At 42.4% G+C, this 461,373-nt stretch carries 388 protein-coding genes, 4 pseudogenes, 1 riboswitch and 1 other annotated feature (2 of these 394 running past the window's edge); of the genes and pseudogenes, 321 read left to right on the top strand and 71 right to left on the bottom strand.

Annotation, left to right across the window (positions count from 1 at the left end; all coding sequences use genetic code 11):
* Together MHH49_RS26950 and MHH49_RS26945 are read left to right on the top strand one after the other, a co-directional pair.
* A protein-coding gene (locus MHH49_RS26950) for an ABC transporter permease (protein WP_341138666.1) crosses the window boundary here: on the top strand, positions 1 to 892 show its 3' portion. 227 nt of this gene lie to the left of the window's left edge; only the last 892 of its 1,119 coding nucleotides appear in the window; the start codon falls outside the window, past its left edge; the stop codon is at positions 890 to 892.
* Positions 889 to 1,572, top strand: coding sequence for an ABC transporter ATP-binding protein (locus MHH49_RS26945; protein WP_036678191.1), 684 nt, complete (start codon positions 889 to 891; stop codon positions 1,570 to 1,572). Before MHH49_RS26950 ends, MHH49_RS26945 begins: the two co-directional genes overlap by 4 nt.
* Before the next feature lie 24 nt (positions 1,573 to 1,596).
* Here the strand turns inward: MHH49_RS26945 and MHH49_RS26940 are convergent, their stop codons facing one another.
* From MHH49_RS26940 to MHH49_RS26925, 4 genes are read right to left on the bottom strand one after another with little or no spacing between them, the layout of a single operon-like run.
* Entirely contained in the window at positions 1,597 to 2,487 is an 891-nt protein-coding gene (locus MHH49_RS26940) for a LysR family transcriptional regulator (RefSeq protein WP_076105604.1), read from the bottom strand.
* A 22-nt stretch (positions 2,488 to 2,509) separates the two neighbouring features.
* Complete coding sequence (locus MHH49_RS26935) at positions 2,510 to 3,364, bottom strand: SDR family oxidoreductase (RefSeq protein ID WP_341042739.1); 855 nt, start codon at positions 3,362 to 3,364, stop codon at positions 2,510 to 2,512.
* Between the two features lie 15 nt (positions 3,365 to 3,379).
* Positions 3,380 to 3,664 (bottom strand): GNAT family N-acetyltransferase, encoded by a 285-nt coding sequence (locus MHH49_RS26930; protein ID WP_076105606.1) that lies wholly within the window; start codon positions 3,662 to 3,664, stop codon positions 3,380 to 3,382.
* 26 nt (positions 3,665 to 3,690) lie between these two features.
* Positions 3,691 to 4,527: an AraC family transcriptional regulator gene (locus MHH49_RS26925; protein WP_305953517.1), complete on the bottom strand. Its 837-nt coding sequence runs from the start codon at positions 4,525 to 4,527 to the stop codon at positions 3,691 to 3,693.
* A 154-nt stretch (positions 4,528 to 4,681) separates the two neighbouring features.
* Here MHH49_RS26925 and MHH49_RS26920 point away from each other — a divergent pair, with 154 nt between their 5' ends.
* The 22 genes from MHH49_RS26920 (at position 4,682) to MHH49_RS26815 (ending at position 24,065) form a co-directional block, all read left to right on the top strand.
* The gene (locus MHH49_RS26920; protein ID WP_341138665.1) at positions 4,682 to 5,845 is read left to right on the top strand and encodes a Gfo/Idh/MocA family protein; all 1,164 of its coding nucleotides are present in this window, start codon (positions 4,682 to 4,684) and stop codon (positions 5,843 to 5,845) included.
* A 25-nt stretch (positions 5,846 to 5,870) separates the two neighbouring features.
* Complete coding sequence (locus MHH49_RS26915; RefSeq protein ID WP_038570765.1) at positions 5,871 to 6,632, top strand: sugar phosphate isomerase/epimerase family protein; 762 nt, start codon at positions 5,871 to 5,873, stop codon at positions 6,630 to 6,632.
* Between the two features lie 30 nt (positions 6,633 to 6,662).
* The gene (locus MHH49_RS26910) at positions 6,663 to 7,751 is read left to right on the top strand and encodes a Gfo/Idh/MocA family protein (protein ID WP_036678180.1); all 1,089 of its coding nucleotides are present in this window, start codon (positions 6,663 to 6,665) and stop codon (positions 7,749 to 7,751) included.
* Between the two features lie 29 nt (positions 7,752 to 7,780).
* Positions 7,781 to 8,782 carry a Gfo/Idh/MocA family protein gene (locus MHH49_RS26905; RefSeq protein WP_076105607.1) on the top strand — a complete coding sequence of 334 codons (1,002 nt, stop codon included), beginning with the start codon at positions 7,781 to 7,783 and terminating at the stop codon, positions 8,780 to 8,782.
* A 233-nt stretch (positions 8,783 to 9,015) separates the two neighbouring features.
* Complete coding sequence (locus MHH49_RS26900; protein ID WP_038570772.1) at positions 9,016 to 10,056, top strand: hypothetical protein; 1,041 nt, start codon at positions 9,016 to 9,018, stop codon at positions 10,054 to 10,056.
* Positions 10,057 to 10,271: 215 nt separating this feature from the next.
* On the top strand, positions 10,272 to 11,780 hold the full coding sequence (locus MHH49_RS26895; protein WP_036678172.1) for a malate:quinone oxidoreductase: 1,509 nt from the start codon (positions 10,272 to 10,274) through the stop codon (positions 11,778 to 11,780).
* A 139-nt stretch (positions 11,781 to 11,919) separates the two neighbouring features.
* Positions 11,920 to 12,336 carry a GntR family transcriptional regulator gene (locus tag MHH49_RS26890; RefSeq protein WP_036678170.1) on the top strand — a complete coding sequence of 139 codons (417 nt, stop codon included), beginning with the start codon at positions 11,920 to 11,922 and terminating at the stop codon, positions 12,334 to 12,336.
* Positions 12,333 to 13,019, top strand: a complete 687-nt coding sequence (locus MHH49_RS26885; RefSeq protein ID WP_036678167.1) for an ATP-binding cassette domain-containing protein — start codon at positions 12,333 to 12,335, stop codon at positions 13,017 to 13,019. The genes MHH49_RS26890 and MHH49_RS26885 overlap by 4 nt, the downstream gene beginning before the upstream one ends.
* The gene (locus MHH49_RS26880) at positions 13,016 to 13,861 is read left to right on the top strand and encodes a hypothetical protein (protein WP_036678164.1); all 846 of its coding nucleotides are present in this window, start codon (positions 13,016 to 13,018) and stop codon (positions 13,859 to 13,861) included. Before MHH49_RS26885 ends, MHH49_RS26880 begins: the two co-directional genes overlap by 4 nt.
* A gap of 24 nt (positions 13,862 to 13,885) precedes the next feature.
* Complete coding sequence (locus MHH49_RS26875; protein ID WP_036678162.1) at positions 13,886 to 15,085, top strand: hypothetical protein; 1,200 nt, start codon at positions 13,886 to 13,888, stop codon at positions 15,083 to 15,085.
* Positions 15,086 to 15,293: 208 nt separating this feature from the next.
* Complete coding sequence (locus tag MHH49_RS26870; RefSeq protein WP_036678158.1) at positions 15,294 to 15,776, top strand: DUF2975 domain-containing protein; 483 nt, start codon at positions 15,294 to 15,296, stop codon at positions 15,774 to 15,776.
* 10 nt (positions 15,777 to 15,786) lie between these two features.
* Positions 15,787 to 16,002 carry a helix-turn-helix domain-containing protein gene (locus MHH49_RS26865; protein WP_036678155.1) on the top strand — a complete coding sequence of 72 codons (216 nt, stop codon included), beginning with the start codon at positions 15,787 to 15,789 and terminating at the stop codon, positions 16,000 to 16,002.
* 2 nt (positions 16,003 to 16,004) lie between these two features.
* Entirely contained in the window at positions 16,005 to 16,781 is a 777-nt protein-coding gene (locus tag MHH49_RS26860; protein WP_036678152.1) for a DUF817 domain-containing protein, read from the top strand.
* Positions 16,782 to 16,964: 183 nt separating this feature from the next.
* Complete coding sequence (locus MHH49_RS26855) at positions 16,965 to 17,621, top strand: CatB-related O-acetyltransferase (protein ID WP_038570785.1); 657 nt, start codon at positions 16,965 to 16,967, stop codon at positions 17,619 to 17,621.
* Positions 17,622 to 17,771: 150 nt separating this feature from the next.
* Positions 17,772 to 18,287 (top strand): GNAT family N-acetyltransferase, encoded by a 516-nt coding sequence (locus MHH49_RS26850; RefSeq protein WP_036678147.1) that lies wholly within the window; start codon positions 17,772 to 17,774, stop codon positions 18,285 to 18,287.
* Positions 18,288 to 18,316: 29 nt separating this feature from the next.
* On the top strand, positions 18,317 to 18,553 hold the full coding sequence (locus tag MHH49_RS26845; RefSeq protein ID WP_076141673.1) for a DUF3977 family protein: 237 nt from the start codon (positions 18,317 to 18,319) through the stop codon (positions 18,551 to 18,553).
* A 48-nt stretch (positions 18,554 to 18,601) separates the two neighbouring features.
* Complete coding sequence (locus MHH49_RS26840; RefSeq protein ID WP_076099315.1) at positions 18,602 to 19,486, top strand: GNAT family N-acetyltransferase; 885 nt, start codon at positions 18,602 to 18,604, stop codon at positions 19,484 to 19,486.
* Positions 19,487 to 19,520: 34 nt separating this feature from the next.
* A complete protein-coding gene (locus tag MHH49_RS26835) occupies positions 19,521 to 20,909 on the top strand; it encodes a serine hydrolase domain-containing protein (RefSeq protein ID WP_340890807.1) in 1,389 nt (462 codons plus the stop codon).
* A 1-nt stretch (position 20,910) separates the two neighbouring features.
* Positions 20,911 to 21,600: a hypothetical protein gene (locus MHH49_RS26830; RefSeq protein ID WP_036678141.1), complete on the top strand. Its 690-nt coding sequence runs from the start codon at positions 20,911 to 20,913 to the stop codon at positions 21,598 to 21,600.
* A gap of 75 nt (positions 21,601 to 21,675) precedes the next feature.
* Complete coding sequence (locus tag MHH49_RS26825) at positions 21,676 to 22,761, top strand: CHAP domain-containing protein (RefSeq protein WP_256715512.1); 1,086 nt, start codon at positions 21,676 to 21,678, stop codon at positions 22,759 to 22,761.
* 104 nt (positions 22,762 to 22,865) lie between these two features.
* On the top strand, positions 22,866 to 23,264 hold the full coding sequence (locus MHH49_RS26820; RefSeq protein WP_036678138.1) for an RrF2 family transcriptional regulator: 399 nt from the start codon (positions 22,866 to 22,868) through the stop codon (positions 23,262 to 23,264).
* 108 nt (positions 23,265 to 23,372) lie between these two features.
* Positions 23,373 to 24,065 carry a class I SAM-dependent methyltransferase gene (locus tag MHH49_RS26815; protein WP_326048024.1) on the top strand — a complete coding sequence of 231 codons (693 nt, stop codon included), beginning with the start codon at positions 23,373 to 23,375 and terminating at the stop codon, positions 24,063 to 24,065.
* 334 nt (positions 24,066 to 24,399) lie between these two features.
* On the opposite strand, the gene MHH49_RS26810 is transcribed toward MHH49_RS26815, so the two are convergent.
* Complete coding sequence (locus MHH49_RS26810; RefSeq protein ID WP_076213268.1) at positions 24,400 to 25,308, bottom strand: aldo/keto reductase; 909 nt, start codon at positions 25,306 to 25,308, stop codon at positions 24,400 to 24,402.
* 161 nt (positions 25,309 to 25,469) lie between these two features.
* Here MHH49_RS26810 and msrA point away from each other — a divergent pair, with 161 nt between their 5' ends.
* The 4 genes from msrA (at position 25,470) to MHH49_RS26790 (ending at position 29,539) form a co-directional block, all read left to right on the top strand.
* A complete protein-coding gene (msrA, locus tag MHH49_RS26805) occupies positions 25,470 to 25,982 on the top strand; it encodes a peptide-methionine (S)-S-oxide reductase MsrA (protein ID WP_036678131.1) in 513 nt (170 codons plus the stop codon).
* A gap of 167 nt (positions 25,983 to 26,149) precedes the next feature.
* Entirely contained in the window at positions 26,150 to 27,340 is a 1,191-nt protein-coding gene (locus MHH49_RS26800; protein WP_340890815.1) for a cell wall-binding repeat-containing protein, read from the top strand.
* 97 nt (positions 27,341 to 27,437) lie between these two features.
* The gene (locus MHH49_RS26795) at positions 27,438 to 28,145 is read left to right on the top strand and encodes a response regulator transcription factor (RefSeq protein WP_170914243.1); all 708 of its coding nucleotides are present in this window, start codon (positions 27,438 to 27,440) and stop codon (positions 28,143 to 28,145) included.
* Positions 28,142 to 29,539, top strand: coding sequence for a sensor histidine kinase (locus MHH49_RS26790; RefSeq protein WP_036678128.1), 1,398 nt, complete (start codon positions 28,142 to 28,144; stop codon positions 29,537 to 29,539). Before MHH49_RS26795 ends, MHH49_RS26790 begins: the two co-directional genes overlap by 4 nt.
* Before the next feature lie 60 nt (positions 29,540 to 29,599).
* On the opposite strand, the gene MHH49_RS26785 is transcribed toward MHH49_RS26790, so the two are convergent.
* Complete coding sequence (locus MHH49_RS26785; RefSeq protein ID WP_076141670.1) at positions 29,600 to 30,148, bottom strand: PadR family transcriptional regulator; 549 nt, start codon at positions 30,146 to 30,148, stop codon at positions 29,600 to 29,602.
* Between the two features lie 153 nt (positions 30,149 to 30,301).
* Between MHH49_RS26785 and MHH49_RS26780 the strand changes: the two genes are divergently transcribed.
* Entirely contained in the window at positions 30,302 to 31,750 is a 1,449-nt protein-coding gene (locus tag MHH49_RS26780; protein ID WP_341138664.1) for an MDR family MFS transporter, read from the top strand.
* A gap of 78 nt (positions 31,751 to 31,828) precedes the next feature.
* Here MHH49_RS26780 and MHH49_RS26775 read toward each other — a convergent pair whose 3' ends face one another.
* Positions 31,829 to 32,323, bottom strand: coding sequence for a DUF6803 family protein (locus MHH49_RS26775; protein ID WP_038570801.1), 495 nt, complete (start codon positions 32,321 to 32,323; stop codon positions 31,829 to 31,831).
* A gap of 129 nt (positions 32,324 to 32,452) precedes the next feature.
* On the opposite strand from MHH49_RS26775, the gene MHH49_RS26770 reads away from it, so the two are divergent.
* Both MHH49_RS26770 and MHH49_RS26765 read left to right on the top strand, forming a co-directional pair.
* Positions 32,453 to 33,133 (top strand): HAD family hydrolase, encoded by a 681-nt coding sequence (locus MHH49_RS26770; protein WP_036678119.1) that lies wholly within the window; start codon positions 32,453 to 32,455, stop codon positions 33,131 to 33,133.
* Positions 33,130 to 33,726: a GNAT family N-acetyltransferase gene (locus tag MHH49_RS26765; protein WP_036678116.1), complete on the top strand. Its 597-nt coding sequence runs from the start codon at positions 33,130 to 33,132 to the stop codon at positions 33,724 to 33,726. Before MHH49_RS26770 ends, MHH49_RS26765 begins: the two co-directional genes overlap by 4 nt.
* Before the next feature lie 688 nt (positions 33,727 to 34,414).
* On the opposite strand, the gene MHH49_RS26760 is transcribed toward MHH49_RS26765, so the two are convergent.
* Complete coding sequence (locus MHH49_RS26760; RefSeq protein WP_341138663.1) at positions 34,415 to 35,467, bottom strand: 2,3-butanediol dehydrogenase; 1,053 nt, start codon at positions 35,465 to 35,467, stop codon at positions 34,415 to 34,417.
* Positions 35,468 to 35,782: 315 nt separating this feature from the next.
* On the opposite strand from MHH49_RS26760, the gene MHH49_RS26755 reads away from it, so the two are divergent.
* The 17 genes from MHH49_RS26755 to MHH49_RS26675 all read left to right on the top strand — a co-directional run bounded on the left by MHH49_RS26755 (position 35,783) and on the right by MHH49_RS26675 (position 56,133).
* Positions 35,783 to 36,805 (top strand): LacI family DNA-binding transcriptional regulator, encoded by a 1,023-nt coding sequence (locus MHH49_RS26755; RefSeq protein ID WP_036678110.1) that lies wholly within the window; start codon positions 35,783 to 35,785, stop codon positions 36,803 to 36,805.
* Positions 36,806 to 36,916: 111 nt separating this feature from the next.
* On the top strand, positions 36,917 to 37,849 hold the full coding sequence (gene cysK / locus MHH49_RS26750; protein ID WP_036678108.1) for a cysteine synthase A: 933 nt from the start codon (positions 36,917 to 36,919) through the stop codon (positions 37,847 to 37,849).
* A gap of 607 nt (positions 37,850 to 38,456) precedes the next feature.
* Complete coding sequence (locus MHH49_RS26745; RefSeq protein WP_341138662.1) at positions 38,457 to 39,977, top strand: TPM domain-containing protein; 1,521 nt, start codon at positions 38,457 to 38,459, stop codon at positions 39,975 to 39,977.
* Between the two features lie 174 nt (positions 39,978 to 40,151).
* On the top strand, positions 40,152 to 41,279 hold the full coding sequence (locus MHH49_RS26740; protein WP_076184510.1) for a phosphodiester glycosidase family protein: 1,128 nt from the start codon (positions 40,152 to 40,154) through the stop codon (positions 41,277 to 41,279).
* Positions 41,280 to 41,399: 120 nt separating this feature from the next.
* Positions 41,400 to 42,332: a LysR family transcriptional regulator gene (locus MHH49_RS26735; RefSeq protein ID WP_036678100.1), complete on the top strand. Its 933-nt coding sequence runs from the start codon at positions 41,400 to 41,402 to the stop codon at positions 42,330 to 42,332.
* A gap of 16 nt (positions 42,333 to 42,348) precedes the next feature.
* Positions 42,349 to 43,464 carry a 5-methyltetrahydropteroyltriglutamate--homocysteine S-methyltransferase gene (locus MHH49_RS26730; RefSeq protein ID WP_036678098.1) on the top strand — a complete coding sequence of 372 codons (1,116 nt, stop codon included), beginning with the start codon at positions 42,349 to 42,351 and terminating at the stop codon, positions 43,462 to 43,464.
* 139 nt (positions 43,465 to 43,603) lie between these two features.
* The gene (locus MHH49_RS26725) at positions 43,604 to 44,731 is read left to right on the top strand and encodes a 5-methyltetrahydropteroyltriglutamate--homocysteine S-methyltransferase (protein WP_036678095.1); all 1,128 of its coding nucleotides are present in this window, start codon (positions 43,604 to 43,606) and stop codon (positions 44,729 to 44,731) included.
* Positions 44,732 to 44,896: 165 nt separating this feature from the next.
* Entirely contained in the window at positions 44,897 to 45,619 is a 723-nt protein-coding gene (locus MHH49_RS26720) for a YebC/PmpR family DNA-binding transcriptional regulator (RefSeq protein WP_036678376.1), read from the top strand.
* A gap of 7 nt (positions 45,620 to 45,626) precedes the next feature.
* Positions 45,627 to 45,689, top strand: a riboswitch (Fluoride riboswitch).
* Between the two features lie 67 nt (positions 45,690 to 45,756).
* Complete coding sequence (locus tag MHH49_RS26715) at positions 45,757 to 47,067, top strand: voltage-gated chloride channel family protein (RefSeq protein ID WP_036678092.1); 1,311 nt, start codon at positions 45,757 to 45,759, stop codon at positions 47,065 to 47,067.
* Positions 47,068 to 47,512: 445 nt separating this feature from the next.
* On the top strand, positions 47,513 to 49,078 hold the full coding sequence (locus MHH49_RS26710) for an ABC-F family ATP-binding cassette domain-containing protein (RefSeq protein WP_036678090.1): 1,566 nt from the start codon (positions 47,513 to 47,515) through the stop codon (positions 49,076 to 49,078).
* 95 nt (positions 49,079 to 49,173) lie between these two features.
* Positions 49,174 to 50,463: an amidase family protein gene (locus MHH49_RS26705; protein ID WP_076099300.1), complete on the top strand. Its 1,290-nt coding sequence runs from the start codon at positions 49,174 to 49,176 to the stop codon at positions 50,461 to 50,463.
* A 31-nt stretch (positions 50,464 to 50,494) separates the two neighbouring features.
* Positions 50,495 to 51,010 (top strand): GNAT family N-acetyltransferase, encoded by a 516-nt coding sequence (locus MHH49_RS26700; RefSeq protein WP_038570819.1) that lies wholly within the window; start codon positions 50,495 to 50,497, stop codon positions 51,008 to 51,010.
* A gap of 108 nt (positions 51,011 to 51,118) precedes the next feature.
* Entirely contained in the window at positions 51,119 to 51,712 is a 594-nt protein-coding gene (locus MHH49_RS26695) for an RNA polymerase sigma factor (RefSeq protein ID WP_052097020.1), read from the top strand.
* A complete protein-coding gene (locus MHH49_RS26690) occupies positions 51,690 to 53,315 on the top strand; it encodes a DUF4179 domain-containing protein (RefSeq protein WP_052097022.1) in 1,626 nt (541 codons plus the stop codon). The genes MHH49_RS26695 and MHH49_RS26690 overlap by 23 nt, the downstream gene beginning before the upstream one ends.
* An 89-nt stretch (positions 53,316 to 53,404) precedes the next feature.
* The gene (locus MHH49_RS26685; protein ID WP_036678084.1) at positions 53,405 to 53,632 is read left to right on the top strand and encodes a hypothetical protein; all 228 of its coding nucleotides are present in this window, start codon (positions 53,405 to 53,407) and stop codon (positions 53,630 to 53,632) included.
* A gap of 129 nt (positions 53,633 to 53,761) precedes the next feature.
* The gene (locus tag MHH49_RS26680) at positions 53,762 to 54,922 is read left to right on the top strand and encodes an alanyl-tRNA editing protein (protein WP_038570821.1); all 1,161 of its coding nucleotides are present in this window, start codon (positions 53,762 to 53,764) and stop codon (positions 54,920 to 54,922) included.
* Between the two features lie 68 nt (positions 54,923 to 54,990).
* Positions 54,991 to 56,133 (top strand): copper amine oxidase N-terminal domain-containing protein, encoded by a 1,143-nt coding sequence (locus MHH49_RS26675; RefSeq protein ID WP_038570823.1) that lies wholly within the window; start codon positions 54,991 to 54,993, stop codon positions 56,131 to 56,133.
* Between the two features lie 74 nt (positions 56,134 to 56,207).
* On the opposite strand, the gene MHH49_RS26670 is transcribed toward MHH49_RS26675, so the two are convergent.
* Complete coding sequence (locus tag MHH49_RS26670) at positions 56,208 to 57,008, bottom strand: polysaccharide deacetylase family protein (RefSeq protein ID WP_038570825.1); 801 nt, start codon at positions 57,006 to 57,008, stop codon at positions 56,208 to 56,210.
* Between the two features lie 330 nt (positions 57,009 to 57,338).
* Between MHH49_RS26670 and MHH49_RS26665 the strand changes: the two genes are divergently transcribed.
* Together MHH49_RS26665 and MHH49_RS26660 are read left to right on the top strand one after the other, a co-directional pair.
* Positions 57,339 to 58,880 (top strand): ABC transporter ATP-binding protein, encoded by a 1,542-nt coding sequence (locus MHH49_RS26665; protein ID WP_038570827.1) that lies wholly within the window; start codon positions 57,339 to 57,341, stop codon positions 58,878 to 58,880.
* The gene (locus MHH49_RS26660; protein ID WP_094901336.1) at positions 58,831 to 60,636 is read left to right on the top strand and encodes an ATP-binding cassette domain-containing protein; all 1,806 of its coding nucleotides are present in this window, start codon (positions 58,831 to 58,833) and stop codon (positions 60,634 to 60,636) included. The genes MHH49_RS26665 and MHH49_RS26660 overlap by 50 nt, the downstream gene beginning before the upstream one ends.
* Before the next feature lie 26 nt (positions 60,637 to 60,662).
* Here MHH49_RS26660 and MHH49_RS26655 read toward each other — a convergent pair whose 3' ends face one another.
* Positions 60,663 to 61,559, bottom strand: a complete 897-nt coding sequence (locus MHH49_RS26655; protein WP_038570829.1) for a LysR family transcriptional regulator — start codon at positions 61,557 to 61,559, stop codon at positions 60,663 to 60,665.
* 346 nt (positions 61,560 to 61,905) lie between these two features.
* Between MHH49_RS26655 and MHH49_RS26650 the strand changes: the two are divergent.
* The 6 genes and pseudogenes from MHH49_RS26650 to MHH49_RS26620 all read left to right on the top strand — a co-directional run.
* Positions 61,906 to 62,922, top strand: a pseudogene (locus MHH49_RS26650) (MFS transporter); the annotation flags it as partial.
* A gap of 55 nt (positions 62,923 to 62,977) precedes the next feature.
* Positions 62,978 to 63,379 (top strand): NUDIX hydrolase, encoded by a 402-nt coding sequence (locus MHH49_RS26640; RefSeq protein ID WP_038570834.1) that lies wholly within the window; start codon positions 62,978 to 62,980, stop codon positions 63,377 to 63,379.
* A gap of 190 nt (positions 63,380 to 63,569) precedes the next feature.
* On the top strand, positions 63,570 to 63,995 hold the full coding sequence (locus MHH49_RS26635) for a DMT family transporter (RefSeq protein WP_036678064.1): 426 nt from the start codon (positions 63,570 to 63,572) through the stop codon (positions 63,993 to 63,995).
* A 40-nt stretch (positions 63,996 to 64,035) separates the two neighbouring features.
* Positions 64,036 to 64,494 carry a DMT family transporter gene (locus MHH49_RS26630; protein WP_036678062.1) on the top strand — a complete coding sequence of 153 codons (459 nt, stop codon included), beginning with the start codon at positions 64,036 to 64,038 and terminating at the stop codon, positions 64,492 to 64,494.
* 201 nt (positions 64,495 to 64,695) lie between these two features.
* Positions 64,696 to 66,375 (top strand): biosynthetic-type acetolactate synthase large subunit, encoded by a 1,680-nt coding sequence (ilvB, locus tag MHH49_RS26625; protein WP_341138661.1) that lies wholly within the window; start codon positions 64,696 to 64,698, stop codon positions 66,373 to 66,375.
* Positions 66,376 to 66,407: 32 nt separating this feature from the next.
* Positions 66,408 to 66,725: an iron-sulfur cluster biosynthesis family protein gene (locus MHH49_RS26620; RefSeq protein ID WP_038570840.1), complete on the top strand. Its 318-nt coding sequence runs from the start codon at positions 66,408 to 66,410 to the stop codon at positions 66,723 to 66,725.
* A gap of 103 nt (positions 66,726 to 66,828) precedes the next feature.
* Here MHH49_RS26620 and MHH49_RS26615 read toward each other — a convergent pair whose 3' ends face one another.
* On the bottom strand, positions 66,829 to 67,437 hold the full coding sequence (locus MHH49_RS26615) for a TetR/AcrR family transcriptional regulator (protein ID WP_038570842.1): 609 nt from the start codon (positions 67,435 to 67,437) through the stop codon (positions 66,829 to 66,831).
* A 257-nt stretch (positions 67,438 to 67,694) separates the two neighbouring features.
* Between MHH49_RS26615 and MHH49_RS26610 the strand changes: the two genes are divergently transcribed.
* From MHH49_RS26610 to MHH49_RS26575, 8 genes are all read left to right on the top strand, one after another.
* Positions 67,695 to 68,462 (top strand): SDR family NAD(P)-dependent oxidoreductase, encoded by a 768-nt coding sequence (locus tag MHH49_RS26610; RefSeq protein ID WP_036678050.1) that lies wholly within the window; start codon positions 67,695 to 67,697, stop codon positions 68,460 to 68,462.
* A gap of 210 nt (positions 68,463 to 68,672) precedes the next feature.
* Positions 68,673 to 69,473, top strand: coding sequence for a GNAT family N-acetyltransferase (locus MHH49_RS26605; RefSeq protein WP_036678048.1), 801 nt, complete (start codon positions 68,673 to 68,675; stop codon positions 69,471 to 69,473).
* A gap of 35 nt (positions 69,474 to 69,508) precedes the next feature.
* Positions 69,509 to 70,192: a response regulator transcription factor gene (locus MHH49_RS26600; RefSeq protein WP_036678046.1), complete on the top strand. Its 684-nt coding sequence runs from the start codon at positions 69,509 to 69,511 to the stop codon at positions 70,190 to 70,192.
* 1 nt (position 70,193) lies between these two features.
* Complete coding sequence (locus tag MHH49_RS26595; RefSeq protein WP_076179845.1) at positions 70,194 to 71,195, top strand: sensor histidine kinase; 1,002 nt, start codon at positions 70,194 to 70,196, stop codon at positions 71,193 to 71,195.
* Between the two features lie 95 nt (positions 71,196 to 71,290).
* A complete protein-coding gene (locus MHH49_RS26590) occupies positions 71,291 to 71,974 on the top strand; it encodes an ABC transporter ATP-binding protein (RefSeq protein WP_036678042.1) in 684 nt (227 codons plus the stop codon).
* Entirely contained in the window at positions 71,971 to 74,574 is a 2,604-nt protein-coding gene (locus MHH49_RS26585; RefSeq protein ID WP_076215432.1) for an ABC transporter permease, read from the top strand. Before MHH49_RS26590 ends, MHH49_RS26585 begins: the two co-directional genes overlap by 4 nt.
* Positions 74,575 to 74,718: 144 nt before the next feature.
* Entirely contained in the window at positions 74,719 to 76,113 is a 1,395-nt protein-coding gene (locus tag MHH49_RS26580; protein ID WP_341138660.1) for a protoporphyrinogen oxidase, read from the top strand.
* A gap of 188 nt (positions 76,114 to 76,301) precedes the next feature.
* The gene (locus tag MHH49_RS26575; RefSeq protein WP_038570858.1) at positions 76,302 to 76,568 is read left to right on the top strand and encodes a CD3324 family protein; all 267 of its coding nucleotides are present in this window, start codon (positions 76,302 to 76,304) and stop codon (positions 76,566 to 76,568) included.
* Between the two features lie 70 nt (positions 76,569 to 76,638).
* On the opposite strand, the gene MHH49_RS26570 is transcribed toward MHH49_RS26575, so the two are convergent.
* Positions 76,639 to 77,430 (bottom strand): hypothetical protein, encoded by a 792-nt coding sequence (locus MHH49_RS26570; RefSeq protein WP_076099294.1) that lies wholly within the window; start codon positions 77,428 to 77,430, stop codon positions 76,639 to 76,641.
* A gap of 251 nt (positions 77,431 to 77,681) precedes the next feature.
* A complete protein-coding gene (locus MHH49_RS26565) occupies positions 77,682 to 78,485 on the bottom strand; it encodes a DUF2935 domain-containing protein (RefSeq protein WP_036678028.1) in 804 nt (267 codons plus the stop codon).
* Positions 78,486 to 78,889: 404 nt separating this feature from the next.
* Here MHH49_RS26565 and MHH49_RS26560 point away from each other — a divergent pair, with 404 nt between their 5' ends.
* The gene (locus tag MHH49_RS26560) at positions 78,890 to 79,441 is read left to right on the top strand and encodes a GNAT family N-acetyltransferase (protein ID WP_326047999.1); all 552 of its coding nucleotides are present in this window, start codon (positions 78,890 to 78,892) and stop codon (positions 79,439 to 79,441) included.
* 20 nt (positions 79,442 to 79,461) lie between these two features.
* Entirely contained in the window at positions 79,462 to 80,301 is an 840-nt protein-coding gene (locus MHH49_RS26555) for a GNAT family N-acetyltransferase (protein WP_094901318.1), read from the top strand.
* Positions 80,302 to 80,348: 47 nt separating this feature from the next.
* Here the strand turns inward: MHH49_RS26555 and sleB are convergent, their stop codons facing one another.
* On the bottom strand, positions 80,349 to 80,990 hold the full coding sequence (sleB, locus tag MHH49_RS26550) for a spore cortex-lytic enzyme (protein ID WP_094901316.1): 642 nt from the start codon (positions 80,988 to 80,990) through the stop codon (positions 80,349 to 80,351).
* 175 nt (positions 80,991 to 81,165) lie between these two features.
* Here sleB and MHH49_RS26545 point away from each other — a divergent pair, with 175 nt between their 5' ends.
* Positions 81,166 to 81,717 carry a YdhK family protein gene (locus MHH49_RS26545; protein WP_076105643.1) on the top strand — a complete coding sequence of 184 codons (552 nt, stop codon included), beginning with the start codon at positions 81,166 to 81,168 and terminating at the stop codon, positions 81,715 to 81,717.
* Between the two features lie 91 nt (positions 81,718 to 81,808).
* On the opposite strand, the gene MHH49_RS26540 is transcribed toward MHH49_RS26545, so the two are convergent.
* Together MHH49_RS26540 and MHH49_RS26535 are read right to left on the bottom strand one after the other, a co-directional pair.
* A complete protein-coding gene (locus tag MHH49_RS26540) occupies positions 81,809 to 83,443 on the bottom strand; it encodes an MDR family MFS transporter (RefSeq protein ID WP_076099291.1) in 1,635 nt (544 codons plus the stop codon).
* Positions 83,444 to 83,472: 29 nt separating this feature from the next.
* A complete protein-coding gene (locus MHH49_RS26535; protein ID WP_036678010.1) occupies positions 83,473 to 83,901 on the bottom strand; it encodes a MarR family winged helix-turn-helix transcriptional regulator in 429 nt (142 codons plus the stop codon).
* A 257-nt stretch (positions 83,902 to 84,158) separates the two neighbouring features.
* Between MHH49_RS26535 and MHH49_RS26530 the strand changes: the two genes are divergently transcribed.
* From MHH49_RS26530 to MHH49_RS26500, 7 genes are all read left to right on the top strand, one after another.
* A complete protein-coding gene (locus MHH49_RS26530) occupies positions 84,159 to 85,220 on the top strand; it encodes an AAA family ATPase (RefSeq protein WP_076099290.1) in 1,062 nt (353 codons plus the stop codon).
* Positions 85,221 to 85,222: 2 nt separating this feature from the next.
* On the top strand, positions 85,223 to 87,022 hold the full coding sequence (locus MHH49_RS26525; RefSeq protein WP_036678006.1) for a vWA domain-containing protein: 1,800 nt from the start codon (positions 85,223 to 85,225) through the stop codon (positions 87,020 to 87,022).
* A gap of 36 nt (positions 87,023 to 87,058) precedes the next feature.
* Entirely contained in the window at positions 87,059 to 87,520 is a 462-nt protein-coding gene (locus tag MHH49_RS26520) for an NUDIX hydrolase (protein WP_076099361.1), read from the top strand.
* A gap of 72 nt (positions 87,521 to 87,592) precedes the next feature.
* Complete coding sequence (locus MHH49_RS26515; RefSeq protein ID WP_076316222.1) at positions 87,593 to 88,663, top strand: stalk domain-containing protein; 1,071 nt, start codon at positions 87,593 to 87,595, stop codon at positions 88,661 to 88,663.
* Positions 88,664 to 88,834: 171 nt separating this feature from the next.
* On the top strand, positions 88,835 to 90,700 hold the full coding sequence (locus MHH49_RS26510; protein ID WP_341138659.1) for an acyltransferase family protein: 1,866 nt from the start codon (positions 88,835 to 88,837) through the stop codon (positions 90,698 to 90,700).
* Positions 90,701 to 90,790: 90 nt separating this feature from the next.
* Positions 90,791 to 91,297 (top strand): RNA polymerase sigma factor, encoded by a 507-nt coding sequence (locus MHH49_RS26505; RefSeq protein WP_036678001.1) that lies wholly within the window; start codon positions 90,791 to 90,793, stop codon positions 91,295 to 91,297.
* A gap of 1 nt (position 91,298) precedes the next feature.
* A complete protein-coding gene (locus MHH49_RS26500) occupies positions 91,299 to 92,186 on the top strand; it encodes a DUF3298 and DUF4163 domain-containing protein (RefSeq protein ID WP_340890869.1) in 888 nt (295 codons plus the stop codon).
* Positions 92,187 to 92,528: 342 nt separating this feature from the next.
* Here the strand turns inward: MHH49_RS26500 and MHH49_RS26495 are convergent, their stop codons facing one another.
* Entirely contained in the window at positions 92,529 to 93,113 is a 585-nt protein-coding gene (locus MHH49_RS26495) for an AAA family ATPase (RefSeq protein WP_076105648.1), read from the bottom strand.
* 232 nt (positions 93,114 to 93,345) lie between these two features.
* On the opposite strand from MHH49_RS26495, the gene MHH49_RS26490 reads away from it, so the two are divergent.
* Positions 93,346 to 94,902 (top strand): ABC-F family ATP-binding cassette domain-containing protein, encoded by a 1,557-nt coding sequence (locus MHH49_RS26490; protein ID WP_036677991.1) that lies wholly within the window; start codon positions 93,346 to 93,348, stop codon positions 94,900 to 94,902.
* A 106-nt stretch (positions 94,903 to 95,008) separates the two neighbouring features.
* Here the strand turns inward: MHH49_RS26490 and MHH49_RS26485 are convergent, their stop codons facing one another.
* From MHH49_RS26485 to MHH49_RS26475, 3 genes are all read right to left on the bottom strand, one after another.
* Entirely contained in the window at positions 95,009 to 95,332 is a 324-nt protein-coding gene (locus MHH49_RS26485) for a DUF5823 family protein (protein WP_235219403.1), read from the bottom strand.
* A gap of 44 nt (positions 95,333 to 95,376) precedes the next feature.
* Positions 95,377 to 96,246 carry a helix-turn-helix transcriptional regulator gene (locus MHH49_RS26480; protein WP_076099285.1) on the bottom strand — a complete coding sequence of 290 codons (870 nt, stop codon included), beginning with the start codon at positions 96,244 to 96,246 and terminating at the stop codon, positions 95,377 to 95,379.
* A gap of 235 nt (positions 96,247 to 96,481) precedes the next feature.
* Positions 96,482 to 98,149, bottom strand: a complete 1,668-nt coding sequence (locus MHH49_RS26475; RefSeq protein ID WP_235219401.1) for a ribonuclease J — start codon at positions 98,147 to 98,149, stop codon at positions 96,482 to 96,484.
* A 123-nt stretch (positions 98,150 to 98,272) separates the two neighbouring features.
* Between MHH49_RS26475 and MHH49_RS26470 the strand changes: the two genes are divergently transcribed.
* The 6 genes from MHH49_RS26470 to MHH49_RS26445 all read left to right on the top strand — a co-directional run bounded on the left by MHH49_RS26470 (position 98,273) and on the right by MHH49_RS26445 (position 104,596).
* A complete protein-coding gene (locus tag MHH49_RS26470) occupies positions 98,273 to 98,749 on the top strand; it encodes a GNAT family N-acetyltransferase (protein ID WP_076144197.1) in 477 nt (158 codons plus the stop codon).
* 116 nt (positions 98,750 to 98,865) lie between these two features.
* Positions 98,866 to 99,399, top strand: coding sequence for a TetR/AcrR family transcriptional regulator (locus tag MHH49_RS26465; protein ID WP_111504005.1), 534 nt, complete (start codon positions 98,866 to 98,868; stop codon positions 99,397 to 99,399).
* 13 nt (positions 99,400 to 99,412) lie between these two features.
* Positions 99,413 to 99,739, top strand: a complete 327-nt coding sequence (locus MHH49_RS26460) for a DMT family transporter (protein ID WP_036677974.1) — start codon at positions 99,413 to 99,415, stop codon at positions 99,737 to 99,739.
* A 17-nt stretch (positions 99,740 to 99,756) separates the two neighbouring features.
* Entirely contained in the window at positions 99,757 to 100,116 is a 360-nt protein-coding gene (locus MHH49_RS26455; RefSeq protein WP_341138658.1) for a DMT family transporter, read from the top strand.
* 290 nt (positions 100,117 to 100,406) lie between these two features.
* On the top strand, positions 100,407 to 103,967 hold the full coding sequence (locus MHH49_RS26450) for a discoidin domain-containing protein (protein ID WP_341138657.1): 3,561 nt from the start codon (positions 100,407 to 100,409) through the stop codon (positions 103,965 to 103,967).
* Positions 103,968 to 104,254: 287 nt separating this feature from the next.
* Complete coding sequence (locus MHH49_RS26445; protein ID WP_076144192.1) at positions 104,255 to 104,596, top strand: DUF1801 domain-containing protein; 342 nt, start codon at positions 104,255 to 104,257, stop codon at positions 104,594 to 104,596.
* Positions 104,597 to 104,677: 81 nt separating this feature from the next.
* On the opposite strand, the gene MHH49_RS26440 is transcribed toward MHH49_RS26445, so the two are convergent.
* A complete protein-coding gene (locus MHH49_RS26440) occupies positions 104,678 to 105,100 on the bottom strand; it encodes a MarR family winged helix-turn-helix transcriptional regulator (RefSeq protein WP_172628892.1) in 423 nt (140 codons plus the stop codon).
* Positions 105,101 to 105,376: 276 nt separating this feature from the next.
* On the opposite strand from MHH49_RS26440, the gene MHH49_RS26435 reads away from it, so the two are divergent.
* Positions 105,377 to 106,900, top strand: coding sequence for an MDR family MFS transporter (locus tag MHH49_RS26435; RefSeq protein WP_076222572.1), 1,524 nt, complete (start codon positions 105,377 to 105,379; stop codon positions 106,898 to 106,900).
* A gap of 78 nt (positions 106,901 to 106,978) precedes the next feature.
* On the opposite strand, the gene MHH49_RS26430 is transcribed toward MHH49_RS26435, so the two are convergent.
* The gene (locus tag MHH49_RS26430) at positions 106,979 to 108,064 is read right to left on the bottom strand and encodes a helix-turn-helix transcriptional regulator (RefSeq protein WP_341138656.1); all 1,086 of its coding nucleotides are present in this window, start codon (positions 108,062 to 108,064) and stop codon (positions 106,979 to 106,981) included.
* A 128-nt stretch (positions 108,065 to 108,192) separates the two neighbouring features.
* Between MHH49_RS26430 and MHH49_RS26425 the strand changes: the two genes are divergently transcribed.
* The 10 genes from MHH49_RS26425 to MHH49_RS26380 all read left to right on the top strand — a co-directional run bounded on the left by MHH49_RS26425 (position 108,193) and on the right by MHH49_RS26380 (position 119,425).
* Positions 108,193 to 109,272: a saccharopine dehydrogenase family protein gene (locus MHH49_RS26425; RefSeq protein WP_341138655.1), complete on the top strand. Its 1,080-nt coding sequence runs from the start codon at positions 108,193 to 108,195 to the stop codon at positions 109,270 to 109,272.
* A gap of 35 nt (positions 109,273 to 109,307) precedes the next feature.
* Positions 109,308 to 109,874 carry an adenylyl-sulfate kinase gene (gene cysC, locus MHH49_RS26420; protein ID WP_036677951.1) on the top strand — a complete coding sequence of 189 codons (567 nt, stop codon included), beginning with the start codon at positions 109,308 to 109,310 and terminating at the stop codon, positions 109,872 to 109,874.
* A gap of 166 nt (positions 109,875 to 110,040) precedes the next feature.
* Positions 110,041 to 110,811, top strand: coding sequence for a flavodoxin family protein (locus MHH49_RS26415; protein WP_076099278.1), 771 nt, complete (start codon positions 110,041 to 110,043; stop codon positions 110,809 to 110,811).
* Between the two features lie 76 nt (positions 110,812 to 110,887).
* Positions 110,888 to 113,272 (top strand): polyprenyl synthetase family protein, encoded by a 2,385-nt coding sequence (locus MHH49_RS26410; protein ID WP_076222565.1) that lies wholly within the window; start codon positions 110,888 to 110,890, stop codon positions 113,270 to 113,272.
* A gap of 166 nt (positions 113,273 to 113,438) precedes the next feature.
* Complete coding sequence (locus MHH49_RS26405; protein WP_076099359.1) at positions 113,439 to 113,936, top strand: RNA polymerase sigma factor; 498 nt, start codon at positions 113,439 to 113,441, stop codon at positions 113,934 to 113,936.
* Between the two features lie 17 nt (positions 113,937 to 113,953).
* Positions 113,954 to 115,435, top strand: coding sequence for a DUF4179 domain-containing protein (locus tag MHH49_RS26400; RefSeq protein ID WP_036677943.1), 1,482 nt, complete (start codon positions 113,954 to 113,956; stop codon positions 115,433 to 115,435).
* Between the two features lie 58 nt (positions 115,436 to 115,493).
* Positions 115,494 to 116,120: an HAD family hydrolase gene (locus MHH49_RS26395; RefSeq protein ID WP_036677941.1), complete on the top strand. Its 627-nt coding sequence runs from the start codon at positions 115,494 to 115,496 to the stop codon at positions 116,118 to 116,120.
* Positions 116,121 to 116,334: 214 nt separating this feature from the next.
* The gene (gene nhaC / locus MHH49_RS26390; RefSeq protein ID WP_076222563.1) at positions 116,335 to 117,702 is read left to right on the top strand and encodes a Na+/H+ antiporter NhaC; all 1,368 of its coding nucleotides are present in this window, start codon (positions 116,335 to 116,337) and stop codon (positions 117,700 to 117,702) included.
* A gap of 94 nt (positions 117,703 to 117,796) precedes the next feature.
* Complete coding sequence (locus tag MHH49_RS26385; protein WP_036677937.1) at positions 117,797 to 119,017, top strand: GNAT family N-acetyltransferase; 1,221 nt, start codon at positions 117,797 to 117,799, stop codon at positions 119,015 to 119,017.
* Between the two features lie 84 nt (positions 119,018 to 119,101).
* Entirely contained in the window at positions 119,102 to 119,425 is a 324-nt protein-coding gene (locus MHH49_RS26380; RefSeq protein ID WP_036677934.1) for a hypothetical protein, read from the top strand.
* Between the two features lie 170 nt (positions 119,426 to 119,595).
* On the opposite strand, the pseudogene MHH49_RS26375 reads toward MHH49_RS26380, so the two are convergent.
* Both MHH49_RS26375 and MHH49_RS26370 read right to left on the bottom strand, forming a co-directional pair.
* A pseudogene (locus MHH49_RS26375) lies at positions 119,596 to 120,057 on the bottom strand (TIM barrel protein); the annotation flags it as partial.
* Between the two features lie 113 nt (positions 120,058 to 120,170).
* Positions 120,171 to 121,202, bottom strand: a complete 1,032-nt coding sequence (locus MHH49_RS26370; RefSeq protein ID WP_076222551.1) for a M23 family metallopeptidase — start codon at positions 121,200 to 121,202, stop codon at positions 120,171 to 120,173.
* A 191-nt stretch (positions 121,203 to 121,393) separates the two neighbouring features.
* Between MHH49_RS26370 and MHH49_RS26365 the strand changes: the two genes are divergently transcribed.
* The 8 genes from MHH49_RS26365 to MHH49_RS26330 all read left to right on the top strand — a co-directional run bounded on the left by MHH49_RS26365 (position 121,394) and on the right by MHH49_RS26330 (position 132,582).
* Positions 121,394 to 122,149 (top strand): response regulator transcription factor, encoded by a 756-nt coding sequence (locus MHH49_RS26365; RefSeq protein WP_076222549.1) that lies wholly within the window; start codon positions 121,394 to 121,396, stop codon positions 122,147 to 122,149.
* Positions 122,146 to 123,897 (top strand): sensor histidine kinase, encoded by a 1,752-nt coding sequence (locus MHH49_RS26360; protein ID WP_076222547.1) that lies wholly within the window; start codon positions 122,146 to 122,148, stop codon positions 123,895 to 123,897. The genes MHH49_RS26365 and MHH49_RS26360 overlap by 4 nt, the downstream gene beginning before the upstream one ends.
* A gap of 196 nt (positions 123,898 to 124,093) precedes the next feature.
* Complete coding sequence (locus tag MHH49_RS26355; protein WP_076099274.1) at positions 124,094 to 124,960, top strand: SDR family oxidoreductase; 867 nt, start codon at positions 124,094 to 124,096, stop codon at positions 124,958 to 124,960.
* Between the two features lie 211 nt (positions 124,961 to 125,171).
* Positions 125,172 to 125,717 carry a CueP family metal-binding protein gene (locus MHH49_RS26350; protein ID WP_036677924.1) on the top strand — a complete coding sequence of 182 codons (546 nt, stop codon included), beginning with the start codon at positions 125,172 to 125,174 and terminating at the stop codon, positions 125,715 to 125,717.
* Between the two features lie 412 nt (positions 125,718 to 126,129).
* Positions 126,130 to 126,642 (top strand): DinB family protein, encoded by a 513-nt coding sequence (locus MHH49_RS26345; RefSeq protein ID WP_076222545.1) that lies wholly within the window; start codon positions 126,130 to 126,132, stop codon positions 126,640 to 126,642.
* A gap of 279 nt (positions 126,643 to 126,921) precedes the next feature.
* Positions 126,922 to 127,830 (top strand): NAD(P)/FAD-dependent oxidoreductase, encoded by a 909-nt coding sequence (locus tag MHH49_RS26340; RefSeq protein ID WP_036677918.1) that lies wholly within the window; start codon positions 126,922 to 126,924, stop codon positions 127,828 to 127,830.
* Between the two features lie 300 nt (positions 127,831 to 128,130).
* Positions 128,131 to 129,612, top strand: coding sequence for an Lsa family ABC-F type ribosomal protection protein (locus MHH49_RS26335; RefSeq protein WP_076222543.1), 1,482 nt, complete (start codon positions 128,131 to 128,133; stop codon positions 129,610 to 129,612).
* Positions 129,613 to 129,792: 180 nt separating this feature from the next.
* Positions 129,793 to 132,582 (top strand): glycoside hydrolase family 3 C-terminal domain-containing protein, encoded by a 2,790-nt coding sequence (locus tag MHH49_RS26330; protein WP_326047100.1) that lies wholly within the window; start codon positions 129,793 to 129,795, stop codon positions 132,580 to 132,582.
* Between the two features lie 89 nt (positions 132,583 to 132,671).
* Here MHH49_RS26330 and MHH49_RS26325 read toward each other — a convergent pair whose 3' ends face one another.
* Positions 132,672 to 136,151 (bottom strand): glycoside hydrolase family 2, encoded by a 3,480-nt coding sequence (locus MHH49_RS26325; RefSeq protein WP_076222538.1) that lies wholly within the window; start codon positions 136,149 to 136,151, stop codon positions 132,672 to 132,674.
* 470 nt (positions 136,152 to 136,621) lie between these two features.
* On the opposite strand from MHH49_RS26325, the gene spoVB reads away from it, so the two are divergent.
* Positions 136,622 to 138,178, top strand: a complete 1,557-nt coding sequence (gene spoVB, locus MHH49_RS26320; RefSeq protein WP_076099270.1) for a stage V sporulation protein B — start codon at positions 136,622 to 136,624, stop codon at positions 138,176 to 138,178.
* Positions 138,179 to 139,141: 963 nt separating this feature from the next.
* Here spoVB and shc read toward each other — a convergent pair.
* Both shc and MHH49_RS26310 read right to left on the bottom strand, forming a co-directional pair.
* Positions 139,142 to 141,034: a squalene--hopene cyclase gene (gene shc, locus MHH49_RS26315; RefSeq protein WP_076142094.1), complete on the bottom strand. Its 1,893-nt coding sequence runs from the start codon at positions 141,032 to 141,034 to the stop codon at positions 139,142 to 139,144.
* Between the two features lie 121 nt (positions 141,035 to 141,155).
* On the bottom strand, positions 141,156 to 141,602 hold the full coding sequence (locus MHH49_RS26310; RefSeq protein WP_076142095.1) for an OsmC family protein: 447 nt from the start codon (positions 141,600 to 141,602) through the stop codon (positions 141,156 to 141,158).
* Positions 141,603 to 141,792: 190 nt separating this feature from the next.
* Between MHH49_RS26310 and MHH49_RS26305 the strand changes: the two genes are divergently transcribed.
* The 12 genes from MHH49_RS26305 (at position 141,793) to MHH49_RS26250 (ending at position 154,304) form a co-directional block, all read left to right on the top strand.
* Entirely contained in the window at positions 141,793 to 142,428 is a 636-nt protein-coding gene (locus MHH49_RS26305; protein WP_176462527.1) for a formylglycine-generating enzyme family protein, read from the top strand.
* 41 nt (positions 142,429 to 142,469) lie between these two features.
* Positions 142,470 to 142,811, top strand: coding sequence for a hypothetical protein (locus tag MHH49_RS26300; RefSeq protein ID WP_249267765.1), 342 nt, complete (start codon positions 142,470 to 142,472; stop codon positions 142,809 to 142,811).
* Between the two features lie 220 nt (positions 142,812 to 143,031).
* A complete protein-coding gene (locus MHH49_RS26295; protein WP_076142097.1) occupies positions 143,032 to 144,387 on the top strand; it encodes an ABC transporter substrate-binding protein in 1,356 nt (451 codons plus the stop codon).
* Positions 144,388 to 144,445: 58 nt separating this feature from the next.
* Positions 144,446 to 145,015 carry a carbohydrate ABC transporter permease gene (locus tag MHH49_RS26290; protein WP_341138654.1) on the top strand — a complete coding sequence of 190 codons (570 nt, stop codon included), beginning with the start codon at positions 144,446 to 144,448 and terminating at the stop codon, positions 145,013 to 145,015.
* A 4-nt stretch (positions 145,016 to 145,019) separates the two neighbouring features.
* On the top strand, positions 145,020 to 145,349 hold the full coding sequence (locus MHH49_RS26285) for a carbohydrate ABC transporter permease (protein WP_341138653.1): 330 nt from the start codon (positions 145,020 to 145,022) through the stop codon (positions 145,347 to 145,349).
* Positions 145,349 to 146,188, top strand: a complete 840-nt coding sequence (locus MHH49_RS26280) for a carbohydrate ABC transporter permease (protein WP_076142098.1) — start codon at positions 145,349 to 145,351, stop codon at positions 146,186 to 146,188. Before MHH49_RS26285 ends, MHH49_RS26280 begins: the two co-directional genes overlap by 1 nt.
* 104 nt (positions 146,189 to 146,292) lie before the next feature.
* Positions 146,293 to 148,059 (top strand): cache domain-containing sensor histidine kinase, encoded by a 1,767-nt coding sequence (locus MHH49_RS26275; RefSeq protein ID WP_341138652.1) that lies wholly within the window; start codon positions 146,293 to 146,295, stop codon positions 148,057 to 148,059.
* Positions 148,049 to 149,653 (top strand): response regulator, encoded by a 1,605-nt coding sequence (locus MHH49_RS26270; protein WP_038570959.1) that lies wholly within the window; start codon positions 148,049 to 148,051, stop codon positions 149,651 to 149,653. Before MHH49_RS26275 ends, MHH49_RS26270 begins: the two co-directional genes overlap by 11 nt.
* 203 nt (positions 149,654 to 149,856) lie before the next feature.
* Positions 149,857 to 150,222, top strand: coding sequence for a hypothetical protein (locus tag MHH49_RS26265; RefSeq protein WP_052097030.1), 366 nt, complete (start codon positions 149,857 to 149,859; stop codon positions 150,220 to 150,222).
* The gene (locus MHH49_RS26260; RefSeq protein WP_341138651.1) at positions 150,209 to 150,508 is read left to right on the top strand and encodes a nitroreductase family protein; all 300 of its coding nucleotides are present in this window, start codon (positions 150,209 to 150,211) and stop codon (positions 150,506 to 150,508) included. Before MHH49_RS26265 ends, MHH49_RS26260 begins: the two co-directional genes overlap by 14 nt.
* Before the next feature lie 204 nt (positions 150,509 to 150,712).
* Entirely contained in the window at positions 150,713 to 152,452 is a 1,740-nt protein-coding gene (locus tag MHH49_RS26255) for an ABC transporter ATP-binding protein (protein WP_076099263.1), read from the top strand.
* Complete coding sequence (locus tag MHH49_RS26250; protein ID WP_341138650.1) at positions 152,439 to 154,304, top strand: ABC transporter ATP-binding protein; 1,866 nt, start codon at positions 152,439 to 152,441, stop codon at positions 154,302 to 154,304. The genes MHH49_RS26255 and MHH49_RS26250 overlap by 14 nt, the downstream gene beginning before the upstream one ends.
* A 238-nt stretch (positions 154,305 to 154,542) precedes the next feature.
* On the opposite strand, the gene MHH49_RS26245 is transcribed toward MHH49_RS26250, so the two are convergent.
* A complete protein-coding gene (locus MHH49_RS26245) occupies positions 154,543 to 155,088 on the bottom strand; it encodes a TetR/AcrR family transcriptional regulator (protein WP_076144159.1) in 546 nt (181 codons plus the stop codon).
* A gap of 168 nt (positions 155,089 to 155,256) precedes the next feature.
* Between MHH49_RS26245 and MHH49_RS26240 the strand changes: the two genes are divergently transcribed.
* Together MHH49_RS26240 and MHH49_RS26235 are read left to right on the top strand one after the other, a co-directional pair.
* Entirely contained in the window at positions 155,257 to 156,003 is a 747-nt protein-coding gene (locus MHH49_RS26240; RefSeq protein WP_076144157.1) for an SDR family oxidoreductase, read from the top strand.
* A 47-nt stretch (positions 156,004 to 156,050) separates the two neighbouring features.
* Positions 156,051 to 156,617 (top strand): dihydrofolate reductase family protein, encoded by a 567-nt coding sequence (locus tag MHH49_RS26235; RefSeq protein WP_076222526.1) that lies wholly within the window; start codon positions 156,051 to 156,053, stop codon positions 156,615 to 156,617.
* Positions 156,618 to 156,693: 76 nt separating this feature from the next.
* Here MHH49_RS26235 and MHH49_RS26230 read toward each other — a convergent pair whose 3' ends face one another.
* Positions 156,694 to 157,824: a glycosyltransferase family 61 protein gene (locus MHH49_RS26230; protein ID WP_081386830.1), complete on the bottom strand. Its 1,131-nt coding sequence runs from the start codon at positions 157,822 to 157,824 to the stop codon at positions 156,694 to 156,696.
* Between the two features lie 714 nt (positions 157,825 to 158,538).
* On the bottom strand, positions 158,539 to 159,402 hold the full coding sequence (locus tag MHH49_RS26225) for a helix-turn-helix domain-containing protein (RefSeq protein WP_036677890.1): 864 nt from the start codon (positions 159,400 to 159,402) through the stop codon (positions 158,539 to 158,541).
* Between the two features lie 143 nt (positions 159,403 to 159,545).
* Between MHH49_RS26225 and MHH49_RS26220 the strand changes: the two genes are divergently transcribed.
* A complete protein-coding gene (locus tag MHH49_RS26220) occupies positions 159,546 to 161,042 on the top strand; it encodes a glycoside hydrolase family 43 protein (RefSeq protein WP_340940169.1) in 1,497 nt (498 codons plus the stop codon).
* A 466-nt stretch (positions 161,043 to 161,508) separates the two neighbouring features.
* Here MHH49_RS26220 and MHH49_RS26215 read toward each other — a convergent pair whose 3' ends face one another.
* Positions 161,509 to 162,417, bottom strand: coding sequence for an AraC family transcriptional regulator (locus tag MHH49_RS26215; RefSeq protein WP_340940171.1), 909 nt, complete (start codon positions 162,415 to 162,417; stop codon positions 161,509 to 161,511).
* Positions 162,418 to 162,573: 156 nt separating this feature from the next.
* On the opposite strand from MHH49_RS26215, the gene MHH49_RS26210 reads away from it, so the two are divergent.
* The 26 genes from MHH49_RS26210 to MHH49_RS26085 all read left to right on the top strand — a co-directional run bounded on the left by MHH49_RS26210 (position 162,574) and on the right by MHH49_RS26085 (position 194,746).
* Complete coding sequence (locus tag MHH49_RS26210; protein ID WP_340940173.1) at positions 162,574 to 162,909, top strand: NAD(P)H-binding protein; 336 nt, start codon at positions 162,574 to 162,576, stop codon at positions 162,907 to 162,909.
* On the top strand, positions 162,875 to 163,114 hold the full coding sequence (locus MHH49_RS26205) for an NAD(P)H-binding protein (protein WP_340940175.1): 240 nt from the start codon (positions 162,875 to 162,877) through the stop codon (positions 163,112 to 163,114). Before MHH49_RS26210 ends, MHH49_RS26205 begins: the two co-directional genes overlap by 35 nt.
* Positions 163,115 to 163,129: 15 nt before the next feature.
* Entirely contained in the window at positions 163,130 to 164,113 is a 984-nt protein-coding gene (locus tag MHH49_RS26200) for an aldo/keto reductase (RefSeq protein ID WP_076142106.1), read from the top strand.
* Positions 164,114 to 164,500: 387 nt separating this feature from the next.
* Positions 164,501 to 166,216: a hypothetical protein gene (locus tag MHH49_RS26195; RefSeq protein ID WP_341138649.1), complete on the top strand. Its 1,716-nt coding sequence runs from the start codon at positions 164,501 to 164,503 to the stop codon at positions 166,214 to 166,216.
* Positions 166,217 to 166,386: 170 nt separating this feature from the next.
* Entirely contained in the window at positions 166,387 to 168,747 is a 2,361-nt protein-coding gene (locus MHH49_RS26190; protein ID WP_341121587.1) for a glycoside hydrolase family 95 protein, read from the top strand.
* A gap of 179 nt (positions 168,748 to 168,926) precedes the next feature.
* Positions 168,927 to 169,820 carry an ABC transporter permease gene (locus MHH49_RS26185; protein ID WP_051491014.1) on the top strand — a complete coding sequence of 298 codons (894 nt, stop codon included), beginning with the start codon at positions 168,927 to 168,929 and terminating at the stop codon, positions 169,818 to 169,820.
* 18 nt (positions 169,821 to 169,838) lie between these two features.
* Positions 169,839 to 170,705 (top strand): carbohydrate ABC transporter permease, encoded by an 867-nt coding sequence (locus MHH49_RS26180; RefSeq protein ID WP_341138648.1) that lies wholly within the window; start codon positions 169,839 to 169,841, stop codon positions 170,703 to 170,705.
* Positions 170,706 to 170,876: 171 nt separating this feature from the next.
* Entirely contained in the window at positions 170,877 to 171,902 is a 1,026-nt protein-coding gene (locus MHH49_RS26175) for a response regulator transcription factor (protein ID WP_076099254.1), read from the top strand.
* Positions 171,902 to 173,728 (top strand): cache domain-containing sensor histidine kinase, encoded by a 1,827-nt coding sequence (locus MHH49_RS26170; RefSeq protein WP_341138647.1) that lies wholly within the window; start codon positions 171,902 to 171,904, stop codon positions 173,726 to 173,728. The genes MHH49_RS26175 and MHH49_RS26170 overlap by 1 nt, the downstream gene beginning before the upstream one ends.
* A gap of 209 nt (positions 173,729 to 173,937) precedes the next feature.
* On the top strand, positions 173,938 to 175,500 hold the full coding sequence (locus MHH49_RS26165; RefSeq protein WP_341138646.1) for an extracellular solute-binding protein: 1,563 nt from the start codon (positions 173,938 to 173,940) through the stop codon (positions 175,498 to 175,500).
* Between the two features lie 59 nt (positions 175,501 to 175,559).
* A complete protein-coding gene (locus tag MHH49_RS26160; RefSeq protein WP_076099251.1) occupies positions 175,560 to 176,759 on the top strand; it encodes a glucuronate isomerase in 1,200 nt (399 codons plus the stop codon).
* 16 nt (positions 176,760 to 176,775) lie between these two features.
* The gene (locus MHH49_RS26155) at positions 176,776 to 177,807 is read left to right on the top strand and encodes a glycoside hydrolase family protein (protein ID WP_341138645.1); all 1,032 of its coding nucleotides are present in this window, start codon (positions 176,776 to 176,778) and stop codon (positions 177,805 to 177,807) included.
* A gap of 47 nt (positions 177,808 to 177,854) precedes the next feature.
* Positions 177,855 to 179,021 (top strand): glycoside hydrolase family 88 protein, encoded by a 1,167-nt coding sequence (locus MHH49_RS26150; protein ID WP_051490995.1) that lies wholly within the window; start codon positions 177,855 to 177,857, stop codon positions 179,019 to 179,021.
* Positions 179,015 to 180,817 carry an alpha-L-fucosidase gene (locus MHH49_RS26145; protein ID WP_341138644.1) on the top strand — a complete coding sequence of 601 codons (1,803 nt, stop codon included), beginning with the start codon at positions 179,015 to 179,017 and terminating at the stop codon, positions 180,815 to 180,817. The genes MHH49_RS26150 and MHH49_RS26145 overlap by 7 nt, the downstream gene beginning before the upstream one ends.
* 239 nt (positions 180,818 to 181,056) lie before the next feature.
* Positions 181,057 to 181,800 (top strand): metal ABC transporter ATP-binding protein, encoded by a 744-nt coding sequence (locus MHH49_RS26140; RefSeq protein ID WP_283160366.1) that lies wholly within the window; start codon positions 181,057 to 181,059, stop codon positions 181,798 to 181,800.
* Positions 181,793 to 182,635: a metal ABC transporter permease gene (locus MHH49_RS26135; RefSeq protein ID WP_076099248.1), complete on the top strand. Its 843-nt coding sequence runs from the start codon at positions 181,793 to 181,795 to the stop codon at positions 182,633 to 182,635. The genes MHH49_RS26140 and MHH49_RS26135 overlap by 8 nt, the downstream gene beginning before the upstream one ends.
* Positions 182,632 to 183,552 carry a metal ABC transporter substrate-binding protein gene (locus MHH49_RS26130; protein WP_341138643.1) on the top strand — a complete coding sequence of 307 codons (921 nt, stop codon included), beginning with the start codon at positions 182,632 to 182,634 and terminating at the stop codon, positions 183,550 to 183,552. Before MHH49_RS26135 ends, MHH49_RS26130 begins: the two co-directional genes overlap by 4 nt.
* Positions 183,553 to 183,765: 213 nt before the next feature.
* Positions 183,766 to 184,656 (top strand): hypothetical protein, encoded by an 891-nt coding sequence (locus MHH49_RS26125; protein ID WP_341138642.1) that lies wholly within the window; start codon positions 183,766 to 183,768, stop codon positions 184,654 to 184,656.
* Between the two features lie 222 nt (positions 184,657 to 184,878).
* Positions 184,879 to 186,801 (top strand): BglG family transcription antiterminator, encoded by a 1,923-nt coding sequence (locus tag MHH49_RS26120; protein ID WP_341138641.1) that lies wholly within the window; start codon positions 184,879 to 184,881, stop codon positions 186,799 to 186,801.
* Positions 186,802 to 186,927: 126 nt separating this feature from the next.
* Positions 186,928 to 187,245: a PTS sugar transporter subunit IIB gene (locus MHH49_RS26115; protein ID WP_076105684.1), complete on the top strand. Its 318-nt coding sequence runs from the start codon at positions 186,928 to 186,930 to the stop codon at positions 187,243 to 187,245.
* 41 nt (positions 187,246 to 187,286) lie between these two features.
* Positions 187,287 to 187,610 carry a PTS lactose/cellobiose transporter subunit IIA gene (locus MHH49_RS26110; RefSeq protein ID WP_076105685.1) on the top strand — a complete coding sequence of 108 codons (324 nt, stop codon included), beginning with the start codon at positions 187,287 to 187,289 and terminating at the stop codon, positions 187,608 to 187,610.
* A gap of 51 nt (positions 187,611 to 187,661) precedes the next feature.
* Entirely contained in the window at positions 187,662 to 188,975 is a 1,314-nt protein-coding gene (celB, locus tag MHH49_RS26105) for a PTS cellobiose transporter subunit IIC (protein WP_076105686.1), read from the top strand.
* 41 nt (positions 188,976 to 189,016) lie between these two features.
* Positions 189,017 to 190,522 carry a glycoside hydrolase family 1 protein gene (locus MHH49_RS26100; RefSeq protein ID WP_076105687.1) on the top strand — a complete coding sequence of 502 codons (1,506 nt, stop codon included), beginning with the start codon at positions 189,017 to 189,019 and terminating at the stop codon, positions 190,520 to 190,522.
* 216 nt (positions 190,523 to 190,738) lie between these two features.
* The gene (locus tag MHH49_RS26095; protein ID WP_038571021.1) at positions 190,739 to 191,059 is read left to right on the top strand and encodes an ArsR/SmtB family transcription factor; all 321 of its coding nucleotides are present in this window, start codon (positions 190,739 to 190,741) and stop codon (positions 191,057 to 191,059) included.
* A gap of 2 nt (positions 191,060 to 191,061) precedes the next feature.
* The gene (locus tag MHH49_RS26090) at positions 191,062 to 191,478 is read left to right on the top strand and encodes an SRPBCC family protein (RefSeq protein WP_036677852.1); all 417 of its coding nucleotides are present in this window, start codon (positions 191,062 to 191,064) and stop codon (positions 191,476 to 191,478) included.
* Positions 191,479 to 191,581: 103 nt separating this feature from the next.
* The gene (locus MHH49_RS26085; RefSeq protein WP_341138640.1) at positions 191,582 to 194,746 is read left to right on the top strand and encodes an ATP-binding cassette domain-containing protein; all 3,165 of its coding nucleotides are present in this window, start codon (positions 191,582 to 191,584) and stop codon (positions 194,744 to 194,746) included.
* Positions 194,747 to 194,814: 68 nt separating this feature from the next.
* On the opposite strand, the gene MHH49_RS26080 is transcribed toward MHH49_RS26085, so the two are convergent.
* Positions 194,815 to 195,210 (bottom strand): cupin domain-containing protein, encoded by a 396-nt coding sequence (locus MHH49_RS26080; protein ID WP_036677849.1) that lies wholly within the window; start codon positions 195,208 to 195,210, stop codon positions 194,815 to 194,817.
* 234 nt (positions 195,211 to 195,444) lie between these two features.
* On the opposite strand from MHH49_RS26080, the gene MHH49_RS26075 reads away from it, so the two are divergent.
* A complete protein-coding gene (locus tag MHH49_RS26075; RefSeq protein ID WP_076099242.1) occupies positions 195,445 to 195,870 on the top strand; it encodes a MerR family transcriptional regulator in 426 nt (141 codons plus the stop codon).
* Between the two features lie 59 nt (positions 195,871 to 195,929).
* Here the strand turns inward: MHH49_RS26075 and MHH49_RS26070 are convergent, their stop codons facing one another.
* A complete protein-coding gene (locus MHH49_RS26070) occupies positions 195,930 to 196,331 on the bottom strand; it encodes a MerR family transcriptional regulator (RefSeq protein WP_076099241.1) in 402 nt (133 codons plus the stop codon).
* A gap of 122 nt (positions 196,332 to 196,453) precedes the next feature.
* Here MHH49_RS26070 and MHH49_RS26065 point away from each other — a divergent pair, with 122 nt between their 5' ends.
* From MHH49_RS26065 to MHH49_RS26055, 3 genes are all read left to right on the top strand, one after another.
* Complete coding sequence (locus MHH49_RS26065; protein WP_076099240.1) at positions 196,454 to 197,305, top strand: aldo/keto reductase; 852 nt, start codon at positions 196,454 to 196,456, stop codon at positions 197,303 to 197,305.
* A gap of 220 nt (positions 197,306 to 197,525) precedes the next feature.
* On the top strand, positions 197,526 to 199,484 hold the full coding sequence (locus tag MHH49_RS26060; protein ID WP_052097039.1) for an RICIN domain-containing protein: 1,959 nt from the start codon (positions 197,526 to 197,528) through the stop codon (positions 199,482 to 199,484).
* Positions 199,485 to 199,586: 102 nt separating this feature from the next.
* Positions 199,587 to 200,573, top strand: a complete 987-nt coding sequence (locus MHH49_RS26055; protein WP_305953514.1) for a VanZ family protein — start codon at positions 199,587 to 199,589, stop codon at positions 200,571 to 200,573.
* 24 nt (positions 200,574 to 200,597) lie between these two features.
* Here MHH49_RS26055 and MHH49_RS26050 read toward each other — a convergent pair whose 3' ends face one another.
* Positions 200,598 to 201,656, bottom strand: a complete 1,059-nt coding sequence (locus MHH49_RS26050; protein ID WP_076099238.1) for a PocR ligand-binding domain-containing protein — start codon at positions 201,654 to 201,656, stop codon at positions 200,598 to 200,600.
* Between the two features lie 203 nt (positions 201,657 to 201,859).
* Here MHH49_RS26050 and MHH49_RS26045 point away from each other — a divergent pair, with 203 nt between their 5' ends.
* The 3 genes from MHH49_RS26045 to MHH49_RS26035 all read left to right on the top strand — a co-directional run bounded on the left by MHH49_RS26045 (position 201,860) and on the right by MHH49_RS26035 (position 206,804).
* The gene (locus MHH49_RS26045) at positions 201,860 to 202,996 is read left to right on the top strand and encodes a glycerol dehydrogenase (RefSeq protein WP_076099237.1); all 1,137 of its coding nucleotides are present in this window, start codon (positions 201,860 to 201,862) and stop codon (positions 202,994 to 202,996) included.
* Between the two features lies 1 nt (position 202,997).
* Positions 202,998 to 204,758 carry a dihydroxyacetone kinase subunit DhaK gene (gene dhaK, locus MHH49_RS26040; RefSeq protein WP_341138639.1) on the top strand — a complete coding sequence of 587 codons (1,761 nt, stop codon included), beginning with the start codon at positions 202,998 to 203,000 and terminating at the stop codon, positions 204,756 to 204,758.
* Between the two features lie 135 nt (positions 204,759 to 204,893).
* Entirely contained in the window at positions 204,894 to 206,804 is a 1,911-nt protein-coding gene (locus tag MHH49_RS26035) for an alpha/beta hydrolase (protein ID WP_081382445.1), read from the top strand.
* Positions 206,805 to 206,901: 97 nt separating this feature from the next.
* Here the strand turns inward: MHH49_RS26035 and MHH49_RS26030 are convergent, their stop codons facing one another.
* A complete protein-coding gene (locus tag MHH49_RS26030; RefSeq protein WP_076099355.1) occupies positions 206,902 to 207,681 on the bottom strand; it encodes a GNAT family N-acetyltransferase in 780 nt (259 codons plus the stop codon).
* Positions 207,682 to 207,857: 176 nt separating this feature from the next.
* Here MHH49_RS26030 and MHH49_RS26025 point away from each other — a divergent pair, with 176 nt between their 5' ends.
* From MHH49_RS26025 to MHH49_RS26000, 6 genes are all read left to right on the top strand, one after another.
* Entirely contained in the window at positions 207,858 to 208,532 is a 675-nt protein-coding gene (locus MHH49_RS26025) for a hypothetical protein (RefSeq protein ID WP_232061357.1), read from the top strand.
* Between the two features lie 174 nt (positions 208,533 to 208,706).
* Positions 208,707 to 209,264, top strand: a complete 558-nt coding sequence (locus tag MHH49_RS26020) for an RNA polymerase sigma factor (protein ID WP_076099234.1) — start codon at positions 208,707 to 208,709, stop codon at positions 209,262 to 209,264.
* Positions 209,261 to 210,166 (top strand): hypothetical protein, encoded by a 906-nt coding sequence (locus MHH49_RS26015; RefSeq protein WP_244886491.1) that lies wholly within the window; start codon positions 209,261 to 209,263, stop codon positions 210,164 to 210,166. The genes MHH49_RS26020 and MHH49_RS26015 overlap by 4 nt, the downstream gene beginning before the upstream one ends.
* Before the next feature lie 176 nt (positions 210,167 to 210,342).
* Positions 210,343 to 211,317: a helix-turn-helix transcriptional regulator gene (locus MHH49_RS26010; RefSeq protein ID WP_341138638.1), complete on the top strand. Its 975-nt coding sequence runs from the start codon at positions 210,343 to 210,345 to the stop codon at positions 211,315 to 211,317.
* Between the two features lie 130 nt (positions 211,318 to 211,447).
* Positions 211,448 to 212,356, top strand: coding sequence for an ABC transporter substrate-binding protein (locus MHH49_RS26005; RefSeq protein WP_038571044.1), 909 nt, complete (start codon positions 211,448 to 211,450; stop codon positions 212,354 to 212,356).
* Between the two features lie 68 nt (positions 212,357 to 212,424).
* A complete protein-coding gene (locus MHH49_RS26000; RefSeq protein ID WP_038571047.1) occupies positions 212,425 to 213,018 on the top strand; it encodes a chloramphenicol phosphotransferase CPT family protein in 594 nt (197 codons plus the stop codon).
* Positions 213,019 to 213,273: 255 nt separating this feature from the next.
* Here the strand turns inward: MHH49_RS26000 and MHH49_RS25995 are convergent, their stop codons facing one another.
* A complete protein-coding gene (locus MHH49_RS25995; RefSeq protein ID WP_341138637.1) occupies positions 213,274 to 214,356 on the bottom strand; it encodes a GntR family transcriptional regulator in 1,083 nt (360 codons plus the stop codon).
* A 308-nt stretch (positions 214,357 to 214,664) separates the two neighbouring features.
* Here MHH49_RS25995 and MHH49_RS25990 point away from each other — a divergent pair, with 308 nt between their 5' ends.
* From MHH49_RS25990 to araA, 3 genes are read left to right on the top strand one after another with little or no spacing between them, the layout of a single operon-like run.
* Positions 214,665 to 216,272 (top strand): xylulokinase, encoded by a 1,608-nt coding sequence (locus MHH49_RS25990; protein WP_038571051.1) that lies wholly within the window; start codon positions 214,665 to 214,667, stop codon positions 216,270 to 216,272.
* Between the two features lie 16 nt (positions 216,273 to 216,288).
* Entirely contained in the window at positions 216,289 to 216,984 is a 696-nt protein-coding gene (locus MHH49_RS25985) for an L-ribulose-5-phosphate 4-epimerase (RefSeq protein WP_036677359.1), read from the top strand.
* Between the two features lie 32 nt (positions 216,985 to 217,016).
* A complete protein-coding gene (araA, locus tag MHH49_RS25980; RefSeq protein WP_038571054.1) occupies positions 217,017 to 218,441 on the top strand; it encodes an L-arabinose isomerase in 1,425 nt (474 codons plus the stop codon).
* Between the two features lie 83 nt (positions 218,442 to 218,524).
* Here araA and MHH49_RS25975 read toward each other — a convergent pair whose 3' ends face one another.
* Positions 218,525 to 219,667 (bottom strand): glycosyl hydrolase family 8, encoded by a 1,143-nt coding sequence (locus MHH49_RS25975; protein ID WP_038571057.1) that lies wholly within the window; start codon positions 219,665 to 219,667, stop codon positions 218,525 to 218,527.
* Between the two features lie 49 nt (positions 219,668 to 219,716).
* Entirely contained in the window at positions 219,717 to 220,691 is a 975-nt protein-coding gene (locus tag MHH49_RS25970) for a glycoside hydrolase family 43 protein (RefSeq protein WP_038571060.1), read from the bottom strand.
* A 326-nt stretch (positions 220,692 to 221,017) separates the two neighbouring features.
* Here MHH49_RS25970 and MHH49_RS25965 point away from each other — a divergent pair, with 326 nt between their 5' ends.
* Complete coding sequence (locus tag MHH49_RS25965) at positions 221,018 to 221,917, top strand: glycerophosphodiester phosphodiesterase (protein WP_052097044.1); 900 nt, start codon at positions 221,018 to 221,020, stop codon at positions 221,915 to 221,917.
* A gap of 123 nt (positions 221,918 to 222,040) precedes the next feature.
* On the opposite strand, the gene MHH49_RS25960 is transcribed toward MHH49_RS25965, so the two are convergent.
* Positions 222,041 to 222,529, bottom strand: a complete 489-nt coding sequence (locus MHH49_RS25960) for a nucleoside deaminase (protein ID WP_076105706.1) — start codon at positions 222,527 to 222,529, stop codon at positions 222,041 to 222,043.
* 151 nt (positions 222,530 to 222,680) lie between these two features.
* On the opposite strand from MHH49_RS25960, the gene MHH49_RS25955 reads away from it, so the two are divergent.
* From MHH49_RS25955 to MHH49_RS25935, 5 genes are all read left to right on the top strand, one after another.
* Positions 222,681 to 223,130 (top strand): OsmC family protein, encoded by a 450-nt coding sequence (locus MHH49_RS25955; protein ID WP_076105707.1) that lies wholly within the window; start codon positions 222,681 to 222,683, stop codon positions 223,128 to 223,130.
* A gap of 37 nt (positions 223,131 to 223,167) precedes the next feature.
* Positions 223,168 to 223,530 carry a hypothetical protein gene (locus tag MHH49_RS25950; RefSeq protein ID WP_076141221.1) on the top strand — a complete coding sequence of 121 codons (363 nt, stop codon included), beginning with the start codon at positions 223,168 to 223,170 and terminating at the stop codon, positions 223,528 to 223,530.
* Complete coding sequence (locus tag MHH49_RS25945; protein WP_076272561.1) at positions 223,511 to 224,458, top strand: LLM class flavin-dependent oxidoreductase; 948 nt, start codon at positions 223,511 to 223,513, stop codon at positions 224,456 to 224,458. Before MHH49_RS25950 ends, MHH49_RS25945 begins: the two co-directional genes overlap by 20 nt.
* Before the next feature lie 18 nt (positions 224,459 to 224,476).
* Entirely contained in the window at positions 224,477 to 225,502 is a 1,026-nt protein-coding gene (locus MHH49_RS25940) for an AraC family transcriptional regulator (RefSeq protein WP_038571075.1), read from the top strand.
* Between the two features lie 166 nt (positions 225,503 to 225,668).
* The gene (locus MHH49_RS25935; protein WP_076105710.1) at positions 225,669 to 226,463 is read left to right on the top strand and encodes an SDR family NAD(P)-dependent oxidoreductase; all 795 of its coding nucleotides are present in this window, start codon (positions 225,669 to 225,671) and stop codon (positions 226,461 to 226,463) included.
* 45 nt (positions 226,464 to 226,508) lie between these two features.
* Here the strand turns inward: MHH49_RS25935 and MHH49_RS25930 are convergent, their stop codons facing one another.
* Positions 226,509 to 229,571, bottom strand: a complete 3,063-nt coding sequence (locus MHH49_RS25930) for an ATP-binding response regulator (RefSeq protein ID WP_305953513.1) — start codon at positions 229,569 to 229,571, stop codon at positions 226,509 to 226,511.
* Positions 229,572 to 230,353: 782 nt separating this feature from the next.
* On the opposite strand from MHH49_RS25930, the gene MHH49_RS25925 reads away from it, so the two are divergent.
* From MHH49_RS25925 to MHH49_RS25905, 5 genes are all read left to right on the top strand, one after another.
* Positions 230,354 to 230,701 (top strand): VOC family protein, encoded by a 348-nt coding sequence (locus MHH49_RS25925; RefSeq protein ID WP_036677331.1) that lies wholly within the window; start codon positions 230,354 to 230,356, stop codon positions 230,699 to 230,701.
* A 349-nt stretch (positions 230,702 to 231,050) separates the two neighbouring features.
* On the top strand, positions 231,051 to 231,614 hold the full coding sequence (locus MHH49_RS25920; protein ID WP_038571086.1) for a hypothetical protein: 564 nt from the start codon (positions 231,051 to 231,053) through the stop codon (positions 231,612 to 231,614).
* A gap of 100 nt (positions 231,615 to 231,714) precedes the next feature.
* The gene (locus tag MHH49_RS25915) at positions 231,715 to 232,596 is read left to right on the top strand and encodes a phosphotransferase (RefSeq protein WP_038571089.1); all 882 of its coding nucleotides are present in this window, start codon (positions 231,715 to 231,717) and stop codon (positions 232,594 to 232,596) included.
* A 735-nt stretch (positions 232,597 to 233,331) separates the two neighbouring features.
* Positions 233,332 to 233,781, top strand: coding sequence for a DUF1569 domain-containing protein (locus tag MHH49_RS25910; RefSeq protein WP_076144106.1), 450 nt, complete (start codon positions 233,332 to 233,334; stop codon positions 233,779 to 233,781).
* A gap of 78 nt (positions 233,782 to 233,859) precedes the next feature.
* Positions 233,860 to 234,097 (top strand) — a binding site (T-box leader).
* 47 nt (positions 234,098 to 234,144) lie between these two features.
* Entirely contained in the window at positions 234,145 to 234,954 is an 810-nt protein-coding gene (locus MHH49_RS25905) for a GNAT family N-acetyltransferase (protein WP_036677321.1), read from the top strand.
* A 47-nt stretch (positions 234,955 to 235,001) separates the two neighbouring features.
* Here MHH49_RS25905 and MHH49_RS25900 read toward each other — a convergent pair whose 3' ends face one another.
* Complete coding sequence (locus tag MHH49_RS25900) at positions 235,002 to 235,715, bottom strand: MerR family DNA-binding transcriptional regulator (protein WP_076099224.1); 714 nt, start codon at positions 235,713 to 235,715, stop codon at positions 235,002 to 235,004.
* A gap of 157 nt (positions 235,716 to 235,872) precedes the next feature.
* Here MHH49_RS25900 and MHH49_RS25895 point away from each other — a divergent pair, with 157 nt between their 5' ends.
* The 3 genes from MHH49_RS25895 (at position 235,873) to MHH49_RS25885 (ending at position 238,602) form a co-directional block, all read left to right on the top strand.
* A complete protein-coding gene (locus tag MHH49_RS25895) occupies positions 235,873 to 236,754 on the top strand; it encodes an alpha/beta fold hydrolase (protein WP_076272563.1) in 882 nt (293 codons plus the stop codon).
* A gap of 252 nt (positions 236,755 to 237,006) precedes the next feature.
* Positions 237,007 to 237,642: a glycoside hydrolase family 11 protein gene (locus MHH49_RS25890; protein WP_341138636.1), complete on the top strand. Its 636-nt coding sequence runs from the start codon at positions 237,007 to 237,009 to the stop codon at positions 237,640 to 237,642.
* Positions 237,643 to 237,774: 132 nt separating this feature from the next.
* Positions 237,775 to 238,602, top strand: coding sequence for a formylglycine-generating enzyme family protein (locus tag MHH49_RS25885; RefSeq protein ID WP_341138635.1), 828 nt, complete (start codon positions 237,775 to 237,777; stop codon positions 238,600 to 238,602).
* A gap of 103 nt (positions 238,603 to 238,705) precedes the next feature.
* On the opposite strand, the gene MHH49_RS25880 is transcribed toward MHH49_RS25885, so the two are convergent.
* A complete protein-coding gene (locus tag MHH49_RS25880) occupies positions 238,706 to 239,560 on the bottom strand; it encodes a LysR family transcriptional regulator (protein WP_341138807.1) in 855 nt (284 codons plus the stop codon).
* Between the two features lie 131 nt (positions 239,561 to 239,691).
* On the opposite strand from MHH49_RS25880, the gene MHH49_RS25875 reads away from it, so the two are divergent.
* A complete protein-coding gene (locus MHH49_RS25875; protein WP_341138806.1) occupies positions 239,692 to 240,681 on the top strand; it encodes a quinone oxidoreductase family protein in 990 nt (329 codons plus the stop codon).
* 23 nt (positions 240,682 to 240,704) lie between these two features.
* On the opposite strand, the gene MHH49_RS25870 is transcribed toward MHH49_RS25875, so the two are convergent.
* Entirely contained in the window at positions 240,705 to 241,274 is a 570-nt protein-coding gene (locus MHH49_RS25870) for a hypothetical protein (RefSeq protein ID WP_341138634.1), read from the bottom strand.
* 276 nt (positions 241,275 to 241,550) lie between these two features.
* On the opposite strand from MHH49_RS25870, the gene MHH49_RS25865 reads away from it, so the two are divergent.
* The gene (locus tag MHH49_RS25865) at positions 241,551 to 242,054 is read left to right on the top strand and encodes a DUF1572 family protein (protein WP_036677310.1); all 504 of its coding nucleotides are present in this window, start codon (positions 241,551 to 241,553) and stop codon (positions 242,052 to 242,054) included.
* Between the two features lie 70 nt (positions 242,055 to 242,124).
* Here the strand turns inward: MHH49_RS25865 and MHH49_RS25860 are convergent, their stop codons facing one another.
* Positions 242,125 to 242,994, bottom strand: coding sequence for a helix-turn-helix domain-containing protein (locus MHH49_RS25860; RefSeq protein WP_036677307.1), 870 nt, complete (start codon positions 242,992 to 242,994; stop codon positions 242,125 to 242,127).
* A 123-nt stretch (positions 242,995 to 243,117) separates the two neighbouring features.
* On the opposite strand from MHH49_RS25860, the gene MHH49_RS25855 reads away from it, so the two are divergent.
* The 8 genes from MHH49_RS25855 (at position 243,118) to MHH49_RS25820 (ending at position 252,201) form a co-directional block, all read left to right on the top strand.
* Positions 243,118 to 244,176, top strand: a complete 1,059-nt coding sequence (locus MHH49_RS25855) for a Gfo/Idh/MocA family protein (RefSeq protein ID WP_036677306.1) — start codon at positions 243,118 to 243,120, stop codon at positions 244,174 to 244,176.
* A complete protein-coding gene (locus tag MHH49_RS25850) occupies positions 244,173 to 245,030 on the top strand; it encodes a sugar phosphate isomerase/epimerase family protein (RefSeq protein WP_036677303.1) in 858 nt (285 codons plus the stop codon). The genes MHH49_RS25855 and MHH49_RS25850 overlap by 4 nt, the downstream gene beginning before the upstream one ends.
* Positions 245,031 to 245,055: 25 nt before the next feature.
* On the top strand, positions 245,056 to 245,949 hold the full coding sequence (locus MHH49_RS25845) for a sugar phosphate isomerase/epimerase family protein (protein ID WP_036677301.1): 894 nt from the start codon (positions 245,056 to 245,058) through the stop codon (positions 245,947 to 245,949).
* 144 nt (positions 245,950 to 246,093) lie between these two features.
* The gene (locus MHH49_RS25840; protein ID WP_076144100.1) at positions 246,094 to 247,227 is read left to right on the top strand and encodes an amidohydrolase/deacetylase family metallohydrolase; all 1,134 of its coding nucleotides are present in this window, start codon (positions 246,094 to 246,096) and stop codon (positions 247,225 to 247,227) included.
* Positions 247,228 to 247,240: 13 nt separating this feature from the next.
* Positions 247,241 to 248,293 carry a DgaE family pyridoxal phosphate-dependent ammonia lyase gene (locus MHH49_RS25835; RefSeq protein ID WP_445667574.1) on the top strand — a complete coding sequence of 351 codons (1,053 nt, stop codon included), beginning with the start codon at positions 247,241 to 247,243 and terminating at the stop codon, positions 248,291 to 248,293.
* Positions 248,286 to 249,041: a 2-dehydro-3-deoxy-phosphogluconate aldolase gene (dagF, locus tag MHH49_RS25830; protein WP_038571118.1), complete on the top strand. Its 756-nt coding sequence runs from the start codon at positions 248,286 to 248,288 to the stop codon at positions 249,039 to 249,041. Before MHH49_RS25835 ends, dagF begins: the two co-directional genes overlap by 8 nt.
* Positions 249,034 to 250,050, top strand: coding sequence for a sugar kinase (locus MHH49_RS25825; protein ID WP_341138632.1), 1,017 nt, complete (start codon positions 249,034 to 249,036; stop codon positions 250,048 to 250,050). Before dagF ends, MHH49_RS25825 begins: the two co-directional genes overlap by 8 nt.
* Positions 250,051 to 250,263: 213 nt before the next feature.
* Positions 250,264 to 252,201 (top strand): hypothetical protein, encoded by a 1,938-nt coding sequence (locus MHH49_RS25820; protein WP_341138631.1) that lies wholly within the window; start codon positions 250,264 to 250,266, stop codon positions 252,199 to 252,201.
* Positions 252,202 to 252,306: 105 nt separating this feature from the next.
* On the opposite strand, the gene MHH49_RS25815 is transcribed toward MHH49_RS25820, so the two are convergent.
* Entirely contained in the window at positions 252,307 to 252,846 is a 540-nt protein-coding gene (locus MHH49_RS25815; protein ID WP_036677290.1) for a GNAT family N-acetyltransferase, read from the bottom strand.
* Between the two features lie 294 nt (positions 252,847 to 253,140).
* On the opposite strand from MHH49_RS25815, the gene MHH49_RS25810 reads away from it, so the two are divergent.
* The 17 genes from MHH49_RS25810 (at position 253,141) to MHH49_RS25730 (ending at position 273,176) form a co-directional block, all read left to right on the top strand.
* Positions 253,141 to 254,034: a LysR family transcriptional regulator gene (locus tag MHH49_RS25810; RefSeq protein ID WP_036677289.1), complete on the top strand. Its 894-nt coding sequence runs from the start codon at positions 253,141 to 253,143 to the stop codon at positions 254,032 to 254,034.
* A 119-nt stretch (positions 254,035 to 254,153) separates the two neighbouring features.
* Complete coding sequence (locus tag MHH49_RS25805; protein ID WP_036677287.1) at positions 254,154 to 254,669, top strand: GNAT family N-acetyltransferase; 516 nt, start codon at positions 254,154 to 254,156, stop codon at positions 254,667 to 254,669.
* Positions 254,670 to 254,673: 4 nt separating this feature from the next.
* Positions 254,674 to 255,531: a transporter substrate-binding domain-containing protein gene (locus MHH49_RS25800; protein WP_036677286.1), complete on the top strand. Its 858-nt coding sequence runs from the start codon at positions 254,674 to 254,676 to the stop codon at positions 255,529 to 255,531.
* A gap of 33 nt (positions 255,532 to 255,564) precedes the next feature.
* A complete protein-coding gene (locus MHH49_RS25795) occupies positions 255,565 to 256,350 on the top strand; it encodes an amino acid ABC transporter permease (RefSeq protein WP_341138630.1) in 786 nt (261 codons plus the stop codon).
* Positions 256,347 to 257,057: an amino acid ABC transporter permease gene (locus MHH49_RS25790; protein ID WP_036677282.1), complete on the top strand. Its 711-nt coding sequence runs from the start codon at positions 256,347 to 256,349 to the stop codon at positions 257,055 to 257,057. Before MHH49_RS25795 ends, MHH49_RS25790 begins: the two co-directional genes overlap by 4 nt.
* Positions 257,054 to 257,806 carry an amino acid ABC transporter ATP-binding protein gene (locus MHH49_RS25785; protein WP_076099209.1) on the top strand — a complete coding sequence of 251 codons (753 nt, stop codon included), beginning with the start codon at positions 257,054 to 257,056 and terminating at the stop codon, positions 257,804 to 257,806. The genes MHH49_RS25790 and MHH49_RS25785 overlap by 4 nt, the downstream gene beginning before the upstream one ends.
* An 11-nt stretch (positions 257,807 to 257,817) precedes the next feature.
* Positions 257,818 to 258,834, top strand: coding sequence for an LLM class flavin-dependent oxidoreductase (locus MHH49_RS25780; RefSeq protein WP_341138629.1), 1,017 nt, complete (start codon positions 257,818 to 257,820; stop codon positions 258,832 to 258,834).
* 53 nt (positions 258,835 to 258,887) lie between these two features.
* Positions 258,888 to 260,069: an amidohydrolase gene (locus tag MHH49_RS25775; RefSeq protein ID WP_341138628.1), complete on the top strand. Its 1,182-nt coding sequence runs from the start codon at positions 258,888 to 258,890 to the stop codon at positions 260,067 to 260,069.
* Entirely contained in the window at positions 260,066 to 261,238 is a 1,173-nt protein-coding gene (gene solA / locus MHH49_RS25770) for an N-methyl-L-tryptophan oxidase (protein WP_036677273.1), read from the top strand. The genes MHH49_RS25775 and solA overlap by 4 nt, the downstream gene beginning before the upstream one ends.
* Positions 261,238 to 261,717, top strand: a complete 480-nt coding sequence (locus tag MHH49_RS25765; RefSeq protein ID WP_036677271.1) for a DinB family protein — start codon at positions 261,238 to 261,240, stop codon at positions 261,715 to 261,717. Before solA ends, MHH49_RS25765 begins: the two co-directional genes overlap by 1 nt.
* 75 nt (positions 261,718 to 261,792) lie before the next feature.
* Entirely contained in the window at positions 261,793 to 263,139 is a 1,347-nt protein-coding gene (locus MHH49_RS25760; RefSeq protein ID WP_036677270.1) for an LLM class flavin-dependent oxidoreductase, read from the top strand.
* Between the two features lie 211 nt (positions 263,140 to 263,350).
* Complete coding sequence (locus tag MHH49_RS25755) at positions 263,351 to 264,244, top strand: ABC transporter permease (protein WP_341138627.1); 894 nt, start codon at positions 263,351 to 263,353, stop codon at positions 264,242 to 264,244.
* A 6-nt stretch (positions 264,245 to 264,250) separates the two neighbouring features.
* Positions 264,251 to 265,147: a carbohydrate ABC transporter permease gene (locus MHH49_RS25750; RefSeq protein ID WP_036677267.1), complete on the top strand. Its 897-nt coding sequence runs from the start codon at positions 264,251 to 264,253 to the stop codon at positions 265,145 to 265,147.
* A gap of 31 nt (positions 265,148 to 265,178) precedes the next feature.
* Complete coding sequence (locus MHH49_RS25745) at positions 265,179 to 266,864, top strand: hypothetical protein (RefSeq protein WP_076144084.1); 1,686 nt, start codon at positions 265,179 to 265,181, stop codon at positions 266,862 to 266,864.
* Positions 266,865 to 266,966: 102 nt separating this feature from the next.
* On the top strand, positions 266,967 to 268,757 hold the full coding sequence (locus MHH49_RS25740) for a cache domain-containing sensor histidine kinase (RefSeq protein WP_341138626.1): 1,791 nt from the start codon (positions 266,967 to 266,969) through the stop codon (positions 268,755 to 268,757).
* Positions 268,757 to 270,361: a response regulator gene (locus MHH49_RS25735; RefSeq protein WP_076272575.1), complete on the top strand. Its 1,605-nt coding sequence runs from the start codon at positions 268,757 to 268,759 to the stop codon at positions 270,359 to 270,361. The genes MHH49_RS25740 and MHH49_RS25735 overlap by 1 nt, the downstream gene beginning before the upstream one ends.
* A gap of 10 nt (positions 270,362 to 270,371) precedes the next feature.
* Positions 270,372 to 273,176, top strand: coding sequence for a glycoside hydrolase family 2 TIM barrel-domain containing protein (locus tag MHH49_RS25730; protein WP_341138625.1), 2,805 nt, complete (start codon positions 270,372 to 270,374; stop codon positions 273,174 to 273,176).
* A 507-nt stretch (positions 273,177 to 273,683) separates the two neighbouring features.
* On the opposite strand, the gene MHH49_RS25725 is transcribed toward MHH49_RS25730, so the two are convergent.
* Together MHH49_RS25725 and MHH49_RS25720 are read right to left on the bottom strand one after the other, a co-directional pair.
* Positions 273,684 to 276,425 carry a hypothetical protein gene (locus MHH49_RS25725; protein ID WP_326047140.1) on the bottom strand — a complete coding sequence of 914 codons (2,742 nt, stop codon included), beginning with the start codon at positions 276,423 to 276,425 and terminating at the stop codon, positions 273,684 to 273,686.
* 89 nt (positions 276,426 to 276,514) lie between these two features.
* Entirely contained in the window at positions 276,515 to 277,390 is an 876-nt protein-coding gene (locus tag MHH49_RS25720) for a ketopantoate reductase family protein (RefSeq protein ID WP_076099199.1), read from the bottom strand.
* A gap of 161 nt (positions 277,391 to 277,551) precedes the next feature.
* On the opposite strand from MHH49_RS25720, the gene MHH49_RS25715 reads away from it, so the two are divergent.
* From MHH49_RS25715 to MHH49_RS25665, 11 genes are all read left to right on the top strand, one after another.
* On the top strand, positions 277,552 to 278,130 hold the full coding sequence (locus MHH49_RS25715) for a TetR/AcrR family transcriptional regulator (protein ID WP_341138624.1): 579 nt from the start codon (positions 277,552 to 277,554) through the stop codon (positions 278,128 to 278,130).
* 475 nt (positions 278,131 to 278,605) lie between these two features.
* A complete protein-coding gene (locus MHH49_RS25710) occupies positions 278,606 to 279,169 on the top strand; it encodes a TetR/AcrR family transcriptional regulator (RefSeq protein ID WP_076141240.1) in 564 nt (187 codons plus the stop codon).
* 73 nt (positions 279,170 to 279,242) lie between these two features.
* The gene (locus MHH49_RS25705) at positions 279,243 to 280,430 is read left to right on the top strand and encodes an MFS transporter (RefSeq protein WP_249267689.1); all 1,188 of its coding nucleotides are present in this window, start codon (positions 279,243 to 279,245) and stop codon (positions 280,428 to 280,430) included.
* Positions 280,431 to 280,435: 5 nt separating this feature from the next.
* Positions 280,436 to 281,647: an FAD-dependent monooxygenase gene (locus MHH49_RS25700; protein WP_341138623.1), complete on the top strand. Its 1,212-nt coding sequence runs from the start codon at positions 280,436 to 280,438 to the stop codon at positions 281,645 to 281,647.
* Positions 281,648 to 281,789: 142 nt separating this feature from the next.
* Positions 281,790 to 283,532 (top strand): sensor histidine kinase, encoded by a 1,743-nt coding sequence (locus MHH49_RS25695; protein WP_341138622.1) that lies wholly within the window; start codon positions 281,790 to 281,792, stop codon positions 283,530 to 283,532.
* Positions 283,529 to 285,112 (top strand): response regulator, encoded by a 1,584-nt coding sequence (locus tag MHH49_RS25690; RefSeq protein ID WP_076272581.1) that lies wholly within the window; start codon positions 283,529 to 283,531, stop codon positions 285,110 to 285,112. The genes MHH49_RS25695 and MHH49_RS25690 overlap by 4 nt, the downstream gene beginning before the upstream one ends.
* 8 nt (positions 285,113 to 285,120) lie before the next feature.
* On the top strand, positions 285,121 to 286,863 hold the full coding sequence (locus tag MHH49_RS25685) for a hypothetical protein (protein WP_341031573.1): 1,743 nt from the start codon (positions 285,121 to 285,123) through the stop codon (positions 286,861 to 286,863).
* A 227-nt stretch (positions 286,864 to 287,090) separates the two neighbouring features.
* A complete protein-coding gene (locus tag MHH49_RS25680) occupies positions 287,091 to 290,441 on the top strand; it encodes a glycoside hydrolase family 9 protein (RefSeq protein WP_341138621.1) in 3,351 nt (1,116 codons plus the stop codon).
* A 121-nt stretch (positions 290,442 to 290,562) separates the two neighbouring features.
* The gene (locus MHH49_RS25675) at positions 290,563 to 291,522 is read left to right on the top strand and encodes an ABC transporter permease (RefSeq protein ID WP_038574490.1); all 960 of its coding nucleotides are present in this window, start codon (positions 290,563 to 290,565) and stop codon (positions 291,520 to 291,522) included.
* A 13-nt stretch (positions 291,523 to 291,535) separates the two neighbouring features.
* Positions 291,536 to 292,471, top strand: a complete 936-nt coding sequence (locus MHH49_RS25670) for a carbohydrate ABC transporter permease (protein ID WP_038571187.1) — start codon at positions 291,536 to 291,538, stop codon at positions 292,469 to 292,471.
* Positions 292,472 to 292,561: 90 nt separating this feature from the next.
* On the top strand, positions 292,562 to 294,124 hold the full coding sequence (locus tag MHH49_RS25665; RefSeq protein WP_340951013.1) for an ABC transporter substrate-binding protein: 1,563 nt from the start codon (positions 292,562 to 292,564) through the stop codon (positions 294,122 to 294,124).
* A gap of 101 nt (positions 294,125 to 294,225) precedes the next feature.
* Here MHH49_RS25665 and MHH49_RS25660 read toward each other — a convergent pair whose 3' ends face one another.
* The 4 genes from MHH49_RS25660 to MHH49_RS25645 form a co-directional block, all read right to left on the bottom strand.
* Positions 294,226 to 295,986, bottom strand: coding sequence for an ABC transporter ATP-binding protein (locus tag MHH49_RS25660; RefSeq protein ID WP_076316420.1), 1,761 nt, complete (start codon positions 295,984 to 295,986; stop codon positions 294,226 to 294,228).
* Entirely contained in the window at positions 295,986 to 297,737 is a 1,752-nt protein-coding gene (locus tag MHH49_RS25655) for an ABC transporter ATP-binding protein (RefSeq protein WP_076105747.1), read from the bottom strand. Before MHH49_RS25655 ends, MHH49_RS25660 begins: the two co-directional genes overlap by 1 nt.
* A gap of 119 nt (positions 297,738 to 297,856) precedes the next feature.
* Entirely contained in the window at positions 297,857 to 298,912 is a 1,056-nt protein-coding gene (locus tag MHH49_RS25650; RefSeq protein WP_341138620.1) for a HAMP domain-containing sensor histidine kinase, read from the bottom strand.
* Positions 298,909 to 299,583, bottom strand: a complete 675-nt coding sequence (locus MHH49_RS25645) for a response regulator transcription factor (RefSeq protein WP_341138619.1) — start codon at positions 299,581 to 299,583, stop codon at positions 298,909 to 298,911. Before MHH49_RS25645 ends, MHH49_RS25650 begins: the two co-directional genes overlap by 4 nt.
* Positions 299,584 to 299,908: 325 nt before the next feature.
* Between MHH49_RS25645 and MHH49_RS25640 the strand changes: the two genes are divergently transcribed.
* Both MHH49_RS25640 and MHH49_RS25635 read left to right on the top strand, forming a co-directional pair.
* On the top strand, positions 299,909 to 300,874 hold the full coding sequence (locus MHH49_RS25640; RefSeq protein WP_341138618.1) for an aldo/keto reductase: 966 nt from the start codon (positions 299,909 to 299,911) through the stop codon (positions 300,872 to 300,874).
* Positions 300,875 to 300,910: 36 nt separating this feature from the next.
* Positions 300,911 to 301,762: an aldo/keto reductase gene (locus tag MHH49_RS25635; protein WP_076105750.1), complete on the top strand. Its 852-nt coding sequence runs from the start codon at positions 300,911 to 300,913 to the stop codon at positions 301,760 to 301,762.
* A 119-nt stretch (positions 301,763 to 301,881) separates the two neighbouring features.
* Here the strand turns inward: MHH49_RS25635 and MHH49_RS25630 are convergent, their stop codons facing one another.
* Entirely contained in the window at positions 301,882 to 303,378 is a 1,497-nt protein-coding gene (locus MHH49_RS25630) for a glycoside hydrolase family 43 protein (protein ID WP_341138617.1), read from the bottom strand.
* Between the two features lie 174 nt (positions 303,379 to 303,552).
* On the opposite strand from MHH49_RS25630, the gene MHH49_RS25625 reads away from it, so the two are divergent.
* From MHH49_RS25625 to MHH49_RS25590, 8 genes are all read left to right on the top strand, one after another.
* Positions 303,553 to 304,467 carry an ArsR/SmtB family transcription factor gene (locus tag MHH49_RS25625; RefSeq protein WP_076099187.1) on the top strand — a complete coding sequence of 305 codons (915 nt, stop codon included), beginning with the start codon at positions 303,553 to 303,555 and terminating at the stop codon, positions 304,465 to 304,467.
* Between the two features lie 154 nt (positions 304,468 to 304,621).
* The gene (locus MHH49_RS25620; protein ID WP_178944207.1) at positions 304,622 to 305,641 is read left to right on the top strand and encodes a phosphotransferase enzyme family protein; all 1,020 of its coding nucleotides are present in this window, start codon (positions 304,622 to 304,624) and stop codon (positions 305,639 to 305,641) included.
* A gap of 70 nt (positions 305,642 to 305,711) precedes the next feature.
* Complete coding sequence (locus MHH49_RS25615; RefSeq protein WP_076099185.1) at positions 305,712 to 306,635, top strand: phosphotransferase family protein; 924 nt, start codon at positions 305,712 to 305,714, stop codon at positions 306,633 to 306,635.
* Positions 306,636 to 306,870: 235 nt separating this feature from the next.
* Entirely contained in the window at positions 306,871 to 309,519 is a 2,649-nt protein-coding gene (locus tag MHH49_RS25610) for an endo-beta-N-acetylglucosaminidase (protein WP_341138616.1), read from the top strand.
* A gap of 290 nt (positions 309,520 to 309,809) precedes the next feature.
* Positions 309,810 to 312,425, top strand: a complete 2,616-nt coding sequence (ppsA, locus tag MHH49_RS25605; RefSeq protein WP_341138615.1) for a phosphoenolpyruvate synthase — start codon at positions 309,810 to 309,812, stop codon at positions 312,423 to 312,425.
* A gap of 92 nt (positions 312,426 to 312,517) precedes the next feature.
* Positions 312,518 to 313,126, top strand: coding sequence for a TetR/AcrR family transcriptional regulator (locus MHH49_RS25600; RefSeq protein ID WP_076105760.1), 609 nt, complete (start codon positions 312,518 to 312,520; stop codon positions 313,124 to 313,126).
* A gap of 172 nt (positions 313,127 to 313,298) precedes the next feature.
* Positions 313,299 to 314,624, top strand: a complete 1,326-nt coding sequence (locus MHH49_RS25595) for an amidohydrolase family protein (protein ID WP_076105761.1) — start codon at positions 313,299 to 313,301, stop codon at positions 314,622 to 314,624.
* A gap of 192 nt (positions 314,625 to 314,816) precedes the next feature.
* Positions 314,817 to 316,583: a M20/M25/M40 family metallo-hydrolase gene (locus MHH49_RS25590; RefSeq protein WP_341138614.1), complete on the top strand. Its 1,767-nt coding sequence runs from the start codon at positions 314,817 to 314,819 to the stop codon at positions 316,581 to 316,583.
* Between the two features lie 17 nt (positions 316,584 to 316,600).
* Here MHH49_RS25590 and MHH49_RS25585 read toward each other — a convergent pair whose 3' ends face one another.
* Positions 316,601 to 317,410, bottom strand: coding sequence for a MerR family transcriptional regulator (locus tag MHH49_RS25585; protein ID WP_341138613.1), 810 nt, complete (start codon positions 317,408 to 317,410; stop codon positions 316,601 to 316,603).
* A gap of 342 nt (positions 317,411 to 317,752) precedes the next feature.
* Between MHH49_RS25585 and MHH49_RS25580 the strand changes: the two genes are divergently transcribed.
* Positions 317,753 to 319,189, top strand: a complete 1,437-nt coding sequence (locus MHH49_RS25580; protein ID WP_076099178.1) for an amino acid permease — start codon at positions 317,753 to 317,755, stop codon at positions 319,187 to 319,189.
* Here the strand turns inward: MHH49_RS25580 and MHH49_RS25575 are convergent.
* Complete coding sequence (locus tag MHH49_RS25575) at positions 319,186 to 319,818, bottom strand: LysE family transporter (protein WP_038571226.1); 633 nt, start codon at positions 319,816 to 319,818, stop codon at positions 319,186 to 319,188. The genes MHH49_RS25580 and MHH49_RS25575 overlap by 4 nt on opposite strands.
* A gap of 119 nt (positions 319,819 to 319,937) precedes the next feature.
* A complete protein-coding gene (locus MHH49_RS25570) occupies positions 319,938 to 320,459 on the bottom strand; it encodes a DUF3231 family protein (RefSeq protein WP_341138612.1) in 522 nt (173 codons plus the stop codon).
* Between the two features lie 699 nt (positions 320,460 to 321,158).
* On the opposite strand from MHH49_RS25570, the gene MHH49_RS25565 reads away from it, so the two are divergent.
* Positions 321,159 to 321,467: a WGxxGxxG family protein gene (locus MHH49_RS25565; RefSeq protein ID WP_038571232.1), complete on the top strand. Its 309-nt coding sequence runs from the start codon at positions 321,159 to 321,161 to the stop codon at positions 321,465 to 321,467.
* A gap of 452 nt (positions 321,468 to 321,919) precedes the next feature.
* On the opposite strand, the gene MHH49_RS25560 is transcribed toward MHH49_RS25565, so the two are convergent.
* Positions 321,920 to 322,468 carry a TetR/AcrR family transcriptional regulator gene (locus MHH49_RS25560; protein ID WP_038571236.1) on the bottom strand — a complete coding sequence of 183 codons (549 nt, stop codon included), beginning with the start codon at positions 322,466 to 322,468 and terminating at the stop codon, positions 321,920 to 321,922.
* 183 nt (positions 322,469 to 322,651) lie between these two features.
* Between MHH49_RS25560 and MHH49_RS25555 the strand changes: the two genes are divergently transcribed.
* From MHH49_RS25555 to MHH49_RS25545, 3 genes are all read left to right on the top strand, one after another.
* Positions 322,652 to 323,653 carry an NADP-dependent oxidoreductase gene (locus MHH49_RS25555; RefSeq protein WP_076213743.1) on the top strand — a complete coding sequence of 334 codons (1,002 nt, stop codon included), beginning with the start codon at positions 322,652 to 322,654 and terminating at the stop codon, positions 323,651 to 323,653.
* Between the two features lie 240 nt (positions 323,654 to 323,893).
* The gene (locus MHH49_RS25550; protein WP_038571241.1) at positions 323,894 to 324,646 is read left to right on the top strand and encodes an SDR family NAD(P)-dependent oxidoreductase; all 753 of its coding nucleotides are present in this window, start codon (positions 323,894 to 323,896) and stop codon (positions 324,644 to 324,646) included.
* Between the two features lie 282 nt (positions 324,647 to 324,928).
* Entirely contained in the window at positions 324,929 to 325,501 is a 573-nt protein-coding gene (locus tag MHH49_RS25545) for a TetR/AcrR family transcriptional regulator (protein WP_341138611.1), read from the top strand.
* Positions 325,502 to 325,720: 219 nt separating this feature from the next.
* On the opposite strand, the gene MHH49_RS25540 is transcribed toward MHH49_RS25545, so the two are convergent.
* On the bottom strand, positions 325,721 to 327,430 hold the full coding sequence (locus tag MHH49_RS25540; RefSeq protein ID WP_341138610.1) for a glycoside hydrolase family 2 protein: 1,710 nt from the start codon (positions 327,428 to 327,430) through the stop codon (positions 325,721 to 325,723).
* A 149-nt stretch (positions 327,431 to 327,579) separates the two neighbouring features.
* Between MHH49_RS25540 and MHH49_RS25535 the strand changes: the two genes are divergently transcribed.
* From MHH49_RS25535 to MHH49_RS25520, 4 genes are all read left to right on the top strand, one after another.
* Positions 327,580 to 328,422 carry a helix-turn-helix transcriptional regulator gene (locus MHH49_RS25535; RefSeq protein WP_036677158.1) on the top strand — a complete coding sequence of 281 codons (843 nt, stop codon included), beginning with the start codon at positions 327,580 to 327,582 and terminating at the stop codon, positions 328,420 to 328,422.
* A 114-nt stretch (positions 328,423 to 328,536) separates the two neighbouring features.
* Positions 328,537 to 329,319: an ABC transporter ATP-binding protein gene (locus tag MHH49_RS25530; RefSeq protein WP_036677157.1), complete on the top strand. Its 783-nt coding sequence runs from the start codon at positions 328,537 to 328,539 to the stop codon at positions 329,317 to 329,319.
* Between the two features lie 296 nt (positions 329,320 to 329,615).
* Positions 329,616 to 330,299: a MarR family winged helix-turn-helix transcriptional regulator gene (locus tag MHH49_RS25525; protein ID WP_341138609.1), complete on the top strand. Its 684-nt coding sequence runs from the start codon at positions 329,616 to 329,618 to the stop codon at positions 330,297 to 330,299.
* 234 nt (positions 330,300 to 330,533) lie between these two features.
* On the top strand, positions 330,534 to 331,886 hold the full coding sequence (locus MHH49_RS25520; RefSeq protein WP_038571252.1) for an MATE family efflux transporter: 1,353 nt from the start codon (positions 330,534 to 330,536) through the stop codon (positions 331,884 to 331,886).
* A gap of 130 nt (positions 331,887 to 332,016) precedes the next feature.
* Here the strand turns inward: MHH49_RS25520 and MHH49_RS25515 are convergent, their stop codons facing one another.
* Positions 332,017 to 332,994 carry a biotin--[acetyl-CoA-carboxylase] ligase gene (locus MHH49_RS25515; protein WP_038571255.1) on the bottom strand — a complete coding sequence of 326 codons (978 nt, stop codon included), beginning with the start codon at positions 332,992 to 332,994 and terminating at the stop codon, positions 332,017 to 332,019.
* Between the two features lie 247 nt (positions 332,995 to 333,241).
* On the opposite strand from MHH49_RS25515, the gene MHH49_RS25510 reads away from it, so the two are divergent.
* From MHH49_RS25510 to MHH49_RS25435, 16 genes are all read left to right on the top strand, one after another.
* Positions 333,242 to 333,793, top strand: a complete 552-nt coding sequence (locus MHH49_RS25510; protein WP_036677150.1) for a biotin transporter BioY — start codon at positions 333,242 to 333,244, stop codon at positions 333,791 to 333,793.
* 119 nt (positions 333,794 to 333,912) lie between these two features.
* Complete coding sequence (locus tag MHH49_RS25505) at positions 333,913 to 335,346, top strand: helix-turn-helix domain-containing protein (protein WP_341138608.1); 1,434 nt, start codon at positions 333,913 to 333,915, stop codon at positions 335,344 to 335,346.
* Positions 335,347 to 335,507: 161 nt separating this feature from the next.
* Positions 335,508 to 336,215 (top strand): purine-nucleoside phosphorylase, encoded by a 708-nt coding sequence (deoD, locus tag MHH49_RS25500; protein ID WP_341138607.1) that lies wholly within the window; start codon positions 335,508 to 335,510, stop codon positions 336,213 to 336,215.
* Between the two features lie 47 nt (positions 336,216 to 336,262).
* A complete protein-coding gene (locus tag MHH49_RS25495; RefSeq protein WP_076274534.1) occupies positions 336,263 to 337,567 on the top strand; it encodes a purine/pyrimidine permease in 1,305 nt (434 codons plus the stop codon).
* A gap of 15 nt (positions 337,568 to 337,582) precedes the next feature.
* Entirely contained in the window at positions 337,583 to 338,764 is a 1,182-nt protein-coding gene (locus MHH49_RS25490) for a NupC/NupG family nucleoside CNT transporter (RefSeq protein WP_341138606.1), read from the top strand.
* Positions 338,765 to 338,784: 20 nt separating this feature from the next.
* Entirely contained in the window at positions 338,785 to 339,972 is a 1,188-nt protein-coding gene (gene deoB, locus MHH49_RS25485) for a phosphopentomutase (protein WP_341138605.1), read from the top strand.
* Positions 339,973 to 340,356: 384 nt separating this feature from the next.
* Positions 340,357 to 342,060 (top strand): alpha,alpha-phosphotrehalase, encoded by a 1,704-nt coding sequence (gene treC / locus MHH49_RS25480; RefSeq protein WP_076099166.1) that lies wholly within the window; start codon positions 340,357 to 340,359, stop codon positions 342,058 to 342,060.
* 50 nt (positions 342,061 to 342,110) lie between these two features.
* Complete coding sequence (gene treP / locus MHH49_RS25475) at positions 342,111 to 344,081, top strand: PTS system trehalose-specific EIIBC component (RefSeq protein ID WP_036677132.1); 1,971 nt, start codon at positions 342,111 to 342,113, stop codon at positions 344,079 to 344,081.
* 164 nt (positions 344,082 to 344,245) lie between these two features.
* Positions 344,246 to 344,965, top strand: a complete 720-nt coding sequence (treR, locus tag MHH49_RS25470; RefSeq protein WP_038571269.1) for a trehalose operon repressor — start codon at positions 344,246 to 344,248, stop codon at positions 344,963 to 344,965.
* Between the two features lie 651 nt (positions 344,966 to 345,616).
* Positions 345,617 to 347,434: a glycosyltransferase gene (locus MHH49_RS25465; protein ID WP_341138604.1), complete on the top strand. Its 1,818-nt coding sequence runs from the start codon at positions 345,617 to 345,619 to the stop codon at positions 347,432 to 347,434.
* Between the two features lie 19 nt (positions 347,435 to 347,453).
* Positions 347,454 to 349,823: an exosporium glycoprotein BclB-related protein gene (locus MHH49_RS25460; protein WP_341138603.1), complete on the top strand. Its 2,370-nt coding sequence runs from the start codon at positions 347,454 to 347,456 to the stop codon at positions 349,821 to 349,823.
* A gap of 53 nt (positions 349,824 to 349,876) precedes the next feature.
* On the top strand, positions 349,877 to 351,706 hold the full coding sequence (locus tag MHH49_RS25455; protein WP_076296640.1) for an RCC1 domain-containing protein: 1,830 nt from the start codon (positions 349,877 to 349,879) through the stop codon (positions 351,704 to 351,706).
* Between the two features lie 161 nt (positions 351,707 to 351,867).
* On the top strand, positions 351,868 to 352,878 hold the full coding sequence (locus MHH49_RS25450; RefSeq protein ID WP_341121674.1) for a phosphotransferase enzyme family protein: 1,011 nt from the start codon (positions 351,868 to 351,870) through the stop codon (positions 352,876 to 352,878).
* Between the two features lie 137 nt (positions 352,879 to 353,015).
* Entirely contained in the window at positions 353,016 to 353,603 is a 588-nt protein-coding gene (locus tag MHH49_RS25445; protein WP_076099164.1) for a DUF1349 domain-containing protein, read from the top strand.
* A 159-nt stretch (positions 353,604 to 353,762) separates the two neighbouring features.
* Positions 353,763 to 354,026: a hypothetical protein gene (locus tag MHH49_RS25440; protein WP_081383901.1), complete on the top strand. Its 264-nt coding sequence runs from the start codon at positions 353,763 to 353,765 to the stop codon at positions 354,024 to 354,026.
* A 128-nt stretch (positions 354,027 to 354,154) separates the two neighbouring features.
* Positions 354,155 to 354,346: a hypothetical protein gene (locus MHH49_RS25435; RefSeq protein WP_036677120.1), complete on the top strand. Its 192-nt coding sequence runs from the start codon at positions 354,155 to 354,157 to the stop codon at positions 354,344 to 354,346.
* Between the two features lie 93 nt (positions 354,347 to 354,439).
* On the opposite strand, the gene MHH49_RS25430 is transcribed toward MHH49_RS25435, so the two are convergent.
* Positions 354,440 to 355,252 (bottom strand): class I SAM-dependent methyltransferase, encoded by an 813-nt coding sequence (locus MHH49_RS25430; RefSeq protein ID WP_076296638.1) that lies wholly within the window; start codon positions 355,250 to 355,252, stop codon positions 354,440 to 354,442.
* Between the two features lie 224 nt (positions 355,253 to 355,476).
* Here MHH49_RS25430 and MHH49_RS25425 point away from each other — a divergent pair, with 224 nt between their 5' ends.
* Complete coding sequence (locus MHH49_RS25425) at positions 355,477 to 355,623, top strand: hypothetical protein (RefSeq protein ID WP_341138602.1); 147 nt, start codon at positions 355,477 to 355,479, stop codon at positions 355,621 to 355,623.
* Positions 355,624 to 355,972: 349 nt separating this feature from the next.
* Here MHH49_RS25425 and MHH49_RS25420 read toward each other — a convergent pair whose 3' ends face one another.
* A complete protein-coding gene (locus MHH49_RS25420) occupies positions 355,973 to 356,518 on the bottom strand; it encodes a TetR/AcrR family transcriptional regulator (RefSeq protein ID WP_076296637.1) in 546 nt (181 codons plus the stop codon).
* A gap of 201 nt (positions 356,519 to 356,719) precedes the next feature.
* On the opposite strand from MHH49_RS25420, the gene MHH49_RS25415 reads away from it, so the two are divergent.
* The 3 genes from MHH49_RS25415 to MHH49_RS25405 all read left to right on the top strand — a co-directional run bounded on the left by MHH49_RS25415 (position 356,720) and on the right by MHH49_RS25405 (position 358,806).
* Positions 356,720 to 357,703 (top strand): aldo/keto reductase, encoded by a 984-nt coding sequence (locus MHH49_RS25415; RefSeq protein ID WP_341121678.1) that lies wholly within the window; start codon positions 356,720 to 356,722, stop codon positions 357,701 to 357,703.
* A 103-nt stretch (positions 357,704 to 357,806) separates the two neighbouring features.
* Positions 357,807 to 358,394 carry an NAD(P)H-binding protein gene (locus MHH49_RS25410; RefSeq protein ID WP_341138601.1) on the top strand — a complete coding sequence of 196 codons (588 nt, stop codon included), beginning with the start codon at positions 357,807 to 357,809 and terminating at the stop codon, positions 358,392 to 358,394.
* A 49-nt stretch (positions 358,395 to 358,443) separates the two neighbouring features.
* Positions 358,444 to 358,806 carry a cyclophilin-like fold protein gene (locus MHH49_RS25405; RefSeq protein ID WP_341138600.1) on the top strand — a complete coding sequence of 121 codons (363 nt, stop codon included), beginning with the start codon at positions 358,444 to 358,446 and terminating at the stop codon, positions 358,804 to 358,806.
* Between the two features lie 100 nt (positions 358,807 to 358,906).
* On the opposite strand, the gene MHH49_RS25400 is transcribed toward MHH49_RS25405, so the two are convergent.
* A complete protein-coding gene (locus MHH49_RS25400; protein ID WP_076099158.1) occupies positions 358,907 to 359,455 on the bottom strand; it encodes a TetR/AcrR family transcriptional regulator in 549 nt (182 codons plus the stop codon).
* Between the two features lie 271 nt (positions 359,456 to 359,726).
* Here MHH49_RS25400 and MHH49_RS25395 point away from each other — a divergent pair, with 271 nt between their 5' ends.
* The 5 genes and pseudogenes from MHH49_RS25395 to MHH49_RS25380 all read left to right on the top strand — a co-directional run bounded on the left by MHH49_RS25395 (position 359,727) and on the right by MHH49_RS25380 (position 363,940).
* The gene (locus MHH49_RS25395) at positions 359,727 to 360,785 is read left to right on the top strand and encodes an NAD(P)-dependent alcohol dehydrogenase (RefSeq protein ID WP_076106613.1); all 1,059 of its coding nucleotides are present in this window, start codon (positions 359,727 to 359,729) and stop codon (positions 360,783 to 360,785) included.
* Positions 360,786 to 360,990: 205 nt separating this feature from the next.
* Complete coding sequence (locus MHH49_RS25390) at positions 360,991 to 361,749, top strand: carboxymuconolactone decarboxylase family protein (protein WP_076099156.1); 759 nt, start codon at positions 360,991 to 360,993, stop codon at positions 361,747 to 361,749.
* Positions 361,750 to 361,783: 34 nt separating this feature from the next.
* Positions 361,784 to 362,620 carry an SDR family oxidoreductase gene (locus MHH49_RS25385; RefSeq protein ID WP_341138599.1) on the top strand — a complete coding sequence of 279 codons (837 nt, stop codon included), beginning with the start codon at positions 361,784 to 361,786 and terminating at the stop codon, positions 362,618 to 362,620.
* A 15-nt stretch (positions 362,621 to 362,635) separates the two neighbouring features.
* Positions 362,636 to 362,866, top strand: a pseudogene (locus tag MHH49_RS31270) (cupin domain-containing protein); the annotation flags it as partial.
* 93 nt (positions 362,867 to 362,959) lie between these two features.
* Positions 362,960 to 363,940: an aldo/keto reductase gene (locus MHH49_RS25380; protein ID WP_076106617.1), complete on the top strand. Its 981-nt coding sequence runs from the start codon at positions 362,960 to 362,962 to the stop codon at positions 363,938 to 363,940.
* A 244-nt stretch (positions 363,941 to 364,184) separates the two neighbouring features.
* Here MHH49_RS25380 and MHH49_RS25375 read toward each other — a convergent pair whose 3' ends face one another.
* Positions 364,185 to 364,835 (bottom strand): helix-turn-helix transcriptional regulator, encoded by a 651-nt coding sequence (locus MHH49_RS25375; RefSeq protein ID WP_076106619.1) that lies wholly within the window; start codon positions 364,833 to 364,835, stop codon positions 364,185 to 364,187.
* 166 nt (positions 364,836 to 365,001) lie between these two features.
* On the opposite strand from MHH49_RS25375, the gene MHH49_RS25370 reads away from it, so the two are divergent.
* From MHH49_RS25370 to MHH49_RS25330, 9 genes are all read left to right on the top strand, one after another.
* Entirely contained in the window at positions 365,002 to 366,405 is a 1,404-nt protein-coding gene (locus MHH49_RS25370) for an MFS transporter (protein WP_340891019.1), read from the top strand.
* Between the two features lie 18 nt (positions 366,406 to 366,423).
* Complete coding sequence (locus tag MHH49_RS25365; RefSeq protein WP_370510539.1) at positions 366,424 to 366,783, top strand: HesB/IscA family protein; 360 nt, start codon at positions 366,424 to 366,426, stop codon at positions 366,781 to 366,783.
* Positions 366,784 to 366,806: 23 nt separating this feature from the next.
* Positions 366,807 to 367,091 carry a hypothetical protein gene (locus tag MHH49_RS25360; RefSeq protein ID WP_076106624.1) on the top strand — a complete coding sequence of 95 codons (285 nt, stop codon included), beginning with the start codon at positions 366,807 to 366,809 and terminating at the stop codon, positions 367,089 to 367,091.
* Positions 367,092 to 367,235: 144 nt separating this feature from the next.
* Positions 367,236 to 368,042, top strand: coding sequence for an AraC family transcriptional regulator (locus tag MHH49_RS25355; RefSeq protein WP_038571278.1), 807 nt, complete (start codon positions 367,236 to 367,238; stop codon positions 368,040 to 368,042).
* Positions 368,043 to 368,250: 208 nt separating this feature from the next.
* Positions 368,251 to 369,561 carry an NtaA/DmoA family FMN-dependent monooxygenase gene (locus MHH49_RS25350; protein WP_341138598.1) on the top strand — a complete coding sequence of 437 codons (1,311 nt, stop codon included), beginning with the start codon at positions 368,251 to 368,253 and terminating at the stop codon, positions 369,559 to 369,561.
* Positions 369,562 to 369,586: 25 nt separating this feature from the next.
* The gene (locus MHH49_RS25345) at positions 369,587 to 370,636 is read left to right on the top strand and encodes an NAD(P)/FAD-dependent oxidoreductase (RefSeq protein WP_341138597.1); all 1,050 of its coding nucleotides are present in this window, start codon (positions 369,587 to 369,589) and stop codon (positions 370,634 to 370,636) included.
* A gap of 25 nt (positions 370,637 to 370,661) precedes the next feature.
* Positions 370,662 to 371,609 carry an ABC transporter substrate-binding protein gene (locus MHH49_RS25340; protein ID WP_076213785.1) on the top strand — a complete coding sequence of 316 codons (948 nt, stop codon included), beginning with the start codon at positions 370,662 to 370,664 and terminating at the stop codon, positions 371,607 to 371,609.
* A gap of 190 nt (positions 371,610 to 371,799) precedes the next feature.
* Complete coding sequence (locus tag MHH49_RS25335; RefSeq protein ID WP_341138805.1) at positions 371,800 to 373,662, top strand: AraC family transcriptional regulator; 1,863 nt, start codon at positions 371,800 to 371,802, stop codon at positions 373,660 to 373,662.
* 275 nt (positions 373,663 to 373,937) lie between these two features.
* Positions 373,938 to 377,234 carry a chitinase N-terminal domain-containing protein gene (locus MHH49_RS25330; protein WP_341138596.1) on the top strand — a complete coding sequence of 1,099 codons (3,297 nt, stop codon included), beginning with the start codon at positions 373,938 to 373,940 and terminating at the stop codon, positions 377,232 to 377,234.
* Positions 377,235 to 377,369: 135 nt separating this feature from the next.
* Here MHH49_RS25330 and MHH49_RS25325 read toward each other — a convergent pair whose 3' ends face one another.
* A complete protein-coding gene (locus MHH49_RS25325) occupies positions 377,370 to 378,074 on the bottom strand; it encodes a hypothetical protein (protein ID WP_076223676.1) in 705 nt (234 codons plus the stop codon).
* A gap of 239 nt (positions 378,075 to 378,313) precedes the next feature.
* Between MHH49_RS25325 and nikB the strand changes: the two genes are divergently transcribed.
* The 8 genes from nikB to MHH49_RS25285 all read left to right on the top strand — a co-directional run bounded on the left by nikB (position 378,314) and on the right by MHH49_RS25285 (position 386,235).
* Positions 378,314 to 379,252, top strand: coding sequence for a nickel ABC transporter permease (nikB, locus tag MHH49_RS25320; RefSeq protein WP_254924484.1), 939 nt, complete (start codon positions 378,314 to 378,316; stop codon positions 379,250 to 379,252).
* Positions 379,253 to 379,275: 23 nt separating this feature from the next.
* Complete coding sequence (gene nikC / locus MHH49_RS25315; RefSeq protein WP_076274547.1) at positions 379,276 to 380,121, top strand: nickel transporter permease; 846 nt, start codon at positions 379,276 to 379,278, stop codon at positions 380,119 to 380,121.
* Positions 380,118 to 380,903 (top strand): ABC transporter ATP-binding protein, encoded by a 786-nt coding sequence (locus MHH49_RS25310; protein ID WP_076273204.1) that lies wholly within the window; start codon positions 380,118 to 380,120, stop codon positions 380,901 to 380,903. The genes nikC and MHH49_RS25310 overlap by 4 nt, the downstream gene beginning before the upstream one ends.
* A 37-nt stretch (positions 380,904 to 380,940) precedes the next feature.
* The gene (locus MHH49_RS25305; RefSeq protein ID WP_341138595.1) at positions 380,941 to 381,789 is read left to right on the top strand and encodes an ATP-binding cassette domain-containing protein; all 849 of its coding nucleotides are present in this window, start codon (positions 380,941 to 380,943) and stop codon (positions 381,787 to 381,789) included.
* An 18-nt stretch (positions 381,790 to 381,807) separates the two neighbouring features.
* Positions 381,808 to 383,481, top strand: coding sequence for a nickel ABC transporter substrate-binding protein (locus tag MHH49_RS25300; protein WP_076274549.1), 1,674 nt, complete (start codon positions 381,808 to 381,810; stop codon positions 383,479 to 383,481).
* On the top strand, positions 383,481 to 384,233 hold the full coding sequence (locus MHH49_RS25295) for a class I SAM-dependent methyltransferase (RefSeq protein ID WP_038571297.1): 753 nt from the start codon (positions 383,481 to 383,483) through the stop codon (positions 384,231 to 384,233). The genes MHH49_RS25300 and MHH49_RS25295 overlap by 1 nt, the downstream gene beginning before the upstream one ends.
* Positions 384,234 to 384,240: 7 nt before the next feature.
* Positions 384,241 to 384,990, top strand: a complete 750-nt coding sequence (locus tag MHH49_RS25290) for a class I SAM-dependent methyltransferase (protein WP_341138594.1) — start codon at positions 384,241 to 384,243, stop codon at positions 384,988 to 384,990.
* A 261-nt stretch (positions 384,991 to 385,251) separates the two neighbouring features.
* Positions 385,252 to 386,235, top strand: a complete 984-nt coding sequence (locus MHH49_RS25285) for an alpha/beta fold hydrolase (protein WP_038571303.1) — start codon at positions 385,252 to 385,254, stop codon at positions 386,233 to 386,235.
* Positions 386,236 to 386,317: 82 nt separating this feature from the next.
* Here MHH49_RS25285 and MHH49_RS25280 read toward each other — a convergent pair whose 3' ends face one another.
* Positions 386,318 to 386,953: a TetR/AcrR family transcriptional regulator gene (locus MHH49_RS25280; RefSeq protein ID WP_326047185.1), complete on the bottom strand. Its 636-nt coding sequence runs from the start codon at positions 386,951 to 386,953 to the stop codon at positions 386,318 to 386,320.
* Positions 386,954 to 387,033: 80 nt separating this feature from the next.
* Between MHH49_RS25280 and MHH49_RS25275 the strand changes: the two genes are divergently transcribed.
* The 7 genes from MHH49_RS25275 to MHH49_RS25245 all read left to right on the top strand — a co-directional run bounded on the left by MHH49_RS25275 (position 387,034) and on the right by MHH49_RS25245 (position 397,303).
* The gene (locus tag MHH49_RS25275; protein ID WP_339810228.1) at positions 387,034 to 388,881 is read left to right on the top strand and encodes a hypothetical protein; all 1,848 of its coding nucleotides are present in this window, start codon (positions 387,034 to 387,036) and stop codon (positions 388,879 to 388,881) included.
* Between the two features lie 566 nt (positions 388,882 to 389,447).
* Positions 389,448 to 390,812, top strand: coding sequence for a cytochrome ubiquinol oxidase subunit I (locus tag MHH49_RS25270; protein ID WP_076143654.1), 1,365 nt, complete (start codon positions 389,448 to 389,450; stop codon positions 390,810 to 390,812).
* Positions 390,809 to 391,825, top strand: a complete 1,017-nt coding sequence (locus tag MHH49_RS25265; protein WP_076143652.1) for a cytochrome d ubiquinol oxidase subunit II — start codon at positions 390,809 to 390,811, stop codon at positions 391,823 to 391,825. Before MHH49_RS25270 ends, MHH49_RS25265 begins: the two co-directional genes overlap by 4 nt.
* A 68-nt stretch (positions 391,826 to 391,893) precedes the next feature.
* Entirely contained in the window at positions 391,894 to 393,738 is a 1,845-nt protein-coding gene (cydD, locus tag MHH49_RS25260; RefSeq protein ID WP_076106652.1) for a thiol reductant ABC exporter subunit CydD, read from the top strand.
* Positions 393,735 to 395,462 (top strand): thiol reductant ABC exporter subunit CydC, encoded by a 1,728-nt coding sequence (gene cydC / locus MHH49_RS25255; protein ID WP_326047192.1) that lies wholly within the window; start codon positions 393,735 to 393,737, stop codon positions 395,460 to 395,462. Before cydD ends, cydC begins: the two co-directional genes overlap by 4 nt.
* Before the next feature lie 337 nt (positions 395,463 to 395,799).
* Positions 395,800 to 396,393, top strand: coding sequence for an RNA polymerase sigma factor (locus MHH49_RS25250; RefSeq protein ID WP_341138593.1), 594 nt, complete (start codon positions 395,800 to 395,802; stop codon positions 396,391 to 396,393).
* Positions 396,394 to 396,478: 85 nt separating this feature from the next.
* Entirely contained in the window at positions 396,479 to 397,303 is an 825-nt protein-coding gene (locus tag MHH49_RS25245) for a hypothetical protein (RefSeq protein ID WP_341138592.1), read from the top strand.
* A gap of 199 nt (positions 397,304 to 397,502) precedes the next feature.
* Here the strand turns inward: MHH49_RS25245 and MHH49_RS25240 are convergent, their stop codons facing one another.
* Positions 397,503 to 398,525 (bottom strand): MBL fold metallo-hydrolase, encoded by a 1,023-nt coding sequence (locus tag MHH49_RS25240; protein WP_341138591.1) that lies wholly within the window; start codon positions 398,523 to 398,525, stop codon positions 397,503 to 397,505.
* A 206-nt stretch (positions 398,526 to 398,731) separates the two neighbouring features.
* Between MHH49_RS25240 and MHH49_RS25235 the strand changes: the two genes are divergently transcribed.
* The 11 genes from MHH49_RS25235 (at position 398,732) to MHH49_RS31265 (ending at position 416,734) form a co-directional block, all read left to right on the top strand.
* On the top strand, positions 398,732 to 399,307 hold the full coding sequence (locus MHH49_RS25235; RefSeq protein WP_341138590.1) for a TetR/AcrR family transcriptional regulator: 576 nt from the start codon (positions 398,732 to 398,734) through the stop codon (positions 399,305 to 399,307).
* Positions 399,308 to 399,679: 372 nt separating this feature from the next.
* Complete coding sequence (locus tag MHH49_RS25230) at positions 399,680 to 400,627, top strand: ABC transporter permease (protein ID WP_341138589.1); 948 nt, start codon at positions 399,680 to 399,682, stop codon at positions 400,625 to 400,627.
* Positions 400,628 to 400,640: 13 nt separating this feature from the next.
* Positions 400,641 to 401,510 carry a carbohydrate ABC transporter permease gene (locus MHH49_RS25225; protein WP_036677077.1) on the top strand — a complete coding sequence of 290 codons (870 nt, stop codon included), beginning with the start codon at positions 400,641 to 400,643 and terminating at the stop codon, positions 401,508 to 401,510.
* A gap of 66 nt (positions 401,511 to 401,576) precedes the next feature.
* Entirely contained in the window at positions 401,577 to 403,163 is a 1,587-nt protein-coding gene (locus MHH49_RS25220) for an extracellular solute-binding protein (RefSeq protein WP_076143648.1), read from the top strand.
* A gap of 288 nt (positions 403,164 to 403,451) precedes the next feature.
* Entirely contained in the window at positions 403,452 to 405,191 is a 1,740-nt protein-coding gene (locus MHH49_RS25215; protein WP_341138588.1) for a sensor histidine kinase, read from the top strand.
* A complete protein-coding gene (locus tag MHH49_RS25210; RefSeq protein ID WP_341031550.1) occupies positions 405,188 to 406,813 on the top strand; it encodes a response regulator in 1,626 nt (541 codons plus the stop codon). The genes MHH49_RS25215 and MHH49_RS25210 overlap by 4 nt, the downstream gene beginning before the upstream one ends.
* A gap of 84 nt (positions 406,814 to 406,897) precedes the next feature.
* Positions 406,898 to 409,129 (top strand): FAD-dependent oxidoreductase, encoded by a 2,232-nt coding sequence (locus MHH49_RS25205; RefSeq protein WP_341138587.1) that lies wholly within the window; start codon positions 406,898 to 406,900, stop codon positions 409,127 to 409,129.
* Positions 409,130 to 409,146: 17 nt separating this feature from the next.
* Positions 409,147 to 410,355 (top strand): GDSL-type esterase/lipase family protein, encoded by a 1,209-nt coding sequence (locus tag MHH49_RS25200; RefSeq protein ID WP_341138586.1) that lies wholly within the window; start codon positions 409,147 to 409,149, stop codon positions 410,353 to 410,355.
* A 296-nt stretch (positions 410,356 to 410,651) separates the two neighbouring features.
* Positions 410,652 to 416,258, top strand: coding sequence for a golvesin C-terminal-like domain-containing protein (locus MHH49_RS25195; protein ID WP_341031548.1), 5,607 nt, complete (start codon positions 410,652 to 410,654; stop codon positions 416,256 to 416,258).
* 112 nt (positions 416,259 to 416,370) lie between these two features.
* Complete coding sequence (locus MHH49_RS25190; RefSeq protein ID WP_162164256.1) at positions 416,371 to 416,544, top strand: hypothetical protein; 174 nt, start codon at positions 416,371 to 416,373, stop codon at positions 416,542 to 416,544.
* Positions 416,531 to 416,734, top strand: a complete 204-nt coding sequence (locus MHH49_RS31265) for an ATP-binding cassette domain-containing protein (RefSeq protein ID WP_076141262.1) — start codon at positions 416,531 to 416,533, stop codon at positions 416,732 to 416,734. Before MHH49_RS25190 ends, MHH49_RS31265 begins: the two co-directional genes overlap by 14 nt.
* A gap of 116 nt (positions 416,735 to 416,850) precedes the next feature.
* Here MHH49_RS31265 and MHH49_RS25185 read toward each other — a convergent pair whose 3' ends face one another.
* Both MHH49_RS25185 and MHH49_RS25180 read right to left on the bottom strand, forming a co-directional pair.
* Entirely contained in the window at positions 416,851 to 417,567 is a 717-nt protein-coding gene (locus MHH49_RS25185) for a galactose-binding domain-containing protein (RefSeq protein ID WP_249267696.1), read from the bottom strand.
* Positions 417,544 to 418,692, bottom strand: a pseudogene (locus MHH49_RS25180) (glycosyl hydrolase family 8); the annotation flags it as partial. The pseudogene MHH49_RS25180 and the gene MHH49_RS25185, both read right to left, overlap by 24 nt.
* Positions 418,693 to 419,666: 974 nt before the next feature.
* Between MHH49_RS25180 and MHH49_RS25175 the strand changes: the two are divergent.
* The 26 genes from MHH49_RS25175 (at position 419,667) to MHH49_RS25050 (ending at position 452,755) form a co-directional block, all read left to right on the top strand.
* Complete coding sequence (locus MHH49_RS25175) at positions 419,667 to 420,608, top strand: hypothetical protein (protein ID WP_076316449.1); 942 nt, start codon at positions 419,667 to 419,669, stop codon at positions 420,606 to 420,608.
* Positions 420,609 to 420,716: 108 nt separating this feature from the next.
* Entirely contained in the window at positions 420,717 to 427,514 is a 6,798-nt protein-coding gene (locus MHH49_RS25170) for a putative Ig domain-containing protein (RefSeq protein WP_341138585.1), read from the top strand.
* A 202-nt stretch (positions 427,515 to 427,716) separates the two neighbouring features.
* Entirely contained in the window at positions 427,717 to 428,394 is a 678-nt protein-coding gene (locus MHH49_RS25165) for a response regulator transcription factor (RefSeq protein ID WP_341138584.1), read from the top strand.
* Positions 428,391 to 429,407, top strand: coding sequence for a sensor histidine kinase (locus MHH49_RS25160; protein ID WP_341138583.1), 1,017 nt, complete (start codon positions 428,391 to 428,393; stop codon positions 429,405 to 429,407). Before MHH49_RS25165 ends, MHH49_RS25160 begins: the two co-directional genes overlap by 4 nt.
* Positions 429,408 to 429,494: 87 nt before the next feature.
* Entirely contained in the window at positions 429,495 to 430,208 is a 714-nt protein-coding gene (locus tag MHH49_RS25155) for an ABC transporter ATP-binding protein (protein WP_076223719.1), read from the top strand.
* Positions 430,205 to 430,978, top strand: a complete 774-nt coding sequence (locus tag MHH49_RS25150) for an ABC transporter permease (protein ID WP_076099117.1) — start codon at positions 430,205 to 430,207, stop codon at positions 430,976 to 430,978. Before MHH49_RS25155 ends, MHH49_RS25150 begins: the two co-directional genes overlap by 4 nt.
* The gene (locus MHH49_RS25145; RefSeq protein ID WP_076099116.1) at positions 430,975 to 431,733 is read left to right on the top strand and encodes an ABC transporter permease; all 759 of its coding nucleotides are present in this window, start codon (positions 430,975 to 430,977) and stop codon (positions 431,731 to 431,733) included. Before MHH49_RS25150 ends, MHH49_RS25145 begins: the two co-directional genes overlap by 4 nt.
* Before the next feature lie 294 nt (positions 431,734 to 432,027).
* The gene (locus tag MHH49_RS25140) at positions 432,028 to 432,612 is read left to right on the top strand and encodes a TetR/AcrR family transcriptional regulator (protein WP_256715942.1); all 585 of its coding nucleotides are present in this window, start codon (positions 432,028 to 432,030) and stop codon (positions 432,610 to 432,612) included.
* Between the two features lie 157 nt (positions 432,613 to 432,769).
* Positions 432,770 to 433,639 (top strand): NAD(P)-dependent oxidoreductase, encoded by an 870-nt coding sequence (locus MHH49_RS25135; RefSeq protein ID WP_076099115.1) that lies wholly within the window; start codon positions 432,770 to 432,772, stop codon positions 433,637 to 433,639.
* 64 nt (positions 433,640 to 433,703) lie between these two features.
* Entirely contained in the window at positions 433,704 to 434,756 is a 1,053-nt protein-coding gene (locus MHH49_RS25130; protein WP_036677037.1) for an LLM class flavin-dependent oxidoreductase, read from the top strand.
* Between the two features lie 60 nt (positions 434,757 to 434,816).
* Entirely contained in the window at positions 434,817 to 435,758 is a 942-nt protein-coding gene (locus MHH49_RS25125) for an alpha/beta hydrolase (protein ID WP_036677034.1), read from the top strand.
* 304 nt (positions 435,759 to 436,062) lie between these two features.
* Positions 436,063 to 436,989, top strand: coding sequence for an ADP-ribosylglycohydrolase family protein (locus MHH49_RS25120; protein ID WP_036677031.1), 927 nt, complete (start codon positions 436,063 to 436,065; stop codon positions 436,987 to 436,989).
* A gap of 44 nt (positions 436,990 to 437,033) precedes the next feature.
* A complete protein-coding gene (locus tag MHH49_RS25115; protein ID WP_341138582.1) occupies positions 437,034 to 438,686 on the top strand; it encodes a DUF6138 family protein in 1,653 nt (550 codons plus the stop codon).
* A 62-nt stretch (positions 438,687 to 438,748) separates the two neighbouring features.
* Positions 438,749 to 439,057, top strand: coding sequence for a hypothetical protein (locus tag MHH49_RS25110; protein ID WP_340891055.1), 309 nt, complete (start codon positions 438,749 to 438,751; stop codon positions 439,055 to 439,057).
* A gap of 33 nt (positions 439,058 to 439,090) precedes the next feature.
* Entirely contained in the window at positions 439,091 to 439,543 is a 453-nt protein-coding gene (locus MHH49_RS25105; protein ID WP_036677025.1) for an NUDIX hydrolase, read from the top strand.
* 385 nt (positions 439,544 to 439,928) lie between these two features.
* Positions 439,929 to 440,609, top strand: coding sequence for a nicotinamide riboside transporter PnuC (pnuC, locus tag MHH49_RS25100; RefSeq protein ID WP_076213808.1), 681 nt, complete (start codon positions 439,929 to 439,931; stop codon positions 440,607 to 440,609).
* Positions 440,606 to 441,616 (top strand): AAA family ATPase, encoded by a 1,011-nt coding sequence (locus MHH49_RS25095; protein ID WP_076273224.1) that lies wholly within the window; start codon positions 440,606 to 440,608, stop codon positions 441,614 to 441,616. The genes pnuC and MHH49_RS25095 overlap by 4 nt, the downstream gene beginning before the upstream one ends.
* Before the next feature lie 26 nt (positions 441,617 to 441,642).
* Entirely contained in the window at positions 441,643 to 442,530 is an 888-nt protein-coding gene (locus tag MHH49_RS25090; protein ID WP_076106699.1) for an NUDIX domain-containing protein, read from the top strand.
* A gap of 2 nt (positions 442,531 to 442,532) precedes the next feature.
* Complete coding sequence (locus MHH49_RS25085) at positions 442,533 to 443,084, top strand: NADAR family protein (protein ID WP_076099111.1); 552 nt, start codon at positions 442,533 to 442,535, stop codon at positions 443,082 to 443,084.
* 59 nt (positions 443,085 to 443,143) lie between these two features.
* Entirely contained in the window at positions 443,144 to 443,419 is a 276-nt protein-coding gene (locus tag MHH49_RS25080) for a hypothetical protein (RefSeq protein ID WP_036677015.1), read from the top strand.
* Positions 443,420 to 443,829: 410 nt separating this feature from the next.
* A complete protein-coding gene (locus tag MHH49_RS25075; protein ID WP_341138581.1) occupies positions 443,830 to 445,788 on the top strand; it encodes an AraC family transcriptional regulator in 1,959 nt (652 codons plus the stop codon).
* 74 nt (positions 445,789 to 445,862) lie between these two features.
* Entirely contained in the window at positions 445,863 to 446,888 is a 1,026-nt protein-coding gene (locus tag MHH49_RS25070; protein ID WP_052097066.1) for a FecCD family ABC transporter permease, read from the top strand.
* On the top strand, positions 446,885 to 447,898 hold the full coding sequence (locus MHH49_RS25065; RefSeq protein ID WP_038571342.1) for a FecCD family ABC transporter permease: 1,014 nt from the start codon (positions 446,885 to 446,887) through the stop codon (positions 447,896 to 447,898). Before MHH49_RS25070 ends, MHH49_RS25065 begins: the two co-directional genes overlap by 4 nt.
* A gap of 9 nt (positions 447,899 to 447,907) precedes the next feature.
* Positions 447,908 to 448,765, top strand: coding sequence for an ABC transporter ATP-binding protein (locus MHH49_RS25060; protein WP_038571345.1), 858 nt, complete (start codon positions 447,908 to 447,910; stop codon positions 448,763 to 448,765).
* 768 nt (positions 448,766 to 449,533) lie between these two features.
* Entirely contained in the window at positions 449,534 to 451,027 is a 1,494-nt protein-coding gene (locus MHH49_RS25055) for an SMI1/KNR4 family protein (protein ID WP_038571348.1), read from the top strand.
* 255 nt (positions 451,028 to 451,282) lie between these two features.
* Positions 451,283 to 452,755, top strand: coding sequence for a serine hydrolase domain-containing protein (locus tag MHH49_RS25050; RefSeq protein WP_038571351.1), 1,473 nt, complete (start codon positions 451,283 to 451,285; stop codon positions 452,753 to 452,755).
* A gap of 218 nt (positions 452,756 to 452,973) precedes the next feature.
* Here the strand turns inward: MHH49_RS25050 and MHH49_RS25045 are convergent, their stop codons facing one another.
* The 3 genes from MHH49_RS25045 to MHH49_RS25035 all read right to left on the bottom strand — a co-directional run bounded on the left by MHH49_RS25045 (position 452,974) and on the right by MHH49_RS25035 (position 455,026).
* Positions 452,974 to 453,324, bottom strand: coding sequence for a hypothetical protein (locus tag MHH49_RS25045; RefSeq protein WP_036677002.1), 351 nt, complete (start codon positions 453,322 to 453,324; stop codon positions 452,974 to 452,976).
* Positions 453,314 to 453,553 carry a helix-turn-helix transcriptional regulator gene (locus MHH49_RS25040; protein ID WP_036677000.1) on the bottom strand — a complete coding sequence of 80 codons (240 nt, stop codon included), beginning with the start codon at positions 453,551 to 453,553 and terminating at the stop codon, positions 453,314 to 453,316. Before MHH49_RS25040 ends, MHH49_RS25045 begins: the two co-directional genes overlap by 11 nt.
* A 294-nt stretch (positions 453,554 to 453,847) precedes the next feature.
* Positions 453,848 to 455,026, bottom strand: coding sequence for an MFS transporter (locus MHH49_RS25035; protein WP_038571354.1), 1,179 nt, complete (start codon positions 455,024 to 455,026; stop codon positions 453,848 to 453,850).
* A 143-nt stretch (positions 455,027 to 455,169) separates the two neighbouring features.
* Between MHH49_RS25035 and MHH49_RS25030 the strand changes: the two genes are divergently transcribed.
* Entirely contained in the window at positions 455,170 to 455,781 is a 612-nt protein-coding gene (locus MHH49_RS25030) for a TetR/AcrR family transcriptional regulator (RefSeq protein WP_038571358.1), read from the top strand.
* 551 nt (positions 455,782 to 456,332) lie between these two features.
* On the opposite strand, the gene MHH49_RS25025 is transcribed toward MHH49_RS25030, so the two are convergent.
* Positions 456,333 to 457,256 carry a ketopantoate reductase family protein gene (locus MHH49_RS25025; RefSeq protein WP_038571361.1) on the bottom strand — a complete coding sequence of 308 codons (924 nt, stop codon included), beginning with the start codon at positions 457,254 to 457,256 and terminating at the stop codon, positions 456,333 to 456,335.
* A gap of 148 nt (positions 457,257 to 457,404) precedes the next feature.
* Between MHH49_RS25025 and MHH49_RS25020 the strand changes: the two genes are divergently transcribed.
* The 5 genes from MHH49_RS25020 to MHH49_RS25000 all read left to right on the top strand — a co-directional run.
* A complete protein-coding gene (locus tag MHH49_RS25020) occupies positions 457,405 to 457,956 on the top strand; it encodes a TetR/AcrR family transcriptional regulator (protein ID WP_038571364.1) in 552 nt (183 codons plus the stop codon).
* A 413-nt stretch (positions 457,957 to 458,369) separates the two neighbouring features.
* Positions 458,370 to 459,296, top strand: coding sequence for a DUF2268 domain-containing protein (locus tag MHH49_RS25015; RefSeq protein WP_036676993.1), 927 nt, complete (start codon positions 458,370 to 458,372; stop codon positions 459,294 to 459,296).
* Positions 459,271 to 460,020, top strand: coding sequence for a MerR family transcriptional regulator (locus MHH49_RS25010; RefSeq protein WP_036676991.1), 750 nt, complete (start codon positions 459,271 to 459,273; stop codon positions 460,018 to 460,020). The genes MHH49_RS25015 and MHH49_RS25010 overlap by 26 nt, the downstream gene beginning before the upstream one ends.
* A gap of 386 nt (positions 460,021 to 460,406) precedes the next feature.
* Positions 460,407 to 460,640 carry a hypothetical protein gene (locus tag MHH49_RS25005; protein WP_036676988.1) on the top strand — a complete coding sequence of 78 codons (234 nt, stop codon included), beginning with the start codon at positions 460,407 to 460,409 and terminating at the stop codon, positions 460,638 to 460,640.
* Between the two features lie 271 nt (positions 460,641 to 460,911).
* Positions 460,912 to 461,373, top strand: the 5' end (the start) of a protein-coding gene (locus MHH49_RS25000) for an alpha/beta hydrolase family protein (protein WP_341138580.1). It continues 1,038 nt past the right edge of the window; only the first 462 of its 1,500 coding nucleotides appear in the window; it begins with the start codon at positions 460,912 to 460,914; its stop codon lies off the right edge, out of view.

The following is a 461,373-nucleotide window of genomic DNA, read 5'->3' as shown; positions in this document are numbered from 1 at the left end:
GAATGTACGTGCAGTAGTTGGAGACAATAATGCGTCTTCACTTGCAATGCAGATGAGCACTGTCACTGCAAATGATGCAGACGTTAAAGCAGATATTACTTTTTTTGCAGTAGATATGAATGGGTTATTAGCCCCTAAAGTAGCTGAAGGTGACAAGATTACTAATGAGACAAACGGTAAAGTCCTTGTTGATCGTGACCTCGAACAGTCAGGAATCAAACTTGGCAGTATTATTTGTGATCAGGCAACCGGGATGGAATTTACTGTTGCAGGTTTTGTTGAGGATAGCTCATACAGCCATACCCCAGTAGTTTATATCAACAATCAGGATTGGCAAGCTATGAAGCAGGGGGTTAACCAAGGAGAAGAAACCTCTTCGTCGGTACCGTTTAATGTGATTGCCCTGAATGCGAATGCTGATCAAGTAGATAAGATTTCAACGAATGTAAAAGATGTAGAGGTCATTACGCAAAAAGTAGCTATATCCAATATTCCGGGCTACTCGGCAGAGCAGGGTTCACTGCTAATGATGATTGTTTTCCTGTTTGTGATCGCAGCGTTTGTTCTGGCGGTATTCTTCTATGTCATTACGATTCAGAAAACAAGTCAGTTTGGTATTCTGAAGGCGATGGGTACTAAAATGTCTTACTTGGCTTGGAGCGTGGTAGGGCAGGTCATGATTTTAGCTATATCAAGTCTTTGCATTAGCTTACTGCTTACCTTTGGGATGAATAAGGTCCTGCCAGATTCGATGCCATTCCAACTAGAGCCTTCCACCATTCTTTTAACCAGCTGTTTATTCGTTGGGATGTCTCTTTTAGGATCACTAATTTCTGTCGCTAAAGTGGCAAAAGTAGATGCATTAGAAGCTATTGGGAGGGCTGGAGCATGAGTGCAAAACTAATTATGAAGCAAGTAACCAAAAACTACGGTGATGGCGACACAACGGTGTCTGTGCTGAACAATTTGAATCTGATCGTTAATGAAGGGGAATTCGTTGCTGTCCTTGGACCTTCGGGAACAGGGAAAAGTACATTCCTTTCAGCGGCTGGTGCGCTTCTAACACCTACTAGCGGTGAGATTTTTATAGATGGAGAATCACTTACAGATAAAAGTAAAAGTGAGCTGACAGAGCTCCGTTTAGAGAAGATAGGCTTTATGTTCCAAAGCGCTCAACTATTGCCATATTTGAAGGTAGAGGAGCAACTCCTTTTTGTAGCTAAGCAGGGGAAAATGAGTGCTAAGGAAGCGAAGGAACGGGCTGCCGATTTGATGAAACGATTGGATATCTGGAAACGGCGTAATCACTATCCGGAGCAGCTATCCGGTGGGGAGAAGCAGCGTGTAGCTATCGCTAGAGCATGGATGAATAAACCAGCGATTCTCTTTGCAGATGAACCGACAGCCAGTCTGGACTTCAAACGCGGAAGAGAAGTTGTACGCATGATCGCTGATGAGGTGAAGAGTGAGGGGAAAGCAGCGGTAATGGTCACTCATGATGAACGGATGCTCGAATGGTGTGACCGCGTTCTGCATCTGGAAGACGGGCATTTGGTTGAACATCAAGTATAATTTCATAGTGTGGAAGAAAAAAAGCTACTTGTCTTTTCTAAAGACAAGTAGCTTTTTTATAAAGACATCGGTAGCTAAGGAAGAAGAACATTCTTGATGTCGGATGATCGAGAATTGCCTTTCCAGATGATGTTGCCTGATTGGCAGCTCCTTGATCTCACCACTTTCCAGTTCCTTCCGTACAATCCATCTGGAGAGCATGGCGATTCCGAGACCGGAGGCCACAGCTTCTTTAACACCTTGAGAGCTGTTGAAGACATAGGATCTTTTAACAGAAATATCTTCCTCCTGTAGGAAATGATCGCTGAAAGCTCGTGTGCCCGAGCCATGCTCGCGAAGCACCCAAACCTGATCCTGCAACATGCTCTGCTCCACAGAAATCGCTTTTGACAGAGGGTGGGTAGCAGGGGCGACCATAATCATCTCGTCTTTCATATAAGGAGTGACGTTGAGATCATTCTCATGGACCTCGCCTTCAATAAACCCTATGTCCAGTTCGTTGGATTTAACGCCTCCAATAATCTCCTCAGTATTGCCTATCGTCACTTGCAGCTTGACCTGCGGATATTGATTGGCAAAATCAGCAAGTCTTGCCGGCAAAATATATTCACCAATAGTAAAACTAGCGCCGATATGTATACTCCCAGTGACTTCGTCCTGAAGCATATGGATTTCCTGACTTGCTTCATCGAAATGAGCCAATATTTGTTTGGCGTGTTTATAAAGAATACTACCGGCTTCTGTTAATCTAACCTGTTTAGAAGAACGATGCAGGAGTTTAGCACCGAGATCATTCTCAAGATTCCGGATATGCAGACTGACACCGGGTTGAGATAAATTCAGCGCTTCTCCTGCTTTGGAAAAATGACTCAGTTCAGCTACAGTAACGAATACGCGTAATGGATCTACAATCATTTTAATCCCTCATTAGATTAGTCTATACTCCCGAATAAGCCAAGAATCCACCGTCAACGGGGACGGTAACTCCGGTCACAAAGCTGGACATTGCTTCATCTGCTAACCAGAGTAGTGTGCCAAGCAGATCCTCCGGCTGTCCAAAGCGGCGCATTGGAGTATGAGAGATGATTTTTTGGGAACGGTCTGTAAGCTCGCCATCTTCACGAACCAACAGCTTCTCATTTTGTTTAGTAAGGAAAAAGCCAGGGGCAATGGCATTCACACGTATACCAGACTCAGCGAAATGAACGGAGAGCCACTGGGTGAGATTATTAATTCCTGCTTTGGCAGCGCTGTAGGCAGGTACTTTGGTCATTGGAGAAGGTGCGCTCATGGATGAAATATTAATTACAGATGTGCCCGTTCTGCCGAGCATCTGCTTGGCAAAAACTTGGGTTGGGATCAATGTTCCAATCAGATTAAGGTCCATCACGTTGCGAAATCCATCTACACTAAGGTCAAAAAAAGTTAATATGTCCGGGTTCTCCATGTCATCATTTTTGAAAATCTCTTGGGTCGTATTTGCTGAGGAATCATTTCCGCCAGCACCGTTAATTAATAGATCGCAAGGACCCCAGTGATTCTTAACAGCTTCTGCGGCTTTCATAACACTCTGTTGATCTGTAACATCACAGGAGAGTGAAATTGCTTGACCGCCTGCGGCAGTAATTTCAGCGGCAACCAAATCTCCCTTAGCTGCGGTACGATTTAGAATCGCGACTTTAGCTCCTTGTCGACCTAACTCTAGCGCCATAACCCGGCATAATACACCGGCTCCTCCGGTAATCACAGCGATTTTTCCTTCTAATGTTGGATGCAAAGTTAATTCTAGCATAACCATTGAGCCTCCCTAAAAGTCCTGAGTGTGATTAAAGTTCCTTATCAAGTACGAACTAATCCCTGTTTGGATTGCCCATCGTTCACAGGTTTCTACAAGCTGTCTGCCAATTCCTTCTCCGCGGCAAGTCTGATCAACAACAAGACCTCCGATTTCAACAAATGAAGGAGATTCAAGCAAAATTCGAACGGTCGCATGTATCCATCCTACCAATCGGTGATCTGATTCAGCTACATATACAGCATGATCTCTATGGGTTCCGATTTCTTGTAGTCGTTCTCCTAATTGTTCCAACACATAGATCCGGACATTCCCTAATAAATTTACTTAGTGCTGTTACGATAGGCAGAAGGGGAGATTCCTATTGTCTTTTTGAAATATTTAGAGAAATGGGCTAATTCCATACTTACTTGCTCCGCGATATCTGAAATGCTGAAATTGCTATAAGAAAGCTGTCTTTTAGCATGCTCCATTCTTTTCAATTGTACATAATGCATGGGGGGAACCCCTATAAATTTCTTGAAGTAGGGGATGAAATAGTTCGGATGTAAGTGGACAATTTCTGCTAACTCTTCTATTTCTATGGGTTTATCCAGCCGCTCATCAATATATTGAAGAACATAGGCGAGCTTTCCTTGATCCCCCGTATGTATAAATTCTTGCATAAAGTCTGTTTTGATATTCTCGTTCGATTCAAGGCAAGTAGCAATTAGATTGAGGACGTTCGCCTGAGTACGCAGAATGGACAATACATCATCTTTTTGAAACTGTTCGATCATTTCTGTGAAAATAACCCGTACGGAATCTGGGTCGGGCGCATCACAGATAAACAGTTTGTTTGCCGAATGGAATAAGGGCCACTCCCCAATATCAGCATCAAAATGGCAGAAATAGCGTGTATAGGGATCATTCATTGACGTTTCTGTAGTTTGAGTGCTTCCTGCGGGCATGATCATTAGCTGACCTGCTCTCGGATAATAAGTAACACCGTTAATGATAACTTTTCCCTCACCGCGGTCAATAAAATACAGCCGATTAAATGTTGGGGTTTCCAGCGTACGATTCCACCCGCTATATCCGCTTCTAAGTTGGGCATGGGTCACTTTTACGGTAAGATTCTGGAGGAATCTGCCGGTAAGGTTACCTGGATTATTCATCATCTAGCTCCTCTATGACTTGATTATCCTTATTATAACGAATTTATTTAACTAAATCATCTTATTATTATGCAAATAATGCTTAGTTTCGATCATGTTCATGTCTATTAATTAAGTATATTCTCATAACATAACCTCAAATAGGGAAGTGATCTGATTGAATAAAGTACGGTATGGCATTATTGGAATTGGGAATATGGGGAGTGCACATGCACAAAGTCTGTTGAATCATATTAAAGATGCTGAGCTTGCAGCTGTATGTGATGTAAGGGAAGAACGTTTGAAATGGGCAGAAGAGCATTTACCGGAAAGTGTACAGAAATTTGCAACACCCCAAGAGTTATATGAGTCTCATCTCATAGATGCAGTATTAATCTGTACTCCACATTATGATCATCCAACTTTAGCTATCGAGGCTTTTCAATATGGTTATCATGTATTGGTAGAGAAACCGGCTGGGGTCTATACCAAAGCTGTTAAGCAGATGAACGAAGCTGCAGCAAAGTCTGATCGCAAATTCGGAATCATGTATAACCAGCGGACGAATCCTTTATATCAAAAGCTTAGGGATCTCATAAAGTCTGGTGAACTAGGCGAAATCCGCCGCACAAATTGGATCATCACCAACTGGTACAGATCACAAAGTTACTATAATTCCGGTGGTTGGCGGGCTACATGGGCAGGCGAAGGTGGTGGGGTGCTGCTGAATCAAGATCCTCATCAACTAGATTTATGGCAGTGGACGACAGGTATGATGCCTAAGCGGATCAGAGCGTTTTGTCATTTTGGTAAATACCGCAATATTGAGGTTGAAGATGATGTAACCGCTTATGTGGAATATGAAAATGGTGCGACAGGGCTTTTTATCACCACAACAGGTGAAGCACCGGGAACTAACCGTTTCGAAATTACTGGCGATCAAGGAAAAATCGTAGTGGAAGACGGGAAGCTAACCTTTTGGCGTCTACGCACGCCGGAGCCGCAATTCAATGCAGAGTTTACGGGAGGATTCGGCAGCCCAGAGTGTTGGAAATGTGAGATTCCTGTAGAAGAAGGTGGCGGTGAACAGCATAAAGGAATTTTGCGGAACTTTACGAATGCCATTCTACTCGATGAGAAATTGTTAGCTCCGGGTGAGGAAGGTATTCACGGTCTAACGTTATCTAATGGAATGTATTTATCGGCTTGGACCGACGATTGGGTGGAGTTACCGATTGATGAAGATTTATTTTATGAGAAGCTCATGGAAAAGGTAGAGAATTCTAACTTCAACAAAGAAACCACAGTCGCCCAAACCTTTGATGTTAAGGGAACTCATTAAATTCTAATCAGAGAGGAAAGATCCTATGAATCGTTCAACCATTGCTGCTCAAATGTACACATTACGTGATTTTACTAAAACTGCGGAGGATTTAAGATCCACTTTTCAAAAGGTATCTGCTATGGGTTATGAAGCTATTCAGATTTCAGCCATCGGGCCGATCGATCCGAAACTCGTAAAAGAGTATGCGGATGAATCAGGTCTGGCAATATGTGCAACCCATGTGTCATGGGATCGCCTAACGAACGATTTGGATGCTTTAGCCGCTGAACATAAGCTGTGGAACTGCAAAAATATTGGACTAGGAAGTTTACCGGAAATATTCCGTACGGGACAAGAAGGTTACCGTGAATTCGCAAAGCTGATGTCGGACATTGCAGTTACTTTAAAAGATCAACATGATCTGCAATTTGTTTATCATAATCACGATTTTGAATTTGAACGCTTTGATGGAATGACTGGCATGGAAATTCTGCTCACCGAGTCTGATCCTGCCGTTGGTTTTGAGCTGGATTTATATTGGGTTCAAGCAGGCGGAGGGAGTCCGGCTGAATGGATACGCAAAGTTGCAGGCAGAATGCAGGTAGTTCATTTAAAAGATATGGCGATCGTTAATAGAAAACAGATCTTTGCTGAAATCGGTGAAGGGAATATGAACTATAAAGAAATTATCAATGTTTGTCGCGAAACAGGTGTTGAATGGTTCGTAGTGGAGCAGGATGTTTGCCGTCGTGATCCTTTTGAAAGCTTGGAGATCAGTCTGCGTTATCTTCTTAATACGTTATAGAATGGAGTAATACTGATTAGGAGGGGTTTTATGAATCGGAAAAATGGGATGACCTATGCACCAACATATGAATCCAAACCAGTAGTGAAGCCGGGTGAATTCATCATTGCCGCTATTGCCCTAGATCACGGTCATATTTACGGGATGTGTAACGGACTGGTTGAAGCAGGGGCAGAGCTGAAATGGGTATATGATCCGGATGAGGAAAAGGTCAGAAATTTTATTAGTAAATATCCCGGTGTCAAAGCTGCTGGATCTGTGGAAGAAGTTCTGGAAGATCCCGAAGTGCGATTAATAGCAGCGGCAGCAATTCCATCTGAACGCGGACCTTTAGGCAATCGAGTAATGGCTCACGGGAAGGACTATTTTACGGATAAAGCACCCTTTACAACCCTGGAACAGCTTGAATCCGCTAGAGCAGTGGCAGCAGCAACTAATAAGAAATATATGGTCTACTACAGTGAACGCCTTCACGTTGAAAGCGCTATCTATGCTGGGCGGCTGATTCAGCAAGGAGCTATCGGCCGTGTCCTGCAAGTCATTGGATTAGGGCCACATCGTCTAAATGCTCCTAACCGGCCGGAATGGTTTTTCCAAAGGGAGAAATATGGTGGGATTTTGTGTGACATAGGCAGTCATCAAATAGAACAATTTTTGTATTATGCAGATTGTCAGGATGCTTCGGTTATTCATAGTAAAGTGGCCAATTACAACCATCCGACTTATCCCGAATTAGAGGATTTTGGTGATGCTACTCTTGTAGGTGACAATGGGGCAACACAATATTTTCGCGTGGATTGGTTTACGCCTGATGGGCTGGGCACATGGGGAGACGGGCGCACGATGATTATGGGTACTGAAGGATATATTGAACTGCGTAAATATACTGATATGGGTCGTTCAAATACACCGGATCATGTGTACTGGGTCAATGGGGAAGGGGAACATTATGAGCATGTAGCTGGGAAGGTTGGTTTTCCTTTCTTTGGTGAGCTAATCCTTGACTGTCTGAATCGGACAGAGCTGGCGATGACACAGAGCCATGTGTTCAAAGCTGCCGAGCTATGTCTGAAGGCTCAAGAACAAGCGATCAATCTAACCCCGGCAATACTCAGATAACGATTGAATGATGAACGGGGGTAATATAGATGAAAGAACTTGGAGCAGCCATTATTGGATGCGGAGCCATTTTCCCTCTACATGCAAAAACATTAACAGGCATCGATGGTGTGAGCCTACTTGCAGTTGCAGATATTGATGCTGACAAAGCATTACATGCGGCTAAAGAATATGACTGCCAAGCTACTAATGATTATAGAGAAATTTTAAAGGATGACCGTATTCATGTTGTACATCTCTGTACGCCTCATTATTTACATGCAGAAATGGCTACGGAGTTGTTACAAGCAGGAAAACATGTCCTTACCGAAAAGCCTATGGCGGCAGATCTTCCTTCAGCCAGACGAATACTTGAAGCCGCACAGCAAAGCACAGGTCAGCTTGGTGTGGTGTTTCAGAACCGTTATAATGATGCCTCCATATATATTAAGCAGGTCATTGATTCAGGAATATATGGGAAGCTGCACTGCATGAAAGGAATCGTGACCTGGCACCGCAGCGAAAGTTATTATAGCGATAGTGACTGGAGAGGACGCTGGTCTACGGAAGGTGGAGGCCTGCTAATTAACCAAACTATCCATACACTAGATTTACTTCAGTGGTTTGGTGGAGAGGTTGCATCGGTGAAAGGGAGTATAACCACGGATGTGCTAAATGGGGTCATAGAGGTAGAGGATACCGCCCATGCCTCCATCGATTTCACTAGTAATGTCAGAGGGCTTTTTTATGGTACAAATACCTATCTGGAGAATTCTCCAGTGGAGCTGGAGCTAGTCTTTGAAGAAGGGACTATCAACCTCCGCAGAGATCATTTATATCTTTGGAAGGATGGAAAGGAAACCTTGCTGTGTGAGCCTAGATTTAGTGCTACGGAAGGTAAATCCTATTGGGGTACCGGGCATAAGAGACTGATTGAGGACTTCTATGAGCATGTCGCCAGGGGTCAAAAGTTTTGGTTGGATGGTGCTGAAGGGATAAAAGCGCTGGAGTTGGTGGCGGGGATTTATAGTTCATCGCAAAAGGCTGAATAAATAATAAATAAGCTGTATCAAAAGTAGATTACTCTACGAATGATACAGCTTATTGTATTTTTAATGTGAATCACTTATTCTCAATCCTCATCAACGGAACTCTAAATAATCTATAACCTACCTTTTTAGCTTGTCCATGGGGGTGATTTATGTAATTATGTTCATGGGTAAGTAATTCGTAGATTTACAATAAATATAAAATGATGATTAACGGCAGGTAGGAGGGGTTAGGAATGAGTGTTACATGGAAACGAAGGATTCTGATCAATGATCCTATTTCACTAGATCCAGTTCAGATTCAGCAAGACTTGTACAGCGGCAACCAAGTGATTGTTCAGTTCTCTGATCCATCGACCTATGGCTCGATTCTGGATGAAGTAAATGAGCTTTGCGCGCGTTTTGATGAAAATTTTGGAGTGCGTTTTTATGGCCATTATTCTGTATCCTTTGATTGTGAGACACTCCTGCAGATTCCAAATGTTAAAATGCTGCTGCTGAATTGTCTTCGCCAGGCACATAACACGAACGTATTGGCTAAGCTGAATAACCTGTATAGTCTGAGCGTGGGTATTTATGAGCTTGAGAATTCGGAGATTCTGAGTATAGATACGTTGCGGTCTTTAAGCATTTTAAATATTAGTTCGGAGAAAAAGACGCTTAATCTGGAATACCTAAAAGAATTCTCTCGTCTAGAACAGTTGCATGTAATAGGAAAGGTTAAAAACCTTGATGCTATTGGAGATCTGGAGGATCTTACCTATCTCGCGCTGCACTCCATCAGCAACAAACCCTTACATTTTATTAATCGGCTAAAGAAATTGAAAGAACTTCGCATTTTACTTGGAGGCAGAGAACATATTCAGGACATCGAAGAGAATGAGATCGAGAGCCTGGAAATTTGTAGAGTCCGTGGCTTTCATGATCTGAGTAATATTTCGGTTTTTCGTGCGTTAAAAAAGCTTGTGATTGAAGATCAAATCCAGCTACGTGAGATTAACTTTGATCAGCAGATGAAGGCATTGGAAGAGCTAACGATTATGAATTGTAAAACATTGGCTCATTTGACGGGAATGGAGCAATTACCTTTTCTGCACAAGCTTCGTATTTTCAAAACTGCGATCGATTTTGATTCATTTATAGAACAAGAGCTTCCAATTGGCTTAACTACATTAGAGTTTGCAACTTTTAAAAGAAAAGTAGATCAGGAAATTCAAAAAACAATAGTAGGGTTGGGATATCAAAACGGAATTGTCTACAATGAGAACAGGGGATGATACAGCTTTTTTTATTCCATAAATCTTGAGGACTTATTTCTATCTTTTTTACAAGCTTTTAAATATTTTATTTTTTTCATATAATAGTAGATATTAAATTTATAAATAATTGTAATACACCATGATAAGGTTATAATTGATACAGAAAAGGTGTGACGCCTAAGAAGGAGCGCCCACATCCTTTCTGCAAAATTCAGGGGATAAGGATGGTAATAATGGGCAAAAGTGCAACTGATACAGACGTCATTTTAATTGGTGCCGGAATCATGAGTGCGACTTTAGGAACACTTTTGAAGGAATTAGTACCGGAATGGAAAATTAAAGTATTTGAAAAGCTTGAAAAAGCAGGGGAAGAAAGCTCTAATGAATGGAATAATGCAGGAACCGGGCATGCGGCGCTCTGTGAGCTTAATTATACTGTTGAAAAGCCAGACGGATCTATAGATATTAGCAAAGCTATTCAGATTAATGAACAGTTTCAGCTTTCGATGCAGTTTTGGTCTTATCTTGTAAATCGTAAGCTGATACATAATCCCCAGGACTTTATTATGCCGTTACCTCATATGAGTTTGGTGCAAGGGGAGAAGGATATAGCTTTTTTAAAGAAAAGATTTGAAGCGCTCTCAAAAAATCCATTATTCCAAGGTATGGAATTTTCTGCTGACTTTAAAAAACTGATGGAATGGATTCCGCTTATTATACAAAATCGTCCAGCGAACGAATCCATTGCGGCTACAAAAATTGACTCTGGAACGGATGTTAACTTTGGTGCTTTAACGCGTATCTTATTTGAGCATTTAAAGAGTAAAAACGTCGATCTCCACTACAAGCATAGTGTCAATAGTATGAAGCGTAACAGTGCTGGCTCATGGGATCTAAAAATCAGAAATGCCAGCGGTAACATTGAACAACATACAGCGAAATTTGTATTTATTGGTGGCGGGGGAGGAAGCCTGCACTTACTGCAGAAATCCGGTATTCCTGAAGGAAAACATATTGGAGGATTCCCAGTAAGCGGTATTTTTATGGTGTGTAATAATCCGGAAGTTATTGCGCAGCATCATGCCAAAGTATACGGCAAAGCTAAAGTTGGAGCCCCTCCAATGTCCGTACCGCACTTAGACACAAGATTTATCGACAATAAAAAATCACTGTTATTTGGGCCATTTGCCGGCTTCTCACCTAAATTCTTAAAAACGGGCTCAATGTTTGATTTAATAACTTCTGTGAAACCGGATAACCTCATAACAATGCTGTCGGCAGGTGCTAAAAACATGTCATTAACAAAATACCTGATCGAACAAGTGCTGTTATCGAAAGAAAAACGTCTGGAAGAACTGAAAGAGTTTATCCCCAATGCCAAAATTGAAGATTGGGATCTTGTTGTAGCTGGTCAGCGTGTGCAAGTTATCAAAGATACAGAAGCTGGCAAAGGCACACTTCAATTTGGTACCGAGGTTATTAGTGCCGCTGATGGTTCGGTCGCAGCACTGTTAGGGGCTTCCCCTGGAGCTTCTACGGCTGTTCACGTGATGCTTGAAGTGCTTAACAAATGTTTCCCTCAATATATAAAAGAATGGGAACCCAAAATAAAAGAAATGATTCCTTCTTATGGCTTGTCACTAATGGATAATCCCGTGCTTCTGCAGAAAATTCACACTACAACAGCAGCTGCACTGGGTTTAGGTGGAAAAGAACATGTTTTTAATCAAAAGGTGTTTTAGTAATAAGAGGGCTGCCGAAAGGCAGCTTTTTTTTCTGCTCAAACCTGAACTATTGACACAAAAGTGTATTACACGTATAGTACATAAATAAGATGTATGAACCACTTAGTACACACACTTAGTATATGGAGTTGGTTGTATGACAGAAGAACAGAAATCAGGCGTCAGCTTTAATATTCGTGAGCCGGTATATATTCAAGTTGTGCGTCATTTCAAGGAACAGATCGCCACAGGGCAAATCGGAGCGGGAGACAAAATTCCTTCACGGCGTGAACTTGCATCAGTAATGAAGATTAATGCGAACACGGCGCAGAAGGCATATAAGGAAATGGAGGAACAGGGTTTGATCGTAACAGAAGGGAATTCCCCGAGCCGAATTACACAGGATCAGCAAATACTTAACTCGATTCGAGCTGAATTAATCGAAAGTGCAGTGGATATATTCATCAGCTCCATTCAGAATATTCAAATTCCAGTTGAAGAACTGGTAGATATCATAAAGACAAAATATACATCCGAGCGAAAGTTATCTCCAGAGGATGGTGACACAAGATGATCCAAGTGAATCAGATGGTGAAGAATTATGGATTCAAGAAGGTACTTAATGGCGTTAGCTTCACTGCTGCCAAAGGAGAGATTACCTGCCTGATCGGAATCAATGGTGCCGGGAAGTCAACGGTGCTGAAGTCCATCATGGGACTGACACCATACAAAGGTGAAGTCTTAATCGATAATGTATCACTAACACCTGTGATGTATGAGAAAATCACTTTTATTCCAGATTCTTTAACGATGCCCTCCAATATGCGAATTGCTGATTGCTTGATCTTTATGGCTGACTTTTATCGGAATTGGAACGCTGAACGTGCAAAGGAATTGCTTAAGTTCTTCCAACTGAGCTCTTCGGATCGCGTATCCTCATTGTCGAAGGGGATGGCTGCGAAGGTAAATTTGTTGCTGGGACTAGCCTTGGATTGTGATTACATCCTAATGGACGAACCGTTCTCGGGGATTGATATGTTCAGCCGCGAGCAAATTACTGATGTGTTCACGAGTGAATTGATCGAGGACCGTGGTGTGATTATTACAACTCATGAAATTAACGATATTGAGCATTTAATTGATAAAGCGGTCTTGCTACAGCACGGGAAGGTAGAGCGTGAATTCTACTGTGAAGAAGTTCGCGAGCAGGAAGGTAAGTCCATTACGGACGTAATGAGAGAGGTGTACATGAAATGAGAGCTTTTGTGAAGCTATTGAATTTTGAAATGAACCGATTTGCCAAAATATATATTGGACTCATGGTGCTGACAGTTACCTTGCAGCTTGCAGCAGTCACCATCGGTGCTAATCATTGGCTGGATTCTGCGAATGAGGCAATGAGAGTGAATCAATGGACGCTTGAGCAATATCACAATGTGACTGGATATATTCAGCTAAACAGTATGATGTATGCTCGCTATAATGGACTTCTATATTTCGGACCCATATTCTTGAGCATAACAGTGTTACTAATATATAGCTGCTTCATCTGGTACCGTGACTGGAGAGGTAAAAATACGATAGTATATCGCCTGCTCACCTTGCCATCCAATCGGGCGAATTTGTATTTTGCCAAGCTGGTTACGATCTTGCTATTCGCATTTGGACTTGTTGCCCTGCAAATTGTGCTTGTGCCACTGGAGCGTTTGATAGCACAGTCGATTCTTCCTGCTGAACTATATCGGAACATCTCGGTATTTGATTATTTGAAGTATCCTACTGTGCTTAGAGTACTGGTTCCGCCCTACTTTTCTGAGTTTGTTCTATATTATGGACTGGGCATTACGGGCTTGATCGTCTTGTTCACAGCGATTCTAATGGAGCGGAGCTACAGACTGAAAGGGATCGGCTTTATCGTATTATACTTAGCGGTTCTAGCTGGATTAGCCTCAATACCCTATCTTATGGGTTATAGCAGATACGATAGCTACTTCTATCCCGGAGAAATCTTAGGTGCTTGTCTCGGATTAATAGTGATTATTGCTGGAGGTTCGCTTTGGTACAGCTTGTATCTATTGCGTAAGAAAATATCGGTATAATTGAAGGGGAATGGAGGTTAAGGAATGAGAAAATATATGGTTACCGCCGTTCTTGTAGTGTTCGCGGTTGTTACAATCGGGACGTATTATGTACAGGCTTCACAAGAGACACCACCTAATTATAAGCTGACGATGGTTCAAGGGGATGCTTCTCTCGTTGAAGATATAGCTTTATACGGAAATTATCTGACTAAGGATAGTGTTTTTGGCATCAAACGAGCTAATATCACTACAAATGGTACAGATTATCCAGATGAAAAGTTAACGATCAGCCAAAGCTTAAACCGAAGACCAGTGAACACACAATTGGATAAATGGAGGGATCAGCATCGTCAGTTCATGCGTGGAAAGAAGAACTTAGCTGGGTTTTATGAAAATCAGGATATGCTTGCTTACGTGAATTGGACCGTAGATAAGCAGCAATCCAATGATCCTTCAGCGAAGAAAAATGCTAAGCTCAGTATTTCTGTGCTTAACAAGCAGAAGAACAATACGCTGGAAATCACATCCGATATCAATGTAGATCATGATGTTTCAGATATGTATGTACAAAATGTACAGCTTGTTGATCAAGAGCTTGTTGCAATGGTGTTTTTGAATCACAGCGCCAAAGGTTATGTATCTGAACCGCAGATTATCCGTGTTAATCTAACAACAAAGGAGATTACAAATGAGCCGCTCGTGTTACCAGGAGCTAAATCTGAAGCAGCAAATGGGGATAATCAATTCGTTAGGTTAGCCAATCAAAATCTGGATCACACGGATCAATGGATTTTAACGGTTAGTAAAGATAATCATAAAAAGGCATATCAAGTAGATGTTGCAACAGGACAAATCTCGCCGCTCGCGTTCCAAGGGCATGAAATGTTATTGAATAATATTATGAATGCGTATGGACAGAAAATTTATTTCCTGCAAAAAGCTGTATCGGGTAAGGAGAATATAGGATTTACTGTTATTTCTTACGATCTCGTGAGTAAAGAATATGAGACTACTTTGAAGAATACAAATATAGATTTAAGTGAAAACATTACCTATGATTTTAAACAAAACTATCTCTATATTGTGGGTTATAAGAATTTCAAAGGTAATCGTCTATATGTATTCAATTTGACAAGCGGTAACCTTGAATACGAAGGAAAAGTAGTATCAACGGAGGCTGCAAATCAGGCTGAAGATGAAACTAACATGGATTTGAATTTTATCGATCTCGGTCAGTATTAGAATTACTTGTAGAATAGAAAAATAGAGATAAAGAGATATGAAAAGGTACCAAGGCCGAGCTAATGACTTCTAATAGTCAATTAGCTCGGCCTTTTAGTCGAAAATTATAAAACAGCCAATAATAACTGTATTTCGATTAAAATATATTGTAAAACGATAAATAATGTGATAAATTCAATTCACAATAAATCTGTGAGGTGTGTTTTTTATGGAAAGAGGATCAACACTTTTTTTAAGGGCAGCGGTTATTCTTATAGGTATCCCGGTGCTTGCTTTGTGCATATTTGTGGTGCCGGAGATAGCGAGTTTCGCAGCAGAACTGTATCCGGATTATAGTTTATTGAAATATCTCCTTGCCATTGATTTGTATGCCTCGGCGATACCTTTTTACTTTGCACTGTATCAAGCTTTTAAACTGTTAGGCTATATTGACAAGAACAATGCTTTCTCGGAAATGTCTGTACAGGTTTTAAAGAAAATAAAATATTGTGCAATCATCATCAGTTGCTTATATGTAGTTGGTATGCCACTCTTTTACCTCATGGCGGAGAAAGATGATGCCCCCGGGATTATAGTCATCGGTTTGATTATCATTTTTGCCTCCATGGTGATTGCCGTTTTTGCTGCAGTTCTACAAAAGCTTTTAAAAGAAGCTATTGATATAAAATCAGAAAATGACTTAACTGTCTGAGGTGAAAACAATGGCGATTATAATTAATATCGACGTGATGCTGGCTAAAAGAAAAATGAGTGTTACTGAGCTTTCGGAGAGAGTTGGAATAACAATGGCTAACCTTTCTATATTGAAAAATGGAAAAGCAAAAGCGGTGCGATTATCAACGTTAGAGGCAATTTGTAAGGCTTTGGAATGTCAGCCTGGAGATCTATTAGAATACAAAAATGATGAGGAAAGTTAAGAATGAAGTCAATAACACAATTGCTGCATTTTGGATATCATCAGGCGATGAGTTGCATATTTCCTATTGCGATTTTTGGGACTTTAGCTCTTTCTAACATAATAGAAATGCCTTTTCTTTACCGTTATGATGCCATTCTTCTAATACTGCTTACAGTGCAGTACCTCATGTACCGTACTGGATTAGAGACACTGGATGAAATAAAAGTAATCTGTGTGTTCCACGTTATTGGTTTATTGCTGGAAATCTATAAGGTAAAGATGGGTTCATGGGCATACCCTGAGCCAGGGTTTACGAAGGTGTTTGGTGTACCCCTCTATAGTGGATTTATGTATGCAAGTGTCGCAAGCTTTATGTGCCAGATATGGCGAAGATTGAAAATGGATATGACCGGTTGGCCGGGGCTTGCTTCAGCGGGATTGTTGGGAGGAGCCATCTATTTAAATTTTTTCACACATCATTTCATTCCTGATTTTCGTTGGTGGCTGACAGCGCTTGTGGTTGTTGTCTTCTGGAAAACATGGATCATTTATAGGGTACGGACGGTTACCTATCGAATGCCCTTGATACTGGCCTTTTTTATTGTGGGATTTTTTATCTGGTTAGCTGAAAATATCGCTACATTTTTTAATGCATGGAAATATCCTGATCAATATCAAACGTGGCAACTGGTTAGTTTCAGTAAGATCAGTTCGTGGTTCCTTCTAGTGATCATTAGCGTCATTATAGTTGCCCAGCTTAAACATGTTAAGGCTAGCCGTAATCAGATAAATTCATAATTGAGCTGAGTTCGGACAATAGGGTTGATTTGACGAACAAATCATCGTTTGTTACAATGACGGCATCAATTAGGAAAAGGATGAGGACGATGGTTCGTCGTTTGAAAAGGTTTAAGAATGTCGCTACTGCATCAAGCTTCTAAGTATAAATGAATTACATTACTTAGAAGCGAGGGAAAGAAAATGAAACAACATCAGTTCAGCCACTGGTCTGAAATTAAGTATTTAAAGGATATTGTCACCAACCCAATGATTGAGGTAGGAGAGTACTCTTACTACTCTGGTTATTACGATAATCTTGATTTTGAAGATGGGTGTGTTAGATACCTTTGGGGTGATGAACAATCAAGAAAGTTGTTTAATCCCAGTGAAGATTATGGTTGGCATTTAGATAAATTGATTATAGGAAATTATGTTTGTATTGCTAGTGGTGTAATTATTCTCATGGGTGGGAATCACAATCATCATCCTGAATGGATCACCGTGTATCCTTTTGTAGATCAGATTGCAAACTCTTACGAATCCAAAGGGGATACAATCATTGCAAGTGATGCCTGGATTGGGATGAATGCAATGATTATGCCCGGTGTGAAAATAGGCGAAGGTGCTATTGTTGCGGCAGGATCAGTTGTTGTAAAGGATGTCCCACCGTATACGATAGTGGGCGGCAATCCTGCTAAAGTGATCAAGCAACGGTTTACAGATCAAGAAATCGAAAAGTTAAAGGAAATGTGCTGGTTCGATTGGAAACGCGAGAAAATTGAACAAGCCACGTCTATCTTTTCAAGCTCATCTATTGATCAATTATATGACTTTTACCTTAAAGAAATAAAAAAATAACAAAATCAGAACAGGCTGCCGGTATATTCTGCAGCCTGTTCTTTTATCTGACAGGGTAGTTTAACAATAATCGTTTTTTACCAGATTAATCCTAATTAGTATGTTAATATAGGAATGGACTCATTTAATAAGTTAGGAGGAAATTATATTATGGCCTTACCTTTACAAATCCGTCGAATGACACAAAACGATATTGCTATTATACATACGGGGTTATCTGAGCATGACGTAAGCCAACCTCTTGATTATGTCCAGCGTTGTTGGCAAGAAAATCAAAATGAAAAGCGAGTTACAATTTTAGCTTTTTGTGAAAATGAGTTTGTTGGATGGGGACATGTGGTATACAGGTCGGAATATCCTTATTTTGCAGAGAATAATATACCTGAAATTCAAAACTTTGACGTCATCCCGCCATTTAGGAAACGTGGGGTAGGAAGTGTATTAATTGAAGCTCTTGAAAAAGATGCTTTTACTATATCTAATACTATTGGTATTGGATTTGGATTATACGCTGACTATGGAACCGCACAACGGATGTATATAAAGCGTGGTTTTATCCCTGATGGGCGGGGAATCATGTACGATAATAAGCCTGTTGAGCCTGGGGCACATGTTTGTGTGGACGATGATCTCTGCCTTTATCTAATAAAAACTATTGAGCAATAAAAGCAGCTCTTGTACGGGGGAGATAGATTCTGAAGTATATCGAATTTGGTCTTGGCAATACATGGCTTATTAGAACTGAAACGGAGTTAGAGGATGGAACGGAATATGAAGAAAAAGGCATAGTGAAACCGGTAAAGTTCCGCTCGTTATATTTTAGAGTTTGGATTGGCAAAACCGTAATCATTCTAGACTTAAGACAAGGCTTGAAAATAAGTAAGAAGAGTCGTAAAACGTTGAAGATTATTTTTGGTATAACAAGTCTTTAGGTTAAGTATGACAAGGTTGCCGTCTAAATGAACAAATGGAGGAGCAAGATGAACTCATTTTTAATACAAAAATATAGTCCGCAAAGAGATAAGGCGCAAATTGAACATATGTTACTTCACAATAAGGATTTATTAAAGAGTTTTTATCAAAATGAAGAAAGCAACAGAGAGAACATTGTGGTTGCCATTATGAATGATACATCCATAGGCTTTCTTTCATTTAACGGGTTTGGAAGAAAACCACAAGCAATCCTGTTTGTTAATAATGAGTATGACACAATGGAAGTCGGCTCCAAGCTTATAGAAGAATATGAAAACATGCTTATACATAATGAAACAGTAGAGCATACAGTATTCAATGTTCTTTCTAGCAATGCTCAATTAATCAGCGTTTTGGAAAAAAATAATTATCGCGTATACTTTGCCATCTATAATATGGAACGAACAGGCGCTCCCTTTCCTTCAGAGAATATCCTGGTTAGAAATTATGAGGAAAAGGATTACTTTGAATGGGACAGAGTTTGCGAATTAGCTTTTTATCATATGCGTCAACGTGTAGGAATGTATCCCTCGTTTTTTTATAAACCTGTGGAATGGGAACGGGAACAGTATGCGGAGAATAAAGATAATATGTTTGTAATGATAGTTGATGAAACGATAGTAGCAGTAGGCAAGATAGCAGGAAATAAAATAAGTATGGTTGCTATTTCGATAGAACATCAATCACGAGGTTATGGAAGATCTTTTGTGAAATTTCTTATTAATGAAATCATTAGTAGAGGTGAAGATAAGGTCATACTTGAAGTAGTGAAGGGGAATTTTGCGAAAGCCCTATATGAGAGCCTTGGGTTTAAAGAAACGGAAATATACCACAACTATATCAAGTATTTTAGACCTGACACGAGACTTAGCGCTCCACCTGAGAATTATTAAAAAACTCAAAAATATAATGACAAGCGAGGTTTATATGGATCAGCCAGAGATTTTGACTCAAGCGCTGTCTAAGTTTTATGAAGAACTTGAACGATCTAATTTACCGGTTAATACTTTTATGCTATTGCGAAAGGGAGAAGTTATTACCGAGTTTTATCGTCAACCGTATCGCAAAAACGTTCCCCAAATTTTATTTTCTCTGAGTAAGAGCTTTACATCTATTGCAGCAGGCATAGCATGGGATAACGGTTATTTTGAATTAACGGATAAAGTGGTTTCTTTTTTCCCAGATCAGCTTCCTAGCTCAATTTCACCTAATTTAGATAAGATGACGATACATCATCTTCTTTCCATGAATACGGGGCATAACAATAATATATATGGTGCGATAGCCAAGCAAAATGATTGGGTTCGTGCCTTTTTAGCTTTGGACGTAGAAGATGAACCGGGAAGTTATTACAATTACAATACACACGCCACTTATATGGTTTCGGCTATTATCGAAAAGACGACTGGAGAAAATCTTGTTGATTTTCTAATGCCAAGATTATTTGCCCCATTGGACATAGAAAGACCGGAATGGGAGACTTGCCCGTTAGGAATTGTTGCTGGTGGAATGGGACTAAGCATACCAACAGATGGAATTGCGAAATTTGGCCAGATGCTCCTCAATCAAGGGGTTTACAATAGCCGTAGAATTGTTTCTGAAGATTATTTAAAGCTGGCGCTAAATGAACAAAGCGATAATCGTTGGGGACAAAATAAGGCTGACTGGTCAAACGGATATGGTTATCAGTTCTTTATGTGCAGGAATGGATGTAAGATGGGGAATGGAGCTTTTGGTCAATTGTGTTTCATTGATCCGAGTCAAGAGATTGTGATTGCTGCAACTTCAAGTTTTACCGAGATGAAGAAGTTACAGGATTTTTTAGATATCATATATGCAAATTTACTGAACCATGATTGGTCAACGGATGTTTCTAACATTATTAAATCTCCTACATTTATCTCCTTAGTAGACAGGATAGTTAGAGTAGATTATAGATCGTACAGTGGAATTTATATCTTTGAAGATAATAAGCATAAAATTAAAGAATTAATACTGAAGTTTGAAGAAGATCACCTTAGTTTTTCTTTACTTTACGACGATCATTTAGATGAATTTAACTTCAATTTTTTAAAGCCTGCCTATGCAAAATGTTTATTTATTAAAGACTTATCCCTTAGTGAGCAGGAAGTTTGTACATCTGCAAGCTGGCAATATGCTGATTCTAAATTAATCCTCACGGTATATTACATTGAAACCCCTTACGTAGTTGATTACACCTTGAGTTTTAGCGGTAAAAAAATTGAATTGCATTTGCATAGGAATCTTTCCTTGGAGGATAGAGAAGACATAACTGTTATTGGTTGGGAGGGATGAAATGATCAAGGGTAAAGGATGGATGGCTGTTTTATTTTTGCTGTTTTCTTTAGTTTTTGTGGGAATCACACATCAGGGGACTATGTTTGGGGATTACCTCTTCAGAACCATTGGAATTCCGCCTTGGAGCGAGCCTGCGACAAACCATGGTTTACATTACTCAGCGATATTCGGGATCATTATGTTAATCGTCAGTGGGAGTTTAACTATAAAGCACTTTAGACAGCGTTATAAAAAATATGTAGGCAGAACCGTTTTGCTTGCTATCATCATTTTCATTACGTTATATCCATTTCTAACAGAACGATTGTATTATCTTGTGAATATGAACAATGAAGGAATTGAAGTTGTGGATTTTCTGGAAAAAGATTCGCACTGTATGTACGGTACTCAAGAGGATATAGTGAAGGTTCAATGTACAATCAGGCTAATCAACTATGGCGGGCAAAATGAAACCGTTATGATTCGTCCAATCTTTCGAGAGTACGGTAATTCTCAAGGGATTTGGTCATTCGCAGAGGTTCAGCCGCAAGAGATTACATTGTTACCAAGATCTAATATTAAACATAACATTCACTTTGAGAGTAAGCCTGATGCTCGGATCGCTGAATTCGGGGCGAACGGTAATACCGATTATTTTGGTGTGGAATTCGTCAAGGATGGACAGAAAAAGGTAGTCTTTAGGGACTGAATTGATAAAAAGATTTATGTCAGTTTTAGCTTTGGTATTATTACAGCTGAGCAGTAACGGAGGGGAAGGTTTGCAGTGACTGAACGACTGATAACAAAAGTAAACCAGCGCCTCGAAAGTGTGCGTGTGCTTGTTCAAGAAATGATCTTGTCTATAGGTAACGAACAACGGAAACAGGAAGCGTATGTTCACCTGTACGGAGTGTCTAGCTTCGCTTCATTGCTTGCCATGAAAAGAGAACAAAATCAGGAATTGGCAGCCATTATAGGACTGCTTCATAATTATTATTTCTTCAAAACCGGAGTCAAGGATTTTCCAGGTCCCAACAGTGCAGATACCGTAAGGCCTTTATTAAGAGACTTGAATATGTTCACCAATGAAGAGCTGACTCAAATTCTAAAGGCGATCTTCCATCAAGGGGATAGGAATAAAGTTAAGGGTCCCTATGAAGAGATTCTAAAGGATGCTCAAGTTCTACAATTACACTTGCAGAATAGGGACTGTAATGTAACACAACAGGACACGAATAGGCTTCGGAATGTACTTCGTGAAATGACGATTCCAGAGGATTTTTTGGAAGAGATAGATTACAGTAGCGGGGCTGAAGTTCACCAGCCTACGGATAAACGAGGCAAGTTGGCTAATATTGCTGAAGCATTTGGAAAAGAAAACATTGTTGGAATACCAGGAAACGAACGATATCGAGAAATCTGTAAATATTGGCCTGACCAAGGGATTTATAAAGTATTACAAAACAATTGGTGCGCAGCATTTGTATATTACTGCTGTATGCAAGCTGGCTTTCTGCTGCCGATTCGATATCCGAATGCTGATTTTCGATTAGCTGGCGTAGGGGCATGGTTAGAGTGGGCGCAACTACCTGAGACCGCATTTTTTTATTTTGACGGGCAAGAGGGGTTTACTCCTCAACGTGGTGATATTGTGATTTATGAAAAATTGCTAACTAATGACCCTCACGATCATACAGGTATTGTTTTAGCATGCGATGACAAAGAGATCTTAGTTGCTGAAGGAAATAGGGATAATCAGAATTATTCCAGTGTTTTCTACAGAGATCGCTGGCATTGCGTATATGGCTATATCCGCATCGCTAATGACTATGAATTTGAGTTTAATGGAGAGTATACTCCAATTAGTTGAGGATGAAGAAGATTGCTTAATGGGCGAGTGTAGGAATTATATACTTGCCTTTTAAAAATGTTAGAGTTATCATAGATTTCTAAAGTCGTTAATGGAGGTGCTGAATGAAATATTCCCAAGCGACAGATTATGCACTTCATGCAATGCTCTATATGGTGACGGTGGCGTCTGATAAGCCGGTGGGTGTTCAATTGCTTGCTGAGAAGCTGGGTGTTTCCCAAACCTATCTGTCCAAAATGATGACTAAGCTAGTGAAGGCTGGATTAATTCAATCTGCACCTGGCGCTAATGGTGGGTATCGTCTCAGACGCAAGTCGGAAGAAATCTCTTTTTTGGATATTATCCATGCAATCGAAGGAACGGCTTCCTTTTTTGAATGCAGTCTAGATCACGGAAGTGAATGTCTGATTCAACAGGTTGTGATTGACGCTGAGCGACAGATGGAGCAGTACTTAGAGAACACGAAAATTGCAGATTTGGCAAAAACGATGAAGACGGAGTAAAAATCCGTTCTTTTTTCGGGCTTATTAGAGATAATATAAATCCGTAATAACTTTAATATGGGTTTTGATACTAAAATGTGAAGTTTAAAACAATGGAGGATGATTACAATGACTGAAGAGCAAAAATTAAATGCCAAGAGGGCGACCTATGAAAAAACAACTCGTATTTCGATTCCCTCTTATGATTCATTATTTTCGATGATCCAATCTTATTTTCGCTTCGAATTAGGTGACATCCCTGTATCTTTGCTCGTGGTCGGTGCGGGGGGAGGAAATGAATTTTCGGCATGGGGTCCATCTAACCCAAACTGGACATTTACTGGAGTGGATCCTTCGGAAGATATGCTTAAGATCGCGAAGTTAAAGATAGATGAACTGGGCTTAGAGAGCCGTGTCAGTCTGATTCCTGGGACAATCGATGATCTTCCTCAGCAGGACTCAAAGTTCGATGTGGCAAGTTGTATTTTAGTCCTTCATTTCATTCATGATGTTCAAGAAAAATTGAAATTGCTTCGCTCCATAAAGGATAATCTGAAACCGGGTGCTCCATTTGTTCTCGTAAGTGCATATGGAGATTTGGATGATCCTGAACTCCACGACAGAATAAATGTATGGAAAAGCTTTTGGGTTGCAGGGTATGAATCTCCCGAAGCGTTTGATAATGTAAGTAGCAATATTACGAAAATTTCTTTTCTTCCTGAAAAACAAATTGAAGAGTTATTGAAAGAATCAGGCTTCACGAGAATCACTCGATTTTATTCTACTGGAATTATGGCAGGCTGGATGTGTCACGCGGAGTGACTTGAATACTTTCAGACTCAGATGACGTTATTTGCATATATTTAGCCCTTGGAGCATGATTTCGGACTCCAGTGCTGCTATTCCTTAAATAGAGGATGATATATGGTGATTATCAAGCTCATAGCGGCTATGGAGTCCGCGAGCACCCTTAATATAGGAAAAAGTAGCGCATAAGGTCAACTGTGTCCTATAGCGGCTTCGTTCGTGTGAATAATATCTAATCAAACCAAGTTTAAGGATTAGATCAGCGATCAGTTAGATTCAAAAAGTAAGGGTGCCCAACAGCCATTGTATGGCTATGGACACCCCATTGTTTTTAACGAAAGTGACTAATCTATACATGAAGCTTGTAACGATTTGCTTTGCTCATCTGCTGAATGTCTGCAAGTTCCTCCGAAGTGAGTGGAGCTACATCAGCAGCCATTACATTGCTTTTTAATTGCTCCAGACTGCTTGCCCCAGGAATAATAACGGCTACAGATGGATTAGCTAGTGGATAATGCAGCGCTGTTTGTGCAAGATTGCGAGAGTCGCTAGTTTCCTGTGAAAGCCGATCATGCAAATTCAGAAGTTCCTCACTACTGTAATCTAAGTAATTCTTTTCCGCCTTGCTGCGACCACGCTCTGATAGAATGCCCCCTGCTAAAGGTCCGCGTGCGATCATGCTAATTCCATGCTTAGCTAGCAGAGGAAGGATTTCTTCCTCAGGACGTCGATCTAAAATGCTATATTGGCTCATAACACTTACAATATTTGATTTTTTCACATATTCTCTAATTACATTAGGACGAATAGAAGAGATCCCATAATAGCGGATAAGACCCTCTTGCTTAAGTTCTTCAAAAGCTTCAATCGTTTCGTCAATTGGATCTTCAATAGTGCCGCCATGCAGCTGGTATAGATCGATGTAATCCGTTTGCAGCCGTTTAAGACTATCTTTGACTGCATTTTTAATATAGGCTTTTGAAGGGTCCCAGCTCCAGCCTTCTTGTCCGGGAATTCTGCGGTTGCCAACTTTTGTGGTCAGGATTACATCCTGTCGACGTTGACGAATGGCTTTGCCAATAATCTCTTCATTACGGCCCTCATCATAAAGATCTGCTGTATCAACAAAATTGATTCCTTGATCGAGTGCTTCATGAACAATGGAAATGGCTTTCGCCTCATCCGTACCCAAAGACATACAGCCAAGTCCTATTTCACTTACATGCAAATCGGATTGTCCTAAACGATTTTTTCTCATAGCGCATTCCTTTCTACTTCTGTTGTTGTTATATTATAACGTTTTGGAGAATTGAATTCTAATGGTGCTGCTGACTTCCATTGACTTTATGATCTTTTGGCTTTATCGTCATAGCATATATTATTTATTAGATGAAGATAGATAGGGAGAGATTTGATCATATGGAACAAGCGATGTTTGCAGGCGGATGTTTTTGGTGCATGGTGACACCGTTTGAGGAATTACCAGGCATTCATGGAATTGTATCGGGATATGCGGGAGGGTTAACTGAGAATCCAACCTACGAAGAAGTCAAAACCGGAACAACGGGGCATTACGAGGTTGTGCAGATTACGTTTGATCCAGCGCTTTTTTCATACGAGAAGCTGCTTGAATTATATTGGCCTCAGATTGACCCTACCGATGATGGTGGGCAATTCCAGGATCGAGGAACTCAGTACCGGACAGCGATCTTCTATTATAATGAAGAACAGCGGTTAGCGGCTCTTGCCTCGAAAGAACAGGTTGCGGGCAGCGGCAGATTCTCCGGTCCAGTCGTTACGGAAATTCTTCCGGCGCCAACTTTTTATCGTGCAGAAGAGTATCATCAGGATTATCATCATAAGAATCCTAAGCACTACAAAGAAGATCGGGAGCAATCCGGTCGGGATACTTTTATCGCAAAACACTGGTAAGCATTGAAAAATCTAGACCCAGAGCATCCTGAGTCATACATGGCTTACGGGATGCTCTTTTTGCATTATATACAAATTTTATTTATTTTAAATTCTACATACTTTCCACACATTTGTAGACTAAACTACTCTAAATCAAGCGAGAACATCACACAGGAGGGTTTAGGATGAAAAAAATCATACCATTTGTTGCCGTTAGTTTGCTTTTGAGTACAGTGATAACAAGCTGCCAATCAGGCAATAATGTTCCATCTAAGGTTAATTCGCATGCTAGTTCTGCAACGGTGGAGCCACCTTGGATAGCTACGAAGAATACTACTCGCATTAACACTTCAGATCCGATTCAAGCCGCAGTGTTAGTTTCTCAGACTTTATGGACTGCGCAAACAAAGAATAATAGACCCTCAAGTGTAGTTTTGACGGATGTGAGTAATTGGCAGATTTCCGCAGTTAGTGCAGATTTGATTCATCATCCCAGTAACGGCCCCGTCCTGTATACCGCAAAAGATGGGGTTCCTGAGGTTACCCTCGCAGAACTTAAGCGACTGAATCCAATAGGTGCTGATGGCAATAATGGGGTTCAGGTAGTGCTTGTTGGGCCTATGGCATCTAATGTAGAACAACAATTAAAGGCCATTGATTTAAAAGTAGACCGGATAGAAGGGGATGAGCCAGCGGCTGTAGCTCAGGCTATAGATACTTATTACGCTAAAGCAGCCGGCGAACTTCCAAAGTCGGTCATTATTGGTTCTATGGATAATCCTGAGTACACGCTGCCAGCAGTGAATTGGATCGCACATATGCCGGAACCTCTACTCTATGTAACCAAAGACGAAATTCCTAACTCAACGGTCGAGGCTTTAAAAGAACGTGGAGGTAGCGCAACTATTTATATCCTAGGACCAGAAGACATTGTCTCAGCAGATGTAGAAAAGCAATTAAAAGAATACGGAACAGTTACCCGTATAGCTGGACAAGATGTTTTTAAGAACGCTATAGCTTTTGCAAGTTTTAAGGATGCCAATAACGGATTCGGCTGGGGAATCACTACACCCGGTCATAACCTGTCTTTGTTAACCACGGATTCAACGATGCTCGCTATCGCCGCTGCGCCGTTTTCCCATTTGGGGAAACATGCGCCGCTTATTTTTACAGAAAAAGACGGGCTGCCAGATTCAGTAATGGAGTATATGATGGAGCTTCAACCTAAATTTCAAGATTCACCAGCGGAAGGTCCTTACAATCATGCTTGGATAACTGGAGATAACCTTGCAATAAATGAGCGAGCACAAAGTGAAATTGATGATATGCTAGAAATCTCACCTACTGCAGGAGGCAATCCGCATTCCGGCCACTAACCATAATCACAGGCTGGCATCATTTAGGGATGATGTCGGCTTGTTCTGTATTTTTTTGTATAATGAGAAGAACTAGGTCATAAAGAGGGTGAACGGCTTGAATAAGCTACAGATACTGATCGTAGATGATGAATGGAACATGCGGAATTTATTGCGGATTTATTTAAGTAAAGAAGGGATGTCTACAAAAGAGGCGTCAACGGGTCATGAGGCACTCCAACTGTTGAAACAACACAGCTTTGACCTAATCTTGCTGGATGTGATGATGCCGGATATGGATGGCTGGCAGGTCTGCAAGCTGGTGAGGGAGACAAGCTCTATCCCAATTCTAATGCTAACCGCACGTTCTGAAACCAAGGATAAGGTACGTGGTCTCGGTATAGGAGCAGATGATTATCTTACTAAACCGTGTGAGCCGGAAGAATTAGTGGCTAGGATTTATTCTCTGCTGCGGCGTTCAACACTTACATTTGCCCACCAACCTCAGGATAAGGTGCTCACATACCCTGATTTTAAAATATACCCAGAAGCTAGGGAGGTACATATTCAGGATACATCCATTGAATTCACTCTCAAGGAGTTTGATTTACTGGCTACTTTGGCGCAAAACACTACCCGGGTTTTTACGAGAGAAGAACTGGTGGAACGATTATGGGGGAATAATTATGAGGGGGAGAATCGTGTTATCGACACCCATATTAAGAATATCCGTGAGAAATTGCATAAGGCAGGCCTCTCCTATAATCCGGTTCAAACAGTGTGGGGGTTAGGTTATAAATTTCACGTTCCAGGTAATCTGGTATGAAAAATAACATCATCGGACTTAAGCTTGGTTATATTATAATGTCTGTTTTTTTAGTTGTTTTGCTTGTCCTTGGAATTACTATAGACCGGATGTTTACAAGCTTCTATTACAACGAGATGCAAAAAGAGACGGAGGAACTCACCTCACATTTTATCGGAATGGCGGAATCGCAGGATAGTTCAAATGAGCAGATGATGAGTACCTTTGCAGAATTTTCGGATGTCAGTATCTTTAATATCTCGAAGGATGGCAATGTGATACTCCACTCGGGTGTACATGATCGTTCGGATCGTTCATTCATCCAAGCTTCGGATGTTAGCCGGATTTTCGCTGGGAAAAGTGTTGATTTTGAGTATAAAGATCCTGCTGGACATTCTTATTTTATCATTGGAAAACCAATAATGGAGGGGGATACAACTCAGTCTGCACTTTATGTAATGTCCTCTACAGAGAGTATGAAGCAATCTTTGGCTTCCATCCGGAATCTGCTGCTGATTGCAGGAATAGGGGCTTTTATATTGGCTATAGGGATCACTGGTGTGATCGCCATGATTTTGTCCAGACCTCTGATCAAGATGCAAAAGGCAACCCGGAAAATCGCGGCTGGCGAGCTGGAAACGAGACTTTCTATACGTAGCAACGATGAGATTGGTTTTTTGGCAGAGGCTATAAATGATCTGGCTGTCGATCTGCAACGATACAGGGATACACGTCAGGAATTTCTGGCAAATATCTCACATGAGCTGAGAACGCCCATTACATATTTGGAGGGGTATACCAAGGTAATAAAAGATGGACTTTACGAGACCGAAGGGGAAAGAGATCTATACTTGGATATCATTCATCAGGAAGCACATCGGCTCCAGCATCTTGTGGATGATTTATTTGAACTGGCAAAGATGGAGGAAGGAAAGGTTACTCTTACCCAAGAGTGGATCGATCTCAGTCAGCTAGCGGAACAAGCCGTGCGCAGAGTTGAACTGAAAGCAAAGGAGAAGGGGTTACTGCTGAAGCTTCAGCTTAGCGGAGATGCGTATATGATCCGTGGAGATCAAAAACGTATGGAACAGATTATTATGAACCTTCTGGAAAATGCAATTCGTTATACGGATGAAGGTGAGATTATTGTTCATATGGAATTTGCAGCGGATGCTGCAACTCTAATAGTTGAAGATACAGGAATAGGTATTCCTGAGGAAGAGCTTCCCTATATCTTCGAGCGTTTCTACCGGGTAGAGAAATCACGTTCAAGACAATACGGCGGTTCAGGTCTGGGACTTTCCATTGTTAAAAAGCTGGTGGAATTGCATGGAGGCAAGATTCGAATGATAAGTCAGCCTGGAGCGGGTACTCGTTGCGAGGTGCAACTATTGAATCTATCTAAATCCGAATAAATGTAAGTAAAAAGAGACTTCAGATACAAAATGAGGTCTCTTTTTTGCTTGTTTATAATGTTATTGATTCGACTCAAGCTCTTCAAGTGCCCATTCGCAAAATTGTATAGAGCTCTCCATATCAAGCACACGTTTGCGGATCAGTAAATAACGTCCAAAAGTTGTGGCTTTTAACTCACGAGTCTCACCGCGTTCATCACGCAAGACTTCGTTTGCTTTGAGCAAAACCTTGTATCGCTCCAACTCACTCTTACAAAACTCTGCACGTTTTAGTAATAGGTCCTTGGCTTCTGCGGGGTTGGATAGCCATAAGCTATACAGCTTAAAATGCAGTTCATCCCGTAGCACCGGAGGCTCTGCAGTAGTTTCCACCCATTGCCGCAATTGCTCCAGTCCTGCTTCCGTAATGGAGTATTCTTTTTTATCCGGTTTGTCGGTCTGTTCAATGAGCTTAAAGGTGATATAACCTTGTTGCTCCATGCTCATTAATAGAGGGTAGATTTGACTATGTCCAGCACGCCAGAGCGGCTTGATATTCTGAGTTAATTCATATCCAGACAATGAGTTAGCGCTAAGTAAAGCTAGAAGTCCATAAGACAGTGTATTCATTACTATAAAGCCCTCCAGTTATTATAAATCCGTTTTCATTGAATTTTTCGGGGATATGTCATCATTGACATATTGATCATACGATTATAACATTATTCGAGTCACCTTATATATGTAAAAGTAGACATATAAAAAATAATGAGGAGGGGAAGCATGGAAGAAAATCAAGCAAGCAAAATACATTTTTGGCCGATCATGATTGCCATATTCTTCGGAAATTTCGTCTCTGTCTTAAGTACAACGACGATCAACATTGCTGTTCCTCTTTTAATGGATCATTTCAATACGAGTCTGAACACCATGCAATGGATGGTCACGGGCTTTATGCTGGCGACAGGAGTAACCGCACCACTCGCCGGATATCTCGGAGGAAGATTCAGCTACAAAAGGCTTTATCTTTTCGCCTTGATGGGATTCACCATGTTCTCTTTGCTTTGTGCTTTGGCATGGGATCCAACATCATTAATTGTATTTCGGATGCTTCAGGGTTCGTGCAGCGGTCTCATTATGGCTTGTACGATGACCATCATATTTCAAGTAATTCCGGGAGAACGCAGACCTTTTGCTGTAAGCCTCTGGTCGCTATCCGCGATGGTCGCGCCAGCCATAGGTCCGACGTTTAGCGGTTGGCTGCTCCAATATGCCAGCTGGCATTGGTTATTCTTAATTAACATTCCTATTGGAATTATAGCTGTTATTCTAACCCTAACGTTAATCCCATATTATCGAATGAATATTCCGAAGTCATTTGATATTCCTGGTTTCCTCACCGTTGTCCTCGGTAGTTTATCGTTATTAACCGCATTTAGCCAAGGCAACAGCTGGGGATGGACTTCATGGAAAACTTTATCGTTAATCCTTTTGGGGGTTGTGTTGTTAATTTTGTTTGTTTTGCGCGAGCTGAAGGCGGAGGTGCCTCTGCTGAATTTGCGTGTATTCCATAATCGCCGTTTTACCGCCATGCTTAGTATCTATAGTTTGGTTACGATTGCGATGTATGCCGGAACCTATTTAACCCCTTTGTTCTTACAAACGGTAGAAGGGGCTACAACGCTTAAAACAGGGCTGATTTTATTGCCGTCCTCGATCCTCCTTGCCTTACTGAGTCCAATCGTAGGTAAGCTGTATCCAAAGTTCGGACCTGTGAAGTTGATTTCTGCGGGTATTTTATTTATATTCATCGGTTTATTCATGCTTAGTCGGCTGCAAACGAACATATCTTATAGCTTTATTATGTGGGCGATGGTCGTTCGTAATCTCGGCATTGGACTAGCCAATGTTCCAAGCAGTACAGCCTCAATGGAGGAAATTCCCGTCGAATGGTCTGGGCATGCTACGTCGATCAACAACTGGGTCCGCAATGTGTTAAGCTCACTTGGGATTGCAGTATTCACATCCCTGTTGTCGAGTAGATCTTTACTCCACTCTAAAGAGTTGATCAGCTCCGGTGCAAGTAATACAGATTCGATACGTTTACTATCGTTCACGATGGGTGTGAATGATGTTTTTGTGGTAGGTTCCATTATCGTGTTGTTTGGATTTCCGCTGATGTTTTTATTACGCAAGAAGCGTACTGTGGTAACTGTACAAAGCGCGGGATAACCGGTACGAGAAAAAAAGCAGATCAAGGTTTTATCCTTGATCTGCTTTTTGACTTAGATTACGTTATGTTAATAAACTTTAATGCATCATATCGCCCATTCCACCCATACTGCCCACAATTTCCGGATTAATCATCCCAAATATCATCGCTATATGCGCCACGACCAAGAAGCCACTAATTAGCAGAAAATGCAGCTTCATCTTGTGCTCTTCCGATCGTTTACGGGCAATCAGATCAAGATCTAACAAAGCCAGTGGCAATAAGAAGAGTACTCCGCTTAAATAGAAGCCCACGGCTACGATATCAACCCATGTGTGCCATTCCCCATTCACAGACAAAGGAATAAACGCAGTTGGGAACAAGTAAAGGAATACCCCTGTGAAATATAACCCTGCGAGTATGCTGCAGACTTTGTTGAAGGATCGTAGTGGGCCTTTTAGGTTCTTGGTGAATAAAATAATAAACTCTGTAATGGTAATCGTCTCAGCAAAAATCACGGGGATTGCCATGAATATAATCAAGTTCCAAGGCTGGTTGTCCGCTAGCAAAGACATGTAATGCGTCATGTTCATAAGATACTCCTCCGATAATATGTAATAGCTTCGGTTACTTATCGTATTCGAGAAGTATGTGGAAAGTATGTGGAAACGAAGGTATGATAAATATATGCAATAATAACAGTCGAGGGGAGCAAGACAACCGTGGGAAGAGGATTACAAAACATTTTATTTGATTTAGATGGTACTTTAACAGACCCCAAAGAAGGCATTACCAAAAGCGTAGAATACGCTTTGAACAAATTTGATATACAGATCGAACATTTGGATGAGCTTCTTCCTTACATAGGTCCTCCGTTATATGATTCATTTATCGAGCTGCACCATTTCACTGAGGAACAAGCGCTTCAAGCGGTTGCTTTTTACCGGGAGCGTTACAGTGCCACGGGATTATTTGAGAATATGGTGATTGAAGGTATACCCCAATTGCTGGAGGGACTTAAGACGAATGGATACTCATTGTATGTAGCAACCTCCAAACCGACTGTTTTTGCAGCACAGATTCTTGAGCATTATAAGCTCGATCATTATTTCAAACATATCGGAGGAAGTAATCTGGACGGTACCCGTTCTAAGAAGCAAGAGGTTATTCAGTACGTGCTTGATGAGAATGACATACATCCAGAGGAAGCGGTAATGATAGGAGATCGTAAGCATGATATGATCGGTGCTATTGGCTGTGGTGTCGAATCTATTGGAGTGACTTTTGGTTATGGTCCCAAGGAAGAGCTTGAACAAGCCGGAGCAGACCATATCGCCTTTCGTGTGGAAGAAATTGCAGATATCATTCAGCATATTTCATTGAGAGAACGGTGCACCAAATGAGTGTTATGAATACTGAACTACTTGACGGGAAAACAATTAAGCTGGTTCCAATAGATGAAAGTCATGCAGAAGGATTGGCGAGAGTGTTAAGAAATCCAGACATCTGGGAATTTACCTGGCGAAAAATAACGTCGGACGAGCAGGTGCAAGGATTAATCTCAACAGCTTTAGCAAATCAAAAAAACGGTTCACAAATTACCTTTACTATCATTGATAAAGCAACGGAGCGAATTATCGGAACCACAAGGATTATGCATCCGGATTTGGTTCATCGCAATGCGGAAATCGGATGTACCTGGATCTCGCCTGATTATTGGAGAACTAGTGTGAACACAGAGGGCAAGTCGCTGCTGCTACACTATTGTTTTGAAGAACTTAAGCTGATCCGTGTAGAATTTACAGTGGTCGCGAACAACTTGAGGTCACAAAGAGCAGTAGAACGAATTGGGGCGGTTAAAGAAGGAGTTCTGCGCAAGCATAGAATCAAGTCTGACGGATCGATTCATGATAATGTGGTCTTTAGCATATTGGATACCGAATGGCCTGCTGTAAAAGAGAATCTGCATTATTTGATAAATGATAAATACGCATAAGTATAGATAGTAGCAAACAAACGGGCTAGGGGCTGTTCCATAGGGTGCTACACTTCATCTAGAATAGATGAATCAGAGTGGCGATGGAAGCAATTAGTTGAAGCAGAGCGTTTAATTGTATTTTGTACAACTATAATTCCTTAATTGGTTGGGTCATAGATATAACTGTATTTAGTACATCTATTTTCCTCATTTACTTCCGTATAGGTAGATTTTTAGGTTTTTAATTGTACAGAATACAATTAAAACAAGTATAGTTGCTTTTTCATCCGGAATAAGTGCACAGAATGCAGTTATTTCACATTCACCCTATATCACTCCCCATTATCTCATTCAAATCCTTTAAATTAGGTGCTAGAAGTATACTAAGAGGGGATACAACGGAAGCTACGGACGGTCCGAAAGGATCCCTCAAGAGCATCAGACTTGGCAGCTCCAGCATAGTGTGTGGACAATTATACTTTGGTGGATCAGCGGATGTTTAAGCGGGTTAAATCAGAGTGTATAAGGATTTGCCCATAAATTTGCTTAAGCCCCGCTACAGATCAAAAACACCAGGCAGCGATACTCCAATACCCGGAGTATCGCTGCCTGGTTGTTTTTTAATAACAGAGACCGCTACAAATTCTAGAAAGAGCTGCTTGGGGCAGCGCCTTCTTTTATGATTCAGCCAATAGGCTGCTTATGGTTATTGTTTAGGACTTACAAGGATTTTCACTTGATTTTTTTCTTTCAAAAGTGCCTCAAACCCGTGATCAATCACTTCATTCAGTTTAATTCTCTTAGTAACAAGCTTCTCAGCAGGGAAGTACCCTTGTTCCATCAAGCTAATTACAGCTGGGAAAACATCATGGTATCCGATGATACCAGTTAAGTTGCGTTCTTTAAGTACGATATTGTTTGGAGTAATCGTAGCATCTTTTTCGAAAATACTAACGATCATGATTTGTCCACTCAATTTAGTGGAATTAATGGCTTGGGTTAGAACGGGAGGGACGCCAGTGACTTCAAAAGCAACATCTACGCCACCATCGGTACGTTTTTGAATTTCTTCGACCACATCATATTGTTTAGGATCGATTACAATACCACCGAGTTCTTCAGCTTTACTCTTACGTTCTTCAGAAAGTTCTACAACATAGATTTCCGCTGCACCGGATGCTTTCAAAGCTTCAATGACCAGCAAACCGATTGGGCCAGCACCGAATACTACAGCTTTATCTCCAACCTTTAGTTGACTGGAACGAACAGCGTGTAGAGCAACGGCAGAAGGTTCCACGAGAGCACCTTGTTCATAGGATAAGCTGTCTGGAATTTTGTGCACCATATGTTGGTCTGCTGCGACGTATTCTGAGAATCCACCGCCACCACCAGCCAAACCTAGGAAGCCCATTTTTTCACAAAGATTATATTTACCTTGTCGACAAGCCACACATTCACCACATGCAAAAACAGGCTCGACGACGACGCGATCACCAACATTAAACTTGCTAACGCCTTTACCTACTTCTACGATTTGTCCAGAAAATTCATGTCCCATTACGACTGGAGCTTTTTCACCAGTAAGGGGATGAACAGTACCTTGGGGGATGAAAATAGGGCCGGCTACATATTCATGAAGATCGCTGCCACAAATTCCGCACCATTCGATTTTGATTTTCACTTTTCCTTCAAGGGCTGCTGGTTCTTCAATCGTTTCTAACCGTAGATCTTTGACGTTATGCCATCTTAATGCTTGCATATCATTCATCTCCTAGATTAATAATTGATAATAAATAGTGTTTTATTTTTGGAAAAGAGGAAACGTTTCCGAGAACAAATATGTCACATAATTTTCATATTGTCAAATTTAAATAATGAAAATATTAATATCGAAAATTAGTGAAATATTTCACTAAAACAGAGGTATATCAAGACTTTAGGTTCGCATTAGCAGCTGAGATAAGTATTCTTCTATGTACTATTATGTTATAATCTATACATTGAAATTTTGACTTTAGATGAGCGGAATAAAGATAAATACGAAAACGATTCCGGAAATAAGGGGACTATCAGAGTGGCTAATAAAAACAAAGTAACCATAGAGGATGTAGCGAAACGGGCGGGGGTAGGTATTGCTACTGTCTCAAGAGCCATTAATAATTCAGAGGGAATTAGTTCCAAGACCAAGGCGCTGGTACTTCAAGTGATTGAGGAGATGGGTTTCACTCCGAACACCTCTGCGCAAAGCCTCAAAATCCGCCAAACGAAGCAAATTGCTCTGGCCGTTCCTGACATCCGCAACGCAATTATTCCGGATATCGCCTGGTCCGTAGAGCAAGCCGCTAAACAACATAGCTATCGGGTAATTCAAATTAATACTTCTGGCAACCCGCGGACTGAGCTCGAAACGATCCGTGAGGTCAAAAAATTACATGTAGATGGACTCATTATCATGCCTCTTGCTTATCCAAAGACCATGGTAGAGTTAATTAATAAATCGAGTGTTCCGGTCTCCATCATTAACTACGGGAAAAGAATCACAGAAAATGTGAAAGCAGACATCGTCAGCTTGTCACGTTTTGAAGGTCAATTAGTGATGGAGCATTTAATCAATATCGGTCGAACTAGAATTGCATATGCAGGAGCTCAAAAAGATCTTATTGAAGATCGTTATCTTGCCTATCAGCAAGCTTTAAAACAAGTGGATATTTCGCTTGTTTATTTTGGCGAAGACTTTTCCTTGCAAACGGGGCTACAGGCTGCTGATTATTTCTACAGCCTGACACATATGCCGGACGCTATTTATGCAGTGAATGACATGGTGGCGATAGGTATTGTGAATCGTTTTAAAGAATTAGGCGTTCGTGTTCCGGAAGATGTGGCGGTGGTTGGGGTGGATAATAACTCATGGACAACTATTACAACGCCTCAGATTAGTTCGGTTTCCATCATGGGGAATGAAGTGGCGCGTTTAGCCACACAGCTTCTTTTACAACGTATTCAGGATAATATTACCGGGGAGTATCAAAGGGTGCAGCTTGATCCACGATTAATCGTGCGAGAGTCGAGTGTTTCGGTTAGACGTAGTACGAATTAACGGCCTCAATTTGCGACTAATAAGAATCAATAGGTTGTAAATCCTTTAAATCCTGCTAGACTTAATACAGAGTAATTTGATTGGAAATTAAGAAATGAGGTGCGGATCATTATGGCTAATATTTACAAGAGCTTAACCGATCTGATCGGAAATACACCGTTATTAGAGATTTCAAAGTATAGTAAAACCCAAAACGTAGAAGCAAGGGTTCTTGCCAAGTTGGAATCTTTTAATCCTGCAGGTAGTGTTAAGGATCGTATTGGGTATGCATTGATCAAAGATGCGGAAGAGAGAGGTCTCATCAATAAAGATTCTGTCATTATTGAGCCTACCAGTGGAAACACTGGGATTGGACTTGCTTTTGCAGCTGCTAGCTTGGGGTATTCACTGATCATCGTCCTACCAGATACATTTAGTGTTGAACGCCGTAAATTAATGCTGGCACTAGGTGCTGAGCTTGTGTTAACACCGGGAACTGAAGGGATGAGCGGAGCTGTAAGAAAGGCAGAACAATTAGCTGCGGAAATTCCAAATTCATTTATTCCCCAACAATTCAGCAATCCTGCGAACCCGGAAATACACAGAACGACTACAGCTGAGGAAATTTGGCGGGATACCGATGGAGATGTAGATATTTTTATAGCGGGTGTTGGTTCTGGAGGCACTATCTCGGGTGTTGGAAAAGCGTTGAAAGAAAAGAACCCCGCAGTCCAAATCGTTGCCATCGAGCCGTTTGACTCCCCTGTTTTATCAGGAGGCCGTCCTAAGGGACATGGGATTCAGGGCATTGGAGCTAACTTTATTCCGGAGAATTACGATAATGAGGTAGTGGATGAGATTTTTCAGGTGAAAAATGATGATGCCTATAGCGTATCACGTGCACTTGCGAGAACAGAGGGTTTGCTGGTGGGTATCTCCTCCGGAGCAGCTGTTTACGCAGCTACACAAATCGCTAAGCGTCCTGAGAATAAAGACAAGACCATCGTGGTAATTCTGCCGGATACCGGTGAGCGTTACTTAACAACTACTCTGTTTGATTTTTAACGGAACATGAGCTCGAGATCCAACTAATTGGCTTTAAATTCATGAGGCTCAGCAATATGCTGAGTCTTTTTGTTGTTGGAGTATTGGCTGGGTATCTCAAGATAACGGGTACTCAAGTAACTAAGAAGTTTAAGAGGAATCCAAAACTCCAATTTTGCATAGTAGCCAAGGAAGTTCAGTGTGTTACGGACCGTATTGCAGCTATTTCGCCTTTTAAGCTCATTTTGCTGCGTTATCGGACTGTATAGCACTTATTGGCCAACATTTATGGATAAGTGGTGTGGTTTTAAGTAAATAGCTGCAACTGAGTCCGATAGACTGCCACAAACCCGCAAATGAACAAAATAACGTCTCCTGAGTCCGATCCATCAGCGAAAAGTATGTTATCCAGTAGGAGGATTCCAAAACTCCAATGTTCTTGAGTTTGATCCATCAACACAACACGATGATTGCCCCTAAAGCGACTCGCACGCCTTAAATCACCCGCCTCACAAATTCTAACCGTTTTTCCTGTTGTGTAATTTCCAGTTTAGAATAAAATGGAACTATTCCGCTAACCGCGCGTAACCGATAAATAAGAGAGATAATGATAGATCAGGAGGTACATATGAACACGAGAACTCTAAAAATACTGCTACGTACCACACTTGCTGCCTTATTGTTAAGTGTATTGCTTTTGCCGACTGTAAGTTTAGCCAAAACTGCTGTACCTAAGCATACGGGTTCATTTTATGTGAATGATTTTGCGAATGTGATTGACGAGAAAGCAGAGAATTACATGGTGAACTACGGTATTCGATTACATCAGGCTACTGGAGCTCAAGTGGTGCTTGTAACTGTCGACTCTACTGAAGGGGTTTCGATGGAAGAGTATGCAAAATCGCTTTTCAATAGCTGGGGTGTGGGGGCTGCGGATAAAAATAACGGTCTGCTGCTGCTCCTTTCTATAAAAGATGATGATTATTGGGCGGTACAAGGTAAAGGTATAGAGGAATCATTGCCTAACAGTAAGATTAAAGAGATTCTTTCACAATATCTTGAGCCGGATTTCGCAGCTAAAACATACAGTAATGGTGCTAGGAAGACGTATGGAGCTTTTATTCAAGCTATGGGCGGTACTTGGGCAGAAAATGTTGGCACCAAAAATTACGTATCCGATAATGCGGGTGTGCTCAAAAAAGTAACTAAAGACTATCTGAACGATTCCAGCAACAGATATAAAACAACAACCGGAAGTGGAATTTATGTGGTTACCGTAAAAAATGCTGGAGATAAAACATTGCAGGACTATACCTATATGAAGTTTGCTTCGGTAGGTGCTGGTCCTAAGGATGTTATGCTTGTATTGGACATAGGCGGAGACAACTATCATGTTCTACAAGGCAAGGATATCGACAAGGTTTTAACCAATGAGGCTATTAGTAATATTTTAAATACCGTGCTTGAACCCCAATTTGTGAAAAAAGATTACGGAACGGGAGCTACAACGACAGTTAATTCGTTCTACAGTTTCTTGTTAGCGAGAGCGGATCATCCGCAAGGAGTCACTGGAAACAACGGAAACAATGTTAATCCTGGAACTACAACGAACTCTGGTACTTCCTCTACTACTGCTATAACTGGAGGTGAGGCGGTTAGTAAAAGCAAGGCTTTTCTAATCTTCTCAGCAATTTTTGGTTCGCTCATCTTATTTGGATTTACTGCTTCACGACGCAATAGATATATAGAAATGTATGGTTTGCCATTTAATCCATATAGCCAAAGGAATATACGCCGTTATGGTCCTTGGCATGGTCAAGCTGATTACGGTTATGGCAGACGCTGGCATAGACGTTATTATCATCATAGGAATACAAACAATTCGCAATCAAGCTTCTGGGGAAACAGTGGTGGAGGCGGATCTACTAGAGGTGGAGGTGCAGGGCGTTACTCTTCAAGCAACGAGAACCATGGTGGTGGAGGTTCCAGTAGTGGTGGAGGAGCAGGAAGACATTCTTCCAGCTCTTCAAGCAGCAGCAGATCTAACAATGATAGTGGCTCTTCCGGTGGAGGAGGTTATTCCGGCGGTGGTGGCTCATCAGGTGGCGGCGGTAGCGCTAGCAGCGGCGGTGGAGTAGGAAGACATTAGAATTTGATTAGCTATATGTGAGCAGGTAGCCAAAACTTTGGAAACCTGCTCTTTTTTGTTTTTGAAATGATGACTATTACTCAAATAGAAACTTTTAACGAAAATCATCGTCTATGATAAGGACGAGTTGTACATATTATCAAATTAGTAATATTTAGGGAGGAATACTTAGAAGTGAGCACTTCATCATTACCTCAACGTTCCAATGCACGCAATAAGAAACCTGTTAAGAAACCAATAAAAAAGCGTAAGAAACGGAGTTTTTTTCGCACCTTATCCAAAGTTTTTTTATTCTGCTTATTCTTAATGATCGCTGCTGGTGGATGGCTTTATTTTGCACCCTCGGCTCAGAACTTACGTTATACGATCGCAGATACGCTAATTACAACACAACATCGCTATATGGCTAAATATATTATAGGTGAAGATCAACTGAAGGAACGGGTAACCGAGTATACCGCCCGCTTTGAAGAGATGGGGGACGAAATAGATACACATACGATCGCTCCCGAACCTGAGGTGGTAGAGAAGCCACTTGTCGAGATTGAGAATGTCTCAGGCAGTGGTTATACCGGATATGTAATGATTGTTAATGATCCAACCAAAGTCCGGCTAGGAATACCTAATAAGATTGGTTCAGGTGAAAAAGTAACCAGTATGGTGAAGCGTACAGGCGCTATCGCCGGAGTTAACGGTGGTGGGTTCGCTGATCCGAACTGGAAAGGTAACGGTTTTAAACCTATAGGAATTGTAGTCTCTCAAGGTAAATTATATTACAACGGTCTAGGCGGTAAAAAATCTACACAGATTGTTGGTCTTGATAAACAAGGAAAAATGGTTGCCGGGAATTATACACTAGATGAGATTAGTAAAATGGGGGTTCAGGAGGCAGTTACTTTTAGCCCGCGGCTAATCGTCAATGGCAAAGGATTGATTAAGAATGCAGCGGAAGGTTGGGGGATTGCACCTAGAACAGCAATGGGTCAGCGGGCAGATGGCGCTATTATTTTTGTGGTAATTGACGGTCGACAGCCTACTTATAGTATTGGAGCAAATCTCTATGATGTGCAGCAAATTTTGCTTAAGCATGGAGCCGTGATAGCGGCTAATCTTGATGGTGGATCTTCTACGGTACTTGTAAAAGACAATGAGATTATGAATAAACCTTCATCCCAATATGGTGAGCGGTATTTGCCTACAGCCTTTTTAGTTTTTGAGCATCCAGAACAGGTTGATATGCCAAATATTTGGAAAGGACTAGATCCTGCCAAGATTGATGCTGGGAAAAAGAGAACACAATAAGTACGCGTTATTGGGCACCTGAAAAGGATTATCTTGGAATGAGAGATGTATTTATGCTACGATATCAGCTAGTATGAAACAGAATGCAGTACGAATAGGTCTGGAACAGGGGGAATAGGAGTGACGTTGCAGCAGCTCCGCTACGCTATCGAAATTGCAAATAGTGGCTCCATGAATGAGGCGGCAAAGAAGCTCTTTGTTTCTCAACCGAGCCTGTCCAACGCTATTAAAGAGCTTGAAAATGAACTTGGGATTACCATCTTTGAGCGGACGAACCGTGGAATAAGCATTTCTGTAGAAGGAATGGAATTTCTCGGATATGCCCGTCAAATCATTGAACAAACAGAGCTTATGGAGAATCGTTATACTGGGAAAAAGCGTAGCCCAATCTATTTTTCCATTTCGACTCAGCATTATGCTTTTGTGGTAGATGCTTTTGTGAGTCTCATGAAGCAAAGTGATGTCTCAGAGTACAACTTCAGCTTGAGAGAGACGCAAACCTACGACATCATCGAAGATGTGCGTACCCTCCGTAGCGATTTAGGGATTCTTTATATTAACGAGAGCAACTATAAGCATATGAATAAGCTGTTCAGTGATGGTAATCTGAAATTCACGCCACTCTTTAATACCGACCCACATCTTTATGTCAGAACTGAACATCCGCTTGCCCAGAAGGAAAGGATTTCGCAGGACGATATTTTACCTTTTCCGTATATTACTTTTGAACAAGGTGAGAACAATTCACTTCACTTCTCGGAGGAAATGTTAAGTTTTTCTCAGATTGAGAAGAATATTAAAGTGAATGACCGGGCAACCTTGACCAATTTATTAATGGGCACGGACGGTTATACGGTGGGTACAGGAATCATGGCATCCGATCTGAACGGTAATGGACTGAAGACGATTCCATTTGAGAGTAATGAAGTATTCACGGTTGGTTGGATTGCACATAAAGATCGCAGACCTAGTGTGATGGCATCCAAGTATATAGAAATCTTAAATGACTTGGTTTCCGGAAGTTATTTTGATCTAAATCATTTTTTACTATAGCTGTAGGAGGATCGGTATGATTAGACCCGTAACTGGCACCCAGAGAAATGCTCCACCCTTTCGCTATGATATCGTCGGCAGCTTCTTGCGTACGGAAGAAATTAAAGCAGCCCGCCTCCAATATGAGAATGGTGAAATCACAGGAAGTGAGCTTTATGAAATAGAGAATATTGAGATTGCTAAACTACTGGAACTAGAAAAGGAAGTAGGATTATTAGCAGTTACAGATGGTGAATTTCGCCGTTCCTGGTGGCATCTTGATTTCTTTGTTGGAATTAAAGGAACTGAAAAAATTAACTTAAACCAAGGGAGTGGAAGAGCGGAAACGGTTCAGCGCGCGGAATCATTCCGAATTGTTGACCGAATTTCCTTTGAAGATCATCCGATGCTCCAGCAATTTATCAAGCTCAAGCAAATGGCGGGAGACCGAATACCCAAAATGACGATTCCTTCACCTGCATTATTTCACTTTGTGGAGGAGTTTAATGGAAATGAAGTTTACCCTGATAAGGAAACTTTATTTCAAGATATCATAGCGGTTTACCAAACTGCGATTCAAGCATTTTACGATGCAGGCTGCCGTTACCTCCAGTTAGACGATACAACTTGGGGAACGCTGAGCAGTGGTAGACATCGCGCACATTTACGCAGTAGAGGTACAGATCCAGATCAGTTAGCAAAGGATTATGTTAGGCTGATTAATGAGAGTATTGCGAAGCGTCCGCATGATATGACCATCGCTCTGCACGTATGCCGAGGTAATTTTCGCTCCACTTGGTTCGCTGCTGGTGGTTATGAGCCTGTTGCCGAGGTGCTTTTTTCCAATACAAAAGTTGATGCCTTTTTCTTGGAATATGATAATGAACGAGCTGGTGATTTCGAGCCTTTACGATTTATTAAAGACCAATTTGTAGTGTTGGGATTAGTGACAACCAAACATGGGGGTCTGGAGAGTAAAGAGCAGCTTAAGGCAAGGATCGAAGAAGCCGCGCAATATGTAGATATTGAGAAGCTGTGCCTAAGTCCCCAGTGTGGATTTGCTTCTACGGAGGAAGGAAATATTCTAACCGAAGAAGAGCAGTGGGATAAAGTACGCCTTGTGATCGAAACCGCCCGAGAGGTCTGGTTATAATTAAATAAGCTAATTTGGTGGCCTGCTATAGCGTAAGCTTATGGTAGGCCATAGTTTTTAGGAGTTACCCTGTCCTGATTGTACAGTGCTATAGTGAATTCAACAGAAAAGCACAGACAATGAAGGAGGACGAACCCCTATGAGTACCATCCAAAAAGGAAATCAAAGAACTGAAGTGCCATTCAGAGTAGATATCGTTGGCAGCTTCTTACGTCCGGAAACGATTAAGAGAGCTCGTGTCCAATATCAAAATAATGAAATCTCCGCTGATGAATTGCGCAAGGTTGAAGATACAGAGATTACCAGAGTCGTGAAAAGACAAAAAGCGGTCGGATTAAAAGGTGTAACGGATGGAGAGTTCCGCCGCTCTTGGTGGCATTTAGATTTTATGTGGGGCATTGAAGGGGTAACAAAGAAAGTCAGCCCAGTGGGCTACCTGTTTAATGGTGTAGAGACTAGAGCGGAAACTGCAGAATTATCCGGAAAAATCCGTGGGACTAACCATCCGATGATCGCTGACTACAGACAATTGGTTAGCATAGCGGGAAATGATGTAGTAGCTCGCCAAACGATTCCTTCGCCAGCGCAGTTCCTTGCTGAACTTCAGCGCAATCAAAAGACAACTGTAGCGGTTTACAACAACCAGGATGAACTAGTGGCTGATATTGCTGCAGCTTATCGTGAAGTTATTCGCGACTTCTATGAGGCAGGTTGCCGTAATCTGCAATTGGACGACTGCACATGGGGGATGCTCTGTGATAAAGGATATTGGGAAGCTCGTCAAAAAGAGGGTGTAGATGTTAACGAAATCGCTAAGCTATACGCATTTGTAAATAACGAAGCGATAAAAGATCATCCAGCAGATATGGTAATTACGATGCATGTATGCCGTGGGAACTATGCGTCCACTTGGGCAGCATCCGGCGGATACGAGCCTATCGCAGAAGTGTTATTCGGAACGGTGGATGTAGATGGTTTCTATCTGGAGTTCGATACGGATCGGGCCGGAGATTTTGCACCCCTTAGATTTATTAAAGATCAACAAGTGGTTTTAGGTTTGTTCAGTTCGAAGTCAGGTGAGCTTGAGAATAAAGAAGAAATCATAGGACGGATTAAAGAAGCTTCGCAATATGTGGATATCAATCAGTTGTGCCTGAGCCCACAATGTGGTTTTGCCTCTACGGAAGAAGGAAACCATCTGACAGATCAACAACAATGGGACAAACTGCAGTTTATTAAAGAGATTGCAGATGAAATATGGCAGTAATCTATAAAAAATTAGCAGGCTCCTGATTGAATCAGAAGCCTTTTTCTATGCGTATTGTGACAGCTTAGAGGATTAACCTACTACTGCACTTTACTAGAGCTATCGAAGAAGGGTATAATAAGTAACAATTGTTTTTAATTCATGTTGAAAGAGAGCGGGAACAATATGGGTCGTAAGTGGAATAATATTAAAGAAAAGAAAGCTTCCAAAGACGCAAACACAAGTCGTGTTTATGCAAAGTTTGGCGTTGAGATTTATGTAGCAGCAAAGAAGGGTGAACCCGATCCAGAAGCGAACCGGGCTCTGAAAGTTGTATTAGAACGTGCAAAAACTTACAATGTACCAAAAGCGATCATTGACCGTGCGCTTGATAAAGCTAAAGGCAGCGCTGAAGAAAATTATGAAGAGCTTCGTTATGAAGGATTTGGACCTAGCGGTTCAATGATCATCGTTGATGCGCTCACAAATAACGTTAATCGGACAGCTCCATTGATCCGTTCAACCTTCAGTAAGAATGGCGGAAATATGGGTGTCAGCGGATCAGTAGCTTACATGTTTGACTCTACGGCCGTTATAGGTGTGGAAGGTAAAACTGCTGATGAAGTAATTGAAATGATGTTTGATGCAGAACTTGATGTACGCGATGTGCTGGAAGAGGATGATGCAGTAATTGTTTATGCAGAGCCTGATCAGTTCAATGCAGTGCAAGAAGTATTCAAAAATGCAGGCATCACTGAATTTACTGTTGCTGAGTTAAACATGCTTCCACAAAACTATGTGGCACTCCCAGAAGATGCTCAAGCTCAATTCGAGAAATTGATTGATGCTTTGGAAGACCTGGAAGATGTTCAACAAGTGTATCATAACGTAGATTCAGAAGAAGAATAATTTAAGTTTTATAAAGGGCGATGGAGTTCGCCATAACTGTCTCTCTGAGACTAATGACTCCTACCAGTGTGAGCTTCCCTGGTAGGGGTCTGTTTTATTGTTGAGACTAATTTATTTTGTCCTTAGGAGCTGTCGAGATGAATCCATGGTCTACCCGATGGTTTGAAATCACTAAGAAGCGAAGTTATTTTGCACTTTGGAGTACTTTTATCAAATGGATTGTGCTTGGTAGTGTGGTTGGCATTTTATCCGGCACCGCCTCTGCTTTTTTTCTGAAAAGCTTGGATTACGTTACAGATGTACGTTTAGAGCATCCGTGGCTACTTTATTTGTTGCCTCTTGGGGGAGTACTTGTTAGTTTCTTATATATGCGATATGGCAAGAACAGTTCTAAAGGCAATAACCTCATTCTAGAACAAATTCAGGACGGACAAGAAACCATACCTTTGCGAATGGCTCCATTGGTGTTGTTCGGAACATTAGTAACCCACTTATTCGGTGGATCCGCTGGGCGTGAAGGGACAGCTGTTCAAATGGGCGGAAGCCTTGCGGAATGGTTCGGAAAGCTGATTAAAATCAGTCCTATGGATCGCAAAATATTGTTAATGTGCGGAATTAGCGGTGGTTTTGGATCTATATTCGGCACTCCACTAGCAGGAACTTTGTTTGGTCTAGAGGTAGTAACCATTGGACTTATTAGTCAACAGGCATTACTTCCATGTTTTGTGGCTAGCTTTGTTGGTGATCTGGTCACCACTCGATTGTGGGGCGTTCATCATACACACTATGTAGTGAATGAATTTCCAGCCTTAAGTTTAATGATTATTCTAAAAGTGGTATTGGCCTCTGTAATTTTTGGTCTCGTGAGTATGCTTTTCAGTGAACTGACTCATTTTCTAAAAAGAATCTTCACCGCCATGATAAGCAATCCAATGATAAAAGGTGCAGTAGGTGGATTAATTATCATTGCCTTAGTATTCCTTGTAGGGTCTCGTGATTACTTAGGCCTCGGAATTCCATTAATCAAGGATTCTTTTGAGGGAGATATCTCACCGTTCGCTTTTTTATGGAAGCTGATCTTTACTGCCTTTACCTTAGGAACAGGATTTCAGGGTGGTGAGGTTACTCCGTTATTTGTGATTGGTGCCACACTAGGCAATGCTTTGGCTGAAATATTACATGTGTATGGACCCTTTTTAGCTGCCCTCGGTTTTATTGCTGTCTTCTGTGGAGCTACTAGCACGCCTATCGCTTGCTTTTTAATGGGGATCGAGCTGTTTGGTTCGGAAGGAGCCATATACATGTTTATCGCTTGTGTGGTGAGTTATTTATTCTCCGGACATAGTAGTATTTATACTTCACAGCTTATCGGTGTATCGAAGAGCCAGTTCATTACAATTCCTCAAGGAACTAGGATCGGTACGGTCAAACGCACCCGCAAAAAATAAGAGGACCTCTCGGATGATGGTTGACAAGTAACGGCATGCGTTTTAAACTGTTACCAAACGAAGGGATGGTTCAACATGATTCATGTGGAAACTGAAAAATTATATACCAGAAGCTGCTCCGAACAATCGGATACAAACGATGAAACGTTGTCCGGAGCTTAATCAAAAAGCGAATCGCTTTTTATATCATCGAAAGATAGCTAGGTCATTTTAGTGTGATTATTCATGCTTATTTGATTACGCCATCTTCCGATGTTAATGATTAAGAGGCTGTAGACAATTTTCGTCTACAGCCTTTTGTGTTTATAATGTTCAGTTTCCAAACTGACAATTATCTATTTGTGCCGTCTATTCGTGCACGGATAAGCAGAAGGCTTGCGCCCAAGGGCGCGGTGTCTTCTGCTTTTTTTGTGCTTAAAAACAATTATAGAAAAGAGGAAAGTAAATGAGTTTACTTGAGGTTTCTAATTTATCACATGCTTTTGGAGATAAAGTGCTGTATAAACAGGTTTCTTTGGAAGTCTACAAAGGGGAGCATGTAGGTGTGGTGGGTCAGAATGGAACAGGGAAAAGCACATTAATTGGTATTCTGACGGGCGAGGTGATTCCTGATGGTGGAACGATTAAATGGCAGCCCAATATCAAAATAGGCCATCTTGATCAATACGCGGTTATTGATGGGTCAAGTACAGTTCAAAGTTATTTAAGGCGAGCGTTCACTGAATTATACAAAATGGAAGAAAAGATGAATGCACTTTATGCGGAATGTGCAGTTACTGGCAATGAAGTGCTTTTGCAGAAGGCAGCAGACCTTCAGGAACGACTCGAGGCGCTCAACTATTATTCTATCGAGAGCAATATCAGTAAAGTGGTTACGGGGCTAGGATTAAACGCAATGGGGATGGACCGTCCTATTGATCAGCTTAGTGGGGGGCAGCGAACCAAAGTTATATTGGCAAAGCTGTTGCTTGAACAACCTGATGTGTTATTGCTCGACGAGCCCACCAATTATCTCGACACCACGCATATTAACTGGCTTGCTGAATATCTGATAGCGTTCGATCAAGCCTTCATTGTGGTCTCTCATAACTATGCTTTTCTCGATAAAATATCAACAAGCATTTGCGATATTGAAGGGGAAACGATTAAGAAATATCATGGCAAATATGCTGATTTTTTGAGACAGAAGGAGCATTTTCGCGAGAGCCATATCCGGCAGTACCATGCACAGCAGAAAAAAATTGAAGCCACTGAGCAATATATCCGGAAAAATGGTGCTGGTGTTAATTCTAGAATTGCCCGTGGCCGTCAGAAGCAGCTGGATCGTATGGAGAGAGTCGCTGCACCGACGTTTGTCACTAAAGCATCTATCCATTTTCAAGAGCTTCCTGTTAATGCACAAGTTGCGCTTAGAGTAGACCATCTGGTGGTTGGTTACGTCAAACCGCTGCTGCCCAAATTAACATTTTCGATTCGAGGAGGACAAAAGATAGTCATAACAGGCTTTAACGGCATCGGAAAATCAACATTGCTGAAAACATTAGTTGGTCAAATCCCTTGTGTTGCCGGGGCTTTCCGCTTTGCCGAACAAGTCTCTATTGGTTACTACGAGCAAGATTTAATTTGGGAAAACGATAACATGACACCTATTGAAATCGTCTCATCGTTTTATCCAAAATTGACTATTAAGGAAATACGTCGTCATCTAGCATTATGTGTTGTAAAAGATAGTCACGTTACACAGCCTATCCGTACACTCAGCGGTGGCGAACAATCTAAAGTTAAGCTGTGTCTTTTATTGCTTACAGCATGTAATTTCTTAATCTTAGATGAGCCCACCAATCACTTAGATGCCGAAACAAAAGATGCTTTACAGAAAGCTTTAATCCAATTTAAAGGTACAGTGATTCTGGTTTCTCATGAGGAGCAATTTTATCAAGGGTGGGTGGATCGTGTAATCAATATTGTGGATGAAAATAGAAATAGAGAACTAAAGTATAGCCATAGATAAGGTTAACTAGTAACATGAAGCTGTTCCAAATTAATACAATCGTCTTCAAATGGCTTCCTGGTTTAAGTGAATATTAAGGAGGGTTCCAATCAGACATGTACATTAATAAATCTTCGTTAGCTCAGTTTGCTCAGGGCAATAAGACCTCAGATGTAACCATGGATAGATATCTTACACAATATTTAGATCTTTACGATAAGGTAGAACCACACGTGCGTGCTTTTGTGCTAGAGGAGAACCGAGCAGATAGAATAAAAAATGAAGTGGCTGGGGTAAGAGAGAAGTATTCAGAAATTCCTAAACCATCGCTATATGGAATACCTGCTGGAATCAAAGATTTAATTCACTTAGATGGGTTGCCTACCCGTGCAGGGTCGAACCTCCCCCCACAAGCTTTGACGAAGTCTGAAGGTAGTTTTATTCAAAAGGTTCGGCAAAAAGGGGTTTGGTTCACCGGCAAAACAGTGACGGAGGAATTTGCTTATGCCGGACCTATCACAACCCGCAATCCTTATCAGCTGGAACATACGCCTGGCGGTTCTAGTGCAGGCTCTGCTGCTGCGGTTGCCGCGGGCATCTGTCCATTTGCGATAGGTACACAAACCTTGCGTTCTGTTATGGCACCTGCTTCATTTTGCGGAGTGGTCGGCTTTAAACCTAGTTATGCGCGTATCCCTATAGATGGTGTCCAATTGATGTCGCCATCTTTTGATACGTTTGGATTTTTCACTCAGGATATGGAGGGTATGGACTTTCTCGCCGCTGAGCTTGTAACGGGATGGAGACCTTTTAAAGAAGCTCGTAAACCTGTACTGGGGATACCCGAAGGTGTATACATGACATTATTGGAGGATGACACCAAGATAACCTTTCAGAAGCAGCTTAAGAAGCTTGAGGAAGCAGGGTTCAGCATAAAAACAGTTGCGATGCCGTGGGAAGATAGCTTTATCTACGGAGATGCCATGGTGCGGTTTGTACATGGAGAAATGGCGCAAGTCCATGATCCACTATTTGATGTTTATAAAGATCTTTATGATGATACCGTACGGCAGGCTATTTTATCTGGACGAACCATCACTGAGGAAGAACTGGAAGGATATCGTAGCGGACAACTCAAGCTCAGAAATGATCTATTAGATGTGCAGAAGTCACAGGGGATTGATCTGTGGGTTTCGCCGGCTCAGGCAGGAACAGCTCCGCTGTGGGGAACACGAACCGGATGGACCGGAATGACAGCCATTTGGTCATATGCTGGAGCGCCTGCGGTGAGTATTCCAGCTGCCACTATAAATAACATGCCATTAGGGTTTCAATGTATCGGGGCATATGGTAGGGATGAAGAGTTAATTTATTGGAGTAAAGATGTTTCTTTAGCGCTTCAGTGATTTTATTGCTGTAGAAATGGAAGGTGTTAAGTTGAACAGTCAAAGTGTTGTGTTTCCTGCGTTGCATACAGAAAGAATTGAATTGCGGATTTTAAATCTAGAGGATGCAAATGTAGTCTTTAGACATTTTTCTGATGAAGAAGTAACTAGATATATGGACATTGAGCCCTGCAAAGATCTAAAAGAAGCTGAAGAGATCATTCAGTATCATTTGGACGATTCGGGTTGTAGATGGGGAATGTTCGAAAAAGCGAATAATGAGTTTATCGGCACCTGCGGATATCATTATTTAAGAAGAGTAGGCAATGAATTTACAGCAGAGGTAGGCTATGATTTATCCAGATCGTTCTGGGGCAAAGGCTACATGTACGAAGTGATGAAAGAGATTATTGATTTGGGATTCTTGAAATTGGGGTTTACTAGTATTGACGCTACAGTTGAGCCAGAGAATGTTAGATCCTTAATGCTGCTAGAGCGATTAGCGTTTGAGCAGGACGCTGAACTTCGTGATCAATTGTTGTATTTTGTTCTAAAACGTAATCGGTAGATTACACAGTAGGTCTTCGTTTTATTTGAAGATCTACTTTTTTTTGTATAAAGTGAGAGTTTTTTAAATAGGGATCGTCTATACAGTATCGTGCTTCAAGGAGGCTTCATGGTGAAGGGACATGTACCGAAAGTTGAAAAAGAGGATGAGAGGCTATGGATCCAAAATATTCTCGATGGACATAAAGAAGACTATTCGTATCTTGTAAATCGATATAAGAATAAAATTTATGGGCTTATGCGAGGAATGGGAGCCAATCATCAAGATGCACAAGACATAACGCAGGAGACTTTTATTAAAGCTTACCGCAAGCTAGCCTCACATGATTTGGATAAGAATTTTGCGGCGTGGCTATATGCTATCGCTACTAATTTACTGAAGGATTTGTGGAAAAAAGACCGACCAACAGCGAGCTTGCCGGACAACAATGCCGAACATTCTCTTTCAGATAATCCAGAAGAAGAATTAATGCGATCGGAGCATCGCACAGAGCTGCTTCACCTGATGCAGAAGCTCCCGTCTAATTATCGTACGGCTTTACTGCTTCGTTATACCAATGATTTAAGCTATGAAGAAATGTGTATGGTTCTAGATGTTCCATTAAGCAAGATTCAAAATGATTTATACCGGGCTAAACAGCGTTTGAAGCAGCTAATTACACTCCAGGAGGTGAAGACCGATGAGGTGCTTAAATTCCTATGAGATCGAAGAATATATTTTAAGCAAATCTATCTTACGAGATCAAGCCGTAGCTGAACATATGGCAACTTGTACGCATTGTAATATGATCTACGAAGCAGAGCTTGAAGAACAAGCTGAATGGTCGCAGGCTATGTATGAAGAGCGCTTACCAGATTCATTTACTGCTCAAGTAATGGCTTCTTTGGAACAAGTAGAGCTTGAGGAATTTACTCCAACACAAAGGAATCGCAAGCATCCGAAGCGCAATAAGTTGCTGAGATTATTTATGGGCGCGGCGTTGTTACTGGTTGTACTAAGTGCCGTGATCTTATATTCCGTTCCTACACTGGCAGAGACTTTACGTTCTCTTTTTGTTAAAAACAACATGGACATTGGCCTTCTACGAGCACAAGAATTTGGGTTAGTAGAACATCCTAATATTAAGGTGAAGGATAAGGGCTACACTATCAAAATAGATGAAGCGGTGGCAGATCCTACACGGGTAATTGTTGCGTTACAGTTGTTTGGACCGGATGGAAAGCATGATAAAAAACGCTTGGCCCTTAATGATGGGAACAGTATTGCGATTAAGGATGATCAAGGGAAGGTTGTTGGGGAGTTATACGATATAGGATTTACCAGTGACTTTTACTATTTGATCGCTAATTTCACTGAACCTCTGCAAACTGATCGAATTACGGTCGAAGGTCATATTACTGAATTGGGAAGTGAACGCAAGAACATCCCTACTCTTAAAGGCGATTGGAATTTCAATTTTTCGATGGATATGACGGAAGCGAATAAACAAACGACCTCCATGCCACTAACGGGTAGCTACACCTCCCCGGACGGTTTAACTGTGACCTTGAATAAATTAACTCATATGGTGCAAGGTGTTCGTTTTGAGTTCGATACTCAATTGAGTGAAGAGGCGTTGACCCGTTCTCCAGGCGAACTATGGAAGCAACAAGGTTTGAAATTCCATTTTGAGGATACAGTAGGAGAAGAGATTCACAGTGTTAATGCTAGAAAGTTTCCTAATAAGAACAGCGTTATGTCCTACTCTAACATTCCCGGGGCAACAAAGGGACTTATGCACTGGAGCTATACGTTTAAATATTTACCACAGGATACGCCTTATACTTTCGTATTGGATGGATATTTTATCCCAGAGAAGGATGGTTCTAGTGTGCAATTTGAGCCAGCCAAGTTGAAAGAACATCCGATTCCCTTTGCTTTTGACGGGGATGAGCTGATGTTAAATGATTTTATAGTGGAATCGTCTCCCGATAACAATGTATCAGCGAAGGAAGGTGTATTACATTTTAGCGGAAGATTGAAAAATGAATTTATGAATGATGAATGGATGTTCAAGACAATGGATGGCAAGGAATACAAACTCACTAAACAAGGAGCGCATTCTATCAAAGGGGAAGGATGGAAGGATGGATATATTATAATTGTTCAATCTCAGTCAAATAATCAAAAGAAATATTTCCAATTCCGTGCCGAAGGCCTTACACAAATTCCCGAGCAGCTTCAATTAATACGCACGATAAACAATCGAATGTATACTAATGTAGACTGGTCCGTTCCTATCATGGAAGCTAGCAAAAAAGAGTAAATATAGTTATTTGGTTTCCGGATTGTACAAGCAAATAAGGGGGAATAAGCATCTCATATACTATCACAATCGAAAAGAGGTGGTAGTTTATGACTGCTGCAGAGAAGAGAAAAATTCAAAGAGCTTTGAACGCATTGCGTAAGCAAAGAGTGATTCTGAAAGAAAGTCTTAAAAGAATTGAAGCCATTCTTTGCAGGTTGCCTATTGGCAGTCGTGAAAGATTTGAATTGTTAGCAGTAAGAGACTCAATAGTAGAAGCGCTTCGACTAAATGCAATTGCCATTAGAAATTTAAAAGATGCTACTTGTTCTTGTTAATTACCCTAATACCAGTTCTACGCAGCTTTTGCGTGGAGCTGGTTTTTTTGAAATAATAAGATTCACACTATCCGTTATGATACTATAAACTTAATATGTCGATAACGTAAAAAAGAGAGGAAACCATTTATGACCAACAAATTATACTACAATTCAACATACCTGACTGATTGGCAAACCCGTGTGACTGAAACCATAGAACGAGAAGATGGTCTTTATGTTCTTTTGGAGGAGACGGCTTTTTATCCGCATGGTGGTGGACAACCCTGTGATCTAGGATCTATTCAGGGAATTCCTGTGCTTGATGTAATCAGTGAGGAAGAGCTTGTACTACATAAGCTGGAACGTTTACCTAATGATGAATCGGTAGCTTGCCAGCTCGATTGGAATAGAAGATTTGACCATATGCAGCAGCATAGTGGCCAGCATTTGCTCTCAGCGGTTTGTCTAGAAAAACATAACTTTATGACCTTAAGCTTTCATTTAGGTGAGGATTATTGCACCATTGATATAGAAGTGCCAGAACTGAATGCTGGTCAACTGTCCTCGATAGAGAGAGAAGTTAATCGGCAGATTTACTTAAATCACAATATTCTCAGCTATTTCGTAACAGGGGAAGAGGCTTCACAGCTTAAATTGGTTAAACAGCCAAAAGTGACAGAGAACATCAGGATTGTTGAGATCAAAGATGTTGAATACAACGCTTGTGGGGGGACACATGTGTCCTCAACAGGTGAAATTGGAATGATTAAGCTTCTGAAAGCTGAAAAAATAAAAGGGAATACGCGGATTTATTTTAAATGTGGATACCGGGCTTTAGAGGAATTTAATACCAGTCAGCAAATCCTTGGTACACTATCTTCCAAATTCAATACAGGCAAAGATGAAATTATCGATCGAATTGAAAAATGGGAAAATGAACAAAAGCTTCTGCAAGCTGAAATTAACCTGCTTAAAGAAAAAAATGACGACTATGTCGTGCAAGAGCTTTTAAATGAGCAAGCGGGAAAGATAATCGCACAAGTATTTGAGGATAAATCGCTAAAAGATCTACAGAGCTTAGCTAATAAGCTGACTTCGAAATGTGATCTTCCTGTATTATTAGCTACTTCTGCGGAGAATAAGGTTGTGTTTGCGCAGAATGGGAGCCTGGAGATTTCCTGTGGAGCTTTTTTCAAAGCTCATCTAGGCAGCTACAACGGTAAAGGCGGGGGCAGCGATAAACTGGCGCAAGCAGGATTCCCAACTCGGGAGGATGCTTTGGCTTTTTATGAGTTTGCTAGAGGGTGAAATGAAACTTTTTCCATTATCTTCCGTCTAATTACATATGATTATAATGTCGAAGGAGACGGATAGAAATGAATAAATGGAAAGTAACGCTAGGGATCTTTGCTGTTTTGATTTTAAGTACTGGGTATGGATCGGCATCTGCGCAAGCAGACAAGCAAATTCAATTCAACTATAAAGAAATTGGAATCAGCAGTAAACAAGTCATCGCGGAGAATACAACTTTTGTACCTTTGAAATCACTTGCAGATGCTATGGGTTATACGTTATCGTGGGATCAAAAATTAAAAACGGCCAAGCTGGTACGTCCAGAGCGTGAAGTCATCTTCACTGCGGGTGCTACAACGTCAAAAGTGAACGGGGGAGCGATGGGATTAACAAAATCTCCACGTATCATAAAAGGTTCGTTGTACGTGCCATTGGTCTCTGCGGTCAGTGTACTTGGGGGTAAAGCGGGGCTAAATAAAACGGATGGAATTATCCACATCGTTGATGAACCTAGATTTGTTGCCGCTTCTGTAGAAGGAAGATCCTATTGGATATCTCAAAAAAACGGTGATTTATATTACCGGGCTACAGCAGCTGGGAAACCAGTAATTATTGGCCAACTACCGCTCAAGGGATCCGCTTACAATCATGGATTTGAGATCAAGAAATTTGGAAATGGCAAGTACTTGCTCCAGTTAACAGACAATCACTATGCTATGTTTAATGATTTCAGCAACAGCTATCAGGTACTAGTTCAAGCAGGTACAATAATTCAGCAAATGGATTATCATTATATGATCTCTGCTTATCCTCATGCGCCTCAAGTGCCCTCCACTCAGGTGTATATGACCGATGGGAAGAACGTTCAGTATATTACTAAGGATGGCGGTTTGGGCAAGTTGTTTGAGATGGAGAAATTAACCGGGGCAACCGGTGATTTCATAGTGGAGTACGCCGCGGAGGATGTGGCACTCGTTCGCTTATTAGATACAACACAATTATATATTGTCTACAGCAGTACAGGAGAAATCGTCAATCTCAGTGAACAACTGATTACTAGTGAGGATCGTAAAGAATGGGATAAAGTAAATGATGGCAGAGATCAATACATTCTGAGCAGAATGTTAGGGATGAAAAGCCGTAAGGGGAATGTACTGACCTTCACCTACACGCCAATCCTTGAGGAAAAAGCAAAAACAGTGACATATACACTTCAAGCGAAATAATTCGGAATCACATCAATATAATTAGTACAAAAAAAGAGCGATGTTGAACATCGCTCTTTTTTATGTATTTATGATTATTTCGTCGTCATCATACTTCCACCCTTAATCTGAACGGGTTGATCATTTATAGATACCCAAACATCTATGGCAGAATTGTTGCGGATAATCGTTTTGTCGGCACTTAATTTCAGTGAATACAGGGCAGTGACATAATCATAAATCTCAATATTGGTTGCGTACCAAATATCTGAATGCCCACCTGCTTGTTGGCAAAAGGTTTCGATAAGCTCCCAATTGTTCTGCTGTGCGAACTCATAACTATGGCCCCAAACATAACAGAGTCTTAGTTTCTGGGAGGGTCCTTCCATTGTGAATCTCTCCCAAACCTGATGCAGATCTTCAATATGGTGGCAGGTTGGATGCCATTCCATGAAATTAAGAGGCATATCAAACTGTTTGGTAGAGTGAACAGTGCGGCTGTATTCAATTCCAACGGACTGAAGTGGTGCAATTATCTCCTGTGAGTATGTACCGTAGGGGTAGGACATGCCTCGCACTGGATAATCCACCAGCTTCTCCAGTCGTTTACGGTCTTCGAACAGCTCTTCAATTACCATCGGTAAAGGTAGACGCTCTAGATGTGGGTGAGTAACGGAATGGGCGGACACTTCATGATTCCTGAGTGATTGCTTAACATCAGCGGGAGTTAAGAACCCAGGTGCATTGATCATTGCACTATTTAAATGGAAGGTCCCTTTGATTCCATATTGATCAAAAATTTCTGCCAAGCGGATATCGTGTTTCTGGCCGTCATCATAGCTCATAGTGAGCGCCTTAGGTAATCCGCCTGGGAATAAGTTGAATTGAAGTTTCATGAATTCACACTCCTATAATTTGGTAAGATCGAAATTACTTCTTCCAATTATAAACAATTAACGTTATAATCAGATTCCACGTTTAAAAAGGAAAGAGTTTTCAGTGAAAAATATACATTTAAGGAGAGATGCTATCTGCCTGACTTTCTCTACGTTGTAAAACTACTCTATGTAAAAGACAAAAGAAACTCACTTTTATATTTTATCACTAACCTGCTGAGCCCACCAATTCTATTTGCCGAGCTGTTCATAACGAAATATGTGGTTGACCTCATTCAGAACTTCACGCCTAACGCCTACCTACATATCTTACTATTGGTAAGTTCACTGATGTTAATTTTATATCTAGCTGGCATCAATGGTTCTCTTCGAGCCATTTCTGTAACCAATTTAACGGCAACCAGTATTTATGAACTGGAACATAAAATTTTGGCTAAGACCTCTAAATTATCGATGGCTTTATTGGAAGACCCCGCAACAAAAACGATTAGAGAAAAAGCAAAACGGCTTTCCTTGATCGATTTGTTAGATCAATGGACCGGAGTGACAATCCACTTTATAACATTAATCGCACTAATCTTAGTCCTATCCTGTTATGGCTTTTATATCCTGGCAGTGTTCATTTTAGTTGTACAAATTCTGCAGCTTTACCTCATGAGATGGATCTCTCGGAAAATAGAGGCTATTTCAGCGAATCAAACCTCCTCTGTACGAATGATTAATTATATCTTTGATTTGCTGATTAGTAGAAATACCCTCCCGGAAGTAAGAATGTACGGAATGTCCTCCTACTTGTTTTCCGCAATGAAAGAGCTCTTCAATGGAAATTTCAAACAAATGCACCGAAAAGTTGTTTTATCTGAGACCTTAAGCTTCTCCCAAAGTATACTTATGACTTTATTAAACGGGCTTACGATTGCTATTTTAGCAATTACACTTGGAGGTAGCGGGCAGAGCGCCGGACTTTTCGTATTATTACTTCAAATATCTAGTCAAATATTTATTGTCATACCTGCACTAACAAGGATGTATTCTGATCTGACCAAAAGTCGCTTGCGCTTCAATGAGTATAGTGCGTATTTGGAACTTGAAGAGCAAGTTCAAAGAGATCCGGAAGATTCCATAAGGAATACCGATGCGATGCAGATCACAATTCAGCAGTTGAATTTTCGTTATGCAAGCAATGCACAGGACACGCTTAATAGTATAAACATGACTCTCAATCCTGGTGAACGAGTTGCTTTTGTAGGTGAGAATGGTTCCGGAAAATCCACGCTCATCAAGCTGATAGCAGGGTTATATCATCCAACAGCGGGAAACATCCAGTGGTTTAATGGAGAGCAGGAAGTGCTGGCTCATAACATCACAAAGGGTGTGAGAGTTGTTTTTCAGGATTTCACTAAGTTACATAGACCGATTCGAGAAAACATAGCCATGGGGAATATTGCTGCCATGTATGACGATTCAAGATTATTAGCTGCGATGAGAAAAGCAGAAGCCGATTCTTATGGTGTTGCGTTGGACACTCTAGTAGGTCCACAGTTTGGGGGGATCGATCTGTCTGGTGGACAATGGCAAAGACTTGCGATTGCACGTGCTTATCTCAACAACGGCTCGCTTACGATTTTTGATGAACCTACTGCAGCCCTCGATCCTTACGCGGAACAGCAGGCGTTTGAAACCTTTATGAAATTAGGAGAGCAGCAGACCTCCATTATTGTGACACATCGGCTATATATGTCCAAATTCGTAGATAGAATTTTTCTGTTTGAGCATGGAGAAATCGTTGAAAGTGGAACACATGAAGAATTAATGAAGTTGGATGGTAAGTACAGGGGAATGTTTAACCGCCAGTCCTCTTTATATGGCTGAGAAAGGAGAGATTCTGCTGAGAAGAGACCTTAAGAATATTTTAACGATACTGGCACGGATGATTGGAAAAAGTCCAGTAATCTCAATAATAACGATCATAGTTCCTATAATCAGTGGATTATTAACTTTTTATTCGTATTCTGTTCAAGTTCATATCATTAATGCAGTTGCTGCTGGTGCGATAACCTTTATTCCGATTCTATGGTTTGTTTTAATTCATGGAGTACAAGCCTGTTCATTGAGTATAACCAACATAATGAAAAGTCGAATGAATGCGGAACTAACTCTCGCTTTCCAATCCGAGCTGATAGATATTGCAAACCAAGTTGACTTTGAGGATTTTGATGATGAAGAGTTTGGGAACAAGCTGCAAAGAGCTAAAACAATAGTTGGAGAAGATTTAGAGGGAATTACTGGTTTTTTGGTGTCCAGTGTAGGAAATATCTCAGGACTTATAAGTATCATCTGGTTATCGGCTACAAGTGGATATTTTTTAGTCACACTGGTGGTGGGTTTAATGATCGTATCTACTTTATCTTTTCGAATGTTTACTGAGATTAAAGTTAGAAGAACAGGGCGAGAGCTTACTTTTGACGGAAGAATGGGGGATTATCTAGCTGTAACTTTGGAAGATCCTAATGCGATTAGGGAAATGCGAATCTATAACTCTATCTCCTATTTTACGGATCTCTGGGCAAAGCTTATGAAGAAGCAGCATGATAAAAGGTATAGTGCGAGGAAATTCGAAATCAAAACAGGGATGATTGTGGCTATGGTTCAGACGAGTGCTATTTTTATCGTATTGGTCTATCTGTTAAGTAAAATGGGGGAGTCAAATACAGTTACTGTGGGGACAATCTCAGTATTATTTCTGGCTTTGTTAACTTGTGGTGGTAAAATCATGAGTTTGACCTGGCCGCTAAGCAAGCTTTACATCAGCAGCAGTAAATTATATGACTTAAATGAAGTGCTTACCTATAAAAATAGAGATTTCCGAAAAAATAATATCAATAATAGCTCTGAATCTATGCTTCCTATTACCGTTTCAAATGTTTATTTTAAATACGCCAAATCCAGTAAGTATGTTTTATCTAACATCAATATGGTCATAAAGCCCGGTGAGAAAATAGCCATTGTTGGAGAAAATGGAGCAGGAAAGTCTACCTTGATCAAATTGTTATTAGGGCAGTACACTGCTAGTTCTGGATCTATTTACTGGAAAGACAGTCCAGAATCTCAAGGTAAAGTATCCGTCGTGTACCAGCATTCTATTAAATTCGAAATGACACTAAGAGAAAACATCCTGTTGGGTGATGCCAAATCTTCGCCGGACGATGTGAAAATACTAAGTATTCTGGAAAAATGTGAGCTGATGGATTTGTTTTACGAATTAGGGGGACTAGATGTAAGGTTAGGTCAAATGCTTGAAGGAAGCAGGCAGCTATCAGGCGGACAGTGGCAAAAGCTGGCGATAGCGCGTGCGTTATATAATGATGCGGATCTTATAGTGTTTGACGAACCTACTTCTGCGATTGATCCGAATGCTGAGATGCAGATCTATACACAATTATTAGATATCTGCCAAGATAAAGCTGCCATTTTCATTTCACATAGACTGGGCTGGGCGAAAAATGTGGATACGATCTATGTTATTGATAATGGAAGTATAGCTGAAGTGGGGCAGCATCAAGACTTAATAAATAATAAAGGGATTTATGCAGATATGTACGCTTTACAATCATCTTGGTATAACTAAAAATGCTTAGCATAGTAGTTTTCACCTTAATTATATTCATGAGGTTTACTAAAAAAATCCACAGCAAATTTCCGGAAATGTATAGCTGCTTGCGATAAAAAGTGCTTTCTGCTCCATGCGATGCCAAAAGAGCGTTGACATAGCGGATCTGTTATTTTTAATTGAACAATTTCGGTATTTTGACTTCTTCTGCCTAAGGAGAGAGGGAGGGTGAAGGTGATTCCTAGTCCCATTTCTACTAGGGTTTGAATGGCGCTTACTTCTTCAAGCTCGAACGTAATTTGAGGTTCAAATCCAGCTTGTCGGCAAAATTCATCTGAAATTTCACGGAAATTATATCTAGAAGATAAAGAAATGAAATTCTCACCTGCTGCTTCTATCAAAGAAATACTCTTTCGATTAGCAAAGCGATGATTCTTGGGCACAGTCAAACATAATTCTTCTTCTGCTAAGGTAAGCCACTCGATATCTGGTCCGGTAACAGGTGTAGATGATATGCAAAAATCAATCGCTGCACTCTCTAAATCATTTCTCATTTCTAACGCAGAGCCAAGCTGGCGTTGGATAATCCGTACATGCGGATGAAGGGTAAGAAATTCTTTTAGTAAAGTGGGCAATACATACGGGAGTGTGGCCGCAATAGAAATTACACCATGTTCAAGTCCAGCCATATCTGTGAGCTCACGCTGTCCTTCTTCAAGTTCCATAAAAGCTTGCTCGACACGTTGCAGATAGGTTTTGCCGAATTCGTTCAATTTTATATTTCTGCCTTGTCGCTCGAATAAGGGAACACCTAAGTTTTTCTCTAAACGCTGTATGGAATTACTAAGGGAGGGCTGAGATACATTTAATTCTTTTGCGGCCTTAGTCATGTGTTCATGGCGTGCAACTGCCTGGAAATATTGAAGCTGAAGGAATTCCATAACAAAAACCTCACTTTACTTATAACTCTAATGTGATCTATCGATCATATAATATGTATTTTACTTAATTAATTTTCAGTCCTATACTATTGTAACATATAAAAAGTTATAGGTAGGATGGAGAGAGTCTGTTGTGATTAGAGAGAAAATATGGACCCGGAATTTTATTGTTGTTTGCTTAAGTAGTTTTTTTATGTTCCTGACCTTTTACATTCTAGCAACTGCATTCCCGTTATACGTAAAGGAAAGTTTGCACGGGAATCAGCAGCAAATGGGGTTAGCGATTACTATCTATGTAATAGGGGGAGTATTGATCCGTCCTTTTTCGGGATAATGGGTCGATAAATTCGGTAAAAAGAAAATGGCGGTTATTGGCCTAACCATTTTTCTAATCGCCTGTATTGGTTACTTCGGATCTAATGGAATTGTATTATTCCTGGTGATTCGTTTCCTACACGGAATGAGTTATGCTGTTGCCTCTACAGCTACAAGTACAATAGCCTCGACGCTAATTCCTTATTCACGTCAAGGAGAAGGCATCGGTTATTTTAGCATGTTTATGAGCATTGCTATGGTCATTGGACCCGCATGGGGGCTTTTTCTCTGGAAAGATGAGAATATTAATGTATTACTGTTAGGCGTATGTGTGATTGCTGCTCTTTCGCTGTTATTCACGTTAGGTGTTCGGATGCCAAAAGAAGATAAGGCTAACGTTATTGAAGCTATTAAGGAACCTGCGAAGACGCGAAAAGGGCTCCGCTGGAGAGACGTAATCGAGCCAAAAGCCTTGCCGATTTCACTTGTCGGATTTACACTTGCTTTTTCCTATAGCTCATTGTCTGGATTTATAGCTTCTTTCACGAAAGAAATCCATCAATCACAGCTTACTGGTTATTTTTTTGTGGCTTTTGCAATTATGATTGTATTGTTTCGTCCGGTTATAGGTAAAGTATTCGATAAATATAATGAGCATATTCTCATCTATCCCGGAATTATTATCTTCGCCGTTGGATTGCTTAGTTTAAGTCAAGCTCGGTCTGGTTTGATGTTAATGATGTCTGGTGTCATTATGGGAATTGGATATGGTGCACTTATGCCATGTTTCCAGACTCTTGCGCTTAAATTAGCGGCTAAAGATCGTAGAGGTAGTGCAAATGGGACCTTTTTCTTGTTATTTGATTTGGGTTATGGAGCGGGCTCCTATTTCATGGGTTTGATTGCTTCTTATACAGATTACCGAATGATGTATGAGGTTGCAGGGGGAGTAACACTTCTTTCTCTTGCTGCGTACTATTTGCTCCATCATGTACCTCAGGCCAAAGCTAAGCTGCACATACAAAAATCAAATATAGACGTTGTATAAATAGATGGTCTTGGCTGTATGATATAATTATCAGAAAAAATATGGGGAGAACTTTATGACTACTATCATTGATAAAATTGCATGGATTCATTTTCAGAATGGACAAGTTTTGTGTGCGCGTTCCACAGGGAAAGATACCTATTATTTGCCTGGAGGAAAAAGAGAAGCTGGAGAAACAGACGAGGAGACGCTCGTGCGGGAAATCGAGGAAGAGATCTCTGTTCGTATTAAACCAGAAACCATCTCCTATTTTGGAACCTTTGAAGCGGAAGCTCACGGTAAAGCTGAAGGCGTCATAGTTAAAATGACATGTTATATCGCGGATTTTGAAGGTTCACTTAGTCCTGCGTCGGAAATTGATGAGTTATCCTGGTTATCTTATAAGGATCGAAATCGAGTTTCTGTCGTTACACAGATCATTTTTGATCAATTGCATGAGCATAAATTACTTTCCTAATCTACAATTTAAAGTTCTGAAAGCCCGTTTTAAGCCTAAGAGATGGCTTGAGGCGGTCTTTTTTTTGAAAATATACGAAAGGCTTATAGGGGCAACAACATCGTTTATTTTGGTTTAGGACAGATGTCCTTTTTTAAAGACCTGAATTGCTTTTTAATATGTAAGAGATCGAAATTGAGGAGAGAGAGAAATGAGAGGAATTATATTTGCGTTTTTAGCGGGGGCTTGTATCACTCTGCAAGGAGTATCTAATGCTCGAATTAGTCAAGATATTGGGACTTGGCAAGCTGCGACAATTACACAGCTAACTGGGTTTATAATGTCCTTATTAATCCTGCTGTTCGTCCGAGATGGCAAATCACAGGGCTTTAAACAGGTAAAACCTTTATATTTGATTGGCGGCGCCTTTGCCGCAGTCATTATTTTCAGTGAGGTAACAGCTATTCAGCAGATTGGTGTAACGTTTACGATATCCACATTGCTGATTGCTCAGCTATGCTTGACCTTCATCATCGATATTAAAGGCTGGTTCGGGATGGAAAAACGAAAGATGAGACTGCCACAATTTATCGGTATCGCGTTAATGATTGCTGGCGTCGTGATCCTGAAATTCTAAATGATCCTGATGGACAATCGATAAATGGAGGAATGAAGTTATGATTATAGGTTTGATATTAGCGCTTATCGCGGGCTCACTAGTGAGCCTGCAAAATATATTTAATACGAAGGTTAATGAGAAGGTTGGATCTTGGGCTACAACGACATTAGTGTTAGGCATGGGATTTCTGGCTTCTTTTATCATGAGTCTTATCTTTGAAGGCAACCGTATATTTACTTTGCGAAACATGGAGCCCTGGTATTGGATCAGCGGGTTGATCGGAGTGGGAGTTGTAATCTGTCTCGTGCAAGGGACCAAGCGGCTTGGACCAACCTATGCGATCTCTATCGTGTTAATCTCTCAGCTTGGATTCGCTTTATTGTGGGATTCCCTCGGCTGGTTAGGGCTTGAGAAGGTTCCTTTCACTTGGAAGCAGTTGGTCGGAGTACTTGTGATTGTTGGCGGTATTCTAGTGTTTAAGCTAGGCGGTGCCCGGGAGACTCAAAAGTCGGCTTAAATCAATCCTCTAAATAGAGCTAATAAATTTGTAAGCGTGGACCCATAGGGTTCATGCTTTTTTTTGTTATGAATAACCTATTCTCGGACGCATGACTGTCAAATTAGAAGTGATGGCAGTCACACGAGAGGAGAAGAAAATCGATTTATACTTTGCCAAAGCAGTAAATCTGGAGCATAGAAGGAAAGGAGAAATTATCTAATGTCGGGAGCAGAATTGTTAGTAGACTTGTTATTGAGGAAAGGTGTTTCAACGATTTTTGGTTACCCCGGTGGGGCCGTACTGCCTGTATATGATGCACTGTACGATTGTGAAGGATTAGAGCAGATTTTAGTACGGCATGAACAGGCTGCAGTACATGCCGCAGATGGTTACGCGAGAGCGACAGGAAGTGTAGGCGTTACACTCGTAACTAGTGGTCCTGGAGCCACCAATGCTATAACTGGAATAGCGACAGCTTTTATGGACTCCATTCCACTGATTGTACTAACTGGTCAGGTCCCCACGGATATGATTGGATTAGACAGCTTTCAGGAGGTTGATATTTATGGCATGACCATGTCCATCACGAAGCATAATTACATAGTAATGAATAAGAGTGATCTCCCACGCATCATTGATGAAGCTTTTTATTTGGCAACTACAGGACGTCCTGGCCCTGTTCTTATTGATCTGCCTAAAAATGTTATGATGGACACAACTCCAATAATATACGAAATTTCCGAACAACAATCATTTGTTTCTATTCGTGGATATTCAGTTGCTAATCAGTCTAATGGGAATGACTTGGATACGATGGCGGAGAAACTTCGGAATGCTGCCAGACCCTTACTATTGATCGGCGGGGGATGTGTAGCAGGTGAAACCCCTTCCTTATTGCTTAATTTGGCAGAACGTCTCGATCTTCCAGTTGCTTCTACTCTGATGGGTATAGGGGCGTTTCCATCTGATCATCCATTGCACTTAGGAATGGTAGGTATGCATGGAACGGTGGCCGCGAACCGCGCTATACAAGCAGCTGATGTTCTAGTTTGTCTAGGCGTCAGATTTAGTGATCGTGTAACAGGAAAACGCAGAGCGTTCTCTCCTCATTCGTATAAAATCCAAGTGGACATAGATGAAGCTGAATTTGATAAAAATATAGAGATGTATCTAGCTCTTTGTGATTCTATAACAAACGTATTACAGGAAATGCTTAATCGCTTATCAGATAGAAAGATTCCTGAATGGCATGACCAGATCAATGAATGGAGCAGATGTCCAATTCAACCATTTAGAGATCATCATGAATCGAGATTGACACCTCAAGACGTTATTCGGTACGTTGATCATGCAACTGTCTCCGATGCTATTATTTCCACGGATGTAGGACAACATCAAATCTGGACAGCACATCACTATAATTTTAAAAAGCCGCGTACCTTTCTAACCTCTGGAGGATTGGGTACTATGGGTTACGGGTTTCCTGCAGCTATTGGAGCAGCAGTTGCTTTTCCGGAACGGCAGGTTGTATGTATAAGTGGGGATGGAAGCTTTCAAATGAATATGCAGGAAATCATGACAGCTGTAGATTTGCAGCTCAATGTAAAAGTAGTTATTTTGAAAAATGGTTATTTAGGAATGGTGCGTCAGTGGCAGGAACTATTCTTGAACAAAAGATACTCAGCCGTACAGATTAGTTCACCTGACTTTGCCGCACTCGCTAAATCCTTTGGTGCACAAGGTTATCAAGCCAGCACTAAAGAAGAGGCTAAAGCCATAATCCAACATGCTATGAATACCGAAGGTCCTGCTATTATGGAATTTGATGTCATCGAAGAAACAAATGTCTATCCAATTGTCCCGCCTGGGGCAAGCAACGATGAATCGATTGAAGGGTAGTCTAAATTACAAAATAAGGAGTAGAGTATCTTATGCACATAGAACTAAACGCACTAACAGTAGATAAGTTAAAAGAGAACCTTGGGGAACGGCCAGGTGATTTTAAATTGTTCTTCGATACAGAGGGTTGTGGTTGTAATGGCGTGATCGTAATTCAGATCATTAGTGAACCCTATGCTACAGATATTGAAGTTCAGAAAGAGCCTTTTACATTTTTTGTTGATCGTCAACAGGAATCTTTATTTGATGAACAGATGCGACTTGAAGCAGATGCAAATTACCCTACATTTAAATTAAGTAGTGATGCCAGTCTGTTAGGAAATAATATTCGAGTAAAAGATATTCGCTGAGTAGAGCACTGCTACACTAAAAAACCAGAGCATTTGAGATCATCTCTCAATGCTCTGGTTTCTTGAATTTTTGTTTCCGTATTAGCTGCTTGCGTTTCGTTTCTTATCCATTTGATTTTTTCATAAACGCTATATGGTCTATTTTGCTGTTAACCAGTGTAATTAACTGTTCTGCCATATAGCTCGCCGAATATTTGAAATTGACTTCAGCCCAGTGCATAATGACACCTACTGTAGCAGACATTTGGTAACTCAACATAATTTCATAATCCACGGGAGCAGCATCAGCTTCTATCTCAATCCGCATATCCTCACGCATGGATTCCCGTAAACGGTCGAACAGTTCAACAGTCATTTTCCCACGTTCCACAGCGGATAAGGCCAAAAACTCAGCTTTATGCCCCTCAATATATTCGAACAATTGCAAAATGGAAGGGAAAACCTCTGTTGCCTCAATACGATCCAATCCCTCATAAGGGTCTATTAGCGCTTCACCTATGCCCTGTAGAAATTCATCATGTATTTCCTTAAGCAAAGCCTCTTTACTCTCAAAATGCTTATAAAAAGTCCCTCGATTGTAATCCGCTCGATTAGTCACGTCCAATATCGTAACTGAATCATAACTATTTTCCAATATTAGTTCAACGAATGCAGATTTCAGAGCTTGGCGTGTTCTTCTGGTTCTTCTGTCTTCATGCTCTTCCTGTATCAAAAAAACTACCCCCAGCTATGATCTTTTTATCGTTCATTTATAATTCCTACTTTAAAAGTAACAAAAGATCAGCCAATGTTCAAGATTTAGACATAAGTAAACACAGAGATCAGTTCTGTTGGTTAGGCGACATTGATTAAAATTCTGATTATTGAACAGATTAACTAATGGGGTGTACTCTAGTAATAGAGATAGGTTATCCCATCTCCTAAGACTATAATATATAGCCAATTCATAACAAAGGATGCGAATATACAATGAGTGAATCATATGTAAAAACTGCTGTAATTACTGGAGCTGCAGGAGGAATCGGTAAGGAGCTTGCCCGTCGATTGTCTGATCGTAAACTGAATCTTGTACTTGTCGATCTGAATGAAGAAGCGATAAAAAATGTTATCCAAGATTTAGGCTTAAATGAATCTAACTCTTTAGCTGTAGCTGCGGATGTCTCTAATGAAGAAGACGTTCAGAATTATGTTAATAAAGCGGTAGAAAAATTTGGTGCCATTGATTATTTTGCAAACAATGCCGGAATTGAAGGTCCAGCAGGTCAAATCGAAGAGCTTAACGTCAAAGCACTTGATCTTGTATACAACGTCAATGTACGTGGTGTATTTCTTGGACTACACTATGTAATTCCTGTGATGAAAAAACAAAACTCAGGTGCTATTCTGAACACTTCTTCTCTGGCAGGACTCATGGGCGCACCAGGCATGGCCCCTTACATTATGTCTAAGCATGCTGTAATTGGTCTGACTCGCGTAGCTGCAAATGAGCTTGCACCACTTGGCATTCGTGTTAATGCGGTACTGCCAGGAACGATCAATACACAAATGATGCGTAAAATTGAGAATAATTTCGGAAGTGCAGAAGAATACAAGGCAGCTAACGAAGCTGCAACACCAATGGGTCGCTACGGTGAACCGCAAGAAGTTGCCGCTGTGATGAACTTCCTTCTGTCGGATGAGGCTTCATTCGTAACGGGTTCTCTATATACAGTCGACGGTGGTATGATAGGTCAATAATGCAAGCTGATTTCGGTCATTATGGATACTCCAAATAAAGGATTGGGCCTGTGCGTTAAGCATTGGGTTCAATTCTTTTTTATTTAGGATACCCGGATCGGATTTAATAATAAGCAATCTGTTGAATTATCTTATAGAATATACAAAGGGGAATTATTCTTTTAAGTATTGCTCAGTTATTTAGATAAATTGTTGGCGAGGAGTGTTCATATGCTTGAATTATCTCAACAGGATTTTATTGAAGTGAAACCGTTACTTACAGGTGCTCTTATTCATCCTGAAATTCTCTCCATCATCGAGGGAAATAATCCGGGCTGGATTTTTGTAGATCAACTTGTAACACCGAAAAGCGCATTGGTATGGAGTAAGGGGATGCAAGGATTTTATATTATAGGCGATCACACCAATGAGATATTTATCAAAAGCTTAGATAGTTATGTATCCAGTCATATTGCACCGAGGATGAAAAAGCTTGGGCTGGAGTATTTTGAAGTCTCAGGTCAACACGATGAATGGAATCTGGCATTGATGTTTCCTTCTAGGAAGCTATATCCTTTTGAACAAATGGTGTTCAAGTTATTCCACAAGCCCGCTGAGTCCCTTAATAATGGGATTAGAACTATAAATCTTAAAATACAGGATTGGGAGAACTTAGATTTAAAGCACATGGAATTTGTACATGAGAATATTGATTTATTCTGGTCATCGAAAAAAGACTTTAAGGCAACAGGCTATGGATATGCTGCTATTGAGGGAGCTGAGATCATTGGTGTATGTTATTCTAGTTTCGTTACTGTGGATACTCATGCTATCGGAATTGAAACCCTCTCCAAGTATCAGAATAGAGGAGTGGGGACCCATTTAGCGGCTTTAGTAGCGGGAGATATACTTGCAAATGGTTTTACACCTTATTGGGACTGTTCATTAGATAATGAAGCTTCCCAAAAGCTAGCTCTTCGTTTAGGATTTCAGCAAATTCATCAATATAAGTGTAGCGCTTTTTCAATATGACGGTTTCGCAAATTATTAGGTTAGGATGAACATATATGAAAATATTGCTCGTAGAGGACGATAGAACCATTGCGTCAGGACTTGAATATTCCTTGCAGCAGGATCATTTTGAAACTATTTTATGTTATGATGCAACCTCTGCTAGGAGGGTGTTGGCGGAGCAGATATCTGAAGTAACACTTTGCATTTTTGATCTCTCTCTACCGGATGGCAGCGGATATGATCTGTGTAAGATCGTGAAGGAACGGAGCGATATTCCGGTCATCTTTTTAACTGCGATTGATGATGAGGTCAATGTAGTGATGGGACTTGATATGGGAGCAGACGATTACATAACTAAGCCATTTCGGATTCGTGAGCTGTTATCACGCATTAAATCGGTGTTAAGGAGATATAACAAGCAGGCTCAGACCCCGTCTAATTTTGAACTAGAGAATGTACGGATTAATACGCTAGAAGGAAAAGTTTATAAGAACGGCAATGAAGTTCTGCTAACAGCATTAGAATATCGTCTGCTTCTGATATTTGCTAATCATGTGGGACAAGTCCTTTCCAGAAATCAATTGTTAGAGCGGATTTGGGATGTCGCCGGAGAATTTGTAAATGATAATACATTGTCTGTGTATATTAAACGCTTACGGGAAAAGTTAGAGGATAACCCGCAAGAGCCCACCTTAATCAAAACAGTACGAGGTTTAGGGTATAAGGTTGGTGATTAGGATGTTACGTAACAAAGAATTTAGATGGTTATTACTAACGATGTCTACGATCAGCCTTCTGGCGATTATAGTAACGGCATTTATTTCATCAGGGGCGATGGGGATCACGGCGCTAACTTCAGTTCTGCTTATAGGTTGTTGTTTATTATTTACCCGCTGGAGATACCGCGAAATTGAGAAGCTTTCAGGGTATCTACGTCAAATTAGCAGCGGTAATTATTCGCTCGATGTTCGTGATAATCAGGAAGGCGAGCTTAGTATCCTGAAAAATGATATTTATAAGGTGACGTTGATGTTATCGGAGCAGCGTTTGCTGTTGCAAGAGGATAAAATAAAGCTTACCAATGCGATCTCCGACATCTCCCATCAGCTCAAAACACCACTTACCTCCATGACCGTGATGGCAGATTTATTAAGCGACCCTGAACTGAACGTTGAGAAAAGAATAGAATTTACGCGGAAAATCAGCCTTCAGCTCGATCGGATTGGCTGGCTGGTTTCTTCATTATTAAAGTTCTCAAAGATCGATGCCGGAACCATTCAATTTAAAAAAGATTCAATAAAAGTAAAGAGGCTTGTTCAGAAATCTATGGAGCCCATACTGATTCCTATGGATATTAAGGAGCAACGGATCTTAATCGAAGGAGAAGACGCTAGCTCATTCATAGGTGATCTCAATTGGACCACAGAGGCCATCATTAACATTCTGAAAAACTGTGTAGAGCATACACCTGCTGGGGGAGTGATCACGATTTCTTTTGCAGAAAACACGCTGTTCACGGAAATTGTCATTACTGATAATGGCAAAGGAATTCCTAAGGCAGAGATCCCCTATATTTTCAAACGATTCTACAAGGGGACAAATGCAAACGAAGACAGCGTTGGAATTGGACTTGCCTTGGCGCAAAGTATTATCACTGAACAAAACGGAACGATTGATGTGATGAGTGAAGTAGGAAAGGGTACACAATTTCAGATCAAATTTTACAAGCAAGTGATTTAACACTTATGGCTTAGTGACTAGAATGTCACTTAAGAGTCACTGGAGAGTCATTGTAGACAGATATACTGATCTCATCAACAAATGGAGGTCTAACAATGGATATTTTAAAGATTGAACATCTGTCTAAAACATATGGTAAAGGCGAGACTGCAGTAAAGGCTCTGGATGACGTATCGTTTTCAATTAAAAAAGGTGAATTCGTAGCGATTATCGGACCATCTGGCTCAGGAAAATCAACCATTCTGCATTTATTAGGTGGAGTGGATAGACCGACAAGCGGCAAAGTATTTGTAGATAACACGGATATTTACGATTTGAATGAAACACAGCTGGCGATCTTTAGACGCAGACAAATTGGTCTGATTTATCAGTTCTATAATCTCATACCGGTGTTGACGGTCGAAGAGAATATCACACTACCGTTACTGCTCGATCAGCATAAGGTGGATAAGAAACAGTTTGCGGATACCGTGAAGGCGTTGAATCTGGACAATCGTTTAAAACATCTGCCGAATCAGCTATCAGGCGGACAGCAGCAGCGGGTATCCATAGGCAGAGCGTTAATTAGTAATCCTGCAATTATGCTGGCAGATGAGCCAACTGGTAATCTAGATAGCAAGAATAGTAGTGAAATTATTGAATTATTAAAAATGTTTAATAAAACGTATAATCAAACACTTATTGTTATTACTCACGATGAACGTATTGCCTTGCAAGCAGATCGGGTCATTACTATTGAAGATGGAAGGATCGCTAAAGATGAGGTGATTCGTCCGTGAATATCGTAAACAAATTAACTATAAGACATTTGAAACAGAATAAGCGAAGAACATTGGTTACTATCATTGGAGTCATTATTTCTGTAGCTATGGTAACGGCTGTCGCGACCTTAGGTTTTTCTTTCATGGAATTAATGAAGAAGCAAAGTATCTCGACAAATGGAGAATGGCATGTCCAATATAGAAATGTTACTAAAGCTCAGCTCAAAGCGATAGAAACAGATGATGCGACAAAAGCACTAGTGATCTCCAACGATCGTGGTTACGCCCCTTTAGAGGGTGGGAAGAATGAGAATAAACCTTATTGGTATATCAAGGAATATAATGCAGCTGGTTTTAAACAATTTCCGATTGAACTGCTGGAAGGTAGACTCCCGAAGACAAACCACGAAGTAGTCATTTCTGAGGAGATTGCAAAGAATGCAAAAGTCTCTTACAAGATTGGTGAAACGTTAACGCTTGATGTAGGTGAACGTGTCACTAGCGATGATGAAAATAGTGGCCAACCCCTATCTCAGAATGAACGATTACGGACTGAAGAGGACACCCTGCTTGAAAAGATTATTCATAAAAAAACAATGAACTATACGATTGTGGGAGTGATAAAGCGTCCTACTTGGGAACCAACATGGTCTCCGGGCTATACTGCCTTAAGTTATGTGGATGAAAGCTTGATTGGAGCAGCCGAAAAAACCACAGCGACGGTAGTATTAAACAAGGTGGATAGCTCCATATACAAGCATGCAGAGGAATTGGCAAAAGAAAACAATATCGAGTCGATCTCTTATAATAATAGTCTGCTCCGCTACTATGGTGTGACGAATAACGATGGCTTACGTAACACACTTCTTTCATTGTCAGTGATCATTATGGTTGTGATTATCATTGGTTCCGTTTCATTAATCTATAATGCTTTTGCGATCTCTGTCTCGGAGCGTGCACGTCATTTAGGGATGCTCTCCAGCGTAGGGGCTACAAAGTGGCAGAAGCAGAATTCAGTGTTTTTTGAAGGAATGATTATCGGTTTAATTAGTATCCCCATTGGGATCATTTGCGGAATAGCAGGCATCGGGATCACTTTTATGTTTATCAATTCGATGATTCAAGATGTATTAGGCATAACAGAAAAATTAACGTTAGTTGTTACACCTCTGTCTCTACTAACCGCTTGTTTAGTTTCAATACTGACAATTTTTATATCCACTTATCTTCCAGCCAGAAAGGCTTCAAAGATCTCGGCTATTGATGCGATCAGACAAACAACCGATGTTAGGCTCTCTGGTAAAGCTGTGAAAACATCCAAGTTCGTGCGCAGATTGTTTGGTATTGAAGCAGAAATTGGTTTGAAGAATTTAAAGAGAAATAAACGCAGGTACCAAGCAACCGTGTTCTCACTTGTCATTAGTATCGTTTTGTTTTTATCTGTATCAGCGTTCACTTCTAATATGACAAGGTCGGTAGAACTCTCACAGGATGGGTTGAACTATGATATCCAAGTATATATGGGGACTGAGGACGCTCAAAAAGTGGATCGGTTGACGAAATCGATATCCAAATTACCTAATATAACGGAATATAATGTGACTAGGGAACTTAGTGTGAGTTCATGGATTGATGAAAAAAATATGGCGAAAGAATTGCAAGAGATTGTGCAGGCGGATAAGAGTGTTCTAAAGAACGGGAAATATCCTTACTACATTCAGATTTATGCACTAAATGAACAGAGTTTGAAAACCTATGCAGAAACGGTCGGCACAAATTATGAACAACTAACGAAGCTTGATCAGATGACTGCTATTGTGAATGATACGGTTACTTTTGAGGATGAGAAAGCCAAAAAAATTGTCGAGACCAAAGCTTTTCACTCTGAAGTCGGCCAAAAGCTTGATCTTTTTTATACGGATTGGGATACAAAAAAAGAGACGGATTTATTACCCGTAAAAATTGCCGCTCTAACTGATAAACGTCCCATGGGTGTACATTCAGCAATGGTTGGTGGAATAAACATCATCGTCTCTGAACAAGTCTTCGATAAACTAACAAATGATACGATGAGTAAAGATATTCAAAGTCGGCTTAACTTGAACAGCACAGACCCATTAGCGACACAGCAAGCCATAGAGGAAATGAAAGAGCGTAATATCTATGTTCAAAATGTGTATCAAAATAGACAAAATAGTGAGCAGATGATCATGTTAATGTCTATTTTCACCTATGGTTTTATTGCTTTAATTACTTTAATATCGATTGCGAACATTTTCAATACGATATCAACTAGCATATCCCTTCGAAAAAGAGAGTTTGCGATGCTGAAGTCTGTAGGGATGACGCCAAATGGTTTTAATAAAATGATTAATTACGAGAGTGTTTTTTATGGAATAAAGTCATTACTTTATGGGCTTCCGATTAGTATAGTTATTATGTACTTGATCTATAGATCAATGATGAATAGCTTCTCTTATGGATTCACACTTCCGTGGATGAGTATCTTGTGTGTCATAGCGGCTGTATTTATCATCGTTAGCGCAGCCATGTTATATTCAAGCTCAAAAGTGAAAAAAGAGAACATTATTGATGCATTAAAACAGGAAAATATATAATTATTAGCCCATCATTGCCGCGTTTAACGCGGCTTTTTTGTGTCATATCTGACACGTTGGTATGTAAATTCTTATAAATTCCTATGATATAATGTACACAATTGAATTGATACAGATTATAACCACGAGGTAGGTGTCAACGAATTGAGAACAGTTGTCGTGATAGGCGGGGGAATTACTGGATTGTCTACCGCTTACTATTTACAGAAATCTATTGAGCATAACAAGCTAGATGTAAAAATTATTTTGGTTGAAGCCAGCGATAGACTGGGCGGCAAAATCAGAACACTAAAACAAGAAGACTTCATTATGGAGTCTGGGGCAGATTCTATGGTCACCCGCAAAACGAATGTTGCACCTCTGATTGAAGAATTGGGTATACAACATGAGGTCGTATATAACGCGACAGGAATATCCTTTATTTATACGGAAGGTAAGCTGAAGCAAATTCCTAAAGATGCAGTCTTTGGCATTCCACTCAGTATGGAGTCGCTTGCTACAACAGAACTGATCTCAGCTGAAGGAAAGGTTGAAGCACTCAAAGATTTCTACACACCCAATAATAAGTTTACGAAAAACGATTCCGTGGGTGATTTTCTAGAAGCTTTTTTAGGAAAGGAACTTGTCGAGAAGCAAATTTCACCTGTTCTTTCAGGTGTATATTCCGGGAAGTTGAGTGAACTTACAATTGCCTCGACACTGCCTTATTTGATTGATTATAAGAATGAATACGGCAGTATTATTCAGGGTTTATCCGCTAATAAAGCCAAATTTCAAGGAAATGGCGATAAGAAGTTCATGTCATTCAAGGGAGGTGTATCTGCCTTGATCGATTCTATGGAAGAACATCTTTCTAATTCGGAGATCATCAAAGGGATTCGTGCCGAGAGAATTGAGAAACGTGGAGAGCAGTACCGGGTAACTTTGGCAGATGGACGAATCATAGACTCCGATGTTGTCGTACTTGGAACGATGCATTCTACTGCACAAGCGCTACTTCAAGACGAAGAACTAAATGAAGATTTCAATCAGTTATATAATAGTTCAATGATTAGTGTATATTTAGGATTTAATATCCCTGATAGTCAGTTGCCTGCGAATGGCACAGGGTTCATCACTGCCAACAGCGATGATGTTCTATGTAATGCGTGTACGTGGACAAGTCGCAAGTGGGAGCATACGTCAGGACAACAGCGTTTGCTTGTCAGACTCTTTTATAAGAGCTCAAACCCTCATTATGATTCGTTGATCAAGCTATCTGAAGAGGAACTATTGAAGGTGGCTTTGAAAGATATACAGACCAGTCTCGGGATAACAGGACAGCCAGCTACCTATGATGTGACCAAATGGCATGATGTAATGCCAAATTACCATAAACTTCATCATCAAATTGTAGTATCCTTAGAGAAGAAGATGACAGATAGGTATCCTAATGTTATCCTTGCCGGATGCTCTTATTATGGAGTTGGTATTCCGGATTGTATTGCGAATGGAGAAAAGACAGCTGAGCGTATTTTGGAACAAGTAACTATACAATAAAAAGGAGGGTGTACAATCGTGAGAAGATTAGCGATCAGCTCTATGCAAAGTCTAGACTTATAAACAACGGCGGTTGTTTGTATAGAGCGAAAAATTGAGTTTACCGCTAGTGCAGTGTGCATGGGTTGTTTACAGAATAGACTTTGCTACCTTCAAACTCATTAAAAAGTTTAAGGAGCAGAGCGATTATGAAATATGTAAATGCAGATACGATTTTCCCAAAAGAATTATTAGAGGAAATTCAGAAATATATCAACGGTGGTATGGTTTATATCCCTAAGCCTGAAGAATCACATGTAAAATGGGGCGAAAAATCAGGGAGCAGAAAATACTTAAGATCTAGAAATATCGAAATCTGTCTAAGATTTGCTGTTGGTGCAACGGTTGACCAGCTTTCAGATGAATATTGCCTTTCTAGAGATAGTATCAAGAAAATTGTTTATTCAAAAAAATAGCTTATCATCCAAAAAAACCACGTTAGAGGAAACTCTGACGTGGTTTTTGGAATTTGATTATAATTTAATCTTAAATACCATATTTTTTCCGATATTTATTGATCCCATCTACAAACTGTCCTTCATACTTCACGCCTTCATCCATCTTTTTATTTGCGGCATTAATAGCTGTACTAGAAACCTTTGTTTTGTATAGTGCTTCTTTCATCATTGTCATTGCTTCTAATTGCAACTTAATCGCTTTTAAATAGATTTCATGTAACGCCTGCAATTCTGTATTGGGTGCTTTGATCTTTTTCGCCTCTATTACCAACTTAGTGTAATTGGGAATGATCACATTATTAAACGCTGTATAGCGTTGTTTTCTATTGTTACCTGTATCTATTCTGTTCTTTACATATGCCTCAGAGGCAATTTCGTCAAATTTAAAAATCGCTGCTATTTGATTAGAATAGGTTGTGAAATCTATTACTTCTTGTGGCGTTTTCATCTTTTCTTCATAATCTGCCTCAGATAGAACGGTAATAGGGAATCTTTCTTTAGACCAACCAGGAATGTTGAAGACTACTTCTGCAGAACCTTCTTGAACTCCTGTAATAATATAATCTGAGTAACCATCCAATTCAATGGTAAGTATAGATTCATCAGAAACTTCAGGTGTCAATTTTGCATATGTAAGACTGGTCATTTCGGCTAGTAAGCGAACTTTTATTTTTGTGGTTCCACCCACGGGAATAACATCACTAGACAAAGTAATACTCGCTTCGTTGAGCAATTTCTTATCAGCAGCAAACACAGTGGATGGCATTAATAGAGCAATAACCATAGTGCATAGTATCAAATATCGACCAAACCTTTTCATTTTCAATCATCCTTATCTATTGATTTTGTATTTACTGGTAGCAATCCCGCATTCCATAAACTTACTATTCCTCCCTGAGTTTTACTATAAAGTGTTTTTTCTCAAATACCAACTACTTTTTGTGCTTTAAATCTCTATACATCGATTGGGAATGGATTACTGAATTAAATGAAGTCAAATATAAAGATAGATAGGGCGACAACCTGTATTTTTTGATACAAGTTGTCGCCCTATCCATTAAATATGTAATGCTATACGATTTGTTTATTCATATTCAAAGAGGCTTCAAATGCATCAATTATATACAGGAATCGTTCTGCTTCTCGGAATACATGATCCGCAAGCAATGGATGGATGATGCTCTTTATTCGACATTCCTCAATAAGATCTCGTGCCGTTTTCTTAAAGTCACGGAGAGATTTAACTGAGACTTTATTCTCGTCAAGTTGCTGACTGAGCAGGGGTTTGGTTTGGGATTGAGGACGCATGGAGCTAAGATCAATAGCTTGATACAGCAAAACATCAAAGTCATGGCTGAAATTTCTTGCTTGTTCAACAAGTTGACGTTCAGAGGGGTCCAATAAATGACCAATGAATTTAGCATGGTCTGCCATTATACGTAGGAAGAATACATTTTCATTAATAATTGCGTCTGGTAAAGGATCTAACCTACCCTGATTCAGTTCTTCTAGTCGATTTCGAAAATAGTTGGCTTCCCTACTGACATGATCCACTAATAAGGGGAAGTTCGTTCCGCCTGGAAGCTTACATTGTAGAATTAGACCTAGTATTTTTCTTTTGAACGCCCAGATATGTGAAGCTGCACTATGAACTTCCTCATTAAACTTCCGTATTACTGCTGGATCAGAATCCACAGTAAATCCGAGTGATCTATTCTCTATGGCTTCGAATGTGGCATAGAAATGGTTTGCTTCATTAATTAGTTGCGTGTCTTCACAACGAAACCCTAATTTAAGAAAAAAAGAGTGTTCTTTCATGATTCGTGACCAGAATCGTATTTCATCTAGAGATCTCGAAACAAAAGGATCCGGCATATCTGAGCACACCTCCCATTTTTATACAATTATAATATGCTAGAGGTTTGTACTATATCCGCAGAAGTTAAGGCGAGTCGAGTATATAGAAGTACAGGTACGCTTAACTTAATTATCAAATATAAATGGTGACATTATATAAAAATTAATTCTAATCGAATATGGCATATAACTAGAGCGAGGTCGTAAATATACTGAGAAAAGAAGTAATTATGGAGAAGAAATTGTGGGGGATGTTGGAGATTAAGTTTGTTCCTGAACCATTGAAGATAAAAAGTTATTCTGCCATAATTTTTTAACGGAAAGTACTTACAGAGTATACAAAAGATAATGATACAGAATGTTATTTGAGTGATCTCCATTAATATATTCAAAAATTCGATAGAAGGCAGGAAGGTAACGATATGAATATCACAATCACCTTAACTGATAGTGCCTCGAAGTTTATTATTAACAACCTCTACCCACTATACTTACACGATCTATCAGAAATATGGGGGACGATTCCTAATCGATACGGGGTATTCGAGGAGGACGAGACACAGACACTGAAGGAACAGAATAAAGTCTTCGACATTTGGTGGGAGAAAGCTGGCGTTTTGTATCCTTATTTAATAAAAGAAAATGATATTCCAGTAGGATTTGCATTAGTTGCTACACCGCCTTACACACCGTCTGCTTGTGAATTCTATTTGAATGAATTTTTTATTCTACGGCCCTTCCGTGGTAAGGGAATTGCTGAATATGCAGCTAAGGAAGTCTTTAAGCTTCATTTGGGTAACTGGGAGTTGCAAACAAATCCCACGGGCACAAATGGGAGAGCACAGCATTTTTGGAGGAAAACTTTAAAAGAATACACTGGTGATAGTTATTTAGAGGAATGCGGGAAGTCATATGATGATGAATTAAAGATGATTTTTACATTTAGTAACCAATCAAAATTATCGAATCCATAAAAGGGGATTATTTCGAAGTTATGTTTAAGAATTCATTCCTAAAAGCGAAAGCTTATAAGTACAGTTCTTTGCAATATTTGGATGTTGAAGAGCTGGAACTACAGGCGCCTGAGGATATTCTTATTGATGAACCTGGTGTGTTTATATTATGTAAATCGGTTGATGAGGGTCATAATATTCACTGGGCTGCCGAGTCTACAGAATTATTTAGGACTGCACTAATAGATCTGACCAGTAAGTTTATTCAATTACCTGTGGGTGGAACTCATAGAATGTATATCGAATTTATACATCCAGATCTCATGCCAGTTATGGAGTCTTTGGGGTTCAAGATAGTTAGTCAGTTTATTGATTTCTGGAATGAGGATATCTCAAAGAAGATCACCGATCAAGCAGAATCACCATTCATAAGAAACATTGAGCCTAAAGACTATTTACAGGTTAGTATGATCACCAAAGCATGTATAAATCTTTCAAGAGGTTTCTATGGTGAAGAGTTGGATTTCATACAAACATGGAATGAATCGGATCATTCTTGTATTCTTGTAGCAGAATTGAATAAAAGCATTGTTGGAGTATGTTTATTGAACATCTACGGATTTGAAAATGAAAAGGGACCTGTGTTATGGCTTAGAGAATTAGCTGTAGATCCGAAATATCATAACCAAGGTATCGGACATAAGTTAGCTGTTGAAGGTATACGCTGGGGGAATAACAACGGCGCTAAGCGGAGTTTTCTAGCAGCAGATAAAGAAAATCGAAATGCGATCAGAATCTATAATAAATTGGGGTATAACCATAAGGACGAAGTAGGGCAGATTAATATGGCTTTAGTGCTTGGAACTGAAGAGCCGATCTAACTATCATAGTTAGATCGGCTTTTGTTGATCTTAGCTATTTGATGCGTTTAACTTGCAAATATATGCTTACCAATTTTTAAGTTTTGCGGACGTGACCAGATCCATACACTTGTTGCTGTATCCGGATTGAAATAATAGATTGAATGGTTTGTGGGGTCCCAACCCCGAACAGCATCAAGAGCAGCTAAATAAGCTGTCTGATTTGGTGTAAGCCAATACTGGCCGTCAGATACGGCTGTGAAAGCTCCTTTTTGGAATACAACTTCTTTAATATTATTTGGAAATTGACTTGATTGTATACGATTCATGACTACTGCACCCACTGCAACTTGTCCAACATAAGGCTCACCGCGAGACTCACTGTAGATAACTTTAGCCAAAATATCCATTTCATTAATATTAAGCGTGTGTTTTTTTAAAATATTCCAAGTTTTTGTCCCCGAAATTCCATCAGCGCTTATTCCATAGGCCTTTTGAAATCTAGCAACCGCTGCTTTCGTTTGTGATCCGTATACCCCATCTAAGGGCTCAGTGTAGAAATCAAGGGTTTTTAATCTATATTGTAGATCCCATACATCTCCTGAAGAACTTCCTATGGTTAATACCGGAGCTGCATTAGCAGAACCGATCATAGTAGCCATGCTCACCAGACCCAAAAGAAGCAACAAAGTGAATATTTTAGTCTTCATTATAGTAGCCTCCTTTCAGAAAACATTATAAATATAGTTTAATCATTGAGACAACACTCATTTAATGGAAAATAAATTACTGTTTTACAAACTGTAAATCCTTAGTTCAGTTTGTGATTTTCTGAAATGGGTAAAATAATACTTATAGGCAGATAAAATTTCGGAGGTCTTTTATATGAAAAAGCAATTATTTCTACTAGTCGTCGCAGCTGCTTTCAGCTTAAGTGCTTGTAGTAATGACAATAGCTATGGCAATCAAATGTCTTCTAACGATACACAAATGGAACATAACTCACATTCAAGTTCAGGTGAAGTTCCAAAAGATCTGAGGGTAGCGGAGAATCCTACTTACAAAGTAGGAAGTGAAGCTGTGATCCAAACTGACCATATGGAAGGGATGAAGGGAGCCATTGCGACAATTGTGGGAGCTTATGAGACGACAGCATATAATGTTTCCTATAGACCTACTACAGGAGGTCAGCCGGTCACAAATCATAAGTGGATTATTCATGAAGAAATAAAAGAAGCAGATGATATATCCTATCAACCAGGCTCAGAGGTTATTATGGAATCTGATCATATGAAGGATATGAAGGGTGCAACGGCTCAGATTAACTCCGCAGAAAAAACCACTGTCTATATGATTAATTACAAACCTACTACGGGTGGAGATGAAGTGAAAAATCATAAGTGGGTAACAGAAGATGAGCTTTCACCTGTAAAATAATAGATCAACACAAAAACTGCAACTTACTCAGTTACGCATGAGTACGTTGCAGTTTTTGTTGTTTTATAATCAGCTTCAAAGTAATTTGCGGTTAGGCTTTATCCACTGCAAGTTTTGAAGATTTCATGTTTGACGGGTCCTGTTCAGCTTCTTCAGGAACTGGCATTTGGTTAGAAGTACGAAGTGGAAGCTCCTTCAGGAAGAAGACAAGCACGAAAGCTACAACAAGCACAATGGTCCCGGTTAAGAACACGGATGACAATGTCTGTCCTAAAGCGTCACGGATACCCTCAATCATTTGTAAGAAGATAGGCTGTACATCGGTTGGCAGACTAGCTTGAGTCTGTTCAAGCAATGGTTTGTTCATTAATGCCTGTGGATTAGCGAAGGAGAGCATTTGCTCAGCAAGTTTTGGATCTATCTGTGTGAAATCCGGTGCTGATGACGATTGCAGAGCTTCCTTCAAGTTTTTGGTAAGACTATTTGACATAACGGTACCCATGACTGCGATACCGATCGTACCGCCTAAATTACGGAATAATTGTGAGGAGGCCGTTACTACACCCAGTTCTGTGTGTGAAACCGCATTTTGAGTAGCTAGTGAGAATACTGGCATTCCCAATCCTAACCCAAGACCAAACACAATCATACTTAGGACAGCCATCGGTACATTATTCATAAATACCATAATTGTCATACCAGCAATCATAATGGGTATTCCAATTAATGCGTAACGTTTATACTTCCCTTTTTTCGCCATCTTTTGTCCGGTAAGGGCACTGGCTACAACCATAACGATCGACATTGGCATAGTAACATACCCTGCATATGTCGCGGAGATCCCCAGAACACCTTGTACGAAGAAGGAAAGATAGATCATAGCTCCCATCATACCGAAGTTCATAATAAAACCAATAATATTAGATATGGTAACTACGCTATTCTTAAATAGATGAAGCGGAAGAATTGGATTTTTAGCTTTGGATTCGACCAAAATAAAGAGAAGTGCCGAAACGACCGTTCCCGCCAACAGGCCGAGAATTTGCGAAGAACCCCAATCATATTCTGTACCTGCCCAGGTGAAGGCAAGCAGTAGAGGCACGATGGTAGTTGTCATTAGCAAGGAACCTAAATAGTCGATGCTGGTTGACTCCCCGCGTTTGCCTTTAGGAAATAAGGTAAGAATCATCACGAAGGCTACTACACCAAGCGGTAGGAAGATCCAGAACAGCCAATGCCAATCCATATTGTCAATCAAAAAGCCTCCAAGCGTTGGTCCAAGCACACTGGAGAAGCCGAATACTGCCATCATCAACCCCATCCATTTACCACGTTCACGCGGAGGGAATAAGTCACCTACGGCAGTAAATGCGGTGGATTGAATAATACCTGCACCTACCCCTTGAATCCCACGGTAAATGATAAATTGATAAACATCGGAAGATGTACCTGTCAGAAAAGCCCCAACCATAAATAAGAGAATACCTGCTAATAGAAAGGGTTTACGTCCGAACATATCAGATAACTTACCGACAAGAACGGTTGCTATTGTTGATGTTAATAAATAAATGTTAATAGTCCAAGTATAGTAATCCATGCCATCAAGAATTGCGATTATACGCGGCATAGCAGTACTTGTAATTGTCTGATTAATCGCTGCGAACAGCATTGCAGCCATTATTGCTATCATAATACTAAGTTTTCGTTTGCTGGATAAATGTTCCATTTGATTGTTTCCCCGCCACTTTTTAAATTTTATCTCTTGTCTAAATCAGAAATTATTACTGCGAAAATTCTTCTTAAATGCTCAATATCCTCATCGGGCAGTATCTTAAAGTAAGATTCCATAAGTTCTTGATGGCGTTCCTGCACCTCTTTAATCGTTGCTTCTCCTTTCTGCGTAATGGTGATGTGGACAACCCTTCGATCATCTTTGGCGCGTTCCTTATTTACGTAATCTTCAGCGATTAATTGGTCTGTTACGCCTGTAATTGCTGCTGAGGTAATACCCAGAGCTGCAGCAATCTGTGATACGTTTTGTGGACCGTTCTTAGATAAAGTCCTGAGGGTTTTGAACTGTGTAATATTTAAGGGGTAGTCTTGTTTGTTCCAATCTTGGGAGATTCCTTTTAAAAAGGATTTGAACATAGTAGAAATCTGAAGAAAATCTTCATTATTAGCCAAATCACGCCTCCTAAAGTTATGAAATAGGGCGGAATAAGTAATTCCATTAAATTTTAGATAACAACTAAATGATTAACTACTTAATTATTAAAGCGTGAAACAATATATCATCCTTTTTTATATCTCGTCAAGAAAAGGTTTGTTTTTTTCGAATGAAATAGAGTGTTGTTGTTGAAGTTCGTTCCTGAGCTAATGAATTATTTGTTATACTGTGTATAGTTATCTTTATTATTATTTCATTAAAAAGGAGCATTTATTTGAATCTAGCAACTCCTATAACACCTATTCAACTTATGCAAGTACTTCTAAACGTTTCTGTGATTCGCCCTGTTTTTATCTGGGGGGCGCCTGGTATTGGGAAATCTTCGCTAGTAGAAGCTTTTGCTGATCAGGTGGGTCTTCCTTGTGTGTCACTATTAGGTTCTCAATTAGCACCTGAAGACATCATTGGAGTCCCGCAAATCGTTAACGGTAAGAGCCAATTCTGTCCTCCAAAAATGATTGCTCGGGATGAACCATATTGTTTGTTCCTAGACGAGCTTAATGCCTGTTCTCAAGAGGTGCAAAAAGCTTTTTATAGTCTCATCCACGAACGCCGCATCGGCGATTATCAACTACCTGAGGGCTCTATAGTAATAGGAGCTGGTAACCGTGCACAAGATAGTGCAATTGTTAAACCTATGTCCTCCGCGCTTATCAATCGGATGTTCCATATACAGTTAAATGTATCGTTTCAGAATTGGCTCTCTTGGGCATATGAGCATAGCATTCATCCTATGGTTATTGAATATCTGGAATTGCGTCCCGATCATTTGTGGAGTGCACCTCCAAAGACTGAAGAGCCTTTCTCCACGCCACGCTCTTGGCATATGCTTAGTGATGCACTACATGAGTTTGGCGATGATATAAATGTGGATACCGTGGGGATTTTAGCGAATGGTTCACTGACACCTTCTCACGCCACACAATTCAGGGCTTTTTATAAAAATCTAACTGGAAAATATGAACTTAATCAAATTATAGATGGTAAATCCTCATTTCCAACGGCTCCAGAAGATCGGGATCTCCTGTATTTCCTGGCGCAATCCTTGCGTGCCCAGATTATCAAAGAACTCCCTCCGATTAAAGATAACGTACGAGATGGACATCGCCAATTTGCACACACGGTTAAAAAGCTGATTAAAGACCTGTCCGTCATTAGCTTCGAAATTGCACAGCTAGTAGTTGCTAAGCAGGAGCAAAGTGATAATATTCCAGATTGGTTAATGGTTGAAATTGTACGTGATTTACCACGTCTTGCAATAAAAGAGCGGGGGTAAATATGGCTAAAAAAACAACTCCAGATAATCCCGCTTTGAAAAATTTTAATGAAGCATGTTCGTTAATCGCGGATCATCCTATTTTTGCGCCGTTATCTGTTCGAGCTTCGATTATCCATAATGAAAATAGTCCCTATCCAGAAGACGGCTGGGCAATTGTCACTAATAACGGTTATATTTACACTCATCCTAAACGGCGTGGCGAGGTTGCTGAATGGATGTACGTTTTGGCACATTGTTTTCTTCATTTAGGTCTTGGACATTTAAAGATTAAAGAGAATCAAGTGGCGTGGAACGTTGCATGTGATGTGTACATAGCAAAGTTTTTAAATGACTTGAAGTTTGGGAAAGTACCCGCAGATATGGAGTCGCGAATTGATCTTACAATTAAAGATGAACAACAGCTTTACGAGCAATTTATGATAAAAGGAATTCCGGACAACTCCAGATATTTTGGGACTGCGGGTGTTTCAAAGCCGGACATGAATGTTCGAGAAACCACCAAAAGATACTGGGGAAAAGCGCCGGATTGGGAAGCCTATTTTGCTTATGGGTTATCTAATGCTGTGACGAATGCAGTAAGTGTTGCTGGAGGACATGCTAATACTATTAGTGACCCTGCACTTTCTTTAACAGCTCCACAACGGGCAAAACGATGGTTTATGGACAGATATCCTTTATTAGGAGCGCTTGCCGCCGGCTTTGAGATTATAGAAGATCCAGCGATATGTCGGCGATTAGATATTTCCATAGCTGCCATTGACGTTATTGATCGCAAAATATTCATGAACCCTGCAGCTGGACTAAACGATGAGGAGTGTATTTTCGTGATGGCGCATGAGCTTCTGCATGCAGGGCTTCAGCATCACGAGCGGTGTCTTGGCCGGGATCATTATCTTTGGAATGTGGCTTGTGACTACGTTATAAATTTATGGCTAGTGGAAATGAGTGTAGGGGAGTATCCGCGAATTGGACTCTTATTAGATCCTGAGCTTAAAGGTTTATCTGCTGAAACGATTTATGATCGTATGGTCGGAGATATCCGCACTTATAAGAAACTGGCAACCTTGAGAGGGAATGGACTCGGTGACATTTTAGATAACGGTTCATCAAGTTTTTGGGATGCGAGAGAAGGACAAACGTTAGATGATTTCTGTAAAAATGCTATGCAACAGGGACTTATGTATCATGAAGAGCAAAGTCGCGGTCTTTTGCCATCAGGCCTAGTTGAAGAGATTAGAGCGCTGGGCCAGCCACCTATTAAATGGGATGTAGAGCTTGCTCGGTGGTTTGATCATTATTTTTCACCGCTTGAGAAGACCAGATCTTATTCACGAATTAGCAGACGTCAATCTTCTACGCCTGATATCCCTCGACCACAGTGGGTTCATAGCGGTGCTGCAGATGATGGCCGTACTTTTGGAGTTATTTTAGATACCTCAGGCTCAATGGATAAAAAACTTCTGGCCAAAGCATTAGGGGCCATTTCAAGTTATGCGCAGGCTCGTGATGTTCCTTTTGCACGGATTATCTTTTGTGATGCTTGTCCTTATGATGCAGGTTACATGCCCCCCGAGGCTATCGCGGATCGGGTACAAGTGAAGGGAAGAGGGGGAACGATCTTACAACCAGCTATTGATTTGATTCAACAAGCTGAGGATTTCCCGAAAAAAGGACCGCTTCTAATTATTACAGATGGTTATTGTGACAAGCTGATCCTTAAAAGAGACCATGCTTATATTTTGCCCAAGGGTAATGACTTGCCTTTCTCACCCAAAGGACCTGTATTCAGAATTAATTAGGGCTTAGAATAAATTTAGAGCGAGGTAACAATGGATATGAATCCCCCCAAACATATTCTTTCAGCAGCTACAGTTGTATTCAATGATCAAGAAGAAATCTTATTAATAAAAGGTCCACGTAGAGGCTGGGAGATGCCAGGCGGACAGGTTGAAGAGGAGGAGTCCCTTATAGAAGCAGCAATCAGGGAAGCCAAAGAAGAATCGGGCATTGATATAGAGATTAATAAGTTCTGCGGAGTTTTTCAAAATGTTAATCGATCTATTTGTACTAACCTATTTCTAGGGAAAGCCATCGGCGGCGAACCTGCTACTAGTTCCGAGAGCTTAGAAGTTGGTTTTTTCTCGATAGAACAAGCATTGGAAATGGTCACATGGAAAAACCTCAGACTGCGGCTGGAGTATTGTCTAAATGATGAGGTACAGCCTTTTTACGTAGAGTTACGGGGTACAGAAGTTGAAGAAATTATATTTAAATTAGAAAACCAGCAAACTTTTTAGAGGTCCTCCTGCGTCCTAGCTAATGAGTGTCATCGGAAGGCACTTATAAATAGAGATGGAGGATGACGAGATATGAACAAAAGAACAAAAAATCTATTTAAAATGAGTGCAGTTGGATGTGTAGCCATTATGGGAGTGAGTGCAGCTTCTTTACCGGTTCATGCTATGGTTCCCACACAAGTAACAGCTAATGTTTCTGCGGCTTTACCGTCCAAGGCACCAGCTCTTGCTGGCATTAAAGTGCAAGAAAAAGTACTTAACACAACAAGTAAATACCTGATTGCAGATTTAAAAGTACCACAGCTAACAGGAATGCTGGATACTCATTATCAAGATGAACTGAACGATATTATCCTCTCTCATGCTGAAAAGGATCTGGCACAGTGGGAGAAAGACGCCGCAGAAATGGGCAAAAAAGCACAGGCTGATCAAATGGAATTTCATCCTTATACTCTTTACATTACTTATGATCTGAAATCAGATGGAACAGGTTCTCCAGCAGGTGTTATCTCCTTGACTGTTACTACTGAAGGCTCTGAAGGTGGAACAAGCATGCCGCGGATCGATACTTATAATGTGAAAAATATAGCTGAGGCAGAACCTGTTACACTAACGGATCTACTGGGCGCTAACTACAAAGAGAAGCTCGATGCAGACATTCTGGCAGAAATTAAAAAGGATTCAGATAAGTATTTCTTAGAAGAGTACACAGGAACTTCAACTGAGCAGTCGTTCTATATCGATAAAGGTAACTTAGTAATCGTATTCCCTAAATACAGCATTGCACCAGGTTATGTAGGTTCACCAGAGTTTCGGTTCAGCTTAAATCATAGTTCAACGGATACAACTAAGCTAGATTTGAAAAAAGTAGCTACTTTCACGAATAAGAAAGGCGTGCGCATGGTATCGCTTCGTGATGTGGCCAGTCAACTAAACTATGAATTGAAATGGAATCAGTCTACCAAAACCGCTGAATTGATGAAAGGTGCACAGTGGACAAGTGTTACGCTTAACAAAGATTCATACTTTTTCGCAAAAATGACTCCTAAAGCTTTAGGTGCTGCACCTGTTCTGCAAGATAACAAAACCTATGTACCTGTTCAATTTGTATCAGAAATTCTACAGGTTGAAGTTCAGAAATAACCTTTTAGAAGTTTGTGAAAGTAGTTAGATTTTTTAAAAACATCCCGCAGGGTAATTCTTGCGCGGGTGTTTTTTTACTTTTGATAACAGAATAACCAGTTAAAAGAACTTTTTGTGCTACTCCTGCGTCCTGCCTATGAACAACAAATTAAGGGTAAGGACTGAAACAGAATGAATGACAACAAGCGTTATATGCCTGGAATTGATGGACTAAGAGCTTTTTCTGTACTCGCTGTCATAGCCTATCATTTGAATTTGAAATGGGCTGGGGGTGGACTGCTGGGAGTGGGAATCTTTTTTGTGATCTCGGGTTATCTCATCACAGACCAAATCATTAACCAATGGGAGCGTCATCGAAGATTGGACCTTCTGGACTTTTGGATACGTAGAGCACGGAGGTTGCTGCCGGCGACGATAGTCATGCTGATCGTTGTCACCTTATGGCTCTTAATCATAGATCCCACGAGATTAAATGGGCTGACAGGAGATTTCATGTCATCACTATTTTACGTTAATAACTGGTGGTTAATATTTCATGATGTTTCGTACTTCGAAAGCTTTGGACCTCCTTCACCGATCGGACATTTATGGTCACTTTCTATTGAAGAACAGTTTTATATTCTATGGCCGCTGCTGCTCGTATTAGGACTAAAGATCATACCTCGTCGAGGTAAACTTACTGCCTGGATTCTGGCTTGTGCTGCTGTCTCAGCTTTAGCCATGGCTATGTTCTATGTACCGGGCACAGATCCAAGCAGGGTCTATTATGGAACAGATACTCGCATATTTGCACTTCTAGTTGGAGCGGCGCTTGCCGTTGCATGGCCTAGTCAGAAACTTAAAAATACAGTCACAGAAAGATCTCGTTATATGTTTGATATCATTGGTGCTCTGGGACTGCTGGTATTAATGGTGCTAGTTTACCGGATTAACGAATTTGATGAATCACTATATCGTGGTGGATTTTTGATCATTTCTATCATTACTGCAGTAGTGATTGCCGTGCTTGCTCATCCTGCCAGTTCTCTTGGCCGGAAAATAGGCTGCAAACCTTTGCGATGGATAGGTGTACGTTCATATAGCTTATACCTTTGGCATTATCCCGTAATTATTCTTACCAGCCCTAATGGGAATCCAGATGAGAGCGGCGTGCTTCGTATTATCCTTCAGTTAGCAGGAAGTTTTCTACTGGCAGCCTTATCATACAAATATGTGGAGGAGCCGCTCCGGCGGAAATCATTAAGAAACATTTGGAACCATTGGAGTGCGAAACAACGCCGCAGCTACCGCCCAGTCTTTCTTATGACCATGATCTTTTTGATTCTTATTCCGATTGCCTGCAATGGATATTTATCCAATGCTGAATCTGACACGCCTACAATCGAAGTTGCAGATAAGCAGAATGTACAGCAAGAAGGAACAGCGCAAGATCCAATAGATCACAACTCATTGGCACCACCCGTAGAAAAAGATACGACGGATGTTGAGAAGCAAAAACCTGACACTGAAGAGAAACAAGCTGAACCAGAAAGAAACATAGCGATAACCGAAAAAAATCAAACCGGAAAGAATATTACGGCCATTGGCGATTCTGTCATTTTGGATGCGGCACCATTTTTGGTAGAAAGTCTCCCTGGTATTGTTATCGATGGAAAGGTCGGCAGACAGATGCTGCAGGCACAGGAGGTGGTTGATCAGCTTAGAGCAGAAGGACGGTTAGGGAAGCGGATGATCATAGAGCTGGGGACGAATGGAGCTTTTAACTCCAAGCAATTACGTAAACTATTAAACTCGTTAAGCGATGCGGAGCAGATTATTTTGGTCAATACACGTGTGCCGAGAAAGTGGGAGCAGACTGTGAATTCCACCCTTTCAAAAGTTTCCAGTGAATTCAGGAATACGACCATAGTAGACTGGTACTCAGCTAGTGAAGGAAAAGACGACTACTTCTACAAAGATGGTGTTCATCTGAAACGTGAGGGTGCCAAGTATTATGCATCAATTCTAATTAAAGCTTTGGAAAAAGAAAATAAATAATTTATTTGGAATCTCCAAACTTTTTTATACTCACCAAACGTCTTACTCCTGTTACAACACCAGATCACAAACAGAGAAGGATAATCGACCATGTTGAATAGGAAAACCGAGAAAATATTGACGCGATGTATCAAAGAAAACAAAGAAAATGTATACCGGCTTGCTTACAGTTATGTGAAAAACAAAGAGGATGCCCTCGACATTGTGCAGGATTCTATTTATAAAGCGATGACACGGATGGATTTGCTAAAGGATCACGATGCCGTGAAAAGCTGGTTTTACAGGATTGTCGTGAATACTTCCTTAGACTTTTTGCGCAGAAACAAGAAGGTTCAGACGATGGAGCCAGAGATAATAGAAACCTATAGTCCGGCTGTTGAGGATAACTATACAGATATGGATTTGAAAAGAACACTGGAAGAGCTGCCGGCGAAATACCGAAGTGTGATCGTGCTTAGATATTTTGAGGATATGAAGATTAATGAAGTGGCTGAAGTTCTTAATGAGAACACCAATACAATAAAGACAAGGCTGTATCAGGCCCTTCAGTTATTGCGAGTGAAGCTGGATGATGAAGCCTTAAAGGAGATAAAGTAAGATGGACGAAAGAATACAAGAATTACATAAAGAGTATACCGATATTCCCATTCCGGATGAACTTGATATGATTGTAAACCGCTCTATAAAGCAATCACTTAAAGCCAATAGAAAAAAACACACAACAACTAAGTGGGTGGCTAGTGTTGGAGCGGCCGCAGTTATTTTTCTAGTAGCCATAAACACCAGTACAACCGTAGCTAGTGCATTATCTTCCATCCCAGGCGTTGATCGGATAATAAAAGTGCTAACTATTAAAGAATACGTTGTAGAAGAAGAGAACTACGATGCTAATATCAAAGTTCCAGCCGTAACGGATATGGAAAACAAAGAACTGGAGCTTGGATTGAACAGCAAATATTTAAGTGAGAATAAAGCACTATACGAAAAGTTCCAAGCGGAGATTGAAGCGTTGAAGGAACAAGGTGGGGGCCATTTGGGGCTGGATGTAGGTTATGAAGTGAAAACGGATAACGAGCGCATTTTCTCCATTGGCAGATATGTTGAGGAGACCGCTGGTTCATCTTCAATGGAAGTTACTTTTGATACGATAGACAAAGTGAACCAGATCCTTATTACATTGCCAATGCTATTTAAAGATGATCAATACATTGAGCGCATCAGCGAAAATATTAAAGAACAGATGATTGCTCAAATGAAAGCAGACTCTGAGAAAGTTTACTGGATCCCTGAGTATGGCGATGATGTGCCAACGGATCAGTTTACATCCATTACGAAGGATCAAAGCTTTTATATCAATACCGAAGGTAAGCTTGTGATTGTGTTTAATAAATACGATGTCGCACCGGGTTATATGGGCTCCGTTGAATTTGTGATACCAACCGCGGTGCTTGCTGATGATTTGGTCAGTCAGAAGTATATTCAATAAAAGAATTCTGGGAATAACGTCATCTGCGGTCCGAAACTCTGCGCAAAAGTTGATAAATGTGGAACTAGCGTCATCTGAGTCCAAAAGTTTAGCCAAAACTCTTTGTCAAAGCCTTAAACATCGTTTGATGTCATTATTTTACGGGGGACGCAGCAGCTATCGGACTCAGCTGACCCTAAACGCAGCATTATCGCACTTTTGCAATCCTAACGGACCGCATCGTCGCTATTGGCACGAAAAACACTCCCCAAGCACTCTTTTCTAACGAATAGCTGCACTGGGGTCCGAAACTCTGCGCAAAAGCTGATAAAAGCGGAAATAACGTCATCTGGGTCCGAAAGTTTAGACGTAAATAAATCGCTCTACTGCCGCAACGGTAGCATTAATATCCGGGTTAGAATTATCGATCAACGCAATATTTTCAGCCGGGAGCGGCCATGCTACCGTACGGTTGCCAAGAGAAGTGCGGAATTCATTCCAATGCTGGAACTTCCATTCATCTAGTGGTGATTGTCTGTCTTGAATTCGTTCCCGGTACAATTCCTCGTTGGCTAAACCTACCAAGACAACCTTGACTTCAACATCAAGGAGGGAACGTCCGATCCGAACTAACTCATTGCTGATCCAGTCAGGATTGGCCGCCTCTTTGGTGAAGGGACCAACCACAAAAGCATCGACGTCCAAGCCTATATTATCCAGCGCAGCATCCATAGTGATTCGATAACCTAAATCGCGGCATAACCTTTTGTACTCTGCTGAGTCTCTATCTGCCGGATCCAGTCCGTGTAAAGTCATTATGGCGTCGGCAGCAGGCCGTAGCAGAATATCCATATCGAAAAATGGTATTTTGCGCCGCGAAGCAATCGCTTTAGCTAACGTTGTTTTGCCTGCTCCAGCTGGACCAAGAAAAAATACAAGTTTATTCATTTCTAATTCTCCTTAGTTCTCAAGTCAACTCCAAAGTGTATCTATGCATACTATCATATAAAAGATGACGAGCGATCGCCAGCGCAAACCTAATCTCGGCAAGTGACGGTCCACAAAAACTAAAATTGTTCGCAAATTAGCCTGAAAAATGATAATTTTTTGCTTCTCCATTGAGTTTTTAGTTAATCCTGCTTATAATATAGCGAGAAAAATAAGAAAAAGGTGTCCATAAATGAGCATATTAAATGTTGAAGGATTAAGTCATGGCTTTGGGGATCGTGCGATTTTTAAGGATGTTTCATTCCGTCTCCTAAAAGGCGAGCATATCGGATTATTCGGCGCTAACGGCGAAGGAAAATCCACTTTTATGAATATTGTTACAGGCAAACTGCAACCTGATGAGGGTAAAGTCGAATGGTCCAAGCGGGTGCGTGTTGGCTACCTCGATCAGCATGCTGTGTTAACCAAAGGAATGACGATTCAAGACGTACTCAGAAGTGCCTTTCAATACCTGTTTGATCTTGAGCAAGAGATGAATGATATGTACGGCAGAATGGGTGACGTTTCACCTGAAGAGCTGGAAAAGCTGCTTGAAGAAGTAGGTACCATCCAAGATACACTTACAAATCAAGATTTTTACATGATTGATGCGAAAGTACAAGAAACTGCGCGTGGACTAGGGATCACTGACATTGGATTGGATCGTGATGTAGCCGATCTTAGTGGTGGTCAACGTACCAAAATCTTGCTTGCGAAGCTATTGCTTGAAAAACCAGATATTTTGCTCCTCGATGAGCCTACCAACTATCTGGATGAGCAGCATATTGAGTGGCTGAGACGTTATCTTCAAGAGTATGATAATGCCTTTATTCTGATCTCTCACGATATGCCATTCTTGAATAGCGTTATCAACCTGATCTACCATATGGAAAATCAAAAGCTGACCCGTTATGTGGGTGATTATGAGCAATTCCAACAAGTCTACGAAATGAGAAAACAACAGCTTGAATCTGCTTATAATCGTCAAAAGCAAGAAATAGCAGAGCTGAAGGATTTCGTAGCTCGTAATAAAGCCAGCGTGGCAACCCGTAATATGGCGATGTCCAGACAGAAGAAGCTCGACAAGATGGAGATCATCGAGATTGCCAAGGAGAAACCGAAACCACAGTTTAACTTTAAAGAAGGTAAAACTGCGGGCAAGATGATTTTCGAAGCAAAAGAATTGGTTATCGGCTACGATTCTCCATTGTCCAGACCGCTTAATTTGCTGATGGAGCGTGGACAGAAGATCGCGTTGGTTGGGGCAAACGGAATTGGTAAAACAACTTTGCTGCGCAGCATTTTAGGTGAAATCTCTGCATTGTCCGGTTCGGTAGAACGTGGATACCATCAGGAGATTGGCTATTTTGAGCAAGAGATGAAGGAAGGCAATTACAAGACTTGTATTGAGGAAATCTGGGACACGTTCCCGTCTCTGTCACAATTCGAAGTACGTGCTGCCCTTGCTAAATGCGGATTAACTACGAAGCATATTGAGAGTAAGATTGCTGTTCTAAGTGGTGGGGAAAAAGCTAAAGTGCGTCTATGTAAACTCATTAATAGCGAAACTAATATTCTTGTATTGGATGAGCCGACGAACCACTTGGATATCGATGCCAAAGATGAACTGAAACGCGCTCTAAAAGCATACAAAGGAAGCATTCTTATGATTTCTCACGAACCCGATTTTTATCAGGACATCGTAACCGATATCTGGAATTGCGAAGATTGGACGACGAAAGTATTCTAAGTATACGAGTTCAATTAACGAATCTTAAACAGGATACCTTACTTCGATTCTCCGAAGGGTATCCTGTTTTTTTATCCCGAGGCACCATCTGCATTAACTGTGACGATTAAAATTGGCGTCTGAGGCAATGATTCCATCTCTCTGAGAAATCTTGAACAGTAACGCAAAAACACCACTGAGGATGGATAATGTAACTACACAAGGTTACTAGGATACCGATGATCCAGCCTGCAAGATGGGAGACACTTTCAATGCAGATGCCTTTTATAAAATCGACTGATTTATACTTCATCCGTACCTCAAGATAGGCGTAGATGATTACAAATAGCATAAATAGACCACACCAGAGGTAAAAGTATTTTGGCAGATTCCCAGATAACAAATCCGTCAAAAATTGAATGGCTGTCTTCATGATTTCCATAATTAACACAAACAATAGATCACTCCTCAAAACTTTCCGCCGGTAAGCAAACTTTAGGCTTCAAACTTCAGATTCTGCGGTTCCGTCGGAAATTCTTCTGTCCGTGCACGGGAATCAGTGACGGGAACGTCCAGGCCTACTTCTTCAAAGGTGCAGTCATCCAGCCAAATCTTTCCGGATCCGGATAGGAGAATACCTATGTTGATACAATCCGCCTCTGCCGGGATATCCAGCACACAAGCGTAAAAATTCCAGGAAGCAGTTCCTTTAATACTTCTGTACTGCATGTTGTCAAAACCCAGCATATTCTGGAGCTTGTCATCAATACGCATCCATAAGCCGCACCAGTCGCTTACTTCTTCGGTCCGGATAAATCCGGCAAACCGCATCCGTTTCCCAAGATAATTTTTTGCGTCAAACTGCTGCATTAGAGTACCGAATTCGTTCCCTTCGAGTGGTTCAGTTTCTGCGCATTCCAGTGATACAGAGTTCCTTCCCTTATGGTAAATCTGCATATCTAATGATGCCTTATATTTGCTGGGGGATGTTCCGGTGATGAACCAACCTTTAATTTCGGACATGGTAAATTCCTCTCTTTCCTGAATCAATAGTTTTATCTGTGACCTGTATTGGGCTGGGGGGAGAGCATAAAGTCCTTTAAAAGCTCTTGTAAAAGCCTCTTGACTATCAAAACCATAAAGAAGTGCAATATCTAGAATGCGTTCTTCGGAATAGAGCAGCAGTTGGGCAGCAGAACTCAACCTACGGGAACGAATGTATTCAGCTACACTTTTGCCGACATATTTCTGAAAGAGCCGATGGAAATGATATTTGGAGAATCCAGCCTCTTTCGCAATTCTGTCCAGATTCAATTCTTCTTCTTCCAAATGGTTCTCAATAAATTCAATACTATTGTGAATCATCTTGTAATACAGCCTGATCACCTCCTTGTTCTGGTCTTAATATACCTCATTTATTTAAAGGGATTTTGATAATTCTTGCTTAGTTGTACTTCAGTATGTAGAAATTTGCACCTGAATCTAATACTATCAGCAGAATATATAAAAGAAGAGTATTAAAACTATAAAACACAAAAAGGCGAATTCTTACTCATAATGGAGTGAGAATCCGCCAATTCTATTTGGATGCATTCCTACATTAAACCTCAATGATGATTGGAAGGATCATTGGACGCCGTTTCGTTTTCTCGTATAGGAACTTACTTAATGATTCTTTGATGGTCTGCTTGATGATATTCCATTGGCCGAGATCCGTTTCGTTCATCTTTTTAAGGGTCGATGTTACATGCTGGTTGATCTCGTCCATTAAATTATCGGAGTTACGGACATAAACGAATCCCCTGGAAATGGTGTCCGGCTCATTTAATAGACGTCCATCGGTTTGGCTCAGTGTAATCACCGTAATCAGTATGCCGTCTGCTGACAGCTGGCGACGATCGCGAAGCACAACATTTCCAATATCACCGATCCCAAGGCCATCCACTAGAATTTGCCCAGCAGTCACTCGACCGGATTGGCGGACAACACCAGACGATGACTCGACGATGTCCCCATTTTTTAGAATAAAGATATTTTCTGGTTTGACGCCTACCGCCTCCGCTAACAAGCTGTGATGATGCAGCATGCGGTATTCACCATGGATCGGAATAAAGTATTCAGGTTTCATTAGAGTCAGCATTAGCTTAAGTTCCTCTTGGCTACCATGCCCTGAGACGTGAAGCTCACTGCGTGAACCATAGATGACTTTAGCACCCAGCATATATAAATTATCGACAATCCTTGAAACATTTCTTTCATTTCCTGGGATGGGATTGGCTGCGAGCAGAACCGTGTCCCCAGCCTGGATCTCCATCAATCGATGGCTTGAGTTCGCTAAGCGGGAGAGGGCGGCCATGGGCTCTCCTTGACTGCCTGTACATAAAACAGTTACCTGAGCCGGAGGAAGCTTAGCAGCTTCTGCAGGTTCGATCAGCATATTGTCCGGAATGTTTAAGTAACCGAGCTCTTGGGCTACTCCGACTACATTAACCATACTTCTGCCGAGTAAGGTCAATTTACGTTCAGTTAAATGAGAAGCATCAATGATCTGCTGTAGACGATGTACATTTGAGGCGAAGGTAGAAATAAAAATTCTACGTTCTGCTTTTAAAAAGGCTTCTTCTATGTGAGCGCCAACAAGCTTCTCAGAAGGGGTGAAGCCAGGGCGCTCAGCATTGGTGCTTTCTGAAAGCAGGATCTTTACACCCTTTTTACCGATATCGGCCATTTTATGTATATCTGGATACTGCTTGTTGACGGGCGTCATGTCAAATTTGAAGTCTCCCGTATGAACTACGGTACCTTCAGGTGTATCGAATACTACGCCAAGGCAATCTGGAATGCTATGATTTGTATTAAAAAATGTTGTAGTAATGGCACCCAGGGTTAAAGTAGATTCTGAATCAATACAATGGAGTTTCGTTTGTCGTAAAATCCCATGTTCCCTAAGTTTATTTTCGATTAATCCTAGGGTTAATCGGGAAGCATATATCGGGATATTCAACTGTTTAAGCAGGTAAGGAATCCCACCGATATGATCCTCATGTCCATGAGTAACCACCAATGCTTGTACCTTATCAATATTATTTAATAAATACGAAACATCAGGAATAATTAGGTCAATTCCTAAAAGACTTTCATCTGGAAATTTAGAGCCGCAATCAATAACGACAATGTCATCTGCGTATTGCAGGATATACATATTTTTACCGATTTCATGAACCCCGCCTAATGCTGCAATCGAGAGCTGCTTAGCTGCCATTTTCATTGAAGCCCCTCCTAAATAAATTTCTCTATATTATGTTTGATTCCCATTATAATTATCCATTCTGAAGGCTGATACAATATAATAACTGAAGAAAGCTAATCGAAAGATAGGAGAACGTTACTCATGAATATCCGACTATTACAAATGAAAGATAATAGCTCCATTGAAAAGGTCATCAGGGACTGCCTAATTGAGTTTGGCGGGAATCGCGCGGGTCTCGCCTGGGAGGATGACAGCCTGCATCATTTATCAGATTATTATAATCATAGTGAGAATCGGGCTTATTGGGTTGTTGAAGAGGGAGGGGAAGTATTAGGAGGTTGTGGAATTGCTCCTTTCGGGAATGATGACAAAATATGTGAGTTGCAAAAAATGTATTTATCTCAGTCGATTAGAGGTAACGGGATAGCCAAAGAACTTTTAAATACAGCGCTGGACTTTGCTAAGCTTCATTACAACCAATGTTATTTGGAGACACTTCAAAACATGCACGCAGCTAACCGTTTCTATATGAAAAATGGATTTGAGCTTTTGGATGAACCGCTTGCGGGGTCGGAGCATTTTGCTTGTGATGCGTGGTATATTAAAAATTTAATGTAATTGCTTTAAAAATGTTGGAGGCCTGGATTACCAGGCTTTTTTTGATCGAAGGTAATGATTTTTTATTTGACAATAAAACCGTCCAGACGGATTAGTAAATAACAGAGGTGATTATTGTGAACAGTAATTCAAAACGAAGTAGTATTTTATTAGCAGCTTCTATTGTTGTTAAAAATAATGGGGTGGAGAAGCTTACGCTTGAAGCCGTTGCCAAAGAAGCCGGGGTCAGTAAAGGTGGACTGCTGCACCATTTTCCGAATAAGGAAGCATTAATAAAAAGTATGGTGGAAGAGTTAACAAGCGATTTTTTCAGTAATGTTCAAGAAAGAGTAGGTAATGCATCTAGAGAAACGGGGAAGTGGGGACGAGCGTTTGTTCAGGCGATTGACGACGATCTTAAGGAAGAGCAAGAGATTAGCACAGCGCTTTCGGCTGCTCTTTTTACGAATCCGGATATCCTTAAGAAATTTCAAGACCAATACTCAGTATGGCAAAACAATATAGAGAACGATGGAATAGATCCTGTACGTTCCACAATTGTCAGGCTGGCAGCGGACGGTTTATGGTATTCAGAAATGTTCGGATTAGGAGCTTTAGATAAGGATTTACGAGATAAAGTAATTCAAGAATTAATAAACATGACGGAGTAAGGAGGGGCTATTGTTGAATTCATATGTGTTACTGGCAACAGCGATTATCTGCGAGGTATTTGGTAGCTCCATGCTTAAGGTTTCTAACGGGTTTAAAAAGATTTTACCTTCAATAGGAGTTGTACTCGGCATGGGTTCAGCCTTTTATTGTCTTTCTTTAGCGCTTTCAACGATTCCACTAGGGACGGCTTATGCTATTTGGTCGGGGGTAGGTACGGCTTTAACTGCGTTAATTGGAGTCATCATTTATAAAGAAAACTTCAATCTGAAGAAATTACTCGGCCTGATTCTTATCATTGGTGGAGTAGTCATTATGAAACTTTCTGGTGGATCTCATTAGAGCTTGGAGGAAATGTTATGAACAAGAATAAGGGTTTTTGGGTACTAGGGGTAGCTATTATAAGCGAAGTAATAGGTACAACTATGCTGAAAATGTCAGAAGGGTTCACACAAATATTGCCTACTATAGGTGTTATTATTGGTTTTATAATCGCATTTTATAGTTTGTCCATAAGTCTCAGAGTTTTACCTTTAAGCCTAGCTTATGCGATTTGGGCAGGTGTAGGTACAGTTCTAACCGCAATCGTTGGTATCTTAATATGGGGGGATCCATTTAGTGTGCTTACATTTGCAGGCATAGTATTAATAGTTGGAGGTGTGGTTTTATTAAACGCTCCAGATTCAGCTAATGAAAAAGAACTTAAAACCACAAGTTAATCTTCATAATAAACTAGGGCCTGAGAAATCAGGCCTTTATTTGATTGGCATGATGTTAATAGATTCCATATTTAGGGTAGTTTCGCGATATTGGTATCACATATCTTTTCCGTAGAATTACATCTTATAGCTTGATCCTCACTTTCTCTATAATGAGAGTGTCTCACATTGAAAGGAGGATCGGTTGTTATTTAATGTGCTCTGAGATGAATTTGAATGTAAACGCTATCATTTGAGCACTCAGATAGGGCGACACATTAGTGATAATCTACATTAAGAGGAGGATTATAATGCGCAACAAGTATGTCGTATGGTCGCTTGTAGTAACCCTGTTGATTTCAAGTTTATACCTGGCAGCGGGTCCGTTCACATTTGTTAGTGCCTCTGGTGGCGCGAATTTGACGCTGGGCAAAACTGTAACGGCTAGCGGTCAATCACAAACGTATAGTCCAAACAATGTGAAAGACAGCAATCAGGAGACGTATTGGGAAAGCAGCAATAATGCATTTCCGCAATGGATCCAAGTTGATCTCGGTACAGAGACAAGTATTGACCAAATCGTATTGAAGCTGCCAACAGGCTGGGAGACGCGTACGCAAACACTCGCTGTTCAAGGCAGTACAAATGGATCTACATTCACTGACATTGTTGGTTCAGCTGATTATGTGTTCAATCCTTCAGCAGGAGGGAACACCGTTAAGATTGATTTTTCAGCAACCAGCACTCGTTATGTACGCCTGAATGTAACAGGCAATACGGGTTGGCCGGCAGCGCAAGTATCTGAATTCGAAATTTATGGAGCTAGCACACCAACACCGACGCCAACAGCCACACCGACAGCCACACCAAGTCCAACAGACACCCCGACAGCCACACCAACGCCAACAGCCACACCAACGCCAACAGCCACACCGACAGTCATACCAACGCCAACAGCCACACCAACTGTCACACCAACGCCAACAGCCACACCAACTGTCACACCAACGCCAACAGCCATACCGACAGCAACGCCAACGGCTACGCCTGTTGCGGGCAGTAATATCGCGGTTGGCAAATCGATTACCGCATCCTCTAATACGCAATCATTTGTGGCAGCAAATGCTAATGACAACAACACCAACACATACTGGGAAGGTGGCAGTAATCCTAGTTCATTGATACTTGACCTGGGGTCAAACTACAATGTTTCCTCAATCGTTCTAAAGTTAAATCCAACCGCTGCATGGGGAGCACGTACCCAAACGATTCAAGTGCTCGGTCACAATCAAAACACAACGACATTTGGGAATCTGGTGTCAGCACAATCGTATTCGTTTAATCCAGCTTCAGGAAATACAGTAACCATTCCTGTTACCGCAACTGTCAAACGTCTACAGCTTAATATTACTGCCAACTCGGGTGCTCCAGCTGGACAGATCGCCGAATTTGAAGTGTACGGTACTCCAGCTCCGAATCCGGATTTGGTGATTGCTGGCATGTCCTGGTCACCAACGAATCCGGTTGAGTCTAATGCGATTACGCTGAATGCAATCGTAAAGAATATCGGCAATGCCAACTCATCAGCTACTACTGTTAATTTCTATTTGAATAATGAGCTTGTAGGCTCAGCTCCGGTAGGTGTACTAGCAACTGGAGCATCGACAACAGCATCGATGACACTTACCGCAGGAGTTAAGCCTGCCGCAACGTATTCAGTTAGTGCCAAAGTTGATGAAGACAACCTAGTTATCGAACAAAATGAAGCGAATAACAGCTACACGAACCCAGCCTCACTTATTATCGCTCCAGTGTCCAGCTCTGACTTAGTGGGAACTGTTACATGGACGCCAAGTAATCCTGTTGCTAATAACAATGTAACGTTCAATGTAAATCTTAAGAATCAAGGAACCATCACCACTGCAAGTGGTTCACATGGTCTAAGCGTTGTTCTTAAAAACTCTGCGGGTTCCACTATTCAAACCTTTAATGGATCTTATAACGGTGCCTTAGCAGCGGGGGCATCAGTTAATGTTGCGATTCCAGGGACTTGGACAGCGATTAATGGTAACTACACAGTCACCACTACTGTTGAAGTGGATGCTACTGAGATAGCTGCCAAGCAAGCGAATAATGTAAGTGTTTCTAATCTCGTTGTCTATGCTGCGCGTGGTGCAAGCATGCCGTATAGTCGATATGATACCGAGGATGCTACTCTCGGGGGTGGCGCGACATTGAAATCGGCGCCAACCTTTGATCAAGCATTAATCGCTTCTGAAGCTTCTGGCCAGCGTTATATAGCTCTTCCTTCGAATGGTTCGAACTTAGAGTGGACGGTCAGACAGGGTCAAGGCGGCGCAGGTGTAACGATGAGATTTACAATGCCTGACTCTGCAGATGGGATGGGATTGAATGGTTCACTGGATGTGTATGTGAATGGAGCGAAAGTAAAAACAGTTTCCTTAACCTCATACTACAGCTGGCAGTATTTCTCAGGTGATATGCCTGGCGATACACCTAGTGCAGGACGTCCACTATTCCGTTTTGATGAAGTTCACTGGAAGATGGATACACCCCTCCAACCTGGGGACAAGATTCGAATCCAGAAGAACAATGGAGATAGCTTGGAATATGGTGTGGATTTCATTGAAATTGAATCTGTTCCAACAGCAATTGCCCGCCCAGCTAACTCCGTATCTGTAACAGATTACGGTGCTGTGGCAAACGACGGACAAGATGATCTGGCAGCTTTTAAAGCTACTGTAAATGCAGCCGTGGCAAGCGGAAAGTCTATTTATATTCCAGCAGGAACCTTTAATCTTAGCAGTATGTGGGAGATTGGTTCTGCTAGTAATATGATCAATAACCTCACTATTACTGGTGCTGGTCTCTGGCACACCAATATTCAGTTCACCAATCCTAATGCTGCGGGCGGTGGTATTTCACTCCGTATTTCAGGTAGGCTAGATTTCAGTAATGTATATATGAATTCTAATTTGCGCTCACGTTATGGGCAAAATGCAATTTACAAAGGTTTTATGGATAACTTTGGAACCAACTCTATTATCCATGATGTCTGGGTAGAGCATTTTGAATGCGGAATGTGGGTAGGCGACTACGCTCATACACCTGCGATTTATGCTAACGGGCTGGTAGTTGAAAACAGTCGGATTCGGAACAATCTTGCAGACGGCATCAACTTCTCGCAAGGTACTAGCAATTCAATTGTACGCAATAGCAGTGTGCGAAATAATGGTGACGATGGTCTTGCAGTATGGACCAGTAACACAAATGGTGCACCTGCTGGTGTGAATAATACCTTCTCGTATAACACCATTGAGAATAACTGGCGTGCGGCAGCGATTGCTTTCTTTGGAGGAAGTGGTCATAAGGCTGATCATAACTATATCATTGATACAGTTGGTGGTTCCGGCATACGTATGAATACCGTTTTTCCAGGTTATCATTTCCAGAATAATACGGGTGTAGTTTTCTCAGACACAACCATTATTAACAGTGGCACGAGTAAAGATCTTTATGGGGGTGAACGTGGCGCAATTGATCTTGAAGCATCAAATGATGCTATCAAGAACGTTACATTTAACAACATAGACATCATTAATACCCAGCGTGATGCGATTCAATTTGGATATGGTGGTGGATTCGAGAACATCGTGTTCAACAACATCAATATTAACGGTACAGGACTTGATGGAATAACAACTTCACGGTTCTCAGGTCCACATAAAGGTGCAGCTATTTACACCTATACAGGCAATGGTGCGGCAACCTTTAATAACCTGACAACTTCTAACATTGCTTATCCGAATCTGAATTATATTCAGAGCGGTTTTAATCTAACGATTCATTAATTTTATGTACGAGGTTGAGGGAGAAGCTCTTAGGAGCTTTTCCCTTTTTAGCTTGTAACGAGCTAATATCTCTAATTTGCAAGAAGGATAATGACTACATGAACAAGAAATTAATGTAAGGGAATTTAAACTATTAAATTTTGAAAATCTTTTGCAGATGTGTTGATTTCATCATCATGTTCGTCATAGCAGATGCGTCGGATCTCAAAGGACCTCCTGATTTTGTTAAACAACTTACTGCGCTTATTCAGGCAAACCATTTAATTACTTAAAGGGAGAGATGAAAAATGAATCAGGAAGTAATCGATTTTATTGAAGCGCTAAAAGAATCATGGCAGGTGGAGTTGTCCACCTCACTACGTGAGGTTGTTCATCTGGCTATACCGGATGTGCAGGAACGTATTCAGTATAAGAAACCTCATTTTTTGAAAAATGGAAAATACGCTGCGGCCATCTCGATATCAAAAGACGCAGTCAGCTTTGTAATCTTTAATACAACCGAGCTAACGCTTCCAGAGGGAGCATTTGAGGGACCACCTGAAAGGAAAACCTTAAAGCTTCGAAAAGGAGACACATTTAATTCTGCACAGTTGGTCTCTTTAGTTGCTCAAGCTTCAGCATCTCTTTGATCCATACTTATATTAAATGGACGATATCTCAAAGTCATTTGACTTCATGGGATATCGTCCTTTTTTGATGATTATACAGTTTTAGTTACTAGTTGTAGTGCTGAGATAATGAATCTGCTCTTCCAGGATGGTACTTGCTTTGCCTAAAAATGTTGTTATCAACTCAAGCTCCTGCTCAGTAAAGGAAGACGCCAGTTTAACCATCTTAGTGTGCAAAGGAAGGTAGGCATTTCCAACCTCGTTATTCTCATATAAAGGGACAATGATCACCTTACGACGGTCATTTGGGTCATGTTCTCTGCGAACAAAGCCGTTTTTTTCAAGTCGATCAACTAATGTGGTAATGCTGCCTGTAGTAAGTCCAGTTAATTTAGATAGCTCGCCGGCGGTGATAGGACCTTTTTCATGAAGGATATCTATAGATAGAAAATCGTTATTGTATAACCCCAAAGAAGTTGCTACTTTTTGCTGATACAAAACCGTTCGGCTGCCTAGGCCCCGCATGCGTAAAGTTAAGTCTTCCTGCTGAATTGTAACTTGATTGTGTCGATCTCTTGACAAAAGAGGACCCTCCTTTTAAAATGTTTATATCTTGATTGTCAAGATAATTAATAAACAAGATGCTTGATGAACATCTAATTAATTGTCTTGATTTTATCGAATTATTCACTAATTTGCAAAGGATATAACATCACGTGGTTTGGAATGAAGCCTGTGCACAATCCTTTAACAATTAGAGTAGAACTAAACATTTGGGAAAAGTGGAGGAGAAAAAGGAGCATGGAAAAGAAAAATAAAGTTGGGGTTATTATAGTAGCTCTATTGTTGGCCACCCTTATGGCATCAATGGATAATACTATACTTGCAACCGCAATGGGAACCATTGTAGGTGACCTTGGCGGTTTTGACAAATTGATGTGGGTTACGTCCGCTTATATGATAGCTGAGATGGCGGGTATGCCGATTTTCGGTAAATTATCGGATATGTATGGACGTAAGCGATTTTTTATTTTCGGTATTATTGTCTTTATGATTGGTTCAGCTTTATGTGGTACGGCAAATTCTATTGTCCAGCTTAGTATTTATCGGGCAATTCAGGGTATTGGTGGAGGGGCACTCGTTCCTATTGCATTCACGATTATGTTCGATGTAGTGGCCCCAGAAAAACGGGGGAAAATCGGGGGGTTATTCGGTGCTGCCTATGGTATTTCCAGTATTTTTGGTCCCCTTATTGGCGCTTATATAGCGGATTATATTCATTGGTCTTGGGTCTTTTATATCAATTTACCCATTGGTGTTATTGCATTCTTTATGATCGCTTTCTTCTACAAAGAATCTGTTGAGCATTCCAAAGAGAAAATTGATTATCTTGGGGCTTTTACACTTGTAGCTTCAATCCTTTGTCTCATGTTTGCGATTGAGCTCGGGGGTAAGAAATATGCTTGGGACTCGACAATGATTCTGGGATTGTTTATGGCTTTTGTTGTGTTTTTAATTGGTTTTATTGTTATCGAACGTCGTGCAGAAGAGCCTATCATTACCTTTGGCATGTTCAAGAATCGTCTCTATTCTACGAGTAATGTTATGGCGATATTTAGCGGAGCGGCATTTATTACAGCCTCGGTGTACATTCCAATTTATATTCAAGGGGTTCTTGGCGGGTCTGCCACAAATTCGGGGCTTGTTCTACTTCCGATGATGATTGGTTCTGTTATTACTGCTGCTGGCGGAGGATTCATGCTCTCTAAATTTAATTATCGCACGATCATGATTTCTACGTTAGTACTCCTTGTTGCAGGTATTGCTCTGCTTACCACACTAACACCAGACTCCTCCCGGTTTATGGTCACTATTTTTATGTTTCTGGTGGGTCTTGGCATAGGTTCATCATTTTCTGTTCTAAGCAATGCAGCGATTCATGGATTTACAGCAAGACAACGGGGTTCTGCAAGTTCGACACTTAGCTTCACACGGGAGCTGGGAATGACACTTGGTATTACGGTATTTGGTATTATTCAAAGTCACATTTTTTCGAATAAATTAACTTCCATGTTCAGTAAAGGAGGCGCGGCACCAGAAGGTGTTAATCTAAGTGATCCAAGTACAATTTTGACTCCCGACACACGGGCCAAAATTCCCTCTGAGGTTCTTGATAAAATCACCGAAGGATTATCTTCTTCTCTTGTTCATACCTTTGCTTGGGCGATTATTCCATCAGTTATAGCTCTAATGGCAGCATTTGTGATGAGCAGGGAGAAGTTTGATCCTGCTTCTGAGCTGGAAGAATTTACGGCATCGCATTAAGGAAATAAAAGATAAAATAAAAGCCTAAGTCCTTTGTTAATAAAGGCTTGGGCTTTTTTGATAAGAAGCTCGGCGATCCTATTTCTCTGAAATGCTATATCGAGAATGTAAATGCCAGATAAGCTCTCTACGGCTGCTGACACCTGCTTTAGCGAAAATGGATTTTAAATGATCCTGAACCGTGTAAGCAGAAATATGTAACTCAGCAGCCAATTCTTTAGTAGATAATCCACGAATTACTCCTTCAAGTAAATGCTGTTCCCGTTTCGTCAGATCATACGCTTCTGCAATGATAGGAAGCATATCTGCTGGACGTGCAGGCTCGAATGAAATAGCGATTTGCGTCTGACCGTCGTATGCATGAAGCCGGCTAGCCCGGATCACTAGATAAGGTCCTTCTGACATCCGGATACAGGACTTAGCCATCCCCGAAGATTCAGAGGGACTATTGATTGCTTGTGTGCTCACCGCCCGAATTGGACGTGGCAGGATATGGTGATCAATTTTTTCTAATGAACGAAGTTTCTCTAACCAGCGGTCTGCTGTAGGATTGGAGGAGAGGAGCACTAGTTGATCAGAAAGGACAGCAATTCCGGAACCGTAATCTTCTTCCAGCCAAGTCTGATTTCTCTCAGGCAACTCAAGACTGAAAGCCCGCATTCTTGCGGCAATCTCAGGAAGCATTAAGGCTATCCACTCACAATCCTCCCGCGAAAATACAGGCTGACCCGACTTTCTGTAAAGTGTCAGATACCCCCAACACGCATCTCCATGAACAAGTACAGCGCGTAATTCATCCTCAAATCCTGCCGGAGACAGTACCTTTTGATAGCGAGCACTCAAATCTGGCTGCCCTTCGGTTGCTTCATATAAAGTAGCTACGTGCACTTTACTATGAACCATTTGCACATAGGGATTAATATCGTCTTCACCGTATTCGATCTGGAACAAGTGATGATGAATGGATTCCACGTTATCTTCTGTAACTGCACCTGTCGAGAGTAGTGTATGTGGATCAACATGGGTACAGCAGGCAGCATCAAAGGGGACAGCATCGCGTAAAATCGACAGTAATGAAGTACGGTAGCTATGTGAAGAATCAGAAACAGCACCGAACCTTATGATTTGTTGTTTAATATGATTAAGTTGTCTTATGGTTTTCATAGGTAAGCCCTCTAGTCATGGAGTATAAAAACAGGTATCCCACATTTATGGGATAGTGAAAGTAAACCATATCCGTATAATTGAGAATGGTTCTTAATTATTTCTATTATATAGGATGCGGTGATAAAATGCAGAGAAAAGAAGATATTGTAGTCGTCGGTGGATATGGCCATGTAGGGCGTACCATTTGTGAAATCTTAGAGAAAAAATATCCTGGAAAGGTATATGCTGCAGGGCGAAGCCTTGTAAAAGCAAAGCAATTCAGTCAAGCAACTGATGGGAAAATTAAGCCGATGCAGGTGGATATTAATAATCCTTTACCTACTGATAAGTTAGAACGAGTTAAATTAATCATTATGTGCTTAGATCAAACGGATACAGATTTTGTAAGAGCTGTGTTTCGAAGCGGTATTCATTATGTGGATGTATCTGCGAACGGTTTGTTTTTGAATGAAATTGAGAAATACAAGAGAGAGGCTGAAGATAATGGGTCAAGTGCTGTCTTAAGTGTAGGACTTGCTCCCGGCATCACTAATCTCCTGGCCCTTGAAGCAGAGCGGCAGATGGATCAGATCGAGGAGATAGAAATTGCAATTATGCTCGGACTAGGTGATTCTCATGGCAAAGCGGCGCTAGAATGGACAGTCGACAGTTTAGCAGCTAAGTTCGAAGTGAAGCAGGGTAATCGCCAGGTTGAGGTGGAGAGCTTTACAGACAGAAGGTTATATCATTTTGGTGATAAGATGGGTAATCGATATGCTTACCGTTTTCCATTCTCAGATCAACAGACACTGAGCAGAACACTGAAAGCATCGTCTATCTCCACACGATTTTGTCTTGATTCAGCTATGGTTACTAAAATACTGGCAATAACGAAAAAAACAGGAGCCGTTCGCTTACTGCAAATAGGCTGGCTGAAGAATTTAATTGTTCGTGCTATGGGGCGGCTGCATTTGGGGGATGATGGGTTCGCTATTAAGGTTGAGGCAAGTGGAAGAAATTTAGAAGGTAAATTACTTCATGCGGATTTTTTATTACAAGGAAAGAATCAATCTATCATTACGGCAAAAGTAACAGCGGCAGTAGCAAAACATCTATATGATTCACCACCCCCAGGTGGAGTTTACCATATTGAGCAGCTGACTGATATAGCGTATATACAGAAGGAATTAGGATCAGCAATTTCTCTCAAGACTGCGGTAAACTAGTATAATATTAATCATATAGAAAGGGGCGTCATAGAATGAATAGAAAAGATTGGGAGCTGTTGAACGGTCATAAAGCGGGCGTGTTTTGGTTCACAGGATTATCAGGTTCAGGAAAAAGTACACTAGCACAACAAGCTGAAAAAGAATTGTTTAAGCAAGGCATAAGATGTGCTGTGATCGACGGCGACCAGCTAAGAAAAGGTTTAAATATCGATTTAGGTTTTTCAGAAGAGGATCGTAAAGAAAATATGCGGCGCGCGGCCGAAGTAGCGTCTATGTTTTTGGACCTTGGCTTTATAGTGCTTGTCCCGATGATTTCACCTTCTTCAGCTGCTAGAGAAGCGATTAGATATCGTTTTCAGTCTGGCGAGTTTGCAGAGATTTATGTGCAATGTTCATTAGAAACCTGCGAACAACGTGATCCTAAAGGGTTGTATAAGAAAGCTAGAAAAGGTGAAATTCGTGAGTTTACAGGTATTGATGCTATTTATGAACCCCCTAAACATGCCGAATTGACAGTTGACACAGAGATTTACGATATGGAGAGCAGTGTGAATCTGCTAGTTGATTTTGTTACACATAATTACGCTAAAAAGATATAGTGGGAAGTTAACAGAAGCCTAATTAAGTAGGGCTTCTTTTTTTGCATTCTCAAATGGAATTTTATCGCATAAAGGGAATCAAGGTGCTACAATATGAATGAACAAAAATAAATTCATTCATATTTATCGGGATTATTCAAAATATGCGATATATGGAGGACTCCAAATGAAAAAAGTTACTGCATTTATTGGGAATCAGCAAAAGCATGCGACCTTTGAAGCGGTTTGTGAATTTGGCAATAATTTAAAAGCATATGGTGATATTGAATTTGAGTATGTCTTTTTAAAAGATTATCGGCTTGAATATTGCCGGGGCTGTAAGATATGTTTCAATAAAGGTGAGGAGTATTGTCCACTAAAGGATGATCGTGATGTATTGATGGAGAAAATGATTCATTCTGACGGGGTTATTTTCGCTACCCCTAATTATGCATTTCATGTATCGGCACCGATGAAGAACCTCTTGGATCGGCTTGCCTTTGTATTTCATAGACCTCGTTTCTTCGGAAAAACCTTCACGGCTATTGTCAATCAGGGGATCTTTGGAGGCAACAAAATTGAAAAATATCTTAGTAATATGGGCGAGAATTTCGGATTTCAAGTCACAAAAGGCTGTGTCTTGACTACTTTGGAACCAAGAACAGAAGTTGCGCAGAAAAAAATGACGAGAGAAATTAAGAAAGCCTCCGAAAGATTCTATAAGGACCTCATGTCACCTAAGACTCCGGTTCCTTCATTTTTCAGGTTAATGCTGTTTCGAATGTCACGTACAAGTATAAAAACAATGCTTGATGATCATTCCAGGGATTACCGGTATTACAAAGAACAAGGCTGGTTTGAGTCTGGTTATTATTATCCTGTTTCATTGGGTCCTATAAAAAGGACAGCGGGTCTGATCTTTGACTTTATTGGGAAACGTATGGCGAAGAATTCGTAACCATAAAGACACTTCCCCGTATAAGATATGAACATGACCGACAATTAACCAAAAGAGAAGTTGAGGTAATCCACCTATGAATGTAAATTTAACCGATCATGCCGATTCAGCCTATTCGCTAGCCGAGCAGAGGGCGGCTCAGTATTTTGTTTCACTGCATATGCAGTTCAAAGAAAAAACGTATGTATCTACTCTGACTGAAGATATTCAATTATGGAAAAAACATCATATTCATCGCCGCTCATGGTTGTCCTTTTTCTCTAGAGGGAAGAGGAAACCTGATTCTCAGGATTATCATAAGTATATAGGGTGGCTGAATCTTTCCGGTAAATTGGATGATTATTTAGATCGGAGCGTTTCCTATTTATATATGAGAGATCTGGGCAAAGCCTTGGATTCTCCTGACACACAAAACAGGATTAAGCGAATGGTTGCTGACATTAGATCTCAATTGATCCCAGACGGTTCAACAATGATAAGAGAACAATCGGAATTTATGAGCTTGGCAGGAGTATATCGCTGGGCGCAAAAGGAAGGCGTCGAGACCGCCACCATCTGGATGATCGACAAGCTAAAGAACGTATCAACCCATATTCCGCAGGAAATGAATGCCGAACAAGCGCAGCGTAAGTTAATTAAGATCATTATCGGGGTCATTCTGCATGTAATGGAGGAAATGGGGGAGAGTACCCCACCTTTGGAACGTTCTAAGAAGCTTAGTGAAGCCATTAGACTTGGTTATTCTTATGGGCTGACTTACCCTTTTATTGATGATCTTCTCGATTCCAGTGTCTTAACGCTTCAAGAAAAAGAGCAATATTCCCTCATGATACGCGACGCTATCCTTACTAGATCTGTGCCTGAGCTTGGAGAATGGTCCGGAGAGAACATGGAATTCATTCGATACGTACATTCGGAGCTTAGTGAAGCTTTCGAATATATTAAAAGCTATCAACGTCCAGAAATGCAGAACATATTTTTCGAGCAATCCTTTGTGTTTTTTCAATCTCAGGAGCTGGACCGTGTTAAGGAACTTTCCAACGCTAAATACACCAATGAAGAGCTTTATATCCCCATTATCTTAAAATCCTCTTCTTCCCGTTTAATTGTCCGATCCGTTATTAGTGCTCCTACAGATGATGGATTTGATCAACGTACTTTTTATTATGGTCTTTACAATCAACTGGCTGATGATTTTGCGGATATGTTTGACGATATGAAAGAGGGAGCGGTAACGCCGTATACCTATTTTCTGAAATACCGTGATCAACGTTCAGATTTGATAAACCCTTTTGAATTATACTGGACCGTCATCTCTCATCTAATCCATTCCGTATATCACTCCGATGCCAAAACCCGTGAAGTGATTCTAGATCGAGCAATTAACGGTTTGAAGCGTTGTAAAGAACGTGTGGGTACTGAAAAGTATAAAGAGATTATGGAGATCTTTGCTTCGGGTCAACCCGAATTTAATCATCTCGTGCAGCAAATGGTGTTGAAAGCTGATGATGTGGATTTTTTTGACAAACTACTAAGAGATCAACTGCTTACGAATTTAAAAAACAACAAGCAGGAAAAGGTGGATTTTCACAATACGATTCAAAAGGTTCGTGGTGAAATCAACAATCAATTGCCGATTAATAAACCTGTTGGGACACCAGCTATGAAAGAAATGTTAATTGATGCAGCCAATTATAGTTTAGAGGGTGATGGCAAGCGAATACGACCTATCCTGACTTGGGTTATGGGTGTGAACGAATACGGATTAGACAGCGCAGCAATTGTGCCGCTTTTGAGGTCTTTGGAATATATGCATACTGCATCCTTAATTTTCGATGATCTGCCCTCTCAGGATAATGCCCCCACTCGAAGAGGCCGTTCAACTCTACATGAGGTGTATAATAGCGCTACGGCGGAATTGACAGGACTCTTTCTAATTCAGAAGTCGATTGAGGAACAGGCATCCCTTCATACATTCGATGCTAAATCCGTAATTGCTTTAATGCAATATTCAGCTCAAAAGGCGGAAGATACCTGCATGGGGCAAGCGATGGATTTGAATTCTAAAGGAAAAGCATTGACGCTAGAGCAATTAAATATGATTTGTTTCTATAAGACGGGCATTGCGTTCGAAGCTTCACTAGTTATGCCAGCGATTCTTGCACAGGTTAAGGAGACAGAAATTGAAGATTTGAAGAAATTCGCTTATCATGCGGGGATTGCTTTTCAGATTAAAGATGATTTACTCGACTTGGAAGGGGATTTACAATTACTAGGTAAGCCGACAGGGCAGGATGTTGAGAATAACAATGCAACGTTTGTATCCATTCTGGGTTCAGAAGGTGCTAGAAAAGAGATGTGGGAGCACTATTGTCTTGCCATGGAGGCGTTAAAAGAGATCCCCCGCAATATCAATTTTTTAAAACATCTATTGAATTATATGGTTAATCGTGATCGATAAATATGAAAATGGAGTGTTGGCATCTTTGCCAGCACTTTTTTATGAAAAAAATCAATCGTTTTTACGTTCAGCTCCGTCTTACTTATAAGAACATCAGAACGATGACTTTATCCTAATACCGACACTGACAAAAAAAGAGGGGGTGTAGTGAGTGGTGGATAGGACGATGGACGAGGTCAGAATGGTTGATTTTGCCCGTATGGATGAGGAAGTTTTCTTTAAACGCCTGTATGTGGAGCATCGGAAAATGTACACCGTCGCTTATAGTTATCTACGAACAGAAGCGGACGCGTTAGAAGTTGTACAAGAGGCTTCATGTCGGGCCTGGATGAAACGTAAGAAGCTTAAAGATGAACAGTCATTTACACCTTGGTTGATTCGAATTACGATCAATTGCTGTATGGATGAACTACGACGAAAAAAACGAGTGATTCCTACGGAGAAGCTAGCAGAGGTTGCAACTCAGGAAATGAAAAGCAACGACCGGATTGATCTGGAACGCGCTATGAACAGGTTAAAGCCCAAATATCGGCATGTGGTACTTCTTAAATATTACAATGACATGACTACAATCGAAATCGCAAAAGTGCTAGAAAAACCAGAAGGTACAATCAAAACCTGGTTACGTGAGGGACTTAAACAGCTTCGTAATGTGCTGAAGTGATATGGGAGGTGAACAGAGTGACAGATAAAGAAGATCGTATTTTGCAGAAAAATGTTGATGAAATGAATCAGAATACTGAGACTTTACAGGAAATGAAAATTTATAACGCGATGCGAAAGGGAATTATGGAAGGAAAAAAACGTGAGAAACGCCGTGTTTATACCGCAGGTTTGGGAGTGATTGCAGCTGCAGCCGTAGCCCTATTATTTACATACTCTTCAATCGGATTACCGGCCAAGGAAGTGGCCCAACCTTCAGTTCAAACCGCCAGCCCTAAAAATACAGATGATTTTGCAGCTTATCGCTCATTTTCAAGGTTAGAACCAGCACTTGCAAGTGCTCTGGAACAGAATCTCGTGATGCCGGTGGGTCAGAGCGCGGAAAACAAGGGGTACCGAGTGGATGTAACTGGTGCAGTAACAGATGGAAGGAAGGTGTATATTCTATACAGTGTTCAGAACAATACAGACAAAGAAGTTATACATGCGGATTTTGCGCTTCAATATGAAGGCATACAGGAGTCGAATCTACATAAAGGTGCTGCACTAAGTATGCTTGCCAGCGATAACCGAATTCAACCAGGCCAGTCTAAGGATTTTATATACACCACTAGTCTTTCACCAACGATTAAATATCCAAAGGAAGTAAACTATAATGTCATTCTCACTGAAACTTCAGATAAGGCGCTACAATCCAGTAGTAATAAATACCGGACTAATCTGGATGTTGCTTTCGAACTTAATCCTGATATGCTCAAAGCACAGGAAAGAATTCTAAAAACGGATAAAACGCTGACAGTTGACGGGCAAAAGATTAAAGTGAATCTAGTGCAATATACACCGCTTAGTACCTATGCAGATTTGGAGTATGATCTGAACAATGATAAACAAATTTTCCAATTGATTAATCCAGTTCTGATTAGTACAAATGGGGGTGCTACCGAAAAATTATTTTACCCCGACATCGTCAACTCTGACAATTCTGAAGTCTATTCGGACAACACCAAGTTTACGCTGGTGTTCAGGAACAGCCAGAGCGGCCTAAAGCATCAGCCAGACACCGTTTCATTAAAAACCTTTGGTATCTCGGCAGTCGAAAAAAATAAAATGAAAATTGTTGTCGATCTCAATAAGCAGCAAATCATTGAAGCACCGGGAAGCGGCCTTGAGCTTGTTGCTCCAACGCAAGAGAATTATGCAGATGAAGGAGAGATCTTGTTACGGCATACAATTACTGATGCCGAATATTTAAAATACTACACTAGACTTGCTGAGACTTTTACTGATGCGGAAGGAAATGTGCATAAAAGAGCAATCAAAACAACTTCGGCAGGAAACTTCGGTGGCTACATGACTTCAAAGGATGGTACAGCCGTGGATGAAATGCGTTATACTTTTGGAAAGGGAGCGAAAGATTATCCTCAACCACTAACGATTACGCTAGAGAAATATATCAATCCGATTATGGATACGCAAGCCGTAGAGTTATTTTCTAAGTAATAGATTAAGCTTAACGATTAATAATCTTGTATTTGTTGTAATCCTATAGGAGGTAGTTATGCGTAAATATAACACTGTAATCTTTGATGTGGATGGAACCTTAATTGATACAGAAATTGCTGTTTTGAGTTCTCTGCAAAAGATGTTAAAGGTGGATCACAACAAAGAGTATGAATTGTCAGAGCTTAATTTTGTGTTAGGTATTCCAGGTTCAGCTTCATTACCGCAACTTGGGATCGAAGATATTCATGAGGGCAATGAGAGATGGAATGTTTACATGAAAGATTTCTATGATACTATTAACATCTTTGACGGAATTGTAGATGTAATGAGTTCATTACAGTCAAAAGAGATCGTTCAAGGAATTGTGACTTCCAAGACAAGAGATGAGCTAAATGACGATTTCGTTCCATTTGGCTTAACTAAATATTTATCATATACCGTTATCGCAGAAGATACAGCAAAGCATAAGCCACATCCAGACCCCTTGCTAGAATTTATTAGAGTATCAAAAGCAAACCCTGAATCATCTATTTACATAGGGGACACGATTTATGATTATGAATGTGCACGAGATGCTGGTGTCGATTTTGGATTAGCTTTATGGGGATGCAAACAGCATGAGCATATTCCCGCGAAATATAAATTTGAAACTCCGCAGGATATTTTAAAGCTGCAATTGTAAAGTGAATAGGATGAATATAAAGCAGAGCGGCATTTTGCCCTCTGTTTTTTAATGGAAATACCTTCATTGTATGTTCTTAACATTGACTCTTCTCTTTCTTATCGTTAATATTACCTCTGTGCTTCATTGCCCAAAAGCCTAAAAGCTTAAAAGTAAGGAAGCGCCGCATTCTTCGGATTTTATCCCAATCACAATGTTAAGGAGCACTATCGTTATGGACCGTCAGCTTAGTTTTTCAAAAAGTATGATTATCATCGCCTTTATTCTTGCATTTCTTTTTGTATCTATTTTCCTATTAAAAGCAGAACCTCATATCCCGCTTCTCGCAACCACAGTTGGCACAGCAGTCTTATTGGGTTTATTTGGCGTGTCATGGAAAGATATTGAGGCTGCTATCATCAAAGGCATACAAACAGCTATAATGCCCATTCTTATCCTCATGCTAATCGGAATATTGATCGCTGTATGGATGATGAGTGGTACGGTGCCTACACTTTTATTTTATGGTATGGATTATATTAATCCGAACTACTTTGCAGTAAGCGCGTTATATGTCACAATTGTCGTCTCTATGTTTACTGGAAGCTCATTCACCACCGTTAGCACGATTGGTGTAGCTTTGATGGGTATTGCTTTGACGACAGGGATTTCTCCAACACTTGCTGCTGGAGCGATTATTTGTGGAGCTTGTTTTGGTGATAAAATGTCTCCTTTATCTGATACTACAAATTTCGCACCTGCAGTGGTAGGTATATCCTTGTTCACACATATTCGTAATATGATGTACACAACGATTCCAGCGCTTATTATAACTACTGTCTTTTTCTTGTTCGCACCAAAAGCCGATGCGATTGATTTATCGTCGATTCAGGGGATTAAGTTTGCTCTACAGGATGGATTTAGTATTCACTGGTTAACGTTGATCTCACCACTTGCCGTTATTATTTGCTCAATCAAACGAATCCCAATCCTTCCTACACTGATGGTTGGCATTGTCACTGGTCTTCTGGTGACCGCTATTATTCAGCAGCAGGCAGAAATCGGTGTCTGGTTCAGTGTGATGCAGAATGGATACGAAAGTACTATTGCCAATGAAACCGTTGCTTCTATCGTTAACCGAGGTGGAATGCAATCAATGATGAGTTCCGTTTCACTTATCTTGATTGCTTTATCATTAGGCGGACTAATACAACATTGTGGTGTCATAGAGGCTTTTTTTCGCAAAATCATTCAACCCCTCAAACGTAAAGGCAGTATCGTGCTTATGAGCGGCGCATCATCCATTGCGGTTAATGGGATGACTGGTGAACAGTATCTTTCTATTTTGTTGCCCGGTCAAATGTTCAAAGATGAATATAATCGCCGCGGCATTCCAGCAAAGACACTATCCCGTACGTTAGAGGATTGTGGAACCCTTGTTAATCCTTTAATTCCTTGGGGAGTTAGCGGTGCTTTTTTCGCTGCTACACTAGGTGTACCGGTAATTGAATATATACCTTATGCCACCCTTCTGTGGTTAAGCCCATTCATCACGTTTGCGTATGCTTTGATCCCGAAGCTGCAAAAGAACTCGTTAGGCTAACCTTCTCTGAAAGAATGTATTTATTGAACGGATATAAAGAATAATAAGAGTGATTTCTGATTTATATCTGGGTAATTCAGCGGGGGTATTGATAGTGAGTCGCAATAAGTTGCAGGATAGAATCAGGTTAGCAAATGTCGAGACTAAACATGCAGAGCAATTTAATAATTTATTACGTTATGTATTTCAAGTGACGAATCGTGATTTACAAATCTTTGGTTGGGAAAATCGTGAAATCACCCAAGCGAAGCTGCCAGTTCTAAAGTATGCTGATGTAGTCGGTTGGTTTGATGGTGATAAATTGATTTCACAGTTAGCAGTATACCCATTTCAAGTAAATATTTTTGGGCGAATTTATGAGATGGGTGGCCTGACGGGTGTTGGAACCTATCCCGAATATGCTAATTTAGGTTTAATGAATAAGCTGATGCTGCATGCATTAACTAAAATGCGGGGCCGCAAGCAATCAATTTCTTATCTATTTCCGTATTCCATTCCATATTATAGGCGGAAAGGCTGGGAGATCATTACCGATAAAATCTCATTTGAAGTTCCGGATACCCAGCTGCCGAAAACTAAAAAAGTTCCTGGGAACGTGGAGCGGGTAACTATTGAACATCCGGATATCAAGGAGATATATGATCAGTTCTCCATGCAGCATCATGGAGCTATGCTTCGAAATAAGTTGGCTTGGGAAGAATATTTACGCTGGGATCTGGATGAAATGACGGTAGGCATCTATTATAACAATGATGATTTGCCCACAGGGTATCTGTTGTATTGGGTTGCTGAGGAGATCTTTTATATCAAAGAAATGGTTTATATCAACGAAGAAGCTCGGGTGGGATTATGGAACTTTATAAGTGCACATTTTTCGATGATTACTCTTGTCAAAGGGGATATTTATAAAGGGGAGCCGCTTTCCTTCGTTTTAGATGATGGTGACATCAAGGAAACCATTGCTCCTTATTTTATGGCCCGGATAGTGGATGTGCAATTATTTATCGAACAGTATCCGTTTAAAAAACAGGATAAAGAGGGTTGCCTTATCTTCACCTTGAGTGATCCGATGCTGGAATGGAACCGGGGTACATTTACACTTAATGTGGATAAAGATGGAACAGGTGTTTTGCACGCAGGAGGGACTAACCCTTCCTTGTTGATTGACATTCCTACTTTAACCACGATGTTAATGGGCTATAAGCGACCTACCTATTTGGCTAGGATCGGTCGGATCCAGGCAGATGAAGCAACAGTTCAGTTCTTGGAAGGGTTAATCAGGCCAGAACATCCTTATTTCTCTGATTATTTTTAAAAAGCATACTCTAATGAGTGTGCTTTTTTGTTCTTTTATAGTAGAATTGATTCTCGGCAACACTAAATGATATGGGGTGTAAGAATGGCGATTAATTTCACCAAACCAATGATCCAAAGGTTAGAACAAGAAATCATAGAGGTAGAGAGCAAGCTCAAAAACGTGAAGAACAAAAAGGAAAAATCCAAATTCAAAATTAATCAATTAGAACAGGATATGAAATTTAGCAAGTCTCACACAGATTTGAGCAGTAAAATGACGCGAATCAAAAAGCTTAACGATGAAATTAAAAACATGAATCGCCTGCAAGCTGATCTTTCCAAAGAATTAACAGCAAAGAAAAACTCGTTAAAAAAACTCCAGGTAAATGGAACCGCGCCTACTACAATTGATTCCACAAAAGGATAATCGATGATGGTTGCACAGATAAAAAACCGCGTAACTGGCGGTTTTTATTTTTTTACCAGCTCATCTGTATCTCCCCTTAACAAGGAAATCTCATGCTTATAGGGTGCGTTTACATATTTCTTTTCACCGATGGAGGGAGTCTCTAAGAGTTTGGGAATAGCTGGAAGTTATTCAAAAGAGACTCCACATTCACTACCTTTTCCAGCCATAGTTTCTAACGAAACCTGAACATTTCGTTTATCTGTTAGCACTTCGTTTAAGCCTTCCACGATCCGAGAGATGCCGGCTTGAGAGCCAGGATGTAGGACGATTTGGGTTGAACCCAAAGCTTCTGTTCTTATGATTTCTGATTGAAGAAACTCTATACTATGCTCAAAGACCTGTGCCGAAAGTGTATTTCCTAAGTTAACAATAAATGGAGCGTGTACAATAATATTAGAAATACCGTTATCTCTCATATGAGCATGTCCTGCTTCAATATTCAAAGCTTCAATGGGTTTGCGGCGTGTATTTTGTGGGGCTCCGGTATAAAAAAGGAAGGTGGCCGCTCCATAAGAAGCTGCCTCTTCACTAGCTCGAAGGAGCATTTTTGTTCCGGTCATAGACACATGAGAGCCTAGGAGTAAAGACATCGGGGTTGACACTTCCTTTCCTCAGAATACAGGAAGTTTTTTAGGGAAGATCAAGGTTGTCTTATCTGATCTATTATTTATGAGAGACAACCTTAGCGACCCGGAATTTAGCGCTAATTAGCGGCGAAAATAGTCTCGCCTTGAATTGGTTTTAAATCTTGCTCCCATTTAACTCTGATTGCCCGGGAAGTGAATAGATCAGCTCCATCTGAGATTTGGAAGTGTAGATGGGCCTCGCTCGTATTACCAGAATTACCTGTTAAGCCAATAACCTCCCCTTTTTCGACTTTATCCCCCAGTTTTACAGTAACTGACCCTTGTTTGAGATGCGCCAAATGACTATATTCCCCGCCATGATCAATGACAACTATATTCCCGGTAGCTTGATTCGGATTCATGACCCCAACTGGCTCATTGTCTTTAATGTCATTCACAACCGATACAACGGTGCCGTCCGCTGGAGCGAGAATGTTTTTGCCAAAGGCATAATAGCTTTCATTTCTTAGTGGGTCTCCTTTATAGGAATAGTTATCTTTGGTTTGGATAAAATCGTAAGCGTAACGCTGGATTTCTAACTCATAATGATAATTCACAAGCACATTCTCACCACCCCAAAACACATACCAATCTCCCTCAAACGGCAGTGCGTATTCATGTTTACTTAGTACATTGTCGGTTTCAGGAGAAGGGGTAAGCTCTTGAACTTGAATTAATGTAATCATCCCATCCGGATCAAACATCCCGACAAGCCCCTTATTGCCAGCATCACTAACCCATGTGCGTCGATCAAATCCATTAAGCTGCATGGTCGATGCCTTTTCCAATGTATGGATACCCTTAGTGAATTCTTTTCCTGTCTCTGCTAATTCTGTTTCACTTATTTCATCTTTTAAAGGCTGGTTAAAGCGGGCATACAACTCCTTGTACTTCCCGTCCAGTAGAATCTTTGATAGTTCATCTGGAGCAAATCCACTCAGAATGGCAGCTGTGGCCGGGTTTGTTGTCTGCTCCGCCTTTTCATTAGTGGGCACATCAGCATTCTCTCCTCCACAGGCAGCCATTAATAAAGACAGTGACCCTACAGCCAAGGCAGTTCTTGTATTCAAAATAACTTTATGAATGATTTTTTCAGGTTTTTTGTTCATATATTTCGCCTCCCAGTATTACGATTGTAGCAGTCTAGCCTTAGCTCTTCTGAAATTCTATATTAACACTTACATAATTTACTAGCTATTTAATGAATACGAATTAAGCTTCCGTTAAGATTAGTAAGATTGCTAGCCAAAAAAATCATGCTATGATGATAAAAACGTCTATTGTGAAAGGGAAAATTTATATGAATGAGGCTTCAATTTTATTGGTTGATGATGAGGTATCACTTTTAGACATTATGGAGACAGTGCTGCGTAAGGAAGGCTACGTCAATATAGATACAGTGCAAACAGGTGAAGAAGCAGTAAGTGCCTGTGAATCCAAAAAATATGATTTAATTGTGCTGGATGTAATGCTGCCCGGACGAAGTGGCATCGAAATCTGCCCTTTTATCCGGCAGACGACGGATGCTCCTATTCTTTTTCTGACTGCTCGGACGTCTGATTTCGATAAATTAACGGGCTTTGCTATAGGTGGAGATGATTATATCACTAAGCCCTTTAACCCGCTTGAAGTGGTGGCTCGTATAAGAGCACAGCTGCGGAGATATTTTGCTTCTGCTAACCAACAGGCTACTGGCAAGAGTGTAGAAATAGTCCCCCATAAATCTGCAAATGTATATGATTACGGAAGGTTTAAGCTAGATGAGACAGCGGGAGAACTCCTGGTAGAGGATCAGTCTGTTGCTTGTCCGGCACTTGTATTTCAACTGCTGGTCTTCCTATGCAAACATCCCAATCAGATTTTCAGCAAAAGTGATTTATATGAGAAAGTATGGGGCGATGAAGCACTGAGTGATGATAATACGGTCATGGTTCATATTCATCGAATTAGAGAACGTATCGAAGCAGACCCGTCCGATCCAAAATTTATTGTTAACGTTAGGGGCCTTGGTTATAAGCTGGTGAAGGTAGACCACCAGGCGTTGTCCATGCCATGAATATCAAACGCCGGTTAACGTTAAGGTTCGTTCTACAGCTAGCAATTACGGGAATGGTTGTTCTCGCTATTGCAGCAGTAACGTTTACTTGGATGCTGTTGCGTTTTCTCGATATCAGTATTACGCGTGATTTTGCTAATGTTGGCTTAGAGCAACTGGTTGAATCCTCCAAAATTGATGAGAAGGGCATTCAATTTTCCCCGAGCTTGCTGGAGCAAGTGAAGAAGAATAAGGGCTGGCTGCAAAACATCGATGAAAATGGAAAAGTTGAAAGTGCCTACAACACTCCAAAAGATGTCCCAATTCAATATGGACTGGGTGAAGTAGTCGCCTATTGGACAGGGACTCAGCCTTTTCCGTATACTCTGGCTGTATGGATTCAAGAGAAAAATGGGAGACAATTCACGCTTCTTTATGGCGCGCCAAATATACTAGATCCTCTGTTAAAAAAAATGAGCGAAGGTACATTTGATGCAGTAGATGGAGATCTGGTTCTGCCTGATTCGATTGAAAGAGAAATTAAATCATCACAGGCTTTTGTTCAACTCATTGATTCATCGGGTACGGAGCTGCTCTCCTATAATAGGCCAAAGATGATTCCCACCAAGTACTCAGTGCCAGAGCTAGCACTACGCACTCTCTACAGTGAACGTTACGGCTATCATGTCCGATCTTCTTTTGATAAACAAACCGGCCAAACATGGATCGTTGGACAACCAAACGTAAAGGGAGCAGATATAGGCCAAAAGGTATGGGTACCTGAAGAGGTTAAAATTGTTATTAAAGGCTCATTAGCAATGCTCGCGGCTTTATTGCTTGCATTTATATTGCTTTCTTTATGGCAAGCTCATAGGTTTGGAGCGCCAATGCTGCATATGCTTGTATGGCTCGATTCCATTGGAAATGCCATATATACAGAGCCTATGGACCGTAAAGGAAATCGTCGTAGTCGAACACACGTAGGTAAATGGAGACGGAGATACCGGGTTTTTTCTGATGTTATGGTATCCATAGAGAAATTATCTGCTAATTTGCAGAGAGATCAAGCGTTGCGGCAACAAACAGAGAATTTGAGGGAAGAATGGATCGCAGGTGTTACACATGATTTAAAAACTCCTTTATCTTCTATAACTGGTTATGCCCATTTACTGGCGGAGCCTTCGTATGATTGGTCGAAAGAGGAAGTTCGCAAGTTTACAAGGACGATGCTGGATAAATCAGCCCATATGGACATGCTTATTAGTGATCTTGCCATGACCTATCGGCTAAAAACAGGGATCAAGCCACCAGAGCTGATGGAGGTGGAATTGAACTTTTGGCTACATCAAGCCCTTGATCAAGCTGCTGCAAATCCCGAATACGGGAAGCAACGAATTATATTTGTGCCGGCACCAAACGAAGTGAGAGCTCGATTGTATACTCCATGGCTAGAGCGGGTGGTCAACAATTTGACTGCGAATGCTTTACTTCATAACCCCTCAGATACGATTTTAACGGTTTCGCTTACTATGAATGATGAGGACAGTGGATTTACTATTCAATTTTCCGATGATGGCGATGGAATGGATGAAGTCACACTTAACCGTCTATTTGAACGTTATTATCGAGGAACGGACACCGTATCTAGCTCCAACGGATCCGGCCTTGGCATGGCGATCTCCAAGGGATTAATCGAATGTATGGAGGGCAGGATTGCTGTTGAGAGTAGCCCTGGACAAGGGACCATTATTAAGTTGATATGGAGCTGATCATAGAACCAGCGTTTTTCCTAACGGAAATGACGGTGGTTTTTTTGTTGTGAATATAGTTTTTTAATTCTTCTGTTTATTATCCAGCCAGAGTTGGGATCATAAATAAGTTGACATCTAAACTGATTGTAACTACAATAGTTACAGGTAGTGATTAAAAATAAATTTATCATCCTAATTTGAGGAGGAAGTAAAAATGAAAATAGCAATAACAGGAGCAACAGGTCAATTCGGATCATTGGTGATAGAAGCTTTACTTAAAACTGTACCCGCAGGTGATCTTGTAGTTAGTGTGCGGAACCCAGAAAAAGCAAGTGATCTTCAGGCGCGTGGAGTAGAAGTCCGTCATGGTGATTTTGATCAACCTGAGACGCTGGAATCAGCATTTGCCGGTGTGGATCGACTATTAATTGTATCCGCAGATGGTGATAATGAAACCCGGATTCGTCAACATAAAGCAGCTGTTGTTGCTGCGGAAAAAGCAGGCGTTGGCTTCATTGCCTACACAAGTGTAGGACAAGCAGACAAGAGTGAACTATTTCTTGCTGAAGTTCACCGCATCACCGAAGAAGCTATTCGCGCAACAGGCATTCCTTACAGCTTCCTCCGTAATAACTGGTATTTGGAGAATGAGATCGGCTCCATTCAAGGCGCTCTAGCAGGTGCCCCATGGGTGACTTCAGCAGGGAACGGTAAAGTTGGCTGGGCTACACGCGGAGATTATGCAGAAGCTGCAGCTAATGTACTGACAGGTGACGGACATGAGAACACAGTGTATGAATTGTCTGGCAAACCTTTAACACAAGAGGAATTGACTGAGATCATAGGCAGCGTAATGGGTAAAGAAATCAAAGTAATCCAGGTTGACGACGAGGCTTATGCCAAGACCATGTCGGAGGTGGGTGTCCCAGAAGCTGCGCTTCCAATAGTTGTAGCTATACAACGTGGTATTCGTGAAGGTTGGCTTAATATTGAAAGTAGCGATTTAGAGAAACTGCTGAAACGTTCAGCTACTCCTCTTGCGGATGTCATTCGTGTTATGGTCGGTAATTTACAAGCATAATAATATAAAAGATAAAAGGCTTCCTCGAGGTTGAAAAACCAGTGAGGAGGCCTTTTTTGTGTTGATAGAGGATGAATCAAATACATAACTTTTCACTATTTTGCCTTGTTCATAATTGTGTTAGTTTAGTTTAACTAGTTATACTAAAAGAAATGGAAGATACTCTGAGAGAGTACATAATCTGGCGAATAAGCGAAGGAGATGATTACAAATGAAAAGAAATATCTTGCTGGTATCTGGAGCGGCGGTTGTTGCATTAGGTGCGTATTTGTTATTGGGAGGTATCGACAAGGATACGCCCTCAGCACAAGATACAACCGACATTAAGCAATTAGTGCAAGAATATAGTTCAAGCAGTATGGAAAACCTGTCCGCTTCTATCACTTCTGAGCAACTTATTGTAACCGATAGTAACAATAAAGAGAAAACTTACGACTTGCCTAAAGATGAGTTTTTTGTTTCTATAGCTCCATATGTGGAGAATACGCATCCTTGCGCTACACATAGCTTGACCGGCTGCCAAGGGGAATTAACGGATGATGAGTTTAAAGTATATATCGAAGACAGCGAAGGCAATGTGATTGTGGATAAAGAAATGAAATCGCTATCTAACGGATTTATTGATCTTTGGTTACCCCGGGACAAAAAATATAACGTAACCATTGAGCAGGACGGAAAAGCAGCAAAATCTGAACTTTCCACTTTTAAGAGTGATAATACATGTGTTACCACTATGCAATTGGCAGAAAGTATCTAAAAAGTTGTAGAGAGAAGACTTGGAAAGCGAATGCTCAGGAGGATGTTTCTTAAGCGATGTCGAATTCGTTATTCATAGTCCAATCTGATCTTCCTTCTGATGTATTCTGTGTCGGACTTTCGCCAAATGTCCATCGTATCGGACTCTATTGCAGCTATTTTAGATTTTCGCAGCATTTTTCAAGCTTATCGGACTGCATAGCTCTTATTGGCTTAAAATGGCACAGAATCGGAGTGTTTTTAGGGAAATAGCTGCATCTGGGTCCGATAACCTGGTGAAATGCCATAAATCTTCGAAATAAGAGCCCCACGGTCCGATCCAGCGGAGAGTTAGAAACTGTTTGGGAAAAGGAACAAAAGTATCACACGAATGATCAAAAGAAATTGCTTTACAGAAGAGAGGAGAGAGATGAATGGTTAAAGAGCTGATCATTGGGGATGTTTTGCAGGAGTTGGCTGGTACGCGTCGGATACTGGAGAAGCTGCCTCAGGAGCATATGACATGGAAACCACACTCTAAGTCAATGAGCCTGGGTGGGCTGGCCACACATCTCGTTAACCTTCTGAGCTGGCAATCCGCAATTCTTCTTTACTCGGAGTTTGATTTGGCATCCGTGGCATACCGACGAGAAGCACTGGAGAGTCCCGATGCGGTTCTACAAGAGTTCGACCTGAAAGCTCGTGAGATTGAGGAATTAATTACTGCAAGCAATGTGGAGATGCTCGGCGCCGAGTGGACCTTGCGGAACGGGGAGCAGATCATCCGTTGTCAGACCCGGGCTGCTGCGCTTCGTACCATCGGATTGAATCATATGGTTCACCATCGGGCACAGCTTGGAGTCTATCTGCGGCTGCTTGACGTGCCGGTACCTGGTCTATACGGACCCTCGGCTGACGAATTAGAATTAGCAAACGGTGAAGGTTGATAAGTGAGGAAGCCCTGCACTGCCAAGTAAGTTCAACATAAAGCTCTTACCTGATATATTGGAGTATTAAGTTACCTCCAAACATACGGTAATGGGCTTATTTACTTTTTTCTAGTATTACACTAAATAAAACTCACGGAGGATCGGAAAGTTTGGGTTGACACTTTAGTTAATTTGGAGATATTATAGATTCATTAAGTCTATGATATAACAGATATTTTTTTGATTTAATAATAGACAAAAAGAGTCTTTAATATCTGCATATAGGAGATGATTCATGTGATTTACGATTGCATTATTGTTGGTGGTGGACCCGCAGGCTTGAACGCAGCCCTTGTTCTTGGTAGGGCAAGACGAAAAGTAGCTTTAATTGATAATAATCAGCCAAGAAATGCTGTTACCCATGCGTCACATGGTTTTATTACAAGAGACGGGGTTACACCAGCCGAGTTTCGTCGTATTGCGTATGAGGAGGTACTACGTTATCCGTCAGTTGAGCATATCCAGACTGAGATTATTTCGATTAACAAAAATGATTCTGGATTTGCAGTACTTGATTCGTTTGGTCGTCACATTGAAGCTCGCAGATTGATTTTGGCGACTGGGTTAAAGGAGGTCCTTCCTGAGATAGAGGGCCTACGTCCATTATACGGAAAAAGTCTGTTTAATTGCCCGTATTGTGACGGCTGGGAATTACGAGATCAACCCCTTGTCGTTGTTTGCGAAAATCCACATATTTTTCATATGGCAAAGATGCTGCTCAATTGGAGTAAAGATTTGGTTATCTGCACGAACGGCAAGACATTCCTTTCAGATGAACAGAAAAAAAGTCTTGAGGCCAAGGGGGTTGTAGTCAAAGAATCATTAGTTTCCTCTTTTATGGGTCATGACGGGCAACTTCAGGCGGTTCGTTTTGCGGATGGTACTGAGATCATAAGAACGGGAGGGTTTATTGCTCCGAATTTGATCCAAACGGCATCAATCGTAGATCATTTGGCTGTAGAGCGGAATGATTCTGGTGGGTTTAGCACAGATGGTGCGGGGAGAACCTCGATTCCAGGATTATATTCGGCTGGAGATGTTTCTTATTTTATGCCTTCTCAGTTAGTGTTTGCCGCGGCTGACGGGAGTCGGACAGCTATGAGTGTAAATATGGATCTTACAGAAGAAGAATTTGAACTTTTTTAACGAATTATGGGTAGGAAGTTGAAAATAATAAGTATGCATGATAACATAATTACAAATTAATGATCGGAGTTGAAAAGTATAGTGTAGTAATTATTCTTGCGTCCTATGATGAATAAAACAACAACAATGGTTTATTTCGTTTGTTTTATTCTTTGTATGCAAGAAAGTTACTACTTCTTTTCACTCGAAAATATATCCATATCTAACTCCATTTGGGGCTGGATTTGCTGTATTTATTTGAGTCACAAGAAAGTAACTTTCTTGTGGCTTTTATTTTTTAAAATACAGGAGGATTATTTTATGTCATTAATAAATGTCACAAATCTAACCTTTGCCTATGAAGGCAGCTACGATAACATATTTGAGAACGTAAACTTTCAAATCGATACCGATTGGAAATTAGGTTTCACAGGGAGAAATGGTCGAGGAAAGACTACATTTCTTAGCTTATTGCTTGGAAAGCATGAATACAGCGGTAATATTTCTGCTCATGTCAGCTTTGAATATTTCCCTTTTCAGGTGAATAACAAGGAGCTTAACACCATAGATGTGATCAGCGAGATTTTTCCGGATTATATTCATTGGAAGTTAATGCGTGAGCTTTCTTTGCTAAAGGTTTCTGAGGATGTGTTATATCGTCCCTTTGATTCATTGTCTAACGGAGAGCAGACGAAAGTGCTGTTAGCCACATTATTCATAAAGGAAAATAGCTTCCTGTTGATTGATGAACCTACAAATCATCTAGATATGACAGCAAGAAAGCTTGTCAGTGATTACCTCAATACGAAAAGTGGATATATTCTGGTTTCTCACGACAGATCCTTTCTTGATAATTGTGTGGACCACATTTTATCAATCAACAAAACCAATATAGAGATTCAAAAGGGCAATTTTTCTAGCTGGTGGGAGAATAAAGTCAGACAGGATAACTTTGAGATAGCGGAAGACGAAAAACTTAGAAGAGATATCAAACGCTTGTCAGCATCATCTAAACGAACAGGTAACTGGTCACATGAGGTGGAAAAAACTAAAAATGGAACTAGAAATTCTGGATCTAAGTTAGATAAAGGTTATGTTGGGCACAAGGCAGCTAAAATGATGAAACGCTCTAAAGCCATCGAACAAAGACAGCAATCTGCTATCAACGAAAAGTCTAAGCTTCTTAAAAACATCGAAAATTCTGAGAACTTAGAGATTACGCAGCTTGCTTATCATAAACGTCATCTTGCGGAGCTGGATAATGTTTCGGTTTTTTACGGAGAGAAAAGGGTATGTTCAGAAGTAAGCTTTACCATTGAGCAGGGGGAGAGAATTGCACTCTCGGGTAAAAATGGTTCCGGAAAATCAAGTATCATCAAATTGATCTGCGGTGAGGATATAGATTATACCGGCACCTTCACTAAGGATAGCCAGCTTATCATTTCCTACGTATCACAAGACACTTCAGATCTACGGGGCGATTTAACAGATTATGCTAGAGAGAATGGGATAGATGAAAGTCTTTTTAAATCTATTCTGCGAAAGCTTGATTTCTCCAGAATTCAATTTGATAAGGATATATCCACTTACAGTGGCGGCCAAAAGAAAAAAGTCCTGATCGCCAAAAGTCTTAGTGAAAAAGCTCATTTGTATATTTGGGATGAACCGCTTAATTTTATTGATGTTATTTCACGTATGCAAATTGAGGAGCTATTGCTTGAATATACACCAACACTCGTTTTTGTGGAGCATGATCGCGAATTTTGCCATAATGTTGCCACGAAGATCATTGAACTTAGCTGATATTTTTAACATCGATTGAAAATTTCCAACTCTAACAGACCAATATTATTATATTAATAAAGATAATTATTATATATATTACAGTTATCCAATGTACTATAATGGTATAGTTAAACTTTATGATATGTAATTGATGCCTAAAGAAACAACCTATAGAATTGAACAACAGGAGGAAACAAGTTGAGTACACAGAGTGTGGGAATTCCATTAGAAGGTTTTGCAGAATTTAGCCGGACGGTAGCAGCAGAAGGTGCAGTACTGTTGAAGAATGATCAACAGGTGCTTCCGCTTGCTGAAAGTGATAATATTGCTGTTTTTGGCAGAACTCAAGTGAATTATTATCGCAGTGGTACTGGTTCGGGCGGTAGTGTTCATGTTACTTATACGACCAACCTGCTGGGCGGTCTTCGCAGTAAAAAGAACCTTACGATCAACGAAGATTTGGCAGCAGTATATGAGAAGTGGATTGAGCAAAATCCATTTGATAATGGTGGCGGCGTTTGGGCTGCAGAGCCATGGAACCAGAAGGAAATGCTTTTATCCGACGAATTGGTAGCTGAGGCTAGAAGTAAATCGAACAAAGCAATCATTGTAATCGGACGTACAGCAGGAGAAGATCAGGATAATGTCGATGGTTCAGGAAGCTACCAACTAACAGCTGATGAAAAAGCGATGCTGAAGCAGGTAACTACATATTTTGAGCAAACGATTGTTGTACTGAACGTCTCTAATATTATTGATATGAGCTGGCTGAACGATGAAAGCTATAAAAATCCGATTTCGTCTGTCATCTACTCTTGGCAGGGGGGAATGGAAGGTGGTAATGCAATTGCGGACGTGCTGGCTGGAGAAGTAACTCCAAGCGGTAAATTAACAGACACGATCGCATATTCCATCAACGATTACCCGTCAACACACAACTACGGTAATGAATTTACAAACCTTTATCAGGAAGATATCTATGTTGGTTATCGTTATTTCGAGACATTTTGCCCAGAAAAGGTTCAATATGAGTTTGGTTATGGAATATCGTATACCAAGTTTAAGCTCGAGCCAGAAGAAGCAAAACTTATTAACAAAGCTGGCGAACTAAATGTTGAAGTCGGCGTAACCGTAACCAATATAGGAACTACCTTTGCTGGAAAAGAGGTCGTTCAGGTCTATTATGAAGCTCCACAAGGAAAATTGGGACAGCCTGCTAAAGCTTTGGCAGCATTCGCAAAAACAAAAGTCCTTCAGCCAGGCGAAGCTCAACGTCTTACTGTGAGTTTTCCTGTTCATTCTATGGCTTCCTATGATGACGCTGGTGTGACAGGGCATGCTTCTGCTTATGTGCTAGAAGAAGGCACGTACCGCGTGTTTGCGGGAACGAGTGTTAAAAAAGTGGAGGAAGTCAAGGTTGAAGGGAATAGCGGCTATGTCGTGGAAACTCTTCAAGTTGTGGAACAGTTACAAGAAGCTCTTGCACCAACGCAAAGCTTTACAAGAATGCAACCTGGCGTTCAAAATGCAGACGGTTCGTATGAACTTCTGTATGTAGAGGTTCCAACACGCAAGATTTCGTTAGCAGAACGGATCGAGAGCAATCTACCAACAACGATCTCCCAGACAGGCAATCAAGGGCATAAATTAAGAGATGTATTTGAACAAAAAGTTAGTATGGAAGCTTTTATTGCCCAGCTTAGTGACGATGACTTGGCTGCCATTGTCCGGGGTGAAGGCATGAGCAGTCCTTTAGTTACACCGGGTACAGCTTCTGCATTTGGAGGAGTAAGTGATAGTCTATATAACTTAGGAATCCCTGTTGCATGTACGGCAGATGGTCCTTCAGGAATTCGTATGGATAGTGGAGCAAAAGCGACTCAGGTTGCGATCGGAACGCTTCTTGCAGCTACTTGGAATGCCGAATTAGTCGAAGAGCTGTATGTGTTAGAAGGACAAGAGTTGGTAAGAAACAACATAGACACCTTGCTTGGACCAGGTCTGAATATTCGTCGCAGCCCGCTTAATGGCCGCAACTTTGAATATTTTTCTGAAGATCCTTTGATCTCTGGGGTGTTTGCCGCTGCATGTACACGTGGGATTATGAAAGGTGGCTCTAATGCCACACTGAAGCATTTTGCCTGCAATAATCAGGAGAAACATCGCAGTAAGGTTGACGCTGTTGTGTCGGAACGTGCGCTTCGCGAGATTTATTTGAAAGGTTTCGAAATTGCTGTGAAGCAGGGTGGGGCAAATTCAATTATGACCTCTTATAACCCTGTTAATGGACATTGGGCCGCTTCAAATTACGATTTGAACACTACAATTCTCCGCGGAGAATGGGGCTTCAAAGGTATTGTCATGACAGACTGGTGGGCCATCATGAATGATGTCGTTAATGGTGGAGCTGCAGACCGGAAATTTACAAATTGGATGGTCCGTGCACAAAATGATCTGTACATGGTTGTAGCTAACTATGGCGCCGAAATTAATGGATGGAATGACAACACCATTGAATCCTTGGAAAATGGATCTTTGACTAGAGGAGAGCTGCAACGTTCTGCAATGAATATTTGTGAGTTCATCATGCATGCTCCAGTATTCTCGAGAAAACAGCAAATTATTGAAACGGTTGAGTCCTTTAAGGCCAATCCTTCACTTACTGCAGAACAAGTACAATCTTTATCTCAAAATCCACAGGTTAAGCCAGCCGTTGAAGGATCGACTTTCTTTGAAGTTGGCCAAGCTGGTCAATATCGGATCCTCGTGCATATCATGTCAACAGAGCCTGAGCTGGCTCAGAGTGCATGCAATGTTAATTTGAATGATCAATTGATGACAACCATTCAAACCAACGGGACAGAAGGTCAATGGATTAGACAAAAGCTTGTGAAAGTAGAACTCGAAGCAGGTCTTTATGAAATGAAACTGGAATTCATTAAACCAGGTTTACAGATCGACTGGATCGAATTTAATAAAGTTGACTAAGTAGCTCTAAATATAAGTTAAAGGAAAAACCCTGTGCTAATGCTCAGGGTTTTCTTTTGGTAAGCGATTAGTTTAAAGTTGAAACTACCTTATTCTGCTTGGAACTGGAACCACTTAAAGTCAAACTGGCTCCCCGGTAGAAATATAAAGGTGACGGTTTGTGGACCGGTTACGCGCTCCAACACAAATTCTCTTTCGCAATAATCACTTGACTGTGTAAACTCCACAAGCTGTCTCTTTTCACCCTCTGGTCCGCTAAATAGAATATGCAGAGTATTTTTATCGATAGGCGAATGCCCGCATAAGGTTAGTTTAGTGCTTCCAGTATCACCGAAGTCCATATCTTTAAAGATGAGAGAGACGTTGTTACCAATATTTTTGATTTGTCCATCTGCCAGTGTAAAGGAATCTCCATAAATCTGATTGTATTCCAGAACGTTAAGTTGTTCGTACGCTTTTAAAGGTTTGTTAAACTGAAAGCCCTTGAGATGAATCTTTTTATGAAGAACAAAACAAAGGGTGGTGACACCTTTTATTCGCTCAGGTAATGAGTAGGTTTCCTCTTGATATACATTCCATATAGAAGGTTTTTGATAGGTTACCTGTGTCAGCAGAGCTGCGTTTGGAGCATCCGGAGTACCTTTCCATATATCAATCGTATATTTATCGTTATCTAGCGTGAAGATAGGAAGGGTAAGTTCAGTAGCTCCATAATCACCGAAATCGATGTTGTCGAAACAGATCCAGCTTTCTCCTTCTCTTGCAGTAGCCACTCCGCGTTCATTCCCATTTGTTAAGTTCCGGCTCGTATTGCTATGATAACCAGCGGAAACAAACTCATAAGGATTCAAAAAGGCAGCTCCCATATCTCGAATATGGAATTCCATAAGCGAGTACAGGCGCACTTGATCTGCACCGTTTTTCGTTGCACACCGTACATATACGTCTCCGTCTCCCAAAGCCGATATTACTGCTTCATGCCCATTTGCCTCAAGAACGGCTATATTGGCGTCAATGCCGGCAGCATTCGTAACTCGCCATTCAATTTCCTGATAGGTTGCGTTCTCTGGATGAATTTGCACACGAACCGGAAGTGCTCGGGTGTCCTTCGTTAGTTGATTTCCTTGTGGGCATATGATTTCCAGCTTGCGAACGGGAATTTCATCTGATAAATAGTCTTGGGATAACTCGCTCACATCCGATAGTGATTGTGACGAATGCTGATAAAGTACAAGCTCTTCGTCCTTAGAATGATCTAGCTCTCGTGCTTCGGCAGTCAGTGTAAGCTCAGCGGACTGTAAGCCTTGGGAAGATGCACGTACAACGATTTTACCTGGCTCCAATGAAGAGGCAATGACTGCAAGCAATTTTCCACTGAACATCCGGCGACTTGTTCCTTTATATGAATCGTAGTCAGTGCTGTCACCATTATCCAAACCAACAAGACGCCCCGGTCCTTCTACAGAGATTTGGATACGATTATTGGCGTTCTCCACGGGACGTCCTTCTTGATCGAGGGTCGAGATCTCAACAAATACCAAGTCCGATCCGTCAGCAGTGATCTGAGTTTTATCAGGCTTCATGACCACAGTAGTTGAATCTCCGAAAGAAGTTACCGTATCTTCAGCGATCTGTACTCCGTGTTCATCATAAGCGACTGCTCGTAGAGTACCTTCGCTAAATGGGAGCTGCCATTCCCCAAGCAGCTTATTACCATGTTTATGGTCAATGTTAAAAGTGCCCATGGATTGATCATTAAAGAACAATTCGATTTGTGGTGCGTTGGAGCATACTCGCACATCAATAAGCTGCCCTTCAGAGAAATCCCAGTATGGAAAAATATGAATCATCGGGGCGACCTTGTAATCCGTCCATTCTGCTTGATAAATATAATAGGAATCCTTTTTGAATCCCGCGGTATCCAGTTGACCGAAATACGAGTTTTTAGTGAAGTACGGGGTCGGCTCCCCGATATAGTCAAATCCAGTCCAAATAAATTGTCCCGGTGAGTAGGTCGCATCACGATCTGCAATGATGCAAGCTTCTGTGTTCTTGGCACCCCAGCTAGTGGAGCTATTTCCTAAAGCTGAGCATTGTTCATCATCGTCAGACAATACAGACTGAGCAAAAGGGAAGTGATAGATGCCTCTGCTCTGTACAGTAGACGATGTTTCACTGCCATAAATAATCCAGTCTGGATGTTCCTCATGATGCTGATCATAGTATTTTTCGGCATAGTTATACCCTGCGAACTTCACTAGATCTGCGCATTTCTGTGCATTCTCCCAAGGCATATAGTTGGAACCGATAGTAACCACTGCATTTCCTTTAGGGTCATGAACCTGCACCAGATCACGTAATTCTATGGTTAACTCTTGGCCGCGTTCATCGGCATGGGTGTCGTATATTTCATTTCCGATACTCCACATGAGCATGGAGGGGCGATTTCTATCCCGGCGTACCCAGCTGGCAATATCTTGTTTCCACCAATCCGGATAAAATCTGGCGTAGTCAAAAGGAGTTTTACTGCGTTCCCACATATCGAATGCTTCGGAAACTATGAGCACGCCCATCTCATCGGCTAGTTCCATCAATTCAACGGCTGGCATATTGTGGGCCGTACGAATAGCGTTTACGCCCATCTCCTGCAGGAGGATAATCTGTCTTTTTAGAGCAACCTTATTCACCGCAGCCCCCAAACATCCCAAATCATGATGTTGGCATACGCCATGAATCTTCACCTTTCGGCCATTCAAAAAGAAACCTTGTTGGCTGTCAAACTCCATCGTACGGAATCCGAAGGTTTGGACTTCTTCCTCGATCACTTGTTCGTTCTCTAACAGCTCCGTTTTTAGGTTATAACAGTAAGGCTGGTTAATATCCCAGAGCATTGGATTATTGATGGATAAGAGGGCAGAGCTGGATACAGCAGACCCGACTTGTACTGGAATTTCATTTTCTACATGAGAGATACAAGTTCCTGAAGCATCTAGTATACTGTGACGAATTATGTAGTGCTTTGCGCTTTGCAATAGATCATTGCACAATACTTCGGTATCTACCTCAACATTCCAGGCATCCTCTTTTTTGCGAGTAGAGATATAAATACCATCAGGCACAATATGTGTCCCTGGATACGTCTTCAGCCATACACTCCGATAGATGCCCGCACCGGAATACCAGCGTGAGTTAGGAGACTCATGAACCACTTGAACATAGATTTCGTTGATACCTTCAATAATGTATGGCGTGATATCTAATTCAAAAGTAGAGTATCCATTTTTCCAGACACCTGCGATATGGCCGTTCACATAGAGAGTGGAGTCCATGTATACGCCTTCAAAACGAAGCGACACACGGCTATTTGGCACGTGCTCATCTATAACTATGCTTTTACGGTACCAGCCTTCTCCGCTTTCATATAGATTATGTGTATCAAAAATTAGCCAGTCATGGGGTAAGGTTACGTCGATCCACTCCGAATCAGCTGCTATCACCGATTCTAAAGTAGACTTAAGCGGCTGTTTGCTGAATAACCAGTCATTATTTAATCTTGTTTTCTGACTCATGAATGAAGTTCTCCTTTATCTTTGAAAAATTTAGAAGTGGTTATTATCGATGTGAATGATTTCCGTAAAGCCTTTTCTATTCTTTTTTATCATATCAAAGATTTTGCAAAAAGACATTCACGAAGAAGAGTAAAAAAACCGTTATAACAAAGCTATTGAAATCGCATTCAAAATGATAACATGCCATTGGTAAATTATCTATTTATTTCTTAATATATCTTTTATTGCGGAGGATGAAATTTATACAAAAACAGTACTAATGAGCGATACAGAGGAGTATCTCTGGTCTATGAAAAATGTTTTTGCTACAGAAGATAATGAAAGTGAGGGAAATTGCCTGGTATACCAACTAAGATGTGGCGGCTTATTGCTGATTAAATACTTTACAAATACTTGTCTGCATGTACTTGTGTTTGTTCGAATAAGTTAGAAAGAAGGACAGGACAAACCATAGGTGGAGATGCGTATAAATGGGGATGCGTAAACAAAGTTTTATTCGTGGCACGTTCATATTAACCGTGTCGTCATTTTTCACAAAAGGGCTTGGTTTTTTGAACGGAGTCTTGCTGGCACGTTTTTTGGGAGCAGAGGGAGTAGGGCTGCTTATGATTGCTCATCCACTGCTTCCCTTATTTATTACGCTGACAGAGCTGGGGCTTCCTGTTGCGATTTCAAAGCTTGTATCGGAAGCTGAGGTTAAGCAGGATGAAGCGCGAGTAAAGCGTATTCTCACTGTATCCTTAAGCATTACGGGTACGTTGAGTATTATATTAACTTTAGTGGCTCTATTTGGCTCCAAATGGATCGCATCGATTTTTTTGGCCGATCAGCGGGCGTATTATGCTATGGTTGCTATTACGCCGATCATTCCAATTATTGCGATGTCTGCTGTACTGAAAGGTTATTTTCGTGGAAAACAGAACATGAACCCACTTGCCTTTTCCGATATTATTGAGAATCTGGCGCAAATCATTGTCATTATCGGTGTTGTCAACGTTTTGCTGCCCTACGGTATTGCCTATGCGGCTGCTGGCGCGATGGCTGCCTCCGTTGTTGGAGAAGGTTTTGGTTTGCTCTATTTGTTCGCTGTCTTCAAATGGGCAAATCGAGGTAAGATCAAAACCTCTCCACCACATACGTCAAGAATTTCACTTAAAGGAGACAGTACGTTAAGAGATTTGCTGCGCATCGGCTTACCGATGACAGGCAGCGGTTTTATTCATTCTCTCTATCATGCCTTTTTACCACTGCTGATTACGAAAAGTCTAGTACTGTTTGGTGTAGGTGTTGAGATGGCAACCAAGCAATTCGGACTTCTGGCGGGTTATGCTCTTCCCATGTTGTTTCTCCCCAGCTTCTTCACACAATCGTTGTCGACTGCATTAATTCCGGCGATCAGCGAAGCAAGTGTGAGCAACAATAGCAAGCTTATGCATAGTCGGATGGATATGGCTATGCGATCCGCGCTTATAGTAGGTTTTCCATGTACAATCATCCTGTACCTATGGGCTGTACCCTTAACGACTATGATCTACCATTCGCCAGAAGCGGGCGAGCTGCTAAGGTTAATTGCACCCTTATTTTTTCTTTATTATTTTGGAGCGCCACTGCAAGCAATTTTGCTTGGTTTGGGGAAAGCATCAACCGTTATGTGGAACCATATTCTTACGAATATTTTCGAAGTGATTGCGATCTTTGTTCTTGGTTCTAATATTGGAATCGAAGGGGTGGCCATGGGATTCGGACTGGGACTCTTGCTGCTGACACTGTTGAATTTCTTATCTGTGGCAGGAACGATCGGATTTTATTTTGACTTTCGTATTGTATTTAAGGTGGGAGCAGGAGGAATTGTCATGGCGCTTAGCGGACTGGCGGCTCACGGAATTCTGGAACGATTGGACCTGGGGCAGATCATTGAACTGTTCGGAGCGTTGCTCGTTTCGTTAATCACCTATGCAGCAACATTGCAGGTAACCCGTGCTTGGGAAAGAGCACCGAAACCACCAACGATTACGCCTGTTTCTTGAATGGTGATCTTTCGGTACCGTGCTCCAAAAAGTAAATCGAGCAATGATGCATACCTCTGTGTGCCAGTATGGAGGCGGATGAAGGAAATGGGAAGCAGCAATGTGTTTAACTGTATTTTGTACAGCTATAATCGTTCAAAATAGTTGTGCATTAAAAATAGCTGTATTTCATACATCTATTCTCATGAGATTAAGGCTTCTAGGTGATTTCTCTTGATTTTAATTGTATAGAATGCAGTTAAAGTCGGAGTTTTTCCCTAGCAATACGGATTAAGTGTATAAAATGCAGTTACTTCATTAAATTGCGTGAAAATCTTGCGCTACAAATATACGGAGTGGGGATATCAGACGTTACAGTCTTAATTGCTCAGGCAAACCGCCAGTGACCCAAAATATCAGGCAGCGATCCTTGATTATCGGAGATCGCTGCCTGATTCTAATTAGCTTTATGCTAACTATGCTCGATTGACTCAAATGCAAAAATGGAGCTAGCTCATAAGTAATTTAAGTAATTTAAGTAATTCCTATAGGGCTGATCCAAATGGCAAGTTGGCTTGATAGGTAACATTTTGCGCACACGTATTTGCTATCGGACTCAGCTGACCTTAAGAGCAGATTTAGCTTACAATTGGAATTTTAACGGACCCCATCGCAGTTATTACTATGAAAAACATCCAAAATGACTCTCTTTTTAAGGAATAGTTGCACTGGAGTCCTTAATCTAACTCAAAAGCCTACAAACAAGCAAATAGCGTCTTCTGAGTCCGAAAAGCTCTATGCTTGATCAAGACTGGGTGATTTAGGTAGGTGCAACGGACAAAAGCATTCATCTCTCGATTCATAACATCAGAGCAACGGGATTCTCCAGTAACGGACGATTGCTGCTCTGGCGATCCAAACTTTTACGAGACAGTTAAGAAGTGGAGCAGGACAACGCTAGTTATTACCGAGTATTACCGAGTATTATCCTTGACCGTATTTTTTTCTGTAATGACTCAATGTGAGTAGTGGCCAGATATAGCGGTAACTATGATAATTGGAATAGAAATTACCGGGGAGTCCAGCGCCAGTTGGATAAGAAGTTTTCCAATCCTCTTCATGAATAGACGTGATTAGTCTTTGAATCCCTTTTTCCACCGCAGCTGTTGGCTCTGGCTGAACGGCAATAATCGCATCAAGTGCCCAGGCGGTTTGTGAAGGTGTGCTTTCTCCTAAAGGAACATATTGTAGAAGCCGGTCGCTGTGACAAGACTCCCCCCAACCGCCGTCCGAGTTCTGAATGCTTAGGAGCCACTTCACTCCTTTTTGCAACGTATCATGATTTATAGGGAGCCCAACAGCCTGCAGGCCTGTTAATGATGCCCAAGTGCCATAAATATAACAAACACCCCATCTTCCATACCACGAACCATCCTTCTCCTGATGTTGAATCAGCCATTTCGTACCCCGTTTAATGAACTCGTGTTGTGTATTTAAACCAGCGAAGTTTCCGAGAAACTCCGAAGTTCGTCCGGTAAGATCTGCTTCCGAAGGATCAATGGCTGCAGATTTAGCACCATCGATAGCGAGCCATGTGAGCATTTCTTTATTGGTGTTTTTTTCGAATGCCGGCCAGCCGCCGTCGTTATTTTGCATCGATAGGACCCAATTCAGACCGCGATTCCATGATTCCAAATATGAAGGGTGAATTGTTGATAAGCTTCGGATGGCTCGCAAGGCTGCCGTTGTATCATCTACGTCCGGATTGATTGTATTGGACTCAGAGAATCCCCACCCACCGGGAACTGTATCCAGATTATGGATGCTCCAATCAGCAGTTTGATGATGCTGTTTATCCAGAAGATAAGCTGCAGCGTGTTTTATTCCTTTGTGATCAACCGGAATTTGAGCCTCTTGTAAAGCATAGGAGATTAACGCTGTATCCCATATTGTAGATGGAGAGTTTTGAATTGTAGTTTTATGATTTGATTGGCATTGCAGCGCGGTGAGACCTTGAATGGCCTGTGTAATTATTGGATGCTGCCGATCATAATCGAGAGCAAGCAGGGCAAAAACCATAAGAATTGTACTGCTGGCATAGCTGTAAAAGGTACCGTCGGATTCGATTCGCTGGAGCATATATTGCTCTGCTTTGTTTTTGGCAGCTTCATGTATGTAGTGTGGACTCCCGAGTAATCTGCTCAAACCCATTTGAATAACATCCTGCAGCTCCTGATATCCACGGGTAGGCGATTCATCTGCATCCAACCGTGTCTCCATAAGATCTGACAGATCAGGAGCATGGGCTGTAGTGATCGAAAATCGCCGATCGGCCATAATGAGCATAGGAGTGAGGTGTACCCTAGAGTAGCCAGAGAATTCGAAATAGTTAATAGGGAAGTAAGACGGAAACAAAAGCACCTCCAGTGGAATCGAAGAAATTGCTAAAGGCCACTTGCTTTGACCCGTTGCGGCGAGAATGACTCTAGTTAAGATACTTGTGACTTTGCCTAATCCACCTTTAGACAGTATATAACGCTTAGCACGCTGTATTGGCTCGTCTGTTATCTTACTGTACCCAGAGTAGAGCAGGGCATAATAAGCTTCGACCGATGTGGATAAGTTCCCAGCTTCTTCGTCCTTATATAACTGCCAGAAACCCTCTCGCTGTTGTGCGTCAAGAATGCGTTCATGTAGCTGCCGAATGAGGGTTTCATTCTGTTGGTTCAACACCCTAAAGAGAATGATCATATAAGCATCGATCACAATCCCGTTCTCAAAACAAAAATGCCATGAGCCGTCATCCTTCTGCTGTTGTAGCAAGAACGTTGTCAAACGTTCGATTTCTTCATCTACTTTTCTTAGTATATCCGTCATTTTTTGGGTTCCTCCGAAGGCATCATTTTTAACATTATATGAAGTCGGAGAACAGGTCATGAAAAAGAGCTGCTTAGTCGCTTTAACGCAACTTTGCAGCTCTCTTAGCTTTATAAAACGGTTAATTTTCCATCACAATACGATTTAGCTTGAGATTAACCGGAGCAGCAATGGTGTCACCTACAGGGCATTTGCTCTCCAGAAATTGTACGAACTGTTCGACCTTCTCAGCAGGGGATGGAGTCTTTATGTAGAATGTATACCGAATATCAGAATAGCCAGGACGTACTTCAGAGCGGTTGAAGAATCCATCGAGATCCAAGTCACCTTCCACATCTACTCTGAAATCTTCTAGCTCCACCTCAAATTTAGAGGCGTAGACCCGAGCTACAATGGATTGGCAGGCACCCAAAGAAGCGAGCAAAGCTTCAACAGGATTCATTCCTGTATCCGTACCCCCTAGACTTGTCGGTTCGTCGATGACCAGCTCGAATTGTCTTACATTAGTAACGACCCTAACGCCGTCTTGCAAATGAGCAGTTGCTTTGAAAGTTTGAACATTTGGCATGTGTTTACACTCCTTCTTGTGGACAAACTAAGGATGATTTAATGTTTCTTATTTTTTATAATTCATAGTATGTTTCTAGGAATTGTATAGATTATAGTTCTATTCTGTATACCCGTCAATACATGATTAAAATAATAGTTAGGAGGCAGCTAGAGTGTCGATCGAAATTGAGAGCTATTTGGACTATCCTATGGTTGCAATTCCAGGGGGAGAAATAGAATTAAGAGACGATCGGATAAAGCGTAGATGGAAAGCAGAAATCAAACCGTTTCTTCTTGCACCTTATCCTGTAACTGTGGATCTATACAATGCTATAATTAACAACTCATCTCACGGAGATCTAAAACCGGTTGTGAATATTTCATGGTTTGAAGCCATCTCTTTTTGCAATCTGCTTTCCCAGAAAGCTGGATTTATAGAAGCTTATACTATAGGTGAAGATGGTAAACTCATTACTTGGGATAAGGAATCAAATGGATATCGACTTTCAACAGAAGCAGAGTGGCAATATGCATGTAAAGCAGGAACTTCCGGTTATCAATATGGAGAACTGGATAAAATTGCTTGGTATAATGAAAATTCAGGTGGCGAACTCCACGAAATAGGACAAAAGGAACCCAATGCTTGGGGACTTTATGATATGTTAGGAAATGTATGGGAATGGTGCTGGGATTTATATGATGAACAAGTGTATGGCTCCTATCGAATTTTTCGGGGAGGCAGCTGGGCAGAAGAGGACAGAGGATGTGGAGCCACATGCCGCCGTCGTAGTCATCCAACATTTAGCGTAGATGATCTTGGCTTCCGTCTTGCCCGGTCTTATTAATGGGCCATACATTTGTAATCGGAGTTAGAGGAGGAAATAACATGCGCGAAGGACACATAGATAAGCATGGTTATAACGAGCATCGAGAACACGGAGAGCATGGAGAAATGAATATAAATGGAGTCAAGGAGGGTTCGGAGCATCCTCACAAAAGCGCTCAGACCTTTCGTCGTGCTAGGGCTATCGCATTTTTGGACAAGCTAATGATTAATCGTTCGGCGTTGCAGCAGCAGCTAAAAGAGTCAGAGATTGAATCGGCAAAACAAGTCATTAGTGGTGAACTAAAAGCTACAGAAGCGATCATCGATGAGTTCATTCATATGTTTCAGATTCATGAGATAACTTCTGATAAAAGAGAAAACTTTAATTTGGATAGAACCTAAGCCACTCAGCTATATAGAGGTGTTCATGCCCTAGGTTTTGATATGAATGAAAAAAGAAGACTTCTGAAGAAATCAGAGGTCTTCTTTATGTGTAGTTAATAAAGAAAAATGTCTAATGTAAAGAGAATACATCATAAAGTAAAACGCTTTCATGTTCACTTGATAAATTGATTTATATAATTAGTCCTGTAAGCAATATAAAAATGGGGGGCGAAAAAGAATGAAAAAAGTCAACAAAACAAGGATGAACCTAACTCTAACAGTGTTGATGGCTATGTCCATGCTTATCACTGCTTGTGGTGGGAACAACGGGAATAACGTGAATTCCGAGGCTAATGCAAACGCAGGCAATACGGGAAAAACACCTGGGGCGGAAGAGAAGCTCAAGATTACCATGTGGTCTCAATTCGCGGATCCAAATTCTAAAGATGGTGGGTTTGTTGGTTTTTATAAAGCACTTGAGGCAACCAAGGCTAAATTCCCTAATGTAGAAATCGAGCATGTAGGTGTTGGGGGCGAATCTTATAAAACAAAAGTGAAAGCGGCTTCAGCAGCCAATGAACTGCCCGACATTTTTTACACCTGGGGTGGCGGATTCTCTGAGCCATTTATAGCGGGGAACCGGATTCTGTCCATTGATGATCTCGCAAAAGATGGAACGCTGGACCAAATCGTACCAGGTACGACAGACAATTTCGTCTTCGATAGCAAGCTTTACGGTCTGCCGATCAATATAGCTACTGCTCAAATGTACGTTAATAAAGAACTATTTGAGCAAGCAGGAGCAAAAATTCCGGAAACATGGGATGAGCTTGTTGCTGCGATTGAAGCACTAAAAGCAAAAGGCATTCAGCCGATTGCACTTGGGGCTAAAGACAGATGGCCAGCCATGCAATGGAACGCGATTCTAGCCATCCGGATGGCAGGCGTGGATGCTGTAAATGCCGCTTTAACGAAAACAGGATCATTCGACACACCTGAATTCACAGAAGCTGCTGCGAAATACAAACAACTGATTGATGCGGACTCCTTCGGCAAACATTTTGTTGGAACTTCTTATGATGACGCGACAAATATGTTCCTATCAGGCAAAGCAGCTATGATGTTCATGGGTGCTTGGGTCAACGGACAGATTGAAGATGATAACTCTCTGGTCAAAGGTAAAGTGGTACCGATTAAATTTCCAACCATTCCAGGGGGGAAAGGAAATGCTGACGAGTGGTTCGGAGGTTCGGGTGAAACATTCGTGCTCAATGCCGATCTGAAAAACAAGGAAAGAATATGGGAAGTATACAAGTTCTTTATTGAGACCATGTCTAAAGAAGTATTTCTGGCTGGTTCAGGCTCCTCAGCATGGAAAGTTGATGTAGGTGACACTTCTCAAATGAATCCACTGGCTCTGCAAATTGGTGAGTTGTCTTCTTCAGCAACAGGTTTCTCCTACTGGTGGGATCAAATGCTGAATGGTAATGACAGTGAATCTATGTTCGGCTCGCTGATGAAATTCGTCGCCGGAAAAACAACACCTGAGGACTACACGAAAGAATTACAGAGCAAGGTCAATCAAGGACAATAATCTGCGTCAGGCGGCGAGAATTGTTCGCCGCCTGATCGATTTAAAGGTGGAGTGAAGCATGCATCAAGTATTCGGAAACAAAAAGGCTATCGCCGTATTTGTTGTTCCTGCTTTGATTTTATACATTCTTGTTGGTTTTTTCCCGATCCTTCAGTCCATGTATTACAGTCTGCTGGACTGGGATGGGATTCAACCGGCTAAATTTATCGGTTTAGCTTCTTATAAGGATTTATTTTTTACAGATACGTACGGCATGGATTTTAATCATTCGATACTTAATACGTTGTATCTGGCAGTTCTTTCTGTTTTCATGCAACTTCCGATAGCTCTGGTGCTCGCTTTGGTTCTTGCCAGAGGGGTCTGGGGTGAAAAGCTGTATCGTACTTTGTATTTCATTCCAGTCTTGGTATCCTCCTCTGTCATCGGGGTTATGTTTCTGAAAATCTATCAGCCTGAATATGGCTTGCTGAATACGATACTCAATCAACTAGGCTTGTCCTCCTGGACACATGATTGGTTAACGGAAAGCGGAACAGCACTAATAAGTGTTATGATTCCAATCGTTTGGCAATATATCGGCTACCATATGCTTCTAATGTACGCTGCCATCAAAGAAAGGGATACCTGAAGATTTGTACGAGGCTGCAAAAATTGACGGAGCATCAAGTATAAGAACCGCCTTCTCTATTACCATTCCACTTATCTCACCGATCCTGAAGGTATGCGTCATATTTGCTGTTTTGGGATCATTAAAGTTTTTCGATTTAGTCTTCATTATGACCAATGGCTACCCTACACCGGAAACTAGTGTTCCAAGTACATTGATGTATTCATCGATTTTTAATCGCAATATGTATGGGTACGGCAGCGCGATGGCCGTGTTTATGGTTGTGGAATGTCTCTTTTTCTACTTAGTTCTACAAAAACTGATCAGAACCTACGATGATAAGGAGGAGAGCTAATGACAACAACACATAACCGCCGCTGGCCAAAGGTTGTTTTGCAGCTTGCGTTTCTAATCTTCGCCGTTATTCAATTGTATCCGCTCGTGTGGCTTGTATTTTCATCCTTTAAAACAAACATAGAAATTACAGGCTCAAATGTGATGGGCTTGCCTAATGAGTGGCGGTGGGCGAATTACGACTACGCACTTTTTAAGGCGAATATCGCACGTAACTTTTTGAACAGCCTTATGTATACAACGGTAACTGTCATTATTTCTGCTCTGTTATCGGCAATGGTTTCTTTTGCTGTCGCAAGAATGAAGTGGAAGCTTAATAATGTGGTGCTTACTTTCTTTATGCTGGGATTGATGATCCCCGTACATGCTACGCTGCTACCTGTCTTTCAGATGTTAAAAATGACAAGTTTGCTGAATACACTGTGGGCTTTAATCATTCCTTATACCGTTAGTGCACTTCCTACTACAATCTTTATCATGATTGGTTTTTTTAGAGCGCTGCCAGGGGAGTTGGAAGAAGCCAGCGTTGTAGACGGCTGCAATATTTATCAGGTTTTTTTCCGTATTATGCTTCCGCTTGTAAAGCCGGCTATCGTAACCACTTCCATCTTTACTTTTTTATCCGCTTGGAACGAACTGATGTTTGCTAATACGTTCATTAATGATCCTGACTTAGCAACAATTACCGTCGCCATCAATTCGTTTAAAAGTGCCTATGCCACAGAATTCGGACCTATGTTCGCTGGAATGGTTGTGGCTACACTACCCATGATCATTATCTACTTGTTCCTAAGTAACCAAGTCCAAAAAAGCATTATTGCCGGGGCAGTTAAGGGCTAAAGCAATGGGATAGGAATCCTTCGAAAAATGCTATACTAGTATCGTATTGAAGTAGCTATAAATAAAGGTCCGTATTCGCTTAATTGTCGGCCAGGAGGTTACCGATGAGGTTTGCACGTATCCGATCACAAATCGTTTTTTACTACTTGGCCTTATTAGTGGTTTCCATGATTGCAAGCGGTATTATGTACCAACGAATCAATGAGAAATTCACCGAGGAAAAGGTAGGTGAGGTATCGCTTCAAACCTTAAACGCCATGAATTCCGGAATTGAATCACTTCTTGACAGCACGAATAATTATTCCAAGATGATCGTGTCGAACAACACAGTTCAGGAAATTTTGGGCAGTGATCTGGCGGGTAACGACATCGGGATTTTAACTTACAAGCTAGAGGTGGCTCTGTCAGATTTTATGCTCGCAGAGCCCTCTATCTCTTCTGTTTATCTATTCGATAATGCAGGACGTAAGTTTGCGATTGATTTGCAGTCTGCAAAACCGATCAGAACGGATGGGATCGAGTCAGCGGAATGGTACTCCGAGGCGGTCGCCTTGGACGGAAAAGCAATTTGGAGGAAAAATGCCGGAGGTATCTTCAATTTTGAGACGAAGGAACCCCAGCAGGATCCACAATATATTTCTCTGATTCGCATCGTAAACGACATGAACACTTCCAAGAAAATAGGAGTATTAGTCGTGAACATTACCGTTCAGGAGCTGAAAAAAAGCTATGAACGTTCGATCAACGATAATAAACCTGATTTAATGATCGAAACTGGATATGAGACACTCCTTGATTTTACAAGGCCTGAATTATCGACTTATACAAACTCTTCTATGCTTGATGTGCCGCTCGGCAGTAGCAAAATCGTAAAGATCAAAGATCATAATTATCTGATCTCTTCTCTGGTTTCAATGGATCGTGGTTGGAAGTTTACTAGCGCTCAGCCTCTGGGGGAATGGGAAAGCCCCTATCGTCAATTTAATCTAATGCTGTTAATGATTATGTTGTTTAATTTCATTTCTATATTTTTAGGTTCCGTCTGGATTTCTAGATTCATTACAACACCTATTTTACATATGCTGCGATCCATGAAAAAAGTGGAGAATGGAGAGTTCAGTTTGGTTCGGTACGAGGCGAGAACTGATGAACTGAACCAGTTGAAAGATAGGTATAACAATATGATTATGACCATTGAGCAAGCGCTGAAGCGGGAGAAAGAAGAACAGAAATTAATTCGGAAACTCGAATTGGATATTTTGCAGCAGCAAATTAAACCACATTTTTTATATAACACTTTAGAATCAGCTGGCTATTTAACTTTGTCAGGAAATAATAATGAGGCGTACCAGATTATTTCTGAGCTTGCAGCCTTCTATCGCCAGAGTCTTAGTAAGGGCAGTGATGTAGTAACGTTAAGAGAAGAAGTAGAGATCACTAAAAGTTATTTGAGTATACAAAATATTCGCTATCCAGAAATTTTCACCAGTGAAATTGAGGTGCCGGAAGAAGCTGAGTATGTTCGGATACCCAAATTGACACTTCAGCCGCTTGTAGAAAATGCGCTTTATCATGGTATTCGCCCTTTAGGGGAGTGTGGTAAGATTCGCATCCTTGCCCGAATTCAGGGGAATCGACTGAAGTTAATCGTGGAAGACGATGGTGTGGGGATGAATGAAGACAAACGTCGGGAAATGCAAGCTGAGCCCTATGGGCAAAATGAGTCCAGTTTTGGGTTGCGCGGTACTTTGATGCGTCTGAAGCTGTACTATGGGGCGGACATGAATTGTAGTTTGGTCAGTGCACCGGGAGAAGGAACTCGGATTGAATTGGAACTACCGCTTGAGGAGGGGAATAGTCATGGAGCTTGAACTGCTCAGAGCCATTATTGTGGATGATGAAATTAATGCGAGAAAAATTGTTCCCATTATTATAGATTGGCAAGCGGTTGGTTACAGATTCGTAGGTGAGGCCTCGAATGGAAGCGAAGCGTTAGATTTGATCGAAACGATGAAACCGGATGTAGTATTTACAGATATCAGTATGCCTTTTATGGATGGGCTGGAATTAAGCCGGTTGATAAAAGAAAGGTATCCGCTAGTCAAAATTGTGATCATCACTGCACATCCCGAATTCGAATATGCAAAAAGAAGTCTGGACATTGGAGTACAAAATTTTATCTTGAAGCCGCTTCAAGCCGAGGAAGTACGAAGAGTTGCGGTAGATCTTCATGGGAAAATCCGGGAAGAGACAGAGCGGTGGAACGAATATCAGGAGCTGAATCGACAGTTAAAAGAAAATGCCGTTCAACTAAAAGAAAAATTTCTAAATGATTTGCTATCAGGCCTCTGGGACCCCGATCAGCTGGACAGCCGGTTCTATTACTTTTTTCCTGACTCAGAGAGCAGCCTGTTTTCAATCATGCTCATTGAACTTCAAATCTCCTTAGAAGAAGGGGAGGAACAACGAATCCTGCAGTCTTTGCGTTGTAAGAGGTTTATTGATTACGCGCTTGAAGAGTATGAGGGAATCGAAGTTTTTTTTGATAACAGTCAACGAATAGTCCTTCTCAATAGAAAAGATAATCAGAATCTTACGAAGATTGGAGAGTGGCTGGCCCAATCGCTCCATGAAAAGCTTGAATGTAAAGCTTCCATTGGCGTAGGGAGTACCTGCAAGGATTTCAATAGGATCAAAGAATCCTATAAAGAGGCGCTGGAGGCAGTTAGATATGGTAAGTTAAAGGGCAGTAACGCTATCTATTTTTTTAATGAAGAAATTCATTTCGGAGGCCGATCCTGGGAAGTTAAGACGAATGAAATTGAGGAGATTTTGTTTTTTGTAAAAGCTGGTGTCTTAGACAAGGCTATGCAATCCATCGAGAAATTGTTTCAGGATTTGGAGAAGTCCAAAGCTTTTTCTGTGGAACGAGCTAGGTTGGTTTCCGCCCAATTTGTCTCCACATTAATCAATTCACTCGCTGAAATGGGAGTTATACTAGATAATAATCTTTCATTCGATATTTCGCCATATAAAAGGATTTTTGAGCTCGATAGCCTGCCAGACATGCAACAGACATTGCTAGAACTCACAGAGAAGGTAACCTCTCAAGTAACCCGGGCACGAAGTAAAAAAACCAATAATATTATCCATGAAGTTAAAGATTTTATTCAACAGGAGATGCACATTCCGGAGATGTCTTTATCCTATGTATCGAATAAATTCCACATGAATTCCAGTTACTTTAGCCGGATCTTTAAGCAGGACATAGGGATTAGCTTTACGGATTATCTTCTCAAGTGCAGAATGGAAAAAGCGGTGAAGCTTCTGAATGAAACGGATTGGAAAGCTTATCAAATTGCTGAAAAGGTAGGCATTAAAGATCCATTTTACTTCAGTAACTGTTTTAAAAAAGTAATGGGAGTATCCGTTCAGGAGTATAAGAAAAATAGTTTTTCCCTATAAATCACTCCGTTGAATTTGATAATTTTTCTCTTTAAGCCCGCACTTTATGCGGGTTTTTATTGTTTTTTCAGATATAAAATGAGCAATTATGATGTTACAAAATGGAAAAATGATCTTGACAGAAATGGATTCTATCGTATACATTTGTATACATGAAGAACGCGTATACAAATGTATACACTACTGCAAAAGGAGGAAATAAAATGCGTGAAGGACATATCGGCAAACGTGGCGGTCATAGGGAGCATGGAGAACACAGAGATCGAGGCTTTATGAAACATGGGATGACAGAACCGATGGATCAACATCCTAAAAGTGCTCAAACTTTTCGCCGTGGCAGAGCCATCGCTTTTTTAGATAAGCTTATGGTTAACCGGGCTACATTACAGCGGCAGTTAAATCAGCCTGAGCTTGAATCGATTAAACAAGTGGTTAGCGGTGAATTAAAAGCAACGGAAGCGATCATTGAAGAGTTTAAACAAATCTTTCAGATTCATGAGATCGCTCCAGAAGATACAACATCAAATGTAAAAAAAGAGGAGAGTAAAGAAAAAGATGAAAATAACTGAGCTCATTAAAACCCGTAGAAGTATAAAACAATTCAAACAGACTCCAATAGGTGAAGAGGAGTTACATTCATGGCTGGAGGCTGCAAGTTACGCTCCTAATCATCGTATGACCGAACCTTGGGAGCTTCTTTTCATCGGACCCAATACTAGAGCGAAATTAAAACATAAGACGGATTTTGGCAACGCACCTGTTGTTTTTGCAGTTCTGTCTAAGCCTGCCGTAACTGCGTTTGAACGCGATGAGAATGTTATGGCTGCTGCTTGTTTCGTACAAAATTTCCTATAAGCTGCACATGAAGCAGGTGTAGGTACGTATTGGGCTTCGCTGGGGGCTTTGCCTCATAATCGTGAGATTCTTAATGTTCAAGAAAATTACGATGTTATTGGGATATTTGGAATGGGTTATCCGGAGGAAATGCCGAATGCGAAACCCAGAACACCGATTAGTTCTAAAATCACGTATTTATCTTAAACAATTGAAGGTGGCGGAATGTGGAAGCTTAAGCATTATTTGAGGCCATATTGGGTGTGGTGTGTGTTGGCACCATTGCTGATGTTGGTCGAAGTGACTATGGATTTACTGCAGCCCACGCTCATGGCGAGCATTGTGGATAAGGGTGTTATGACAAAAGATTTGTCTCATATTTTCTCGACCGGACTGATTATGCTTGGTGTAGCGTTTATCGGTCTAATTGGTGGGGTGGGCTGCACTATTTTTTCGAGTATTGCTTCTCAAAACTTCGGTAATGATTTGCGGATTAGCTTGTTTGAACATATTCAGAAATTTTCTAACAAGAACCTGGATCAATTGAAGACGGGCTCACTGATTACGCGATTAACAAATGATGTGGTGCAGCTGCAAACCTTTGTGCAAATGATTTTGCGGAGTATTCGATCTCCATTGCTATTAGTCGGAAGCTTGGTGATGGCCATCCGGATTAGTCCTATGCTGACCCTCATCCTAGCCGTTGCCGTGCCACTCTTGAGTTTAATATTGTATGGGTTAATCCGACTTTCTTTTCCTTTGTTTCAAAAAATGCAGGTCAAATTAGACGGTGTGAACACAGTGTTGCAGGAAAATTTATCCGGCATCCGTGTAGTCAAAGCATTCGTCCGCGCTAATCATGAACAGAAACGCTTTAATACAGCTAACAAGGATTATACAGAAATTGCGATAAAAGCGGTACGGTTAATGTCATTAAATATGCCGCTAATGATGCTTGTACTAAATGCCAGTATTGTTGCTGTACTATGGTTTGGGGGAGTGCAAAGCTGGAACGGTGGGCTGCCAGTTGGTCAGCTGATCGCTTTTATTAACTATATAACCCAATTGTTGATGTCAATGCTGATGTTAAGCAATATGTTGACCTTCTTCTCACGAGCCAAGGTTTCTGCCGATCGGGAGAATGAAGTATTCTCCACCATTAGTGAGATTACAGAAGTTGCCAACGCTAAAAAAGATGCCATACACAACGGTCGGATCGTATTTGACAATGTATCTTTTGCTTATGATCCTACGGATGAAAATCTAGTGTTAGACGGTATTAATTTCACTGCGGAGCCAGGAGAAACAGTGGCCATTCTTGGTGCCACCGGTACTGGTAAATCATCATTGGTCAGCCTCATTCCCCGGTTTTACGAAGTGTCCTCTGGATCGATCACAATTGATGGCTCCGACACTCGTATGATTGCTCTGGAAGATTTGCGTAGCAGAATCGGATATGTTATGCAGCAGGCTATTCTGTTCAGCGGTACTATCCGCGATAATATCCGATATGGCAGACCGGATGCCACAGATGAGGATGTGGAAGAAGCAGCAATAGCCGCTGAAGCTCACAATTTCATTTTAGAACTTCCACAGGGTTACGATACAGAGCTCGGCCAGCGTGGCATTAACCTGTCCGGTGGGCAAAAGCAGCGGCTTTCGATTGCACGGGCACTTTTAATTCAGCCAACAATCCTCATTATGGATGACAGCACTAGTGCGCTCGATGCAGCGACAGAGTCACGAATCCGGCAGATGTTAAAAACACGGCTGCGCAGCAGCACGAATATTTTGATAGCTCAGCGTGTCACCTCTGTAATTGATGCTGATCGTATTCTGGTATTAGAAAACGGCCGAATTGCTGTACAAGGTACACATGATGGTCTTATGAACAGCAGTGAAATATACAGAGATATTTGGAGATCACAGATGAAGGGAGAGGAGGTGCCTTATGTCAAAGCTTAATAACGGCATGAACACCACTCCTTTTAATCGATCAGGCGGATTCGGACCGGGACCTGGATCTGGACCGGGATCTGGTCCCGGACGCGGCGGAGCTGTGCCGATCGTACGTGCTAAGAATCAAGCGGGCACACTCAAACGCATTTGGACGTATTTGAACCGCCAGCGGTTCGGGTTAATCATTGTATATGTATTTACAGTGTTGAATGCAATCCTTTCGTTGATTGGGCCTTATCTAATCGGTAAAGCGATTGATACTGCCGTAATTCCTCACGATTATCAGGGTCTAATTCGCTTTTGTCTACTCCTAATTGGTATTTATGGGCTAAGCAGTGTGGTTGCTTGGGTGCAAGCCTATGTTATGACCTCCGTTTCACAAAATACCGTATTCGAGCTGCGTCGTGATTTGTTCAGCAAATATCAACAGCTACCGATTAAGTTTTTTGACACGCAAGCTAACGGAGAACTAATGAGCCGGGCAACCAACGACATAGAGAGCGTATCCAGTACACTTAATCAGAGTGTGACCCAGTTATTAAACAGTTTGATCACACTAAGCGGTTCACTAGTGATCATGTTAATGATGAACGTTCCGTTGACCGTAGTTTCACTGATAACGATCCCTCTTGTGTTATTGTCCAGCCGTAAAATCATAGGTTTAAGTCGAACTTATTTTAAAAATCAGCAACGCCATTTAGGTGAGTTGGGTGGATTTATCGAAGAAACCATCAGCGGACAAAAAGTGGTCAAACAATACAGCAGGGAAGAGACAGAAGTGAAACGGTTCCGCAAAATCAGCGGAGAGTTGAATAAAGTCGGCGTTAAGGCACAAATTGTTTCCGGATTAGTGGGACCGGTTATGAACATGATTAATAACCTTGGATTTGCAATCATTGCCGGGGTGGGTGGCTGGATGGCTTTTCATAACATAGCTACGGTTGGCGTAATCGTTAGCTTCCTTACGTATTCCAAACAGTTTGGACGACCGATCTCCGATCTTGCTAACCAGTACAATCTAATTCAGTCGGCAATTGCTGGTGCGGAGCGTGTGTTTGAAGTCATGGATATGCCCTCCGAATACGGTGACGGTGATGAACAAAGTGACGATCTGCCGAGGTTAAAAGGGAATGTTGTTTTCAAAGACGTTTCATTTGCTTACAAGCCGGATTCACCAATTCTGAGTGAGGTTACGTTTGAAGCAAAACCCGGAGAGAAAATTGCGCTTGTCGGCCCAACGGGTGCTGGAAAAACGACCATTGTCAACTTGCTGATCAGATTCTACGATTTGAGCGGCGGCTCCATATTCATTGATGGACGCGAGATTGGAGAGCTGGATAAAAACGCACTTCGTAGTCAATTGGGAATGGTATTGCAAGACGCGCATGTATTTTCGGGAACGATTCGGGAAAATATTCGTTTTGGCCGCCTTGATGCGACAGACCAAGAGGTAGAGGAAGCGGCAAGATTGGCCAATGCAGATGCCTTTATCAATAGACTGCCACATGGATATGAGACTATTCTCCATTCGGAAGGCAGTAATTTGAGCCACGGCCAGCGCCAGCTTTTAACGATTGCCCGCGCCATTCTAGCTGATCCAGCTATTTTGATCCTAGATGAGGCAACCAGCAGTGTGGATACGCGTACGGAAATGCATATTCAACAGGCGATGGAAAAGCTAATGAAGGGACGAACAAGCTTTGTGATCGCCCATAGGCTTAGTACCATCCAGGATGCTGATCGTATACTCGTTATTCAGGGTGGCGGAATTGCCGAGCAAGGCAGTCATAAAGAGCTTCTTGCGCTGCAAGGTGTTTATTACGAGCTGTACAATACCCAGTTCAAACGAGCGATTTAAAAGAATCTTTACTTGAACCGATAACATTTGTAAGTAGATGCTTTTATCGGACTCATCTGACCTTAAAGGCGAGATTTTCTGATTTTCAGAAGATTAAAGGACCCCACTGCAGCTATTGGGGTGAAGGAATAGCATCCCAGGGTCCGAAGTCCTTAAAAAGATGTGTAATCTATTGCGTAATTAATGCCCGATAAAAAAGAGCGACGATTCACCTATTATAGGAGAATCGCCGCTCTTTTTATAAATTCCTCTCTAATAACGTTCCGAGTTGTTCAGCCAAGACTTGATGTGCTACAGGTCTTTCATTCTTGAACCACCATTCCACTACCCCTGCATAAGCCGATGCAACAAAACTAATAATAACCTCTTCATTTAACCCTTGGTTTATTCCTGCGGTGACATTTACTTCATGCCGAAACTCATCGAGAAGAAAGCTTAAGAAACGATTTCGAAAATAAGGAGCACCTTTACTCGCTAACATCATAGAGAAGAAAGAAAAATTTTTATCGAAGTATTCCGTCCAGATCAACGTTGCCTCGATAAAATCCAATTCAGACGCCGATTCACAAAGTGCTCTTAGGACCTCTATATGTTCTTCGATAAGTTTATCTAACAAATCATATTTATCCAGATAATGAAGGTAGATCGTTCCCCGGCTTACATTTGCTGTGTCGGAGAGATCCTGTATGGTAATGTCGTCAAAATTTTTCTTAGTCATCAGTTCAATGACGGCCTTTTTAAGCGCATCTTGAGATTTGAGTATTCTTCTATCCACTTTAGACATTCGGGGTTCACCTTACTTTCTAAAAATAATAAACACATTTATAGGATCTGTTTAGTATTGAACAAAACAGACTCATCGTACAATTGAATGTATTCTGTAACTGTTTATAATAATAGATTATAGTCTATTAATAAATCAATATACAATATCGAAAGGGTGTTTTTTTACATGTCAAATATCAAAGATAAAGTCGTAATTATTACAGGTGCTTCTAGTGGGATTGGGGAAGCCGCCGCGAAAGAACTAGCCTCTAAAGGTGCTAAGCTTGTTCTAGCCGCTCGTCGTGAGGAACGTCTTCAAAAGCTTCAAGGAGAAATTGAACAAAGTGGTGGAACAGCCATCTACAAAGTGACAGATGTGACTTCCCAAGCACAAATGGAAGAACTGGCAGCTTATGCACTTAAAGAGTTTGGCAAAATTGATGTATTAGTTAATAATGCGGGAATCATGCCACAAGCTTTTCTTTTTAAGAAAATGGTGGATGAATGGGATCAAATGATTGACGTAAATATCAAAGGGGTTTTATATGCGATTGCAGCTGTTCTCCCATCAATGAGAGAGCAAAAATCTGGTCATATTATTAACTTATCATCGGTTGCTGGCCATAACATTTACCCAGGGGGTACAGTATATTGTGGCACCAAGCATGCGGTTAGAGCAATTTCTGAAGGGCTTCGTCAAGAAGAAGCGATGAGTGGAACCAATATTCGTGTTACCAATGTTTCTCCAGGAGCCGTCAGCAGCGAATTGTTAGATACTACCTCAGATGCAGAGTCAAAAGCTGGCTTGAATGAATTTTACAAAATAGCCATTGATGCAGACAGCATCGCTCGTGCCATCACATTTGCCATTGAGCAACCTTCAGATTTGGCTATCAATGAAATGATTATTCGCCCAACAGTTCAAGTAGGTTAAAAGGGGATCGGTATGGATGTAAAGCTTGGATATGTGGCAGGATTACCATGGAGGAAAATTTTACGTTAGGCAATAAATTAGAATTAGAGCAGAGTAACACTTCAAGCATTCCTAGAACAGAATTTATCGCTCAAAATGATGCCTCAACATATGCAGTAGCTGTAGATCCCTCGGGAAAACTGGGCTGGACCAAAAACTACATTTCAGAAGGAAGTCACAATAGAACAGAGCATCATATCATTGAAGTGCTTACAGAACAGGTATCTGATGCTTATCTAGCTTATCTGAAAAATCTAGGAATCTCATATATATTCGGTGGAAAAGAACGATTGAATTTTTCTGTAGTCGTGAGAAAGCTGAAACAATTATTCTCAATCGATGAATTGATGCTGGAGGGTGGGGGCGTTTTAAACGGCTCTTTCCTGAATGAAGATTTAATTGATGAGTTGAGCTTGGTTATAGTTCCCATCGTAGATGGAGCCTCTAATTCTGTGACCTTATTTGAAATGGATTCATCTATGAAACAACAGCCCTCAGCAAATTTCAGCTTAAAAAGTGTAGAAAAACTTGCGGATGATGGGCTATGGTTGAAGTATGTAACACGGCGTGATTAAATCTATGTTTCTTAAAAAGCGCAAAGCAAAATATGCTTTGCGCTTTTTGAATTCGAGAAAGTAGTAAGCAAGCTTCTCATTCCAAGCCTGCCAGATGCATCGTTTGTTTCAGACGATCTACGTTCACATAGATGTCTTCCAGTCCTGGAAAACGAATCGCAGGATCTGCTACACCTTGCCCGTACACCATATAATATTCGAGATTATTATGGTTGCTGATCATCCAATAGGTTGGAACAACATGCTGGGCATGGAAAATTTCAATGACCTGTGTTCCAGGCTGGCAAAAAGCCAGATTAGCGAGTCCAGCACCATGCGGACCTACGATTACTTTCGCTGAGGCGAATAATTGGATTTGCTGGGCAACCGTCCAGTCTTCTAGACAAATCGGTACGATATTAAATTTCTCTAGGCAGCGGATGACATCATCTTCATTAACCAACCTTCTTGAGCTTGCTTTTTTTCGTGAGATATAAATTCGTTCTGGAGTGACTAGTGTTGTTTCTCTATGCGGTAACAAAAATCTCCGCAGTGTATCCGTGGTCCAAGGAGGATAATGTGAATTCATCATTAAGGAAGGGACAAGTAGCTGGTCAGCCTGAACATATGCTTCTGAATTCGTCCGGATCACCAATGACTCGGATATCCCAAGCATGGCCCACGTTTGTTCCACAAAGGGTCCATACGGATTTGGATTCATGATAATAGTGGAGTAAGTGATTCCGCTCGATTGAAGCATCGCTAATCTAGGAAGCACATCATACATCCAATGAAAATAGTTATGGGCTCCGCAAAATGTTAACACCGCCGCGGTCCCGGCAAAATGTTGAAGCTGCGGATCGTTCCACCGGTGAAACACTGGGTGCTCATCTGCTTCAAGCATCCTGTATTGTTCGGCATCATATTCTTGGGAAAGATCAAAGATCAATTTCCCTTCTGGTGTTAGAAGGGCACCAGATTCTCCCCATACCTTCCCTCTGGAAATGGTGGCTACGTATACGCCAAAGGGCTCTAAACAATAAGGTGTTAGTGCTGGAGCAATACTCGTTTCAATGCTTTTGGGCGCTCTGAACTCAGCCGCCCGTCCGAAGTCAAAAGGAACGACATTCCCAGCTTCCTTTGTACTGTTTTCGTTGTGGGAAGTAAAGTCCCAGATGCTTTGGTAATATCCTTGGGGTGGTACCCCTTGTGCAGAAAATAACATCATGTCACCTCATATTCCCAAGTAGAAGCGCAGAAACCTTATTAAGCTATTTTATGAAATGAAGATTCTTTGGACACAGGCTTACTCGGAAAGAGGTGGATGAACAAAGAAGACTTACGTGAGACTGAGCAGAAACAACTCATCGCACAGAAACAGATCAGATCCAAAAATCTAAATATGTGCGTTAACCTATGAAGAAATTGCGTTTCTGAAAAAGACATATGTTCCATTGTTGGTATGAATTAACTTATTAACTAATAAGCGACGAGCACGCTAACGCTGAATAGATAGTCGATGGATGCGATGTGTACCAACGTTTAACTGCATTTCGTACAACTATATTCCTTCAAATCACTCAGCTCGGGGATATAAGTGTACTTCGTACATCTATTTCCTTGATTTTCTACCCAATAGGTGGATTTGATCGTTTTTAGTTGTATAGAATGCAGTTAAAGTATGAAGGTTCTTTTTGCGTACGGAATAAGTGTATAGAATGCAGTTATCTCCCAGATTCGATTAAGACACAGAACTAAGAGAATACGGAGAGGGCATTCCGATCGGTTACATTCCAAGGTTTGCTATAAGCGATATGCGGACCATTAGTTTGTTTATATTCACTTGCCCATAATCTGATCAGGTAAGCTGGTTAATCCAAAAACACCAGACAGTAATTTTCCAACAATAGGAGAATCGCTGCCTGGTGTTCTTTTTTTACCCTCAAAGCTTGTTCCTATAGACCTTAGGTGACATCCCATAGATTTTGGTGAATTGGCGGGTAAAATAATTGCTATCACTAAACCCGCATTCATGTGAGATTTGGGTGATACTGAGGTTAGAATGCTTTAATAGTCCGCAAGCCCGTTCCAGACGTAAACGATGAAGATAAGCGATCGGGGTTGTCTGATAGTAGGAGCGAAAGATCCTGTTTAAGTGTCTGACTGAAATGTCCGAATGTTTGGCGATCTGATCCAGTGTTAAGGGCTCAAGATAACGATCTTCCATATATGAGAGTGCATTCGCCAAATGCATCAGATGGTTCCCTTGAATCCCTTTTTCCTGTTGGTCATAATGTCTGGACAAATAGACAACCAGTTCCATAAACTTGGAGCCCAGCATGGTCTGATAACCCTGTAGCTTGTTGTGATATTCTTCAATCATGCCCGCTATGAGAAAAGAGACATACTCCAGGTTAGGAATCGGCAAGCTGAGTTTGCTTGTGTAGGAATGTTTATGACGATACAGGGGTTCCAACACAAATAATGCTTGAAAGCCGTTGGATGTCCGCAAATCTGGCCCAGCTGTCGATAGCATTTCAGGCTGAAACATAATATTGCAGATCTTGAAATCCTGAGGATCATTAAAAGCATGCGGGGTCGAACCATTAATTACAAACACATTTCCCTTTTTGATAAAAGACTCCTCAGTATTAACAATATGTGTAGCTGTACCACTCAATACAATTACGAGCTCTGAAAAGTCCGCATGTCTATGTAGATCGGTGTCTTCGTCGTGATAGCCGTATTGAATAAAAAATGGAAATTGACGATCAGATGTAAACCATTTTAAATAAAATTCACTCAACTCGTTACCCTCCAAAAGCTTGTCTAGATGAATGTCTATATCATGCTATTTTAGGACCGAATAATCAAGGCTTTCTATCCAGCTGAAGCAGTATAATCCTTGACATAGGTTTCAGTGATTAAGATAGAGAAGGAGAATACTACATGAAATATAACAATCCGATTATCCCGGGGTTTTATCCAGATCCAAGCATTTGCAGAGTAGACGAGGATTATTATCTGGTAAACAGTTCATTTGCCTATTCTCCGGGAATACCTATTTGGCACAGCAAGGATTTGGTGCATTGGAAGCAGCTTGGGTATTGTTTGACTCGTGAGAATCAGCTTCAATTTGATGAATCAGTGGTTTCCGGAGGTGTGTGGGCGCCGACTCTTCGTTATTATAACGGTCGTTTTTATATGGTTACGACAAATCAGGATAGCGGAGGTCATTTCTACGTTTGGGCGGATGACCCGGCAGGTGAATGGTCGGATCCACTTTATGTGGAGCAGGAAGGTATTGATCCCTCCTTGTTTTTTGATGATGGAAAGGTTTATTTAACAAGCACAGGCTCCGAGCAAGGGATGGGGATCTACCAATGTGAGATTGATATTGAAACGGGCCATAAGCTTAGCGATACACGCTTGATCTGGACTGGCAGCGGAGGAAAATTCCCGGAGGGTCCACATCTTTACAAAATAAACGATTACTATTATTTGATGTGTGCAGAAGGTGGGACAGAATATGGACATATGGAGACTATTGCAAGAAGTAAATCGCCATATGGGCCTTATGAATCGTCTCCTCACAATCCGATTTTGACTCATCGAAGTTCAGATTACCCCATTCAAGCTACAGGACATGCCGATTTAGTTGAAGCACAGGATGGTAGCTGGTGGGCGGTATTTCTGGGGATTCGACCAGTAGGTTATCCTTACCGTTATCATCTTGGCAGAGAGACATATTTGGCTCCGGTTCAGTGGACGGAGGAGGGTTGGCCAATGATTGGGGATAACGGAGTGGTTGGATTAGAAATGGAAGCTGACCTGCCTTCACCAATGCCGTGGGAAGAAGAGCCTGAAACCGACGATTTTAATCAATCTGACCTAAGAATGAGCTGGAATTTCATTCGTAATGCTAATAAGGTGGATTGGTCATTGCAGGAACGGGGAGGGTGGCTAGCTTTACGTGGATCAGATGTGAGATTAAATGAGAAGGGAACGCCTGCTTTTATTGGTTGTAGACAGCGGCATTTGAATTGTGAAATTACCACCAAAATGGAATTTAGCCCTCTTGATGGTGACGAAGCTGGTCTTGTAGTTTTTATGGATCAGCAGTATCACTACGCAATTGGACTAACGCAAATGGAAGGTGAAAATGTTATTACACTGCGCAGACAGGTAGGGAGCATTAGTGATGTGGCATATTCTTCGGCTTTAGAAGGTACAGGGGTAGATTTGAGAATCCAGGCATCACCTGAAAAATATATGTTTTACTATCGAGGTGTGGATCAAATATGGCATCAGCTTGGCGAAGCCGAGACACACTTGATTTCTACTGAAGTCGCAGGAGGATTTACTGGAGTATTTTTCGGTATGTATAGCTACTCTCCTAATCAAACAACTGCTTATTATGATTGGTTTAGCTATCAAAAGAAATAAAAAGCGGTCGGCTACGTGTTCGTCAGAAAAAGCAGTGTTAGCTTGTGGAAAACACAAAGCAGCGATTCTCCAAGTATGGATGAATCGCTGCTTTGTGTTTTTTGGTTGTCGTTGTTTTTTTGTCGTCGTTGGTTGTTTGCCTCAGCTTGTATTTATAAACCTCTTGGGCTTAAGGACTCAGAGGACGTTATTTGCGTATTTATCCCTTTTTGAGCTTAGTTTCGGACCCCATTGCAGCTATTACTTCGAAAGCGATTCAGATTGAGCGTTTTTTGAACCAATAGCAGCTATGCGGTCCTTTAGCATCCCAAATGTGAGATATTACTGCGTTTAAGGTCCTCTGGGTCCGATAGTAATAAGCTCATTAGCGATAAACCCGATAGAATCAGCGTGTGCGCAAAGGTTACCTATACATGTTGGTGTTTAGCGGATAGTTCCATATTGTGAATGAAGAACGCGTTCGCGTTTATCCAATGAGCATATCTTCCTTCAAACGCTTGATGTCTGCTCTAGGGGGTGAACCAAACATCCGAGAATATTCGCGGCTGAATTGTGATGCACTTTCATAGCCAACACGGAACGCGACATCCGCTGCATCCGCTGATTCAGATAATAAAAGGCGGCGAGCTTCCTGTAAGCGCAGATGCTTTTGAAACTGAATAGGACTCATGGCAGTTACCTCTTTGAAGTGTCTGTGGAACGAAGAAATACTCATACTGGCTGTTTCAGCAAGCTCTTCAATCCGCAAAGGTTTATCACAGTTCTCGATAATCTGTTCGATGGCCTCCCGAATGCGGTAGGTGCTGCTACCTTCCATCGCAATTTGAGCGAGTGTAACTCCATAGGGTCCCTTCAGAAGCCGGTATAGAATTTCATCAGTATAAATCGGAGCCAAAAACGGAATATCCTTGGGATCATCCAGCAAACGTACCAATCTCAGGATCGCATCCAATAGTGGTAACTCTATCTGCCCGACATACATAGCGCGCTTAGCATTTTCTTTCGGAGCGAGTTTAAATTCGGAATCATTTAGTACCTTCAAAATCTGACTCTGCGTGAATTCTAGCTTAAAGCTTAAATAGGGTGCGTTGGGAGAAGCTTTTATAATCTGACCGATAACGGGTAAATTCATTGATGATATTAGATAATTTGCGGGACCATACTCAAAACGCTCCTTGGCCAATAAGATCTCCTTTGTTCCCTGCGCAATGAAACATAAAGAAGGTTTGTATACTCTGTATACTGGCTCGGTCACATTGGAGTTACGAATCACAAATGATGAGGGGATAACGGTCTCATATACTCCATCCTGGCTCGAATGATGTTCAATCAATCTGGCGAGTTCTTCTTTCCGCTCTAGTAATTCTTTAGACATGTGCTCCTCCTAATGTTTTGTTCTTATTCAATTATAAAGTAAAAACATCTTTTATGTTAGTGATAGTGAGAGGAATAGGCAATCATTTAAGATAATTGAGATAACGGCGTCCCCTTCATTTATCGCATAATTAGAACTAAGAAAGGGGTTTTGAAATTGAGCAATGTTTTGATCTTAGGCGCTAACGGCGGAATTGCACGTCATGCGATTGATTTGTTTTTGAACGAAACCGATGCCCGGTTAACACTATATCTCCGCAACTCGGACAGATTAAGCCATATAACATCCAGCCGCACTCGAGTAGTTGAAGGAGATGTGTTGGATAGTGAGCAATTAAAAGAAGCGATGATCGGGCAAGATGTTGTTTATGCTAATCTGGCAGGTAATTTGGAGGAAATGTCTAAGACCATCGTTGAAGCAATGAACACCACTGGTCTTAGAGAAGTACAGCAGTATATTGGATCCATATCGAAAATCAGTAGAAATCATTGAAGCTTCAAATCTTAACTATACGATTTTGAGATCTGGATGGTTTACCTATAAAGACGAGATTGACTACGAGACGACTCAGAAAGGTGAACCTTTTAAAGGCAGAGAAGTGTCGCGAAAAAGTGTGGCTGCGTTAGTTGTTAAATTGGCCGAGTCACCAGATATGGAAATTCGCCGCAGTTTAGGAGTAAACAAACCCAAAATCTAAAGGAGGCACAAGCGAATGGAATATATAAAACTTGGACGTACTGGTTTGGACGTATCTAGAATTTGTCTTGGCTGTATGAGTTACGGAGTACCTGAACGTGGAATGGCTCCGTGGTCGCTAAATGAGGAGCAGAGCAGACCCTTTATTAAAAGAGCACTGGAGCTTGGCATCAACTTCTTTGATACGGCTAATGTATACTCTGACGGAACAAGCGAAGAAATTGTCGGACGTGCCTTAAAAGAATTCGCTCGCCGCGATGAGGTAGTCATTGCGACAAAGGTGTTTTTCCGGATGCATCAGGGACCAAATGGGGCAGGACTTTCACGCAAAGCGATTATGACCGAAATAGACAACAGTCTAAAACGGCTGGGCACAGATTATGTGGACCTATACCAGATCCATCGTTGGGATAATGACACCCCTATCGAAGAGACCATGGAGGCCCTTCATGACGTAGTAAAGGCAGGTAAAGTTAGATATATTGGAGCGTCCTCTATGTATGCTTGGCAGTTCTTGCAGGCACAGCATGTTGCTGAGCGAAATGGTTGGACTAAATTTGTCTCTATGCAAAATTACTTGAATCTACTCTACAGGGAAGAAGATCGGGAAATGTTGCCTCTTTGCCGGGAAGAAGGAATCGGTGTGATCCCATGGAGTCCGCTTGCTAAAGGCCGACTAACCCGTGATTGGAATGAACAAACAGCTCGTTCAGAGATAGACGAAGTCGGAAAGGCATTTTATGCAAAAATGGCTGAAGCTGACCGCAAGGTTGTTGAGGTAGTTGCCGAAATTGCGGCTAAGCGGGGGATTCCACGTGCACAAGTAGCGCTTGCTTGGGTTCTGCAAAAAAAGCCAGTAACATCGCCTATCATTGGTGCAACCAAACCTAATCATCTGGAGGACGCCGTTGCAGCGTTATCAGTGACGCTGGAGCCAAGTGATATAGCGAGACTAGAAGAGCCTTATGTGCCACACCCAGTTATAGGAAATCTAAGCTAGATAAAAAAGCGTGATGCCCTTTGGGATCGCGCCTTTTTTTATCTAAGTTAACTTTCATCCCTTATTTAGTGCCTTTAGAATCTTATCTTTAGTTTGGCTTAATCGTTGCTCAGCACCATGCGGGTGCAAGGGTTTGCTTAAATAGGTGAATAAGAAAACACATTCCAATCAATAAAAATGACATGTTAATTCTTCTTTAGCCAAGGTAATATGTATCCGACTTGTGAGAGTGAATATAGAAAAGGAGGTGAACTCTTTATTATTAATTCCACGTTAAAGCATACGCACATGACTACTGAAATTGGTCAACCAGCTATCCTCAAGCCTAGGGAGGTTTATCCGACGGTTTCCTTCACATCGTGTGTTGACGGAAGGGTTGCCGGTGAATTGATTTTTGATAGAACGAAGCTGGTTGATAGTTTGCCTGAGACTCCTATGGTCAAAGACTCATTAATGGAATGGACACCGTTAGGCACGGCAGAACAACTGGGTACTTATGAACTGCGAATGACCCTCAAACAGGACGGAAAATCTCCTCAGTATGACTCATATTATTTTACCGTGCTGGATCCAAAGAGCATCTCCGCGGGACAGAGCCCAATTGCTTTCCTTGGTAACGATGGAATGATGATGTATATCGGTGATTATCGAGGTAATCGGATCTTAGATTTTTCCAATGCGGGTTATAGGGGTGGCGGTGTTGAAATCCCGAATATCCCCGTTAAGTCGACCGTTCTACCCTTAGACGGAGACGCGACGGAACGTATTCAGGTTGCGATTGACCAGTTGGCCAAGCGCCCGCTCGATAAGAACGGATTCCGCGGAGCGATCCTGTTGAAAAAAGGCAGATATGAAATCGGAGGCACGTTATTCATTAAAGCAAGCGGGATCGTCCTTCGCGGCGAAGGTCAGGACAAAGAGGGCACCATTCTCTATGGTACCGGAGTGAAACAACGAAATCTAGTTGAAATTGGTGAAAATGCAGATCTTATGCTGGACAGCAACTCGAAACGGATGATTTCAGATTTGTATGTACCCTCAGGCTCGCGTACTTTCCATGCAAAAGACGGGAATGCTTATCGTGTAGGCGATCAGATCATAGTCCGCAGAATAGGTGATAAAAACTGGATTCACGAAATTGGCATGGATAACATATATAAGCGCCCGGGTGGAACCGTAACCCAATGGTCACCGTTCAATCTGGATTTTGACCGAGTCATCACTGCTATTGTAGGTAATGCGATTACGGTCGATGCCCCACTAGCGAATGCTATCGAACTTCAGTGGGGCGGCGGAGAGATCTATAAATATACAGACCATGCCCGCATTCAGCAGGTGGGGGTAGAGAATATGAGGGTAGAGTCCGATTTTGACCCGAGCATTATAGATATTAAGATGGATAACGATACAACGGATCCTTATTATGCGGACGAAAAGCATGCTGAGCGTTTTGTCGTATTCAACAGTGTGAAGAATGGCTGGGTTCGAGATGTGACGGGTTACCATCTGTCCTATTCTCTCGTTCAAATGAAGCGTTATTCCAAATGGATTACGGTTCAGGATTGTCAAATGTACGATATGATCAGTATGGTTACTGGGGGTCGCCGTTATGTCATACATCAGATGGGCCAGCTAAATCTCGCTCAACGTATTTATACAGAAACGGCGCGGCATGCGTTCACCGTCGATAGCTGGGTACCGGGGCCAAATGTATTTCTGGATGGGGGAGCTGTTAACAATTATAACACCAGTGAGCCTCATCATCGCTGGTCAGTCGGAGGCCTGTTCGATAATATCAAAGCTCCCATCTCTATTCGGGATAGGGCGTGGTTAGGCAGCGGACATGGCTGGGCAGGCGCGAATTATGTAACCTGGAATACGCAAGGAGAACTCACTTTACAGCGGCCACCAACCGCTCAAAACTACGCCATTGGCCATGTTGGTAGCAAGGTACCCGGACTGGTTCCTAACGATTATGATCCCCGGCCCCGTGAAGATGGATATTGGTGCAGTTGCGGTCAACATGTCGTCATTAATAGTCTCTACAAGCAGCAGCTGATGGAACGTTTAGGTCGAAATGCGCTCAGTAATATAAAAAAATAATTTACAGTAGGGTGCGGAATCTTCCGCATCCTTTTTAGTTTGGATCATAAAAAAACACAACCCCTAACAATCTATGCCATGGAGAGACATCAGAATCAAGAGTAGCATAAGAAGTGGAGTTACTGACGAATGATATGACCTGAAAATAGGAAAGGCCAGGTGAACAAGAGTTGAGTGAAAGAAGACGAGCGAAACAAGAGGTGGCATTATCGGCAACCATGCGGGAATCAGAACGTCTTCGATTATGGTATACAAGCCCGGCGTCAAATTGGAATGAGGCTCTTCCCATAGGAAACGGGCGCCTTGGGGCGATGGTGTCTGGTATGATCGGCCAAGATAAAATCCAGCTTAACGAAGATTCAATCTGGTACGGCGGCCCTGGACGCGCAGCTAATCCTGCAGCTCAGCCGTATTTGACGGAGATTCGGCAAATGCTGAAAGACGGCAGGCAGGCGGAGGCAGAACATTTGGCTCGAATGGCTATGACTGCTTCACCAAAATATGAACAGCCGTACCAGCCACTTGGCGATTTGATTTTGAAGTTTCTGGATTCCAGTGAGGTTATTGAAGAATACGAGCGGGAGCTCGATTTGGAGCAAGCGGTTGTTACGGTGTCGTACCGTTGTGGCGGGGTTCGCTATTACAGGCAATATTTTGTAAGTGAACCGGACGGTGTATTAGTAGTCCGATTGACAGCTGACAGACTTGGCAAGATCACGTTGGCTGCGAATCTTATGCGTCGTCCGTTCGATACCGGCTGTAGTACTGGTCCTGCAAACACAGTTCTAATGAATGGGGAATGCGGAGCGGATGGTGTTCGCTTTTGCACAGCACTAAGGGCAGTTCAACAAGGAGGCCGCCAGAGGCTCATAGGGGATTTCATCTCTATTGAGGGAGCAGACTCCGTCACCCTTATGCTGGCAGCGCAGAGTACCTTTCGTGTGGATCAACCTGAAAAAGCCTGTCTGGAGCAATTGGATCAAGCCACGGCTCAGTCTTTTGCAACTCTAATAAAGCGGCATAAGGAGGAATACAAGTCCCGGTTTGCTCGATTTTCAATCGATTTAACAAGGGATGGCGACCCGTACGCCGAGCTTCCTACCGATAAACGATTACTGCGGTTACAGCAAGCAAAAGATGAAAGAAGCAATTCCAATGAGTTTGGTGATCCAGGACTAGTTGCACTATATGTGCAGTATGGGCGCTACCTATTGCTTTCCAGTTCTCGACCAGGTACGTTGCCTGCTAATCTGCAAGGCATATGGAATGATAGCTTTACCCCGCCATGGGAATCAAAATATACAATTAATATTAACCTCCAGATGAATTACTGGCCTGCCGAAGTCCTAAATATGGCTGAATGCCATGAACCGCTGTTTGATCTGATCGAACGGATGCAGTTGAACGGTCAAGAAACGGCAAAAGAAATGTATGGCTGTCGCGGTTTTGTTGCTCATCATAACACTAACTTATGGGCGGAAACCCGACCTGAAGGCATCCTAATTACCTGTACGGTCTGGCCAATGGGTGCTGCTTGGTTATGCCTTCATTTGTGGGAACACTACCGGTTTGGACTGAACCTGTCTTTTCTCAAGGAAAGGGCCTATCCAGTGATGAAGGAAGCAGCGATTTTTCTGCTTGATTACATGGTAGAGGAGGGTGGTGTACGGATTACTGGGCCTTCGGTCTCCCCTGAAAACCGCTTCCTTCTTTCGGACGGAAGCAACGGCAGCCTCTGTATGGGACCATCTATGGATTTGCAAATCGCATATACATTGCTATCCGCCTGTTCGGAAGCGGCATTAATTCTCGGAGAAGAAGATACAATGTTTCTCTCTGAACTACATGAGACGCTTGAACACATTCCACAGCCGAGTGTGGGCAGTCATGGACAGATTAAGGAATGGCTGTTTGACTACGAAGAGCAAGACGCAGGTCACCGGCATATTTCTCAGTTGTTCGCATTACATCCGGGTGAACAGATTGACATGAGGCACACCCCTGAGCTTGCCGCAGCAGCCCGACGAACGCTTGAACGCCGTCTTGACGGAGGTGGAGGCCATACCGGCTGGAGCAGGGCATGGATCGTCAACTTTTATGCCCGTCTCGGTATGGGTGCGGAAGCCTACGAGCATTTACTTAATCTCTTAGCCTCCTCCACGTATTCGAATCTTTTAGACTGCCATCCACCCTTTCAAATAGACGGAAACTTTGGTGGAGCAGCAGGCGTAGCAGAAATGCTGCTGCAATCCCACCGAGGAGAACTTCGACTATTACCTGCCCTTCCTAAGGAGTGGGCTTCAGGCAGCATAAGGGGAATGAGAGCAAGAGGTGGTTTTACCGTTGATCTTTCTTGGAGCCAAGGAAAGCTTGATGAAGCGACGATTCACTCTACGTTAACCGCTGAATATCGAATTTGGTCTGCTGTTCCGCTTGATCTGCCAGAACAATCTCTTATTAGCGATGGTCAGGGATTTGAATATACTTTTTCTTCAGTTGCAGGGAAGTCCCGCAAGATTTGTGCACAATAGTCAATCGTAATAAAACACAGGCAAGCCGAAAAATCTCCATTTTGAAGACCTGGATATTGGATTAACATTAGCCATACAACAAAATCCAAACTGCAACCAAAGGAGCGATATTTATGCCACAACAAGTGCCAGCCGCATTGCCAGCGAGCAGGCCAGATCTTTCCCCATTCCAAAGAAGAATGACCAATTTGCGCAAATATAAGGCGCTATATCTCATTTCACTGCCGGGCATTATTTTTTTTATCGTATTTAAATACTTACCCTTGGCGGGTTCCATCATGGCCTTTCAAAACTACAACATATTCAAAGGTTTTACAGGCAGTCCTTGGGTTGGCCTTGATCAGTTCCGGCGGATGTTCACCTATCCAGAGTTTTTGAGAATTCTTGAAAATACTATCCTGATCGGCCTATATGATATGGTCTTTGCGTTTCCGGTTCCCATAATATTCGCCCTCCTTCTTAATGAAGTGAGAAAAGCTTTCTATAAACGGATTTTGCAGACCGTCGTTTATTTGCCCCATTTTCTCTCATGGGTCATTATTGGGGGGATAATGATCGGCATTTTGTCCCCAACGACAGGTATCGTGAACCAGATCTTAAATGCTTTTGGGCTCGACTCCGTTTATTTTCTGGGCGAGGACTCGTATATTCGTACCATCCTGGTTGGAACAGGCATATGGAAAGACAGTGGATGGGGAACTATTGTTTATTTAGCCGCACTCGCAGCTGTGAATCCCGAGCTGTATGAAGCGGCCAGAATTGACGGAGCAAATCGGTGGAAACAAACCTTATCCATTACGATCCCGACGATCTTGCCCACCATCATGATTATGTTCCTGCTTCATATCGGTAACTTCCTTGATTTTGGCTTCGAGCGAGTGTTTGTATTTATCAATTCGCTTAATGAGACCAATGGAGATATTCTCGATACGTATATATACCGAGTGGGTCTTATTGATCAGCAATACAGCTATACAACAGCTATAGGCCTCTTTAAATCGGTCGTCGGACTGTTGCTAGTCATGATCGGGAATACGCTTAGCAAAAAAGCATCAGGGGATGGACTTTACTAGAAAGGAGTCGAAGAGTAAATGAAAAATAAAGGTCGCCTGTTTGACGTTTTTAACTATATATTTCTGATGCTGGTCGGGTGCTTGATGGTCTTCCCTCTGCTGCATGTGCTCGCCAAATCATTTAGCAGCACTCATGCCATTAATGCAGGCGAGGTTAAGCTATTCCCTTCTGTAGATTGGACGCTTATGAATTATCAAGTTATTCTTGGGGATACCTCCATCTGGAGAGCTTTCATGGTAAGTATATTTATTACAGTTGTCGGAACAGTTATTAATCTGATTTTAACTGCATCACTGGCCTATCCTTTATCCAGATCCGAATATTCGATGCGCAAAGGAGTTCTGATTTTAATCCTAATTACGATGATATTTCACGCTCCGCTCATACCGAACTATATGGTCATCAAAAACTTGCACTTGATCGACTCTTTATGGGTATTAATCATCCCATCGGCCATCAGTGCATATAACCTGTTCATCATGCGTTCTTTTTTCTCAGCCCTGCCTACTGAGCTGATAGACAGCGCGCGAATGGATGGAGCGGGAGAGCTGCGCACGATGTGGAGCGTCATCCTTCCTTTGTCCAAACCTGTTATGGCAACTATGGGCTTGTTCTACGCGGTATCCCATTGGAATTCTTATTCATCGGCGTTGTATTTTATCAATACACGAGCGCTTTATCCACTTCAGCTGCGGCTTCGGGAAATCGTACTGAGTAACGACCTTGGGCAAGCGGGCAGCTTATTAGAAAACGTAAATGAAGTATCTCCGGCAGGTGTGCAAATGGCAGTTATTGTCGTCTCCGTCATACCGATTATTATCGTGTATCCGTTTCTGCAAAAGTATTTTATCAAAGGGATGTTAATCGGATCTATTAAGTCTTAAATCAACCAGCTTGCATCATCCTTTAAAAGAAACAGCCATCTGCTTATCAAAATATGGTAAGATATAATCCAAACTCAAAAATGGAAGCGTTGCCAATGATCGCAACTTCAAATCAATTTCATACCACAAGACAACTGATTCTGATTCCATTCCGGAAGGGATTTGATACAAGTGCGAGTATTGATTGTAGAAGATGAGCCTGTCATTCAAAAAGGATTGGTGAAGATGGTCCAGCGTTATCCGGTCTCATTCACCGCGATTTATACAGCCGACGATGGCGAAGCAGCCTTAGAAACTATCCAAAAGCTAGAACCGCATTTAGTGCTGACAGATTTGCGCATGAAGCGGATGGATGGCCTTGATTTATGTGAACGAATTCACCGTGATTACAGTCATGTCCAGGTGGCAGTCATTTCCGGGTACAATGACTTTCAATATGCTCAACGAGCAATGGCATACGGCGTTAAGCGATATTTGTTAAAGCCGGTTCTCCAGCAGGATGTGCATGATATGCTGAGAGAACTTATATCCGGAATGACAGGCAACATTATTCCTGTTCATAAATACGTGGATTGGGCCGAACAGCTGGAACAACATATCTGGCTGCTGCAACGTGATGAGACAAACCGTCTGCTTGATGACAGAGAAACATCCGGTTTATTTGAAGGGTTGAACGTCTTTAGCATGGATGCAGTCCTGAATGATTGTCTACAAATGATCGTAGATCGCTTGGAACGCCGAGGCTGGAAGCCTCAGTCCCGGTGCTGTGGAGATGTGAAAGCCGCCAATACGAAAAAAGAAACGATGTTAGCATTTGTCGCGATAATAAACGGTATACTTGCGGAGCTGCAACTTACTCGCAAAGGCAACTATAAGGACCCGGTTGAAGAAGCAAAAGCTTTCATTGATAAACATTTGGCTGAGGATGTGTCGTTAGAAGAAGTAGCCAAACGGGTGGGACTTGCCCGCACCTACTTCAGCGCATTATTCAAAAAAATGACGGGGGAAACCTTCGTACACTACCGGATCCGAAGAAGAATGGAGGAAGCGCGCAGACTTCTTGCCGTACCTACCATGACAATCAGTGATATCTCGATTCATGTAGGTTACGAGGATTATCCCCATTTTACGAAGACGTTTAAAAATCTCGTGGGTGTGTCACCTTCGGAATACCGTGCTTCGTTTGGCATTGAATAATGAGAGCAACCCTCAGCCGGAAGCTGCTATTTTATTTTACCATTGTCATCTTACTTTCCCTGTCAGCGCTGGGGATTTCCTTCTACAGCATTTCTGCCAAGCAATTGCAGGCAAGTACTGAAAACCAGATGATTCAAATCGTAAATAATGCAGTTCATCATACCAATCTCTATATTTCATCCTATCAACGGTCGACCGTGGCGCTACTAACGGATTTGAGAGTTAAAAGATATATTGACCTATCAGCAGACCGTGAGGAATATGAAAATTACCGCTACACGACCGATATTCGCGATGCAATTGTCGAACCAGTATGGATTCGCAATCCTGAGATTGAAGCCTTATATATTATCGGGTATTCCGGGAATGCGCTTTATTATTATAATGGCGGTTCAGCGCCATCTTTTACACAGGAAGACACCGCAAGACAGATCAGGTATTTCAAAGAACATACAGATGTCAGTGGACAGTTGAATGTAATCAATTACAGTATCCGTGGGGATCAAACGCCGATGTTGACCTTAATCCGCAGCATTCGTGGCCTTCAGTCACCAGAGATGAAAGGATTTGTAGGCATCGAAGTCAAAGCGGAGGAGCTCTCCACGTTATGGAAAGGGATCGATCTTGGTCCCGAAAGCTATTTTTTTATTGTAGATGGCGAAGGCAGGATTCAATATCATAACGATCAAAACAAAGTAGGGACGTTGATTCCCGATAGTCTTGGCAAGCAAATTGAGCTAGCAGGAGATGCGATGTTCCGCAGCTCGGCAGAGGGAGTGGGAAAATCTTATATCAGCCGTAATGCGGAATATTCCGGTTGGCATCTGGTTGTATCCATTCCAGACACTCAGCTGCAAAAGCCGCTAATTACCATCCGGAATTATATTATTGCTGTCGCGATTTTGACATTTATGATAGCGCTGTTTCTGGCAAGCCGATTTGGTAAGTCTGTTACTACACCAATCCGTATACTGATGAAAGGAATGAGCCAGACCGAAAAAGGAAATTGGGAATTAATCTCCCTTCCGAAAAGCCAGGATGAGGTCACTGGGCTTATCGTTCGTTACAATCTGATGGTAACGCGCCTGTCAGAGCTTGTGGACACCGTTTATCAATCAGAACTGAAGAACAAGGAAGTGGAAGCCGAGCGGCAGAAGGCCGAATTCCAATCCTTACAGTTACAGATCAACCCCCATTTTTTATATAATACGCTCGAAACGGTGGTCTGCTATGCAGTAATTCAGGATTCAGATGAAATATCAGAAATTGTCGGAGCCCTGTCCTACATGCTGCATTATTCGGTGCGCACCAATCTTGAAGAGATAACCGTGGCCAATGAGCTGAAGCATGTCATCCATTATATGGTCATTATCAATCACCGGATCGGAAGACCGTTTGACATCGATGTGCGGATAAAGCCTGAAATGCTTCTGCGCAAAATGGTCCGTTTGACCTTACAGCCACTTGTGGAAAATGTGTTCCAGCACGCCTTTCGTTATGGTGTTGAAGATTATCACACGATTACGATTGATGCTGGAGAGGATGGCGATATCTTCTGGGTCAGCATTACGGATAATGGCAGCGGAATGACCCCGGAGCGGCTTGAAGAACTTCGCCTTAAACTGAGCGAAAATCGACTCGCCGATGTGGAGGAAGGTAAAGGAAGCCCAGGCGGCATTGGTGTGCAAAATGTTCATCGCCGGATTCAGCTTGTCTTCGGAGAAGAATTCGGCGTTGACGTAGAAAGCAGTCCAGAATGGGGAACACGCATGATCATGAGAATGCCGATTTCCGGAAGGAAGGAACATCAAGTGCTTAACGCATAGGCGCTGCTCGCCGAAGAGAACGAGGATCAAAAGGCTGTCCTGAGGTCCGAGCCGCGGACTTTTGGGGATGGCCTTTTTTTATAACGGCAACCGATCACAAAAAAACACATCCCACAATAATCCACCCCATGGGAGAGCTGATGATACAGCTTTATGATGGGTACAGGTAAACCAAATACCTTTTTATACTAATAAGGGGGATTATCCAGATGAAAAAATGGGTTAGTCTGATCCTATCCACGGCGCTTGTCTCAAGTCTCGTCGCAGGATGCGGAAGCAATGAAACATCGGACGGTAACGCCGATGCAGCAGGCGAATCAAAACCGCTTAAATTTAGTATTTCGTTAAACACAAGCGGAAACGCTTACACGGAAAGTTCTAAAGACATTAACACCGATAAGTGGGTCAAGGAGTTGGAAAAACGGGCGAATGTCGATTTAGACATTAAGTTAATTCCTTTGAAGAACTTTGATTCCAAAATGGCTGTTATGTTCGCAGGCGGTGATATTCCGGATGTGGTTCAAAATGTCGGAGGGGCTACAGATAAATCGATGGCTGGATCGGTTCAGGCTGGTGTTTTTATGCCGCTAGATGATCTGCTGAAGGAGAATGCGCCTAACTTGATGAAGGTTGTCCCGCAGGAAGCATGGGATGAAGTCAGCTACGACGGAAAAATATATGGCATTCCGACTTGGCTCAGCAATCCGTCTCGACGTGCCACCTTTATCCGAACAGATTTATTGGAGAAAACCGGTCTCCCGGTACCTGTAACGATTGAAGATTTCTTGAATGTGCTACGCGCTTTTAAGAAACTCGGTGTGAGCGCGCCTTATCAGATGCGTGAGAACTTCAAATATGCAGATATCGCATTCGGTGCATATGACGCGCTTGGCTATCAGTTTACAGAGGATAATGGAGAGATCGTACCCAAATTTTATAATTCCGAGAATATGGAAAAAGCACTGAACGTATACAAAACGATGTATGACGAAGGCCTCATTCAAAAGGATTTTGCAACAATTCAGACGGCGCAGTATGGCGAAAATATTGCTGCAGGCAATGCAGGAATCTGGACAGCTAACGCGCAGAATCTACTGGATTTCCGGACCCAAATCGCCGCATCCAATCCGGAAGCGAAAGTGGATATTATCTCGTCGCCAACCGGTGACAATGGACAAAAAGGATATGGCTTGTATAGTTCGGTCAATACCTCACTGTATATCAACAATAAGGTCAGTAAAGAAAAGGCTGCCCGGATTATTCAAATGTTTGAATGGATGCAGACCCCGGAAGCCAGTAATTTCTATAGCTTTGGGATTGAAGGCGAGAATTACACGGTAAAAGACGGAAAAGTTGATTATAAGCTGCCAGAGAACAAGGCTGCCCAAGATGAAGAGAAATTCCGCACACAGCTGCGCTGGGTAGGGGACGGAACGATCAACCGCGAACGAACTGAACTGCTTACGGGTGGTAAAGATGTTTTGAAAGCATTGGATGAAACTCTGAGTAAAGAAGGCTTAGGGGGCATCGGTTTTGTACCTGATCTGGAGTCATTCAGCAAATTTCCTGATCTTGCCTCCAAACGTCCCGATCAGGCACCAAAACTGATCATAGACCATATGGTCAAAATGATTTATGGCAAAGAACCGATTAGCGATTTCCCAAAAGTCATCGAGGAATATAAGCAAAAAGGCGGCGTAGAAATCTTAAAAGAAGCAACAGAACGCTACAAAAATAATGAGGGAATCCTTAATCAGCAAAGCCGGAAATAGATAGATTCTTAGGAAGCCTCTTCATTCGAAGGGCTTCCTGCCAGTTAGGAGGGAGAACGATGAGTCAAACTTCATTGTGTGATGAAATCATGCGTCTGCCTGTAATCGATACACATACCCATCTCGTCGGCGATAAGCTAAACGCGGCTGACTTCTGGGAAATAGCCGATTATTTCTGGTTGAACCAAGAGCTTCAGTCAGCAGGATATCCGGCGAATGCGGACCAACTTTCGAAAGAGAAACGGGCTGACTCTTTTGTTAGCGCCTACCACGCTTCCCGTAATACGATGATGAATCGTGCTTTTACAGCAATCATGAAAGATCTGTACGGTATCTCCATCACAGATTCAGAGTCGGTGTTCAAAGCGGATATAACGATTAAACAGCAAAGTCACGATCCCGGCTGGGCGCAGAACGTAGCTGACCGTCTGCATGTGCAGCGGTTTATTGTAAACCGTCCGGAGCATGCCAACTTTGCACACATGAGGGAAAATGCTCTACTGATTCCTCGAATTGACTCTTGGCTGCCTGAGCTGGCAAAGAATATTGCAGATTCCTATGATCCCAGCCGGGAGGCTGCTTATGCTCAAGCGAAAAAATTTATTAGCGAGCAGCTGCAGTCTTATCAGACTATGGGCTGTCCAGGAATCATGACTACGTTGCCAGCTTTTGAAGCCAAAGCTCATGATGTTTACAATCTTAGCAACGTAACTGGACCGGATGAAATCATGATGCTGCTCTTTCATCATATTTGTTCGGAACTGCAAGCAAGAGGAATGTTCTTGCAGTTGTTTCTCGGCGTCGAACGCAGATGGTGTAATACATCAGCTGCGCCAGTTAACGATTCGCTACGGATTGTTAAACTGTACGGTTTATTCGAACGGTATTCCATTCCGTTTGAGCTGGTGGTGGCTTCGGAATTAAATAACCTGGATGTTGTGCAGGCTGCATGGAATTTCCCTAACGTTCATGTAGGCGGGATGTGGTGGTATAACTTCAGACCCAGTACCTATTTGCAGAGCATGCAGTATCGGTTAGAGGCACTCGCCCCGCTCAAGTGTTCGCTCATTGTCTCGGATGCGCGCTGTATCGAATGGACATATGGCAAGCTGCTGATCGTTAAAAAAATACTTGCGCGCTTTTTGGAAAGTCAAATAGCGGAAGGCTGGATCAGCCGAGATGAGGCGCTGGATATTGCTGCGGAATGGCTGCATGGCAGTGCTGCTAAACGTTATAGACTAACGGATGTTAAGCAATAAGCCATGGAGGGAGAAAATGACTTTTTCATTAATGGACCGAATGTTGCCTGCTCCTTTGAACGGAGGATTCCGTATGGAGGACTGGTGGGTGTGGTGCGGCTCAGCTGTGCGTGGCGAGGATGGGCGTTTTCATTTATTCGCATCCCGTTGGCCGAAGTGGCTGCCGATGCATCCGGGATGGTTACTTCGCTCAGAAATTGTCCGCGCATCTGCCGATAACGCGGAAGGACCCTATACGTACGAAGAAACCGTACTACCCGCAAGGGGAGCGGAATACTGGGACGGACGAAGCACCCATAATCCGCATATCCTTCGTTATGGCGATAAGTTTCTGTTGTATTATATGGGATCAACTTATCCATTCGCTGAGCCGCAGCCTAATGAAACAGTGGAACTTGACGACTATCGGGTGATTGCCGCTCGTGCCAACAAACGTGTTGGCCTAGCTGTAGCCGACAGTGTATTCGGACCATGGACAAGGATGGACGCACCTATTCTGCCTACACGTCCGGGCAGGTTCGACAGCTTCCTCACATCCAATCCGGCTCCTTGTATCCGCGAAGATGGCTCCTTGCTATTGGTATATAAAGCCCGCAAATACGAAGGCAATTCCTATGGACAGATGACGCTTGGCATTGCCGGTTCATCTAAGGACGAAGGGCCATATAGAGTAATTAACAACGCACCGCTGTTTCCACCAGAGCGGTCTCATATTGAAGATCCATTTATCTGGCGGACGGCGGACGGGTACCAAATGATCGCCAAGGATATGGATGGCCGGATATGTGGAGAAAAGCACGGTGGGATATTTGCATCTTCTAAGAATGGAACCGACTGGCAACTGGCTGATTCAACGCAATCGTATTCCCGACGAGTTCTCTGGGAGGACGGCACTGAGCAGTGGATGGGCAGCTTTGAACGGCCGTTCCTATTATTTCAGGAAGGGGTTCCTACCCATTTATTCGCTGCGGTAGCAGATGGACCGGGAGGGTTCCGAAATGCGAAGCACACTTGGAATATGGTCATTCCACTAAGGACAACGCTTTAAGAGGTTGAATTTCATAAATATCATCAATGTTAACAGGAGGTACTAAAATGGGAGATGTAATACCAACTCAACAAAATCGCGAACTGGTAATTTCGGAGTCAACTCTGGAATGGGCGGATAGCGCATGGCAACAAATTATAAATAAAGTGGAAAAGACTAGTAAGCGAATTGGCGTTAGTTTTCCGCATGCTTCCGTGAGCGGAGTATACGATAACATGCGTCCATCGTGGTGGACAGCAGGGTTCTGGCCGGGTATTTTGTGGCAGATTGCCGCAGAGGGGAATTATCCGGCGCTGCAAGAAATCGCCGAGCAAATTGAAGAGAAACTGGATGAACCTCTTTATGCTCTTTCCGTTCATCATGATGCCGGTTTTATATGGACACTCTCAGCTTTGGCCAATTACCGCGTGACTGGTAATGAACGCTCCAAGCAGCGCGGGTTGATGGCTGCCGCTCAACTGGCCAGCCGCTTTAACCTGAAAGGGTCATTTATCAGAGCCTGGCATGACACGGAGAAGATAAACCGGGCGGGATGGTCCATCATTGATACTGTAATGAATCTGCCCTTATTATACTGGGCATCGGAAGTTACAGAGGATCCGCGTTTCCGGCATATCGCCGCTGCGCATGCGGAAACGGTAGTGGAGCATTTTTTACGTCCGGATGGATCAAGTTATCATATTCTGCAGTTCAACCCGGAATCAGGAGAAAAAATAGGCGCTATGTCCGGCCAAGGTTATGCGGAAGAATCCGCTTGGGCACGGGGCAGCGCATGGATGATTTACGGTCTTACTTTGTCTTATCACTATACCGGAGAGAACAAGTTTCTATCGGGAGCTAAAAGAGCTGCGCACTTCTTCTTGGCTAATCTTCCGGAGGATCATGTACCTCACTGGGATTTCAGGGCACCTGATGCAGGCGAAAAGCCGCGTGATACCTCTGCTGGTGCATGTGCGGCATGTGGCTTGATCGAGCTGGCAAAGATCGTACCACAGACGGAAGCCTCTTTTTACCTGCGAGCCGCAGAACAAATCGTTCGCTCACTTTATGAGAATTATGGGACTTGGGACATTCCGGAAGAGGAAGGATTGATTCTTTCTGGAACATCCAATCTCCCAGGGGGTGTGCACATTGATACGCCACTGATCTATGGCGATTATTTCTTTGTCGAGGCTGTATCTAAACTCCGCGGAACCGTTCTTCAGTTATGGTAAGAAACGGAAAAACAACAGAAAACCTTCTCGATGATCCGTATAGTATACAGTCCGTCGAAACTCCGATAGACAATGAACAGGCTCGGCGTATGGAATGGTGGCAGGAAGCCAGGCTCGGCTTGTTTATTCACTGGGGACCTTATGCCCTGCCTGCGGGTGAATGGAAGGGAAAAGAAATACAAGCTTCTTACAGTGAGCATATTATGCTACGCGCGAAGATCCCAGTTGCTGAATATGAGGAAATGGCCGCAGCGTTCAGTCCATCAGCTTTTGATGCAATGAAGTGGGTGCGGACTGCCAAGCGTGCTGGCCTAAAATATATCATCTTTACAGCTAAACATCACGACGGTTTCGCGATGTATGACTCGAGTGTATCCCAATATTCGATCAGTAAGCACACCTCATTGGGCCGTGACCCCCTTCGGGAACTAATGGAGGCATGTCGTGCGGAAGAAATGGTACTCGGAATTTACTACTCCCATGCGATGGATTGGCATGATCCAGACTCTCAAGGGAATACCTGGGATTATCCACTGAATATCGGCGCTTATGATGACGTTCAAACTTGGTTAAATGATACCGATAAGCACACCCGCTTTGAACGATATTTGCACAGCAAATCTATCCCTCAAGTCCGTGAGCTGCTGACGGACTACGGAAAAGTTGGTTTAATGTGGTTTGATTGCGGAGGCAAACTGACCCGTGAGCAAGGAGAAGAGTTTTTGGCGGCGGTTCATGCACTTCAGCCAGATTGTTTGGTCAATAGCAGAGTTTGGAAAGCTCCACTTGGAGATTATTCAAATACATCTGATAATCAACTTACGACTCGTAACCTTGGTAAGTACTGGGAGAATATTATTACGTTAAATGACTCATGGGGGTATAAGAGGTCCGATCACCAATGGAAATCCCCTGTAACTATCATCCGCCAGATCATCGATGTGGTTAGCAAAAATGGGAATCTGGTTATCAATATCGGTCCAACAGCAACAGGGGAATGGGATCCGGTATCCGAATCGATTTTGCTTGAAGTAGGAGATTGGTTAAAAACCAATGGGGATAGCATTTACGGTGCTGGAGAATCGCCCACAGCTAAACCGTCTTGGGGTAGATGCACTTTGAAAGGAAACACATTATATCTGCATGTTTTCGATCTTAAGAAGAGAAATAAGCTAATCGTTCCCGGTCTGAAGACCGCTGTTCAAAAGGTATTTGCTTTAGATGGAGGGGAGGAGCTGATTTTCACAAAGCTATCTGAGCAGGATCTGGAAGTCGAACTCCCCAGCTTACCGAACTTTGCCGAAAATTCTAACAACATGCCGCTGGTCATCGCAATTGTCTGTGCAGAACCTGTAGAAGGTAATCCAGTCCGATTATTGGACTTTGGAGAAGATACCTTACTAGAATTGGGGGTATTTGAAAGCGAGATCTTTGGTCCAACCCTCCGTTACGATACAGGAAAAAAAGACCATGATAATCTGTTGGACTGGAAGGATAGAGAGGATACCGCAGTTTGGCATGTCCGGACATTAGGTCCGGTAAGATTTCAAGTTAGTATCGCATATCGCATCGAAGAAGGAGAGAATGGCGGTGGCGGAGTCTACCTCATCAAGGCTGCGGATCAAATTTTGCAAGCTAAAGTTATTTCTACCGATGAGGTTAATAATTTTCAAAGCTTTCAAGTAGGTGAACTGTATCTCCCCACGGCAGGAGAATATACGATTCAATTGCAGGCAGAGCTTATTACAGGGGGTTATTTGATGCAGCCTAGATGTTTAAAACTACTGCAACTATGATATTTTTATATTGTAATAATGAAAAAGAACTCAAATCACTTGGGTTCTTTTTTTTGTTGATTTAAGGATTGTTGTTGACATATTGCCCTTGGGTAAATATATTGTATATAAGAATAAATGTTTACCGAGGGAAACAAATTGAACCAAAGGAATCATTGTTTCTATTAGGAAATAAATTAACCGGGTGAACAGAACAGTGCTACATATGAACTTAACAGAGATAAGGAGTTTTTTTTATGATTGAAATCAGAAACCTAAACGTAGATTATTTCGGTAATTCTGCACTAGAAAATGTAAATATTGATATTCCCTTTGGGTATGCAATCGGAATTATCGGACCAAATGGTGCCGGGAAATCTACATTTATCAAGTCTTTGTTAGAGGTGATAAAGAAGAGAACAGGATCAGTTATGGTGGAGGGAAAAGATATTTCTGAGTACAAACGGAAGATCGCATATGTGCCGCAAAAGAATGACATTGATCTTTCTTTTCCAATCACGGTAAGGGATACAGTGCTGACTGGAACTTACCCTAATTTGCGAATCTTCCAGCGTCCCGGAAAAACAGAGCGGCAAAGAGTCGAGGAATGTATGGCGATGGTGGATATAAGTGATCTTGCAAATAAACAAATCAGCAATCTGTCCGGGGGACAACTCCAAAGAGTTTTTATCGCCAGGGCACTTGCACAACAAGCAAATGTATTTTTTTTAGATGAACCTTTTGTAGGCATAGATTTAGTCAGTGAGAAAATCATTGTAAAGCTGCTAAAACAACTTCGCGAAGAAGGGAAAACCATACTCATCGTTCATCATGATTTGCATGAGGTCGAAGAATATTTTGACAAAGTCATCATTCTCAATAAGAAATTAATTGCTTTTGGTGACGTTAAAGACACCTTTACGCCAGAGAATATCCTCAGCGCCTATGGTGCCTCCTTAGGTAATCTGGTGATCAAAGGGATGGGGGCGACAGATCATGATTGATTATTTCTCAGGGGTATTAAACATTCCAATATATGCACTTAACGCGGGATTATCTGCTATCATTCTTGGAATTGTATCAGGGGTTTTAGGAAGCTTTATTGTGCTCAGAAAGATGTCATTAATGGGAGATGCGTTATCACATGCGGTGTTACCCGGGGTGGCGTTATCTTATATCTTAGGAATCAACATCCTTCTTGGAGCTTCACTGTTTGGACTATTAGCAGCAGTTCTCATTCAATTTATAACAAGTCGCAGCAATATTAAAAGTGACACTTCTATTGGCATTATTCTTAGCTCATTTTTTGCGCTAGGCATTGTCCTAATTACTTTCGCCAAAAGCGGGCTTGATCTAACTCACATTCTATTTGGTAATATTCTGGCCGTCCCACAGTCGGAGTTAATGCAATCCTTTATTATTATGCTTGTTGTTATTGCCATCATTTCATTGCTGTATAAAGAGCTTTTAATGAGTTCATTTGATCCGGTTGTTTCCAAAGCCTATGGGTTAAAAACAGGGTTCTATCATTATTTATTGATGATGCTCCTATCTGTAGTTACCGTATCTTCGTTATCTCAAGTAGGAATTGTGCTTGTGATTGCAATGCTGGTTATTCCGGCTGCTACATCCTATCTCTGGACGAATAAGCTGTTCCACATGATTATCCTAGCTTCTACAATCGGCGCTGTATCCGGGATTATAGGTGTAATTGTAAGCTTTAAATTCAATTTACCTACAAGTGCCACGATTGTTCTGGTCGGCGTAAGCATGTTCGGAATTTCATTTATAATCTCACCAAAAAATAATTTTTTCAGGAAAGGGTTGAAACAAGGATGAAGACCATAAAAATACTCTCTTTGACAATGTTTATCGTACTTCTTACCGCATGCTCAAAGGTTAGTGTAGGAGATGCAGACCATGATAAGCTGCAGATTGTTGCAACATACTCCATTATCGCTGATATGACCGAAAACATTGTAGGGGAGAAAGCTGAAGTTTACAGTATGGTACCCATCGGAACAGATCCGCATATGTACGATCCATTACCCAAGGATACAAGTAAGGTTTCTAGCGCAGATTTAGTGTTTTATAACGGTTTGAACCTAGAAACAGGTAAGGGGTGGTTTCAAGATCTTCTAGATGTGACTAATAAAAAGGATGTTGCTTTTGCAGTCTCAGATGAAGTATCTCCAATGTACCTAACAGAAAAAGGAAAAGAAACTCAGGTTGATCCTCATGCCTGGCTGGATATTCAGAATTCAATAAAATATGTAGATATTATCACTAAACGTGTAATCGAAAAAGATCCCGACAACAAAGAATTTTATCTTAATAATCAATCGGAATATGTTAAGAAACTGAATGAATTGGATCAATATGCAAAAGAAGCAGTCGAAAAAATTCCACAAGAGAAACGTATCCTTGTTACCAGCGAAGGAGCATTCAAATATTTTTCTAAAGCTTACGGATTTGAATCGGCTTTTATCTGGGAGATCAATACGGATAGTCAAGGAACGCCAGAGCAAATGAAAAATATAATTAAGATCATTGATGAAAATCAAGTGCCTGCATTATTTCTGGAAACTAGCGTAAATCCAAAAACAATGGAAACCATCGCAAATGAAACGGGAGTACCGATACACTCTAAGATTTTCACCGATTCTTTAGCTAAGAAAGGCGAAGAGGGCGACACATACATTAAGATGATCAAATGGAATATTGATAAAGTTATAGAAGGTTTATCTCAATCCTAAATGCCTGGCTCCAAGCTTATATCAACCGACAGAAGGTTCAGTTTACAGCTGATTCCTATGTCGGTTTTTTATTGAATAGAATCTACATTCGAGCCTCGAAATATTACGTTTATGCCTTGGGATAACCTGCTACAGGAAATATCTTCTTGTCTACTTTTCAAAAAAATCTTGGTAAGGTAGAGGCTAACACTTAATAAGAGGTGAAGAGTTGTCATGATTAAGAAACACTGTTTGTTCTGTGATGAGATTGTTTCCATTGAACCAGAAGGCGATAACGATAGATATATAGGCTGTTCTTGTTCACCAGGCGGGTTTTATAGTCTACGTAGAGACAGCTACGAACCCATTAATTCACTCCCGCATCAAAACAAACGCGACATGCTGCATGTAGTATCGGCTTACATACGTGAGCTGACTGATTGTGATGAAAAGATCACTATATCTGCTGATGATTTAGAGTCCATTGTAAATTCACCCAAAATACCTGTGAGCATTGAAGATAAAGGAAACCGTCTACTGCAATATTTATATAGACATTCTGAAGGCCCGGGGGAAGCGGTTGTCATTCAACCCCTCTCAAGCAGCTATAACTTGACGTATTCTCCCAATCTGCAAGAGCTGGTATACATCATAGACAAGTTGATAAGTGATCAGCTTTTGATCAGGGAAGGCATGACCTTTAAGCTTACTGAAACCGGCTGGAATGAAGCTGCGGAAAGCGCTGGAGGTAAGAAACTAAAACCTTGCCTCGTGCTCGTGTCGGATGAAGAGAATTTGTCTACAACATGGCTGGAGAAGTTATTGCCCAAAATAGAGCAGTGTGGTTTTCTTCCGCGCTTATTAACACATACGAAAACTCAGAACGGTGAAAAATACGAGTTGGATCAAATCGCAGAAAGCAAACTGATTATCGCAGATTTAACGGGGCAATCCCCAGAGGTGTATTTTTCGGCGGGATATGCACTTGGTTTAAACATACCCGTATTATGGACCGTAAACAGTATTGAGGCGGATAAACTTTTTGTACAGCTTAAGGATATTCGTCCTATTGTGTGGGATTCAGCAGAAGAACTAGCAATTATACTGCAGCAGAAGTTGAGTTAACCCGCATATTTCTTGCCCATAACTTGTCAAACGAAGCTGAAATTCAAACAGGTGTCTTCTTAAATGAGGACGCCTGTTTCGTTTGGTACTGTAAGAACACTATCAAATTTTCTTAGGAAGTGATATTGTAACCGATATAAAAAAATGAGCAAATGTATGTAAATGTATGCTTCAGTTAATATTAGCTCATATTCATACTCTGGATAAGAAAGAGGGATAGAATTGTTTTCAAAACGGCAAAAAGAAATACTTTTATACTTAATTAATTCTAATCAACCTGTCACAGCTGCATGGATTTCTAAAGAACTGAATGTTAGCGATCGAACGATCCGTAATGATTTAAAGGAACTACAAAATATATCTTCCGTATTAGGCCTGAAAATAGAATTGATTCGTGGGAAAGGCTTCGCAGCAAAAATTACTGATATAAATCTATTTCATCAGGAATTTGGTGATTTAACAAGTGATAAGATCAGTTATACTACGATTGACTTTTCTGAACAAGACAATAGGGTCTTTTATTTGTTGAACCGTTTTTTGTTGAAAAATAACTATATCAAATTAGCGACGATTGAAGATGAGATGTTTGTTTCTAAATCCACAATACAAAATGATTTAAAAGAAGTGCGTAAAATACTAGAAAATTACAACCTGAGTATAGTAAACCGCCCCCATTACGGCTTGTATATAGAGGGGGATGAATTTATGAAACGAATATGTTTGTCCAATTATTTATACAAAAGAGAAGAAGAACTCGATCCAACTCACGTGAGCTCTAGTTTATTTGATAAAGATACATACAAAAAAGTAAAGGAAATAATCGTTGATAAAGTAAACAACTACAAAATCGAAATATCTGATATTTCTTTAGATAACCTTGCCATCCATTTAATTATAGCTTGCAAGAGAATTGAAGAGGGCTTTCTAATTGATAATCCTTCAGTACATCTAAAAGAAGATTATCCTTTTGAAAAAATAGTGAGCCAAGAAATTGTTAAAGAAATAGAAGACTTTACCGGACTAGAGTTTCCTGATTCGGAGATCAACTATGTTATTATCCATTTGGTGGGTACGAAGTTGCTTCCAAAAGAAAGTTTGTCAGAGTACAGTAAGCTGGATGAAGTGGGAACCATTGTAAGATGTATACTGAATAGATTAAAAAACGAATCTAATTGGGATTTTAATGGTGACGTTGAATTTATTCAAGCTCTGACCCTTCATATCAGGCCTGCGATGAACAGAATCAGGTATAAAATGAATATTCGAAATCCTTTGTTAAAAGAAATTAAAATAAATTTTCCGGCGGCTTTTGAAGGAGCTCTTATAGCCAGCAAGTGTATTAACAACTTTTTAGATTTAGAAGTTGGGGAACATGAGGTGGCTTTTATTGCTTTACACATTGGTGCTGCTTTAGAAAGAATGAAAAGTAAAAATAAAAAGGTCAAAAGAGTTATTCTTGTATGTGCCTCAGGTGTCGGAAGTGCAAAATTACTCTATTACCGTTTAATCAATCTATTCGAAAACAAGATTCATATTGTAAATACAATTAGCTATTATAAATTAGCAGAAACCGATCTATCCTCTATTGATTTAGTCATCAGTACAATCCCTATCAAGGAAAATATAGGAATACCTGTTCATGTAGTAAAAACCTTTCTAGACGATACGGATCTGGATCAGATCAGGAATCTCTTATCTTCTTCAGAACAGCCGGGAGAAGCTCATATTTATCTTGATCCGTTCCGGATATTTGTGAAAAAAGAATTAACAACAAAGGAAAGTGTTATTCATTTTTTAAGTAGTGAGCTGATTAAGCAAGGTCTTGTTCCCGACCATTATGAATCTTTAGTATTAGAAAGGGAGGAACTGGCTCCAACAAGCTTTGGTAATCTGGTGGCCATTCCTCATCCAACTACTCCCGTAACGAAAGAAACCTTTTGGACGTTATGTACGTTAAAGCGGCCTATTCGTTGGAATGATAAGCAGATGGTGCAGTTAATATGTCTGTTAAATATAAAAGAAGGAAATAGTGGCGATCTAGATAGCATGTATAAGAAACTTGGTTCGCTTATTGAAGATAAAGAGATCGTTGAGCAAATTCTTGTTAAAGATTCTGCGGAAGAAATCTTAGAGTTACTGAAATGAATCTGCGTTTTTACACTGCAAACGTTTCCTATTGTTTTTGGAAAAAGGTTCGCTTAAAAAGAAAGCTGTTTAGCGATAAACTGAGGTTGTTAGTAAATACAACAGTATTTAAGGGGGAGAACAATAATGAATACAATTATGTTAGCGTGTAATGCAGGGATGAGTACAAGTTTATTAGTAACTAAAATGCAAAAGACCGCTGAGGAAAAAGGAATACAAGCTAATATTTTCGCGAAACCAGTTACTGAAATTGAACTTACGTTACAAGAAAAAAACGTAGACGTCATCCTATTAGGTCCTCAAGTGAAATTTATGAAAAAACAATTAGAAGCTAAACTGGTCGGTAAAAATATTCCGATTGAAGCGATTGATATGCTGCATTACGGTATGATGAACGGCGAAAAAGTACTAGAACAAGCATTAAAGATAATTGAGAGCAAATAAGCAATTAAGCAAATAGAGAGAGACGAAGGGAGCGGTAAGTAATGGTAGATGAAGTGAAAGAGGAATACTATACTGTAGCATTTAACATCATAAGCAACGTTGGCGCAGCTAAAAGCTCAGTAATGGAGGCGCTTTATGCAGCAAAAGAGGGAGACTTTAAAGGAGCGGAAGAGAAGTTAGAAGAATCAAAGCAATTTTTTAGAGAAGGCCATAAAATGCATAAATCATTAATCAAAAGAGAAGCAAATGGAGAACAACTTCAATTCTCACTGATTCTTGTTCATGCTGAAGATCAACTAATGAGTGTAGAAACCATTTCTCTGCTTGTTACAGAAATGATTGAACTATATAAGCGTGCGAAATAAATAAATTAACGCTGCAAAATACCCCTTTCAAGAAAGGAAAGTGTAGCACATATGAAAATAACGGACTTCTTAGAAGAAAAGGTAATGCCTGTTGCGGGGAAAATAGCTGCACAAAGGCACTTATCTGCACTCCGTGATGCGATGGTCTTGACTATCCCATTTATAATTATTGGTTCAGTATTCTTAATACTAGCTTATCTGCCCATTCCAGCCTATTTAGATTATTTAACTGCTCATCCAGGTATCAAAACTGCCTTGTTGTATCCCTACGGTGGCACATTTAACCTAATTGCTTTAATTGCTACTATTGGCGTGGCATACCGATTAGCAGAGAGTTATAAAGTCGATCCGCTATCGTCTGGGATAGTAGCCTTATGTTCGTTCTTTATTATCACACCTAATTCAACCTTTACGGTAGATAATGTGACTACCACAGCGGTGAATGTTGTTTATTTCACTAGCCAAGGATTGTTCGTAGGATTGATCATTGCCGTTTTGACAACAGAAATATTCCGCAAGATTGTCCAAAAGGATATTGTTATCAAAATGCCGGACGGAGTTCCGCCAACAGTTGCGAGATCTTTTACAGCCCTAATTCCGGGGTTTGTAGCAGTCATGAGCGTTGTCGCGATTCGTTTGCTCGTTGAGAACTTCACCTCTTTTGAGAGCGTTCACAAAATTGTGGCACAACTTCTTCAAGAACCTTTAACTGCTGTTGGGACAAGCTTAGTAGGAACTATTATTGTTTTCTTACTTGCCAATTTATTGTGGGCTGTAGGTCTGCACGGTTCTTCTATTATCGGCAGCACCATTATGTTGCCCGTCTGGCTTCAGCTGTCAGCAGCCAATGCCTCTGCACTCTCTGCAGGCATGCCTCTTGAGAATATCGCTACTGCAGAATTCAAATTCTTTATCTGGATAGGTGGCGCAGGTACCACGCTAAGTCTAGTTGTTTTAATGTTCCTGTTCTCCAAAAGTAAGCAGATGAAGCAAATAGGACGAATAGGTATTGGACCAAGCTTATTCAACATTAATGAACCCGTTCTATTCGGACTACCGATTGTATTGAATCCGATTATGTTAGTTCCGTTTCTCATCACTCCAATCGTTACTGTTCTGCTCGCATATCTATCCATGTCTTTAGGAATCGTGGCCAAACCAATCGGAGCATTGCCACCTCCAACAACGCCGATATTTATTTCAGGATATTTAGTAACGCAAAGTATCTCGGGAATTGTCTTGCAGCTGGTTAATTTCGTGGTAGCGATTCTTATCTACTTCCCGTTCTTCAAAGTTTTAGATAACCAGAAATATAAAGAAGAACAGGATAGCCGTAGTAATGAAACTGAAAGCGTTTTAGCGTAGTAGCAAAAAATTAGATTGAGTAAAAAGAAGGAGGTAACAGCATGGGATTTCCACAGGGATTTTTATGGGGTGGTGCAACTGCAGCTAATCAATATGAAGGTGGTTACAATGAAGGAGGTCGAGGATTAGCCGTTTCTGATCTGATGACTGATGGCACAAAAGATTCTCCGCGCAAAATATTTTATCAATTTCCCGATGGCCGCGAAGGAGTAATTGGACAAGGTGCCTGCATACCAATTGGAGCTAAAGGTATTTTAAAAGAAGGATATTATTACCCAAGTCATAATGCGACGGATTTCTACCATCATTACAAAGAAGATATTGCTTTATTTGCGGAGATGGGATTTAAAGTTTATCGATTATCCATTTCTTGGACGCGAATTTTTCCAAATGGTGATGATGAAATAGCTAATGAAAAGGGACTGGAGTTTTATGACAATGTTATAGATGAATTGCTGAAATACGGCATTGAACCTCTGGTAACATTATTGCATTTTGATATGCCTCTTAATCTGGCTGATAAGTATGGGGGCTGGACCAACCGTAAGCTAATTGATTTCTATTTAAGATTCGCCGAAACTATATTTGTGCGTTGGAAAAACAAAGTGAAATATTGGGTCACTATTAATGAAGTAAATGTGCTTGGCGGCTATTGGACTTTGGGGTTAGCTTCAAATAATATCAAGGAAGGAACCCATTCTAATCAAGGCGAAACTCCCCTCGCTGATGCAGGTGACAAATTACAATCTATCCATCATCTTATGGTTGCTTCGGCTTTAGCTAATAAACTGGCACGAACGATTAATCCTGACTTTAAAATGGGAGCTATGTTGGCATTATCAGGGATCTATCCAGCAACATGTCATCCAGATGATGTTTTTGGGGCCTATGAATTCAGAAGAAAAGCGTTAATTTTCTCAGATGTAATTTTACGAGGCTATTATCCAAATTATGCACAAGCCATTTTTGATGAATATAATTTCGAGTTAAAAACAGAGTTTGGTGATGAAGAGATCCTAAGGCAGTATACTTCCGATTTTCTAGCGTTTTCTTATTACCGTACAACTGTATTTGATCGTTTTTCACCTAACACAACAACAACTGGTGGACAACAAGGTTCGCCTAACCCGTATCTTAAAGCAACACCGTGGGGTTGGCCAATCGATGCAAAAGGTCTGCGTTTTGTATTAAATGAGCTATATGATCGCTATCAAAAACCTCTGTTTATTGTTGAAAATGGAATGGGCAACATAGATAAGGTTGAAGAAGATGGTAGTATCAATGATGATGAACGTATCGACTACTTAAAAAATCATATCAAAGAAATAAAAAACGCTATCGAAATTGATCATGTGGATCTGATAGGTTACACACCTTGGGGCTGCATAGACATTGTTTCTGCTGGAACGGGTGAAATGAAAAAGCGTTATGGCTTTATTCACGTCGATCTGGATGATAAAGGAAACGGGTCGTTTAAACGTTCGAAGAAAAAATCATTTTATTGGTATAAAAATGTTATCGCTACTAATGGAGAACAATTAGATTAATTATTAAATCGTAAAACGAAATGATTCATCTGGAGGCATTATCAGGAGCAGTCCTAAGCGGAACTTGCTTTTGGTAATGCTTTTTTTATTGGATTGTTGACATGTGACCATTTGGTGTCTTATAATCAATTAGACACCGAATGGTGTCCTATTAGGTAATAATGATGGATACTAGGTGACATTACAGGAAATATTACGGAAAAGGTGGGGGTGGTTGTGAGCGACAATAGTCAAGTGAGGGATGTTTATGACGCTGTTGCGGATCCAACAAGACGAAAACTTCTTCAAATTCTGGCTGATGTTGATGAATTACCTCTGTATGAGATAACGATTCATTTTGAAATGGGTCGTACAGCCGTTTCGAAGCATTTAAATATACTTAAAGATGCTGGTCTCGTAATTGCTCGAAAGGTTGGCAGAGAGACGAGGTATCGGTTGAATGCCAATCCTTTGAAAGAAATTCAAGATTGGGTATCTTTTTATGAAGGATTCTGGAAGCAAAGAATTGATAAATTAAAACTTATATTGGAGGAATAACTATGAAACCAGATGTATCATTAGATTTTCAATTTACAAGTTCGATCGAGAAGGTATGGAATGCTTTAACGGATTCGGATACGCTTGCGAAATGGATCTGGAGTAATGATTTTAAACCCGTCGTTGGTCATAAATTTCAATTCCGTGCTGAGCCAAATGAATGGTGGGATGGAATTGTAGATAGCGAAGTACTCGTCGTGGATGAGCCTCATACGTTATCCTATACTTGGAATAGTGCGGGAGAAAGTACTACTGTTACTTGGACTGTGAGTCAAGATTCAGAGGGGAAGGTTAATCTCCATCTAGATCAATCAGGATTTAGTGAAGAGACGAAAGCCCGCCAAGGAGCCATCGAAGGTGCTAAATATGCCTGGACAAATATGGGTGGTCAGCTCGAAAAGGTATTAGCAGAATTGTAATTTCAAGAATAGGGCGCTTTTCTGGAACAGGGAAAGTGCCCTTTTTAATGGAATAAATCATGGCAATACTAGATGAAGAGAATGGAGATGAGATGAGCTTACTATGAAAATAAATCAATTAATTGCGAACAATATTAACAGATTAGAAACGGTACTGCCAGTGGATGAGTCGTTAGGAATTGCTGGTTTGTCTGGATCTGGTAAAACAACTTTTTGTCAAATGATTGGGGAAGAATCAAAAAAACGTCTCGTTTCCTTATTGCCAAAAGCTGAATACCAGTATTTATTCCCCAATATTATGGAGACTAATTTCAGTGCGATCAAAATGGAAGCAATGCCCCTTGTTCTTTTTCTTGGTAGGTCATCCATATCTTCAAATCCTCGGTCAACCATTGGCACACATACAGGTGTGTTTACTGAAATTCGTGTCACTCTTGCTGAAAAATATAATCTCTCTCCAGAGGTTTTTTCATTTAATAATGAATTAGGTTGGTGTCCTGATTGTAAGGGGCGTGGAACTACAAAAAATATCGAGTGTAAAAAGTGTCAAGGAAAACGCTACAATCAAGCAGCTGAACAATATAAAATTGAATTATTGGATCAAGCACAGAGTATTTCCGATCTAAACGACTTTAGCATCGAAACCATTTTTAAACTAGCAGAAAAGCTTAAGATAAGTGAGGGTAATCAACAAATCCTGAAAAATATAATCAATATGAATATTGGTTATTTAACATTAAATCGTATTATGGGTACATTGTCAGGCGGAGAATTAACACGACTTTACTTGGCAGAATTTATGGCAACAAGTGAAAATACCGTGATTATCATTGATGAAATCTCCGTGGGTCTCGATCACCAAACCCTTTTGAAGATTTTAGCGGAGATTAAACAATTGGGATATAAAAATCAAATTTGGCTCATTGACCATTCTGACACGGTGCTGGACACAGCGGATAAACACTTGTTCTTTGGACCTGGCAGTGGCAAATATGGCGGGAAAATTGTTGAGGAATCACCACGTCCTGAGCCCATCAATAGAGAACTAAATCAGGCAGCACCTGCAGAATATTATCAATTTCATGATCTTTATTGTCGTAATATTCAAATGGCCGAGATTCAGATTCCCCAAAATAGGTTGGTAACTTTTACAGGTGAGTCCGGATGTGGTAAATCTACGCTGGTTAATGAATGTATGGTCAAAGATTTTCTAAAGCGTTATTCCAAAGATAAGCTGGTGATCGTAGGGCAAGATCGAAATCAGTCGATTACCAGTCGCTCGACCGTTGCCACTTTTCTTGATATTAAAAGGAAACTGACAAAATACAGTGAGGATATTGATGATATTTTTGAGCGCTCGATTGAAGATATTATTGTTGAACTGCCAAATGAGGACATTGCTCATAAAAGACTAAGCTTATTGATCAAGCTTGGACTTGGTTATTTGACGTTGGAGCGAAAAACACAGTCCTTATCCACGGGTGAATTTCAATGTGTCCATTTAGTTTCTGAGCTGTTTGCGGGCTCAAGAAATCCACATACACTTTTTATTTTTGACGAGCCTTCCAAAGGTTTATCACAAAATATTTTAAATCAATTCATTGACAGCATTAGGGACATTTTGCAGGATGAATCTGTCTCCATAATCATGATTGAACATAATTCTTATATGTTAGATAACTCTGATTTTATCGTTGATTTTGGCAAAAGACAGCTTGCACCTGTGGAGCATCTTGATGTTCTCAGTCATGATGATTATTATCGTCAACAAAACAGTGCAGATAGCGTGGCGCCTGCGCACATTTCTTCAACACTCCAGCAACAAAATGGAATTGCCTATTTAAAAGAAGATCAGATCGCCTATTTTAAAAATGCAGAGAACATCTATAAAGGTGGCATATTAAAAAGCTTATCCTCCATGGCCCGCCTGATTTATGGTGAATATGAATCGGATACGATTGCACCTGTCATCGCCATTGATCTGGAACGACACTTGTATAGTCAGTTTACTTTCCTTTATGAAATGGGTGGCTTGATCAACCATATTGTGGCAGCGCATCCCACTAATAAGGATACAAAAAGCTTTGATTTCTATCAATCAGACAATCATTGTCCAAGCTGTAAGGGCCGCCGTGTGATTGAAGAATTTGATTTTGATATTGTACTTCAGGACAAGAACGTCCCCTTTTGGGACGGCTCATTACATCCAGATGCGATGGAGATTCTGAAATTCTATCAATTACCAAAAATAAAATTCATCTTTGATGAGTTAAAGAATGAGCTCGGACAAGATATTAGCAAAAGTTATAATGAGATGACAGAAGCTGAAAAACACACCTTTTTATACGGGTATTGGGAAAAGTCTTTCTATGATAAAGCAGCTAAAGCCTCGAGAACTTGGGAAGGCTTTAATACCATTATCGGGAACTATATGGTCATTTCGAAATCAATTATTAAAGAGCATATTAAAGCGTCCAAAAAAATGATTACTTGTCCAATCTGTCAAGGAACGGTGTTAAATCATCATAAAAAGCTTAAATTCGGCGACACTGATATTCGCGAGATTATTGGGATGCCCCTTGATCAAGTCATTAGCACCGTTGGTGAATTACAGGTACTAGAAAAAATGAAAGCCATCGTGGGCGGAGATATGGTTTTGACAGAAGAGGTCTCTCTATTACCCAGGGAATCACAAGTCGCTCTAAAAATGCTTGAACTAGAGTTAGGAAGTTTTGCGCAATATGAAATGGTGTTACAAAATGCCTTGCCATTCTGGGACAGCATTAGCAGCAGTATCGAATCCATCAGCAGGAAAAACCGGATTACGATCTGTGATTTTGCCAATATCCACGAAACAAGAGAAAATATCATAGATAAGTATTTCACTAATGGAAAATATAAAAAGCTGACTTATGTCTATGAAGCGTTTGGTTACAAAAAAATCGTCACCTTAATTAATAAGATTAAAGCAAGCCATCCATGTCCATTCTGTAAAGGGAAAAAAGTTATTTCGGAAGATGGACTTCATGATGGCGTATATAAATTAACGATTCCTTGTGTAAGTTGTTATGCGAGTGGCATCAATGATGAAGGGCGTAAGGAAGTCGTTGAAGGTATAGATGTGCAAACTTGGCTAACGGGTAAAATAAGTGACGTTGTTTCTAAAAGCTTAAACATTGAGGCTGTAGCTGATATTCCAATTTTCAATCGTATTCGTGAGTTGAATAAACAAGAGATGATGGCAGTTTACCAATTTCTTGAGCAATAGAGTTTAGTTTTCTCAAAAAGACGATATAGAAAAGTAACGCATCGAGTCCATAGACCCGATGCGTTTTTTTACAATTGATTATAAAGCTTACCATCAACAGGTTCTAACCATTCTGTTTCTCCGGGTGAAATGGCTAAGTGGACAAACCAGCTGTCTTTTGTAGCACCATGCCAATGTTTTACGTTCGCTGGAATATTCACAACATCCCCGGTTTGGAGGAATTGAGCTGGTTTGCCTTCTTCTTGATACCAACCCTCACCACCGGTAACTAATAATACTTGTCCGATTTTATGGGAGTGCCAGTTATTGCGAGCTCCCGGGGCAAAGGTTACGTTCCCAATAGGCGCATTCAAAGGTGTCGCGTCAGTATAAATCATCTGCAAGTATGCATCACCTATAAAATTAGCTTCAACCTTTTGTCCGAGTGGAAAGATAGTACTGTTGCTTAGTTGCTCATTAGCCATAATAAAAACCCTCTTTCGTTTAATTTTTATAAATTTCTTTGGCAATATTAAATGCCGACCAAGCTTTAGGCCACCCTACATAAAACGAAATTAACTGCTTCAAAATGAAGTATAGACCTTAAAGTACACTTTAAGGCAAGCCATAAAAATGGATTCATACTCCGACATTTGGTTTTTTATTAGTTTAAGTATATCCTTTGGATAGAAACAAAATTAGAAATGGAGGTGGGGATCATGCCTTATTCCATTGGAGAATTTGCAGAAATCGTCGGTGTTAACAAGAGCACGCTCAGATATTACGAAATGGAAGGATTACTTACTCCACATCGAAGTGACAATAATTTACGCGAATATACAGATCAGGATATAGGTTGGGTTCAATTTTTACTTCATTTAAAAGATTCAGGAATGACGATGGCAGAATTGAAGCAATATACCGAGTGGCGGGCTATGGGGGACGAGACAATTCCTGAACGGAAAAATTTACTTGAACAGCGTAAGCAACAAGTGGAACAAGAAATTAAGGCATTGCAACAAAACTTAGATATACTGAACCGTAAAATTGTATTTTATAATGATCAACTAACGGGGAATAAATACGAATTCGTCCTTTATCACAATGAAAAGATATCACATCAAGAAGAAAAAGTAGATTCCTAACAAGTTAAGAGGCAGATGAACAACCTTTGATAATCAAAGGTTGTTCATCTGCCTCTTGTTCATGATTTTGTCCATTTAGCTGGATTCGTGTCATCCGGGATTACCTGATTGATAATATCTAGATAATGATCAGCTTTGTCTTCCATATATTTGACTTTAAGTTTGGCCTCTTCCAACTGAGCTGCAGCAGCAGCTTTATACTCCATTATGATTTGATAACGTTCGTGGATGGTAGAATCGCCTAGTAAACACAAGTCTACATAGCTTTTAATATCTTCTACTGACATTCCGCATTGTTTGAGATATTTTACACCTGTTAGCCAATTAATGGAGTCATCATCAAAAAGACGAATGTTATTTTTATCCCGTTGTATTGTTGGAACTAAACCCTTATCCGTATAATAACGGATGGTATGTTCAGTCAAACCCAGTAGCTTGGCGACTTCCTTCACAGTATACATTGTAATTCCTCCTTAAAAAGAATGCGAAAAAAACTCAGTGTCGCTTGACTTCGTGTTACTCGAACCTGTTAGGCTAATTATTGTAATCTTAATCACAGAACATGTAAATAGGAGGATTTCATATGCAAACAGTAACTCTGAACAATGGTGTAGAGATGCCTATCCTTGGTTTTGGTGTCTATCAAATGAATGATGCTAGCGAATGCGAACAAAGCGTTTATGAAGCTATTATGGCAGGCTATCGCCTGATTGATACTGCAGCAGCTTACCAAAATGAAGAAGCCGTCGGTAGAGCCATCAAACGCAGTGGTGTACCAAGAGAAGAAATATTTATTACTACTAAACTTTGGATTCAGGATGCCGGTTATGAGCGTACTAAGAAAGCTTTTGCCAAATCGCTCGATCGATTACAAGTGGATTATTTAGATTTATATTTAATTCATCAGCCATTTGGTGATGTATATGGTTCCTGGCGTGCTATGGAGGAATTGTACCGTGAGGGTAAGATCAAGGCGATTGGAGTCAGCAATTTTCAAATGGATCGTCTAATTGATTTGATTAGCCACAATGAAATTACACCTGCAATCAACCAGATTGAAACACATCCTTTTCAGCAGCAAATCGAAAGTGCGAATTATATGAAAGAGAAGAATGTGCAGATCGAGTCATGGGGACCTTTTGCGGAAGGACGAAACAACCTTTTCAATAATGAAGTATTAGTTTCTATCGCTGAAAAATATCAGAAATCCGTTGCTCAGGTAGTTTTACGTTGGTTAACTCAAAGAGGCGTGATTGCTATTCCAAAGTCTACGCATAAAGAACGGATCATCGAAAACTTTAATATTTTTGACTTCGAATTAAACCAAGAAGATTTAGAGACAATAGCTACATTAGATACGAAACAGAGTGTTTTCTTCTCGCATAATGATCCCCAAATCGTAGAAGGACTCGCCAAACATAAATTTGACATTTAACATTTGTATAGCACATCCAAGGGGTGCCTTTAAAAGCCATAAAAAGGCTAAGGGGCACCCTTATTTTATAAAACCCGAAATTTAATTGAGGAGATGATAATCTACTTGAGTAATCATATTGCATGATCCGGTCGAGATATTACATTCTCATTTATCCGTTTATTAATTATATTGAAGCTGTATTCGTTTAAAAAATCCCAGAGTAAAGGAGAAATTACTTTTGAGAAGAGAACTGAGGAAGGTTTTGTCTTTTTTGTTGGTTTTAGTGACAGTGGTTGGCACAGGGATTAGCTTTGATGGTAATATTGTAAACGCTTTCGGACCTAATGTCTTATATGTACCACCAGCAGATTCACCATCCTATGGGGCTTTATCACCTAGGGCAATCCAGCTTAAATATAGTGGCATCAACAATAATAAAATGTATGCTACATTTGAACAAACCTCTAATACCACACCTGTTTTCCCTATTTATGAAAGCGTTGACAATGGTGTCACTTGGAATCAGGTTGGAGAAGTGGAGGATACTCAAAACGGTTGGGGAATGTTAAATTGCCCTGAATTGTTTGAACTCCCCCAATCTTTAGGTAACATGCCTGCGGGTACTATGCTTCTTGCAGGAAATTCTGTGCCAAGCAACAAAGCAGCTACCAAGTTGGAATTATATAAAAGCAATGATTTAGGTAGAACATGGACATATGTAAGCACCATTGCTGAAGGTGGACGAAACGATATTGGTTACGATCCCATTTGGGAGCCTTTCTTTTTGGTTCACAACAACAAACTCATTGTTTATTATTCAGATGAACGTGATCCAGCCCATGCCCAGAAGTTAGTTCATCAGACTACGTTGGAGGGCACGAACTGGGGACCTGTGGTAGTTGATGTGGCATTTGCAGACAGTAAATTACGTCCAGGAATGCCTACAATCGCTAAGCTGGGCAATGGTAATTACGCAATGACCTATGAGATGGTCGGATACCCGGGCGTGCCCAATTATTTGAAAATTTCAGCAGATCCTGAGAGCTGGAATCCAACTGAAGTAGGAACTCTTGTAGGGTACGGAGGAAGTCCCTATATATCTGCTTTGGGAGATGGGAGACTCGTATTAAACGTTGCAGGAAAAAAAGAAGTGCTGATCAACTCTTCTAGAGTGGATGCATCCGGCAGCTGGGTTCCATATAATCCACCCGTAGACGCAGGGTATAACCGCCAACTACTGCCGCTTAGCAATGGCCGCTTATTTATCCCACAAGCCGGATTTTTTAGTGGGAAAAACACGGTGAAATACGGTGATATGTCCGTAGGTTACTACAAATTAATTAATGTGAAGAGTGGGAAGGCTTTAGGTGTATTGGAAGGCGGAACTGCGAATGGCAATCCGCTCGTGCAATGGAGCAGTGGGACTAATTCCTTGGATCAATATTGGCTCATTTCCACTGCGGAAAGTGGTTATGCTCCTAACGGTTACAAATCCATTGTGAATGCAAAGAGTGGTAAGGTCGCCGGAATATTAGAAGGATCAACAACAGAAGGAGCCAAAGCCGTATTATGGACTGAAAACAATTCCGATGACCAGCAGTGGACTTTACAAGCCTCTGGTAACTACTACAAGATTGTTAACCGTAACAGTGGTCAGACGTTAGGTATAGCGCAGGGTTCTACTGAAGAGGGTGCCCAAGTTATACAGCAGGCTGATGCAGGCAGCACTGATCAGCTGTGGGAGTTGGTTCCAGATGAAGGACATATTATGGTGGACAGTTATCGATTGGTTAATGAGAACAGTGGTAAAGTGTTGGGTATCTATCAGGGTTCGATGGCAGATGGAGGGAAGGCGGTTCAGTGGACCAGCGGAATTTCATCATATGACCAAAATTGGTTTGTAGTCAGCACAGCTGATGGTTATACGAAACTGGTCAATACTAATAGTCGTAAAAACCTGGGCATTTTAGGAGGTTCATTAGCTAACGGTGCTCAAAGTGTTCAATGGAATGATAACGGATCGAATGACCAGCAGTGGACTTTGGAGTCCTCAGGTGAGTTTTACAATATTATTAATCGTAACAGTGGAAAAGTTCTGGCAGTAGATCAGGGTTCAACGACAGAGGGTGGAAATATTATTCAAGCAAATAATACAGGTTCTGCTAGCCAGCACTGGAAACTAGTCACGAATAGATAAAATATCATGTATCAAAAAGTCATCGGCCTTAAACTAAGGGTGATGGCTTTTTTATCGAAATAAGCCTTGAATGACTAAATCGTCACCTTCAGTGTCACTGGAATGTCACCTTGGAGAGATATACTATTTCCATCGACATATGGAGGGAATTGTGAAGTTATTATGGGAGTGAAATTACGGAAGATCCTTATTATAGGAACTATTTTGTATACACTGTTGATCTTATATTTTTTGTTTTTTGCTTTCAATAGAGTAGAGCATGCAACAAGCCAGTATGAATACACGTTTATGTTGATTCCTGAAAGTGTTCCGCTTCTTTTTCCTGATCTCTTTGACCTATCCTTTTCTTGGGTTTATGACTTTGGGAACATCGCTGCTTTTATTCCTTTTGGCGTATTATTCCCTTTGCTGTATCGTACACATTTTAAGAAGTTTATTTGTTTGTTTATCTTAACAATTTTTGGGCTGGAAACTCTTCAAGCTTTAACTTTTTTAGGTTCCTTTGATGTAGCCGATGTCATCTCCAATACGTTAGGGGCAATGATCGGATTTTGTGCATATAAGATTGGATTTTCCCCGGAAATCACCAGGAGATCGCTTTTTACTTCGACATTATCTGTTGTTGTGCTATTGGTTGGAATCATGGGAATCTCTGAGATCATTGATTTAACTCTGAAGAAAAGTGAAAGACCTGTGCAGGGATTACAAACGTTGGAAAAGCTTACGGGAAGCATGCCTATCACGCATAATCTTCCCAGTTTCACTATCGCTGGTGAAAATATAATACCAAAAATGAATTTATACAGCAGTGAAGGTGAAGAAATTAAAAAATACACCTATACTTTGGGTGATAAAAAAGAGGTATCGTTATATTTCAGCTTTGGATTCCCGGAAAATGAAAATTCTAGCAGTGAACTAATGATTATAGCTGATGGCAACGTGATCCTTCAATCCAGTGAACAATATAGTTCCCAAGCTGAACTCAACAATACGGCATTAGTTACCGTAAAAGAAATAACCTTTATCCTTAAAGGGAATGTGAAGATATGGGATGTAGGATTTAGTGAAATGAAGCATTGGTGGGAATGAGGAACTAACCCTTCGCTAATTTTATTAACGGAGGGTTTCTTTTGCTGATCGCCTCATATACATATTCCGATATACAGCCGGGGTGAGGTTCTCGTATTTTTTGAAGGTTTTAATGAAATAGCCCGTGTCGCAAAAGCCCAAATCATCACTGACTTGATTGATCGGGGAATCCGTGGATTCCAGCAGTTGCTTAGCCCATTCAATCTTGAGTCTGGCAATGAAGGCGGAGAAATTCTCTCCAGTTTCTTTAGTGAAAATACGGCTGAAATAACTGGGGCTGATATGACAAAGCTTAGCCATTTCTTTGAGGCTGAAATTCTCATTTTTATGTGTATAAATGTAATTAAAAGCAGGCTGAAGCACAGAATTCGCTGAGACGAACTTTTGAACACCATTCTTTAATTTGGTCTCAATCAAAGCCCCGGATAACTCCTGTTGTATGGATTGGATTTTTCGGTACGTACGGTCTGATTCGTCCATAGCTTCGGCAGAAGCGGGTTCTTCTATATTGGTAGTCAGAACCTTTTTGTACAAATCCACGGTAGTATGCTTTTGAATGGCTTCCTCCACGATATAGGTACTTAACTGCAGCAGCAGCTCAACACACTTTGTTACTTCATCGTAGGATAAAACAGGCAGTGCCTGGTAATGCTCTTTGAGTGTTTGAAATTTCATGTTCGTCTCCACATTCGGCGGCCGAGAGACAATCTGCTCCAGTTGTGGCACGTCAGGTTCACGAAGCTTGAGCTGTCCGGCCATAATTGCACCTAGATATTGATTATCTATAATGATGGGAATCGCGATATCTATAATATTGAAATGACATAAATAAATAAACGGTTTGTTCTGGCGAACCGCTTCAATCCCAGCGCGGGCATCACATTTTTGACAATATTGAGAGAGATGGGAGTCCTGGCGCACACCTTGACAGAAAGGCTGACAATAGCTGTGCTTGGTCACGGGAACACCCTTGTAATCAACAGTAAGAATAGCCATTTTGGTTACAAGAGATAAGGAATCCTGGAGCTTTTCCCATTTCTTCAAATCAATAATTTCTTCTAGATTGAACCGGGATTTTGACATCACAAAATTCTCCTAAGTAAGTTATAGAATCTTAATGAATATTATACAGAATAATTCAACACAATGACAAGAAAGTTCGATTTTTCACGATTATGACAAATAAATACGATAAGAAAACGCTTTAATAAGCTTTTATTGTTTCATGTTTCTTAAATTAGAGCAATCTATAATGATAACTATAAACAACTGAGGAGGAACGAAAAATGAGAAGAGCATTTATCAGTCCGACGAAATATGTACAAGGTGAGAATGAATTATTGAACTTAGGTTACTTCGTAAAAACCTTTGGTGATTCTGCTTTGTTAATTGCCCATCCAGATGATGTAACACGTGTGAAAGACAAACTGGAGTCAACTAAACAGAAATTTAATATAACTCTTGTTGAAAGCGGCTTCCACGGGGAATGCTCAAGACAAGAAGTCGCCAGATTACAAGCGCTAGCCAAGGAGCATCAATGTGCATGTACGATTGGCTTGGGTGGAGGTAAGGCGATTGATACGGCAAAATGTGTAGCTGAAGGAGAAGCACTGATTATCGTTCCAACGATAGCAGCAACTGATGCTCCGACAAGCCACTCAGCGGTGCTCTATACTCCGGAAGGTGAATTTGACGATTATGCTTATTTCAAGCAAAGCCCGAGTGTAGTCATGATTGATACAACAGTTATTGCCAATGCACCTACAAGATTTCTTGTGGCAGGCATGGGAGATGCACTTTCAACCTATTTTGAAGCAAGAGCTACTGCAAATTCGTATTCCAACGTGAATGCAGGTTTACCTTGCGGAGTTCGTGAAGGGGTTTGCGGTGAAGCTAAAGGGACAGTAACAGCGTTGGGACTTGCGAAGCTCTGCTATGAGACATTGCTTGAGAATGGATTCAAGGCGAAGCAAGCTTGCGATCTGAATATCGTAACCCCAGCTTTGGAGAATATAATTGAGACGAATATTCTTTTATCGGGTCTTGGCTTTGAAAGTGGTGGTTTGGCAGCGATTCATGCGATTCATAATGGTTTAACTGCTTTGGAAGGAACTCATCATTATTATCATGGTGAAAAGGTAGCCTTCAGCACGATTGCTCAACTGGTTCTTGAAAACGCAGACCGGACTGAATTAAAAGAAGTGTTGGACTTCTGTCTTTCGATTGGTCTCCCAGTATGCTTAGCGGATATTGGTGTTGAGCATGTAACCTATGAGGAACTGCTTGAGGTTGCTAAAAAAGCTTGTATTGCTGAGGAATCTATCCATTCGATGCCGTTCCCAATTACGGAGGATGCGGTTGCATCAGCAATTATGGCAGCCGATCAATTAGGCCGTCAATATAAATCAAGTAAGGAGCTTTAAAATGAAAAAAATCATAAACAAGCCGGAGACTCTGGTTAGAGAAATGTGTAACGGGCTTGTCTTGGCGCATCCCGAGCTGGATTTCGATCCTAAATTCAAAGTGATTTCTAAGAAAGAGATTAATCAAGATAAAGTTACCCTGATCAGTGGTGGCGGAAGCGGGCATGAGCCGGCTCATGCCGGGTTTGTAGGAACCGGGATGCTGGATGCAGCTGTATGCGGTGATGTGTTTGCTTCTCCATCCCAAATTCAGGTTTATCAAGCGATTCGCCGCACAGCCAGCACCAAAGGTTCGCTGCTTATTATCAAGAATTATAGCGGTGACATCATGAACTTTAAAAATGCGGCCCATCTAGCAACTGAAGACGGCATCGAAGTGGATTATGTCAAAGTAGACGACGACATTGCCGTTGAAGACAGCCTTTATACAGTAGGGAGAAGAGGCGTAGCCGGAACAGTGCTTGTTCATAAGGTAGCCGGAGCAGCAGCAGAAGCTGGATTGTCCTTAGCGGAAGTGAAAGAAGCGGCGCAACATACAATTGATCATGTGCGCAGCATAGGCTTCGCCTATACCTCTTGCACCGTGCCTGCCAAAGGTACTCCGACATTTCATATTGAAGAGAACGAGATGGAATACGGGGTTGGCATCCATGGAGAACCTGGAATACGCAGGGAGAAAATTGTACCCGCAGATGAATTAGCACAGCGAATGGTTACCTCTTTGCTAGACAACTTCCAAATGAATGATCAGAAGCAGGAGGAAGTAGCCGTATTAATTAATGGATTTGGCGGCACCCCGCTGCAAGAGTTATATTTGCTGAACAATTCTGTCATCCGCGAATTAACCGCTAAGAATAAACAAGTGTTTAAAGTGTTTGTTGGTAACTACATGACCAGCATTGACATGGCAGGTGCATCGGTGACGATAATGAAGCTGGATGAGACGCTAAAGAAATGGTTATCTGCGCCTTGTGATACACCAGCCTTGTCGATTAAAGGCCCTTTTGAGCCTGTGAACTATACTGAAGTAATCCAAGAAGAGAAAGCAGACAGCAATGTATCCTTTAAGAATAATACGGATGCTGCTGCAGCGGTGATTAAGAACAATCGGTTTACTTTGCAAAATATCGTCTATCAGCTCGATCAAATGAGCCAGGTCATTATTGAGAATGAAGTTCCGTTCTGTGAGCTTGACTCCCACGCTGGAGACGGTGATTTCGGGATGAGTGTAGCTAAGGGCTTTAAACAGCTGAAAGTCGAGTGGGAGGATATTTTAGCTCATCATCTCACTAATATCGGTGAGTTCCTTGACGCCTGTTCCATGGTCATTATGGAATATTGCGGTGGAGCATCCGGACCGATCTGGGGATCAGGCTTCCGCGCAGCGAGCAAAAATGTTCAGCAGAAGGAAGAGCTGACCATTCAGGAGTTTGCTGATATGATGCAAGCTGTTGTCAAAGGGATTCAAGATACGGGTGAAAGATCTTTTGGCAGAGGGGCTGTCGTCGGAGACAAGACATTGATTGATGCGCTTGTACCGTTTGCAGATGCCTGGACCCAAAGTGCAGAGCAAGGCGATGATATTAAAGTGGCGGCAAGTAAAGCAGCGGAAGCAGCTGTCCAAGGGTCAAAAAATACTATAGAAATCGTTGCCCGTATGGGAAGAGCCGGCACAGTAGGGGAACGCAGCATCGGTTATCCAGATGCGGGTGCTCATGCGCTTGGGGTTATTTTCACAGAGCTGGCAAAAGCAATGAAATAAGAACTACACATAAACCTGAATCCGAGGGATATCTACTCATGGGGTCTACTAATGAATTTTTCGGATTCAGGTTATTTTTTTTGCCCATTTTGTGTTACACATTTTGATTTGATACTTTTTTTGGGGGGAGACCAGATGAAAAAGTTTCTGTCTACGAGATTAGCATTGAAATTTTTATGTGTCGCTTTATCCATGGTTTTGATCAGCTGTGTGGGAGCTTCTTTCTTGCAAACAGATTTCGGCGAGGTCCAGATTAGTAAGTTTAAGATTCCGTCCGATAATGGTACTTGGATAGAGGGAAACCTGTTCAGGCCTGTCTCAGCAAATGCAGAGCATAAAGTTCCACTCGTCATTACTAGTCACGGTTTTTTAAATAATAAAGAGATGCAGGATAGTACCGCAATCGAACTTTCCCGTCGGGGAATTGCTGTGATTGCAATGGATTTCTTATGGCACGGAGGCTCGAGCTCTCCTGATATGCCATTTTTCCCAACGATAATGTCAGAGAATAATGGGATGATTCCTCTAGTGGAATATGCATCATCCAGTCTTGATTATGTAGACTCTACAAAAATTGGCATTAGTGGTCATTCTATGGGTGGAATGATTACCTGGAGTACACTCCAGTATTATGGCCAACTTTATTTGGCGGAGCTCGAAGCGGCGAAAGATCCCTCTTCGGAAGACGGCGCAGTTATTACGGTAAGTGAACAAGCCAAGGCTGATGCTTCGAATAAAGTTGCATCCGCTTTCATTGTTTCTCAGGTCGAACAGTCTACCGATGAGACTTTTCAAAACATCCATGCCAATGTAGGCATCAATGTAGGCAAATATGATGAAGGCGGATCCGGATTTGCGAGAGGGAATGCTGATCTTTCGGGCGATGCCCCAGAATCACTAGCTGCTATAAATTCAGTAATGCCGGAGAATCAAAAGATAAACGCTGTGGAAATCGGCAAATATTACGGTAATGCAGCTGATCAAACCTTGCGCGTCGTGTACAATCCAGCGGAGATCCACCCTTGGCAACACTTTTCGGTGGCGAGCACTGGTTATTTAGCAGACTTTTTTACGAAAGCGTTTCAAATCAATAATCCGTTATCTTCCGGCAACCAATTATGGTTATGGAAAGAGATCTTTAACTTTATCGGCTTGTTAGGATCCTTTTTATTTATTGTCCCCTTTGCGGTATTGCTCCTCAAGCTTCCTTGTTTCAATAGTCTAATTCAACCTACTCCTGCCAAGTTACCGGAGCCTAAGACCAGAAAAAGCAAAATTCTTTTTTGGGGTTCTTGGATAATGAGCTGGGTAATTTCCGCAATATCATACCTTCCGATCAGTCGCTGGAGTATTATAGCTGGACAGAATATCCTTCAGCCTCGTAGTTTGTTTCCACAAACCGCCATGAACTTTATTTTAATCTGGGCGATCTTTAACGGCCTTGTGGGTCTATTGTTATTTTGGTTAACCACTCGTTTATCAGGAAAAAATTATAATGAGCACTCTGAAAGCTGGGGAATAAAAACAAATTTGAAAGAACTGCTGAAGACTTTTGCACTAGCTGTATGTATATTCACTGGATTCTATGCTTTGGTTGCATTTGCAGATTACTTCTTTCAGACAGACTTCCGCTTATGGGTACTGGCAATTAAAGTATTCACTCCGAATCAATTATTAATTGGCTTACGTTATATGCTTTTCTTCTTTATATTTTATGTTGCACAGTCAATTGCCGTGAACTCTACCACCCCAGTTGAAGGGCAGAAAGAATGGAAGGATCTGCTCATTAGCGGGACAGGCGGTGTACTCGGAATTCTAGTGCTCATTGGGGTACAATACGGAACGTTATTTTCAACAGGTGTAACTTTTTGGCAAAATCAAGATTGGCTCAGAATACTAGTCCTTTTCCCTCTCGTTTTCCAGCTTTTTATTGCAGCTTATATTTCGCGTTACCTCTTTAAGTGCACAGGAAAAATATGGCTGGGAGCCATGGTGAATTGTATGATTATTGTGATGATGGGCGCAGCCAATACATTTACATTTTGAGAGATGCTGTAATCTATTCTTCTACGAAGAATATGCCTACGGCGTAAGAGGTTTAGATAGAAAAAACGTACTGCAGCTTATGCAGTACGTTTTTTGATTAAATAATAAATTCAACGATGTATTGTTGGCAAATGAGTTCATATCCCAGCGATTGATATAGAGAAATGGCTCCTACATTCTCCTCAAAAACATTCAAATATACGTTAGCTGAAATGGCATGTCCTTGGCGTGTTAGCTCTGCACAGACTTTTTTTCCATAACCATTTCTTCTCCAGGCCACATCTGTTCCGATATTTCCTAGTTCAACGTAATCCTCACTATATATGTGGTATCCTCCTACAGCAATCAGCTCGTCTTGTGCCATCACACCATAGAACGGATTCTGTAATTCTTCTTTTGAAAAAGCCATGGTTTGCAGCTCGTTCATCTTTGCTTCAATTCGCTGGAAATGAGCAGGTCCTAAGTGCATAACATGCTTGTCCGCTGTTGGTAGAACATCTTCATGAATATGTTTCATTAGAAGCAATTTTTTGGGAGGGCTGTAGAACTGAAGCTGAGAAGCAAAGACCTGCAGCTCTTGTTCGTTAATAATAAAGCTACCCACCGCATGGTTATGTAGATGTAATTCATCTTTCATGAACGCCAACATTGAGCTGAGACAAAAGGATTGCTGAACTGGATATACAGAAAAAGCATTAAACGGAAGGCCACTTAAAAAGGCTAATACTCCAAGCAACTCGCCCTGGTCAGAATACTGACCGTAATGCACTGTGTTTTGTCTGCGAAAAGTAAGGTATGAATAATATAAAAAATGCTGTTCCTTATTAATCGAGCTTAAAATAACATCCAACTCTGCTGCTGTTAATTTTCTATACATATACGACCTGCCTCCATTAACAATTGGTGTTGCTATTTCCTCTTGCCGAATTAGCACAACCTTTTCTAATATATCATAAATCAGAACTTTAATTGCTTTATTGCTGGGTTGAGCCAAGTATGATACTATTGTCCCCTTAGAAACATAAAATGAGATATGAACGTTTTCTTGAAAGGATGATATATATTAAGGCAATCTTAGTTCGGTACTTCGGAAATCCGCAAGATCGAACCGCCATGTTCAACGCTGCTTCCCTAGTCATCAATGCTTTTATTGGTATAGGCAAGTTAATTCTTGGGTTATATCTATTGTCCGGATGGTTCATCACAAATGCACTTTATTATCTGATCCTTTGTATAGCCAAAGGACAGGTGCTTCATAAATATACATTAGCTAAAAAAGTCAGTTCACCACAGCAAAGGTATTCCATGGAGCTTTATGTTTATAAGCGTGGCGGTGTTTTTCTTTGTCTTCTAGGTGTTTCATATCTGTTGGTCTGCCTGCGGATTTATCTAGTCGGGGACGCTTTGGTTTATGAAGGTTACATTGTATATCTGGTAGCACTGATCGCTTTTACAAAACTTGGTTTTGCCATTCATGGAAACATTGTTAACCGTCATCTCAACAATCCCATTATATCAACATTAAAAATGATTAGCTTTACTGATGCCGTAGTCTCCATTGTTGTTACTCAAATGGCTGTGCTTACGATGAAAGGCTCACCTCAGGCATTAAACGCCAGCGCGTTGTTTGGCATGGGGTGTAGTGTTTTATTTTGTCTGGGGGGGATCTGGATGATGCTCCGTAAGACAAAGGCTCCAATGAAGGAAGTAGAATTAATTAAAAATTAGAAGATATTATAACTTCCCCTTATCCCATAGGATGAGGGGTTATTTGTATTTTTTATGTCATATTATCAGCATTGAATGCCGAAACTTATAGAAAATTATATTTTAATGCAACCTAAACACTTCTTTTCCTACTTTATAAGTGAATGCTTAATCAAATCGAACGGAAGTGATGGAGTGGAAGATAGTGAAATCATACAATTGTATTTTGCACGTAATGAAAGAGCAGTAGAAGAAACATCGAAAAAATATAGAAATTATTGTACTCGGATCGCTCATAACATTTTGTCTAATGCTGAAGATTCGGAAGAATGTGTTAACGATACCTTTCTTGGTGCATGGGAAGCAATACCGCCGAAGTCTCCTGCAAAGCTCTCCTCTTTTCTGGGGAGAATCACACGAAATATTGCCTTGAACAAATACGATTATTATATGGCTAAAAAACGGAATAAAAAATTCGATACGATTCTTGATGAATTAAACGATTGTTTATCCTCTTCAGACAACGTTGAAACCCAATACGAGGAAGCACAAATAGCCGAATCTATAAGCAAATTTCTACACAACATTAAGGAAGATCAGCGGAATATTTTTTTGAGGCGTTACTGGTATTCTGATTCTTTGGCCGATATTGCCGCACGCTTCTCAATCAGTGAAAGCAAAACCAAATCAATTCTTTTCAGAACACGCAAAAAACTCCAAATATATCTTCAGAAAGAGGGTTATTTCCTTTGAATAATAAAGAGCTCTTCAAAACAATCGGTTACATAGACGAAAATTTGATAGAAAAAGCCAACTCCGCGAGACGCACTAATAAAAAAGCTTATGTAAAGTGGGGCTCATTCGCAGCTTGTGCTGCATTGGTGTTAGGTGTGGCCGTTTATAAATTTCCACAGACGCCGTTGCCTAATTCACCACAAATATCGCAGCAGACAGCAGTCTCGTCTCCCACAGGGGTTCGCAAAATTCTGAATTACAATGGATACCGTTATGCATTCGTAGCAGATGGCGCTCAGTTTAAGTTCACAGGTATGGAGCCTGACAAATCGCTTGGTGCATTAGAGTTTGATCTCAACCAAGAGCCCGGAAAGAAAGACGGGGATAAGAATGCGGAAAAGGATTATGCCGCTACGTTCGCAATTGGTGGAAAGCTGTATGAAATCCCAACATACCCATCCCATTTTCGTATTGCAGTTAAGGATGAGCAATATTTTTATCTAGCTGAAATTGTGGCGAAGGTAGACGATTCTGCAATGAGCGCGAAGGAGTATTTAGATCTGGCTAATCTGAAGGAGCATGCAAAAGATATCTATATTCTGAATCATGTGGGGAATGACGTGCAAAAGACTATCACTGATCATCCTATTGTTGAGTCCATTATCGAAGGTTTGTACAGCGCAAAAAAAACAGAGCTAAGCAATAAGGAATATGAAGCTCTTGCAGCGGCGCAATCCCAAGGGAAATCATATCAATTACAGTTCAACCTAAAAGACGGGACTTATATCGCCATGTATATCATTCCCGAATTAAAGGTGGTGTCTATGGGTGATGCTTATTATTATTTGCCTGATGCCTTTTTTGTTCAAACCAGCGACCTCTTTTCAGGGCTGACCCAAGAGGTGCTACCGCTTTACTGAGGAGGCGGAGATAAGTGATCCTTACAAACTGTACATTGCAGGTTATCCAATATCTCGCATATAATGATCTAAATGATAATCGTTATCATTTAATAGAAGAGAAAAGGTGATCTGCTCATGATAAAACATAATATTGGGATTACGGAGTGCAGCTTACCTGCTGAGTGTATAACAGAATGACAAGTTCATCTATTCATAACATCTATAACGGGTATTTCGATGCTTTGTTTGAGGCTCCGTCTATGAGGGACACTACAGAGAGGAAACATTTTGCACAATCCAGTACCCAAGGATACGTCGATAGAGTGATCACACCCTCCGGGATCGAAATTGTTGATAGTGATTACCGTTTTGCTGATGATCGCCTAGTTCAGGTTCAATCCGAAGCAGCAATGATTGAGTTAAGCTTTTGTCTGCAGGGGAGCGGGGAAGTTCATGTTACAGATACTAGCCATGAGTTAATGCCCGATAGTTGTTCATTGCAGTTCATGCAGGATTTCCAAGCGGAATTTCACTATCGCAGTGCTGAACCTATCCGTTTATTGTCCATAGGTGTACCAGTTACACTATTTGATTCATGGATGGCGGATCAAGGCTCTTCACATGTTCGCAGCTTATCCGGACTGTTAGATTCACGTGCTTTTCGAATGTTCCGTATGCCTATTCTTCCAGAAACCACCCGATTATTGGTGCAATTGAGAGACTGTCCATATCATACCTCCATGCGCCGGTTGTACGTAGAGGGGAAGGCATTAGAACTCTTATCTGTATATTTTGACGTTTTTCTTTTTGAGCAGAAGCATATTAAACGCAGTTTGCATTTATCACGTAGTGACCGAGAAAACATTCGGAAAGCCAGGGATATCATCCTTGACCACATGGCAAACCCACCTTCGCTAATCGAATTGTCCAAGCTGGCAGGCATTAACGAATACAAATTAAAAGTTGGATTTAAGGAAGAGTACGGAACAACTGTATTTGCATATTTACGGAACAAACGTTTAGAAAAAGCATGGGAAATCATAAGTACCGGGGATATTAGTGTCAGCCAAACAGCGACGATGGTAGGTTACAACAACTTTAGTCATTTTGCCGAAGCTTTTCGGAAGCAATATGGAATTAATCCTTCAGAAGTAATTAAAAAACGATAAAAATTAAATAAATATCCGCCAAACCGTTATTCAATCCCTCTGCCGGTAGTTCTGTCCTATCAGCAGAGTGTATGATCGGACTTGCTAGAAGTGAGAATGATTATCAATAGATTGGAGAGGGTTGGAAAAAATGTTCAGTTTAAAACGGATCTCTTTTGCCGGAATCGCCTTAATCATGATGGTGATGCTGTACGGGTGTGGGAAATCAGGTCAGGAGGCTAAAGGAGATGTTGAATTACCGGTGAATCCGGTTAGAATTGCCGATGTATCCGGCTCAACGGAAGAACTTCTGGTGCTTGGATATAAACCTGTTATTACTGGGAATACAGATATGGCTAATTCATTAGAAATCACTCCTATTCTCAAAAAAGAACTGCCTGATGTAACTCCCGCTGGATGGTTTCAGACGGAAGTCAACTTAGAAGCGATCATTGCAGCAAGCCCTGATTTGATACTGGCAGGACCTACCCAAGAAAAAATCTATGATCAACTAAATATGATTGCTCCAACAGTGAGGGTGCCTTATGGCTTTAACGCTTTTAGAGAGCGATTTGCATTTGTTGCGGAGGTGCTTGATAAGAAAGCGGAAATGGAAGCGTGGTTGAAGGTCTATGATCAACGTGCTCTACTACTACATGATCAAATCACTGAGATAACCAAGGAAGAGACGTTTGCGGTAATCGAAGCTACAGAGAAAGAAATACGCATCTATTCCCGCACAGGTATTGCGGATATGATTTTTAATGATCTAGGATTACCCATCGCGCCAGGTACACCGAAGCCAGATCCATGGGGAGGGAAAGTGACAAGTCTAGAAGCACTGTCCACCTTTAATCCAGACCATATCATTTTATTATCCGATAATGACCAGAATGTTCTTGACCAAAGCAAGGTCTGGAGCAATCTGAAAGCTGTAAAATCGAATAATATATATCGTATGACAAGCAGACAAAATTATAATGAGGCTTTCTTTGCTTTAGGAAAAGAAGCATTGTTGGAGCAAATAGCCGAACAAATCAAGGAACATATCAAACAGTAAAGGATAATTTAATCTTTTCTCGAATAATCTCTGAGTTGCAATGATTATTATTTGAAGGGATGATTAAATTGAAGCAAGGGATATTAGTTTTTCTAAATGGAACTTCAAGTTCCGGAAAGACCTCCATATCGACTGAACTGATAAAACAGAAAGAGATTCCTTTTTATCATTTATCAATTGATGATTTTTTTAATAATTACAATGATTTTATTAATAATAAATTTCCAGATGAACCTACAAGAGAAATAGATCATCAAGTCGTTTCCCAAATATTGGATGATTCCATATTCTCAGTGTACCATTCGACAATTAAATTGTTATCAGAATTTGGTTTTAATGTAATAGTAGATACCGTAATCGACAACGATAAGAGGTTTAATGTGTTTCTTGATCAATTTTTCGATCACCCTACGTTATTTATAGGTGTAATATGCTCGAAAGAAGAACTCATAAGAAGAGAGCAAACAAGAGGAGATAGAATGATTGGACTAGCAGCTTCACAGTTTAGCAAAGTATATTGCTTTGAAGAATATGACCTCGAAGTAAATACGGAAGAGATGAATTCATTAGAATGTGCTGAAAAGATATTAAGTTTTATTAAGTCCAATAAGGAATACTCGGTATTTAAGAAATTAAGTAAAAGAAATGTTAGTGTTTCCTAGATGGTGTATCCAGATAACACCATATTCAAGCCTTGGGGCTATCACCCCTCGGGCTGCCGAGGGATTTCGGGATAAATACGGGATAAATCCCGGCAAGCTTGTGAAACAGTTTGCTTCTTCTGTACTGTTGACTTCAAAACAAGAATCGAACCTTTAAAGAATACTAAGATAACAGTTGCAAATAACCCACCAGTCACAACTGGTGGGTTATTACATTTATATATGAAGATAAACACAAATCCCTCAGAATTTATTCTATCTCTCGACTACTGTTTCTCCTTCAATTAACACAGGTTGATAATAAGTATTGTTGGGAAGATCCTTTTTTCCTTGTAATTTTTTAATGACCCAATCCGCTGCATCACGGCCCATAGTTTCTTGGGGATGCGTTAAAGTGGTCAGTTTGATGTTCGCATTTTGGGCAATATAGGAGTTGTCCTGGCCAATAATTGATAATTCCTCTGGTATAGAAATGTTCAGCTGTCTGCAAGCATTGACCACTTCCAAACCAACCTCGTCGTTGTAGCAGACAATCGCAGAGAGGGTATCTCTATTTTTATTTAGGAAATCCTTCAAGTTCGTAGCTAAGGTTTGTTTGGTCTCGGTGTTGAACGAAAATATTTGCTCTGGATAAAACCGCAATTTAGCTGCTTCGAGGGCTTTGATATAACCCTTCATTCGATATTTGCCTTGTAAATCATCCATTTTTGCGATAAGTCCAATTTGAGAGTGGCCTTTGGAAATCAATTCTTTTGTTGCCAGATAACTGGACTGCACATCGTCAAGACAAAGGAAGGGGAGCTCTATTTCCTCATAAAAAGCATTAATCATAATGAGTGGAATATCTTGCTCCTTAAACGACAGATAATACGCAATATTGGGATTATACAGATTACTTTTCGTAGGTTCAATAATTAAACCATCTACGCCGTAGGACAACATCATTTCGAGAGCTTTTTTTTCTTGCGCAACATCGTTATTGGTACTAGCCAATAATAGAGAATAGTTATCCTCATTCATTCGGCTTTCAATCCCCCGGATAATAGAAGGGAAGATGTAGTCAGAGATATACGTCGTAATTACACCGATCGTCTTCTTATGTGAACTCCCGCCGGTCTTTGTGCGATATTGGTTGCTGACATACGTGCCAGAACCTTTTTCGCTGCGGAGGAATCCTTCGTTGGATAGCTCTAAAATGGCTTTTCTAACAGTCTGTCTGCTAACCTCGTACAAGGACTGCAAGGCAGACTCCGTAGGAATTTGTTCGCCTACATTGTAATCTCCTGAAAGGATCTTGCTTTTTATATCCTCTATAATCACTTGATACTTTGGTTTCATGTAATTCCTCTTTCCATACTTGTTCGCTTTTTGATTCGTTCATTTCGTTAAGTTGTATGTACAAATTATAGCATGACTACGAATTAAATATAAAGGGGCTCTTTTTTTATGAAAAAATGTAAATATTTCGTACCTTTAGATCATCATAAACAAACTAAGTACGGAGTTAAATTATTATCATCTCCATATTTGTATGTATATATAACTATTTTATTGACAAATGTACGTACAAAAATTTATACTAAAGCTGTTAATTAAGAAAGCGAATTCTTTTATATTAAAAAAGCGCTGTCAGAGAGGTGACTAACGTGATATCGAATCGATTAAGCATCGAAGAAGCAATCAATAAGGGAGAAACTTCGCTAGGGATTGAATTTGGATCCACGCGTATTAAAGCAGTACTTATTGATCATAGTTTTCAAACGATCGCTTCTGGAAGTTATGAATGGGAAAATCAATTGAAAGACGGCTTTTGGACGTACAGCCTAGAAGATATTATCAAAGGTCTACAAGATGCTTATCGTGAGATGAAGCAAGAAGTTCAACAAAATTACGGAATCACCCTCCAAACCGTTGGTTCAATCGGGTTTTCTGCAATGATGCATGGATATATGGCTTTTGACGAACAGGATCAATTGCTCGTTCCGTTCCGGACTTGGCGTAATGCAACAACTGGTAAGGCAGCCAAAGAATTGACGGATGTATTTAAATTCAATATCCCGGAACGTTGGAGTATTGCTCATCTTTATCAGGCGATCTTAAACAAAGAAGAACATGTACCGGAGATTCGGTTTGTTACGACGTTGGCAGGATACATTCATTGGTTATTGACCGGCAACAAAGCACTTGGTGTTGGGGATGCTTCAGGTATGTTCCCGATTGATGAATCCATAGGGAATTATAATGAATCCATGATACAACAGTTTGATGAGCTTATTGCTGGCAAAGGTTATTCGCTGAAGACCAGCGATCTTCTTCCTAAGGTGTATGTTGCCGGTGAGCAAGCGGGTCTATTAACCGAAGCAGGAGCCAAAATTCTGGATCCATCATTGCAATTACAAGCTGGGATTCCGCTTAGCCCTCCAGAAGGGGATGCGGGAACCGGTATGGTTGCTACCAATAGTGTAAGAAAACGTACCGGGAATGTCTCCGTAGGAACCTCTGTTTTTGCCATGATCGTATTGGAACAAGAACTTTCTAAGGTTTATCCGGAAATTGATATGGTGACTACACCAGACGGAAGTCCGGTAGGTATGGTTCATGCTAATAACTGTTCAAGTGACCTTAACGCCTGGCTCGGATTATTCCGTGAGTTCTATGAAGCAATGGGGCAAAACGTAGAAGCTGATAAATTGTACAGCGTATTGCTGAATAAGGCTTTGGAAGCAGACGCAGATGCGGGTGGATTGCTCAGTTACGGTTATTTCTCGGGTGAGAACATTACGGGGTTAGAAGAAGGCCGTCCGCTATTTGTACGTTCGCCTGAGAGCAAATTTAATCTGGCTAACTTTATGCGTGCACATTTGTTCAGCGCCTTTGGTGCTTTGAAAATTGGAATGGACATTTTGACGAAAGAAGAGAATGTAGCCATAGATAGTATTTTAGGACATGGCGGTATATTTAAGACTCCGGTTGTTGGCCAAAAAATGATGGCAGCTTCACTGAATGTTCCTGTTTCCGTAATGTCAACTGCTGGAGAAGGCGGCGCATGGGGAATGGCTATTCTTGCCTCCTACATGATGAACAAAAATCAGGAAGAAAGCTTGGAAGACTTCCTCGATCAAAAAGTGTTCAAAGATGTAAAGGGAGAAGAAATTCATCCCGATGCAACCGACATTAAAGGCTTTGAAACCTTTATCGAACGTTATAAAAAAGGTTTGGCGATTGAGCAATCCGCTGTTGATAATTTAGTCTGAAAATGGAGGGACCAAGATGTTAGAACAACTTAAAGAAGAGGTTTTTCAAGCCAATCTGGAATTGCCGAAACATGGACTTATCAAGTATACATGGGGAAATGTGAGTGCAATTGATCGCGAAAGTGGATTATTCGTAATCAAACCTAGTGGTGTAGATTATGAAACAATGAAAGCCAGCGATATGGTAGTTGTTGATCTGGATGGCAATGTGGTTGAAGGGGAGATGAGACCTTCCTCCGATACACCTACTCACGCAGTACTTTATAAACATTACTCCGAAATTGGCGGAATCGTGCATACACATTCCACTTGGGCAACTATTTGGGCACAAGCAGGACTTGACGTTCCTGTAATGGGAACTACGCACGCTGATACATTCTATGGCTCCATTCCTTGTGCGCGTTTCTTGACGCAAGAGGAAATCGATCGGGGTTACGAAGCGGAAACAGGTAATGTAATCATCGAAACCTTTGAACAACGCGGGATAGATATTATGGCGGTTCCCGGTGTTTTGCTTAAAGGCCACGGACCCTTTACTTGGGGGAAAAATGCAAAATCCGCTGTAATGAACAGCGTAGTGTTGGATGAAGTATCAAAAATGAATTTATTTGCTAGAGAGTTAAACCATTTTGCGGAAGAATTGCCACAACGTATTCTAGATAAACATTACTTGCGCAAACATGGGAAAGACGCTTATTACGGTCAAAAATAATCAAACTACAAAATGATGAAAAGAGGATGAATATGTCAACAGCAGTAGCAAAAGAATTTTGGTTTGTCGTAGGTTCGCAACATCTTTATGGGGAAGAAGCATTGGCTGAAGTTAAAGCGCACGCACAAACGATGACAGATGCTTTGAATAAAAGCGGAGTTTTGCCTTACCCACTAGTATTGCAGGATTTAGCTGTCAGCGCAGATAAAATCACCAACATTATGAAAGAAGTTAACTATCGTGACGAAGTTGCCGGTGTCATCACTTGGATGCATACTTTCTCACCTGCAAAAATGTGGATCCGCGGAACAAAAATGCTGCAAAAACCTTTGCTTCATCTAGCTACGCAATATAATGAAAGTATTCCATGGGCAACAATTGATATGGACTTCATGAATCTAAACCAAGCAGCTCATGGTGACCGTGAATATGGTTTTATTAACGCCCGTTTGAACAAACAAAACAAAGTGGTTGTAGGCTATTGGGAACGCCCTGAAGTTCAAAAGCAAATTGCAGAATGGATGGACGTAGCTGTTGCTTATAACGAAAGCTTCAATATCAAAGTTGCTCGTTTTGGTGACAACATGCGTAACGTTGGTGTAACTGAAGGAGATAAAGTTGAAGCCCAAATTCAATTTGGCTGGACGGTTGACTACTTTGGTATTGGTGACCTGGTTCAAGTCATTAATGAAGTTAAAGAAGAAGAAATCGATGGTTTGTTTGCTGAATATGCAGAGCTGTATGAATTCGACTATGGCACTAACAGCAAAGAAGCATGGGAAGCTAGCGTAAGAGTTCAAGCAAGCTATGAAATTGCTATCAAACGTTTCCTTGATCAAGGTGGCTACAATGCCTTCACCTCAAACTTCGAAGATTTACATGGAATGAAACAACTTCCAGGACTTGCTGTTCAACGTTTGATGGCACAAGGATATGGTTTTGCTGGAGAAGGAGACTGGAAGACTGCAGCTCTCGACCGCTTGCTTAAAGTGATGAGCCATAACCAATCCACTGGCTTTATGGAAGATTACACTTATGAATTGACGGTTGGACAAGAATCTATTCTTCAATCCCATATGCTTGAAGTAGATCCAACTTTGGCAAGCAACAAACCAAAAATCATCGTGTCTCCACTAGGTATTGGTGGCAAAGACGATCCAGCCCGTTTAGTATTTGACGGTAAAGCAGGAGACGGTGTAGTGGTTTCCATGGCTGACTTCGGTACGCATTACAAACTTTTGATCAATGAAGTGACTGCTTTTGAACCAACTGTTCCAGCTCCAAACCTTCCAGTAGCTCGTGTGCTTTGGAATGTTAAACCAAACTTCCAAGACGGGGTAAAAGCTTGGATCGAAAATGGTGGCGGTCACCACACCGTTGTTTCTTTAACTCTTACAACAGACCAAATTATTGCTTACGCAAAACTTGTTAACTTGGAATATGTAGTAATTAAATAATAGCAAAGCTTTATTACGATTAATAGGACTCCATTCCTCGACCTTTTCGAGGAATGGAGTCCTATTGTTTTGTTCGATATACTTCAATAAATGCGATAGTTTCCACTTAGGGCTAGTAAACTAAAGAAGTACAGACAGTTATCATAATAACGACGTTGTCCAGTTCGCAAAGGTGTATCCCAAAACAAACGGACAAAATGCTCTGCCTCCGGGCCATCCGAAGCAAGCGAAGCCATGGCATTGGTCGCCAAAAGGCCTACTGGATGCAGCGCCGGTTCGTCGAATGCCTGTCCCTCAATGGTGTACCGCCGGTAATTGGAAACTTCGATATTCCTAAAAAAAGCTTGAATTCGGTTACATTGATTGACCTGCCAGCTGTCCTTTTGGAACCATACCCAGTCCAGACCGATATTAGCCGCAACCCGGTAAGCATCACTGAAAAAATGGCTGAAATCACCATGAGGCTGGGGTTCTGCCGGGGTGCCGTTAAAATTGGCATATTCGGGAGCGAGACCAGTTATAGGATGGCATGTAGTGTGTAGATATGTGCGGCTGGCTTCCGCCGCTTCTCGCCAAAATATATGGTCACCTTCATCAGCCCACAAAGCGAACAAATCATAGAAATGGGGGAGATGGTAAGATGGATCACTGAAGGTGGATTCCGGTACGAATTTAATCAGTTTCGTTTCCGCGTCCCACATTGAGTCACCAGCGCCTGTTTCAGTTTTATGTACACAAGCACGCAATATTATTCGAGCCTGCTCGGAATAATTATAAGGTGCCGGACCGTTCCCCCAACGTTTTGAGGCAAAAAACAAAGCCATGGCGAAAAACTCTTCCCCGTCCGGTGCGGGTCCTGGTGAAATTCTTGTACCGTCAGGCTTGCAGTGCCAAGCAAAGTAATCGGCATAACGGCCTTCTTTGTGCTGCATAAACGTCTTAGAGAAGTTCCATAAACGATCAAACTCATCTTTTTTATTCATTTGAACAGCCATCATCATCCCGTAGGACATTCCTTCAGACCTAACATCCAGATTACCTGTATCCAGAATATAGCTTTTATCCTCGTCCAGCGGATAGTAGATTCGTACGTTCGGATCTCCGTAAAACAAATCACTCCAAGTTTCTTCGAGTTTAGCGTTGATTTCATCTTCAGAAAAGCCAAACTCCTTAAATAAATTGCGATATTTCCCCGTATAAAAAGCACCTTGTTGTGTCATTGGCATGATATTTCCCCTCCTGTGCACTCCAGCATGCACTCCATTTCAATAAAAACTAAGGATGGATGGTTTGAATGGTGCCATCATCGTTGTATTTCAGCTCCGTATATTTTACAGATCGCTTGTTGTCAGCACCACCAGATAAAGAACTATCATGATAAAATAAATACCACTTCTCTTTAAACTGAACAATAGAATGGTGTGTTGTCCAGCCCAGGACGGGTGTAAGTATTTTTCCTTGATATACAAAAGGCCCAAGCGGATCTTTACTGATAGCGTATACAATATTATGGGTAGTTCCCGTGGAATAAGAAAGATAATAATAACCGTTATATTTATGAACCCATGGACCTTCAAAATATCTTCTTTCTTCATCTCCAGCAAGAATCGCATTTCCGTTCGTATCGATGATGGATATTTCTCTAGGCGCACCTTCAAAGCTCAGCATGTCCTCGCTCAGCTCCGCTACGATAGGTCCAAGAGCTGGTGCCGTTTCAGCCGGTCCCTCGGCATTCGCAACAAATGAGCCGGTTTGCCATTTTTCAAGTTGACCGCCCCAAAGACCCCCAAAGTATATATATGATTTGCCATCATTATCAACGAAAACAGCGGGATCAATGCTATAACTGCCAGGAATGTAGCTTGGTTCAGGTGTAAAGGGTCCGGAAGGTGAAGTTGAGGTGGCAACCCCGATTCGGAAAATATCGTCATGGTCTCGGGCTGGGAAAAACAAATAGTAGGTATTGTTTTTGTATGCTGCATCCGGAGCCCACATTTGCTGTTTAGCCCATGGAACATCCTTCACATGAAGTACTTCACCGTGGTCGATACAAGGGGAGCCATCTCCATCAATAGACAGAACATGGTAATCCTCCATATTATATTGGTCACCGTTGTCATTAGAGATCATATCGTGATCCAGGTCATGAGAGGGATAAATATAAATCTTGCCTTCAAATACATGAGCAGAAGGATCCGCAGTATAAATATGAGTTACGAGAGGTTCATTGGGTTGCACTGGCTTTGTCAAGTCATTTCCTCCTATAAAGTTAATCGCTTACAAAGTTAATGGTATAAGAACTTTAGGACTCTGTATATATAGCAACTATAGTTTATACCCCACAAAGTTTAGATGTTGCTTCTTGACCTTGCAGACCCTTTCTCATTTATGCTGCCTCGCAATATTTTCTCTAGATAATCTGGTACAATAGAAATCTCCAAACTTTGACCTTACAAATACATTGAGGTGGGATTAACATAAGGGAATATAAATCATAATTTTACACAAGAATGAATGTTAGAGCGAAAGTCACCAAGTATTCCACATTATATTTTTTAAAAGATGAGGTTAGCTTAATGCAAAAAATTCAAAATTCTAGAATCTACTTTATAGGTATACATGTGCTTTTGTTAATCTTATTGTTCACCTCTTTGTATGCTTATTCCCCCTGGATTCGCATTAAAGTAAAGGAAATTATCATGCCTGCGGATAAAGTATATACAATCGCTCACCGTGGTGCTTCAGGATATGCTCCTGAGAATACAATACCTGCATTCGAACTAGCTATTGATATGAAGACCGATTATATCGAGTTAGACATTCAGTTAACAAAAGATCATGTTCCTGTTGTTATTCATGATGGGACCGTAAATCGCACCACGAATGCTAAAGGGTATGTAAAGGATTTTACTTTAGAGCAGATCTCAAAATTAGACGCGGGTTCATGGTTTAATGAACAATATCCCATGTTCGCTAGAGATAAATATGTAGATTTACGTATTCCGACACTAAAAGAGGTATTTGAAAGGTTCGGAAAAGAAGTGGACTATATGATTGAGATTAAAGATCCCACGTCGAATTCGAACATCGAGGCATTGTTAAATGAAGAAATCTTAAATTATGATCTGTCGGCTCATGTTGCTATACATTCATTTAGTGAAGCGAGTTTACGTAGATTCCATTCCATAAATCCAGCAGTCCCTCTTTATCAAATTGTATGGTATGATTTTCCTGTTTATAAAATATCAGAATCCTATGTGAATAGATTAAAAACTTATGCGGTAGGCATAAGTCCTAACTTTCAAAAAATAAATGCGGCATATGTCGCGCAGGCAAAAAATTCAGGGCTAAAGGTGTTTCCATATACTGTGAATTATCAAGTGAATATGGATAAAGCCGTAATTTGGGGTGTAGATGGTGTACATACAAATTTCCCTGACCGCTTTAGCGAAGTAATTAAGAATAATAAAAGGTAAAGGGATGTGAAATCACCCTTTTCTGGACATAAATAAAGCTGTCGAGACTTTCTCGACAGCCGAAGAACCTTTATCCGAAGGTTCTTTTTTTACGGAAAAATAAAATATTTTTGATTCTTCGTATTACTGAAGAAGTCTTTTCTCGTGAAATTGTAGATGAAGCTCCCGTACTTGTTCTGCAAGATCCGGTACAGGGCCATCTACGAACGCATCGTGAATAACCTCTTGAATCCTTAAATTACGGACGGGTGATGCTGCAATTCCCATATCATTTAACCACGCCGATAATTGCTTCGAGGAACTGGCATATACAATTCGTCCTAAACGAACCCAACCGTGTGCCGCTGCACACATAGGGCAATGTTCTCCGGAGGTATACACTGTTGCCTGCTTACGTTCTTCCAGTGTCATATTCTGAGCTGCCCAGCGGGCTAAAGCGAATTCGGGATGCTGAGTATGGTCACCGCTACCTACATGGTTGCGGTCTTCCGCCAGCACTTCTCCACTTGCTGATACAAGGACTGAACCAAAGGGTTCGTCCCCAGCTTCTAGTGCAATTCGGGCAAGTTCAATACAACGCTTGAGATGTTTTATATCCGTGTCGTTTATCATGATAGTAGAACCTCCTGGATTTTAATTTATAGATAAGTTTCATGAATAGTAGGCCTGAGCCTGTTTGTTCACCACATTCTTCTATGTTAGCATGTAAAGTATTCGATGAAAAATATATCATGCAATATCAAGCTAGGGAGGATATATAAAAATGAAGCACCCATTTGTATTGAACGCCGTATGGAACGGTGGCCGTAACAGTGACGGAACTATTGAAGCTGGACAGCTTAAGACTCAAATCTCCATTCCGAAGGAAATGGGAGGACCCGGAGTAGGAACGAATCCGGATGAGATGCTTTTGGGAGCAGCAGCAACCTGTTATCTCATTACACTTGCAGCAATGCTGGAGCGGGCAGGGCTGACGACTTCAGAGCTGACGTTAACCTCAGAGGCGACGGTCGATGTAACGAATAACATTTTTACATATGAAGCCATCAAACATTCACCCCTAATCACCCTTACCAAAGATGCGTCACAGGACGATATCGATAAAACCATCCGTATTGCCCATAAAGCAGAAGGCTCCTGCATGATCTCCAGAGCCGTTGCAGGAAATGTAGAAATCACGACAGAGCCAACGGTGCTGACTGCAAGCCTATAAAATTGAGTCCTAGGTAATCAGAGAGGAGACGTTAACTTTGAATGTTGAGTTATATAAGGATTTGATCAAGGATGATCGCGGAAATTATTACGTAGCTGTACAAAAAGAGGGCAATGAGCTGACTTTGGTAAACGCAATGCTAGAGCGGTCTTACCAAGAGCTGTGGGAGTTTAATGAAGCTTTCAAAAAGAAGTACGCGGAATACGAGCATCAGTTCATCGGCAAAATGATTATGGATAAGCTGCGGCACGATGTTGTTTTTGCCTCCAAAGAAGACGGCCATGGCCGAATGTATGATCTGGCCGCGGTTGCAGTTGATTACAAGCTTATTTTTATCGATATGATCGAATTTTACCGAAACCCTCGAGTAGGACTTAATCATGACAAGAACATCCATTAAGCTTAGTGTATTAGATCTCGTACCTGTTTTTAATACGGTGGATGCTATTACCGCATTGGGACAAGCAGTGAAGCTGGCTCAGACAGCAGAAAGACTGGGATATTCTCGTTATTGGGTTGCTGAACATCATGATATGCCGGGATTAGCATGTACCTCTACGGAGGTGCTTTTATCGCATATTGGAGCGAAAACAGCACACATTCGCCTTGGCTCAGGGGCTTTATTGCTGCCACATTATAAGCCGCTAAAGGTGGTGGAAGCATTTCATTTGCTGGCCAGTTTGTACCCGGGACGCATCGACCTTGGATTAGGCAGAGCTCCCGGCGGTACTGCTGAAGTAAGTTTAGCACTGAGTGGAAATTTTCTCGAAAATGTTTGGAAAATGCCAGAACTGCTTAAAGGAGTCACTGAATTATTACAGGGCAACTATTCCTATGAAGGACGTTCAATAACCGCCCGGCCGGTCCCACCCGTATCTCCAGAGCTATGGCTGCTGGGTACAAACAAGAAAAGCGCGGCATATGCTGCCGAGTTTGGAGCAGGTTATGTGTTCGGCCAGTTCATGAGCGATGTAGCAGGGGAGGAGGTTTTGCAAGCTTACCGTGAAACATTTACTCCTTCTTCACTTTCTCCTGAACCGCGGGCCATGGTTGCTGTTGGCGTCATTTGCGCCGAGACTGAGGAAGAGGCAGAGCGATTGGCCTCATCTGGTACGGCATTATTCCAACAAGAAGGTTCTGCCGAAGCGAAGTCTGAGCCCTTGGAACACAAGCTGCTGGTAGGTACTCCGGAAAGTGTTAAAGGTAAGTTGGAACGGTTATCTCTTTTGTATGGAGTTAATGAATTCATTATCGTTACCATGATTCCAGATTATGAGAAACGATTGCATTCGTTCGAACTGCTTGCCCAAGCGTGCTGGAGTTCTTAATAAAGGAGGTCCATATGTATGAAGTCTCATACCTCTGATCAAATTAAAATCCCACCAGGATTTTGGGCTGGATTAAGTCAATTAGGGATAACTGCACAAGATGTAGCCAGCAAAGCAAATCTTCCACTTAGCCATCTCAGAGAGTCAGAAGTCACCACTGCTCAATATTTCGCAGTCTGGCAGGCATATAACGATCTCATTGGGGATACTGCCGAAGGAATCATTAAGCTTGCAACCGTCTTTGAAACCACACAATATCCGCCGACGGTTTTAGCAACATACCATGCTAAGGACTATCGCGATGCTCTTAACCGAATGGTACGATACAAACAAATGTGCCCTCCTGAAAGCTTGCGTATTACCGAGGAAGGCGAGCTATGTACAATCGAATTGGAATGGCAGCATCCCGGGCATTCTGGTCCACCGCTGCTGCTCGGCCTCACTTTGGCATTTCTTCTAGAACTCGGACGGCGAGGCACAGGTCTACCTTTGACAGCACAGCTTGTCGAGTTTTCACAGCCTATAGGAAATGTAAAGATTCTTGAAGCTTATTTCGGCTGCCGAATTCAGATAGATGCTCAATATAATCGTTTGACGTTGCGTCGAAATGATTTGAATCATCCTTTTATCTCGTACAACGAAGAGTTGCTGGAGATTCTGACTCCCGTTTTGGACCGGACGCTTGCTGAACAGAAGGGCACACGCTCTATAACCGAGAGGGTCAAATGGATCATGAAACGCAGCTTCAGCGGAGGACGCCCTGACATTCAAGCTGTTGCGAAGGTATTAAGTATGAGTGACCGTACCTTGCAACGCAGGCTTACTGAAGAAAACACAAGCTTCAAGCAATTGCTGACACAAGCTAGACATGAGCAAGCACGAGAGTATCTGGCAGATCCTTCGCTTGATATTAAAGAAGTGGCTTTCTTGATTGGATATGAAGACCAGAACTCGTTCTACCGTGCCTTTCGTCTTTGGGAAGGTGATACTCCTTCAAATTGGCGTAATGAACATTTAGGTTTAAACACGATACCCTCTTCATAAAGACAGTATTTTCAGAGTTTTATCATTGGCGTGTTAAACAAGAACTTTGGCGCAATCCGCTAGTTACTGAACAACCCCGGTACGATAATATAATCCTAGCCGGCACACAGGACTGTTCTTAAAATGACAACTACTCAGCACGCCGGGATAAAAGGAGAAATGTAATATGGATATGGGATTAAATAATAAAACAGCTTTAATTACAGGATCAACAAAAGGTATTGGTAAAGCAATCGCCATTGAACTCGCTAAAGAAGGAGTTAATGTACTAATTAATGGACGGAATTATGATCAGGTAGAACAGACTGTAAATGAAATAAAGTCGAATTTCCCGGCTACCTCTCCACAAAATGCTACAGCGGATATTGTGGATATTGCGCAAAGAGAAGCCTTATTCGAAAAATACCCTAATATAGATGTTTTAGTTAATAATATGGGTATCTATGAAATTATGAAATATGAGGACGTTGACGACGAAATATTTGAAAAATACATCCGTACTAATGTCCTTGCTGCGAATGGATTAACAAAATTCTATTTACCTAAAATGTTACAAAAAGATTATGGCCGAATTCTCTTTATTGCTAGTGAAGAAGCCATTATGCCTTCAGGCCAAATGCCTCAATATGCAATGACCAAATCAATGTTATTATCATTGTCAAAAAGCTTATCTAAGTTAACGATAGGAACTGAAGTTACAGTCAATACGATCATGCCAGGACCAACACTATCTGAAAATGTGCATCAAATTATTGATGGGATATACTCCAATGAGGATATGACTTTTTCAGAAAAAGAAAGAAAATTCATGACTACAAATCTTCCTCAATCTGAAATACAACGATTTATTAAACCTTTTGAAATAGGCAGACTAGCAGCATTTGTATGCAGTCCTTATGCCTCTGCATTTAAAGGTTCTCCAATTCGCATGGATGGGGGAATGGTGCCGACTATTTTTTAAGCGTACTCTAAGAGGATATAGATAACGATACAAAAAAGCCACTCCTTATGGAGCGGCTTTTTTGCTTGAAAAGTTATCACTGTCCTCTGGTACAACAAAGGATACCAAGGTGCCTTCTCCAGGCTTACTCTGGATCGAGAGACCTTGACCATATAATTGACTTAACCTCCGATGGGTGTTGGCCAGCCCGATGCCACCTTTGCCTTCCATCAATGGCTTCAGCAGTAAAGAGAGTGTTCCGGAATCTATGCCTTGCCCATCATCCTCCACTTCAATCTTTACAGCCTTGTGCAGACGGATAATACGTATTTGAACAGTTCCACCCTGTTGGCGCTTAAGTATACCGTGCTTAACAGCATTTTCTACCAACGGTTGGATGGATAGAGGAGGGATTAGGATATCAATATTCGGATCTATCTTCCAGACAACAGATATCCTTTCTGCAAATCGAGTCTGTTCAATATACAGATAAGATTCTACCAATTCCAGTTCATGGGAGAGGTTCACGAGCTCTCCGACATTTAAAAAGTCAAAACTGATTCTTAAGAAAGAAGTAAACGCACCAATGAGCTCCTGCATTTTTTTAGTATCCAAATCACTGAGTGCGGCAATAGAGTTTAACGTATTGAATAAAAAATGTGGTTGTATCTGTGCTTGTAGATATGCTGCTTCTATCCGCACCCGTTCATTGAAGGATAGCTTCATTGCAGTTAAAGCCCGAATACGATATTTAAGCTCCACTGCGTCCACAGGTTTTGTGACATAATCATTGGCACCGGACAAAAATCCAGTATAAATATCCTCAGGCTGACTACGGGCAGTAAGCAATAGAATTGGAAGCTCATATAAGGAGTAGCGAGTACGAACCTTCTGTGTTAATTCGTATCCCGACATCTGTGGCATCATAACATCGCCAATAAGTAAGTCCCAGTTCCTTTTATCCAACAATTCCAATGCTTCATGGGCTGAGTTCACGGTAGTTATGATATAAGGTTCGGTTTCAAGAATACCCTTTAGTACATTCAGATTGACAGGATCATCATCTACCACCAGAATATTTACCTTAATCTCTGTAAAAAGCGGTGGAATTTTTTCAGAGTGATTACTTGGCTGATGTTCGGAAATTCCCCACTCAGTCATCTGTCTATGAATCTCATCTGCCATATACGAAACTGTAGGTTCCGTCTGTCTTATTATCTGTTCGCTGTAAGAATCGGCAAGAGAGAGTGTGAAACTAAAAGTTGAACCTTTACCAAGCTCTGATTGAATGCGTAGGCTGCTTCCATGCAGTTCTACCAGCTGCCGGCATATGCTTAATCCCAGCCCAATTCCACGCCCGTCATTTATTCCGTGAGGGCCTTGCTCATAGGGTAGAAATATCCTTGCCATAGTCTCTTCAGTCATGCCCACTCCGGTATCTGTCACATAGATAAGAACCTGTCCGTCCTGTTCCTCAGCCTTAACAGCTACAAGTCCTGCTTCGGTGTATTTGAGCGCGTTGTGCACCAGATTTAATAAAACCTGCACCAGTCTTTTCTCGTCCGCAAGAACTGGCGGCATAGCTTCCGGGATATCCATAGATAGCTGTACTGGCTTACCTTCAATCATATATTGAAGCATACTAATCACACCGGGAACTACCGATTGAACCGAAATAGGTTCCTGTTGTAAAATAACACGATGCTCCTGAAGACGGACCACATCCAGTAGATCACCAAGCATATGAGACATACGGCGGCTGATTGTAATCAGCAGCTCCATATCTTGACGGCTACTTTCGTAAAGTCTGTCCTTTTCCTTTGTGACAATATTTTGTGCGATATTCATGATTCCGTGAAGCGGTGTGCGCAGCTCATGTGAGGTGTTAGCGAGAAACTGGTCCTTAAGTTTGTCTGCTTTTTTCAGCTGCTCATTCAGTTCCATGTTCTCTTTAGCATTTTGAAAATACTTTTTAAACCAATATGCTGAGAAGCCCACGATGGCTGCGATAATATCCAAAGGATAATAGACAATTGAATAGTGTCCGTTACTATCCCACAAATTCCATAACAAATTAGAAACGATCGCCGCACCTGATAACAGCAGAAAAACAACATCTTTATCATCTTGCTTTTTGAATAATAAGCGCCCTAAGCTATAGAGCAACCAAATGAAGGGAATATACTGGAACACTTGAATGATTCCCAAATGAATGGATGTGCTGACCCAATAAGCTGGGACGGTAAGTATAAAAACAGAATAAAGACCAAGACTCACTACGTATGCACGTAACCCCTTATTGATTTTGGCAACTGAGGTGAATTTTCTAAAAACAAGCAGAATAAAAAGATTTTGCCACAAAAAAGCAAGCAATCGGATCTTTAATGACCAGGTATAATTAATCGGCACTATTGCAAGAAGTAAGTTGTCATTACGGGCTAAAATGATAACAGCTACGGATAATGTCATTAACCCTACAAGAAACAAAGCACGTTCTTTAGGATTAAATAAATAAAGAATGCAGGCATAGAGCCCATGCAATAACAGGATAATTGCTGTTAACAATTGAAAACCTACGGTATAAAAGTATGTACGGTCAACTTTTTCCTGAGAACCAAAATAAACAGGCCCTGCAATCCCCCCCTTATAAGGTAGATCAAAGTTTGCTACACGAATAAGCACATCAATTACTGTTGTGTTTTTTGTGAAATAGGATACTTTATATGAGGTGGTTTTGGGCACATAAGTATCGGCATCAAGAGATATTGTCCCATTATTGAGCAATAGGCTACCGTTAATTTCTACGCTGGATGCAGTATAGATTTGTTTGATCCACAATGCTACAGGCTGCTGAAGGGGTTCTACCAAAATTCGCAGACGGTAAGTACCAAAACCGTACGAAGAAGGGTCATCCGTTCCTATCGCGCGGCTCCAGTCTCCGGGAACTTGAAGCGGGAGGGAAGGTTCTGGTAAAGTTGAAATATCCTTGGACGTTACGAATTGCGAAGGATAGAAGCTCCATTCACCATCCAGCCTGAATAAGTTAGACTGCTCCAGATCCTGGCCGCGTAAATCCAGTACACCATTGTTAATCACAGGTACAGGGTTGGAAACCTTAAATATACTCAACCAAATGCAGCGTAGGCCAAAGAGAATGCTTATAAAAAGTAGAATGATAGCTAATTTGTTTAGAATAGTTTTATTTTTCATGAGAACATTATAGCAAATAATTCTAATCTAGAATCTAAAATGAAGATTATTTACATAAGAAGGAGAAGTAATGAGCAATGGACACTGCGTGGGGTTAGGAGGAATGATCTCCCCATGGAAGAAGCATGATGTAACTCCTTGAACACTTGAGTACTCGAATTTGCTGTAGGGCGTTTGTATTACTTGATGTGCGACTATGCTGCTTGTTTGGCGTCTGTGATACCGAATGTGCTATTTTGCTGTTTGTTTGGCGTCTGTGATACCGGATGTGCGACTTTGTTGCTTGCTGCTTGTTGTAAGTTTTGCATTCCCACACTCTCTCTTCACGATGAGCGATCGGACTCAGTTGCAGCTATTTGGCTGAATTTTGTCTTTTAAGAAGTGTTTCGGACCCCAGAGGCGTTATTCGTTCCAAATATGCGCGATATGAGGGATTTTCGAGCCAATAGCGACTATAGAGTCCGATAGGTTCTCAAATGAGCCGAATTATGGCTAATAGCGACTCTGGAGTCCGATAGACTTCACTCATGCTTCTATTGTCATTTGTCTTAAGCTTGGCTTCTCGTTTATTGGTGAATATGATGTTGAATACCCCGTTGGCACTACCATTCGATGTAATGACTGGAGGTTAACGGTGGATTCTCCTTAATCCTAAAGGGTATATTATTAGATAATTTAATGCAGACAGGAGTGTAGATACGATGATTAAAGGTTTCGGAGGAATATTCTGGAGAACTAAAAATCTTGAAGCTACAAAAAAGTGGTACAGTGAGGTGTTGAAGCTTGACATAGAGAATTGGAATGGGACTGTGATAAAACCTCAAGTGGGAAATGAGACTATCTTTTCTTTCTTTACCGAGGATGATAGTTATTTTCCAACAGAACAACAAGTGATGTTAAATTTCCAAGTGCATGATCTAAACGAGACGATTAAGCATTTTGAACAGATTGGTGTACCTCTTGCAAAGAAAATAGAGATTAGTGAATTTGGAAAGTTTATTTGGATTGAAGACCCAGAAGGTCGACTGATCGAGCTTTGGGAGAAATAAGGAGTTGCACATCTTTGCTATTGAGCTAACAGGTGCGTTAGTTTAATAAAAACTCAGTTCAACATCTAACTGTAAATGAATTAGGGATTAAAGTTGAATTAACTCCTTGGGTAATACTTCTTCAAAGCTTTCAGCTCCTTGGAAGAATTCATTAGCTTCTATCACCTGAGGTGCGGCGCTTGCGTTGCATGCATGGCTAACAGAATACTATTCTCACCCAAATAGGGAGCATACCATCTAGGTGTACTCCCTATTGCATTGAAGGAACTGGAAAATTAGTGCAACATTTCACCTATTAATAAAGTCAATAAAGATGTTATGAAATAAAATCATAAGAGCAGGTGGTAAATTGAATCTTCGTTTAATCACGTTAATATGTTTATTCACATTCGCGTTCTTTATTGCAAATGGACAAGATGCTAAAGCTTTATCCTGTGTCGAGATAGGAAGTCCCCAAGAAGCCCTAGAGGTCTACGGTGGAGCTATTTATGGTGAAGTAAAACAAATAAAGGTTGATTTGAAACAAGAAGGATTTGCGGGGCCAAAAGAGAAAATCAGATATATATTAGTGGATGTTGAACGAAGTTGGAATACTGAAGTTGACTCTCAAATTATTGTGGGAACAGACTACACTTGGGGTTTTGATTTTAAGAAAGGTAATAAATACTTAATATACATAAGCGAAGTGGATGGCGTAACAAGCAGTAGTCCATGCAGTTCAACCATTGAAATGAATAACCTTAACCAAGCAACAGAACTATTCGGTGAAGGACTTCGACCCAAACAGCAAGTACACATAGAATACAAGATGTGGTTAATGTTTGAGCAGGATACTGATTTGTATATCGTAATTGCAATAGTACTAGTAGTGATTTCAGTCATTTACCTGAGAGCAAGAAAGAAAAAGAGCTAAGTGTAATCTTATTGCACTAACGGTTAGGATAGTTCAAATAAAATTAAGAAAAAGATAGCTGAACTAATTACTATTTCATTCATAACATGTGAGGTGCGAGTTGAACTTAGTAGAAACGATCATAAAAAGATTTAACCTTAATGTATTAAGTATAGATAATGTTCCTGAGTCCTTTAGTTCACAAGTATACAAGCTGAATCTTACTAATGGAGAAACGGTGTATGCGAAGATCCCTTATAACAGGGATAAGCTATATCGCGAATATCGTATGCTTGAAATGTTGAGAGAGGTATTACCGGTTCCAAAAGTGTTAGACTTCTGGAGTGGGGATGACTTAATCTCTGGTGCATTACTTTTATCTGAGATTAAAGGTATACCATGTACAGGTGCTATTAACGATGAATTAGCATTTCAAATTGGGTTACTTCACGCAAACCTGCATGAAGTTAAAATGCCGGGATATGGTGTGGAAGGATTAGACGGTTTTCAATTTTCTAATCAGAACAATTGGAGACTTTATATAAGAAATAGCTTTGAAAAATTTATAGAACCTTGCAAGGAAGTCCTTGAGAGAGGACTTTTCGAAAAATGTATTAATTACTTTGAGGGTTCTTTCTCAGTTTTACCTCCTCCTGATGGCCCGTGTGTTGTTCATATGGATTTTCGACAAGGTAATATACTAACAAATAATAATATGGTTGTTGGAATTATTGATTTTGAGAGTGCACGGGGTGGATCCTCTGAAATTGATTTCACAAAAATTAACCGATATGTTTGGGAAGTGAATCCTCAAAGTAGAATTTCGTATAAAAAGGGATATTCAACAATTCGTCCTCTAATGGATTTGGAAACAATACTACCCTTTTATAATTTTTACGATGCTTTTAGTGCTGTTGTCTGGTGTAAAAATAGAGGGATTGAAAAGAACAGGGCGTTCCTAAAGGAAAGTATTTCTGTATTGCAGAAATCCGTAGGTTGTTGAAATTACGGGACACGTTAGTTTGCGAAGGATATTCCTTGTTTTACGGAGGAGATGATAATCTGAAACTATTTATTGATTGGCTAAACCGCAATCGAATACGTCGATGCGAAGCCTGTAACACTGAGCTTAATATTTATTCATATTTCTCCGATGAATCGCAGATTTTGTACTGTGTTGCATGCAATAGGTATTATATTAGGGCGGACAAAAGCTCTCCCATATTTAAGTATGAAGTTTCCGAGGGGCTTTTAAAGATATGGGAAATGGACCCTTATCATTGTTATTATACAGGGATTCCAATTAGCGAAGCATACGAGCCGAAGTGGATTAAATTTCTCCGTAAAATATTAAGATAACAGGAAACGATAGTTAAATAACGAGTTAAGACGACGAGCTACCTGCATTATGGGTAACTTTGTTACGTTAGCGGACATGATAGTGAATAAAGGATAGAATGATAGAGAAGGGCGAAGATTAGATTGGTAGTAGCTGTCGAATTGTAATGTTGCAACGATGAATATAATAGCCCAAGAAGATTTTCGTCCAGCTGGTTGAACTTACTCCAGCTGGTGCAGAAATATTGGGTGCTATCTACGAACAATATCCTGAGTGGAACCAGCATCTAATAACTAAACTTGTACTTGTACCAGAGCAATGGGATAAGATAGCAGACTCTATTGACAATTTCATGCTAACTTTTGAAAAAAACAGAAAATCGAAATGGGGAGTGTGTTTATGGAAAATATATACAACAAATTACATACCGCAGAAATACTGAGCCGTATCGAGAATTTAAGTCCAAATTCTAAACCGCAATGGGGAAAAATGAATGTTGCTCAAATGTTGGCTCACTGTTCTGCATTTCAAGACATCGCAATTGGAAACTCCTTTCCCCCTAGAAATTGGCTAGGAATGCTAATAGGAAGTTTTATAAAATCTATTTTTTATAATGACAAGTCGGTACCACACAATATGTCAACAATTCCGACCATACTTATTTTAGATGACAGAGATTTTGGGAAAGAAAAAGAAATACTGAAACAAAAGATTTTAATTTTTCAAAGTAACGGTCCGGAAAAATGTTCATCCCATCCACATCCTTTTTTCGGAAAATTCACTCCGGAGCAATGGGGTAAAGGGATTTATAAACATCTAGACCATCATTTAAGACAATTTGGTGGTTAGTATTTTTTCGCAATGAACAATAATATATTATTGACATAAAATCCCTATTACTTTATATTGTATCTAATTACATTGCAATCAAATGCGACGAAGAGGACAAGTAAATCCGGATATGTCGATCAGAGAACTGCCGGTTGGTGCGAGGCAGTGGACACCCGAATCGAACAATCGCCTCAGAGCTGGCTCCCGAAATCATAGTAGGCGGGCCCGGGATTCTGCCGTTACAAAGAAGTATCGTTGTTGGACGATGGCAGAGAGGGTGTATTCACGAATACACTAATCAGGGTGGTAACGCGGAATCTACTCCGTCCCTAATGGGACGGAGTTTTTTGCGTTCATATAAATAAATAAGGAGGAGTAACGATGTTCCAAAAAATCAATGTTTCCGATCGCATACTAAGCCAGGATATGTTTATTGCTGATGAGGTTCAATACAACCTGATTCATCTTATTTGCGAGTCGAAGAGTTCTAGATGCTTAAAAGATTCTGGTGAAACAATGATCTATGCCCAGTCAACGGGACATAACGCATGGCTTTGGAGTTCTAAGGAGATTGCCGAGGATAAGAAGATCGTTCTCTACGAAGAACTTATAGAATTCCTTAAAGGGACAACATTATCGGGAGTATCTGGAGAACCAAAAACAACAGAACGTTTTGCGCAGCTGTATTCTCAGGCAAATAATCTTCAATATGAGTCCACGATGACTATAGAATCTTATTTCTGTACAGATCCAAAGAAACCTTTGAACGTAAAGGGAATAATGCAACAAGCAACGAGAAAAAATGTGGCCATTGTAGCAGAATTTTTGGCGGGTTTCTCAGAGGGGGCTTATGGGATTACGGTGAACCCAGAAACTAAAATTCTAGATGCCAAGAGGATGATTGAGACAGGTGACTTGTATTTATGGTTTGTAGACGATAAACCTGTATCGATGGCGTACATTGCACATCGGTCGGCAAGATATTCCAGATTAAATGCGGTATACACACCTCCGTCTTGCAGGAAAAAAGGTTATGCAAGTGCACTAGTAGCAGAGTTATGTTCTGTTCTTTTATCGGAGGATTTAGTGCCCATGCTTTATGCTGATTTAAAGAATCCTGACTCCAATAAGGTTTATCGAAATATTGGTTTTGTGGAAAGCGGAAAGATTGTTGACATCAAGTTCAAATAGGCACGAAAGGGCTACCGCAAGGTAGTCCTTTTTCTATGATCAATATGTTACTTGGCATTACTTTTATACAATTTAACATAGTTTGTAAGTTCAGCTATCGCGAAAAATTGCTTCGTTAATTGAGAATTCAATTTTTGTAAGGCAAGCTGAAAGGATACCTCCACTTTTTTGTAGTTATGTGTTTCTATTTCATTCAAAAGCTGTTTCATATTCTCGATATAATAAACGGTTTTCCTTAAACTGCTGATAAGAATAATTTTTCTTAATTCCGTTAAAGTGAAGACTCTGTAGCTATTATCTTTGTTCCTATTCGAAGAGATTAGCCCTTCTTGTTCCCAATGCCGAATAGCTGATGGATTAACTCCTGCCATTTGTGCAACTTCACCAATCGTCATTGAATCTGTTACAGTTAAATCTTTGTATTTTGATAAATCAACATCCCGAAACATGCGTAAAACTTCCTCTAACCTTTCTTTTTCCACTTGGGTCTTATGTTGCTCTTGATTGATTGCCCAAAGAGCAGACTCCATCTGCTGGCCTTTAATCTTCCTCATCACATCGTACACAACCGGAATTTCATATCCCTGCAATAATGCGCGAATGGTAATAAAAGCTTGTACATGGATGGAAGTGTAACATCTGCGGTTGCTGGCGGTCCTTGATACATCTGGAATTAAGTCTTGATCTTCGTATCTCCTTAAAGTAGTGGTACTCACATTTAATTGCTTAGCTATCAGTGTAGGTGTATATATCTCTTCCATAATCATCATCGCCCCAAAACATTAAAGTTGAACCTTCAAGTGTTACAACAATATTAAATCGAATTTAGGCAGATATATCAAGGGAGGTAGAGGGATAAACCGAAAGATTGCATGAATGTTATATGATACTTTTATAGAACACAAAGGAGTGAGTTCATTGAAAAAGATAATACAATTAGCAAACCAATCAGAAATAGAAGTAGGTATGGCAGGGCTTCCAGATCGTCCAACCATCATGTTACCCATCGCTAAAAAATCTGTGTACAATCAGGAAGCAGAAAACTTAAAGCTGTGGGGAGTAGATCCCGAATTAGGTAAACATTTTGTTGAAGGACTAGCGGACACTTTTCAAGTGCTTTATTTCGATTATGAAGGTCATCTATTTCAACATCCAGTGGAAAATCTAACAGCAGATCATATTGTGAAGGATCTTCTCCACATTGCGGATGAAATGAATGTTACAAGCTTTAGTTACTACGGTTATTCCTGGCTTGCGTTGATTGGATTGCAAATGGCTATAAGAACAGATCGCTTGGAGAGTTTGGTAATGGGAGGTTTTCCACCCTATAATGGCCCCTATCAAGAAATGAGGGTTGTGACCCATAAAACACATACACAAGCTTTGAGTAACCAAAATGAATCTGTGGAAAGCCCTGCTGGACCGGATAATCCAAACGAAATGGATTGGGACAATATAAAGGTTACCATAGATACCCGTGTTACAGCACAATTTGTCTCCCTATACCAGAGCCTCACAGCCTTTGATGATCGCAGAATTCAACATTTGCCTAGTCTCCCTAAACTAGCTTTTGCAGGTGGAAATGATACGATCGTATACGGTGAAAATTTCGGGAGCGTTACCGTTGACATCGTCGGGTTGTTAAAAAAGAATAAGGAGCAGTTGGCGGATTTAGGCTGGGATGTTGAAATCCTTTCGGGAGCCCAGATGGACCATACAAAAGCTATGCAGCCAGCAGTAGTTGTACCACTGATTAAGCCATGGTATATGAACGTGTTACTAAAAAATACTGGATTGTAATTGTGGCAGATACAAAAATCCAGTGAATTAGGTATCCCAAAAGAACAATACTTTTTAGGGTAAAATCTTTAATTTGAAGAGATTAAATAGTAAACGATCTATGATAAGATTCCATATGTAATCGCTTACATTAATATATATGGAAGGAAGTGGTGTTGCGAATCTGCCCCAACAAGAAATTGCTCGACTACTAGAAATACAGACAAGCAGTATGTAGGTATGTAGTGACAAAAAAATTTCAGGAGGTAGATTATGTTTAAATTTAACAAGAAAATCGTGACTGTAATTATGGCCGCTTCAATGAGTTTCAGCTTGTTTGCAGCAACCTCAAGTGCAGCGACAGACTATTGGCAAAATTGGACCGATGGTGGCGGGACAGTAAATGCTACTAATGGATCTGGTGGGAATTACAGTGTTACATGGTCAAATACTGGTAACTTTGTTGTTGGTAAAGGTTGGAATACTGGATCCCCATCTAGAACAATAAACTACAATGCAGGCGTCTGGGCACCATCCGGCAATGGGTATTTAACTCTTTATGGGTGGACGAGAAACTCCCTCATAGAATATTACGTCGTTGATAGTTGGGGCACTTATAGACCTACTGGAACCTATAAAGGTACCGTGACTAGTGATGGAGGCACATATGATATATATACGACTACGAGAACGAACGCACCTTCTATTGATGGTACGGCAACCTTCACACAGTTTTGGAGTGTAAGACAATCCAAGCGAGCAACGGGAAGCAATGTCGCGATCACTTTTGCCAACCACGTTAATTCTTGGAAAAGTTACGGAATGAATCTGGGCAGCAGTTGGTCTTACCAGGTATTAGCGACAGAAGGATATCAAAGTAGCGGAAGCTCAAACGTAACAGTGTGGTAATAACAGGTTATCTATAAGTAATCACTATCATTGCTAAGGTTGTCGGTCCACAACCGGCAGCCTTAGATCATTCTAGATCATTCAGCAAATGATACTTAACTACATACCAGTGGTTGGAAAGGAGATATATCCATGAGAAAACTATTAATTTCTCTTTTAATAGTTGTTGCTATCAGCGCTTGTTCGCAAGAAAAGCCTGAACAGAAGGACACTTATGTATTGGTCAAAGGTGGAAATTTCATTAACACAAATACCAACTACAAAAGTACAACTATATCAAATTTCTATATCGGCCAATATGAAGTTACTCAGAAAGAGTGGGTTGAAATAATGGGAAACAACCCTTCAGCATTCAAAGACGACAACTTGCCAGTAGAAATGGTTAACTGGTATGACGTAATAGATTACTGTAATAAAAGAAGTATAAAAGAGGGGCTCAAACCCTATTACAATATAGATAAAAATAAAAAAGATCCGAATAATAAAAGTGATAACGATACTTTAAAATGGACAGTAACACTCAATGCAGGAGCTAATGGTTACCGATTGCCTACAGAAGCAGAGTGGGAATATGCTGCGGGTGGAGGACAGTTGAGCAAAAGTTACACCTACAGTGGAAGCAATAAAGCAGATGAAGTAGCATGGTATTGGCAAAACGCTGGAGACAAATTCTTATCAGGAGATTGGAACTGGCCGATCATAGAAAACAACCATAACAAAACAAAATCTATTGGTGGCAAAAAACCTAATGAGCTAGGTCTTTACGATATGTCAGGTAATGTTAGGGAATGGTGTTGGAACTGGTACGGAGATATAGATAGTAAGAGCGGTTCTTTCCGGGTTGTAAAGGGTGGCGGGTGGATCGGCGGCATTAACAACAACGAGATTTCATTTCGGGGAAAGTTCGAAGCGAATGGTATGGGTCCTGATCAAGGTTTTCGAGTGATTCGTGGTGAGTAGACGGGAACAAGACATACCAAGTATAATCGGAAAAAGCTGAAAAGGGTTTGATTAATATACAAGCTTTGCGCTCGAATATAATCAAACCCCAATATGTATGTTGCTATATTTCTTCGATCATTTGGATTAATTTTGACAACGCACTAGAAAAAACCGCGTTCCGGCGATACACAAACCATACGTGCAAATCTCGATATCCTTCAGGCAGACGGTGGGAAGTAATTACTCCCGCCTCTTCGGCCTTAGAGATCGAAGATTGGGGCAGCATAGACACGCCGAGTCCAGCGGAAACCCCACTTAGAATTACATCTAACGTTCCGTATTCCATAATCTTATAAGAGCTCATCCCGCTTTCATTTAGGAAACTCTCAGCTTTGGCACGATGTGTACATCCGACGTCGAAAAACAACATTGGCTTTGTAAGCAATTCGCGCATATCGCTCTTACCTGGTTGTGAGATAAGCACCAGCTCCTCTTCGAAAGCAACTACATGTTCTATATCAGGCTGGTCAATGGGTCCATAAACAAAGGCTCCATCTAGTTGGTAATCAAGCACTTTTTGTAAGAGTTTATGCGTTTCTCCCGTTATAAGCGATAGATTAACATCGGGATATCGTAAGTGATATTCGGTTAGCAGAGGCGTTAGATGAGTAGCCGCTGTTGTTTCGATGGAACCTAAACGGAGCGGACCAGTAGGGTGCTCAGAGTATTGTGTGGTTATTACAGCCTCGTCCATGAGTAATAATATTTTGTCTGTATATGCCAGTAAGTTCTCACCTGCCGGCGTTAACGTCATCCCTCGATTGGATCGGCGAAATAGGGGGATTTTCAGCTGAGCTTCTAGATACTGAATCCGGTTTGTCACATTTGACTGGACATAATTTAAGACTTGAGCAGCCTTCGTTATGCTACCCTCGCGAGCAACCGCTTGAAATATTCTCAAATCTCCACTTTCCATTTCCTTTGCACCTTCTTGGTATGATGATTTATGATAGTCACCTTCAGTTTTGATCATTTTACTGGATTACACCCACTATGTAAAATTTATTATAGATTCTTTAATAACAACTTGAGGAAGGGGCTTGGATGATGAAAGCCATTGTACATGCTGGAGAAGGTGGCCTGAAGGGCTTGAACTATAAAGAGATTATGGATAAAAGACCGGGGATTGGAGAAGTGAAGGTTAGGTTAAAGGCTGCAGGGCTGAACCACAGGGACTTGTTTATCATGGATGACAGAACAAAACAGGATGCTCCTTTGATTATCGGCTCTGATGGCGCGGGGAGAATTGAAGCAATAGGTGAAGGTGTACTTGATCATAATGTTGGTGAAGATGTCATCATTAATCCGTGCATCGGATGGGAATATGCCGACAATGTTCCTAACGTTCCAGCCATTGTAGGGGGACCTTCAGAGGGTACATTCGCTGAGTCAATCATCATTCCAGCGCAAAATGCCGTCAGCAAGCCAGCTTACCTGTCATGGGAAGAAGCCGGCGTGCTGCCCTTATCAGCCTTAACAGCCTATCGGGCGCTGTTTACTAGAGGCCGCTTAAAGAAAGGTGAACACGTTCTTATACCTGGCATTGGTGGTGGGGTTGCGACATATGCCATGATGATGGCTTCAGCGGTGGGTGCACGTATCAGTGTCACTTCACGCAGTGAATCGAAAAGACAAGCTGCACTCGCTCATGGAGCTGATCATGCGTTTGACAGTCATAGCAATTGGAAGGAAAGCATGAATGGAGACACCGTTCATCTCATCCTCGACAGCATTGGGCCTGCGACGTTCCCACATTACTTTGATATTATTAAACCCAATGGACGTATTGTTACGTTTGGTGCAAGCTCAGGAGATCGAATGGAAATCCCGACGCGAGCCATATTTTTCCCGCAAATTAGTATCATAGGTAGCTCAATGGGAAGTAGTGAAGAGTTTGCGGATATGCTTCAGTTTATGGAACACCATTCGATTCGACCTATCATTGATCGAGTGTATCCTTTACAAGACACAGTTCAGGCATTTCACCGAATGCAGCAGGGAGAACAATTTGGTAATATCGCGATAAGAATAGAATGAGCTGAGTCCCTTATAACTGGAAGTCAAATGCCAAAAATATCGATTTCGGAGACAGGAAACCACTTCTTCGAAGCCACATCTTTAAAAAACACTTGAATAGTGTAGGTGCCCTTTGTATTAAAGGAATATGTATACTCGTTGGTTTTGAACCAAAAGTTTTCTTCGCTGTTCTTAATTTGTTGAGCATCAATGGTTTCTGTTTTGTCCGCAGGATCGGTGATCACAACCTTAATATCTGAAATTTCTGTTTTTAAATGATCCACCTGTAATAGAGTAGAAAATGCAAAACGTGACGGGCTTTTTACTTTACCAAAAATCTCTCCATTATTATCGAGCATAACCATGTTTATATTAGGCTTGTAGATTCGAACCGTTTTACCTGATTCATCCAAGGCGAATAGTGCAAATAAATCTTTAGACAACTGTTCAGTCGTCAAGGAAACCGAACCTTCGGACAATATTGCGGGCTGTTTTTGAAGCACATTATTCAAATATAATGATACTTCAGATGAGCCAGCTGCAGCATAAATCACGGTTCCCGGTAAAATCATGATGCAAAATCCTAAAAGAATCAGCTTCCTTAATTTTCTCAATGATTTTCCCTCCTATAGAGCTTTATGTTAATTATACCCATAAGATGGAAGATAGTTTCTTTTACACAATTAATAAAATAAAAGAAGGTCAGTAGAGGGAACTACCCTTACCTGACCTTCTTGGTGTTAAATGAAAGAGTTATTTTTTCTCAGGAGCCAGGATAAGAATGTAACAAAACATTGTGGCATAAAAATAGCATTGGGACTAGATTTCATTTGACAGAGGAGATGTGTTTGGTAAAATTATACATAGGTTTTATTAATAGGAGGTTAGCAATGGATATCGCCATTGAGTTAATTGAAAGTATGTTAGTCAAATTTAGATCGGAAAAGAAATGGACGCTCCAAGCAATCGAGCAATGTACCCAAGAGGATATTACATGGTCCCCAACCGTGGAAAGTAACAGTATTGCAAATTTGGTTGCTCATATTAGCGGGGCAGTACATTCACGAATTGAAACTATCCTTTTAGATATTCCGGATACTAGAGATAGGGAGAGGGAGTTTGAAAGAGGCCTAGAAATGACAAAAGAACAAGCCATAACCATGACCAGGGATGCTTTTGATATTATCATCCAATATCTTGAACGGCTCCAATCTAACCCGGAGTTATTGATGTCACAACCCTTTCTTAATTTACCACCACTTACATATAGCCAAGTAAATAACGAGACTACTGCTCTTAATCTCATGATAGCGATGGTGAGAGAAGTCCATTATCATACAGGCCAAATCATTTATGCAGCAAAAATAAGAAAGGGACAGCTTGTATGGCAATGATAGTTTAACTAGAGGAACGATACATACAATAACAAAGGACTGCCGAGAGGCAGTCCTTTGTTCACTCTAACTAGAATCCCCTTACACTGCTAGGTGTTACTTTTTTATGCTTTTTGAAGGTTCGGCTGAAATAGTAGATATCGCTGAAGCCAGTAGTGGTAGCGATTTCAGAAATCGTTAGCTGGGTATGGCGGAGCAAATAATCTGCACGGTCTAAACGGACAGCATTTACATATTCCGATATCGTATGCCCAGTGAGTTCCTTAAAGAGACGACTGAAATGGAAGCGGCTTAACCCCGTTAGCGCCGCAAGTTCGTCAACTTGAATCGGCTCCTGGTAATGGGTATCGATATAACGCAAAACAGGTGCGAAGCGTTCAACGGTCTGAATACGTCTTTCTTGCTCCGCTTGTGAGAGTACGGTGACGATATGTCTGCGCAACAACAGTGTTAGCAGGCGGTATAACTCGGATTTGACAGCCAGCTCGTAACCAAATTCGCGACGTTCCAGTTCCCGGATAATCGCCAACGCACAGTCTGTAATATGCTGATCCCCCCGGATATGGTTACGTAACAGCAGCTGGTTCCGCTGAATCGGGGCGATGAACTTGGTTTCGGCAGCATCGCTTACCGCACTATGCAGCAAAGAAGTATCTGCAATAATCGCATAATACAATAAATCAGAAGAAGCGCTTACCCCATAATGCAGCTCGTTGCTGTTCACAGCAACTAAATCGCCAGCCCGAACGTTGATCGGTGTTCGTCCGCACTCAAAAACAGCCTCACCACTTTCAATAAATATAAACTCAAGATGCTCATGCCAATGATGTGGGAACAACATAACTCCTTCTTGGTTGAAGCGCTGGGTATGTACTTTAATCGGAAACTCGGGATCCGGCATGTCCATGGGTTCCTGTAGATGTTTATCATAGTCCAACATTTATAGACTGCACCTCCTATAGCACAATTGTACAAATGAAACCGCAAGGCTCTGCATGGTATTTAGGGTTGAAATCATTATAATACGAATCATAACCTATGCAAAATAAAGGAGCGAGTGTTAATGGATAAGATCAAAATTGGCGTAATAGGTACGGGCTCTATCTCCGGCATGCACTTAAGTGCTTATCGGAATAATCCGCAGACAACCATATATGCGGTATGTGATCTGAATGAAGAACGTGCACGCGAAGTAGCTACAGAATATAACGTCGAGAAGGTATACACGGATTACCGTGAATTACTGGCCAATTCCGAAATAGATGCAGTCAGCATCTGCACATGGAACAACTCCCATGCCGAGATCAGCATCGCGGCGCTTGAGGCAGGCAAGCATGTGCTTGTGGAAAAGCCGCTTTGCCGTACGGTTGAAGAAGCGCTTCAGGTACAGCAAGCAGTGGAAAAGAGCGGCAAGATTTTGCAAGTAGGCTTTGTACGACGTTATGACTCCAATGCCCAGCTCCTTCAGACATTGGTGGAACAAGGAGAATTCGGCGAAATCTACTATGCAAAGGCAACGACGTTCCGTAGACTAGGCAATCCCGGCGGCTGGTTCAGTGATATTGAACGCTCAGGCGGCGGACCGCTGATCGATATTGGCGTCCATGTGATCGATCTTTGCTGGTATTTGATGGGCCGTCCGAATCCAGTATCGGTAAGTGCCAATACCTACCGGAAGCTCGGCAATCGTTCTAATATTAAGAATCTCTCTTTCTATAAAGCCGCGGATTACGACGCAGCGAACAATACGGTGGAAGATTTAGCAAATGCACTAATTCGCTTTGAGAATGGAGCTTCGCTGATGGTCGATGTCAGCTTTACACTGCATGCCAAAGAAGACGAGCGCTCAGTACGCCTGTACGGGGACAAGGGTGGTTTTGAAATCGATCCTGAGATAGTCATCGTTAAAGAACAGGCGGATACGATCGTCAATACCTATCCGCAGACTGATAATAAAGGATTTGAGTTCAACAGTGCATTCCAGAATGAAATTAATCATTTTGCGAGCAACATCAGTACCGGCTCTACACCGATTAGTCCTGTGCAAGACGGCGTTACAATCATGAAGGTACTCGGCGCGATCTATGAATCCGCAGCCAAAGGTGAAGAGGTGAAACTATGAAGTTAGGAATCAGCACTTACAGTCTGCATTCAGCTTTTTCGACGGGTGAGCTCACGCTTGAAGGAGTCATTGAGACGATCGCCGATCTGGGCGCAGAACATGCGGAGATTGTACCCTTGGGTATCAATTTGGTTGAAAATCCTGAGCTAATTGATCAGATTGTACGAACAGCAGCGGGTCGTGGACTAGAGTTATCCAATTATGCTATCGGGGCGAACTTTGCCGGGCTGGAGACAGCGGAAATGCAGCGGGAAGTCGAGCGGGTAAAGCGGGAAGTAGACGTGTGCGCGGCATTAGGCATTCAGCGGATGCGGCATGATGTAGCCTCCTCAAACGATCTAACCATCACGCATTTTTTGGAAGAGCTTCCACGTTTGGCTGAAGCCTGCCGAGAAATTGCCGATTATGCTTCAGGTTTGGGCATTACGACCAGTGTGGAGAATCATGGATACTTTATTCAGCACAGCGATCGTGTACAGGCGCTGGTTCATGCCGTAGGAAGAGACAACTTCCGTACAACACTCGACATTGGGAATTTCCTGTGCGCAGATGAGAACCCGCTAATAGCTGTACCTAACAACATCAAGCTTGCTTCGATGGTGCATTTCAAAGATTTCTATATTCGTCCGCAAGACCGCCAGCCTGGCGAAGGTTGGTTCCAATCCTCCGGTGGGAACTGGTTGAGAGGTGCCATCGTTGGTCAAGGAGACATCGACATGCCGAGTGTAATTCGAATCGTTAAAGAAAGCGGTTACGACGGATATATCTCTGTAGAATTTGAGGGAATGGAAGAGTGCCGTAAGGGAACAAGACTGGGGCTGGAATACATCAAGCGGGTTTGGAACCAAATCTAATTCATTATACTGGAGGATTATTGCCATGGTTAAACCAATTATCACTAATAAAATCGGTGTTATCGTAGACAGCTTTCAGGTTGGAGTGAAAGAGGGATTGCGTAAGGCAAAAGAAGCTGGGGCAGATGGAGTTCAGATTTATGCGGTGCAAGGCGAATTTGATCCCGCTACCCTCTCTCAGTCAGCACGCCGTGAATGGAAGGATTACATTGCTTCGCTGGGTTTAGAAATCTCTGCCCTCGTTGGAGATTTAGGCGGACATGGCTTTCAGGATCCTGCCCAGAACCGTGCCAAAATTGAAAAGTCCAAGCGCATTATGGAGCTGGCCAAGGAGCTAGGTACAGATATCGTAACTACACATATCGGTATTGTTCCCTCTAACCCAGCCAGTAAAATTTATGAAACCATGCACATTGCCTGTGAGGAACTTAGCAGATATGCACATGAGATGAATTCTTATTTTGCGATTGAGACTGGGCCAGAACCCGCTGCACGTCTGAAGACTTTCCTCGACGGTCTGGGTTCCAGAGGGGTTTCCGTTAATTTTGATCCGGCCAATATGGTCATGGTGACTGGTGATGATCCGGTGCAAGGTGTTCATACTCTAAAAGATTACATTGTACACACCCATGCTAAAGATGGTCTCAAGCTTGCCGATATCGATCCGCGCGATGTTTACGGTCAATATGGTTATGAAGCACCAGCATTAGACCATGAGAAGATCGCTGAAATGGCCGAGACCGGCTCGGCATTCCGTGAAGTTCCGCTCGGAGCGGGTTCTGTTGATTGGAACAACTATCTGCAAGCGCTGAACGACATCGGTTATACAGGATTCCTGACCATAGAACGGGAGGTTGGCACTAATCCGGAGGAAGATATCCGCCAGGCTGTGAATTTTTTGAAGGGTTTTCGGGTCTGAACACGGTAGTAATAAAGATTAAATAGTTCATCCAAACAGTCCCTGTGAAAAAAGATCTTACATCCATTGGGACTGTTTGTGTTATAGAGTCTGCGGGAAAGACCTAGGACGGTAATGTTCTGAATTTGGAAAGAAGGTGTGACGATGACAGCAGAACGTTTGCTCCTCCGCCGGGCGAAAGTCCTGAATGGAACGGAAATGGACATTGTCATAGCTGATGGCAACATAGTCCAGATAGTTCCCGGTGGCACCGCCGAAGACCATGGTTTCAAGGTCGTGGAAGCCAATGGGGCATATGTCTCTAGCGGCTGGATCGACTTGCATGTACATGCGTTTGCAGAACTGAATCCGTATGGAGACGAGATTGATGAGATTGGAATCAGATGCGGCGTGACTACGCTCGTGGACGCAGGTAGCTGCGGAGCGGAGCGGATGGGTGAGCTGGCGGAGGCGGGGAAAAAGTCAGCAACGCAACTGCTAGCTTTTCTTAACATTTCAAAGATTGGCCTAATGCGAATTGACGAGTTGTCCCAACTAGAGTGGATTGATCATGAAAAGGTGCTTCAGGCGGTAGTTGCTTATCCAGAATTTATCGTAGGCTTGAAGGCCAGAATCAGCAAAAGCGTAGTGGGTGACAATGGCATTCAACCCCTTCATCATGCGCTGGAGCTCTCGGAGAAGACCGGGCTGCCGCTGATGGTACATATTGGCTCCGCTCCGCCGGATATCCGTGAGGTTCTACCGCTACTTCAACGCAACGACGTGATAACCCATTATCTAAATGGTAAAAGCAACAATTTATTCGATAAGGAGAATCGTCCGCTCCAGGTATTGAGAGATGCTATTGAGCGAGGAGTTCACTTGGATGTGGGACACGGTACGGCTAGCTTCTCGTTCGCTGTGGCCGAGGCGGCCAAACAAAACGGTATTGATCCGGATACGATCAGCACAGACATATACAGAGGCAACCGTATGAATGGTCCCGTCTACTCCATGGCGAATCTGTTAAACAAGTTTCTCGCACTGGGATATTCCCTTGAAGAAACAATTGCGAGAGTGACGAGCAGAGCAGCTCAGTGGCTGGGACGCCCGGAACTTGGGGAGATTCGGATCAATAACAAGGCGAATCTGACCCTTTTTCGTGTGACGGATGAGAAGATTGAGCTGGTAGATTCTGAGGGGGAACGCCGGGTAGCGCAGCAAACCATTCAAGCAATAGGGGTGATCATAGGTGACAAATACATGGAATGCGAAATACGGCCTGAAAAGAGTTATTAATGCAAGCGGCCGGATGAGCATCCTCGGGGTATCGGCACCGACCGATACGGTGATGGAAGCTATGCGTCAAGGCGGACAGAGTTATGTGGAAATCGCCGATTTGGTGGATAAAGCGGGAGATTATGTTGCACGTCATACAGGTTCTGAAGCAGCGGTGATCGTGAACTCGGCTTCCAGTGGAATTGCTTTATCCGTGGCGGCGCTGGTAACCCACGGTAATATTCGTACAAGTCTACGGCTCCATCAGGATAGCATTTTTAGAAATGAAATTGTAATGCTAAAAGGTCATAACGTACAATACGGTGCACCAGTAGAAACCATGGTTTATCTCGGTGGCGGTAAGGTGGTGGAAGCAGGTTATGCCAATGAAGGACGGGCGGAGCATTTGGCCGCTGCGATCTCGGATCAGACTGCAGCTATTTTGTACGTCAAATCTCATCATGCCGTTCAGAAGAATATGATCTCTGTAGAGGAAGCTTGGGCTGTGGCCCAAACTCATAACGTACCGCTTATTGTAGATGCTGCAGCGGAAGAGGATCTGCAGAAATACGTGCAAATATCCGATCTGGTTATTTATAGTGGCTCCAAAGCTATAGAAGGTCCAACATCCGGACTTGTGGCGGGAAAACGTCTTTATATTGAATGGCTGAAAGTGCAGCTTCACGGCATTGGCCGCAGCATGAAGGTTGGTAAGGAAACATCCTTCGGCCTGATGCAGGCGTTGGATGAATATGCTCACAAGCAGGATACAAGCGAAAAGGAAAAAGCTACGCTCCAATTGCTGATGCCGCTCGACGGGCTTCCCGGAATTCGGGTAGCTATCGTGCAGGATGAAGCAGGCCGGGCAATTTATCGTGGACGCATCCATGTGGACCCGAATCAGTGCGGAATAACAGCACTTGAGCTATCCCAGCAGCTTCAACAAGGTGAAGTGGCTATATACACTAGAGACTATGGGGTAAGGCAAGGTTATTTTGATATTGATCCGCGTCCGCTAATGGGTGATGACATAGAAATGATTACTGCGAGGATAAGGGAATTGACAGGAGGGGCAAGCAATGTCTGAAATTAACAAGCGGTTCTATAAAGGTCGGGTGGCCTTAAACGTATTGGCTAAGGATATAGAAAATGCCAAAGAAGTGTTTACTGCCGCCGAAGGTTATGTACTGGTCGGTGTATTGTCCAAAGACTATGCAACGGTAGAGGAAGCCGTGCAGGCGATGGAGGCATATGGGCGGGAAATTGACGGTGCGGTATCGATAGGACTAGGCGCGGGTGATAATCGGCAAGCTGCTGTTGTTGCAGAGATTGTCAAATCCTATGCTGGCAGCCATATTAATCAGGTGTTCCCGGCAGTTGGTGCGACCCGTGCCAACCTTGGAGCGAAAGATAGTTGGATTAACAGCATGATCGCACCAACGGGACAACCTGGTTTTGTGAATATCTCCACCGGCCCGGCCAGTGCGGCACAATCTGTACCAGCTGTAATTCCCGTAAATGCGGCGATTGCATTGGTTCGGGATATGGGCGGAAATGCTTTAAAGTATTTTCCGATGCAGGGGCTGAGCCGTAAAGCGGAGCTAATCGCTGTGGCCAAAGCCTGTGCGGAAGAGGGTTTTGCGCTGGAGCCGACCGGCGGTATCGATCTGGACAACTTTGAAGAGATCTTGTCCATTATATTGGAAGCAGGAGTGCCGCAGGTGATTCCCCATGTCTATACATCGATCATCGATCCGCAGAGCGGAAGAACGAGAGTGGCGGACATACAACAGCTGTATCGGACGATGAAAAAGCTGGCGGATCAATATGCCTAAACATATCGCCGCTTTTGGTGAAATAATGATGCGGCTACAGGTACCAGGCTTTGAACTTTTATCTCAGGGTAACCTGCTGAAGTATTCCTTTTCCGGCACCGGCGTCAATGTACTGTCTGCATTGTCCCGATACGGACATCAAGGAAGCTTGGTGTCGAGGCTGCCTGCGAATCCTATTGGTGACGCAGCAACAGCCTATCTTCGGCGACTGGGTATCCAGCCGGAGCATATCCAGCGCGGGGGCTCAAGTATAGGGATGTACTTTCTTGAAAACGGATTCGGGGCTCGCCCCTCCCGAGTGACTTATTCCGGTCGCCCGGAGAGCAGCTTCAATACTGCTCCTCCGGGTACTTATCCATTCGCAGAGCTGGCAGACCTCGCGGATGCTGTTCATTTCTGCGGGATAACACTGGCAATGAACGATGATGTGCGAAAAGCGATGAAAACTTATGCGGAAACGGTTAAGCAACACGGTGGCCTAGTCGTTTTTGACTGCAATTACCGCCCATCGCTTTGGGGAGAGAGAGGCTATGAGCTGGCGCGTTCCCATTACGAAGACATGCTGCATTTGGCCGACATCGTGCTGATGAATGAAAAAGACGCAATGCTAATCCTTGGTATGAAGCCCGAGGGAACTTCAAGGGAAGAACAACTTCAGGAGCTAATTCCCGCAGTAGCTTCACGCTACAGTCTATGTACGATAGCAGGAACGCATCGGTCCATCCATGAAGATAACCGCCATTCGTTGCGCGGTTATATCTTCAAATCCGGTCGCTTCGCATATTCCGAGACCTTAAGCTTTCCGGTGCTTGATAGAGTCGGGGCTGGAGATGCATATGCCAGTGGTATAATTCACGGAGAGCTGGAAGGTTTTGATCCTCAGCATACTGTAGCCTTTGCGGCCACGGCCGGTATGCTAGCCCACACAGTAGAAGGAGATTCTCCGCTGGCCACCGAGCAAGAAGTTATTGGTGTGCTGACAGGTGCTGTAAGAGATATATTGAGATAAAGAAGAAGCTGCCTTACAGGAGAACAGGCCTGTGCGGTGGCTTTTTTTATCGCTACAGACACTGTAACTTTGCTCAGATCAAGAATCTGATCCAATGGCTACAGGCTAGATTTGGCTTATTTAGGTCTTTTTAAATAGGTGTAAAATCTCATTTTTTGCAACTTTATCCTCTAACCGGCGTCAAAGAAGAGAGAATAAGAAGGGGGAGCCTATATGAAAAAGTTAAATCTACTAGCCCTTTTAGCAGTTATTTCAATAATCTTTGTTGGATGTGTCAATACAGGGGATAAAGATAAAGCGAATCAAACGCTAATCGATCTGAGTTCTGTGGACTCCATTACAATCCATAATGATAGCGGCGGATTAATAACCATAACGGACCAAAAGCTAATAGAACGTTTCAATAAAGCTATACATACTGCTGAGTATGACAACGCGAAGCTTGATATTGCAGCACCTGAATATGAGGCTACTGTTGAATTGAAGAATAAAGTAAACGAAAAGTTCTCATTCTGGATTATGGGCAAGAATAATGGTCTTTTCACCAAATCAGGACAAAATGGGCATTACAAGTTATCTGAAACGGATAAGGCTGCTTTGCTTAACTTATTTGAATCAAATGATCAGCATGTAGAATCCGATAATCTAAAGATCGATGAGACCATCAAGCGAATCACATTAGCAAACTCTCTAGCACATGGTTCAGTGAATGCTAACATAAAGGATGAATACACAGATCATGAAACCATAGATACTTTCGTCCGAGCCATCCGTACCGCTGAACAAATACCAGGGAATTTAAATACCGCAACGCCTAACTACGATATCGTTCTAATTTCAGATAATAATAAATATGCCTTTCATTTATGGATTAACGAGACAAGCGAGCAAGGCATGTTAATGAATGTGAACGAAACGGATACAGGCTACACAATTACTAAGGAATCAACTGCTGAGTTAAAAAAGATTCTGTTCTCGGAAGCAAAATTTAATGGTTTGGAGTTTAATACAGAACGGAACTCTATTGGAGATCTGGTGGCCAAACCGATGGGCCTATCCGAAAATAACTATCTATTAAATGGTGGAGCAGTAGTTGAACTGCAAGGGATCCCTTATCATACCATTCATCTTTTCTATGGCGACCACAATGCTGTCAACGCTTTGTTAGCCCATGATCCTGCTACGGATGAGGTGAAGGTGAAATGGAGCGACGAACTCAACGATTCCAATAATCGATGGAATAACGCTTTTATGAGCAACTATAATATGCTAATCCCACTGGATGAGGATCATCTATTATTTCTGGAATCGGATGTGACGAAAAAAGCCGGGCAATATCATTTGTCCTCATATAATGTTGTTACAGGAAAGATTGAACGACTTCGGGAAAACTTCTGGCCGCTTTCTGATGATTATGATTACATTTATAAATTTCAATGGAAAGCTGATGAGCAAAAATTGTTTATGCAGAGTTATCTCGGCAATGTATGGATCTTTGATCTGAAAACAGGAAAGGACGATGTCCATCTTCTGAAATATCGCGTAATCCCACATTCGACGACCGGGGCGCCATCCCTGTTCCTCTCACCAACTTTTAAGAGATTTGTACATGATGATGAGAGCGGCGAATTAACCTTTTACGATAATAAAGGAGTTTCGCTACGTACTGTACCGTTACCACAAGAGCAATATGTACCTTCTGAGAAAATAAAGTGGAACCCGGCGGGCACGATTGCCTGGATGGATACAGCAGAAATCAACGAAAACCGAATTCTTGACATCGATATCGATTATCTGAAAATAGCTGTACAAAAAATTAATTTTTATAATCAGGATGGTCTTTCCATCGGATCCATTAAGACTGAAGGCAATCATGAAGATACGGCTATTGAAGTTGTGGGGTGGATGGACGCTAATGTAGCCGTGATAAAATCATATACTGTAGAACTTATGCACAAGGATAATATAGGGCTTAATGTTAAGGGTGTTTCTTATTATCTCTATGATGTAAAAAAGAAGCAGAAGGGGGCAAGCTTTTCGTCCATCCCTTCCAGTGCTACCATTACTACAGATCTTCGAATGGGCGATATCGATAATACGGGGGAAATCACCGTGAGTTTTAAAGAAATCACCTATAAAAAAGAAAAATAAATAAGCCTCGGGAAGTTCACCGTAACGATCACACAAGATCATTGGGGAAGCTTTCCGAGGCTTCTTTTTATATTTAAAAGACAAATATTTAAGAATTCTCGAATTCTATATTTGTCCCGCTGTAGAACGGACGGAGGACAGCAGGTCTAGCCGGAAGCCTTGTACTAGAGTGTCACCGTTCATAAGATCGGTCTCATACGCACGATTAAAGCCTAAGCGCTGGTACAGTTTGATGGCTGAAGACATCATTTCCGAGGTGTGTAGGTTCAAGGTGGTGGCACCCAACTGTAGTGATCTCCGTGCAGCATCGCGAATCAGAAGAGTTGCAACGCCAAGACCACGAGCGGATGGAGATACGGCTAGCAGACGTAGGATAGGGGAGTGAATCCCGAGCTCCGGTTTCCCGTAAGCCGTTTCCGAGGAACTGAACAAGAGTGCGCTACCAACGATTTTCTTGTCGATTTCAGCGATGATCCGAACGAGCGGGGTATCACCATGAACGGAATCAAGAAGCGATTTCCGATACTCCAGCCACAACGGCTCAGGCATGATCTCCGAATATTGGTGGTATGCATCTAACAGCAAATCGGCGATAGCATTACGATCTTTATTCTCAGCTTCACGGATAATGATCTTTTGTGACATGTTTTCGCTATCCCCTTTCAAACAAATGTAATGTTCATTCGAATGAAATTATTATACATGATAAATCCTAGTGGAATAAGATGAGTTTCATAATTCTGATTTAGGAATAGAAAAGTTCTATATGAAATAAACATGACTTTCAGTTCAAAATCCGATTGATTTACACGGAATTAATTGTTGACAAAAAATAGGGTGATGACTAATATATAAACAAAATCTATAGGGTAGCATCGCTTTAATTCATTGTTATTACATCGGAATAGTAAAATTAATAAAAGCATAGGGGGATTAGGGATGAACATTGAAAATATTGAGGCTTTTGTCTACATCAACCATTATGGAAGCTTCAATAAAGCTGCCGAAGTTCTATATATCTCCCAGCCGACAGTAACGGCCCGGATTCAATCGCTAGAAAGGGAACTGGATTGCAAAGTGTTTGATCGGTTGGGCAAGCAGATTAACCTAACGGATAAAGGTAAACAGTTTCTTCCCTATGCCCAGCAGATTCTCCAGATCTATCAGAACGGTAAATATCAGGTTCAGGCTAAGGGACACATTCCAAATGAACTGAGAATCGGCAGTACGGTCTCGGTTTCCAATTATTTAATGCCCCATCTGATGCTCCATTTAAAGCGCAGATATCCTCATATCACAATCAAGCTGATGACAGCTTCTACGGAAGTATTGACTGAAAAGTTGAAATCGAAGGAGCTTGATTTGGCTTTTATCCGTAAGATCGTAAATCCGGCAATTCAAACCTTTCCTTTCTGCGAGGACCCCATCTCACTGTATGTACATGAGGGACATCGCTTTGCTAAAGCACAGCGGGCTTCACTGGAGGATATCCGCCAGGAGACGTTGGTTTTTTTTGAATGTGGCTCTTTAGATTGGATGCGGCTGCATCGTGTATTTGAGAGCATGGAACAGCCACCGAAGATTGAATATCAGGTAGATAACCTGGAGACAGCCAAAAAGCTGGTATTGAAAAAAGCAGGCATCTGTTTCCTTCCCGCCCTCAGTGTGCAAGAGGAAGTGGCGACGGGGTCGCTGATCCGGGTGGATATTGCGGAGACGGAAGGCATCTCCTTACGAACCAGCTTGATTTCGCTAAATGGAGAGAACGCTGAATTCATCGAAACCCTGCTTGAACTGGGGATTGGTACAGTCGGAGATCGACTAATTGTATAGATGTATTAAAAAACTCTATTAGCGCATGGACACATGCAGTGATAAAGTTAATTGCATATAATCACAACTAATTCGATAGGGATTATAAAATTAATTTTCGAAAGGCTGGAGGGCATGTGATGAGTGAGGTATACAGGCTGGCAGAACTGAAGGATGCGGAGCAATTGCTGGATGTTACATATCGTGCCTATCAGCTGATTCGTGAACTTGGGCTGCATTGGCCGGCGGCCACAGCCGACTTGGCGCTTATTGAAGACAATATAGCTACGAATGAGTGTTATGTGCTTGAAGTTGACGGAACGATAGTTGCGACCATAACCCTTTCAAAGGAAGAAGAGATTAAGAAGATTAGCCCACTGCCTTTTATCAAATGGTTTGCTGCTCATCCAGATTACAGTAACAGAGGTTATGGTGGAAAACTTTTGGATTGGGTGGAAGAGAACATTATTGCTGGACAGTTAGGTTCGGCTGCGGTCACGCTGGCAACGGCGAAGAAACATCCGTGGTTGGTTCAAATGTATGAACGCCGGGGGTACGAACGGTTTCTAGAACTGGATCAGCAGAATGGTGACGGCATTATGTATCTGCTGAAAAAAACACTTACAGACAAACCACAGTTCATTCAAAGGGGATAAAACAATGAAAAAGTCCATTTCACTAGTATTTGCATCGATATTGACACTGGCGATTGCCGGCTGCGGAAACAACAGTAACAGCGCTAGCAGCAATCAGAAGGGAAATGCAGCAGAAGCTGCGGCACCGGCAAAGGATTCGGCAAAGGTAACTAAGATCATTGTGGGCACGGGTACTGCTTTTCCGAAAGTCTGCTTCATAGATGAGAACGGCAAACTCACCGGATTTGATGTGGAACTGCTCAAAGAAATCGATAAGCAGCTGCCAGAATATGAATTCGAATTTCAAACCATGGATTTCAGCAATCTGCTCCTGAGCCTGGAAACCAAAAAAATCGATTTGGTCGCCCATGTCATGGAGAAAAATCCGGAACGGGAGCTGAAGTACTCTTTTAACAAAGAAGCCTATGCCCACTGGAGAAACCGCATTGTAGTGGCAAAGGATAATAATTCAATCCAATCGCTTGATGATCTCAAAGGGAAAAAGGTGCTTGTAGGTGCAACGAGTGCACAAGCACAAATACTCGAGAACTACAATAAAGAGAATGACAATGCGATTGATATCGTGTATCAGAATGGTGCAGCGAATGATACCGTCGCACAAATCAGTACTGGGCGTGTGGACGCAACGCTGGCTGCAGATTTTGTCCTGCCGATCATTGATCCGCAGAATCAGCTAAAAGCAACGGGCGACGAGTTGTCCTCCGCGGACATTCTCTATGTTTTCCGTAAGGATGATGCCGATTCGCAAAAGCTTTCAGATGCGATTGACAGTGCGATTAAAGAGCTGAAGACAGACGGCACACTAGGCAAGCTTAGTACGGAATGGTTGGGTGCGGATGTTACAGCGGATTCGGTTAAATGATTGAGCCGGTGAGCACGGGAAGGGAGGGAATATATGGGCGCACAGTTTGATATCAGCTTTGTATTTTCGTTTTTGCCTAAGTTACTAGGGACTTTAAGCACCACGCTTCTGATTGTCGCCTGTTCTCTACTGACAGGAATTATTGTCGGCTTTCTCGTAGCTCTGCCAAGACTTTATAAAGTACCTGTGTTAAAAACCATCTCCGAAATCTATATTTCTTTTTTTCGGGGAACTCCGATCCTTATCCAGCTCTTCTTGTTTTATTATGGTCTGCCCGAAATTATGAAGCTGGTTCATGTCGATATGACCCGGACTCCCGTGCTTGTTTTTGTGATACTTACTTACGGGCTGCATACGGGGGCATACATGTCCGAAATGATCAGAGCTTCTGTAATGGCGGTGGATAAGGGGCAGGTAGAGGCTGCTTATGCTACAGGAATGACGGGGTTTCAAGCCTTTACGCGAATCGTGCTGCCGCAGGCGCTCGGAATCGCAGTTCCGGTATTCTCCAATCTGGTGATTGCTCTACTGAAAGATACGTCATTGGCCTTTACTCTTGGAGTGATGGAAATGTCAGGCAAAGCACAGACGCTAGGCAGCTTAACTCAGCATTTTATTGAAACGTATATCGCGCTTGCGCTAATCTATCTGGTCATCAGCTTTACAATCGAGAAACTGCTGCTTATAGCAGAACGCCGGCTGCTGCGGCATGAGAAACGGAATACACCGGAGAAAAAATCGTTCAAAATCAACAAAAGCTGGTCCTACCGCCGCATCATTGCTGAACTTGGACCGGGTAAAGGAGGTGGCAGGTTATGAAGCTGGATCCTTCTTTTATCTGGACTGCTCTGGTGCAAATTCTAAGTGCAATTCCTGTGACCTTATCTATTACTGTTGTCTCAGTACTCATTGGATTTGTGATTGGTGTGGCTGTAGCGTTGATCCGGATATACAGAATTCCGCTGCTGTATCCGCTGGCTGTCGGTTATGTTACGTTCATTCGCGGGACACCGATGCTGACACATCTTTTGCTCATCTATTTTGGGCTTCCCGTATTAATCGATGGTCTGGCGGTACAGTTCGGCTGGAGCTTCAGGTCGGTATCGATTCCCATGATCGGTTTTGCCTATATTTCGTTCTCGATTACAGCGGGAGCCTATATGTCCGAAGTCGTCCGTTCAGGTCTGCTTGCGGTGGATCGCGGTCAGTTGGAAGCGGCACATTCAATCGGCATGACCACGCCCCAGGCACTGCGGCGGATTGTTTTTCCTCAGGCGCTGGCGGCGAGTCTGCCCAATCTGTCAAATTCGGTAATTGGTATGCTGCATGGATCTACCCTTGCTTTTACCGTTTCGGTGGTGGATATCAATGCTAAGGCGCAAATTGTTGCTTCAACGAACTGGAAGTTTTTTGAGGCTTATCTGGCGGCAGCACTGATTTTCTGGGGACTTACGTTCCTGATCGAACGCGTGACGTCGCTGATTGAAAAAAGAATTAATCTGTACAATCGAGGTGGAGTAGCATGATCAAGCTTGCGCAAATTTCGAAGTCATTCGGTCGGAATCAGGTGCTCAACAATATAGATTTAACGGTGACGAAAGGTGAAGTTGTCGTCATTCTCGGTCCCAGCGGCTCAGGCAAAACGACACTTTTACGCTGTGTGAATTATCTGGAGAAGCCAAGCAGCGGAGAGATCGCCATCGGCGATTTCAAAGTGAACTGCAAGCACGCCCGTAAAAAGGAGATTCATCTGCTCCGGCAAAAAACGGCAATGGTGTTCCAGCAGTACAATTTATTCCGCCATAAAACCGCGCTGGAGAACGTGATGGAGGGACTGCTGATTGTCAAAAAGCTTCCGAAGGAAGAAGCGAAAAAGCGGAGTATTGCTCTACTTGAAAAGGTTGGTCTTGGCAGCAAGCTGGACGCCTATCCAAGTCAGCTGTCCGGAGGCCAGCAGCAGCGGGTTGGCATTGCCCGTGCCTTGGCACTCGAGCCGGAGGTTATATTGTTCGACGAACCCACATCGGCGTTGGACCCAGAGTTAGTGGGTGAGGTGCTGGCCGTCATCCGTAAAATTGCTAAGGAAGGCATCACAATGATTGTGGTGACTCATGAAATGGGCTTTGCTCGTGATGTGGCGAATCATGTGGTTTTTATGGACGGAGGCGTCATTGTTGAAGAAGGGACTCCGGCAGAGCTGTTTAACCATCCGCGCGAAGAAAGAACGAAGCAGTTCCTGAAGCGGATCACACCTGAATTTAACTATTCCATATAGGAGGAAAAACAATGGCTATTACAATCAGCGTACTTGATCAAAGTCCGATCTATCCGGGAGAAACGCCGGAGGAAGCATTCCAGCATACGATCAAGCTGGCACAATTGTCCGAAGAGCTTGGATTCCACCGGTTCTGGGTTTCAGAGCATCATGACTCCGAGCAGGTAGCCGGCTCTTCCCCGGAAGTACTTATCTCACATCTTCTGGCTAAAACAGAGCGAATCCGCATTGGCTCCGGTGGCATCATGCTCCAGCATTACAGCCCGTATAAGGTAGCGGAGAACTTCAATGTGCTGTCTACACTGGCTCCTGGACGAGTGGATCTCGGTGTGGGACGTGCTCCCGGTGGACTCCCGCGCAGCACACAGGCACTGCAGCAGGGAAAAGCTGAAACCCCAGACCTTACGGGCAAAATCATCGAGCTGGAAAAGTATGTACATAACCGACTCGAAGAAAACCATCCGCTGGCAGGATTGAAGGCAGGTCCCCTTCCTGGTATTCCTCCCGAGCTGTATGTCCTTGGCGCGAGTGTAAGCAGCGCGGAAATTGCCGCTGAACTGGGGTTACCGTACGTATTCTCCCTGTTTATTAACAGCGATAAGGCGGTAGCGCTGGATGCCATTCGTGCTTACCGCAGCGGTTTCGCTTCTTCACAGGGCAGACAACCGCAAGCGATTATCGCTTTAGCGTTAGTGGTGGCTGAGACTGAGGAGGGAGCGAAAGAACTGGCAGGTGCGCATAAGCTGATCCGGATTCAACTGGCGAGCGGGAAGAAGCTGACAGTAGGGACCTTGGAACAGGCGGAGGAATTTGCCCGCCAGAGCAATGAAGCCTACACGATTGAAGAGCTGGAACCGGAGATTACCAAGGGAACAAAATCATCTGTCCGTGAACAGTTGTTGGAACTTTCAGAGGCATCCGGTGTCGAGGAGTTCATCATAACGACGAATGTACAGCCCTTTGACAAACGGCTCCGATCCTTTGAGCTACTGAGCGAAGCAATCGCTGAAGTGGCTGCAGAGGCATAAAGCGGGCGGGCTCGGTATCACACAGGAAATCGTGTAAAGGAGGGTGACTGTATATGACAAGTAAAGCTAAAGAGTTGAGTGTGGATGCGCTTGAAGAAGAATTAATCGGGATACGCCGTCATCTGCACCGGCACCCGGAACTGTCCAATGAAGAATATGGCACAACAGAATATATTATTTCCCTGCTGGAGCGGGCAGGAGTCAGGATCGTAGAATACGGTCTGTCTACCGGCGTGATCGCAGAGATTGGCGGCAAAAATCCTGGTTCGGTCATCGCACTGCGCGCAGATATTGATGCCTTGCCAATCCAGGAGGAAAGCGGAGTATCCTTTGTTTCATTATATCCCGGCAAAATGCATGCCTGCGGGCATGATTTCCATACGGCTGCCTTGATGGGTGCCGCCTATCAATTGAAACAGCGAGAGCAGCAATTACAGGGAACGGTGCGCCTGTTATTCCAACCAGCGGAGGAGAAGGCACAGGGTGCACAGCGAATCATTGCTAGCGGGGCACTAGAAGACGTCCGGGCAGTGATCGGGCTGCATAACAAGCCAGACCTGCCAGTCGGAACCATCGGTATTAAGGGTGGTCCTTTAATGGCAGCAGCTGACGGGTTTGTGATTGAAGTGCAGGGTGGCAGTTCTCATGCTGCCGTTCCGGAAGCTGGCATAGACCCGATTGTAGCGGCTTCGCATATTGTGACGGCATTCCAGTCCATTGTAAGTCGCAATGTCAGTCCACTGCAGAGTGCGGTGGTCAGTGTGACGCAGATTCACAGCGGCAATTCATGGAACATTATCCCCGAAAAAGCCGTGCTTGAAGGGACGATCCGCACCTTTGATGAAACGGTGCGCAGCAAAGTGCTGAACCGGTTTCAGGAAGTGGCGGTCGGTGTAGCAGCGGCTCTTGGAGCAGAAGCTACCGTTCGCTGGATAGAAGGGCCACCTCCGGTTATCAACGACCCCTCCCTAGCAGCGCTTGGAGTTGAATCGGTCGAAGCTCTTGGTTACCGAGAGATTCAGCCAGAGCTTTCTCTGGCTGGAGAGGATTTCGCCTTCTATCAGCGCGTGGTACCCGGACTGTTCGTTTTTGTTGGTACTGAAGGAAGCCAGGAATGGCATCATCCGGCCTTCAATCTGGATGAACGTGCACTCCCTGTGGCAGCACGTTTCCTTGCGGATGTAGCTGTTCGTTCCCTAGTGCAGTACAGTCCCGATGGAGGTGCAGAATTATAGCTGAATATAACAGTTACGATGTAATTATCGTCGGCGCAGGCTCGATGGGCATGAGCGCCGGTTACTATCTTGCGAGGCGCGGAGTGAAGACGCTGCTAATTGATGCCTTTGATCCTCCACATACACAGGGAAGCCATCACGGGGAAACCCGGCTGATCCGGCACGCTTACAGTGGTGATCCCGCTTACATTGATTTGGCTCTGCGGGCAGATCGTTTATGGAAAGAAGCCGAGCAGTTGAGCGGAATAGAACTGCTTGTCCGCTCGGGCGTATTGAATCTAGCAGATAGTGCAGTGTATTCCTTCAGCGGTCGTCTCGCGGAAGCGAAGAAACGGAAGGTGCAGGTTCAGCATCTGGATGCCGGAGAGGTCCGGCGGCGCTGGCCGGGATTGAACATTCCAGAAACATTCGCAGCAATGTATGAACCAGATGCCGGGTATTTGTACAGCGAGCGCTGTATCTCCGCCTACCGCCAGCTTGCCCTTGGACAGGGTGCGGAGCTGTTGACGAACACTTCGGTAGTAAACATCACCGCCCGCGAAGGCAGTGTGACAGTTCATACAACAAATGGCGATTATCACGGAGCGTCAGCTATCCTTAGTGCCGGAGCCTGGTTTGGTGCGTTGGCGCCTTTTGTGCATTTGCCAATCAAGGCGATCCGCAAAGTTGTGGGCTGGTTTGAGAGCTCACCTGCTTTTGCAGCCGGTAACTTCCCTGGCTTCACGCTAGGGGCTGAGGAAGGTGGCTATTATGGCTTTCCCAGCATTGATGGAACCGGTCTGAAGATCGGCCGGCACGATACGGGGCTGGAATGGAAACCAGGCACACTACTTGCTCCCTTTGGCAGTGAAGCCAGCGATGAGCAAGACCTTCGTAGAGTACTGGAGTCTTATATGCCGGGTGCAGCTGGCCGATTACTTAAAGGTTCTGTATGCAAATATGAGCATACGCCTGATGAAGATTTCATTATTGACCGCCATCCGCTCCACTCCAATGTGCTGGTAGCCGGAGGGTTCTCAGGGCATGGTTTTAAATTTTCTAGTGTTGTAGGTGAAATACTTGCTGATATGGCGACAAGTGGAGCTACCAACCACAACATCCAACCTTTTTCGTTATCACGTTTTGCACCTGATCATTCGCAAGCAGGCTTTATATTGGAGGGGATTTAATGAGCAAAGTTCAAATCAGTAATTTTTTAAGTACTTACAACCAGCTGGTGCATGCAACTGCAGGGTTAACAGAGGAACAGCTGAAATGGAAGGCGGAACCAACAAGTTGGAGTGTCACTGAGGTGCTGGCTCATCTAGCTGATCACAGCATTGTGGTTTCGTTCCGCATCCGTGATATTCTCGCTGCTACAACTGCGCAGCTGCCAGTCTTCAATCAGGACGCTTGGGTCAGCGGCCAGTACGCCAACAGTGGTTATGCTTCCGATAGCCTGGAGTTGTTCCGCAGCCTGCTTTATTATAACAGTCTATTGTTTGAACGGCTCAGCGCAGAGGATTGGGAGAAAAGCGGGATTAACTTCAAGGGGGAGATCGTGAAAATTTCCGATATCGTCCATAGCTTCACCGCACATGTGGAAAGGCATCTTGGCCAGATCGAGCGAATCAAGCAGGGCGCTGCCAATGCATCGTTCGTGCAATAAATGCTTATAAAGTGAGTTTTGCACAAAGTAAAACCTGGGAATCGTATGCTCACAAAACTTTTAGGAGGAATGAACATGACCAAACCAAAACAACTGAAGCTAGGCGCACTGCTGCATGGAGTAGGAGGCAGCACGTCGATGTGGCGCCATTCTGATGCTAAGCCGGATGCAAGTGTAAACTTTGAATTATACAAAGCGTGGGTACAGAAGGCAGAAGAAGGCAAGCTGGATCTGATCTTCATCGCAGACGGTTTGTACATTAATGAAAAGTCCATTCCCCATTTCCTTAACCGGTTTGAGCCGCTGACCATCCTTAGCGCACTCGCCGCCGTCAGCACCAACATCGGTCTGGTTGGTACCCTGTCCACCTCCTACAGTGAACCGTTTACTGTCGCGCGTCAATTCGGCTCACTGGATGTAATCAGCGGAGGCCGGGCCGGCTGGAATGTGGTGACTTCACCGCTGGAAGGCTCTGCCTCTAATTACAGCAAAAAAGAGCATCCTGACCATGGCAAGCGCTACCGCATTGCTACCGAATATTTGCAGGTGACGCGCGGATTATGGGATTCCTGGGAAGATGATGCGTTTGTCCGAGACAAGGAATCAGGTGTATTCTTTGATCCGCAAAAAATGCATACCCTGGACCATCAAGGTGAGTTCTTCTCCGTGAAGGGACCGCTCAATATTGCTCGTTCGAAGCAGGGGCAGCCAGTCGTGTTTCAGGCAGGTTCCTCAGAAGTTGGTAAAAATTACGCCTCAAAGGAAGCGGATGCTATCTTCACTGGCCACGAAACGCTAGAAGATGCCCAGGCATTCTATAGCGATGTTAAGACACGGGTAGCTTCATTTGACCGGGATCCGAATGAGGTGCTGATCTTTCCTGGCATTGCACCAATCATTGGCGACACACCAGAGGAAGCAGAGCGCAAATATCAGGAGGTTGCTGGTCTCGTGACGATTGAGAATGCACTGAACTATTTGGGCAGATTCTTCGAGCATCATGATTTCTCGCAATATCCGCTGGATGCACCGTTCCCTGAGCTTGGCGAGTTGGGGCGCAATAGTTTTCAGAGCGGCACGGATAAAATCAAAAAGGACGCGAAGGAGAGAGGCTTAACACTAAGACAGGTCGCCTTACAATCCGCTACCCCGCGCAGCAGCTTTATTGGCACACCTGAGCAAGTGGCGGATCAGATTCAAACCTGGTTTGAGGGCGGAGGAGCAGACGGATTTATGATCGCAGCTGCTGTTCCTAACGGACTGGAGGAATTCGTCGATCGGGTAGTGCCGATTCTGCAAGAGCGGGGTCTGTTCCGCACTGAATACGAAAGTAGCACCCTGCGTGGAAATCTCGGTATTCCATTGCCTGAGAACCGCTATTCCAAGGCATCTCAACCGGCAGGGCATAAAGCCATACATTAACAATAATATTAATTTGAATTTCAATATTTAGCTTTCGTCATAAAAAATGTAACGCAGCCGTTTAAGGCTGCGTTTATTTGCGTGCGCGCGGAGCTTGTCTATCAACGTAAGCGCTTTAAATATCCAATCAGAGCAATAGATAACCAATCACTGTTATATAGGCAGGGTTCCCGCTGCACCTTATGATAGAAATATCAAGGAGGGATGTAAATTGTACGCTAAGTTCTACAAGTACCGATGGCAATATTTAATGATTCTTCCGGGAGTTCTGTTGCTATTTCTGTTCAGCTATATTCCGATGGCAGGGATTCAGGTCGCCTTCCGCGACTTTCAGATTGGCACCTCGATCTGGAACAGCGCATGGGTGGGATTAGACAACTTTTCTTTCCTGCAAGATCCCCAGTTTTTAACTGTTGTCAAAAACACGTTATATATATCCGTGCTTAAGTTCATCTTCGGATTCCCGGCACCGATTCTGCTGGCGCTGGTGATTAACGAGGTAACCCGGCCTGTATTTAAACGATTCGTGCAATCGGTCAGCTATTTGCCACATTTTTTCTCATGGATTGTAGTCGCTTACATCCAGCAGTCTTTTCTGACTTTGGATGGTGGGCTGGTCAATCAGTTCATCGAGAAAGCAGGTGGTGATCCCGTATTTTTTCTAGGTTCCACGGAGTGGTTCCGGCCCATGGTTATATTAAGCGGCTTGTGGAAAGAGACCGGCTGGAACACGATTCTCTATCTGGCTGCGATCACAACGATTGATCCGCAATTGTATGAGTCCGCCAAAGTAGAGGGTGCAGGAAAGCTAGCCCAGATTCGGCATATCACCTTCCCGGGTATTCTACCGACAATATCGATTGTGCTAATTCTGAGTATCCCTAGCCTGATTTCAGTAGGGATGGATCAGATTTATCCGCTGATGAATTCTGCTAATCAAGGGGTCGCGGATGTACTGGATACGTATATCATCCGCAACGGATTGCAGCAGGGATATTTTGGGATGGCGACCGCAGTGGGATTGTTATCCTCAGTGATCAGTTTGATATTGGTTGTTTCGACTAATCAGTTATCCAGAAAAATAAATGGTGAAGGATTATGGTGATGGCATATGAAGCTCAGCAGAGGTGAAAAAATAGCTCAATACGTCATCGTCATAGTACTGGCCGGTCTGTGCTTGTCTGTACTATATCCATTCCTGTACATGCTGGCAATCTCACTGAATGACGGTGCAAGTGCGGCCAAAGGTGGCGTGTATCTATGGCCCAAGAATTTCACATTAATTAATTATGAGATTGTATTAGGAAATGAGATTATCCGCCAGTCTTATCTAATTACAATCGCTAGGACAGTCATTGGCACATTCGCAGGACTTATCGTCACACTTCTGGTGGCATTTGGCTTGTCCTACCGCGGTCTTCCATTAAGAAGCACGATACTAGGCTATATTCTTTTAACCATGTTATTCAGTGGAGGACTGGTTCCTTTCTATATTCAGCTTAATAATCTCGGGCTTATCAACACGTTCTGGGTGTATATTTTCCCCGGGCTGTTCTCGGTCTGGAACATGTTTGTCATGCTGAAGTTTATACAGGGAATCCCTGAAGCTCTGGTAGAATCCGCTGAACTAGATGGAGCCGGTCCTGTTCGTACTCTGATTCAGATTATTATTCCACTCTCTCAACCTATGCTTGCAGCGCTGGGACTGTTTACCGCAGTGGGACACTGGAATGATTGGTTCGCCGGTGCTTTCTTCGTCACGAAGCAGAATCTGATTCCGGTGCAGACCTTCCTGCAGCAATTGCTCGCTGCTCAGGATTTATCCGCTGTCCTTGGCTCAAATACCAACCAGGAAGCTTTGGCGAGAAGCTCACAAATGCAGAATATTACGCTGATGTCGATTAAGATGGCAGTCGTTATGGTGAGTGCAATCCCCATCCTGTGCGTGTATCCGTTCCTGCAGAAATATTTTGTGAAAGGAGTTCTTGTAGGGTCAGTAAAAGGTTGATCTACAATAATAGAACAGGGGGAATTAAACAATGATGATCAAAAAAACGGGTCTAGTCGCCTTGGCTGCAGCAACCTTACTGATGTCTATTGCCGGATGCTCCGGATCAGGTGGGAATACTGCGAACAAGCCTGGAAGTGACAATGAAACGTCAAATAACCAGCCCGCCAGTGGCTCGACTTCCTTTAATCTCTGGCTCGGATGGACGGCAACCATCAATAATGATAGTTTGGTCCAGAAATATTGGCGTGAACAGGAGCCTGGAGTAAATGTGAAGCTGGAAACCACTCAAGGCGACGCGATGACTGCACTTAATTTGAAGATAAACACTGGCGGCTTTGAGGATGCAGCTATCTTCAGCCGAAACGAAACGGTCAAAAGCGCGATGAACCGGTCGAAGCAGCTTATGCCGCTAGAGCAGTATTTCGACATGCCTGACAAATATCCAGGACTTGCGTCTATTCCAAAGCAGTATCTGGAACTTATGAAGGATAATGAGGGCCATATCTGGTCCATCCCTACCTGGTTTGACCAAAACCCGGAAGATCCGTGGCCAGGTTGGGCATCTCAAGCCTGGATTGTCAGAAGTGATGTGCTGGAGAAAACAGGTATGACCAAAGAGGACTTAGCAACGTTAGAAGGAGTTGAGACCTTCCTTCGGAAAGCTGCAGAAGAGAAGGATGCTTCCGGCAAATCGCTGATTCCTCTATCATTCCTGATGGACACTAGTGATAATCTGGGCTGGAGCGATGAAAACGCAATTTTGACAGCATTTGGGGTGACTACAGCAGGTAATGGCGTTGACAAACGCGGCGATGATTTTGTATTCGCTTACGACGATCCCAATTATAAAGCAGCTTATCAATGGATGAACAAGATGTACCAGGAGAAGTTGATCGATCCAGAGGTCGTTACCAGCAAAAAAGAACAGTATACAGAAAAGAACAAATCAGGTCGTATTGCCTTCAATGTCGGCAGCTTCTGGAACATTCCTGCCTCTGCCTGGGAGACATTGGACGGCCCAACAGAGCCGGGGTGGTTTTACGAAGCGATCCCTTTTCCTAAAGTGGATGGTGTAGAGAAAGTCGGGATTAATCAGGTTACCAATCCGAATCCAGGCTATGATGTCTATGTTAGTGAAAAAACTAAAAATCTGGAAGCTATTCTGAAATTCTTCGATTATACCTTGCAGCCGAAACCTGAACAGCAGCAGGTCATTAATGAAGGACCGGCGGGATTATACTGGGATTGGATTGATCAACCGTTGGGCAAATGGAAATTCACAGACGAAACCTACAAGACGAGCCGCAATTCCGGAGACACCGCACAAAAAGCTAAAGTCACCCCGGAGCTTTACATGACTGCCTCTTACAGCAATGAATGGTACCCATGGTGGAACACAGAGGATGCAGGAAAAGCCGGAGCTGCTAAGACAATTAAGTTCACAGAAGCTATCGGCAAAATGGGAACGATCCGCGTGGCAGAGTCTTATGATCTATTCCAGATGAAACAGGGCGGCGCATGGGAGAAATATTCACCGGAGATCGAAAATATCCGCAAGGAATATCGAGCCAAGCTTTTAATGGCCAAAGACGAGGGGCAATTCGAGAAGAATTGGAGCGATTTCCAAGCAGCACTAGAGAAGCGTGGGCACTGGAGTGAAGTCAAGCAGGAGTGGCTGGATACGTACAAGGAGGAAGTAACCGCCTTGCAATAGACAACCGTGATGCTCTTTCAGTCGCGGATCTTAAACGATAAAAAATTAATGGAGCACCTCTCACTTGGAGGGGGCTCCCTTTGCACTTCATGGGGGAAATCTATGATTAAACAACAAATAGAGAAATGGATCATCCGTATGACCCGTTCTATGAACCTGAGGAGTAAGATTGTATTATTCTACGGACTAATTGTATTTCTCCCCACCGTACTGCTGGCTGCAGGTGCAGGGTACATGATGCTTCATACGGTGCGGGCCAATTATATGCTTACGATCAGGGAAGCCGTTCGGCAAAGTGCGCAGAGTATTGAATTCAGGAAGCAAAGCTATGATCTGCTGGCTACCCGGACGGCTACGGATGGTGAGCTGATCTCTAGATTAGCCAGGGACTATGCGGATATCGATGAACAATTGGGTACGGTCAATTATGTGGACCGTTCCTTTCTGCTCACCAGTAAATACTTGCCAGGTATTGAGAATTTCCGGATCTATCATACCAACGATACACTAGTGCAAGATGGAGGGCTTCTGTGGAAGCCGGAAGAACGGAGCCTTTCGGGAATTCGAGAGCGGGAATGGTATACGAAAATGCTTCGCACAACAGACAATCTGGTATGGACTAATGCAGCTGACGACAGGACTAAGCTAGTGGTATCCCATAAAATTCTGAACGCATATGGAGATGTTTACGGGATTGTGTACCTGTTACTGAACTATAACGGTGTCTTCATGGAATCGTTCGAGCATCCTTTTGAAGGGGCCGGAGAATTGTATATTGTTGACGACAACGAACGCATTATTGCATCCTCGGAGCCCTCTGAAATTGGCAGCCGGTTATCCTCATCCTCCTTAGGTCAGTACTGGAATAACTCGTTGGAAACATCGGCGACAAAAAGCGGGATGATGCTGATCACTCAGGAGATTAAGTCTGGCTGGACGGTTGCCGCGCTTGTGCATCTTGACCGACTGGAGGAGCAGTCTACGCGGATTATGTACTATATCGGAGCAGGTATTGCATTTTTCCTGCTGTTGTCCATCTTTCTAATCATGATTGTACTTAAAAATGTGATTTGGCGGATCCGCAAGCTGGGCATCCGAATGACAGATATCTCACAGGGCTATTTCGAAGTTACAGTGAGAAACCGTGACAACGATGAGCTGGGTGAACTTGAGATATTGTTCAATTCCATGTCTGGCCGTTTGAGAAAACTGGTCGCAGAACATACAGAGGCCATGCTCAAAGAGCGGGAGCAATCATTTAGGGCGTTGCAGGCACAGATTAACCCTCATTTCATCTATAATTCGCTAAGTCTGATCCGTTGGCGGGCATTAGATCAGCAGGACGAATTGCAAATCCGAACCATAGATGCGCTGACGACATTCTATCGGCTGGCACTCAATAACCGGGTTAATGTGACGCTGATCCGTGACGAAATTGAGCATCTTAAGGCGTATATCGAAATTCAGCAGCTGCGTTATCCCGGTCAGGTATCCGTAGAGTGGCTGGTAGAGCCTGACGTTCTTGACCTGTACAGCATTAAGCTGATTCTACAGCCAACGGTCGAGAACTGTTATCTGCACGGGGGCATCACAACTAGAACTCATGCTTTTATACAAATTACGATCAAACGAGTGGAGAATACGGTGCAGTTTCAGATTTTTGATAATGGAAAAGGGATTGGCAGTGAGAAGCTGGAACAGATCCGTACCGGCAGCTACACGGGGACGCAAAACGGATTCGGGATGAACAATATCCGTGAACGTCTTGCATTGTATTTTGGCACAGAGGGCGGCTTTGAGATTGACAGTGTAGAAGACGAATGGACTTGTGTAACCATTGATATCCCTGTTTGCAAGGAAAGTCCTGAGATAAAAAAGGGGGATGGAGCTTAATGCGGGCATTAATTGTCGACGACGAGCCTATGCAGATTCAAGGGCTTCTTCGTCATATTGGCTGGAAAGCTCTGGGGTATGAGGAACCGTTAACTGCATTATCTGGTGAAGAAGCACTAACAATCCTAGGAGAAACTCCTGTGGATGTGCTGATCGCTGACGTCTCGATGCCCGGTATGACAGGGATCGAACTGCTCGCCAGATGCAGAGCGGATTATCCGTTACTCCAGTCTTTACAGACTGTGATGATCAGTGGATATGACGAGTTTGAATTTGTGCAGGAGGCTATACATCTGGGAGCTAAAGCTTACGTTCTGAAGCCCATCAAGACGGAAGAACTCGAAATGAAACTGGCTGCGTTCAGAGAAGTAGTTGAGAAGAAAAAACAGATTGAACAGGAAACCACTGTACTTAGGGAGAAAGTTACAGAGAGCTATGAGGTGCTGCAGGAACGTTTCGTCAAAGATATGGTCGAAGGCTGGATCCACAGTGATGAGCTGCTCGAATCCTGGCGGCGTCTGCTGGATCTGCCTAATGGGGAATGGCAGGCAACTTTATTCCTGTTCGGATATGACCGCAGGTTCCTAGATAATCCGCATGATGCCAAGGATCGGATCCTGCTTAGCGAAGGGCTATTGAACTGCGTTAAGACTGGTCTATCTGGCTTCTCCGGTACCTATATAGGGAAGACAGGAGCGGATGAACTGGCCGTCATTGTGCTGAACGCAACGCCATTGGTGCGGGCAAGACTTGAGAAGCAGCTTGCGTTTATCCAAGATATCCTAAGAGAGCAGTATAAAGCCTCCGTCTCGGTCGGAATTAGCAGAGAGTGCTTGTTCTGGACGGAAATACCGTTGCTGTATAAGGAAGTAAGGCATATGATGACCGGTGCCAGGCTGGCCGGCTACGGACAAATCCTCTATTTCGACCGGAACTTGATGAATGAATATCATGATTTCCGGTTGCGTGAAGAATACATTCCGGAAATCGTTAAGCTACTGGACAGAGGAGAGAGCGATAAAGCTTCCGCTTATTTCAATCATGCTTTCGAAGTGTTACTTGCGCGAGAGCCTGTATCCTTTTCCTATGTGCAGGCTTTCGGAATGGGTTTGCTTAGCGAACTAGCCAGAAAACTGAAGCGTATACATGAGAAGGATACAGAGTTGAACATCCTCATGTGGCAGCGGTTGATCGACTGTACAGGCGTAGATGAAGTCAGGAAGGTCGTACTGGAATATTTGGCGCAATATGCTAAGCTTAATCAAAGAGAGCAGGTCGCTCAGCAGCATAACCTTATCCAGCGGGTCGCCTGCCAATTGGAAGAGCATCTGCATGAGAACATGACTGTAAAGCAGCTTGCTGAGCAGTTTCACTTGAATCACAGCTATTTAAGTGTTCTCTTCAAGAAAGAAATGGGCCGGACGATTTCCGATTTCGTGCAGGAAGCGCGTATGAACAAAGCCAAGGAACTACTTCGTGACCCCAATATTAAGGTTTACGAGGTTGCCGAGCAGGTGGGCTTTCAAACCGCGGCTTATTTTGCCTTCCTTTTTAAGAAAACAACCGGCACCACACCTCAGGAGTTCAGAGATTATCATTATTAGGAGTGATATTTTGCAGACAAAGATCAGCCTGGAAGGCGAATGGAAGTTGCAATTGGATGAGGGAAATCAAGGACTGGCATTGCCTTTTACAGATGTTATCACACTGCCGGGAACAACGTCCTACGCACGCAAAGGTTCGAAGAACGAGGATGTTTTAGTAAGCGCATTAACGGATGAGTATTTGTTTGAAGGGCAAGTCTGGTATTCAAAAGAGGTCGTCATTCCGGAAGAACTAGCCGGCAAAGTCTGCTTCCTATATTTGGAACGCACGAGGCTGACGACTCTATGGCTGGACAATCAGGAAATAGGCAGCCGTAACAGTCTGAACACCCCACATATATACGAGTTGCCGCAGCTTCAACCTGGGAATCATACGCTCACCATCCGTGTGGACAATACGGGTTACCCAACCAAAGGTGGACATTTAACGTCGCAGGATACCCAGACTAACTGGAATGGGATTACCGGACGTATGGAGCTTCAGTTCTACGGTGAGTCACGGCTCAGCGGCATCCGGCTCGATCCGGATCTCTCAGCCCGCTCAGTCCGAATCACGGCAACCTTGGACAGCAGGAACGAATCTATACTTACAGTGTCTGCGCAGAGCTTCAACAGCGACAATGCACATGCTGTGGACCAGCGGGAGTACCCAGTCTCACCGGGTAGTTTTTCCGTCAACTATGAGCTTTGTCAAGACGCGCTGCTCTGGAGTGAAGGCGCTCCCAATCTTTATAACATAAACCTTGTTTTGAAAGACAGTGATGGATATATAATGGACCGACAGGAGCTCGTTTTTGGATTGAAGGAATTCCGGGCAGAGGGCGATAAGTTTACAATTAACGGAGAAAAAACCTTCCTCCGCGGCAAACATGACGGCCTGATCTTCCCGCTTACCGGTTATGCCCCGACTGACGTCGAGGAATGGGTAAGAATCCTTGGCATCTCCAAGTCTTACGGCATCAATCATTATCGCTTTCATACCTGCTGTCCGCCGGAAGCTGCTTTCACCGCAGCGGATATGCTAGGTATCTACATGCAACCAGAGCTTCCATTCTGGGGAACAATCACAGAAGAAACCGACGAGGGACATAATCAAGCGGAGCAGAACTATCTGATCAGCGAAGGCTATGCCATACTTCAGGCTTTTGGCAATCACCCCTCCTTCGTGATGATGTCGCTTGGCAACGAGCTATGGGGCAGCAAAGCCAAGATTGATTCCTTCCTAAAGGACTATAAAGCATTTGATAACCGGATTCTCTATACACAGGGGTCCAATAACCACCAATGGGTGCCAGAAATTCTGGAACATGACGATTTCTTCAGCGGCGTGCGCTTCTCCAGAGATCGGCTGTTCAGAGGTTCCTATGCGATGTGTGATGCTCCATTAGGTCATGTCCAGATCGATCTGCCAGGCACGATGAAAGACTATGACGATCAGATCGTCCCTCAGGATTTCTTCAACGGAGAGGGGATGGAAGCTGCCGCTGGCGGAGAGATTCAGATCCAGTATGGTACGGAAGCCAAGACGGTGAAGGCTGGAGACGCTTCCGCAGAATGGATACCGCACATTCCGGTAATCTCGCATGAGATCGGACAGTATGCTACCTATCCTAATTATGAGGAAATCGATAAATACAACGGTCCGCTCAAAGCTGAGAATTTCAAAATTTTCCGTGAACGACTGGAAAGTAAAGGGTTGGGTCATTTGGCCGCCAAATATTTTGAATCCTCGGGGCAACTGGCAGTAGCTTGCTACAAAGAGGAACTTGAGGCGGCATTCCGCTCCCGGCGGCTTGCGGGCTTCCAACTGCTTGATTTGCAGGATTTCAGTGGCCAGGGAACGGCGCTGGTGGGTGTCCTCGACGCCTTTATGGATTCAAAAGGAATGATAAGTCCGGAGGACTGGCGAACTTTTTGTAATGATGCCGTTCTGTTGGCAAGATTCCCTAAGTATAACTATGTCTCTGGTGAATCGTTCGATGCCCATGTTGAACTGAGCTGTTTCCGCAGTGGTATGCCGAGTGCATTTGAACTGCATTGGGAGCTTACCGCGGATAATGGTATACTCGCCGCAGGTTCAACCGAGGTGGACGTACCTGCAGGAACGAATTATATCGATATCTGCGATCTGGCAATAAAACTACCTGAAGTTGACCGTATGAGTACTATCGTATTGTCCCTCTCCATACAGGGAACAGATATCCGTAAGAGTTACGACCTGTGGATTTATCCAGTGAAGAGTGGCAACATGCTGGAAGGTGTCCATGTCTTCGACAAGCTGTCTGATGATGCGCTTGCATTGCTGGAGCAAGGTGAGAATGTGCTGCTTATGCCGAAACCGGAATCTCTCCAAAATGCCGTTGAAGGTTATTACTGCACAGATTTCTGGTGTTATCCAATGTTCCGCTCGATCTCAGAGCGCATGAACCGGCCAGTACCCATTGGTACTATGGGGCTGTTGATTGATAACAAGCACCCGGTGCTTCGTGAGTTCCCGAGCGAGGAATATTCTACCTATCCCTGGTGGAGTATTGTTGAGAATTCGAAATCGCTCATCATGGATGCAGCTGACCGCGATTGGAATCCCGTTGTGCAGACTATCGATAATTTTGAACGCAATCATAAGCTGAGTTTCCTAGTGGAATGCAGTGTAGGAGCAGGCAACCTGCTGATATGCGCATTGGATGCTGATAAGGTTAGCGATACGCCGGAAGGCAGACAGTTCTTATTCAGTCTTGCGGGTTATATGAAATCAGATGATTTCAAGCCACAGTACAAGGCGAATGTTGCAGAACTTCTTGAGCTGATCCAATAGGCAGAGGCAGGCGAATGCTAAGGTTACCTGTCAAATTTCATGTGGATGAACAGTCCAATGGGGCTACAGTGAAAACTACGTTCTCCACTTGAGTAAAACAGACTGTCTCATCGTGAAAAACTCTAGAGCAGCGATTCTCATAATGAAGAGAGATTCGCTGCTCTTAGTTTTTTGCTGCTTTTAGTTTATTGGTAGCCGCCAGCTTCAACAGTGTCATCGTTATCTGAGCCTCTAAGGGTTTCGGACTCAGATGACACTATTTGCTAATTTCCAGCCTTTTGAACAACATTTCGGACTCCAGTGACGCTATTGCTTATAAAGAGGTTCATATGTGGTGTATTTTATGCAAATAGTGGCTATGGAGACTTTTAGCCTACCAAAAGTGCAATAATACTGCATTTAGCGTCATCTATGTCCGATAGGTGGTGCTAGTTTGAAAGATACAACAATGCGAAGAAGGTTTCAATTAGGCAGCATTTCGAAGTTGAAAAATTAAAAGATATTCCTTTAATTACTATACTTTTTCAAAGCATCTGCCATATCCAATTTATATTGATCTACTTTTTTGAAATTATCGATAGTTGTTACAACCATTTGGAAAAGATACTCCGATGTTCCTCCTAATTTTAGATTGTTACGTATTAAATTCATTACAATGTCCAAAACGATTGATGACGGAATGAGGACATCTGTAAGTCTAAACGTATGAGATAAGGATTGTGACCCTAAAGGCCATGGTAAGTCAATCGAAAAAGAAACGGGCACTTTAATATCCAATTTGAAATTTTTCATATTTAAACCTTTTTCAAGTTGATTCTGGATCTCCCCAAAAATATAATCGTTAAAAATCTCAGAAAATTTAGTAAAAGTAAAGTCGGAAACGTCTCGGCAAAGATCCACGAGCTTACGAGGATTGAACTTGATTTCTTTCACTGTCATAACAACAGGAGGGATGATTGCTTCTTGAATTATAGCTTCGACTGCTCCTCTTAACCCTTTGAAAAATTCATCTTTTACTTTACCGGCACCGATTAGAGAAAAAATGTTAAACGTTAATACGTCAGCGGCTTTTTCAGCGATTTCCATTACAGGTTCAATCAGTTCTTTCATTAATTTTTCTTGCATTAACTTAGTTATGAAATCGGTAATAGTATTTAATATCTTGGCTATTACATTTAGCCAGTGTTCGATTATGGCCAGGAGCTCATCGATCAAGGCTTGAAACAACGCTGGAATCAGTTTTAGAGCGAATTGAATCATATGATCAGTTAAATGATTTATCAAAATTTTGGCTATTGCTTCTATTTCAGCCATTTGAGGCATCCACATCGGATCGCTTTGCAAATGGTTGGCGAAGTCCACGGCGTTACCTTTTATTGGAGTAAATATGTTTAGAGCATTCTCAAAAAGTTGTTCTTGTGCTTCAGGTGTCAAAGGCGCTACCATTTCCGCAATAATTTTAACAGCTGCCTCCAACGGTTTCTTTAAAATATCTTGAGCTCCAAGTGGTCCAAGAACATTTGCAGCCTGACCAGCAGCTTCGCGAAGAAGACCCTCGATTTGTTTATTAACTGAAGTCTGAATTCCGTCCATGACATGAATAACGCTTCTTCCAAGCATTGTGAGTAATACGCTGGATAATGCTTCTTGCATAGTTTTTATGTCAAAATTTTGAAATCCATTAACGATCTCTGGAATTAGAACATCAGAAGTCAGTTGTATGCAGGGAATCAGGGCTTGCTCAAATAGAATCTTAATCTCTTCCTCGCCAGCCAAAGTGTTCGAGATTGCAGTTTTTCTAGCACTTATTTCCGTATCCACGTAATGATCGAAAGCTTGATTTATGGCTCCAAGTGTTGATCTAAAAGAGTTTTCCCCTGTAGTCGAAGGAAATGAGGGACTAAATAAGAACTTCATTGCATCTTGGGCCGTTCCTGAAACGGCAGGTTTGAGAATTGCTGCTATCTCCCGAACGCTATCTACATGTTGTATGGTAAGCGTCAAAGGTTTATCAAGTAGAAATGATAGAAGATCCCCCTGGTTCAAATTTGTGTCAGACGGACGGTTCAAATCTGTATTAATTGCACTTTTGACAGCGGGAGGAGGTTGGTAAGACAATTGTGCCGTAAAAGTAGGCATGGTTGCTTTATCTGCCGCTTGCACTGCAAGGGGGAGCAACAAAGCTGATACCCACAAAGCAGAAATACTTCTGACAAACTCCTTCTTAAGCTGCTCGTTTTGAATTAATGCTGATAATGAGTCTAAACGAACAAAAATTTCATGGTTATCCGGCACTAACTGAAAAGAATTAAAACCTTTCAGGGTTTGAATGACTTCTGAGGTTTGTTCAGCTGGTAAAGAAGCAAGGCCAATTAAACGAAGGATCTCTTCCTTAAAGAACACATTCATAGTCAAGAAGAACAACGATTGGAACTGTCCGCCAATAAATGTAAGAACGGTTTGCGCTAGTTTTTCGTTATTGCTCCCGGTACCTTCATTTAATTGTCTACTGACCTCATAGGCTGATTTCACTCCTATCCTTAGCATAGTACCGAGCATTAATGCTTGTTCCTGCTGTGTGTCAATAGCTTTATTAACAATGCCCTCAATTAAGCGGTCCCCATAACGATTGACCAGTTTTGCAGGATCGGGGAATTTAAAATTGATGCCACCTCTATAGCCACCCCCCGCAATAAATCCCATTCCCGCCTCATAGACAAATTGGAATCCAGATTCCCCTAGAGTAGCTGTCTTATGTAAATTACCAAGCATAACAAAATTGGCATACGCCATAAAACCAACCGCAAATTGGGCGTACAAATAACCTTCGAGCTTTGATTCTTCTAACAATAGCTCAATCAATTCACCGGATAAACCATTTCCTGACGGTTTATTCTTCAGGATTTTCAATAACTCTTTAACTGTCATATTCATGCTTAATCCAGCCGCTACCGCCGCTTTAAGAACGGCTTGAAGTCGACCGGCTAGCCCGGCTTCGTCGAATAGATCCAGGGGCGTTTGTATCTGTACTTGGAGAAGAAGCGAAACTTCGGCACTCCCCAATATTTTTAATTCAGCCCATTTATTTAATAAATTATTGATTTGTGCCATAGCCTGAGCGCCTAACTTATAGTTCATTCCTCTTCTCAAGCTACCCTGGCCTGCAACTAAGGTCTGTCCCTGGATATTTCCCCAGCTTTGAGTTGTTGTGCTTTGTTGAAAGATCTGCTGATCTTGATTCAGTGGCAATCTAACACCTCCATATTACATTGTTTTAGTATTAAGTAATATGGGGTGTGAACTCATTTGATAACTTTTATGGAAAAAATTTGCTTGGATCAAATCGAAAACTTCTCATGAAACATTTCATCCAATAATATTATTTCTGCTTTTCTGCTGACAGCTTGGTTTCCAAACTTAACATCAATGATAAACTCATCACTCAGCATCTGCCGATACCGGGATATAATCTCTTCTTCCATCAGTTCTCCCATTGACTTCGTTTCAGTCGGGATTACAGAGATTCCAGCTTGCTCTACCAAGTAAAGATTTTGTTTGATATCTGTAGCTACTTTGCTAAGAATGCTTTCGCTTATTGCTGTCTCAATATCTACCATTCCTTCATTCGTATAAAAATGCTTGTTGACTGCAGCGAGTGCAGCATGTGAAACATGAAATGCTTGAATATCTTTTTGTATTTCATACTGCATTTCAGCTGTTTCGAATATCAAAGCAAGCTCCTTAACTCTTTCGGTCGTTTGTCCATTTATTTCACCAAAATAAGTTTTGGAACCAAATTGAGCGTATAAAATATCCTCTTTAATGTCTCCACCTGCACCAGGGAATCCTGGAAGTAACCGATCACCCACGATTTCAAGCCAGGAATTATAACCAATAGTGTTGGTCAGTGTAATTATTGTTTTGCTCTGATTATTTTTGATCGCAGACAGGGCAGATTCTGCCTGATCATATCGTACAGGAACAAAGATAAAATCATAGATGTCATCATCTACAAGCTTTTCGACCGTCTTAATGGATAGTTGCTTTATCGTACCGTTGTCGTTGTATCTCAAACCCTTCCGCTTAAGTTCATCCAGCCTTTTTCCTCGAGCCAGTAAAGTGACGTCAAACCCCGATTGTGCAAATCTAAGAGCGTATAAACTGCCAATTACGCCAGCGCCAAATATTAGAAGCCTATTTTGTTTTATGTTCACTATTATCATTCCTTCCGACTAACTAGTCACTGATTGTTTAAGCAACATCTGTTTGATAAGATAATAGTATGACAAGATTATGCTTACAACCGTCATTGTAAGAAAAGAGTTGCATAGACAACACATTCCGATAATTGATGTTTTAGAAAGGGGAGACTCAGATGGTACATCAAGAAGATCCGAGAGTAATACGGACTCGCCTGTTAATAAGAGAAGCTTTCAGAAATCTTTTACAGACTAAAGGATTTGATTCAATGACAATAAAAGATATCTCACAGAAAGCTACGATAAACCGGGCTACTTTTTATGCCCATTATGAAGATAAATATGCTTTACTCGATGAATTTACAGAACATTCTTTTCATCAGATGATTCCTGAACAAGTAATGAATGTGCGGGAGTTTTCAGATGAAATATGTAACCAGTTGATCTTGTTGACTCATCAGTACATCGTTGATTTTTATCAGAAATGCAGAATGGATTCCAAATCTATTGCTAAGCTGGTGGATGAGAAAGTAAAAAATATGCTGCAGCAAATCATTGAAAACATATTTTTGAAAGGGATTAATTATGATATCGCAGACCGCCAACATACAAAGATCATTTCAGCAATGACAGGTTCAGCGATCTATGGCGCTGCATTTACTTGGTTAATTGAGGGGGAGGCTGATCAGACCGATTTACTTGTGGACATTGTTCGTCCTTATGTAATGAGTGGCCTGGGACTCTTGATAAGATAGAATAGGAACGCTTACAAGCATAACACTCGGGACAAGTCCCACGAACAGGAAGGTTTAATCACTTCGCCAAGATTATCAGAAAGGTGGAACCTATGGTTGATTTTGACTGGTCATTTTGGGAGACGATATTACTTTATTTCATGCTCATTTTTTTCGAATCACCAGTAGGTATAATTATCGTAATTATTGTTGTTATTATTTTAATTATGTTTATAGTTGATAAACTAGTCATCAAATCCTAAATTGCAAATATCCACAAAAACTAACGCTTCGGACCATTCCGAAGCGTTAGTTTTTGTATGCACAAGTTATGTTTAGTCATCTAATGCATGCCTAAATCCAGAAAATAATAATTCTCAAATTAGCTATTTTAAATTTGATGAAAATGATATAAGATAATGTAACAAATGAAACGATACGTATCGTTCTATAATTGCATACTTTTAATAAATAACATCTAGGAGGTGAAATGAATATGAAAGGGAAAAACAAAGAACCTCGAAGTAAAAAGGAGATTCTTACTGCAACCATTGAAATGTTAGAATCCAACAGTTATTCATCATTAACGATTGAGGCGATTGCAGCACAAGCTGGAGTAGGTAAAACAACCATCTATAGATGGTGGGAAAATAAAGCACGTCTTGTATTGGACGCTTTTCTAATGACCGTAGAATCAGAGTTTGAATTTGATAGCAATAAATCCATTGAGGTTAACTTTAAACAACAGCTTGAAGCTTTAGCTCGTATCCTCAATAGCAAAATCGGGAAATCCACTTTAACTATAGTTACAGAGAGCGAAGAAATCGCGAAAGATTTTTACGTATTGTTTTTAATGACTAAAAGAAATGAAGCCAAACAATTACTCCAAGCAGACATAGATAAGGGAGAATTGAAGTCAACAATTAACCTGGATATAACTTTAGATCTGCTTTATGGTCCCATTTACTTTCAAATTCTCATCTATAAAAAAATTCCGGATGCGGATTACATAAACGATTTGTTGATCCATGTCTTGGAAGGCATCACTGTTGCAAATTAATAGTAAACCGGGGGATATTCACTTTATGAATCAGACGATAGACGTTCAGAATTACAATAAGAACTATTCATTAATGACGATTATTTTATTTTGGTGTGGTTTAGTTATTCTAACTAGCATGTATATTACAATTCCATTATCCGAAGTGTTTTCGCATGCCTTCCAGATTAGCCCGAGTGAGGCGGCTTGGATTGGGAGTTCATTTTCTCTTTGTTATGCGCTGGGCTGTCTTTTGTATGGACCTTTCTCAGACAGGTATGGACGTAAAGTATTTTTAGTAGCCAGCATTATTGGGTTAACCGTAGTTACGCTTGCGCTAGGATTTGTGGATAGTTTTTACGGGCTTATTATGCTCAGAGGAGTGCAAGGCCTAGTGGCTGCTGCATTTGCACCTATTGCGCTAGTGTATGCAGGGGAAATGTTTCCGCCTCATAAAAGATTAACAGCCGTTGGATTTATAAGCTCAGGACTGTTAATGGCAGGCATAGTAGGCCAGGTTTTTAGTGGGATTGTTAACGAAGCTCTTGGCTGGCGTGCTATTTTCTTTATTTTGGGGATTGTGTATGGTATTACTTCAGTGATTGTAATAAGGTTCCTTCCTAAAGATGAAATGCTAAGACCGAAAGAAAATGTTCTGCGGAAGTTTAAACAAATGACAATTCTGCTAAAACAATCACAATTGCTTTTGGCTTTTGCGATAACCTTTATGCTTCTATTAACTTTAGTTGGCATGTACACTGTTTTGGGAAGTTATTTAAGCTCAGCTAAGTTTGGACTTTCCTCACAGGATATCCTTTATATTCGTGCATTTGGAATCGCGGGGATGCTTTTAGCACCCTTTTCCGGAAGAATTGCTCAAAAACTTGGAATGGCCGCTGTTCTAAGGGGAGGCTTAGCTTTAGCTGCAATTGGGTTGCTTGCTCTAGGTTTTAGCACGAACCTGCCACTTCTTGTCCTAATGAGCGTTGTATTTGTGGCTGGTATCGCGCTGGTAACTCCCGTTATCATCTCAATTGTCAGTCAATTAGGGGGAAATGCAAGAGGGTCTGCTATTTCATTCAATGCATTTATTCTATTCCTAGGCGCTAGCACAGGCCCGATATTAGCTTTGAAATTATTAAAAACAGAAAATTATTCGTTATCCTTTACTATATTAGGTTCTATTCTTTTATTAGGTTTTTTAATCTCTCTTTTTCTTAGATTATCGGCTAGGGAACCCGCAGTAAAAAATGAACGGGCTGCTTCTTTACCCACAGAGTGATAGGAATGATTAAAGAAACGGAGATTTGCATTGTTGGTGGTGGACCTTCTGGCCTCTTTCTAGGGCTGCTGTTAGCCAAAAACGGAATTAGAGTTACCGTACTGGAAAGTCAAACAAGCTTTAATCGCAAGTTTAGAGGAGAAGTTCTCCAGCCTCGATTTGTAAGGCTCATGAAAGAGCTGAACCTGGAACAGTGTCTTGAAAAGTATGAGCATATAAAATTATTTAATTCCGAAATATGGAATAATAAGAAATATATCACTCAAATTGATTATGAAAAAGAAATGCCGGAGGCACCTTACGCAATTAAAATAAAACAATCCGTCCTGTTAACTTTTCTTTACGATCTAGCAAAGGATTATACTAATTTTGAGCTCATTTTTAACGCTAAGGTCACTTCAACTATTAAAAGTACAAATCGAACAGTCGGGGTAAACGCCTTAGTAGATGGACAAATGACTGAGATCCATGCTTCTTTAGTAGTCGGAGCGGATGGACGGATGTCCACGGTTAGGAAGACAAGCGATTTTTCTTTTAAGTATAAAAAAGAAGATTTTGATTTAATCTGGTGCAAAATATCGACTAATGAGTTCAAGCTAAATCAAAAACTCCTTTTCAGATTGTCTGATTTTAGTAACTTCATAGGGCTTCCTTATTCCTCTGATTGTGTGCAAATAGGTTTTACAATGAAGAAAGACCAATGGAATACCATAAAAAGAAAAGGCATCGAACCATTAAAGCTTGAATTCATAAAGGCCTTTCCTGAGCTTGAAGAAGACATTGAAAAAATCAGTGATTTCAAATCGTTCGTTTCTATCCAATCAGAGACTTTTATGGTGGACAATTGGCATGATAAGGGTTGTATTCTAATCGGTGATGCTGCACATTGTTCTTCTCCACTCGGAGCTATCGGATTGTCCTTGGCTTTTGAAACAGCGCTGGTCACAGCTGAACTTATTGTTGCATCAAAATTAGAGCCAAATCATGAATACAAGCGTTTAGATCGTTTGCAGCCCATTCGTAATCGGGAAATTCGTTTTGTGCATTTTGCTCAACAGTTGATAATCAGCATGATCGTTAAATCCCCTAAAGGGATTAAAAACTTCTCGCTAGCGTGCATGAAACTGATGGGAAATAGCAGGATCGCTAGATATTTAATGCGGAGATTCTTTTTGGGGAGTCCTAAAATAACGATTGATAATGCCTTTAAATTTTAACGAAGCCTCATTCCTAAGTAGAGTTCATTGGGAATGAGGTTATTTTAATTTGTTGAAACGCAAAGAATTTGTATAGAAAACGCTTTCTATCCATTGTAAAATACAGGTTGAGGTGTAATTACAAAACAAGGATGGAAATCCCATGCGGATCAAATTTAATATTTTTCAGAAAATGTTAGTGTTATTGCTGATTCTGCTAACTCCGGTTGTAGCGCTGTACTATTATTCTACCTCTAAGAGCATCAACGTCATACAGGAGGAGCTTATCAAAGCCAGCCTGAACCGGATGGAGCTTTTCGTGGCACAACTGGATGCCAGCATTGAGAAGTTCGACTTAGTCTCCGCACCTATGCTCGTTGACACGAACGTGCTGGAGTACCTTTACAACCTCAACATGAGCGATTATTCCCTAATGAAAACAAGGCTGCTGATCCAAGAGAAGCTGTCGCTGGCCAGCGCATCGGGCAACTGGCGCAATGACGTGACCGTCTATTTCCCGCAACGAGACGATAGTATTTCTTCTTCCCCCTCCTATGAATATGACCTTCAAGAGTTTGAAAGCCGATTTTCGCTAGGGTGGAGCTACAGCGAAGATTTGGAGATTGGCTCCGGGTTTACTCGAACTTATGTCACTACGGGTTACAAACCAGCCCGTACGGACGATCTGGATGTTGCCGTTCGCATTAACCTCTACAAGTGGAGCTTCGAAAATTTGCTTGATACCTACAAATCTGGTCACTCTGACAACCCGTTTTTTTACAAAGAAGGACATGCCATCATCGCCAGCCGATCCGCAGATGGGCCCAAGATGGACCAAATTATCGCGGAATTAGGCGACAGGATCAATATCCGGGATTCAAGTTTTTTAATTCATTCCTTCGACGGCAGGCCTTATCTGATTACCTATTATTATTCCAATATTCTTGAGTGGCATCTCGTCGATTCTGTTCCACTTAACCAGATTATCGGACCTATCAAGCAACAGCGGTTATTGTTTGGAGCTTCTTCGATTATTTTGCTCCTATCCTGTATTACCGCCGCGTCTGCCTTGTACTGGAACGTACATCGGCCTATCTTTCAACTTGTGCGTGCGGTGCAGCGGATTAAGGAAGGCGATTACGCCTACCGCCTGCCGAAGAAATCAAACAATGAATTCACGTTCCTGATGCAGAACTTTAACGAGATGGCGACGCAGATCCAAGATCTCATCGAGAATGTCCTACAATCGCGTATCCTTGCGCGCGATGCTACGCTAAAACAGCTACAAGCACAGATTCATCCTCATTTTCTGTACAATTGTTTAGGTTTCATCATTAATATGACCAAGATGGGAAAGAATCGGGCTGTCATAGACATGGCGTATCATCTGGCCGACTATTACCGGTATACGACGCGAATGGATAATCAAGGAGTCAGCCTGGGGGAAGAACTGGCGTTCGTGCGCATTCACCTCGAGATTCTTCGGCTTCGCAATGAGACGCTGTCCTACAGCATCGAACTGCCTGAAGAGTTGGCGGAGCTGCGAATTCCCCGGCTTCTTATCCAACCGATCGTGGAGAATGCGATCGTGCATGGACTTGAGAACGTCGAATATCCAGGCCGGGTTGAAATTAGAGTTTACGTCAATGAAGATCAATTGCACTTGGAATTGGAGGATAACGGAAAAGGATTAAATAAAGAACGGATGGACCAACTGCAAATGGAGCTTCATATTCCGGCCAGTGAATATGCAGGCTGCGGTCTTTGGAACGTATATCAAAGACTGCAAGGCAACTTCGGTTCAGACGCTCAAATTGAGTTTTGCCCGTCCAGACTGGGGGGGCTAAACGTGAGGCTGATTTGGAGACTTGGGATGAAAGACGAAACGAAGGAGGAAGAGCAATGAATAGCCTGCTTGTAGTTGATGACGAGAAACATTATGCGGACAGTCTGGCAGATACAATTCCATGGGCGACACTTGGTATCTCCCGCGTTTGGAAGGCTTACAGCGCGAGCGAGGCACTTGCTCTGATAGACACCTTCCCCATTGACATCCTTATGACGGATATCCGTATGCCCCGCATGAACGGCCTGGAACTGATCGAACAGGCCAGGCTTCGTATTCCAGGGCTGAAGTGCCTGCTGCTCACAGGTTATGCGGACTTCGATTACGCCCGAAAAGCGATTGAGCTGCAAGCGCTCGATTACCTGATGAAGCCCGCGAAGGACGAGCAGCTACTTAAGGCAATGGGCCGGATCATTAAGCAGCTTGAGCAGGAGCGATCAATCGAACAGGGCTTCCGTATCTACCGAGACAATAGTGCAGAACTGAAAGCAGGGTTGTTGCTCAAAGTGCTCAGCGGAAATCTGAATAGCAAGGCGCTTGCAGAGAAGTTAAAGCTGTTTGACCTCCCTCTTCCGATACCAGGTCATGTCTCGATGTGCCTGGTCCGATTGGGTTCCCCCTTCGATGGACAAGACCTCTATTCGCAGTCACTGATCCGGTTCGCGGTAACAAACATGCTGGAAGAATTGCTGATGGACCGCTATGACTGCTGGTCGGCGGCGGATGATGAAGGAAACCTGCTCGCTCTGGTATACGACCTATCAGGAGCACCACCCGATCCGGAATGGGTGCTTGAGCGGATAGAGCGATTAAAGCAAGAAGTACAGAGTTTGCTTAAAGGTAAAATTTCTGTAGGGGAAACCGACTGTCTATTCCCGGAAGGACTGCAAGCTAGTTATATGACAGCTAAATCGCGATTAGATAGTGACGGTTTTTCGGGTGGGCAGGTGCCCGAGCAGAATGAAGAGGAAGCGCGTCTTATGCGCAAGCTCTATGAAACGCCTCTGCTGACACATCTTTTGGAAACGGAGCAATGGGAAGCGGCGGAAGCTAAGATCCGAGCGTTTGTATCACCGCTAATGCATACGGGTTCGCCTTACCTCATGCGCGATGTCTTTTTCTTTCTCTCCAATGCCTTCCAGTATATCGCGAATCGCAGCGGCAGGACGCTGGCCCAAATGCTCACTCCTGAGCAATCGGCTTTCGTTAAAGGAAAAGCGATGCTGCACGCGTCGCAGCTGGAAAGCTGGGCGCTCGACTTACTACGCACACTTCGCGATAAGCTAGGGGAGGAGACCGAGGACCACAGCCAGGTGATCGTCCGGAAGACGCAACTCTACATCCAGAAAGAGCTGGACAAGGACTTGTCACTTACTTTGCTGGCCAAACGCGTCTTCGTACATCCTAACCATCTGTCAAAAATCTTTAAGCAGTGTACAGGCACTACCGTATCCCAATATATTTACGAGCAGCGTATGCTCAAAGCCTGCGAGGTGCTCAAGCATACAAATAATAAAATCTACCATATTGGTGAAAGTATTGGCTATCCCAATACCAACTGGTTTATTCGGAAATTCCGTGACTATTATCAGGTGACGCCGCAGGAATTCAGGGATAGATACCGATCGGGAATGGAGTGATTGGGCCGGTGAAGAAGCAAAAAAGAAAGGCCAGATTTCTATGGGCAGTTCTGAGCGGAGTACTGCTAGTTTCCGGCTGTTTAAGTAACACAGGGAAAACGGCACAGAACAGTACATCCATTGGGGAAACGAAGCCGGTATGGGACTTTAAATACGATCCGCCTATAACCATCACAACAGGAATCGTGGACGAGAATCGGCCTAACGCATTCAAGCCAGATGAGAGCCTTACAGACAACGTGCACACCCGCTGGATGGAAGATAATCTGGGAATCGTCACGAAGTTTGATTGGATTGTCAGCAAGTTCGAGGATGCAGATACCAAAATTCGGCTGGCGCTGGCTGTGAATGGCAAGCTGCCGGACACCCTTAGCGCTGAAGGAGACATCCTGAAGTATCTGCTGAAAGCCGACAAGCTGCTTCCGCTGGATGATGCCATCGAGAAGTATGCGCATCCTAAGCTAAAAGAAGCGCTCGAGAAGTACGCTTATACTATGGCAGAAGTAACCAAAGACGGCAAGATATATGGACTTCCCCGTTTTAGTGCAGGAGATGAGGGAACGGTCATGTGGATCCGTAAGGATTGGCTTGAGAAACTGTCGCTGAACCCGCCTACGACGATAAGTGAGTTGGAGAACGTGCTGAAGGCATTTTCTGAACAAGATCCTAATGGGAATGGCGAAGATGACGAAGTTGGTCTGGCGGTTCCGCTAAAGGAAGGTCCCTGGAGCTGGATGGGGCAGACAGATGCGATCGCCGGAGCTTTTTCAAGGCAGATGATTAGCACGTCTGACATCAAACTGTTCTGGAATGAGGACGAGAAGGGCAGCTTGATCTTTGGCGCCGTACATCCGGATGCTAAGAAATACCTGGAAACGATGGCGTCCTGGATGGCGAAGGGCTACATGGACAGGGATGCAGGCATGCAGGACCCGAGCCAAGCGTCCGAACTGGCGGTTAACGGAATGGCTGGTGTCATGTTCGGCCCGTTTTGGATGGGAGCCTGGCCGCTCGGCGATACAGTGAAGGTCGACCCGGAAGCGGATTGGGAGGCTTATTCCCTTCCTGCCGGACCGGATGGGTTAAAGGGCAAGGCACAAAAGCCGTTGTACGGTATCTATACGGTGTTCAGCAAGGATTTCACGAATATGGAAGCCTGGTTCGCTTATTATAACAAGTTGCTTGCCAAAAATTTCGGACCGGATGATCCGTACTTCGATCCCCGATTCGCACAAGGGTTTCACGAAGGTTACGATTATGTGATCATGAACGACAAGGTCATTACTGTCAATTTTGCGACTGAAGGCGTGCCGAATGATAAGTGGCCGCTTGCGGACGGGTCTTCAATGGATATGCGCTGGATGCTCTATCCGCTAACAGGTGGCGCTCCAGCCTTGCCTTATATGAATGCGGATGCAATCAGAAAATTATCTGAAAATTCGGAAGCCATAGTGACGACGCCGATCGAACAAGCCATTAAAGGTTTGAACTCGGCTCAACTTACGGCGGCTGGGGTGGCGATTGCTGAGCAGGGACTCGAAATCCCGAACCGGTACCACGGACCTTTAACGGACGGGATGGAGAAACACGGAGTGTTCCTGCAGAAACTCGCAACGGAGAGTTATCTGAGCATCATTTATAGCGAGAAGCCGCTCTCCTACTTTGATGAGTTCGTAGTCCAATTTTACAAGAATGGCGGCGACGTAATCACGAGAGAAGTAAATAATTGGTACATGGAAAACAAGCCATAATATTGTGGCTTGTTTTCTTCTATGTTCCTTTATTTCTTCTATATAACAGGATTAACTTATTGAATTAAAATGATTTTATTAGAAAGCGTTTTCAATAAAAAGAGGTGATGGTATACGAAGCTAATCATAGAGTAACTCTCACAACTAAGTGTAAACTTTCGAACTGAGTTTTGTTTGAAGCGGAGCGAAGCAGTTTATGCTCACAAAACTTTTTAGGAGGAGAGGTAATGAGGAAAAAAGTAAGCGTGTTTCTGGCATTAACTATGTTTGTGACTATCTTTTTTTCAAATCCGATCAAGACTAATGCGGCAACCCCCGAAGCGCCTGCAGGATGGAGAGACTTACTAGATTACCAAATATTCAGTAATATATCCGATGGCTGGGCAGGAGATAGCGGGTTTGGATTGGAGACGGAGAACAGCAAGCTGCCCATAGATTCTACAGCAATGTACAATGGATTGCCTTCATTATTGTTGAATGCGAAGTCGCCTACCAGTCCTTCCTGGTACAACGCTTTAATTACGGTTGCCGGCTGGAAAGCGTATGACTTTACCTCTTATCATCCAAATGGATTCCTTGAGTTTAATATCAAAGGAAATGCGGGTGGAGAGTCCTTTTTACTGGGCTTCAAAGACCGGGTATTCGAAAGAGCTGCCGGCAATGAAATTACCACTACAGTAAACATTAACAACTACGTCGACATTACTACAAGTTGGACCCATGTGAAGATCCCGTTAAAGGATCTAATTCAGGTCTCCCAAGGAATTGATGTATCTTCCATAGATGCATTATCCATCAAGAATAATGGTTTTCAACCTTTAAAAGTCTGGCTTAATGACATTAGGGTTACGTCTCCCGATAAGGAAAAAGAGTACGCACCCATCAAGGTCAATCAATTAGGTTATCCCGTAGATGGAGTAAAGCAAGCGCTCGTAACCGGTTTTGAGGATGTGCTCACGGTCGATGCAGGTACTCCGTTTAACGTTATTAACGCCACAAATAATTCCACAGCTTACTCCGGAACGCTTGTACTCACCAAGAATTATGATGCTATTGACAGCGGGGAGCGTATTTTTACCGCCGATTTCACAAATTTAACGATTCCGGGAAAATATTATGTTTCAGTTCAGGGTCTTCAGAATTCGCCCAAGTTCACTATCAGCGAAGCTAACGAAATCTATGAACCCTTTTTAAATGACGTAACGAGATACTTCTATTACCAGAGAACCGGGATTAATATTACCAGCCCATACACTCAAAATTATCAAAGAACAGATTTTACTCCTGACACCGCAGTGCCTTTAATGTCCAATCCTTCCATCAAAAAAGATGTTTCCAAGGGATGGTACGATGCGGGCGATAAAGGCAAGTACGTTAACGCAGGAGCCAAAGCCTTGTCGGATCTCTTCTGGGCCTATGAAATGATGCCGGAGAAATTTACGGACAATCAATTTAATATTCCTGAGAGCGGAAACGGCATTCCCGACATCCTGGATGAGGCAAGATGGGAACTGGAATGGATGCTCAAAATGCAGGATGCTGCAACTGGCGGTTTCTATGCTCGAGTGACCTTTCAGGATGACGACAATATGGTAGACAGAGAAATTATCGATAAGGATACGGTAAGCTCGCGTACTGATATCAAAACGACCGCCGATACAGCTACCGCAGCCGGTGTATTGGCACATGCCTACTTAATGTATCAGAATATTGATCCGGCTTTTGCCCAAAGTTGCTTGGATGCGGCAATAGACGCATGGGGGTACCTGGAAGCACATCCGGAAAATATTCGGACGCCTAACACGGGCAGATGGCCTTACGATGTGACGGATGACGCTTCGAATCGTCTGTGGGCTGCAGGCTCCCTGTACCGATCGACCGGCGATGCCGAATACAACGATTATTTCCTGGCGAATTACACTGATATGGGAATATTTTTTGACGATACCCTTGATTTCGCCAGTGGTTGGGCAAACACCTGGAATACAGGCTTCTTCAGCTATCTGAAAGCCGCTAATCCGGACTCTGGAGTCTTAAGCTGGTATTCGGATAAATTCCAGCAATGGTTCAATGATAAAGTGAGCAGATACAACGACAGCCCTTGGAAAAGCATCATAAAAGATGGTAACTACTATTGGGGAATCACCATGCAGGTTGCGGACACACCGATGGAAATGATCATCGGTACGAAATTGCTGGGAACTTTTGAGAGCAACCGCGCTATCATTAATGAGATTAACAATAGCCAGTTAGACTGGATTCTGGGGCAGAACCCGGTAGGCGTATCTTTTGTATCAGGTTACGGCGATAACAGCGTGAAATATCCGTTCAGCATCATGTATAGAACGGATGGTTTACCTGGTGTACCTAAGGGATATCTGGTCGGAGGACCGAATAAATACTCCAATGACATAACTGTAGGAAACCAGATATCAAGATTTGCAGCCAAAAACTATACCGATAACTTCCAAGAATGGACTACAAATGAACATACCGTTTATTGGAATTCAGGGTTGGTATTCATCGCCGCATTCGCAACCGGAAATAGCAGCAACTCGACCATTAATCCAACGACTGCTGCCTTTGATAAGAAAACCGCAAATCAAGCTGATATTCCGGTGACCCTAACGTTGAACGGCAACACGCTCACCGACATTAAGAACGGTACGACATCTCTGGTTGTGGACACGGACTATACCGTTTCGGGTAACACGGTCACTCTACACAAGAGCTATCTCGCGCAGCAGCCAATCGGCACGGCGAACCTCACTTTCCAGTTTAACGCCGGTTCATCTGCTACGCTATCCGTTGCTGTGAACGATTCGTCGGTTATTAACTCGACGATCAGTCCGACGACCGCTACCTTTGACAAGCAAACCGCGAATCAGACCGACATTCCGGTGACCTTGACGCTGAACGATAACACACTCATCGGCATTAATAATGGCACGACTGCCCTAGTTGCTGGTACGGACTACACCGTATCAGGCACGACAGTGACGATCCAGAAGGCTTATCTGGCTGCCCAACCGGTGGGAACAACGACACTGACTTTCAACTTTAGCACAGGAGCAAGTGCGAATCTTGCGGTCTCCGTGGTCGATACCCCCTCTACCGGAAGTGGTTCTATCACAGTGCAGCAGTACAATTCTCCTGTTACGGCAACGAGCAATTCGTTGAGCCCACGGATAAAGCTGAAGAACACCAGTACAACTGCCATCAATCTGTCCGACGTGAAGCTTCATTATTATTACACGATCGATGGGGAGAAGGACCAGAATTTCTGGTGCGATTGGTCCACTGTCGGCAGTAGCAACGTAACTGGCGCCTTCGTCAAGTTGCCGGCTCCTTTGACAGGAGCTGATCATTATCTGGAAATCGGCTTTACGAGCGGAGCTGGAAGTTTGGCTGCTGGAGACAGCATTGAGCTTCAGATCCGCATGAACAAGACCGATTGGACGAACTACACGCAGACGGGCGATTACTCCTTCGATCCGACCGATTCGACTTACACCGATTGGAGTCATACAACTGGCTATGTCGCAGGCGCTCTTCAGTGGGGAACAGAACCTCAATAAGTAACGTCACAATTGCCATTACGGCTCAATAGCGAAAACCTGAACTCCCCATTACCGCCTAAACAACGGTGTGGGGAGTGTGTAAGACAGTGAAAGGAGTGCAACAACTCTATTGAAAGCTATGCCACTTCCTACAAATAGGAAACCGATACGTACTGTACGTAATTTTTCCATCGTGAAGAATCTTCGTACTTACTGGATGTTCTACGCAATGATGCTGCCGGGAATCGTTCTGCTTGTAATAAATAACTACATCCCTTTGTTCGGGATCGTAATTGCCTTTAAAACAATTAACTACCAGGACGGTATCCTTGGAAGCCCCTGGACAGGGATGAAAAATTTCGAATACCTGTTTGCCTCGAAGGATTCGTACATCATCATTCGCAACACATTGCTTTATAACTCGCTGTTTATTGTATTGAACATGGCGCTTCCACTGGGGTTCGCCTTGATGCTTAACGAGATGAAGAATCGCTTCCTCTCGAAGCTACACCAAACGATCATGTTCCTGCCATACTTCCTGTCGATGATCGTCATCTCGTACTTGGTGTATGGGTTCATGAGCGACGAGCGAGGATACTTCAACGGCACATTGCTGCCGGCGCTTGGTCTTGATTCCGTACGCTGGTACTTCACGAAAGAAGTGTGGCCGATCGTCTTGCCGATCATTAACACGTGGAAAAACATGGGGTACTACACGGTTGTGTACATGGCAGCAATCATTGGTATCGACGAGGAGTACTACGAAGCCGCGACGATAGACGGGGCGAACAAGTGGCAACAGATCAAGAAAATCACGATTCCCTTGATCATGCCTGTCCTCACGATTATGACTTTGCTGCAGGTTGGCCGGATCTTCAATGCTGACTTTGGCCTATTCTTCCAAGTGCCGCGTGAATCGGGGGCATTGTTCCCTGTGACAAACGTTATCGATACCTATGTCTACCGCACCTTCCTGACCGTTGGGGATATCGGACTTTCCTCAGCAGCAGGCCTGTTCCAATCAGTAGTTGGTTTCATCTTGGTTTTTGTATCTAATTGGGTCGTTCGCCGCTTTAATCGCGAGAACGCGCTGTTCTAAGAGAGGAGCCCTTATGACCAATACAAAGAGTAAATCCTTATCTGGGTCCAATCCAAAGAATCAGCTGTCGGGATGGGCGTCAACCCTCATCAACATCTTCTTCGTCATCTATTCGGCGCTCTGTATCCTACCGCTTTTGCTGATTCTTTCGGTATCGTTCTCCGATGAGCAGTCCGTTATGACACACGGATATCGATTTATGCCCGAAAATTTCAATCTGGCAGCCTATCGATTCCTAATGAAAGATATCAGTCAAATCGTTCATTCCTATGGAATCTCACTAACTGTCACGGTGATCGGCACGATACTAAGCGTCATCATAATAGCACTGTATGCGTACCCCATTTCCCGGAATAATTTCCCACAGGCTAAGTATTTTACATTTTTTGTTTTTCTAACGATGCTGATTTCCGGCGGCTTAGTCCCTTGGTACTTGGTATACGTACAGATGCTGGAATTAAAAGATACACTTTGGGCACTGATCATGCCGCTGATCATGTCCGCATTCTGGGTACTGATCATGCGCACTTTCTTTAAGGAGACCGTACCTGAAGCTGTGCTGGAGTCAGCCAAAATAGATGGGGCAGGGGAGCTACGGATATTTATCCGAATTGTCTTGCCCTTATCTCTGCCGGTTCTGGCAACCGTAGCACTGTTCCAAACACTGACATACTGGAACGACTGGTTCCTAAGCCTAATGTTTATTACAGACAACCACAATATATCCGTGCAGTACTTTCTTTACAAGATGATGGTCAACATCCAGTACTTATCCAGTAACCCGAACGCGATGGCTGAAATTACCCGAGCTGGCGGAATGATTAACTTCCCAAGTGAAACCGTGCGTATGGCGATGGTGGTTGTAGGTGTTGGACCTATTGTATTTGCTTACCCGTTCTTCCAGAAATACTTTATCAGAGGCCTGACAGTAGGCTCCGTTAAAGGCTAAGATTGCCGATCACTTACGTGGGCACGGAAACGGCTAAAACCAGTATATGGTTTAGCATATCATTCTATTTTATGGGGGGATTACTTGAAAATGAAGGATACGAAAAGCAAGGCTTCACTGCTTCTCACACTGATGCTTATCTCAGCAGTAGCCACTACGGCTTGCGGCAATTCAAACAACTCGAACAACGCTACACCGGATAATGCCGGAAAAGAAAGCGCCACACCGAGCTCATCAGCGAATTCAACCACCGATAACACATCCAATGAGCCCTCGAAGCTGGAACCCTACAAACTAAAGCTGGTCTACGAAGGAGCTCCACAGGCGGACGAGGCTATCGTCGAGGAAGCGCTGAACAAGATCTTGACCGAAAAAATCAACGCGACGGTAGATATCGCACCAATCGATTGGGGAGCATGGGATGATAAGACTAACCTCATCATCGCTTCTCGAGAGCCCGTAGACATTCTATTTACAGCCTCATGGAACGGGTATGCAAAGAACGTTGCCAAAGGTGCTTACTTAGATCTCGGTCCCTTGCTCGATCAGTATGGCCAGGGCATTAAGGATAGCTTGGATCCAGCTTTTCTCGATGGCTCCAAAATCGGCGGCAAAAATTATGCAGTTCCTACTAATAAAGAATTGGCATCGTCAGGGGGCATTGTGTACCGGAAGGACATTGCCGATGAACTCGGCATCGACATGAGTAAAGTGCAAAAAATCGAAGATTTAGATGCCGTTTATAAGATCGTTAAAGAGAAGAAGCCAACCATGTATCCGCTGTATACAACGGGTGGCACGTTCGCCTCTCACTCTTTTGTGGAATTGGATTTTTTAGGTGATACGACGATACCTGGCGCTATCGATAAGAATGGCACGGAGGCGACAGTCAAACCGGCCGAAGAGTATCCCCAATACTTAAATGCATTAAAAGTAACCCGTGATTTCTTCCAGAAGGGGTATCTAAACAAAGATGCGGCCACTTCCCAAACGTCATCCCTTGATGCTTATAAGACGGGCAACGTATTCTCCACTGTAGAGCCTCTCAAGCCAGGCAAAGCAGAGGAAATCGCATCCGCGACAGGACTTGATGGCAAGCTTGCACAAATTACTTTGACAGGTAAAACGGTCGCCACATCGGAGACTACCGGTGCCATGTTAGCCATCTCATCAACGTCCAAGAACCCGGAACGCGCCATGATGCTGATTAACCTGCTTCATACAGATCAAGAGATTATTAATCTGCTTAACTTCGGTATTGAAGGTACACATTTCACACTTAATGGTAATGTTATGACGCAGACGGAGAAGTCAGGACAGTACGCACCGGGCGTCGCTTGGGAGCTGGGAAATCAGTTCCTCAACTATGTCTGGAGCTCGGAAGCTCCGGACAAGTGGGAGCAGTTCAAAAAGTTCAACGAAGGGGCCAAATCGTCACCAGCGCTGGGCTTCACCTTTGACAGTGAGCCAGTCAAATCAGAAGTTGGAGCACTAGCAAACGTCCTAAGAGAATATCAGAAGATGCTTGAGACAGGCTCGGTTGATCTGGACAAAGAATTGCCAAAATTTATCGCCGCCCAAAAATCGGCCGGACTAGATAAAGTCATTGCTGAAAAGCAAAAACAGCTTGATGAATTCCTTGCCAGTAGGTAATATGCGTTCATAGCGAATAAAGGACCTACTTATTGTTCTGGATAAGAACAATGAGTAGGTCCTTTTGACTTTTGCTATATAATTCATAGTTCAACTAGGATTTAAGAGGCTTGATCAAATTGGCTATTATAAAGCTCAGCATAGAAACCATTTTTGGCAAGTAGTTCTTCGTGGCTGCCGCTTTCCAGGATATCGCCTTCCTTCAGAACCAGAATCACATCGGCGTTCTTAATGGTTGAGAGTCTATGCGCAATAACAAAGGAGGTTCTTCCTTCCATAAGCTTATCCATTGCCTGCTGAATCAAGAGCTCTGTTCTTGTATCGACTGAGCTTGTAGCTTCATCGAGGATGAGCATTGGAGCATTCTTGAGCATCGCGCGGGCGATGGTAAGCTGTTGCTTTTGGCCGGTGGATAAATTAACCTTGTCATTTAGTATGGTATTGTAACCGGCACTTAAGGTCTGAATGAAATGATGCAAGCCTACCGACTTACAAGCATCTTCAACTTCTTTATCGGTTACACCTGTTTTGTTGTACACCAGATTTTCCCTGATAGTGCCCTCAAAAAGCCAGGTGTCCTGCAAGACCATACAGAATAGATCATGGATGTTTTCTCTTGTTAAGCTGCTGATGGGGGTATCATCAATATAAATCTCTCCGCCCTTTAATTCATTAAACCGTATTAGAAGATTTATCAGTGTAGTTTTACCTGCGCCGGTAGGGCCGACTATAGCAATTTTTTGCCCAGGCTTAATCTCTGCAGAAAAATCTTTAATCACAAGTTTATCTGAATTTTCATAAGCAAATTGCACATGTTCAAAATCCACTTTGCCCGTTGCAGTTTTAAGATGTCTTTCTTTATGACTTTCATTGTCCATTTCATCAGCATCGAGGAACTCGAAGACACGTTTGCTTGCCGCGGAAGCCGATTGCAGACTTTGTGCGGCTTGAGCAATTTGAGAGAGCGGTTGTGTAAAATAACGCACATACAGTATAAAGGCTACAATGACCCCAAAGGATATCGTTCCGTTCATAGCAAGTACAGCACCAACGACACAAACGGCCACAAAACCTAGATTGCCTATAAACATCATAATCGGCATCATAAGACCAGAGAGGAACTGCGCTTTAAATGCACTATCTTTAAGATTCATATTCAGGGATTCAAATGTATTGCGCATTTGTGATTCACCATTGTAAGCTTTCACTACAGTATGTCCTGTATATACTTCCTCCACATGACCATTGATTTTCCCTAAGTATTCTTGCTGACTTTGAAAATACTTTTGGGATTTTTTCATAATTGCCGCTATGAGGCCAAAGCCAATGATAGTTGCAACAACCGCCGTAATAGTCATGATCACATTTGTTTTGAACATCATGATGATGGATCCCGTAAAGAGGGCAAGGGCAGTTACCAGTGTGCCGACGCTTTGGTTTAAAGCTTGCCCGATCGTATCCACATCGTTGGTAACCCGGGACAGAATGTCACCGGTTGTAGAATTATTATAATAAGAAATCGGAAGTTTGTTCATTTTGCGTGAGAGATCGGCTCTTAAGTTTTTGGAGACCTTTTGCGTAACTGCGGACATAATTAATCCTTGTACCAAAGATAACACAGCGCTAAGGATATAGATAAATACAAGGAAAAGGCCGATAGAAGTTACTGCTTCCATATCAATTCCGGTGACGAGGCCCGCCGTGATCAAGTCTGTCATCTCCGAAAGCTTATCCGGTCCAAGCAAAGTCAGAACCGTACCGATTGCTGCACTAATAATAGCTATAAGGACTACAGGGATATATTTTCTGCAATAGTGGAGAAGTTTGCTCCACGTGTTGAGTTGCTCTTTGCTTTTGTTCATTAAGCTAGCTCCTCCTTTGAAAGTTGTGAGTAAGCAATCTCTTGGTAGACATCACAGGTCTGCATCAATTCATCATGTGTTCCCATGCCTGCCATTCGTCCGGCTTCCAGTACAATGATTTTATCTGCGTCTTTGATTGTACCGATCCGCTGCGCAACGATTAGTATCGTCGTACCGCTAGATTTCTTCTTCAATTCACTACGCAATTTGCGATCCGTCTTATAATCAAGCGCTGAGAAGGAATCGTCGAAGATCAATATTTCAGGACGACGGGCAATGGCTCGGGCAATGGAAAGACGTTGCTTTTGACCGCCAGACAAGTTCGTACCGCCTTGAGAGACATGAGCCTCGTAGCTTCCTTCCATCTTTTCAACAAAATCTGAAGCTTGAGAGGTGTAAATGGCATCTACAACATCAGAGGACAGATCACTGCCATTGTCGCCAAAAGCAACATTAGAGCTCACCGTGCCGCCAAACAAAATCGCTTTCTGAGATACATATCCCATTTTATTGCGCAGTGCAGTTTGCTCATATTGGTTAACATTAATACCGTCCACCAACACTTCACCTGCTGTAGCATCATAAAAGCGAGGGATCAGGTTCACTACAGTACTTTTTCCGCATCCGGTTGAACCGATGAAGGCCACAGTTTCTCCTTTTTTCACCGTAAAGCTGATATCCTCAATAACGTATTCTTCTGCATCCGGATATTTAAAGCTGACTTTTTTGAATTCGACTTCACCCAACCGATTTGTCTTGGAGGTAGTAAGTGATCCGTTCTCTAAGCTTGGCTTAGTATCCAACACTTCATTGATTCTTTTAGCGGATACATGGGCACGAGGCATCAGGATAAAAATCATGATCAGCATCATGAATGCCATAACCACCTGCATCGCATAGGATGAGAAGACAATCATATCTGAAAATAAGCCCATCTTCGCCGTACCATTGGCATTTTGAATTAAAATAGCACCAATCCAATATATTGCGAGACTTAAACCGCTCATAATGAGAGAAATACTTGGCATCATCATGGACAGTACATTGTTGGCAAATAAATTCGTTCGGGTAAGCTCGCTGTTGGCTACGCTAAATTTATCTTCCTGGTAACTTTCCGCATTATAAGCACGAATGACACGAAGGCCTGTAAGATTCTCTCTTGCAACACGATTAAGATTATCAGTCAGTTGCTGCAATTTTTGGAATTTCGGAAGCACAAGCACGATCACTATGCCGACAATAAGAATCAATACCCCAATGGCGACACCGGTAGCAAGCGACCACTGCCAACTCTTGCCTGTAATTTTGAGCATTGCCCAAACGGCAAGGATGGGAGCCTTCACCAGCAGTTGCAGACCAATGACAATCAGCATTTGCACTTGTGTAATGTCATTCGTTGAACGGGTAATTAAACTAGCTGTAGAGAAGTTGTTGATTTCTTCCATAGAAAAAGACTGTACCTTATCAAACAATTTGGAGCGTAATCTTGAAGAGAAGTTAGCGGCAATTTTAGCGGCGATCCCTGCCACTATGATTGATGTGGCTAAGCTGCCGAGGGCACAGAGCAACATCCAACCTCCGGCTGCAATGATTTCGCTCATTTCGCTTCCTGGTATCTGTACAAGACGAGTAATCTCGCTCATATAACCGGGCAATTCCAGATCCAGCCATACCTGTGTAACAATGAATAGGATGCTGATACCGATTAGGGTCCATTCCTTCGGTTTTAAGTACTTAAGTATAGTTACCATACATCTGACTCCTTTATGTGGTGTTGCTTATATGATAACGAAAGAAGATAAACTGAAAGTTAACTTTTCTGAAAAATGAAAAAACCCTGAAAGAACGATGAGGTTCTCCAGGGCTCGTACTATATTCCAATCGGAATCGTTACTGTAAATGTGGTTCCTTGTAATGGAATGCTTTCGCAAGAAATGGTTCCATTGTGTAGATGAATGATTTTTTTAACGATTGCTAATCCAAGTCCATTGCCTGCAGTCGAGTGGGAAGTATCCTGCTGATAAAATTTATCGAATATCTTGGGAAGAGCCTCAGGATGAATACCGCTTCCGCAGTCACGAACTAGAATCACCAGGTTATCTTCGTTTTTCTTCATGGTAACTTCAATTTCGCCATGTTCAGGAGTGAATTTGATCGCGTTATCCAATAAATTTAACCAAACCTGATTTAAAAGCTCTTTATTGCCAGAGAGTTCATAATCCTGAATATTAACATTCAGCTTCAGGTGCTTCTTCTCAAATTTGGCAGCCAGCAAAAGCACAGATTGGCGAATTTGTTCCCCAACGTTAAACCTCATTTTGTTTGTCAGAATCTTTTGCGTCTCAACCTGCGTCAGCTCCAGTACATTCGAAGCAAGGGAGGCAAGTCTGGTCGACTCCTCAATGACAATATCTAGATATTCATTCCGTTCTTCTTTGGTAAGATCATCGTTCTTTAAGACTTCGGCAAACCCTTTAATAGATACAATCGGTGTTTTGAATTCATGGGAAAAATTATTCACAAAATCGGTTCGCAGAATTTCGATACCCCCAAGCTCTTCAGCCATCCGGTTAAAATTCTCTGATAAAATTTCAAACTCTGGCGGGCTTTTGAGCTGGAGCCGCATGGAGAAGTCACCGCTGGCAAGACGCTCTGTGGCCTCAATAAATAACCGGATGGATTTTACCATTTTCCGGCTTGTGATGGCTGATATCGTGGTACCGATAATTGTACAAGCGATTAATACCATTATAGGTAGTACGAATCCATCCTGGGCAAGCTCTTCGTTCAACAAACCAAAAACTTGTGCGAGAAAGAAGAGTAGTCCTGTAATCACAACGGTAATAAGAAAGATGAAAAATATGATAAGGGAAAAATAGATGGGAAGGCTGATTCTGTTGTTAAGCTTGTTACTTATTTTGCTCACTGGCTTCGCACCGCCTTGTATCCAAGACCTCTGACGGAAACCAGTTCAAACTCTGGATAAGAGTCAAACCGTTTCCGCAGACGATTGATGTGCACATTAACGGTTGTATCCGTACTTTCACTTTCCATGCCCCATATTTCGTCCATAAGCTGGATGCGCGTGAAAATCCGTTCAGGATAGGACAATAACTTATACAACAAATAGAATTCTTTTTGCGGAAGCGTTTGTTTCTCGTCCTCCCGGGTTACTGTCAATGCGTCATAATCAAGGATCACTTTACCCACTACTAATTTACGGGCACTTGCGATTTGCGAACGGCGAAGCAGCGCTTGGATTCTGAGCAGCATTTCTTCGGTATCAATGGGTTTGGTCATATAATCATCAGTTCCAATCCGGAACCCCTTTTTCTTATCTTCAGGCAGCTGTTTTGCTGTAGCCATAAGAATGGGGACCAAGCTATCGGCAGCTCTTACTTCCTTGGCGAATTCATAACCATCCATATTAGGCATCATAATATCCAGAATGATCAGATCAATATGTTGTGAATCTAGGACCTCCAAAGCTTTAACTCCGTCTTCAGCAGTTACTACATCGTATCCTTCGCGTTTCAGAACAGCTTCAAGAAGTCTTCTTACATGCTTATCATCTTCAACAACGAGTATGTTAATCATTACTGTTCACTCCAATAGTAGGTTTGTATCCATTATTACCTGTGGGGATTTTGTTTTAAAGGGAGCAGAATCAATATTTATCTAATCTTAAGATTTGGTTTGAAATCCTTGTAGTCGCTATAAAGTGACTCATACATAGGGAGGTTTCAATGAAATGAGAGGAATAGGCAATGATTTAATACTATTATGATATCTGTTTTGTGAAAAATTGTTGCATACTAAAATAGTACCCAAACTAATTTAGCTGGATTAACGTGCTGAAAATAATGCAGACTACGTCGAACGTTGAACTTTGACTGAACTTCATGCGAAAGGAAGATCACAGATGCAAATGCGTAAATTAGGAAATAGTGGCTTGGAAGTTTCGGCAATAGGGCTTGGCTGTATGGGAATGGATCATGCCTATGGAAAGCCAGCAGATCGTAATGAAATGGTTAAATTAATTCGCAGAGCAGTTGAATTAGGATGTAATTTCATTGATACTGCTGCTTTTTATGGAGAATCCAATGAGGAATTAGTAGGCGAAGCCCTTGCACCACTAAGAGATCAAGTTGTGATTGCAACTAAATTTGGAATTTTAGGACAAGAAGCTGTAGACGGTCAACCTCAACTTATTTTTAATAGTACACCAGATTCTATTCGTAAACAAATAGAAGATTCATTAAAAAGGTTGAAGGTTAATTGCATTGATTTATATTATCAGCACCGAGTGGATCCGAATGTCGAACCTGAAGCTGTCGCAGAAACAATGAAAGATTTAATAGCTGAAGGGAAGATTAAAACATGGGGTGTCTCAAATGCACCGATTGATTATATGAAACGAGCACATGCTGTTTGTTCGATTACTGCAACCCAAAATCAGTACTCCATGATGTGGCGTGAACCGGAAAAAGAGTTGTTTGAACTTTGTGAAGAGTTAGGAATTGCTTTTATCGCTTACAGTCCATTAGGAAATGGTTTCTTAAGTGGTAAATATACAAAGGAAACCAAATATGATGAAGGTGACTATCGAAGTTTCATGGGAAGATTCAAACCTGATGTGATTGATCATAATCAAGTGTTATTAGATTTAATTACTCAAGTTGCAGAAAGTAAAAATGCAACACCGGCTCAAGTCGTATTAGCGTGGGAATTAGCTCAAAAACCATATATCATTCCAATTCCAGGCACTACAAAATTAAACAGATTAGAAGAAAACCTATATGGAGCTGATCTGAAATTAACAAAGGAAGATGTAGATAGACTAAATGAAGCTTTGTCTAAAATGGAAATTGATAGTACACACTTCTAACTAGAGGTGTATCATCAACTAATAGGAGGATTTTTTATGCAAAAAGTTATTTTGAACAATGGTGTTGAAATGCCGATACTTGGTTTTGGAGTTTTTCAAATTCAAGATGAAGCTGAATGTGAACAAGCTGTTTACGATGCGATCATGTCAGGTTATCGACTGATAGATACCGCAGCCTCTTACCTAAACGAAGAAGCGGTGGGAAGAGCCATCAAACGGAGTGGAGTACCAAGAGAGGATCTATTTATTACTACGAAATTATGGGTTCAAGATACCGGATACGAACGTACAAAGGAAGCATTTGAAAAATCCCTTTCAAGATTGCAACTTGATTATTTGGATTTGTATTTAATTCATCAGCCCTTTGGCGACGTGCATGGTTCTTGGCGGGCGCTGGAGGAATTGTACCGTGAAGGAAAAATCAGAGCGATTGGCGTAAGTAACTTCCAGAACGATCGTCTGATTGATTTGATTATTCATAATGAAGTAACACCTGCCGTTAATCAAGTTGAGACACATCCATTCTGTCAACAAATTGAAAGTGCTGCATTCATGAAAGAAAACAATGTTCAGATCGAATCATGGGGTCCATTTGCTGAAGGTAAAAACAACATGTTCCAGAACGAAGTATTAGTAACAATAGCTCAAAAATATAATAAATCTGTTGCCCAAGTAGTTTTACGCTGGTTGACGCAAAGAGGAGTTGTTGTGATTCCAAAGTCTGTCCGGAAAGAAAGAATAATTGAAAACTTTAATATCTTTGACTTTGAATTAAATTCAGAGGATATAGAACAAATTGCGCTGTTAGACACAAAAGAGAGTTTGTTCTTTTCACATAGAGATCCTGTAATGGTAAAAGCGTTAAGTACTAGGAAGCTGGATATCTAATTTTTCTTAGGATCTTATTGGTTTTGATAAAAGATGGGTTAACCATAATTAAGGGGTTAACCCGTCTTTTATTTATAAGAACACCCTTAGACTTGTACAGTTCATTCTAATTTGGAGGTTTAAGAATAAAGGCAGCTAAAATTTGTGAATATCGCATTATAATCTTGGTCTTCTCCAGTGGCGTACAAACCAATAAGCACACCTGTGAATCCTCCGGCTATTTCAGAGGATAGATATTTGGTTTGCGCAGCTCCGAGTAAGATCTCAGTACCGTCTACCTGGATATAAAAGTGATAATGCGTTGGACTGCTTTTGACAACTAATGAAGCATGGTTACATTGACCTATATTTTTTGTTTTTTCAATGGATTTGATATCTCCGATATTCAGCCGTTCGATAATCTCATAACTCTCTGGATGTTTACGCAAGGCCAAGTCATAATGGTGATTTTCGTCCATGTAAAGTGTAATTCCGGCTTCACCATTCGTAAGGCTGACTTGGCACGAAATAATTGCGTTAAAATCTTTTTGACGAATACCAATAAATGTCGGAGTAGCCGGGATATCTAACGTTACTGCAGTTCCTTTAAGCTTTATTTTATCAGCTTCTAACCGATAATTTTCTGTAATTGGGTGACGCAGGTAACACCAGTCCAAATTCCAATCTGTGTTCTCGAACGTATAGACTTCTTTCTCCTGCTGAATAACTGTGTCCGCAATACGATCAGTCTCGAAACTTATAAGAGTGGTACCTTCATGGCCTGCTGTAAACCATCCATCCTCGCCAAAGGTAATCGGAGTTAGAAAAACCTCGCGCCCCAAATGGTGATAGGTAAGATACTGGCCAGTCTGCCGGAAACCAAGATGTAACAGCCACCAATCCCCCTCATGATCTTGTACCAAATCTCCGTGGCCAACACCCTGAAGCTCGTAACCGCCTAAATTTCGATTAGTCAATACGGGGTTATGCGGGTAGGCTTCGAATGGGCCAGCAGGAGAATTGCCCCTTGCATAAGTAACCATATGCCCATATTCGGTTCCACCCTCAGCTGCTAGCAGATAGTATTGTTCATTAATTTTGTATAAATGAGGACTCTCCAAATAACGCCCACCGGATCCTTGCCAGATTGAACGGCTTGGCGACAGCTTCTGCCCAGTTTCAATTTCAATTTCACATTGGACAATACCATTAACTCCGTAATCGTCTGTCCCATTACTCATGAAATACGTTTTGCCGTCTTCAAAATACAAGTCCGGATCAATACCGCCTTGATCTACATTAATCGGATCAGACCATTCGCCGTAAATATTGTCAGTCCAGACATAGAAGTTCTGGCGCAAAGTGTCATTAGTGGTCGTCATGTAGAATCGTCCATTATTGTACCGCAGGGTGGGGGCGAATACACCACCGGAACTGTCCACAGTATCCAGTTGAATCTGGTTTTTTCGGGTTAAGCAATGACCGATTTGGGTCCAATTAATTAAATCTTTGCTTTCAAAAATCGGAACACCGGGAAAATACTGAAAGGAACTGCAGACCAAATAATAAGTGTCTTCAACTTTACATGCGCTGGGATCAGGATAAAACCCTTTGATGACCGGATTATTGTATTTCATTTTTCCACCTCATTAATAAATTTATATAAATATGAATTCAATATATTTAACTACTAAGAAAATTAAACACTATTGCTTATAGGTTTTCAATGAATCGGGGTTGAAGATATACGTTATATTTATTAAATTAATATATATGTAATTTCAATAAGCACAGGTCAGGTGATTATGATGATGATCAAAGCAAACGGTGAAGCAAAATTCATGGCGTTGTATGAAGCGCTGGCAAGCGAAGTCAGATGGAGGATTATGAGCCTCATTGCAGATAATGAAATGAATGTGAAGGAGATCGCGGCTAAGTTAGAGCTTAGCCCTTCCATAGTTACTATGCATATCCGAAAGCTCGAACAAGCTGGACTTACAGGAAGCCACAGGGTACGCCTAAACGGAGGAACGCACAAAATGTGCTTCCTTAAACAAAAAAGAGTTGAGATCGAACTCCCCACTGCCACTCAAACCCCGAGGATCAGAGAGCAGACCATTTCAGTCGGTCATTATACTTCGTTTGATGTTCATCCTACATGTGGTCTTGGGACACAAGAGAAAGAAATTGGGGTTTGGGACGATCCCCGCTATTTTCTGGATCCCGAGCGGGTCAACGCCGGCATTTTGTGGTTTGGGAGAGGTTACGTAGAGTACAAAACGCCTAACTACTTACTTCCCGGTCAAATGCCCGACGCCATCGAGATTTCAATGGAAATTGCTTCTGAAGCCCCGGGCTTGAGAGATCATTGGCCTTCGGATATTGAGTTCTTTTTTAACGGTGTGAAGCTTGGAACTTGGACCAGTCCGGCAGACTTTGGAAGAGCGGCACGAGGCATATATACTCCGGATTGGTGGCATCGGAATGTAAATCAATACGGGTTATTGAAGACGATCCGCATTGATACTTCGGGCACATTTATTGATGAAGAAAGGATGTCGGACATTACTGTCGCAGATATTTTGCTACGGGAACAGTTCTGGACGCTTCGGTTCGCAGTTGACGAGAAGGCTGTTAATGTTGGTGGTTTGACACTTTATGGGGCTGGATTCGGTAACCATGACCAAGATATTTTAATTCGTGTGTACCTAGGAACGATGACCTAATGAAGCAGGATATTTCAGTTATAGTTGTTTTCTCCATCCAGTTTATCAGCTGGAACTGGTAAACTATCCATATATTGAAGAAGTGGAGAGGAGAGATATTCTGAATTATAACGAGGTTATTAAAATTGCTGATACACACATACTTCCATTAGTGATGGAATTGTACGGATTGGAAGGTTATGAAATCAGGCTTATCAATGCACATGAAGGAGGACGGAATGTTGCATATAACTGTGATAAAGCTGATTCTGAAGCAAAAATAATCAGAATTGCCTTCTTAAGTGACAGAAGCCGAGAAGATATTCTGGGTGAAGTGGAATATATCAGGTATTTGTACGAGCATGGCGGCAGTGTTTCGAATGTGGTCAACTCCCAGAAGGGGAATCTGCTGGAAACGATAACCCTTAATAATCATACCTTTTTTGTCTGCTTGTTTGAAAAGGCCAAGGGGGGTATGCTCGTGGAAAATAATTATCAGTATCGGGAAGGCGTTCCTATTACGGAATACTATTATAACTGTGGCAAAGTTCTTGGGAAAATGCATCAATTATCGAAGGGATATACGCCTGTCCATTCTCGGTATGATTTTTTTGATAAATACAATGCCGATTATATAGATAAGCTAATACCTGACTCGTTATCTCTGCTGAAGGAGAAGCTGGTAGATCTCCTTACAACGTTAGAAGGGATGGACAGGGATCACGAGTCTTTTGGGATGGTCCATTTTGATTACTGCGATGGGAATTATATGATCGATTTTAATACAGGGCAAATAACTGTGTTTGATTTCGATAACTCCTGCTTTTGTTGGTATATGTATGACCTGGCAAATCTCTGGACACTTGGAGTGGGCTGGATACAATTTGAACAAGATACTGATAAACGCAAAAAGTTTATGGATGATTATTTTAAAACAGTCCTTGATGGCTACAGATCCGAGACCAGGATCGAAGATTCGATGTTAGGTACATTGCCATTATTTATCCAAGTAACCCTCATGGAAAACATCGTTGATGCATTCGAGGTAATGCGGAACAATGGTGAAGAGCCGGAATGCGATGAAGAGCTGTCATATCGTATAAAATGTCTAGAAGACGATATCCCATATGTAGGATTTTTCCATGAAATTTACTCATGTGATGAACCCTTTGAGTATGAGGAACGAGATATTTAGGATGATGGTGTTTATGATATGCTGCGGATAAATTCATAGTAGACTCAAATAAGCAGGAGTTGGAGTAAAAATGGCTTACGAAAAACCGGAATTGACCATGAGTGAAATTGAAAAAGTACTGTGGAATCATCTTGGACAGGGAGCGGCTGAGATTACACCGATGTCTGGCGGCAATATTAGCAACGTGTTTTCTTTTATTCTCGAAGGAAAAGACTATGTTGTTAAATTCAGCGATTTGGAACGAGCATATGAGACCGAACAATTTGTATCCAATTTGCTACTCGACCAAGGTATCCCTTTCCCAAAATGTTTGGGGTTAGGGAGGACTAATCAGTTAACCTATTTGATCATGGAGCGAATGGAAGGTCGCAATCTATCCGATTGTTCAGCAGAGGAACAAACCCGGCTGATGCCTGAAATTATCGGCATTTTAACAAGAATGGCCGAAACGGATATTGGGGGAACTAACGGGTATGGTTGGATCGGGCCTGAGGGCAATGGCTCCTATTCATCTTGGAAAGACTTCGTCATTGCCGTAAATGCGGAAGATCAGACGGGGACATTCTGGGAGAATTGGCATGAACTCTTCCGCACGTCTTGCTTGGAAAGAGACGTATACGAAGAAATCTATAGTCGTTTGATGACCTACGTACCCTATAATGAATCTAATAGAAGCTTTATACACGGAGATTTTCAACAGTGGAATATTTTGTCCAACGGAACAAGGATAACCAGCATTATTGATGGAAATTGCATGTATGGCGATTCTCTCATAGACCTTGCGATTCTCGACAAGCATATGCCTTGGTGTAATGTCATTAACGCGTATCAAAACTATCAAGAGAAAGCTAGAATAGTGACCCCGAATTTTGAGGAGCGGCTAATCGGTGCCTATTATTTTAAGGGACTCGATGGACTTCGATTCTATGCTAAGATGGGCTGGACAGATGCTTATCAGGACACACGGCATTTTCTTTTAAACCTGAAAGCGTAATAACTATACACTTTACCTTATCCTATACATTTACATTTACTAGCCGCATAATTGCGGCTTTTTGTATATAAATATCAAATTTATAGGAGCAAATTCCCCACTGAGATTATTGACCTTAGACTTACGACCTGTAATAATTGCACCTGAACTTGCCATTAATCCACTATCTATAGCTTTGTTCAACTTGATAAAATGTAAGCGCAATCATTTAATCTATCGATTGGAGGAGTATGGCATGAAAAAGATTGGGGCAGGTTTTATATTCTTACTTGTGATGTGCGCAGCCTTATCCACAACTGCGTTCGCGAAACAGCCTTATTCATCCTATTGGTTTCCGGAGCAATTGCTTCAGTGGAGTCCGGCATCCGACCCGGATGCGGCATTTAACCGGAGCACAGTCCCGCTGCAGGACCGTTTTGTAGCATATGGAGTCAACGCTCATGCAACCAAAGCGCCAAAAGTCATGGCTTTATCAGCACTGAACCCGGGAACAAGCGGAGTTCCATCGCAGGGTTCAAGCAAATTCGAAGCTAACACATTTACCTATTGGCAATATGTTGACAAGCTGGTCTATTGGGGTGGTTCCGCGGGCGAAGGGATCATCGTACCTCCAAGCGCTGATACGATCGACGCGGCCCATAAAAATGGCGTGCCGATTATCGGAACGGTGTTCTTCCCACCAACCGTATATGGCGGGAAGTATGAATGGGTCAAGCAGATGCTTCAGCAGAATAGTGACGGCTCCTTTCCTGCTGCTGACAAGTTGATCCAGGTTGCTAGCCATTACGGATTTGACGGCTGGTTTATTAACCAGGAGACTGAGGGCGGAACGCCGGCCGACGCACAGCAAATGAAAGCTTTCCTAAGTTATCTGGAATCACACAAGTCAAATTCTATGCACATCGTATGGTATGATTCCATGACCAATGAGGGCAGTATCAGTTGGCAAAATGCACTTAACGACAAGAATGCGATGTTCCTGCAAGACAATAAAAAGCAAATTACAGACAATATGTTCCTGAACTTTTGGTGGAAGGATCTTAAAAGCTCGGCAGAGAAGGCTAGAAGCTTGGGCAGAAGTCCATATGACTTGTATGCAGGCATCGATGTCGAAGCCAAGGGTTACGATACAAAGGTGAACTGGAATCTGTTGTTTCCGGATAAAGATCCTGCCGTTACTTCCCTTGGTATTTACCGCCCGGATTGGGCTTTTAACAGCGCAGAGAGTATGGAAGATTTCTTCGTACGCGAGAACAAATTCTGGGTGGGTCCAAACGGGAATCCGAGTAACACCTCGAGTGATCAAGCCTGGAAAGGTATCGCAAACGATGTGATCGAATCATCACCAGTAAATGAGCTGCCTTTCACCACTAACTTCAACACGGGAAGCGGACAGAAATATTTTGTACGAGGGAAGCAGGTGCGGGATAAAGGCTGGAACAACCGGAGTCTGCAGGATATTCTTCCATCCTGGCGCTGGATTGCAGACAGCAAAGGTACCCCGCTTTCACCAGTTCTCGATTGGTCCGATGCCTATTACGGCGGCAGTTCGCTGAAGGTATCAGGCGTGCTGAACCCTAACAATGCGACACATCTGAAGCTCTACAAGACCGACCTTAAGATCGAAGCAAGCACAAAGCTGTCTATTACGTACAAAACACAAAATAAGCCAAGCCTGAAGGTTGGTCTCGCTTTCGCAGACCATCCCAACCAATATGTCTTCCTTAACGTGAAGGATAAGACATCGCCAGACTGGACTACTGAAACATTGAATTTGACCCCATACAAAGGGAAACGGATCGTAGCGTTGTCACTGTATTTTGACTCTAAGGATGCGATTAATAATTACAACATTCAAATTGGCCAGCTCTCTATTCAAAATGCTAATGACTCGATCAAACCATTGCCCGCGGTTCGCGATCTTAAGGTCACTCAATCCGATTTCCGCAATGGTATTTATGGAGACGCCCGATTACAGTGGAAACAGCTTGACCAGCAGGTCAAACAATACGAAATCTATCGTGTACTGCCAGATGGTAGTGAAATGTTCATAGGTGCAACACCAAATCATGTGTTTTACGTTCCTGAGATACGAAGAATAGACAAAGAAACGGTCACAGTATTGAAGGTTGTTGCCATCAATGGAAGATACGAGCAAGGTCAACCCTCTAGCGTGAAGATCAGCTGGCCGGATTATCCAAAGCCGATTGCGGAGTTCAAGGCTGATCGAACCCTAGTGGCTCCAGGCGAGAGCGTAAACTTCACCGACCTGTCGACTGAAGTGACAGAAGGATGGTCATGGACCTTCGAAAGCGGAAGCCCGGCGGTCAGCACATCGAAGAACCCAGTTGTGACATTCGCTCAGGAGGGCGTTTATAGCGTGACGCTAACTGCAACCAACAGCTCGGGCCAAGACACAATTACGAAAAAAGGGCTCATCACAGTGAGCAAGGAAGCTAGCGCAGTGAAAAATCTGGCACTTGGTAAAACTGCAACAGCCGATCATGCCTGCGGGGAAAAGGAAGGGGCACCTAACGCCGTAGATGGTAAAGTGACGGATAACAGTAAATGGTGCGCAATTGGCAATCTGCCCCATTGGCTTCAGGTTGACCTCGGCGCCGAACATCAACTCAGCACTTTTGTCATCAAGCATGCTGAGAGCGGAGGAGAGTGGTCCGGTTTTAATACCAGTGATTATACGATTCAGGTCAGCAGCGACGGAACGAACTGGACGGATGTTGTCAACGTCCAAGGAAACTCGGCTGCCGAGTCGACTGATTCAATTGCGTTAGTAAAAGCCCGCTATGTAAAATTATTGATTCTCAAACCTACGCAGGGAGCCGATACAGCAGCGCGGATCTATGAGTTTGAAGTGAAGGGATAATAATATACCCTATTACGACATTCTAATATTACAGCAAATAAACCGTAGGCCACTTGAGGGGCTGCGGTTTATTTGCTTTAACACTAATGATAGCTGAAATCAAAAAAAAAGAACCTGATTTATCTCATCAGATTCTTATATATTGCATATGAAAAGACACGATGATATAATCAACTCACGACTGATATTCAAAGGTTAGGCATAATAATTGCATCTTATATATTTATATTATCATGCCGTTAAATTCTTGTCAATTTTTTTCTCAATTTAATAGTTAGGAGCGATAATAAATGCGTTCTTTAGTTCTCGGTTTTCAGGAAGTGGACAATACACAGCTTTTGCTCGTTGGCGGAAAAGGGTTAAATTTAGGGAGATTATCAAAAATAGAAGGAATACAAGTACCAGAAGGATTCTGTATTACAACAGTAGGACATCACCAAGCCCTCGAACAGAACCAAACGTATCATGCTTTGTTGGATCAACTAACTATGCTAAAAGTAGAAGATCGGGATCAAATCGGTGAAATCAGTAGGAAGATTCGGCAAATCATTATGGAAGCAGAAATTCCTTCCGATGTTGTGAAGGCAGTTTCTCACTATCTCACCCAGCTTGGTGATGAACATGCTTATGCAGTGCGTTCTAGTGCCACCGCTGAAGATTTACCACATGCCTCTTTTGCAGGTCAACAAGATACCTATTTAAATATCATCGGCATAGAAGCAATCCTTCAGCATATCAGCAAATGTTGGGCTTCTCTATTTACGGATCGTGCCGTAATCTACCGTATGCAAAATGGATTTGACCACAGTCAAGTTTATTTATCCGTTATCGTTCAAAGGATGGTTTTTCCACAGGCTTCAGGGATTTTATTTACCGCTGATCCGATTACTTCTAACCGGAAACTGCTATCCATCGATGCTAGTTTTGGACTTGGCGAAGCACTGGTCTCTGGCTTGGTATCTGCCGATTGTTATAAAGTACAGCAAGAGAAAATTGTCGATAAGAGAATAGCAACCAAAAAATTGGCTATCTACGGACTAAAAGAAGGCGGAACAGAGACCCGGCAGATCGACCTCGAACAGCAACAGACTCAAACACTTACTGAACAACAAATTTTACAAATAGCAAGGATAGGCAGACAGATTGAAGCCTATTTTGGTTGCCCACAAGATATCGAATGGTGTTTGGACGAGGATACATTTTATATCGTCCAGAGTCGGCCAATCACGACTTTATTCCCCATCCCTGAAGCGAATGATCAAGAAAACCACGTTTATGTATCTGTTGGTCATCAACAAATGATGACAGATCCCATGAAACCGCTGGGATTGGCTTTTTACCTGTTAACGACTCCTGCACCTATGCGTACAGCTGGCGGAAGATTGTTTGTTGATGTCACATCAAGTCTTGCTTCACCTGGCAGCAGAGAAATGATCATAGAAGCATTAGGTAAATCTGATCCCCTCATAAAAGACGCACTCATAACCCTCGTAGAGCGAGAAGATTTTATAAAATTTTCGGCAGATAATGAAAAAGCTTCTACTCCGAGTAAAAGCAATACAAGCCTGCCACCTAGTGATTCTCAAGTACAACTCGAAAATGATCTGACAATCGTTTCTGACCTCATTAAGAGCAACCAAGCATCGATAGAAGAGCTGCAACAAAACATTCAAACCAAATCAGGGGCGGAGTTGTTTGATTTTATTCTGGAAGATATGCAGCAATTAAAGAAGATTCTATTCAACCCACAAAGTATGCGTGTGATTATGGCTGCTATGGATGCTTCAGCATGGATCAATGAAAAAATAAATGAGTGGTTAGGTGAAAAAAACGTAGCAGATACGCTTTCTCAATCTGTACAGGGCAATATTACTTCGGAAATGGGTCTGGCGTTACTCAATCTCGCTGATGTGATTCGGCCTTATCCGGAAGTCATTGATTATTTACAGCAGGTTAAAGACGATAATTTCTTAGATGAACTGGTTAGTTTTGAGGGTGGGCAGGAAACCCAAGAGGCTTTCTATGACTATCTCAGCAAATACGGAATGCGATGTACCGGAGAAATCGATCTTACAAGAACTCGTTGGAGCGAAAAACCAACTACACTTGTCCCCATGATTCTTAGTAATATCAAAAACTTTGAACCTAATGCTGGCCATCGGAAATTTGAGCAAGGTCGACAGGAAGCTTTGAAAAAAGAACAAGAGCTATTAGATCGATTGAAGCAATTACCCGAAGGTGAACAAAAAGCTAAAGAAACAAAACGAATGATTGATCTCATCCGGAATTTCAGCGGGTTTAGGGAATACCCCAAATACGGTATGGTTAATCGCTACTTCGTTTATAAGCAAGCTTTATTAAAAGAAGCCGAACAACTCGTACAAGCAGGAGTTATTCCTGAAAAAGAAGATATATACTATATAACGTTTGAAGAACTTCGCGAAGTCGTAAGTAGATGCAAACTGGATTACCAGATCATCAGCAAACGAAAAGAAGAGTACAAATTATATGAAAAACTAACTCCACCACGTGTTCTCACGTCTGATGGTGAAATTATTGCGGGTAAGTACAACCGAGAAAACCTCCCAACAGAAGCTATTGTAGGTCTAGCGGTTTCTTCTGGTGTTATAGAGGGACGAGCGCGTGTCATCTTAAACATGGAGGATGCTGATCTAGAAGATGGAGATATATTAGTTACCTTATTCACTGACCCTAGCTGGACTCCATTGTTTGTATCTGTAAAAGGCCTAGTTACTGAAGTTGGTGGTCTAATGACCCATGGGGCAGTTATTGCGCGTGAATATGGCTTACCAGCAGTTGTCGGAGTGGAGAATGCTACCAAATTGATAAAAGATGGGCAACGAATTCGTGTGCATGGTACAGAAGGCTATATCGAAATATTGTAATGGTTGAATCACGAATGTAGTTTGACAAATCGAATCTTTAGAATTATTTTTAATAGTGAATTTTTAATTCATTATTAAAGGTGAGGGGCAATATGCAGTCTAAAAAAGACGAAGTAAAACAGGAAATTGAATCCGCTGCTTTAAAGGTATTTTTCCGAAAAGGCTTCTCTGATGCCAAAATGAATGATATTGCCGATGAAATTCAAATTTCTGTTGGCAATATTTATACTTATTTTAAAAATAAAAAAGAGTTGTTCTATTCGGTTGTTCCCCCGTCTTTAGTGGACTATTTGAAGAATGTGCTAGTGGAAAATATTCGTATCGATAACCAGACTTTTTTTGATGATGTTAATAATGAGAAAAAATCAGCTATCGTTCAAGAGCAAATAAATATATTAACCCAGTACAGCAGGCAGATTGTCATTATTTTTGAAAAGAATAAAGGGACCGTATATAGCAATGCCAAAAACGAGCTGATCGATCTGATGATCGAAACTAAAAGACCCTTTATAAAAGATCATTATAAAAGATACGAAATCGGAACCGAAGAAAATATGATTCTGCTGAAGATCATCGCGAACAATGTCATCAATATGATTCTGGATTTATTAAAGCACGAGATGAGCGCCGATAGCCGGAGAAGGATTTTTGAGGCATTAAGCTTATACTGGCTGCATGGACTAAAAAGCTTAAACGAATAACATCAATGCGCCGAATTTAGGTGTGGGGTAGAACTGGGGCGCAACGCAGCAATGAGGGACAACCAAGTGGATATGCACATTTAGCATCTACGAGGGTCCCTATTTTTTTAATCCAATAATGAATTAATTATTCATTTTTGGGCGGTGTAATCAAGAAACGGGGGAAGTTACGATGAAGACAGGTTATGCGTTTATGGACTGTAATGTTATTTATGGAGATGCGAAAAAAGGGACTGATTCCCATATGACGATTTTGATTGATGAAAACGGCTTGATTCAGGAGATCGGGAAAGCAAGCGCTGTAACTGTCCCCACCCATTTCCAAACGATCGATTGTTCGGGGAAATATGTGATGCCCGGTCTCATCAACGCGCATGTCCATCTTTTTGCCGATGGTAAGCCGTTTACGCTGTCTGCCAGTGAAGGGCTGCTGAATTTTGCGTTTCATCATATTTTGGATACGAGACTGGGCAGAAACATGTTGAAGAGACGGATGAAAAAAAATGCTCTAACCGCACTGCATTCCGGAGTAACAACGATGCGTAGCGTAGGTGAATTTTTTTATACTGATGTTCAGTTGAGGGATGAGATTAAGGCAAATCAATCTATTGGACCTAATCTTTTGGTATCTGGGTATTTCCTGAGCGTAACGGATGGCCACGGTGCACCTTATTTGGCTTTGGTCGGTGATTCACCATGGGAAGGGAGAAGAAATGTAAGAATCAATGTAAAAAACGGAGTGGACCTAATCAAAATATGTGTAACTGGCGGGGTCACCGATGCCAAAAGGATCGGAGAAGCAGGCCGCTTGCAAATGACGGAAGAAGAGGTGGCTGCCATTTGCGAGGAAGCTCACAAAATTGGGATGCGTGTGGCGGCACATGCAGAAAGTACCGAAGGTGTAAGAGTTGCGTTAAAGGGTGGAGTGGATACTATTGAACACGGCGCGGAGATGGATGAGGATATGATCAGGCTGTACAAAAATAATCCCAGAGCCTTAAAGGGCTACACCGCTGTGATTCCTACTTTACAAGCAGCTTATCCCAGTGCGAAATTAGATCCGATCCTGACAAAGTTGAATACAACCATTAAGGAAAATGCCCGGCTTGTGTATGACTCTATGTTAACAGGGCTACAGCAGGCTATAGAACATGATATCAAAATCGGTGTGGGCACGGACGCTGCTATGTCCTATGTAACCCACTATGATCTTTGGCGTGAGCTTGATCATTTCATGCGACAAACAAAGCTGAACGCAAGTGAGGTTATTGAACTAGTAACCAAATCAAATGCAGATATTTTGGGAATCGATCACCTGACAGGTTCTATAGATGTGGGCAAATATGCGGATTTAATCATGATGGAGCAAAACCCATTGGAGAACATAAAAGCTTTGTCTGATGTAGCTATGGTTATGGTCAGAGGGAATTTAATACAAACACCATCTGTGACCAGAATTCAAGCAGTGGACGAGCTGCTGGATACGGTTTGGATTTAGGAGTTACTCAGCTATTCCAAAACAAAAGAAAAACCCCCTCTTTACTATGGAGTAACTCCATACCTTATGATACCCTTTGTCAGGACAGATGACCTATGTAAGCCTGCAAATCATCAATCACTCAAAGGAGACAAGGATATGGATCAACAATTGAAGCAAAAGAATCAGTTAAAACAAATTAGCGAGATAATAATGAATTGGGTCGAACGTGATGAGGAGAAGATTGTTCAGTTCTTCTCAAGTCTAGTTAAATGTGAAACCCCTAGCCCTCCAGGTGATACGCGTGAGGCAATGGCGATGGTTCAGAGTTACCTCGACATCGAAGGACTTCCGTACAGGCAAGTCAACGCCAAAGATACCATGCCAAATATCATTTCTTCGGTGCAAATGCCAAGCGAGGGTAGGCATCTGATGTTCAACGGACATCTCGATGTACTGCCTGCTGGAGATGAACCCGGGTGGACTGACGATCCATGGGGCGGAAAGATTGTGAACGGTCGGGTATGGGGACGCGGGACGTCAGATATGAAGGCAGGCGTAACGGCGATGCTTTTCGCCTACACGTATCTATCACAATTACGCGATCAACTGAAGGGCAAACTATCGCTTACCATCGTCTCCGATGAAGAGACTGGATATGGACGGGGCACCGGCTTTATGTTCGAGCAGATCGAAAGCGAAATGCAAGCCGACTGCGTCCTCAGTGCCGAACCCTCTGGAACGGATGCGATTTCGTTCGCCTCGAAGGGTTACATGCAGTTTTCTGTACGAGTGGCGACACGGGGAGCTATATCCGGGTATCCTAACGAAAGCAAAAGCTCGATCCGTATCGCCACCGATATCATCCGCGTCCTTGACGAGTTGGAAGGTATCGAGGTAGACGTTCCCTCCTCGATTACGGATATACTCTCTAATCCGCAGCGGCGTGAACAGTACAACGAGTCCAGAGGAGAAGGTGCGGCTGAGATTCTGCCATTAATCACGGTTAATGTTGGTACGATCGAGGGTGGCAATTCACCTAGTGTCATTTCACCTGATTGTATATTCTCGGTATCCGTTGTTCTTCCAGTCGGAACTGATCCGTATACGATTTTCTCGAAAGCCAGAGATATTGTTGCTCGCTATCCCGAAGCAGAAATCAAATTGGAAGGGGTCGATTCGGCGGATGTTTCGGATCCAGACAGTGAGATGGCTAGGATCTTGCAGGAGACGGTAGAAGATTTGGGGTGGAACAAACCGGTGCTGGTTCCTGATGTTGCAATTTCCGATTGTCGGTACTGGCGTTATCGTGGTACGCCTGCTTTCTGGTATGGTCCGGACGGAAGCAATTGCAGCGCGGCCAATGAGTCGGTATCGATCAAGGAATTGCTGCATCTGGTTCGCACCCATGCCTTGGCGGCAACGCAGTACCTCATGAATAATTATATAGAAGAAGACACAGAAGAAAAAAGTGTTGAAGGATCAGCAGTGTCTGAAGAAAAACCTAAGTTCGCTGCACACAAACCAGAGATCAAATCGCTGCCGGCTCTGCGCGTCGCCCGCATCATGGCAAAAGCGAAGAGCTTTAATCACATCAACCTTATCATTGGTCCAATGTTTAATCAGCTCTACCTCAGCCTTACCCAGGCAGGTGTGATTGTTGGTGCGGTATCGCTAGCCACCTTTGAGGAAGACGTGGACGGTAACGGGTTAATTGTGACTGCCGCATTCCCTGTCGGACCAGAGGTTGTCTCCAGAGACGGATTCGAGGTCGTAGTTCTCTCTGGTGTTGAAGCGGCTGTAACGACGGTGCACCGTGGCTCAGAAAGCACTGCTGCCACCTGGAATAATCTCCGACGTTGGATTAGTAGAGAGGGGTATCGGCCTCAGGAAGTATACCGCGAGTTCTACATCGTGGCTCAACCGAATCCGCAAGAGCTCTGGGCTACCGAGTTGCAGCAACTCGTCACACGACGCTAAGCTATAAATTAAATTTTCTACTTTATAGCAAGACTGATTTTCGTTACAAAGTCTTCTTCTCTATTGGTTGACAATGCATTGACCAAATATTCTTCATAAGCATTACCGGATACATGAAACCCTCTATCCCTAATTTCATTTAACAGGAACGGATAAACTTCCGTTATGCTCTCATAGCTGCCTTTATGATAAAGAATGGCATAAAGACCTGCGGATTTTAATTCGGCATTCGGAGTTTCAGTGTGAACAAACAAACGTTCAACTCGGTTAAACCGACCATGCAAGATATCCTCTTTGCTAGTCACAGAACCAATGAAAGCTGGACCTTTCATTCCTGTTTGCTCTAAAAAAACTTCATAATCGTAATTCCATTCTTCGTTAGAGGTATCACCGGTACGTGGATTCGGGGCACTATATATCACGTGTTCCTCCGGTAATTCAACGATTGTAACTTCACCTAGTGTGGTATTTATTAATTCTTCTGATATGGATGTCAACTTCGAAAGGAACCAATAACTTTCTTGTAGCTTTTTAATTTCTTCTTCCACCTTTATGAGTTGTTCTTCAGCAAGCTTGGTCAATTTCTCCGAGGAAGGTGAACTGAAATAGCTCTTCAGATCTTTAATAGGAAAGTTCAACGATCGGAGTGATTGTATAGCCCAAAAGGTATCGAGCTGCTGTATAGTGTAATATCGATATCCGTTATCGCTTATTCCTGCTGGTTGAAATAGCTTTATTTTGTCATAGTAGAACAATGTATCTTTTTTGATTCCGAATAGCTTAGCAAATTCACCAGTATAAAAATTCGTTAGATTTTTTCTAATCATGAGTAAATTATCCTTTACTATAGAGTAAGTCCATACCCAATAGTACCATTTGTACGGAAAGATATCATTTATACTGCGGTTTAGATTTAGTTACGATTGCCATTCCACAGATCACAGAACAAGAAACTTCCGTAAACATGCGAATGAATACAAAAAAGCCATACTGATTAACCAGTCTTTTCTTCTTTATTGCATACTACCCGGTATGAATAACTATAAGCCTGTCAGCCTTTCTGGTCGGGAAGCTTATTTATTATGATTCCTGTAAATAACGGACCCGCCTGAAGGGAATTCTAGAGATGAGAGATATCTCAAATTCTAATCAGGATGAGGACGGAATTCATGAAGCAACCTTCCAGTAAAACTGAAGAAGACGATAAACTGAAATGGTGGCAACTAAGCTTGTTAGGCATAGCAGGCACTATAGGAACCGGGTACTTTCTTGGCTCAGGTCTAGCAATTTCTATGGGAGGGCCAGCAGTGCTGCTAGCCTACATTTTAGCTGCTATTGGAACATATGTCGTATTTGATGCACTGGCTCAGATGACAGCGGAAGATCCGGAGCAGGGTTCATTTCGATCCTATGCAAAAAAAGCATTTGGAAATTGGGCAGGGTTCGGGAGCGGCTGGGTATATTGGTTTTCGGAACTGTTGATTATGGGAAGTCAGCTCACAGCATTGTCCATATTCTCGCGTTTTTGGTTCCCGGCCGTACCGATGTGGGTATTTGCTGCCAGCTTTGCGGCCGTGAGCCTATTGATTGTGTTTTTTGGTAATAAGGGCTTTGACAGGGTTGAAAATATACTGGCCATCATTAAAGTGGCGGCTATACTAATGTTCCTTGTTATTGCTGCCGTACTTCTGACGGGTTGGATCGGCGGTTCTAAGTTCTCACCGAAAGTTCCACTTGGGTTTAAAGCGTTGTTTCCATCTGGAGGTATCGGGTTGTGGTCTGCCTTTATTTTTGCTTTTTATGCCTATGGTGGCATTGAGGTGCTGGGAATTATGTCCTACAGGCTAAAGAAACCTGAGGAAGCTCCAAAAGCAGGAAAGGTGATGTTGCTGGGACTGGCTACAGTATACGTTCTCTCAATCGGGCTTGCAGTAATCATGGTGCCGCTTAGTGCTTTTAATCCAAAAGAAAGTCCTTTTGTGCTCGCGCTCAGCAGCGACCATCTGACCTTTATACCGCATTTGTTTAACGGGGTGTTGATCATAGCTGGGTTCTCCACGATGACAGCTTCGCTTTATGCCATTACCTCGATGATGATCACTCTTTCACAGGAAGGGGATGCACCCAAGGTTTTTTCGAAGAAATGGAAGGATAAATATCCGTTTTTTGCCCTTTGTTTAATAGCTGGAGGTTTAGGGGGTGCCATTATGATGTCATTGTGGTTGCCAGGAAAAGTATACGAATACATTACAACAGCTGCCGGACTGATGATCCTCTATAACTGGTCCTTTATATTGCTCTCCTCCCGCAAGCTGCTTAAGCCCAGTCTTCTAAACGGGGTGAAACGCTGGCTAGGCTTAGTGCTGATCGCTACTGCTGTAGCAGGTACGCTATTTCATGCGCTCAGTCGTCCAGGCTTCTACATCAGCCTGCTAATTGTTTCGCTGATTGCCTTGAGTGATTGGATCGTTCAACACATCCGTAATAAGAAGGACAGTTCTGTTATGGGGCATGGGGCGGACGAACAGACCCATGAATATCATTCTTTACCGGGCGGTCCTGAATTTCGGATTAAGGGCATCAGGATGCGAAAAAACAAGGTTTAATGAAAAAAGAGAAGTCGGGCAGCCTGTACACCAAAATAAAAACCAAATCCAATCAGCGACAGACCTGACAGAACGGAGATCGCCTTCAATACCCGAACGGTTAGAAATTTACGAAAGAGGCTGGAGGCGGCAGCCATGGTTACATCCCAGAAAAGAATCCCTAGTACGATTGCTCCGCTATAGATCAATAACTGCTGCATCGGATACTCGCTGACCGCCTTGGCTAATATTGAGCCGTAAATACCCAACCAAAAAAGGATAGAGAGGGGATTGAACAAGGACATGAGAAATCCCGACAGATAAGATTTGGACAGTGAGGTATCGTTGCCCCTCAGCCCGTCAGCTGAAATGTCACCTGTATTTTTAATGCTGTCTACACCTGAATAGACGAGGACAAAGAATCCGAACAACCATAAAAACACTTTAACAAACGGAGCATCCAGCAGATGAATGAGGCCAAAATAAACAAGCAGCATGTAGATGATATCGGCACTGACCGCCCCTAAACCGACTATCCAGGCAGGCATAAATCCTCCGCGGAGTCCCTTGTCCAGTTGTGCTGCATTAATGGGTCCGAGAGGTGCCGAGAGGGATAATCCTATAATCATATAACCTATAAATACGTTAATGTTGTCCTCCTCCTTTATATAGATAGCTTATTCTGATAAAGGCAGTGGTAGGACAACCAAAAAAAGGCCCGCGGAAGATCGCGGGCCTTCTTTTATAAGAAACTAAAGAGTGAGTAGAATTACGCCTTCACGGATTCAGGTCTTTTAACAAGAAGAGGTGGAGGAATCAACCAGCCCTTTTTCTTAGTCAAATGTAGAATTTTAAGGCCGATGGCTGCTTTGGTAAGGTGATATTTAGCAAACAAAGCCCCTATATCTTCTCTGATCGATTGTCCCATTGCCTGACTACATGCCACAAGTCCAACAGCATTATCAGCTGCAAGTTTGGCAGCAATTTCAGGATCTGTGAAACGTGCCCCTACAGGAATATCTTCAAGCTTGGCATCGGGCCGATTTGGCATTACTGGTGCTGATGCAATACCTTGCTCTGAGAGCAGTGTATCACACTCACTGATTTCAAGCTCCGCTTGATCAATTAGAGCTCCTAATATTTTTTTCAGGTCATTGTCGCCAGTGTGATACATATAAGCTCTGTAACAAGAGAGTGCTCCCTTTGCGACCATTGAGGCTTGCCAAACCGTAAAAATCTCTCCATAATGCATCGGTTCTTCTTTGGGGTTACCGCCTAGAATCCCTGTCATAAATAGTCTCCTTTATTGTTGGATTTGAACAAACATTAGCATGCCCACAACAACAAGAAAATTGCAGCTTTTCACATAAAATAGGTATGTCAATTTGAGGCTTCGACATCCGTGCAAGTTTAAGGATAAATAGCACTAATTTTCTCATAATAGGATAAATGTGAAAATAAGGAACGATAAAATTGAACAAGAGTTGTGGAGGAATCAAATGTTTTTCATCGTGATGATTGGATAGATACTTCCATGGACGATGGCAGATACTATTTTAGAGAGGACTTATCAGTAATCGTTCTAACGGACCGCTTGCAAGTATAATTGCCTTTGCATTCAATGAAGTTGGTTATCACTGGAGAGAGTCGAGTGTATCTCCAATCCAGGCATGGATTAGGAGTCATTGCTTCCAACACTTTTGGTAAAGTGTTAAGCCCTGTCCTCGGCGCTTATTTAGGTACATTGTTATGGTTTGCACCCTTGAAGGAATTGAAAAAGAAATCGAGGCACGATCACTTCTTTATATAGCAGCCGTAGGGGCGGAACGTGACTGCTATCCTTTTTCGCTGTTACTCCAAGCGAGGGAAAGACAGGAGGGAAGAACAATCAGAAGCAAAGCTATTCCTCAAAATTCTCGGATAGGAAGGATTAAATAGGGGAAAATAGCAATGGGTGCGGCCTGCCCAATATTGTTCTGGAGGGAAAAAAATGAAGAAGATTGCTACTTTTGCATCAGTTGCATGTCTTAGTTTACTTTTAAGTATTCCAGCATTTGCGAACCAAGATGAAGCAAACCTAGGGATACAAACACATTACTCGGCTAATCAAACAAATGATAACCTGAATGCAAGGAATGTTAATGCAACGGGTAATCATAATTCAACAGCGGTCGAGAATGGAAATTACCGAGCGCAGGCAGTCGGGGATGAGAATCGAGGCACTAATTGGAGCTGGTTGGGTCTCTTAGGGTTGCTTGGACTTACAGGCTTGCGGAATAGAAGCCGAGAAAAAAGCTAAACTTTTTAGAGTTAAAGGGGACTATAGGGGCCATTTTTATGATTAGAACTGAGGACTGCATTTACAGACTCGGCAAAAAATTTATACCTTTAATTTGTTCTAAATAAAAAGCCGGTTTCAGGATGATCCTGAATAACCGGCTTTACATTTTTTTAGCAAACCATTTTTAGGAGAGATTTAAAGATAATCGCACTTGAATTTGCCATTCACCAGCCACAGGTTCCAGAAGTCGTCCGTAACCCGCACATATTGGCATGCTCAGTGAGGAATTCAGGAATTCCGCGTATTCCACCAAAACAGGACTTCGTAATGATAATTTTATTCCATGTTTTACGAAAATTGGGGAACCGGACAAAAGTGGGGGAGCAACGGCAGTACTTCAGAAGACAGAAGCTTCTGGACCATGTTTATGATTTAAGAATAATTTTTTAAAAAAACTAGAGGATTTGAATTCATAGACCCTGTTTGATTAAACTCCAGATGCGTTCAAACCTGTCTTGGTAGTCAGGTAAATTCCAGGATTCTTTGAAGGATGGGAGGCTAAATACTGCAAACGCAGAGAGAATCGCCTCAGCCCGTTCCAAGTGGGGATCGTGATAGTCCATGAAGCCGTCAATAATTTGGTAGGAATCCCAGAGAACATCGCGTAATACCAGTGGATTGCTATCCACGTATTGAGTATTCAAGGCAAACATCTTGGGATTCTCGTTATAAGCGCGTTTTTTTGCGTTAACAAATGCCCATAACCAATCGTGAAGCAATTCTTGCGGTTTAGTTAAACTAGTCATATCTAATTTAATTTGTTCTGAAATCATCCGGTTGAACCAGCTCTTAGATACGGCTGCCCAGAGCTCTTGCTTATTTTTAAAGTGCTTATAGAGCGCTGCATGGGTGATACTTAATTCATCCGCAATTTGTGAGAGTGTCACTTCGGATTTTTCCGTGCGTTTAATTAATGCCTCAGCTGTTTCAATAATGAGCTCTTGTGTGATTTTAGCCACAGTACTGCCAACCCTTCTTTCTTCAATAAATTCCTTTTTATCATTAATACACTTGCGAATATTTTAACATATAAAATAATCAGTAACAATTGTTGATTTTTGTAACTTATTGCTTTATGCTTATTGTATAAGTTACAAAAAAAAATAAATGTTACTTTTTTAACGCATAGGAGGTCATTAATTATGAAAGCAGCACAGATCACCAAATATTCAAAAAAGTTCATAGTAAAAGTGAACGATATTCCAATCCCAGAAATAAGTGATAACGAAGTCTTGGTCCAGGTGAAAGCAGCAGCAGTTAATCATTTGGAATTGCTCATTGGTACCGGAAGCGTAAAGCTGATTCAGGATTATGAATTCCCATTGGTACTTGGTAACGAGCTGACGGGTGTTATTGAAAAAGTAGGTAAGAAGGTGCAAGGCTTCAAAGTTGGCGATGCAATTTATTCACGTCTGCCACTACAAAAAATCGGTGCTTTTGCGGAATACGCGGCAATTAATGCAAATGCCATCGGGCACCTACCCGCTAATTTGAATTTTGTGACTGGTGCAGCTGCGCCATTAACAGGATTGACAGCCTATCAAGGATTAAATGAAGAATTAGATGCTAAAGCTGGCGAAATCGTGTTTATCCCTGGAGGTTCTGGTTCATTTGGCCAAATGGCCATTCCTATCGCCAAAAGTATGGGGCTCAAGGTCATCATCAGTGGAAATCCAGAAGCACGTGAACGGACAATGGCCGCTGGTGCAGACCAATATATTGATTATACGACTGAGAACTATTGGGAACAGCTTGGTGATGTAGATTATGTGATTGATACCTTGGGACCAAGCGAATTTGATCATGAGCTTTCAATTATTAAAGCAGGAGGCCGCCTTCTTTCTCTGCGGACCGGTCCTAACGAACGTTTTGCAGAAGATCTGGGCTTCTCTGGCTGGAAAAAAAAGCTCTTCACCATCGCCGGGGCTAGGTATGATCATAAAGCGAAGAAAAAGAAGATTCAATATCATTTCATTTTTGTTCGCAGTGATGGTGAACAATTAAAGAAAATCACGAAGATTATTGAAGATAATGGGATTGTACCAGCAGTGGACCCAACAGAATTCCACATAGAAGAGATTAACGAAGCACTGAATTTTGTTGCTGAAGGTCATCCTAAAGGGAAAGTTATTATCAGATTTTAAGGAGTATATCTCAATTGGTTGTCAAAAAATTCTTTACTGATCATTCTAGAATTGATATACTGATTTAAATTAGAGTTAATAGTGTAGTTTTTTTTGCCGTAACTAGAATGATCGTTCTTGAATATTTCGAAGAAATTTATTAAATTAAGGGAGGGATGAACGAGATACAAGTTTAATCGTGAACAAAACTCTATCGAAATGTTGTTAAATGATCAAAAAACTTAAAAGGGAGAGAATAATATGAAATATACAGTGATTACAGGAGCAAGCTCAGGAATTGGGTATGAAACAGCATTGGCGTTTGCTGCACGCGGTAAAAATTTAATTTTGGTAGCTAGAAGATTAGATAAATTAGAAGAACTTAAATCAACAATTCAGAATATTGATCCTAATGTAAATGTTCTTGTTCGTTCAAGTGATCTGTCTGTTACAGAGCAGGCTTACACACTGTATAACACTTTGAAGGAATACCAAATAGAAACCTGGATTAATAATGCAGGACTTGGTGAAGCTTCTTTTGTGGTAGAACAGAATTTAGATAAAGTTGAAACTATGTTACGTGTTAACATCGAATCCTTGACGATCCTTTCTACACTATTTGTGCGAGATTATGCTGATGTAGAAGGAACTCAGTTAATTAACGTATCATCCGCACTCGGATATGCCATTGCTGTTGGGAGCGTTGCTTATTCTGCATCTAAATATTATGTTAGTGCCTTCACCGAAGGGCTTGCAAAAGAACTAGAGCTTAAAGGCGCGAAATTAAAAGCAAAAGTTTTAGCTCCAGCAATAACTGAAACGGAATTTGTGAAGAAATCAATAGATGCTGAAGAATTTGATTACAAAGCAAACATGCCTAAGTACCACACTGCCAAACAAATGGCGAGTTTCATGGTAGAACTTTATAATAGCAATGATATGATAGGGATTGTTGACCAGAACTATAACTTCAATCTGAGAGATCAAATCTATCCAATTATATCTGAGTTTTAAATCGAATTAGATATTAGTCACGAAAACGATCGTCGAAGAAACTGGAGCAAAAAGAACTGGCTTCCCTATTCTTAAACGTAGGGTACAACTTTTGCACACGTTGGAAAAAGATTGGACTCTGGATTGTTTAAAAACAGCCAAAGTAAGAATCCAATGGTAAGCATCAGTTCAGTTATCATGTTATGAATAAAATCAAGCATCTTGCTTGATTTTATTTACGTTTTATATATTAGTTTGCGGATCGTTTACTTAAATGTATAATGATTGCTTGAGGTGATTACAATGGCAAGAAGCAAAGAATTTGAAATTAATGAAGTACTAGATAAAGCGATACAACTATTTTGGATGCAAGGTTACGAGAAAACTTCAATGCAAGATTTGGTAGACTGTATGGGAATTCACAGAAGAAGTATCTATGATACATTTGGTGATAAGCACGCCTTATATTTGACGGCACTCCAACGGTACGAATCTACTCAAAACAAAAAAATGAGATTCTTGGTTGAGAAGCAAGAACCGGTAAAGGAGTTAATTCGACAATTTCTAGAATCCTCGATGAGGAGCGAAGGAGAACCTCAAGGATGTTTCATAGTTAATTCGGGTGTGGAGTTGGGAGTACTGGATCCGGAGGTTGCATCCTTTGTTGAGAATAGCTATTCAAAAACGGAGAAGTTGTTATATGACCTCGTTCAGACTGGCCAGCAAAGAGGTGAACTTAGGATTTCACTGGAGCCCGAGGCCATTTCTCATTATTTAATGAATGCCTGGTTAGGACTGCGTACAATGGTAAAAACGGCAACGGATCATAAAAAATTAACAAGTATTATTCATACCATACTGATCACTCTAAATTAAAACTCCTTTATCTATCTGCAATGTAAGAGGAGAAGCACTTGTATCGAATGCCGAAAATAGTCAATCAACTTACTGCTACCCGAGTACGCAAAGAATAGAACCGGCTTAATACGCCCAGCTTAACTATATATACGGCATCCGACACCAGCTGTAAGGATCTAAGAATGCAGACACTAAAAAAACCCATGCTGACGATGGGCTTCTTAGTCAATGTGGATATTAATCTGTCCAAGATCGGTAGATACGGCGCACTTCACGAAAGGATTGTTTGGGTTTACGGTATTCATTAACCAGACCCTTATTGTTGAAGCCGCGGGCCCGGTCGCGGAAGTTCTTACTGCTGCTCTTCAGATCGCCGCGGATGTCTGCAAACTGCCAGATGTAGGTCCCGCCAATTTTCGAATCATTCTTGAAGATTGCCAGCGCTTCAGTCACAATATCTGACTGATAATCCTCGCTGAACAATCTCGGCTCCCAGCCCACATCCCCGAATAGTCCAGCACCACCGAATTCGGTCATGAGCACAACCTTGTTACCGGCTCCCATCTGCTCCGCACGCACATGGAACTGTTCCAGCATGTCTTTGAAGCTGGCTGTATCGCCTTCGTACCAGCCAAAATATTTATTTATACCGATAACATCGAATAATGGAAGTAGAATATCTTCGAGTGGATGCATCGTAGCGTAGGTGACAAGCCTAGTGCTGTCGAGTTTCTTCACCAATCCGACTAGAGCTTGTGTGAAAGCATATGCTTCTTGAGTCCGGGTATCAATCTCATTATGAACGGACCAGAAGATCACACTTGGGTGATGAAAATGCAGGCCAATCATTTCTTCAATCATAGACAGTGCACGCTCCTGGAAGAGCGGCTCACTTACCGTTTCGTTCGGCAGAAAGGCTCCCCATATCGGAATTTCGCTCCAGTATACAATCCCTTGCTCATCGAGTAGATCAAGCCAATATGGGCTCTGGGGATAATGCGAGCCCCGGACGGAGTTGCAACCTAACTCCAAAATGATACTGAGCTCCTTGTGCATCAGCTTCGGTGGGAAGGCAAAACCCCACTCAGGATGCTCTTCATGTCGGTTCACCCCCTTAAGATATACGGGTGAACCGTTAATTAGAATCCGATGATCCTTTGTTTCAATACAGCGAAAACCGATCCGTTCAATCTTGTCGTCTTTCTCTGTCCGCAGTTGAAAGGTATACAGTTCTGGAAGACCTACGTTCCACAAACGTATTTCAGGCATAAGCAACTTGAACGTATGACTGAGGGTCTGGCCAGTCTCAATCTGTACTTCTTCCGAGTGCAATTCATGTCCGCTTTCGGAGAATGTGATCTTGGTAGTGTGCTGCTCCTTATGGAAGGAATGGAGCTGCACCTGAACAGTAACATCTGCATCTGATCCATGCAGTGCATAATCAATCTTCAGCTGTTCGATGTAAATATCAGGCAAATATTGCAGCTCCACCGACCGTATGATACCCCCGTAATGATACCAATCCACCTGCTCTGTCGGAATCGTAAGTAGGTCCAAGGTGCTGTCCGTTCGGACGATAATCTCATGTTCTCCTGCCCCTAAGGAAGGAACAATAAATTCAAAAGGTGTAAATCCGCCATAGTGATACCCAAGGTGCCGCCCGTCCAAATAGACATCGGCATGGCCCAGCACGGCATGAAAGATGAGTCTGACATGCTGCGAATTCACAATTTGTATTTTTTTACGATACCAACCGACACCTTCATAATCGTACATTCCCAGTTCATTATTCCAGCACGAGGGCACATAAAGAGACTGCCTAGAATGTGGAAATCGCTCAAACCATTTTTCTTGAACACCCGTATTTAACGGATCCTTCATGAAATCCCAAGGCCCATCCAACAGCTCAGTTCTCCGAATTTGATACTCGCTAAAAGTCCTTAACAAGTGTGTTCCTCCTTTTTTTTCTGTAATGTATTGAGAATTTCAGACATCTTGATAATATGGATAGTAACATTTGGAGTTTAAGCATTGAATAGAAAAAAACGTTACCGTCTTGTTTAAATCGCTCTTTTAGCAGCAGGAGGGGATATTAATTGGAAGAAAATGATTACAAGCTGAATGACCTCACCGTGCATATCCATTTTGTACTCGACAAAGCTACTTATCCCGGCTGGGAGGACATCCGTAACATGGTAAATGTGCACAGCTTGTACTGGATTCATGAAGGTAAAGGGGTTTTCCTGACCAATGTTGAGCACAAAGTAGAGGCTGGAATGCTAATCTATTTAAAACCAGGCCTTAAACTGTCCATGCGCTCGCAGATGGATGCTCCACTTCGTATAACGATGCTGCTCTTCGATTGTGCCGAGCTTGGTTATGATGCGGTATGGAAGGAAGTCAAGCCAATCGGAAAACTAAGACTTCCCTTCTTAAGCCAATATAATCAACAGGAAGCTGAGGAAATTAGCCGGTTGGTCTGGGGGATTCACCAGGAATGGCTGCCCGGACTAACCGATGGCATAGCTGTTTCCCGGGCTAAAATGCAGATCCTGCTGCATATGCTGCACCAGACCGTACAACCGGACTGGAATCTGATGGAGTCTGGAGCTTTCGCCGCCTTCGAGCAAATCAAGAAAACACTCGAGAACGACTATAAGGATCATCACCGGATCGAAAAATTGGCGGAGAAATACGGCATTTCGCCATCTTACTTGCGTAAGATGTTCCTAAAATTTACGGGGATGGGGCCTAAGGAATACCATATGCACATACAGAACCAGCAAGCTTGCCGTTATCTAGTCTTTACCGATTATCCAGTTAAGGAAATAGCCAAATTATGCGGGTACTACGAAGAATATCATTTCAGCAAGATTTTTAAACAGCTTAACGGGATCCCTCCGACAGTATACCGAAACAAACAGAGAATCAAAGATTAATTGTCCGTAGAACCACTGGTAAAAAAATCTTGAGGTTATGGTTTTTTTACGGGAAGGGCTGTACCATGATAGTATTGAACTCATTGAAGCATGTATAAGGAGGGAAAATTGGGCATGATTATATCACTCAAAAATGTATCATGGCAACGTGATACGACAATGATCTTACGCGATATGAATTGGGAAGTGAAGCAAGGACAACACTGGTGTATCGTCGGTCTGAACGGTTCAGGAAAAACGACGATGCTAAATGTAGTGAACGGCTATATCTGGCCGACAACAGGACAAGTCGAGGTGCTGGACCATCGCTTTGGCGATGTGGACTTGAGAGAGCTACGCAAACGAATCGGTTGGGTAAGCACCTCCTTGCAGCAGAAGCTGTACGGCCATCAGACTGCCCTGAACATCGTCCTAAGCGGAAAATTCGCGACGATTGGTCTGTATGATAAAACGAATGAAGAGGATCAAAAACAAGCCGAGGAGTTAATGGAGTTTCTAGACTGTTCTTCCTTGGTTAGTCGTACATATGATACCTTGTCGCAAGGACAGCGGCAGAAAGTCCTCATAGCACGCGCACTAATGGCCAATCCAGATCTACTAATTCTTGATGAGCCATGCACGGGACTTGATATTTTTGCCCGAGAACAGCTGCTGCAGATGATCGAGAAGATAACAAAGCAACCCGGTGGACCAACCTTGCTGTATGTAACCCATCATATCGAGGAGATAACACCATGCTTTACGCACACGCTGCTGGTAAAGAGCGGCGAAATCTACAAAGGGGATGAGACAGTAAACTGCTTGCAGTCGGATGTCTTGAGCGATTTCTTCGATACCCCTGTTGAAGTACAGGAACATCATAACCGCAAGTGGCTTACACTTGCCGGTGATAAGTAGAATGTCAAGGCACATCGAATAGGCGAGCAAACCGTTTTAAAGTGCTTTGAAGGATTGCTTGCAGATATATAAAATGAAAACTGATCACAATATAATTTTAAAATAACCCGCGCGGGGCGCGGGTTTTGTATTTGTTTGCAAGCTTATAAGCCACCTCCCAGAAACATCGTAACAACATACTAACGGTACCTGCAAAAAACATTTTGACATATCTAACAGGTACCGTTATAATACAAATCAACAGGTACCATCACAAAGAGCAACAGGTACCGTAAAAATTCAACGGAGGATTCATTATGGACATGAATGATGAGTTATACGAAAAACTCGCGAAACTGCAATGGCTGTTGCAAAGGCAACACTTGAAAACTCACGCCGCGGTTGGTCCGATGGCCGACGCATCACGTGGGCAAGGCAGGATATTAGCATTTCTTCGGATGAAAGACGGTATCAGCACCAAAGACTTATCCTATATGCTGGACATCCGTGTATCATCCCTCAATGAATTGCTTGGTAAACTGGAGAAAGCAGAATACATCACCCGTAAGCCCTCAGAAACAGACAAACGTATCATGTTGATTTACCTAACGCAAAAAGGGCAAGAGGAAGAGAAACAAGAGATAGACAACGGCAACATATTTTCTCGCTTATCGCCAGAAGAGCAGATAGCTTTCGGGGATTACCTAACTCGCGTCATTACAGCTTTGGAGGAAGAACTTGGAACGGACGGAGAACGTGATGTGATGGCTATGTGGATGGAAGCCGCAAAGGAGCGTATGGGAACAGAGGAATTTGAAAAACTGATGGCTATGCGCGGACAAATGCACAAAATGTGGGGAAATTCTAGGGACGAACGCTTTAGCGGCAGATTCCCTGGGTTTGGCGGAGAAGGGCATGGTGACATGCGCGGATTCGGCTGGCCTTCCAGAGATGACAGTAATTCGTCACCTGACAAGTCACATGGCCCGGACTATAAGTAATTAGAGTCTTTTAGCAAACAGTAGCTGAGGCGCTGCCTTTTCACCAGAGAAAGATGAACGGCAAAGGCAGCGTAATGTGAAACTGAAGAATAGTCAAATTTCGTACGCCAAATCTGAGAACTCGACGTTAGGGTACAGGTTTGCTTGTTGCTGCGTCACGGTTCATATTGGACCGATAGTTAGAATTCTAAGTAATTTCAAAAAACAAAATAAAGAAAGATAGTGGTGAACCCTATGGATGCAGAAAACCTCCATTACTTTGAAAAAGCACCTGTCGCAAAAGCCGTAGCTCACTTCGCAGTACCGATGATGCTAGGCATGTCGATGAGTGTCATATACTCCATTTTGAACGCCTATTTCCTTGGTACACTGGGCAATACTGCGATGTTAACCGCACTCGCACTAACTTTACCGTTATTTGCCGCCATAATGGCGCTTGGTAACTTGATTGGCATCGGTAGCAGTGCATTTATCTCCCGTTTGCTGGGAGAGAAAAAATATGATGATGTAAAACATGTGTCTTCATTCGCCTTTTACAGCAGTTTAGTTCTCGGTCTTATTTTGATGGCTGCCGGCATCCCATTGATCGATTCAATCGTTCATGGCTTGGGAGCGACGCCTGACTCCTTCGGATTCACGAAGGACTATGTCACGATTATGCTTATTGGTTCACCTTTCGTCGTTCTATTCTTCACGCTGGAGAATATCGTGCGCTCGGAGGGGGCAGCAATCACTTCGATGATCGGTATGCTTCTCAGTGTTGTTGTGAATATTATTCTCGATGCGCTAGTCATTTTCGTCTTCCATTGGGACGTGATCGGGGTTGCATCTGCTACAGTCATTTCTAACTTGGTTGCTAGTGCATTCTATGCCTTCCACATGGGATATAAGAGCCAATTCTTAACCATCTCCGTAAAATGGTTCAAAGCTTCCAAAGACATTCTCAGCAATGTATTTAAAATTGGAGTTCCAGTCTTTGTTATGAGTCTCTTCATGGGTGCAATGTCACTCATCTTTAACCGTTTTCTGGTCGAATATGGGGAGCAGGCCATTGCGGCCTTCGGGATTTCATCACGTTTATTACAATTTCCAGAGGTTATCCTGATGGGCTTATGTGAGGGAGTCGTGCCGCTGATTGCCTTCTCTTTTACAGCTAACAAATTACGCATGAAGCACACCATTACTTTTACAATCAAAGTGACTGTGGCATTAGCAGCCGTGTTCGGCATTATTGTATATCTGATTTCAGACCACTTAATCGGTTTATTTACGAATGACCCTCAATTAATTGAACTAGGCAGCTACATTCTTCATGTAACGTTCTTATCCCTGTTCATTTCAGGAACGACCGCGTTGTTTACAGGTATCTTCCAAGCGACAGCACAAGGAACCGCCGCCTTTATTATGTCAATTATTCAAGGTATTACTCTGATTCCAGTATTGTATATCGCTAATCGAATGAACGGTTTCCACGGAGTAGTCTGGTCGCTCGTCATTTCGGATGCTGTTGCGTTCCTTGTGGGGGCCATCATGCTGTATGTTCTGCGGAACAAATTGCAGCCTGATTTAGATACTTTAGTACAGTAAAATCCTAAGCTTTAAGTTGATACTTTAAGTACATCTAAAAAAACCTTGGATCAGCAAGGTTTTTTTGGCTCGTATGATGACGCAGCCTGCCATGAGGCAGCACATAGCTGCTTTGGAGGCGAAGCTCCAGTTAAATTTTAATGCTGACTTCTCCACTTGAAAGATACTCCTCGTCACCATTCTCATATCTGACTTTCAGATGGCAATCGTCATCGATATCAATGGCTGTTGCTTTACGTTGTTCATTATCCTTTATCACGGTCACAGGTTCTCCAAGTGAAATTAACCTTTTTTTGTATTCGGAAAGAAACAATCTGTCCGTTAAATGCTCATAATATCTCATGAAATTGTTTAGTACTTCTGCAACGAGACGGTTGCGGAGATCACCATAAGGATTGTTTTCGGAGATTACAGTTGTTGCAATCTCGGTAAGATCAGTGGGAAAGCCTTCGGAAGGGAGGACTACATTGATACCGATGCCGAGAACAGCATAATCAAGCCAGCCGTTTTCCAGTGACACGGATGCTTCGGTAAGAATCCCGCACACTTTTTTCCCTTCCATGAAAACGTCATTTACCCATTTAATCTGCGTTTCTTTACTGGATACGCTCTCGATAGAAAGGGCTACAGCTACTGCGGCGCAAGTGGTCAATAAAGCTGAGTCTGTTGCGGACAGCTTGGGACGCAGCAGGATGCTCATATAGATACCCGTTCCAGGTGGAGAAAAGAACTTCCGGCCCATTCGCCCGCGACCAGCTGTTTGTTCTTCCGAAAGAATCACCTTACCTTCAGCTTCTCCATTTGAGGCAAGGTTTTTTACGGCTTCATTCGTGGAAGATATGGTCTTAAAGACTTCAACTCGTAACTTTTGCCCCCGAGTATCCAGGTACTTTGAAATTGCACTGGCTGATAAGATATCCGTTTGTGGTGACATGGAATATCCTTTATTGGTTACAGCTTGTATGGAATAACCGTCTGTCTGTAAAGATTTTATGGCTTTCCAGACCGCGCTGCGCGTCACGGATAACTGAACGGCTATTTCCTCGCCGGAAAAATATTCACCCTTATTACTGTCGAGTAAGGCAAGAATATGTTCTTTTACTGTCATGAACTTAAACCTCCAAAAGTATAACTCTCCGACCAAAACCCATTGAATAGATTAACATCCAACGATTGCGACTGAATACTCTAATTCTATATAACAATAGGAAAAACTCAAGCATGGTATTTTATTATATTGTAAACCATATAATAATTTATGGTTTACAATAAAGAATATCTCCATTATAATTCAGCTTACTGGACGTATTTACTAACCAGAATACAATCATTGATATCCAATGGAGGTCATTTTTTTGAAGACAAAAGAACTTATTTATGCTGCATTATTCGCAGCACTTATCGCGGTGTTGGGGATGATACCGCCCATCCCACTCGGCTTCATCCCCGTTCCGATCACTGCCCAGACACTTGGCGTCATGTTGGCTGGATGTTTTCTGGGGAAACGGATGGGCGCTCTCAGTCTAATTATTTTCATCATACTAGTAGCCATTGGGCTGCCTGTACTGACCGGCGGTCGCGGCGGAATCTCGGTGCTAGTTGGACCTTCTGCAGGATACATATTTAGCTTTCCAATTGCGGCCGGCCTTATTGGCTGGTATTCCGAAAAAATCTGGCCGAAGGTTCGAACTTGGAAGCTGGTAGCTATCAACATAATCTTCGGTGTATTACTAGTGAGTCTGATTGGTGCCCCTGTCATGGCATTGATAACCAATACTTCGATCTGGGCTGGTCTTGTCGGAGCGTTGGCCTTTCTTCCGGGAGACATCATCAAAGCCGTTATTGCAGCCGTCATAACGATGCAGCTGAAAGCAATTAGCCCTATTGAAGAAAAAACACAAATATAATGTGATGTGAAACTCGGGTAAATAAAACCCGGGTTTTTTTATTGAAAAATAATAGGGTTATGGTTGCGAATTTGTTTATACTATAAAAATTAAAACGAAATTGAAGTGGGTGTAGAAAAATGGATAAGGGATTTAATTTAGCTAGTCAACTATTAACGCTGCTTGATACGGAACATAGATGGTTTACCTTAGCGGAAATTGAAAAAAGTTTAGGGATCTCTGATAAGACCATCCGGAAGATGGTGGAGGAAATCAGCAAGCAATTACCATCTACTGTAACCATTGAGGTTTCTAGAGGAAAGGGAATAGTTCTTCAACGTGATGGGCGAAGTACGATTAGTGAAGTGATTTCTTCTATGTTCAGACAAACCATCTTTTATCGGTTGATGGATTTTTTGTTTACGAATGTGGGTCGACTGTCTGTGGAGGAGCTCTCCGAAGCCATGTTTATGAGTACCTCGTCTTTGAAGAAATTGATTGTGCAATTAAATAATGATGATCTAAAAGCTTATAAGCTACGCATTAGTTTTTCTACCCCCATGATCAAAGGGAATGAAATGAATATTCGATATTTTTATTGGAAGTTATATTGTGATGCGTATGAGTTTACAGGCTGGCCCTTTGCGAATGTTGATTTTGCTTATATTAATCAGTTAATCACAAATATAGAAAATGAGAATAACATTGTATATTTTATCAATTCCAAAAGGAGATTATCGTTTTTGTTGGCCATTGTTATAGAAAGAGTGGCTAAAGGAAAATGTGTGAAAATCGACGAAAATGCTTACCCTTGGGAAAAGGGGATGTTTTATTTTCCAGTGAAAACTATTGCAAAACGTCTTGAGGACAAGCTGTCCCTTAAATTTCCAAACAGTGAAATATTCTTTATGCAATCCATGGTTAGTCTCAGCCAATATCATTATTATGAAGGGTCAGAGATCACTCCGATGAAAGAAGTAGAATTACATAAGGATAAAGAAGAATATCAAATGGGGAATCTGCTTCTAATGTTATTAGCAAAGGTATACCCGAACTTGCATATGCAAGAACGGTTTATTTTGGAGATTTACGGGTTCTTTGACAAGCTATTAATCGAAAATGCCATTCCTGAGTGGATGATGATTTCAACAAGTCATTTAACAACATATGTTCAAAAGGAGTGCCAGCAGATTTATCAAGAATTGCAAACCTGTATGCAAACGTGGAATAAAACTTACCCTTCTGTTTTGTTTAATCACTTTCATTTAACAAAGCTAACCTTAATTGTCCGCTCGAGTTTACGTTACAAAAGTAAGAGGGCTTTTTTAGTGATCGGGGAAGAATTTTCAATTCGTCATTACATAGCAGATTTGATAAAAAAAGAAATTGGGGATCAGTTGATCCTTAATACTTCCATAATGAAAGGCCTGACCGACGAGATCATGCAGCAAAATAATATCGATCTTGTCATTAGTAATATCCCGGTTGCATTAACGACAGTGCCTGTTGTTATTATTTCCACAATCCCCTCTAAAAGAGATTTAGACAACATTCGTAAAGAACTACTTTTATAATTTGACCAATTATTTTCCGTAAGCTCCGTAAGTTTTTGGTCTAGTTTGTAATGTTAAAAAACCTTATGCTCAATCTAGTTTCGAAACTGATTTTACTTGACGGCAAGTGGAAAGCGATTTCGGTAAACCTCAGTTTACTATTAAAAGTTGGAGGAAGAACTATGAGTAGGCATTTAGGTGCAAATAAGGGTGAAATAGCAGAGCTCGTTTTGCTCCCAGGAGATCCCTTGCGTGCAAAGTTTGTGGCAGAGCACTTTTTAGAGGAGGCTTATTGTTATAACGAAGTAAGAGGGATGTATGGATACACTGGATTATACAAGGGTGTGCCTGTGTCGGTTCAGGGGACAGGGATGGGAAATCCATCGATGAGTATCTACGCGACAGAATTGATCGTCGATTATGAAGTTAAGAAATTGATTCGCATTGGTACATGTGGCGCGATGCAGGAAGAAATCAATATCCGCGATATTATATTAGCCCAAGCAGTATCTTCAGACAGTAATATGACGGAAAAGATCTTTCATGGCTGTAATTTTGCACCAACGGCAGATTTCTCATTGCTAATGAAAGCATATCAACAAGTACAAGCTAAAAATGCCAATGTGTTTGTTGGTAACATCTATAATTCTGATGAATTTTATCGTGAAAATTTAGATCGGCTTCACAAGTTTATGGATTTCGGTGTATTAGCTGTAGAAATGGAAAGTACCGCCCTATACACTTTAGCCGCTAAATATGGTGTAAAAGCTTTATCGATTTTGACCGTCGGCAGTCAATTGTTAAGACAGGAACACCTAACTCATAAAGAAAGTGAACAATCCTTTTATGAAATGGTCGAAGTAGCTCTTAACACAGTCATTGAAGGCTGATTTATTGATAAGAGTGTAGTGTTGTTAGAAAAGAGAGTGAGAAAGAAATGAAGGTAATACTGTCAGGATTGCAGTGGATGATTTTTATGATCGCTGGTGCAATTGCTGCACCCATTGCTATCGCAGATTTATATAACTTAACACCCATAGAGACTTCCGGACTTATTCAGAGCACCATGATTACTTTAGCAATAGCTGGATTTTCACAAGGCCTGATGGGTCATAAATTCCCTATTCATGAAGGTCCGGCAGGGTTATGGTGGAGCATTTTTACCATTTACGCGAGTTTAGTGGGGGGACTCTATTCCTCTAACAACGGAGCTTTACAGGCTTTAAGTGGAGCGATGATCATTAGCGGAGTGTTGTTTATCCTAATTTCAGCATTTAAGCTAATGGATAAAATCGCTCGTTTATTTACTCCAACCATCACCTTTATTTATTTACTTTTATTGATCTTTCAATTAAGCGGATCTTTTATGAAAGGGATGATGGGGATTACCATATCCCACACCATGTTAGATGTTAAAGTATTCATCCTTAGTGTGATTGTGGTCTGCATTACCTTTTGGTTAGGCAACAGCCGCTTTGTATTACTCAGCCAGTTTTCAATAATTTTCAGTATAGTGATAGGCTGCCTATTATTTATAATCTGCGGTAGTATGCCGGCGGTTTCTCGTGCGGATACTCTATTTAAGCTGCCGGAAATATTCCCATTTGGAAAACCCCGATTCGATGCCGGGACAATTACTACTGCATTTTTACTAACCCTATTATTAATAACCAATGCAGTGGCATCCATCCGTTTGATGGAGACCGTTATGAAACCCAAGCAAGGGGATCATCGTCGTTATTTGCGCGCCGGGTTTACTTCTGGAATTACGCATCTTATTAGTGGTGGTTTAGGAGCGATCGGCTCAGTCCCTATTTCGGGAGCGGCGGGATATGTTGAGCAAACAGGGATGAGGGAGCGCAGATCATTTTTAATAGGCTGCAGCTTAGTGATCTCAATATCCTTGTTTCCGCCTATGATGAATTTCATATCTGCGATTCCAGCTCCCATAGGCTATTCTGTTACCTTCGTCATTTTTGTGAAGATGGTCGGACTAGCGCTAAAGGAATTGAAAAAGGTTATTCATGAAGAGCGAACATTTATTGTCAGTGGGCTTTCCCTTTTAGTGGGTGTAGGTTTAATGTTTATTCCTGCATCAGCTACGGCCCATTTATCTCCGATCGTGATAGCCATTTTAAATAATGGATTAATATGCGGAAGCCTGTTAGCGATTATTTTGGAACAAGGGTTAATGTGGAAAGATGCATTCCGATATGAGGATTCCAAGAAAATTAACCGATAATTTGGAGGGCTAAAAATGCATTATCTAATTTCTATTGCTGGTCTGGTTATTGTTCTATTACTGGCATGGCTAGGAAGTAACAATAAGAAAAAGATTAAATATCGTCCAATCATTGTAATGATTGCTATTCAGATAGGTTTGGGATTAATTATCCTAAAAACGAGCATTGGAGAACTTTTGATTAAAGGGTTTGCTGATAGTTTTGCAAAATTACTTGGATACGCCAATGAAGGTACTGACTTTGTGTTTGGCGGGATTGCAAATGAAGGGGCGCATACATTTTTCCTTTATGTTTTGATGCCCATTGTTTTTATGTCAGCATTGATAGGGATTTTGCAACATTACAAAATACTGCCATTCATTATAAAGTATATTGGACTGGTACTGAGTAAAATAAATGGCATGGGTAAATTGGAATCTTATAATGCAGTTGCAGCCGCAATTGTCGGACAAAATGAAGTGTTTATTTCAGTGAAAAACCAACTTGGACTATTGCCGAAACATCGCTTGTATACATTATGTGCGTCTGCAATGTCTACGGTTTCCATGTCAATCGTTGGTTCCTATATGACGATGCTAGAACCTCGGTATGTAGTAGCTGCATTGATATTAAACCTATTTGGCGGATTTATCATTTCATCCATCATTAATCCGTATGAAGTTACACCTGAAGAAGATATTGTTGAAGTTCAGGTAGAAGAAAAACAAACGTTTTTTGAAATGCTGGGCGAATATATTATGGATGGCTTTAAAGTAGCCATAGTAGTTGGGGTAATGTTAGTTGGTTTTGTGGGAATCATTGCTTTGATTAACGGGGTCTTCAGTGGCATATTCGGAATCTCGTTCCAAGGAGTGTTAGGCTACGTCTTTGCACCCATCGCCTTTCTTATCGGTGTGCCATGGCATGAAGCTGTTGAGGCCGGTAGTATTATGGCGACAAAGCTTGTTGCGAATGAATTCGTTGCTATGCTTGACTTTGTTAAGATTCAAGAAGGTTTAAGTGGCCGTACTACAGCCATTGTCTCCGTTTTTCTAATCTCATTTGCTAACTTTGGGTCGATTGGTACCATTGTGGGTGCAGTGAAGGGATTGAATGAAAAGCAAGGGAATATCGTCGCACGATTTGGATTAAAGCTGTTATTTGGCGCCACACTTGTAAGCGTTTTATCAGCTTTGATTATCGGTATCATATTCTAGTTGAAGCAAGGAGTATTAACATGAAACAAACACCCCGGTTTAAGCGGATTTTCGTCATCGTTATGGATTCTGTAGGCATTGGTGAAGCTCCAGATGCTGAAAAGTTTGGGGATGCAGGATCACATACATTACGGCATATTGCAGAAAAAATGAATGGGCTACATGTTCCTGCGTTATCCAAGCTAGGGTTAAGTCATATTGACCCAATACCCGGAGTTCCCAAAGTAGAGCGCCCTTTAGCTTATTGGACCAAAATGCAGGAAGCTTCTAATGGAAAGGATACGATGACAGGTCACTGGGAAATCATGGGCCTACGAATTGACGTTCCTTTCAAAGTGTTTCCTGAAGGATTTCCTTATGAATTAATTAATGAATTAGAAGAAAGAACAGGACGAAAGGTGATTGGGAATAAACCCGCTAGTGGCACAGCTATTCTCGATGAGCTTGGACAAGAGCATATGAACACAGGTGCACTCATTGTCTATACTTCAGCAGATTCCGTGATTCAGATTGCGGCTCATGAAGAGGTTATTCCTTTAGAAGAACTGTATCAAATCTGCGGGATTACCAGAGAGATTACTTTACGTGAGAAGTACATGCTAGGCAGAGTGATTGCTAGACCATTCCTCGGGCAGCCCGGAAATTTCAAAAGAACATCGAACCGTCATGATTATGCCTTGAAGCCTTATGGAAGAACCGTGATGAATGAGCTCAAGGATGCCGGGTTCGATGTACTAGCGATTGGCAAGATCTCAGATATATACGATGGGGAGGGTGTCACCAAGTCTTTGCGTACAGTGTCTAACATGGATGGCATGGATAAACTTTTGGAGACCCTTCATACTGATTTTACAGGACTTAGTTTCTTGAATCTTGTTGATTTTGATGCACTTTATGGCCATCGTAGAGATCCGATCGGGTATGGGAAAGCGCTAGAAGAATTTGACGATCGATTACATGAAGTTCTAAAGGAGCTATGTGAAGACGATCTTCTAATAATTACGGCAGACCATGGGAATGATCCCATTCATGCGGGTACGGATCACACCCGTGAATATGTTCCTTTACTCCTCTACAGTAAGAGTTTCAATCGACAAGGGGAGCTGCCTATATCGAAGACTTTTTCGGATATTGGAGCAACAGTTGCTGATAACTTTGTTGTGACCATGCCCCAATTTGGTCAGAGTCTCCTACAGGAGCTTAAATAAACTTAATTTGAATAGACACTTTGAATAGAAACAGGGTACCTAACTTGTATTAGTAAAAGGTATCCTGTTTGTTTTTTTATCTACATATCTTCGTATCTAAAAAGCTGCCGAGTAAGCGGCTTTTTTTGTTATTACGGATCAATTATTAGGGTAATAATCAATTATTAAAGGGGTTAATTTTATATCCACCTGTCGTTAATCCTTTTTTCGATGAATCGCATTCTAAAACAACGTTATAAATAATCTAGTTTTTACTCATGCCACTCCTTCGATAGTAATAGTGTTGACAACCTGTATATACAGGTTTAAACTGTGTGAAGTGTTTGAACTTGTATATACAGGTTTAATGGTTGAAATAAAGAATTCTTTTTGGAGGTGTTCAACTTGAGTCAGTCCCAGTATTCGGAATGGTGGCGCCGCTCCACGGTGTATCAGGTGTACCCGAAGAGCTTTAAGGACACTACAGGCAACGGAACAGGAGATATTAAAGGACTTATTGAGAAATTAGATTATTTGCAGAAGCTTGGAATCGATATTGTCTGGTTACAGCCGGTTTATGTTTCGCCGCAACATGATAACGGTTACGATGTAGCAGATTATGAAAATATCAACCCGGATTTCGGTACGATGGAGGATTTTGACGAGCTAGTACAGGAATTGCATAGACGCGAAATGAAGCTAATGATCGATATCGTGGTTAACCATACTTCGACTGAACATGAGTGGTTCAAACAGTCCATTTCAAGCAGGAACAACCCTTACCGTGATTACTATATCTGGAAGGATCCGGCTCCGGACGGGGGCTTACCCAACAACTGGCAGTCGAAGTTCGGGGGTCCTGCCTGGCAGTTCGACGAAACTTCGGGACAATATTATCTTACTCTCTTCGATAAAACCCAGGCGGATCTGAATTGGGAGAATGAGAAGGTACGTAGAGCAGTGAATGATATGATGTTATTCTGGGCTAAAAAGGGTGTCGACGGCTTCCGCATGGATGTAATTAATTTAATCTCCAAAGATCAGCGCTTCCCTAACGATGACGGGAGTGTTCCACCGGGGGATGGACGTAAATTCTATACTGACGGTCCACAGGTCCATGAATACATCAAAGCAATGTATAAAGAGGTGTTTGGTCCGTTTGAGATGGTGACTGTAGGAGAGATGTCCTCAACTACACTGGAGCATTGTATCCGGTACTCAAGTCCCGAAGAGCGGGAATTTTCCATGACCTTCAATTTTCATCATTTAAAAGTCGACTATCCGAATGGACAGAAGTGGGAACTGATGCCTTATGATTTCGAGGCAATGAAACGGTTGTTCTCGCAGTGGCAGACTGGAATGCAGAAAGGCGGAGGCTGGAACGCACTATTTTTTAACAATCATGATCAACCACGTGCCCTTTCCAGATTCACTGATGATAGGGTTTACCGTGTGGAAAGCGCCAAGCTGCTCGCGACAACTCTGCATGGCCTTCAGGGAACACCTTATGTATATCAAGGAGAAGAAATCGGTATGCCGAATCCGGTATGGAAAAGCATCGATGAGTTCCGCGACATTGAGTCACTAAATATGTACCGCATTCTGTGTGAACAGGGGAAAAGCCCGGAGGTTGCTCTCAGCATTCTCCAAGAACGTTCGCGGGACAATTCACGTACGCCGATGCAGTGGGATGACAGCCGGAATGCCGGATTTACCACTGGTACTCCATGGTTGAAGGTAGATGAGCGGTATCGAAACATCAATGTGCAGAAGGAGCTGGAAAATCCTGGTTCCATCTTCCACCATTACCGTAAACTGATTGCACTACGCAAGGAATATGAAATATTTATAGAAGGTATTTTCAAGAGACTCGATGAAGGTCATCCCGAAGTATTCGCATACGCCAGAACAGGCGATGAAGAGACACTTGTTGTGGTCTCGAACTTCAGCAGTAAAGAGATCTCTTTCCGCTTTGAAGATAATCACTGGACTGAATTGTCGCCAAGTGGTAAGGACGAGCTTCTGATTGGGAATACAGCAGATGCACCTAAATTAACACAAAAGCTTCAGCTCAGTCCTTATGCTTCCTACATGTGGTTAGTCCGCTAACGAGGTGTACTTAAGAAGGAGCACACATCAATTTTGTAAGGAGTGAAGATATGGCTATAGACCGCAAAAATGTTGAAGATATTGTACGGGCGGTTGGGGGCAAGGAGAATATTGAAGTTGCGACGCATTGTGTAACCCGGCTGAGATTCTCGCTGTATGACGAGAACAAGGTGGATTCGGAAGCCCTGGACCGTAACGAACTCGTAAAAGGACAATTCTCTACGCAGGGGCAGTTCCAGATTGTTATCGGACCAGGAACTGTAGATAAAGTATACGATGAAATGATTCAGATCACTGGTGGTGCCCGCTCTTCCAAGGATGACGTGAAATCAGCGGCAGCACGGAAACAGAATCCACTGCAGCGGGCGATCAAAACACTGGCTGATATTTTTATTCCGATTCTTCCGGCCATCGTAACCGCAGGTTTGCTGCTTGGGATTAATAATATTTTGACCGGACCTGGTATCTTTTTTGATAGTAAGTCATTGGTAGATGTCTATCCTGCATGGAAAGACATTGCTGCGATTATTAACACGATTGCCAGCACAGCCTTCACCTTTTTACCAGCACTTATCGGTTGGGCAGCTGTTACACGTTTCGGGGGCAGTCCTCTGCTCGGGATCGTGCTAGGTCTCATTCTCGTACACCCGGATCTATTAAGTGCCTACAGTTATGCAAGTGCTTCAACTGAGGGAACCGTTCCGACCTGGAATTTGTTCGGCTGGCATTTGGAGAAGATCGGTTATCAGGGGCAAGTATTGCCTGTACTGGTTTCGGCCTATATTCTGGCTAGACTGGAGAAGTTCCTCAACCGTCGGGTGCTTGATTCCATTAAACTACTGGTCGTTGCTCCAGTGACCCTGCTGGTTACAGGTTTTCTGGCCTTCACCATTATCGGACCGGTTACGTTCGCCATTGCCAATGCTATCACCTCGGGTTTGATCTATGTATTTGATCATTTTGCGCTCCTTGGTGGTTTGATCTATGGTGGATTCTATGCACTTCTGGTCATCACTGGGATGCATCATACTTTCCTGGCAGTCGATGTACAGCTCATCGGCAGTGAGGGAGGCACCTTCCTCTGGCCGATGCTGGCGCTCTCCAATATTGCACAAGGCGCTGCGGCACTGGCGATGATGTTCGTTGTTAGAGAACAAAAGGCAAAAGGTTTGGCGGCTACGTCTTCCGTCTCTGCATTCCTCGGCGTGACCGAACCGGCAATCTTTGGGGTGAATATCCGCTATCGCTACCCTTTCATCTTCGGGATGATCGGCTCAGCAATTGCCGGTATGCTCCTTACCGTTAACCAGGTTCGCGCTTCATCCATTGGCGTAGGGGGAATTCCCGGTTTCCTTTCGATTTTCCCGAACCAGTGGGGCGTATTCTTCATAGGTATGGTTATTGTTCTCGTTGTGCCATTTGCCGCCACAGTATTGTACGGACGTTCTGTAGTGGGTCGTTCCGAAAAGAACACAGCTACAGAGGCTTCTAGTACTACGAGCGAACCAGAGGAATTGAGCAGCCGTCATTCAGTTCAAGGGTCACAGGAATCAGTTAATATTCTGGAGCTTGTCTCCCCGCTTAGTGGAACTGCAGTATCGCTAGAACAGGTACCCGATCCTGCCTTTGCTGAAAAGCAAATGGGTGAGGGAATTGCAATCGAACCTTCTGAGGGGAAAGTATATGCTCCCTTTGATGCTACAGTAGCTCATGTGATTAAGAGCAAACATGCGCTTATACTGGAGCATGCCAGCGGTGTTCAGGTATTAATCCACGTTGGAATTAACACGGTGGCGCTTAAAGGTAGCGGTTTTACCAGCCTGAAGAATATTGGTGATAAGGTGCAGGCAGGCGAGCTTCTACTAGAATTTGATATGGAAGCTATCCGCGCAGCAGGTTACCCGGTGATTACTCCAATCATCATTCCTGCAGGTCAAGAGATGGTCGAGAAGATTGAAGAGAAGACCGGACCAGCTACGGCCAAACAAACAAGCATCTTGACTATTCATCTCAAGGGTTGATAAAGGCTATATTGGCAAAGACTTTATACTATAGAAAGACAGCCCCTTGGGGGCTGTTTTTCTATAAATATAAGAATTTATATGTTCAACGCTATGAATTCCCCTCCAATTGAATCGATGCTTCCAAAGGCATGACGTGATACAATAAAGGGCGGTGATCAAAATTGAGAGAAAATAAATATTTGCAAATTTATAATGAATACAGCAACCAAATCCATTCTGGACAACTGCTGCCGGGAACCAAGCTGCCTTCCGAAAGTGAACTCGCCGAAGCTTACGCCACTTCACGAGAGACCGTGCGCAAAGCGCTGAATCTACTTTTCCGAGAAGGATATATTCACAAAATTAAGGGAAGAGGCTCCTTTGTGCTTGACATGACCCGAATGGATTTCCCCGTTACCGGTTTGATTTCATTTAAAGAGATGGCCGATACACTGGGTACTGCCTCGCGGACACTGGTAGAGCGGACGATACAAGAGCCGGCAGGCTCCGCTCTCGCCAGACATCTGCAGATTCCACCTGAAACTCTGGTTTGGAAGGTTGTTCGTGCCAGAGAGATTGAAGGTGAACGGATCATTTTGGATAAGGATTATTTTCGTGCGGATATCGTTTCCTTCCTGAGTGCGGAAATCGCCGAGGGCTCAATCTATGAATATTTGGAGCTGGAATTGGGCCTTAAGATCAGTTATGCGAAGAAGCTGATATCTGTTGAACCTTCCACAGAGGAGGATCATAGACTGCTCGATTTGAAGAATTTTACGCATATTGTAGTAGTACGAAACTATGTTTATTTGGAGAACACGGTGCTTTACCAATATACCGAGTCTAGACACCGGCTGGATAAATTTCAGTTTGTGGATTTTGCTCGGAGGGTGAGACGATAAGCTAATCAGAGGGTGTCCCAGTTTGGGATACCCTTTTTTTTATGAGAGTTTCCTGAGAAAAAATACAATCCGAATATGAAATATGAAATCTCTATTTCTTTCATCATTATCAGGTGTGTTGGATCTATTCAGTAAAAGTTGAGTAAATTTCCGATACAAGAGCGCTTTAGAGGTTCATTCTCACCGTTCGCAAAAACGATATATTAAGAAAAAAACTGCCCTCAGAGGCAGTTTTTTTCTGTAAGACGATCGAATGTTGAATCTCAATAGGAACAGATAAATGATTAACGACCCTATCTTTTCATGTAAAACCCATTAAACACCATATTGTCATATGACAAAAGTGATGACAACCCACACTATTTAAATGTTCTTTATACATATATATTGTTGGAATATGGAAACAGCGATACCTTCGTTGCCAGTCGTAACAAATACGGTATACGTTGCATGCCAGAATTAGTAGGTGGAAATTTCCTGCATTCTGTAAAAATTATTTATTGCATTAATAGAGCAGAGTTGCATACCCGGCTGTCTTTTTAAGCTTATCATTATTTGTGAAACTGGCTAATAGCAACTTTGGTTGTCTTGAATGCAACGCTAATAGAATGGTAGATTTAGGGAAAATGTCGAATATAGGAGGAAAAGCGATTGAATATTAGCATTATATTGTTGGCTCAGCACTTTAACCTGACCGTACAATGTCTGGATCGGATTAAGAAATATACGTCCATGTCCTATGAGCTGATTGTCGTCTCGGATAACGAATCTGCCGAAGTGTCGAATTACCTTGCGTATGAATACGGCGTTCATGTCATTCATAGCCGGAGCAAAGGGGTTGCAGCAGCATTCAATCTGGGCGCGGTGTCATGTTCGGGAGATCATCTTGTATTCATCCGCGATCAGATTATGGTTAACGAGGGATGGTTAGAACAGTTGTCGGGCTGTCTGGATCATCATCCGAATGCTGCAATCGTGGGTCCGAGGATGAATGACGTTAGCGGGGCTCAACAGATTCCGATTGTATATCAGAATATGGAGCAACTCTATCAGTCGTCATCGATGCTTTCCATCGGGAAATCAATGTCTTGGACCCGGGTTCCTAGACTTGTCAGTTTACTAATGATGATACCCCGTCGCTACTTTGAGCAGATCGGGTCCTTTGATGAGCGATTTGAGGTCGAATCTTACGAGGATGACGATCTGTGTTATCGCACGTTATCTATGAACCTGGATATTTACATAGCCGAAGGATGCGTAGTCTTCCGGAATGAACCTCCTTCAGTAGATCCCAATGATCCTGATTGGTACAATAACCGATTAATCTTAAATCGTGCTATGGCCATAAGCAAGTGGGGATTCGATTTAACTTCTTCCTTGTATAGTGGCACAAGGAAAGTCACTGTCAGCCTATGCATGATCGTAAAAAACGAAGAGTACACCTTAGGGCGTTGTTTATCCAGCGTGAGGGAGCTTGTCGATGAGATCATTATTGTGGATACAGGTTCGAGTGATGGAACCAAAGAGCTCGCGGCATCTTATGGAGCACAGGTTTATGATTTCGAATGGGTGAACGATTTCTCCAAAGCAAGAAATTATGCCTTCAGTCTCGCTACTCAAGAGTACCTGCTGTGGTTGGATGCGGACGATTATCTGCAGTTAGAGGATGCAAAGGCTCTCCAGTCCATCGTATCCGATCTACCATGGGATATCGATGCTGTATCGATGCATTATTATCTCGACCGTGACAAAGACGGAAGTGTAACTTCGAGCTTGAGACGTAATCGCCTTCTAAGACGAAATTGTGAATTCCGTTGGATTGGAGTCGTTCATGAGTACCTTGAGGTCGCAGGCAATGTGTTCTATGCCGAGTTAGGCATAACACATGATCGAAAGCATACGCAGTCCTCGCGTAATCTTCTCATCTATGAGGGGATGTTGAAAGCGCAAACGAGGTTCACTCCGCGGGATTTATTTTATTATGCCAACGAGCTATACGATCACGGCCAATGGCAGCGAGCGATAGAGCAATACGATGCCTTCATTGCCATGCCGAATGGCTGGTTGGAGGAAAAGCTACTTGCGAGTCGGCGTGCCGGAGATGCATTGTCACAATTAGGTCTCTTTCAAGAAGCCAAGCTTAAAGTACTTCAAGCTTTTGCCTTGTCGCCTCCCCGAGCCGAAGCCTGTTGTCAATTAGGGTCTTATGAGCTAATCGAACAACGGTTCGAGAATGCTGCTTTTTGGTACAAGCTAGCCACGGAAGTACCAAAGCCGACTGAGCCTAACGCTAGAGTAGACCTTCCGGCATGGACGTGGCTGCCGCATTTGCAATTATGCGTCTGTTACGATCGCTTAGGACAATACGAACAAGCGCATTATCACAATGAGATAGCTGGGGGCTATGTACCGGATTATCCGAGCGTCATGGTTAATCGCGATTATTTGAAGCAATACATAACTTTATAAATTTGAGGGGGATTTAGTAATGGCAAGATTAAAGAGGACGAAGGCAAGTGGCAAGAAAAGTGGCAAGCAGTTAGCTTACAAGAGCTCAATGGCATTTATTCTGATGAGTCAGTTGATTGCACCCTTGAGCCCTGCTTATAGCAGTATTCTACCCCGGGCAAGTGCAGCAGCTTACAGTGATGTCGATTCTACCTCATGGGCATATCAGTATATCACTAAAGCTTCCGCGCTTGGGGTAATCGAAGGAGACGGTTCCGGAAACTTTAGCCCTAACCGACCAGTCACGAATCAGGAAGCGGTTGTTATGGTACTCAGGTTCATGGGATATGAGCAGCCTAAGGCTACTAGCGGCAGCTTGCCCTTCACCGTAGATTCTTGGGCTACTGTTTGGATTCAGCAAGCGATTGACATCGGCCTCGTGATTCCAAGCGAGGAAGCGAGACCCAACACCGTCATCTGGGGAAAAGAGCAAGCAAGTCGAGAGTGGATAACACGTCTAATTATTCGTGCCGCAGGCAAAGAATCCGAAGCTATCGAGTTTAGGGATAGCGACATAGGTTTCTCGGATGCATCAGACGCATCGGACTGGGCAGCAGGCTACATTAATGCCGCAGTTAACCGCAAGGTCATATCTGGCTTCCCTAATAATACTTTCAAGCCTAAGCAGACGGCTACTCGCGCCGAGTTTGCAGCTATCTTGTCTAAGACTGAAATATTTGCGAGCAAGGTATCCGATCGGATTATCCATGGCTCTGTCGTCTCGATGTCCAAAAATTCGATCGAACTCTTAAGCAGCAGCGGTCAGACAGAGAAGTTCGAAATCAATAGCAAATCTGTTCTGTTCGGGGACAATGGCAAGGGCGTGTTTCCTGCGGGGTCTTTGGTGACGCTTATTCATAATGGAGGAATGGCATCCTTCGTTGAAGTGTTGGGATTAGGGGCTGTAGGCCAGACTAGTTCGAAAGGGGAAAAAGGAGACACAGGTGCTACCGGTCCAGCGGGTCAAAATGGGGCATCTGGTTCAAGTGGACCGCAAGGTGTCACTGGTGCGACCGGAGCGACCGGAGCGACTGGTGCAACCGGAGCTGTCGGGGCAATTGGGGTTGTTGGAGCTACTGGCACAACCGGGGCTACTGGTGCTAATGGAGCGACTGGTGCAACCGGAGCTGTCGGGGCTACTGGCGCAACTGGAGCTACTGGAGCTACTGGTGCTGTCGGGGCTACTGGAGCTACTGGTGCAACCGGAGCAACTGGAGCTACTGGTGCTGTCGGGGCTACTGGAGCTACTGGTGCAACCGGAGCAACTGGTGCTGTCGGGGCTACTGGAGCTACTGGTGCAACCGGAGCAACTGGTGCTGTCGGGGCTACTGGAGCAGCCGGAGCAAATGGGGCAACAGGTGCCACGGGTGCTAATGGAGCGATGGGGTCAACTGGCGTAACGGGTGCACAGGGTATTCAAGGGATAACCGGTGCTCCCGGATCGACTGGCGCAACTGGCATTGGTCTTGATAGCATTGCTCCGTTCAATTCAGCGACTTCCTATCATGCAGGACAAGTCGTTACTTATTTAGGAAGTATCTACATCGTTACTATAAACAACCCATCTGGAGTACCTTCTGATATAAATAACGACTTTACCCTGCTTGTCTCTAAAGGTGAAACCGGAGCTACCGGGGCACAAGGAGTTCAGGGAATTCAAGGCGTAACTGGTGATACAGGCGCACAAGGAGTTCAAGGGGTGACTGGAACTACCGGAGCTACAGGTGCAATAGGAGTTCAAGGAGTAACTGGCGCAACCGGAGCTACGGGAGTACAAGGAATTCAAGGGGTAACCGGAGCTACCGGGGCATCTGGCGCATCAACTATAATTCCATTCTCTTCCGGATCACCAATTACTGTAACAACAATCGTCGGGGGATTAAAAGGTACAGTTGCGATGCTTGGATTTGGCAGTTCGTACTCAGGAGCTAGTATAGTAGGTGGAAAAATAGATTTAACCAGAAGTAATGGTTCTGATCCTACAAAAGATCCGTACAACCAAGCGTTTATCGTTCCACGTAATGGTACGATCACTTCAATATATGCTTTTTTCAGCCCAACTTTAGCGTTTTCTTTAATAGGCACGACCATAAACGTTCAAGCAGAAATATATAAAGCGGATAGTAATAGCAACAGTTTTACACCTATTATTGGTTCAGCAGTATCCTTGGCGCCTAGTTTGACAGGAATAATTTCTATTGGATCTACTAGTGACGGATCAGTCAAAGGCATAAATACGGCTGTTCAGGCTGGCGATCGCTTAATGTTAGTGTTCTCTTCGACGGCTTCCGGTCTAAGCTTGATAAATACTGTAACAGGTTATGCCAGCGCCGGAATTGAGATTAAGTAATTCAAGATTTGAGGTAGGAACCATCCATTTTATTTGATAGGAAGTGATTAAAAATGGCAAGGAAGCTATTTCCGATAAAAAAAATGAGCTTAATGTTGGTGTTAGTTCTTATATTTCCATCCGTCATTCAATTCCCGTCTGTAGGAGATGCAAAAGGACGCTCTTTTGAACAAGTAAAGCTATTGGCTGCACCAGCGAATCTGGCAGTCAGCGATTCAACCTCCACAAGCATTCGCCTTACCTGGGATGCCGTAGAGGGAACCTCTAACACGGATGTGAGTTATAAGGTAAATCTAATGGAGTCTACCAATCCTAGCGTAACCGATGTGGTCTATACCTTCGATTCAGGCGAATTAACGGAGTATACGGTGAAGGGATTGGTTTCCGACCGGAGCTATACATTTACGGTCCAAGCCGTAAACATATCCGGACCCGTGTCAAAAACAAGTCCACCTTTAACCGCAAGTACGCTTCCAGCGGAAGCGTACCCACCAACAACGAAGGAAGAGAAACTCCCTCTAACCGATCAAGAATCACCGAGTACGCCCGAGCTAACTCTTTTCAGTCGCACATCAGATAGCATTAGCTTGGCATGGATTTCATCCGAGGATAATGTCGGAGTTGCGGAATATGTTCTATATAAGGACTCTGATCTGTTGGCAGAAGTAACAGTTAGCACAACGGTCTACACGGCCGTCGACTTGAAGGCTGGACAGGAGTATACCTTTGTAGTACAAGCTATAGACGAAGCAGGGAACAAATCAGCAATTAGTAACGAGTTGAAGGTTAGTACACTTGATGTTGTAAGTAATGTTGGTCCCATTATGAGCATGGGCAACGGGAATTCCTTTCATACATTGACTGTACAGCCGGATGGTACCGTATGGGCTTGGGGCAATAATAGGATGGGCCAGCTCGGTGATAGCACAACCATTGCTCGTAATAAGCCTGTGCGAATTGTTGGCTTGCCGGAGATAAGCGCCACATCCGTTGGACAAGACCATTCCATCGCGCTCGCGACGGACGGAACGATTTGGACATGGGGAAGCAATAGCGTGGGCCAGCTGGGTAATGGTACGTCGGCGCCCCAGCTTGTGCCGCAGCAAGTGACTGGATTAGTGAATGTCATAGCGGTTCAAGCAGGTGAGCAGCATTCGTTAGCGTTGTTGTCCGATGGAACGGTGTGGGCATGGGGACTTAACACATATGGGCAGCTTGGAGATGGAACCACCGAGGATAGTGCATTACCGGTGCAGGTTGCAGGTTTGGACTCAATCGCATCGATCTCAGCCGGAGCCTTTCATAATCTAGCGGTTAGCCACGATGGTCAGGTTTATGCATGGGGGTTCAATGCCTACGGTCAGCTCGGAGATAACACAAAAATCGACCACGTGACCCCAGTGCAGGTTGCTGAGTTAAGCAGCGTTACTTCCGTATCTGCCGGCTTTTATCACAGCATGGCAGTGAAAAAGGACGGAACCGTATGGAGCTGGGGAACGAACGTTAAGGGAATCTTGGGGGATGGGACAACCGAAGATCATTATACTCCCGTTCAAGCCTTGGATCTTGGTTCAGTTATCAGTGTATCCGCTGGCGCCTTGCATAGCATGGCTCTGAAAAGCGATGGAAACGTATGGTTATGGGGAGCGAACAATGAGGGCCAGCTCGGTGGTAGTGCTGAGTCGGAGCGTTCCCTCGCTTCTAAGCTCAACATTGGCAGTCGTATCGTCGCTATTAGTGCAGGTTATATGAGCGGCGGTGCGGTTAGTGAGGAGGGGACCTTGCTGACCTGGGGGTATAATGGGTTAGCCCAGCTTGGTGATGGCACTTATACTAATGTCATAGAACCTGTTGCAATTTCGCTTGTAGAAGAATCTTATTAGATTTAAAGAGTAGGGAATTTCATGCCTAAATGGCAATGAATTCCCTATTTTTATAGGTGAGTCAAAAAGAGAAAAATCTTTTCATATTCATTCTTTATCATTACAGCTATCCGTCTAGACTGTTAAAATGATGGAAGTATGGTAGACAAAGGAGATAAGCAATGAATAACGGTTTTCAGATCAATACTGAGGAGAATCGACTCCGAACTCTGAGACAAGTAAAGCAAGCGGCCTTTCATGCTTTGCAGGAATACGAAATAGACTGGAACTCCATTCACTTCATTCAAGTATCCGAACATGTCACCTTCCGCATTGTAAGAGAAGTGGGGGAACAGTTCTTGCTCCGTATTCACCCGAATAACAAACAACGCGAAGGAACCATTTCAGAAATAGAGTGGTTGTTCGCATTGAAGAGTAAGGGCCTCATCTTGCCCGAAGCTGTAATCAATCGTGAAGGGGCCTTTATTACGGAAACGTCGGTGTGTGACGGACAACGGTTTTATTCGAGCTTAATGAGATGGGTCGAGGGAAAGCATGTAGACAAAAGCGAACTAACGGAGGAAGGCATCCGTAAAACAGGATCATTGATGGCAAAGCTTCATGAGGCCAGCTCTGATTTTAGTCCTTCCAGCGGCTTTACTCGTCCTTCTTGGGGTGCACTGAGCTTTAAACGGGACTGGGATCACCTAAGTCTACATCGCAAACATTTCATATCGGATGAGGGTTTTAAGTTGTATTCCGTAGCTGCCACTAAAGTGGCAACATGTCTCGAAACGATCACAAGACATGAACAAAATTATGGGATGATCCACGCGGACTTACATAATGGAAATGTCATTTTTCAGGATAATGAACCGTACCCTATTGATTTTGGCAGGTGTGGCTTCGGCTACCATCTTTACGATATAGCTCAGGCTATTATGGGATTATACCCAACACAAAGAGCTTATTTCGTCGAAGGATATCAGAGAATCAGAAAGCTGGAAGATGAACATATAATGAAGCTAGAGTGCTTCTTAGTCATGGCAATAATCGAAGCCTATAGCTTTCATGCAGAGAATCCGCTAGAGACCGAGGGTTTGATTGAAGAGCAGCCATATGCTCAAGCGATTTTGAGAGCTTATGTGAACGGGACAACCTTTTTATTTAATTCTCTGGATACTTCAATATAAAAGATTAGAAAATGATGTGCGTTATATTCTTCAAATGGTATTATTAGGATGAACTGCTGAAAACTATTTAAATTGTATTTGGAATCTTAGCAATGAAAATGGTTGACAAAACTTTATAAAAAGTGAGGAGTAGAGCAATGAACTTTAATAAAGAACAGCTTTTTTGGATAAATCCAATCAATGATTATTCTATTACAGAAAACAGGATTGAATTTGTAACGATGCCGAATACAGATTTTTGGCAACGAACCTATTATGGTTTTAGAAATGATAATTCACCTGCACTGTTAATGAAAACTGCTGAGAAGTATTTTTCATTTATAGTAAGAACAGATTATGATAGTGCAAATAGATACGAGCAGTGTGGGATAGTCATCTATCAGGACAGTGACAATTGGTTCAAGGCATCGGTAGAATATGAAAATGAGGAATTCCAAAGACTTGGAAGTGTGGTTACAAATCACGGATATTCAGATTGGGCAACAACAGATATCGATGCAAACATTAAAACAATGTATTATAGACTAAGTCGACGTGAAAGTGATTTCTGTATTGAAAGCTCTTTGGATGGAACTACGTTTGAACAGATGCGTATTTTTCATTTGTTTGAAGGGAATGAGGAAATAAATTTTGGCTTATATGCTTGTAGCCCAGAGAATTCTTCATTTAAAGGCGTTTTCACGGAAATGGAAATTACTGAGTGTAAGTGGTTGGAGCATAAATAGTCGTTTACACAGCTGAAAGTGAATATTACTCAATAATGGCCTTCCTATAAAGGAAAGGTCTTTTTTAGTGGAGCGGTTATAAAGTTGTCATCAGTTTCCATTTTCTACAGTTATCCATGTGGTAAAATTAGGATAAGTGGATCTTGGGAGGAGAGGACATTGAGTCTTGTGATGATCATTTTGTTACTGTTCTTAAATATTCCAGTATATAGATTTTTGTTTCGCGTGTTCTTCGAGGATAATGATGATTATAACGAATCGATTAGGCATACTTTTACGCCTAACATCATTTCTTTATTCCGGGGAGAGTATTGGAAGGATAGAATGAATACGGCAAGACTTCAGTTTTTTATACTCATTTGCGGTGGGATTGTTGTTTTGGAATACCTTGTTTTGCATAAAATAATTGATATTTTTCGTTAAATAGAACTTCATTTAGAAACTTCTGCTTATGGTGAGCAGGAGTTTTTTTATCTTGCATAAGCACCGCTCTATTATGGAAAACTTATGTAGTGCGAATAAACAGCATGAATCCATTTTGCGAGGTGATAATGATGACAAATCAAGATCCGCAGGAGCTTCTTAAAAGTAAACATAAGCTAGATGAGCAGAAGAGGCAGTTCACAAATTTTGCCCGAAGTGCTTCCGGTCATGGTGAAGTAGAAGCAGGCCAGGAATTCAGTAATGACCGAGTGCCAGATGATCAAAACCGTATGAAATCTGTTGAGAACAGACAAGATTGATCTTAAAAAAGCTATCAAATAAGCCGATCCTTTTCTGGATCGGCTTAGAATAATAATTATTACGTTGTAAGGTTGTTCAATAGGTATCGGATGCTAGAGTTTTCTTGCTTTAATTACAAAAGTTACAGGAAGCATCTTTGCTTTTTTTGCAAAATCGCTTTTATCGTCCCGCGACTGCATAAGTTCATCATCAGATTGCTCAATCATTTGCTCAATAACAAATCCAGCTTTAGAGAGCGCATTCACATAGGTTGATAATTTACGATCCGATAAGGTTAGCGTACTTTCTTCAAGAGATACTGAATACCAAGATTCATCGAAATAACATTTTTTGAAAACAAGCATATCATTTTCTGCAACAACACATTTGTGTATAGGGTGAGACCAGCTGAAAATAAATGTTCCATCTTTTTTAAGGTAAGAAGCAATCCGGCTAAAAGTACCCTCAAGGTCTGTTGTCCAGCCTATGGCATAAACCGAATAAACAAAGTCAAAATAATCCTCTGGCAGGCCACATTCTTCTTCCATGGGAGAACAGATCAAATTTGCTGAAAGTCCGTGCGCCGTCAAAAGTTGCCTAGTCTTTTCGATTTGATTCTCTGATATATCCGTACCCCATAGTTCAGATGCATTGCGTTCCCCCAAATATTGCAAAGATTGACCGCTTCCACAGCCTATCTCCAGCAACTTTTTCCCTGAGACATCACCAAAAAGTTGACATTGTTCTTCTGAGACAAATGCTCCATATAAAGGTAGTGCGGTAGCTCCTAAAACATCATTTCCTTTTGTATCCCAAAATAAGCTGTTTGTTTCATGAATAGCATTCGTATTCATATCGACCGAGATGGCGACGCCAACCTCACCCGCGCCTATAACGTTTGTTCTATAACCAGAATTTTTGTCCATGCAGACACCCGCCCCAAATATAGATTATATAAGCCTAAACATATCTCCCGACTTGCGCGTAATCCTAATAACATATATCGAACACGAACAAGCTGAGGTATCAACCATAGAATAATCTACCATTTTTCTATTAACATATCTACCCAAAATTTTCCACTAAAACTTCCATTTATAATAAAGCATGAATTTCTGTTTCACTCGCAGGGGGAGAAGAATACGTATGAATGGAACGATATATGAATTACGGTCAGGATCAATTTTTCTTGCTGCTCCATTCGCTAGAATGGCGATTCTATCATCAGGACCTATACGAGGTGATCTCAATAAATTATTTTGCCAATCTGGATGCCTATGGTTTGTTCACTAAATAGCGCAATTATCTGGTTGTCCGTTTGACTGCAGATCAAGCGACGTTAAAGTTATTGGATGTACGCCATATTGAAAACTATAACAAACTCCGAATAATAGGAACCTATTCAAGTTGCTCCAATTGCATCGTTTATATCTGAATATGATTTTTCAGGAAAAACCATCGTACCTTTTATTACTCATGTGGATATGGACCTGGACAGAGCTTTGAAATGATCAGAGAGCTTGTCCCGGAGGCAAAACGTCTTAGAAGGCTTTGATATAGAGTGTAATGAAGTGACAACTGCACAAGAAGCTGTATCTGAATGGCTACGTGAAATTGGGATAATTCATCCTTGTTTAAGATACTGACTATACAATCCTCTCTATCAATACTCCCACTTGTTTGGCCATTTCACGAGGTGGATAAGGCATTTCATTCTTAAACCACCATTCCACTACCTCTACATAAGCCGCTGCAATAAATCGAAGAATTACCTCTTCATTGAACCCCTCATTTTTCCCTTCTTCTATAGTCACTTCATCCTTTAAACCTTCCATGACAAATTCAAGGAATCTATTACGAAAAGAGAGGGCGCCTTGACTGGCTAACATCGTCGAGAAGAATAAATAATTGCTTTCTAGGTATTCAAACCAAATCAAACCTCCATCTATAAAATCCATTTCAACTGATGCATTACGCAGTTCTTCTAGTTCATTAATATGTTCTTCAATAAGCTTATCCAGCAGATCAAATTTATCTAGATAATGAAGGTAAATCGTTCTACGACTTACGTTTGCTTTGTCGGAAATATCCTGTATCGTAATCTGATTAAAGTTTTTTTCGGAAATAAGTTCAATAACCGCTTGTTTTATCGCTTCTTTAGATTTAAGTATTCTTCTATCTACTTTAGGCATATGAGGATCACTGCTTTCTATAAATATTAGCTATTTTGAATCAATCTGTGAACTAATGCACAAATATCGGTCAATTAGTAATTGTAGACCTTTAATATCTATATATAATAATACACAGATGTAACCTAACAGAGCAACTTTCAAGTTAATTTATACGGTACATCTAAAAAATATAACGAAATGAAAGTGAGGAACTATAGAATGGAATATGTAAAACTTGGAAATACAGGTTTGGATGTATCACGAATTTGTCTTGGAGGGATGAGTTTTGGTATAGGAGAACGAGGCGATTTTCCGTGGGCACTTAATGAAGAACGCAGTCGTCCTATGATTAGAAAAGCACTTGATGTAGGAATCAATTTTTTTGATACTGCGAACGTCTACTCGGGCGGAACGAGTGAAGAAATCATTGGACGGCTCCTAAAGGAGTATGGCAACCGGGATGAAATCGTCCTAGCATCTAAAGTTTTTTACCCAACGAGTGAAGGTCCAAATGGTAGTGGGCTTTCCCGCAAAGCTATTATGAGTGAAATTGATAAAACACTTAAGCGTCTAGGAACCGATTATGTCGATCTCTATTATACCCACCGTTGGGATTACAATACGCCTATAGAAGAGACTATGGAAGCTTTGCATGATGTCGTGAAGGCAGGTAAGGCTAGATATATTGGCGCTTCCACGATGTATGCTTGGCAGTTCTTAAAAGCACAACATGCTGCTGACCGTAATGGTTGGACCAAGTTTGTAGCTATGCAGGATCATTACAATCTCTTATACCGAGAAGAGGAGAGAGAGATGATGCCACTATGTAAGGAAGATAAAATCGCAGTAATGCCTTGGAGTCCGCTGGCTGCTGGAAGATTGGCAAGACCTTGGGGGGAAACGGACGAGCGTGCCAAAGTTGATGCAATCGCAACAGCGATATATTCCTCAACAGCTGATTCAGATCTACTAGTCGTTGAACATGTAGCCGAAGTTGCTGCAACAAGGGGGGTACCGATGTCACAAATCGCACTTGCTTGGTTGCTTCACAAGGAGCCCGTTACATCTACAATTGTTGGAACAACTGAAATCTCTCATATTGAAGACGCAGTAGCTGCACTTTCGATTAAGTTGACACCTGAAGAAATGGACTTATTGGAAGAATCTTATGTGCCACATCCAGTTCTGGGTATGACGTTCTAATCTAAGTTCGGGTATAAACGAGTCCTCAAAAGTAATGTTCGATACAGATTTGTTATTGATATGTCAAAGCTTTAACTTTTAAAGATGAAAGGGAGTATTAATTATGACCAAAGTATTGATTCTTGGAGCAAACGGAGGAATTGCTGGTTATGCTATCGATTTATTCCTCAAAGAAACGGATGCTGAGTTAACGCTTTTCCTACGGAATGCTGGCAACGTAAGAAAACTTGATCCGTATCGCACTCGTGTCTTTGAAGGCGATGTTATAGATATGGAAACATTAGAAAAAGCAATGGCAGGCCAAGACGTTGTCTATGCCAATCTAGCGGGCAACTTGGAAAAGATGGCTAAGAACATTGTAGAAGCTATGAATGCGAGCGGCGTGAAACGCCTTATTTTCATCAATTCTATGGGCATTTATGATGAAGTTCCAGGGGAGAAATATGGTAGCATTTTAAACCCATATCGAAAGTCAGCTCAAGTCATTGAGGCTTCAAATCTTGACTATACGATATTGCGATCCGCATGGTTTACCAATAAGAATGAAATCAACTATGAAACAACTCAGAAAGGCGAATTGTTTAAGGGGTCGGAAGTATCACGTAAGAGTGTTGCTGATTTAATTGTTAAATTAGCTGTAACGCCGGGATTGGAAGTCCGTAGTAGCTTGGGTGTGAATAAGCCTGAGTAAGTTTAGAATACGATGGGCTTCTGAATTCATCAGGAGAGTGGAGAGAGCAATGGGGAAGTCAATAAAATTAACTTTAGATGGAAAAGAATATACAGCAACATTAAACAGTAACCGTACAGTAGAAGATATACTAAATATGTTACCAATGGAATTAACCCTGCAACGATATGGAGGTCACGAATACTACAGTTCACTTCCTAACAAGCCATCAATTCAGGGAGTTCCTATGACTTCAGATGCACATGCAGGTGGCATATACTACTATGATGGCTGGAGTGCTTTTACAGTGCTTTTTGATGACGCACATATTGCTCCTTATGAGGTCGTGCATATCGGAGATGTAAATGAGGATGTCATCCTACCGTTATCCGTAGCGGGTGCTACTGTAAAGGCTAAAGTTGAGATAAACTAGTGAAAAATAAAATATTAAATATACTGTACGAAATCCGCGCCCAGCGCGGATTTTCTGTTTTATGGGTACAATCTTTGATTAAGCCAAGAACTTGCACCTATTACTCACAAATTCTATCCAACAAGGCCCCTAACTGTTCTGCTAATACTTGATGAGTTACAGGCCTTTTGTTCGTAAACCACCATTCAACTACGCCCACATACGAGGAAGCCACAAATCGTACGACAAGATCTTTATTTAGCCCTTCGTTTTTCCCCTTTGTGTTATCTACTTCATCTTTGAACTCTTCAATCAAAAATTCAAGGAACCGGTTGCGAAAGAAAGGCGCTCCTTTACTCGCTAACATCATGGAGAAAAAATCGTAATTACTTTCGAAGTATTCCGTCCAAATCAGAGACCCAGTTACAAAATCCAAATCAGCTGCCGCTTCGCATCTCTCCTGAAGCTCATTAATATGGTTTTCAATAAGTTTATCCAACAAATCGTATTTATCCATGTAGTGGAGGTAAATCGTCCCACGGCTGACATTTGCTTGATCCGAAAGATCTTGAATGGTTATATCATCAAAATTTTTCTCAGCCATTAGTTTAATTACTGCTGTTTTTAATGCTTCCTGGGTTTTAAGAATTCTTCTATCGACCTTAGTCATTTTGCCCACCGAACTTTCTTTATCATCATAAATATAGAGAAAATACATTTTTGTACTTGTTTTTAATTATTAACAAATGTTTATTATTTTTTCAATATAAATCAGTAAATAATAAACAAATTCAATCATTCTATTTATTAATGCACAAATCACTTGAAATTGACAATAGACCTCAAATGCAAATCAATTATAATAATAGACATAAGTTCATTAAGATAATTATGAACATTAATTATGGAATTCATCTTTTATTAGAAAGGATTGTTGTAATATGTGTAACAATCATAACAACATTACTACTCGAGTACTATGTGTTCCAGCGGCAAAGACACCATTTGAACTAACAACCATAGAACGTAGAGATTTAAGGCCAGATGATGTTTTAATAGATATTAAATATTGTGGTATCTGCCATTCTGATATTCACAATGCTCATGATGATTTTGGCAGCGGAGTTTTCCCGATGGTTCCGGGTCATGAGATTGCAGGTGTTGTTACTGCTGTAGGTAGTAGTGTGACAAAATTCACTGCTGGCGATCGTGTTGGCGTAGGCTGCTTTGTTGACTCGTGCGGGGAATGTGACTTCTGTCTCAGAGGAGAAGAGCAGTTTTGTAAGAAAGGTGTCGTCGTCGTATTTAATTCTATAGATTACGACGGAAATCTAACATATGGTGGATATAGTCAGAAAATCGTTGTGAAAGATAAGTTTGTTGTACGTATTCCGGATGCCTTAGAACTGGATGTGGCAAGCCCACTGTTGTGTGCAGGCATTACCACTTACTCGCCTCTTAGACATTGGAACGCTGGACCAGGTAAGAAGGTTGCGATTGTGGGAATGGGAGGACTTGGTCATCTGGCAGTTCAGTTTGCCCATATGATGGGCACTGAAGTAACTGTCCTAAGTCATAATTTGAACAAAAAAGAAGAAGCCTTTGCATTTGGTGCAAATCACTATTATCGAACGAATGATCCCGCCACATTTACTGAGTTGGCAGGTCAATTTGATCTAATTTTAAACACAGTTTCTGCGAATATAGATGTCGATGCCTTTCTATCCATACTTAATGTGGACGGAGCATTAGTTAATTTGGGTCTGCCAAACAAACCAGATCAATACAATGTTTTTTCCTTATTTGCTGGGCGTCGGAGCATAACTGCATCAAACGTTGGTGGTATCAAAGAAACTCAAGAGATGCTCGACTTTTCGGCTGAGCACGGAATCGCTCCAATGATCGAAGTCATTCGTGCGGACCAAGTTGACGAGGCATATGAACATGTCCTTCGTGGTGATGTACGATATCGGTTTGTAATCGATATGTCTACATTGTAATTGTTTATTCTGATGAAGTATGGGTCAATCAAAGGATTGACTCATCTTTAGTTTATCTGTAACTTCCATACCGTTATTGGGGTAGATAAGTCGACTATGAAATAACCGAAAAGGATAAACTTTTAATAGGAATCGAGATCTCACGGAAAAGTATCTACAGAAAGCGATAAACCAGCTTTTATTAAATTAAGAGGAGGTTTGAATCATGAGAATAACGGAGGCAGCAAATAAGTACCATGAAAGAATGTTCCCAGGCTATGAATCTAAATTATTAACAACGGATCCAGATTTTATTGAACGGTTCGATAACTTTGCCTTTGATGAAGTGGTAAATCAGGACGATTTGGATGATCGTACTCGTATGATGGCCATTCTCTCTGTTTTAATTGGCTGTCAAGGGATTGACGAGTTTAAAGCCATGCTACCAGCAGCACTAAACTTTGGTGTTACTCCTGTGGAAGCGAAGGAAATTGTCTATCAGTCAGTGCCTTACCTTGGCATTGGAAGGGTATTTCCCTTTCTGCATGCGGTAAATGATATTTTGACTGCCGGAGGTGTGGAACTACCTTTACCTAGTCAGGCAACTACAACCACAGAGAATCGTTTAGAAGCAGGAATTCAAGCACAAGTAGAAATTTTTGGAGAAAGCATGGAACAATTCTGGAAATCCGGTCCGGAAGAGAGTCGACACATTAATCATTGGCTTGCTGCTAACTGCTTTGGCGATTACTATACCCGAAAAGGACTCGACTACAAACAAAGAGAGATGATTACATTCTGCTTTCTCTTTGCCCAGGGTGGGTGTGAACCTCAGTTAACCAGCCATGCGGCCGCCAATATCAGGCTTGGAAATGATAAGTCATTCCTGATCAAAATTATATCTCAATGCCTACCTTTCATAGGTTACCCGCGCAGTCTGAATGCTCTACGATGTGTGAATGAAGCAGCAGCGAAATCTAATTAAAAAAGAACGAAATAAAATTTTGGAGGAATTAATTATGAGTACATGGCTTATTACTGGTGTTAGTAGTGGCTTTGGTTATGAGATGACAAAACAGCTTCTTGAGAAGGGTGACAAGGTTATCGGAACTGCCCGTAACAAAAACAAGGTCGCCGAATTCATCGAGAATTATCCCGATACCTTCACTTGCGAGACACTGGATGTAACCGATGTTCCTGCTATTCATAAACTTGTTGACGGCTCTTTTGAGAAGTTTGGACATATCGACGTTATCGTAAGCAATGCAGGTTATGGCCTTTTCGGTGCAGCCGAGGAACTCTCAGACGCCGAGATTGATCATATCATCGCGACTAACCTAACTGGATCCATCCAGCTAATTCGGTCATCTCTGCCGCATCTGCGTGTTCAGGGTGGCGGGCGAATTATTCAGATCTCCTCCTATGGTGGGCAGGTTGCCTTTCCAGGTAATTCAATGTACCATGCCACCAAATTTGGTATTGAGGGATTTTGCGAATCGGTCGCTCAAGAGGTTGCACCGTTTAACATTGGTATTACATTGGTTGAGCCAGGAGGCGCCCGTACCGAGTTTCGATATGGCAGTGCACAGGTAGCGAACCTGATGCCAGAATACGATGAAAATCCGGCGCACAGCTTCTTGAATATGCTCGACCCTTCCAATGGACTAGCTCCCGGTGATCCAGTGCGTATGGTTTCCCGAATCATTGAGAGCGTTGATCAAGAACCTGCGCCAATTAGAATGGTACTCGGTTCTCAAGCACTGGCAAACACCGTTTCGACCTTGAAAGCCCGTATTGCTGACTACGAGACGCAGACTGAACTGGCCGCTTCAACTGACTTTCCTGCGGGAGAATAAGAGGATAACAGTACCATTTTTCCGTTAGGGGAAAAAGTTAAAGCAAACTATACGGGTGATGCTTATTTGCAAATGGTGTTTACAGATCCTACTCCTCTTAATACTGCAATTGGAAATGTAACCTTTGCTCCAGGTGCTCGCAATAATTGGCACGCTCATCACGTTGGACAAGTTCTGTTAATTACTGGCGGCAACGGGTGGTATCAAGAAGAAGGAAAATCTGCCCAATTACTTAAAACAGGTGACTCCAGGGGAAACAGAATGGTTTGAAGCTGTCGATGATGAATGGTTTGAACAACTGTAGAAATTAATCTATATAAATAGAAGGAGGTTTACATTGTGGAATATATTAAATTTGGAAATACAGGTATGGATGTCTCTCGGATTTGCCTAGGCTGTATGAGCTTTGGAGATGTGCAGCCAGAAGGGCATCAATGGGTGCTTAATGAGGAGAACAGCCGTCCTATTATAAAAAGAGCGCTGGACCTCGGCATCAACTTTTTTGATACAGCGAATATCTATGCAAGTGGAACCAGTGAAGAGATTATAGGACGAGCTCTAAAGGATTATGCAAATCGGGATGAAATTGTCCTCGCAACAAAGGTTTGGGGGCGCATGCATCAAGGTCCAAACGGTGCTGGGCTTTCCCGAAAAGCTATAATGAGCGAGATAGATAAAAGTCTAAAGAGACTAGGGACCGATTATGTGGATCTCTATATCACCCATCGTTGGGATTACAACACGCCAATTGAAGAAACCATGGAAGCTATGCATGATGTGGTGAAGTCTGGAAAGGCCAGATATATCGGTGCTTCTGCTATGTATGCATGGCAATTTCAAAAAGCAATACATGTGGCTGAGAAAAATGGATGGACTCGTTTTGTATCCATGCAAAATCACCTGAATCTCATCTACCGCGAAGAGGAAAGGGAGATGATGCCACTTTGTAAGGACCAAAAAATTGCGGTGACTCCCTATAGTCCATTAGCATCTGGAAGACTGATTCGCGACTGGTCGGAAACCACGCAAAGATCCGAAACAGATCTAATTCAAAAAGCAAAATATGATTCTACTATTGATGCAGATCGATTGATCATTGAGCGAGTGGCGTCAATTGCAGAGAAGCGCGGTGTACCCCGTATTCATATTGCGCTTGCATGGCTGCTGCAAAAAGAATCTGTAGCTGCTCCTATTGTAGGTGCTACGAAAATTTCTCAACTCGAAGATTCAGTAGAAGCTCTATCTGTGAAATTAACCTCTGAAGAAATTTCATCACTAGAAGAACTATATGTTCCGCATTCTATAGTGGGAGCTCAGTGAACCTATTTTTTCTGAATAAGGGATATCGTAGTTAAATTGAGGAAGAAATGAAATGGAATATGTAACATTAAATAACGGGGTAAAGTTAAACTAAAACAACCCACAGCCAAGATCATTTTTATTATAAATCTTGGCTGTGGGTTGTTATCTATTTGTAATGAATATTATGATAATGGTTCATATCGCTAGTCATTGGATGCTCATGTGTGACATGGCAGGCGTTTGGAAAGTGCCACAGCAATTGTCAGATTCTAACCGTATATACACAGTTTCTTCCTCCCGCTAATATGTACTCCCCCCGTTCAATATGAACATTATTACCTAGAACAGTTTTAAATAGATGTAACTCATTTTTGCATAACCCGGTACATACAGCAGCAGCTTCACAGATCGGGCAATGTTTCTCAATGAATAAAAGACTGCCATCATCCTGCTCCTTAACCTCGGCCATATACCCTTCATTTGTTCGAATCTCGGCCAGTTTCTCCAGCTTCCCTCTAACGTCTGCTGTATCACCAAGTTGCTGAAGATATTGTTCTTGCATATTCTTATTTCGAACAGCCAGCAGCTTGTCCAGCCCCTCGTTACCGAAAGCTTCTTTCATGGAATGGATCAGACTGACGGATAAATCCGAATATCCGCTTGGAAAAAACCGATCGGCCGCGGGGGTTAAGATCCATAGCTTGGTGGGCCGCCCCATGGGACGGGCCTCTTCTTTATTAGTAACCAGCCCTTCTTCTTTCAGCGCATTCAAATGTTGACGAATAGCCATTCCAGATAGCGAAAACTGCGAGGAGAGTGCCATAACATCCATTCCCCCTTGCTGCTTTAACAGATCAATGATCGCTCTTCGGGTCTTGGTTGAGACATCCTTTTTGGTTTGATTTCGGCTCAAGGTGCACCTCCTTTTGAAGCAACTAAATCTACATCACAGACTACATTTTAAACAAAAATGTTGACAAAGTCAAAGCTGAACTGTAGCTTAGACATTATAAACAAAAATATTTACTAAGTGTCCGAATACGATGTATACATACCAATTTTCTTGGAGGTCACATTTCATGTCGTCTAATCATCAAAGTATTTTCAGCCCACGTTATTTTGCACTATCCATAGGTATTATTCTGTCAGTGATGGCCGTTGGATTCGAAGGTCTGTCCGTAACCACCATTGCCCCTTCGATTGCTGGAGATTTGAACGGCCTTAGCCTGTTTGGCTGGATATTCAGCACGTATCTGCTTGCGCAGATTATCGGAACTCTGGTCGTCGGTCGAATCATAGATAGAAGAGGACCTGCAGTACCGTTCACTATCGCACTACTTTTGTTTATCGTTGGGTTGATCGCTGCCGCAACATCAGGCGATATGTATACCATGATAGGATCACGGGCCATGCAGGGTTTGGGTGCCGGAGCTATGATGACTTGTGTGTACACAGCAATATCCTTAAGCTACCCGGATGAATTACGCGCCAAAATACTAGGAGCGTTTGGTACGGCCTATGTTCTTCCGTCCATGCTCGGTCCATACGTTGCAGGTCTTATCGCAGATCAGTGGTCCTGGCGGTTTGTTTTCTGGGGAATATTACCGATCCTGATAATTTCAGCGCTGCTTAGTTTACCTGCGTTCACGAAATTAAAAACACCGAAGACACAAGGGGATATCGGAGCTTCATCGACTTGGATGGCTTTACTGTTAACGATGGGTACAGGGATTTTCTTGGTTGGTCTAAGCATGCTTCCGAGTATTATGGGATTTGTTTTAGTCCTTATCGGCTTAGTACTGATGATATTTCCGCTCCGCAAACTGCTGCCGAAGGGAACTCTTACGCTTCGAAGAGGCATGCCAGCTATTCTGGCAACACGTGGGCTGTTCTTCGCTGCCTATACCAGCACACAGAATTTCTTGGTATTGGCTCTAATCGATGTGAAGGGAATAACGCCTTCTCAGGCCGGATTGATTGTAGCGAGTGCTGCGTTGAGTTGGTGCGTCATAGCGTATCTGCAAGGACGGTGGGATTCGGCAGATCAGGGGCGTGGACGGCATACGCGAATTATTCTGGGTGTATTGCTGCTTGCCATAGGGATTACTATCGTATTTTGGATACCCGTGGTGACCGTTACCGTTGCAGTTTTTGGACAGATCATCGCTGGAATCGGCATTGGATTGGCGCATCCGATTAGCGGTGTTGTGGCGTTTTCTCAGACAAGAGAAGGAGGTGTCGGCAACACCTCGGCAAATCTGCAATTTGCGGATTCTTTTACACCCGGTGTAGTTATCGGGATCGGCGGTTCCATTCTTGTGGTTTGTCAGGCTGGCGGAATGTCACTCCAATCCGGATTAATTGTAGCAATGGGTTTCCATCTCTTGTTGATTGTAATGAGTTTATTTGCGAGCACTCGGATCTCACCAGTAGCTGAACAGATAGGAACGGGTATCCAATCTTTAGGTTTGAAAAACAAATAAACGAAGGAGGAGTTCACAATGATCATCGAGGTCAGTGATAAGGCATCAGAAAAAATCGCCGAAATCTTATTAAGTGCGAATATCCGAAATCCATTCCTTAGAGTGGGTGTTGATGAAGGGGGATGCAGTGGATTATCCTATACCCTAGTCGTAGATGAACAGCAGGCAGAAGAGGATATTGTATTAAATAAAAAGGATTTTAGTATATTGGTTCACCCGAATAGTATTCCTTATATTGACGGTCTTGAAATTGACTATGAAGAGAGTGGAATGGTAGGCGGATTCACTATGAATAACCCTAATGCAAAAGCTTCATGTGGATGCGGAGCCAGTTTCAGAATGGCCAATTATCGTGGCGAAATAAAAAAATGTGATTGAACAGCAGAAAGGAGAGAAGAGGAATGATATCATTTGCAGTATCCGAAAAAGCATTGGATTCATTTAAGAATGAATGGGGTTTGGAAGAGGACCAATATGTAAGAATTTATGCAAAATATGCCGGTGGAGGCTCAAATGCCTTCACTGTTGGAATTAATGCAAGTGCTACACCGATCGATCCCGCATGGGTTCAATCCATTGGCGGATTTCATTTTTTTGTTGAAAAAACTGATGTTTGGATTTTACAGGATGAACTTCTTCAAATTGATTGTAATGAAAACGGCATATTTTCAACCAAAATCTCCTGAGCATCTTCTTGGGTACAATGTACATTAGAATATCTACTACACTTCTAGCAATTTCGCACACTATTGTCTATACTGTTTTAAATAAATATCAGAATTGGATCTGATCTTAAAAGAAGCATGGTGCTAGGAAGCAGGTGCAGAACATTGATAAATTTGGACAAATTAGCAAAGGCATTTACTAAAGGTGTCTATGAAATAGAAGATAGAAGCCGCTTAGTCATCCAGCCCAAAAGCTTATTAAGTGAATTCACCACCGTTAAGCATGGATTTTTATTTATCATTCGCGGGGGAGCCAGAATACGTGTGAACGGAACGGTATATGAATTACGGCCAGGATCAGTTTTTCATGCTGCTCCGGGCATGCAGATGGATTCGCAGGTTATAGGACAATCTGAGCTCGAGTATTACTCACTTTTTTATAAATTGGATATGCCGGAAGAAATGAATAGTACTCACGAATTTGACTCTCATTTCAAGCTGGAGCCGGGAGCGAATCTAAAGATTATTGAATTACTAATTATGCTCCATCAGAATGCCCATCCATCCGGAGAAATTGGGAAGCTGCGTATCAAGGAGTTGTTCTTAAGCCTGATGCATCAGGTTCTGATTGCGTGCAGTTACAGAGAGAACGATAGTTCTCCGAATCAAAGAATGGTAGACGAAGCTCTTGCGTATATTAAACTTCATTATATGAATTCACTTACACTCGGTGAGTTAGCGGAACAGCATGCAATGAGTGCCAACCGCTTCTCTTACCTCTTTCATAAATATACGGGACTACGACCAATCGACTATGTCGTTAATTATCGTTTGGAACGGGCCTGTGAATTACTCAAAGCAGGTAATTTTCCTATCCGCGAGATTGCTGACCGTGTTGGTTATGACAATCCACTATATTTCAGCCGATTATTCAAAAAGAAATTCGGTGTTTCTCCCTCTGCTTATAAATAATGTACATAATGAGCTTCTTTTACTTGAACTACGTCTGCAGCTACTGGTGATAAGCCAGAAGTGCAGACTTTTTTTATTTAGATTAAATAATGATGCATGCTGGATTTGAGATTTGTACATTTGAATTTATTTAAATTTTTGATAAACTCACCTTTGTAACTGAGAATCATTATCAGTAAATTGATTTATAAATGAAAGGCTGGTAGATATGACAGAAAAAAGACCAAGACAATTATGTATTGGCCTGTCCTTAAATGCAACCTGGATGAAAGGAGACGGCTGGCGGCACCCGGATAGCGGAGTAGAGAAGATGGAGTCTATTGATTACTATATTGATTTGGCAAAAATGGCTGAGAATTCAAAGCTCGATTTTCTTTTCAGGGCTGATTATCTGTATGTTAGCCCGCAGATGTTAGCAGACTCCTCAAATTTCGGCAGCCCCGACCCTGCATTGTTTTTTGCAGCGATAGCTCGTGAAACCGAGCGGATCGGACTGGTAACGACGATTTCCACTACTTTTAATCCGCCGTATGTTGTTGCAAGGCAATTGCAGTCCTTACACTGGCTGAGCAATGGACGCGCCGGCTGGAATATTGTCACTTCTATTGAAGGTGCCAATAATTTCAGCGATTCACCTATGCCGTCACCGGAAGAAAGATATGCCAAGGCTATGGAATTCACGGATGTTGTACGCAAGCTTTGGGAGAGTTTTCCGAATGAAGCGATTGTTATCGACCGTCAGTCAGGTATGTTTTCGGATAAGGATAAAGTGACTGCCATTAATCATTCCGGGGAATTTTTCAGTGTAAAAGGGCCGCTTACTTTTCCTGCTCACAAATCAGGAACACCGCCGCTATTTCAAGCTGGTGCTTCAGACATTGGACGGAATTTCGCCTCATCTGTAGCTGATGCTATTTTTGCGGCAATGCCGGATAGCGAATCGGGAGTGGAACTAAGGAATGATCTGAGAAGAAGAGCGGCTGAGCAGGGCCGTGATCCGGATGCTATCAAAGTTTTGCCGGGCTTATATTTTTTCCTGGCCGATACGCGCGAAGAAGCACTTGAATTACATAAGGCTGCACATGCGAATTTAAGCCTTGAACGCAGACATGCTTCGCTCAAATCGGTGATGGGTCTTGATTTAAGCGGTTATCCCTTAGATAAGCGAGTAACTGACGATATATTACCCGATTCCAGTCAGGCCGTCCGCAGCCGGACTCATGCCGAATTGTTACGGCGGTATATTATCAAAAACCAGCCTACAGTGAAAGAAATCTTGGACAGGCCGGAGGTTGTCGGATCTGCACATTGGGTATCTGTCGGGACAGTAGAGGATGTGCTGAACGATATTATTGAACGGTTTGATGCGGAGGCTATGGATGGCTTCATCGCCTTGCCAGGCGGCTCGGAACAATCTATGGAGTTGTTTTTTGAGAAGTTGGTACCGGAGCTGGTTGAAAGAGGTTTATTCCGGAGTGAATATACTGGAAGCACTTTCCGTGAGCATTTAGGGATTTAAAAAAGAGAAATGAGGCGATTGAACGATGCATGAAGAGGAATTGTTTGATGTTACGATTATTGGCGGCGGTCCGGCTGGATTATTTGCTGCATTTTATAGCGGACTCCGTGAAATGAAAACCAAAATTATAGAATTCCAACCTGTGCTTGGCGGCAAGGTGCATGTCTATCCGGAAAAGATGATCTGGGACGTAGGAGGCTTACAGCCTATTCTTGGCTCACAACTTATTGAACAAATGGTTGCTCAAGGGATGACTTTCCAACCGGAGGTTGCCTTTAATGAAAAGGTCACATCCATCTCGCAAGATGAAGCAGGTTACTTTATTTTACACACCGCCGCAAACCGGAAGCATTTCACTAAAACTGTGATATTGGCCATTGGAGGAGGCATTCTGAAGCCGGTCAAGCTCGAAATCGAGGGTGCCGAAAGATTCGAAATCACAAATTTGCATTATACGGTGAAGTCACTTGCCCGATTTAAAGAGAAGACTATCCTAATATCGGGAGGCGGCCATTCTGCTGTTGACTGGGCGAATGAACTGGCTCCGATTGCCAAAAAGGTGTTTCTGACGTACCGGAAAGAGAACTTAAAGGGGCATGAAGCCGATATTTCACGCTTGCCAAACAATGGCGTAGAGTGCTTGTTAAATACTTCAATCGAAAAGTTGATTGCCACACCGGATCACGAAAGAATAGGGACTGTACTGCTGAAAAGTAATGACAACGGAGAGGCATTTGAGCTGTCTGTCGATGAGGTCATCATTAATCACGGTTATGAGCGCGACAAAGAACTGCTGGTGAACAGTGAAATTAAAATGGATCTGTGGGAACACCAGATTTCAGGATCAGTAACGAGCGGGACATCCGTGCCGGGTATTTATGCGGCAGGTGATGTTCTACATCATGATGGGAAACTGCACCTGATCGCGGGGGCATTCCAGGATGCTGCCAATGCGGTAAACCAAGCCAAACAATACATCACACCGGAGGCAAATTCGTCCGGGATGGTGTCTTCACATAATGACCTGTTCACGCAGAAAAACCGTGATTTAATGAAGCATTTATACAGACAGTAATGATAACAACTCAAGGGGGAGCCAAATGAAAAGACTATATGGATGGATTGCATCCTTAATTATACTTGCAGGATTACTGGCTGGATGTTCCGAAACTTCAGTCACGCCTACACCGGAAGCCGGCAAGATCGATGAAGCGGGATGGCCTAGAACAATTGCGGATGCCAGCGACAATGGAGTGGTGCTTAAGACACGTCCTGAGCGTATAGCGGTTTTGCATCCCTTGTATTTAGATTACTTTTTTGCTCTAGATACTCCTCCAATCGCATCAACCAATGCAGCGGAAGCGATGAAGGATTTTGCTACTTTACAGCCTTATGCTGGAACTGCTGAAATTATTGATTTGGGCAGCAGCAATGCGAACCTGGAAATGATCATGGATGCAAAGCCAGATGTGATTGTAACCTTCAAGGGTTCTGTTGATAGCAATTATGAAGAGTTGAATAAGATTGCACCAGTCATCTTAATTGACTACACCGATACCTGGGAAAAAACGGCGATGCTGTGTGCTCAGATTGTTGGTAAAGAGACATTAGCGGAACAAGCCATTAAGGAAACCCAAGAAATGATTGCAAAAACAAAAGAACAGTTAAGTAGTCTTGAGAATAAAACATTTGCTTTACTACGGGTCGACGGAAAAGCCAATTTTAATGCTCAAGGCTCTAAAAACACGATGTACTACAATCAAACTGTAGGCTTTGGGTTGTTGCCACCAAAGGGATATCCTGAAGAGGGAGGGGCACTTTCTCTGGAGGGAATATACAGCATGAATCCAGATTATATTATTATCCAGCATGATATGGATATCGCAAAGGCAGCCATCAAGGACAAGGAAACTTCGAACGTGTGGAACTCACTGGAAGCAGTGAAAAACAATCATGTACTTATCTTTGATAACTCACTCAATAGCGCAAGTATCCTGGCTGTCCGTTTGGCTGCAGATCATTTTCTGCAATTGGCGTCTGAACAATAAAATTATATTACAAAATCCGATTGCACCTTTTAGGGCAATCGGATTTTTGTTATTAAGTTAAATATCTTGACTGTTATTGATAATGGTTATCATTTATGATGAGTATTAGACAGATAACGGAGGGGTAGTCATTATGCACAAAAGCAATCAAATATTGCTTTGGGACCAAGCGACGGTCAAGTTATTGGATGTGCGCCGTATTGAAAGGGTTCGGGGCGAAATTCTTCATAAATATAAGATTCCTGCCAGTATATTTTTACTTTCGGTACAAGGGAGCGCTCAAGTTCAATTAGATCAGTCTGAATTTTCTTTTACAGGATTTCAAGTCCTGCATAGCGGGAAAGGAGCGACCCTTAATATTGTTCCGACAAGCAAGAATTTTGTTTACTATATCATTTATTACCGTGCATGGATGCAAGAGGAGGATCTGTTCCAAACACAATATTGTTTTTCCCCAGATGCACCCATTTTACTTTATAACAAAATGCAATTGATGTATCAAAAATGGAACGAGCAAGAAGAGAGACTCAATGTAAAATCACTTTTTTATCAATTCATTCATCAGGTTTTAAAAGAATTACATAGAAAAGAGACTGAAGTGAAACAAACAAGTGTTGCAGTCCAGGTAATCACCTATATCCAGGAGTACTATGCGGAGCCAATTACATTAGATTCGCTTGCGGAAGTATTTAATTTCAGTGCTTATCATTTGTCATCCTTGTTTAAAGAGCACACAGGTATGAGTCCGATTGATTACTTAATTCGGTTTCGGCTTGAACTTGCAACGGAGCTTTTAATGACAACAGATGCTTCGGTCGGGGAAATATCAGCAAGTGTTGGTTATAAAGACGTATATTATTTCAGCCGAATTTTCAAGAAAAGAAAAGGTGTATCCCCTACACATTTTAGAACAAGAGAGTTTCAGCGGCCTAAAGTTGCTGAAAGTCCATTAAACTTCCCCACATCCTCTATTTTTGAACCCATCGTTCAACAGTATATTAATAATGATAATCATTATCATAATACGGAAAAAGGGGAATTACCTATGTTTAAAATGACAAAATCTCAGACGACGGCAGCTTTACTGCTTTGCAGTTCTCTATTATTAGGTGCTTGCTCAAGCGGGACGGGTACTGCTACGAAGGAACAAAGTAATGGGAATGGAACCGTAAATCAAGCAACATCAGAAGAAAGTACGAACACTCGAATAGTATCAACGCCTAAGGGAGATGTGGAAGTACCAGCAGAGCCGAAAAGAGTGGCGGCTGACCAATATATGGGGCATTTATTGAAATTAGGAATTATACCCATCGGAGCAAGAACGTTTATGCTGGATGAAGGGTGGATGGAAAAAGCGGACATACCCAAAGAAACGATCGAGAAAATTGAGGATTTAGGGGATTTTCCTTTAAATTTGGAAAAATTAACGATGCTAGATCCGGACTTAATTATCGGTTCGATCGATGAGAACATAGAACAATATGAGAAAATTGGGACCACTGTTTTTCTGCCTTATTGGGAGGGGTTAAAAACAGCAGGGCCGCTTGATAAATTTAGGAGTGTAAGCAAAATATTCGGAAAAGAAAAAGAAGCAGAAGAATGGATTACGGAATATGAACTGAAAGTAGCTGAAGCAAAGTCGAAACTTGCCGGGGTTATCAAGGAAGGGGAAACCGTTTCGATTGTTCAGTTTTCACAAAAGGCCGTGTACGTCTTAGCGGCAAAGGGAGGAAATTATGGTTCTTCCACTATATACAATATGCTGAAGCTGCCTCCAACAGAAAGTGCCAAAAATATGGCGGAGGGGTTTGAATCCATTTCACTTGAAGTGCTTCCAGAATACTTAGGTGATTATGTTTTTGTATATAATGGCGATGCGGATGCAACCAATAAAGCAATGGAAAGTAACATATGGAAAGGCATCCCTGCAGTGAAAAATGGCAAAGTTTATTTGTATGGCGATAATTATCATGATGAATTCGTAATGGAGGACCCTTTTTCATTAGAGCTTCAGCTTGATACGATTGTGAATTTGTTACTTGGTTATCAGTAACTTAGGAGAGAGCGAAACGGAGCATTTATCCGTTTCGCTTTTTTTTGTACTAATATCCCGATAGCCCAATCCTTCATCATGAGCCTCAGCAACTGTGACTTTTTTCATAATACCCTTTCTATATTCGACCCGTTTTATAGGCCAAAAGTATAATTTTTACAGCAGTTTACATAAATCTATCTTTTTTTTAATTGTTTTGAGATAGGATAGTAGATGTCAAGCAGGTGGGTATTTATGGTAATTACTCACCGGACTATTTCTTGAGGAGGAAGGGTATGAAGGAGAAGAATTCAGTTTGGAAAAAGAGGCTGATGAACAGCACTCTAGCTGTGGCGGTGGCCGTACCACTTCAGCTGTTCACGTTCGGAGCCGGTTCGGCGGTATTCGCAGAAGGACCAAACGATCCTGCACCGTACATTGAGGCCAAAGTGGTCAATGAGCATGCAGGCCAGAAGATCCTGTTTGACAACACCCATGAGCAGACTGCGGGAGCAGCCGATTGGGTGATTGACGGCGCTTTTTCAGACTTTGGGAATGCCCTTGCCCAGGAAGGCTATTATGTCAAAGAACTCCGCAAGACGACTCCAATTACTTTGAGTGATCTTTCCGATTATGATGTCTACATCGTCGCCGAATCCAACGTGCCCTACAAAGCAAGCGAGCAGCTTGCGATGGCAGAATATGTGGAGGATGGCGGCAGTATTTTCTTCATCGGCGACCATTATAACGCCGACCGCAACAAAAACCGCTGGGATGGTTCTGAAGCTTTCAACGGCTACCGCCGTGGAGCGTGGGACAATCCAGCCAAAGGCATGAATGCCGATGAGGTCGCTTCTGCAGCCATGCAGGGTGTGGTTAGCTCTGACTGGCTGGCGGACGAGTTCGGTGTCCGTTTCCGCTACAATGCGCTTGGCGACATTAACGCAACCAACATCGTGGCTCCCGATCAAGCCTTCGGCATTACAACGGGCGTATCGGCGGTAGCTATGCATGCCGGTTCCACGCTGGCCATTCTAAACCCAGCCCGTGCGAAAGGTATCGTCTACCTGCCGCAAACCAATGCTGCCTGGGCCAATGCCGTAGACCAGGGGGTCTATAACGGCGGCGGTGTGGCAGAAGGTCCTTATGTGGCAGTTGCGAAAAAAGGCGCCGGCAAGGCAGCCTTCATCGGTGACTCATCTCCTGTAGAGGATGCAACACCGAAATACCTGCGCGAAGATACCGGCACCAAGAAAACAACTTACGATGGCTTCAAGGAAGTGGACGATGCCACACTGCTGGTTAACACCGTCAACTGGCTCGCTGAGCAGGAGAGTTATACGGATTTCACCCAGGTGAATGGCCTGATGCTAGATCAGCCTACAGCACTGCTGCCTTTCGAGGAGCCAGCGCTGTCCACTGAGCCGCAGCCGGAGCCTTGGGCTCAACCTAATGCTGGCTACAAATGGTATGATCGCAGCACCTTCAAAGCAGGCTCCTACGGCGGACCGGCAGCCACTGCAAGTGCGGTTTATAACTTCACGCACCAGGCTGTGCTGCCAAATGCACAGAATTTTCAGATTCGGGTGAGTGCAGATAATCTTCCAGCAGGCACAAGCGTTTCCGGCTTCCAGGTAGGTGTCTACCAGGTAAGCAGCGGCGCCCAAATCGCCAAGATTCAGAACAGCGACGGCACCTGGCCAAGCAGCTACGGCTATAGCTCCTCATTCAATCTGACGGCTGATCAGAACGGTCATGCCTACAAGGACCTGACGATTCAGATCAAGCCGGGCACCACAGCTGCATCCAATCTGCGCCTCCGCCAGAACAGTACAAACCTCAAGACTGAATCGGTGACGCTGGGCAATGTTCCTGCTGAACCGCTTCCGGCTGAGGAAGATCCCATTCCGGCTGCAATCTCTATCGGCGATTCCCGGTCTAAGGCAGCCGGATCACTGGTAACGGTGGAGGGGACCGTGACGACCGAGCCGGGTATCTTTGGCGGACAGTCCTTCTATCTCCAAGATGGAACCGGTGGGGTTTATGTCTTCCAGAGTCAGAGCGGCTTCCACGTGGGCGATAAGGTCAAGGTAACAGCGTCCACCGCACTGTACAACACAGAGCTGGAGCTGACCGAAGCAGTACAAATTGCGAAGACGGGCACGGCGGCACTGCCGCAGCCGATTGCGGCGAACATGGTGAATGATGCCAACCAAGGCCAATTGGTTCAACTGAACGGTGTGACAGTGGCGAACATTATCAACGCTACGCCAAGCGGCTCCTTTGAATTCGACGCAGTCAACGCCGACGGGACAAGCAATCATGTGCGCGTGGATGCCCGGACAGGCATTACTAAGGATATCTTCCCTTATACTGAGGGACAAAAACTTAATATCACAGGTGTTGCCGCAATTTTTAAAGGCATCTACCAGCTCAAGCCGAGAAGCCTCGATGACTTCGCCGCAGCAGAAGAAGAGGGGGCTCCGGTGACAACGGCGACGCTGTCTACCGAGCCTAATGCTTCCGGCTGGTTTAACCAGCCGGTCACCGTTACCCTGAAGGTTAATACAGATACAGCTAATATTTATTACTCGCTTAACGGCAACAAGGAAGCTGAGTACAGTACACCTGTGGACCTGAAGGAAGACGGGCGGCATACATTGACATACCATGCTGTGCCGGGAAAAGGCAAAGCGGAAGATCCCAAGATGTTGAACCTCAATATTGATACGGCTCCACCGGTTGCCGAACTGAAGGAATCCGGCCATGAGGTGAGAGATGTAGAAGAAGGAGCGCAGCTTTACTTTGAATTGACTGCTGACGATGTATTGTCAGGTGTCACCTCGAAACAGCTTCTATTAGATGGGAAAACGATTGCCGAGGGCCAGACCCTGAGCGCCGCCGATTTAGGGGCCGGCTCCCACACCGTGAAATACACCGTGCAGGATGCGGCCAGCAATACGACTGAAAAGAGCTATACTTTCCAGGTTATTGGCGGCCAGGTGATTGCGACTGGTAAGCCAGGACAGGCTGATCTTTCCTCCAACAGCAGCTATGCTAATGGACTTAGTGATGGTAACTATACGGTCACCATGAACCTATGGTGGGGTAATAACGGCACGAGCTACAAACTCTATGAGAACGGCACACTGATTGATTCTAAGACACTGAAGGATGTATCGCCGGCTGCCCAGACGGCAAGCACAGAGCTTCATGGCAAGGTGAACGGCACTTATGTATACACTGCGGAGTTAACCAACAAATATGGCACGACCAAGATCGATTCGCTTACGGTCACCATAAGTGACTCTGCGCCGGGCAAGCCGATTCTGTCCGAAGATAACTGGGACGGAGATGGCACCTATAAGGTGTCGATGAATCTTTGGTGGGGAACTAACGCTACAGAGTACCGCCTATATGAGAACGGGGAGCTCATCGACTCACAGCCGCTGAATGCCCATACACCTTCGGCGCAAAGTGCAGCAACCACCATCAGCGGACGCACTGCCGGTGTGTACGAATATCGGGCGGAGCTGGTCAACGCGGCGGGAGTAACTGCCAGTGATACGATCAAGGTAACGGTCATCCGCTAAACTGAATGGCAGTAACAATAACAGTAAAAACGAAGAGCGCCGGATTCCAGGCCGCTCTTCGTTTTTTACATTACCATTAGTTCATTGTGCCTCGCAAAAAGCTCTGGTTCGCACCAGGGCTGCAAATCATATGGATTATAGGCCGCTATCATCGGTAGTTTCGTAACCATAGTCGAAGGTCTCGATAGTACCATCATCATATTGAAGTGTGAGCTGGTCAATAATAATCGTATGTATTGTATTCTGATATGTAAAATCACTGAAAATAAATAAAGTATCATTGGGCTCAACCGGCCCCACATATTTAAGCGAAAAGCTGCTCTTGCCGTTCAGCTGATCATTGGAAGGATCGCCTACTGGATTAAACGTGCTGATGTGGGCTGTGTAATAATTGATCCTTTTACCGGTTAAGTTGTCAGCTTCCCAGGTCAGCTTAACAGCATCGGCAGAGTTCGTACTATACTTGAATTCTAATGGCGCACCAATCCCTTGCCCGGATGGGGTATCTGCTGCTGGCAGATCTTCAGCTTCATCACCGGCGGGTCCGGTATCATCGTCCGAAGGCATATCTTCCAAGACAACGGCTTCCGGGGAAGGTGAAGATTCAGTAGGATCTGATTCAGTAGGATCTGATTCAATAGAATTGGACCCAGTAGTGTTGGATTCAGCAGCAATAGCAGCTTTATCTGCGGTACTAGGTGGTATTTCTTCGATAACGGGATTACTTGCCACATTCTGCCCATTCAAGCGTGTTTCAACGCTAGGGGCCACGTAAATTCCTAAAAGAAAAGCTATCATGATGGATAAAACATAGATGAGGACTAAATTGAACCGATTCAAATACACACTTCCTTTATTGTTATTTTTAATATGAACCTACTTATAATGACATGATTATTAAGGATTTGACAATATTATTGCAAAAAAAAGTTGCGACTGTGCAGAGGCCAAATGTTTAAAGATCAACTCATTTAATATGGGTTGATTTTTTTATGTCCTACATGAAATAAATCAAATTAAGACTATTAATTTAAAAAGATTATGCTATAATCGTAATTATTACGATTAAGATCTTGGAGTTGAATGCCATCAATCGATACTTGTTGCAACGCTTATTGCAGCTCATCCCCGTGCTGCTCGGTATCTCTTGCATTACCTTTGCGCTGATGCACTTAACGCCAGGTGATCCAGCGGAGATCATGCTGCGTGCTGACGGCATTAAACCCACGCAGGAAGCTATTGAGGTGACCAGACATGCACTTGGTCTGGATGGTCCTGTACATAAGCAATATTTTCATTGGTTGAACCGGGTGTCCCATCTCGATTTAGGCCTATCTTACAGCAGCGGTCGTCCAGTATTCACAGAGCTAATGAGTCGCTTTCCGGCAACTATACTGCTCAGTGCCTGTTCCGTATTGTCCGCTATTCTTATTGCCTTGCCTATAGGAGTGGGATCTGCACTATATCCGGGTAAATTGCTTGATCGACTGGGAAGAGTATGTGCACTGCTCAGTGTTTCAATGCCGGGATACTGGCTAAGTCTGCTCCTAATTTATTATGGTGCGGTGAAGTTTAAGCTATTTCCTGTGATGGGAATGGATGGGGTATCCAGTGTCATTCTACCTGCCCTCACACTAGGATTTGGAATGGCAGGAGTCTACATCCGCTTGATTCGTTCCAGTCTTCTAGACGTTTTGGGCAAGCGGTACATCACAGCAGCTAGAGCTAAGGGGCTGCAGGAATGGAGAATAATCATTCGGCATGCACTTCGTAATGCGCTTCTTCCGAGTCTTACCCTCCTTGGAGTTAACATAGCGGGGCTATTGGGCGGTTCCGTTATTGTTGAAACTATATTTTCTTGGCCGGGAATCGGTAAGTATGCCATTGAGGCGATTTTTGCGAAAGACTATATTGTCATTCAGGGTTACGTATTATGGATGGCTGTTGTCGTTGTCCTGATTAACTTGACAGTGGATTTATTACATCTGCTGCTGGATCCGCGAATCAGGCTGCGGTGACGATTTAGAAGGAGCGGATTGTCATATTTCGTATTAGCTTATTTAAGAATGAGGGAGCAAGGTTAGGAGCGGGCATAGTACTTTTGTTCATATGCGTTGGACTCTTTGCCCCATGGCTTTCACCTTCCGATCCGCTGCAGATTCACATGGAACACAAACTGGCTATGCCTTCCTGGCAATACCCGCTCGGTACGGATCATCTGGGACGCTGTGTCTTATCCCGATTAATCTATGGGACCCGAACCTCCCTGAATTATTCGTTTATGGTGTTGATCGTTGTTTTTGCGATTAGCATCCCTGTTGGTTTACTGGCGGGTTACGCTGGCGGCAAGATCGATCATTTGATTATGCGGATCATAGATATATTGCTTGCCTTTCCCAGCTTAATCCTATCCCTTGCGATTACAGCCATGCTAGGTCCCAGTATGAAGAATCTGCTAATTGCATTTGCTGCTGTCTGGTGGACGGGGTATGCCAGAGTGATACGCAGCATGGTCCTTCAAATCAAGGAAAGTGAATATATTACAGCGGCCAAAGCGTCAGGCACTTCTCATTTACAAATTATTTTCAGGCATATTCTGCTGAACGCAGCCCGGCCTATTCTGGTTCTTGCTTCTATGGAAGTGGGTACGATTATGCTCTCCATTGCGGGTTTGTCCTTTCTGGGTTTGGGAGCTCAGCCGCCTACACCGGAATGGGGAGTAATGCTGAACGACAGCCGTGCCTATATTCAAACGGAGCCACGGTTGATGCTATTTCCGGGAATGATGATCATGCTGGCGGTTCTGGGCTTTAATCTGTTGGGAGATGGCTTGCGACAACCAGAGCGTGTTTTCGATTCTGCAGTGAAGTGGGGGGCCAGAACATGATGGCAGAGTCTCCACTGCTGAAGGTCAGTCATTTACGCACCTGCTTTCACACAGGCAGTTATAAAGTTACGGCAGTTGATGATGTCAGTATCGAGGTGAAATCCCGGCAGATTGTCGCACTTGTAGGTGAGAGCGGCAGCGGTAAAAGTGTTACGGCAATGTCCATATTAGGATTATTAGATTCTCCAGGCTTAGTTGAGAGTGGAGAAATCTGGCTTAAGGGTAACAATCTTCGTGAGTGCTCCAGCCGTCAGTTACGGAAGCTTCGGGGAACAGAAATGGCTGTTATCTTTCAAGATCCTATGAACGCGCTGAATCCGGTACTTACTATTGGCAGGCAGATCACGGAGACGATTAAACTGCATAAGCGGGTGTCGGGAAAAGAAGCAAGATTACTTGCCATGAAGCAGATGGAGCAAGCAGGGCTCAGCGATCCTGATTTACTTTTCAATAAATATCCTTTTCAAATTAGCGGTGGTATGTGTCAAAGAGTAATGATTGCCATCGCACTGGTATCCGGTGCAAAATTATTAATTGCAGATGAGCCTACAACGGCATTGGATGTAACCATTCAAGCCCAGATTCTTAAAGAGCTGGACCGAATCAGATGGACGAACAATGTCGGCATCCTATTAATTACCCATGATCTAGGCGTTGTTGCGGAGCTTGCAGATTATGTATATGTGATGAAGTCCGGGAAGATCGTGGAATCAGGCAATGTGTTTGAACTCTTTTCTAATCCCGTGCATCCCTATACTAAATACTTAATGGAGTGCAGATAACAACGGTAATATTACATTTTTCAGGGACGTGGTGATCTTGAAGTTATTGGAAGCGGTAAGCCTGAACAAGAAATATGGGATGGAAAGGGGGTGGTTCACACGTAATGCCAGAAGTGTTCATGCCGTCAACAACCTGTCTCTCAGTCTGGAGAGCGGCGAAACCCTTGGATTAGTGGGGGAAAGTGGCTGTGGTAAGAGCACTTTGGCCAGACTTCTGCTGGGACTGGAGAAACCATCCTCCGGAAGAGTTATATACCGGAACGAGGATTATACGGACTGGAGCTTCAGCGAAATGCGCATGATCCGCAGGAAGATGCAGATGGTGTTTCAGAACAGTCTGGCTTCATTTAATCCGTTGTTTACGGTAGAGCAGATTATCGGGGAGCCTCTTCGAAACTATGGAGAGAGGAAGGCTGGAGCCCGCAGGGCCACGGTAGCAGACACACTTGAGCTTGTGGGACTTGAACGGCGGCATATTCACCGCTATCCGCATGAACTCAGCGGCGGACAGCAGCAAAGGGTCGGAATTGCACGAGCGATCTCCTTGCGGCCGGAGCTGATTATCTGTGATGAACCTTTCTCGAGTCTCGATGTCACCCTGCGAAAGCAAATGATGGGTCTGCTGCAGGAGTTGAAGCATGAGCTGGGATTATCCTATGTATTCATTACACATGACTTGTCAGTTGTAAATCGTTTTTGCGACAGTGTGGCAGTGATGTGTCAAGGGGAAATAGTAGAGAAGCAATCAGGTGCAACTATGTTGCAGCAAGCAGACCACCCTTATACAAGAACATTACTCTCTTCGGTACCCGTGCAGGACCCCCGCTTAAGGAAGAAGAGACTGGGCACAGAGTGGCAACCCAGCCATTCCTATGATGTTAAGTAGAGAAAGGATGTACCAAGAATGAGAACGAACCTTAAGACAAAAAGCCTATTATCAAAATCGTTATTCTTTATGCTTCTTGTGGTAGTTATGGTGATATCAGGTTGCGGTAACAGTAATAACAGCAATTCTACGGCTAGAGCCAATAATACCGCCAATAATGAAGCTGCACAAGGATCTGAAGCTCAGGACAAGACAGTCACTGTTGCTATATCGTCCGATGCCGGTATAGACCGATTGGATGCCGGTGCCTATGATGGTTCGATGAATGTGCACGCGATGATATATGAGGGGTTAGTGGAGTATGGTGAAAAAGGCGAAATACTGCCGTCGCTTGCGGAGTCTTGGGATATTTCAGAAGATGGGAAAGTATATACGTTCCATCTTCGCCATGACGTCAAATTCTCTGACGGTACGGAGTTCAATGCCGACGCGGTTAAATTCTCCTTCGAACGATGGATTAAGGATCCAGCCAATTCGTTAAATGTGGCAACTGCGATGCAATCCCTTGTTGTTGTGGACGAACATACGATTACAATGACATTCAACAAAGCGTATTATCCCTTCTTAACCGAGTTATCCTTTGCAAGACCGGTCCGAATTATCAGCCCTTCCGCTGTGGAACCCGCAGGAGATATTACGGGTAAATTCATCAAAGCGATTGGAACTGGCGCATGGATGGCTGAGAGCTACAAAACAGATCAGGAAGCCGTACTCGTCAGAAATCCGAATTATTGGGGAGAAATGCCGAAGCTGTCGAAAATTATTTTAAAGGTAATCCCTGATCCACAGTCCAGAGTACTAGCGCTGCAAGCTGGAGATGTTGACATTGCCGGGGGACAAATGGGAAAGATTCCAGTCGAAAGCGTGCCAGTGATTGAAGCGGATTCTTCACTGACCTTGCAAAAATCACAAGGAACAAACTCTCATTTCTTGATCTTTAACTACAAAACGCCCGCACTTCAAGATCTGAATGTGCGCAAAGCTATCAATTTGGCAATTAATAAAAAAAGCATTGTCGATGATCTTATGGACGGTATCGGCAGTGAAGCCCAAGGTCTGTTCCCGTTGACGGTTCCTTATGTGACGGAATCCAATAATACCTGGTACGGCTTCGATCCGCTGGAAGCGAAGCAGCTGCTAGCAACTGCCGGTTACACGGATTCGGACGGAGATGGAATGGTACAGAAGGACGGAGCGCAGCTTGAGCTTAATTTCGTGCTGCAGCAGGCTGAATATCCCGAATGGAAGTCCATCAGTGAACTGGTTCAGTCTGAGTTAAAGGAGATTGGCATTAGAGTGAATCTTCAGGTTCTTGAGCCGAATGCCTATTACGATGCCTTATGGACAAGCAAAGCCTATGATCTAATTATGTACCGGACTTATGACGATGCCTATAATCCGCATGCATTCTTGCTCTCCTTATTTCATAAAACAGCTGATGCATCTGCTGTGGTATGGTCTGATCCTGCACTAGAATCTCAAATTGACACAGCAGTAGGAACAACCGATATTCAGGAACGTCAGACCGCATATGACTCCATTTTTTCCAAATTGTATCAGGAGGCTATGTTTGCAGCTATTTATTTCCCTGACGATATCTTGGCAGTTAATAATAGAGTGACTGGATTTAAACCGGGGTACTCCACCTTTATGCCGGTCTTCTGGAATCTACTCGACATAGGAGAAAAATGATGTTAAAAGAGATTTCGAAATACTGGACATCAAGCTCGGAGAGTTATGACAAAGTCATACAGACTCAATTCCGCAGTAAAAAAACTATAAACCTCTGGAAACAGCTGCTTATTAAAGGGTTGGGAACAACTCCCCAGCAAAAGGTGCTGGATGTGGGAACAGGACCTGGCTTTTTCTCCATACTCTTATCACAGATGGGTCATCTGCCTACAGCGGTGGATGCCTCTCAGGGAATGATAGATAGAGCTTCACGAAATTTTGAGAGTTATGGATACAAAGTTCCAGCTTATGTCGCTGATGCTGCCGACTTGCATATGGAGCTAGAGAATAGCTTTGATGCAGTGGTCTGCAGGGATGTAGTATGGACGCTGCCTGATCCACAGAGGGCTTATGCTGAATGGTACCGGATTCTAAAACCGGGCGGGACTCTGATTATTTTTGACGGCAACTATTTATATAAAGAGAGCAAGACTGTATTCCGTAAACTTTGGTATGCTTTGTCCTGGACGCTGATTCTGCTCACAGAACAAAGAATCCGCCAGCGAAGCAGTCAAGATAAAAGCCTGCTAAGCGAGTTGCCATTTGTTAATGTATTACGGCCTGAAGCTGACGAGACAGCGCTGAAACAGGCCGGGTTCCGAACCATAGATGTTCACCGAAACTTTATCCCTGCCCGTGCGATGCCGCTAGATTATTTGAAATACGGTTACCAGAATGTAAACCGGTTCATGATACTTGCCAAGAAGGAGTGAATGATAAATGGGTATACAACAAGAGGTGGAAATGTATTGGGAAAGCGAAGCTGAGCTGTACAGCGAAGGCATTCAGAAGGAACTGAACGGATTCCAGCGGGAGGCCTGGCTGAAGCTTATCCTCGCTAACGCACCACAGAAGGAAAGATTGCAGGTTCTAGATATTGGCTGCGGGCCTGGCTTCTTCTCTGTGATTCTCTCAAGTGCCGGGCATCTGGTTACTGCGATCGATTGTACCGACAATATGCTGGAAGAAGCACGTTCCCACTCCAGTCGGGAAGGTGTCACCGTTACTTTCCGCAAGATGGATTCGCACAAGCTTGACTTTGCTGCGGAGAATTTCGATCTGATCGTGTGCCGCAATGTTACCTGGAGCCTTACCGATCCGCAGTCAGCTTACAAAGAGTGGAAAAGAGTACTTAAGCCTGGGGGACGGCTACTGGTTTTTGATGCCAACTGGAATCGCCATCTCTGGGACGAAGAGATGCAGCAAAAGCGAGTAGAGGATCAGAAAGTCTATGTAGATAAGGGCTTTGGTGAGCTCCCGCATCATAAGGACATAGAGGAGACAGACCGTCTGAGTCTTGTATTGCCACTGACCAGAGAGTGGCGTCCCGAATGGGATATACGGACTCTCAAGGAAGAAGGATTCACCACTATTTTTGCTGAAGAGAATTTGAACGCCAAAGTACTGGATGAGAAACAGCAAGTCTTAAACCGGTCAACACCGATGTTCATGATTTGTGCTGAAAAATAATATAATAGTGAGAACCTACACATAATTAAATGAAGTAACAATAAAAAGCAGCGATCCTCTAAATGAGAGGCGCTGCTTTTTGAGTAAAGGACAAGAACATTATTTCATTTCCGATTTGATGTTGATCTAAAACCTCTTTTTTGGCTTGTTCATATTCCGTTCATATTGTCGTCACGAAGAGTACATCTTGATTGATTACACTTTGAATATGTCGTCAAGGCGGCACTTCAGATACAGGGACAAGGAAGGGAAGAGATCAACGTGGCAAATAAGGTGGAAATAAAAACAACTGGGACTAAGAGCCACAAGAAACGGAACCTATGGTTAAAAATAATCGGAGGTATTGTAGGGGCGCTAGTGTTGTTCATGGGCATCGTTTTTATCGTTGATGCAATCAGCGACGGGGTAGAGAAAAAGAAAATCGAATCGTATGGCCAGTATGTCAATGTGGATGGGAAAAAGATGAATGTGCTTATTCAAGGCAGCGGAGAACAAACGGTTGTACTCCTACCAGGACAAGGAACCCCGACACCTGCACTTGATTTCAAATTGCTGATCGATGAGATTACCCCTAATTACAAAGTCGTGGTGGTCGAGCCTTTCGGTTATGGTTTGAGCGATGAAACCGAGAAGGAAAGAACGACTGAGAATATAGTAAGTGAGGTTCACGAAGCTTTGCAGCAACTGGGTGTAGACCGTTACATTCTAATGGGACATTCCATCGCGGGACTATACGGAGCGACCTATGTGAATACTTATCCGGATGAAGTTCTTGCTTTTGTCGGCATCGATAGCAGCGTTCCCAATCAACCCGGAATGGATGTCAAACTACCTTTGAAAGCCATGCAGTTTCTTCAAAAATCAGGGCTAATGAGATTGGTCCAAAAAGTGAGCGGAGATCCGTATGAATCGCTTGCATTCGATGAGCATACCAAAGAACAGATGCGTTTGATATCAAATCAAGTCGCGACCAACCCAACATTGATGAATGAACTGAGCCACCTCGGTTCCAATTTCAAAAATGGAGAAAAAATCACAATGCCAAATGACTTGCCGTTGCTTCTCTTCGTTCAATCGAATAACGAGCACAATAAACAGTGGATTCCACTGCATGAGGAGCAAGTCAAACAATCCGCACAGGGCAAAATGATCCCAATGGAAGGTTCACATTATCTGCATCATACAAAATATAAAGAAATCGCTGAGGCATTCAAAGAGTATATGAAACAAATTCAAATTCAATAGTAGGGTTGATAATTAAACTGCGGAGCCGAATTTGGTTCCGTGGTTTCTTTGTTTTTTCATTTATAAACACGATTTTTAAACCTTATTCCTGGGACATTGGAGTATGGTATACCTCAAGACAAATTTTGGTCATTTCGTCAATGGATTTTGCAAAGTCTGATTGTATCCATTTAAGGAGAACATTATAGAGGGCTCCCGCTTTAAAGTATATTCGGTACACATTCTCATCGCTTTTGTCATGAGCAGTAGAAAGCATCATTTCATTCAAGCAATCCAGAATTACATCATCAAACTTTGCGCTTTGCAGTGCTTTGTAGATGTTCCGCTGCTGAAAAATAACTTCGAAAAGCACTTTGATAAATTTTTGAGGTTCTTTAGCTTTGCCTGTTAATTCATTGGTGTAAGGTAAGAGTTTTTGATTAATTTCGAAAATAAGCGAATCGACCAAATCCACCAGGATCTCTTGCTTGGAGGAATAGTTGTTGTAATAGGCCGTTCGAGAAACCCCTGCGCGCTTCACAATATCGGTGATGGTGATTTTACTAAAAGACTGTTCCTGGATCAAGAAGACTAATGCCGTGCAGATGGCTTCTCTTGTCAAACGGTTAGTTTCTTTATTGGAACGATGCTGAGAGGTATTTGGACTGTATAATTCATGATTTGAGATGACATTTCCCCTCCGTTTGTACATTCTGATGTTCGTTTCATTGTTTTTCATGAGTCTTTTCAATATGCTAAAACCATAAGGCATTACAAATGTAATGTCAAAATAATCGTTAGTTAAAATGGGAGGGCGTCATGTTAGAAATCTTATATAGACGATTGTCAGCGGTCCTGCTTTTGATCCTAGCACTCTGTGCTACGGTATTCATTGGCAAAGAAACGGTAATCTCGATCGTGACCATTATCTTTTTGTTAGCAGAATTAGGCATCTCTTTTTTACTTTTAAAGAAACGTGAGAAGGTACATGTGGTTTTTATTAGTGTGATGGTGGCAGAAGGGCTATTCTTACTAACAAGAGAATTTTGGCTGCTTGCGCTTTCTATCCTGCTGCTGATCGTAGCGGGCATATGTAGAGGACTCTTTGGGCAATCGGGGAGCAGAAGAGTCACTCCGTTTCTAGCCGTTCGTAAAGTGTTATTCAGCATTACTGCACTTATCGTTACTGCACTTTGGGGGATTGGAATCTATGCAAAACCTATTACAACACCTGTGGCATTATCAGCTGATGCGGCTATGACGATCGATGAACGTAAATTGGATTCTGCAGCAATGATGCTGAAAGATATTGAAGTAATGAATTCTTTTGGAAGCCGTACAACCGGCTCTGAGGGTCACAATCAGTTTATTGCTTGGCTGGAGCAGCAGGTAACGGATATGGGGCTGCAAGTATATCGTGATCGCTATACTTTTGACCGATGGGAAGAAAAGAACAGTGCTTTAATGATTGATCAGCAGGCAATTCATGTCTCTTCAGCTTTTCCCTATTCCGGGGAAACTGACGAAAAAGGTGTGACAGGGGAGCTGGTGTATACGAAGCGTGGTGAATATGGCCAGGCCAGTGGAAAAATTGCTGTCATTGAAATTGAGAATTTTAGAAATTTTCCAAGTGGGATCGTTATGAATATGCGGGCTTCATCTCCAATGGACAACCAAATTGCCCCAAATGAAGGCGATCTGGTCCTCACTACAGCTTTAAAAGAAGCTAAATTGGAGCAAGCGACGGAAATGGGCGTAAAAGCTGTTGTTTTAGTCTGGAAAGGGGTATCTGACGATAAGGTTGAAGAGCAATATGTGCCTTTTACCACCGATTATGCAGGAATCCCTGCAATCTGGGTTAATGAAACGGAAGGGAAAAAGGTGATCAGCGCAGCTCAGGAGCATAAAGAAGGTACGGTTATTTTAGAAGCGGAAATTCAAAAAGATGCCCCAACAGAATCCTTTTATGTGAAAATTGACGGTAAGAATAAAGACGAAGCGATTATCGTAAATACCCATACGGATGGGATAAATGTAGTGGAGGAGAATGGCGCTGTGGGCATGCTGTCTATGATTCGTTACTTACAGCAGGAGCAGCCGGAACGTACGATGATTTTCGCTTTTGTGACAGGACATTTTAGATTACCGGAGTTCAAAGGGTCCTCTCAGGCAACTTCCACCTGGATGGAGGGGCATCGAGAGCTGTGGGATGGCAAGAATGGTCATTTAAAAGCTGTAGCTGGAATTACGGTTGAGCATTTAGGCAGCATGGAGTGGAAGGACGATGATACGGGTCATTATGGTCCAACTGGACAAATAAGTACAGAATATACGTATGCAGGCAATGAAATGATGGCAGCCATTTGGCTGAAGGCTATTGAAAAGACAGATAGCACACGTACTGTATTATTGCGTGGACATAACAAGTTTGAGTTTGGAGAGAGTCAGCCCTTATTTGAAGCAGGGATACCGGTGATTGGATTCATTCCAATGCCCGACTATCTGCTCGTGGATAGTGACAACAGAGAGATGGACAAATTTGATGCAAAGCTAATGCATACGCAAATTGTATCGTTGCTGAAAGCGGTCAAGCTAGTGGACGGAACGGAGACGACTAAACTCGGGAAGTCAGATGGGTATTCTTTTTTCTACGGTCGTACTAAATGATAGTGGCAGTTCAAGATTTGTCATGACGAAGATGACATTAGCTTGAATTCAAAAAACACTGATGATTTAAGTCAGTGTTTTTTTGTTGCAAAAAGGGGGTATATTACGGCTTAAAATGAGAAAATTTCGTTTTTTTGTTAGCATCGAAGTAGGAGGAAACTTGTGACATCACATATACGCTAATCAATCAATAGCTCCTTCGGGTGCTTTTTGTGTTATTCACTGAGTTGTTAGAAAGATTTGTCCCTTTCTTGAACGTTTAGGGATTAAGAGATGTCGATGATTGAAATACTTAAAATTTAAGATAAGATAACTTTAATTATTAGGCCACGTTATTAATTTGACTGCTCAGTAACAGGTAAATCAGGTTCGCCAACTCTTGCTTTGTGAAATTTTTCTCTTTTTACATAGCAAAGAACGAGGAATGTCATACTAAAACGAACAGGAAACGATGTCGCTGAGCCTTGCTAAACCTGATATTGAATGCAGCCTACAGTTAGCGGGCCTAATCATAAGTATCAACTTAAGACGAAAAATGAACAGAGTTTTGAAGGGAGCAGTAAAGAATGGCAATTGATACGGTGCTATGGAGCAGGCTAGTGACAGGCTTGACTCTCGGGTTCCACGTTATTTTTGCGACGATTGGCGTCGGTATACCGCTAATGATCGCTATAGCAGAGTTCATCGGGATCCGGAAGAAAGACCCCCATTATACACTTATGGCAAAGAGGTGGTCTCGAGGATTTGTCATTTCTGTGGCGGTTGGTGTTGTGACCGGTACAGCGATTTCACTACAGCTGGCCCTGGTATGGCCGAATTTTATGAAACTGGCTGGGAATGTCATTGCACTTCCGTTATTCATGGAGGTGTTCGCGTTCTTTTTCGAGGCTATCTTCCTGGGCATTTATTTGTATACGTGGGATCGGTTCAAAAATCCATATACCCATTGGCTGCTGACGATACCGATTGTCGCCGGGGCAGGCATGTCTGCCGTTTTTATTACGACGGTGAACGGATTCATGAACCAGCCTGAAGGCTTTGTCATGGAAGCAGGCCAATTCACAGCGATTAACCCGGTGCAAGCGATGCTGAATACGGCGACGTTCTCCAAAGTGTTCCATGTATTAAGCTCGGCCTATTTGACAGGAGCTGCCTTGTTAGCCGGGATTGCAGCCTTCGCGATGCTGAGAAAAGGTGTGTCCGCATACCACAAAAAATCTTTAAATCTCATGATGGCGGTCGTTTTACTATTCGGTTTGCTGAACACGTTAGCCGGTGATGTGTCCGCCAAGTTTTTGGCCGAGCATCAACCAGAGAAGCTTGCAGCGGCAGAGTGGCATTTTGAGACGAGTAGCAGTGTGGATTTGGTTCTATTGGGATGGCTGAATGCAGAGCATGAAGTTCTAGGGGCTCTTCATCTTCCGAAGCTGCTCAGCTTCCTGGCCTTTGGAGACTTTAATGCAGAGGTGACGGGGCTCGAGGAATTCCCCAAGGAAGAATGGCCACCACTTCTCGTTCATTATCTGTTTGATTTAATGGTCGGAATCGGATTTACTCTGCTCGCGATTTCGTTCCTATATTTTCTGTTTGTGTTCTGGAAAAAGCGTAATGAGCTTAACAAGTGGATGCTTCGCATCATCGCACTGAGCGCACCCCTCGCTTTTCTGGCTGTTGAGCTGGGCTGGTTTTATGCAGAGGTTGGCCGACAGCCGTGGATTATCCGTGGATATATGCGTGTTGAGGAGGCGGCCACGTCTTCACCGAATGTAAGAATTATATTCTTCACCTTATTGCTCTTGTACATCGTTCTCGGCAGTATGTGTGTAATCGTGCTAAGACGCTTGTTCAACAATAATCCGGCAGAAGCTGAGATGGAGAAATGGATGAAGGATCATCCTAATCAATCTACGGAAAAGGGGGGCACTGAATGATGAGTTACGAATTGATTGGCATCTCGGTGCTCTGGCTGTTTTTGTACGGCTATTTAATTATAGCTTCCATTGATTTCGGAGCGGGCTTCTTCGCCTTTTATGCCCGTTTAACGAAGCAGGATCATCTCATTAATCGTCTGATTTCGCGTTATTTATCACCCGTTTGGGAAATTACAAATGTATTTTTTATCTTTTTCTACATTGGCATCGTCGGTTTTTTTCCGGACACAGCCTATTATTATGGCTCCGCGTTACTTGTTCCGGGAAGCATTGCAGTGATTCTTCTTGCGATTCGCGGTTCATTCTATGCTTTTGAAAATTACGGTTCCAAGAAAAACATAGTATATCTTTTTTTGTACGGAGCTACAGGTTTGCTTATTCCAGCATCGTTGTCAGTGGCGCTAACTTTGTCTGAAGGCGGCTTTATCGTGAAGCAGGGGGAGACGGTTTCTCTGGATTACTGGGCGCTGTTTACCAATCCGTTATCGTGGAGTATCGTTGGACTGGCAATTGTGTCCGTTTTGTTCATTAGCGGCTCATTTCTGACATTTTACGCTTCTCGGGCAGAGGATCATTCCGCGTTGAAGCTGATGCGCAACTACGCCCTGTTTTGGAGCACACCGACGATAATCCTCGCACTTACAGCATTTATCTATTTGGGTCAACACAATGAGCGGCATTTTCAAAATATGATGGATTTATGGTGGTTGCTGGCACTTTCCGTTGCTTTCTTCATGATCGCGATGTGGCTATTATATAACGGACGCCGTTACGGATTAGCTTTTATATGCGTCATGTTGCAATTTTTCTGTGCCTTTTTCGCTTATGGAATTGGGCAATACCCTTATATTCTTGATCCGTATATCACGATTCAGAGCAGTGCAACTTCACCGGCAATGGGCTTAGCATTAGTTATTGTGTTTATCGGCGGTCTATGCCTGTTGATCCCATCCCTTATTCTGGTCTTCAGACTCTTCCTGTTTGATGCGGATTATGTAAAAGGGAAAAAATAAAGCTGATTAATCCATTACGGCATGTTTGAGGTTTCCCTACAAGCCTATATATAAAGGAGGTGTGATCTGTGAAGAGGAAATCCAGTTTGATTTCTCAACAAATGTCTTCACAAAGGAAAAACATGGCTCTCCTCGCAATCATTTCGCTCGGGCTTGGTATAGCTATTGTGAGTCAGGCTGGACTGCTTGCTGAAGCAGTCCAACGGATTTTTGTGGAGAGAGCTTCATTTTCATCGGTTATCCTGTTGCTCGGTATACTTCTGGCTATTATGGCTGTACGCACACTATTGTCTTATGGAAACGGTATTGTTGGCTTGCATATGGCAGCTGCTGCCAAGACAAATATGCGCGCAGCCGTGCTGCAAAACTTGACCCATGCTTCCATGCCTTCAACCCTTAGTGGACAGACGGGAGGGAAGGTCAGTATTGCTCTGGATGCTGTGGATGAGGCTGATAGTTATTTCAGTCAATACATGCCGCGTATGATGGAAGCTGCTATCATCCCGGTTCTGATTTTGGTCGTTACATTTATCCAACATGCCAACACGGGGTTCATTCTATTGTTTACTGCTCCGTTCATCCCGCTGTTCATGATTTTGGTAGGGCTGAAAACGAAGAACAAATCCGAAGAAAAATATGCGCAACTCGCTGAGTTTTCAGGGACGTTTCTGGACTCTCTTCAAGGACTGGTGACATTGAAAATATTTGGACGGGCTCACCGTCAGCAACAGGAGATTGAACGCAGTAGCTTGGGTTATCGTGATGCCACGATGGGTATTTTGAAGATTGCGTTTACGAATACATTCATGCTGGAATCAATCGTGATGCTAAGCATTGGTATTGTGGCTCTCGAACTGGCCATCCAGTTGCTTGTTTTCAAAGCTATGACGTTCCACACTGCCTTTTTCGTTTTGCTGCTCGTTCCCGAGTTTTACAACCTGTTAAAGAATACGGGAACAGCCTTTCACAGCGGCCGGACAAGTATGGGTGCGGTTCGTAAGGTGGAACAGATGCTTGAGGAAACGGCAGGGGAGAGCAGGGACGCTAATGGCATTGAAGGAGCATTAACAACCGATGGAATCGACGAGATCGACAGCATAGATAAGGTCGGGGATAGGACCGACAGAATAAGCAAACTGGAACTTGCCCATTCTGGAGACCTTTTAATACCACCGTCTATCGTAATTGACCAACTTCGGTTTCAGTATGCTCCAGATTCTTTCGAGCTTAAGACGGGGCGGATCAAGCTTAGCCCAGGAGAACACATTGCGATTGTTGGCAAAAGCGGTTCCGGCAAAACGACTTTGCTACATCTCATTGCCGGTCTGCTGAAACCAGAATCGGGTACGCTTCTGGTGAATGGAAGTCCACTCTCGCAATACGATGAAACCGAATGGTTCGAACATGTTAGCTACATTACACAGCATCCGTATATTTTTGCAGGCACATTTTCTGAAAATATTGCGATTGGTGCTGGTGGAAACATCTCCAGAGCTGAAATTGAGCGGGCGGGGGAGGAAGCCGGACTCGCTGCGCTTACAGCCCAATTAGAGCATGGATTTGATACCTTTGTTGGTGAAGGAGGCCGGGGACTGTCTGGTGGGGAAAAGCAGCGGCTTGCCTTAGCACGCGCTTTTTTGAAGCGTCCTGCTATCATTTTGTTTGATGAACCCACAGTTGGACTGGATTTGCACACCGAGCGGGTACTGCAACGCTCCATAGCCAAACTGGCAAAAACGGCTACGATGATTACGGTGGCTCACCGATTATATACGATTCAACAAGCCGACAAGATTTTGTTTATGGACAATGGAGTGTTGGTGGACTCGGGACGACATGACGAGCTTCTGGAGCGCCTGCCTCAGTATGCCGAGATGATTGATGTAGAGCGGAAAGGGGGGATATCCTCATGAATGAACTGGCTGTTCTGTCAAAGGCGATGATTCAGGAGCGCAAGGATATCATTCTTTCGATTTTGGGTGGATTTATTGCCGGCATAGCCGGTGTGGCACTCTTTTCTGCGAGCGGGTATCTGATTTCGCAAACGGTATTTGCGCCACCGCTTTATACTTTAATTGTACTCACCTCCATGGTCAAACTGCTGGGTCTGCTTCGGGCGGCGAGTCGTTATGGAGAACGCTTGTATTCTCACCGGGCGACTTTCTCCATGCTTAGCCGTTTACGTACATCCTTTTTCGCCAAGCTTATTCCTTTAACGCCTGGTATATTGAACAAAAATCGAAGCGGGGATCTGCTTGCGCGGATCGTTGGGGATGTGGAAAGTTTGCAAAATTATTTTTTGCGAGTCGCTTATCCTCCGATCATGGTCGTCATGGTATTTTTGGCTACGGTGCTGTTTACTTCTACCTTTTCGATCTGGATTGCCGTTTTGTTTGTAATAGGTATGCTGGTAACGGCATTCGTTGTACCGGGAATTGTGTTACTCGGGCAGCGGAGAACACATGGACGCGTTCGTGAGCAGAGGGCGCAGCTGTCCACGGAAGTTACCGAAGTGTTGTACGGTTTCCGGGATTTGAAAGTATATGGTCAATTGGCACAAAGGGAGGAGCAGCTTCAGCATGCTTCCGCTGTATTGGCAACTGAACAGCAACGAGCAGCCGGGCACTTGCTGCGCGGGCAATCGATGCACACTTTTGTTACATTTCTCGTTTCCTGGGGAGTGCTGACGCTCGGCGCCTATTTAATTATGGAAGGAGCGCTTGCAGGCGTATTTCTTGCCATGTTGGTTATGGCATCACAAACCGTATTTGAAGAAGCGACGGCTATGGCCACATTACCCGCGTATAAAGAGGATAGCGAACACGCAGCCAAACGACTGACGGAAACAGTTCAGACTTTTGATGAGCAGTCTTCGCAACCAAGTGGCACATTGCCTGTTAATCATGCTGTTACGATGGAACTATCCAATGTTACATTTCAATATGAAGGGGAGTGGAGACCGGCACTCAGGGATATGTCCCTGCACATTTCACCTGGCTCCAAAACGGCAATAGTCGGGCCGAGTGGGTCAGGAAAATCAACAATTATCGAATTGCTGCTCAAACTGCGAACACCAACGGCTGGCGAGATACGATTAAACGGTATTTCGGTGAAGGAACTGGACGAGACGAGCATTTGGCAAACGGCTAATGTGGTATTTCAGCAAAGTCATTTCTTCCGGGGAACGATTCGGGACAACCTGCTGCTGAATGGAGAAGAACACGCTGACGAACAATTGTTGGATGTGCTAGCTAAAATGCAGCTGCCCGATACATCGTTGACCGATATGGTGTATGAAAAAGGGGAGAATCTGTCAGACGGCGAGAAGCAGAGGTTGGCTATGGCGCGAGCGATGCTCCGCAAAGGACGGGTATGGCTTCTGGACGAACCAACTTCATCGCTGGATTATGTGACAGAGCATCACGTATTGAAGCATCTCTACGCACAGGCGGCTAATGATACGCTTCTCCTGATTTGTCATCGGCTAACCGGATTGGAAGAGATGGACCAGATTGTGGTCATGGACCAAGGCAGGGTAGTCGAAACGGGGTCCTATTCGGAGTTGATGGGGCAAAAAGGCTATTTTTATGAGATGAAACAAATCGAACAGCAAATGATCGGAGAAGTTGAAGTGTAAATATAGACCAAACACATCAACTTGTTGCAAATGTCACTTCTCAGATTCCGATGGTTTATGCACGATTGATTCAAAAAATGGTTAAGATAAAAACTAAAGGTTGATCTTGTTTGGTATTATCCCCTTCAAGTAGACACTCGAAAAAACCTGCATGTTATCATGGAGGTTCGAGTGACACTTGGAGGGGATATTTTTATGCCGAAAAAAGGACAAACATTCCAACGGAAAAGGGCCACACAAGCTCCTTGCGAAGCTCGATTTAGATTGTAATGATCTTTATTGCTGTCACATTTTGGGTCGAGCTCTTCGTTGTATAGAGTGAAAGGGGGGAGACAGCTTGAATGATACGGAGTTAAATCAGATCATTGCAGATGTGTTGGATGGGAACACAGAACAATTCGAGAAAATCATGGAGATTTATCAAAAACCGATTTTTCTCTACTGTTATCACATGCTGGGCAATTATGCCGAAGCCGAGGAGAACGCACAGGAGGTATTTTTGAAGACCTTCCGCACCTTGAAAAAATATACCCAATATCAGATCGATTTTGGCGCCTGGATATACAAGATTGCCTACCATCAATGTATAGACATCATCCGTAAGCGAAAGTTGGTTAAATATTTGCCTTTCTTTTACCAGGATGATAAAGAAAATAATGAAGTCGATTTGCATATTGAAGCCAACTATTTTGATGAATCCGTACATCAAGCCATGGCAAAATTATCGTCAGAAGAGCGTAATTTGTTAATCTTACGATGTGTCGAAGATAAAAGCTATCAAGAAATCGGATTGATTCTCGGTAAAAACAGCGCCAGCCTTCGTAAAAAGTACGAACGTACATCTGCAAAATTTCGAAAGTATTATGCTCAAGTGAAGGGAGTGGGAGTGTATGAATATGGACAGGGATCGGGATTTGAAAAAACTGTTTGATAACCCGCGCATTCCCGACGCCGACTTGACAGGAAGAGTAATGAGAATATTACATGCTAAGCCAAAAGAAAAGGAGCGGTTTTTTATGAAATATAAAGTTGTTCTGACTGCGTGTGTAGGGATGATGTTAATGGCCTCCACGGGTTATGCGGCTGTTCAATATCATTCTTTGACGAATAAAGATGGAAAAGTCGTATATGAAACTAAATCTACGAAAGATTACGTAAAAACAGAATCGAAAGATGAGGCAGCGCGGTTCAAGGCATTTTTTGAACTGAAGGAAAAGGTGCTAAAGAACGGGGAAGCTGGGCTGTTCTATATGGTTGCCAATAACCCGAATCATCAAACAGATCTTGGAACAAAGTTGACTATCTTCCACAATCCATCTCAATTGCGCGATAAGATTACGGATAAATCCATTAAGATCGCAGACAACATCAATGGAAATTATACTTTCCAAAAGGCGGACGTAATCTTTAAAAATGCTCAGGAAGTGAATCCTCCTTCTTCGGAAGAAAAAAAGAAAATGGCAGAAAAGCTGAGAAAACAGGCGGAAGAGTCCAATAAGGGCTATGCAATGATGTCTGTTGAAATGACAGATCAGTTTTCTCTTCTCAATGTTACATATCAAAATGGCGAAGATAAAATCGGGGTTATGATCAATAATCTGAGCGGGAAAAGCGACCCGACATCGTATATTGACGAGAAAGTTGAATTTAAGCAGGAGAAGGTTCAAGTGAAGGGTGTAGAAATGCTGCATACAGAATTTGGTCCTTCGCAGTGGCACGAGCTGAAATGGGTATACGAGAGCCCAGACAAAAAGGTGAAATACGCCTATACTATACAAGGAGACTTGAATAAGGTAAGCAAAGAAACCTTGATGAAACTTGTCGAAGGTTATTTGGAATAATAAGTCCAACAACAACGGGAATCTTCTCCAATCCAAATGAGGGGATACCCTCTAGTAAGTCATAGTCCTTCTCCATTTTTTATCACAATCGTTTCTAAGCACCGTTTTTAATTCCGTGGAACAATTCAAAAGAACGGCCGCTGTTCGCATCATTTGCGACAGGGCGGTTCTTTTGTTTTCATAGGTTAGCTGTAAATTGCTATTCTTGCCAAACACTCATAGGGTCCCATGGCTTGATCTGATTGTCATATTTTGCAGCCAAAAAAGCTTTCATGTCTTCCAGCTTAGCAGGCACCTCGTTCCAAATTGGAAGGGGTGGTAACCCTCGTTTGCTTTTCAATAGGATATCCACTGTAACATACAAGCGTTCTGGCTGAATCCAATGAAGAAAGCGGGAAATATCAATTTGCTTGGTCAGGGATAAGGAATCGATTTCATCATTGTAATGCTTGCTGAACTCGCTGATCAGGTTCAAGAGGTAGTCTCTCTGTTCCTTCACGAAATCCAAGCCGCAAATGGCGCCATGCCCTGGAACAACGATTTCGGGTTTAATTTCATCAATAATGCGATCAAGCACTTTAACCCAATTGAGGGTTCCCTCTTCGCTGTATGCCGTACAACCATTAAACACGACATCGCCAGCGAACAGCACTTTTTCTTTTGGCATCCACAACAGTAAGTCACTATCAGAATGGGCTGGAGCTACGTTGTGAATCATAACTTCTGTATCGCCAAGACGGATGTTGATATCGTCCTTTATCTCAATACTCGGGAGCACCCATTCTACGCCTTCCAGGTCGAATCCTTCAAATTCCGCTGCAAAAAACCGCTCACCCGGAGTCGATTCCGGAGAATTCTTTCCTCTTCTGATGACGCTGTCCATCCAAGCGATATTTTCGGTGAGACGCTCTCTGGAGGCTTCCTTGTGCATAATAATACAAGCATCTTCAAACACTTTGTTTCCCCAGGCGTGGTCGCTGTTATAGTGCGAGTTCACCACATATGCGGGAGAGCCGCCGTTGCTTACTTCCATAAAAGCCTCCCGCATTTCCCGCGCATGGAACAAATCGAAGAGCGTGTCATACACCAACCCATCACCCTTGTTGATGAATCCGGCATTGGCCCAACTGATCCCACGATACGGCGAAATACCAGCAAAGACGCCATCTGCGACTTCAAAAAATTTAACGCGAGGTTTTTGGATAATACGTCCATACTTCATAAAAATTCTCCTTTACGTATATGTTTTTAGGATAAGGCATACTGACTAAGTCATTATTATAGAGAATGAAAAGAATAAAAGCAAGCGAGAACTTGCTTGCATTTATTCTATGCGATATGATAGTAAAAGAGCATGCTCACGCAAGTGGTACCTGACTGCAAAACTTGTAGTAGAATAGGATTAACATATGCAAAAGGAGAACAACAATGCAAACTTCAGACAGAATCATTGAAGCCGCGACACGTCTCATCAAAAAGAATGGCTATCGGGGTGTAAGCACCAAAGCCATTGCAACGGAAGCTAAAGTAAATGAATCTACGATTTTCCGGCAATTCGGAAGCAAGCAAGGGATATTGGAAGCCATCATTCAAAGACATTCGGATATTCCGCAATTTGAGAAGCTGTTAAAAGAGGAAGCGACCGATAATCCGGAAGTCGATCTGCTGAATGTAAGTCAGCAGTACCGTTTATTTTTCCATAAAAATGCGGACATCATTTTGATTGGCATCCGCGACAAAGGAATGCTTCCCGAATTAGACAGAGTGCTGGCCGATCCGCCGGCGAAGCTTCACTCCTTGCTGGTTGAATATTTTGAACGCTTGCAGAAGAAAAAAGTTATCGCCAGGCAGGATGAGCGTCTTGTCGCAATGTCTTTTCTCTCGATGTGTTACGGATTTCAGATGAGCGAGCTGATTCACCGGCAATATCAATCCCAATTCGTCACCGAGGAAGAGTTCTACAAGCATAGTGTCTCATTGTTTGTTAAAGGAATTTTGGCCTAGTCATAAGCATTATTGATTTATATATTGAGAACTCTAAACTTACGCTGGAGGATGACTTTTGTTCATGAATGTAGTTTTTAGTAATGGAAAATAAAATACGTGGATGCATTATATAAAAACAGACTCATTAAATTAAGCCCATTTTTTTCTAGGGCTTTTTTTGTTTGGGACCTCAGGATTGTATTTGGTCTATACTGAAACTTTCGAGCCAGAGTTATTGTACAGCTTTAAATCAAGACAATCATGCCTATTGCATTGGAATTATCCAGGGCTGTACTTACTTAATATCTTATAAGAAATTCTTGAAATTACAGAAATTTATCCAATAGGGGGATGCTATTATACAAATACAAATAAAGACGAGGTGATGATATGCAAGCAAAATTGGCAGCGGACGCCATTCCCCTCCCCAAAAAGCGGAACTCATGGATAAGGACGATAAAAAAGTATAAAGTGATGTACGCTCTCTTGTTCCCGGCATTAGTTTACTTTGCCGCATTCAAATACATTCCTATGGCGGGAATCATTATTGCCTTTAAAAACTATAATCTGGCTTTGGGACTATGGGATAGCCCATGGGTGGGATTTAGAAATTTCACAGATTTTATGAACGGCGTTTATTTCTGGGACATCATGAGAAATACGATTATCATATCCCTGTATAAGCTGTTGTTCGGTTTCTCAGCTCCTATCATACTTGCTTTGCTGCTCAATGAAGTTTATACCCAATGGTTTAAGAAAATCGTACAAACGATCACTTATTTACCCCACTTTCTATCATGGGTCATTGTTTATGGAATGATGGTGGCATTATTAGCCCCAGGGGATGGTCTTTTTAACATGATTTTGAAGGAAACTGGAGTTGAACCCATCTCATTCCTAACGGAACCTGCCTGGGGCAGACTGCTGATCATCTTATCTGAAATATGGAAGGATATTGGATGGGGAGCGATATTGTACCTTGCAGCATTAGCAGGAATCGATCCAAGCTTATATGAAGCGGCTAGAATTGATGGCGCTTCCAAGTGGAGACAGCTATGGCATGTAACACTTCCCGGCATTCGAGGCGTTATGATTCTGATGCTGATCCTTAAACTAAGCCATATTCTGGATGCTGGTTTTGACCAAATATTCATGTTTGCCAACAGCTTTAATCAGGAGAAGATCGACATTATCGACACATGGGTATACCGTGAAGGGCTCGAGCGACTTAAGATTGGCTTGGCTACTGCTGTGGGATTATTTAAAGCGGTCATCGGATTTGTTTTAGTGTTGGCAGCGAATAAGCTCGCCAAAAAATTCGATGGGCAAATTTGGTGAGGTGGTTATCAAAATGATCAATTTGACAATCGGAGAAAAGGTCTGGCAAGCATTCGTTTATTTTATTCTTATTTTGCTAGCTCTACTTTGCTTACTACCCTTTCTATATGTGGTTGCTGTTTCAGTAACGCCAGAATCGGAAGTGCTAAGAAGAGGAATTGTTATTATACCAGAAACCTTTACCTTTCTAGCCTATAAAGAAGTATTTATTTCTCATGGTATTGGGCAGGCGTATAAAATTACATTGTTTCGAACGATTGTGGGCACTGCTCTCAATGTGTTCTTTACGGTAATCGCGGCATATCCGTTATCCAAAAAATATTTGCCAGGTCGCAGCCCATTTTTACTATTCATTGTCTTTACGATGATGTTTGGGGGAGGATTAATTCCGACTTATTTACTAGTCCGCTCTCTGGGATTGCTAAACAGCCCGTGGGTATTGATTATTCCAAATCTCATTAGTGCATTTAATCTGGTGATCATTAAAGGCTTTTTCGAGCAATTGCCTGCTGAAATCGAGGAATCAGCGAGGGTAGACGGTGCAAGTGAACTTCAGTCGCTATGGCGGATCATCTTACCTCTGTCCTTGCCCGTCCTATCCACAATTTCTTTATTTTACGCAGTCGGGCATTGGAACAGTTACTTCGATGCTATTGTTTATATCAATGATTCCAACTTAATGCCGCTTCAAGTGATCTTGCGCAACATCCTGCTTAACGTCGCAACACAAAGTGCTGATTCGCTTGCCAATACCGGAGCTGTTAGTACGTTCGCTATACAAATGGCAGCAGTTGTCGTGACTACAGTTCCGATTTTGATCGTTTACCCATTTATGCAAAAGCATTTTACCAAAGGTGTGCTCTTGGGATCGGTTAAAGGTTAAAAAGATATTCCAACCTGAGTTGTTACGGGGAAACCGTGATAATATAGAAGCAAAGGAGAGGTCATTATGCAACGTAAAGCGATTACATTTGCTATTCTGACAGCAATGGTCGGTGTGGGAACAGTATTGTCAGGCTGTGGGGAACAAAAAGAGGTTACATCGACAGCTTCGGGTAATTCACAAGGCCAGTCTAGTCCCTTTGAAACCAAATTGAAAATTTCGATGTTTAACCAAGGAACTTTCAATGCTGCTGCTCCTATTCCTCCCCGTGAAGAAGATATCCAACGCCAAATGTTGGAGAAAGCAGTAAATATCGACTTGGAAATGCTGATTCCTCAATCAGGGCAAGCAACGACTAAATTAAATACGCTCATTGCTGGCGGAGATATTCCAGATTTGATCTTCTTAAAGAGCCGGGCTGATCTCGCACAATATTATGACCAAGGCGTTCTTGCGGATTTGACACCGTATCTGGATCAATTTCCTGAATTGCAGAAACGTTTTAGCAACGACTCCTGGGAGGCGATGTCCTATCAGGGAAAAACCATTGGGGTTCCAGGTTATGATAACGTAAACGGTATTAGTCGAAGCTTCTTTATCCGTAATGATTGGCTGAAAAAGCTGAATATGGAAGTGCCAACAACACCTGACGAGCTATTTGAAGTTATGAAAGCCTTTACAGAGAAAGACCCTGACGGCAATGGCAAAAATGATACGTACGGATTCATAGGTGGAATGAATAAAGAAGGTAATCTGCAAACCTACGGCTTCGATAGTTTGATGTGGATGTTTGGTGTCAATCCTCCCTCAGCCATTGATGTGAAAGACAATGAACCAGTGTTCCTGTTTACCGACCCAAAAATGAAAGAAGCACTCGCTTATATCAATAAAATGATGGAAGCTAAAGTTGTAGATCCAGACTGGGTGACGATGAATACTCCCGATTTATTGGACCAAAAGTTATTTAAGGGTAAAGTTGGCTTCATGATAAGGGATGCCCGCAGGCTGGAACCAGATTATCAGCAAAAAATGAAAGAAATCAGTGGAGAGGTGCCGGAATGGATCGTTATTCCTCCAATGACAGGTCCTTATGGTGATCAAATTGTAGAGAGAAAATCGTTCCAAGGCAATTCATGGGCCATATCCAAGAAAGCGGATAAGGACAAAATCATTCGGATCTTGTCCATGCTGAATTATCTCTTTACGGACAAAGAAGCTTATCCGAATTTTGCATACGGAATTAAAGGGATTCATTGGGATTTGGTAGACGGCAAGATCAAAAATAAAACCTCCGAATTATCTAAGGAAATGAAAGAAAAGTACTTATGGGTCGATCATTATAGAATGCCGCGTCGTGGTGATGATGCTGAGTACTTCAGCTTCCAGAATCCTAAGACGGCAGAAGCTTTTGAGAACAATCAGAAATACGTGGCGGCTACGTTGCCCGGGAATTTATTGACTGAAGACCCGAACGATTCATTGGCAGCTGACCGCCAACGTTACATTAATGAAAGCTTGGTCAAATTTATGACTGGCAAAGAGCCTCTTTCGAACTGGGACAATTTCCTCAATACATTGGAAACTAAGTTTGACATGCAGAAGTATAAAGACTCAGTAATCAAGCAATTTAAAGAAGCAGGCTTAATCAAGTAAATCAAGTAGAAACGGCTTCGCCGTCCTTTTAAAGGGCGGTACCGTTTCAGCGAGAAAGATAAGGAACATTTATGCGCGAAGCATATAAATTCTTATCTTTTAAACGAAGAGAGCGGCTATAATTAGCCCCTCTCTTTATTGAAATATAAGAAAGTATAAGTTTTACTTTATACTTTATCCTTCTATTTTTCGAAGAAACGCTTATCGTCCTTAAAAAGGACGCCGAAGGCGTTTCTTCTTATCATATGCTATTATTTGTTTATTACAGATTTAAAAGGAAGATGATCGATGCGAAGAAGAATCAGCTTGCCTTTAAAACTATTTTTTATCGTGTTTGCATTTGTATTAAGCTGCATAATCTTGATAAGTCAATTGTCTTATCGCTATGTCCAAAAGGAAATAAGAACCTCTGACATTTATTACACCAACCAAATACTTGATAAGATTGATCAGTATTTCACAGTTAATTTTTCCTCCTTCCAGACGATGCTGTTCTCGGTCGAGTCATCGGTGAAAGCCAACATTGACAATCCGGACGTGATTAAAAAGCAATTAAGAGAGCTGTATGAACTCAACAGTAATTACGTCAGTAATATTTATTTGATCAAAAGCGATTTATCCATTCTAGGCGGAAGTACACCTACCCGAATATTTGATGAACCTTTATCTGAAAGAGAACCATTGTTTGATGCAGCTGACAAGAATAGAAGGATTACATTTGTCAGTGATCCTTACAAATCTAAATATTCCGGCTGGACAGTTACGATGGTCCGATATCTGAACAGCGCTCCGTTTCCTATGGCCATTGCGGTAGATTTAGATCTAAATGCCATTGAAGAAACCTTGTTCAAGATTAATAAAAAAGAACAAATGAATTTGGCTCTAATCACGGCATCGGGAAAAATCATTGCCGGGTTTTCGGAAAATAAAGGCCCCCTGAATGTTCAAGATCATACTTTTTCAATCGGTGAAACGTCAGCGGAACAAATTCTGGATACTACAGAAACAAACCTTCAACTGCACACCAAGGAGGGGATTCAGGTCTCCCTTCTGAAAAAACCGACTGAAAAATTTAACTGGACCATCATCTCAATCAACGATGAATCACGCTTGAAAGCTGCTTTATCCAGATTGGAAACCTATTATATAGAGCTTCTAGCTGCAGGTTTTCTCTTAAGTCTGTTCGTTTCCTTCTTTATTGCCAAATATATAAGGAACCCGCTCTATGCACTCAAAACAAAAATGAAGCGGGTGGAGCAAGGCTCCCTCACAACTACAATATCGATTAACCGAAACGATGAGTTTGGAGATCTCTCCCGAGCATTCGATCGTATGCTGCAGCAAATTGTGGAACTGATTCGGGGAGCAGAGCTTCATAATGAACTTGAACGCAAGCTGGAAATTCAAGTACTGCAGTCTCAAATAAACCCTCATTTTCTGTATAACACGCTTGGTTCTATCAGCAATGTCATACGACTCAAACAAATAGAGAAAGTAGATGTGGTGATTGAGTCTCTTATTTCAATATTGGAATATGGGATAGCCGACGCTTCGGAGAAGGTATCACTGCGTCAGGAATTGCAAAATGTATCGGACTATATCGCGATCCAGAACATCCGCTATAACAGAAACTTCCACTTAATCGAAAATATCGAAGCAGGGCTAATAGATTTTCCGGTTTTTAGAATGCTGCTGCAGCCCCTTGTGGAGAATAGTATCTTCCATGGTTATAACGGTGGGGGGATCGAAGGCCCTATTACTATTCATGCGTACAGGGAGGGCGGCAATGTCATCATAGAAGTAGTTGATCAGGGCGAGGGAATTCCAACTGATAAAATAAAGCATTTTTTAATTTCAGAACCGGGGGATGTGGAATTGAAAAGAAAAAGAATCGGGTTAAACAATATTCATGACCGAATCAGACTTCACTACGGAGAACAATTCGGGCTCCAAATCATAAGCATACCTAAGGAAATAACCCGGGTTCGCGCCTTATTCCCAGCAGGCTTGTTTAAAGGAGATGCATGATGATGAGAGACTACACCTGCTTCATTGTTGACGATGAAGATCTAATCATTCAGAGATTGGAATTGTTTTTTCACGAGCTCTCCCTTAGGGATAGGCGATTTCATTTAGTGGGAAAAGCGAATAATGGGCTGAAGGGGTTAGAGGAGATCGTAAAGCTTAAGCCGGATATCGTGATATCTGATATCGTTATGCCGCGAATGGATGGGATTTCCATGATTGAGCAGCTAAAGCCAAAGCTTCCCCATACCCAATTCATTCTTTTGACCGCTTATTCATCCTTTGAATACGCCCAGAGAGCTATTCAAGCCAACGTATTGGAGTACATTGTTAAGGTTCCGCTCAGGGACGCGGATTTGGATCGAGCTTTAGATAAGGCAGCCGGGATTTTAAATGAGGTAAAGAAAAAAGAAGCGGAATTTCAATCGTTAAACGTATCCGTGCTTGAAAATAAATATAGAGTCCGCAAGCAATTTTTTAACGAGCTTATCAGAGGCGAAATTCCTTCTCATCGGGCATCGGATTTTGCCAATCGCATGCAGTTCCATTTTTTTCAAGCCAACTATCGCTGCTTCATTGTCGAAATGAATATGTATGAAAGTTTCCGAAACGATTATTCAGCGTCTGATCAAAACATCTTGCGGTATGCGATTACAAATATAATCGAAGAAACGGTGATGAATGGCGGCAGTGGTGTAGCTGCGGATCTATCCGATAATCGTTTTATTGGCTTTCTTTCCTGGGAAAATAATCGTAGTGATCTGGAAACGGAATATGATTGCCAGACACTGGGGGGGCAGATCGTCTCCCATTTGCATCAATATTTGAATCAAAGGGTATCTGTCGCTTTTGGAGGTCAGCACCGAGGCTGGGAATCCATCAAACAAGCTTACACGGAAGCACAAAATGTGAGTGATGATTTCTATTATCATACAGAGAAAGTAGTAAAAACACCCATGCATCGGTTCCATTACCATAATGACAGAAAAGAAGAATTTCAGCAGAAACTGGCTGATTTTCTTGCTGGGGTGAAAAGAAAGGTTTCCAAGGAAGAGCTTGAGAAAGCATTTGCTGATCTGAACCAATTTGTTAAGGACCATAAAATCCATAAGTCTATCATGGCGCCTATGTTAAGAGACTTATACAGGGACATTATTGTGAAGTTTAAATCGGGGAACAAGTTAGCCACGGAAGTAGCAGAGTTTCCCATAGAATTTTTAGCTTTTCGGGAGCAGCTTGCCTATATTGGCGACTTTACCTTCGAATATGTACACGCTGGCCAACTTTTGCATCGTATAGAAATCATGAGTGCTATGCGGTTTATAGAGAAAAACCTGAAACAGCGATTAACGCTCGAGGCGATTGCCGAGGAAGTGAATTTAGCTCCATCGTATTTTAGCAGCTTATTCAAAAAAACAATGAACGAGGGCGTTATCAGCTACATCAATCGTAAAAAAATCCAATTAGCTCTCGAGCTGTTAAATGTTCAGGATTATTCTATATTGGAATTGTGCGAGGAAGTAGGAATTGTGAATGAAGGTTATTTTTGCAAATTATTTAAAGAATATACGGGTGATACTCCTAAGCAATATCGGATAAAAATGACACGGTATGAATCCAATTAAGGTTGCAAAAAATGTGTGATTTTTTCGCGAAATCATGTAAAAAAAAAGGGAGCAAAAGGATTACCATGATAGAAGGATCTAATCATGGAGGTTATCAAAATGGAGCTTATTAAAGCAGATGTAACCGTCGTCGGCGGAGGTATTGCTGGGATATGCGCTGCCATTGCTGCCGCACGCCAAGGGCTGCAAGTGTCACTTATTAATGATCGACCGGTTCTTGGGGGAAATGCGAGCAGCGAGGTCAGGGTTCATATCAACGGGTCGGCATATCTCGGAAACAGTCCATCCTATTATGCACGCGAAGGAGGGTTGGTGGAAGAACTCAAGTTGAAGATTTTCCACTATAATCCGTTATACAACAAGAAGCTGATGCTTTCGCTTTCGGATACGGTCTTGTTGGATATGGTCTATGCTGAGCCTAACATTTCTCTATTTCTGAATACATGCGTGCATGAAACGGGCATGGAGAACGGCAGAATTAAATGGGTGGAGGGCCTTCAATTGGCTTCCGAAAGGAAATTTCGTTTTGAAAGCCGAACCTATATCGATTGCTCCGGAGATGGAGTTGTCGGATATCAGGCAGGTGCTCTCTTCCGATGGGGGAGAGAAGCGAAACATGAATACAAGGAAGAATTGGCTCCTGAAGTGGCGGACCATTACACCATGGGCGATACGATCCTGTTTCAAGCCCGTGACGTAGGATATTCCGTTCCATACAAAAGACCTGGCTTTGCGTATGATATTACGAAGTTGGCCTTTTTCGATAGTATCAGAAAAGGCTTGAACCATCGGGCTTTTCCAAGAAAAATCAACGGGCTTGGCGGATTGTGGTGGCTGGAATACGGCGGACATATGGATATTATCAAAAATAATGAAGACATCGCGTTGGAACTGCGGAAATTGGTGTACGGGATTTGGGATTATCTCAAAAATAGCGGTGAATTTGATGATGTAGACAATCTCATCTTGGATTATGTATGCCCGATCCCGGGAAAGCGGGAGTCGAGGAGGTTTATTGGGGATCACATGTTGTCTCAGAACGATCTCACAGCAAAGCCGCATTTCGAAGATGCTGTATCCGTCGGTGGATGGTATATGGATTTACATGCTAATAAGGGCATCTACGATGAGGGGCCGGCTACAGCTTGGAATTTCGTGCCCGGATTGTACAATATCCCTTTCCGCAGTTTATATTCACGAAATATTCCTAATCTCTTGTTCGCTGGTCGCAATATAAGTGCTACCCATGTGGCTTTCGGATCTACAAGGGTTATGGCAACCTGCGGTTGTATGGGGCAGGCGGTTGGAACAGCTGCTTCTTTGTGCTCGAAATATGAGGTAGACCCCGCGGCCATAGTCGAAGCTCATATGGGGGAGCTGCAGGCGCTACTGCTTCGAGACGGGCAAACCATTGTAGGCCTTCAAGAAGAATTGGATCCTTACTTCGCTGACGGATTAACTATTCGTGCCTCGTCTCAGCGCAGTTATGACAATCTTCATCCAACCGAAGAGATTTCCTTGGAGAAAGGGTTATGTTTGGTCTTGCCGATTCAGACATCCGTGGCTGAAAGCGTACGGATCAAAATTAAAAATAGGTCCAAGTATTCGGAAACTCTACATGTGAAGCTGTTTGGCGGGGAACGGAAGGAAAATTACATTCCAACCAGCGAGTTGAGAGACTACCACTTGGTTATTACAGCCGGTCATGACGACTGGATTACGCTAGACTTGGACTGCAAGAAACCGGATGACGACAAAATCTACATCATATTGGAGGGCACGGCGAGCCTTGCCATATACGGTAATGAAGAGAAATTGACAGGTGCGGTCAGCTTCCATTATAGGCCGGAAGAGCCGTCCAGGCTGAAGAAATTCAATAAGAGCATTTGCTTTAAGGACCTGATGCCAGCTCAGAATATGTATAGTCCTGAGAATGTTGTCAATGGCTACTCCAGACCTTATGGCCAACCGAACGGCTGGATTTCTGAACATTCGAAAGGACAGGAATGGTTGGAATTCTGTTTTACAAGCTCCAAAAATCTGGACGAAATCCATCTTGTTTTTAATTCACAGCTGGATTTGGAGCATTTCAACGATCCGATCGAGTCCCTTATTCAAGATTATGATATGACCTTGACCTTAGAAGACGGAACCGATAGGACAATCATAACTCGTGGGAATTATCTCACCTTGAATAAACATAAGGTGGATGAGAAACGTGTATCCCGAATCCGGATTAATTTCTGCGCAACTTATGGTTCGCCTTATTTCGAAGTGTTTGCTGTAAAATTGTTTGCTCCTAAAATCGATAAATGAGGTCAGGTGAAGTCACGATGAAGGAATTATTCCCTCGTAAAGGGCTCCCCAATATAATTCAAAAATTGGAAAATGGGGATACCGTAACAATCGTCTATTTCGGCGGCAGTAATACACGTTCTGAAGGCTACAGGGTCATGACGGCGGATTGGCTTCGTAAGCAATATCCTAAGGCGGATATCCGCTCTGTGAATGCAGGCATTGATGGGACAGGATCGGATTTGGGCTGTGCCCGTTTGGAGACAGATGTACTGCGTCATCGGCCTGATCTAGTATTTGTTGAATTTGTTGGTAACGATGGCGGCGATCCCGAATCCAAGGCGCGTATCGAAGGGATTGTCCGTCAGATCCGCAAGCGGAACCGGTTTACCGATATCCTGTTCGTTTATACGCTGAAGGAGCGGGATGTGGCCTTATTTCAGTCTGGGGAATACCAGAAGGGGGCTATAATGCAAGAGGAAGTGGCCGACTATTACGGCATTCCTTCGATTCATCTAGGCGTAGAGGTCAGTCACTTGGTGTCGGAGGGAAAACTCGTTTTTACCTCAAGGGAAGACGTGTCCATTTCCGGAGCCGTTGTTTTTACGCATGATTCGATCCATCCGACTATTCCTGAAGGACACCAGATTTACACGGATACGATCACCCGGTCATTTGAGAAAATTAGAGAACTTCAAGATCATCCGGGAAGGTCAGTACATCACTTACCTCAGAATCCGTTGGTTCCGGCTAATCCTTGGGAGTATGCGACCATGCTGTCACTGGATAGTCTTACCGATTTTTCCGCAGGATGGTCTTACATGACTCCGGATGATTGTGCTTTAGTGCGCGAGTACAATTGGTTGTTCCCCGGCCTATGGCGAGCAGTCGATCCTGGAGAGGCTATCACGGTGCAGTTCGAGGGAACCCATATCGGATTATTCGATATCGGGGGGCCTGATTCTGGCAGATTGAAGGTGTCGGTGGATGGTGGAGAACCCTTTATTGTCGATCGATTCACACTACACAACGATCATAATCGTAATCAGTATGTATTCTTGCCAGAGCTCCCGAATGGGAAACATACAGTTCGCTTCGAAGTCGATACCGAAAACACAGACAAAGCGGCTGTGTTTGAGGCATGCGGAAATGAACGAAGTATTGAGCATGTTCGGCAGCATCCAGATTGGTATGATCAAACGGTGATCCAGCTTGGGAAATTGTTATTGGTGCAGCCGCCATTATAATTAATCTAAAGGTTTTATCCAATTGAAAGACCTATTTCATACTGACTGCAGTTGAGCGGCCAGTTATGATGTAGGTCTCTTTTTTAAAGGAAGACAAAGTCGTTTCTTCTTGCTTAAAATCTTATAAGAAATTCTTGAAATCAAAGAAATTTCACAGTTCTGTGACATGCTATGATAAAAACGACGGAGCGGGATTAGCCAGAAGGATACGGCTGATCGCTTCTTTATGATCTTCGAACAAAGGAGGGTTTTATTATTTTGAAAGCGTTATCAACTTAAGGGAGGCTGTGAGTTGTATGATAAAAAGGAAGCTGTTTTTCTTAATCGTTTTCATCGTGACGATATTAGTTCCTTTCAGCCTAGACGGAATAAGGACCGCTTATGCAGAGACCTTACCGTATAAGACGATTATCATCGATGACGGGAGCATCACGATCAATGATGTTGTGACACCTGATGTGGGTAACGAGAACAACGGATATTTGGCACCGAATTGGACCACAAGTACAGGGGTGAAGGGGTATGATAACTCCAGTTCCAAATATACGAGTACAGCAGGCAGAACGATATCATGGAATCCACGATTGGAAGCGGGAACGGCGAGAATTTCGTTATACAAGCTTAACTGGGAAGATAAAGCAGATAGCAATGTGAAAATTGAAATCGTCCACAATGGAACGACGGATGTTCTTTTTATGGATTTGAGACCTTCATTTGGCGCTTCTGTGGGATGGGTTGATTTGGGAGAGTACTATTTTTCCGGAGTGGGTAACGAATTCGTTAGATTAACTCGGTCTACCAGCACAACCAGCACGATACTTACTCGTGCAGATGCGGTCAAGTTCGAAGGTAATATTCAGCAAAAAGAACCTCATAAGACGATCATCATTGATGATGGAAGCATCACGATTGATGATGTCGTCACCACTGATGTAAATAACGCAAATAACGGATTCTCCACTCCTGATTGGACTACAAGTACGGGAGTGAAGGGATATAATAATTCCAGTTCCAAATTTACCGATGCAGTAGGAAGAAGCATCACATGGAATCCGCGATTAGAAGCAGGGACGGCGAAAATTTCATTCAACAAGCTTGATTGGGCGGACAAAGCAGACAGTAATGTTAAAATCGAAATTGTTCACAATGGGATTACGGATGTCATGTTTATGGATCTGAGACCCTCGTCGGGACCATCGGCCGGATGGGTTGATTTGGGGTCATATTATTTCAGTGGTGATGATAGCGAATTTGTCAGACTGACTCGAACACAACCTACGACCGGAAAGATCATTACGCGGGCCGATGCGGTCAAATTTGAAGGGAATATCCGGCAGCAGGCTCCCCCGTTGCCTCCGCTGCGCAGCCGTACATTGGCGAATCTCAGTTACACGGAAAAAGGCAGCATCGAGAATGACGGCTATAAAGCAACCTTCTATGAAGCAGCTTGGGATGGTGGCAAATCCATCGTTCGTGATTTGTTCTACAAGGACGCGGATACGGAGAACTGGGTACCTGTCAATAATGTATCAGAAAGACTTGAAGAACAATGGGTCTTATTGGATGGGAATGCGGGGAGTCGTACCAATTACTACGATACGATGAACAAACACTGGATTACATTCGACGAGATCGACTTCCCCGACAGCCACACGGCGATATTAACCGATTCATCACATGAAAGCGATTACGATTTACAAGTGAACTGGTCTATGTCAGGGGACAAACCTGATGTTTCCTTCGCCTTTACACCTCGCAGGGATGGCAATTATGTAATCGGTTATCAGTCCTTCACAACAGAGCAAATCTCAGGTGTCAATGAAGTGTTAAATGGTTTCAGATCACACGCCAAAATGGTAGGTTCAGTGGAATCAACAAGCTTAAGGGAACTGAGCGCTCCGATGAGTCTGGTTGAGAAGAATGACGGTTCGGGGAATCCATTGACGTATGGGGTATTTGTTCCGTCGGATGAGCTTCCGGTTGAATTTGAACCGACGGGAGGTGTTACGAAGCAAAGGCTCGGCATGAGCCTTGTCAACAACGAAGGCAGCGTGCAGCCAATCTTGTATGCTCCTCAATTAGGGACCTATTCGCAAATGAACGCAGAAAGCACTTATCAATTTCATATGGGACTAATCGCTCAAAAAAGCAATTTGTATGAGTCCTACGCGGATATTCTTCGCAAAGAGTACGGTTATTCTGCATACCGTGAGAATGTATCAGATCAGTCGCTTACTGACGCGATGTTCAATATGATCGATTTACTTAAGATAGAGCCGCAAGGAGATGACTCTGTTGATTATGTCCCGTCACCCAGCGGGTGGTGGAGCCGTGCCAAGGGCTTCATTGACATCGAAAACGAGGATAGCGTTCGAACAAGCTCGAATGCGGTTCTTTTGGGGGCTTACTATTTGACTGGGGATGACCAGCTTTACGATACGAGAGCATTGCCGTCCGTCCAGTATGGCTTATCGCGAAATGGCATAGGTTGGTCGCCGACGCAGAAGCCAGTATACGGTGTGCCGTCGTTATGGAAAATGGCAACCTTGCCGTTTGATTTTTCAAGCGTAGCCGCTGTCAATCAGATGATGGGTACTTCGGCAGGAATTGGGGCGCTAGCACAGGAAGAGTACCTCGTGCGTGATCCTGACCAGAAAGACCGCGGTCCTGTCATTCAGCCCCTGATGATGTATCGTATGACGGGAGATGCGCATTATTTACAGGCTGCCAAGGATGCAGCCGACAGCTATATCATGCAGCATATTGATACGCCTGCATCTGTTAATGTGAGTAAAAATGAGTTCATTTATTATTATAGCAAGCTGTGGATGGAGATCTTGGAGCTTTACGAGGAAACTCAGGATCCCAAATACTTGAATGCTGCTTATAAGGAAGCCAAACGGTATGCAACGATGTTCGTTGCTCGTCCGGTTCCTGAAGGTGCCGTTACGATTCCGCAGCCTGAGACGTATAATTACGCGGAGTCGTTCCATTGGCCGGAAAGTGGTAAATATCAATATCCTCGGATCAAGCTCCCAGAAGATGTAGCCGGAGGCGTACAAGCGGATAGTGAGCTTGTTTCTCCCAATGGATTGACGTTTGAAGCGGGAAGTACAACTGGCTATTATCGGATGAATGCTCAGGAAGCTCCATTCATGCTGAGATTGTCGCTCTATACAGGTGATACACTGCTGCAGGATATTGCTCATAATGCGGTTATTGGTCGGTATTCCAGTTATCCAGGTTATTACTATAAGGGCTTCGCCGTTAGCCAACTTGAACCAGAGTTTCCTCTGGAAGGCCCAAGCGGGGCTACATCTATCTATTATCACCATATACCGGGACAACTCGGGCAAACGATGGATTATTTGATCAGCGAACAATCGTTGAAATCGAATGGTAGTATTACATTCCCTACTGTATTTGAAACTAATTTTTTATGGTTCAAATATCACCTCTATGGAAATAAACCAGGTCATTTTTACGGTAATTCCGACGTTTGGCTCTGGATGCCCAAGGGGATTATTAAGACCAACCATCCTCAATTGAACTGGATAACGGGAGAGAGCGGGAATAAATTCTACATCGGGTTAAGCAACGAATCGTCAGCTGAAGTCCAGACTCCTATCGAATTGAATGCGCAAATCATTGGGTTCAACCCGGCACAAGATTATACCGTAACCATCATCCGCGACAATGGCACACCAGAGCAAACGGTTATGAGTGGCGGAATCATTCAAGCCACGGTTTCAAGCAAGGGAATAACCGCTATCATTGTAGAAGGACTCAACATTGATGTGCCGCTGCACCAGGTCAGAACTGCTGATACATCGGAGGCAAGCTATTTCTTCGATATCCACAGCCCTATAGATGCGGTTAAAGGTATGCTGATCGTCAAGCCCGACGAAACGGCCTATGATGCTTATGTGCAGGCAAAAACGACAAAACCAGCGACGATCCATTATTCCTTGGATGGCGGGGCGACGTATACGACGATTCCAGATACGATTTATCCGATGGAATGGTCGATACGGGTAAACGATTTATCCCAAACCTTCACTTATTATGTGGAATCGGACGGGAAACAGACTCGCAAGCGGACACTCTATTTGCCTGATCAGGTACAAGAAACTCCGGTTCAACCGGATTGGCAGAAGGGTTCATCGATCATTGTGGATAATACGGAGGCGGAGACAGAAGGCGTCTGGATACGGGATACAACCGCTAACGACTATTACTATGATAACTATGTGTACGCCAAATCGGCTGCCGGCACAGCGACAAGCAGAATTAAATGGCAGCCTGAGCTGCCGGAAAGTGTTACTTACAGTGTGTATTACAAGCTTCCGCAAATAACCGCTACAAGTGAAAATTGGGCAACGAATGCCTCATTTACCGTTTATTATAGTGGAGGCTCCGAGACGGTTACCGTTGATGAGACAACGGCCAATGGGACTTGGGTGCACCTGGGAGATTATCCTTTTGCAGCAGGCGATAGCGGATATGTCGAGTTAACCAATAAGGCCAACAAGTCACGGGTAGTTGCCGATGCGATGATGTGGGTCGATCCAAACAGTATGCCGCAATTGGAGTCTGTGGTGATCCTGTCGGATCGGAGTGAACTGCAAATGACTCAAACCGCACAACTAAGCGTGACCGGCTATTTGGATAACGGTCTGATTGGTGATCTATCACAGGCAAATGTGCAATATTTCGTTGATCGAACCGATCTGGCTGAAGTGGACAGTAGCGGTATGTTGACCCTTCTAAGTCTCGACGGAGAAACGGATCATATTGAGGTATGGGCCACTGTAACGATTGACGGGGTGACCTTAACAACGCCGTCTTTGACAATTGCGATCAGGGACTTAACGGTTATTGTCGACAGCACGAATACGACTGGGTTATACACGACAGAAGGATCTTGGAGCCAAAGCAATTTAGCCGGATACAAAATTGGGGTTAAGTCCCGTTACTCTACCGTGCAAGGATCATCAGCGACGTGGAAAGGCCAGTTCCCAGAGGGGAAATATACGGTCTCCATCTACAAGCTCGTCCATACGACGGCAAACGATAATTATGTCAAAGTAGAAGTGAAGCATCAGTCGGTTACCGAGGTCACGTATATTGATGCAACCGTCGGCTCCTCAGGTTGGGTTAATCTAGGAACGTTCGACTTTACTGGAGACGGCAGCGAGTATGTTCGTCTAACCAGGGTTACTCCGACAACGGTAGATCCGCCAACTCTACCTGCCGATATGATTTATACGAGGGCTGATGCAGTCAAGTTCGAACGGCATTCCGTTAGCCCGGAATTGCTTGCAAATGGGGTGCCAGGTAAACCGGCACTTTCGAATAATAGCGGTGTTGCCACAGGCATAAATGATGGCAATTACGAAGTTACGATGAATATGTGGTGGGGAAACAATGGCTCACTGTATAAGTTGTACGAGAATGGCCAATTGATCCAAACGAAGTCACTGGCCGATGTTTCGCCTGCTGCCCAGACTTCCATTATTCCTATTCAAGGAAAGCCGAATGGAACCTATGTGTATACATGTGAGTTATCGAATTTGTATGGAACGACTTCATGTGATCCACACACCGTCACCGTGACTGAGGCGAATCCCGGCAAACCTGTGTTGTCTAGTGACAACTGGGATCAAGATGGGGACTATAACATTACTGCTAATATGTGGTGGGGCACGAACGCAGCACAATATCGATTATATGAAAATGGCGAACTCATTGAAACGCAATCTTTATCTTCACAAACACCAAGTGCTCAATCGGCCATTACACAAATCTCAGGGAAAACTCCTGGCATTTATCAATATCACTGTGAGTTTATGAATGGAAGTGGAACTACGGAAAGTGATACTATACAGATTATTGTAAAATAAACCTATGAGCTGAGTGGATGAGAACGATCCATTCGGCTTTTTATTTCTAGGAATTTAGTATTGAATTATGCAAATCACTTGTAAAACGATGATGTAAGAAGACAGTACATTTTTGGAACATATGCCGGAGCATCCGATCGTATTTAATCTAATCTTTCAAAGCTCACAACTGGGTGATATTTACACGATACTGCTCATGCTAGATCAGCAGGGCGATTTCAGCCAACCGTATTATTTTGAACGTGAGATGTGCCAGATTAAAAAATATAACTATGTGCATCCTTGAAAAATCAATTACGGCTTTGATCGGCCCCTCCGGTTGCTGGAAATCAACCTTGTTGCGAACGATAAATCGAATAAATGATCAAGATCAGGATATGAGAGTGGAGGGAGGCATCCAGATTTCGGGATATTTAATCTTTAATAAAGAGATACGAGCAAATGTCGCAATGGAAATGGTTCTTATTCTCCTATAATCGAAATGAAGTCCATATAGCTGCACATCCAGTGATAATACGGTTTATAGAACCGTCGCTACCCTAAGCAAAAGTAACAAAGCCTGACGGATTCATATCCGCCAGGCTTTGTTCAATTAAGAGCCGTAAACCTCGAAATCGAATATTGAATATCCGTATACGGTCCCTCTAGCAGTACACAGCACTCTGACGTAACGTCCGCTATTTGCGGTAAATGTAATATCGTCAATAGAACCATTACCGGTCGTTGTTACGTAAGTATCCGTCCATGTTGTTGCGTCGTTAGACACCTGAACTTTGTAGCCTTTAGCGTAAGCATCTTCCCAATTCAACTTGACGCGGTTCACACTTTGGGTTGCACCCAGATCGACGTAAATCCATTCATTGTTGCTTCCTTCCATGCTCGCCCAACGGGTAGTGGAGTTGCCGTCTGTTGCCTTGGAAGCTTCAAATCCTGCACCTTCGATAGAGCTGGCTACCGCTGTCTTACCTAGCGCAAGGTTGGTGTTGTCAGGAGAAGTTGCACTTGTAGTTGCTGTTGCGGTATTGCTGTTAGCAGACAGGTTGCCTGCGGCATCGACAGCTTTCACCGTATAGCTGTAAGCTGTCGATGCGGTAAGTCCGGTATCGCTGAAGGATGTGTCTGTAGGTGCGCCTACTTCCACGCCGCCACGGAAAACCCGATAGCCTGTTACACCGACATTATCTGTGGAAGCAGTCCAACTCAGATTAATTTGGCTGCTTGAAGCTGCTGTTGCGGTCAGATTCGTTGGATCCGAGGGAGCTTGTGCATCCGCTGCACTGTAGGTAGGCTTCCACCAGTTCCCCGAGATGAACAGTAGGTTCAGCATGTTAAAGGAGTCGCTAAAGTAACTTTCCTTTTTGTTCTTCATCCAGTCCCAACCGGCATTGACCCAAGCTTGATGCGTGCTGGTAGTCGTCGCTGCGGAGATGAAAGGCGCTACGAATACCGCTGTTGCATAAGTACCGCGATTCGAACCGTTCAGTTGGTAACCATCCTTCACATTGTTCGGATTGTTGCCTGTTTTTCCTTTGATCCATACCACCATTTTATTAGCGATATCCTTACCGCGGGTATCTCCGTACAAGGCGTAATCCATTACGATCCGAAGTGGTACACGGCTTGCATTGTAGTTGTATTCATTTGTTTCAGGGAACTCTTCCAAATAGTTTGGGGGAGCCGGCTTAGGCGGGTTGCCTACCACGAAGTCCGATATCAGACCTGTGCTAGACGAATAAGCTGCTGTAAATTGGCTGTATACGTTATACAGATTGTTGATGACATTTAGCCAAGTTGAATCTCCAGTTACTTCATTGAAAGCCCGTAGATGGCTGAGCATCCAGTCGGAGGGACGGGTATTCAAGGCGCTCTTCGTATCCCAGTCACCAAGGTTCAGCCTGTTGTTAGTTGTCACATTGCTAAGCTTAATAGCGCCAATCATCTTTTTGGCTTCAGCCAAATAATTGATCGTTCCGGTCGAGCCCCATTGGCGATCAGCTAGAATAAGGGAGTAAGCGATATCGAGGTCCCCGTCTGTTGCCGAACCGAAGTGCCCTTGAGCCCCAGTACTATCTGCTACTACCCATCCCATCAGGTTCGGGTTGTTAGAGCTCTTGAACGCTCTAGCCGTTTTGAACAAACCGTCATAGATTGTTCTAGAATTCGTATCGTAACCGGCCATAAGCACGGTAATGACCATACCGTATCCTTGGCCTTCCGATGTGCCTAGCGGATCGAAGCCGTCCGCTTCGCCAGTAATGTCACCTTTTACATAGTATCCTCCAGGCAGCGAGGACAGGTTGTTTTTAAGATAAGTAGCCTTCCAGTAGTCATAGTAGGAAGCTACTGAACTGTTCAACGAGGATTGACTGACGTGGTTTGGTTTAATGATACCCGGATAGCTGACTTGTTGAGGAAACGGTTTCAATTCACCCGCTCCATGAGCTTTTGGTTGAAGCGGTGCAGGTGCGGCTAATGTCGATAGAAGTATAACCGCCGAAAGCATAACAAGTAACATCACTTTCATTGTGCCTGAGGTCGATTTCAATGAGTACATAAAAATTCCTCCTTAAGTGATGGTTAGTTTAATTAACGTCAATGAATTCTCCTTCCCTATAGAATGATCTCCAAAGTAAAACGCTTAACAATAAGTGCTACACACGCTTATAATGTTTAAGCGCTTTAACTTTAGGGCGGAAGTGACATTTACTTATATGCTGAAAAAGATTTGGAGATACGTGCTTCCTTAGGGAATCATCGCATCCTCAACGTTACTATTAACACTTTCATTGTGCCCGAGGTCGATTTCAATGAGTGCACAAAAATTTCTCCTTAAGTGACGGTTTTTAATTAACGTCAATGAATCCTCCTTCCCTATAGTCTGATCTCCAAAGTAACACGCTTAACAATAGATGTTATTTAAGCCTATAAAGTTTAAGCGCTTTAACTTTAGGGCGGAAGTGACACTTCACTTATATGCTAAAGAGATTTGAAGATATGCGCTTCAATAGGAAATCACCGCATCCTCAAAGTCACTTTTCACCTACAGGCTACAAATTACTAGCCAAACAGCATTACTTATTCACAAATGTATCACAACTATTTTCGCCGTGTCTAGGTGTTTTTAATAAAATTTAAAAATTAACATACACAAATAAAAGCGATTACATCAAACGACAGTTCCTTTATATGATATTGATCCCCTAGCACACGCTTAAAAGCGATCCAGGACTGTTTTTTATAAGTCAAATTTGTTCTAATTCAGTCTAAATAAGCGCTTACATTAGGGGGTGGCTAAACTTACAATAATGTCTAACCATTTAAATTTGGGAACTTCTCCTGCAACGGGGAAGAATTTCACTGTCATGGCTTTCATGCAAAGCTAGGTTGAATATTGGAAAGGGGGCTGTCATGGGGATTACAAGACGAAAACCAACAGTGATTATCTTGTTTACCGCTCTGATTGTTCTTGCTTTACTCATGTTGGGCTTAACTAACAAAAAGGCGGAGCTGCCTGAAAACTGGATATTTACAGTAGATGGATATGCCGTAACAGAGGAAGAATTTCATTTCTATGTAACAGAGCAAAGAGCTGTAACAGCAGACTATTTCTTCAGATCTTATGGGGCTCAAGTAGATGAGGGCTTCTGGACACGTAAATACGGCAAAAATCATGAAACCCCCTCTGAATACGCCAAAAATTCTGCGATGACTGCATTGCTAAAAACCAAGCAGGAGCAATTTATTGCAGATGAGCGGGGGATCGCCCCTTATAAAAGCTTTGATGAGCTAGAATCCGACATGGATGATGAAAATGTTAAGCGAGCTAAGATGGATGATTCAGGAGAGACATACTATGGGCTGCCTCAGTTTGATTTATATCAATACATGCAATATTTAAGTGGCGCCCGTTGGCCGGATTTGGTAGAAACCCAGGTTAAGAAAACGAAAATGAGCAACGCGGAGTTACAAGTTGAGTATGCATCAAAAAGTGCGGAATATACTCGTGTTGCTGATAAATTAACGGCTGCGTTAGCGACAACGGGGCAGGCCAAGGAAGAGAAAGTGCTAAATCGTTTGGATATATCCAAAGAAGATACCGAGTCTCTTAAGTTCTGGGAGTCATTAGCTGCTGCTTCTGTAGGTGAGACAGTAATCGGTAAATATATGGACGAGGATGTCATTGCCACATTAATCACAAAACCGGAAATCACCAAGCTTAAACTGGAAGAAGTGAAAGATTCCATTATATACGAATGGGCGGAATCTGACTTGCGAGCGTTAATTACAAATACGAATAAATTGAAGATCGTGTATAACGGTAATCGATTCAGTGAATTAGTAGTGAACTAGAATAGTTAGTTTTTAAGTTTATAAAAATCTATGTCTATTGAGATTTCCATAGATACAGATTTTTTATAAAGTATAAATTTATTAATTTCAAAGGGAGGAAATTTTGGAATGATACGATCGAAATGGATGCAAAAAGCTTTGTCGATAGTTACGGCAACAACGTTGGCATTCCCTGGTCTGTTCGGCTTGGCGCCTTCATCTGAAGTATTAGCTGCGGGAGGGGGCGAATCTTTTGACTCCGTTGTACTAGAATTGACACAAGCCGCAGGTCAGGCAGGCAGGGTAAATCTTTCCTATAAAGGTTCGCCTTTAAGCAGTCTGGTTAAAGGACCGGTTATTGACGAGGTAAGTTATGATTCCAGCAATTCGCATCTTTTAACTGTTAATAATCAGGGTAACATTACTTTATCTAACGGTTATACATTTGCGTCGCCAGGTGCCCCGGGCGTCCCGGTGACAATCACGGCCACGGCAGGTTATTACCCTGACTCAGAAGTGTTATTCATGGAGGACTTCGAGAACAACAATGGTCCGATGACATCTATGAGCAAATTAGGCTCGTCATTCACGCTGTCCGATGCACAGTCCCGCTCTGGATTGAAAGCGATTACACCTTCGGATGATACGAATAATGAAAAGGTAGCCCAAGACGTGGCATTGCCGGCTGGCAGCAATTATAAGATGACGGCATGGTATTTTGACCCGTATCCTAATGAGGAGAAGACTGCGACGGATAGAACGCAATTTGCTATTGTAGATGGCAAAAATGCCACCTTTGCCGGGACATTCTATCAAAGTTCAGAGGCTGATGTTATTCATAACCCGACGAAATATTCTTGGGCTTATGAACCATCATCAGCGGGTACAGCAGGCAACCGTTGGAAAGATAGCGGGGCTTTACGTTCCACAGGCTGGCATAAATTCGAGTGGCTTATTACACCGAATGGTGCGACGTTACAAATAGACGGAACATTAATATCCGATTCAGCGCAAAGTGATATTTACAAAGCTATGAAGAGTGGTACAACCATTCAGCCTAAAATAGCTGGAGGATGGAATAGCCAGTCAGGGAACAAAGCTTATATTAAAAATAAACATCTAATTGACGATTTTTATGTTGTAAAAGATGTGGCTACAACAACAGGTACCAGAACATTAACAGTGAATTTGGTACCTCCCGGCGGATTGCCAAATTTAGAAATAATCACTCAGCCAACAAGGGCAGAAGTGAAACAAAGTGAGACAGCAACATTTAGCATTACGGCATCAGCCGCTGCTACTGCTTATCAATGGTATGTATCTGATGACGAAACTGGCTTGAGCGGGACAAAAGTCAGCGGAGCTGATAAGGCAGTATTAACACTTTCCAATGTGGACGCAGCTTCACAACAAGGCAATTTTTATTATTGCGAAGTGTCCTCGGCAGAGGGAGTTGTGGTGAAATCCCATGCTGTACCGTTGTTGATAACCACCAATACGCAGGTGAATGCACCAATTAATCCAACGCTTGACTCGGATACGGGTATTTATAATGGCGCTTCCAATTACGGCGATACCCTTGTAACACTGTTCAAAGACGGTGGACCTGTTGGTTATTATTTATCGAAAAATGGGGGGCCCGACCAGCCTAACAATCATGAAAGGCATCATGTTCTGCCCTATGCAAGGGCACTGGGAGTGGGCAACTACACTGTTACAGCTATTGTCATAAATAATGCGGGAGATATCAGTGAAGAAGTTGCAGCATCCGGAATATTGAAAATCGAGAAATTGCCTTCACCGGCAAATGCCAGATGGAACGGCACATACGCTACATGGGATCGCGTCGCTAACGCATCTGCCTATTCGGTTCAACTCTTCAGTAATGGAGTGGTTAATGGAAGCCCGATTGCAGCGACAAGCAATGATACGGCTTTGTCTCCGACTTTAAACGATACCTTTAAAGTAAAGGCAAACGGCAATGCAACGTCACGATTCTTGGACTCTGATGAATCAGGGGAGAGTGCACAATATTCAGCGAACATTGTGCTAATTCGCCAGAACGATACATTACGGGCAGGGGATAGAACGCGGTTAATTGTTGACACAGCTGATGTGTTCGTTGCTGATAACATCAGCTTCAGTCCGGCGGATCAAGACAAGAATAAGATTGAAGTTGATGATGCCGGATTCGTGACGGTTAAGAAAGGTTATATTCCGACAGGGAACGAAGAAGTTACTGTACATGTGAGCGTTGATTACTTCAATAAGGCTGACACTAAATTTTACGATGGATTTGAAGGGGAGAAGAAATTTTCAAATGGTGCGAACGGATATATTCACAGCGATGTGATGTCCCGTACCGGAGGAAAGGCCGCGACATCAAGCGGCGCCGGTCAGGTGGCGACTGTTCCAGGTACCTATAATTACGCCCCTGCAACCGGTAAGACAACAATCGTTACTGCTTGGTACTATGATGATGGCAGAGCGGCTTCCAATGACCACGCTGTCTTTGGCTTAACCCCATCGTCCAATGAACATATCGCAATAAATTATGGCAATGGAGATGGTGACTGGACGGCAAATCTGACCAATTACGCAGTCAGACCTGGTTCATCCGGGAGATTCTATCCTGTAGATGTCCAGCGAAGTGAAGGCTGGCATAAATTTCAATGGTTCGTTACATCAACAGGAACAACCTATAAAATCGATGGACAAGACATTCAAAGGCAAACAACAGCTGGCGGAAATTTTGATACTCCAGTTAAGAACAATATTTCCAAGATCGATGCATTGCAGCTTGCTACGAACTGGGGCAACAAGGCTGGAACGGTTAAGGATATACAGAACAGGCACTTTATCGATGACGTATATGTTATCGATAGTGGAATAACAGCCCAAACCGGAACATCTTCTATTACGCTAAAGCTTTTGCCCAAAGAGTATAGCCACTTGGAAGACAGCACATATGTTATGGGTCTGGACGACTATAATATCACCGTAAATCCTGATTTAGCAGATCTAGCTGGAGTGGAGATCGGCGCTGTAACACTGCAGCGGGATGTGGATTATACGGTTAGCGGTAATGTATTGAAAATTAACAAAGAATCATTCGCAAGAAATAATATCGTACCGGGGAAATATACCGTTAGACTTGATCTGTATCCTGCCGAAATCACATTCGAGTTGAACATTGTACCCCTTGAAGTCCGTGATTATTATTTCTCCAATAACGGTGACGATCATGCAGATGGACGCACACCGGCTACAGCATGGAAATCAATCTCCAAAATTAATGAATATGTATTTATGCCAGGTTCAACTATTTATCTGGATGCGAATAGCGTATGGAATGAACAAATCAGACTGCGTGGCAATGGTGAGGAAGGAAATCCGATTACGCTTACAAAATATAATACGACCGACCCTAACCAACGCCCGGTAATTAATGGTGGAGGAACAGCGTCGAGCCCATCTGGCATTTCCTTAAACGGTACCATTGAGTTATATGACGTTAACTATTGGACTGTCAGTGGAATTGAAGTAACGAACATCGGCAATGCGGCAGGTGACGGCCGTTCCGGTATCGCTGTAATGTCACGGATTTCCAAGCTGGGACAAGGTCAGTTTAATATTCAAGATTATGCTGATGCTCGTATGCAAGGAATCGTCATTCGAGATAACTATGTTCATGATGTTAATGGGCTGCACCAAGCAAATGGAGCAAGTAAGGTATCCGGCGGCATCATTATTAATGGTTATATAGATATATTGGTTGAAGGCAACAAAACCCTTCGTTGTGATAACGAAGGTATTCGCAATAATGCCTACGGGCCAAGCAATCCAGGGACTAATAACACAGGCATTACTTGGAGTAACTCAAGCTATCCTTGGGCATCCAACGCTGTGTTTAGAAACAACTGGGTTTCTAGTTCGGTTGGAGATGGCATTGTCATGTCCGGCGGGAACAACTCCCTTGTGGAACGAAATGTGGTCACAGACAACGGTTATAGCTATTTAAGCGATAAGAGCGGCAATCTGGTTACGAACTGGGGTCCAAATAATACAACACCAACATATCTAGGTTCGCAAAACTATGCAGCAGCGTGGATTATGGCAAGTAAAGGCACCATCTTCCGCTATAATGAAGCTGTGGATAACCCTTATCATGCAAGTAATGACGGTATGGCTTGGGACATTGACAACTATTGTCAGGACAATGTGTATGAATACAATTACAGCCGAAATAACTATGGTGGTTGGTACTTACAGATGAACGCTGCCAAGGGCAATATCGTTCGCTATAATATTAGCGTGAACGACGGCCGCAGCCCCGATTTTAACAAGAGCTTTAACAGTCTAATATTGCTTGCAGGAGGTTCTTCAACGAGCGAGGAATTAAGTGGCTTATACTATAACAATGTTATCGTCACGCCATTGAAGAATAGCAGTTCTTTAGTATTTGACCCGACAGCCTCCAACTTGCACATTTATTTCCAAAATAATATATTTGCCTACACTGGGGCAAACAACCAGGTTGGTCTGAAAGGCGGGGGAACATCAGCTCCATTTGCAGCCGGACGTTTTACGAACAACATTGTATATCCGGCTAATCTTTTTGGCAGCATGAACGCAGGTGGAGGCGGATATCTAGGTGCAGGCGTAACAGCAACAGACAACCGCTATGTAACGGAAGAGGAACTAAATTCTATATTAAATGATTATAAATCTGCGCCGGAACATTGGATTACCAACAGCGGAACAGTGGATGCCAAGCTTGATTACAGTGCGATGAACGGGTTCCGTCTTGCTGATGGTAATAACCTGGCCTATGGTGCAGGTGCCGAGATTGTAAGCCCATATGTGGATCGGGCGAACGCTCTGCCTCATATGACGGAGAGAACAGACTTCTTCGGCAATCCACTTAGCGGAAGAACGCCTTCCATCGGCGCGCACAACCCTTATGCGGTAACTTTTGATTCCAATGGTGGCAGCGAAGTTGCGATGAAGTTCGCTGATATGGGCGGGACAATTACCGAGCCAACAGCGCCGACAAAAGAAAAGACTGTTTTCGGCGGATGGTATCAAGATACAGGATTAAACGATGCCTGGAATTTCGTTGCTGATCCTGTTACAAGGGATATTGGATTATATGCGAAATGGGTTGAAGACGCAGGTACGGCACCAACGATTACGACGAATTCGCTTGCGGATGGCAAGGTCGGACAACCTTATTCGGCAGTTCTTACGACTGAAGGCGATAAGCCGATCAAATGGGCCGTTGTAGAGGGTCAATTACCATCAGGATTGAGCTTGGATGAAGATGCAGGTGTTATCTCTGGTACACCGGATCAGTGGGGTCAATTTACGTTCAAAGTTCAAGCAAATAATGACGCAGGCAGTGACACAAAACCGTTCAATATAGTGATCACTGAAGATGTCTCAGTTGACACAGCTCCGGGGATTATCACTAAGAATTTGCCAAACGGCAAAGTTGGACAACCGTATACGATAACACTAGCGGTATATGGCAGCGAACCGATTACTTGGAAGGTCCAGGGAGGAGATTTTCCAGTAGATTTGAACCTAGATGAAGCAACAGGCGTTATCTCGGGTACGCCTCAAGAGACAGGATATTACGAATTCACTGTTGCAGCAACGAATGACTTTGGTATAGATGAGCGAGTATTGAGCATCGAGATTAAAGAGGATAAGCCAGTTGTTACAGCTCCGGAGATTATCACTAAGAATTTGCCAAACGGCAAAGTTGGACAACCGTATACGGTAACATTAGCAGTATACGGCGACGAACCGATTACTTGGACAGTAAGCGATAATTATTTACCTTTTGGGTTGAATTTAGAAGGAGCTACGGGTGTTATTTCAGGCGTGCCTACTGAGGCGGGAACTTACAAATTCAGTATTACGGCTTCCAATCATGCTGGCATGGATACGATAGAGTTAACTATTGTAATTACTACAAATGACAGTGGTGGCAATAATGGCAATAACAATGGCGGCAATTCAAATGGCCACAGCAGTACGCCGGCTCCTTCGCCAGAGTTATCAGTAGCGGATCGTATGGATGCTACAATCAAAGAGCAGCTGAAGAAGGGCAATTCCATTGCATTGACGATGTCAGCCGGAAAAGATGAGCTTGAAGTTCAAAGCGAAACGATCGGTGCGATTATTAAAGCTGACAAACCGCTAATCGTTACGAATGACACCTTATCTGTGGAATTGTCCGCTGAATTGTTGAAGCAATTGAATACAGGAAAGCGGATGAAGGTTGTCATTAAACCTGTAGATGAAAGAGACGGAGCTATAGGGCGGAGATATGAATTAAAGATCTTCGTGGATGGCCGGGAAATAACGGATTATACAGGGCTTATACCCGTAACCTTCGATCTGTCAAAAGAGAAGTTGTCGACAAACGATCTTAGCATCTTATGCGGTGTCATGCTTCGATTGAACGGTAACATGGAGCGTTTAGGCGGCAACTATGACCATGAGACAGGTAAATTTACCTTCAAGGCAAAAGGACTAGGCTATATCTTCGTTACAGCCAAGCCTGAACCTGTGAAATTGGAATTCACTTTAGGGAAGACAGGGTATAAATTAAACGGAATCGAAATGAGTATGGATGTTGCTTCGATGGTAGTTAAAGGCAGAACGTTAGTCCCACTGCGCTTCGTTGCCGAGAGCTTAGGAGCAAATGTAAGCTGGGATAACGTTACGAAAACCGTAATGATTACCTTGAAAGGTCAGACTTTGTCGATTAAGATCGGTGAACTTGCACCAGGAATGGATGTAGCAGCTGAACTTGTAAACGGTCGTACTATGCTCCCATTACGTTTCATTGCTGAGTATTTTGGTGCAAATCTATTCTTCGATAATACTTCGAAATCTATTAGTATCATGAAGTAGTATTTCCTAAAATTAGCAGCTACGCTCGAAACCCTCTAACATGCACTGCTATGTTAGAGGGTTTTCTAGTGTGCGCCCGGCATGGACGATAACTTGGCGGTGAAAGTCCGCACGAACAATAAAATTGTCTTAACTGGAAACAATTCTTTAGATTGTGTTAATCTGTCTAATAGTGAACTCGATTTTGAGAGAGGGATGTTACTTGAAAAGAAACGTGTTATATATTGAAGACAATGAGAAGATAGGCAGTTGGGTAAAGGAAGAATTGGAACAACGAGGATTTTCAGTACAGTGGCTGCTTTCTGGTGAAGGAGCTGAAAAAGTAGTAAATCAGCATAAAATTGTTATTTTGGATATTATGTTACCCGGTTTAGATGGATTTACTGTGGGAAAACGATTAAAAAAGGCAGCTCCTGCTGTTCCTATTTTGCTGTTAACTGCTCGAACATCGATAGATGATAAGGTAGAAGGGTTACAATTTGCTGATGACTATTTAACGAAACCATTCCATACGGATGAATTAGTGGCAAGATTAGAAGTACTAATCCGTCGAAAGGGCGGAACACATTCCGAACGTATTTCATTAGGGAAATATATTGAAGTAGATCCAGAAGTTCAAATGGTATTTGACAAACACACAGGAGAAGAAATTATATTGACAGGGAAACAACATCATATTTTGATGTACTTCTTACGCCACCCTAATCAAGTTTTACCAAAAGAACAAATTTATGAAGCCATTTGGGAAGAAGCTTATATCACAGGTGATAAAACATTAATGGTACATATTCATCGACTGCGTCAAAAGCTGGAACGTCATCCAGACTCCCCAGAGATTATTGAAACGTTGAAGGGAATAGGCTATCGGGTGAAACTATGAAACAGACTAAATCATTATTTCGTCGTTTTCTAAAAGGACATTTTCTATTTATCTTTTTACCTCCGATCATACTTATTTTCTTATCTGCGTTCATTGAGTCTCCTTTTAATGAAGAAGAGCTGAATGAGTTAAATTATTTTTACGTTGTACTTCTTTTGTTTGGTTTTATTATTGTCGCATTTGTGGTAATCTCTTGGATTTTCTTCTTGAGACTTCGTAAACGTCTTAACCGCTTACAGGATGTCATGTCATTTTCCGCTAATCATAATTCATTTCCTAAACCAATAGTTGTTCAAAGTGATCGTATGGATGAAATAGACCAGTTAGGCAGTTCTTTTAATTGGATGATTCAACAGCTTGAAGACAGTCGCAAGCGAGAACATGAAGAGGAATTGTTACGACATCGACTCATCGCGAATTTATCTCACGACTTACGAACACCGCTTACCATTTTGAGAGGACATGTCACCCGATTAAATAAAGAATCATTGAGTCTAGAAGGACAAAACTCATTATCAGAGATGAACCATACGATTACTAGAGTCGGAGATCTAATGGATGATTTACTTTCCTATACATTGCTTACATCAGGAAAACATCCTTTTGAGCCCACTTCAACAGATATTGGACGTTTAGTAAGAGCATCTGTTGCTGCGTGGTATCCTGTATTTGAAGAAAAAGAAATCCAGATCGAGGTTGATTTACCGACAGAGGCGACTTTTTATTGGGAAGCAGATCCTAAATGGATGACACGGGTTCTTGATAATTTATTTCAGAATATTCTTCGACATGCAGCAGAGGGGAAATATGTAAGCATTGGGGTTGATGTAGAAAAAGAACAGATCATTGTTGCAGACAGAGGTCCAGGTATGGATAACTCATCCTATGAGCGTGGGGCGGGGATTGGTTTATCGACTTCAAATTATATGTTAAAAAAAATGAAACTGAAAGCTGACTTTACATCAAATGAAGATGGCACAAGAGTAGCTATTGGTAGAGAGAGCTTAACCTAAAGTTAACCCAGAAGTAAATAGCAGGATAACCGAGATGTAACTTTGCTTCTTTATAATTAGAACCATAACAGAAGGGAAGTGTTATGGTTGCTTACAATTAATAACTTAGTCAAACATCGCGGAACTGGGGAAATCTTATCAGGTATCAGTTTTAAAGCTAGACCTGGTAGAGTAACTGGTTTTTTAGGTCCAAATGGGGCAGGTAAAAGCTCTACGCTTCGTATCCTGCTTGGGTTAGATCGTGCCACCTCAGGGAGTGCGCTAATCAATGGAAAGCCATTCGCAGAACTACATAATCCTCTAGCAACAGTAGGTGCCGCACTTGATGGATTTGGAGCTCATCGTATGCGAACAGGACGGGCACACTTGCGTTGGATTGCTCGTGCCGCAGGATTGTCTAACTCACGTGTCGAGGAAGTTTTGGAAATAGTAGGTCTTACTAATGCCGCTGGAAAAAGAGTTGGGAAGTATTCTCTTGGTATGGGGAGAAGACTTGGAATTGCAGCTGCGCTGCTTGGTGATCCAAAAATATTGATTTTAGATGAGCCCGTAAACGGGCTCGACCCAGAAGGAATTCGTTGGATTCGGACATTTTTACGTGAACGTGCTAAGTCTGGAAATACGGTGTTATTATCCAGTCATCTAATGGGAGAGCTTGCAGAGACGGTTGATGATGTGGTGATTATTAAGCATGGAACCATCGTTGCAGATGGAACTTTGGAAGAAGTAATAGGTAACTATTCCACGCTAGAGGAAGCCTTTTTTGCCCTGACATCTGAAAATGCAGGTGATGTTGTATGAGGGCATTCAACGCGGAACTATCTAAATTGATCTCCCTGCCAGGCATTTGGCTAGCCTTACTTATTGGAGCATTTGCTCCGGCGGCCATTGCTGCTTTGGACAGCATAGCACAAAAAGAGGAGATTATAGCTGGAGTTAGCACACGGCTATCGGAAGTTGGCTATATCGGGTTAGCTCTTGGTGTGCAAGGTGTTATTATTCTTGGTGTGCTAGCTGTCAGCAGTGAGTATTTGACAGAGAGCAGTGAATCTGGTGGAGGACAACAGATTACAACGAGTTTAACTGTTGTTTCATCCCGAATTCATTTTTTGCTGGCAAAAGCATGCGCTGTGACTGTGATCAGCATACTGCTTTGTATTGCTGCTATTATGACAACTGTGTCAGCAACGCATCTTATTCTTGGTGAATATGCCCCTGCATTTGAATGGTCCAGACTTATCGGTGCAGTTTGTTACTGGACATTCACTGCTCTTCTAGCACTTGGGATTACTTTTCTAACTAAGAATGGCATCATCCCGCTTGCTGTGCTCATAATAAATTCATCCGTTGTATCATTTAGTGTCCTGTTGTATAGGGTTACAAAGTTGGCGTTTTACTTACCAGATAGGGCTGGCGCTGAAATGTTTATGTTTACGGACAACACGTCCACAGGCAGTTTATTCGACGGGTTTCACACCCCCTTCACAGGCGGTTTAGTCATGTTTGCCTGGGTAGTCGTTGTTTTCATTGTTGCAGCTGTTGTATTCCATAGGAGGGATGTAGCAGCATGAGTGTCTCATCTAGTAGAAAGATAACACAAATCCTTGGTGCTGAACTGGATAAATTAGTTACATTACCATTGATATGGCTCACTCTTTTGGTTACATTCCTTCTTAATTTAGGTTTAGCCGCAGCTTTTACTTCTGTTGGTCTACAAGGGGCAGCAGGAACGCAAAATATACTGAATACAGAACTTGCTTCTATGGGATATCTACAAGCAGGGTTCATTATTCTTGGTATATTAGCTACTTGTTCGGAGTATACAGGGGGACAGATTCGAACTACTCTAACTACGGTACCTTGGCGTGGGTTTCAATTATCTACCAAGTATTTGGCCTTGACCATTATAACCATTCCTGCGGCGTCTATTACTATTGCATCAGGTGTACTATATACCTTTATCATGATGAAAGACACAGCAGTAGTGATTGGAATAGACGAAATGAAAAAATCATTAGCAGGTGCAACAGGCTATCTAACTTTAACCACACTTCTCAGTGCAGCTATAGGTGCTTTATTAAGACGAACTACTCCTGCTTTAGTGGTACTGCTTGGCTATTACTTCATTGTCAGTCCATTGTCGAAAGATTTTCTACACAATACTAAATATTTTTTTCCAGATACAGCAGGTTATTATATGTTTATGCCGCCTTCCTCCGATGAAATAAATGTCCTTACACCAATGGAAGGGACAGGTATTTCCATGTTATGGACACTGGTCTTTATTACAGCAGCCATTGTACTTTACCGTAAACGAGATGCCTAACTCTGAACTAGCTGATATGATCATTTAACTAGATCAATATGCAACAAACATTAATGTTTGAATAAAAGATGTTTTTGAGCAATTCAATGAATAAGTATTTCATCTAAGAACGGACACCAATATGAGTGTCCGTTTATTTTATAAATCAAAAGAATAGTCTGGATTAATGACATAGTCTAGGATTTTAATAATAGAAAATAAATGTACAAATATCGCAAAGAATCATGAGCGAAAGTTCTGCTCACTTTTTTCTGGACTGATCAGTTCAGATATGTTATATTTCAATGACGGGAGGTGTTACTTATCGCTAGGACAAAAGAATTTAACAAAGATCAAGCGCTGCATCAAGCCATGCTATTGTTTTGGAAAAAAGGATACGAAGCGGCTAGCATACCAGATTTACTAGAAGTGATGGGCATTAGCAGATCCAGCCTTTACGATACGTTTTCCGACAAGCAAACCTTGTATACAGATGCCCTTGAGCATTATAAAAAGGGGAATTTCAATAAGCAGGCTATTCTTGAACTGGCATCAAGCGTTAGAGATGGAATTCTTCAATTTTTTGAGTATCACATTGCTTCAGCATACGATACCAGCCTGCCGGGCGGATGTTTTGTTACGAATGTAGCTACAACATTGGAGTCGCCAGATGAAAAAATTAATGAGTTGATAAAGACTAGTTTTTTGGAATTAGAGCAAGCTTTTTGTGACCTTTTAGAAAAGGGCCAGCAACGGGGAGAAATTGATAAAACGACTGATATCAAAGTGTTATCTTATTTATTGCTGAATTTACATCAAAGCATAAATATTATGGCCAAAGCAGATCAGCACCCGGAACGTGCAAAAGAGATGATTAGCTTTGTAATTGCAGGAATCTAATTTTTTTTAATTATTTTGGAACGATCGTTCCGTTATCATGTTTCCCATATTATGAAGGTGATAATTGAAGAGTATATGTTAGACTATATTTTTTTTGATTATTTCGGAACGATCATTCCGTTATTGAGAAGCCCATCAAAATAAGGAGAGGTGTCTAATGAAAGTATCGTTTATTGGGCTTGGAAATATGGGGCTACCAATGGCCCAAAATCTATTGAAAGCGGGTTATGAATTAGTCATCTTTAATCGGACCCCTGAAAAAGTTGAACCCTTAATGAAACAGGGAGCACGATATGCCAAAACACCGCTAGAGGCAGTGAAAGAAGGCAATCTTGTAATTACCATGCTTTCTGATGATGCTGCTTTGAAGGAGGTCGTCGAGGGACCGAATGGTGTTCTGAATGGATTATCGGAAAATGGAATTCACATCTCTGCCAGTACAATCAGCGTAGATCTGGCTCGAAAATTATCCGTCTCGCATGCGGAGCGAAAGCAACACTTTGTGTCTGCCACGGTGATGGGGCGCCCAGATGCCGCTAAAGAAGCTAAATTGCGTATTATTTTAGCTGGTCCGGAACAAGCAAGACAACGGGTACTTCCCATTTTAACAGCAATGAGTCAAGAGATAGTAGAGATTGGGGATCACGGCGAAGAAGGGAACGTTGTAAAAATTGGCGTTAACTTTCTAATTGCTTCAATGCTGGAAGCTTTGTCGGAAGTGCAGCTAATGGTAGAAAAGCACGGTATTGATTCGTCCCAATTTATGAATGTTGTAAATGCTCTTTTTCAGTCTCCAATATATCAGAACTATGGAGCGGTCATGAGCGAACAGCGCTTTGAACCGGCCGGTTTTAAAATGAAGCTTGGGTTAAAAGATGTTGCATTGGCTATTGAGGCAGCGAAGTCCGTTCAAACTCCTCTACCTTTAGGTCAGCTTATCCACCATCACTTGTCTGAGGGAATTGCCAATGGTTATGGTGAGTTGGATTGGACGGCTTTAATCCGTTGTCTTGAGCATTCTTCTTAAGAAATTGGGTTGTCACCGATGATGTCGGACAAATTGCAAGAGAAAATATAAGGAGAGATTAACTATGGAAATAGGTGTTACTTCGTTCATAGAAACAAAGCCAGATACTGAGACCGGAGTTGTGATGAGTCACGCACAACGATTACGTGAAGTCGTCGAAGAAATCGTCCTTGCGGATCAGGTAGGACTAGATGTGTTTGGCATAGGTGAACATCATCGTGAAGATTATGCAGCTTCATCACCAGCAGTGGTGTTATCTGCTGCGGCCCCCCTAACAAAGCGGATTCGATTGACGAGTGCTGTGACGGTCCTTTCATCAGCTGATCCTGTCCGTGTGTTTCAGGATTTTGCCACGCTGGACGGCTTATCCAATGGACGTGCCGAGATTATAGCGGGCCGGGGTTCCTTTGTTGAATCCTTTCCGCTTTTTGGTTATGACCTGCATGACTATGAGGATTTATTTAATGAAAACATTGAGCTGCTTCTGAAAATACGGGAATCTGAGAAAGTAACATGGAGTGGAGGACATCGATCAGCGATAAATAATCTGGGTGTATACCCGCGCCCTGTTCAGCACTCTTTACCCGTATGGATTGGTAGCGGCGGTACTCAGGAGTCTGCCGTACGTGCAGGACTTCTGGGTCTGCCATTAGTCCTGGCGATTATCGGTGGAAACCCAACCAATTTTGCGCCGCTTGTACAACTGTATAAAAAGGCGGCAGCTCATGCCGGACATGATGTTTCGCGGCTTCAGGTAGGTTCACATTCCATTGGATTTGTTGCAGAAGATACGGAACAGGCGGCAGAACTCTTTTTTCCGTCTACCCAGTACGGTATGAATAAGCTCGGTAAAGAACGGGGGTGGGCGTACTATGATCGTTCCAGCTATGATGCTGCCCGACGCTTTGATGGTGCGCTGTATGTAGGGGATCCGGAAACAGTCGCCCAAAAAATTATCCATCTGCGTAAGCATGTAGGGATTACACGATTCATGATGTATGTTCCCTTAAGTACGATGCCGCATGAGTTGGTTATGCGGGCTATAGAACTGCTCGGTACAGAGGTTGCGCCGCGAGTACGAGAGGAAATTGCCAAGTGGGAAGCTCAAATGGGATAAGGATTATCTATGAATAAAACGTAAACGAACGAATTCATTATTTTATTTGGAGGGATTATCATGAGTAATGAAACACGTATACTACCAGAATTAAGAGAGGTTTATTCACAATTTCCTGGGTTTGAATTGGAGAAGAATTTAGAGTGGAGCAGGAGCTTAGTGTCAGCTGCATCCGTGAAAGGATCAGAGCATGTAAACACAACCAGTCGCAAAATCCCGAGGGATGGAGGCGAGATGCTGGTGAAAATTTATGAACCTGCCGGGCGAACGAATGACTTGTTACCTGCCATGCTATGGATTCACGGGGGCGGATACGTGTTAGGACATCCGGATATGGACGACGAATTATGCGAACGTTTTGTTCAGACAGCTGAATGTATTGTCGTATCGGTTGATTATAGGCTTGCTCCCGAGCATCCTTATCCGGCGGCGATCGAAGATTGTTATGCTGGATTGGTATGGATGACGGAGGAGGCAGCCTTGCTTGGCATTGATGTGAATCGGGTTGCAATTGCCGGTGCTAGCGGTGGTGGCGGACTGACAGCAGCACTCGCGCTGATGGCGCGTGATAAAGGAGGACCCTCTCTTATTTTCCAAATGCCATTATACCCGATGCTTGACAACCGTAACATCACACCGTCCAGTCATGAGATTACAGAAGCAGGCGCAATCTGGAACCGAACAGACAACATAGCAGCTTGGAACATGTACCTGGGCGAGGAGAGCGTTGGCAGAGGAGAATCTACTTATGCAGTACCGTCGAGAGCGGAGAACTTGGCAGGTTTGCCGCCAGCCTATACTTGTATAGGTCAGCTCGATCTATTCCGAGACGAGACAATGGAGTATGTGGCACGACTTGCACAAGCAGGTGTAGATGTTGAATTCCACCTGTATCCCGGTTGTTTTCACCTTTTCGAAATTTTCGCTCCAGAAACAGAAGTGAGTCAGCGCGCTGTTCAGGGCTATATGGATGCGATGGCCCGGGCACTTCACCCTAACTAATTACTGGGACTAAAGTAAATTGCGAATACGCAGAAAAACTTGATTGGTTATTTAAGTAGAGATACGTAATTATTCGGGAAAGATTCATAAAAAAGATGAGGTTGTTGATTTTTAAAAACAGCCTCATCTTTTGTTATGTATTGATTTCAAAATAGGCTTAGATTACTATCGTATTGTTCATTGGAAGCTTATTTTTTCAATTTTTATTTAGATGATGCAAAACAGTTTAAATATTGATAGGGTAGGCTTATATATTTGTAGGCAACTTGATCCAAATTATATCTAGTGATAAGGAGAATACAACATGTGGGATAAAATTAAGGGTGGGCTTTACGGCTTATTGATTGGAGATGCTCTTGGTGTCCCCTATGAATTCAGATCAGCGGAGCAGCTCCCACCTCTGAAGCATATTGAGTTTACTCCTCCTGTGGGCTTTCAGCCCACCTACCGAGATGTCCCTGCAGGCACCTGGTCGGATGATGGTGCGCAGGCACTATGTCTGCTGGAGAGTCTGATCGATAAAGGTACACTGGAGCTAACTGATTTTGCAGACAAATTGGTCGATTGGTATCACGAAGGTAGATGGGCAGTAGCCCAACAAGTTTTTGATATTGGGATACAAACCAGTCGTACGCTGACTACTTATTACCATGGAATGTCCCCTTACGAGAGTGGCAATACGGTTCCTGATGGGAAAGGGAATGGAGCGCTGATGCGCGTGCTACCACTTGCCTTGTGGCATAAAGGAACAGACGAGCAGCTCGTTCAAAACGCACATACTCAATGCCTTGTAACTCATGGACATATCTGTAATCAGGTATGTTGTGCCTTGTATGTGTTAATTGCACGTGAACTGTTGCAAAAGCAAGACTTCAATCTGTGCTACCGAACTGCTCTTAGCAAGCTTCGAAAGATCTACCAGCAGATGCCTGAGCATGAACGGGAGCTTGAAGAGAACATTCAGCCTGATAAAGTATTCTATGGCGAAGGATCTGGTTATGTCGTGGATTCCTTGTTCAGTGCATGTATGATCCTCCAAACCTGCACTTCCTACGAAAATGCCGTCAAACGAGCAGTTGCCTTAGGCAACGACACGGATACAACGGCCTGTATCACAGGCGGTCTTGCGGGAATCCGATATGGCTATGAGCATATCCCTCAGCGCTGGATCAACCAGCTGCGAGAGACAGATCTGGTTGATCAACTGCTGCTCCGTCTTCAATCTGCATGAGGAGTACTAAGTTCTATTAGCATTAACTATGAGGAGGAGTGGGAATGAACGCAGCAGTACAGAGGTTTTTAAACGATGTGTGGAGCGAGATGATGACCATATATAACAAAGAGACTATAAGAATAAATGAATTCATAGGCAATCGTCCGCTTCAGGCTGGGATAAAGGATTATCTCCAAGTAGCTTGGCGTGAAGGAAAAATACATATTGATGTTGAAGAACCGCTTGATTGGACGGACAGCTCTTATGAAATCGAAGCAGGTCCTTATATCGCCGAGCTCACGGATGAATTAATTAGATCTGAACTTTACCCGGCATTATGCAAGAGAGTGGAGGAGCTTTTTTTATCAGATAAACTAGGTCCTCGTTTTTTTGATTACCGATTCCAGATCGTACTTTCCTTTGAAATGGAGGACGAAGACTTAACGCTTTGCGTGCATCTGGTAAACGAAGAGAAGCTGAACGAACTCCGCCAATCATTACAGAAGTTTATAACATCCAAAATCATGTCTGATCTTCCGGTATTGCCGAGTGTTGATGACCAGTTTTTCTTTTCTCATCACTTGATGAATCCTGATCTTTTGAAGCAGGAAGAGAATGCGGTTGGCCCATTAATAGAGCGTTTGTCCGACAAGCTCAGAAGTAATAGGGGACGCTTAGACGAATGGACTGGCCAGTATACTTCGGCTATGGATGATTGGATTCAGAATGTTTTTCTTCCTCGCCATTTTGTGCGTACAGGCAGCTTTAGAATGGATTGGATACCTAAAGAGAATATGGCGCTTATGGATCCGAATGCAGATCAACTTTCCTTTTTTGTATATACCGCTCTGCAAATTGGAAAAACGAAACCGGACATCCGGGAACAATATTTGAAACTTGCTGTCCAGCTTGGTTCAAAACGCGCAGCGGAGTATATTCAGGGGGGAAGCGGGAAATTCACTCCAGTATATAAAGGAACCCGTGTTGAAGTTGATAATAATGATGTAACCCAGAGCATTGAAGTCCGGATTTTGACCGAGGAGGAAACAGCTTATGGAGAAGCATTAGATCACATTACCGAATTGCTGCAGCAAGGATTCCCGAAGGAATATTACCTGAAGCTTAAAAGCAAACAAAAGAACTATCTTCCTCTAAAAAAAATGGCTAAATCAGGTCTTCATCAGTTTTTTGCTGGTGCACTCGCATATCCGGCTCTATATCCTAAGCTAGCTGCGTATGCGAATATCGCTATGGAGCCCTTTGCGTGGTACAAGGACACAAATCCGGGTGAAAAGTCGGTCATGCCTGGTACCTATGCTGTACTCGGATTAGGATTGTATAGCAAGGAATATTTTTCACTCGTCTCTCGTTATATGGAGATGGTAGATACGGAGCACCAAATGATACAAGATGGTTATGCGGAGGCCTTTATTGATGCGCACGGTGTAGAGGCTGAGCTTATACCAGTCCTAGTAGACATTCTGCTAGCAGGAAATGAGGAAGCAAGATCTGTCAAAAACTTCGTGATCGATCGGGCCGAGCTAGCAGAAGTGCTGCTTCAAGAGGTGTCGCCTAAAGAAATATATGAACGGGAGCAGGTTCTATACCGGATATTTGGAAGTCGAGCAAAGCTGGAAAAAGCCGTGAAGTCAGAGCAGACGGAGCATGAGCTTAGAGTTATTCTATCAGAGCTGCTGACTCTTATAAGTTGCTGATGCTATATAGAGATAAGTGAAGCTAGGATCTGAAATAGATCTTGGCTAAAGGAGGGACACAAATGAGTAACCTAACCTCTCAAAATTGCAATCTAAATATATGGTATTACCTATCAGATGAAGTCTGGGATAAAGTAACTAATATATATGAGAGTATGCCAGGTTGGATAGGATATAAAAATGGAATTCCCTATTGGTTCGGGCAGGAAGATGATGATATTTTTATTTTGGCCTCAGTAGAGCCAAGTGGATTATCATTTTATGCACAGATGAGTAATGGTGATTGGAATTCTTGGATAGAGAGATTTAAATTGGAAGCGACAAAAGTATTAGGATTTGATGTTGGTGAACCCGAAGACGGGTTTATCTGATGTAGTGCACAATTTAATTGTGGAGATGATTTCGTGTTTCAATATAATGTGTGTTTTTTAAAGAGTGACGACCGTATCTTAATGTTGAATCGTGAAAAACCACCAATTATGGGCGTGTGGAACGGTGTTGGCGGTAAAAATGAAGTAGGCGAAAATGCTGATGATGGTGCAAAACGTGAAGTATTAGAAGAAACGGGTATTAAAGTAAGCAAATACTATTCAAAAGGTATCATTACCTGGGATAAAAATGGCGAGGAAAAAGATGGATTGTATCTGTACTTATTCGAAGTAGATAAGAATTTAGGAAATCAGCCCATACAAATAACGAGAGAAGGTATTCTCGATTGGAAACAAATTGATTGGATATTGAACCCAAGTAATTTAGGAATTGCTGAAATGGTAGCTCAATATTTACCTGTTCTCTTAGAAAAAGAGGGTGATTATTTATTTAAGTATAAAGACGGAATAGTAAACCTTATAGAGTGAGAATTATAAAATACATACCTAAAAAAACAGTTCACCTATTGGTACGTTAGTTGAACAAGATTGGAGGAAACCCCTTTTATTAGGGGTTTTCTTTTATTTTCACACAATTAAAGTTAGTTCTGTTGAGAAGCCTTCTGGACTTCCAAACGCATACCTTACTGGCGAGGAGTTCAATTATCCCTAGAGCAAAGGGCTTATGCTTGATCCTATAACGAACCATTACAAATGAATAAGTACCTGTCTGTAGAAATAGGAAGAATTTACTTGCCCTTCGCAGGATTTTCTGTTATTTTTGATAGTAACAATATGTTATTAACAAAATGATACTAAGTAAAACTTATGTTTTTCACTCTATGAATGAGTCGAAAAAGCGGAGGGATGCAAGATGAAAAAGGTGGCGGGTAGCTGGAATCTGTTCGAAATTACGTGGTTGGTACTGTTTACCTCAATCGCTGTCGGGTTTACGGTGATAACAAAGGACTCTTTATTCGGATTTACGGTTTTTATTACTGGGGTGTTATGCGTGGTGCTTGCGGCGAAGGGCAACCTGATGAGCTATGTTTTCGGCATGTACAATACAGTCGGTTACGCTTATTTGGCCTATATTAACGGTTTGTTTGGAGAGGTTATGCTCAATCTGCTATTCTTCGTTCCAATGAATGTCATTGGCTTCTACATGTGGAAAAGTAATCGGCAAGAAGATGGTAGGCTGACCATGAGGCAGATGGATCTTAGAAGACTGCTCCTCGTTGGGATGGTCTGTGTAATCGGCTGCTTGCTCCTCGGATTTGGTCTTTCGTTCATTCCGGGACAGAACTCGCCTTACATCGATGCTACTACGACGGTGCTGTCTGTTGGGGCGACCTTCTTAATGGTTAGAAGATTCAAGGAACAATGGCTGGTCTATATCGTGCTAAATCTCTTTACGGTGCTATTGTGGGTGATTCGTATGCTGGAGGGTAGCGGAGAAGGCCTGCTGATGATCGTGATGTGGAGCGCGTATCTGGTCAACGCAGTATACGGGTACTATATTTGGAATAAAGGGGCTAAGGAGGTGGCGGCATGAAAACGCTTGGACTAACACTGGGGAAGTTTGCCCCGCTGCATAAAGGCCATCAGTTCATGATCGAGACGGCACTACAAGAAGTCGATGAATTGATCTTGGTCATTTACGAAACGACGGTCACCCCGATCCCGCTTCATGTCCGGGCAAATTGGATTCGCAGGCTCTATCCGGAAGTCCGGGTAATCGAGGCTTGGGACGGTCCGGACGGGTATTCGGATGACAGGGAGCATGAGATTCGGGAAGAACAGTATATACTCGGTTTGCTGAACGGAGAGCAAGTAACGCATTTTTACTCGAGCGAGTTCTACGGCAAACATATGAGTCTCTCTTTGGGTGCAATAGACCGGCGGGTGGATGAAGCCCGAGAGCGGGTTCCGATCTCAGCGACGATGGTCCGTTCCAATCCATATAAGTACAGGGAGTTCGTAAGTGATATCGTGTACCGGGATTTGATCACGAAAGTGGTGTTCGTTGGAGCGATGTCGACGGGGAAGTCGACGATCACCGAAGCGCTGGCACGGCGATATTGCACGACGTTCGCAAACGAATACGGACGCGATTATTGGACCGAACATCAGGTGGACCGCCGAATCGGTTTGGAAGCGTTCGATGAAATCGCGGTGGGTCATATCGAGCGCGAAGAACAGGCAATACTTGAGGCGAACCGGGTTCTGTTCGTCGATACCAATGCGATCACGACGTATATGTTCGCCCTGGATTACCACGGCCGGGCCCCAGAGCTGTTAACCCGGATCGCTCTTGAGAACGCGCAACGTTATGATCTGTTCTTCCTATGCGCTGACGATATTCCTTACGACGATACTTGGGACCGCAGTGGGGATCAGAAGCGGCATGTGTTTCATAAACAGATTATCGCGGAATTGAAGGAGCGGCGGATCCCCTATATTACGCTGCGGGGGAGCCTGGAGGAACGTATTCGCAAGGTTGATGAAGTGTTGGCAAAGTTCGAGCCCTACGGAAACTATTTCGGAGAGCTGAACGGTTAAATCAAATATAAAGGAGGCGTACCCACTTGGATTTGTTGGATAAGGATGGTCTTATGGAACGCGAATTTTTGGAGCAATACAGAGCAGGGGATTACGAGCGGCCTTCAGTGACAACGGATATGGTTATTTTCACTGTGACGGAAGAGGATGCTGACAGTTATCGCAAACTGCCGGAAAAAGAGCTACGCGTCCTCCTTATTCGCCGGGGGGCTCACCCCTTCTTGGGCAAATGGGCTCTGCCTGGCGGTTTTGTCCGGCCGAATGAGACGACTGAGCAGGCAGCAGTAAGGGAACTATGCGAGGAAACCGGTGTGGAAGACATTTATCTGGAACAGCTGTATACGTTCAGTGATATCGGGCGCGACCCACGAACCTGGGTGATAAGCTGCAGCTATATGGCTCTGATCAACAGCGACAAGTTGGAGCTTAAGGCAGGAGATGATGCAGCAGACGCCGCCTGGTTCAAGGTATCCTATCGGCCGCTGCGGGAGCAAAAAGAGCTGATTGAGGACGGATACATCAAGACGCTGGAGTACGAACTCAAACTAAGCAGTGAAGAAGAAGAACTTTCGGCGGTCGTGGCAAGGACTATGACAGCGAAGACTACATCGACTGGCACGGATTATGAGATCGTATCGAATGACGGATTAGCCTTCGACCATGCGAAGATCATAGCATGCGCGATTGATCGGTTGCGGGGAAAAGTGAATTATACCGATATTGCACTGCACTTGATGCCGATGCTTTTTACCTTGACGGAACTGCAGCAGGTGTATGAGGTAATTATGGATAAAGAGCTGTTGAAGGCGGCCTTCCGGCGTAAAGTTGCAGATCTTGTAGTGGAGACCGATCATTATACCGAAAATGCGGGGCATAGGCCATCCCGCTTATATCGGAGAAATTTGGAGGGTTAACGATGATTTACAATATCGATGAGTTAAGAAAAGTATATAACGAAGGAAAAAAGTTCAAATTCGTATTTTTTTGGGGACATACACCGCCTAAGGACGGGAGCGTCGATAAAAGCTGCTTCAGCCAATGGTGGATGTGCCCGTTCACGGTAGAGGGAACGCAGTACTCCTGCGCCGAGCAGTTTATGATGGCCGAAAAGGCAAGGGTGTTCGGCGATGACGAAATGCTGGAGTCCATCCTTAAAGCTAAGCACCCAAAAGAGATGAAGGCTTTTGGACGTGCGGTCCAAAACTTTGACAAAGATATTTGGGATAAGGAATGTTACGGTATCGTCAAAAGAGCCAGCTTGGCCAAATTTTCGCAGAATCCGAAGCTTAACGATTATCTTAACTCGACGAAGAACCGCATCCTTGTGGAGGCTAGCCCGCGGGACCGTATTTGGGGGATCGGCATGGGCCAGTCCAATCCAGATGCGGAGAATCCCGTGAAATGGCGGGGTAGAAATCTGCTGGGGTTCGCACTGACGGAAGCGCGGGACGAGTTGCTGCGGAGTTAGATTTATACAAGATTAAGAAAATAGACATGATGAAATCAATGAAAGGATGAGGGAAGACCGTGAGATATACCGATTATATCCGCCTGAAAACAGGTAGATACCAATCTGTAGGAAAGTTTGGTGACAATATTTATGCATATGAGGTCCTAACGGGGGTAACCGACTCCCCGGAGTACCATCAAATATCAATGGCGGAATTCGATTCGTTTGAAACTTGGAGCCAAGAGTACATTTCCGATCTTAAAAAAATGTATGAAATCATTAACCGCCCCGTTATCTGCAGCGGCTACTTGGGGAGAGCGGAGCTTAATACTTCACTGCTTCGTGATATTTAGCTGTAAACTATATCTTCTGCTGAGATTGAGAAACGATTCTCCGATCAGAGGACAAGAACATAGTCTCACTGGAATCCGCGCTGGGCGCGGTTTTTTTATTGGAACAAGTTCTTGTCTTTTGTTCAGGGCAAGAACTTGTGATTGCCGATTCGATGTTCTTCTAAATTTCTCGAAGCGGAAGCCCGCTGAAACGTTCATTTTTACGATATCTGTGTTTAAAGGTGGGGTTGATGCAACGATGACCGTTCATGAAAGCATCCTAGATAAGGATTCTATACATTTATTCGGCCCCTGTCCCCAATGTCACTTAATGATGATATACTTACCTCATGAATTATGATATTGATAATCAATATCAATTGATAGGTGATATATAAAATGGAAAAAGTGAGATGAGGGAGCGCAGATAGATGCAAGACGAAGCAGCAGCAAGCCAGGTATTTACACCGGAGATAATCGATACGATGGCCCATATTTGGACACGTTCGATCATTACATTAATAGACGTGCGTTTTCAGAATGTAGCGTCCCAATACCCGTTGGAGCAGTATAAAATGCCTAGTAGCATGTTTATCTATGCATGTGGAGGAGAAGCACAAATTCAACTGAATGAAACCACATTTGGAATGGAACGCTTTGGTTTAGTTCACGGAGGGAAGGGGAGCCTGCTCAGTATTTCACCTATAGGGGAGAATGTGAAGACCTTTATGGTGTTTTATAAAGCAGAATTACCTCTTTTTTTCAAGAGGCACCTGCAGCAATTACTGGAGGAAGTGAACCCATTTGTTCAACAGTTTGGTTATACACCAAGTAATCCTATCTTGCTACTCGATTGGTTTCAACAGATGATGAATGGCTGGAACCGCGGCAAGGCGATGGATCAGCTGCAGGCCAAAAGTTTTCTATATCAATTGATTCATGGGGTCTACAGAGATTTTGAGAGTGGTGAGATTCGGTATCTCCAGCCAGATCCGGCTTGTTCTGCCAAGATATACCTCGATAAACATTACATGCAGCCGATTATGTTTCAAGAAATTGCCGATATGTTTGGGATCAGTGGCGGGCAATTGACGCGGCTGTTCAAAAAGAAGGAAGGCATGAGCTTACAGGAGTACCTCATTCAGAGAAGGATTGAAGCTGCCTGCCATGACTTGAAGCATACAGAAGCAACCATTAAAGAGATCGCAACAGGATCTGGTTTTGCAGATGAGAAAAATCTGTTTCGGATGTTTAAGAAGTATTACAAGATGACACCAAGTGATTATCGGAAAATAAACGCACTATCCATGCAGGTTGATGGTATTGATAATGATTCTCATTTTCTTTACTATGAGAGGGAACTAGCAGGTCTAGTCCAGTCTTATAGAGAAGGGGAATCAACCATGTTTGGAAAAGTAAGAAGTAAAGAAATGATCTTGGCGGCGGCGATGAGCTTGATGCTGTTATTGTCGGCATGTGCGTCGGGAACGCCATCGAATAACGGGGGAATGGTAAATCCAAACCCTGCACAGACACAACCGGAAGTATCAGAGACGACTGCTTCAGAAGCAGTCTCGCAGACGAGAACGATATCCACAGTAAAGGGTGACGTTAAGGTGCCTAACAACCCTCAGCGTGTTGTAGTCGATTACTTAGTGGGTGATGTGGTAGCCCTGGGTGTAACTCCTCTAGGTGTGGCGAGAGCAGCAAGGGACGGGAAAGAGGCTGTTTTTGCTAACCAGATTACAGACTCCATTAAAATAGCTATGGAGCCGGAAGATGTCATGACTCTTGAGCCTGATCTGATCATTTTAGCATGGGGTGATGAAAATTATGAAGATTTATCCAAAATTGCCCCAACAATTTATGTCCCTTATGGTGATATGACTACAGAAGAGCGTATACATTTTATTGGCGATGTTTTGAACAAGCAGGAAGAGGCTAAGGCTGTTTTGAGTGCTTATGCCGGAAAAATCGAAGAAGCGAAGTTAGCCCTTCAGAATGCAGGTCTTTCAGACGTGACGATTACTATGGGGGAATTCAGTGATAAAAGTAACTACATCGCTGGAGCCAAACATGCGGTTGGCGAGCTTGTTTATAATGAACTTAAAATGAAGGCACCATCAAAAGTTCAAACTGATATTATTGACGCAGATAAATATTGGGGAGATATCTCTATGGAGGTATTGGCTGCTTACATAGGGGATTATCTAATCGCTATAGGAGATACGGAAGTTCCTACTAATAATGCGGTCTGGAAATCACTACCTGCTGTGCAACATAATCGGATCATAACGGTGGGTACATCGCTATCTTGGTCCACGGATATAATGACTTCCAGTGCATTGATTGATCATATTATCAAACAATTGCTGGCAATGCCTCAATAAGGGTTTTGACAAGGTATTAAGAAGTACTCCAATTTACAAATATGACTGTCAGTAGGTAAGGAAAGGAAAACGTAATGAAAAACAAGCCTGAACAAAAACGCCGTGGGGCGGTGAACTTCACCATGTACATGGTGGTAGGGCTTGGATTAACGGTTCTCATGTCGGCGGCGTCGATTAGCTTCGGTGCCGCCGACATGAGGTTAGCGACTGCATGGGAGGCTATTTTCCGATTTGATCCAACGCTCACTGAGCATCAAATTATTCAAACCCTACGTCTTCCGCGTACCGTAGCCGATCTGATCGTCGGGTGCAGCCTTGCGGTATGTGGGGCTATTATGCAGGGAACGACGCGCAATCCGCTGGCCGACTCCGGGCTGATGGGGATCAGCTCTGGGGCAGCATTCGCGATTGCTCTTTGCCTGGCCTTTCTGCCGGGTTATTCGTATGGGCAGATGATGCTGTTTGCTTGTCTGGGAGCAGCGCTCGCGACCGGGATCACTTATTTCATCGCGTCACTCGGCAAGCGCGGGATGACGCCTCAGCGGCTGGTACTGGCAGGACTGTCCATCTCCATGCTATTTGGCGCACTCAGTCAGTATTTAGCGATCAATTATAACCTGGGTCGAGCATTGGCATTTTGGACGGCAGGCAGTACAGCGGGGGTCAAGTGGGGGGAATTGCTAATTATCTCACCGCTATTTGTTGGAGGTGTGCTGCTGGCGCTGATGCTATCTCCTTCTGTTACACTGCTCAGTTTGGGGGATGATGTGGCAAGTGGACTCGGTATTCGTAGCGGACTTGTCAAGGGGTTATCGACGATTATCGTGCTCGTGCTGACTGGATTGGCTGTTGTCTTAGTTGGCCCCATCGGTTTTGTTGGTCTGATTACCCCACATATTGTGCGATACATGATCGGTGTCGACTATCGTTACATTATTCCGGCAGCTGCGCTATATGGTGCGTTGCTGACCGTGTCGGCCGATCTGGCTGGACGCTTGATCAATAAGCCGTTCGAAACACCGATTGGCATTATATTTTCTATCATTGGTGTGCCGTACTTTCTCTTCCTGGCTCGCAAGCAAAGGAGGGAAGCTGAATGATCAAGCAGCGTTATACGGTGCAAAGGGGCATAATCGTCAATATAGTGCTTATGGTGCTCATCCTTATGTTTGCTGTCATTAGCATGAATTCTGGCAAAATGAATCTTTCACCGCTAGAAGTGCTGAATGTTCTCCTGGGAAACGGTACAGACAAGCAAAATCTGATCGTGTTCGATTTTCGCCTGCCACGAATCACACTGTCGATCTTGGTAGGTCTGGGAATGGGAGCGTCTGGGGTCGTGATGCAGAGTTTGCTGCGCAATGACATGGCTAGTCCGGGGACGCTGGGGATTAGTTCGGGATCAGGTTTGTTTGTCCTGTTCTTTGTCGTATTCATCGCATCAACAGGAAAGGGCTCCTTTATTGCTCTGCCACTACTGGCCTTTGTTGGCGGATTGTTGGCGGTGGGATTAATCTTCTTATTATCGTATCGCCGTGGGCGAGATATCTCACCAATCGGTTTGATCTTAACCGGGGTCGCACTCGGAAGCGGGTATGAAGCGCTGACCACCTTCCTGACACTCAAGCTGAATGATTCGCAGATGGATTTCATGCTGCACTGGCTGGCAGGAAGCTTATGGGGCGCTGATTGGCGCTATATCTCCGTACTGGGACCATGGGTCTTGATTTTACTCGGCTATATTTTCTACAAGTCTCGCATACTCAACACCCTCCATCTGGGCAATCAGACGGCAGTAGGGCTGGGTCTTGCCGTGAAGCGGCAGTTTTTGGGGTTGTCGATCGCTGCGGTTGCTTTATCCTCTGGCAGTGTGGCCGTAGGTGGAAGCTTCTTTTTCGTTGGCTTGATCGCTCCGCATATGGCAAGAAAACTGGTCGGGCCCGATCACAAATTGCTCGTTCCCGCTGCCAGCCTGACCGGGGGATTAGTCGTGGTACTTGCTGACACGATTACGCGCACGGTTAGCCTGGGGGGAGATGTGCCGACGGGAATTGTCATTACGGTCATCAGTGTTCCGTACTTTCTTTATTTACTATCGAAGGCCAATTAGGAGGACGTCATGGAAAGTATTACAGCGCAACAAATCGATATTGCCTATAATGACACGCTTATCGTACAAGAACTGGACTTGCAGATTCCGCGTGGACAGATTACCTCGATTATTGGTCCCAATGGATGCGGCAAATCAACCGTACTAAAGGCAGTTGGTCGGCTGCTTAAGACGAATAATGGTACGGTTTATCTGAATGGTGCAGATATCCGCACGCTGTCCACCAAGGAAGTGGCCAAGCAGATGGCGATTCTGCCGCAGACGCCGACCGCACCAAGCGGTTTGACGGTCGGTCAATTAGTCGCCTATGGGCGTTTTCCACATCAACGGGGCTTCGGCAAGCTCTCCAAAGAGGATAAGCAAGTAGTAGCCTGGGCCCTATCGGTTACACAGCTTACAGCGTTTGAGCATCGTGAGGTCGATACGCTATCTGGCGGTCAGCGTCAGCGCGTATGGATTGCGATGGCTCTCGCCCAGCAAACCGATCTGATCCTGCTGGATGAACCCACCACCTATCTGGACCTGGCGCATCAGCTTGAAGTGCTGGAACTGCTCTATGAACTGAATCGCAGTCAACAGGTGACGATTGTGATGGTGCTGCATGACCTGAATCTGGCAGCACGCTTCTCCGACTATATGGTGGCGATTCGTGAGGGCCAGGTGGTGGAGCATGGTTCGCCAGAGCGTGTAATGACGGTACGAACGCTGCGTGAGGTGTTTGCCATTGATGCCGAGATTATGCTGGAACCACGAACAGGGCGACCGGTGTATGTGACGTACGAGCTCTTGCGTGATAGTCGTAGAGAACAAGGAGTAGATCAAGGATTCCCAAAAGCTAAGGAACAGAAAGAGGCGATTGCCACTTGAAAATCGCATAGCGTGTCCTCCTAGGAGCACGGAAATACTGGTGCAGTTAGGCATTGGATTTGCCGGGGTCGTGATAGCCACGATTCAACGCGTATAGCCTTTGCTGTAGCTTCCACAAGCAACTCCATAAAAGGGGGCTATGGCTTTGTTGGGGAGGGGAGAGATAATAATAAATTACAACATATCCTAAATAAAATTCAAAGCCGCAGGTACCTAGCTTGCGGGCTTTTTTTATTATTCGGAGCACTAGATTACGTGATTAATTTGAGAAAACCAGTATATATAACTCTAAATGAAGCAAGGAGGACTATTGAAGGTATCAGAGGAATGCGCAACAAGCAGATTGCCCGGAAACTGCAGATGGGGACCGCAACACAGCAGTTGAGAAGATCAGCTGGTTCAGACTCAGGGCGCACAATCACAATAGAATCTAAACGTGGCTGAAAGCTTGGAACAGATGTATCCCGCGGTGAGGACAAATCGGGCTGAACCGTACCATAAATAGGGTGAAAAATTAGTTGTGATTGAAGTTTATATAGAGATAAAATCAACCCCTAAGATGACTCTTAGGTTTTTGTATATGACTTAATACAACAATATTTACAAATTCATGATACGATATTGCTAAATTGGGAAATAGATGCTCCATATGTAAGATAGAATTAATTATTGATAGAACTGTTGAAGATGAATCATAACAAAATGATTGATGATCAACCAAGGATGTTTACTGAAACTATTATGACTCTGTAGAATGGGGGCCACTATATGTCGTTAGCTAATAAAAAAGAAGAGTGTTTACTTATTGAGACATTAAAATCGCATATACCAAATGTAGAGGAATTACTGAATCCAGCACTTGAGGAATCAGAAATAGATCTTTTCGAGAGCATGATGAACTGCAAATTTCCAGAAGATTTCAGAAAGTTATACATGAATTCTAATGGAGAAGGAGAGCAGATTTTTGGTGTTATGGCTGGTCTTGGTTGGATGAACATTGAATCGATAGTAAGCAACTGGAAGTCCCTTTTGGAATCAGCATACGATATTATATCCAGCAAATCAGATGTAATAAAAGATGGGAACTACAGAGAAGGCTGGATTCCTTTTGCTGAAGATGGTGGTGGCTCATTTTTGGCAATAGATTTAGACCCCGGAAATAAAGGCGTTTATGGGCAAATTATTACGATTGATCATAATTCTAATTTTTCCTATGTTATTGCTGAAAGTTTGGGGCATTTCTTTGAATTTATTGATTCGAGCCTCAGAAATAATAGTATTGGTATTCGTGAAGAAGATGATGTAATCATATTATCTCGTGAAAATGGAAGTTTGTTAGATGATATTTTAGCTTTGACTAATTGGAATATCGAAGAGAACAGCCTTATCCCTGTAAGCGGATTTTGGGAAGAGTATTTTAAAGACGATGTTGAGAGTGGTTTTGTATCTTCAAAAACATTGAAAAAAAAGAGAATGGTATTTATTAGAGCTGATCAAGCTCAAAAATACGGAGCAATATCTTTGGATATTTTAACCCATATGGTTAATCTTAAAGAACTTATTATACATGCGGATGAAATTACTAATTTTGATGTACTTCAACGGTTGACTTCTTTAGCAGAACTTGTGATAGGATCAGAAGCTTTTAAAGAGTCTGATTTGAAGTACTTGGTTTCTTTAGATGGGTTAAGGAAGCTAACATTAATAGGACTTCCATTAAAAGATATACATAAACTGAAAGATATAAAGAATTTAAAGAGTTTGAGATTATGTAGAATGAACTCAATTGAAATGGAATTAATAGGAACTATAAAAAATTTGAAGGAACTAAGTTTAGAAGAAATGGAGGTTGGCGACCTGCTTTATATTTCAAACCTTAGTAAGTTAATAAAACTAGAGCTCAAACAAGTGACAATACCACATTTATCATTCTTAAAAGCTTTAAAGAATCTTACGGTTTTTGAGACAGATAGCTGTGCAATAGATGAATCACATATAGAGGTTATAGGAGAATTGAAGAAATTAAAGCAGTTCACTTATCCGGTTGGAGATTTAACAATACTCAAAAATTGTATGAGTCTAAAGCAGATTGGAGTAGATGCATCAAGACTTAAAGGTTTGGAGGAAATTTCAGACTGTAATATAGTCGATATAACTATATTTCATGCAACATCGAAAGAGAATGCGAAGTCCGTAGTCGCGGAGTTTAGTAAATACTTTAAACTTCAGTCATATGGATGGCAGGTAACATGGAAAGATTAATGAAACTTGCCTACGCTGAGCTTTATCATAATAGGGTGGAATTTTTATAAAAGAAAGGAGACCTTTCCGGTAAGCAATCAGAGGGGTCTTTTTTGCGAAACAAGAAATAATATACATGGGTCTGTGAAGTTTACAATTGTAATCTAATTATTGAACGTCTAGCATTAAGTAAAATGGAACGATACATTAGGTGGATAAGGCGTACTACGGGTTGTTTATATTATCCTCGCATAATTTTTTCGATATGGAGAGTTTATGAAAAAGACTATTGTTTGTGTGATAACGATACTTATATTAATCTCAGGATTCGCAACACAAAGTTATGCGTCGTTGTCAGATACGCAATCTGCGGCAATACACGCGTTGCTGGATGATGCCCGTCGTATATCAGGTGTGCCGGGAATGTCAATCTCGATACTTGCTGATGATGAAATGTTCTACTTTTCTTCCGGGTATGCAGACCGTAAAAGTGGGTTGTCTGCAAGTGAAAATACACTATATGAGTTGGCCTCGGTCAGTAAAGCCTTTACCGGCATGGGCATTCTGCTGTTGGAGGAGCAAGGGCTGCTGTCAATGACTGACACTGTCCAAAAATATTTACCTTGGTTTACGTTAAAGTATCAAGGGAAACCTGTTGATATGACAAGCCTTACACTCAATAACTTTCTTCACCATACTAGCGGCCTAACAAATAGTAGGCATTCTCAAAATATTCCACAAGGCAATACACCAGATTTGCTGCAAAAGACTGTGGAAAAGCTGGTAGATGCTGGGTTGGCGTTCCCTCCCGGTGAACAGTATAGCTATGGAACCGTTAATTATGACGTATTGGGTTTGGTTATTGAGATTGTGTCGGGACAAAGCTATGAAGACTTTATGAGGGAACAGGTATTTCAGCCGTTAGGTCTTCACCAGACGTATGTTTATAAAGAAGATGCTCAAGCCACCGGACAGTTGGCACAGGGCTACCGTTCTTCCTTTTTTATGACAACTCCATATAACGCACCGGATTATTCCGGGAATAAACCCGCAGGCTACATCATTTCTTGTACAAAAGATATGGCGCGTTGGATGAGCATACAGATGGGTATTGTGAAGGACATACCCGAAATATTCCATACGGTTATCGAAAAATCACATCAGGGTGATATGTCTGTTCCGGCTGTCAACGAAATGTATTATGCGGCGGGCTGGACGGTAAACGCCAACCAAACGATTATAGAGCACCCCGGGGGAAATCCCAATTTTGGAACCGAAGTGATCATACTGCCAAATGAACGAACAGCCGTCTGCTTGCTGACCAACGGCGCAAATATCAACAGAAGCATTGTACTAAAAGTTAAAGATATATTAGACGGCAATCTAACGCAGTCATATGAAATAAGCGGCACACAGCTTTTGGACATCATTTTATCGTCTACCACAATTATTTTTTGCTTATTGGCCGTTCTGTTCTTTCTCTTAGGATTACGCAGAAGGAAGACGAATGAGCGGCAGCCAATGACAAAAAAGCGAATAATCGTAACAGCTATTTTGCTGATTGCTACGATTGCCCTGTGTATAATGTGCTGTGCATTAGATTGGTCAACGATACTTATTTGGCAAACATATAGTGTTCTTACAGCCTTGATTTCGTCAGCATTATTAACAGCAAGCATTACATGGTTTGTATACACTCACCGATATAATAGTCTGATAAGAGGAGGGGCAGAGCGCGGTTTTTTTTGATTTATGAATACATGTTCTTGTCGCGATCAAAGGACAAGAACATGTAAACATTGCCGCTAGAAGCAGAGGGGGGAAGGAACATAAAAGGATATTTTTGATTTTAGCAATTTATTTTACAACCCGATTGCACCTATTGAACTTCCATATCACTTAGTTAGTATATTTATCAACATTGTCTAATCCCCATCCTTAGCTGGCCCTCGCTCTGCGACCCTTCCTTACGACAAATCCTTTTTATACTGGATGGCCATGTAAATTCCACCAGCTAAAAATGCTAGCGCATATTTGAACAAGAAAAAGATGTTCCACATATACTCTTTAGGAAAAATCATGTCACATAGAATAATTGTCAACAGCATAAAGTAACTGCTTTTCAAAAAGATTTTATTTGTCCGTTCATCGTCTTGCCCAATCTTCTTATAAAATACATAGGTAAAAATCGCACTACCCATGAGCAGTAAAAAACCGACTCCAATGAGAATATTCCAATTTCCCGTAGATTGCTCAGCCCAGGACTTTAAAGGGTGAAAAATTGCGTTATGGATATCAGAAATAGACTTAATTTTCATTTTGATCATTTCCTTTCAAATAAGTAAAAACATCGTTTACATCAACATTAAAAAAATCGGCAATTCGAAAAGCCAATAGAAGAGTTGGAACATAATTCCCTTTTTCCATTACGAAAATGGTTTGTTTGGAAACCCCGACTTTCTCTGCTAATTCTTGCTGAGACATTCTGGCAAGTACACGATATTCATAAACCTTATTGGATATCGAATCACCAAAATCTTTCTTCATGACCATCACCTCTTGAAGCAAATTATAAACTTATTTTTAACAAAAGTAAAGTATACTTATACTAAGTAATATAAAACCTTTATGTTTACTTAGATTGCTTTGATTTACAAGACTAGACTACAAAAAGAACCTGACGAAATTCATGATTCCGTCAGGTTCACATATCGATCTGATATAATTTATGGTTTTTGGTGCTGCATTTTATGATTTTCAGTGGCGCAAATCGATGAATGATTGCCACAATCGTGCAAGAACAATTCACAGTCAATAGCAGACGGATGGCAATCGGATTACTTAACGGCTCTGGGATGGGCGAAATCCATACCTTTTAGCACGCCAGGCAACAAACAGAGCAAGAAGCAAGAGAAGCAGGAGTGCCCAAGGAAAGGAGGTTGTACCCCATTGATTCAGAAGGACTCCTCCCAATATCCCACCGCCGGCGATAGCCAGATTCCAAACCGTTGTATTGATAGGCATCACGATATCCACACCTTGCTTCCCGGCAGCCTGGGCAAGTGCCGTCTGCAACAATGTTGCCGCACCACCGAATGTCAGCCCCCACAGCGCAACAGAAATGAAGATAATAGTACCATGCTCACTCCAAAGTCCTAGTACAAGAGATATCAGAGCAAATCCGGTAAGACTGATGAGAACCAACGGACGCAACCAACGATCAATGAAAATCCCAATCACCCAGATTCCCACCAGTGCCATAATTCCAAAAATAAGTAGAATCTGTCCGAGATAGGGTTCTAGCCCCATATCATCCAGGAAAGGAGAGATATAGGTGTACAAAATATTATGTGCCAGCATCCAGGTAAGAACCACAACCAAGATAGGAATCACCCCAGGTGTGAGTAAAACTTTGAATACTGAAATGCGTTTATCAGCCGACTGTCCCGGATAATCGGGAACTTTCCAGAGCACCCAGAAAATTAGCAAGAACGCCAACAACGACATCAACCAGAACACCGAGCGCCAGCCCATTAAGGTTCCTATCAGCGTACCGGCAGGAACTCCAAGGGATAAAGCAATGGGTGTTCCAATCATGGCTACAGCCATGCCCCTTCCCTTTAGATGATCAGGCACCATACGTAGAGCATAACTGGCAATCAAGCCCCATAAAACACCGGCAGCTACTCCGGCAAAGAAGCGAGCGACAAGTGTTAGTACATAGTTCAATGAGAGAGCTGTAATAGTGTTGAAGATAAGAAATCCGATAATCGATAGAAGCAAAAGCGGACGCCGCCGCCACCCCCCAGTCAGTACTGCCACGGGTATGGCGGCAACCATCGAACCAATGGCGTACAATGTGACAAGTTGTCCAGCCAATGCTTCCGACACCTGTAGCCCTTCTTTGATTTGCGGCAACAACCCCGCGGGAAGGGTTTCAGTCATAATTGCAATAAAACCAGCCACAGCTAAGGCTAACAACCCCAACCATGGGAAACGATTAGAAGATAAATCAGACATCTATGAGCCTCCTTCTAGGCAGATATGAAAAGTTAATCGACTTGTGGATCGATCATTCCTTATGTTATTCAACCTTTCACACCTTGTCAATAACTTTTGGATCGATTAGTATATAATTAAGAAAAACAAGGGGGGGATCTCTTATGGCAAGAACTGGACGTCCACGCATTTTTGATCGGGATGAAGCGCTTTTAAAGGCGATGATGCTCTTTTGGGAACAAGGATACGAAGCAACCTCGTTGCTACAACTTCGAGCGGACATGGGGAATATTTCAGCAGCCAGTTTCTATGCGGCCTTTGAGTCAAAAGAAGCCCTGTTTAAAGAAGCTGTTGAACAATATATGGGGACTTTTGGACGAGTCACGGAAAGTCTTGCGGATCACACGCTTACTCCTCGGGAAGCAATTGAAACAACTTTAAGACGTACCGCAAAAATGCAAACGGATAGCGATCATCCGAATGGCTGTTTGATTGTGCTGTCAGCTAGCACATGCTCCTCCAAAAACAATCATATTCGTGAAATTGTTGCTGAAAAAAGAAAGCAGATTCGTAGCCACCTGCAAGATTGCATCCAGCGTGCCATAGATGTTGGTGAAATTCCTTCGTCCATAGATGTCTCGATGATGACTACCGTCTTTGATACCTTCATGCATGGCATATCTACACAAGCAAGGGACGGAGTCCCTTTTGCAACGATTGATCGCGCCATCACGGAGGTAATGGGCATCTGGGAGTTATTTAAACATTCAGCCTGACTTTAAAGCGATAGAAAAACCAAAATAGAGCACTCGGCCATAACGTGAGTCAAATCAAAACACCTTTAAGAAAGTTCTTCCCAGTCGTAAGATAGGGGGATCATTTGAGAGGTGTTTTTGTGTTGGTAACCAAAGTGGGCTACTCCGTAGAAGTGAAGATGAAAGCCATAGAAATGAGAGTGGCGGGCGTTTCGGGGAGAGATTATCATGGGGCGTTTTGGACTTAATGGATTGCAAGTTAGGAAAAGTGGGAGGGGAACGTTTATGAGTTTTGATTATTACTGGGGATTCTTTAGTGCGATATGTGGATATGTATGGTGTTCTGTGAAAAAAAGTCTTAGACTGGGTCCAGTAAATAAAGCAGCGACAGAAAAAGACTTGATAAATAAAGTCTTAGACTGCCGCTGTTGTTGCTCAATTATCGTTTCCCGTTAGTTTAGTCAAGGATGTTACGAAAAAACTATATATTTCGATTTTCATATTTAGATTAACCCCAATTGAAGGATTTAATGAAAATAAATTAAAAATCACCATACTATTTTAACAAAAAATTACTGAACATGTATTTCCGATTTGATATCATTTTGACTTAAAAATTTCATTAAATCATTACTCAGCTGCACAATCTCATTGTTAGCATTATTCGCATAATCCGGCAACATCATATCCCTAACCATTTTAGTTCTTAGCCATGTCATAAAGAAAAGATCCAAAAATAAGTTTGGAAATTTCAGCACCATTTTAAGCATTGATGGATCAATTGAAACGCCAGCTTTTTGTATTGCCCTTAGATACGCTTTTAAAGTGACTGTTATTTTGCGTGCCGTCTTTCTGGTTCTGGCTGTTTTTTTGTCAATTATCTTATTCTCAGAATGCAAAAAACTCAACATGGCAATATCTGATACGGAATGTGTGATTAAATACGCTTGCATATCCTTTTTAATAACGTAGGGAAGCTTTGCTGTCTTAAATAATTTTGCGAGGTTTTCTATGCGTTCTGTCACTACACTATTAATTTCTCCAAATGCAGTTGCCGCTATAAACTTTGGTAGAAATCGAGTATGCAATACTCCATCTTTAATCTGTCCGCCGAAGCCAGGAAAAGCTGGTAAAAGTCTATCCCCTACGATATCCAGCCACGAAGAAAATCCAATTGAATTACTAATCATCGTAACTATATTTTTGCTTTGATTATCTTTTAGCGCTAACAATGCTGATTCCGACCGATCATAACGAACGGTAACGAAAATAAAATCGTATACATCGTCATTTTCGAGCGTATCAATGACATTCACTTGTATCGATCTAACTGTACCTTTTTCTATATACTGCAGGCCATTTTCTCTTAATGATGTATATCTATTCGAATGTGCAAACAGGCTAACGTCAAACCCTGCTTCAATAAGCTTAATTGCGTACATGCTCCCGATGACACCTGCACCAAAAATTAAAATTCTATCTTGTTTTGCTGACAATTAAACCACCCCTACTTATTAGCATTTTCTTTTAATTATCCGACAACATGTTGTATGATGTGATTATAAATCTTCATTATTCCTTGATCAACCATCAGTTTTTTATGATTTGTCGGATGATATTCTTATTCACTAGTAGGAGGGTAACATGAAAAAGCAACCCCAAATAACGGAGAAAACAAGACAAAAGTTTGTAGAAGTTTTTTGTGAGTTATATAGCCAAAAGCCGATTGAAAAAATTTCGATTCAGGAAATTTCGAATAAGTCAGGATATAACCGCAGCACCTTTTATCAATACTTTACTGACATTTACGAATTGTTAGACTCTGTTGAAAATGACTTATTGAATGACATGAAAAAAGAATTGGCGAATAAAGAGCTATCGAAGGATACGGTTCAAGATACGCTCAATTGTCTGGATAAAAAAGAACATCTCCTGGTTCTTAATGCCCTTTTGGGTGATTATGGAAGTGCCCGTTTTTTAAAACGCTTAAAGAAAGAAATCACTTTGGATCAATTAGGATTAAACGTTCCGCAAAACCAATCCTTAACGCCATACTTCATTGAGTTTTACCTGACAACTGCTCTTTCTTTGTTTCGTCTTTGGCTCCAGCGTCAAAAGGATTTATCGTCTGAAGAATTTTTCAAGTTAGTGGAGAACCTATATTCAAGAGGGATTACGCCCTATTTTAAAGAATGAGTCTGTCATTCAAACCAAATCCATATGTTCTATAACAATAAAAAAGCGCGCATAAGCTTGTTTACACAATATACTCCATAAAAACTGACCTAACTTACTCTTAAGGTGGACGATGTTATAGAGCACGAGATAGGGCGTTATTGCTTATATATGTACGGAGCGACATTCCATACGATCAGTTTCTGTTATATTGAAATATCAACGAAATTGTTTGTAACCTTTTGCAAATTCGTATCTAACAATTGATTCAACGGTGTAATCATAATTATTAGGGCAAAGGAGAATCATCTGGGAAGAAACTTATATAACTGGCGATAAAAGTACCTAATTATCAGTATTTGATCCAAATTACTTGACTATGACGTTAGGTCATAGTGCATAATTCTCACTATAGACGACTAGGAGTGAGAGATATGAACATAAAAACATTGCGTTCAGACCACATTTATCAAAAAGTTGCCCAAGCTTCGCCCGAGGAAAAACTTGAATTATTCAGAAATGAAATGATGGCTCCCTTTATGAAACAATGGCAAATTCAACAGATCCCTTTTAGAGCTGAAGAGGGGAATGGTTTTGACGTTGTTACGTTTAATAGTATAATGCATCGATCCCCTGATCAGATTACCCAGCAGATTTCATCTGAGGTAGAGTTGATTTCATCAGATTCTTTTTGGTTAGAGTGTGAGCACGCGGTAAGGAAAAGCCTCCGTCTATTTATAGAGCATGAAATAAGTCTCCCCGTATCCGAATATTTGTTTACCATTCAACTAGGGAATCCTGAAAGCAGTGCCTTAACAATAAACGAAGGATATAGTGGCTTTGGGGGCATTCCCGGGTTTATCTGGGGTACACTCTTGCCAAATGAGTACACGATTTCTCGAATGAAGGCTGCGCTGGCGCACGAGTGCAACCATAATGTGCGATATCAATTTATTCAGTGGGATCACACCGTTAATTTGGGCGAGCTCATTGTAAGTGAAGGATTAGCTGAAAACTATGCTATGTTCATGTTTGGCGAAGAATTGCTCGGCCCTTGGGTAACGAAAACAAACGCAGACACACTTAACAGGCGCATAAAGCCTGTCCTTAGAGAGCAATTGCAATTAACAGGGTTTGATAAATTTGCTCCGTATCTTTACGGTGACGAGATCGCCAAACTTCAAAACTTTGAACCGGTCAATATGCCTTATAGTGCTGGCTACGCTTGCGGATATTATTTAATCCAATATTATTTAAGAAAAACAGGAAGAACAATCTTTGAGGCCACAATAACACCTGCTGCTCAAATACTAGACGAAGTAAAAGGATTTTGGGATGAAGAAACCATTATTAGCTGTTAAAGATATTGTTCAGATTACAGGCATTACAAGCCGGACCTTGCATTATTACGATAGGATTGATTTATTTAAACCGACACATCTGACGGAAAAAGGGTATCGCTTATATGATCGAAGCAGTTTGGAAAAACTTCAAACTATTTTGTTCTTAAAGGAATTGGATTTTTCCTTGAAAGAAATTGCGGACATTTTAAAGCTGACCAGGCAAGAACAGAATCAAATATTAAAGAAGCAGAGACAAACCTTATTTTCGAGAAAACAAAGACTAGAAACCATCATGGTTGCTCTCGAAGAATACGTTTCGGGGAATGATATTAGTAATTTGCAAATTTTCAACAATTCTTCCGTTTTGCCATTAAAAGAACAATATGCAAATGAGGCGAGATTCATCTATGGTGAAACAGAAGCGTATAATGTGTTTAATGAAACGTTGGATAAACTATCACAAGATGAAATAGATGAACGTTTTCAATCGATGGAGGAAGTATTCAAGCAAATTGCGTCTTGTGTCGATCAGCATCCTTCCTCCGATGAAGTTCAGCGATTAATCAAGGAGTGGAAAAAAAATCTAATGCAATTCATGCCATGTGATAAAGAGCTACTGGCTTGCATTGCCGATACTTATAAATTCGATGTACGATTCAATAACTACTTTAATCAATATAGCAATGAGGATTTTGCAGATTTTCTACACAGTGCTATTATGCATCATATATCTCAATCGTGAACAGGAAAATTCGTTTGAAACTTCGGTTGATAAGCGGAGTGTGCAGATAGAAGAGAGGAACAATATAGAAAAGACAGCCAAGATAAATAATTTGAAAGCCACAGATAATGCAGTTTTTATAATAAAAAATGAGGAACAGATAGAGAACGCCATACCATATAAATCGAAAACATTTTGGTATGAGTCTTGGCTGAAGATAAAAGAGTTCTTCGGAGTCTGACACGGTTGAACTAACGGGAAACGAAGGCCCGCGATGGAACTCGCCCAACAATTGGGCAGACGCATGGGGAATTTCATCGTTATAGGACTCTTTATGAAGTATATTCATGCTGGCAATGGACAACGCTTAAGGTTAAGTATTATCTTATACGGGAGGTCATCGCTTCTTGAAATTTGAACTAGGACGTTGCTTACTGAATGAACGATTGATGGAATCCGGAAAGTCAGCAGAATGGCTGGCAAAAGACTTGTTTTTTAAACCGGAACGAGTTTACGACTTTATTGAAAACAAAAGAGTGATGCCACTCAAAATTGCCATATCGATCGCCGATTCCATCGGTTGTGATGTTCGTGCCTTGTATGAATTAATTCCGAACGATAATGAAGTAAAGGGAGATTAAGGGAATAAGTGGTAGGTTGCATTAAACTACAAATGTGATCCATTAAGCTAGTTAATGATAAACGATAGCTCAATCAAAATGAAAAGGCAGCCGGTCAAATGATCGGCTGCCTTTTCATTAGCTAATAAGCAGTTTACAGTAACGAAACTGATACATTTTGGATTGAGAAACCGTCTTTATACTGAAGCAGCAAAAGGAGGGGAGGTTAGGCTAGCTAGGCAGGAATGATTTGAACAAATGAAAATGAAATTTTTTTTAAAGGAGACTTGAGATGAGATTGTTTGAATTATTGCTATATTTGTCAAACATCAGTTTGTTTGTATTAACAGTTGTATTAAAAAAAGGTCAGCGTATAATTCCAGTATTCGTTGCAAGCGGGATCGCCGCAGTTTTACTGGTCATTCATTGGACGGTGGAAGGATACAGAGTGCAGCTGTTTTTATCATATTGCATAACGGTCTTTTTTTTAGCCATTTCAAGTTATAGTTATTTTAAAAAAAGCGGTTTCCAAAAAATCCCTCGATTCCTGTTGGGTTCAGCTTATACCGCTATAGCGATCATGCTGGTCGGAACAGCGGTCCTCATGTATACTTTTCCTGTGTTTAAACTCCCTGAACTGACAGGCATATTTAAGGTAGGAACGCAAACGTTTCATTTTGTGGATACCAATAGGGAAGAGATTTTTGATAAAGCAAGAGAGGGTAAAAGAGAATTGATGGTTCAGGTATGGTAT

The sequence above is a fragment of the Paenibacillus sp. FSL F4-0122 genome (genome assembly GCF_038002845.1).
Classification (GTDB): Bacteria; Bacillota; Bacilli; order Paenibacillales; family Paenibacillaceae; genus Paenibacillus_AQ; species Paenibacillus_AQ odorifer.
Note: the sequence above shows the minus strand (reverse complement) of the source record. Positions and strands in the feature narration are given on the sequence as shown.

What these genes read in the sequence shown, in the direction of transcription:
- MHH49_RS26945 (WP_036678191.1), top strand. Translation starts at nt 889, where the DNA reads ATGAGTGCAAAACTAATTATGAAGCAAGTAACCAAAAACTACGGTGAT.
- MHH49_RS26940 (WP_076105604.1), bottom strand. Translation starts at nt 2,487, where the DNA reads ATGATTGTAGATCCATTACGCGTATTCGTTACTGTAGCTGAACTGAGT.
- MHH49_RS26935 (WP_341042739.1), bottom strand. Translation starts at nt 3,364, where the DNA reads ATGCTAGAATTAACTTTGCATCCAACATTAGAAGGAAAAATCGCTGTG.
- MHH49_RS26925 (WP_305953517.1), bottom strand. Translation starts at nt 4,527, where the DNA reads ATGATGAATAATCCAGGTAACCTTACCGGCAGATTCCTCCAGAATCTT.
- MHH49_RS26915 (WP_038570765.1), top strand. Translation starts at nt 5,871, where the DNA reads ATGAATCGTTCAACCATTGCTGCTCAAATGTACACATTACGTGATTTT.
- MHH49_RS26910 (WP_036678180.1), top strand. Translation starts at nt 6,663, where the DNA reads ATGAATCGGAAAAATGGGATGACCTATGCACCAACATATGAATCCAAA.
- MHH49_RS26905 (WP_076105607.1), top strand. Translation starts at nt 7,781, where the DNA reads ATGAAAGAACTTGGAGCAGCCATTATTGGATGCGGAGCCATTTTCCCT.
- MHH49_RS26900 (WP_038570772.1), top strand. Translation starts at nt 9,016, where the DNA reads ATGAGTGTTACATGGAAACGAAGGATTCTGATCAATGATCCTATTTCA.
- MHH49_RS26895 (WP_036678172.1), top strand. Translation starts at nt 10,272, where the DNA reads ATGGGCAAAAGTGCAACTGATACAGACGTCATTTTAATTGGTGCCGGA.
- MHH49_RS26890 (WP_036678170.1), top strand. Translation starts at nt 11,920, where the DNA reads ATGACAGAAGAACAGAAATCAGGCGTCAGCTTTAATATTCGTGAGCCG.
- MHH49_RS26885 (WP_036678167.1), top strand. Translation starts at nt 12,333, where the DNA reads ATGATCCAAGTGAATCAGATGGTGAAGAATTATGGATTCAAGAAGGTA.
- MHH49_RS26880 (WP_036678164.1), top strand. Translation starts at nt 13,016, where the DNA reads ATGAGAGCTTTTGTGAAGCTATTGAATTTTGAAATGAACCGATTTGCC.
- MHH49_RS26875 (WP_036678162.1), top strand. Translation starts at nt 13,886, where the DNA reads ATGAGAAAATATATGGTTACCGCCGTTCTTGTAGTGTTCGCGGTTGTT.
- MHH49_RS26870 (WP_036678158.1), top strand. Translation starts at nt 15,294, where the DNA reads ATGGAAAGAGGATCAACACTTTTTTTAAGGGCAGCGGTTATTCTTATA.
- MHH49_RS26865 (WP_036678155.1), top strand. Translation starts at nt 15,787, where the DNA reads ATGGCGATTATAATTAATATCGACGTGATGCTGGCTAAAAGAAAAATG.
- MHH49_RS26860 (WP_036678152.1), top strand. Translation starts at nt 16,005, where the DNA reads ATGAAGTCAATAACACAATTGCTGCATTTTGGATATCATCAGGCGATG.
- MHH49_RS26855 (WP_038570785.1), top strand. Translation starts at nt 16,965, where the DNA reads ATGAAACAACATCAGTTCAGCCACTGGTCTGAAATTAAGTATTTAAAG.
- MHH49_RS26850 (WP_036678147.1), top strand. Translation starts at nt 17,772, where the DNA reads ATGGCCTTACCTTTACAAATCCGTCGAATGACACAAAACGATATTGCT.
- MHH49_RS26840 (WP_076099315.1), top strand. Translation starts at nt 18,602, where the DNA reads ATGAACTCATTTTTAATACAAAAATATAGTCCGCAAAGAGATAAGGCG.
- MHH49_RS26835 (WP_340890807.1), top strand. Translation starts at nt 19,521, where the DNA reads ATGGATCAGCCAGAGATTTTGACTCAAGCGCTGTCTAAGTTTTATGAA.
- MHH49_RS26830 (WP_036678141.1), top strand. Translation starts at nt 20,911, where the DNA reads ATGATCAAGGGTAAAGGATGGATGGCTGTTTTATTTTTGCTGTTTTCT.
- MHH49_RS26820 (WP_036678138.1), top strand. Translation starts at nt 22,866, where the DNA reads ATGAAATATTCCCAAGCGACAGATTATGCACTTCATGCAATGCTCTAT.
- MHH49_RS26815 (WP_326048024.1), top strand. Translation starts at nt 23,373, where the DNA reads ATGACTGAAGAGCAAAAATTAAATGCCAAGAGGGCGACCTATGAAAAA.
- MHH49_RS26810 (WP_076213268.1), bottom strand. Translation starts at nt 25,308, where the DNA reads ATGAGAAAAAATCGTTTAGGACAATCCGATTTGCATGTAAGTGAAATA.
- msrA (WP_036678131.1), top strand. Translation starts at nt 25,470, where the DNA reads ATGGAACAAGCGATGTTTGCAGGCGGATGTTTTTGGTGCATGGTGACA.
- MHH49_RS26800 (WP_340890815.1), top strand. Translation starts at nt 26,150, where the DNA reads ATGAAAAAAATCATACCATTTGTTGCCGTTAGTTTGCTTTTGAGTACA.
- MHH49_RS26790 (WP_036678128.1), top strand. Translation starts at nt 28,142, where the DNA reads ATGAAAAATAACATCATCGGACTTAAGCTTGGTTATATTATAATGTCT.
- MHH49_RS26785 (WP_076141670.1), bottom strand. Translation starts at nt 30,148, where the DNA reads ATGAATACACTGTCTTATGGACTTCTAGCTTTACTTAGCGCTAACTCA.
- MHH49_RS26780 (WP_341138664.1), top strand. Translation starts at nt 30,302, where the DNA reads ATGGAAGAAAATCAAGCAAGCAAAATACATTTTTGGCCGATCATGATT.
- MHH49_RS26775 (WP_038570801.1), bottom strand. Translation starts at nt 32,323, where the DNA reads ATGAACATGACGCATTACATGTCTTTGCTAGCGGACAACCAGCCTTGG.
- MHH49_RS26765 (WP_036678116.1), top strand. Translation starts at nt 33,130, where the DNA reads ATGAGTGTTATGAATACTGAACTACTTGACGGGAAAACAATTAAGCTG.
- MHH49_RS26760 (WP_341138663.1), bottom strand. Translation starts at nt 35,467, where the DNA reads ATGCAAGCATTAAGATGGCATAACGTCAAAGATCTACGGTTAGAAACG.
- cysK (WP_036678108.1), top strand. Translation starts at nt 36,917, where the DNA reads ATGGCTAATATTTACAAGAGCTTAACCGATCTGATCGGAAATACACCG.
- MHH49_RS26745 (WP_341138662.1), top strand. Translation starts at nt 38,457, where the DNA reads ATGAACACGAGAACTCTAAAAATACTGCTACGTACCACACTTGCTGCC.
- MHH49_RS26730 (WP_036678098.1), top strand. Translation starts at nt 42,349, where the DNA reads ATGATTAGACCCGTAACTGGCACCCAGAGAAATGCTCCACCCTTTCGC.
- MHH49_RS26725 (WP_036678095.1), top strand. Translation starts at nt 43,604, where the DNA reads ATGAGTACCATCCAAAAAGGAAATCAAAGAACTGAAGTGCCATTCAGA.
- MHH49_RS26720 (WP_036678376.1), top strand. Translation starts at nt 44,897, where the DNA reads ATGGGTCGTAAGTGGAATAATATTAAAGAAAAGAAAGCTTCCAAAGAC.
- MHH49_RS26715 (WP_036678092.1), top strand. Translation starts at nt 45,757, where the DNA reads ATGAATCCATGGTCTACCCGATGGTTTGAAATCACTAAGAAGCGAAGT.
- MHH49_RS26710 (WP_036678090.1), top strand. Translation starts at nt 47,513, where the DNA reads ATGAGTTTACTTGAGGTTTCTAATTTATCACATGCTTTTGGAGATAAA.
- MHH49_RS26705 (WP_076099300.1), top strand. Translation starts at nt 49,174, where the DNA reads ATGTACATTAATAAATCTTCGTTAGCTCAGTTTGCTCAGGGCAATAAG.
- MHH49_RS26695 (WP_052097020.1), top strand. Translation starts at nt 51,119, where the DNA reads ATGGTGAAGGGACATGTACCGAAAGTTGAAAAAGAGGATGAGAGGCTA.
- MHH49_RS26690 (WP_052097022.1), top strand. Translation starts at nt 51,690, where the DNA reads ATGAGGTGCTTAAATTCCTATGAGATCGAAGAATATATTTTAAGCAAA.
- MHH49_RS26685 (WP_036678084.1), top strand. Translation starts at nt 53,405, where the DNA reads ATGACTGCTGCAGAGAAGAGAAAAATTCAAAGAGCTTTGAACGCATTG.
- MHH49_RS26680 (WP_038570821.1), top strand. Translation starts at nt 53,762, where the DNA reads ATGACCAACAAATTATACTACAATTCAACATACCTGACTGATTGGCAA.
- MHH49_RS26675 (WP_038570823.1), top strand. Translation starts at nt 54,991, where the DNA reads ATGAATAAATGGAAAGTAACGCTAGGGATCTTTGCTGTTTTGATTTTA.
- MHH49_RS26670 (WP_038570825.1), bottom strand. Translation starts at nt 57,008, where the DNA reads ATGAAACTTCAATTCAACTTATTCCCAGGCGGATTACCTAAGGCGCTC.
- MHH49_RS26665 (WP_038570827.1), top strand. Translation starts at nt 57,339, where the DNA reads ATGTTAATTTTATATCTAGCTGGCATCAATGGTTCTCTTCGAGCCATT.
- MHH49_RS26660 (WP_094901336.1), top strand. Translation starts at nt 58,831, where the DNA reads ATGGTAAGTACAGGGGAATGTTTAACCGCCAGTCCTCTTTATATGGCT.
- MHH49_RS26655 (WP_038570829.1), bottom strand. Translation starts at nt 61,559, where the DNA reads ATGGAATTCCTTCAGCTTCAATATTTCCAGGCAGTTGCACGCCATGAA.
- MHH49_RS26640 (WP_038570834.1), top strand. Translation starts at nt 62,978, where the DNA reads ATGACTACTATCATTGATAAAATTGCATGGATTCATTTTCAGAATGGA.
- MHH49_RS26635 (WP_036678064.1), top strand. Translation starts at nt 63,570, where the DNA reads ATGAGAGGAATTATATTTGCGTTTTTAGCGGGGGCTTGTATCACTCTG.
- MHH49_RS26630 (WP_036678062.1), top strand. Translation starts at nt 64,036, where the DNA reads ATGATTATAGGTTTGATATTAGCGCTTATCGCGGGCTCACTAGTGAGC.
- ilvB (WP_341138661.1), top strand. Translation starts at nt 64,696, where the DNA reads ATGTCGGGAGCAGAATTGTTAGTAGACTTGTTATTGAGGAAAGGTGTT.
- MHH49_RS26620 (WP_038570840.1), top strand. Translation starts at nt 66,408, where the DNA reads ATGCACATAGAACTAAACGCACTAACAGTAGATAAGTTAAAAGAGAAC.
- MHH49_RS26610 (WP_036678050.1), top strand. Translation starts at nt 67,695, where the DNA reads ATGAGTGAATCATATGTAAAAACTGCTGTAATTACTGGAGCTGCAGGA.
- MHH49_RS26605 (WP_036678048.1), top strand. Translation starts at nt 68,673, where the DNA reads ATGCTTGAATTATCTCAACAGGATTTTATTGAAGTGAAACCGTTACTT.
- MHH49_RS26600 (WP_036678046.1), top strand. Translation starts at nt 69,509, where the DNA reads ATGAAAATATTGCTCGTAGAGGACGATAGAACCATTGCGTCAGGACTT.
- MHH49_RS26595 (WP_076179845.1), top strand. Translation starts at nt 70,194, where the DNA reads ATGTTACGTAACAAAGAATTTAGATGGTTATTACTAACGATGTCTACG.
- MHH49_RS26590 (WP_036678042.1), top strand. Translation starts at nt 71,291, where the DNA reads ATGGATATTTTAAAGATTGAACATCTGTCTAAAACATATGGTAAAGGC.
- MHH49_RS26575 (WP_038570858.1), top strand. Translation starts at nt 76,302, where the DNA reads ATGAAATATGTAAATGCAGATACGATTTTCCCAAAAGAATTATTAGAG.
- MHH49_RS26570 (WP_076099294.1), bottom strand. Translation starts at nt 77,430, where the DNA reads ATGAAAAGGTTTGGTCGATATTTGATACTATGCACTATGGTTATTGCT.
- MHH49_RS26565 (WP_036678028.1), bottom strand. Translation starts at nt 78,485, where the DNA reads ATGCCGGATCCTTTTGTTTCGAGATCTCTAGATGAAATACGATTCTGG.
- MHH49_RS26560 (WP_326047999.1), top strand. Translation starts at nt 78,890, where the DNA reads ATGAATATCACAATCACCTTAACTGATAGTGCCTCGAAGTTTATTATT.
- MHH49_RS26555 (WP_094901318.1), top strand. Translation starts at nt 79,462, where the DNA reads ATGTTTAAGAATTCATTCCTAAAAGCGAAAGCTTATAAGTACAGTTCT.
- sleB (WP_094901316.1), bottom strand. Translation starts at nt 80,990, where the DNA reads ATGAAGACTAAAATATTCACTTTGTTGCTTCTTTTGGGTCTGGTGAGC.
- MHH49_RS26545 (WP_076105643.1), top strand. Translation starts at nt 81,166, where the DNA reads ATGAAAAAGCAATTATTTCTACTAGTCGTCGCAGCTGCTTTCAGCTTA.
- MHH49_RS26540 (WP_076099291.1), bottom strand. Translation starts at nt 83,443, where the DNA reads ATGGAACATTTATCCAGCAAACGAAAACTTAGTATTATGATAGCAATA.
- MHH49_RS26525 (WP_036678006.1), top strand. Translation starts at nt 85,223, where the DNA reads ATGGCTAAAAAAACAACTCCAGATAATCCCGCTTTGAAAAATTTTAAT.
- MHH49_RS26520 (WP_076099361.1), top strand. Translation starts at nt 87,059, where the DNA reads ATGAATCCCCCCAAACATATTCTTTCAGCAGCTACAGTTGTATTCAAT.
- MHH49_RS26515 (WP_076316222.1), top strand. Translation starts at nt 87,593, where the DNA reads ATGAACAAAAGAACAAAAAATCTATTTAAAATGAGTGCAGTTGGATGT.
- MHH49_RS26510 (WP_341138659.1), top strand. Translation starts at nt 88,835, where the DNA reads ATGAATGACAACAAGCGTTATATGCCTGGAATTGATGGACTAAGAGCT.
- MHH49_RS26505 (WP_036678001.1), top strand. Translation starts at nt 90,791, where the DNA reads ATGTTGAATAGGAAAACCGAGAAAATATTGACGCGATGTATCAAAGAA.
- MHH49_RS26500 (WP_340890869.1), top strand. Translation starts at nt 91,299, where the DNA reads ATGGACGAAAGAATACAAGAATTACATAAAGAGTATACCGATATTCCC.
- MHH49_RS26495 (WP_076105648.1), bottom strand. Translation starts at nt 93,113, where the DNA reads ATGAATAAACTTGTATTTTTTCTTGGTCCAGCTGGAGCAGGCAAAACA.
- MHH49_RS26490 (WP_036677991.1), top strand. Translation starts at nt 93,346, where the DNA reads ATGAGCATATTAAATGTTGAAGGATTAAGTCATGGCTTTGGGGATCGT.
- MHH49_RS26480 (WP_076099285.1), bottom strand. Translation starts at nt 96,246, where the DNA reads ATGATTCACAATAGTATTGAATTTATTGAGAACCATTTGGAAGAAGAA.
- MHH49_RS26475 (WP_235219401.1), bottom strand. Translation starts at nt 98,149, where the DNA reads ATGAAAATGGCAGCTAAGCAGCTCTCGATTGCAGCATTAGGCGGGGTT.
- MHH49_RS26470 (WP_076144197.1), top strand. Translation starts at nt 98,273, where the DNA reads ATGAATATCCGACTATTACAAATGAAAGATAATAGCTCCATTGAAAAG.
- MHH49_RS26455 (WP_341138658.1), top strand. Translation starts at nt 99,757, where the DNA reads ATGAACAAGAATAAGGGTTTTTGGGTACTAGGGGTAGCTATTATAAGC.
- MHH49_RS26450 (WP_341138657.1), top strand. Translation starts at nt 100,407, where the DNA reads ATGCGCAACAAGTATGTCGTATGGTCGCTTGTAGTAACCCTGTTGATT.
- MHH49_RS26445 (WP_076144192.1), top strand. Translation starts at nt 104,255, where the DNA reads ATGAATCAGGAAGTAATCGATTTTATTGAAGCGCTAAAAGAATCATGG.
- MHH49_RS26440 (WP_172628892.1), bottom strand. Translation starts at nt 105,100, where the DNA reads ATGCGGGGCCTAGGCAGCCGAACGGTTTTGTATCAGCAAAAAGTAGCA.
- MHH49_RS26435 (WP_076222572.1), top strand. Translation starts at nt 105,377, where the DNA reads ATGGAAAAGAAAAATAAAGTTGGGGTTATTATAGTAGCTCTATTGTTG.
- MHH49_RS26430 (WP_341138656.1), bottom strand. Translation starts at nt 108,064, where the DNA reads ATGAAAACCATAAGACAACTTAATCATATTAAACAACAAATCATAAGG.
- MHH49_RS26425 (WP_341138655.1), top strand. Translation starts at nt 108,193, where the DNA reads ATGCAGAGAAAAGAAGATATTGTAGTCGTCGGTGGATATGGCCATGTA.
- cysC (WP_036677951.1), top strand. Translation starts at nt 109,308, where the DNA reads ATGAATAGAAAAGATTGGGAGCTGTTGAACGGTCATAAAGCGGGCGTG.
- MHH49_RS26415 (WP_076099278.1), top strand. Translation starts at nt 110,041, where the DNA reads ATGAAAAAAGTTACTGCATTTATTGGGAATCAGCAAAAGCATGCGACC.
- MHH49_RS26410 (WP_076222565.1), top strand. Translation starts at nt 110,888, where the DNA reads ATGAATGTAAATTTAACCGATCATGCCGATTCAGCCTATTCGCTAGCC.
- MHH49_RS26405 (WP_076099359.1), top strand. Translation starts at nt 113,439, where the DNA reads ATGGACGAGGTCAGAATGGTTGATTTTGCCCGTATGGATGAGGAAGTT.
- MHH49_RS26395 (WP_036677941.1), top strand. Translation starts at nt 115,494, where the DNA reads ATGCGTAAATATAACACTGTAATCTTTGATGTGGATGGAACCTTAATT.
- nhaC (WP_076222563.1), top strand. Translation starts at nt 116,335, where the DNA reads ATGGACCGTCAGCTTAGTTTTTCAAAAAGTATGATTATCATCGCCTTT.
- MHH49_RS26380 (WP_036677934.1), top strand. Translation starts at nt 119,102, where the DNA reads ATGGCGATTAATTTCACCAAACCAATGATCCAAAGGTTAGAACAAGAA.
- MHH49_RS26370 (WP_076222551.1), bottom strand. Translation starts at nt 121,202, where the DNA reads ATGAACAAAAAACCTGAAAAAATCATTCATAAAGTTATTTTGAATACA.
- MHH49_RS26365 (WP_076222549.1), top strand. Translation starts at nt 121,394, where the DNA reads ATGAATGAGGCTTCAATTTTATTGGTTGATGATGAGGTATCACTTTTA.
- MHH49_RS26360 (WP_076222547.1), top strand. Translation starts at nt 122,146, where the DNA reads ATGAATATCAAACGCCGGTTAACGTTAAGGTTCGTTCTACAGCTAGCA.
- MHH49_RS26355 (WP_076099274.1), top strand. Translation starts at nt 124,094, where the DNA reads ATGAAAATAGCAATAACAGGAGCAACAGGTCAATTCGGATCATTGGTG.
- MHH49_RS26350 (WP_036677924.1), top strand. Translation starts at nt 125,172, where the DNA reads ATGAAAAGAAATATCTTGCTGGTATCTGGAGCGGCGGTTGTTGCATTA.
- MHH49_RS26345 (WP_076222545.1), top strand. Translation starts at nt 126,130, where the DNA reads ATGGTTAAAGAGCTGATCATTGGGGATGTTTTGCAGGAGTTGGCTGGT.
- MHH49_RS26335 (WP_076222543.1), top strand. Translation starts at nt 128,131, where the DNA reads ATGTCATTAATAAATGTCACAAATCTAACCTTTGCCTATGAAGGCAGC.
- MHH49_RS26325 (WP_076222538.1), bottom strand. Translation starts at nt 136,151, where the DNA reads ATGAGTCAGAAAACAAGATTAAATAATGACTGGTTATTCAGCAAACAG.
- spoVB (WP_076099270.1), top strand. Translation starts at nt 136,622, where the DNA reads ATGGGGATGCGTAAACAAAGTTTTATTCGTGGCACGTTCATATTAACC.
- shc (WP_076142094.1), bottom strand. Translation starts at nt 141,034, where the DNA reads ATGACGGATATACTAAGAAAAGTAGATGAAGAAATCGAACGTTTGACA.
- MHH49_RS26310 (WP_076142095.1), bottom strand. Translation starts at nt 141,602, where the DNA reads ATGCCAAATGTTCAAACTTTCAAAGCAACTGCTCATTTGCAAGACGGC.
- MHH49_RS26305 (WP_176462527.1), top strand. Translation starts at nt 141,793, where the DNA reads ATGGTTGCAATTCCAGGGGGAGAAATAGAATTAAGAGACGATCGGATA.
- MHH49_RS26300 (WP_249267765.1), top strand. Translation starts at nt 142,470, where the DNA reads ATGCGCGAAGGACACATAGATAAGCATGGTTATAACGAGCATCGAGAA.
- MHH49_RS26295 (WP_076142097.1), top strand. Translation starts at nt 143,032, where the DNA reads ATGAAAAAAGTCAACAAAACAAGGATGAACCTAACTCTAACAGTGTTG.
- MHH49_RS26290 (WP_341138654.1), top strand. Translation starts at nt 144,446, where the DNA reads ATGCATCAAGTATTCGGAAACAAAAAGGCTATCGCCGTATTTGTTGTT.
- MHH49_RS26280 (WP_076142098.1), top strand. Translation starts at nt 145,349, where the DNA reads ATGACAACAACACATAACCGCCGCTGGCCAAAGGTTGTTTTGCAGCTT.
- MHH49_RS26275 (WP_341138652.1), top strand. Translation starts at nt 146,293, where the DNA reads ATGAGGTTTGCACGTATCCGATCACAAATCGTTTTTTACTACTTGGCC.
- MHH49_RS26270 (WP_038570959.1), top strand. Translation starts at nt 148,049, where the DNA reads ATGGAGCTTGAACTGCTCAGAGCCATTATTGTGGATGATGAAATTAAT.
- MHH49_RS26265 (WP_052097030.1), top strand. Translation starts at nt 149,857, where the DNA reads ATGCGTGAAGGACATATCGGCAAACGTGGCGGTCATAGGGAGCATGGA.
- MHH49_RS26260 (WP_341138651.1), top strand. Translation starts at nt 150,209, where the DNA reads ATGAAAATAACTGAGCTCATTAAAACCCGTAGAAGTATAAAACAATTC.
- MHH49_RS26255 (WP_076099263.1), top strand. Translation starts at nt 150,713, where the DNA reads ATGTGGAAGCTTAAGCATTATTTGAGGCCATATTGGGTGTGGTGTGTG.
- MHH49_RS26250 (WP_341138650.1), top strand. Translation starts at nt 152,439, where the DNA reads ATGTCAAAGCTTAATAACGGCATGAACACCACTCCTTTTAATCGATCA.
- MHH49_RS26245 (WP_076144159.1), bottom strand. Translation starts at nt 155,088, where the DNA reads ATGTCTAAAGTGGATAGAAGAATACTCAAATCTCAAGATGCGCTTAAA.
- MHH49_RS26240 (WP_076144157.1), top strand. Translation starts at nt 155,257, where the DNA reads ATGTCAAATATCAAAGATAAAGTCGTAATTATTACAGGTGCTTCTAGT.
- MHH49_RS26235 (WP_076222526.1), top strand. Translation starts at nt 156,051, where the DNA reads ATGGAGGAAAATTTTACGTTAGGCAATAAATTAGAATTAGAGCAGAGT.
- MHH49_RS26230 (WP_081386830.1), bottom strand. Translation starts at nt 157,824, where the DNA reads ATGATGTTATTTTCTGCACAAGGGGTACCACCCCAAGGATATTACCAA.
- MHH49_RS26220 (WP_340940169.1), top strand. Translation starts at nt 159,546, where the DNA reads ATGAAATATAACAATCCGATTATCCCGGGGTTTTATCCAGATCCAAGC.
- MHH49_RS26215 (WP_340940171.1), bottom strand. Translation starts at nt 162,417, where the DNA reads ATGTCTAAAGAATTACTAGAGCGGAAAGAAGAACTCGCCAGATTGATT.
- MHH49_RS26200 (WP_076142106.1), top strand. Translation starts at nt 163,130, where the DNA reads ATGGAATATATAAAACTTGGACGTACTGGTTTGGACGTATCTAGAATT.
- MHH49_RS26185 (WP_051491014.1), top strand. Translation starts at nt 168,927, where the DNA reads ATGACCAATTTGCGCAAATATAAGGCGCTATATCTCATTTCACTGCCG.
- MHH49_RS26180 (WP_341138648.1), top strand. Translation starts at nt 169,839, where the DNA reads ATGAAAAATAAAGGTCGCCTGTTTGACGTTTTTAACTATATATTTCTG.
- MHH49_RS26170 (WP_341138647.1), top strand. Translation starts at nt 171,902, where the DNA reads ATGAGAGCAACCCTCAGCCGGAAGCTGCTATTTTATTTTACCATTGTC.
- MHH49_RS26165 (WP_341138646.1), top strand. Translation starts at nt 173,938, where the DNA reads ATGAAAAAATGGGTTAGTCTGATCCTATCCACGGCGCTTGTCTCAAGT.
- MHH49_RS26160 (WP_076099251.1), top strand. Translation starts at nt 175,560, where the DNA reads ATGAGTCAAACTTCATTGTGTGATGAAATCATGCGTCTGCCTGTAATC.
- MHH49_RS26155 (WP_341138645.1), top strand. Translation starts at nt 176,776, where the DNA reads ATGACTTTTTCATTAATGGACCGAATGTTGCCTGCTCCTTTGAACGGA.
- MHH49_RS26150 (WP_051490995.1), top strand. Translation starts at nt 177,855, where the DNA reads ATGGGAGATGTAATACCAACTCAACAAAATCGCGAACTGGTAATTTCG.
- MHH49_RS26145 (WP_341138644.1), top strand. Translation starts at nt 179,015, where the DNA reads ATGGTAAGAAACGGAAAAACAACAGAAAACCTTCTCGATGATCCGTAT.
- MHH49_RS26135 (WP_076099248.1), top strand. Translation starts at nt 181,793, where the DNA reads ATGATTGATTATTTCTCAGGGGTATTAAACATTCCAATATATGCACTT.
- MHH49_RS26130 (WP_341138643.1), top strand. Translation starts at nt 182,632, where the DNA reads ATGAAGACCATAAAAATACTCTCTTTGACAATGTTTATCGTACTTCTT.
- MHH49_RS26125 (WP_341138642.1), top strand. Translation starts at nt 183,766, where the DNA reads ATGATTAAGAAACACTGTTTGTTCTGTGATGAGATTGTTTCCATTGAA.
- MHH49_RS26115 (WP_076105684.1), top strand. Translation starts at nt 186,928, where the DNA reads ATGAATACAATTATGTTAGCGTGTAATGCAGGGATGAGTACAAGTTTA.
- MHH49_RS26110 (WP_076105685.1), top strand. Translation starts at nt 187,287, where the DNA reads ATGGTAGATGAAGTGAAAGAGGAATACTATACTGTAGCATTTAACATC.
- celB (WP_076105686.1), top strand. Translation starts at nt 187,662, where the DNA reads ATGAAAATAACGGACTTCTTAGAAGAAAAGGTAATGCCTGTTGCGGGG.
- MHH49_RS26100 (WP_076105687.1), top strand. Translation starts at nt 189,017, where the DNA reads ATGGGATTTCCACAGGGATTTTTATGGGGTGGTGCAACTGCAGCTAAT.
- MHH49_RS26090 (WP_036677852.1), top strand. Translation starts at nt 191,062, where the DNA reads ATGAAACCAGATGTATCATTAGATTTTCAATTTACAAGTTCGATCGAG.
- MHH49_RS26085 (WP_341138640.1), top strand. Translation starts at nt 191,582, where the DNA reads ATGAAAATAAATCAATTAATTGCGAACAATATTAACAGATTAGAAACG.
- MHH49_RS26080 (WP_036677849.1), bottom strand. Translation starts at nt 195,210, where the DNA reads ATGGCTAATGAGCAACTAAGCAACAGTACTATCTTTCCACTCGGACAA.
- MHH49_RS26075 (WP_076099242.1), top strand. Translation starts at nt 195,445, where the DNA reads ATGCCTTATTCCATTGGAGAATTTGCAGAAATCGTCGGTGTTAACAAG.
- MHH49_RS26070 (WP_076099241.1), bottom strand. Translation starts at nt 196,331, where the DNA reads ATGTATACTGTGAAGGAAGTCGCCAAGCTACTGGGTTTGACTGAACAT.
- MHH49_RS26065 (WP_076099240.1), top strand. Translation starts at nt 196,454, where the DNA reads ATGCAAACAGTAACTCTGAACAATGGTGTAGAGATGCCTATCCTTGGT.
- MHH49_RS26055 (WP_305953514.1), top strand. Translation starts at nt 199,587, where the DNA reads ATGTCACCTTGGAGAGATATACTATTTCCATCGACATATGGAGGGAAT.
- MHH49_RS26050 (WP_076099238.1), bottom strand. Translation starts at nt 201,656, where the DNA reads ATGTCAAAATCCCGGTTCAATCTAGAAGAAATTATTGATTTGAAGAAA.
- MHH49_RS26045 (WP_076099237.1), top strand. Translation starts at nt 201,860, where the DNA reads ATGAGAAGAGCATTTATCAGTCCGACGAAATATGTACAAGGTGAGAAT.
- dhaK (WP_341138639.1), top strand. Translation starts at nt 202,998, where the DNA reads ATGAAAAAAATCATAAACAAGCCGGAGACTCTGGTTAGAGAAATGTGT.
- MHH49_RS26035 (WP_081382445.1), top strand. Translation starts at nt 204,894, where the DNA reads ATGAAAAAGTTTCTGTCTACGAGATTAGCATTGAAATTTTTATGTGTC.
- MHH49_RS26030 (WP_076099355.1), bottom strand. Translation starts at nt 207,681, where the DNA reads ATGTATAGAAAATTAACAGCAGCAGAGTTGGATGTTATTTTAAGCTCG.
- MHH49_RS26025 (WP_232061357.1), top strand. Translation starts at nt 207,858, where the DNA reads ATGATATATATTAAGGCAATCTTAGTTCGGTACTTCGGAAATCCGCAA.
- MHH49_RS26010 (WP_341138638.1), top strand. Translation starts at nt 210,343, where the DNA reads ATGACAAGTTCATCTATTCATAACATCTATAACGGGTATTTCGATGCT.
- MHH49_RS26005 (WP_038571044.1), top strand. Translation starts at nt 211,448, where the DNA reads ATGTTCAGTTTAAAACGGATCTCTTTTGCCGGAATCGCCTTAATCATG.
- MHH49_RS25995 (WP_341138637.1), bottom strand. Translation starts at nt 214,356, where the DNA reads ATGAAACCAAAGTATCAAGTGATTATAGAGGATATAAAAAGCAAGATC.
- MHH49_RS25985 (WP_036677359.1), top strand. Translation starts at nt 216,289, where the DNA reads ATGTTAGAACAACTTAAAGAAGAGGTTTTTCAAGCCAATCTGGAATTG.
- araA (WP_038571054.1), top strand. Translation starts at nt 217,017, where the DNA reads ATGTCAACAGCAGTAGCAAAAGAATTTTGGTTTGTCGTAGGTTCGCAA.
- MHH49_RS25975 (WP_038571057.1), bottom strand. Translation starts at nt 219,667, where the DNA reads ATGCCAATGACACAACAAGGTGCTTTTTATACGGGGAAATATCGCAAT.
- MHH49_RS25965 (WP_052097044.1), top strand. Translation starts at nt 221,018, where the DNA reads ATGCAAAAAATTCAAAATTCTAGAATCTACTTTATAGGTATACATGTG.
- MHH49_RS25960 (WP_076105706.1), bottom strand. Translation starts at nt 222,529, where the DNA reads ATGATAAACGACACGGATATAAAACATCTCAAGCGTTGTATTGAACTT.
- MHH49_RS25955 (WP_076105707.1), top strand. Translation starts at nt 222,681, where the DNA reads ATGAAGCACCCATTTGTATTGAACGCCGTATGGAACGGTGGCCGTAAC.
- MHH49_RS25945 (WP_076272561.1), top strand. Translation starts at nt 223,511, where the DNA reads ATGACAAGAACATCCATTAAGCTTAGTGTATTAGATCTCGTACCTGTT.
- MHH49_RS25940 (WP_038571075.1), top strand. Translation starts at nt 224,477, where the DNA reads ATGAAGTCTCATACCTCTGATCAAATTAAAATCCCACCAGGATTTTGG.
- MHH49_RS25935 (WP_076105710.1), top strand. Translation starts at nt 225,669, where the DNA reads ATGGATATGGGATTAAATAATAAAACAGCTTTAATTACAGGATCAACA.
- MHH49_RS25925 (WP_036677331.1), top strand. Translation starts at nt 230,354, where the DNA reads ATGATTAAAGGTTTCGGAGGAATATTCTGGAGAACTAAAAATCTTGAA.
- MHH49_RS25910 (WP_076144106.1), top strand. Translation starts at nt 233,332, where the DNA reads ATGGAAAATATATACAACAAATTACATACCGCAGAAATACTGAGCCGT.
- MHH49_RS25905 (WP_036677321.1), top strand. Translation starts at nt 234,145, where the DNA reads ATGTTCCAAAAAATCAATGTTTCCGATCGCATACTAAGCCAGGATATG.
- MHH49_RS25900 (WP_076099224.1), bottom strand. Translation starts at nt 235,715, where the DNA reads ATGGAAGAGATATATACACCTACACTGATAGCTAAGCAATTAAATGTG.
- MHH49_RS25890 (WP_341138636.1), top strand. Translation starts at nt 237,007, where the DNA reads ATGTTTAAATTTAACAAGAAAATCGTGACTGTAATTATGGCCGCTTCA.
- MHH49_RS25885 (WP_341138635.1), top strand. Translation starts at nt 237,775, where the DNA reads ATGAGAAAACTATTAATTTCTCTTTTAATAGTTGTTGCTATCAGCGCT.
- MHH49_RS25880 (WP_341138807.1), bottom strand. Translation starts at nt 239,560, where the DNA reads ATGGAAAGTGGAGATTTGAGAATATTTCAAGCGGTTGCTCGCGAGGGT.
- MHH49_RS25875 (WP_341138806.1), top strand. Translation starts at nt 239,692, where the DNA reads ATGAAAGCCATTGTACATGCTGGAGAAGGTGGCCTGAAGGGCTTGAAC.
- MHH49_RS25865 (WP_036677310.1), top strand. Translation starts at nt 241,551, where the DNA reads ATGGATATCGCCATTGAGTTAATTGAAAGTATGTTAGTCAAATTTAGA.
- MHH49_RS25860 (WP_036677307.1), bottom strand. Translation starts at nt 242,994, where the DNA reads ATGTTGGACTATGATAAACATCTACAGGAACCCATGGACATGCCGGAT.
- MHH49_RS25855 (WP_036677306.1), top strand. Translation starts at nt 243,118, where the DNA reads ATGGATAAGATCAAAATTGGCGTAATAGGTACGGGCTCTATCTCCGGC.
- MHH49_RS25850 (WP_036677303.1), top strand. Translation starts at nt 244,173, where the DNA reads ATGAAGTTAGGAATCAGCACTTACAGTCTGCATTCAGCTTTTTCGACG.
- MHH49_RS25845 (WP_036677301.1), top strand. Translation starts at nt 245,056, where the DNA reads ATGGTTAAACCAATTATCACTAATAAAATCGGTGTTATCGTAGACAGC.
- MHH49_RS25840 (WP_076144100.1), top strand. Translation starts at nt 246,094, where the DNA reads ATGACAGCAGAACGTTTGCTCCTCCGCCGGGCGAAAGTCCTGAATGGA.
- MHH49_RS25835 (WP_445667574.1), top strand. Translation starts at nt 247,241, where the DNA reads ATGAGCATCCTCGGGGTATCGGCACCGACCGATACGGTGATGGAAGCT.
- dagF (WP_038571118.1), top strand. Translation starts at nt 248,286, where the DNA reads ATGTCTGAAATTAACAAGCGGTTCTATAAAGGTCGGGTGGCCTTAAAC.
- MHH49_RS25825 (WP_341138632.1), top strand. Translation starts at nt 249,034, where the DNA reads ATGCCTAAACATATCGCCGCTTTTGGTGAAATAATGATGCGGCTACAG.
- MHH49_RS25820 (WP_341138631.1), top strand. Translation starts at nt 250,264, where the DNA reads ATGAAAAAGTTAAATCTACTAGCCCTTTTAGCAGTTATTTCAATAATC.
- MHH49_RS25815 (WP_036677290.1), bottom strand. Translation starts at nt 252,846, where the DNA reads ATGTCACAAAAGATCATTATCCGTGAAGCTGAGAATAAAGATCGTAAT.
- MHH49_RS25810 (WP_036677289.1), top strand. Translation starts at nt 253,141, where the DNA reads ATGAACATTGAAAATATTGAGGCTTTTGTCTACATCAACCATTATGGA.
- MHH49_RS25805 (WP_036677287.1), top strand. Translation starts at nt 254,154, where the DNA reads ATGAGTGAGGTATACAGGCTGGCAGAACTGAAGGATGCGGAGCAATTG.
- MHH49_RS25800 (WP_036677286.1), top strand. Translation starts at nt 254,674, where the DNA reads ATGAAAAAGTCCATTTCACTAGTATTTGCATCGATATTGACACTGGCG.
- MHH49_RS25795 (WP_341138630.1), top strand. Translation starts at nt 255,565, where the DNA reads ATGGGCGCACAGTTTGATATCAGCTTTGTATTTTCGTTTTTGCCTAAG.
- MHH49_RS25790 (WP_036677282.1), top strand. Translation starts at nt 256,347, where the DNA reads ATGAAGCTGGATCCTTCTTTTATCTGGACTGCTCTGGTGCAAATTCTA.
- MHH49_RS25785 (WP_076099209.1), top strand. Translation starts at nt 257,054, where the DNA reads ATGATCAAGCTTGCGCAAATTTCGAAGTCATTCGGTCGGAATCAGGTG.
- MHH49_RS25780 (WP_341138629.1), top strand. Translation starts at nt 257,818, where the DNA reads ATGGCTATTACAATCAGCGTACTTGATCAAAGTCCGATCTATCCGGGA.
- MHH49_RS25775 (WP_341138628.1), top strand. Translation starts at nt 258,888, where the DNA reads ATGACAAGTAAAGCTAAAGAGTTGAGTGTGGATGCGCTTGAAGAAGAA.
- MHH49_RS25765 (WP_036677271.1), top strand. Translation starts at nt 261,238, where the DNA reads ATGAGCAAAGTTCAAATCAGTAATTTTTTAAGTACTTACAACCAGCTG.
- MHH49_RS25760 (WP_036677270.1), top strand. Translation starts at nt 261,793, where the DNA reads ATGACCAAACCAAAACAACTGAAGCTAGGCGCACTGCTGCATGGAGTA.
- MHH49_RS25750 (WP_036677267.1), top strand. Translation starts at nt 264,251, where the DNA reads ATGAAGCTCAGCAGAGGTGAAAAAATAGCTCAATACGTCATCGTCATA.
- MHH49_RS25745 (WP_076144084.1), top strand. Translation starts at nt 265,179, where the DNA reads ATGATGATCAAAAAAACGGGTCTAGTCGCCTTGGCTGCAGCAACCTTA.
- MHH49_RS25740 (WP_341138626.1), top strand. Translation starts at nt 266,967, where the DNA reads ATGATTAAACAACAAATAGAGAAATGGATCATCCGTATGACCCGTTCT.
- MHH49_RS25735 (WP_076272575.1), top strand. Translation starts at nt 268,757, where the DNA reads ATGCGGGCATTAATTGTCGACGACGAGCCTATGCAGATTCAAGGGCTT.
- MHH49_RS25715 (WP_341138624.1), top strand. Translation starts at nt 277,552, where the DNA reads ATGGTACATCAAGAAGATCCGAGAGTAATACGGACTCGCCTGTTAATA.
- MHH49_RS25710 (WP_076141240.1), top strand. Translation starts at nt 278,606, where the DNA reads ATGAAAGGGAAAAACAAAGAACCTCGAAGTAAAAAGGAGATTCTTACT.
- MHH49_RS25705 (WP_249267689.1), top strand. Translation starts at nt 279,243, where the DNA reads ATGACGATTATTTTATTTTGGTGTGGTTTAGTTATTCTAACTAGCATG.
- MHH49_RS25700 (WP_341138623.1), top strand. Translation starts at nt 280,436, where the DNA reads ATGATTAAAGAAACGGAGATTTGCATTGTTGGTGGTGGACCTTCTGGC.
- MHH49_RS25695 (WP_341138622.1), top strand. Translation starts at nt 281,790, where the DNA reads ATGCGGATCAAATTTAATATTTTTCAGAAAATGTTAGTGTTATTGCTG.
- MHH49_RS25690 (WP_076272581.1), top strand. Translation starts at nt 283,529, where the DNA reads ATGAATAGCCTGCTTGTAGTTGATGACGAGAAACATTATGCGGACAGT.
- MHH49_RS25680 (WP_341138621.1), top strand. Translation starts at nt 287,091, where the DNA reads ATGAGGAAAAAAGTAAGCGTGTTTCTGGCATTAACTATGTTTGTGACT.
- MHH49_RS25675 (WP_038574490.1), top strand. Translation starts at nt 290,563, where the DNA reads ATGCCACTTCCTACAAATAGGAAACCGATACGTACTGTACGTAATTTT.
- MHH49_RS25670 (WP_038571187.1), top strand. Translation starts at nt 291,536, where the DNA reads ATGACCAATACAAAGAGTAAATCCTTATCTGGGTCCAATCCAAAGAAT.
- MHH49_RS25665 (WP_340951013.1), top strand. Translation starts at nt 292,562, where the DNA reads ATGAAGGATACGAAAAGCAAGGCTTCACTGCTTCTCACACTGATGCTT.
- MHH49_RS25660 (WP_076316420.1), bottom strand. Translation starts at nt 295,986, where the DNA reads ATGAACAAAAGCAAAGAGCAACTCAACACGTGGAGCAAACTTCTCCAC.
- MHH49_RS25655 (WP_076105747.1), bottom strand. Translation starts at nt 297,737, where the DNA reads ATGGTAACTATACTTAAGTACTTAAAACCGAAGGAATGGACCCTAATC.
- MHH49_RS25645 (WP_341138619.1), bottom strand. Translation starts at nt 299,583, where the DNA reads ATGATTAACATACTCGTTGTTGAAGATGATAAGCATGTAAGAAGACTT.
- MHH49_RS25640 (WP_341138618.1), top strand. Translation starts at nt 299,909, where the DNA reads ATGCAAATGCGTAAATTAGGAAATAGTGGCTTGGAAGTTTCGGCAATA.
- MHH49_RS25635 (WP_076105750.1), top strand. Translation starts at nt 300,911, where the DNA reads ATGCAAAAAGTTATTTTGAACAATGGTGTTGAAATGCCGATACTTGGT.
- MHH49_RS25630 (WP_341138617.1), bottom strand. Translation starts at nt 303,378, where the DNA reads ATGAAATACAATAATCCGGTCATCAAAGGGTTTTATCCTGATCCCAGC.
- MHH49_RS25625 (WP_076099187.1), top strand. Translation starts at nt 303,553, where the DNA reads ATGATCAAAGCAAACGGTGAAGCAAAATTCATGGCGTTGTATGAAGCG.
- MHH49_RS25620 (WP_178944207.1), top strand. Translation starts at nt 304,622, where the DNA reads ATGGAATTGTACGGATTGGAAGGTTATGAAATCAGGCTTATCAATGCA.
- MHH49_RS25615 (WP_076099185.1), top strand. Translation starts at nt 305,712, where the DNA reads ATGGCTTACGAAAAACCGGAATTGACCATGAGTGAAATTGAAAAAGTA.
- MHH49_RS25610 (WP_341138616.1), top strand. Translation starts at nt 306,871, where the DNA reads ATGAAAAAGATTGGGGCAGGTTTTATATTCTTACTTGTGATGTGCGCA.
- ppsA (WP_341138615.1), top strand. Translation starts at nt 309,810, where the DNA reads ATGCGTTCTTTAGTTCTCGGTTTTCAGGAAGTGGACAATACACAGCTT.
- MHH49_RS25600 (WP_076105760.1), top strand. Translation starts at nt 312,518, where the DNA reads ATGCAGTCTAAAAAAGACGAAGTAAAACAGGAAATTGAATCCGCTGCT.
- MHH49_RS25595 (WP_076105761.1), top strand. Translation starts at nt 313,299, where the DNA reads ATGAAGACAGGTTATGCGTTTATGGACTGTAATGTTATTTATGGAGAT.
- MHH49_RS25590 (WP_341138614.1), top strand. Translation starts at nt 314,817, where the DNA reads ATGAATTGGGTCGAACGTGATGAGGAGAAGATTGTTCAGTTCTTCTCA.
- MHH49_RS25585 (WP_341138613.1), bottom strand. Translation starts at nt 317,410, where the DNA reads ATGATTAGAAAAAATCTAACGAATTTTTATACTGGTGAATTTGCTAAG.
- MHH49_RS25580 (WP_076099178.1), top strand. Translation starts at nt 317,753, where the DNA reads ATGAAGCAACCTTCCAGTAAAACTGAAGAAGACGATAAACTGAAATGG.
- MHH49_RS25570 (WP_341138612.1), bottom strand. Translation starts at nt 320,459, where the DNA reads ATGACAGGGATTCTAGGCGGTAACCCCAAAGAAGAACCGATGCATTAT.
- MHH49_RS25565 (WP_038571232.1), top strand. Translation starts at nt 321,159, where the DNA reads ATGAAGAAGATTGCTACTTTTGCATCAGTTGCATGTCTTAGTTTACTT.
- MHH49_RS25555 (WP_076213743.1), top strand. Translation starts at nt 322,652, where the DNA reads ATGAAAGCAGCACAGATCACCAAATATTCAAAAAAGTTCATAGTAAAA.
- MHH49_RS25550 (WP_038571241.1), top strand. Translation starts at nt 323,894, where the DNA reads ATGAAATATACAGTGATTACAGGAGCAAGCTCAGGAATTGGGTATGAA.
- MHH49_RS25545 (WP_341138611.1), top strand. Translation starts at nt 324,929, where the DNA reads ATGGCAAGAAGCAAAGAATTTGAAATTAATGAAGTACTAGATAAAGCG.
- MHH49_RS25530 (WP_036677157.1), top strand. Translation starts at nt 328,537, where the DNA reads ATGATTATATCACTCAAAAATGTATCATGGCAACGTGATACGACAATG.
- MHH49_RS25525 (WP_341138609.1), top strand. Translation starts at nt 329,616, where the DNA reads ATGGACATGAATGATGAGTTATACGAAAAACTCGCGAAACTGCAATGG.
- MHH49_RS25520 (WP_038571252.1), top strand. Translation starts at nt 330,534, where the DNA reads ATGGATGCAGAAAACCTCCATTACTTTGAAAAAGCACCTGTCGCAAAA.
- MHH49_RS25515 (WP_038571255.1), bottom strand. Translation starts at nt 332,994, where the DNA reads ATGACAGTAAAAGAACATATTCTTGCCTTACTCGACAGTAATAAGGGT.
- MHH49_RS25505 (WP_341138608.1), top strand. Translation starts at nt 333,913, where the DNA reads ATGGATAAGGGATTTAATTTAGCTAGTCAACTATTAACGCTGCTTGAT.
- deoD (WP_341138607.1), top strand. Translation starts at nt 335,508, where the DNA reads ATGAGTAGGCATTTAGGTGCAAATAAGGGTGAAATAGCAGAGCTCGTT.
- MHH49_RS25495 (WP_076274534.1), top strand. Translation starts at nt 336,263, where the DNA reads ATGAAGGTAATACTGTCAGGATTGCAGTGGATGATTTTTATGATCGCT.
- MHH49_RS25490 (WP_341138606.1), top strand. Translation starts at nt 337,583, where the DNA reads ATGCATTATCTAATTTCTATTGCTGGTCTGGTTATTGTTCTATTACTG.
- deoB (WP_341138605.1), top strand. Translation starts at nt 338,785, where the DNA reads ATGAAACAAACACCCCGGTTTAAGCGGATTTTCGTCATCGTTATGGAT.
- treP (WP_036677132.1), top strand. Translation starts at nt 342,111, where the DNA reads ATGGCTATAGACCGCAAAAATGTTGAAGATATTGTACGGGCGGTTGGG.
- MHH49_RS25460 (WP_341138603.1), top strand. Translation starts at nt 347,454, where the DNA reads ATGGCAAGATTAAAGAGGACGAAGGCAAGTGGCAAGAAAAGTGGCAAG.
- MHH49_RS25455 (WP_076296640.1), top strand. Translation starts at nt 349,877, where the DNA reads ATGGCAAGGAAGCTATTTCCGATAAAAAAAATGAGCTTAATGTTGGTG.
- MHH49_RS25450 (WP_341121674.1), top strand. Translation starts at nt 351,868, where the DNA reads ATGAATAACGGTTTTCAGATCAATACTGAGGAGAATCGACTCCGAACT.
- MHH49_RS25445 (WP_076099164.1), top strand. Translation starts at nt 353,016, where the DNA reads ATGAACTTTAATAAAGAACAGCTTTTTTGGATAAATCCAATCAATGAT.
- MHH49_RS25435 (WP_036677120.1), top strand. Translation starts at nt 354,155, where the DNA reads ATGATGACAAATCAAGATCCGCAGGAGCTTCTTAAAAGTAAACATAAG.
- MHH49_RS25430 (WP_076296638.1), bottom strand. Translation starts at nt 355,252, where the DNA reads ATGGACAAAAATTCTGGTTATAGAACAAACGTTATAGGCGCGGGTGAG.
- MHH49_RS25425 (WP_341138602.1), top strand. Translation starts at nt 355,477, where the DNA reads ATGGAACGATATATGAATTACGGTCAGGATCAATTTTTCTTGCTGCTC.
- MHH49_RS25420 (WP_076296637.1), bottom strand. Translation starts at nt 356,518, where the DNA reads ATGCCTAAAGTAGATAGAAGAATACTTAAATCTAAAGAAGCGATAAAA.
- MHH49_RS25415 (WP_341121678.1), top strand. Translation starts at nt 356,720, where the DNA reads ATGGAATATGTAAAACTTGGAAATACAGGTTTGGATGTATCACGAATT.
- MHH49_RS25410 (WP_341138601.1), top strand. Translation starts at nt 357,807, where the DNA reads ATGACCAAAGTATTGATTCTTGGAGCAAACGGAGGAATTGCTGGTTAT.
- MHH49_RS25405 (WP_341138600.1), top strand. Translation starts at nt 358,444, where the DNA reads ATGGGGAAGTCAATAAAATTAACTTTAGATGGAAAAGAATATACAGCA.
- MHH49_RS25400 (WP_076099158.1), bottom strand. Translation starts at nt 359,455, where the DNA reads ATGACTAAGGTCGATAGAAGAATTCTTAAAACCCAGGAAGCATTAAAA.
- MHH49_RS25395 (WP_076106613.1), top strand. Translation starts at nt 359,727, where the DNA reads ATGTGTAACAATCATAACAACATTACTACTCGAGTACTATGTGTTCCA.
- MHH49_RS25390 (WP_076099156.1), top strand. Translation starts at nt 360,991, where the DNA reads ATGAGAATAACGGAGGCAGCAAATAAGTACCATGAAAGAATGTTCCCA.
- MHH49_RS25385 (WP_341138599.1), top strand. Translation starts at nt 361,784, where the DNA reads ATGAGTACATGGCTTATTACTGGTGTTAGTAGTGGCTTTGGTTATGAG.
- MHH49_RS25370 (WP_340891019.1), top strand. Translation starts at nt 365,002, where the DNA reads ATGTCGTCTAATCATCAAAGTATTTTCAGCCCACGTTATTTTGCACTA.
- MHH49_RS25365 (WP_370510539.1), top strand. Translation starts at nt 366,424, where the DNA reads ATGATCATCGAGGTCAGTGATAAGGCATCAGAAAAAATCGCCGAAATC.
- MHH49_RS25360 (WP_076106624.1), top strand. Translation starts at nt 366,807, where the DNA reads ATGATATCATTTGCAGTATCCGAAAAAGCATTGGATTCATTTAAGAAT.
- MHH49_RS25350 (WP_341138598.1), top strand. Translation starts at nt 368,251, where the DNA reads ATGACAGAAAAAAGACCAAGACAATTATGTATTGGCCTGTCCTTAAAT.
- MHH49_RS25345 (WP_341138597.1), top strand. Translation starts at nt 369,587, where the DNA reads ATGCATGAAGAGGAATTGTTTGATGTTACGATTATTGGCGGCGGTCCG.
- MHH49_RS25340 (WP_076213785.1), top strand. Translation starts at nt 370,662, where the DNA reads ATGAAAAGACTATATGGATGGATTGCATCCTTAATTATACTTGCAGGA.
- MHH49_RS25330 (WP_341138596.1), top strand. Translation starts at nt 373,938, where the DNA reads ATGAAGGAGAAGAATTCAGTTTGGAAAAAGAGGCTGATGAACAGCACT.
- MHH49_RS25310 (WP_076273204.1), top strand. Translation starts at nt 380,118, where the DNA reads ATGATGGCAGAGTCTCCACTGCTGAAGGTCAGTCATTTACGCACCTGC.
- MHH49_RS25300 (WP_076274549.1), top strand. Translation starts at nt 381,808, where the DNA reads ATGAGAACGAACCTTAAGACAAAAAGCCTATTATCAAAATCGTTATTC.
- MHH49_RS25295 (WP_038571297.1), top strand. Translation starts at nt 383,481, where the DNA reads ATGTTAAAAGAGATTTCGAAATACTGGACATCAAGCTCGGAGAGTTAT.
- MHH49_RS25290 (WP_341138594.1), top strand. Translation starts at nt 384,241, where the DNA reads ATGGGTATACAACAAGAGGTGGAAATGTATTGGGAAAGCGAAGCTGAG.
- MHH49_RS25280 (WP_326047185.1), bottom strand. Translation starts at nt 386,953, where the DNA reads ATGAAAAACAATGAAACGAACATCAGAATGTACAAACGGAGGGGAAAT.
- MHH49_RS25275 (WP_339810228.1), top strand. Translation starts at nt 387,034, where the DNA reads ATGTTAGAAATCTTATATAGACGATTGTCAGCGGTCCTGCTTTTGATC.
- MHH49_RS25270 (WP_076143654.1), top strand. Translation starts at nt 389,448, where the DNA reads ATGGCAATTGATACGGTGCTATGGAGCAGGCTAGTGACAGGCTTGACT.
- MHH49_RS25265 (WP_076143652.1), top strand. Translation starts at nt 390,809, where the DNA reads ATGATGAGTTACGAATTGATTGGCATCTCGGTGCTCTGGCTGTTTTTG.
- cydC (WP_326047192.1), top strand. Translation starts at nt 393,735, where the DNA reads ATGAATGAACTGGCTGTTCTGTCAAAGGCGATGATTCAGGAGCGCAAG.
- MHH49_RS25245 (WP_341138592.1), top strand. Translation starts at nt 396,479, where the DNA reads ATGAAATATAAAGTTGTTCTGACTGCGTGTGTAGGGATGATGTTAATG.
- MHH49_RS25240 (WP_341138591.1), bottom strand. Translation starts at nt 398,525, where the DNA reads ATGAAGTATGGACGTATTATCCAAAAACCTCGCGTTAAATTTTTTGAA.
- MHH49_RS25235 (WP_341138590.1), top strand. Translation starts at nt 398,732, where the DNA reads ATGCAAACTTCAGACAGAATCATTGAAGCCGCGACACGTCTCATCAAA.
- MHH49_RS25230 (WP_341138589.1), top strand. Translation starts at nt 399,680, where the DNA reads ATGCAAGCAAAATTGGCAGCGGACGCCATTCCCCTCCCCAAAAAGCGG.
- MHH49_RS25225 (WP_036677077.1), top strand. Translation starts at nt 400,641, where the DNA reads ATGATCAATTTGACAATCGGAGAAAAGGTCTGGCAAGCATTCGTTTAT.
- MHH49_RS25220 (WP_076143648.1), top strand. Translation starts at nt 401,577, where the DNA reads ATGCAACGTAAAGCGATTACATTTGCTATTCTGACAGCAATGGTCGGT.
- MHH49_RS25215 (WP_341138588.1), top strand. Translation starts at nt 403,452, where the DNA reads ATGCGAAGAAGAATCAGCTTGCCTTTAAAACTATTTTTTATCGTGTTT.
- MHH49_RS25210 (WP_341031550.1), top strand. Translation starts at nt 405,188, where the DNA reads ATGATGATGAGAGACTACACCTGCTTCATTGTTGACGATGAAGATCTA.
- MHH49_RS25205 (WP_341138587.1), top strand. Translation starts at nt 406,898, where the DNA reads ATGGAGGTTATCAAAATGGAGCTTATTAAAGCAGATGTAACCGTCGTC.
- MHH49_RS25200 (WP_341138586.1), top strand. Translation starts at nt 409,147, where the DNA reads ATGAAGGAATTATTCCCTCGTAAAGGGCTCCCCAATATAATTCAAAAA.
- MHH49_RS25195 (WP_341031548.1), top strand. Translation starts at nt 410,652, where the DNA reads ATGATAAAAAGGAAGCTGTTTTTCTTAATCGTTTTCATCGTGACGATA.
- MHH49_RS31265 (WP_076141262.1), top strand. Translation starts at nt 416,531, where the DNA reads ATGTGCATCCTTGAAAAATCAATTACGGCTTTGATCGGCCCCTCCGGT.
- MHH49_RS25175 (WP_076316449.1), top strand. Translation starts at nt 419,667, where the DNA reads ATGGGGATTACAAGACGAAAACCAACAGTGATTATCTTGTTTACCGCT.
- MHH49_RS25170 (WP_341138585.1), top strand. Translation starts at nt 420,717, where the DNA reads ATGATACGATCGAAATGGATGCAAAAAGCTTTGTCGATAGTTACGGCA.
- MHH49_RS25160 (WP_341138583.1), top strand. Translation starts at nt 428,391, where the DNA reads ATGAAACAGACTAAATCATTATTTCGTCGTTTTCTAAAAGGACATTTT.
- MHH49_RS25150 (WP_076099117.1), top strand. Translation starts at nt 430,205, where the DNA reads ATGAGGGCATTCAACGCGGAACTATCTAAATTGATCTCCCTGCCAGGC.
- MHH49_RS25145 (WP_076099116.1), top strand. Translation starts at nt 430,975, where the DNA reads ATGAGTGTCTCATCTAGTAGAAAGATAACACAAATCCTTGGTGCTGAA.
- MHH49_RS25135 (WP_076099115.1), top strand. Translation starts at nt 432,770, where the DNA reads ATGAAAGTATCGTTTATTGGGCTTGGAAATATGGGGCTACCAATGGCC.
- MHH49_RS25130 (WP_036677037.1), top strand. Translation starts at nt 433,704, where the DNA reads ATGGAAATAGGTGTTACTTCGTTCATAGAAACAAAGCCAGATACTGAG.
- MHH49_RS25125 (WP_036677034.1), top strand. Translation starts at nt 434,817, where the DNA reads ATGAGTAATGAAACACGTATACTACCAGAATTAAGAGAGGTTTATTCA.
- MHH49_RS25120 (WP_036677031.1), top strand. Translation starts at nt 436,063, where the DNA reads ATGTGGGATAAAATTAAGGGTGGGCTTTACGGCTTATTGATTGGAGAT.
- MHH49_RS25115 (WP_341138582.1), top strand. Translation starts at nt 437,034, where the DNA reads ATGAACGCAGCAGTACAGAGGTTTTTAAACGATGTGTGGAGCGAGATG.
- MHH49_RS25110 (WP_340891055.1), top strand. Translation starts at nt 438,749, where the DNA reads ATGAGTAACCTAACCTCTCAAAATTGCAATCTAAATATATGGTATTAC.
- pnuC (WP_076213808.1), top strand. Translation starts at nt 439,929, where the DNA reads ATGAAAAAGGTGGCGGGTAGCTGGAATCTGTTCGAAATTACGTGGTTG.
- MHH49_RS25095 (WP_076273224.1), top strand. Translation starts at nt 440,606, where the DNA reads ATGAAAACGCTTGGACTAACACTGGGGAAGTTTGCCCCGCTGCATAAA.
- MHH49_RS25085 (WP_076099111.1), top strand. Translation starts at nt 442,533, where the DNA reads ATGATTTACAATATCGATGAGTTAAGAAAAGTATATAACGAAGGAAAA.
- MHH49_RS25075 (WP_341138581.1), top strand. Translation starts at nt 443,830, where the DNA reads ATGCAAGACGAAGCAGCAGCAAGCCAGGTATTTACACCGGAGATAATC.
- MHH49_RS25070 (WP_052097066.1), top strand. Translation starts at nt 445,863, where the DNA reads ATGAAAAACAAGCCTGAACAAAAACGCCGTGGGGCGGTGAACTTCACC.
- MHH49_RS25065 (WP_038571342.1), top strand. Translation starts at nt 446,885, where the DNA reads ATGATCAAGCAGCGTTATACGGTGCAAAGGGGCATAATCGTCAATATA.
- MHH49_RS25060 (WP_038571345.1), top strand. Translation starts at nt 447,908, where the DNA reads ATGGAAAGTATTACAGCGCAACAAATCGATATTGCCTATAATGACACG.
- MHH49_RS25055 (WP_038571348.1), top strand. Translation starts at nt 449,534, where the DNA reads ATGTCGTTAGCTAATAAAAAAGAAGAGTGTTTACTTATTGAGACATTA.
- MHH49_RS25050 (WP_038571351.1), top strand. Translation starts at nt 451,283, where the DNA reads ATGAAAAAGACTATTGTTTGTGTGATAACGATACTTATATTAATCTCA.
- MHH49_RS25045 (WP_036677002.1), bottom strand. Translation starts at nt 453,324, where the DNA reads ATGAAAATTAAGTCTATTTCTGATATCCATAACGCAATTTTTCACCCT.
- MHH49_RS25040 (WP_036677000.1), bottom strand. Translation starts at nt 453,553, where the DNA reads ATGAAGAAAGATTTTGGTGATTCGATATCCAATAAGGTTTATGAATAT.
- MHH49_RS25035 (WP_038571354.1), bottom strand. Translation starts at nt 455,026, where the DNA reads ATGTCTGATTTATCTTCTAATCGTTTCCCATGGTTGGGGTTGTTAGCC.
- MHH49_RS25030 (WP_038571358.1), top strand. Translation starts at nt 455,170, where the DNA reads ATGGCAAGAACTGGACGTCCACGCATTTTTGATCGGGATGAAGCGCTT.
- MHH49_RS25020 (WP_038571364.1), top strand. Translation starts at nt 457,405, where the DNA reads ATGAAAAAGCAACCCCAAATAACGGAGAAAACAAGACAAAAGTTTGTA.
- MHH49_RS25015 (WP_036676993.1), top strand. Translation starts at nt 458,370, where the DNA reads ATGAACATAAAAACATTGCGTTCAGACCACATTTATCAAAAAGTTGCC.
- MHH49_RS25010 (WP_036676991.1), top strand. Translation starts at nt 459,271, where the DNA reads ATGAAGAAACCATTATTAGCTGTTAAAGATATTGTTCAGATTACAGGC.